325 protein-coding genes, 3 tRNA genes and 4 pseudogenes (1 of these 332 running past the window's edge) are annotated in these 461,373 nt (G+C 71.9%); 173 read left to right on the top strand and 159 right to left on the bottom strand.

What is annotated here, in order from left to right:
* Window positions 1-11: 11 nt before the first annotated feature.
* From WME89_RS15310 to cyaY, 8 genes are all read left to right on the top strand, one after another.
* On the top strand, window positions 12-602 hold the full coding sequence (locus WME89_RS15310) for a hypothetical protein (protein WP_438009891.1): 591 nt from the start codon (window positions 12-14) through the stop codon (window positions 600-602).
* 65 nt (window positions 603-667) lie between these two features.
* Window positions 668-1,369: a winged helix-turn-helix domain-containing protein gene (locus tag WME89_RS15305; RefSeq protein ID WP_437666515.1), complete on the top strand. Its 702-nt coding sequence runs from the start codon at window positions 668-670 to the stop codon at window positions 1,367-1,369.
* A gap of 3 nt (window positions 1,370-1,372) precedes the next feature.
* The gene (locus tag WME89_RS15300; protein ID WP_437625914.1) at window positions 1,373-2,749 is read left to right on the top strand and encodes a histidine kinase dimerization/phospho-acceptor domain-containing protein; all 1,377 of its coding nucleotides are present in this window, start codon (window positions 1,373-1,375) and stop codon (window positions 2,747-2,749) included.
* Window positions 2,750-3,031: 282 nt separating this feature from the next.
* Entirely contained in the window at window positions 3,032-3,772 is a 741-nt protein-coding gene (gene uppS, locus WME89_RS15295) for a polyprenyl diphosphate synthase (protein ID WP_438009890.1), read from the top strand.
* A gap of 121 nt (window positions 3,773-3,893) precedes the next feature.
* A tRNA-Arg gene (locus WME89_RS15290) sits at window positions 3,894-3,967 on the top strand.
* Window positions 3,968-4,030: 63 nt separating this feature from the next.
* The gene (locus WME89_RS15285) at window positions 4,031-4,312 is read left to right on the top strand and encodes a hypothetical protein (protein ID WP_438009889.1); all 282 of its coding nucleotides are present in this window, start codon (window positions 4,031-4,033) and stop codon (window positions 4,310-4,312) included.
* Window positions 4,313-4,438: 126 nt separating this feature from the next.
* Entirely contained in the window at window positions 4,439-5,737 is a 1,299-nt protein-coding gene (phnA, locus tag WME89_RS15280) for a phosphonoacetate hydrolase (protein ID WP_438009888.1), read from the top strand.
* A 191-nt stretch (window positions 5,738-5,928) separates the two neighbouring features.
* Complete coding sequence (gene cyaY / locus WME89_RS15275; RefSeq protein ID WP_438009887.1) at window positions 5,929-6,267, top strand: iron donor protein CyaY; 339 nt, start codon at window positions 5,929-5,931, stop codon at window positions 6,265-6,267.
* Window positions 6,268-6,276: 9 nt separating this feature from the next.
* Here the strand turns inward: cyaY and WME89_RS15270 are convergent, their stop codons facing one another.
* Window positions 6,277-7,947, bottom strand: a complete 1,671-nt coding sequence (locus WME89_RS15270) for a hypothetical protein (RefSeq protein ID WP_438009886.1) — start codon at window positions 7,945-7,947, stop codon at window positions 6,277-6,279.
* 424 nt (window positions 7,948-8,371) lie between these two features.
* Between WME89_RS15270 and WME89_RS15265 the strand changes: the two genes are divergently transcribed.
* From WME89_RS15265 to WME89_RS15225, 9 genes are all read left to right on the top strand, one after another.
* The gene (locus WME89_RS15265) at window positions 8,372-10,579 is read left to right on the top strand and encodes a pseudouridine synthase (protein ID WP_438009885.1); all 2,208 of its coding nucleotides are present in this window, start codon (window positions 8,372-8,374) and stop codon (window positions 10,577-10,579) included.
* A gap of 211 nt (window positions 10,580-10,790) precedes the next feature.
* On the top strand, window positions 10,791-12,278 hold the full coding sequence (locus WME89_RS15260) for an HD domain-containing phosphohydrolase (protein ID WP_438009884.1): 1,488 nt from the start codon (window positions 10,791-10,793) through the stop codon (window positions 12,276-12,278).
* A 2-nt stretch (window positions 12,279-12,280) separates the two neighbouring features.
* Window positions 12,281-13,129 (top strand): lipoyl(octanoyl) transferase LipB, encoded by an 849-nt coding sequence (gene lipB, locus WME89_RS15255; protein WP_438009883.1) that lies wholly within the window; start codon window positions 12,281-12,283, stop codon window positions 13,127-13,129.
* 83 nt (window positions 13,130-13,212) lie between these two features.
* Complete coding sequence (locus WME89_RS15250; protein ID WP_438009882.1) at window positions 13,213-15,468, top strand: hypothetical protein; 2,256 nt, start codon at window positions 13,213-13,215, stop codon at window positions 15,466-15,468.
* A 162-nt stretch (window positions 15,469-15,630) separates the two neighbouring features.
* Complete coding sequence (locus tag WME89_RS15245; RefSeq protein ID WP_438009881.1) at window positions 15,631-16,329, top strand: hypothetical protein; 699 nt, start codon at window positions 15,631-15,633, stop codon at window positions 16,327-16,329.
* A 127-nt stretch (window positions 16,330-16,456) separates the two neighbouring features.
* A complete protein-coding gene (locus tag WME89_RS15240) occupies window positions 16,457-17,008 on the top strand; it encodes a hypothetical protein (RefSeq protein ID WP_437309846.1) in 552 nt (183 codons plus the stop codon).
* Between the two features lie 23 nt (window positions 17,009-17,031).
* On the top strand, window positions 17,032-18,285 hold the full coding sequence (locus WME89_RS15235) for a PQQ-dependent sugar dehydrogenase (protein WP_438009880.1): 1,254 nt from the start codon (window positions 17,032-17,034) through the stop codon (window positions 18,283-18,285).
* A gap of 154 nt (window positions 18,286-18,439) precedes the next feature.
* Window positions 18,440-21,580, top strand: coding sequence for a hypothetical protein (locus WME89_RS15230; protein ID WP_438009879.1), 3,141 nt, complete (start codon window positions 18,440-18,442; stop codon window positions 21,578-21,580).
* Between the two features lie 67 nt (window positions 21,581-21,647).
* Window positions 21,648-23,735, top strand: a complete 2,088-nt coding sequence (locus WME89_RS15225; RefSeq protein ID WP_438009878.1) for a S9 family peptidase — start codon at window positions 21,648-21,650, stop codon at window positions 23,733-23,735.
* Window positions 23,736-23,853: 118 nt separating this feature from the next.
* Here the strand turns inward: WME89_RS15225 and WME89_RS15220 are convergent, their stop codons facing one another.
* On the bottom strand, window positions 23,854-24,582 hold the full coding sequence (locus WME89_RS15220; RefSeq protein ID WP_438009877.1) for a hypothetical protein: 729 nt from the start codon (window positions 24,580-24,582) through the stop codon (window positions 23,854-23,856).
* 416 nt (window positions 24,583-24,998) lie between these two features.
* Here WME89_RS15220 and WME89_RS15215 point away from each other — a divergent pair.
* Window positions 24,999-25,131 (top strand) — tRNA-OTHER (locus WME89_RS15215).
* A gap of 133 nt (window positions 25,132-25,264) precedes the next feature.
* Window positions 25,265-26,860, top strand: coding sequence for a TROVE domain-containing protein (locus WME89_RS15210; RefSeq protein ID WP_438009876.1), 1,596 nt, complete (start codon window positions 25,265-25,267; stop codon window positions 26,858-26,860).
* Between the two features lie 34 nt (window positions 26,861-26,894).
* Here WME89_RS15210 and WME89_RS15205 read toward each other — a convergent pair whose 3' ends face one another.
* Together WME89_RS15205 and WME89_RS15200 are read right to left on the bottom strand one after the other, a co-directional pair.
* Window positions 26,895-28,115, bottom strand: coding sequence for a hypothetical protein (locus WME89_RS15205; RefSeq protein ID WP_438009875.1), 1,221 nt, complete (start codon window positions 28,113-28,115; stop codon window positions 26,895-26,897).
* Between the two features lie 119 nt (window positions 28,116-28,234).
* Window positions 28,235-29,482: an aspartate kinase gene (locus tag WME89_RS15200; RefSeq protein ID WP_438009874.1), complete on the bottom strand. Its 1,248-nt coding sequence runs from the start codon at window positions 29,480-29,482 to the stop codon at window positions 28,235-28,237.
* Between the two features lie 412 nt (window positions 29,483-29,894).
* Here WME89_RS15200 and WME89_RS15195 point away from each other — a divergent pair, with 412 nt between their 5' ends.
* From WME89_RS15195 to WME89_RS15150, 10 genes are all read left to right on the top strand, one after another.
* Window positions 29,895-31,085: an ATP-binding cassette domain-containing protein gene (locus WME89_RS15195; RefSeq protein WP_438009873.1), complete on the top strand. Its 1,191-nt coding sequence runs from the start codon at window positions 29,895-29,897 to the stop codon at window positions 31,083-31,085.
* Between the two features lie 5 nt (window positions 31,086-31,090).
* Window positions 31,091-31,825, top strand: a complete 735-nt coding sequence (locus WME89_RS15190; protein WP_437666544.1) for an ABC transporter permease — start codon at window positions 31,091-31,093, stop codon at window positions 31,823-31,825.
* 9 nt (window positions 31,826-31,834) lie between these two features.
* On the top strand, window positions 31,835-33,676 hold the full coding sequence (locus tag WME89_RS15185; RefSeq protein ID WP_438009872.1) for a GldG family protein: 1,842 nt from the start codon (window positions 31,835-31,837) through the stop codon (window positions 33,674-33,676).
* A 27-nt stretch (window positions 33,677-33,703) separates the two neighbouring features.
* Window positions 33,704-34,810 (top strand): DUF4340 domain-containing protein, encoded by a 1,107-nt coding sequence (locus WME89_RS15180; RefSeq protein ID WP_438009871.1) that lies wholly within the window; start codon window positions 33,704-33,706, stop codon window positions 34,808-34,810.
* 466 nt (window positions 34,811-35,276) lie between these two features.
* Window positions 35,277-37,094 (top strand): fatty acyl-AMP ligase, encoded by a 1,818-nt coding sequence (locus WME89_RS15175; RefSeq protein WP_438009870.1) that lies wholly within the window; start codon window positions 35,277-35,279, stop codon window positions 37,092-37,094.
* Window positions 37,081-37,965, top strand: a complete 885-nt coding sequence (locus WME89_RS15170; protein ID WP_438009869.1) for a class I SAM-dependent methyltransferase — start codon at window positions 37,081-37,083, stop codon at window positions 37,963-37,965. Before WME89_RS15175 ends, WME89_RS15170 begins: the two co-directional genes overlap by 14 nt.
* 3 nt (window positions 37,966-37,968) lie before the next feature.
* The gene (locus WME89_RS15165; RefSeq protein WP_438009868.1) at window positions 37,969-38,220 is read left to right on the top strand and encodes an acyl carrier protein; all 252 of its coding nucleotides are present in this window, start codon (window positions 37,969-37,971) and stop codon (window positions 38,218-38,220) included.
* Complete coding sequence (locus WME89_RS15160; protein ID WP_438009867.1) at window positions 38,217-39,092, top strand: acyl-ACP desaturase; 876 nt, start codon at window positions 38,217-38,219, stop codon at window positions 39,090-39,092. The genes WME89_RS15165 and WME89_RS15160 overlap by 4 nt, the downstream gene beginning before the upstream one ends.
* A gap of 32 nt (window positions 39,093-39,124) precedes the next feature.
* Window positions 39,125-40,453 (top strand): beta-ketoacyl-[acyl-carrier-protein] synthase family protein, encoded by a 1,329-nt coding sequence (locus WME89_RS15155; RefSeq protein ID WP_438009866.1) that lies wholly within the window; start codon window positions 39,125-39,127, stop codon window positions 40,451-40,453.
* 61 nt (window positions 40,454-40,514) lie between these two features.
* The gene (locus WME89_RS15150) at window positions 40,515-42,662 is read left to right on the top strand and encodes a thioredoxin domain-containing protein (RefSeq protein ID WP_438009865.1); all 2,148 of its coding nucleotides are present in this window, start codon (window positions 40,515-40,517) and stop codon (window positions 42,660-42,662) included.
* 278 nt (window positions 42,663-42,940) lie between these two features.
* Here the strand turns inward: WME89_RS15150 and WME89_RS15145 are convergent, their stop codons facing one another.
* A complete protein-coding gene (locus WME89_RS15145; protein ID WP_438009864.1) occupies window positions 42,941-44,698 on the bottom strand; it encodes an OmpA family protein in 1,758 nt (585 codons plus the stop codon).
* Window positions 44,699-44,954: 256 nt separating this feature from the next.
* Here WME89_RS15145 and rpmH point away from each other — a divergent pair, with 256 nt between their 5' ends.
* The 13 genes and pseudogenes from rpmH (at window position 44,955) to WME89_RS15080 (ending at window position 62,956) form a co-directional block, all read left to right on the top strand.
* A complete protein-coding gene (rpmH, locus tag WME89_RS15140) occupies window positions 44,955-45,104 on the top strand; it encodes a 50S ribosomal protein L34 (protein ID WP_437281433.1) in 150 nt (49 codons plus the stop codon).
* Between the two features lie 6 nt (window positions 45,105-45,110).
* Entirely contained in the window at window positions 45,111-45,626 is a 516-nt protein-coding gene (rnpA, locus tag WME89_RS15135) for a ribonuclease P protein component (protein WP_438009863.1), read from the top strand.
* Between the two features lie 68 nt (window positions 45,627-45,694).
* A pseudogene (gene yidD, locus WME89_RS15130) lies at window positions 45,695-45,916 on the top strand (membrane protein insertion efficiency factor YidD); the annotation flags it as partial.
* A gap of 317 nt (window positions 45,917-46,233) precedes the next feature.
* Window positions 46,234-48,018, top strand: coding sequence for a membrane protein insertase YidC (yidC, locus tag WME89_RS15125; protein WP_438009862.1), 1,785 nt, complete (start codon window positions 46,234-46,236; stop codon window positions 48,016-48,018).
* A complete protein-coding gene (locus WME89_RS15120) occupies window positions 48,011-48,574 on the top strand; it encodes a protein jag (RefSeq protein WP_436617144.1) in 564 nt (187 codons plus the stop codon). The genes yidC and WME89_RS15120 overlap by 8 nt, the downstream gene beginning before the upstream one ends.
* A gap of 279 nt (window positions 48,575-48,853) precedes the next feature.
* Window positions 48,854-49,207, top strand: a complete 354-nt coding sequence (gene rplS, locus WME89_RS15115; RefSeq protein ID WP_436617143.1) for a 50S ribosomal protein L19 — start codon at window positions 48,854-48,856, stop codon at window positions 49,205-49,207.
* Window positions 49,208-49,482: 275 nt separating this feature from the next.
* A complete protein-coding gene (locus WME89_RS15110; protein ID WP_438009861.1) occupies window positions 49,483-50,637 on the top strand; it encodes an FHA domain-containing protein in 1,155 nt (384 codons plus the stop codon).
* A gap of 228 nt (window positions 50,638-50,865) precedes the next feature.
* Window positions 50,866-53,010, top strand: a complete 2,145-nt coding sequence (locus WME89_RS15105) for an FHA domain-containing protein (protein ID WP_438009860.1) — start codon at window positions 50,866-50,868, stop codon at window positions 53,008-53,010.
* Between the two features lie 42 nt (window positions 53,011-53,052).
* Complete coding sequence (locus WME89_RS15100) at window positions 53,053-55,371, top strand: protein phosphatase 2C domain-containing protein (RefSeq protein WP_438009859.1); 2,319 nt, start codon at window positions 53,053-53,055, stop codon at window positions 55,369-55,371.
* 140 nt (window positions 55,372-55,511) lie between these two features.
* Window positions 55,512-55,646, top strand: a complete 135-nt coding sequence (locus WME89_RS15095; RefSeq protein WP_437309815.1) for a hypothetical protein — start codon at window positions 55,512-55,514, stop codon at window positions 55,644-55,646.
* Between the two features lie 228 nt (window positions 55,647-55,874).
* Window positions 55,875-58,985, top strand: a complete 3,111-nt coding sequence (locus WME89_RS15090) for an FHA domain-containing protein (protein ID WP_438009858.1) — start codon at window positions 55,875-55,877, stop codon at window positions 58,983-58,985.
* A 7-nt stretch (window positions 58,986-58,992) separates the two neighbouring features.
* Window positions 58,993-61,824, top strand: coding sequence for a TonB-dependent receptor domain-containing protein (locus WME89_RS15085; protein ID WP_438009857.1), 2,832 nt, complete (start codon window positions 58,993-58,995; stop codon window positions 61,822-61,824).
* A gap of 1 nt (window position 61,825) precedes the next feature.
* On the top strand, window positions 61,826-62,956 hold the full coding sequence (locus tag WME89_RS15080; RefSeq protein ID WP_438009856.1) for a hypothetical protein: 1,131 nt from the start codon (window positions 61,826-61,828) through the stop codon (window positions 62,954-62,956).
* A 52-nt stretch (window positions 62,957-63,008) separates the two neighbouring features.
* Here WME89_RS15080 and WME89_RS15075 read toward each other — a convergent pair whose 3' ends face one another.
* From WME89_RS15075 to WME89_RS15050, 6 genes are all read right to left on the bottom strand, one after another.
* Entirely contained in the window at window positions 63,009-63,878 is an 870-nt protein-coding gene (locus WME89_RS15075) for a PTS sugar transporter subunit IIA (protein ID WP_438009855.1), read from the bottom strand.
* Window positions 63,879-63,881: 3 nt separating this feature from the next.
* Window positions 63,882-66,077 (bottom strand): cation:proton antiporter domain-containing protein, encoded by a 2,196-nt coding sequence (locus WME89_RS15070; protein WP_438009854.1) that lies wholly within the window; start codon window positions 66,075-66,077, stop codon window positions 63,882-63,884.
* Window positions 66,078-66,414: 337 nt separating this feature from the next.
* Window positions 66,415-68,109, bottom strand: a complete 1,695-nt coding sequence (locus tag WME89_RS15065; RefSeq protein ID WP_438009853.1) for an SDR family NAD(P)-dependent oxidoreductase — start codon at window positions 68,107-68,109, stop codon at window positions 66,415-66,417.
* 112 nt (window positions 68,110-68,221) lie between these two features.
* Window positions 68,222-68,788, bottom strand: coding sequence for a hypothetical protein (locus tag WME89_RS15060; protein ID WP_438009852.1), 567 nt, complete (start codon window positions 68,786-68,788; stop codon window positions 68,222-68,224).
* A gap of 174 nt (window positions 68,789-68,962) precedes the next feature.
* Window positions 68,963-72,013, bottom strand: a complete 3,051-nt coding sequence (locus tag WME89_RS15055; RefSeq protein WP_438009851.1) for an SNF2-related protein — start codon at window positions 72,011-72,013, stop codon at window positions 68,963-68,965.
* Window positions 72,014-72,325: 312 nt separating this feature from the next.
* Window positions 72,326-73,180 (bottom strand): hypothetical protein, encoded by an 855-nt coding sequence (locus WME89_RS15050; protein WP_438009850.1) that lies wholly within the window; start codon window positions 73,178-73,180, stop codon window positions 72,326-72,328.
* Window positions 73,181-73,684: 504 nt separating this feature from the next.
* On the opposite strand from WME89_RS15050, the gene WME89_RS15045 reads away from it, so the two are divergent.
* From WME89_RS15045 to WME89_RS15015, 7 genes are all read left to right on the top strand, one after another.
* On the top strand, window positions 73,685-74,719 hold the full coding sequence (locus tag WME89_RS15045) for a hypothetical protein (protein ID WP_438009849.1): 1,035 nt from the start codon (window positions 73,685-73,687) through the stop codon (window positions 74,717-74,719).
* 575 nt (window positions 74,720-75,294) lie between these two features.
* Entirely contained in the window at window positions 75,295-75,792 is a 498-nt protein-coding gene (locus tag WME89_RS15040) for a hypothetical protein (RefSeq protein ID WP_438009848.1), read from the top strand.
* A gap of 95 nt (window positions 75,793-75,887) precedes the next feature.
* Window positions 75,888-76,964, top strand: a complete 1,077-nt coding sequence (locus WME89_RS15035) for a hypothetical protein (protein ID WP_438009847.1) — start codon at window positions 75,888-75,890, stop codon at window positions 76,962-76,964.
* 76 nt (window positions 76,965-77,040) lie between these two features.
* On the top strand, window positions 77,041-78,315 hold the full coding sequence (locus WME89_RS15030; RefSeq protein ID WP_438009846.1) for an RNA polymerase sigma factor: 1,275 nt from the start codon (window positions 77,041-77,043) through the stop codon (window positions 78,313-78,315).
* 404 nt (window positions 78,316-78,719) lie between these two features.
* Window positions 78,720-79,532 (top strand): RNA polymerase sigma factor, encoded by an 813-nt coding sequence (locus tag WME89_RS15025; RefSeq protein ID WP_438009845.1) that lies wholly within the window; start codon window positions 78,720-78,722, stop codon window positions 79,530-79,532.
* Window positions 79,533-79,867: 335 nt separating this feature from the next.
* The gene (locus WME89_RS15020) at window positions 79,868-80,935 is read left to right on the top strand and encodes a 3-deoxy-7-phosphoheptulonate synthase (protein WP_438009844.1); all 1,068 of its coding nucleotides are present in this window, start codon (window positions 79,868-79,870) and stop codon (window positions 80,933-80,935) included.
* 253 nt (window positions 80,936-81,188) lie between these two features.
* Window positions 81,189-82,529: a hemolysin family protein gene (locus WME89_RS15015; RefSeq protein ID WP_438011936.1), complete on the top strand. Its 1,341-nt coding sequence runs from the start codon at window positions 81,189-81,191 to the stop codon at window positions 82,527-82,529.
* 7 nt (window positions 82,530-82,536) lie between these two features.
* On the opposite strand, the gene WME89_RS15010 is transcribed toward WME89_RS15015, so the two are convergent.
* Window positions 82,537-83,931, bottom strand: coding sequence for a POT family MFS transporter (locus tag WME89_RS15010; protein WP_438009843.1), 1,395 nt, complete (start codon window positions 83,929-83,931; stop codon window positions 82,537-82,539).
* Window positions 83,932-84,400: 469 nt separating this feature from the next.
* On the opposite strand from WME89_RS15010, the gene WME89_RS15005 reads away from it, so the two are divergent.
* From WME89_RS15005 to WME89_RS14995, 3 genes are all read left to right on the top strand, one after another.
* Window positions 84,401-85,540, top strand: a complete 1,140-nt coding sequence (locus WME89_RS15005) for a site-2 protease family protein (protein WP_438009842.1) — start codon at window positions 84,401-84,403, stop codon at window positions 85,538-85,540.
* A 189-nt stretch (window positions 85,541-85,729) separates the two neighbouring features.
* Window positions 85,730-87,526: an MXAN_6577-like cysteine-rich protein gene (locus tag WME89_RS15000; protein ID WP_438009841.1), complete on the top strand. Its 1,797-nt coding sequence runs from the start codon at window positions 85,730-85,732 to the stop codon at window positions 87,524-87,526.
* Window positions 87,527-87,576: 50 nt separating this feature from the next.
* A complete protein-coding gene (locus tag WME89_RS14995; protein ID WP_438009840.1) occupies window positions 87,577-88,530 on the top strand; it encodes a YheT family hydrolase in 954 nt (317 codons plus the stop codon).
* 60 nt (window positions 88,531-88,590) lie between these two features.
* Here WME89_RS14995 and WME89_RS14990 read toward each other — a convergent pair whose 3' ends face one another.
* Window positions 88,591-89,385, bottom strand: coding sequence for a YqjF family protein (locus WME89_RS14990; RefSeq protein ID WP_438009839.1), 795 nt, complete (start codon window positions 89,383-89,385; stop codon window positions 88,591-88,593).
* A 97-nt stretch (window positions 89,386-89,482) separates the two neighbouring features.
* On the opposite strand from WME89_RS14990, the gene dhaK reads away from it, so the two are divergent.
* Genes dhaK through ptsP form a run of 3 tightly spaced genes read left to right on the top strand, consistent with a single transcriptional unit; the run spans window position 89,483 to window position 93,718 of the window.
* Window positions 89,483-90,484 carry a dihydroxyacetone kinase subunit DhaK gene (gene dhaK, locus WME89_RS14985; protein ID WP_438009838.1) on the top strand — a complete coding sequence of 334 codons (1,002 nt, stop codon included), beginning with the start codon at window positions 89,483-89,485 and terminating at the stop codon, window positions 90,482-90,484.
* A gap of 16 nt (window positions 90,485-90,500) precedes the next feature.
* Complete coding sequence (dhaL, locus tag WME89_RS14980) at window positions 90,501-91,178, top strand: dihydroxyacetone kinase subunit DhaL (protein ID WP_438011935.1); 678 nt, start codon at window positions 90,501-90,503, stop codon at window positions 91,176-91,178.
* Window positions 91,175-93,718 (top strand): phosphoenolpyruvate--protein phosphotransferase, encoded by a 2,544-nt coding sequence (gene ptsP / locus WME89_RS14975; RefSeq protein WP_438009837.1) that lies wholly within the window; start codon window positions 91,175-91,177, stop codon window positions 93,716-93,718. Before dhaL ends, ptsP begins: the two co-directional genes overlap by 4 nt.
* Window positions 93,719-93,734: 16 nt before the next feature.
* Here the strand turns inward: ptsP and WME89_RS14970 are convergent, their stop codons facing one another.
* The 7 genes from WME89_RS14970 to WME89_RS14940 all read right to left on the bottom strand — a co-directional run bounded on the left by WME89_RS14970 (window position 93,735) and on the right by WME89_RS14940 (window position 104,085).
* Window positions 93,735-95,297, bottom strand: a complete 1,563-nt coding sequence (locus WME89_RS14970) for a pentapeptide repeat-containing protein (protein ID WP_438009836.1) — start codon at window positions 95,295-95,297, stop codon at window positions 93,735-93,737.
* A gap of 8 nt (window positions 95,298-95,305) precedes the next feature.
* Window positions 95,306-95,926 carry a type II secretion system protein gene (locus tag WME89_RS14965; RefSeq protein WP_438009835.1) on the bottom strand — a complete coding sequence of 207 codons (621 nt, stop codon included), beginning with the start codon at window positions 95,924-95,926 and terminating at the stop codon, window positions 95,306-95,308.
* A gap of 198 nt (window positions 95,927-96,124) precedes the next feature.
* Window positions 96,125-97,243 (bottom strand): non-hydrolyzing UDP-N-acetylglucosamine 2-epimerase, encoded by a 1,119-nt coding sequence (wecB, locus tag WME89_RS14960; RefSeq protein WP_437625855.1) that lies wholly within the window; start codon window positions 97,241-97,243, stop codon window positions 96,125-96,127.
* A gap of 594 nt (window positions 97,244-97,837) precedes the next feature.
* The gene (locus WME89_RS14955; RefSeq protein ID WP_438009834.1) at window positions 97,838-100,675 is read right to left on the bottom strand and encodes a cation-translocating P-type ATPase; all 2,838 of its coding nucleotides are present in this window, start codon (window positions 100,673-100,675) and stop codon (window positions 97,838-97,840) included.
* A gap of 239 nt (window positions 100,676-100,914) precedes the next feature.
* Window positions 100,915-101,640 carry a class I SAM-dependent methyltransferase gene (locus tag WME89_RS14950; RefSeq protein ID WP_437625853.1) on the bottom strand — a complete coding sequence of 242 codons (726 nt, stop codon included), beginning with the start codon at window positions 101,638-101,640 and terminating at the stop codon, window positions 100,915-100,917.
* Between the two features lie 46 nt (window positions 101,641-101,686).
* The gene (locus tag WME89_RS14945) at window positions 101,687-102,637 is read right to left on the bottom strand and encodes a glycosyltransferase (protein ID WP_437625852.1); all 951 of its coding nucleotides are present in this window, start codon (window positions 102,635-102,637) and stop codon (window positions 101,687-101,689) included.
* A 137-nt stretch (window positions 102,638-102,774) separates the two neighbouring features.
* Window positions 102,775-104,085 (bottom strand): glycosyltransferase, encoded by a 1,311-nt coding sequence (locus tag WME89_RS14940; RefSeq protein ID WP_438009833.1) that lies wholly within the window; start codon window positions 104,083-104,085, stop codon window positions 102,775-102,777.
* A gap of 93 nt (window positions 104,086-104,178) precedes the next feature.
* Here WME89_RS14940 and WME89_RS14935 point away from each other — a divergent pair, with 93 nt between their 5' ends.
* Window positions 104,179-105,894, top strand: coding sequence for an oligosaccharide flippase family protein (locus WME89_RS14935; RefSeq protein WP_438009832.1), 1,716 nt, complete (start codon window positions 104,179-104,181; stop codon window positions 105,892-105,894).
* Window positions 105,895-106,298: 404 nt separating this feature from the next.
* Window positions 106,299-107,240 (top strand): DUF4123 domain-containing protein, encoded by a 942-nt coding sequence (locus tag WME89_RS14930; RefSeq protein WP_438009831.1) that lies wholly within the window; start codon window positions 106,299-106,301, stop codon window positions 107,238-107,240.
* Between the two features lie 60 nt (window positions 107,241-107,300).
* Here the strand turns inward: WME89_RS14930 and WME89_RS14925 are convergent, their stop codons facing one another.
* Genes WME89_RS14925 through xseA form a run of 3 tightly spaced genes read right to left on the bottom strand, consistent with a single transcriptional unit; the run spans window position 107,301 to window position 112,253 of the window.
* Window positions 107,301-109,490: an amylo-alpha-1,6-glucosidase gene (locus WME89_RS14925; protein ID WP_438009830.1), complete on the bottom strand. Its 2,190-nt coding sequence runs from the start codon at window positions 109,488-109,490 to the stop codon at window positions 107,301-107,303.
* Window positions 109,487-110,473 carry a shikimate dehydrogenase family protein gene (locus tag WME89_RS14920; protein ID WP_438009829.1) on the bottom strand — a complete coding sequence of 329 codons (987 nt, stop codon included), beginning with the start codon at window positions 110,471-110,473 and terminating at the stop codon, window positions 109,487-109,489. Before WME89_RS14920 ends, WME89_RS14925 begins: the two co-directional genes overlap by 4 nt.
* Window positions 110,460-112,253: an exodeoxyribonuclease VII large subunit gene (gene xseA / locus WME89_RS14915; RefSeq protein ID WP_438009828.1), complete on the bottom strand. Its 1,794-nt coding sequence runs from the start codon at window positions 112,251-112,253 to the stop codon at window positions 110,460-110,462. Before xseA ends, WME89_RS14920 begins: the two co-directional genes overlap by 14 nt.
* Before the next feature lie 157 nt (window positions 112,254-112,410).
* Between xseA and WME89_RS14910 the strand changes: the two genes are divergently transcribed.
* From WME89_RS14910 to WME89_RS14895, 4 genes are all read left to right on the top strand, one after another.
* Window positions 112,411-113,910, top strand: a complete 1,500-nt coding sequence (locus WME89_RS14910) for an acetyl-CoA carboxylase biotin carboxylase subunit (RefSeq protein ID WP_438009827.1) — start codon at window positions 112,411-112,413, stop codon at window positions 113,908-113,910.
* A 358-nt stretch (window positions 113,911-114,268) separates the two neighbouring features.
* Complete coding sequence (locus WME89_RS14905) at window positions 114,269-115,429, top strand: IMP dehydrogenase (protein ID WP_438009826.1); 1,161 nt, start codon at window positions 114,269-114,271, stop codon at window positions 115,427-115,429.
* 168 nt (window positions 115,430-115,597) lie between these two features.
* Complete coding sequence (locus tag WME89_RS14900; protein ID WP_437666626.1) at window positions 115,598-115,942, top strand: SCP2 sterol-binding domain-containing protein; 345 nt, start codon at window positions 115,598-115,600, stop codon at window positions 115,940-115,942.
* A 19-nt stretch (window positions 115,943-115,961) separates the two neighbouring features.
* A complete protein-coding gene (locus WME89_RS14895; protein WP_438009825.1) occupies window positions 115,962-117,173 on the top strand; it encodes a CaiB/BaiF CoA transferase family protein in 1,212 nt (403 codons plus the stop codon).
* A 15-nt stretch (window positions 117,174-117,188) separates the two neighbouring features.
* On the opposite strand, the gene WME89_RS14890 is transcribed toward WME89_RS14895, so the two are convergent.
* Window positions 117,189-118,757, bottom strand: a complete 1,569-nt coding sequence (locus WME89_RS14890; RefSeq protein WP_438009824.1) for a hypothetical protein — start codon at window positions 118,755-118,757, stop codon at window positions 117,189-117,191.
* Between the two features lie 141 nt (window positions 118,758-118,898).
* On the opposite strand from WME89_RS14890, the gene WME89_RS14885 reads away from it, so the two are divergent.
* Both WME89_RS14885 and WME89_RS14880 read left to right on the top strand, forming a co-directional pair.
* Window positions 118,899-121,748 (top strand): protein kinase domain-containing protein, encoded by a 2,850-nt coding sequence (locus WME89_RS14885; RefSeq protein WP_438009823.1) that lies wholly within the window; start codon window positions 118,899-118,901, stop codon window positions 121,746-121,748.
* Between the two features lie 10 nt (window positions 121,749-121,758).
* Window positions 121,759-122,838 carry a hypothetical protein gene (locus WME89_RS14880; RefSeq protein WP_438009822.1) on the top strand — a complete coding sequence of 360 codons (1,080 nt, stop codon included), beginning with the start codon at window positions 121,759-121,761 and terminating at the stop codon, window positions 122,836-122,838.
* 87 nt (window positions 122,839-122,925) lie between these two features.
* Here the strand turns inward: WME89_RS14880 and WME89_RS14875 are convergent, their stop codons facing one another.
* Entirely contained in the window at window positions 122,926-123,741 is an 816-nt protein-coding gene (locus tag WME89_RS14875; protein ID WP_438009821.1) for a uracil phosphoribosyltransferase, read from the bottom strand.
* A 240-nt stretch (window positions 123,742-123,981) separates the two neighbouring features.
* Here WME89_RS14875 and WME89_RS14870 point away from each other — a divergent pair, with 240 nt between their 5' ends.
* Both WME89_RS14870 and WME89_RS14865 read left to right on the top strand, forming a co-directional pair.
* Window positions 123,982-124,473 (top strand): SMI1/KNR4 family protein, encoded by a 492-nt coding sequence (locus WME89_RS14870; RefSeq protein WP_437625837.1) that lies wholly within the window; start codon window positions 123,982-123,984, stop codon window positions 124,471-124,473.
* Window positions 124,474-124,602: 129 nt separating this feature from the next.
* Entirely contained in the window at window positions 124,603-126,447 is a 1,845-nt protein-coding gene (locus tag WME89_RS14865) for a serine/threonine-protein kinase (RefSeq protein ID WP_438009820.1), read from the top strand.
* Between the two features lie 190 nt (window positions 126,448-126,637).
* On the opposite strand, the gene WME89_RS14860 is transcribed toward WME89_RS14865, so the two are convergent.
* Entirely contained in the window at window positions 126,638-127,630 is a 993-nt protein-coding gene (locus WME89_RS14860) for a hypothetical protein (RefSeq protein WP_438009819.1), read from the bottom strand.
* A 168-nt stretch (window positions 127,631-127,798) separates the two neighbouring features.
* Here WME89_RS14860 and hisD point away from each other — a divergent pair, with 168 nt between their 5' ends.
* Window positions 127,799-129,184 carry a histidinol dehydrogenase gene (gene hisD, locus WME89_RS14855; RefSeq protein WP_438009818.1) on the top strand — a complete coding sequence of 462 codons (1,386 nt, stop codon included), beginning with the start codon at window positions 127,799-127,801 and terminating at the stop codon, window positions 129,182-129,184.
* Between the two features lie 250 nt (window positions 129,185-129,434).
* On the opposite strand, the gene WME89_RS14850 is transcribed toward hisD, so the two are convergent.
* Entirely contained in the window at window positions 129,435-130,427 is a 993-nt protein-coding gene (locus WME89_RS14850; protein ID WP_437667584.1) for a DUF4388 domain-containing protein, read from the bottom strand.
* Window positions 130,428-130,699: 272 nt separating this feature from the next.
* On the opposite strand from WME89_RS14850, the gene WME89_RS14845 reads away from it, so the two are divergent.
* On the top strand, window positions 130,700-131,782 hold the full coding sequence (locus WME89_RS14845) for an L-erythro-3,5-diaminohexanoate dehydrogenase (RefSeq protein WP_438009817.1): 1,083 nt from the start codon (window positions 130,700-130,702) through the stop codon (window positions 131,780-131,782).
* Between the two features lie 68 nt (window positions 131,783-131,850).
* On the opposite strand, the gene WME89_RS14840 is transcribed toward WME89_RS14845, so the two are convergent.
* The 6 genes from WME89_RS14840 to WME89_RS14815 all read right to left on the bottom strand — a co-directional run bounded on the left by WME89_RS14840 (window position 131,851) and on the right by WME89_RS14815 (window position 140,421).
* Window positions 131,851-134,067: an ATP-binding protein gene (locus WME89_RS14840; protein ID WP_437625832.1), complete on the bottom strand. Its 2,217-nt coding sequence runs from the start codon at window positions 134,065-134,067 to the stop codon at window positions 131,851-131,853.
* 86 nt (window positions 134,068-134,153) lie between these two features.
* Window positions 134,154-134,531: a hypothetical protein gene (locus tag WME89_RS14835; RefSeq protein WP_438009816.1), complete on the bottom strand. Its 378-nt coding sequence runs from the start codon at window positions 134,529-134,531 to the stop codon at window positions 134,154-134,156.
* A gap of 4 nt (window positions 134,532-134,535) precedes the next feature.
* Complete coding sequence (locus tag WME89_RS14830) at window positions 134,536-138,012, bottom strand: sigma 54-interacting transcriptional regulator (protein ID WP_438009815.1); 3,477 nt, start codon at window positions 138,010-138,012, stop codon at window positions 134,536-134,538.
* Between the two features lie 264 nt (window positions 138,013-138,276).
* Complete coding sequence (locus WME89_RS14825; RefSeq protein WP_438009814.1) at window positions 138,277-139,161, bottom strand: DUF2520 domain-containing protein; 885 nt, start codon at window positions 139,159-139,161, stop codon at window positions 138,277-138,279.
* Entirely contained in the window at window positions 139,158-139,820 is a 663-nt protein-coding gene (gene nadD / locus WME89_RS14820) for a nicotinate (nicotinamide) nucleotide adenylyltransferase (protein ID WP_438009813.1), read from the bottom strand. Before nadD ends, WME89_RS14825 begins: the two co-directional genes overlap by 4 nt.
* Window positions 139,804-140,421: a hypothetical protein gene (locus WME89_RS14815; protein ID WP_438009812.1), complete on the bottom strand. Its 618-nt coding sequence runs from the start codon at window positions 140,419-140,421 to the stop codon at window positions 139,804-139,806. Before WME89_RS14815 ends, nadD begins: the two co-directional genes overlap by 17 nt.
* A 136-nt stretch (window positions 140,422-140,557) precedes the next feature.
* Between WME89_RS14815 and WME89_RS14810 the strand changes: the two genes are divergently transcribed.
* A complete protein-coding gene (locus tag WME89_RS14810) occupies window positions 140,558-141,832 on the top strand; it encodes a 2Fe-2S iron-sulfur cluster-binding protein (protein WP_438009811.1) in 1,275 nt (424 codons plus the stop codon).
* 94 nt (window positions 141,833-141,926) lie between these two features.
* Here the strand turns inward: WME89_RS14810 and WME89_RS14805 are convergent, their stop codons facing one another.
* The 3 genes from WME89_RS14805 to WME89_RS14795 all read right to left on the bottom strand — a co-directional run bounded on the left by WME89_RS14805 (window position 141,927) and on the right by WME89_RS14795 (window position 145,205).
* Window positions 141,927-142,661 carry a heme exporter protein CcmB gene (locus WME89_RS14805; RefSeq protein ID WP_438009810.1) on the bottom strand — a complete coding sequence of 245 codons (735 nt, stop codon included), beginning with the start codon at window positions 142,659-142,661 and terminating at the stop codon, window positions 141,927-141,929.
* Window positions 142,662-142,669: 8 nt separating this feature from the next.
* On the bottom strand, window positions 142,670-144,601 hold the full coding sequence (speA, locus tag WME89_RS14800) for a biosynthetic arginine decarboxylase (protein ID WP_438009809.1): 1,932 nt from the start codon (window positions 144,599-144,601) through the stop codon (window positions 142,670-142,672).
* Between the two features lie 226 nt (window positions 144,602-144,827).
* Window positions 144,828-145,205: a hypothetical protein gene (locus WME89_RS14795; protein ID WP_437625824.1), complete on the bottom strand. Its 378-nt coding sequence runs from the start codon at window positions 145,203-145,205 to the stop codon at window positions 144,828-144,830.
* A gap of 179 nt (window positions 145,206-145,384) precedes the next feature.
* Here WME89_RS14795 and WME89_RS14790 point away from each other — a divergent pair, with 179 nt between their 5' ends.
* Window positions 145,385-146,413 (top strand): CPBP family glutamic-type intramembrane protease, encoded by a 1,029-nt coding sequence (locus WME89_RS14790; RefSeq protein ID WP_438009808.1) that lies wholly within the window; start codon window positions 145,385-145,387, stop codon window positions 146,411-146,413.
* Between the two features lie 27 nt (window positions 146,414-146,440).
* Here the strand turns inward: WME89_RS14790 and WME89_RS14785 are convergent, their stop codons facing one another.
* A complete protein-coding gene (locus tag WME89_RS14785) occupies window positions 146,441-146,926 on the bottom strand; it encodes a hypothetical protein (RefSeq protein ID WP_438009807.1) in 486 nt (161 codons plus the stop codon).
* A gap of 244 nt (window positions 146,927-147,170) precedes the next feature.
* On the opposite strand from WME89_RS14785, the gene WME89_RS14780 reads away from it, so the two are divergent.
* Both WME89_RS14780 and WME89_RS14775 read left to right on the top strand, forming a co-directional pair.
* Window positions 147,171-147,857, top strand: coding sequence for a transglycosylase SLT domain-containing protein (locus WME89_RS14780; protein WP_437838826.1), 687 nt, complete (start codon window positions 147,171-147,173; stop codon window positions 147,855-147,857).
* A 198-nt stretch (window positions 147,858-148,055) separates the two neighbouring features.
* Window positions 148,056-149,441, top strand: a complete 1,386-nt coding sequence (locus WME89_RS14775) for a KamA family radical SAM protein (RefSeq protein ID WP_438009806.1) — start codon at window positions 148,056-148,058, stop codon at window positions 149,439-149,441.
* A 114-nt stretch (window positions 149,442-149,555) separates the two neighbouring features.
* Here the strand turns inward: WME89_RS14775 and WME89_RS14770 are convergent, their stop codons facing one another.
* The 4 genes from WME89_RS14770 to WME89_RS14755 form a co-directional block, all read right to left on the bottom strand.
* Window positions 149,556-150,953: a helix-turn-helix transcriptional regulator gene (locus tag WME89_RS14770; RefSeq protein ID WP_438009805.1), complete on the bottom strand. Its 1,398-nt coding sequence runs from the start codon at window positions 150,951-150,953 to the stop codon at window positions 149,556-149,558.
* 312 nt (window positions 150,954-151,265) lie between these two features.
* Window positions 151,266-151,880, bottom strand: coding sequence for a hypothetical protein (locus WME89_RS14765; protein WP_438009804.1), 615 nt, complete (start codon window positions 151,878-151,880; stop codon window positions 151,266-151,268).
* Window positions 151,881-152,282: 402 nt separating this feature from the next.
* On the bottom strand, window positions 152,283-154,343 hold the full coding sequence (locus WME89_RS14760) for a MopE-related protein (RefSeq protein WP_438009803.1): 2,061 nt from the start codon (window positions 154,341-154,343) through the stop codon (window positions 152,283-152,285).
* A 233-nt stretch (window positions 154,344-154,576) separates the two neighbouring features.
* The gene (locus WME89_RS14755; RefSeq protein ID WP_438009802.1) at window positions 154,577-156,244 is read right to left on the bottom strand and encodes a hypothetical protein; all 1,668 of its coding nucleotides are present in this window, start codon (window positions 156,242-156,244) and stop codon (window positions 154,577-154,579) included.
* A gap of 224 nt (window positions 156,245-156,468) precedes the next feature.
* Here WME89_RS14755 and WME89_RS14750 point away from each other — a divergent pair, with 224 nt between their 5' ends.
* Together WME89_RS14750 and WME89_RS14745 are read left to right on the top strand one after the other, a co-directional pair.
* Window positions 156,469-157,830, top strand: a complete 1,362-nt coding sequence (locus WME89_RS14750; protein WP_438009801.1) for a porin — start codon at window positions 156,469-156,471, stop codon at window positions 157,828-157,830.
* A gap of 11 nt (window positions 157,831-157,841) precedes the next feature.
* On the top strand, window positions 157,842-161,486 hold the full coding sequence (locus WME89_RS14745; RefSeq protein ID WP_438009800.1) for a PHP domain-containing protein: 3,645 nt from the start codon (window positions 157,842-157,844) through the stop codon (window positions 161,484-161,486).
* A gap of 421 nt (window positions 161,487-161,907) precedes the next feature.
* Here WME89_RS14745 and WME89_RS14740 read toward each other — a convergent pair whose 3' ends face one another.
* Window positions 161,908-163,638 carry an OmpA family protein gene (locus WME89_RS14740; protein WP_438011934.1) on the bottom strand — a complete coding sequence of 577 codons (1,731 nt, stop codon included), beginning with the start codon at window positions 163,636-163,638 and terminating at the stop codon, window positions 161,908-161,910.
* Between the two features lie 1,206 nt (window positions 163,639-164,844).
* Between WME89_RS14740 and WME89_RS14735 the strand changes: the two genes are divergently transcribed.
* Window positions 164,845-165,645: a formylglycine-generating enzyme family protein gene (locus WME89_RS14735; RefSeq protein WP_438011933.1), complete on the top strand. Its 801-nt coding sequence runs from the start codon at window positions 164,845-164,847 to the stop codon at window positions 165,643-165,645.
* Between the two features lie 134 nt (window positions 165,646-165,779).
* Here the strand turns inward: WME89_RS14735 and WME89_RS14730 are convergent, their stop codons facing one another.
* The 3 genes from WME89_RS14730 to WME89_RS14720 all read right to left on the bottom strand — a co-directional run bounded on the left by WME89_RS14730 (window position 165,780) and on the right by WME89_RS14720 (window position 170,476).
* Window positions 165,780-167,606, bottom strand: coding sequence for an IgGFc-binding protein (locus WME89_RS14730; RefSeq protein WP_438009799.1), 1,827 nt, complete (start codon window positions 167,604-167,606; stop codon window positions 165,780-165,782).
* 370 nt (window positions 167,607-167,976) lie between these two features.
* Window positions 167,977-169,014, bottom strand: coding sequence for a cytochrome d ubiquinol oxidase subunit II (locus tag WME89_RS14725; protein ID WP_438009798.1), 1,038 nt, complete (start codon window positions 169,012-169,014; stop codon window positions 167,977-167,979).
* Window positions 169,004-170,476, bottom strand: a complete 1,473-nt coding sequence (locus tag WME89_RS14720) for a cytochrome ubiquinol oxidase subunit I (RefSeq protein WP_438009797.1) — start codon at window positions 170,474-170,476, stop codon at window positions 169,004-169,006. The genes WME89_RS14725 and WME89_RS14720 overlap by 11 nt, the downstream gene beginning before the upstream one ends.
* Before the next feature lie 146 nt (window positions 170,477-170,622).
* Between WME89_RS14720 and WME89_RS14715 the strand changes: the two genes are divergently transcribed.
* Genes WME89_RS14715 through WME89_RS14705 form a run of 3 tightly spaced genes read left to right on the top strand, consistent with a single transcriptional unit; the run spans window position 170,623 to window position 173,754 of the window.
* Window positions 170,623-171,933 (top strand): thymidine phosphorylase, encoded by a 1,311-nt coding sequence (locus WME89_RS14715; protein ID WP_438009796.1) that lies wholly within the window; start codon window positions 170,623-170,625, stop codon window positions 171,931-171,933.
* A 53-nt stretch (window positions 171,934-171,986) separates the two neighbouring features.
* The gene (locus tag WME89_RS14710) at window positions 171,987-173,000 is read left to right on the top strand and encodes a sensor histidine kinase (RefSeq protein ID WP_438009795.1); all 1,014 of its coding nucleotides are present in this window, start codon (window positions 171,987-171,989) and stop codon (window positions 172,998-173,000) included.
* 22 nt (window positions 173,001-173,022) lie between these two features.
* Complete coding sequence (locus WME89_RS14705) at window positions 173,023-173,754, top strand: response regulator transcription factor (RefSeq protein WP_438009794.1); 732 nt, start codon at window positions 173,023-173,025, stop codon at window positions 173,752-173,754.
* A 105-nt stretch (window positions 173,755-173,859) separates the two neighbouring features.
* On the opposite strand, the gene WME89_RS14700 is transcribed toward WME89_RS14705, so the two are convergent.
* Window positions 173,860-174,300 carry a hypothetical protein gene (locus tag WME89_RS14700; protein WP_437625808.1) on the bottom strand — a complete coding sequence of 147 codons (441 nt, stop codon included), beginning with the start codon at window positions 174,298-174,300 and terminating at the stop codon, window positions 173,860-173,862.
* 129 nt (window positions 174,301-174,429) lie between these two features.
* A complete protein-coding gene (locus WME89_RS14695) occupies window positions 174,430-174,897 on the bottom strand; it encodes a DUF3293 domain-containing protein (protein ID WP_436617061.1) in 468 nt (155 codons plus the stop codon).
* Between the two features lie 311 nt (window positions 174,898-175,208).
* On the opposite strand from WME89_RS14695, the gene WME89_RS14690 reads away from it, so the two are divergent.
* The 8 genes from WME89_RS14690 to WME89_RS14655 all read left to right on the top strand — a co-directional run bounded on the left by WME89_RS14690 (window position 175,209) and on the right by WME89_RS14655 (window position 184,145).
* Window positions 175,209-176,282 (top strand): ABC transporter ATP-binding protein, encoded by a 1,074-nt coding sequence (locus WME89_RS14690; RefSeq protein WP_438009793.1) that lies wholly within the window; start codon window positions 175,209-175,211, stop codon window positions 176,280-176,282.
* Entirely contained in the window at window positions 176,279-177,025 is a 747-nt protein-coding gene (locus WME89_RS14685; RefSeq protein WP_438009792.1) for an ABC transporter permease, read from the top strand. The genes WME89_RS14690 and WME89_RS14685 overlap by 4 nt, the downstream gene beginning before the upstream one ends.
* Complete coding sequence (locus tag WME89_RS14680; protein WP_438009791.1) at window positions 177,025-178,767, top strand: GldG family protein; 1,743 nt, start codon at window positions 177,025-177,027, stop codon at window positions 178,765-178,767. Before WME89_RS14685 ends, WME89_RS14680 begins: the two co-directional genes overlap by 1 nt.
* Complete coding sequence (locus WME89_RS14675; RefSeq protein ID WP_438011932.1) at window positions 178,767-181,121, top strand: DUF4340 domain-containing protein; 2,355 nt, start codon at window positions 178,767-178,769, stop codon at window positions 181,119-181,121. The genes WME89_RS14680 and WME89_RS14675 overlap by 1 nt, the downstream gene beginning before the upstream one ends.
* 63 nt (window positions 181,122-181,184) lie before the next feature.
* Entirely contained in the window at window positions 181,185-182,099 is a 915-nt protein-coding gene (locus WME89_RS14670) for an SH3 domain-containing protein (RefSeq protein ID WP_438009790.1), read from the top strand.
* An 89-nt stretch (window positions 182,100-182,188) separates the two neighbouring features.
* Entirely contained in the window at window positions 182,189-182,992 is an 804-nt protein-coding gene (locus WME89_RS14665; protein WP_438009789.1) for an alpha/beta fold hydrolase, read from the top strand.
* 95 nt (window positions 182,993-183,087) lie between these two features.
* Window positions 183,088-183,660, top strand: coding sequence for a hypothetical protein (locus WME89_RS14660; protein WP_438009788.1), 573 nt, complete (start codon window positions 183,088-183,090; stop codon window positions 183,658-183,660).
* 149 nt (window positions 183,661-183,809) lie between these two features.
* Window positions 183,810-184,145, top strand: a complete 336-nt coding sequence (locus WME89_RS14655) for a hypothetical protein (RefSeq protein ID WP_438009787.1) — start codon at window positions 183,810-183,812, stop codon at window positions 184,143-184,145.
* A 284-nt stretch (window positions 184,146-184,429) separates the two neighbouring features.
* Here WME89_RS14655 and WME89_RS14650 read toward each other — a convergent pair whose 3' ends face one another.
* The 10 genes from WME89_RS14650 to WME89_RS14605 form a co-directional block, all read right to left on the bottom strand.
* Entirely contained in the window at window positions 184,430-184,915 is a 486-nt protein-coding gene (locus WME89_RS14650; protein ID WP_438009786.1) for a response regulator, read from the bottom strand.
* A gap of 341 nt (window positions 184,916-185,256) precedes the next feature.
* Window positions 185,257-185,329, bottom strand: a tRNA-Phe gene (locus WME89_RS14645).
* A 239-nt stretch (window positions 185,330-185,568) separates the two neighbouring features.
* The gene (locus WME89_RS14640) at window positions 185,569-186,585 is read right to left on the bottom strand and encodes a hypothetical protein (RefSeq protein WP_438009785.1); all 1,017 of its coding nucleotides are present in this window, start codon (window positions 186,583-186,585) and stop codon (window positions 185,569-185,571) included.
* Between the two features lie 23 nt (window positions 186,586-186,608).
* Window positions 186,609-188,609 (bottom strand): M1 family metallopeptidase, encoded by a 2,001-nt coding sequence (locus WME89_RS14635; RefSeq protein ID WP_438009784.1) that lies wholly within the window; start codon window positions 188,607-188,609, stop codon window positions 186,609-186,611.
* Between the two features lie 259 nt (window positions 188,610-188,868).
* The gene (locus WME89_RS14630) at window positions 188,869-190,209 is read right to left on the bottom strand and encodes a hypothetical protein (RefSeq protein ID WP_438009783.1); all 1,341 of its coding nucleotides are present in this window, start codon (window positions 190,207-190,209) and stop codon (window positions 188,869-188,871) included.
* Between the two features lie 34 nt (window positions 190,210-190,243).
* Window positions 190,244-192,073 carry a molecular chaperone DnaK gene (gene dnaK / locus WME89_RS14625; RefSeq protein ID WP_437625796.1) on the bottom strand — a complete coding sequence of 610 codons (1,830 nt, stop codon included), beginning with the start codon at window positions 192,071-192,073 and terminating at the stop codon, window positions 190,244-190,246.
* A 291-nt stretch (window positions 192,074-192,364) separates the two neighbouring features.
* Entirely contained in the window at window positions 192,365-194,059 is a 1,695-nt protein-coding gene (locus WME89_RS14620) for a DnaJ domain-containing protein (protein WP_438009782.1), read from the bottom strand.
* 260 nt (window positions 194,060-194,319) lie between these two features.
* Window positions 194,320-194,925, bottom strand: a complete 606-nt coding sequence (locus tag WME89_RS14615; RefSeq protein WP_438009781.1) for a hypothetical protein — start codon at window positions 194,923-194,925, stop codon at window positions 194,320-194,322.
* Window positions 194,925-195,791 carry a hypothetical protein gene (locus WME89_RS14610; protein WP_438009780.1) on the bottom strand — a complete coding sequence of 289 codons (867 nt, stop codon included), beginning with the start codon at window positions 195,789-195,791 and terminating at the stop codon, window positions 194,925-194,927. The genes WME89_RS14615 and WME89_RS14610 overlap by 1 nt, the downstream gene beginning before the upstream one ends.
* Complete coding sequence (locus tag WME89_RS14605; RefSeq protein ID WP_438009779.1) at window positions 195,788-196,462, bottom strand: RNA polymerase sigma factor; 675 nt, start codon at window positions 196,460-196,462, stop codon at window positions 195,788-195,790. The genes WME89_RS14610 and WME89_RS14605 overlap by 4 nt, the downstream gene beginning before the upstream one ends.
* A 345-nt stretch (window positions 196,463-196,807) precedes the next feature.
* Here WME89_RS14605 and WME89_RS14600 point away from each other — a divergent pair, with 345 nt between their 5' ends.
* The 3 genes from WME89_RS14600 to WME89_RS14590 all read left to right on the top strand — a co-directional run bounded on the left by WME89_RS14600 (window position 196,808) and on the right by WME89_RS14590 (window position 200,039).
* Window positions 196,808-197,734: a rhomboid family intramembrane serine protease gene (locus tag WME89_RS14600; protein ID WP_438009778.1), complete on the top strand. Its 927-nt coding sequence runs from the start codon at window positions 196,808-196,810 to the stop codon at window positions 197,732-197,734.
* Between the two features lie 142 nt (window positions 197,735-197,876).
* A complete protein-coding gene (locus tag WME89_RS14595) occupies window positions 197,877-198,578 on the top strand; it encodes a PA14 domain-containing protein (protein WP_438009777.1) in 702 nt (233 codons plus the stop codon).
* Between the two features lie 147 nt (window positions 198,579-198,725).
* Window positions 198,726-200,039, top strand: coding sequence for a GTP-binding protein (locus WME89_RS14590; RefSeq protein ID WP_438009776.1), 1,314 nt, complete (start codon window positions 198,726-198,728; stop codon window positions 200,037-200,039).
* Window positions 200,040-200,067: 28 nt separating this feature from the next.
* On the opposite strand, the gene rodA is transcribed toward WME89_RS14590, so the two are convergent.
* From rodA to WME89_RS14550, 8 genes are all read right to left on the bottom strand, one after another.
* Window positions 200,068-201,204, bottom strand: coding sequence for a rod shape-determining protein RodA (gene rodA / locus WME89_RS14585; RefSeq protein WP_438009775.1), 1,137 nt, complete (start codon window positions 201,202-201,204; stop codon window positions 200,068-200,070).
* Window positions 201,201-203,156: a penicillin-binding protein 2 gene (mrdA, locus tag WME89_RS14580; RefSeq protein ID WP_437625787.1), complete on the bottom strand. Its 1,956-nt coding sequence runs from the start codon at window positions 203,154-203,156 to the stop codon at window positions 201,201-201,203. Before mrdA ends, rodA begins: the two co-directional genes overlap by 4 nt.
* A complete protein-coding gene (locus tag WME89_RS14575; protein ID WP_436617039.1) occupies window positions 203,153-203,677 on the bottom strand; it encodes a hypothetical protein in 525 nt (174 codons plus the stop codon). Before WME89_RS14575 ends, mrdA begins: the two co-directional genes overlap by 4 nt.
* A 4-nt stretch (window positions 203,678-203,681) precedes the next feature.
* Window positions 203,682-204,539 (bottom strand): rod shape-determining protein MreC, encoded by an 858-nt coding sequence (gene mreC / locus WME89_RS14570; protein WP_438009774.1) that lies wholly within the window; start codon window positions 204,537-204,539, stop codon window positions 203,682-203,684.
* Window positions 204,540-204,694: 155 nt separating this feature from the next.
* Entirely contained in the window at window positions 204,695-205,729 is a 1,035-nt protein-coding gene (locus WME89_RS14565) for a rod shape-determining protein (RefSeq protein WP_276598056.1), read from the bottom strand.
* Window positions 205,730-205,842: 113 nt separating this feature from the next.
* Window positions 205,843-206,004 carry a 50S ribosomal protein L33 gene (rpmG, locus tag WME89_RS14560; protein ID WP_061616520.1) on the bottom strand — a complete coding sequence of 54 codons (162 nt, stop codon included), beginning with the start codon at window positions 206,002-206,004 and terminating at the stop codon, window positions 205,843-205,845.
* A gap of 194 nt (window positions 206,005-206,198) precedes the next feature.
* Window positions 206,199-207,140 (bottom strand): RNA recognition motif domain-containing protein, encoded by a 942-nt coding sequence (locus tag WME89_RS14555; RefSeq protein ID WP_438009773.1) that lies wholly within the window; start codon window positions 207,138-207,140, stop codon window positions 206,199-206,201.
* Window positions 207,141-207,798: 658 nt separating this feature from the next.
* The gene (locus WME89_RS14550; RefSeq protein ID WP_438009772.1) at window positions 207,799-208,776 is read right to left on the bottom strand and encodes a prolipoprotein diacylglyceryl transferase; all 978 of its coding nucleotides are present in this window, start codon (window positions 208,774-208,776) and stop codon (window positions 207,799-207,801) included.
* 246 nt (window positions 208,777-209,022) lie between these two features.
* Between WME89_RS14550 and WME89_RS14545 the strand changes: the two genes are divergently transcribed.
* From WME89_RS14545 to carB, 5 genes are all read left to right on the top strand, one after another.
* Window positions 209,023-209,550 carry a MogA/MoaB family molybdenum cofactor biosynthesis protein gene (locus tag WME89_RS14545; protein ID WP_437625783.1) on the top strand — a complete coding sequence of 176 codons (528 nt, stop codon included), beginning with the start codon at window positions 209,023-209,025 and terminating at the stop codon, window positions 209,548-209,550.
* Window positions 209,547-210,764, top strand: a complete 1,218-nt coding sequence (locus tag WME89_RS14540; RefSeq protein WP_438009771.1) for a molybdopterin molybdotransferase MoeA — start codon at window positions 209,547-209,549, stop codon at window positions 210,762-210,764. Before WME89_RS14545 ends, WME89_RS14540 begins: the two co-directional genes overlap by 4 nt.
* 209 nt (window positions 210,765-210,973) lie before the next feature.
* Window positions 210,974-212,692, top strand: a complete 1,719-nt coding sequence (locus tag WME89_RS14535) for a carbamoyltransferase family protein (protein WP_438009770.1) — start codon at window positions 210,974-210,976, stop codon at window positions 212,690-212,692.
* Between the two features lie 368 nt (window positions 212,693-213,060).
* Window positions 213,061-214,221, top strand: coding sequence for a glutamine-hydrolyzing carbamoyl-phosphate synthase small subunit (gene carA / locus WME89_RS14530; protein WP_438009769.1), 1,161 nt, complete (start codon window positions 213,061-213,063; stop codon window positions 214,219-214,221).
* A gap of 2 nt (window positions 214,222-214,223) precedes the next feature.
* The gene (carB, locus tag WME89_RS14525) at window positions 214,224-217,496 is read left to right on the top strand and encodes a carbamoyl-phosphate synthase (glutamine-hydrolyzing) large subunit (RefSeq protein WP_438009768.1); all 3,273 of its coding nucleotides are present in this window, start codon (window positions 214,224-214,226) and stop codon (window positions 217,494-217,496) included.
* 277 nt (window positions 217,497-217,773) lie between these two features.
* Here the strand turns inward: carB and WME89_RS14520 are convergent, their stop codons facing one another.
* Both WME89_RS14520 and WME89_RS14515 read right to left on the bottom strand, forming a co-directional pair.
* Window positions 217,774-218,919, bottom strand: a complete 1,146-nt coding sequence (locus WME89_RS14520) for a collagen-like protein (RefSeq protein ID WP_438009767.1) — start codon at window positions 218,917-218,919, stop codon at window positions 217,774-217,776.
* Complete coding sequence (locus tag WME89_RS14515; protein ID WP_438009766.1) at window positions 218,916-219,290, bottom strand: hypothetical protein; 375 nt, start codon at window positions 219,288-219,290, stop codon at window positions 218,916-218,918. Before WME89_RS14515 ends, WME89_RS14520 begins: the two co-directional genes overlap by 4 nt.
* Before the next feature lie 360 nt (window positions 219,291-219,650).
* On the opposite strand from WME89_RS14515, the gene WME89_RS14510 reads away from it, so the two are divergent.
* Window positions 219,651-219,938, top strand: coding sequence for a TMEM165/GDT1 family protein (locus tag WME89_RS14510; protein ID WP_437309708.1), 288 nt, complete (start codon window positions 219,651-219,653; stop codon window positions 219,936-219,938).
* 28 nt (window positions 219,939-219,966) lie between these two features.
* On the opposite strand, the gene WME89_RS14505 is transcribed toward WME89_RS14510, so the two are convergent.
* The 4 genes from WME89_RS14505 to WME89_RS14490 form a co-directional block, all read right to left on the bottom strand.
* Window positions 219,967-220,584: an HMA2 domain-containing protein gene (locus tag WME89_RS14505; RefSeq protein ID WP_438009765.1), complete on the bottom strand. Its 618-nt coding sequence runs from the start codon at window positions 220,582-220,584 to the stop codon at window positions 219,967-219,969.
* Window positions 220,581-220,865, bottom strand: coding sequence for a hypothetical protein (locus WME89_RS14500; protein ID WP_438009764.1), 285 nt, complete (start codon window positions 220,863-220,865; stop codon window positions 220,581-220,583). Before WME89_RS14500 ends, WME89_RS14505 begins: the two co-directional genes overlap by 4 nt.
* Window positions 220,862-224,050, bottom strand: a complete 3,189-nt coding sequence (locus WME89_RS14495; protein ID WP_438009763.1) for a cation-translocating P-type ATPase — start codon at window positions 224,048-224,050, stop codon at window positions 220,862-220,864. Before WME89_RS14495 ends, WME89_RS14500 begins: the two co-directional genes overlap by 4 nt.
* A 117-nt stretch (window positions 224,051-224,167) precedes the next feature.
* Window positions 224,168-225,268 (bottom strand): polyprenyl synthetase family protein, encoded by a 1,101-nt coding sequence (locus WME89_RS14490; RefSeq protein WP_438009762.1) that lies wholly within the window; start codon window positions 225,266-225,268, stop codon window positions 224,168-224,170.
* Between the two features lie 263 nt (window positions 225,269-225,531).
* Here WME89_RS14490 and WME89_RS14485 point away from each other — a divergent pair, with 263 nt between their 5' ends.
* From WME89_RS14485 to WME89_RS14465, 5 genes are all read left to right on the top strand, one after another.
* Window positions 225,532-225,924, top strand: coding sequence for a hypothetical protein (locus tag WME89_RS14485; protein WP_438009761.1), 393 nt, complete (start codon window positions 225,532-225,534; stop codon window positions 225,922-225,924).
* A 156-nt stretch (window positions 225,925-226,080) separates the two neighbouring features.
* Window positions 226,081-227,331 carry a TolC family protein gene (locus WME89_RS14480; RefSeq protein WP_438009760.1) on the top strand — a complete coding sequence of 417 codons (1,251 nt, stop codon included), beginning with the start codon at window positions 226,081-226,083 and terminating at the stop codon, window positions 227,329-227,331.
* The gene (locus tag WME89_RS14475) at window positions 227,328-228,686 is read left to right on the top strand and encodes an efflux RND transporter periplasmic adaptor subunit (RefSeq protein ID WP_438009759.1); all 1,359 of its coding nucleotides are present in this window, start codon (window positions 227,328-227,330) and stop codon (window positions 228,684-228,686) included. Before WME89_RS14480 ends, WME89_RS14475 begins: the two co-directional genes overlap by 4 nt.
* A gap of 16 nt (window positions 228,687-228,702) precedes the next feature.
* The gene (locus WME89_RS14470; protein ID WP_438009758.1) at window positions 228,703-231,939 is read left to right on the top strand and encodes an efflux RND transporter permease subunit; all 3,237 of its coding nucleotides are present in this window, start codon (window positions 228,703-228,705) and stop codon (window positions 231,937-231,939) included.
* 58 nt (window positions 231,940-231,997) lie between these two features.
* On the top strand, window positions 231,998-232,609 hold the full coding sequence (locus tag WME89_RS14465; protein WP_438009757.1) for a methyltransferase family protein: 612 nt from the start codon (window positions 231,998-232,000) through the stop codon (window positions 232,607-232,609).
* Window positions 232,610-232,656: 47 nt separating this feature from the next.
* Here the strand turns inward: WME89_RS14465 and WME89_RS14460 are convergent, their stop codons facing one another.
* From WME89_RS14460 to treY, 4 genes are all read right to left on the bottom strand, one after another.
* Window positions 232,657-235,737 (bottom strand): PAS domain S-box protein, encoded by a 3,081-nt coding sequence (locus WME89_RS14460; RefSeq protein ID WP_438009756.1) that lies wholly within the window; start codon window positions 235,735-235,737, stop codon window positions 232,657-232,659.
* A 329-nt stretch (window positions 235,738-236,066) separates the two neighbouring features.
* Window positions 236,067-236,876, bottom strand: coding sequence for a tRNA (N6-threonylcarbamoyladenosine(37)-N6)-methyltransferase TrmO (gene tsaA / locus WME89_RS14455; protein ID WP_438009755.1), 810 nt, complete (start codon window positions 236,874-236,876; stop codon window positions 236,067-236,069).
* A gap of 142 nt (window positions 236,877-237,018) precedes the next feature.
* The gene (gene treZ / locus WME89_RS14450) at window positions 237,019-238,848 is read right to left on the bottom strand and encodes a malto-oligosyltrehalose trehalohydrolase (RefSeq protein WP_438009754.1); all 1,830 of its coding nucleotides are present in this window, start codon (window positions 238,846-238,848) and stop codon (window positions 237,019-237,021) included.
* Between the two features lies 1 nt (window position 238,849).
* Window positions 238,850-242,116 carry a malto-oligosyltrehalose synthase gene (gene treY, locus WME89_RS14445; RefSeq protein ID WP_438009753.1) on the bottom strand — a complete coding sequence of 1,089 codons (3,267 nt, stop codon included), beginning with the start codon at window positions 242,114-242,116 and terminating at the stop codon, window positions 238,850-238,852.
* 479 nt (window positions 242,117-242,595) lie between these two features.
* On the opposite strand from treY, the gene WME89_RS14440 reads away from it, so the two are divergent.
* Entirely contained in the window at window positions 242,596-244,164 is a 1,569-nt protein-coding gene (locus WME89_RS14440) for a RecQ family ATP-dependent DNA helicase (protein WP_438009752.1), read from the top strand.
* A 278-nt stretch (window positions 244,165-244,442) separates the two neighbouring features.
* Here WME89_RS14440 and glgX read toward each other — a convergent pair whose 3' ends face one another.
* Entirely contained in the window at window positions 244,443-246,785 is a 2,343-nt protein-coding gene (gene glgX, locus WME89_RS14435) for a glycogen debranching protein GlgX (RefSeq protein WP_438009751.1), read from the bottom strand.
* Window positions 246,786-247,049: 264 nt separating this feature from the next.
* On the opposite strand from glgX, the gene WME89_RS14430 reads away from it, so the two are divergent.
* The 4 genes from WME89_RS14430 (at window position 247,050) to WME89_RS14415 (ending at window position 251,330) form a co-directional block, all read left to right on the top strand.
* Window positions 247,050-248,702, top strand: a complete 1,653-nt coding sequence (locus WME89_RS14430; protein WP_438009750.1) for a 4-alpha-glucanotransferase — start codon at window positions 247,050-247,052, stop codon at window positions 248,700-248,702.
* A 366-nt stretch (window positions 248,703-249,068) separates the two neighbouring features.
* Window positions 249,069-249,389, top strand: coding sequence for an ArsR/SmtB family transcription factor (locus WME89_RS14425; RefSeq protein ID WP_436626095.1), 321 nt, complete (start codon window positions 249,069-249,071; stop codon window positions 249,387-249,389).
* Window positions 249,382-249,813: an SRPBCC family protein gene (locus tag WME89_RS14420; RefSeq protein ID WP_438009749.1), complete on the top strand. Its 432-nt coding sequence runs from the start codon at window positions 249,382-249,384 to the stop codon at window positions 249,811-249,813. The genes WME89_RS14425 and WME89_RS14420 overlap by 8 nt, the downstream gene beginning before the upstream one ends.
* A gap of 209 nt (window positions 249,814-250,022) precedes the next feature.
* Window positions 250,023-251,330 carry an ammonium transporter gene (locus tag WME89_RS14415; RefSeq protein ID WP_438009748.1) on the top strand — a complete coding sequence of 436 codons (1,308 nt, stop codon included), beginning with the start codon at window positions 250,023-250,025 and terminating at the stop codon, window positions 251,328-251,330.
* Between the two features lie 127 nt (window positions 251,331-251,457).
* Here WME89_RS14415 and WME89_RS14410 read toward each other — a convergent pair whose 3' ends face one another.
* The 6 genes from WME89_RS14410 to WME89_RS14385 all read right to left on the bottom strand — a co-directional run bounded on the left by WME89_RS14410 (window position 251,458) and on the right by WME89_RS14385 (window position 255,774).
* Window positions 251,458-252,168 carry a hypothetical protein gene (locus tag WME89_RS14410; RefSeq protein WP_438009747.1) on the bottom strand — a complete coding sequence of 237 codons (711 nt, stop codon included), beginning with the start codon at window positions 252,166-252,168 and terminating at the stop codon, window positions 251,458-251,460.
* Between the two features lie 168 nt (window positions 252,169-252,336).
* Complete coding sequence (locus tag WME89_RS14405) at window positions 252,337-252,765, bottom strand: arsenate reductase ArsC (RefSeq protein ID WP_438009746.1); 429 nt, start codon at window positions 252,763-252,765, stop codon at window positions 252,337-252,339.
* A complete protein-coding gene (locus tag WME89_RS14400; RefSeq protein WP_438009745.1) occupies window positions 252,762-253,481 on the bottom strand; it encodes an aquaporin in 720 nt (239 codons plus the stop codon). Before WME89_RS14400 ends, WME89_RS14405 begins: the two co-directional genes overlap by 4 nt.
* On the bottom strand, window positions 253,465-253,938 hold the full coding sequence (locus tag WME89_RS14395) for an ArsI/CadI family heavy metal resistance metalloenzyme (RefSeq protein ID WP_438009744.1): 474 nt from the start codon (window positions 253,936-253,938) through the stop codon (window positions 253,465-253,467). Before WME89_RS14395 ends, WME89_RS14400 begins: the two co-directional genes overlap by 17 nt.
* Window positions 253,939-253,988: 50 nt before the next feature.
* Window positions 253,989-254,294 carry an ArsR/SmtB family transcription factor gene (locus tag WME89_RS14390; RefSeq protein ID WP_436617006.1) on the bottom strand — a complete coding sequence of 102 codons (306 nt, stop codon included), beginning with the start codon at window positions 254,292-254,294 and terminating at the stop codon, window positions 253,989-253,991.
* A 136-nt stretch (window positions 254,295-254,430) separates the two neighbouring features.
* The gene (locus tag WME89_RS14385; protein ID WP_438009743.1) at window positions 254,431-255,774 is read right to left on the bottom strand and encodes a hypothetical protein; all 1,344 of its coding nucleotides are present in this window, start codon (window positions 255,772-255,774) and stop codon (window positions 254,431-254,433) included.
* Between the two features lie 319 nt (window positions 255,775-256,093).
* Between WME89_RS14385 and WME89_RS14380 the strand changes: the two genes are divergently transcribed.
* From WME89_RS14380 to WME89_RS14350, 7 genes are all read left to right on the top strand, one after another.
* Window positions 256,094-257,161 (top strand): hypothetical protein, encoded by a 1,068-nt coding sequence (locus WME89_RS14380; protein ID WP_438009742.1) that lies wholly within the window; start codon window positions 256,094-256,096, stop codon window positions 257,159-257,161.
* Window positions 257,161-257,766: an RNA polymerase sigma factor gene (locus tag WME89_RS14375; RefSeq protein ID WP_438009741.1), complete on the top strand. Its 606-nt coding sequence runs from the start codon at window positions 257,161-257,163 to the stop codon at window positions 257,764-257,766. The genes WME89_RS14380 and WME89_RS14375 overlap by 1 nt, the downstream gene beginning before the upstream one ends.
* Entirely contained in the window at window positions 257,763-258,515 is a 753-nt protein-coding gene (locus WME89_RS14370) for a hypothetical protein (RefSeq protein WP_438009740.1), read from the top strand. The genes WME89_RS14375 and WME89_RS14370 overlap by 4 nt, the downstream gene beginning before the upstream one ends.
* A 130-nt stretch (window positions 258,516-258,645) precedes the next feature.
* Window positions 258,646-258,888, top strand: a complete 243-nt coding sequence (locus WME89_RS14365) for a hypothetical protein (RefSeq protein ID WP_438009739.1) — start codon at window positions 258,646-258,648, stop codon at window positions 258,886-258,888.
* A gap of 190 nt (window positions 258,889-259,078) precedes the next feature.
* The gene (locus WME89_RS14360) at window positions 259,079-259,318 is read left to right on the top strand and encodes a hypothetical protein (RefSeq protein ID WP_438009738.1); all 240 of its coding nucleotides are present in this window, start codon (window positions 259,079-259,081) and stop codon (window positions 259,316-259,318) included.
* Window positions 259,319-259,374: 56 nt separating this feature from the next.
* Window positions 259,375-259,944 (top strand): NADPH-dependent FMN reductase, encoded by a 570-nt coding sequence (ssuE, locus tag WME89_RS14355; protein ID WP_437666770.1) that lies wholly within the window; start codon window positions 259,375-259,377, stop codon window positions 259,942-259,944.
* 123 nt (window positions 259,945-260,067) lie between these two features.
* On the top strand, window positions 260,068-261,195 hold the full coding sequence (locus WME89_RS14350; RefSeq protein WP_438009737.1) for a sigma 54-interacting transcriptional regulator: 1,128 nt from the start codon (window positions 260,068-260,070) through the stop codon (window positions 261,193-261,195).
* On the opposite strand, the gene ssuD is transcribed toward WME89_RS14350, so the two are convergent.
* A complete protein-coding gene (ssuD, locus tag WME89_RS14345; RefSeq protein WP_437625745.1) occupies window positions 261,196-262,335 on the bottom strand; it encodes an FMNH2-dependent alkanesulfonate monooxygenase in 1,140 nt (379 codons plus the stop codon).
* 457 nt (window positions 262,336-262,792) lie between these two features.
* On the opposite strand from ssuD, the gene WME89_RS14340 reads away from it, so the two are divergent.
* The 5 genes from WME89_RS14340 to WME89_RS14320 all read left to right on the top strand — a co-directional run bounded on the left by WME89_RS14340 (window position 262,793) and on the right by WME89_RS14320 (window position 269,295).
* Window positions 262,793-264,001: an acyl-CoA dehydrogenase family protein gene (locus tag WME89_RS14340; RefSeq protein ID WP_438009736.1), complete on the top strand. Its 1,209-nt coding sequence runs from the start codon at window positions 262,793-262,795 to the stop codon at window positions 263,999-264,001.
* Between the two features lie 192 nt (window positions 264,002-264,193).
* On the top strand, window positions 264,194-265,375 hold the full coding sequence (locus WME89_RS14335) for an acyl-CoA dehydrogenase family protein (protein WP_438009735.1): 1,182 nt from the start codon (window positions 264,194-264,196) through the stop codon (window positions 265,373-265,375).
* Window positions 265,376-265,407: 32 nt separating this feature from the next.
* Window positions 265,408-266,562, top strand: coding sequence for a dimethylsulfone monooxygenase SfnG (gene sfnG, locus WME89_RS14330; protein WP_438009734.1), 1,155 nt, complete (start codon window positions 265,408-265,410; stop codon window positions 266,560-266,562).
* 244 nt (window positions 266,563-266,806) lie between these two features.
* The gene (locus WME89_RS14325) at window positions 266,807-268,372 is read left to right on the top strand and encodes an AbgT family transporter (RefSeq protein WP_438009733.1); all 1,566 of its coding nucleotides are present in this window, start codon (window positions 266,807-266,809) and stop codon (window positions 268,370-268,372) included.
* Window positions 268,373-268,827: 455 nt separating this feature from the next.
* A complete protein-coding gene (locus WME89_RS14320) occupies window positions 268,828-269,295 on the top strand; it encodes a hypothetical protein (RefSeq protein WP_438009732.1) in 468 nt (155 codons plus the stop codon).
* Window positions 269,296-269,450: 155 nt separating this feature from the next.
* Here the strand turns inward: WME89_RS14320 and WME89_RS14315 are convergent, their stop codons facing one another.
* Window positions 269,451-270,293 (bottom strand): YdcF family protein, encoded by an 843-nt coding sequence (locus WME89_RS14315; RefSeq protein ID WP_438009731.1) that lies wholly within the window; start codon window positions 270,291-270,293, stop codon window positions 269,451-269,453.
* Window positions 270,294-270,360: 67 nt separating this feature from the next.
* The gene (locus WME89_RS14310; protein ID WP_438009730.1) at window positions 270,361-270,798 is read right to left on the bottom strand and encodes a hypothetical protein; all 438 of its coding nucleotides are present in this window, start codon (window positions 270,796-270,798) and stop codon (window positions 270,361-270,363) included.
* A gap of 348 nt (window positions 270,799-271,146) precedes the next feature.
* On the opposite strand from WME89_RS14310, the gene WME89_RS14305 reads away from it, so the two are divergent.
* The 9 genes from WME89_RS14305 to trxA all read left to right on the top strand — a co-directional run bounded on the left by WME89_RS14305 (window position 271,147) and on the right by trxA (window position 287,108).
* Entirely contained in the window at window positions 271,147-275,097 is a 3,951-nt protein-coding gene (locus WME89_RS14305; protein WP_438009729.1) for a protein kinase domain-containing protein, read from the top strand.
* A gap of 751 nt (window positions 275,098-275,848) precedes the next feature.
* Entirely contained in the window at window positions 275,849-278,656 is a 2,808-nt protein-coding gene (locus WME89_RS14300) for a DUF2169 domain-containing protein (protein ID WP_438009728.1), read from the top strand.
* A 97-nt stretch (window positions 278,657-278,753) separates the two neighbouring features.
* Window positions 278,754-281,153: a type VI secretion system Vgr family protein gene (locus WME89_RS14295; protein WP_438009727.1), complete on the top strand. Its 2,400-nt coding sequence runs from the start codon at window positions 278,754-278,756 to the stop codon at window positions 281,151-281,153.
* A 113-nt stretch (window positions 281,154-281,266) separates the two neighbouring features.
* Window positions 281,267-283,945, top strand: coding sequence for a DUF2169 family type VI secretion system accessory protein (locus WME89_RS14290; protein WP_438009726.1), 2,679 nt, complete (start codon window positions 281,267-281,269; stop codon window positions 283,943-283,945).
* Entirely contained in the window at window positions 283,942-284,985 is a 1,044-nt protein-coding gene (locus WME89_RS14285; protein ID WP_438009725.1) for a pentapeptide repeat-containing protein, read from the top strand. The genes WME89_RS14290 and WME89_RS14285 overlap by 4 nt, the downstream gene beginning before the upstream one ends.
* A 33-nt stretch (window positions 284,986-285,018) precedes the next feature.
* Window positions 285,019-285,669: a DUF3540 domain-containing protein gene (locus tag WME89_RS14280; protein WP_437625732.1), complete on the top strand. Its 651-nt coding sequence runs from the start codon at window positions 285,019-285,021 to the stop codon at window positions 285,667-285,669.
* A 12-nt stretch (window positions 285,670-285,681) separates the two neighbouring features.
* Window positions 285,682-286,071: a DUF4150 domain-containing protein gene (locus WME89_RS14275; RefSeq protein ID WP_437666801.1), complete on the top strand. Its 390-nt coding sequence runs from the start codon at window positions 285,682-285,684 to the stop codon at window positions 286,069-286,071.
* Between the two features lie 7 nt (window positions 286,072-286,078).
* The gene (locus tag WME89_RS14270) at window positions 286,079-286,525 is read left to right on the top strand and encodes a hypothetical protein (RefSeq protein ID WP_438009724.1); all 447 of its coding nucleotides are present in this window, start codon (window positions 286,079-286,081) and stop codon (window positions 286,523-286,525) included.
* 166 nt (window positions 286,526-286,691) lie between these two features.
* The gene (gene trxA / locus WME89_RS14265; protein ID WP_438009723.1) at window positions 286,692-287,108 is read left to right on the top strand and encodes a thioredoxin; all 417 of its coding nucleotides are present in this window, start codon (window positions 286,692-286,694) and stop codon (window positions 287,106-287,108) included.
* A gap of 331 nt (window positions 287,109-287,439) precedes the next feature.
* Here the strand turns inward: trxA and WME89_RS14260 are convergent, their stop codons facing one another.
* From WME89_RS14260 to WME89_RS14235, 6 genes are all read right to left on the bottom strand, one after another.
* Window positions 287,440-288,699, bottom strand: coding sequence for a PEGA domain-containing protein (locus WME89_RS14260; RefSeq protein WP_438009722.1), 1,260 nt, complete (start codon window positions 288,697-288,699; stop codon window positions 287,440-287,442).
* Window positions 288,696-291,479: an FG-GAP repeat domain-containing protein gene (locus WME89_RS14255; protein ID WP_438009721.1), complete on the bottom strand. Its 2,784-nt coding sequence runs from the start codon at window positions 291,477-291,479 to the stop codon at window positions 288,696-288,698. The genes WME89_RS14260 and WME89_RS14255 overlap by 4 nt, the downstream gene beginning before the upstream one ends.
* Before the next feature lie 2 nt (window positions 291,480-291,481).
* Window positions 291,482-293,161 carry a serine/threonine-protein kinase gene (locus tag WME89_RS14250; RefSeq protein ID WP_438009720.1) on the bottom strand — a complete coding sequence of 560 codons (1,680 nt, stop codon included), beginning with the start codon at window positions 293,159-293,161 and terminating at the stop codon, window positions 291,482-291,484.
* Between the two features lie 451 nt (window positions 293,162-293,612).
* Window positions 293,613-294,029, bottom strand: a complete 417-nt coding sequence (locus WME89_RS14245) for a GFA family protein (protein WP_437625725.1) — start codon at window positions 294,027-294,029, stop codon at window positions 293,613-293,615.
* Between the two features lie 79 nt (window positions 294,030-294,108).
* Window positions 294,109-294,501: a DUF2809 domain-containing protein gene (locus WME89_RS14240; protein ID WP_438009719.1), complete on the bottom strand. Its 393-nt coding sequence runs from the start codon at window positions 294,499-294,501 to the stop codon at window positions 294,109-294,111.
* Window positions 294,502-294,725: 224 nt separating this feature from the next.
* A complete protein-coding gene (locus tag WME89_RS14235) occupies window positions 294,726-295,898 on the bottom strand; it encodes an FAD-dependent monooxygenase (protein ID WP_438009718.1) in 1,173 nt (390 codons plus the stop codon).
* Between the two features lie 115 nt (window positions 295,899-296,013).
* On the opposite strand from WME89_RS14235, the gene WME89_RS14230 reads away from it, so the two are divergent.
* Window positions 296,014-296,829 (top strand): TetR family transcriptional regulator, encoded by an 816-nt coding sequence (locus WME89_RS14230; RefSeq protein WP_438009717.1) that lies wholly within the window; start codon window positions 296,014-296,016, stop codon window positions 296,827-296,829.
* Between the two features lie 226 nt (window positions 296,830-297,055).
* Here the strand turns inward: WME89_RS14230 and WME89_RS14225 are convergent, their stop codons facing one another.
* The 4 genes from WME89_RS14225 to WME89_RS14210 form a co-directional block, all read right to left on the bottom strand.
* Window positions 297,056-297,820, bottom strand: a complete 765-nt coding sequence (locus WME89_RS14225; RefSeq protein WP_438009716.1) for a phytanoyl-CoA dioxygenase family protein — start codon at window positions 297,818-297,820, stop codon at window positions 297,056-297,058.
* Between the two features lie 63 nt (window positions 297,821-297,883).
* Window positions 297,884-298,432 carry a hypothetical protein gene (locus WME89_RS14220; RefSeq protein ID WP_437625722.1) on the bottom strand — a complete coding sequence of 183 codons (549 nt, stop codon included), beginning with the start codon at window positions 298,430-298,432 and terminating at the stop codon, window positions 297,884-297,886.
* The gene (locus tag WME89_RS14215; protein WP_438009715.1) at window positions 298,422-298,928 is read right to left on the bottom strand and encodes an RNA polymerase sigma factor; all 507 of its coding nucleotides are present in this window, start codon (window positions 298,926-298,928) and stop codon (window positions 298,422-298,424) included. The genes WME89_RS14220 and WME89_RS14215 overlap by 11 nt, the downstream gene beginning before the upstream one ends.
* Before the next feature lie 47 nt (window positions 298,929-298,975).
* The gene (locus tag WME89_RS14210) at window positions 298,976-299,107 is read right to left on the bottom strand and encodes a hypothetical protein (protein WP_436616964.1); all 132 of its coding nucleotides are present in this window, start codon (window positions 299,105-299,107) and stop codon (window positions 298,976-298,978) included.
* Window positions 299,108-299,450: 343 nt separating this feature from the next.
* Between WME89_RS14210 and WME89_RS14205 the strand changes: the two genes are divergently transcribed.
* Window positions 299,451-300,869 carry a L,D-transpeptidase gene (locus WME89_RS14205; RefSeq protein ID WP_438009714.1) on the top strand — a complete coding sequence of 473 codons (1,419 nt, stop codon included), beginning with the start codon at window positions 299,451-299,453 and terminating at the stop codon, window positions 300,867-300,869.
* 52 nt (window positions 300,870-300,921) lie between these two features.
* Here WME89_RS14205 and WME89_RS14200 read toward each other — a convergent pair whose 3' ends face one another.
* The 3 genes from WME89_RS14200 to WME89_RS14190 form a co-directional block, all read right to left on the bottom strand.
* Window positions 300,922-301,773: an STAS domain-containing protein gene (locus tag WME89_RS14200; protein WP_438009713.1), complete on the bottom strand. Its 852-nt coding sequence runs from the start codon at window positions 301,771-301,773 to the stop codon at window positions 300,922-300,924.
* Between the two features lie 213 nt (window positions 301,774-301,986).
* The gene (locus WME89_RS14195; protein ID WP_438009712.1) at window positions 301,987-302,847 is read right to left on the bottom strand and encodes an STAS domain-containing protein; all 861 of its coding nucleotides are present in this window, start codon (window positions 302,845-302,847) and stop codon (window positions 301,987-301,989) included.
* 194 nt (window positions 302,848-303,041) lie between these two features.
* Entirely contained in the window at window positions 303,042-303,899 is an 858-nt protein-coding gene (locus WME89_RS14190) for an STAS domain-containing protein (RefSeq protein ID WP_438009711.1), read from the bottom strand.
* A gap of 287 nt (window positions 303,900-304,186) precedes the next feature.
* Between WME89_RS14190 and WME89_RS14185 the strand changes: the two genes are divergently transcribed.
* Window positions 304,187-304,876 (top strand): NUDIX hydrolase, encoded by a 690-nt coding sequence (locus tag WME89_RS14185; protein WP_437625716.1) that lies wholly within the window; start codon window positions 304,187-304,189, stop codon window positions 304,874-304,876.
* A gap of 80 nt (window positions 304,877-304,956) precedes the next feature.
* On the opposite strand, the gene WME89_RS14180 is transcribed toward WME89_RS14185, so the two are convergent.
* Window positions 304,957-305,655: a DUF2238 domain-containing protein gene (locus WME89_RS14180; RefSeq protein WP_437625715.1), complete on the bottom strand. Its 699-nt coding sequence runs from the start codon at window positions 305,653-305,655 to the stop codon at window positions 304,957-304,959.
* 428 nt (window positions 305,656-306,083) lie between these two features.
* Here WME89_RS14180 and WME89_RS14175 point away from each other — a divergent pair, with 428 nt between their 5' ends.
* The 5 genes from WME89_RS14175 (at window position 306,084) to WME89_RS14155 (ending at window position 313,903) form a co-directional block, all read left to right on the top strand.
* Entirely contained in the window at window positions 306,084-306,926 is an 843-nt protein-coding gene (locus tag WME89_RS14175; RefSeq protein ID WP_438009710.1) for a protein phosphatase 2C domain-containing protein, read from the top strand.
* Between the two features lie 106 nt (window positions 306,927-307,032).
* The gene (locus tag WME89_RS14170) at window positions 307,033-308,952 is read left to right on the top strand and encodes a hypothetical protein (protein WP_438009709.1); all 1,920 of its coding nucleotides are present in this window, start codon (window positions 307,033-307,035) and stop codon (window positions 308,950-308,952) included.
* 55 nt (window positions 308,953-309,007) lie between these two features.
* The gene (locus tag WME89_RS14165) at window positions 309,008-310,054 is read left to right on the top strand and encodes a nicotinamidase (RefSeq protein WP_438009708.1); all 1,047 of its coding nucleotides are present in this window, start codon (window positions 309,008-309,010) and stop codon (window positions 310,052-310,054) included.
* Window positions 310,055-310,319: 265 nt separating this feature from the next.
* Window positions 310,320-311,144, top strand: coding sequence for a hypothetical protein (locus tag WME89_RS14160; RefSeq protein ID WP_438009707.1), 825 nt, complete (start codon window positions 310,320-310,322; stop codon window positions 311,142-311,144).
* A 293-nt stretch (window positions 311,145-311,437) separates the two neighbouring features.
* The gene (locus tag WME89_RS14155; protein ID WP_438009706.1) at window positions 311,438-313,903 is read left to right on the top strand and encodes a substrate-binding domain-containing protein; all 2,466 of its coding nucleotides are present in this window, start codon (window positions 311,438-311,440) and stop codon (window positions 313,901-313,903) included.
* 24 nt (window positions 313,904-313,927) lie between these two features.
* Here the strand turns inward: WME89_RS14155 and WME89_RS14150 are convergent, their stop codons facing one another.
* Window positions 313,928-314,947: an NAD(P)-dependent alcohol dehydrogenase gene (locus WME89_RS14150; RefSeq protein ID WP_438009705.1), complete on the bottom strand. Its 1,020-nt coding sequence runs from the start codon at window positions 314,945-314,947 to the stop codon at window positions 313,928-313,930.
* Window positions 314,948-315,162: 215 nt separating this feature from the next.
* Window positions 315,163-316,290, bottom strand: coding sequence for a helix-turn-helix transcriptional regulator (locus WME89_RS14145; protein ID WP_438009704.1), 1,128 nt, complete (start codon window positions 316,288-316,290; stop codon window positions 315,163-315,165).
* Window positions 316,291-316,719: 429 nt separating this feature from the next.
* On the opposite strand from WME89_RS14145, the gene WME89_RS14140 reads away from it, so the two are divergent.
* The 3 genes from WME89_RS14140 to WME89_RS14130 all read left to right on the top strand — a co-directional run bounded on the left by WME89_RS14140 (window position 316,720) and on the right by WME89_RS14130 (window position 319,612).
* Window positions 316,720-317,838, top strand: a complete 1,119-nt coding sequence (locus WME89_RS14140; RefSeq protein ID WP_438009703.1) for a DUF4419 domain-containing protein — start codon at window positions 316,720-316,722, stop codon at window positions 317,836-317,838.
* A 211-nt stretch (window positions 317,839-318,049) separates the two neighbouring features.
* Window positions 318,050-318,595 (top strand): NUDIX hydrolase, encoded by a 546-nt coding sequence (locus tag WME89_RS14135; RefSeq protein WP_438009702.1) that lies wholly within the window; start codon window positions 318,050-318,052, stop codon window positions 318,593-318,595.
* 87 nt (window positions 318,596-318,682) lie between these two features.
* On the top strand, window positions 318,683-319,612 hold the full coding sequence (locus WME89_RS14130; RefSeq protein WP_438009701.1) for a Uma2 family endonuclease: 930 nt from the start codon (window positions 318,683-318,685) through the stop codon (window positions 319,610-319,612).
* A gap of 31 nt (window positions 319,613-319,643) precedes the next feature.
* Here WME89_RS14130 and arfB read toward each other — a convergent pair whose 3' ends face one another.
* Window positions 319,644-320,072 carry an alternative ribosome rescue aminoacyl-tRNA hydrolase ArfB gene (gene arfB / locus WME89_RS14125; RefSeq protein WP_438009700.1) on the bottom strand — a complete coding sequence of 143 codons (429 nt, stop codon included), beginning with the start codon at window positions 320,070-320,072 and terminating at the stop codon, window positions 319,644-319,646.
* Between the two features lie 722 nt (window positions 320,073-320,794).
* On the opposite strand from arfB, the gene WME89_RS14120 reads away from it, so the two are divergent.
* Together WME89_RS14120 and WME89_RS14115 are read left to right on the top strand one after the other, a co-directional pair.
* Window positions 320,795-321,457 carry a glutathione S-transferase family protein gene (locus WME89_RS14120; RefSeq protein ID WP_438009699.1) on the top strand — a complete coding sequence of 221 codons (663 nt, stop codon included), beginning with the start codon at window positions 320,795-320,797 and terminating at the stop codon, window positions 321,455-321,457.
* Between the two features lie 627 nt (window positions 321,458-322,084).
* Complete coding sequence (locus WME89_RS14115; RefSeq protein ID WP_438009698.1) at window positions 322,085-324,181, top strand: rhamnogalacturonan lyase; 2,097 nt, start codon at window positions 322,085-322,087, stop codon at window positions 324,179-324,181.
* A 255-nt stretch (window positions 324,182-324,436) separates the two neighbouring features.
* Here the strand turns inward: WME89_RS14115 and WME89_RS14110 are convergent, their stop codons facing one another.
* The gene (locus tag WME89_RS14110) at window positions 324,437-325,948 is read right to left on the bottom strand and encodes a DUF1990 family protein (RefSeq protein WP_438009697.1); all 1,512 of its coding nucleotides are present in this window, start codon (window positions 325,946-325,948) and stop codon (window positions 324,437-324,439) included.
* Window positions 325,949-326,332: 384 nt separating this feature from the next.
* Between WME89_RS14110 and WME89_RS14105 the strand changes: the two genes are divergently transcribed.
* A complete protein-coding gene (locus tag WME89_RS14105) occupies window positions 326,333-326,680 on the top strand; it encodes a hypothetical protein (RefSeq protein WP_438009696.1) in 348 nt (115 codons plus the stop codon).
* An 81-nt stretch (window positions 326,681-326,761) separates the two neighbouring features.
* On the top strand, window positions 326,762-328,246 hold the full coding sequence (locus WME89_RS14100) for an SLC13 family permease (RefSeq protein WP_438009695.1): 1,485 nt from the start codon (window positions 326,762-326,764) through the stop codon (window positions 328,244-328,246).
* A 76-nt stretch (window positions 328,247-328,322) separates the two neighbouring features.
* Here the strand turns inward: WME89_RS14100 and WME89_RS14095 are convergent, their stop codons facing one another.
* The 3 genes from WME89_RS14095 to WME89_RS14085 all read right to left on the bottom strand — a co-directional run bounded on the left by WME89_RS14095 (window position 328,323) and on the right by WME89_RS14085 (window position 329,886).
* A complete protein-coding gene (locus tag WME89_RS14095) occupies window positions 328,323-328,568 on the bottom strand; it encodes a hypothetical protein (RefSeq protein ID WP_436616944.1) in 246 nt (81 codons plus the stop codon).
* Between the two features lie 259 nt (window positions 328,569-328,827).
* Entirely contained in the window at window positions 328,828-329,181 is a 354-nt protein-coding gene (locus tag WME89_RS14090; protein ID WP_438009694.1) for an EthD domain-containing protein, read from the bottom strand.
* A gap of 330 nt (window positions 329,182-329,511) precedes the next feature.
* The gene (locus WME89_RS14085) at window positions 329,512-329,886 is read right to left on the bottom strand and encodes a VOC family protein (RefSeq protein WP_438009693.1); all 375 of its coding nucleotides are present in this window, start codon (window positions 329,884-329,886) and stop codon (window positions 329,512-329,514) included.
* A gap of 245 nt (window positions 329,887-330,131) precedes the next feature.
* On the opposite strand from WME89_RS14085, the gene WME89_RS14080 reads away from it, so the two are divergent.
* Window positions 330,132-331,049 carry a LysR substrate-binding domain-containing protein gene (locus WME89_RS14080; RefSeq protein WP_438009692.1) on the top strand — a complete coding sequence of 306 codons (918 nt, stop codon included), beginning with the start codon at window positions 330,132-330,134 and terminating at the stop codon, window positions 331,047-331,049.
* Between the two features lie 121 nt (window positions 331,050-331,170).
* Here the strand turns inward: WME89_RS14080 and WME89_RS14075 are convergent, their stop codons facing one another.
* The 6 genes from WME89_RS14075 to WME89_RS14050 all read right to left on the bottom strand — a co-directional run bounded on the left by WME89_RS14075 (window position 331,171) and on the right by WME89_RS14050 (window position 338,621).
* Window positions 331,171-332,205 (bottom strand): NADP-dependent oxidoreductase, encoded by a 1,035-nt coding sequence (locus tag WME89_RS14075; RefSeq protein ID WP_438009691.1) that lies wholly within the window; start codon window positions 332,203-332,205, stop codon window positions 331,171-331,173.
* 166 nt (window positions 332,206-332,371) lie between these two features.
* On the bottom strand, window positions 332,372-332,974 hold the full coding sequence (locus WME89_RS14070) for a TetR/AcrR family transcriptional regulator (RefSeq protein ID WP_438009690.1): 603 nt from the start codon (window positions 332,972-332,974) through the stop codon (window positions 332,372-332,374).
* Between the two features lie 187 nt (window positions 332,975-333,161).
* Window positions 333,162-334,895, bottom strand: coding sequence for a hypothetical protein (locus tag WME89_RS14065; protein WP_438009689.1), 1,734 nt, complete (start codon window positions 334,893-334,895; stop codon window positions 333,162-333,164).
* A 719-nt stretch (window positions 334,896-335,614) separates the two neighbouring features.
* Window positions 335,615-336,757, bottom strand: coding sequence for a glycoside hydrolase family 11 protein (locus tag WME89_RS14060; protein ID WP_438009688.1), 1,143 nt, complete (start codon window positions 336,755-336,757; stop codon window positions 335,615-335,617).
* 741 nt (window positions 336,758-337,498) lie between these two features.
* Entirely contained in the window at window positions 337,499-337,657 is a 159-nt protein-coding gene (locus WME89_RS14055; protein WP_437666910.1) for a hypothetical protein, read from the bottom strand.
* Window positions 337,658-337,805: 148 nt separating this feature from the next.
* Entirely contained in the window at window positions 337,806-338,621 is an 816-nt protein-coding gene (locus WME89_RS14050) for an alpha/beta fold hydrolase (protein WP_438009687.1), read from the bottom strand.
* A 312-nt stretch (window positions 338,622-338,933) separates the two neighbouring features.
* Between WME89_RS14050 and WME89_RS14045 the strand changes: the two genes are divergently transcribed.
* Window positions 338,934-339,443, top strand: coding sequence for a MarR family winged helix-turn-helix transcriptional regulator (locus WME89_RS14045; RefSeq protein ID WP_438009686.1), 510 nt, complete (start codon window positions 338,934-338,936; stop codon window positions 339,441-339,443).
* 94 nt (window positions 339,444-339,537) lie between these two features.
* On the opposite strand, the gene WME89_RS14040 is transcribed toward WME89_RS14045, so the two are convergent.
* A complete protein-coding gene (locus WME89_RS14040) occupies window positions 339,538-339,942 on the bottom strand; it encodes a hypothetical protein (RefSeq protein WP_437625689.1) in 405 nt (134 codons plus the stop codon).
* Window positions 339,943-340,299: 357 nt separating this feature from the next.
* On the opposite strand from WME89_RS14040, the gene WME89_RS14035 reads away from it, so the two are divergent.
* The 5 genes from WME89_RS14035 (at window position 340,300) to WME89_RS14015 (ending at window position 350,212) form a co-directional block, all read left to right on the top strand.
* On the top strand, window positions 340,300-341,487 hold the full coding sequence (locus WME89_RS14035; RefSeq protein ID WP_438009685.1) for an FIST signal transduction protein: 1,188 nt from the start codon (window positions 340,300-340,302) through the stop codon (window positions 341,485-341,487).
* Window positions 341,488-341,493: 6 nt separating this feature from the next.
* The gene (locus WME89_RS14030) at window positions 341,494-342,480 is read left to right on the top strand and encodes an STAS domain-containing protein (RefSeq protein ID WP_438009684.1); all 987 of its coding nucleotides are present in this window, start codon (window positions 341,494-341,496) and stop codon (window positions 342,478-342,480) included.
* 130 nt (window positions 342,481-342,610) lie between these two features.
* On the top strand, window positions 342,611-345,436 hold the full coding sequence (locus tag WME89_RS14025; RefSeq protein WP_438009683.1) for an ATP-binding protein: 2,826 nt from the start codon (window positions 342,611-342,613) through the stop codon (window positions 345,434-345,436).
* A 216-nt stretch (window positions 345,437-345,652) separates the two neighbouring features.
* Window positions 345,653-348,424: a beta-propeller fold lactonase family protein gene (locus WME89_RS14020; RefSeq protein WP_438009682.1), complete on the top strand. Its 2,772-nt coding sequence runs from the start codon at window positions 345,653-345,655 to the stop codon at window positions 348,422-348,424.
* Between the two features lie 273 nt (window positions 348,425-348,697).
* Window positions 348,698-350,212, top strand: a complete 1,515-nt coding sequence (locus WME89_RS14015; protein WP_438009681.1) for an arylsulfatase — start codon at window positions 348,698-348,700, stop codon at window positions 350,210-350,212.
* A 76-nt stretch (window positions 350,213-350,288) separates the two neighbouring features.
* Here the strand turns inward: WME89_RS14015 and WME89_RS14010 are convergent, their stop codons facing one another.
* Together WME89_RS14010 and WME89_RS14005 are read right to left on the bottom strand one after the other, a co-directional pair.
* Window positions 350,289-351,584 carry a S1 family peptidase gene (locus WME89_RS14010; protein WP_438009680.1) on the bottom strand — a complete coding sequence of 432 codons (1,296 nt, stop codon included), beginning with the start codon at window positions 351,582-351,584 and terminating at the stop codon, window positions 350,289-350,291.
* A gap of 420 nt (window positions 351,585-352,004) precedes the next feature.
* A complete protein-coding gene (locus WME89_RS14005) occupies window positions 352,005-352,850 on the bottom strand; it encodes a ketopantoate reductase family protein (RefSeq protein WP_438009679.1) in 846 nt (281 codons plus the stop codon).
* Window positions 352,851-353,280: 430 nt separating this feature from the next.
* Between WME89_RS14005 and WME89_RS14000 the strand changes: the two genes are divergently transcribed.
* From WME89_RS14000 to WME89_RS13985, 4 genes are all read left to right on the top strand, one after another.
* A complete protein-coding gene (locus WME89_RS14000) occupies window positions 353,281-354,639 on the top strand; it encodes an RNA polymerase sigma factor (protein WP_438009678.1) in 1,359 nt (452 codons plus the stop codon).
* Window positions 354,636-355,784 (top strand): hypothetical protein, encoded by a 1,149-nt coding sequence (locus WME89_RS13995; RefSeq protein ID WP_438009677.1) that lies wholly within the window; start codon window positions 354,636-354,638, stop codon window positions 355,782-355,784. Before WME89_RS14000 ends, WME89_RS13995 begins: the two co-directional genes overlap by 4 nt.
* Before the next feature lie 146 nt (window positions 355,785-355,930).
* Window positions 355,931-357,088, top strand: a complete 1,158-nt coding sequence (locus WME89_RS13990; protein WP_438009676.1) for a hypothetical protein — start codon at window positions 355,931-355,933, stop codon at window positions 357,086-357,088.
* A 2,983-nt stretch (window positions 357,089-360,071) separates the two neighbouring features.
* On the top strand, window positions 360,072-360,473 hold the full coding sequence (locus tag WME89_RS13985) for a DUF6968 family protein (RefSeq protein WP_437930178.1): 402 nt from the start codon (window positions 360,072-360,074) through the stop codon (window positions 360,471-360,473).
* Between the two features lie 217 nt (window positions 360,474-360,690).
* Here WME89_RS13985 and WME89_RS13980 read toward each other — a convergent pair whose 3' ends face one another.
* The 4 genes from WME89_RS13980 to WME89_RS13965 all read right to left on the bottom strand — a co-directional run bounded on the left by WME89_RS13980 (window position 360,691) and on the right by WME89_RS13965 (window position 365,235).
* On the bottom strand, window positions 360,691-362,028 hold the full coding sequence (locus WME89_RS13980) for a serpin family protein (RefSeq protein ID WP_438009675.1): 1,338 nt from the start codon (window positions 362,026-362,028) through the stop codon (window positions 360,691-360,693).
* 454 nt (window positions 362,029-362,482) lie between these two features.
* On the bottom strand, window positions 362,483-363,187 hold the full coding sequence (locus tag WME89_RS13975) for a class I SAM-dependent methyltransferase (RefSeq protein ID WP_438009674.1): 705 nt from the start codon (window positions 363,185-363,187) through the stop codon (window positions 362,483-362,485).
* Between the two features lie 579 nt (window positions 363,188-363,766).
* Window positions 363,767-364,630 carry an SRPBCC family protein gene (locus tag WME89_RS13970; RefSeq protein WP_438009673.1) on the bottom strand — a complete coding sequence of 288 codons (864 nt, stop codon included), beginning with the start codon at window positions 364,628-364,630 and terminating at the stop codon, window positions 363,767-363,769.
* Entirely contained in the window at window positions 364,621-365,235 is a 615-nt protein-coding gene (locus WME89_RS13965; protein ID WP_438009672.1) for a winged helix-turn-helix domain-containing protein, read from the bottom strand. Before WME89_RS13965 ends, WME89_RS13970 begins: the two co-directional genes overlap by 10 nt.
* 204 nt (window positions 365,236-365,439) lie before the next feature.
* Between WME89_RS13965 and WME89_RS13960 the strand changes: the two genes are divergently transcribed.
* Entirely contained in the window at window positions 365,440-366,642 is a 1,203-nt protein-coding gene (locus WME89_RS13960; RefSeq protein ID WP_438009671.1) for a hypothetical protein, read from the top strand.
* A gap of 12 nt (window positions 366,643-366,654) precedes the next feature.
* On the opposite strand, the gene WME89_RS13955 is transcribed toward WME89_RS13960, so the two are convergent.
* Window positions 366,655-367,452, bottom strand: coding sequence for an N-formylglutamate amidohydrolase (locus WME89_RS13955; RefSeq protein WP_438009670.1), 798 nt, complete (start codon window positions 367,450-367,452; stop codon window positions 366,655-366,657).
* Window positions 367,453-367,503: 51 nt separating this feature from the next.
* Entirely contained in the window at window positions 367,504-368,040 is a 537-nt protein-coding gene (locus WME89_RS13950) for an RNA polymerase sigma factor (protein WP_438009669.1), read from the bottom strand.
* Window positions 368,041-368,140: 100 nt separating this feature from the next.
* Here WME89_RS13950 and WME89_RS13945 point away from each other — a divergent pair, with 100 nt between their 5' ends.
* Window positions 368,141-368,512, top strand: a complete 372-nt coding sequence (locus tag WME89_RS13945) for a thioredoxin family protein (RefSeq protein WP_437309588.1) — start codon at window positions 368,141-368,143, stop codon at window positions 368,510-368,512.
* A 131-nt stretch (window positions 368,513-368,643) separates the two neighbouring features.
* On the opposite strand, the gene WME89_RS13940 is transcribed toward WME89_RS13945, so the two are convergent.
* Complete coding sequence (locus tag WME89_RS13940; RefSeq protein ID WP_438009668.1) at window positions 368,644-369,027, bottom strand: hypothetical protein; 384 nt, start codon at window positions 369,025-369,027, stop codon at window positions 368,644-368,646.
* Window positions 369,028-369,522: 495 nt separating this feature from the next.
* Window positions 369,523-371,100, bottom strand: a complete 1,578-nt coding sequence (locus tag WME89_RS13935) for a CotH kinase family protein (protein ID WP_438009667.1) — start codon at window positions 371,098-371,100, stop codon at window positions 369,523-369,525.
* Between the two features lie 782 nt (window positions 371,101-371,882).
* On the opposite strand from WME89_RS13935, the gene rarD reads away from it, so the two are divergent.
* Window positions 371,883-372,806 carry an EamA family transporter RarD gene (gene rarD, locus WME89_RS13930; protein WP_438009666.1) on the top strand — a complete coding sequence of 308 codons (924 nt, stop codon included), beginning with the start codon at window positions 371,883-371,885 and terminating at the stop codon, window positions 372,804-372,806.
* 180 nt (window positions 372,807-372,986) lie between these two features.
* On the opposite strand, the gene WME89_RS13925 is transcribed toward rarD, so the two are convergent.
* The gene (locus WME89_RS13925; RefSeq protein WP_438009665.1) at window positions 372,987-373,814 is read right to left on the bottom strand and encodes an inositol monophosphatase family protein; all 828 of its coding nucleotides are present in this window, start codon (window positions 373,812-373,814) and stop codon (window positions 372,987-372,989) included.
* A gap of 180 nt (window positions 373,815-373,994) precedes the next feature.
* Here WME89_RS13925 and WME89_RS13920 point away from each other — a divergent pair, with 180 nt between their 5' ends.
* Window positions 373,995-375,062, top strand: coding sequence for an ABC transporter substrate-binding protein (locus tag WME89_RS13920; protein WP_438009664.1), 1,068 nt, complete (start codon window positions 373,995-373,997; stop codon window positions 375,060-375,062).
* A gap of 72 nt (window positions 375,063-375,134) precedes the next feature.
* Here WME89_RS13920 and WME89_RS13915 read toward each other — a convergent pair whose 3' ends face one another.
* The 9 genes from WME89_RS13915 to WME89_RS13875 all read right to left on the bottom strand — a co-directional run bounded on the left by WME89_RS13915 (window position 375,135) and on the right by WME89_RS13875 (window position 401,680).
* Window positions 375,135-381,548, bottom strand: coding sequence for an RHS repeat-associated core domain-containing protein (locus WME89_RS13915; RefSeq protein WP_438009663.1), 6,414 nt, complete (start codon window positions 381,546-381,548; stop codon window positions 375,135-375,137).
* A 297-nt stretch (window positions 381,549-381,845) separates the two neighbouring features.
* Window positions 381,846-388,079, bottom strand: coding sequence for a toxin TcdB middle/N-terminal domain-containing protein (locus WME89_RS13910; protein WP_438009662.1), 6,234 nt, complete (start codon window positions 388,077-388,079; stop codon window positions 381,846-381,848).
* A gap of 181 nt (window positions 388,080-388,260) precedes the next feature.
* A complete protein-coding gene (locus WME89_RS13905; RefSeq protein WP_438009661.1) occupies window positions 388,261-389,367 on the bottom strand; it encodes a hypothetical protein in 1,107 nt (368 codons plus the stop codon).
* Window positions 389,368-389,380: 13 nt separating this feature from the next.
* Window positions 389,381-391,666 (bottom strand): hypothetical protein, encoded by a 2,286-nt coding sequence (locus WME89_RS13900; RefSeq protein ID WP_438009660.1) that lies wholly within the window; start codon window positions 391,664-391,666, stop codon window positions 389,381-389,383.
* A gap of 20 nt (window positions 391,667-391,686) precedes the next feature.
* Window positions 391,687-393,195, bottom strand: coding sequence for a hypothetical protein (locus WME89_RS13895; protein ID WP_438009659.1), 1,509 nt, complete (start codon window positions 393,193-393,195; stop codon window positions 391,687-391,689).
* A 59-nt stretch (window positions 393,196-393,254) separates the two neighbouring features.
* Window positions 393,255-397,049 (bottom strand): hypothetical protein, encoded by a 3,795-nt coding sequence (locus WME89_RS13890; RefSeq protein WP_438009658.1) that lies wholly within the window; start codon window positions 397,047-397,049, stop codon window positions 393,255-393,257.
* A gap of 29 nt (window positions 397,050-397,078) precedes the next feature.
* The gene (locus WME89_RS13885; RefSeq protein WP_438009657.1) at window positions 397,079-398,464 is read right to left on the bottom strand and encodes a hypothetical protein; all 1,386 of its coding nucleotides are present in this window, start codon (window positions 398,462-398,464) and stop codon (window positions 397,079-397,081) included.
* Window positions 398,461-399,651 carry a hypothetical protein gene (locus WME89_RS13880; RefSeq protein WP_438009656.1) on the bottom strand — a complete coding sequence of 397 codons (1,191 nt, stop codon included), beginning with the start codon at window positions 399,649-399,651 and terminating at the stop codon, window positions 398,461-398,463. Before WME89_RS13880 ends, WME89_RS13885 begins: the two co-directional genes overlap by 4 nt.
* A gap of 25 nt (window positions 399,652-399,676) precedes the next feature.
* Window positions 399,677-401,680 (bottom strand): hypothetical protein, encoded by a 2,004-nt coding sequence (locus WME89_RS13875; protein WP_438009655.1) that lies wholly within the window; start codon window positions 401,678-401,680, stop codon window positions 399,677-399,679.
* A 924-nt stretch (window positions 401,681-402,604) separates the two neighbouring features.
* Here WME89_RS13875 and WME89_RS13870 point away from each other — a divergent pair.
* A complete protein-coding gene (locus WME89_RS13870) occupies window positions 402,605-403,705 on the top strand; it encodes a TauD/TfdA family dioxygenase (RefSeq protein ID WP_438009654.1) in 1,101 nt (366 codons plus the stop codon).
* A 34-nt stretch (window positions 403,706-403,739) separates the two neighbouring features.
* Here the strand turns inward: WME89_RS13870 and WME89_RS13865 are convergent, their stop codons facing one another.
* On the bottom strand, window positions 403,740-405,014 hold the full coding sequence (locus tag WME89_RS13865; RefSeq protein ID WP_438009653.1) for a DUF1592 domain-containing protein: 1,275 nt from the start codon (window positions 405,012-405,014) through the stop codon (window positions 403,740-403,742).
* A gap of 406 nt (window positions 405,015-405,420) precedes the next feature.
* Here WME89_RS13865 and WME89_RS13860 point away from each other — a divergent pair, with 406 nt between their 5' ends.
* A complete protein-coding gene (locus WME89_RS13860) occupies window positions 405,421-406,488 on the top strand; it encodes a lysylphosphatidylglycerol synthase domain-containing protein (protein ID WP_438009652.1) in 1,068 nt (355 codons plus the stop codon).
* A 263-nt stretch (window positions 406,489-406,751) separates the two neighbouring features.
* On the opposite strand, the gene WME89_RS13855 is transcribed toward WME89_RS13860, so the two are convergent.
* Window positions 406,752-407,798: a chemotaxis protein CheB gene (locus WME89_RS13855; RefSeq protein ID WP_438009651.1), complete on the bottom strand. Its 1,047-nt coding sequence runs from the start codon at window positions 407,796-407,798 to the stop codon at window positions 406,752-406,754.
* A 26-nt stretch (window positions 407,799-407,824) separates the two neighbouring features.
* Here WME89_RS13855 and WME89_RS13850 point away from each other — a divergent pair.
* Window positions 407,825-408,031: pseudogene (locus WME89_RS13850) on the top strand (cytochrome P450); the annotation flags it as partial.
* Window positions 408,032-408,091: 60 nt separating this feature from the next.
* On the opposite strand, the pseudogene WME89_RS13845 reads toward WME89_RS13850, so the two are convergent.
* Window positions 408,092-408,208: pseudogene (locus WME89_RS13845) on the bottom strand (putative immunity protein); the annotation flags it as partial.
* On the bottom strand, window positions 408,205-409,176 hold the full coding sequence (locus WME89_RS13840) for a LysR family transcriptional regulator (RefSeq protein WP_438009650.1): 972 nt from the start codon (window positions 409,174-409,176) through the stop codon (window positions 408,205-408,207). The pseudogene WME89_RS13845 and the gene WME89_RS13840, both read right to left, overlap by 4 nt.
* A 125-nt stretch (window positions 409,177-409,301) precedes the next feature.
* Between WME89_RS13840 and WME89_RS13835 the strand changes: the two genes are divergently transcribed.
* Window positions 409,302-410,150: an oxidoreductase gene (locus WME89_RS13835; RefSeq protein ID WP_438009649.1), complete on the top strand. Its 849-nt coding sequence runs from the start codon at window positions 409,302-409,304 to the stop codon at window positions 410,148-410,150.
* 123 nt (window positions 410,151-410,273) lie between these two features.
* Here the strand turns inward: WME89_RS13835 and WME89_RS13830 are convergent, their stop codons facing one another.
* A complete protein-coding gene (locus WME89_RS13830; RefSeq protein ID WP_438009648.1) occupies window positions 410,274-411,251 on the bottom strand; it encodes a DUF4423 domain-containing protein in 978 nt (325 codons plus the stop codon).
* A 107-nt stretch (window positions 411,252-411,358) separates the two neighbouring features.
* Between WME89_RS13830 and WME89_RS13825 the strand changes: the two genes are divergently transcribed.
* From WME89_RS13825 to WME89_RS13815, 3 genes are all read left to right on the top strand, one after another.
* Complete coding sequence (locus tag WME89_RS13825) at window positions 411,359-411,985, top strand: hypothetical protein (protein ID WP_438009647.1); 627 nt, start codon at window positions 411,359-411,361, stop codon at window positions 411,983-411,985.
* A 493-nt stretch (window positions 411,986-412,478) separates the two neighbouring features.
* Entirely contained in the window at window positions 412,479-412,709 is a 231-nt protein-coding gene (locus WME89_RS13820) for a hypothetical protein (RefSeq protein WP_438009646.1), read from the top strand.
* A gap of 558 nt (window positions 412,710-413,267) precedes the next feature.
* Window positions 413,268-414,974 carry a carbohydrate binding domain-containing protein gene (locus tag WME89_RS13815; RefSeq protein ID WP_438009645.1) on the top strand — a complete coding sequence of 569 codons (1,707 nt, stop codon included), beginning with the start codon at window positions 413,268-413,270 and terminating at the stop codon, window positions 414,972-414,974.
* 103 nt (window positions 414,975-415,077) lie between these two features.
* Here the strand turns inward: WME89_RS13815 and WME89_RS13810 are convergent, their stop codons facing one another.
* From WME89_RS13810 to WME89_RS13745, 14 genes and pseudogenes are all read right to left on the bottom strand, one after another.
* Window positions 415,078-416,922, bottom strand: a complete 1,845-nt coding sequence (locus WME89_RS13810; protein WP_438009644.1) for an FG-GAP repeat protein — start codon at window positions 416,920-416,922, stop codon at window positions 415,078-415,080.
* Between the two features lie 461 nt (window positions 416,923-417,383).
* The gene (locus WME89_RS13805) at window positions 417,384-417,482 is read right to left on the bottom strand and encodes a GxxExxY protein (protein ID WP_438009643.1); all 99 of its coding nucleotides are present in this window, start codon (window positions 417,480-417,482) and stop codon (window positions 417,384-417,386) included.
* 449 nt (window positions 417,483-417,931) lie between these two features.
* A complete protein-coding gene (locus WME89_RS13800) occupies window positions 417,932-419,092 on the bottom strand; it encodes a homogentisate 1,2-dioxygenase (protein ID WP_438009642.1) in 1,161 nt (386 codons plus the stop codon).
* Window positions 419,092-420,243, bottom strand: a complete 1,152-nt coding sequence (locus WME89_RS13795; protein WP_438009641.1) for a 4-hydroxyphenylpyruvate dioxygenase family protein — start codon at window positions 420,241-420,243, stop codon at window positions 419,092-419,094. The genes WME89_RS13800 and WME89_RS13795 overlap by 1 nt, the downstream gene beginning before the upstream one ends.
* 52 nt (window positions 420,244-420,295) lie before the next feature.
* Window positions 420,296-421,273: a fumarylacetoacetate hydrolase family protein gene (locus WME89_RS13790; protein ID WP_438009640.1), complete on the bottom strand. Its 978-nt coding sequence runs from the start codon at window positions 421,271-421,273 to the stop codon at window positions 420,296-420,298.
* A 623-nt stretch (window positions 421,274-421,896) separates the two neighbouring features.
* Window positions 421,897-421,989, bottom strand: a pseudogene (locus tag WME89_RS13785) (hypothetical protein); the annotation flags it as partial.
* A 24-nt stretch (window positions 421,990-422,013) separates the two neighbouring features.
* A complete protein-coding gene (locus WME89_RS13780) occupies window positions 422,014-423,351 on the bottom strand; it encodes a hypothetical protein (protein WP_438009639.1) in 1,338 nt (445 codons plus the stop codon).
* 70 nt (window positions 423,352-423,421) lie between these two features.
* Window positions 423,422-423,868, bottom strand: coding sequence for a DUF3237 domain-containing protein (locus WME89_RS13775; protein WP_438009638.1), 447 nt, complete (start codon window positions 423,866-423,868; stop codon window positions 423,422-423,424).
* Window positions 423,865-425,091 (bottom strand): flavin-dependent oxidoreductase, encoded by a 1,227-nt coding sequence (locus WME89_RS13770; protein ID WP_438009637.1) that lies wholly within the window; start codon window positions 425,089-425,091, stop codon window positions 423,865-423,867. Before WME89_RS13770 ends, WME89_RS13775 begins: the two co-directional genes overlap by 4 nt.
* 59 nt (window positions 425,092-425,150) lie before the next feature.
* Window positions 425,151-426,350 (bottom strand): MFS transporter, encoded by a 1,200-nt coding sequence (locus WME89_RS13765; protein ID WP_438009636.1) that lies wholly within the window; start codon window positions 426,348-426,350, stop codon window positions 425,151-425,153.
* Between the two features lie 86 nt (window positions 426,351-426,436).
* Window positions 426,437-427,492: an alpha/beta hydrolase family esterase gene (locus tag WME89_RS13760; protein ID WP_438009635.1), complete on the bottom strand. Its 1,056-nt coding sequence runs from the start codon at window positions 427,490-427,492 to the stop codon at window positions 426,437-426,439.
* 391 nt (window positions 427,493-427,883) lie between these two features.
* The gene (locus WME89_RS13755; protein ID WP_438009634.1) at window positions 427,884-429,224 is read right to left on the bottom strand and encodes an extracellular catalytic domain type 1 short-chain-length polyhydroxyalkanoate depolymerase; all 1,341 of its coding nucleotides are present in this window, start codon (window positions 429,222-429,224) and stop codon (window positions 427,884-427,886) included.
* 62 nt (window positions 429,225-429,286) lie between these two features.
* A complete protein-coding gene (locus WME89_RS13750) occupies window positions 429,287-430,363 on the bottom strand; it encodes an alpha/beta hydrolase family esterase (protein ID WP_438009633.1) in 1,077 nt (358 codons plus the stop codon).
* A gap of 84 nt (window positions 430,364-430,447) precedes the next feature.
* Complete coding sequence (locus tag WME89_RS13745; RefSeq protein WP_438009632.1) at window positions 430,448-431,488, bottom strand: poly(ethylene terephthalate) hydrolase family protein; 1,041 nt, start codon at window positions 431,486-431,488, stop codon at window positions 430,448-430,450.
* A gap of 946 nt (window positions 431,489-432,434) precedes the next feature.
* Between WME89_RS13745 and WME89_RS13740 the strand changes: the two genes are divergently transcribed.
* Window positions 432,435-434,837 (top strand): substrate-binding domain-containing protein, encoded by a 2,403-nt coding sequence (locus WME89_RS13740; RefSeq protein WP_438011931.1) that lies wholly within the window; start codon window positions 432,435-432,437, stop codon window positions 434,835-434,837.
* 181 nt (window positions 434,838-435,018) lie between these two features.
* Here the strand turns inward: WME89_RS13740 and WME89_RS13735 are convergent, their stop codons facing one another.
* The gene (locus tag WME89_RS13735; RefSeq protein WP_438009631.1) at window positions 435,019-436,041 is read right to left on the bottom strand and encodes a sugar-binding protein; all 1,023 of its coding nucleotides are present in this window, start codon (window positions 436,039-436,041) and stop codon (window positions 435,019-435,021) included.
* A gap of 1,019 nt (window positions 436,042-437,060) precedes the next feature.
* On the opposite strand from WME89_RS13735, the gene pepN reads away from it, so the two are divergent.
* The gene (gene pepN, locus WME89_RS13730) at window positions 437,061-439,679 is read left to right on the top strand and encodes an aminopeptidase N (protein ID WP_438009630.1); all 2,619 of its coding nucleotides are present in this window, start codon (window positions 437,061-437,063) and stop codon (window positions 439,677-439,679) included.
* Window positions 439,680-439,737: 58 nt separating this feature from the next.
* Window positions 439,738-440,385 (top strand): class I SAM-dependent methyltransferase, encoded by a 648-nt coding sequence (locus tag WME89_RS13725; protein WP_438009629.1) that lies wholly within the window; start codon window positions 439,738-439,740, stop codon window positions 440,383-440,385.
* A gap of 204 nt (window positions 440,386-440,589) precedes the next feature.
* Here WME89_RS13725 and WME89_RS13720 read toward each other — a convergent pair whose 3' ends face one another.
* A complete protein-coding gene (locus WME89_RS13720; RefSeq protein WP_438009628.1) occupies window positions 440,590-441,066 on the bottom strand; it encodes a CBS domain-containing protein in 477 nt (158 codons plus the stop codon).
* A gap of 281 nt (window positions 441,067-441,347) precedes the next feature.
* Here WME89_RS13720 and WME89_RS13715 point away from each other — a divergent pair, with 281 nt between their 5' ends.
* On the top strand, window positions 441,348-441,884 hold the full coding sequence (locus WME89_RS13715; protein ID WP_438009627.1) for an N-acetyltransferase family protein: 537 nt from the start codon (window positions 441,348-441,350) through the stop codon (window positions 441,882-441,884).
* Window positions 441,885-441,929: 45 nt separating this feature from the next.
* Here the strand turns inward: WME89_RS13715 and WME89_RS13710 are convergent, their stop codons facing one another.
* On the bottom strand, window positions 441,930-442,376 hold the full coding sequence (locus WME89_RS13710) for a hypothetical protein (RefSeq protein ID WP_437625624.1): 447 nt from the start codon (window positions 442,374-442,376) through the stop codon (window positions 441,930-441,932).
* 469 nt (window positions 442,377-442,845) lie between these two features.
* On the opposite strand from WME89_RS13710, the gene WME89_RS13705 reads away from it, so the two are divergent.
* A complete protein-coding gene (locus WME89_RS13705; protein ID WP_438009626.1) occupies window positions 442,846-446,868 on the top strand; it encodes a serine/threonine-protein kinase in 4,023 nt (1,340 codons plus the stop codon).
* Between the two features lie 520 nt (window positions 446,869-447,388).
* Here WME89_RS13705 and WME89_RS13700 read toward each other — a convergent pair.
* Window positions 447,389-450,607 (bottom strand): PQQ-dependent sugar dehydrogenase, encoded by a 3,219-nt coding sequence (locus WME89_RS13700; protein ID WP_438009625.1) that lies wholly within the window; start codon window positions 450,605-450,607, stop codon window positions 447,389-447,391.
* A gap of 451 nt (window positions 450,608-451,058) precedes the next feature.
* Here WME89_RS13700 and WME89_RS13695 point away from each other — a divergent pair, with 451 nt between their 5' ends.
* The 3 genes from WME89_RS13695 to WME89_RS13685 are packed head-to-tail and all read left to right on the top strand — an operon-like array spanning window position 451,059 to window position 454,473.
* Complete coding sequence (locus tag WME89_RS13695; protein ID WP_438009624.1) at window positions 451,059-451,583, top strand: hypothetical protein; 525 nt, start codon at window positions 451,059-451,061, stop codon at window positions 451,581-451,583.
* Window positions 451,564-451,956, top strand: a complete 393-nt coding sequence (locus tag WME89_RS13690) for a hypothetical protein (protein ID WP_438009623.1) — start codon at window positions 451,564-451,566, stop codon at window positions 451,954-451,956. The genes WME89_RS13695 and WME89_RS13690 overlap by 20 nt, the downstream gene beginning before the upstream one ends.
* Before the next feature lie 12 nt (window positions 451,957-451,968).
* On the top strand, window positions 451,969-454,473 hold the full coding sequence (locus WME89_RS13685; protein ID WP_438009622.1) for a SpoIIE family protein phosphatase: 2,505 nt from the start codon (window positions 451,969-451,971) through the stop codon (window positions 454,471-454,473).
* A 30-nt stretch (window positions 454,474-454,503) separates the two neighbouring features.
* Here WME89_RS13685 and WME89_RS13680 read toward each other — a convergent pair whose 3' ends face one another.
* From WME89_RS13680 to WME89_RS13670, 3 genes are all read right to left on the bottom strand, one after another.
* Window positions 454,504-455,523: a PAS domain-containing protein gene (locus WME89_RS13680; protein WP_438009621.1), complete on the bottom strand. Its 1,020-nt coding sequence runs from the start codon at window positions 455,521-455,523 to the stop codon at window positions 454,504-454,506.
* Between the two features lie 236 nt (window positions 455,524-455,759).
* Complete coding sequence (locus tag WME89_RS13675; RefSeq protein ID WP_438009620.1) at window positions 455,760-456,455, bottom strand: hypothetical protein; 696 nt, start codon at window positions 456,453-456,455, stop codon at window positions 455,760-455,762.
* 33 nt (window positions 456,456-456,488) lie between these two features.
* Window positions 456,489-458,657, bottom strand: a complete 2,169-nt coding sequence (locus WME89_RS13670) for a serine/threonine protein kinase (protein ID WP_438009619.1) — start codon at window positions 458,655-458,657, stop codon at window positions 456,489-456,491.
* A 132-nt stretch (window positions 458,658-458,789) separates the two neighbouring features.
* Here WME89_RS13670 and WME89_RS13665 point away from each other — a divergent pair, with 132 nt between their 5' ends.
* The 3 genes from WME89_RS13665 to WME89_RS13655 form a co-directional block, all read left to right on the top strand.
* Complete coding sequence (locus WME89_RS13665; protein WP_438009618.1) at window positions 458,790-459,758, top strand: SIMPL domain-containing protein; 969 nt, start codon at window positions 458,790-458,792, stop codon at window positions 459,756-459,758.
* A 193-nt stretch (window positions 459,759-459,951) separates the two neighbouring features.
* Window positions 459,952-460,635: a hypothetical protein gene (locus WME89_RS13660; RefSeq protein ID WP_438009617.1), complete on the top strand. Its 684-nt coding sequence runs from the start codon at window positions 459,952-459,954 to the stop codon at window positions 460,633-460,635.
* Window positions 460,613-461,373, top strand: the 5' portion of a protein-coding gene (locus WME89_RS13655; RefSeq protein WP_438009616.1) for a tRNA1(Val) (adenine(37)-N6)-methyltransferase. Its footprint extends 178 nt past the window's final position; 761 of the gene's 939 nt are visible here — the first part of the coding sequence; it begins with the start codon at window positions 460,613-460,615; the stop codon falls past the right edge of the window. Before WME89_RS13660 ends, WME89_RS13655 begins: the two co-directional genes overlap by 23 nt.

The raw sequence follows: 461,373 nt of genomic DNA, 5'->3' as shown, positions 1-461,373 counted from the left end.
CCTCGACGATCATGCCGCCTTCGCTCGGCTCCGAGCTCATCGCCGCGTGGGCTGCCCGGCGAGGCCTCGTCTTCACCCCGCGCCCCGACGAGGCCTGGTTCCGCCGCTGGGAGCCGTACGACACGATCGCGCCGCCCTCCGCTTACCTCTCCGCGTGCACGTGGACGGCGAACCCCGGGCACGCGGTGATCGCCGAGCCCTGGTACGCGGACGGCGACGCCGAGCCGCTCGAGCGATCGCTGCTCGGCTTCGCGACGCACCCGGGGCTCCGGCGCCGCGCCGCGATGCGCGTCGGCGAGCACTTCCTGACGCGCGTCGCCTTCATCGAGAGCCCTCCCCCGCCCCGGGTCGTCCTCGGCGACGCGCTCTGGGACGCCCACGTGACGACCTTCGCCGCCTCCGAGCGCGACGCCGCCGCCGCGTTCCACCCGCGCCTGCGCAAGCTCCTCGCCCGCCGCGGCTTCCAGGGGCACCTCGAGCTGCGCTCCGGCGGGCTCGTGGTTCACTGCGCCGGCCTGCGCCCCGTCCCGGAGCACTACGACCGGCTGCTCGGGGTGGTGCGCGAGATCGTCAACGCGGCGATCAACGCGGCGCCGACGTAGCTGCTGGCGGCGCCGGCCGCCTGCCCTGTCGACGCGTCCGCCGCGCCGTTCTAAGCTCCCTGATCATGGCCAAGGTCCTGGTCGTCGAGGATGAGCCGGCGATCGCCGAGTCCATCGCTTACTTCCTGCGGCGCGACGGGTTCGCGGCCACCGTCGCCACCACGCTCGCGACCGCGGAGCGGGAGTTCGACAAGGCGGACCTCATCATCCTCGACCTCATGCTCCCCGACGGCAGCGGCTTCGACCTCATCGGTCAGGTGCGGCGGAGCGAGGCGCGCGCCGCGATCATCGTCCTGTCGAGCCGCGACAGCGAGGCCGACCGAGTCGCCGCGCTCGAGACAGGCGCCGACGACTACGTGACCAAGCCGTTCTCGCCCCGGGAGATCGTGGCCCGGGTGCGCGCCGTCCTGCGCCGCGCCGCGCGGCCCTCGCTGCCCAGCGCCGCCCCCGCGTCGCTGCCGCTCATCGTCGACGAGGCCACGCGGCGGGCGCACGTCAACGGCCAGAAGGTCGACCTCACCCGCGTCGAGTTCGATCTGCTCGCCTGCATGCTCGCCGCGCCGGGCAGGGTCTTCACGCGCGCGCAGCTCATCGACCGCGTCTGGGGCGACGGGTTCGCGATCACCGATCGGACCATCGACTCGCACGTGAAGGGGCTCCGGAAGAAGGTCGTCGAGGCCGGGGGCGACGCGGACCTCATCGAGACGGTGCGCGGCGTGGGCTACCGCGTCACGGACAAGCCGAGCCCCACGGAAGGCGGCGACTGAAGCATGCTGCGCCTCGTCGTCACCGCGGCGGCGGCGGTCTCGATCATCCTGCTCGTCGCGCTGTTCGCCTCGCGCCTCGTCCGCGCCCGGACGGCCGGGATGAGCATCCGGATGCAGATCTTCATCGCGCTCGGCGGCATCGTCGGCGCGTTCGCGTTCGGGCTCGGGCTGCTCGTCATCGATCGCATCGAGGCGCGCGCGACGCTGCTCGCCGAGGGCAGCGCGCGCGACGAGGCGGCCGCGTTCGCCGCCGTCGCCGCGATGGAGATGGAGGTCCGCGGCGTCGAGCTCGCGGCGGTGCGCGCGCTCGACGGCGAGGCCAACGGCCCCGCCGCCCAGAACATCGCGCTGCTCGACCCGGAGGGCCGCGTGCTCCGGGCGCGCGGCGCCTCGCCGGGCGAGCCCGGGACCGTCTTCGTGACCGCGCCCATCGAGGTCCGCGGCCGGCGCGTCGGGAGCGTGCAGGTCGTCAAGCCGACCATCGTGGTGCAGCGCATGGTCGCCGACTTCGCCCCGCCTATCCTCGTGATCAGCACGGTGCTCGGCGCCGCCGCGGCGCTCTCGTCGTTCCTGATCGGCCGCACCATCGCGACGCCGATCGAGGCGCTCACCGAGTTCGCGGTGCGCGTGAGCGAGGGGGAGGTGCGCGCCGCGCCGCCGCCGGCGCAGGGCCGCGAGGTGCAGCGGCTCACGCGCGCCATCGACTCGATGCGGCGCCAGATCGAGGGCCGCCCGTTCGTCGAGACCTTCGCCGCGGATCTCTCGCATGAGCTGAAGAACCCGGTCGCCGCGATCCGCGCGAGCGCGGAGGTGCTCTCCGAGGGGGCGCTCGACGATCCCGAGGAGGCGGCCCGCTTCGTCGCGCGCATCCGCGAGGCGATCACGCGCATCGAGGCGCTCCTCGGGGAGCTCCTGTCGCTCGCGCGCCTCGAGGCGCGCGGCGTGGAGCAGGCCGCCGTCGTCGACCTCGTCGCGATCGCGCAGACCGCCGCGGCGCGGGCGCGAGAGCGCGGCTCCCGCGTCGAGCTCGACGCGCCGAGCTCGGCGGCCGTGCGCGGCGACGAGCAGTGGCTGTCGCGCGCGCTCGACAACCTGCTCGACAACGCGCGCACGCACGGCGACGCGGCGGCCCCCGTCCGGATCGCGCTGTCCCGCCTGGGCGGACAGGTCACGATCTCGATCCGCAACCGCGGCGAGATCGGGCGGCACGTCGCTGGCCGCCTGTTCCGCAGGTTCGTGACGACCCGCGCCGACCGGGGCGGCACCGGGCTCGGCCTCGCGATCGTCAAGGCGATCGCCGAAGCCCACAGCGGCTCGGCCGAGTGCACCCACCGCGGGCCGCCCGAGGTCGAGTTCAGGCTCTCGCTGCCGGGCGCCTGATCCCGCGCCCCCGTGAGCTCCCCCGCGCAGCCCCTCCGGGTCCCATCGCTCATCCAGGTTTCCAGGAAGTTTCCTCGACTTGACAGCGCGTAAGATCGGTGGTCCGCAGGCGCCGGCGACGGTCGGGCGAGCGATCCGAGGCGCTCGCGCCGACGTCTCGAGGCGAGCCCCTTGAGCTCTCCGGCGCCATCCTCCACAGAACCTCCACAATCGCATCACCGTCGTCCCCCCTACCGCGCCCATGCTCGTCGCACAGTGCGTCGTCCCCACCCAGGAAACCCCATGACGTCCAGCAATCTCCCCAAGCACGTCGCGATCATCCTCGATGGCAATGGCCGCTGGGCAGCGGCGCGGGGCCTCGCCCGCATGCAGGGGCACCAGCACGGCGCGCAGGCCGTGCGGCTCTCGGTGCGCACGTGCCGCGATCGCGGCATCCCGTACCTCACGCTCTACGCCTTCAGCGTGGCGAACTGGTCGCGGCCCAAGGACGAGATCGACGCCCTCATGCGCATCTGCCAGGAGTTCGCCGAGGGCGAGCACGACGAGCTGATCCGGCGCGGCATCGCGGTGCAGGTGGTCGGCGACCTCGAGGAGATCCCGACCCCGACGCGGCGCGCGATGGAGAAGCTCGTAGAGGACACCGCGGGGGGCACCGAGATGACCCTGGCCCTCGCGCTGAGCTACGGCGGCCGCCGCGACATGGCGAACGCGATGCGCGCGCTCGCGGTCCGCGCGCGGGCCGGCCTGGTCATCCCGGAGGAGATCAACGAGCACTCGCTCCGGAACTTCCTGACGACCAGCTCGATGCCGGATCCGGACCTCATCATCCGCACCGGCGGCGAGAAGCGCCTCAGCGACTTTCTGCTCTTCGAGGCCGCTTACGCCGAGTTGTTCTTCACGGACACGCTCTGGCCCGATTTCACCGAGGCCACCTTCGACGAGGCGATCGCGACGTACAGCCGGCGACAGCGGCGTTACGGTCGGACCAGCGAGCAGGTCCGGCGGCTGGCAGCGTCGACCTGAGCGGCCATCGCGGCCATCGCGCCCGCGGCGCTCGTGAGGCGCGATCCACCGCGGAACCGGGCTCGATCAGCACTCGATTCCGGGGCCGCGATGCAGTACGAGAGACGCGCTTGTCGTGTGAGCGCCCGTAGCTCAGCTGGATAGAGCAGCGGCCTTCTAAGCCGCGGGTCGCAGGTTCGAATCCTGCCGGGCGTGCCGAACGTCCTCGGTGCGTCGCTTGACGGTCCGGCCTGTCGCGGCCCACCATGTCGATGACGTATGGACAGGAAGGTCGCGCTCGTGCTGGGCGGTCTGGTGCTGGGCGCGGCCTTCGCGCTCGCGACGGGGCGTGTGAGCGCCCAGGGGACCGCCCAGAGCGTCCCGACGCCGCGGTGGGAGCAGGACTGCGAGCAGGCGCACGGCGTGGACGAGGCCCGCGCCGTCGCGAAGGCGCGCGGCGAGGGCGGCTGGGAGCTCGTGGCGCTCGACGCCGGCGTGATGTGCTTCAAGCGGCTGGTCCCGGCGCCGCCGAAGCCGGCCGAGCCCTGGCCGGGCTACTGACTGACTGGGTGATCGATTGATCCACGCGACGCCCGGCGCAGCTGCCTCTCCGCGCGAGGCAGCGCGGCCCGGGTAGCGCCGCGCGGCTGCCCTTCTCGCCCTGCGCGCTGCGTGTCAGCGTTCCGCATGATCGATCTCTGCGGCCGGCGCTACGCGCTGCCCGCGCGCAAGACGGTGGTGTTCTGCATCGACGGCTGCGCGCCGGAGTACCTCGACCAGGCGCTCGCGGACGGGCTGATGCCGCGGCTCGCGGGCGCCCTCGCCGGAGGCGGCCTGTACGTGCGCGGCCGCGGTCAGATCCCGAGCTTCACGAACCCGAACAACGTGTCGATCGCGACCGGCCAGCCGGCGCGCGTGCACGGCATCTCGGGCAACTACTACCTCGACGCCGCCTCGGGGCACGAGGTGCCGATGAACGACCCGCGGTTCTTGCGCGTGCCGACGCTCTTCGAGAAGCTGGAGCAGGCGGGCGTCAGGACCCTCTGCGTCACGGCCAAGGACAAGCTCCGCGCGCTCCTCGGCGCGTGCCGCGAGGGCGGCCCTCGCCCGATCTCGCTGTCAGCGGAGAAGGCGCACGAGCAGGCGATCCCGGAGCACGGGATCGCCTCGATCACCGCCGCCGTCGGCCGCGAGAGCCCGTCGATCTACGACTGGGACATCTCCCACTACGCGATGGAGATGGGCCTCGCGCTGCACGAGCGGGTGTCGGCCACGCTGCTCTACGTGTCGCTGACCGACTACGTGCAGCACAAGGAGCCGCCGCGCGGGCCGATGTCGGATCGGTTCCACGCCCGCTTCGACGCGCTCTACGGAGCGTACCTCGACGCCGGCTTCGTCTGCGGCATCACGGCGGATCACGGCATGAACGACAAGACGGCGCCCGACGGCTCGCCGAACGTGCGCTACCTCGAGGACGCGCTGCGCGAGGCCGGCGTCCCGGGCTTCCGGGTGCTCCTGCCGATCACTGACCCGTACGTGGTGCACCACGGCGCGCTCGGGTCGTACGCGACCGTGTACGTCGACGCGGCGCAGGGGGGCGCGCTGGAGCGCGCGGCGGCGGTCCTCGCGCGGATCCCGGGCGTGGAGCTCGTCCTGCCGCGCGAGGACGCCGCGCGACGCTTCGCGCTCCCGAACGACAGGATCGGCGACCTCGTCGTCCTCGGCGACCGGAGCACGGTGCTCGGCAAGCGCGCGGCCTACCACGACCTCTCCGCCGTGCAGCGCGGGCTCAGGTCCCACGGGGGCCTGCACGAGGCGGAGGTGCCGATCCTCGTGAGCCACCCGCTCCGGCCCGACGAGCAGGCGCGGCTCCTCGGCGCGAGCGCGACGGCCGCCGGGGACGGGGCGCGCGGCCGGGAGAGCGCGCTGTCGAACGCGGACATCTTCGATCTCGTGCTGAACCGACTCTCGACCGCAGCGGCCTAGCGCCACCGCTCGATGTGCCAGGGTACCGCTCCGAGCTGTCGCCGCTCGGCGGCATCAAGGACAGCGGCACCGGCGTGAAGGAGGGCGCGTCGAGGCGATGAGCAACGTCGAGCTCTACCCGTCCCCTGGGAGTGAGCGGGCGGGGCGCTTCCCCATACCGCCTTGGCGCGCGCGGGTGTAAGCGGATCGTCATGAGCGGAGAGCCCCTGTCGGAGCGAGAGTTCGACGCCGTGGCCGATCAGTCGCTGCGCGCCCTGGATCGAGGGATCAACGAGATCCCCGACGGCGTGGAGGCCGATCTGCAGAGCGGCATTCTCACCCTGGAGTTCGAGGACGGCGTCAAGTACGTCGTCAACAGCCACCGCGCGGCGCGGCAGATCTGGATGGCCGCCGAGCGGGCCGCGTGGCACTTCGACTACCAGCCGTCCGAGGGCCGCTGGGTGGCGCAGCGGACCGGCGAGGAGCTCTGGAGCACGGTCGAGGCGGTGCTGTCCCGCAAGCTCGGCCGCGCGGTGAAGCTCGAGCGCTGAGCCCCCGGGTCACAGGGCGATGCGCATGCCGAACCCCCCGAGCACGCCGGTGGCCGAGGCGCCCACCCTGAGATCCAGCGCGAAGCGATCCCACGGGCGGAACGAGAGGCCGATCTCGGGCAGGACGAGCCACGGGTAGACGAGCGGCCGCAGGCCCTGGGGCCTGCCCTTGGGGCGGGTGAACCAGCTCGGCTCGACGTAGCCGGGGTAGTGATCCGCGTCGTAGTCGAGCTGGTTACAGTACCGGAAGCTCCCTGCGGGGTTGTTCGGGCCGCGGCATTTCACGTAGCGGTACGGGTCCCCCGGCACGAAGGTGCTCTGGTCGCCGGGGACGGCGTCCGCCGGGTACGCCTGGGTCCGGTAGAGATCGCCCATGAACGTCCAGCCCACGCCGAGGCCCGCCCCGATGCGGAAGGCGAACAGCTCGTTCCGGTCGAGCGGGATGTTCCAGACCAGGCGGGCGTCCGCCTGGAGCGCCTGGAGATCGCTCGCGACGATCTCGTAGTCGGTGTCGGGGTGCCCCTTCGGCTTGAAGGGCGTGTCTTGCATCAAGAAGCGCGCGTAGGCGACCGCGAACACGAGGTCGAACGTCCCGAGCCTCGTCGAGAGCGCGAGCTCTCCGCCAGGAACGAGGACATCCCGCCCCCCTTCCCCGAGGAGCTTGAACATGACCTGCGGGACGTAGAAGCCCCGGAAGCCAGCGCCGAGCCACACCTTGCGCTGCTTGCGCGGGCCGGGGGGCGTGGGCTCGGGCATCTCCACCGGAGGCTTCGCCGTCGGTCCAGGGCCCGGCGCGCCGCCCGGCGTGGTCTCGGCGCGGCGCGGCGGCTCGGCAGGCGGCTTCGTCGCCACCGGCTTCTCCGGCGGCCTCTTCACCGGCGGCTTCGTCGCCACCGGCTTCTCCGGCGGCCTCTTCACCGGCGGCTTCTTCACCGGCGGCTTCGTCGCCACCGGCTTCTCCGGCGGCTTCTTCACCGGCGGCTTCTTCACCGGCGGCTTCGTCGCCACCGGCTTCTCCGGCGGCTTCTTCACCGGCGGCTTCTCCGGTGGCTTCGTCGCTGGCGGCTTCGTCGCCACCGGCTTCTCCGGCGGCTTCGTCGCTGGCGGCTTCGTCGCGCCGGGCTTCGGCTTCAGGCGCAGCTTGATCTCGCGCCGCTGCTTCTCCTTCAGCGCGATCTTCTGCGAGCTCTGCTCGTACCCGTCAGCCCTGGCGACGACGACCAGCTGCACGCCCGGGTCAAACGGGTGCGGCGACGACGGGTCGCTGATCTCCTCCCCGTTGACCTCGACCACGAGCCCCTCGTACGGCTCCACCGGCGTGACGACGAGGGTCGGGATGCGCGCCTCGAGCTGCGCCGCCTTCTTCTTCGCAGATGTGATCGCCGCGACATCTCGCCCGTTGTAACCGGGCTCCTTCTTCTCGCTGGCGACCGTGTGATAGATCTCACTGGCCTTCAGCAAGTCGCCACGCTTCACGTAGCAGTCGGCGAGTGGGACCGCCGAGCTCGGGCGATGGCGCTGGCTCTCGGCGGATTCGAGGAGCGGGATCGCCCGCTTGCAGAACCCGCCTCTGGCCGCGTTGATGCCCTGGTTCGCTTCCTTGTCACCCGGCGCGGCGAGCGCCGGATGGACGAACAGCGCGGCCAGGATGCCGACGAGACAAGCGATCGGAAGACGCAAGAGGCGGTCAGTCTACCACCTCGTCCGCCGAGCGCGCGGGCGCACGCGCCGTCGCGGCCGGATGTCGCGAACGGCACCGCTCGAGGAGCGACGCGGGGCGCTGCCCACATTGGCTCCTGGTTCGCCCGACGACCGGCTCGACGGAGCGGCGGTCCTGGACGGCCAGCCGCCCGGGCCAACCGCCCCGGTCGCCTGGAAACGCGGGAACGGGCCAGGGCCGCCCGCGCCTCCTCCGCAACGCGCCCCGAACGCAGAAGCACGGCAGACGAAAAGCTCGACGCGCTCCGCTTTACACCTTCGACGCTGGACGAGAGCCCCTGTAAGCTCCCCCGGAATGGCTTCCGGCGCAGGTATCGAAGAACCGCACGGGCTGGGCGAGAGCACCAGCGCAGAGGGATCGGGCGGCGGCGTTTTGTCCGGGCCCGTGCGGCGCACATTGAAGGCAGGCGAGATCCCGAACACGCTGATCGAGTGCACGCACTCGGTCGAGTGCGCGGGCTGTCCGCTCATCGCGGGCGATTACGCTGAGCAGCTCGGCACGAAACGCGCGCGGGTCGTCTCCGCGGCCGCGCACTACCCATCGCTCGAGCTGCTCCAGACGAGCCCGGTCATCCCGGCCGATCCGATCACCGGCTACCGCGGGCGAGCGAAGCTCATCGTCGCTCCCTCCGGCGCGATCGGGCTGTACGGCCGCACAGGGCACCACGAGGTCGTCGACATCCCGGGCTGCCGGGTCCTCGCCCCGGCGCTCGCCGCGGTGACCTCGCGGCTCCGCGAGCTGATCGCGTCGCCGCCCCCCGAGGTCCGGCCGCTGCTGCTGCCGTACGATCCGGCGAGGGGCGGCGTGCTCCGCGCCCTCGATCTGCGCGAGGTCCACCTCGCGCCCGGCACCCAGCTCTTCGCGGAGACGGGCGCGACCGAGGACAACCCGGCGTTCGTGCTGATCACGTTCGTCCTCCAGCGCGAGCGCGCGTGCACGCGCGACGAGCTGCGGGAGGCCGGCCGCGCCATCCGCCCGATGCTCCCGCGCGTCATCGGCATCGCCGCGAACTTCCATGACGCGGAGGCGCCTCAGATCCTCGGGCCCGAGACGATCGTGCTCGACGGCGTCTCGCACGCGGAAGACCGGATCGGGCAGACCTACCACGTCGCCGCGTTCGGCTCGTTCGTGCAGGCGCACAGGTCGCAGGCCGCGCGCGTGCACGCCCTCCTGCTGCGCGAGATCGCGTCGCTCGAGAACGACGGGCCCGTGATCGAGGGCGAGGCCGCGATGGGCCCCGCCTCCCGGCGCAAGGAGCCGCCGCGCATCCTCGACCTCTACGGCGGCTCGGGCGCGATCTCGCTCGCGCTCGCGCAGGGCGGCAACCGCGTCCTGATGGTCGAGTCCTTCGCGCCCGCGGCGGTGAACGCGCGCGCGGCGGCGGAGGCCCAGGGGCTGAGCCAGCGCGTGGAGGTGCGCACCGGCGACGTCTCGGAGATCGTCGGCTCGCTGGTCAACAGCTCGGAGAAGTTCGACGGCATCGTGGTGAACCCGCCGCGGCGCGGCGTCTCCCCGACGGCGCGCGAGGCGATCGCGCGCCTCGGCGCGCCGCTGCTCGTCTACGTCTCGTGCGATCCCGACACGCTCGCGCGCGACCTCGATCACTTCTGCCGGCTCGGGTACTCGTCGACGGAGCTCACGCCGCTCGACATGATCCCGCTGACCGAGGAGATCGAGACGATCGCCGCCCTGCGCCGCACGCCGCCCCCGGCGCCGAAGGTCATCTACGATGACGACGGCGTGCTGGTCGTCGAGAAGGGCCCGCACGAGCCGGTCGCCACGCAGGCGGAGTACCTCGGCTCGCTGCTCGCCCGCTGCGCGCGCGTCCCCGGCGTCACCTCGACGCCGGTCATCGTGCACGCGCTGGACCCGGGCACGAGCGGCCTGGTCATGCTCGCGCGCAACGAGGAGGCGGCCGCGCGCTGGAGCGAGGCGCTCACGAAGACCGGTCGCCTCATCTACCTGGCGGCGGCCAAGGGCGTCACCCCGGGCAAGGGCGCGATCACCCGCGACCTCCGGGAAGGCACGCGCACGTACACCGCGCGCACGCGGTACCGCCGCCTCGCGGTCGCGTCGGGCCACTCGATCCTCCGGGTCATCCCGGACGGCGGGCGCACGCACCAGATCCGGCGGCACCTCGCCGCGATCGGGCACCCGATCCTCGGCGACGAGCGCTACGGCCACGTGCCGACGAACCGGTACTTCGAGGAGAAGCACGGGCTCGACCGCTCGTTCGTGCACCTCGTCCGCATCGAGATCGAGCACCCCCGCACCGGGGTGAAGATGATCATCGAGTCGACGCTTCCCGGCGACCTGCGCTCCGCGCTCGAGCGCTCGACCGGCCCCTCGGTCCTCCGCTTCCTCGAGCAGAAGCACGCGCTCGGCGAGCAGCGGGCGGTGGCCGTGCTGAGCACCGCCTCGGACGAGCCCGCGCCGAGCAGCAGGATGATCCCGCTGCGCACGGACGACTCCGAGTCCGCGCCGCCCCCCTCCATCCGCAGCCCCGGGCCGATCTCGATCCGCGTCCCGGACCTGGACGAGTCCCCCCGGACCATCCGGCACCCCATCATCTCGACCGGCGACGAGGACTGACCGCCCGCGCCGCAGCGCGCGGCGGCGGGCGGCGCTGCGGTGCTCACCGCGGTGCCACGGCTGCGTCCGCTTCACCTGGCCCGCGCCACCGCCTTACCCCAAGGGCGTGGGCGCCTCGCGGCGCGCCCGAGCGCGGGTCCGCTCGCGTGCCCGACCTGACCCCACCTTGGACCGATGGGCCGCGAGCGGATCTGGTAGGCTTGCCGGCGGCATGTCCACGCTTTCAGAAGACCGCCCTCGCATCCTCGTCGTGGACGACGAGAAGGTGATCCGCGACATGCTGGCCGACTTTCTCGGCATGGAGGGCTACTACGTCCGCACTGCCGAGGACGGCACCAGCGCGCTGAACGAGCTCACGAAGGGCCACTACGACCTCGTGATCAGCGACCTCAAGATGCCGCGCATGGGCGGCATCGCGCTGCTGGACGAGATCGGCAAGACGGCGCCGAACGCGCTCACGGTCATCATGACGGGGTTCGGCACCGTCGAGACCGCGATCGACGCGATGAAGCGCGGCGCCTACGACTACGTGCTCAAGCCGTTCAAGCTGGACGAGGTCGTGCACGTGGTCCAGCGCGGGATCGAGAAGCAGCGGATGGCGGCGGAGAACATCCGGCTGCGCGAGGCCCTGTCGCTCTACAAGGTGAGCGAGGCCATCGCGGCGAGCCTCTCGCTCGACCAGGTGCTCGAGACCGTCGCGGACAGCTGCCTGCACGAGGTCCGCGGCGACCTCATCTCCACCTGGCTCGACGACGGCGAGGGGAGCTTCTTCGAGCGGCAGCACCTCCGCGGCGCGTCGGTCCCCGCGGACGCGGACCTCGGCCGGCTCGACCCGACGGTCGTCCTCGAGCACTTCCGCCCCGAGGCGCTGCTCCTCGAGCAGGGCCTGAAGGGGCTCAGGTTCTTCGCGCAGGAGCCGGGGCTGCCGCTCCAGTCGCTCGTCGCCGTGCCGCTCCGCATCCAGAAGCGGCTCATGGGCTTCATCGCCGTCGCGTCGTTCACGCGGACGAAGCGCTTCGACGAGGGGCAGCGCAAGCTGCTCAGCATCATCGGGTCGCGCGCGGCGGCGGCCATCGAGAACGCGCGGCTGTACCAGGACCTCCAGGCGACGTTCCAGCAGACGATCGAGGGGCTCGCCAAGGCGATCGACAAGATGGATCGCTACACCGCGGGCCACTCGGATCGGGTCGCCGTCTACGCGGTCATGCTCGCCGAGCGGCTCGGCCTCGGCCCGCACGAGATCGAGATCGTGCGGCAGAGCGCGCTCATGCACGACATCGGCAAGATCGGGTGCGTGCTGAACCTGAACAAGCCGGGCAAGCTCACGAGCGACGAGTACGAGGTGTTCAAGCGGCACCCCGTCTACGGGCGCGACATCCTCGATCCGATCAAGTTCCTGCACCCGCTCATCCCCGGCGTGCACCTGCACCACGAGCGCTGGGACGGGCGCGGCTACCCGCTCCGGATGCGGGGCAACGAGATCCCGATCATCGCGCGCATCATCTCCGTGGCCGACACCTACGACGCGATGACGAGCGACCGCTCGTACCGCAGGGCGCTCCCGCACGAGGTCGCCGTCGCCGAGATCGAGCGGTGCTCGGGCTCGCAGTTCGACCCCGAGGTCGCGGCGAGCTTCACGACGCACATCGAGGCCTACCGCGACGAGCGGCGGGCGCAGGGCGAGAAGATCCCCGAGTAGCCATGCCGACCACCTCGCTCCGCGATCTCCTCCAGCCTGCGAAGGACCCGGGCGTCGCGCTCGGCGTACCCCAGCCGCGGCGGGCGCGCGCCGTGTGGCTCGGCCGCCGCCGCTACGCCCCGATCCACGATCTGCAGAAGCAGCTCATCGAGGCGCGCGCGCAGGGCCGCATCGGCGACACCATCCTGCTGCTGGAGCACGATCCCGTGATCACGCTCGGCCCGCGCGCGAACCCGGAGCACGTGCTGCTCGACTCGCGCACGCTGAACGAGCGCGACATCGATCTGGTCGCGACCGGCCGCGGCGGCGACGTCACCTACCACGGCCCCGGCCAGCTCGTGTGCTACCCGCTGCTCGACCTCCGGCCCGACCGGTGCGACGTGCGCAGGTACGTGCGGTCGCTCGCGGAGGTGATGATCCTGCTCGCGCGCGAGCACCACGTCGAGGGCGGCGTGGTGGACGGGATGATCGGCGTCTGGGTCGACCGCGCGGCCCCGGCGGAGTGGGGCGGCCCGGAGTGGGCGCGCGAGATCGCGAAGCTCGGCGCGATCGGCGTGCGCCTGTCGCGCTGGCTCACGATGCACGGCTTCGCCTTCAACATCGCGGTCGACCTCAAGGCGTTCGAGCTGATCGTGCCCTGCGGCATCCGCGAGCACGGGGTCACGTCGCTCCACGAGCTGACCGGACGCAGTCTCACCGTCGCCGAGGTCGCCCTCGCCAGCGCCCCGCAGCTCGCCCGCGGGCTCGACCTCGAGGTGCCCCGCGTCGAGGACCTGTCGGGGGTCGACGATCTCGCGAGCGCGCTGCTCGCCCCGGAGGCCAGCGCCGGCGAGGGCCGGAGCGCGCCCTAGCCGCGCGGCGCGGCGCCCCGCTGCGTGCGGCGCCGCTCGGCAAACGGTGACGCTCGGCCGTGCCGTGGGTTAAAAGCCGTCGCGTGCGCGCGCAGCAGCCCACGTCCCGTGAAAGCGACGGGAGCTCCCCTCGCCGCGACGGCGCCTCGGCGGCGCGGCCGCCGTGGCTGCGGCCCCTCGCCGCCTCGCTCGCCCTGGCGGCCGCGGCGCTGCTCGCGGTCGCGCTCCTCGGTCCCGTCGCGGTGGTCCGCGCCGGCGTGCGCCGCGCCGCCGCGTGCCTCGCCTCGGTCGAGGCGCCGCGCGGCCCCGCGCTGCCCGACTGCCGGTCCGAGATCCGCTGGTTCGCGATGCCGTCCCGGCTGCCGTGGACCTACCGGGCGGCGAGCGCGCACGCCGAGGAGCTCGGCGTGCGCGCCGCCGTCGCCGAGTATGTCGACGCGGCCGTCGGCCGGCCGGATCGCGCGGCGCTCGCCGGCGCGACCGAGGCGGTCGAGACGGCCCAGGCCATGGTCGCCGCCGGCTCCGGGCGCATGACGTTCGATGAGCTGGGGCCCGCCTGCGGCGCGCCGAGCCTCGCGCGCGAAGCAGCGAGGCTCGGCGATCGCCGCACGCTCCTGGAGCGGCCGGATCGCTGGCCCGACTGGCACGTGCGCGTGCAGACCCTGCGCGCGGCGCTCGCCGAGGGCGACCTGCCGCGCGCGATCGCGATCGCGAGCAGCTACGCGGGGATGGACCCGCGCGACGAGGACCTGCGCACGACGGTCGGCGCGATCCTCTGCCTGGGCACCGGCGCCGAGGCCAAGCGCGGCGTCGAGCTCTTGACCTTGAACCAGAACGACCGGGCGTCGAAGCGCCACGCGGGCATGTCGCGCAACTGGGGTGAGCTCCGCGCCGTCCTCGTCGCCTGCGCTGCGCGGGCCGGCGTGGAGCCCCCGGCGACGCCCGAGGCCCCCGAGGCCGGCGTGGCCGACGCCGTCGAGGCGCGGCTCGCGCAGCGCGTCCGCCTCGCTGCCGCCGCCGGACAGGGCGCCGCCGAGGCGAAGCAGCGCGCGCTGCGAGCGATCCGCGACCTGCTCGGCTCCGCCGCCGCGCTCGATCCGCAGGCCCGCGGGGACCTGCTCGCCGTCGTGCTGGCGGAGGACGAAGCGCTCGACGCGTCCGGGGCCGCCGCGCTCGCGCGGTCGGACGACGCGCTGGACGGGGACGACGAGCCTGCGGCCGGAGCGGAGGGCGCGCAGGCGCGCGGAGCGCCCGGCGCCGCGCCGGCGCTGCGGGCGGGCTCGCCGCTCGCGATCGACTGGCTCCCGGAGCGCGGGCTCGCGCGGCCGGTGCTCTCCGGATCGCTTCGCGCGCGCGCCGCCGAGCGCGCCGCCGAGCTGGCCGCCGCCCCTCAGCTCTCGCCGCCAGAGCGCGACACCCTGCGCGAGGTCGCCTGGGCCCTCGCGCTGCACGCCGCCCGCGAGCTCGCCCTGGAGGGCGACGCGCCCCGGGCGATCGACGCGCTGGATCGCTCCGCGGCGCTCACCCCGGAGCCCGCGCCGGAGGCGGCCCGCGCGCTCGCGCGATCGAGCGCGTGGCTCCTCGCAGGCGACCGCGATCGCGCGCTCGATCTCCTCGAGCGCGTCGACGTCGCCGCGGCGCCGCCAGCCCTCCGCGCGGCCGTGCTCCTTCAGCGCGCCGAGCTCCTCGCCTCGCGCGGGCGCCTGCTCGACGCCGCGCGCGCCGCCGTCCTCGCCGACGAGGAGGCCGCCGCACGCGCGACGCGCCTCAGCGGCGCCCCGGGCGCGCGCGCCGGGCTCGCCCTGCTCGACGTCCGGACGCGATGGACGCGGCTCGCCCTCGCCCGACCTCCGGGCGACTCGCCGCTCCGCCAGGGCGGCCCGCCCGCGCTGCTGCCGGCGGACCTCTCCGCCGCCTGGCCGTGGGTCGGTTTCGCGAGCCTCGACGCGCCCTGGGCGCGCGAAGGCCAGCCGGCGTTCTCGCGCGCGCTCGCCACCTGGAGCGCAGCGCGCGACGCCCCGCCGTCCACGCGCCGCGCGCTCCGCTACGCCGCCCTCCGCCGGCGCGGCGACGCGCCGCCCGCGCTCGTCCCGTACGCCGCGCTCGCGGCCCAGCTGCTCGGCGACGGTGAGGGCGACCCCGAGGTGTGGCTCGACGCCTTCTTCGCCCTCGACGCCGCGCGCTTCTCGCTCCGTCACTACACCTTCGCCAGGGCCGAGGCGGCGCGGTGGCGCGGCGATGACGGCGGCGCAGCCACATGGCAACGCCATCACGAAGCCCTGCGCGCGGTGGCCTCCGATCCGACCCGCGCCGAGATCGTGGGCTACCTCGGCCTCTGAGCCGCGCGACGGGCCGCGCACCCCGAACGGATCCCACGGTGTGGCGTTTCGTCCCATGCCCCGAAAACCTGGAGATCGGGCGCTCGCACGGCTGGCGGTGGAGGTGCTCGGTTCCTACGCTACAGCCTGGCTCGCGAGGGATCGCTCGCGGGGAGAGTCCTCATGTGTCCTCATTGTGGAAAGAACGCGCCCGTCATTCACCGCGGGCTCGCGGCCTATTGCACCGCTTGCGGCCGGGAGCGCCTGCCCTTCGCGGGCAAGTCGGTCAGCCTGGCGGGGAAGCCGTCCCGGTTCGGCGGGGCTGTCGCCGGCGCGCTAGGCTGGCTGATCCTCATCGGCGGCACCGCGCTGGCGCTGCTCCTCGGGCTGGGCGCGGCCGCGCTGTTCCCAGGCTCGATCGCCGGCCTCGCGATCGGCCTGCCGATCGGGTTCGTCGCCCTCACGCTCGGCCTGCTCCTGCTCGTCAGCGGGCGGAAGCTCTCCCGCTCCGGGGTGAAGGCGTCGCGCGACGCGCAGGTGCAGGCGATCTTCTCGCTCGCGTCGCACCGCCGCCGCCCGCTCACGGCGCAGGAGGTCGGCGTCGTGCTCGACCTGCCGGCCTCGGAGGCGGACGCCCTGCTCACCGAGCTCGCCAAGGAGCGCCCCGACGAGGTGGGCGTCGAGATCGGCGAGCGCGGCGAGATCCTCTACACCTTCCCCGGGATCTCGGGGCAGGCCGGCGTCCGCTTCCCCCAGCCCTCGCTGCGCATCGACCCGAGCGACGGCGCGGCCGACCCCGCGGCGCGGATCTTCTCGGAGGAGTTCGAGGAAGAGGACGCCGGCGCGTCCCGCGCCTCCCCGCGCCGCGAGCAGCTCCGCTGAGGATCTCCGCGGCGCGCATGCTAGCCTCGCGCCGCGCGCGCACATCGAGAGCCCGGCGCGCGCTGTCGTCGCCCTCGCGCCGTGGTTCGGCGCGAGGGCGCCCCGGGCTGCTCGCCGCCACCCGACCATGAGATGCTCCCCCGCCGCCCCGCTGACCGCCGCCGCGCTCGCGCTCGCCGCCCTCCTCGCCCCCTCGCAGGCAGACGCCTTTGAACGGCAATGGCACGCCGGCGCCAGCGTCGGGTACGCGCTCCTCGCGGACGGCGGGACGTACCCGGGGATCGGCGGCAGCCTCCACGCCTCCTACGGGCTCACGGACACCTTCAACGCGCTCGTCGAGCTCAACACCGCGTCGCACCCGGGCGGAGATCTCATGTTCCTCGGCGCGTCGGCCGGCGCCGCGTACGTCATCGACATCCTGCAATGGGTCCCTTACGTCGGCCTCATGACCGGCGCCTACGACAGCGTGCGCCTCGCGCCCTGCGGCTCGTACGGCCGGCCAGACTGCCACCGCGGCCAGTTCGGGGTCTCGATCCCGTTCGGCATCGACTACGCCTTCAACCGCCAGTTCGCCGCCGGCTTCGCCGGCAAGTACACGCTGCTCCTCCCCGGCGCAGGAGACGGTCCGGGCAGCTACTTCACGGCGTTCGCTCGCGCGGAGTTCCTCTGGGGCTACTAGCTGCGCGCGGGCGGGGGGCAGCGATGCGCCGCGGGCGCGCCGGGGACGTCGAGAGCTACCGCGAGCGCGCCGCGCCTCGTGCGCCGCGTGCCCCTGCGCCGCGCGGCCTCGACCTCCGCGCTCTCCCGCGCGCGCTCGCGGCCGTCGCTGCGGTCGCGGCGGCGCTCGCCCCTGGCTGCACGTGCGGCTCGCCCGCGCCGCCGCCGCCGCCGAGCCGGGACGCCGGAAGCGGCGTGAAGCTCTCCGTGTTCGCCCGCGGGCTCGACGCGCCGGTCGCGCTCACCTTTTCGCCCGGCGACGACCGGGAGCGCCTCTTCGTCGTCGAGAAGCCGGGGCGGGTCCGCATCCTCGCGGGCGGGCGCGCCCAGGGCGCGCCGTTCCTCGACGTGTCCGCGCTGGTCTCGACGGGAGAAGAGCAAGGCCTGCTCGGGATCGCGTTCCACCCGCGCTACGCCGAGAACGGGCGCTTCTTCGTCAACTACACCGACCGGCGCGGCGACACCCGCGTCGTCGAGTACCGCGCGGCCCAGGGCGACCCCGATCGCGCCGATCCGGCGACGGCGCGCGAGCTGCTCCACATCGAGCAGCCGTACTCGAACCACAACGGCGGCCACCTCGCCTTTGGCCCGGACGGCAAGCTCTACGTGGGCACCGGCGACGGCGGCAAGCGCGACGACCCCCACGGACACGGGCAGAACCGGCGCTCGCTGCTCGGCAAGATGCTGGCGCTCGACGTGAACGGCCCCGGGCAAGAGCGGCCCGCGCCGGAGATCGTGCAGATCGGGCTCAGGAACCCGTGGCGTTACAGCTTCGACCGCAAGACCGGCGATCTGTACATCGCCGACGTCGGCCAGGACCGCTTCGAGGAGGTCCACGTCGTGCCGGTCGACCGGATCGCGGGCCACAACTTCGGGTGGAACGTCGTCGAGGGCGACGGGCACTGCCTCCGCGGCCTCTCCTGCAGCCGCGAGGGGCTGACGCCCCCGGTGATGGAATACCCTCACGACGACGGCTGCTCGATCACGGGCGGCTTCGTCTACCGGGGCGCGGAGCTGCCGGAGCTCGACGGCCTCTACTTCTACGCCGACTACTGCACCGCGCTCCTCCGCAGCTTCCGCTGGAAGGACGGGCGCGCGACGGAGCCGACCGACTGGAGGCCGATCCTCGATCCCGACAATGCCCTCTCGCGCCTGACCTCGTTCGGGGAGGACGCGCGCGGCGAGCTCTACGTGCTCTCGCAGGACGGCGAGATCTACAGGTTCGCCCGGCGGCCGTGACCCGGGCCCGGCGCGCCGCCGCGGGCGGGCGCGGCGCGGCAGGCTTCCAACGGAAAACCGCTGTCATTCCCATGACGTCCGGCGGGGGAAGCGTCTACAAAGAACAGCGCAGTATTGCGAGGCCTCCGCGCAAACCCAACGGAAGGAGCGGACCGTGGAACAGCTTTGGCAGCGCGTCTCTGAGGGCCGGCACACGGCCCTGCTGGACATCATCCCCGGGGAGCCTCCGTCCCACCTCGGGCTGCGCGTCCTGCGCGTGCGCTGCGATGTGCCCGAGGCGGCGCTGGGGCCGCTGCACGACGTGCAAGCCAGGGTCGAGCGGCTCGTCGGCGGGGCGCCGCCGCTGCTCGATCAGGCGCGGAGCCGTGTGGTCTCGGGGCTCCGGCGCCGGCTCCTCGGCGACGTGCACGAGCGGATGGCCGACGCCGAGTTCATCGAGACCGTCAACCGCCTGGCGCAGCAGACCGATCGCAGGTGGGCCGTCGTCTTCGACGCGGTGGAGCTCGCCGACCACGCCACGCTCGAGGTGCTGCGGCGGGTGGTGTCCCGCCACGAGGCGCTCCGGGTCGCGCTCGTCCTGTCCTTCCGCCTGCACGCGCCCACGGGCCCCGCGGGCGACCTGCTCGGCGCGGTGCGCGCGTCGTTCGGCGCCGACGCGGTCCTCCGGCCGCCGGACGGCACGACCACGCTGACGAGCGTGACCGCGCCCCCGCCGCCGCAGGTCGCGCTGCGCGAGCTCCCCGGCGACGTGCTCCGGGTGCTCCGGGCCGGCGCGATCATCGGCTCGGGGTTCGAGAGCGAGCTCGTCGCGGCGCTCCTCCGCGTCGACGCGATCGACGTGCTCGAGGCGCTGCAGCGCGCCGCGGACACGGGCGTCCCGGTCGAGGACCGCGGCGAGGGGCGTTTCCACCTGCCGCAGGAGACCGTCGAGGCGCTTCGCAGGTCGATCCTCCCGTCGCTCGCGCGCGTGTGGCACCGGCGGCTCGCGACGCTCCTCAGCGAGGATCTGCTCGAGTCGGACGCGTCGGCGCGCGGCGCGCGCGCCGCGGCGGAGCCTGCCGCGGCCGATCAGAATCAGAAGAAGAGCCCTGGCGCCGCGCCGCCCGGGCAGAGCGTCGCGCCGCCGGCCCCTGGCGCCGCGCCGCCCGGGCAGAGCGTCGCGCCGCCGGCCCTCGGCGCCGCGCCGCCCGGGCAGAGCGTCGCGCCGCCGGCCTTCGGCGCCGCGCCGCCGACCCAGAGCGCGGCCGTCCTGGCGCCGCCCGTCGAGCGTCACCTGCTCGGCGGCGCGAGCCTGAGCGCCTCGCGCAGCGACGACGCGGCCGCGCGGGCCGCCGCCGCGCTGGCGAGGGCCGGCGCCGCGCCGAGCCCGACCGCGCCCCCGTCCACCTCGGCGCCCGCGATCGCGACGCCGCGCACCACCGGCCTCGCCCCCCCCACCGCCGCTTCGCCCACCGCCGCTTCGCTGTCAGCTCCACCCGGCGCGATCGCCGCCGCCGGGCCGACCCCGGAGGGCAGCGGCGCGGTGGCCGCCGAGCAGCGCGAGAAGGGCGCCGAGCCCGGCCTCGCTGGCTCGCGTGGCGGGGTGCCGCGAGCAGCCGACACCCTGCGGCCGCCGCCGGCCATGGCCTACGCCGGCGGCGGCGCGCACCTGAGCAGCCCGCGCCGCACGTCGCCGCGCGTCGCCCAGGAGCGGCCCACGCCGATCGCGCCCGCCGGGCCCGGCAACCCGCCGTGGCCCTACGCCGAGCTGTTCCACCGGAGCCCGGAGAGCCGCCGCCTCTCCGAGCCGCCCGAGTCGGTCCGGTTCGACGCCCCGCCCGATTCGCTCGACGCGCCCATCCCGGGGCCGGTCCGCGTGCCCCGCGATCTCGCGCCCGCCGTCGCCGGCTCCTCGGCCGACGAGCCTGGCCGCTCGGTGCGGGGCAGCTCGCTGCGCGTCCCCACCGCGCTGTCCGAGCGGTCGTCTCCCGGCGCGTCCCGCCCGTCCCTGTCGTGGCCCGCGCCGGCCGACCCCGCGGGTCCAGCGCGCCCCGTTGATCCGGGTCGCGCCGTTGCCGAGTCCCTGCGCGCCGCCGCGCCGCTCGGCGTGTCGCCACACCCGACCTCTTCATCGATCGACCGCTCCGAGGCGGCGAGCGCCACCGGCGCGGGGCTGCACGGCGCCGGGCGCCGGGCCCACGACGCGCGCGCGGCGGCCCACCTGAGCGAGGCGGGCGAGCTCGAAGAGGCGGCGCGGCGCTACCGCGCGGCCGCGGCGGAGGCGGCGGTCATGGGCGCGTACGTCCAGGCGCTGAGCTACGGGCAGAAGGCGCTCTCGCTGCTCGACGGCATGCCGCCCACCCCTGCGCGCCGGCGGCTCCGCATCGGCGCGCTCGCGGGGATCGCCCGGGTGCAGTGGCAGGCGGCCGGGCCGGATCCGGCCTTCACGCTGGCCGGCGCGCTCGAGGTGCTCGACGCCGCGCGCGCTCTCCTCACGCCGGGCGACCCGCCCGAGCTGCACGCCGAGGTCGCCGCGCTCATCGCGAGCGTCTGTTACGACATCGGCGACATGCGCTCGCTGGAGCGCGCGCTGGAGGAGCTGACGGCGGCGAGCCGCCTGCTGCTCGACGCCGGCGACGCGCTCGGCTCGGCCAGGCTGCTCAACGATCAGGCGGCGGTCTACGTGCGCATGGGCGATCCCGTCCGGGCGACGCACCTCTTGACCGAGTCGCGCCGGGTCTTCGAGGAGCGGGCCCGGGTCGATCCGGTGGCGCGCGTCGAGCTCGCGGAGACGGATCACCTCTTCGCGCGCATCCCGCTCCACGTCGTCGCCCGCCCCGGGCGCGAGTCCGACGCGCTGTCGATGGGGATCGATCACGCGCTCGCCGCGGAGCGCACCTACAAGCAGCTCGGGGACACCCGGGAGCTCGCCCGGGTCTGGGAGACGATCGGCCGGCTGGAGCTCCACAAGGGCCGCCTCGATCGCGCGACGCAGCGCCTGACGGCGGCGATCGAGGCCGAGGAGGGGCTCGGCGACCTCATCGGCCTGGCGCGCTCGACGGCCGCGCTCGCGGAGGTGCTCTCGGCGAAGGGGATGCACCGGGAGGCGCTGGCGGTGCTGGCCGAGTCCATGGCGATGAACCTGGAGAAGGGCTCGCCGCTCGGGCTCGCGTACAACCGCCGGGCGCTGAACGCGCTCGTCCCGAACATCTCGCTCCAGGGGGACGAGGCCGAGCTGCTGCGGAAGATCGCGGCGCAGCTCGCGGCGGCGGAGGCGGCCCTCGGCCGCCTGAAGCTCCCGGGCGAGCCCGACTGAGTCTGACGCCCGCGCCGCGCGGCCTTTGGTCTTGCCGGGGCCCGGCCGCTCCGGCGAAATGTCCCACATGTCGTCTTTCTCGAAGCAGCAGGGGCGCCGCGGCGGCGCGCTGCTCTCCCTCCTCGCCCTCTCCGCGGCGTGCGCGCCTGCCCCGTCGGCGCCCGCGCCGGCCGCGCCCGGCCCTGTCGCGTCCGCGCGGCTGGCGCCGGCGGCTCCTGCCGAGGCGCCGCGGCCTGCGCCCGCGCCGGAGCGGTCGGGGTACGAGGGGCACGGCGCGGCGAGCGTATCCCCCGAGATCCTGGCGCGGTACGCGGCGCCCCCGCTCCCGGACGACGTGTCGCGCCGGATCCAGGGGCTGCTCGACGTGCGCGCCCCCGGGGGCGGCGTCCTGGGGCCGGACGGCAAGGCGCTCTACTTCACCTGGACGATCACGGGGACGAGGCAGGTCTTCCGGCTCGACGGGCCGCAGCGCTTCCCGCTGCAGCTGACGGGCGGCGAGGATTCGACGGTGGTGGAGGACGTCACGCCGGACGGCGCGCGCCTCCTCCTCTCGCGCGATCGGAAGGGCGAGGAGAACCCCGGGCTCTACCTGCAGGACGCGAAGGGCGGCCCGCTGCTCGCCATCCAGCACAAGCCAGGAGTGCAGACCCAGCTGCAGCTCGTCTCCGACGACGGGCGGCACGTCTACTACCGGGCCAACGACGTCAAGAAGGACGCGTATGCCATCTACCGGTATGACATCGCGTCGAAGCAGCGCGAGCTCGTGTTCGATCGCGAGGGCATCTGGCGCGCCGTGGACGCCGCGGGCGACGGCCGCCTGCTGCTCGCGAGGGACGTGGGCTCCAACATGAGCGAGCTCTTCGAGTGGGCGCCGGCCGCCAAGGGCGGCGTGAAGGCCGATCCGGCGGCGGGGACGCTGACTCCGCTGGTCGGGCAGGGCGAGCGCGAGGACTACAGGGCCATGTACGGCGCGGCGCCAGGCGAGGTCCTCGTCCTCACGCCGCGGCTCGGGGAGTATCGCCGGCTCTACAGCTGGAAGGCGGGGAAGCTCACGCCGATCACGCCGGAGATCCCGTTCGACGTCAGCGCCTTCGCCATCGATCGGGCGCGGAAGCGGATCCTCTACACGGTGAACGAGCGGGGCTACACGCGGCTCCGCGCGCTCGACGCGAGGACGCACCGCGAGGTGAAGCTGCCGGCGCTCCCGGCGGCCGATCACGTGGTGCCGGTCTCGACGACGCGGGACGGCCGGTACACGACGCTGCTCCTGGAGAGCTCGAGGGCGCCGGCGACGAGCCATGTGCTCGACTGGACGACTGGCAAGCTCACCCAGTGGCACACTCCGAGCATGCCCGAGGTCGCGCCGGAAGCGTTCGCGGCGGCCACGCTGGAGTCCTATCCGGCGCGCGACGGGACGCAGATCCCGATGTTCGTGCGCCGCCCGGCGCAGTGCGAGCGGCCATGTCCGGTGATCGTGCATTTCCACGGCGGCCCGGAGAGCCAGGTCAAGGCGGGTTTCGGCGCGCGGGCGCAGATCTTCGTCGACGCTGGGTTCGTGTTCGTCGAGCCGAACGTCCGCGGGAGCGACGGTTACGGCAAGACGTGGCTGCACGCCGATGACGGCGCGAAGCGGCTCGGCGTGATCACGGACATCGAGGACGCGGCGAAGTTCGTCCGTGCGAGCTTCGGCCACGAGGGCCGGCCGCCCAGGGTCGGCATTTTCGGAGGCAGCTACGGCGGGTATTCCGCGCTGATCGGCATGACGATGTTCGCTGGCGCCTACGACGCGGGGGCCGCGGTGGTGGGCATGAGCAACCTGGTCACGTTCCTCGAGAACACGGCGCCTTATCGGCGCATCCTCCGGACCTCGGAGTACGGTGATCCCGAGAAGGACCGGGAGGCGTTGATGAAGCTCTCGCCGATCACGTACCTGGACCAGGTGAAGGCGCCGCTGCTGATCATCCAGGGGGTGACGGATCCGCGCGTGCCAGCCGGGGAGTCGGTGCAGATCCAGCGGGCGCTGGAGGCGAAGAAGATCCCGTCCGAGCTCATCTTGTTCCCCGACGAGGGGCATGGGGCGCAGAAGCGGGACAACCAGGCGCTCCAGTACGCGCACCTCGTGCGGTTCTTCCGGGCGCACCTCGGGGGGCGGTAGGCGTCGCGTTCCTGGTGCTCGTTCCAGAACCGCATTCTGGACAGCTCGTTCCAGAACCGCATTCTGGTACGCGGGGCCGTCGGGCGGGTCGAGCCGGGGTGCTCCGAGCGGCCCGGCCTCACGGGGGCGCGATCACGTCGGCGGGTGAGCGCGGAGCAGGGTTGATCGGCGCGATGGCGGCGCGGGTGGCCCTCGGGAGGTCGTCGAAGATCTCCGGCATCAGGGACACCTTGCCGTGGAGCCGGAGCACGCACTCCACGAGGAGCTTCGCGGCGCCGTAGATGTTGAGCCACTCGTCGCGCGCGGCCTTCACCTCGGGGGTCATGGTGCGCCGGGCGAGGCGGCTCTTGCGCACGCTCCTCGTGAGCGGCTCGAGGGCGTCGCGCGCGCGCTCGATCTCGGCCGCCCACGCCTCGTGATCGGGCAGCTGGCGCCTGTGCTGCTCGATCACCTCCAGCGCGTGCGCCATTGCCGCCGCGAGCTTCGCGGGGCGGCGGCGGAGCACCGTGGTGAGGGTCTGCCCCTGGAGGAGGTCGCGGGCCAGCGCGACCCCGCCGGGCCGCGACGCGGCGTGCTCCACGAGGCGGCGCAGCAGGTCGCGGCCCGCCGCCACGGGATCGGCCTGGCCCTCCCTCGCAGCGCCTGACGCGGAGGAGGCCACAGCCGCGGCGGTCGCCTTCAGCGTGGCCTTGCGCAGGGCATCGGTGGCGGCGTCGAGGCGCGCCGCGACGGCGCGCAGGGCCTGCTTGAAGCCCGCGTCGATCGGCACGACGAGCTTCTGGATCTGCGACGCGGTGAAGCGGCCGTACACCTCGATATCGCGCTGGTAGATGTAGGGATCGGACATGGGGGCAACTCCACCGCGCGCGGGCGCGTTCAGGGCATATCGCAGGCTGCCATGACCGCCCGACCAGCCGCGCCGCCGAGAGCGCGGTGGGCGCGCGGAGCAGGCGGCCACAGCCGGAGCTCTCTACATGACGCGCGCGAGCGGAGGGAGGGAATTCTGTGGGCCGCCCCCGCTGCACGGAGCGTCCGCCCTCACGTGATCCACCGCGCGCCAGGTTCGGTGGTGGCAGGGCGATGATGTCCGGCTGCGCTGTGGTTGCGCCAGACGCGCGGAAGGCGCCCATTTATCTCGTGCTCTACGAATTTATCTTGTGGGATAGACGACCACGCAGGCAAGCTCGGCTCTCCGGCGGTTTCCGCGGCTCGTACGCGCCGAGGCTGGCTGGCATCCTCCCTGCAATACCCTCCAGCGTCCACGCCAGAGTAGCTCAGCGGTAGAGCGCGCAAACAACTCCGGACGGTGTTCTCCGGCGCGATGAGCGCTGGCAGTGAGCTCCGGGGTTACTTCCCTCTAAGGACGAGGTCGCGGGTTCGAGTCCCGTCTCTGGCACAAGGGCGCAGCGCGGCAGTGAGCGTCACGGTTCCTTCGTTTCGATACGACCAACCCCGTGACCATCATCCTCCGCGCTGCGCCCCCTCTCTCGGCCCCTCGCCGCGCGTGCGTCGAGGAAGGAGGTGTCATCATGTCTTTCTTTCAGCATCTCAAGCGTCAGGCTCAGCGTGACAGCGCGTCGCACCTGAACTGGATGGGCGGGCGCTCCTACGACATCGCCGATCCGCTGAAGCGCCTCCGCCTCGCGGCCTCGTCGTGCTTCTTCGGCGAGCCCATGTACTATCACCGCGAGCCGGCCGACCCGCGCCCGGTGAAGGCGAAGAAGAAGGCCGCCGACCATCCGCGCCTGTCCGACGCCGAGGTGAAGCGCCTGCGCGAGACGCTCGGCGCCGTGGATCCGGCCGCGTGGCGCGCGCTCTCACCGGCGGCGCTGATCGAGAAGGCCATCGACGAGGCGCTCGCGGCCGATCCGGAGGCGACGCTCGCCGAGGCGGCGCGCCTGCGCGAGGAGGAGCACCTGCGCACGACGCCCCAGGTCATCCTGGTGCGCGCGGCGAACACCGCGTCGGTGCGCGGAACGGGCCTCGTGCGCCGCTTCGCGCCGCGCATCATCCAGCGCGCGGACGAGCCGGCGGTCGGCCTCGCGTACCAGCTCTACCGGTTCGGCAAGCCGGTGCCGAACGCGCTGAAGCGCGCGTTCCGCGACGCGCTCGAGCGGTTCGACGATCACGCCCTCGCGAAGTATCGCCTCGAGGGCAAGGGGAGCAAGACCGTGGACGTCGTGAACCTCGTGCACCCGAAGAGCCCGAGCGTCGACCGCCTCGCGAAGGGCGCGCTCCGCGCGACTGGCCGCACCTGGGAGGCGCTCATCTCGGCCCGCGGGTCGAACCGGTGCGCGTGGCGCAAGGCGCTGCCGGCCATGGGCCACATGGCCCTGCTGCGCAACCTGCGCAACCTCATCGAGGCGGGCGTGCCGGCCGACGTGTTCGTGCCGAAGCTGCTCGCGACGGCTGCCGAGGGCAAGCAGCTGCCCTTCCGGTACTACAGCGCCTATCAGGCGGTGAAGGGTTGCGCGCCGGGCCCGGTGCTGGACGCGGTCGAGCAGTGTCTGCACCGGTCGCTCGGCCAGGCGCCGCGCTTCCCCGGCCGGGTGATGGTGCTCTGCGACAACAGCGGGTCTGCGCAGGGCACGACGACGAGCAGCCTCGGGACGATGCGCGTCTCCACGATCGCGAACCTCACGGGGGTCGTGGCCGGGATGCGCGCGGACGACGGGCACCTCGGCGTGTTCGGTGACCGGCTGGAGACCTTCGCGGTGCGCAGGCATGAGAGCGTGTTCTCGCAGCTCGACCGGGCGGAGCAGATCGCCCGCACGATCGGCACGGAGACCGAGAACGGCGTGTGGCTGTTCTGGGATCGCGCGATCCGCGAGCGGCAGCGCTGGGACGCGGTGTTCGTGCTGAGCGACATGCAGGCCGGCCACGGCGGCCTCTACGGTAAGCGCCCGAAGGACTACGCGGACTTCGCGTGGAACGGGCACTACATCGACGTGGCGAAGCTCGTCGCGGCGTACCGCGCGCGCGTGAACCGCGCCGTGCGCGTCTTCCTGGTGCAGGTCGCCGGCTACCAGGACACGCTCGTGCCCGAGTTCTACGATCGCACGTACATCCTCGGCGGCTGGGGCGAGGGGCTCCTGCGCTTCGCGGCGGCGATGGCGCAGGAGTAGCGGCGGGCGCCGGACGATGTGCTCTGTGGCGCTCTCAGGGGCACATCAGGCCATCCGCGACGCAATCCTCGCTCGGGGGGTCGAGGTCGATGCACTTGTTCGCGGGCTGCAGGCTCCAGATGCAGAAATTATTATAAATAAAGCCATCGACTCGATTGAACACGACATTCACATTCGAGTAAATTGGCCCCTTGTGGCATGCTCCCTGCGCGCCGCCGATATAATAGATCTTGTCTCCGACCTGTACCGGGCCACCCTCGAGGTGGATATTGCCGTAAGAACCGACGACGACGTCTTCGCCCATCGCGTCGGTCCGCAGCACAGGGGCAAAAGCGCCCTCCAGCCGGACCTTCACCCCTCCCCACTTGTGAAAGAAGTCCGTCTCGGTCGGTGAGCTGAGCTTCATCGCCTCTTCGGTCGTGAGGACGTGAGGATTCGGGGGTTCCACGTGGCCTCGTGGCGTGACGCTCTTGATCCACTCGACCTGATACTGCCCGACTCCGCTCTGGGCAATGAGCTCAGGACTTGCGCCGCAATCCTGTCTACAGTTCTCCGCCGTCTCTGGCGGGGTGCTCGCAGGATCACAGACCAAATCGCCGCATGCATCGCTGCAGGAAGAAGAGCTGAAGTAGGTCGTCTCGCCGATGATATCAAAAACGTCCCCCGGCGCGACGCTGTCGGGGAAGGGATCGCCCGCCGAGGAGCTCTCCAGGCTCGGGCAAACGATATGGCCGTTCCCATCGGTCGAGGCTTCGCTTCGAGAGACAGCCAGGATGCCGGAGTTGGCCGTGGTCTCGGTGAGGTCGGGGCTGGAGACAAACACCCCCCAGAGACAGGCCCCGGACCTGGTATTGTCGATGAAGAACTTCTGGCTCACCGCCACAACGCCCTTCAGCTCGACGACTGTATCCCTCGCCACTGCCCCGGTGGTGATCTCCTCGATCGTCACCACCCGCGCCGGCGGCGGCGGCGGCTCCGCCGTCCCTCCCCCGCCCTCACCCCCGCCAGCGCTCCCGGTGGTCGCCGTCCCCGGCTCGCCCCCGCCGCCGCCCTCTCCCGGGTTCGCCGTCGCCGCCCCGCCGCCACCCTCCCCGGTGGTCCCCCCTGGCCCTCCAGGCCCCGTCGGCAGGCTGCTGTTCCCCTCCGGCTGACAGCCACCAGCGCCGATGGAAAGCGCCACCGCGCAGAGCGCGCCTAGCCCCAGCAGCCCAACATCCCTGCTACGCATGCGAACCTCCACGACGACAAAAAGCAACGCCGTGCGCTCCTCACGGAGCGATCGCGACGCCATAACGCAACGCGCTGCGAGCAGCCTTCCCGACAGTGTCGGCGGCCGCTCACAGCGAGCGCATTACGACCGTAGCACAGTTTTCGTTACGCTTTGGCGCCGAGCCCGAAGCCATCGTGCAGCGCACGGACGGCGAGCTCAGCATACTTCGTCGACACCAGGCACGAGATCTTGATCTCGCTCGTGGAGATCGCCTGGATGTTGATCCCCTCCGCCGCGAGCAGCTGGAACGTCCGCGCCGCCACGCCCGCGTGCGTGCGCATCCCGAGTCCGACGATCGACACCTTCACGATGTCCTCCTCGTAACGGATGCCCACCGCGCCCACGCCGCCGGCGACCTTCTCCATCACGAGCTTCGCCCGCGGCAGATCCGCCTTGCCGACAGTGAACGTCACGTCCGCCTTCACCTCGCCGGACGCGCCGCGCACCTCCTGGCCGTAGCTCGGCGCGTTCTGGATGATCATGTCGACGCTGATGTTCTCCTCGGCCAGCGCGCCGAAGATCTGCGCCACAACGCCCGGCTTGTCGTCGACGCCGACGAGCATCACCCGCGCCTCGTTCCGGTCCAGGGCAACGCCCGTCACCGTCACGCTCTCAAGCGACTGCTCCTCGCCGACAACCCACGTGCCCGGCACGTCCGAGAACGACGACCGCACGTGCACCGGGACACCATACTTCATCGCAACCTCCACGCTCCGTATCTGAAGGACCTTCGCGCCCAGCGACGCGAGCTCCAGCATCTCTTCGTAGCTGATCCGCTCGATCTTCCGCGCCGTCTTGCAGATGTTCGGATCCGTCGTGTAAACGCCGTCGACGTCCGTGTAGATCTCGCACTCGGCGCCCACCGCCGCCGCGATCGCCACGGCGCTCGTGTCGCTGCCGCCCCGGCCGAGCGTGGTGATGTTGCCCGCGTCGTCGACGCCCTGGAAGCCAGCGACCACCGCGATCTTCCCGTCCGCCAGCGCCTCGTGCAGCCGCTGGGCGTCGATCGCCTTGATCCGCGCCTTCGTGTAGGCGCTGTCCGTCAGGATCTTCAGCTGGTGGCCAAGGAAGCTCCGCGCCTTGCCGCCCTGCGCCTGGATCGCGATCGCCATCAGCGCCGCCGAGACCTGCTCGCCCGTCGCCGCCAGCGCGTCCATCTCCCGCGCGTCAGCCACGGGCGCGATGTCCGACGCCAGCTTGAGCAGCCGGTTCGTCTCGCCGGCCATCGCGCTCACGATGACGACGACGTCATGACCGGCCTGCTGTGTGGCGAGCGCGCGCGCGGCCGCCCGCTGGATGCGCTCGATGGACCCGACGGACGTGCCGCCGAACTTCTGGACGATAAGGCTCACGCGAGGTGTGGCCAACTAGTCCAACGTGGACGCCCGGGTCAAGAGGAAATCCGACGGCTCGGTCGAGCACGCGCGAGCACGCATCCGAGCAGACGAGAGCACGCCTCCAAGCAGACGAGCGCAGCACGCCGTAAATGAACCGCCACGTCAACCCCACGCCGGAATCGGGGATAGCCTGAACAACCCGGCCCGGTGCAGTCCCGAGCGCCGGGAATAAACACCCGACCCGGCCGCTTCGGGTCGGCGCTGTTGACAGAGATCCCCCCGCCGCTACGATGGCGCCGCCATTCGCCTGGGTAATGGGCGATCCAGGGCGCCCCGACGGCGCGCCCGTCGGCTAGGCGGGGGATCGCGAAGGGCGAGCCGCGGAGCAAGGCGCTCCGCGTTCACGGAACCATCGAAGGAGGTCATTTTGGCTAGCGATGTGATGATCGAGGCGAGCTCGCTGACCAAGCGCTATGGGTCGCTGCGCGCGCTCGACAAGGTGAGCTTCGAGGTCCATCGCGGCGAGGTCGTCGGCTTCCTCGGACCGAACGGGGCCGGCAAGTCGACGACCATGCGCATCCTCACCTGCTTCATCTCGGCTTCGGCCGGGACGGCGCGGGTCCACGGCTACGACGTCTTCGACGACCCGCTCGATGTGCGGCGCAAGCTCGGGTACCTGCCCCAGCGCGCCCCGCTCTACGGCGAGATGAACGTCTGGGAATACCTGTCTTTCGTCGCCGACATGCGCGGGCTCGATCAGTCTGTGTTCAGGAAGCGCATGAAGGGGATCGTCGAGGTGTGCGGCCTGGCCCAGGTGCTCGGCAAGGACATCGGCACCCTCTCGCACGGTTATCGCCAGCGCGTCGGCCTCGGGCAGGCGCTGGTCCACGACCCCCCGATCCTCATCCTCGACGAGCCGACGAGCGACCTCGACCCGAACGAGAAGGCGGAGGTCATCCGTTACATCAAGGAGATCGGCAAGGAGCGGACCATCCTGCTCTCCACCCACAACCTCTCCGAGGTCGAGGCCGCCTGCGCGCGCGCCATCATCGTCTCCAAGGGGCGCGTCGTCGCCGACGGCCCGCTCGACGAGATCCGCGCCAAGAGCGGCAAGGTCCGGTACGTCGTCACCGTCCACGAGAAGAAGGTCTTCGAGGGCGGCGAAGGCTACCGGTCGGGCTCGCGCAAGCCGCCGACGGCCCAGGAAGTCCAGACCGCGCTCGCGGGGCTGCCCGGCGTCACCAGCGTCACCGAGCTGCCGACCGACGACAGCGCCCACAGCTTCCAGATCCTCGGCGCGCTCGGCGGCGACATCCGGCCCGAGCTCTTCCAGCTCATCGTGCAGAAGGGCTGGCTGCTCCTCGAGATGCGGCGCGACTCGCAGAGCCTCGAGGACGTGTTCAAGGCGCTCACGCGCGGCGACGAGCGGAAGGACCGCGGCCGCAAGCTGATCACCGACGATCTCGACGACGAGGACGAGGCGAGCGCCGCGGCCGACGACGAGGACGACGAGGACGACGACGAGGACGAGGACGGCGCCGACGACGAGGCAGCCAAGGACGACGGCGACGACGACGAAGGCGCGGAGGACGAAGCGCCGGCCAAGAAGAAGGGCTGAACGGTATGAGCACCACCCTGACCATCGCGAAGCGGGAGTTCCGCTCCAACTTCGATTCTCCCCTGGCCTATGTCGTGATCTGCTTCGGGCTGATCGCGCTCGGCGTCATCTTCTTCTTCATGAACGGCGGCTTCTGGCAGGCGGACCGCGCCTCGCTCGCGCAGCTGTTCATGTGGGCGCCCATCGGGCTCTCCTTCCTCATCATCCCCGTCATCACGATGAGGCTCCTCGCCGAGGAGAAGCGCAGCGGCACGCTCGAGATGCTGATCACCCTCCCCGTCCAGGACCACGAGGTCGTCCTCGGGAAGTTCCTTGGCGCGTGGGGCCTCGTGCTCGTGCTCGTCTTCTCGACGATCCTCTACCCGATCCTGATGTTCACGTGGCCCTGGCACCTCGGCGCGCTCGACACCGGGCCGGTGGTCTCGGGCTACATCGGCCTCGTGCTCTACAGCGCGGCCGCGGTCTCGATCGGCCTCCTCATCTCGTCGCTGACCGACAGCCAGGTGATCGCGTTCTTCATCACCTTCCTGCTGCTGGGCTTCCTGCACGGCGTGGACAACTTCGCCGACTACGCCCCCTCCTTCATCCGCGACGTCCTCTCCTTCATCAGCTTCGACACCCGCCTCGCGCCGTTCGCGCGCGGCATGGTGTCCACCCGAGACATCGTCTTCTTCCTCTCGATCACCGCGGGCAGCCTCATGGCCGCGTTCAGGGCGCTCGAGCGCAGGAAGTGGGCGTAAGGACAAGCCATGGAACGGAAAGCCAAAGCCGCGACGCAAACAGGCGTCTATCTGGCCATCGTGGCCGCCATCCTCGTGGTGGCCAACGTCATCTCGCTCAGCGCCTACAAGCGCATCGACATGACGAAGAACGAGAGGTTCACCCTCTCGAAGGGCTCGGCGCACCTCGTCCGCGAGGGGCTCAAGCAGGACCTCCAGATCGACGTCTACGTCACCCGCGGGCTCCCGAAGCACGAGGCGTTCATCCAGGACCTCACCGACCTGATGAACGAGTACGAGCAGGCCTCGAACGGCAAGCTCCACTACTCGATCATCGAGCCGAAGACGGACGAGCAGCGCGCCGCCGCGAAGGAGGCGGGCCTCCAGGAGGCCGCGTTCGGCGAGGGGAGCGAGACCGGCCAGGACCAGGCCACGATCACCCGCGGGTTCATGGGCGTCGCCTTCAAGTACGGCAGCGAGAAAGAAGCGATCCCGATGCTCTCGCCCGACCAGGCGCAGGGCCTCGAGTTCTGGATCACGAACACGATCCGGGAGATCCGCGACAAGGCGGACGGCATCGACACGAAGATCGGGATCGTGACCGGCAAGGACGAGATCAAGCTCTCCGACCCGAACCTCGTCCCGTCGCAGGGCGGCCGCGGCGGCCCGTCGATGCGCCAGCTGCTCGAGCACCACTTCCCGTTCTACAAGTTCGAGGACGTCGACCTGAAGGGCGGCGACACCGAGATCAACAAGGAGCTCGCCGGCCTCGTCATCACGCAGCCGGGCAAGGAGTTCACCGAGAAGGAGCTGCGTCGCATCGACCAGTTCATGATGCTAGGCAACAAGGCGCTCGCCGTGTTCGCCGGCGCGGTGAACCTCAAGGCGTCCGACCCCACGATGAAGGCGACGCTCAACACGTGGGGCCTCGAGAAGCTGCTCGACGGCTACGGCGTCGAGATGAAGAAGGAGGCGATCCTCGACTGGAGCCGCTCGATGGCCATCCCGGTGCAGACGCAGTCGGGCCAGATGATGTGGTTCCGCGCGCCGGGCATCCTCCAGCTCCAGGAGGACAGCCGCTTCGAAGAGAACGAGCAGATCCTCGACGCGTCGTTCCCCGGCTTCTTCCGCCTCCCCGAGCTCTCGTTCCCCTTCCCGTCGACGCTCGTGCCGCACCCGGAGAAGCAGCCCGAGGCGACGATGAAGGTCGTCGCCCGCTCGACCCCGAAGACCACGGTCGACACGTCCGAGAACATCGACATGAAGTTCTCGGCCGAGTGGAAGCCGAAGGGCGAGTACGCGCAGCGGGCCATCGCGGTGACGGTCGAGGGCAAGCTCAAGAGCGCCTTCGGCGGCCAGGAGGGGCTCGGCATCACGGCGCCCGCGGAGAGCGCGGACCGTGGCCGGATCCTCGTCCTCTCGGCGTCGCAGTTCCTCGCGAACCCGTTCGCCCGCTCCGGCAACCCGCCCCCGATGCCGCCGCAGATGCAGATGATGGGCGGGATGGGCGGCGACGAGGATCTCCTGATGCTCTCGCAGCCCTACGCGCAGAAGTACCTGACCGCGACCATCCTCACGTTCAAGAACACCCTCGACTGGATGGCCGGGGACAGCACGCTGCTCGCGGCGACCGCGAAGATGTTCAGCGAGACCAACCTGACCTACGCGGGCATCGAGAAGCCGAAGCAGGAGGCCACGGACGACGAGGCCACCCTGGCCAAGAAGGCCGAGGAGTACAGGGCGGAGCGCAAGACCGTGCAGCAGCGCGTGCAGTGGACGCTCACGCTCCTGCCGGCGGCGCTCTTCGCCGTGTTCGGCCTGGTGCGGTGGCGGCGGCGGGAGAGCGCCCGCGGGAACATCACGCTCGACTGAGCCAGAGCCCCATGGGGTGAAAGAGCCATGAAGACCGAGCACAAAATCTACATCGCCCTCGTCGTCCTCGCGCTCCTCGGCGTCGGCGTGTTCCTCACGCAGAGGAAGCAGAAGGCGCAGCTCGACGCGCACTCGGTGACCGCCGCGACGGCGGACCTGCCGAAGGTCGGCGTCTCGAAGGACGACGTCGAGAAGGTCACGAAGATCTCGATCAAGAACGCCGACAAGTCCGACGTGACGCTCGAGAAGAAGGGCGACACGTGGGAGGTCACGAAGCCCGTGAACGCGAAGGCGCACACGGCGAACGTGCGGAGCCTCCTCGACAACCTGAAGGAGCTCAAGCTGAAGGAGGCGATCGACAGGACGGCCGCCACCTACGGGCAGTACGAGCTCACGGACGAGAAGGCGATCCACGTCGTCGCGTACAAGGGCGACGAGAAGGCGCTCGACGTGTACTTCGGCAAGAGCGGCTCGCGCGGGCAGATGGCGCGCGTCGCGGGCACGGACGGCGTGTACGTCGCGGGGGGCTACTCGAGCTACCTGTACACGCGCGAGGCGAAGAACTGGCGCGAGAACTCGATCCTCAAGTTCGAGGACGAGAACGTGATCCAGGCCTCGATCGAGAACAAGAACGGCCTGTTCAGCTTCTCGAAGAACGGCGACAAGTGGGCCGGCACGTTCGCGCCGCGCGACAAGGGCGGCAAGATCGGCGCGGCCCAGGCCAAGTGGGAGAAGTTCGACGAGGCCAAGGTGAAGGACCTGCTCCGCGCCTACCAGGGCCTCGGCGCGGAGGACTTCGGCGACGGGAAGTCCGCCTCCGACACGGGGCTCGACGCGCCGGCGACGAGCGGCGGCATCGTCAAGATCAAGCTGAAGGACAACGCCGGCGACTTCACCATCAACGTCGGCAACACCGCGAAGGGGCAGAGCCGCTACGCCACGAAGGAGGGCGGAGACGGCACGATCTACGTGATCTCGTCCTGGTCGGCCGACTGGGCCCTCGCGGACCAGAAGCGGTTCGAGAAGAGCGAGAAGAAGGACGACAAGAAGGGCGAGGACGCCCATGACGACGAGGCCGCTGGCCACATGGGCATGCCCATGGGCGGCATGCCGATGGGCGGCGACGTCGAGTAATCGGCGACAGCGCGCATGAGGTCGAGGAGGCGCCGGGCGACCGGCGCCTCCTCGCATTTTGTGCGCCGGAGGCCGCAGGCGCCTGCACGCAGCAGCGCGGTGTGCGCCGCGCGGAACCGAGGCGGCGCTCCGTCAGCCGTGACAATCGGCGGAGCGCTCGCGTGAGCGCCACCGCCAGGCGCCAGGCCACCATCGACGCGACAGCGCTGGATGGCTCGTCACCCGCACAACGCGAAGTCGACTTCGCATCCGCCGGGGACATGTGACGAATATTCGACGCACTCTGCGCACGGTTTTTCGTCACCCGGGACGGCCCCGGACAGCGGAATCAGGCTCAAACCCTGCATTCCATTGTTTTCTGTTTGCCCTGGCCCGGATTTCGCTTATGGCTGCGCTCACTCAGGCCCCGGGGCGTCCCTGTCGGACGGATCCCTACGTCCGATCGGCCTGAGTCGCCAGAGAGTCCATGCGAACGTTCGTCGAAGTTCTCCAGCACAACGCGGCGCACGCCGATCGAGCGGTCAAGTTCGTTCGCAGCTCGGGCGAGGAGCGCTCGATCAGCTACGCCGAGCTCTGGATCGAGGCGCAGCGCCGGGCCCACGCGCTCCGCCAGCTCGGGCTCCGCAAGGGCGACCGGGTCGCGCTGATCCTGACCGAGGCCGACGAGTTCGTCCTGACCTTCGTGGGGGCGCTCACCGCCGGCATCGTCGCCGTCCCGATGTATCCGCCGCAGTCGCTGGCGAAGCTCGAGGCGTACAGCGAGACGGTGCAGCACATCCTGGAGGCGTCCGGCGCGAGCGTGCTCGTCACGAACGAGCAGCTCAAGGAGATGATCGACGCGTACCTGGCCGCGAACGGCCACGGGGGCGAGGCCAGCCTGCCAGGGCTGCGCATCGTCCTCGAGCGCGATCTGCGCGAGCCCGAGGGGTTCGACGCGTCGGCGTCGGGCCCGTGGCAGGTGTCCCTCGAGGACCTCGCGTTCCTGCAGTTCACGTCGGGGAGCACCTCGCGCCCGAAGGGCGTGATGGTCACCCACCGCAACCTCTCGGTGAACAGCCACGCGATCATGTTCGACGGGCTGCGCTCCACCCCGGAGGACCGCGGCGTCAGCTGGCTGCCGCTCTACCACGACATGGGGCTCATCGGCTTCGTCATCGCGCCGCTCTACGCGCTCGTGCCGGTGATGTTCCTGCCGACGACGGCGTTCATCCGCCGCCCGTCGCTCTGGCTCGACGCGATCCACAGGTTCCGCGGCACGATCACCTTCGCCCCGAACTTCGCCTTCGCCCTCGCGACGCGCGCCGTCACCGACGCGCAGGCGGGGAGCTGGGACCTCTCGTGCCTGCGCGCGCTCGGGTGCGGCGCCGAGCCGATCCAGGCCGACGTGCTCCGCGCGTTCCTGGACCGCTTCCGCAAGCGAGGGCTCCGCCCGGAGAGCATCCTGCCCTCGTACGGCATGGCCGAAGCCACGCTGGCGATCACCTTCAGCGACCTCGAGGCTCCGCTCACCACCGATCGCGTGGACGCCAAGGCGATGCAGGCCGGGCGGGCGCGGCCCGCGAACGGCGGCGCGTCGCTGGAGCTCGTCTCCTGCGGTCGTCCCCTCCCCTGCCACGAGCTCATCATCGCGGGGCCGGACGGCGCGCCGCTCCGCGAGCGCGAGGTGGGCGAGATCTGGGTGCGCGGTCCGAGCGTCGCGGCCGGGTACTTCAACGAGCCGGAGGCGACCGAGGCCGCCTTCGGTGGGGGCTGGCTGCGGACGGGCGATCTCGGCTATACCGCCGGCGGCGAGGTGTACCTCTGCGGCCGCTCCAAGGACCTCATCATCCTCGGCGGCAAGAACTACTTCCCCCAGGACATCGAGCGCGTCGCGTCCTCCGTCGAGGGGGTGCGCGATGGCCACTGCGTCGCGTTCTCGTGCCTCAGCGCCTCGGGGGCCGAGCGGGCCGTCGTCGTCGCCGAGGTCAAGCGGACCGTGGCCGGCGTCGCGCAGGCGATCACCCAGGCCGTGCGCGCCGAGCTCGGCGTGCAGCTCTCCGAGGTCGCGCTCATCAAGCGGGGGACGCTGGCGAAGACGTCGAGCGGCAAGGTGCGCCGCCGCGAGATGAAGCGGCGCTTCGAGTCCGGCGAGCTCGAGGTCGCGGAGTTCGACGAGGGCGCCCTGCCCTCCCCCCATGCCGACGCGAACCGCGCGAGCGGAGCGGCGGCGCGAACCGAAGGGGGCCGCGCGGGCGGCGTCCCGGCACGTGTTGTTGTCGAAGGAGTCATCGATGGGATCCAGTAAGGCCGAGGTCGAGGTCAGCTACGACGTCTCGAACGAGTTCTTCAGGCTGTGGCTCGACGAGCGCATGAACTACACGAGCGCCGTCTACGAGTCCCCCGAGCAGTCGCTCGAGGCCGCGCAGCTGAACAAGCTCCGGATCCTGTCGGACTTCGCCAAGGTGACGCCCGAGAAGAAGGTGCTCGACATCGGCTGCGGCTGGGGCGCGGCGCTCGAGTACGTGGCCACGTCGCGCGGCGTGAAGCGCGCGGTCGGCGTCACCCTGTCCACGGCGCAGGCCGCGGAGGTGAACGCCCGCAAGATCCCCGGCGTCGAGGTGATCGGCGGCGACTTCCGGACCTTCTCGACGGCCGAGCGGTTCGACAGCCTGATCTCGATCTGCATGATCGATCACCTGTGCTCGCCCGAGGAGGCGCGCCAGGGCAAGGCGATCGACATCTACCGGGCGTACTTCAAGAAGGCCTGGGAGCTCACGAACAAGGGCGCCTGGTTCGGCCTCCAGACCATCCTCCGCAACCGGACGCCGCGGATGACGCCCTGGGGCGGGCTCCCCGCCGGCACGCGGAAGGACCTGGAGGACATCTACTTCGTCACGAAGGAGATCTTCCCCGGCGGCCTGAACCCGCGGCTCGAGGACATCATCCAGGCGGCGAACCCCTACTGGGAGGTGATGCAGGTGAACACGCGGCGCGAGCACTACCAGCGCACCACCGCCGAGTGGCTCCGCCGGCTCAGGCTGAACGAGAAGACCATCCGGTCGACGTGGGGGGACAAGGTCTTCGACGACTACGATCGTTACCTGTCGACGTGCGTGAACGCGTTCGACAAGCACTACAGCTCCCTCGCTCAATACGAGCTTCGCAGGATCGACTGAACCATGACGGACATGACCAATCTGCTCGAGGTATTCAAGACGGTTGCCGCCCGCGTGGACAAGCGCGAGTTCCCCAACGTCACCGCGACGTCGGTGATCACGGAGCTCGGCATCGACTCGCTGTCGATGATGCAGATCGTCGGAGAGATGGAGACCGAGCTCGGGATCATGATTCCGGACGAGGATCTGGTCGAGCTCATCACCGTGGGCGACCTCTGCAAGAAGGTCGGAGAGCGGCTGGAGGCGAACGCATGAGCGGGCTCGAGGAGAAGATCTTCCGGGAGTACATGACGTTCTTCGAGAAGGCGGAGCGCGAGCGCCGCTGGAACGTCTTCCAGGACATCCCCTGGGATCGCGTGAACAAGGAGGCGAGCGAGGAGCTCGCGCTCTGCGCGGAGACCTTCTGCTCGGTCGAGATGTACCTGCCCGACTACGTGTCGAACGGCATCAACATCGTGCGGAGCTACTTCGGCCAGGCGTGGTTCCAGGCGAACTGGGCCTACGAGGAGTCGAAGCACTCGCTCACGCTGATGCAGTACCTCCTGCGGTCCGGCAAGCGCACCGAGGAGCAGCTCACCGACCTGCAGCACAAGATCTTCGCGAAGAAGTGGAACCTCCCGTTCCACACGCCGCGGCAGATGACCTTCTACGGCTGCGTGCAGGAGATGGCGACGTTCGTCATCTACGTGAAGCACAGGGAGCGGGCCGCGGCGGAGAACGACGAGTGCCTGCGGTCGATCTACGACTACATCGCGCGCGACGAGATCGCCCACTGCCGCTTCTACCAGAGCGTCATCAAGGTGCTGCTCGAGGAGGACCGCGAGGGGACGCTCGCGGACATGGCGCACGTGTTCGCGAACTTCGAGATGCCGGGCGTCGGGATCGTCCCCGACTACGACTCCCGCATCCTGAAGATGCGCGAGGCGGGCATCGATCGGAACGTGTTCATCCAGAAGGTCTACATGCCGATCCTGAAGTACCTCGGCGTGGGGCGGCACGAGATGCTCTCCGCCCAGCGCGCCGCGCTCGACCTGCGCCGCGGCGGAGAGCACCGCCGCGCCACGTCGATCGAGGCCCTCGCGCCCGCTCCCACCCAGAACGACGCGGCCCAGGCGCTGTCCGCCTGAACCCTCTCCCTGACGAGAAGAACGAGCCCCCGATGCGAAGGCGCGTCGTCGTGACCGGGATCGGCGCCGTCTGCCCGCTGGGCAACGACGCCGTGACCACCTGGCAGAACCTCCTCGCCGGCCGGTCCGGCGTGGACTTCATCCGCGATTTTCCCGTCGACAAGCTCCGCAGCGACATCGCCGCCAGCGTGAAGGGGTTCGACGTCGGAAAGTACCTGTCGCCCAAGGAGGCGGACATCTACGGCCGGGTGACCCACCTGAGCCTCGCCGCGGCGGTGGAGGCGCTGCGCGAGGCGGGCATCGCGCCGATCCAGCGCACCCCCGCGGCGGACGACGGGGCGGCGGAGGGCGCTGGGGCGGGGCACCTCGCGCCAGCGGCCGGCTCCACGGCGCCGGTGGGCGGCGGCCTCGACCGGACCCGCGTCGGGTGCCTGATGTCGACCGGGATGGGCTCCGTCGACATCTTTGAAGAGCAGGTCGGCCGGAGCGCGGCGCGGGGCCCGAGGGCCGTGTCGCCGTACTTCATCCCGGGCGTCATGCCGAACGGCGCGGCGGCGCTCATCTCCATCCGCTACGGGCTCATGGGGCCGTCGTACAACCTCGCGAGCGCGTGCGCGACGGGCACGCACTCGATCGCGACCTCGGCCCTCATGATCGAGGCGGGCGAGGCCGACGTGATGGTCGCGGGCGGCGCCGAGGCCGCGACGCGGCTCAACACCGTCGCGGGGTTCGGCAACGCGAAGGCGCTCGCGAAGGCCGTCGACGGCGATCCGACGCGCGCGAGCCGCCCGTTCGACCGGCGCCGCCAGGGCTTCGTGATGGGCGAGGGCGCGGGCGCGCTCGTGCTCGAGGAGGAGCAGCACGCGCTCGCGCGCGGCGCGACGCCGCTCGCCTACCTGGCCGGCTTCGGGATGACCACGGACGCGGAGCACCTCACGCGGCCGCACTCGGGCGGGCTCGGGCTCGCGCTCGCGCTGGAGCGCGCCCTCGCCCGGGCGGGCGCCGCGCCGGACGTGATCGGGTACATCAACCCGCACGCGACCTCGACGCCGCAGGGCGACGCCGCGGAGGTGCTCGCGCTGCAGCGCGTCTTCGGCGAGCGCCTCGCGCGCATCCCGATCTCGGCGACCAAGTCGATGATGGGGCACCTGCTCGGCGGCGCCGGCGCCGTGGAGACGATCGCGGTCGTGTGCTCTCTCCGCGATCAGCTGCTGCACCCGTCGATCAACGTGGAAGAGCTCGATCCGGAGTGGTCCCTGGACGTCGTGCGAGAGCGGCGGCAGGTCGATCTGCGCTACGCGGTGAAGTGCTCGGCGGGCTTCGGCGGGCACAACTGCGCGCTGGTGCTCGAGCGGGCGTAAGCGCCCGGGCGCGCGCCGCCGACGGCTGGCGGTCCCCCTCGCCCGGCGCTAGGTGCGCTCCATGGCAGCGCACACGAACCGGCTCGCGAACGAGTCCTCGCCGTACCTCCTGCAGCACGCGCACAACCCGGTCGAGTGGTACCCGTGGACGGCCGAGGCGCTCGACCTCGCCCGGAGGGAGGACAGGCCCATCCTCCTGTCCATCGGCTACGCCGCCTGCCACTGGTGCCACGTGATGGAACGCGAGTCGTTCGAGGACGAGGCGATCGCCAGGCACATGAACGAGCTCTTCGTGAACATCAAGGTCGACCGGGAAGAGCGGCCCGACCTCGATCACATCTACCAGCTCGTCGTGCAGCTCATGGGTCGGAGCGGCGGCTGGCCGCTCACCGTGTTCCTCACCCCCGATCAGCGCCCCTTCTTCGCGGGCACCTACTTCCCGCCGAAGGACAAGCTCGGCATGCCCGGCTTCCCGAAGGTGCTCGACGCTGTCGCGGACGCGTACAGGAACCGCCGCGCCGAGGTCGAGCTCCAGGCGCAGGAGATCACCCAGGCGATCGAGCGCACGCAGCGCCCGCCGGAGCGCGCCGCGGGGGCGGCGAGCGCCGTCGAGCCCGCCTCGCCCGACCTGCTCCGACGCGCGTCGCGGCAGCTCCTGGCGCGCTTCGACAACCGCCACGGCGGCATCGGCTCGCGGCCGAAATTCCCGAACACGATGTCGCTCGACGTGCTGCTCCGCCGCGGCGCGCTGGAGGGCGATCGCGTCGCGGCGGACAGCGTGGAGCTCGCGCTCGACAGGATGCGCGACGGCGGCATCTGGGACCACCTGCGCGGCGGCTTCCACCGCTACTCCACGGACGAGCGCTGGCTCGTGCCCCACTTCGAGAAGATGCTCTATGACAACGCGCTCCTCCTGCGGCTGTACGCCGACGGCTTCCGCGCGTTCGAGAAGCCCATCTACGCCGAGACGGCGCGCGAGCTCGTCGGCTACCTGTTCGCCGAGATGCGCGACCCCGAGGGCGGGTTCTACGCATCGCAGGACGCGGACTCCGAGGGGAGCGAGGGCAAGTTCTTCGTGTGGACGCTCGACCAGCTGCGCGCGGCGGTCGGCGAGGATCAGCTCGCGTACGACGTGGCCCGGCTCGTCTTCGGCATCACCGAGGAGGGCAACTTCGAGCACACCGGCGCGACGGTGCTCTCGCAGCACCGCACGATCGAGCAGGCCGCGGCCGTCCTCGACAGCGGCGCCAGCGGAGGCTCCGCGGCGCACCTGGCGCAGTGCCGCGAGGCGCTCGCGCGCGCCCGGGCCAGGATGCTCGCCGCGCGCGAGGAGAGGCCCCGGCCGGCGCGCGACGACAAGGTGCTCGCGAGCTGGAACGGGCTGCTCATCGGCGCGCTCGCCGACGCGGGCCGCGCGCTGGATGAGCCCGCCTGGGTCGACGCCGCGGCGCGCGCATTCGCGGTGCTCGAGCGGAAGCTCATGCGCGGCGGCCGCGTCGGCCGCTACCTCAAGGACGGCGCGCCCGTCGGCGCCAGGGCCGAGCGCGCCGGCGGGGGCGACGTGCGCCCGGGGTTCCTCGACGACCAGGCGTACCTCGGGAACGCGGCGCTCGACCTGTATGAGGCCACCTCCGAGCCGCGCTACGTCGGCGTCGCCCGCGCGATCGCGGACGCGATGATCGCGCACCACTGGGATGAGGCAGCGCGCGGGTTCTTCTTCACCCCGGACGACGGCGACGCGCTGATCGCACGCACGCAGGACATCTACGACCAGGCCGTGCCGTCGGCGGTCTCGATGGCGGCGCTGCTCTGCCTTCGCCTCTCCGAGATCGCCGACGAGCGCTACCTCGCGCCGGCGGAGAAGCAGCTCGAGGCCCTCGCGCCGACGGCGCTCGAGAACCCCTTCGGGCTCGGCCAGACCGTGTGCGTGCTCGATCGCCTGGCGCGCGGCAGCGTGACGGTCGTCGTGGTCGGCGAGGCGAGCTCGGCAGCCACGGGCGACCTCGCGCGCGAGGCGTTCAAGGCCTACCTGCCGGACCGCGCGGTCGTCGTCGTGGATCCGGCGCGCCCGGAGAGCGCCGCGGCGGCGAAGGTCGTCGCCGACGGCAAGCCGGCGCGCCCCGGCGCGGCCGTGGCCTACGTCTGCCGCGGGCGCGCGTGCTCGGCCCCCGTCACGGAGCCGGCCGAGCTCAGGGCGCTGCTGGGGTAGTGCGGCACGCGCGGAGCTCGCACGGGCCGCGGCCCGGGGAGCTCCTGCACGCGCAGCCGGACACCGGGCCGGGCGCGTGGGTCTGAGCGCACCCGCGCCCCACGCCCTCGGCGCGGTCCTCGCTGGGCGCGCAGATCTCCACCTCCAGCTTCGCGTCGTCGTCGAAGTCCGTGACGAAGGTGCAGCTGCACTCGTAGGGCGTGCCCTGCTCCGGGCGGCACGCGCAGGAGAGGAGCGCGCAAAGCAGCGCTCCCGCGCGGGCCGCCCGGCTCCGGCGCCTACGGCGTGACCGTACCGCCACTGTTGCCGCCGGCGTTGTTGTCGCCAGCCTTGTTGCCGCCCGTGTTGCTCTCCCGGATGTGGAACTCGACGCGGCGGTTCTTCTGGCGTCCGGCCTCCGTGTCGTTGCTGTCGATCGGCCGCCTCGGCCCGAAGCCCGCCGCCGTGAGCCGGGCCGGATCGATGCCGCCCCGATCGATCAGGTAGGTCCTCACCGAGTGGGCGCGATCGTTCGAGAGCTTCTCGTTCAGCTGATCCGGGCCGCGGTTGTCCGTGTGCCCCTCGATCGCGACGAGCGTGATCTCCGGGTTCACCTTGAGGAGCCGGACGACCTCGTCGAGGATGCCGTAGCTGTTCTGCAGGATCCTCGCGCTGCCGGTCGCGAACTGCACCTGCTTCAGGATCTGGATCTCGCTCGAGCCCGTGATGCGGCGGATGAACTGCGGGCAGCCGTTCTTCGCCGGCTCGGGGCTCGGCTCGCCAGGCTCCTTCGGGCAGGCGTCCTTCGCGTCCGCGATCTTGTCCTCGTCGGCGTCGTCCTCCGGGCAGCCGTCCTTGTCGTTGATCTTGTCGAAGTCCTCGGGCTGGTCCGGGCACTTGTCGCTCGTGTCGGGGATGCCGTCGCCGTCGCGATCGGGCAGCGCCGGGCAGCCGTCGTCGGCGTTCGGCGGCTTGCCGTCCTCCGGATCGGTCGGGCAGAGGTCGATGTCGTCCGGGAGGCCGTCCTTGTCCGTGTCCGCCGCGCGGGGTGGGACCGCCTGGAAGCGCCTGCCGGGAGACTTGGGCTCGACATCCGCGATGCCGAACGAGTAGCCGATCACCCCGACCAGGCGGAAATCCGGCGCGTAGCCGCCCGTGAGCCGCGTCCCGCCGCCGATGCCGAACCACCCCTTCTTCTTCTCGTCGAGCGCGAGCCGCCCCTCGGCCATCCACTCGAGCGGGGTGTTGTCGCCGGTGAACGTCGTGATCCGGCCGAGGCCGGTCGATCCGAAGATCTGCGCGCCGAGCCGCAAGGTCCCGTTCCGCAGCGGCACGAAGCCGCCGAGCCCCCAGCGCCACTCGTTCGACACGTTGAAGTCGTTGAGCGAGGAGAACGGGCGGAACTGCACCCCGGTGTTGAGGACGAAGAACATGGACTTGAGGTCGATCTCGCCGGAGAGGCCGACCATCGCGCTCGTGGCCTTGTCACCGGAGAACGAGATCTTGCTGCCCGTCGGCACCCAGGCGGCCGCGTTGACGCCCAGCTTGAAGAAGCCGTCGTCCGAGCGCACCAGGATCGCCCGCGCGTCGAGCCGCAGGTCCATGACCGCGAACGCCGACGGGCTCGCCGCGTCCTGCGCGCCGGAGACGCTCGAGTCGTTCGTCTGGTTGCTCGTCTGGAAGGCGACGAACGGCAGCCCCACCTGCACGCTGAAGCGGTCGAGGAACTCGACGCCTCCGTTGAGGTACCCGATGAACTGCGAGGAGACCGGCGCGCCGTGCTCGCGGCTGAACCGCTCCGCGGAGCGCTCATCGTTCAGCATGTTCTCGACCCGGAAGGGGTTCAGGCCGAAGCCGAGCCCGAACTGCCCGAAGAAGCGCGTCTGCGGCGCCACCTGGGGCCGCCAGAGCGCGATCGAGTCCTCGGGCGCGCCGGCCATGTAGAGCCGGTCCAGGTAGAACGTTCTGACCTGCGCGCTCGCAGGGAGCGCGCCAAGGAACAACGCCCCCGCCGCAGCAGCGCTCAGCGCGCGTCGCTTGACGCTCCGCGCAGTCACTTGCTGCTTCTCCCCCTCTTGTGCTCCGGTGCGCGCCAAATTCCCTCCTGTGACCCGTCTAGAACGGCCGTCGCGGTCGATCGGAGGCTACACGCTAACCCATGCACCTAGAAAGGTGACAGAGAACGGCAAACCGGGACCGCCCCGCGTCGTCTGGTGTTGACCTGGGCCGAGTGCCGTGCTTTCTTGCGCGCCCGCTTGACGTGCGGCCAGGTCGCCGCCGTTCGCGGTCCAGAACGCCAAGGGACCACCAGCCATGAAGCGCACCTACCAGCCCCACAACACCCGCCGCGCCCGGACCCACGGCTTCCGTGCGCGTATGGCGACCGCCGGCGGTCGCAAGGTCATCAACAACCGCCGCCGCAAGGGCCGCTCCCGGCTCGCGCCCAGCATCTACAAGAAATAGCGCGGCGTGACGACGCCAGCGCGCCCGCGCTCGTCGGCGTCTTCCGCTTCCTTCCCGCGCTCGCGCCGCATCCGCAAGCGGGCCGATTTCGTCCGCATCCAGAACGGCGGACACCGCGTCTCCACCCGCCATCTGCTGATCCTCGTCGCCGCCCCCGCCGCCACGACCCGTCGCGGCGGGGCCGCACGCCGCGGCGAGACAAGCGCGGCGCTCACCCCGCCGAGGGCGCCGCGGCTGGGCCTCGTCGCCTCGCGCAAGGTCGGCGGCGCGGTGGAGCGCAACCGCGCGAAGCGCCTGCTCAGGGAGGCTTTCCGGAGGTTTCCGGAGCTCTTCCCGGAGCACGTCGACGTCGTGGTGATCCTCCGCACCGGCGCTGGCTCGCTCGGCCTCGAGGACGTCCTCGCGGAGCTGCGCAGCGTGGTCCCGGTGCTCCGTCGCCGGGCGCGGGACGCGCTCGCCGTCGCGCGCGCCCCCGCGGAACACGCCGCCCCGCCGGGCGCGGAAGAACCGCCGGCGCGATGATGATGCGGCGTGGCCTTGCGCCGTGGAGCGCCGAGCCCCAAGCTCCCTGCTCTTCCACGGGTCACCGCATGCTGGCGAAGCTCCTCCTCGCGCTGATCCGCGTCTATCAGGTGACGCTCTCCAGGCTCATCGTGGCGTTGATGGGACCGGTCTGTCGGTTCGAGCCCTCCTGCTCGCGCTACGCCGCAGCCTGCATCCAGGGACATGGAGCGCTCCGGGGGAGCTTGCTTTCGCTCAAGCGACTGTGTAGGTGTCACCCGTTTCATCCGGGCGGGTTCGACCCTCCTCCTCCACCTCGTCTTCGCCGCGCTGCGGCGGCTCAGATGCCGCCGCAACCGGACGCTGATCGGCGGGATGCGGCACGCTGTTCGTCTGCTGGCACGGAGCTCGCCTCGCACGCCTCGCCTCCCCGGCGAGCGGGCTTCAGCGGCCAGGTCAATCTCATGGACTGATCCCGCTCGACCGTCGACACGGCCCCGGCGGCGCGCCTCCCCACACGCCACGGAGCGAAGCCCATCCGGAGCGACCCTGAGCAGCCTCGTGAGGTGTCACGAGGCTCCAGCAGCGAAGGGCGCGGGTCGAGATCCTGGGACCGACGAAGGACTTCATGGAACGCAGCAATATCGCCAAATGGCTGTTCCTCGGCCTCGCCATCATCCTGTTCATCCAGTACGGCAAGCCGCTCCTCTTCGGCAACGCCGCGGAGCAGCTCCAGCCGCTCGACGTCAACGACAGCACGGCCCCCGCGGAGCGCGCCCCCGCGGAGGCATGCGTGATCGACGGCCCCCGCTTCAAGGCGGAGCTGTCCACGCGGGGCGGGTCGCTGCGGCACCTCTGGATGACCGACCCGAAGTACACGACCGGGAACGGCGAGCGCAGGCCGATGGATCTGGTCACGACCTCGCTCGAGTCGCGGATGCCCCTCCGGACGGACCTGCACCTGCCCGGCGGCAACGCGTCGCAGGTGCCGTTCGATGACCTCGACTGGAAGCTCTCGGCGCAAGACGGCAAGAGCTGCACCTTCACCTACACCGACGAGGCGACGAGGCTCACCAAGGTCGTCACCGCGACCGGGCGCCCCTTCGAGCTCTCGCTGCAGGTGACGGTCGAGAACCTCGCCCAGGATCCGCGCAAGCACCGGCTCGCCGTCGAGCAGACCGCGTGGCGAACGCAGAAGGAAACCGAGGGCCACCTCGGCTTGATCTCGGAGTGGATCACCGAGACGGTCGCAGCGACCGACCAGAAGACCGAGCGCCAGCACCCCGACGCCTTCGAGCCGGGCGACTTCAAGGACAAGGAGTTCACCCCCGAGCGCTGGCGGCGCGTGCCGGGCAACGCGCGGTTCGCCGCCGTCTCCAGCAGCTACTTCAGCAAGATCGCGATCCCGCTGGAAGGGCCCGGGCAGCCCGTGGCCGAGACGCAGATCGAGGAGATCTGGGACACGTCGCGGTTCCCGCAGAAGTCCAAGGACCCGACCTACGGGCACGTCTACCGCGCGCGGCTCGCCTATCCGGAGCACGAGCTCGCGCCCGGCGGCGCGGTGACCTACAAGGTCCTCTCCTTCAGCGGCCCGAAGGAGCGCGACCTGCTCGCCGCCGTGGACCACGGGGCGAGCGAGGTCATCAACCTCGGCTGGTTCTCGCCGATCGCGAAGCTCCTCGTCTCGTACCTCTATGTCCTCCACCGCGCCGTGGGCAGCTGGGGCTGGTCGATCGTCCTGCTCACCATCACCGTCCGGCTCCTGCTGTTCCCGCTGAGCATCCAGCAGATCAAGAGCTCCGCGGCGATGCGCAAGCTCAAGCCGGAGATGGATGAGATCAACGCGAGGTACAAGGACGACGCCACCCAGCGCGGCCTCGCGATGCAGGAGCTCTGGCGCAAGAACAAGGTCGCGAACCCGGTCCTCGGCTGCTTGCCGATGCTGCTCCAGATGCCGGTGTGGTTCGCGCTCTACACCGCGCTCCAGACCGCGGTGGAGCTCTACCACACCCCGTTCGGCCCGGTGATCCCGGACCTGTCGGCCCCGGGGAAGTACTTCATCATCCCCGCGGTGCTCGGCGCGTCGAGCTTCATCCAGCAGAAGCTCATGCCCCCTCAGGGCGACCCGGCGCAGCAAAAGATGATGCTCTACCTGATGCCCGGCATCTTCACCGCGATGATGCTCTTCCTCCCGGCCGGCCTCGGCGTTTACATGCTGACGAACACCTGGCTCGGCATCGGGCAGCAGGTGCTCGTCGAGCGGTACCTGAAGGCGAAGAACGACCGGGCCGCCGGCATCCAGGTGCGAGAGGTCGCGAGCGCGGAGCCCCAATCCGCGATGAAGAAGACTCCCGGCGACGACGACAAGTCGGCGCCTGCTCTCGGAAAGGGAAAAGCACGTGTCCGTGGATAGTGAAGCTGCCGAAAGGGGAATCGACGCGGCGGACGTCGATGTCGATGCAGAGGCGCAGGGCGCCGGCGATGCGGCCGAGTTCGAGGAGGACGGGCGCGCCGACATCGCGCTCGACTTCGTCATCGACGTGCTCGCGGCGATGGGCATGGACTGCACCGTCGATCTCCTCGAGAACGAAGAGGAGGATCCGCCCGAGGAGATCCGCCTCGAGATCGAGGGGAAGGACGCGGGTCGCGTGATCGGCAAGAAGGGGCAGACGCTCTCGGCGCTGCAGTTCCTCGCCAACCGCGTGATCAACCGGCCGGGCAAGAAGCGGCGCCACGTGATCATCGACGCCGAGGGCTACCGGCAGCGCCGCGAGGACACGCTCTCTTCCATGGCGCGCAGGCTCGGCAAGCAGGCGGTCGAGGAGGGCAAGATCATCACCTTCGAGCCGATGAACCCGCAGGACCGCCGCGTCGTCCACCTGGCCCTGGCCAAGTTCCCCGGCGTCGTCACGAAGAGCGACGGCGAGGGCGAGGCCCGCCGCGTCCAGATCATCCCCGTCCGCCGCTGAGCCAGAGCGCGCGTCCGCGCCGTTGCCGGCGTTGACACCCGATCGCCCGCATGCATAATGCCGCACCTCTCCGGTACCCCCCGGGGAGGTGCGTGAGCCTGCGCTCGCGCCCATGCTCCCGGAACCGCAACCGGGCAGCATCTGCGTTCACGGCGTGAAGCACCGGGCCGCGCGCGGCCTCCGCTCCGCCGGACGCAGTCGACGAACGGCGGCGGCCCTGCCCCCTTGAGCAGGGGACCGTAAAGACGGATCCCCGACCCTTTGAAGGATTGACCGACCATGCAGACCTCGAACATCCTCGCGAAGATCGAAGCTCCCCTGTTCCGCGAGGGGATCCCGGATTTCCGGGTCGGCGACACGGTGCGCGTCCACTACAAGATCGTCGAGGGCGAGAAGGAGCGCATCCAGGTGTTCCAGGGCGTCGTGCTGAAGCGGCACCGCGCCGGAGCCCGGAGCACCTTCACCGTGCGCAAGGTGAGCTTCACGGTCGGTGTCGAGCGCATCTTCCTCCTCCACAGCCCCCGCATCGACAAGGTCGAGATCGTCTCGCGCGGCGTGGTCCGCCGCTCGCGGCTGTTCTACCTGCGCAACCTCGCAGGCAAGGCCGCCCGCGTTCGCGACGCGAAGGACTGATCCGCGCCGGCCGGGCATTCCCGGCCGCGTCCAGAGCGCACGCAGATCAGGCCGCCAGCTGGGCAGCCGTGCTCCTGGTATCGAGCGCGCGCTCAGCGTCTCTGGCGCAGCGCAGGAATCTCTGCGCGCCGGACGGCGACGCGCGCACGCGCGCGAGCGGCCTTGTCAATCGGCAGCAAGGATTCCCGCATACTTCTTCTTGATCCTCGGCCGAGCGCCCACGGTATGCTCGCGGCGGCGGCGCCCCAGCGCCGCGAAACCCGAGAAGGATCACCATGCTCTGTCCGCGTTGCGGTGCGCCCGCGACCCCCGCCGATAAATTCTGCGCTGTGTGCGCCTCGCCGCTCGCCCCGTCCGGGCCTGGAGCGTTCGGAGCTCCGCCTCCTCCGCCGCCTCCGTTTCCTGCCCCGGGCTTCGGCTCGCCCCCTGAGCCCCCTCCGAACTATGGCTCGCCGAGCGGCGGTTTTGGTCCGCCCCCGCCGGCGCCCTTCGGGGCTCCTCCGCCTGCACCTCCCGGCTTCGGGCCGCCGCCCGAGGGCGTCGGTTCCGGCTTCGGTCCGCCTCCGCCCTTCGGGTCGCAGCCCGGCGGCTACGGGGCGCCCCAGCCGCCCCCTCCGCTGCCGCTGAAGCCGCCGCCCTTTCCGCCGGAGCCGCCGGTGTTCGGCGCGCCCGGGGGCGGCTATGGCTCGGCCCCGAGCTTCCCGGAGCAGCAGCAGGGCGGCTACCCCGGGCCCCCCCGGCCGGGCTTCGGTCCGCCTCCGCAGCAGCAGGGCGCGCGCTGCGTGCAGGGGCATGCGATCCCGGCGGGCGGCTCGTTCTGCATGGAGGGGGGTCACCCGATCGCCCTCGACGGCATCCAGATGAGCGGGGACCCGTTCAACCAGACGGCCTACCCTCCGAACCAGCCGGGCCCGTCGGCGCCGCCGCCCGTCGGCCAGATGGGCGGGCAGATGGGCGGGATGGGCGCCTACGGCGAGCCCCCGCCCCCGCCGCCCCACCAGGGCATGCCCCTGCCGGCGCCGCCGCCGCCGCCGCAGTACATCTCCGCGCCCCCGGTCCAGCGCCAGCCGACCCCGGCGCCGCCGCGGGGGCAGGAGAGCCGCCGCACCCTGGCGGGCTTCCTCGTGAGCTTCCAGGACGACACGTTCGGGAGGTTCTGGCCGCTCTGGCAGGGCAAGAACATCATCGGCCGCGCCGAGACAGGGCAGAAGGTCGACATCGAGATCGCTCACGGGACGACCTCGACGCACCACGCGACCGTCGAGATCGACGGCGGGCGGCTCGTCCTCGCCGACCTCGGCTCCACCAACGGCACGTTCCACAACGAAGAGGCGATCGGCTTCCAGGGCCGGCGCGAGCTGCGCGATGGCGACAAGATCCGCTTCGGCGGCTTCAGCGTCATCCTGTTCAGCGTGGCCGCGCGGGCCTGACGTGCACAGCGCACGAGGAGAGGCGTTGCCAAGCCCGCCCCCCTTCCCCCGCGACGTTCGACCGGCACCTGGCGGCCCGGCCAGGCTGCGTGAAAACCAACCGGATAGCCGCCGCCAGCGCGCGGCGGCCGCCCCGCTCGCGCGGGGAGCGCTCCTCTGCTCCTTCGCGCTCGCTGGAGATCCCCACGCATGACTCCCTCTCATGACGCGACCCGCCCGATCCACTCCATGAGCGCCTCCACATGTCCCGGGAGGCGCGGGGGCAGAGCCCGGCTCTGCGCCCCGCTCCTCGCGCTCGCGGCCGCCGTCCTCGCGCTCGTCGCCGGACAGCCCCGCGCCGAGGCCGCCCCCGAAGCGCACCTGCTCCGCATCGACCCGCGCGCGAGCACCGTGGACGGCTCGCCCGTGCTCACGACCGTGCTCGAGGTGGTGCAGAACAAACGCCTCAGCGACATCACCCGCACGTGCGCCGCGCTCACGGGCGACGCGAACCTCGACTGCATCGCGGACGCCATCGAGCAGCCGTCGGCGCTCTACTCGTCCTTCGATTTCCCGGACAAGAACGCGATCTTCTCCGTCACGGTCGACGGGACGGACCTGCCGGCGAAGTTCGAGTCGAAGGTGCGGTGGGGCGACAGCGCCGGCCAGCCGGGCGTCGGGACGGCGTGGCTCATCCTGATCGACGCCGCGTCGAGCATGGGCACCCGCTTCGACGAGGCGAAGGCGGTCGCGAGCGCGTTCGTGAACGCGATGCAGCCGAACGACATCGTCGACGTGATGTTCTTCAACGACCGCGGCGTGGTCGAGGACTCGAAGTGGGTGAGCAACAAGCAGACGGCGGCGCAGACCATCGCCGGCGCCGCGCGCACCTACCCGACCCAGGGCCGCACCCGCCCGCTCTTCACGATCATCAAGAACGCCGCGACCGACGCGTTCAAGGAGCTCGGCAACGCCGGCCAGGGGGTGCCGGTGCCGATGCACCAGGCGATGGTGGTCCTCTCGAACGGCTCCGCCGGCGCGGACCCGAGCTCGACCGCCGCGGCGTCGAACCTCCTCCGCGACTACCTGACCAAGGGGCGGTTCCCCGAGAACAACGACGTCCTGCCGAAGACGCCGGTGCCCGTCATCTCGATCTGGTTCCCGAGCCGGCTCGTCGAGGAGTTCACGGCGAACGCGCGCGAGTTCATGGAGGGGATGGCGAACACCGAGATCGGCGGCTTCTTCAGCGTGGTGCGCGACGGCCAGCAGCGGCGCGCGGCCAACATCGTCAACGCGATCCGCACCCGCTTCAACAAGATGCACATCGTGAAGTGGCGGGTGTCTTGCGTCGCGCCGAGCATCACGCAGACCTTCAAGCTCGCCTTCATCAACACGGATCCGCCGATCGCCGGCGACGCCACGTTCCAGAACGTCCCCGTGGGCATCGATCCCACCGCCTGGCCGCTCGACATCGACCGGGACGCGACCGATCGCGCGGCGAAGAAGTCGCCGATCTACCCCGGCAGCACGGTCAAGATCTTCGGCAACTTCTGCTGGGGCGGCAACGCGCAGCGGGCCGAGATCTACATGGTCCCGAAGAACCAGGCGGCGCCGCAGTCGCTGCAGGGCGGGAACCTCGAGGACGCGAAGAAGGCGCAGCGGACGCTGATCGAGGGCGGGATGCGCGGCAAGGCGATCTCGGCCGGCGACAGCGTCGTCGAGTTCGAGCTGCCGGACACGGACAAGTTCCTCGTGGGCAAGGGCGACCAGATGACGGCGCGCCTCATCGTCTACGACAACCAGGCGCGGCGGACGAGCGCGGTCACGGCCGACAAGATCCTCACGATGAAGGCGAAGGAGGCGCCGCTGCCCTACCTGCTCATCGGCGGCGTGACCTTCGGCGGCGTCGTCATCGTGCTGCTGCTCGTGTCGATCTTCCGCGGCGGCGGCGGCAAGCGCCGCGGCGCGGTCGCGGCGGCGCCCCCGAGGCCGATCGTGGCGGGCGGCGGGCCGCCGGCTCCGCCGTACGCGCCGGCGCCGCCGCCCCCGGGCGACTTCGGGTACGGCGGCGGGCCGATGATGGGGGCTCCCCCGGGCGGGGCCAGCCGCGCGACGCTCTCGGGCCCGGCGGGCATCTACACCGTGCACCCGGGCACCGAGGTGCGCGCCGGCCGCGACGGCGCCACGTGCCTGATCGCGCTCTCGGAGCCGCGGGTGTCCGGCACCCACGCGAGCCTGAAGCTCGAGGCCGGCCAGCTGTTCGTGCGGGACGAGGGGTCCAACAACGGGAGTTACGTGAACGGCCAGCGCATCGCGGCGTCCGTGTGGACGCCGGTGCCGCCCGGAGCGTCCTTGCGGTTCGGCCCCGTCGAGTTCAGCGTCCGTTTGGAGTAGCGTGTCCGAGGCCTGGCCTCACGCCCCGAGCGACGCTCCCCCATGATGCCCCCGACCGAGTCCTCCGTGCACCTCAAGATCGAGTTCGCCCAGGCCAGCGATGCGGGTCGGGATCCGAACAAGCAGGTCAACGAGGATGCGTGCGGTTACGCCGAGACCAAGTTCGGTCACCTCTGCGTCCTGTGCGACGGCATGGGCGGGCACTACGGGGGCAGCGAGGCGAGCCGCACCGCCATCAAGACGATCTTCGAGACGATCGAGCAGACGCCGGCCACCGTGGACCCGCGGGCGGCGCTCAAGGCCGCGATCGAGGAGGCGGGGCGCCGCGTCTACCAGCTGGGCGGGCCGGCGGACAACCGCGTCCGGCCCGGCTCGACCGTCGTCGCGATGATCCTCCACGACGCCGGCGTCGACATAGCGCATGTCGGCGACAGCCGCGCGTACGTGATCCGGAGCCATCAGATCTATCCCCTCACGCGCGACCACTCGATGGTGCAGGGGATGGTCGACGCGGGCATGATCACGGAGGCTCAGGCGATCGGCCACCCCGACGCGAACAAGATCACGCGCGCCCTCGGGATGAAGCCGGAGGTGGAGGTCGAGGTCCGCCCCGAGCCGATGGAGCTGTACCCGGGGGACGTGCTGATCCAGTCGAGCGACGGCCTCACCGACCTCGTGCTCAGCGGGGACATCCTCGGGTGCACGCGGCAGGCGCTCGCGTCAGGCTCGGTCGAGCACGCGTGCAGGATGCTCGTGCAGCTCGCGAACCACCGCGGCGGTCACGACAACATCACCGTCCAGATGGCCCGGGTCCTCGAGACGGGCAGCCGCTCGCTGACGATCGCGCAGGGGCCGCCCGGAGCCGGCAGCGCGGGCGCGGACGAGCCGCGCGCCTCGAATCCGCAGGAGACCGTGGCGATGACCCGACCCGACGAGGCGTCGAGCGGCCAGCAGAGCCCCGCGGATTCGCCGCCCACCAGCAGCGCGCCGGCGCTGCGCCCGGCGCCCGCCAGCAGCGCGACCACCGTGGTCCCGACCGGCGTCGACAGCACGCCCGCCCCGGCCCCGGCGGCGGCCAGCAGCGCGCCGCTCCAGCGCCCGACGGTCACCGACGGCGCGTCCGCCGCGGCCCCGGCGGCGGCCAGCGGCGCGCCGCTCCAGCGCCCGACGGTCACCGACGGCGCGCCCAGCGTGGTCCAGACGGTGACGGACAGCCTGGCTGGCGTGGTCCAGACGGTCACCGACAACCTGCCCCCCGTGGCCCCGGCGGCCGCCGGCAGCACGCCGCTGCCGCGTCCGATGACCATCGACAGCGAATCCGCCGTGGTGCCGACGGTCACCGACAACCTGCCCCCCGTGGCCCCGGCGGCCGCCGGCAGCACGCCGCTGCCGCGTCCGATGACCATCGACAGCGAATCCGCCGTGGTGCCGACGGTCACCGACAACCTGCCGCCCGTGGCCCCCCCGGCTGCCATCGGCGCCCCGCCCCTGCGCCCGACCGCCATCGACAGCGCGCCTGCCGTGAGCCCGACAGCCATGGACACCGCATCGGCGCTGCCCCCGACCGTGCCGCCGGCGCCTCGCGTGACCGCGCCTGACGCGCCCGCGGTGCTGTCCCCCCTTCCTCTGAGCGCCCCCGCCCCCACGCCGCCGATGGCGCAGGGCGCGCCACCGGGCGCGCCGCCTCATCCAGGTTCGTTCGGCGCACCGCCTCCTCCTGGCGCCGCCTACGGCGTGCCGCCTCACCCGGGTTCGTTCGGCGCACCGCCTCCTCCTGGCGCCGCCTACGGCGTGCCGCCTCACCCGGGAGCTGCCCTCGGAGCGTCGCCTCACGCCGGCGCCCCCCACGGCGCGCCGCCTCACCCGGGCTCCTTCGGCGCGCCGCCTCACGCCGGCGCCCCTTACGGCGCGCCGCCTCACGCCGGCGCCCCTTACGGCGCGCCGCCTCACCCGGGCTCCTTCGGCGCGCCGCCTCACGCCGGCGCCCCTTACGGCGCGCCGCCTCACCCGGGCTCCTTCGGCGCACCGCCTCTGCCTGCCGCCGCCTTCGGCCCGCCGCCTCACCCGCTCGTCCAGGACGCTCCCCCGGCCTCCGTCGCGTTCGCCGAGCACCGCGCGGCAGCGCCGGGCAGCGCCCTCGCCGGCGCCCCGCACCACCACCTCGCGCCCGCGCCGCCGCACGCTCACGGCTACGCCGCAGCCGCGCCGGGCTTCTCTGGCCCCATGTCATCGCCCGCGGCGTCGAGCGTCCCGACCACCGTGCGCACCCCGCGCGGCGTCTACATCGCCGCCATCGCCGCGGCCTCGGCCGTGATCGTCGCGCTGCTCGCCGTCCTGCTCTGGAAGCTCAGCGGCGACTGAGCGCGAAGGCGGAGAGACGTCCCCACGCGCATCCGTGCGCCCGACGACTCACAATGAGCGCCGCGCGACGATCTCGGCCGTGAAATGCAATTGAAGAAGGACCAGATTCCGGATTAGCCTAGCTCTCCGGAGGTTCCTCCATGCCTGGAGACCAAGAGCTCGAGTATGGAAACGACATGGACGGCACACCCGCCGACATGGAAGACGAGCCCGAGTCGCTCCGCCGGCCCTCCCTCGAGGAGACCCGCGCCGGCTTCATGCTCCTCGATCTCTGATGCGCTGAGCCGCCCGGCTCCCGCCCGTCACGAAGCTCCGCTCTGACGCTCTGTTCGACCAGCAGGCGAAAGCCTCCCGCCGTCGCGCGCTGCCTGCCCGCGCGCGCGACGCGGCAGCCGCTCGCCTCGCCACTCCGCGCGCGCGAACACCGCGGCGCCATCGCGGCGCACGCACGACGCGCCTCTTTCCTTGCCCTCCCCCACCGCCTGTGGTGAAACGCGGCCCGAATGATCCCGGGGCTAGGCAAACAAAGCATCACGATCGGCAGCGCTCCCACCTGCGACGTGGTGCTCGTCGCTCCCGGCGTCCTGCCCGAGCACGCGCGCATCATCAACCAGGGTGGCGGCAAGCTGCTCTTCGCCTGCGGACAGGGGCCCGCGTCGGCGAACGGACGGGCGCTCGCGCCGGGAGAGCAGCTCCCGTTCGACTTCCGCACCCAGTTCGTCGTCGCGCAGACGCCGGTCCCGCTCAACCATCCGGCGATCACGCTGATGCTCGCGTCGCCCGGCACGCTCGCGCCCGCGCCCGGCCAGGTCGTGATCGGGCGAGACCCCGCGCGCGCCTCCCTGGTGCTCCAGCACCCGAGCGTCTCGAGCCAGCACGCGACCGTCACGCTCGATCGCATGATGGTCATCGACCACAACTCGACGAGCGGCACGTACGTGAGCGCGCAGCGCATCGCGCCCGGCACGCCGACGCCCATCGATCCGCAAGGCGCAGTCGCCTTCGGGCCCGTCCCGGTCCAGATCAGCCTGCTCGCCCAGCTCGCCCAGGCGGCCCGCATGTCGGCGCTGCCAGGCGCGCCGGGCGCCATGCCCGCCGGGAGCGCCCTGCCGCCGCAGCCCGGCGGCAGCTACGCGCCGCCGCCGCAGCAACACGCCGCCGGCGGCTACGCGCCGCCGCAGCAACACGCCGCCGGCGGCTACGCGCCGCCGCAGCAGCCCGCCGCCGGCGGCTACGCGCCGCCGCAGCAGCCCGCGCACGCCGCGTCGGCGCTGCCCGCCGCGGGCGCGCCCGGCAAGAAGAACAAGACGGTCCTCGGCCAGCTCGACTTCTCCGGCGGTGGGTCGAACGTCAAGAAGATCGGGCGCACGCCCGACAACGACATCGTGCTCGCGCACCCCCAGGTGTCGAGCCACCACGCCCTCCTGCACTCGATCAGCGGGCAGCTCTACGTCGAGGACCGCGGCAGCGCCAACGGGACCTACGTCCGCGGCAACCGCATCGCGCCCGGCCAGAAGATCGCCGTCCAGAGCGGCGAGAAGATCTACATCGGGCCGATGCCCCTCCAGATCGAGATGGGGGGCGCGGGCGCCGTCGAGGTCATCCAGGAGGAGTACTCCGCCGATCGGTGGGCAGGGCGCCCGCTCTACGAGATCGAGGCGTGGAGCCTCTCCCTCCAGGTCCCCGACCGGGACAACCCCCAGGAGCAAAAGACGCTCCTCGACAACGTGTCGTTCAAGGCGCTGCCGGGCGACATGATCGCGCTCATGGGGCCGTCGGGCGCCGGCAAGACGACGCTCCTGCTCACCCTGAACGGCTACCTGCCGCCCACGAGCGGCGTCGTCCGCATCAACGGCGAGGACCTCTACAACATCTACGACACGCTCCGCGGGTCCATCGGCTACGTGCCGCAGGACGATCTCGTCCACCCGGAGCTCACCGTCTTCGAGGCCGTCCGCTACAGCGCGAAGTTCCGCCTGCCGCCCGACTACACCGAGGCCGAGATCGACGCGCGCGTCGAGCAGACCATCAAGGATCTCGGCCTCGAGGGCGTCAAGAACCTCCAGATCGGCAAGCCCGAGAACAAGATCCTCTCGGGCGGGCAGCGCAAGCGCGTCAACATCGCGCTCGAGCTCGTCACCGACCCCGTCATCCTCTTCCTCGACGAGCCGACCTCGGGCCTCGCCGCCGACGACACGACCGCGCTGATCACCTTGCTGCACGACCTCACGAAGGCGACCGGCAAGACGATCATCATGACGATCCACCAGCCGGCGAAGGACGAGTTCGAGAAGTTCAGCCACGCGCTCATCCTCGGCTACGGCGGCATCCCGACGTTCTTCGGGCCGACCCGGCCCGACGCCTACCGCTTCTTCGGCACCTGGAAGGAGCGGCACGGCCAGCCCAACGACGTCGACAACCCGCGCGACATGTTCGAGATGCTCGCGCTCCGGGAGCGGCCGATCTTCGAGCAGCTCCGCGCGCGGGACCCGAACGTGTCCCGCAGCGAGGCCCGGAGGCTCGCGGCCATCGAGTGGCGCAAGGAGTTCTTCACCGACGCCAACCCGACGTACAGGCGCATGTACTCCGGCCGGCGGGAGATCGGCACCGGGCAGGGACAGCGCGGCATCCCGGCCGGGCGCGCCACGACCAAGGGCCAGCTCCGCCTGCTCCTGTCGCGCTACTTCAAGGTGAAGAAGCGCGACATCGCCGGCACCCTGATCATGCTCCTCCAGGCGCCGATCATCGGCATCCTGCTCGCGATCGTCTTCGGCGGGCAGGAGAAGGCGATCCCGGCCTGGTGCCTCGGCGCCCTCCAGGAGCTCGGGCGCCGCGCCGGGGGCCCGGACCAGAGCACCGACATCCTCAAGGGCATGGAGGTCAGCACCGATCACACGGCGGCGATCTTCTTCCTCGTCGTCGCCGCGGTCTGGTTCGGCACCTCGAACGCGGCGCGCGAGATCGTCAGCGAGCGGGCCATCTACCTCCGCGAGCGCATGGTCAACCTGGGGCTCGTCAACTACGTGCTCTCCAAGTACCTGCTGCTCGCCGGGTTCTGCCTCGTCCAGTGCACCATCCTGCTCGCGATCGTGTTCTTCACCCTCGGCTTCCACGGCGGCGTACAGGCGTTCGCCATGCAGCTCGCGGCGCTGACCGCGACCTCGCTCAGCGCCGTCGCGCTGGGGCTCCTCCTCTCCACGGTGGTCGCCTCGTCCGAGGCGGCGATGGCGCTCACGCCGATCGCGCTCATCCCCCAGGTCGTCCTCGGCGGGCTCATGGTGCCGATGACGACGGTGCCGCACCTCCGGCCGCTCATGTACATCATCCCCGCGCGCTGGGGCTTCGAGGGGGCGATCGCGCCGGAGCGGCTCGCGACCGCGGAGGACCCGGCCTGGGTCATCGATCTGCACCGCACCGACTCGCTCCCTGCGGAGTTCATCGAGGGCGGCAAGTTCAAGTGCGCCATCGCGCAGATGGCGGCCGACAACTACGCGGGCGCGTGGGGCTTCACCACGTACGACCAGACCTGGATGCCGTACGCGGTGCTCTCCGGGATGACGCTCCTCATCCTCGTCACGCTCTGCGTGGTCCTGAAGCGGCGCGACCCGGTGTGACCTCGAGATGACGCAGGAGCCCGCCCCCATCCGCGCCGGAGGCCCGCTCCCGCGCCGCTCCCGGAGGCCGCGCGCCGCCGCGCTGGCGGCCCTGCTGCTCGCCGCGCTCCCGCCCTCCCCGGCGCGCGCGCAGCAGCAGCAGCAGGGCCAGGGGGCGCCGCAGGCGCCCGCGGAGCCGCCGAGCGTACCGCGGGGCGAGGGCGGCGCGATCGTCACGCCCGCCGCCCCCCCGGTCGCGCCCGCAGGGCAAGCGACGCCGCCGCGGGCGCTCAACTACACGCCGCCGGAGTACCCGCCCGAGGCCGAGAAGCAGGGGCTCCAGGGGGCGGTGACCCTGCAGCTCGACATCGACCGCAACGGGCGCGTGAAGCAGGCCGTCGTCATCGAGAGCGCCGGCAACGGGTTCGACGAGTCCGCGGTCGCCGCGGCCCGGAAGCTCGAGTTCGAGCCCGCGCGCCGCGCCGACGGCACCCCGGCCGCGGCGCGCATCCGGTACCGCTACACGTTCACGCTGAAGACCGCCGCGCCGCCGCCCGCGGCCCCGGGCGAGCTCGCGCCGATCGCCGACAACCTCCGCGGCACCGTGCTCGCGAGCGGCGGCGACGTCCCGCTCGCGGGCGCCACGGTCTCCGTCGCGCCCATCGCCGGCGGCGGCGCGGCGCTCTCTGGCGGCGGCCGCCAGGCGCCCGCCGCGGCGCCGGAGGTCACCACCGACGAGAGCGGCGGCTTCGTCTTCCTCGACCTGGCGCCAGGGCGCTACCAGGTCACCGTCGCTGCGCCCGGGTTCGAGCCGCTCTCCGTCGAGGAGGACGTCACCGCGGGCGAGCAGGTCGAGGTGAAGTACCGGCTCCTGCCGAGCGGCGAGGGCCTCGAGGTCACGGTCCGCGGCGACCGCCCGCCGCGCGAGGTCACGAAGCGCACGCTCGAGCAGCGCGAGATCAACCGCATCCCCGGCACGAACGGCGACGCGCTGCGCTCGCTCCCGAACCTGCCGGGCGTGGCGCGCCCGCCCGTCATCGCCGGCCTGCTGATCGTCCGCGGCGCCGGCCCGCAGGACACGCAGGTCTTCGTCGACGGCACGCAGGTGCCGCTCGTCTACCACTTCGGCGGCCTCTCCTCGGTCGTGCCGACCGAGATGCTGAAAGTCATCGACTTCTACCCCGGCAACTTCAGCGCCAAGTACGGCCGCGTGCAGGGCGGCATCGTCGACGTGGGCCTGCGCTCGCCCAACGAGGACGGCGAGCTCCACGGCCTCGCGCAGATGGACCTCATCGACGCGCGCGTGCTGCTCGAGGGGCCGGTGCCGTTCCTCGAGAACACCCGCTTCATGGTCGCGGGCCGCCGGAGCCACATCGGCGAGTCGTTCGGCCCGGTGCTCGAGGCCGCGGGCGCGGGGGTCACCCAGGCGCCCGTCTATTACGACTACCAGGTCCTCCTCGAGACCGAGCCGACGCCCTCGTCGCGCGTCCGCCTCACGTTCTTCGGCTCGGACGACGCGCTCGAGCTGCTCCTCAGCGATCCGCAGCCGAACGAGCCGGCGCTCTCCGGCAACGTCGGGCTGCACACCGCGTTTCAGCGGCTGCAGCTCCGCTACGACCACGAGCTCACCGACAGGGACCGGCTCGACGGCGTGCTCGCGATCGCGCGCGACGACGCCGACTTCGGGATCGGGCCGATCTACTTCCAGCTCGATCTGAAGACGCTCTCCGGCCGCCTCGAGTACGCGCGGCGGGTGGCGAAGGGCGTCGTCTTCAACGCCGGGCTCGACGTCTTCGCCGGCCTCTACGAGGTGAACCTCCGTGCCCCCGCGCCGAACCGCCCCGGCGAGCCGCCGAACCAGCCGTTCTCGACGCGCACCCTCCAGGAGGTCTCGCGCGACGGCGACTTCTTCTACCCCGCGGCGTACGCCGAGCTCGAGCTCGCCCCGAGCCCCCGCGCGAAGATCGTCCCGGGTCTGCGCCTCGACTACCAGGACCTGAACCAGCAGGCGACCGTGAGCCCGCGCGTCAACGGGCGCTTCGACGTGGTCCAGGGGTTCCCGCGGACGACGGTGAAGGGCGGCGTCGGCGTGTTCCACCAGCCGCCGCAGTTCCAGGAGGTGATCCCGCCGCTCGGCAACCCGGGCCTGAAGTCGACCCGCGCGCTGCACTACGCGCTCGGCGTCGAGCAGGAGGTGACCCAGAACATCGAGGCGTCGGCCGAGGGGTTCTACAAGCAGCTCGACGAGCTCGTCGTCGGCGTGAACCGGCCCGGCTCGATCCAGCTCGACTACCAGAACCTCGGCTCCGGCAGGGTCGTCGGGGGAGAGTTCCTGCTCAAGTACAAGCCCGGCGACCGCTTCTTCGGCTGGGTCGCGTACACGCTGTCCCGCAGCACGCGGGTGCCCGGGCCCGGCGAGGCGGAGCGGCTCGTCTCGTTCGATCAGACCCACATCCTGACGGTGCTCGGCAGCTACCGCCTGGGCGACGGCTGGGAGTTCGGCGCCCGGTTCCGCCTCGTCTCCGGCAACCTGGTCACCCCCAACGCGTGCAACGTGAACGAGCTGAGCTGCGATCCGTACCGCACCAACGCGCTCTTCTACGCGCCCACCGGGACCTATACGCCCATCCCCTTCTCCACGCCGAACAGCGAGCGGCTCCCGCCGTTCCATCAGCTGGATCTGCGCCTGGACAAGACGTGGAAGTTCCCGCGCTGGCGGCTGTCGGCCTACCTCGACGTGCAGAACGTCTACAACAACGCGAACAGCGAGGCGGTTCAGTACAACTACGATTATACAGCCCGACAGTACGTCACAGGGCTGCCGATCTTGCCGAGCTTCGGGCTGCGAGGAGAGTTCTGAGATGCGATCCACGCGGGCGATGAGCGGCGCGGGCGGCGCGGTGAAGCGCGCCGGCGCAGGTCGCGGGCGCAGGTGGCGGCGCGCGCTGCTCGCGACGCTCGCGCTGGGAGCGGTCGCCGCGCCGGCGATCTCCTCGGGGTGCGTGGCCGGCTTCGACCCGCCGAGCCTCGTGGACGGGCTGCGCGTCTTCGCGGTGGTCGCCGACAGGCCGTACGCCAACCCCGGCGAGCAGGTCACCTTCCAGATCCACTACCAGGACGGGCTCGGCGGCGCGGAGGGCGGGACTCGGCCGGTGAACGTCTACTGGTTCGGCGGATGCGAGAACCCGATCGGGGACGACTACTACGGCTGTTACCCGCAGTTCGCCGAGCTCGCCGCGCAGCTCGACGGCTGGGAGCCCGGCGACCCGCTGCCCGAGCTCGACGGCGTGCCCCCCGGCTTCGGCGACACGTACACGGTCACGATCGGGGACGACATCCTCGTCGGCCGCCAGCCCCCGGTCTCGGGCCCAGCGTACGGGAGCGCGTACGTCTTCTTCGTCGCCTGCACCGGGACGCTCGGCGCGGTGGAGGACCAGGGCACCGGGCGCGCCGGGACCTTCCCCGTCGGCTGCTTCGACGCCGACGGGCGCCGGCTCGGCCCGGACAGCTTCGTCGCCGGCTACACGCAGGTCTACGTCTTCGGCGACGGGCGCGTGAACGCGAACCCCGAGATGCAGGGGCTCACGCTCGATGGCGCGCCGCTGCCGGAAGACTTCGCCGACATCCCCACCGTCCCCCCTTGCCCCGTGGGCAAGGAGGAGCGGCGCGAGGTCGGGTGCAGCGCGGAGGACCCGTTCGTCGAGTGCCCCTCGTACGACCTCGACGCGCTCCTCGACGCGAGCGTGGCGGAGCCCGATCCGGACGCGCAGCAGCAGGCGCTGAAGGAGATCGTCTGGATCGACTACTTCGCCGACCTCGGGGATCTCGACCGGGGGATCAAGCTCGTGAGCGACGCGTCCAAGGGGTACCTCGGCGACCACGCGGTGAACTGGATTCCGCCGGCGGAGCCCGGGATCGCCACGCTCACCGCCGTCCTGCGCGACACGCGCGGCGGCTCGTCGGTCGTGCAGCGCCGCGTCCGCGTCAAGTGACGGCGGCCCTCCACGGCCGCAGTGCGCGCCGCCGCCGCGGAGGTCGCCAGCGTCAGCTGCAGCCGGCTTCCATCTGCGCGAGCTGGTCGATGAGCTGACCCGGGTCGCGCGCGGCGCAGAGGACGTCGGCGGCGTTGTGGCTGGCGAGCCTGGCCACCTGCGCGAGCAGCTCGAGGTGCGCGCGGCCGCCCTCACCGCAGATGAGGACGACCAGCAGCCGGAGCGGGGCGCCGCCCGGCGTCGGCATCGCGAGCGGCTCCGCCAGCGTCGCGAGCACGGCCGCCTGACAGGCGCCGGGGACGATCGCGTGCGGGACCGCGACGCCGTTGCCGAGCGCGCTGGGCGACTCGCGCTCGCGCCGCAGGAGCTCCTGGGCGAGCGCGCTCGCGGACAGCGCGCCGCACTTGGGGACGAGCCGGGAGGCGGCGACGTCGATGACGTCCTCGATGTGCGCGCACGAGAGGTGCAGGACGATGCGCTCGGGCGTGAGCAGCTCGCTGAGCCGCCGCGCGGGCGCCACGCCGAAGGGCGCGCTCACCGGGAACTCCGCGTCGATGAACGCCTTGACGCGCGCGAGCTGAGGGCCGCTCAGGTCGCGGCGCGCGAGCTCGAGGAAGAGCGCGTTCGCCGCCGGGACGCGCTCGAGGTAGCGGGAGACGAGCGGCTCGACCTGGTGGCCGAGCTCCAGGAGCACCGCCGGAGGGAGCTCGAGCGCGCTCGCGATCGCCGTGAGCCGGTCGGGCGTGGGGATGGCGTCGTGCCCGTGCTCGACGCGGCTCAGGTAGGCGCTGGAGACGCCGATGCGGTGCGCGAGGGCGCGCAGGCTCAGGCCCGCCTCGACGCGGAGGAGCCGCAGCGCGGCGCCGAACTCGGCGAGCGCGCGCGCCCGCGCGGCGCTGTCGGCGTCGGAGAGCGCTGGCATGGGTCAGGAGCGATCGGGCCCGGCCGTGAGCGCGGTCGAGAGCATCGGCTGGGAAGGCGCTGCCGCCTGGGCGGGCACCGCCGCGAGCTCGTAGCAGCGCACGACGAGCAGCGAGGTCGGGCACCCCTGGATGATGTGCTCGGCGCGGATGCCGAACCGGCGCTGCGCGAGGCCCCACTCGGACCCGACGCCGACGAGGACGAGATCGTAGCCGCGCCCCGACTCCTCCAGCGCCGCGTCGGCGGGCGAGTCGTGCTCGACCACCTTGAGCGTCACCTTGGACTTGCGCAGCGCGCCGCCCTCCTCGCCCTCGAACACCTGGTCGACCATCTCCTGCGCGCCGAGCGCGTCGTCGGTCCGACGCTTCGGGTTGACCACGTGGAGGATGGTGACGTCGGCGCCGACCTGCTGCGCCAGCCGGCGCGCCAGCGCGAGCGCCGCCCTGTCGTGCGCCGTGCCGTGGAACGGCACGAGCAGCTTGCGGACCGCGGTGAGCCCGCGATCGATGAGCACGCCGACGTCGGTGCGGGCGGAGCGCATGACCTCGTAGACCGTGCCGCCGAGCACTGTCTGGCTGAGCAGCGGCTTGTGCCAGCCGACCAGCACGAGGTCGGCCTGCTTGACGTCCGCGACGTTGCAGATGTCGTGGCTCGGCTTGGGCGAGACGAAGGACAGCGTGCGGACCTCGATGTCGAGCTCCTTGGCCCGCGACAGGAGCGGCGAGAGCGCGGCGGCCCCCTGCCGCTCGGGCCCCTGGTCCATGTGGAACGAGCCGCGGTCGGTGGGCGGGATGAGGCGCAGCGCGTAGAGGCGCCTCGCCTCGGGGCCGCGGCCGGCGAGCGCGCTCGCGAGCGTCACCATGCCGGGGCCGGAGCGGTCGTAGGAGACGCACATGAGCACGGTGAACACCTCCGCCGTGGCGGGGAGGGGCGTGCGCCCCGGCGCGTCGGCGAGCTCCTTGGCCAGCTCCTCCGGCGGGTAGATCCAGCGCAGGAGCGGCGAGGTCATGAAGGTGGTGACCAGCGCCATGAGCACCATCATCGTGAACAGCTTGGGCGAGATGATGCCCAGATCGAGCCCGAGGTTGAGGACGATGAGCTCCATCAGCCCGCGGGTGTTCATGAGGATGCCGATCGCGCTGGCCTCGCGCCAGTTGAGGCCCGTGATGCGGGCGGCCACGGCGCTGCCGCCGAACTTGCCCGCGCAGGCGACCACGATGATGAGGCCGCACATCACCCAGCCATCGGCCGAGTTGAGCAGCCCGATGTGGGTGCGCAGGCCGCTGAAGGCGAAGAACAGCGGGAGCAGGAAGACAACGGCGAAGTCCTCGAGCTTCTCGGCCAGGCTCTTCGCGAAGCCGGTGCCCTTCGGCATGATCGCGCCCAGCATGAAGGCCCCGAACAGCGGGTGGATGCCGATCATCTCGGTCGTCCAGCTCGACACGAGGAGCAGGAGCAGCGTGATGGCGACGAGGTCCTGCGAGAGCCCTTCCTTGCTGGCGCCGCGCTCGCCGAGGCGGGCCAGGAACGGCCGGACCAAGAACATCATGCCGGCGATGTAGGCGAGGGCGAAGAAGGTGGTCCAGACGGCGCCCACGAGCCCGGTGGAGCGCGCGATCGAGACGACGAAGGCGAGGACGCACCAGGCGGTCACGTCGTCGACGGCGGCGCACGTGATCGTGAGGGCGCCGACCTTCGTGCCCAGCAGGCGCTTGTCGGTGAGGATGCGCGCGAGCACCGGGAAGGCCGTGATGCTCATGGCCACGCCCATGAAGAGCGTGAACGACGCGAACGGCACGGAGCTCTCGGAGAGCCGCGGGTACAGGTAGAGCGCGAGGAGGCCGCCCATCGCGAACGGCAGGACGATGCTCGTGTGGCTGATGAGGACCGAGGCGTGGCCTCGCCCGCGCAGCAGCTTCGGGTCGAGCTCCAGCCCGATGAGGAACATGAAGACGATGAGCCCGACCTCGCTCACCAGCTTCAGGAGCGGCAGCGACTCCTTCGCGAACAGGACCGCCGACGTGTCGGGAAAGAGCCAGCCGAACAGCGATGGCCCGAGCAGGATGCCCGCCGTCACCTCGGCGATGACCATCGGCTGCTCCAGCTTGCGGGCGAGCAGGCCCACGAGCCGCGCGCAGGCGATGATCAGGAACGCCTGAATGAGGAAGCGGGTCAATGAGTTGTGGATCAGCATCTCCATGGAGCGCGCTCCCTCCTGGTAAGTGTTAAGTTATCGCTTATCAGCGGCCCGTCTCGGCTGTCAAGAAAGGACGCGCGGCGTCAATGCGAGCGGGCGCACCAGCGGACGAGGCCGGCGGGAACGCGCGAGCTGGTGGGGTGGAGGAGCGTCCGCGCGGAAGCACGCGGGCTGTGGTGAAGGCGTGGTGAAGGCGCGCCTGCCGCGGACGCGTGCGGGCGTCCGATCGCGGCATCGAGTCACGACCGGACGGACTCTGCTCTGGAGCTGACGCGCGAGCGTCCCTGAGGCGCGAGCGTCCCGAGGCGGCGCGGCGCCCTGGCGCGGGCGGCGGCGGCGCTTACCAGTCGGTCGGCATGTAGTCTTTGAGGAACTGGCCGTGCACGTGCTGGCCGCTCAGCAGCCCGGAGAAGATCGGATCGCAGATGCGGGCGGCGCCGTCGACGATGTCGAGCGGCGGGTGGAAGCCGTGCTCCTCGAGCTTGCGGGCGGCGAGCGCCGCGGGGTCCTCGTCCGTGACCCACCCGGTGTCGACGCTGTTCATGAAGATGCCGTCCTTCGCGTAGTCGGGCGCGGAGGTGCGCGTCATCATGTTGAGCGCGGCCTTTGCCATGTTGGTGTGAGGGTGCCTGTCCGTCTTGTACCGGCGGTAGAACTGCCCCTCCATCGCCGACACGTTGACGATGTGCCTGTCAAAGGTGGGCTGTCGCAGCATGAGCGGCTTCAGCCGGGAATTGAGCACGAAGGGGGCGACCGCGTTGACGAGCTGCACCTCGAGCATCTCGGCGGTCGGGACCTCGGTGAGGGTCAATCGCCAGCTGTTGATCGCCCGGAGATCGACCTGCTGGAGGTCGGGGTCGTAACGGCCCTTGGGGAAGAGCACGTCGTCGAGGGGCTCGTCCCCGGGGCCAGGGATCTGGGAGAGCAGCGCGGGCTCGCGGAGGCCGGCGGAGGGGTCGCCGCCAGCGACGAGGGGGAGCGCGCCGCGCTCGCGGAGCGCGTCGTACTCCCGCAGCAGCGGCCGCGCGGCCTCCGGGAGGGCGTGGACGGGCGCTGTCTCGCCCTCGATCAGGTGAGCGTAGAAGCCGGGCGGGCGCCGCACGGTCTGGCAGGCGTTGTTGATGATGAAGTCGAGCCGATCGAGCGTGCGGAGGAGGTGGCGCGTGAAGCGCTCGACGCTCGGCGTGTGGCGGAGGTCGAGGCCATAGATGGACAGGCGCGAGCCCCAGACGCCGAAGTCGCGCTCGGCCGAGAAGCGGAGGGAGGCGTCGTGCGGAAAGCGGGTCGTGACGATCACCCGCGCGCCGGCGCGGAGCAGCAAGATCGCGGCCTGATAGCCGATCTTGACGCGGGCGCCGGTGACCAGCGCGACGCGGCCGCCGAGCGGCGCCGTCTGGCTGCGCTTCGCGAAGTTGAAGTCGCCGCAGGGGCCGCACATCGCATCATAGAAGAAGTGCACCTTGCGGAACTCGGCCTTGCAGACATAGCACTTGCGCGGCTTGGCGAGCTCCGGCGCGCCGCGCTCGCTCGGCGGCACGGGCCCGCCGGCGGCGGGCTCAGAGGGGGAGCCCAGCGCGGGGGCGGCGGGCTCGGTGACGGCGGGCTCGGTGACGGCGAGCTCGGTGACGGCAGGCTCGGTGACGGCGGGCTCGGTGGCAGCGGGCGCGGAGGGGGAGCCCAGGGCGGGGGGCGAGCCCAGCGCGCGCGGGGGAGCCAGCGAGAGGGCGTCCGGCGTCCGGAACACGGGCTCACGGCGGGCGACGCGGATGCCGACCGCGTCGAGGAGCGCGGTGTCAGCGGACCTCTGCGCGCGCCGGTCGCTCTTGCGGAACGCCCTGGCGAGCTCCCGCTGCTCGGCGCGCTCGGGGCGCGAGACGCGGCCGGCGGCGAGGAGGAGCCGGCGGCGGTCCTCGGCGCTGATCGAGGCGAGCTGCGCGCGGTCGTCGACCAGGGACTCGAGCACCCTCAGGCAGGTGTCGAGCTCGGCGGGGGTGAACGGTCGGCCTGCGCCGGCAGCTTCGCTCTCGGAGCTCATCGAAGCGGCGGTGCATAGCACGCAGGCGCGCAGGAGCGAACCGGGGGGCCGCGGCGGCCCCCGCGAAGGAGCGAAGGGCACGCAAGTCCGTGAAAGGGCGAGGCGCGGAGGATCAGCGCTGGTACGAGCAGGGCTTGCCGTCCGCGCCCGTCTCGGCGGGCGCGCCCGAGGCATCGATGGTCAGCGTGGTCGGGAACGGCTGGCCGCCCGGCCCTTGCGACGCCTCGGCCACCGACAGCGAGAGGGCGTCGCCGGAGCGCTTGAACGCCCCCTTGCGGTGGATGATGCCCGACCAGATGCACGCCACCCGCGGCGGACAGGGAGAGACGCGATCTTCCGCGGCGAAGCTGCCGCCCTTCGCGAAGGAGAGCACGCGCTCGTATTTGCGCGGGGCGCACGCGGCGGATCTCCAGGTGCCGAGCAGCGCGTCCTCGCCGGGCCCCGGGGTCGTCGTCGGCGCCTGCGTCGGCGCAGAGGCGGTCGGCGCCTGCGTCGGCGCAGAGGCGGTCGGCGCCTGCGTCGGCGCAGAGGCGGTCGGCGCCTGCGTTGCAGGCGGCACGGAGGGCTCCACGGTCGAGGCCGGCGGGCTCGGCTCGGGCGCTGGCTCCCGCGGCCCGTTTCCGGTGCATGCAGCGAGCCACGTGAGCAGCGCGACGAGGGGGAGCGTGGAGGTTCGCATCACGCGCGCTCATCCCATGTCGGCTCAACGCCCGCAACCGCGAGCGGCGGCGGTGACGGGCGCGGCGGGGATGGGAGCGCTCGGCGCCCACGGCCGCTCCGCCGACGCCGCGAGGCCCGGATCGCTCCATCGGGCGAGGGCCCGGACGGCGCTCCCCGACGAGGCCTGCCCGCGCTACTGCAGCAGCGCGAGCAGGTCCTCCCGCGTCAGCGACACCGCCCTGTCCGCCTCGCCCAGCGCGGCGCCCGCGATCGCGCGCTTCCGCTCCTGCAGCGCGAGGATCCCCTCCTCCACCGTGTCCTTCGCGACCAGCCGGTGGACCATCACCGGGCGGTGCTGCCCGATGCGATGGGCGCGATCGGCCGCCTGATCCTCGACCGCGGGGTTCCACCAGGGGTCGAGCAGGAAGACGTGATCCGCCGCGGTCAGGTTGAGGCCGGTGCCGCCCGCCTTGAGCGAGATGAGCATCACCGGCGGGCCGCCCGCCGACTGGAACGCCGCCACCACGCCGCCGCGATCGCGCGTCCCGCCGTCCAGGCGGTTGAACGGGATGCCCGCCTCGGTGAGGTGCGGCTCGACGAGGTCGAGCAGCGAGGTCCACTGCGAGAAGACGAGCGCCTTGTGGCCATCGGCCACGCACTCCTCCAGCGCCTCGAGCAGCCGCATCACCTTGGAAGACGGCGTGTTCCGCGACGCCGGCGGCACGTCCGCGGCGCCCGGGCTCGATCCGGGGATCAGCGCCGGGTGGCACGCCGCCTGGCGCAGGCGGAGCAGCGCCTCCAGCGCCGCCATGACGCTCGCCCCCTCCGCGAGCTTCGCCACGACGTCCTTGCGCGTGGCCGCGCGCACCGCCTCGTAGAGGTCGCGCTCGGCCTCCTCGAGCTCGCAGTAGAGCACCATCTCCGAGCGCGGCGGCAGCTCGGGCGCCACCTCGCGCTTCATGCGCCGCAGCACGAAGGGGCGGATCTTCTGCCGCAGCTCGGCCGCCGCGCCCTTCACGCCGTCGGCGATCGGCCGGCCGTAGCGGTCCTGAAAGGCGCTGCGCCCGCCGAGCAGGCCGCGGTTCGTGAAGTGGAGCAGGCTCCAGAGCTCGTCGAGGCGGTTCTCGACCGGCGTGCCGCTCAGCGCCACCCGCAGCTCGGCGCGGAGCGCGAACGCGGCCCGCGCCGCCTGGCTGTCGGGGTTCTTGATCGCCTGCGCCTCGTCCAGCACCACCACGTCCCACGCCTGCGTCGCGAGCAGCTCGACGTCGTTGCGGAGCACGGCGTAGGTCGTCAGCGTGATGTCGGCCGCGGGGTCGAGCGCGCGCCGCGCGCCGTGATAGATGGCGAACCGGAGGCCGGGGCGGAACCGCCGGATCTCGTCGGCCCAGTTGTGGACGACGCTGCGCGGGCACACGACGAGCGTCCGCCCGCGCACCGCGCAGAGCGTCTGCAGCGTCTTGCCGAGCCCCATGTCGTCGGCGAGCACCGCCCCGAGGCCGGCGTCGCGCAAGAACGACAGCCAGTCGACGCCGCGGCGCTGGTACGGGCGCAGCGTCGCGGTGAGGTCGGCCGGCAGCGGCGCCTCGGGGAGCGACGCGAAGCCGTCGAGCAGCGGCATCAGCTTGTCGAAGCCGGACGGGCGCGGGTGCTCGATCTCGTCGCACAGCGCGGCCAGCGCCGGGAGCGCCGCCGGCGGCACCTCCTTGTCGTCGCGCCGCGCCGCGAGCAGGTCGGCGACGCGCGCGCCGTACTTCTCGAGCCACGCCGCGGGCAGCGGCGCCCACCCGCCGCCGAGCAGCGGCACGAGCGGCAGGCCGTCCTGCCACGCCCGGATCACGGCCGCGGCGTCCGCGCGCTTCGGCGGCGCGCCGTCGCCCTCCTCCTGCCCGGTCGAGAGCTCGAACTCGACGTCGAAGGTGCGGTCGTTGATGACGAAGCGCGGCGAGAGCTCGGCCCGGCCGAAGATCTCGCCCCGCGCGTCGGAGAAGGCGCGGGTGTCCCACGCCTCGAGGCGCGAGGCGAAGCGGATCGCCTCGGCGCCGTCGAAGTCGACCCGGCGACCGGGGATGAGGTGCAGCTCGTCGCGCAGACGGACGAGCAGCACGCGCTCGGCGGCCTCGTCGCGGACGGGCACGGGGCCCGACAGGTGCACGAGCCGGCCGTTCTCGATGCGCGCCTCGGGCGGGTCGCCGTAAACGAGGGTGGGCACGACCGAGAGCGTGTGGTCCTTCTGGCTGAGCTCGAGGAGGATCCGCGGCCGGGACGCGCCGCCCGCGCGGGGCAGGCGGTGGCTCTGGACCGTGACCGGGACGCGCTTCTTCAGCTCCGGCAGGACCTGGGTCACGAGCTTGCCGAGATCCCCCCGCGGGAACACCCGCCGGAGCGGCAGGCGCTCGAGCTTCGGACCCGTGAGGTCCGTCTCGCGGAGCAGGTGCAGCGTGCCGCCGCACCGGACGACGCCCGACGCGATGACCTCGTCGATGCGCGGGTCCCGCTCCACGACGAGCGCCACGCCGTCGTCTTGATCGCGCACCGTCGCGCGGGGGCCGATCGCCTCGCTGGAGACGCGGACGGGCGCGCCGTCGAGCTCCACGTCGGCGACGCCGGCCAGCGCGGCGAACAGCTCGGGCTGACGATCCGAGGGGAAATAGCCGTGCTGCTTGGTGCCCACGAGCCGGTCGACCGCGAGGTCCTCGTGCGTCGGGTAGAGCTCGGGCGGCTTCGGCCCGGGCCGCTCGGCGCCCGCCGGGCCCCGCGCGGGGCGGCCAGTAAGGCTGGCGAGCGAGATCCGGAGCGGCTCCTCCGCGCCGCTCGGGTGCACGATCATCCGCTCGAGCGAGAGCACGAGGCCCTTGCGCCGGAGCCGGTACCGCAGCCGGGCTGGCTGGACCGACGCAGCGGGCTGCCCGGCGGCTGGCGGGCCCGACGCGGGCAGCTGGCCCGACGCGGGCAGCTGGCCCGACGCGGGCGGCTGGCCCGACGCGGGCGGCTGGCCCGACGCGGGCGGCTGGCCCGACGCGGGCGGCTGGGCCGGCGCGGCCGGCTGCGAGAGCGAGATGGCCGCGGCGACGGCGTGGGCGCACGGGTCGACCTTGCCGCCGCAGTCGCACGTCCACTCGGCGTCCGCGGGGTAGAGCGTCACGGTCGGCGCGACGGGCTGGCCCGCCGCCTTGACGCGGATCACGACGGCTTCGCCGCGATCCTCCCGGCCGAAGGCGGCGCCCTCGCGGGCGAGCTTCACGCCCTGGGACCAGAGGCCCGGGAGACAGGCTTTTCTGATGGCTTCGAGAAGACCCTGCACAGCGACTCCAGACACCGACGCCGACCCCCTTCGGCGCGCTCGCGCGCTCCCCCGGGGACCGGCGCCATCCTTGACCATGTTCACAGGAAGGTGGAGAGAACGCGAAGACTATCAGGCGTCCTGTTCCACCGCCTCGTGTTCCAGAGCCCCGGAGCTCGCCCGGCGAGCGCGGGGCGCTGCTCTAGCAGGAATCCGCGCGCCGCGCGCTGGCGACGCGCGCGCTACCTGCCTGCCTGCCTGGCTACCTGCCTACTACCTGCGCGCGAGGTGCTCCCGGTAGCGGGCGGTGAGCTCCATCCAGCGCAGGGTGAGGATCGGCTCGCGCTCGAGCCGGTCCTGCCAGCTTGTGTCGACCGCCTTCCACAGGTCCCGGTCCGCGATGCCGTGGCGCAGGAGCGCCTGGTCGAACGACGAGGCCGCCCCGACCGACGACTCGGCGCAGAGGGCCGCGTACTGCTGCAGGGTGAGCGAGGGCAGCGCGCGCCGCTCGCGCCGCTCGCCGGAAGCGTCGCGCTGCGACGCCGGCTCGGGGGCCGTGGAGCCCGACCGCGCCAGCGCGGCCGGAGCGGCGCCGCCCTCGCCGAGCTCGCCGCGCGGCCGCCGGAGGGTGACCCCCGACCGCGCGCTGCCGCCGTCGAGCTCCAGCAGCTCGGCGTCGGGCGGCAGCTTGATCGTGGGCAGCGGCATGGCCCGCGGCACCTGGATCGTCTCGTCGGTGTCGCCCTCCGACGGGTGACCCTTGGCGATCGCCAGCGGGAGTATCCCGGACTGCGGCGCGCAGGTCGCGCGCCGCGGGGGCACCGAGGACTCGGCCCCCCAGGCGCCCCACCGCGAGCCGGCGCGCTCGCCGTTCGGCGCCGAGAACGACAGCACCGGACCGGCGTCGGTGATCTCCATCTGCAGGACGAGCTCGCCGTCCCTCCCGCGGACGACGAGCCGATCGCCCGACGGGGTCGCCTCGATCATGTAGCGACGCCCGGACGAGAGCGAGACGGCCGCGGACGGGACGAGCGCGTCGCCCGCCGCCCCCCGCGCGTCGATGGCTTCCTCAGGACCGGACGCCGGCTGCGGCAGCGCGCGCTCGGAGACGGATGGATCTCCACTCATCGAGAGGCCGAGCGTAACGCAGCGAGCGCGCGCATCGCGAGCGCTTTCCGCGGTGATCCAGCGGCGCTCGCGCGCACGGAGGTGGGAGTTGCGCGGCTCGCCTGCGCGCCGCTCGCCTGCACGCCGCGCCGCTGCGCGCGGCTCGCCTGCACGCCGCGCCGCTGCGCGCGGCTCCGCGGCGCGGCGCGGCCACAGGAACGGCAGGCCGGACCGGCCCGCGCCCCGACGGCGACCGAAGCGGTGACGCGCAGTTGCGCTCGGGCGCGTCCCGTCACAGAAGGCATACTGGACGCAGCGAGTTTCCATTTCAGTAAATGAACAACTGCGCCCACGCCCGCGCCGCGATGAAAAAGCCGGCGCGCCTCGCGTTCTCTTAGAATCCGCCAGCTCGAACCGTAATGCGCCAGACGGCGTCATTCCTGCGGTTTTGCGGCGCGATTTCGCCTTGAACGCCTGGATCTGTAGTAAGTCGAGGACCGTGAGCTCTGCCCCAAAGGAGGTCTCATGAAGAGGATTTGCCTCGCGCTTGCGCTGCTGTTCGCCGCGTACATCGAAGGTTGCGATCTGACCAGCACCGTGGTTTACGCGACGTGCGCGGAACAGTGCAGCACAGAGCTCGACCCCGACGCGTGTATCGCTCGGTGCGGCACGTGCCCCGGGCAGTGTGTCAATCCGACGCCGGAGGGCTTCGACGGCCCTGCCCTGCTCTGGGTCGGCAGGACGGTGGATGAGCCCCAGTGCCCTGAGAGCGCCCCCACCACGGTGTACACGGGGTACGAGACCCCCGACGATCCCGTCGTGTGCAACCGATGCCTGTGCGGCGAGCCAGCGTGTGCGTTACCTGACGAGCTCAGGGCCGCCACCTCGATGAGGTGCGGTGGATCGATGCCCGTGCCGCTCGACGCCCAGGACATCCTGAACGGCGCCTGCGTGCCGGCCAACCAGGCCCTGGTGAGCGATCGCAAGTCGCTGCTGCTCGGCTCACCCACGGTGACGCCCTGCGAGCCCATGATCGAGCTCGACCCCGTGCCGCGCATCCTCCTCTTCTCGCGGTGGTACCGCTCCGGGAAGGCGTGCGCTGGCGTGGCCCGGGAGAAGGCCTGTGCCTCTCCGTCGAAGACGTGCGTGCCCGCCGAGCAAATGCGGGACTTCTCCCAGTGCATCATGCACGTCGGCGAGGGCGAGGTGACGTGCCCGCAGGACTACCCGGAGCAGGTCGTGCTCTACGACGGCAGGCGGGACGAGCGCCGCTGCACGCCGTGCGAGTGCGGCCCCCCCACAGGGAGCGAGTGCTCTCTGATGCTCCTCTCCTATCGAGACGGGGCATGCAGCGATCTGCTCACCGCCGGCGTGTCCAGCAAAGACCGGGGCTGCATCGCCCCGACATCCGGACTCCAGCCCAAGAGCATGAAGGCGATCTGGGACGTCAACGAGCCCGGTAGCTGCGAGCCGAGCGGCGGGGAGCTGAAAGGAGAGATCGTCCTCACCGGGCCCAGCACCTTCTGCTGTCAGACACGTCCGGGCAGGAACAGCTACTGAGGGCCGCAGCGCGGTCCGGATGCGCCACATGCGGGGCTCCCTGAACCACGTCAGGCGTGACCAGACCAGCGCGGCGGGGGAAAGGTCCTCGACGCAGGGAGCGCTCGAACGACAAAAATCTCTCACTGGAGAGAAATTATCAGAGCCAAATACAATGCGTCCCTTCTGCGCTCGGCCTAGCGCACAAAAGGCTTTACGTGCGCTCCAAAGTCAGTATCTACAGGATCACGACGTGGGGGCGATGACGCCGAGCCCATCTCCGCCGCGCGGCGGAGGTGCAGTGTCCAACGGGCGCCAGCGGTGTTGACGAGGGGGGGCCATATGATGCGGTATACCGGCTGGAGGGGAGGCAGCGGGGTGCTTCGGGTCGAGGCGTTCACTCCGCTCGATGCGGCAGAGATCCCGCCCTAGCCGGGACGCCGATGCTACGCGCCGGCTGCGCCGCCATGCTCGTTGTCACCGTGGCAACGGTCCCGGCGCACGCGGATACGCCTGGGTCTGAATCGCAATGGAAGCCGCAGGAAGCGCGACCGGAGACGCAGGAAGCGCGACCGGAGACGCAGGAGGAACACGACATGGTGCGCGGCGAGATCTCCGTGTCCCCGCTGCTCGCGGTGGGGCTCCTCCCCGCGCTCGCCGGAGGGGCCGCCTTCGCCACGACGTTCCGCTGGCAGAGCCTGTCGCTCGCCGTCGAGGCGCGCATGTTCACCTCCCTGGCGGACACCTTCGCCGACGGCGTCCTGGTCCATGCGAGCCTCGCGATGCCCGCGCTCGGCGTCTGCGGTCATCGCGGGGCCCTGTCGCTGTGCGCCGTCTTCGACGCCGGCGAGCTGCGGATCACGAGCGAGCCCGAGGTCAGCATCCACGCGCGCAAGCCCTGGGTCAGCTCGGTGGGCATCCGGGCGGCCGGGGACTGGCCCTTCTCCGAGCGCCTGTCGCTGCGCGGGTTCGCCGAGCTGCACACGAACCATAGCCGCCCGTCCATCTGGGTGAACGACCGGGAGATATGGCAGGTCCCGCCGCTCTCCGTGGCGGTCGGCGTGGGGCTCGTGCTCCCCGTGGACGCCTTTTGACGGAGGCCCCCTGGCCGCTCCTCGGAGGGGGCGCGGCCGAGTCTTTCTCCACTACCTGACCTGAACGAGCGGGTCATGACGCCCCGGTGAGCACCATGTCAGCAACGTCAGCAAGGAACACCGGAGCCGGCGCGGCGACGCCGGAGCGGCCGAGGGGCAGGGCGCCGGCGTGCCTCGTCGCGGCGGCCGCGGCGCTGCTCTTGCCCTCGCGCGTCGGCGCGGCGCCGCAACGGGCCGCGGTGCAGCTCGAGTACCGGCGCGCGCCAGGGGCCGAGCGCTGCCCCGGCGGGGCGCTCCTGCGCGAGGAGATGGCCAGACAGCTCGGCTACGACCCGGTGGATCCCGCGGCGGACCTGCAGGTCAGCGCCCTCGTGTTCCGCGGGCCGGGCAGGGAGATGCACGCCACCATGGAGCTCCACGACGCCGAGGGCGCGGTCACCTGGTCGCGGCACCTGGTCGCCTACAACGACGATTGCCGGGAGCTCGTCATGAACATGGCGCTCTCGCTCCGCGTCGCCCTCGATCCGAGCCTCCGTGTGCAACCCGAGCCCGCCCCGGTCGCCGCGTGGACACCCGAGCCCGAGCCTCCCCTCGAGCCTGCGGCCGCGGCGCCGGTGCGCCCGGCGGGGCCCGAGCTCAGGCTCGGGGTCGCAGCGGCCGCGGTGTTCGGTGTTCTGCAGGACACGACCCCTGGCACGGCGCTCCACGTCGCGCTTCGCTATCCTTCCTTCTCGATCGGCCTCGAGGGCCACGTCCAGTGGCCCGCCGTGATGAGCGTCGACAGGCAGTCCGTCTCGACGTGGATCGCGGCGGCGAACGCGGTTCCGTGCTCGCAGGTTCGCCGTCTCTTCGCCTGCGCATTCGTCTCGCTCGGGGTCGCGACGACCTCCAGCGCCGGTGTCGAGCTCATCGATACGTCGTCGTTCTGGCTCGCCACGGGGCCTCGCGCTGGCATCGAGATGCCCTTCTCCGACCGGATCGCCGTCCAGGTCTACGGGGATATCGTGCTCCGCCTCTCGGAGCTCCGTATCGAGACCCCGGAGGCCGTGCTCTGGGTTCCGCCCTCCGTCGGCGGGCTCGTCGGCCTCCGGGTGGACTTCCGCCTCGCGGGCCGGCGCGAGGCGCCGGCGCCGCGCGCCGCGCTCGCGCGGGGCACCGGGGCGCCGCATTGACCAGCTTCGCGGCGGCGACGCCGCCGCGCTCGAGGGGGGGAAAGAGATGGGGTCACCTTCACGCAAAAGCACGTCCGTGGAACCTTCCCATGCCTTCATGGCGGCCATCACCGACGAGCATTTCTCGTTCATCGCCCGCTACCTCGCCCGCCTCGGGGTCCGCGCGCAGGACATCGAGGATGTCGCCCAGGAGGTGCTCGCCGGCGCCTACCGCGCGCTGCCGCGGTTCGATCCGAGCCGGGGCAGCGTGCGCTCGTGGCTCATGGGCATCGCCACGCACCAGGCGTCGAATCACTTCCGGCGGGCCCACCGCCGGCGCGAGCGCCTCCGGCCGCTCGACGATCTCGCGGCGCTGCCCGACGGCACCCCCGACTCGGAGCAGCGCGCCATCGCGATGGATCGGCGCAGCGTGCTCGACAAGCTGCTCGAGGAGATGCCGATGGAGCGCCGCTGCGTGTTCATCGCCCATGAGATCGAGGAGATCGACATGGCCGAGATCGCCGAGCAGCTCTCGATCCCCCTGAGCACCGCGTGGAGCCGGCACCGGCTCGCCTGGGTCGACATCGAGGCGGCGATGCGGCGGTGGCAGGCGCGGCAGCGCGGCCGCGGGCTCGCGCTGATCCCGTTCGGTGCCGGCGCGCTGGTCGAGGAGGCGCGCGCGGATCGCGAGCTCGGGCGTACGCTGCTCGCGCGGCTCTACCGCGGCACGCGCGGCGTCCTGTCGCGGCGGCGGCTCACCTCGACGGGCGGCGCGACCTCGAGGGCCGGCGTCGCCGGCGCGCTTCATGCCGCCGCGGTCGTGGCCGTCCCGCTCGCGGGCGCCGCGGTGGCCTTCGCGATCGCGCTGGGCGCGCTGGCCGCCGTCTTGCCCCGGCCCCCTGCAGGACAGCGCGCCGCGCCCCTGCTCGCCCTGGCCGCCGTCGAGCCCCCGCGGCAGCCCACGGCGCCCCCGCCGGAGTCCCCCGCGCCGCCGCTGTCCACGGGCGCAGCGCCGCCGCCGAGCGCGGCTACCGCGGCGGCCGTCCCGCGGGATGTTGGCGCCGCGAGCGCCGATGTCGGGATCGCGCCGGGTGCGGCGCTCCCTGGGCGCCCTGTGCATCGTCCGGCCGCGGCCCGGCCCGTCCCTGCAGCGCGCGCTGTCGCGTCGCGGGATCAGGAGATCGCCGCGGAGCGCGCGCTCATCGACGGCGCGATCACGGCGTTATCGAGCGGCCGTCGTGCGGAGGCGAGCGATCTCCTCATCGAGCACCGCAGGCGGTTCCCCGCGGGCCGCCTCACGGCCGAGCGAAACGCTGCGCTGCGCGCGCTCCGTTCCAGAGCGTTCGCGAGTCCGCCCTCTCCGCCCCTCTAGTGATCCCCTGGTCGACCGTCCATCCGCCAGAATCCCGCCCTTTCTCCTGGTCCCGGCCAAGGCGTTGCCGAGCGGGGCTCACCCGCACAGGAGACGGGCCCAGATCAGCGTTTTCGGCGCGCAGTCCCGCCCTCTCTCCTGGTCCCGGCCAAGGCGTTGCCGAGCGGGGCTCACCCGCACAGGAGACGGGCCCAGATCGGCGTTTTCGGCGCGCAGGCGTGCTCCAGCACGCCGAGCACCGAAAACGTCGAGGTGGGCCCGTCTCCGAAGCGGGTGAGCCCCGCTCTAACGTCCGTGGCGATTGGGGGGGGTCTCGCGGCAATGGCGTGTGCACAGAAGAACCTTTTTCGGGGGGCGATTGCTTTTTTTGAGATGGGAGGTCGGCTCCTCCTAATTAAGCGAGCATGGGACAACCGCACCGCACCTCCCCGCCGCTGATGCCGATGGATAGACAGCGCGCCTTCGTCCGGCTCTTTCGGGGAAAGACCTACGACTCCGTATGGAACTGGCTCAAGCGGCTCGGGGTCCCACGCCGCGACCGGCGAGACATCCTTCAGGACGTCTTTCTCGCTGGATACCAGAGCTTCCCCACGTACGACCCGCTCCGCGCGCGGCCGGAGCGGTGGCTCAACCGGATCACCGTCCACGTGGCCGCCCACTACCGCGACCGGGCGCACCACCGGCGCGAGGAGCTGTCGTCCGGCGACGCGCCGCGCGTGGCCGACGAGCGCCCGAACGCCGAGGAGCAGATGGACGCGGAGCAGACGCGATCGCTCATCCTGACGCGGCTCAGCTCGCTGGAGGCGGCGGAGCGGCGGATCCTCATCGAGCACGACATCGACGGCGTGCCGATGGCGACGGTCGCCGAGCAGCACGGGATCCCGCTGTCGACGGCGTACAAGTGGCGCACGCGCGCGATCGCCTCGCTGCGCGCGCTGCTGGAGGAGCCCCGCGCAGCCCCCGGGCGCCGGCCGCCGCCGCGAGCCGCAGCGAGCGGCGCCGGGGAGCTGACCGCGCGGCTGGCGCGACCGACCGCGCCCGCGGAGCGCCCCGCCGGGGCGGCCGCCGCGGGTGCCAGGCTGCACGCGAAGCGACCCGCCGACGCGGCCGCCGCGAGCGCCAAGCAGCCCGCGGCGCCCCGCAGGCTGCCCCAGCGCGCCGCCCCGCTTCGCCGGAAGATCGGCGCAGAGCCGGCGCATGCGCCGGCGGGCACGTAGCGATGGCGCGCGCCGCGCCTGGCGGTCGCGCGTGCGGCCCGTGGCGGGCGCGCGTGCGGCCCGTGGCGGGCGCGCGTGCGGCCCGTGGCGGGCGCGCGTGCGGCCCGTGGCGGGCGCGCGCGGGCGCATGGGCGGTGGCGCGCGGCGGGCGCGGTGACGCGCGCTTGCGCGCTCGCCCGCTCCGGCCAGAAACCGCGTGCCCCGGGCGCCCTCGGCAGCCCGCGCGCGAGCGCCTGCGAGAAAATCTTCAGGCCGATCGAAAGGAGAAGCACCGCTCCGTCCCCACACACGAGTAGTCGGAGCATGTCGCATCGCGCTATGCTGGAACCTCAACGATGTACTACTCGACCGACGACCTTCGTATTGCAGGGCTCAGGCCCTTGATCCCCCCCGCGATCCTTATCGAAGAGATCCCCGTCAGCCCCGCGGCCTCCGAGACGGTGGCGCTGGCGCGCAAGGCCGCCGAGCGCGTGATCTCTGGCGAAGACGACCGGATCATCGTGGTGGTGGGCCCCTGCTCCATCCATGACCCCAAGGCCGCCCTGGAGTACGCCGCGCTGCTCCGGGAGGCGCGCGACCGGCTGAGCGACGACCTCCTCGTGATCATGCGCGTGTACTTCGAGAAGCCGCGCACAACGGTCGGCTGGAAGGGGCTCATCAACGACCCCGACCTCGACGGGAGCTTCTCGATCAACAAGGGGCTCCGCGTCGCCCGCGGGCTGCTCCGCGACATCGCCGAGCTCGGCCTCGCGAGCGCGACCGAGTTCCTGGACACGATCTCGCCGCAGTTCATCGCCGACTTCATCTCCTGGGGCGCGATCGGCGCGCGCACGACGGAGAGCCAGATCCACCGCGAGCTCGCCTCGGGGCTGTCGTGCCCCGTGGGCTTCAAGAACAGCACCGAGGGCGACGTCCAGATCGCGGTCGACGCCGTGCGGGCCGCGCGCGAGGCGCACCATTTCCTGTCCGTGACCAAGCAGGGGATCTCGGCGATCGTGGCGACGCGCGGCAACTCGGCGTGCCACGTCATCCTGCGCGGCTCGCAGCGCGGGCCCAACTACGCGGCCGAGCACGTCCGCGAGGCCGCCGACCGCCTGACCAAGGCGGGCCTGCCGCGCCGGCTGATGGTCGACTGCAGCCACGGCAACAGCCAGAAGGATCCGTCGCGCCAGCGGGCCGTGGCCGAGAACCTTGCCGACCAGCTGCGCTCCGGCTCGCGGGACATCCTCGGCGTGATGATCGAGAGCCACCTCGTGGGCGGCCGGCAGGATTTCGCGCCCGGCAAGCCGGCCACCTACGGCCAGAGCATCACCGACGCCTGCCTCGGCTGGAACGACACGGTGCCGGTGCTCGAGCTCCTCGCGCAGGCCGTGCGGGACCGGAGGGCCAGCAAGGCGGCGTGACCCCACCGGGGCGCGCCCTCACCCCACCGGGCGCGCCCGCCGTCGCCTCCGGCGAGGGCTGACGACGATCGGTCCCATCGACGCGGGCCACCCGCCCGCCGCGGCCTGGGGAGCGCCGGCTCCCCTGCCCCCGAGCCTCTCCACTCCCCGCACCACCGGCTCGCCCGCTGCGCCTCGCGCGCCGGCGCGCGACGCCTCTGCCGCGCGGGCGCGCGACGCGCTATGCACCCGGAGCGCCGCGGAAGGAGCCGTTATTCTCTCGGAGATCCTCGTCATCCTCGCCCTCGTGCTCGTGAACGGCATCTTCTCGGGCGCCGAGATCGCGATCGTCACGATCCGCAAGACGCGGCTCGAGCAGCTCGTGCAGTCGGGGAGCCGCCGGGCGCGCGCGGTCAAGCGCCTGCGGGACAACCCGGAGCGCTTCCTCGCCACCGTGCAGATCGGCATCACCGTCGTCGGCGCCACGGCGAGCGCCTTCGGCGGGTCGACCCTGGCGCAGAAGCTCACGCCGGTGCTCCACGCCGTGCCGTGGATCGGGGACGCGGCCGAGGAGCTCGCGCTCGCCGCGGTCGTCGCGCTCGTGTCCTTCCTCTCGCTCGTCCTCGGCGAGCTCGTCCCGAAGTCGCTCGCCCTCCGCACCGCCGAGCGGTACGCGCTGCTCGTCGGCCCGCCGCTCCGCGGGCTGTCGTCGCTCGCCCGGCCGCTCGTCTGGCTGCTCACGGCGAGCTCGAACCTGGTGCTGCGGCTCTTCGGCGACCGCACGAACTTCGTCGAGGCGCGCATCTCGCCCGAGGAGATCCAGCAGATCGTCGACGAGGCCGCCCAGGCCGGCTCGGTCGACAAGCGCGCCGGCGAGATCGCCTCCCGCGCGCTCGATTTCGCCGGGCTCACCGCGCTCCAGGTGATGCTCCCCCGCGTCCGCGTCGTGGCGCTCCCGCGCGCGGCGACCGCCGCGGAGGTCCAGCGCATCGTGCTGGAGCACGGCCACACGCGGATGCCCGTCCACGAGGGCGCGCACGACAACGTGATCGGCTACGTCACGATGCCGGAGGTGCTCGCGCTGCTCTGGGGCGACGGGGAGTTCTCGCTGGAGAGCATCCTCCGCCCGGCGTACTTCGTGGTCGGGTCGATGGCGGCCGTCGACCTCCTCGCCGAGATGAAGCGGCGCCGGCTCCAGCTCGCCGTCGTGGTCGACGAGCAGGGCGGCATGATCGGCATCGTCACGATGGAGGACCTGGTCGAGGAGCTGGTCGGCGAGATCTTCGCCGAGAACGACGCGCACGCGCGCTCCGCCGAGACGATCCAGCGCGAGCCGGACGGGTCGGCGCTCGTGCCCGGCGACATGCCGGTCCACGAGCTGAGCCGGCAGCTCGCGATCGCGCTGCCGGACGACGTCCGCTGGTCCACGGTCGCCGGGCTCTGCATGGGGCTCGCCCGGCGCATCCCCGCGCCCGGCGACATCGTGACGACCCCGGACGGGGCGGAGCTCCACATCGTCGACGCGAGCCCCCGGCAGATCCGCACGGTGCGGGTCCGCATGCCGCCGCCGCCGCCGCCCGACCTCGACGATGAGGAGCAGCGCGGCGAGGGCTGAGCGCGCGTCAGGACGCGGGGGCGGGCGCGGCCCCGGCGGCTCTCCGCTGGAAGTAGTCGACGACCACGTAGCGCCGCGCGAGGAGCCCGAAGACGACGGCGGCGATGAAGATGAGCGCCGCGAAGAACAGGTACTGCATCGCGCCCGTGAACACGTTGAGCGCCGCGACGCCGGCGGTGATCAGGTTGCCGACCGTGACGGTGAGGTTCCAGAAGCTCATGATGGTGCTCTTCATCTCGCGCGGCGCCTGGGAATAGGCGAACTCGAGGCCCGTGGTGGACACGAGCACCTCGGCGAAGGTGATGAGCAGGTAGGGCGCGGCCTGCCAGAGCACGCTGGGCCGGCTGCCCGACGTCATCGCGAGCTCGATGGCGGCGACCGCGACGAACGAGAGCCCGGCGATCGCCATGCCGGCCGTCATGCGGCCGAGCGCCGAGAGGCGGAAGCCGCGCCGCTCGAGGGCGGGGTAGAGGATCATCGTGTTGAACGGGATGATCAGCATCACCATGAGCGGGTTCAGCGCCATGAGCTGCGACGGGGCGAGCCTGTAGCCGAGGACGTCGAGATCCATGCGGGTCGCCTGGACGACCCACGTCGACCCCTTCTGGTCGAAGAGCGCCCAGAACACCGGGATGGGGGCCAAGATCGTCATCATCCGCAGGACGGCTCTGGCGCCGTCGATCGCGCCCTCGGGGTGCCGCCCGCGCGCCGCCTCGAGGAAGCCGCCGCGCGCGTCGCGCCGGCCCCGGACAGCGTCCCAGAGGACGCGAAGAAACGAGTGGGGGTTCTTGCCGGTCGGGGGCACGTGCACGTACCTGTCGCGCCCCATCCAGAACACGAGCGTCGCGATCAGCATCAGCACGCCGGGGATCCCGAACGCCACCCTGGGCCCGAACCACTCGAGCGTCTTCGGGATCAGCGCCGACGCGAAGAACGAGCCGAAGTTGATGATCCAGTAGAAGAGGGCGAACACGTGCTTGACGAGGTGCTTGTTCTCCTCGGAGAACTGGTCGCCGACGTGCGCCGAGACACAGGGCTTGATCCCGCCCGAGCCGAGGGCGATGAGCGCGAGCCCCGCGTAGAACCCGGTCGGGCTGCCCTCGAAGACCGCGAGGCAGGCGTGCCCGGCGCAGTAGACGAGCGAGAGCCAGAGGATCGTCCGGTACTTGCCGAAGAAGCGGTCGGACAGGAAGCCGCCGAGGAGCGGGAAGAAATAGCAGGCGCTCACGAACAGGTGGTAATTCGCCTTCGCCACGTGCTCGTGGATCAACATGTAGTTGATCATGAAGAACGTCAGGATGTTCTTCATGCCGTAGAAGCTGAAGCGCTCGCACCCCTCGTTGCCGATGATGTACTTGATCTGCGGGGGGAACGTGTCCGTGCTCGAAGCGGTTTGCGTCATGGCAGGCCCTCGATCGCGCGCCCAGGCGCTCTCGTAGACCGCCTCCACCGCCCCGGCAATCTGCGACTCCCGGCGCGCTCGGCGCGCTCGGCCGTCCAGAAGCGACGCGCTGACGGTCGCCGCGCGGGGCCGGCGCGGGGCGTCACGAGCGCTCGCCGCCCCGCCGCGCTGCTCCACGCTCGAGCGCGATCTCCGACTGTTCCCGCGTTGTCCCCGCGCGAACAACGCGCCTCCCGGCCCGGTGCGAAATGCCCCGCTGCGGCGCGACGCCGCGGCAGCGCGCCCCTCGACCGGCCCGCGGCCGCCGTGAAACACGGTACGCGCATTGCTTTGACTGCAAAAGGATCGTCGAGCAGGCATCGAGAGATTTCATGACCGTGCGACCCGGCCGCGCCGCCCGGCGCGCGGTCGTCGACGTCTCCCGCACCATGACGCGCCGCTCGCGCGCATCCAGCAGGAGCCAGACAGCATGAAGTGGTCATTCAGGGTCGCCCGGATCGCCGGCATCGACGTCAATGTGCACGCGACGTTCGGCCTCATCGTCGCCGTGGGAGCGCTCCAGTGGAGCGGCCGCCACGGCGCCCAGGGGGCGCTGTTCGGCGCCGCGCTGATGCTGGCGCTCTTCGCCTGCGTGGCCCTGCACGAGCTCGGTCATAGCCTCGTGGCCAGGCGCTTCGGGCTCACGGTGCGAGAGATCCTGCTCCTGCCGATCGGCGGCGTCGCGATGCTCGTGGGCCGCCCGGAGAGGCCGCTCCACGAGCTGCTCATCGCGCTCGCCGGCCCCGCCGTGAACGTGGCGCTCGCCGCCGTGCTCCTCCTCGTGAACGGCGTGCTCGGCTTCCTCCCGGGGCTCATCGAGCTCGGGGCGGCGTCGGGCCCCTCGCTGCAGACGGCGCTCCTCTGGCTGCTCGGCGCCAACGTGGCGCTCGCGGTGTTCAACATGATCCCCGCCCTGCCCCTCGACGGCGGGCGCGTGCTCCGGGCGGGCCTGTCCATGGCCGTCGGCCCGGCGCGCGCGACGTCCGCGGCCGCCGCGATCGGGCAGGTCATCGCCGTCGCGCTGTTCGCCTTTGCCCTGCTCTCGGGCCACCTCGTGCTCGCGTTCATCTCGGTGCTCGTGTTCCTCGGCGCCTCGCAGGAGCGGGCGACGGAGCGCGCGCGCTCGATCCTCGGCGACGTCCCCGTCGGGCGCGCCTACAACCGCCGCGCGATCGTCCTGTCGCCCTGCGATCGCGTGAACGACGCCGCCGAGCACATCCTCACGACCTACCAGACCGACTTCGCGGTCATGCTCGAGGGCGAGCCGATCGGGGTGCTCACGCGGGCCGACGTGATCCGCGCGCTCGCCGAGGGCGCGGGCAGCGCCTACGTCGCCGGGCTCATGCGGCGCGACGTCGTCCGCGTGAGCGCGGATCGCTCGCTCGACGAGGTGGCGCGCCTCATGTCCGAGAAGAGCACCCCTGTGGTCGCGGTGTATGACAGTGAAAGATACCTGGGCCTCATCAGCCACGAAGACGTGGCCGAGGCGCTCACGCTGCTCCAGTTCCTGCCTGCGTCACGGCAGGGCGGCGCCGCGTCACAGGCGGCGCCGCGCGCGCAGTGGACGTGACCAGCGCGCCCCGCGCGCGGGTGTTGTGGTGGTGGGGGACGACGGTGACGCGCGCCGGCGAGACCCGCGCGCGAGCCCTCGTCAGGCCGCGGCGCAAGCATTGACAGCCTGGAAGGCCATCAGCGTATCCTCCCCCCTCGGCTCCTCGTCACGACCCCCGTCGCCGGCATCTCTGCCGAGGGAAGGCTCATGCAAAAGCTCAGATCGCGCTTCAGGCTCGCGCCGACATATACCCTGCTCTGGCTCGCCGCGGCGGTGCTCGCCTCCATAGCGTCGTGCTCGGACGGCGGCCCCAGCACGCCGTCGTGTATCGCTCCGGACACGGACTGCGGTGGCGTCTGCGTCAACACGAACATGGACTCGAGCAACTGCGGCGCGTGCGGCATCATCTGCGGGGGGGGGCAGCTCTGCGGGGCGGGCGTCTGCGTGGACGGCCCGACCTGCGGGGATGGCGAGACGGCGTGCGGCGACGGCTGCTTCGATCTCGAGGAGGACGAGGAGCACTGCGGGAGCTGTAACAGCGCCTGCGAGGACGGCCAGACCTGCGAGGACGGCGCCTGCCAGGAAGGCTGCCCCGAGGGGCGCGCCGACTGCGGCGGCTCGTGCGTCGACACGACGTCCAATCCGGACCACTGCGGCGACTGCGACGTCGCGTGCGACGAGGACCAGACCTGCGAGGCCGGCGCGTGCCAGGACGCGGGCTGCTCCGAGGGGCTCACCGACTGCGGCGGCGCCTGCGTCAGCACCGGGACGGACGAGGAGCACTGCGGCGACTGCGAGACCGCGTGCGGCGAGGACCAGACCTGCGTGAACGGCGCGTGCGCGGACGGCTGCGGCTCGGGGCTCACGGCCTGCGGCGACGCGTGCGTCGACGTCGAGACCGACTCCGCGAACTGCGGCAGCTGCGGCACCGGGTGCAACGACTCGCAGGTCTGCCAGTCCGGGATGTGCGCGTGCACGGTGGGCCCGGGGCGGGACCTCGGCAGCGCCGTGCCGCAGATCGTGAACGGCACGACCGCCGGCGGGTCGAACACGTACGCCCCCTCGTGCGTGGCCACGAGCTCGAGCGAGCGCATCTTCTCGTTCACCGCCGCGACCGCGGGCGTCTACTCCTTCGACAGCAGCAACTCCCAGTACAACGTCGTGCTCGCGGTGCTCGACGCGGCGGGCTGCTCCGAGATCGCGTGCAGCGCCGACCCGGGCGCCGCGGTCGTCACGGTCGACATGGCCACGGACCAGACCGTCTACATCGTGGTCGACGGCGCCAACGACGAGACGGGCACCTTCGAGCTGAACGTGACGCGCCGGAGCGCCTCGACCTGCCCGGCGGGCACGCTCGATCCCTCGGTGCCGCAGACGATCACCGGCAGCACGGTCGGCCGGCCCAACAGCGTGAGCCCCAGCGTGACGACGGCGTGCGGCGACTCGGACAGCCCTGACGCGGGGTACGCGTTCACGGCGCCGGTGGCCGGCGACTACACCTTCGACACGTTCGGCTCGGCGTTCGACACGATGCTCCACGTGCGCAACGCGACCTGCCGGGGGGCGCAGCTCGCGTGCAACGACGACACGGAGGTCGAGCAATCCGAGGTCACGGTGACGCTCGAGGCGGGCCAGACCGTCGTGATCGTGGTCGACGGGTCCCGCGACACCTCGGTGGGCGCGTTCACGCTCAACATCCGGCGGGCCGTCCCGCCGCCCACGTGCGACGGCTCGAGCGTGTGCGGCGACGCGGAGTCGGGGTGCATCGCGTGCGCGCTCGACGGCAACTGCGCCGACGAGCTCACCGCCTGCACCGACAGCGAGGCCTGCGTCAGCTTCTTGAGCTGCTATCGCACGTGCGGCACGGAGACCTGCCGCGAGACCTGCAGGGCGGGAGCCCCGGACGGCGCCGCGAGGTACGACGCGATCAGCGCCTGCCTCTACTGCACGGAGTGCCCGAACGACTGCGCCGGAGAGGCAGAGGAGGGCTTCGTGTGCCCGTGAGCCGCGGGGCGCGTTAGAAGCGGGGCGCCGGCCGTGGTAGATGCGCGTGGATGCAGCGCATCCTCCACGGCCATTTCTGGACGATCGCGCCCTGGCTCAAGCATCAGATTCGCGCCACGCCGCTCCCGCCTTCCTCGCCCTTCTCGGCGCATGTCGACGACCCCGATGCCGGGCCTGTCCGCCTGCTCGGCAGGATCCATCACCGGGAGGGGGCCAGAGCCATCCTCGTCATCGTCCACGGCCTCGGCGGCACGGCCGAGAGCTACTATGTGGTGACGGCCGCTGCGCAGGCCGAGCGCGCCGGGCTCGCGTCCCTGCGCCTCAACCTGCGCGGCGCCGCGGGCGACGGGGCCGGCATCTACCACGCCGGCCTGTTCTCCGATCTGCACGCCGCCATCGCCTCCCCCGAGCTCGACCGCTACGAGCGCGTGCTCCTCGTCGGCTACTCGATGGGCGGGCACATCGCGCTCCGCTATGCCGCCTCCGGCGCGCACGACCCGCGCGTCGGCGCCGTGGCCGCCATCTGCCCGCCGCTCGATCTCGAGCGGTCGGTCACCGCCATCGACCAGCCGGAGCGCTGGCTGTACCGCCGGCACGTGCTGTCAGGGTTGAAGGAGATGTACACCGCCGTCGCGTCCCGCCGCGCCGTGCCCCTGCCCCTCCGGGAGGCGCTCGCGATCCGCACGATCCGCGAGTGGGATCGCCGCATCATGACGCGCTGGTTCGGCTTCCAGAGCCCCGAGGCGTATTACGCGAGCGAGAGCGCGGCCCCGCGCCTCCGTGACCTGGCCGTCCCGTCGCTGATCGTCGCGACCGAGGCCGATCCGATGGTGCCGCTCGACACGGTACGACCGGCGCTCGAGGCGCACCCCCTCTCGCCGCTGCTCGACGTCCAGTGGCTCCAGCTCGGCGGGCACGTGGGCTTCCCGCAGGCGCTGAGCCTCGGGTTCGGGGCCGTGCCAGGCCTGGAGTCCCAGGTCCTCCACTGGCTGGAGCGGCGCTGAGGCGCGAGCGCGGCGCCCGGGTGGCCGCGCGCGACGACAGCGTCACGCCGGCGCGAGCGCTTAGACGACGGGCGCGAGCGCGTAGACGTCGACGTCCACGCCCGGGCTGTAGAGCACGTGCGGCGCCCCCTCGGGCGCGGGCAAGCCGGCCGCGGCGACGACGCTCTCCTCGATCTGGCTCACCTCGGCGCGGTGGAGCGGATAGGGCACGTGGTGCACCTGTCCGATCTCGAGCTCGCCCTCGCGCCCGGCGAACAGCAGGTAGCGCTCGGCCAGGAAGTGCTCGAACGTCCCCGGCGCCGCGACGCGCCCGTCGATCGCCGCGCCGACGCGGTAGCGCGCCTCGAAGCGCGCGGGCACTGGGCCAGGCCAGCGCCGCTCGCTGCGATAATGGACCTCGCCGTCCCGCGACTCGAGCGCCATCGATGCGAAGTGATAGGGCAGGCGCCAGCCGGCCCGGGCCACCAGGACCGCGAGGGCCTTGGCCGCGTCCAGGCTGAAGAACCAGACGCCCGGGTCCCGCCCCTCCCGGTGCACGTAGGTGCGGACGTTGAGCTCGTGGAAGTTCGAGATCCCCGGCACGCTCGGCGACCACCAGGGGCTGACGTCGCGCATGGTGAACGCGACGACGCCGACGTAGGCCCTCCCCTCGAAGGTGTCGAGTTCGAGGCCGGACGGCACGACGGCGCGGAGCGCAGAGGCCGGCGTCTCCCAGTGGAGGAAGAGCAGCTCTCTCCACCGCTGGAAGCCCGCCGGGCGGCCAGAAGGACGGAGCGCGGGAGCGAGTCGATCCAAGGTGATCGCAGGATAGGACAGCGCGGCGCGAAGATCCCCCCTCGCGGCGGACGACGGCATGGGGATATCCTTCCCGCGGCAGCGGACGGAGACGGACGGCAACCGACGGCAACCGACGGCAACCACCGGCAACGACGGAGACGGAGCGGAGGGCAGGATGAAGAAGCTCATCAACGCGCCGGAAGACCTGGTCCGCGAGGCCCTCGAGGGCATGGCCCTGGCCCACGCCGATCTCCTCCGGGTGAACGCCGCGCCGCTCTTCGTCACGCGCGCGGAGGCGAAGGGCAAGGGCAAGGTCGCCCTCGTCTCGGGCGGCGGCAGCGGGCACGAGCCGCTGCACGCCGGGTACGTCGGACGGGGCATGCTCGACGCCGCCTGCCCGGGGGCCGTGTTCACGAGCCCCACGCCGGACCAGATCGCCGAGGCGACGCGGGCGGTCGACGGCGGCGCCGGCGTGCTCCACATCATCAAGAACTACACCGGCGACGTCATGAACTTCGAGATGGCCGCCGAGCTCGCGCGCGAGGCGGGCACCTCGGTCGAGAGCGTGCTCGTGAACGATGACGTGGCGGTCGAGGACAGCCTCTACACGGCCGGGCGGCGCGGCGTGGGGACCACCGTCCTCGCCGAGAAGATCTGCGGCGGGGCCGCCGAGGCGGGGCGGCCGCTCGACGAGGTGGCGGCGCTGTGCCGGCGGGTCAACGCGCACGGCCGCAGCATGGGGATCGCGCTCGCCGCGTGCACCGTGCCGCACGCCGGCAAGCCCTCGTTCGAGCTCGGCCCGGGCGAGATGGAGGTCGGCATCGGCATCCACGGCGAGCCCGGCCGGCGCCGCGCCCAGCTGGAGCCCGCGGACCGGGTGGCCGAGCTCCTGATGCAGCCGATCCTCGACGACCTGCCGTTCAAGCCCGGCGACGACGTGCTCCTGTTCGTGAACGGCATGGGCGGGACGCCGCTCATCGAGCTCTACGTCATCTACCGCAAGGCGCAGGCGATCGCGCGCGAGCGCGGCCTCAGGGTCGCGCGCAGCCTCGTCGGGCCGTACATCACGTCGCTCGAGATGGCCGGCGTGTCGGCGACGCTGCTCAGGCTCGACGACGAGATGAGCCGCTGGTGGGACGCGCCGGTGCACACGCCCGCGCTTCGCTGGGGAGCCTGAATCCATGCAGACGCCCATGCAGACGCTGAGCGGCGACCACATCGCGGCGTGGCTCGAGCGCGCGGCCGACGAGCTGGAGCGCGAGAAGATGTTCCTGACCGAGCTCGACGCGCCGATCGGCGACAGCGACCACGGGGTGAACATGGCGCGCGGCTTCACGGCGGTGCGCGGCCGGCTCGACACCCTCGACCGCGGCGACATCGGCGCGCTCCTCAGGGACGTCGGGATGATCTTGCTGTCGACCGTCGGCGGGGCGAGCGGGCCGCTCTACGGCACGCTGTTCCGCGACGCGGGCCAGAAGGCGGCCGGCGCCGCGGCGCTCGACCTCGCGGCCCTGACGGCCTGCCTCGAGGCGGGCCTCGAGGGCGTGAGGCGCCGCGGCAAGGCGGCGCCCGGCGAGAAGACGATGGTCGACGCGCTCGTCCCCGCGGTCGACGCGCTCAGGGCCGCCCAGAGCGCGCCGCAGCCCGCGGGCGCGCGCTCCGACGCCACGCCGACGTCGCGCGCCTCGCTGGCGGACGCGCTCGCCCGCGCCGCCGAGGCCGCGCGGGCCGGGGCGGAGGCGACGGTGCCGCTCATCGCCCGCAAGGGCCGGGCGAGCTACCTCGGCGAGCGCAGCGCTGGGCACCAGGACCCCGGCGCCACGTCGTGCTGGCTCTTGCTGCGGAGCCTGGCCGCAACGGCAGGCGCATGAGCGGGGCGGCGGGCCGCGTCGGGCTCGTCCTGGTCTCGCACAGCCGCGCGCTCGCCGAGGCCACCGAGACGCTGGCCCGCCAGATGACAGGCGAGTCGGTCGCGATCGCGTGCGCGGCGGGCGCGGGCACGGGCGGCGCCGAGCTCGGCACCGACGCCACCGCCATCGCCGCCGCGATCGAGCGCGTCTGCGGGCCGGCCGGCGCCGTCGTGCTGATGGACCTCGGCAGCGCGATCCTGAGCGCCGAGACGGCGCTCGAGCTGGTCGATCCGGCGCTCGGCGCGCGCACGCGCCTCACCGGCGGGCCGCTCGTCGAAGGCGCGGTCGCCGCCGCGGTGCGGGCGGCGGCGGGCGGCTCGCTCGATCAGGTCGCCGCGGACGCGCGGCAGGCGCTCGCGCCGAAGGCCGCGCAGCTCGGCGAGGCGGAGCTCCCCGCCGAGGCGATCGCCCCGGGGGAGACGGCCGCCGTCGCCGCCGCGACGACCGCCACCGTCGCGGCGATGACGACCGCCGTCGCCGCCGCGACCGCCGTCGTCGCCGCGGTGACGACCGCCGTCACCACGACGACGGCCGCGACCGCGGACGTCGTGATCGCCGATCCGAGCGGCCTGCACGCCCGCCCGGCGGCGCACCTCATCGCGCGCGCGGCGGCCTTCGACGCGGCGATCACCCTGGAGAACGTGACCAACGGCCGCGGCCCGGTGCGTACCTCGAGCCTGATCGCGCTCGCCTCGCTCGGCGCCCGCCGCGGCGACGTGCTGCGCCTGTTCGCGACCGGGCGGCAGGCGGCCGAAGCGGTCGAGGCGCTCGCGGCGCTCGTGCAGCGCGAGACGCCGGCGGCCGCGCCGGCGGAGGCCGCCGTCTCGGGCCTCGCGATCCCCGTCGCGCCGGGCGTCGCGCTCGGCCCGCTGGTCCGGCTCGTGCGCTCGACCCCGCAGGTCCCCGACACGGCGATCGACGATCCCGCGGCGGAGGCCGAGCGGCTCCGGCGGGCGCTCGACCTCGCGGCGCAGGACCTCGCCAGCGCGCTCCGCGGCAGCGACATCCTCGACGCCCACCAGGCGCTGCTCTGCGATCCGGCCCTCGTCGACGAGGCCCTCGCGCGCATCGCGCGGGAGCGCTGCAACGCGGCCTGGGCCTTCCTCCAGGCGATCGAGGCCGCGGCCGCGATCTACCGGCAGCTCGAGGACCCGTACCTGCGGGCGCGCGAGGCGGACGTCCACGACGTGGGCAACGCGGTGGTGCGCGCCCTGCTCGGCGGCGCCCCGGGCACGCTGCCCGACGGGCCGCCGGCGGTCGTCGTGGCCGACGATCTCACGCCGTCGGAGGCGGCGCGGCTCGACGCGGCGCGGGTGCTCGGCGTCATCGACCGCCGCGGCGGCCCCACCTCGCACGCGGCCATCCTGCTGCGCGGCGCCGGCATCCCGGCGGTCGCGGGGGCCGCGGCGCTGGTGCCGGAGGCGGGCGGCGCGGTCGCCGGCCTCGACGGCGCGACGGGCGAGGTCTGGCTCGACCCCGATCCCGACGCGACGCTCGAGATCGAGCGGCGGCAGGCGGCCCTGCGCGCCTCGCGGCGGCCGGCGAGCGCGCGCGACGGCCGCCTGCGCCTCGCGTGCGGCCGCGAGATCGAGCTCTGGGCGAACGTGGCCGGGCCGTCGGACGCGCGCGCCGCGCGCGAGGCAGGCGCCGTGGGGATCGGGCTCCTGCGCACTGAGATGGCGTTCCTCGGCCGCCTCGACGAGCCCGGCGAGGAAGAGCAGACCGCGCTGCTCGCCGAGATCTTCGCGGTGTTCGCCGGCGCGCCGATCGTGGTCCGCACGCTCGACGCCGGCGGCGACAAGGCGCTGCCCTACCTCGCGCTGCCGGCCGAGGCGAACCCCAGCCTGGGCGTCCGCGGCGTGCGCCTCTCCCTCGAGCGGCCGGCGCTGCTCGAGGCGCAGCTCCGCGCGATCCTCGTCGCGGGGCGCGGCCACGACGTGCGCATCCTGATCCCGATGGTCTCGACCGCCGCCGAGGTGAGCGCCGTGCGCGCCGCGCTCGATCGCGCGCACGAGGCGCTGGCGGCCGCCGGCAGGCCGCACCTCTGGCCCGTGGCCACCGGCATCATGATCGAGGTGCCGTCGGCGGCGCTGATGGCCGAGCGCCTCGCGCGGCAGGCCGCCTTCTTCAGCATCGGGACGAACGACCTGACGCAGCACACGCTCGCGGCGGAGCGCGGGCACCCGCGGCTGCACGCGCTCGCCGATCCGGCGCACCCGGCGGTGCTGCGGCTCGTGCGCGCGGTGGTGGAGGCGGGCCACGCCGCGGGGCGGCCGGTCTCGGTGTGCGGCGAGGCCGCGGGCGATCCCGACGTCGCGCCGCTCCTCGTCGGCCTCGGCGTCACGCAGCTCAGCATGTGCGTCTCCGCTGTCGAGGCGGTGGAGGACGCGCTCGCCGGGGCCGCGTTCGCGGAGCTCGCGGCCGCAGCCGAGGAGGCGCTCGCGGTCGACGACGCGTCGGCGGCCCGCGCGGTCCGCGCGGCGGCGCGGCGGCCGGGCTGACCGCCGGCGGCGGCCGCTACAGCGCTCCGGCCGGGGGCGCGCCCTCGTGCGCGGAGCGCGCGGTGGCGTCCTGCGCTGGCTGCGGCGCGCGGACCGGGTGTCCGAGCACGCACGCGCCGTCGCCCGGCAGCTCCGTCGCCGCGTCGCACTCGGCGAGCTCCCAGCCGCGCGCCTGGTCGGCGTCCGCCCCCGTGAGGTCGGCGCCCCGCAGGTTCGCGCCGCTCAGATCGGCCCCCTCGAAGGTCGACTCCATCAGCGCGGCGCCCGACAGGTCTGCCCCGGCGAGGCGCGCGTTCCGGAAGCTCGTCTGGCTGAGATCGGCGCTGGCGAGCTCGATCCCTGAGAGGTCCAGCCCGTCGAAATGGCGATGACCGCTCCGCGCGAGCAGGCGCACGGCGGCGGCTCGGCCCGCGGCGTCGCCCGACACCAGCGTGGCGCGCAGCCGGAAGACGGCGAGGCGGGACGGGTCGACGCCGTGGACCAGCGTCGCGACGAGCGCGGCGAGCACGAGGCGGGCAGCGAGGGCGCGCGCGGCGCCGCGCTCGGCGCCGAGGAGCGGCAGCGCGAAGGTCAGGAGCGCCGCGCCCAGCGCGCCGCCCGCTTGCGCGGCCCGGAGGAGCCCGGGCGGCGGGATCTTCGCGAGGGCGACGGCGGTCGCGAGGACGAGGAGCAGCGCGGCGCCGGCGAGCGCGAGGCGCAGCTCGACCGGCCGCGCGAGCAGGGGCTCCTCCGCCAGCTGGCGCGAGGCGCCGGCGGCGCGGCGTGGCGCCCCCGCGGCCGCGCCATGGCGGCGCGACTCGGGCGGCGCGCTCACCCGCTGCGGCTCCGGCCCAGCCCCGAGCCGCTGCGAGGAGGGTGCCTCGGGGATCCGTTGCGAGGACGGCGCCGCGGTCATCCGCCGCGAGTCGGGTCCGGCCCCGAGCCGCTGCGCGTCAGGCGGCGCGCTCACCCGCTGCGACTCGGGCGGCGCGCTCACCCGCTGCGACTCGGGCCCGGCCCCGAGCCGCTGCGCGTCAGGCGGCGCGCTCACCCGCTGCGACTCGGGCGGAGCCAGGCGGCGGCTCCGCTCCGCGCTCTCGGCGACCGCGCCGGCGCTGGCGAGCGCGTCGCGCAGCGGCGAGGAGAACGACGCGATGTCGTCGAACGACGCGCCCGCGCCCGCCAGCGCCAGGATGGCCTCCTCGTCGAGGCCGGAGCGCGCGCACGCCGACGCGTCGACGCGGGCGCCCGACAGCGAGCTCGCCGAGGAGAACGAGCGCGGGAGCCTGGCCCCGCGCAGGTCGGCGGCCGTGAACAGCGCCCCGCCGAGCAGCGCTCCGGACAGGTCGGCCCAGCGCAGATCGGCGCCGGTGAGGTCCGCGTTGACGAGCGACGCGGCGTCGAGCCGCGCCCCCGCGAGGTTCGCGCCGCCGAGCTTCGCCCCGTCGAGTCGCGCGCCGGCGAGGTTCGCGCCCTGGAGATCGGCGCAGAGCAGGTGCGCGGCCGCGAGGTCTGCGCCCGGGAGCTCGATCGCGGTGCTCTCTCCGCCGCGGCGCGACGAGAGCGCGCCGAACAGCCTGTGGAGCGCGGCGGGATCCACGGCGCCGCCTACTCGTCCGGGTCGATGGTGCCGATCGCGCTCGCGAACACCACCTGCCCGTCCTTCATGTAGCCGTCCAGCGCGAACCACGCGTGCGTCCCGTCCCCGTCGAGGTCGCCCCGCGCGTACGCGGCCCACCTGCGCTCCAGCGGCACGTCCTCCGGAAAGTGATTGATCGAGACGGGCATCGGGGAGCCGCCGAGCCGATACCGATACTGGTACGACTGAGCCTGGGTGATCTCGAATCCAAGGCACTTCCAGCCCACGGTCGGGCTCCCTGTGTTGTAATCCACACCCGGGCTGGGGTCGGGCTGGTACTTGTGCCCCTGGACTCGATAGAACGCGTTGGGCACCGTGACCGCGTCGCTGCACAGCGGCTGCGCTGCCGGGCCGTCCGCTCTCGCCTGGAGCCGGTCGGCCGACACGACCACGGCCCTCGAGATCGCGCCGATCGTGTGTTTGGCCTCGGCCGACCTGGCGAGCACGAAGTACTTTGCCACTCCCTGGGTGGCCAGGGCGGCCAGGACCGCCACGATGCCCGCGGCGAGCATCACCTCGACGAGCGTGAAGCCTCGCCGCTCCCGCCCCCGAGATGCCCTATCGACTCCAGGCCGGAATTCCCTTACCACGATACATGTATAACCGGACCGTTCTTCGATGAACAGGCGGAAACCCGGTATCCGGGCCACGGGGCGCTGTTTGGTCGGGTGTTGTGGGGAGCGTGGCCGCGCTGGCGGCGCGTCACCCACGTGAGAGGCACGTGAGAGGCACGTGAGCCACGCGAGAGGTGATGAGAGCGGCGGTGAGCCCGCGTTGTGCGCTGGCGCTCAGGCGCGCGGGCCGGCCGTCTTGGGCGGCGGGTCGCCCGCGAGGAAGGCCTCCAGCGCGTCGGCGATTCGCTCGCCGGTCTTGCCGTCCCACCCTTCCGGCACGGAGCCTCGCTTGCCGCGGCCGTCCAGGATGGCGTCGACCTCGCGCGCGATGAGCGCGGCGTCGAGAGCAACGACGGTGTTGGTCCCCTGCGTCACGGTGATGGGCCGCTCGGTGCCCTGGCGCATCGTGAGGCACGGGATCCCGAGCGCGGTCGTCTCTTCCTGGATGCCGCCGGAGTCGGTGGCGACGAGCAGCGCATTGCCCATCACGGTGACGAAATCGTCGTACCCGAGCGGCTCCATGATCCGGAGCCCCTTCGTCTCGCGGAGGCGCGCCGACAGGCCGAACGACTCGGCGCGCGCGACCGTGCGCGGGTGGACGGGGAACACCGTCGGCAGGCGCGCTGCGATCGCGGTGAGCGCGTCGAGCGTCGCGGCGAGCCGCTCGGCGCTGTCGACGTTGGCCGGGCGGTGGAGCGTCGCGATCGCGTACTTCTTCGGCTCGAGGCCGAAGCGCGAGAGCGCGTCGGTCTGCCGCTTGAGGGCGTAGTGGACCGAGTCGATCATGACGTTGCCCACGAACCGGACGCGCTCGGGGGGGACGCCCTCGGCGAGCAGGTTGGGGTGGGCGTCGTGAGAGGGCGTGAGCAGGAGATCGGAGAGCTGGTCGGTGAGGACGCGGTTGATCTCCTCGGGCATGGTCCAGTCGCGCGAGCGCAGCCCGGCCTCGACGTGCACGACGGGGATGCCGAGCTTCGACGCCGCCAGCGCGCCGGCGAGGGTGCTCGTCACGTCGCCGACGACGACAACCACCTTGGGCCGGTTCTCGATCAGGTCGGCCTCGACGCCGACGAGGACGGCGGCCGTCTGCTGGGCGTGCGAGCCGCCGCCTGCCTTGAGCGTGTGATCGGGCGTGGGCAGGCCGAGGTCCCGGAAGAACACGTCGCTCATCGTCGGGTCGAAGTGCTGGCCTGTGTGGATGAGCCGCATCGGTAGGCCGCGCGCCTTGAGGGCGCGGCAGATCGGGGCGAGCTTCATGAAGTTCGGGCGCGTCGCGGCGACGAGGTAGATCATGTCGACCGAGGAGCATGCCGTGGTCCGCGGCGGGGCACCAGAGGTTTGACGGAGCCGCGGGCGGGCGCGAGATTCGTCGATTGCCACCTGCCCGGGTAGCGTGCGTGGCTCATCGCCCCCAGCGGATCACGATCTCGATCTCTGGCCGATCGAGGAGCGCGTCATGGAGGGGAGCGATGGTGCCGCCGGGCAGGCCGAAGACGGTCCGTATGCCCAGATCGGCGCGCATACCTCCGAGGACATCGACGGTTCGCTGCGGGAGCAGCGAGCGCGCTGATGGCGGCACGCTCACGGGAGAGGCCGCGTCGATGGGTGAGCTCGAGGACGCATGAGGGCGTGTGCGCTCGGAGTGCGCGACCACGGGGAGGGGCTTCTCTGTCGGAGCTGAAGCGAATTAACTTACGGGCATGGCCTGGGGCGTGGTGAGAAATCGGACGCCCAGGCACCGATTGCACACCGCCGCATGCGCCCACCCCTGCTCACCACGGGTCGCGTCCGGAAGCCGGCATCGCGCAGGGCGAGAGCGTCGATGCCGCCCGGACCTGGAGGGCTGGACCGCGTTCCCCTACGACTGACGACCGCGCGGCGCCGCCTTCACGGGTGGCTCGGCGAGGCGCCGCCGCGGTTCACGATCGCGCCCACATCGGACGACGCCGCGCCGCCGCGCTCGCGCTCGGTCGCGCGGCGCGCCCGGCGCAGGCGCCACCACCGCTCGACGCTCATCACCGGCAGGATCGTCAGCGCCACCAGGGTCGAGTTGATCCACGCCCCCAGCGACAGCGGCGCCGAGCCGAACAGCGTGTGCATGAACGGCGCATAGACGAAGCAGAGCTGCAGGGCGAGGAGCGCGCCGATCCCGACGTAGATCCAGCGGTTCGAGAAGATCCCGATCTTCACCATCGAGTCGCGCAGCGACCGGCAGTTGAGCACGTAGAAGATCTGGAACAGCACGACCGTCGTGACCGCCGCGGTCTGGGCCTCGCGGTAGGCGACCTCCGAGACGATGCCGCCGCGCACCTCCGTGAAGTACTCGTACAGGAAGAGCCCGATCGCGCCCGCCGTCATCAGCACCGCGACGATCGCCGTGCGCACGAGGACGAACCGGCTCAGGATCGGCTCGCTCGGGTCCCGCGGCGGGCGGCTCATCACGTCCTTCTCCATCGCCTCGAACGCGAGCGGCAGCGAGAGCGCCACCGTGGCCACCAGGTTGACCCAGAGGATCTGGACGGCCGTGATCGGCATGAGCGGCGCGCCCCCGATGATGGGGAAGGTCATCACCGCCACGAGCAGGATCAGCGCCTCGCCCAGGTTCGTCGGCAGCACGAACGCGAGCGCCTTGACCAGGTTGTCGTAGACCCGGCGCCCCTCCTCGACCGCCGCCCGGATGCTCGCGAAGTTGTCGTCCGTCAGCACGACGTCGGCCGACTCCTTCGACACCGCCGTCCCCGTGATCCCCATCGCCACGCCGATGTCCGCCTGCTTCAGCGCCGGCGCGTCGTTCACGCCGTCGCCCGTCATGGCGACGACCTTCCCCTCGGCCTGCAGCGCCCGGACCAGGCGCAGTTTGTGCTCCGGCGCCACGCGCGCGAACACGTTCGTGGACCTCGCCGCCGCGCGCAGCTCGTCGTCCGAGAGCCGCGCCAGCTCCGTGCCGTTCATCGCCCTCGCGCTGTCGCGCACGAGCCCGAGCTGCTCGCCGATCGCCCGCGCGGTCGCGAGGTGATCGCCCGTGATCATCTTCACCGTGATCCCGGCCTCGTGGCACGCCTTGATCGCGTCGATCGCCTCCGGCCGCGGCGGGTCGATCATCCCCTCGAGGCCGAGCAGCTCGAACCCCTCCGCGAGGTGCTCCTCGTCGAGCGACGCCGCGTCGCGCCCGAACGGCCGCGCCGCCGCGGCGAGCACCCGCATGCCCTGCGCCGCCATCTGCTCCACCTGCGCCATCGCCTGGGCCCGCTCCGCCTCGCCGAGCGTGACGCGGCCGAGCACCGCCTCGGGCGCCCCCTTCATGAAGATCACCCGCTCGCCGCCGGGCGCCTCGTGGAGCGTCGCCATGAGCTGCCGCTCGGACGAGAACGGGACCGCGTCGAGCCGGGGGTACTCCCGCCGCGTCGCCTCGGCGTCCACGCCGAGCTTCTGCGCCGCGACGACGAGCGCGCCCTCGGTCGGGTCGCCCTCGACGCCGCACACGTCGCCCTCGCGCTTCATGCGCGCGTCGTTGCAGAGCAGCCCCGCGCGCAGCAGCGCGCGCACCGCCTCGGGCGCCTCGCCCACCGGCGCGCCGCCGCGGCGGAGCTCGCCGACCGGCGCGTAGCCGACGCCGGTCACCTCGAGCGGCTGCCCGTCCTCCTCCCCGCCGGCCCCGCCGGAGGGCGTCGTCCACAGAGCGCGGACCGTCATCTCGTTGCGCGTCAGCGTGCCGGTCTTGTCCGAACAGATGACGCCCGTGCTGCCCAGCGTCTCGACCGCGGGCAGCTTCCGGATCACCGCGCGGCGCCGCGCCATGCGCTGCACGCCGATGGCGAGCGAGATGGTGATGATCGCCGGCAGCCCCTCGGGGATGGCGGCGACGGCGAGCGAGATCCCCGCGAGCATCGCGTCGACCGGCGGGTAGCCGCGCAGCAGCGCGACCCCGACGATGAGCAGCGCGACTGCCACGATCGCGATGGTCAGCACGCGGCCCACCTTGGCCATCGAGCGCGTGAGCGGCGTCTCGATCTCGGTCGCCTCGTGGAGCATCGACGAGATGCGGCCGAGCTCGGTCCCGCCGCCCGTCGCGATGACCACGGCGGTGGCCGTGCCGCTCGTCACGAGCGTCCCGCCGAAGGCGAGGTTCTTGCGGTCGCCGACCCCCGCGTCCTCCGGGACCACGTCGATGTGCTTGTCGGACGGCACCGACTCGCCGGTGAGCGCCGACTCGTCCACGTGGAGGTTCTTCACCGAGAGCAGCCGCGCGTCCGCGGGGACCTTGTCGCCGGCCTCGAGCACCACCACGTCGCCGGGGACCACGTCCGCCGCCGGGATCACGCTCCGCTCTCCGCCGCGCACGACCGTGGCCGACTGGGGCACCATGCCGGCGAGCGCCTCGATCGCCTTGCCCGCGCGGAGCTCCTGCACGAAGCCGATCGCCGTGTTGAGCACGACCACCGCCAGCACGACCGAGCCGTCGATCGCCTCGCCCATGATCATCGCGAGGGCCGCCGACGCGAGCAGCACGTAGATGAGCGGGTCGTTGATCTGACGGAAGAGCAGCTTGAGCGCGCTGTCGCCCTTCGCGCGCTGGATCACGTTGGGTCCGACGTCCTTGAGCCGCCGGGCGGCCTCGTCGATCGCGAGGCCGGACGAGGCGCTCTCTGTCCTGGAGAGCGCCTCGCTGACCGGCAGGCTATGCCAGGCGATCTCGGCCGATGGGGGGAGGACGCGTTGGGACATGGAGTGTTCTCCTGCGGCGGCCAGCGGCGCTGTGCGCGCTGCGCTCACCGGCGGTGGCAGCTAGTCGCCACGTGCTTCGCACGTGCTCGCGCGTGGTTCGCCGTTGTTCTCCGTTATTGGCACGTATCGTGCCAGCGCAGGACCGGGCTGTTCAGCGCCCCGCGCGATACCCGCTCTCGGGCCGAGCAGGACCTTTTCTCCCCGGTGGGGTATTACGCCCCACCCCCCAGGTCCCGCGGCTAACCGCGCGCGTAGGCGAAGGTGCCGTCGATGTTGAGCAGCCGGGTCGCCTGGACGACCTCGGCCGCGGTCACGCCGAACCGCTGCACCAGCCGGTCGGCGACGTCGCGGCGGAGGATGTCCCGGCGGAAGGTGCGCAGCGGGCGTGGGGCGAAGTACCCCTCGAGCTCCGCGAACGTGAGGCGCTGGTAGTCGGCGGTCCCGGGGACGGGCCGCCGCGAGACGAGGTCGTAGAAGAAGAAGATGCCCCCCGGGCGGAGCAGGCCGAGCGCCCTGTCCATGAGGCCCCGCTTGAGCTCCGCGTTCGTCACCGACGAAAGGACGGCGAACATCATCACCATGTCGAACGGGCCGCCGACATCGGCCTTCAGGAAGTCGCCCGCGATGAAGCGGATCCCGGCGAAGCGCGACCGCGCGAGCTCGGCGCGCTGGGCGACGAGATCGACGCCGGTGAGGCGCGCGGGGTCCGCGCCGAGCTCGACCAGCCACGCCAGGTTCGAGCCCGACCCGCAGCCCACGTCGAGCACCGACATCTCGCGCAGCGCCTCGGGCGTGCGCACGCCGCACTCGACGAGCGCCTCGCGCAGGCGGCGCTGCCGCTGCCGCGCGACGAGGTACGGGTGGGCGTTGAGCAGGCTCGCCCAGGGGTTCGACGGCAGGAAGCGCTCGGTGTAGTGCCGGTTGATCGCCTCGAGATCCCGCTCGAAGCCGCTGCCCTCGCCCATCAGCCCACCTCCCTCGTCAGCCGCGCGCCCCGCGCGATCGGAGCGGTCAAGGCCGGCCCACCGCCCAGTCCGGCAGGCGCTGGACCCCCCAGCGCACCGCCTTGAGCAGCCCGAGCGCCACGGTCTGCTCCACCGTCCGCCGGCGGTGCGGCTTCCGCCGCGCCAGGTACGCGTCGAGGTAGCGCAGGAACTCGGGATCCGGCTCCATGCCGCCCACCTCGCGCCGGATGCTCCGGTACTTGCGCGTCTTCCAGATGAAGTTCTCCCAGCTGTCGAAGTAGTCGTGCCGCATCAGGAGGTCGGGCACGTAGACGACGCGCAGATCGGGGAACATCCTGGCGATCCGGTACACCAGGTAGACCCCCTCGGCGCCGTAGAACTGGTCCGGAAAGCCCCCGGTCTCCAGGTAGATGCCGCGCCGGATCGCCATGTGCCCCTCGGTCGCGAGGACGTCGTCGACCACGTCGTCGCCGCGGTCGTAGTGCCCCGCGAGCGTGCAGAAGTAGGGGTGCTCCTTGGGGATGATCCGGCCGCGCATCGCGGCGATGCGCGCGTCCTCGAAGACGCGGCAGACGACCTCCACGAACGTCGGCGCGATGAGGCCGTCGTCGTCGATGAACGCGACGTACTCGCCCCGCGCCCAGGCGATGGCCGCGTTGCGCGCGGCGTTCAGCGGGATGCCGTCGGTCAGCCGGAGCTCTACGTCGACGAGCGGAGCGGAGCGCGGGCGCAGGTGCTCGATGCCGCCGCTGTCCGCGAGCAGGATCTCGAACGGCACGTCGAGCGCCGCCGTCTGACCGCGCGCGTGCTGGAGGCACTCGATCAGGTAATCCTTCGCCTTGTAGGAGATGATGATCAGCGTGAGCTTCGGCGACGGGACCTCGCGCCGCACGATGAGCTCCTTCACCTCGGGCGCGTACTTCGCGCGCCACGCCTCTTGGAGGGCGCGCTCGCCCTCGGGGAGCCCCGCTCGGTCCTGGAGATGATGGTCAGGCATCGCGGCTCGCATGCCACGGGGGCCGCCGCGCAGGCAAGCATGTCGCTCGGGCTCCGCGCGAAGCAGGATGCCGCCGGGCGACGCGCGCGGCATGCCCGACGCGCGCGGCATGCCCGACGCGCGCGGCATGCCCGAGGTCAGCGCGCGGCGTGCCCGATGCGCCCCGCGACGTCCTCGAAGAGGCGCGCGAGCGCGCCCGCCGTGGCGCGGGCGCTGAGCCCGGAGAGCGCCGCCAGGTCGGGCTCGACCAGCGGCCGCCCGGCCGCGCGCGCGTCGACAGCGTCCTCGATGCGGCGCTCGATCGCCGCGGCGTCGCCGCCCGCGTGGGTCCAGCCGAGGCGCGTCGCGTCGAGGATGCGCGCGACCTCGGGGGACGGCGAGACCGCGAGGATGGGCGCGCGCGCGAGCAGGTAGTCGTAGACCTTGCCGGGCAAGAGGTACGGCTCGTCGCCGAAGCCGGTGAGCAGCGCGAGGTCGGCGCCCGCGACGAGGCCGAGCCCCTCGGCGTACGGCAGGACCGCGCGGTGCTCGAAGAGCCGCGACACCCCGAGCTCCTCGGCCAGGCGGAGGTCGCTCTTCGCGACGCGCCCCAGGTTGAGCAGCCGGATCGCGCCCGGGCCGAGCGACCTGCGGCGCGCGACCGCCGCGAGCGCGCGGACGAACGGCGCGAGCGTGCGCTCGCTGTAGCAGTTGCCGAAGTGGACGAGCGTCACCGCCTCGTCGCGCCGCGGCGCGACCGCCGCGTCGGGATCGAAGCCGGTCCGGATGCACGCGACGCGGCGCGCGATGCCCCGCTCGACGTAGGCGTCGCGCGTCATCTCGGACGTCACCGTGAACGCGGCGGCGGCGCCGACCGCCGCCCGCTCGACGAGCGCCGCCGCGGCGCGGACCCACGCGGGCCGCGTCGCCATCACCGGGCCGAACGACCACGGATCGCGGAAGTCGACCACGACCGGCCTGCCGATGGCCCTGCCGGCCAGCGCGCCCGCGAGCACCGCCTCCCAGGGCGCCCCGCTCGCGAAGATCACCTCGGCGCCTACCTCGCGGGCGAGGCGCGCGATGCGCGCCGCGAGGGCCGGGACGCGGCCCGCGTCGGGGCCGATCACCGGGACGTAGCGGACCTCGGCGGCGACGCGCGCGAGGCCTCGCCGGCGCGCGACCGGCACCGGGGCCTCGGTCGGCGCCTCGACGGTGCCGTCGGAGCCGAGCACGCGGCGCGGCATGCGCGCGAGCTCGGCGTCCGAGAGGTAGTCGCGGCGCACGTCGCACCCCGCCAGGTCGGCCTCCCCGAACGACGGATCCAGCCGCTCGCCGGGCGGCGGCCTCGCCGTGAGCACCGTCGCCGCCCAGCCGTGCTCCGGCAGGAATTTCGCGAAGCGGTACGCGCGCTTACCGCCGACGCTGAACCGCGGGGGAAAGTAGTAGCTCACGAGGAGCGCGCGCCTCATCGCCGCGCCTATATCACGGCCGGACCGAGCCCAGCGCCCCCGGCGTCGGCGACCGCGCGCGGCTCCGGCCCGCGCATGTGCTACCGAGGCGCGATGCGGGACGAGCAGCCGACCCCGGTCGATCCGAGCGTGCCCTCGCGCGCGCCAGAGGCCGCGAGGGCGGCGCCGACCCCGGTCGATCCGAGCGCGTCCTCGCGCGCGCCAGAGGCCGCGAGGGCGGCGCCGACCCCCGCCGAGGCGCAGGGCACGTCGCTCGCCGACCGGATCGGGATGGTCGTCGGAGGGCAGTTCGTCAACACCCTCATCATCCTCGTGCAGGGCATCGTGGTGGTGCGGCTGCTCGGCAAATCCGAGTACGGCGTGCTCGCGTTCGTGACGATGCTGTTCATGACGGGGCGCGATCTCGCGCAGCTCTACCTGCCGGAGTCGTTCCTCTACTTCGCGCCGAAGGTGACGCGCCCCGAGCTCAAGGGGCTGGTGCGGCAGAGCATGCTCCTCCTGCTCGGCCTCGGGGCGCTCTCGGCGCTCGCCTTCTCGATCTTCGCCTTCGTCCCCGGGCTCTTCCTCGAGGACCGCGCGGACGTCACGCGGCTGCTGCTGCTCACGGGCCTCATGAGCTTGATCGCCTACCCGGCGAGCGTCTTCGGCCCGCTCTTCATCGCCACGAACAACCACCGCAAGTCGGCCGGCGTCGCGCTGCTCGTCACGATCTCGAGCGCCGCGGGGGCGATCGTCCCGGCCGCGCTCGGGTGCTCGATCGCCTGGATCGTGGCCGCCCAGTGCGCGGCGCAGGCGCTCCGGCTCTGGCTGTCGTACCGGCTCTACGCGCGGCTGTTCCAGGACGTCGCCGTCGCCCCGTTCCCCGGCGGCGTCAGGGCGCAGCTCGCCTACGCGCTCCCGCTCTCGGTCACCCGCTTCGCCGGCGTCTTCAACCAGAAGCTCGACAAGTTCGTCATCGGCCTCTTCTTCAGCGCGGGGCTGTACGCCGAGTTCGCCGTCGGCTCGCAGGAGCTCCCGCTCGTCGGCGTCCTCGCCTACTCCGTCGCCTCGACGATGCTCCCCGACCTCGTCGCCCGCGTCGAGAACGGGCGCACCCCGGCGGAGGGCGCGAGGGCGGCGATCGAGCTGTGGCACTCGGGCATCCGCAAGACGACGCTGATGATGCTCCCGATCGCGGTGTTCCTCCTGCTCTTCGCCGAGCCGCTCATGCGCACCGTCTACGGCGACGCCTACGCCGGCGCCGCCGTCCCGTTCCGCATCTACTCCGCGCTCCTGCCGCTGCGCGTGACGGCGTACGCCATCCCGCTGATGGCGTTCGGCAAGACGTCGATGATCCTGCGGATCCAGGCGCTGGGCATGGTGTTCAACACCGCGGCGAACCTGATCCTCCTGCCCACGCTCGGCATGGTCGGCGCGCCGCTCTCGGCCGTCCTGACGCAGGTCATCGGGATCGTCTTGACGGTGGCCTTCATCGCGCGCTTCTCCGGCGTCGGCCTGCGCGGCGTCTTCCCGTGGGGCCACTACGGGCGCGTCGCGGCCACCGCCCTCGTCGCCGCCGCGCCGCTCACCGCGTTCCTCGCCACGGGCGCGGTCGACAGGCACCCCGCGCTCTGCCTCACGCTCGGCGCCCCGCTCTACGTGGGGCTCTACCTCGTCGCCGCGTGGGTCACCGGCGTGCTCGCCGCCGAGGACCGGGCGTTCGTCGCGCGCTGGCTCCGCCTCGAGCCGCTGCGCGGCCGCCGTGGCGGACATCCCCGCTCACACCGCACCTCCACCGACGCGCGCGGCTCCCGCCCGCCGCGGCCTTGAGTCCGGATGCCCTGGCCACCATCCATCCACGGTGCCACCGGCAACCCCGAACGCGCTCGGCGCCACCGCCGCCAGCCTCATCCACGACCTCGACACAGCGCCGTCACCCGCGCGCGGCGAGGGCGACAGCGACGCCCGCAGTCAGCAGGTCGGATAATGCCCGATCGCCCCGGCCGCTCGAACCACAGCCGCCCACCGTCGCTGTCTCGGGCGGCAAGAGCGGCAAGAGGACCCGCGCCGACGTGGATTCTGCGCAAGCTGCTTGAAAGGTCGGGTAAGCTGGAAAGATTGGTAGTCTTCCGATCACCTCTCTCATGGTTCCCGCCTTCGTGTGGATTTCACGCCGATCAGTGTTCTAGGCTTGCTTGCCGGCCTCATCGGCGCCTTGTGCGATGGAGACGACCATGAGCGAAGACCAGGAACCAGGATTCCTCCTCCGGGTCATCTCGGGCCCCTTGAGCGGGCAGACCGCGCGCATCCGGGGCGACCGCCCGCTGCTCGTCGGCCGCGCGCCTGAGTCGGATCTCTCGATCGCGAGCGACGGTGAGCTCTCTGCCCTGCACTTCTCGGTGGAGGAGATCGACGGCAGCTACCTGCTGCGCGATCTGGGCAGCCGCAACGGCACGCAGGTGAACCGCGAGCGCGCGCGCGAGGTGTCGCTCCGGGACGGCGACGAGATCCGCGCGGGGGCGACCCTGTTCGCGGTGGTGCGCCGCGAGGCGAGCGGCGCGAACGGCGCGAATGGTAGGTGCGCGCCGACCAGGCCCGCCCCGCCCTCGCGGCGGTCGCGGCGGACCGCGGTCGTGGCGACGGGCGCGCCGTTCACCGCGTCGGCGCGGGCGCGGCTCCGGCAGGAGCGCGCGCCGCTCTTCGCGGTGCTCGACGCGGCCCGCGATCCCCGCATCCGGCTGCTCCTCCTGGAGGCGGGCGAGCAGTCAGCGTCGCTCTACACCGGCTTCCAGGGCGAGATCCTCGCGGACGTCGGCCCCACGCTCGTGCAGCTCCCGCTGGGGTCCAGCCTGCTCGACGCGCTGATCGACAGCGGCTGGGGCGACAGCTGGGGCGTCTTCCTGACGAGCAACCGCCCGTTCGGCGACGTGCGCAAGCACCTCCGCCGGTTTCTCCTGGTCGAGAGCGGGACAGGCAAGCAGCAGTATTTCCGGTTCTACGACCCGCGCGTACTCCGCAGCTTCCTGCCCACATGCGGCCCGCGGAAGCTCGAGGCGCTGTTCGAGGAGATCGAGTCCTTCGCGATGGAGGCCGAAGATCCCGGCAAGCTCCTGCGCTTCACCGCCCAGGGCGGCAAGGCGATCCGCGAGGAGTCGGCGCTCGAGCGCGAAGGCTGAAGCGCCGCCGCCCGGCGCCGGCGGCGCGCCCGCGGCTCAGCGCGGCGGCGCGCCCGCGGCTCAGCGCGGCGGCGCGCCCGGGTCCTGCGGGGGCAGATCCCAGGCGATCAAGCGCAGGAGCTCCGCCACGCTGAAGGCCTGCGCGAAGCAGCCGCCGGGGTGGTGCGGCGGCTCCCCGGACGCGACCTCGGGCACGTGGCCGAGCGCGATCTCGTTCGCGGCCGCGGAGGCCACGAGCCGGTGCAGCAGCGGGATCACGTGCTCGCCGAGCGTGGAGAAGTGCCGGGCGGCGCGCGCGTAGAACCCGAGCAGGAACGGCCAGACCGTGCCCTGGTGGTAGGCGCTGTCGCGCGCATCGGGCCCCCCCTGGTACCGGGGCATGTAGCCCGGATCGGCCGGCGAGAGCGAGCGCACACCGGCGGGGGTCACGAGCTCCAGGCGGGCCCGCTCGAGCAGCGACGCGGCCTGCGCCGGCGTGAAGCAGGCGGGATCCACGGCGACGGCGATCACTGCGTTGGCGCGGATCGAGGCGTCACGGAACGCGGTCGCCCCCTCCGCTTCCTCCGAGATCACGTCGTACGGATAGCCCATCTCCTCGCACCAGAAGCGGGCCGCGAAGGCCCGGCGCGCCGCGCTGGCGGCCGCCTCCCCGCGCTGCGCCAGGCGCTCGTCGCCGGCGGCCCGCGCGAGGCGCGCGAGCGTCTCCGACCCCTTCGCCCACAGCGCCGTGAGCTCGACCGGGCAGCCGGCGCGCGGGGTGACCGCGCGGCCCCCGACGCGGGCGTCCATCCAGGTGAGCCCGTCGATCGCGCCCTCGCCGCGGCGGCCCGCGGCGAAGAGGCCGTCGGCCGTGATGTGGATCCCGTTCCTGGTCCCGCGCAGGGCGGCCTCGAAGGCGTCGCGGAGCGCGCCGAGGAGCTCGCCCGTGACGAACGGGTGCGTGTCGCCGATCGCGTCGGCGAGCAGGCGCGCCGCCTCGAACAGCCAGAGGGTCGCGTCCGCCGTGTGGAACTCGGCGGGCTCGCCCGCGTCGGGCAGCCGGTTCGGCACGAGGCCGTCCTGCATGGCGTCGATCAGCGCGCGGAGGACGCGGATCGCCCCCTCGGTCTTGCGCGGCACGAGGTAGAGGCCCGGGAGGGAGATGAGCGCGTCGCGGCCCCACACCTCGAACCAGGGGTAGCCCGCGATGACGCCCGGCCGGGCGGCCGCGTCGGCGCGGAACGTCTCGGCGGCGATGCAGAGCCGCCGCTCCATCAGCGGCCGCCGGGGCCCCGGGTCCTCGGCGCGGATCGCCGCGCTCGCCGCCGCCAGCAGGTTCTCCGGCTCGTCCTCGGGGAGCGCGCCGACGGCCACGAGCAGGTGGACCGGCTCGGCGCCGATCACTGTCTCGAAGTGGCCCGGGGTCCAGAGATCCTCGAGGAAGTCGAGGCCCCGATCCTGCTCGCCGAGGTACTCGAAGCGACGCCACCAGTCCTGCGACCCGACGAACGTGCCCTGGTAGCGGAAGCAGATCCGCGGCAGCGCGCGGTTCGGCTGCACGCGGACCTCGCCGCTCGTCGGGCGCTCCTTCCCCGAGCCGGGCTCCCCGCGCGCCGCGCCGGCGCGCAGCTCGACCTTCTGGGAGATGCCGCCGTTCTCGCGGAGCAGCTGGTGCATGTGGCGCGCGGCGAGGAGCGGGCGCAACGTCAGCATCACCGGGTCCGCCCCGCTCCAGGCGTAGCGAAGGACGGCCGCGTTCTCGCCGCGCACGAGGCCGAGCGTCACCTCGAGCTCGCCGCCCGGGAGCGCGTACGCCCAGCGCGGGAGCGGATCCTGATCGAAGCGCTCCAGGTAGAAGGAGCCGACCTCGGGGTCGATGCCCGGGAACTGGTGCTTGGAGAGATCCCACCGCGGCCACGACGCACGGCGCTCGGGCGGCCCGCCCTGCTGCGAGCCCTGCGGCCGGATGGGGCGGACGCTGGCGTCGACGTGCGAGAGCATGACGTGCCGGCGCCGCGGCGGATCCAGGGCCGCGACGAGCAGGCCGTGGTAGCGGCGCGTGTGCATGCAGGCGATCGTCGAGCTCGCGTAGGCGCCCGCCCCGTTCGTGTGCAGCCACTCCTTGCGCGCGATCGCGAGCTGGCCGCGCACCTCGACGTGCGGCCAGGGCGACGCGTGCTCCAGCGCGGCGCCCTGGGCGCGCGAGGCCGCCGGCGTGGTCGAGAAGGCGTCGTGAGCCGGAGCGCTCCTCCGGGATCCGTCTGAGCTCATCGACCGCCGGTGGCCTTCCTGAGAGAGTCCTCGGCCGCGACGCGCATCACCTCGACCGGGGCCGGGAGGCCGGTCCAGAGCGTGAAGGACTGCGCCGCCTGGCCAACCAGCATCCCGAGCCCGTCGGAGGCGCGGAGCCCCCGCTCGCGCGCGATCCGGAGGAAGGGCGTCACCGGCGGGTTGTAGACCACGTCGTAGAGGCACGCGCTCGGCGAGAGCGAGTCCCACGGGATGATGCTCGTGACCTCCTCGCCCGGCGGACCGCCGAGCATGCCGGCGCTCGTGGCCTGGATGATCAGGTCGGCCGCGACGGCGAACTCGCTCCAGTTGAGCCGCAGCGCCACCGAGGACTTGCTGCTGATCGACCGCTCGGTCGGGATCGGCCACGGCGCGGTGAGCGCGCCGAGCTCCGACGCGCGCTGCCCCGCGGGCGACTCCAGCATGGCCTCGGTGCTGGTCCACGACCGGGTGGTCACGCTGATGAGGTGGTAGCCGAGCATCTTGCACGCCGCGATCGCGGCGAACGCCGCCCCGCCGGCCCCGATGATGACCGCGCGCTGCCGCGGGCTCGAGAGCGCGCCGTGCCGCCCTGCCGGGTCGTCGCCGCCGGGCGGGGCGGACCGCAGGAGCCGCGCGAGCTCGTCGCGGAGCGCGATCACGTCGGTGTTGTGCGCGGTCACGCGCCGCGACTCCGTCGCGCAGAGGACGTTGGCGACGCCGACCTCGGCCGCGCTCGTGTCCACGTCGTCAACCATCGACATGATCGCGCGCTTGTGCGGGATCGTGACGTTCGCGCCCGCGATGAGGCCGTTGCGGATGTCGCTCACGAAGCGCGCGAGCTCCGCGCCGGTGGGCACGTCGAACGCGCTGTAGATGTGGGGCAGGTGGTGGGCCCGAAACGCGGCCGAGTGCATCGCCGGCGAGACCGAGTGGCCCACCGGGTGCCCGACCAGACCGAACATTCGCCGCTCAGGGTTCGACATGATGCCTTTCTTCCGGGCCGGCCTCTGCTCCGCCTTGCCCCGCCGAGACCTGACCGGAGGCGCCCGCGCGACCGAACGTCGGGGCGCGCTCGTCGGCCACGAAGCCGAGCCCGAGCTGCTCGCATGCGGGCGCGCCCGGCTGCGCGCGGCTGCGCCTCGGCGCGCGGCCGCCCCCCGGGGCGCGCGGCCCGCGCGCCAGGGCGCCCGGCGCCGCCGCGGCGCCTGCCCCGGCCGCGGCGCCTGCCCCGGCCGCGGCGCCTGCCCCGGCCGCGGCGCCCGGCCCGGCCGCGGCCGCCGCCGGCGGCGCGGCCGGCGCGGGCGCGCTGGCCTCGACGAGCGGCTCGCCCGGCCCCGCGGTGGCCACGACCCGCGCGAGCAGCGCGCCGTGGTGCACGCGGACCGCGATCGGATCGCCCGGCGCGACCTCGCGGTGGTCGCGGACCGCGCGGCCTGACCCGTCCGTCGCGATGGCGTAGCCGCGCGCGAGCACGCGCAGCGGCGACATCGCCTCGAGCCGGGCGACGTCGTTCGCGAAGCCCTCCCGCAGGAGGGCGACGTGGCGGTGAGCGGCCGCGGCGAGGCGCACCGACAGCGGCCTGAGCGCGCCGCGCGCGCCCGCGATCACCGCGCGCGGGTGGCGCGCCGCGAGCCGCCGGTCGAGGCGCTGGACCCCGGCGCGGTCCTCGACGACGATCCGCTCCATGCGGCGCCGGAGCCTCGCCAGGGCGTCGTCGATCCGCTGCTGCGGCTCGGCCAGGATCTGCGCGGGCGAGCCGAGGCGGGCGCGCTGCCGGTCGAGATCGGCCCGCGCGGCCCTGAGCCGGTGGGCGATCGCGCGGCGCATGCGCGCCTCGAGGTGCTCCAGCGCCGCGTGGCGCGCGGCCGCGTCCGCGACGAGCATCTCCGCGGCCTGCGAGGGCGTGGCGGCGCGCGCGTCGGCGGCGAGGTCGGTCAGCGCGACGTCGATCTCGTGCCCGACCGCGCTCACGATCGGCACGCGCGCGGCCGCGACCTTGCGGACGACGATCTCCTCGTTGAACGCGCTGAGGTCGTCGGCCGAGCCGCCCCCGCGCCCCACGATGATCACCTCGATGCCCGGGAACTCCTCGAGCAGCGCGATCGCGCGCACGATGCGCTGCCCCGCGCCGGCGCCCTGCACGGGCGTGCGCGCGAGGACCAGCCGGGCGCCGCCGCGGCGGAACGCGACGGTCACGATGTCGTGGATCGCCGCGCCGTCGCCGCTCGTGACCACGCCGATGATCTGCGGATCGACCGGCAGCTTGCGCTTGCGCTCCGGCGCGAAGAGCCCCTCGGCGGCGAGCTTCTCCTTGAGGCGGAAGAGCGCCTCCAGGAGCGCGCCGCGGCCGGCGAGGCGCGCGTCGTCCGCGCAGAACTGGAGCCGCCCCCGCGGCACGTAGACCGTGGCGCGGCCCGTGAGCACGACGCGCGCGCCGTCGGCGAGCAGCTTGCGCGCGCGCGGCGCCGCGGTCCGGTACATCACGCAGTCGATCGCCGCCTCCTCGCTCTCGTCCTTCAGCGTGAAGTAGGCGTGCCCGCTGCCCACGACGCGCAGGCCCGAGATCTCGCCCTCGACGCGCACGTCCGCGGTCGAGCCCTCGAGGATGCGCTTCAGCCGGCGATCCAGCTCCGCGACCGAGACCACCTCCGGCTCGGCGCCCCTCTGGCGGCGCGAGGGTGGCGGGCTCGTGAGCTCGCGCGGCTCGGCGACGGCCGGGATGGCCGCGAACGAGAGCTCGGACGGGATATCGCGGCGCTGCACAGGGCAGACCTACCCTTTTGCTCGGCCTGGGGAAAGACTCTCGCGGGCCTGATCCCGCGTCAGGGAAGTCCACGACCAGCTCGCGACGGGGCTCGGATCAGGGCGGCTCCGCGACGGGGCCATTCGCGCAGGCGCTTTCGTGTGATAGGGCCGGCTCGTGATCCGCAAGGTCCTCATCGCCAACCGCGGCGAGATCGCCGTCCGAATCCTCCGTTCGCTGCATGAGGCCGGCATCCAGGGCGTCGCCGTCTACAGCGACGTGGACCGCGGCAGCCTCCATGTCCGCCTCGCGGACGAGTCGTACGCCATCGGCCCCGCTCCTGCGGCGGAGAGCTACCTCCGCATCGATCGCATCCTCGACGTCGCCCGGCGCTCGGGCGCGGACGCCATCCATCCCGGGTACGGGTTCCTGTCGGAAAACCGCGAGTTCGCGGAAGCGTGCGAGCGGGCTGGCATCACCTTCATCGGCCCGCCCTCGAGCGCGATGGCGGCGATGGGGTCGAAGCCGGCGGCGCGCGCCAGGATGGCGGCGGCCGGGGTGCCCATCGTGCCCGGCGGCGAGCCCGCGACCGCCGCGGAGGCGCAGGCGCTCGCCGAGCGGCTCGGCTACCCGGTGATGCTCAAGGCCGCGTTCGGAGGCGGCGGCAAGGGGATGCGGCTCGTGCACCGCCCGGAGGACCTGCCCTCGGCCTACGAGCGGGCGCAGAGCGAGGCCCTGCGCGCGTTCGGCAACGCCACGGTCTACCTCGAGAAGGCGATCCTCCGGCCGCGCCACGTCGAGATCCAGGTGCTCGGTGATCGCGAGGGCAACCTCGTGCACCTCTTCGAGCGCGACTGCTCGATCCAGCGCCGCCACCAGAAGGTCGTCGAGGAGTCGCCCTGCCCCGTGGCCAGCCCGGAGCTCGTGCAGCGCATGGGCGAGGTCGCCGTGCGCGGCGCGCTCGCGGTCGGCTACCACTCGGCGGGCACGTTCGAGTTCCTGCTCGCCGAGGACGGCTCCTTCTACTTCCTCGAGATGAACACGAGGCTCCAGGTGGAGCACCCGATCACCGAGTGGACGACCGGCGTCGACCTCGTCGCCGAGATGGTGAAGATCGCCGACGGCGAGCGGCTCTCCCTGCACCAGCAGGTGATCGCGCGGCGCGGCGCGTCGATCGAGTGCCGCATCTACGCGGAGGATCCGAGCTCCGGCTTCCTGCCCAGCCCCGGCACCATCACGACGCTCCGCCCGCCGGCCGGCCCCTGGGTGCGCGACGACAGCGGCTTCTACGAGGGCTCCGTGGTCCCGAGCCACTACGACCCGCTGATCTCGAAGCTCTCGGTGTGGGCCCCGGATCGGCGCGCCGCCATCGCGCGCATGCGGCGCGCCCTGGCCGAGTACGCCGTCGCGGGCATCCGGACGAACCTCGCCTTTCACGAGAACCTCCTCGCGCACCCCGAGTTCCAGGCCGGCCGCTACGACACCGGCTTCATCGCCGAGCACACGGCGGAGCTCTGCGGTCCGACCGCGGTTCCCCCCGAGGAAGAGGCCTCGCTCGCCGCCGCCCTGGCCATCGCGGCCGCGCGGGCGGATCGGCGGCCGGCCGTCTCCAGCGCCTCCGAGACGGGCTCCCCGCGCCTCTCGCCCTGGGTCCTCCACCACCGAGCGTTCCGGTAAGCGCCCCCTCGCACAGACCTGCATCGCTCCCCGGCGCCAGCGCCCCCTCGCACAGACCTGCATCGCTCCCCGGCGCCGGCGCCGGATGCCCCTTGCGGCCACCCGCCCCAGGCAGCGTCGCTCGCGAACCCATGGGGCGCTCGCCCGCACGCCCGCGATGTGCTGGGCCGCGACACGCGCGACGTGACACGCGCGGCGCGAGCGGCTCGACACGATGCAGCACGGCGAGTCGCGCGGCGCACATCCAGCGGGACTCGACAGCGCGCCGCCTACGCATCGCGTCGCACCAAAGTCTCCTCGCGCACGAGGCTCCCTCGATGCTATCCTACGCGGAACTTTCGGCTGGGGTGGAGGTGTGATGGGACGCGAGGCGAAGGGCCAGAAGGACCCTCTTGAGGCCGTCGCCACGCTCCCACCGCTCGAGGCCCGCGCGCACGAGCCACCGCCTGCGACGGGCTGGCCGTCCGCGCAGCTCGCGGACGAGCCGGCGAGCGATGCGGCCGCCACACCCTCCCCGGCGCCCCGGTGGTTCGACGCGACCGCCCCCGAGGTGACGCCGGCGCGGCGCGGCGGCTCGCGGCGGATCTGGTCGGTCCCGCTGTTCGTGGCCGCCCTCGTGCTGGTCGCGACCGCGCGCAGCCTGATGGTCCGCGCGCTGTTGCCGATCGCCCTCGTCGCGGCGGCAGTGGCGCTCCTCGCGCGGGGGCGGCGGCGGCCCCTCCTGCCGCCCCCGCAGGCCAGCCGGCGCGGGCTGAGCCTCGACGGCGATCAGCTGCTCCTCCAGGCCAAGGGCGGCGCCGCGCAGCACCTGCTGCTCCCGCTCCGCGAGCGGTTCGGGGTGACGCTCCTCGCGACCCCGCGCCGCGATCGCCTCGTCGCCCTGCTCAGCTCCGGCGCCGGGATGTCCTCGATCGGCGCCAGCTTCGACGGCTCGTCGCGCCGCACCTTCGCCGCGCTGCTCGACCGCGCGTCCGTCGTCGGCGCCGACGAGGTCGGGCTCGAGGCGATCGGCCCAGACGGCGAGCCGATCTCGCTCGGCCCCGCGGTGCTCGCGGCGCTGCTCGACGAGCTCGCGCTGCGCTCGCCCGGGTGCCTGGAGCGGTTCTTCGTCACCGACGCGCGCGGCGCGGCGCTCAGCCTCGACGGCCGCGAGCTCCGCGCCGGCGGCCGCGTCTTCGACCTGAGCGCGCCGCTGGAGTGGCGCGCGTTCGTGTTCCAGGAGGCGCTCGGGCAGGCGATCGCGGAGTACCAGGGGACGTGGGTGCGGCAGGGCACGAGCGAGATTGTCCTCGTGTGCCTGCTCCCCGCGATATCTCCGGCGCTCGACGGGCTGAGCGCGTCCCTCGGCCCGCTCGATCGCGGCGCGCTCCGCGACCTCCGGCTGATGCAGGGCCTGCCGGAGAGCCCGCCGTCCGCCGACCAGCGCGTCGCCATCGATCGCCTGCTCATGGTCCCGCTCCGTTCCGCGCTGGACAAGGCGCCTCGGCCCGCCGCGCAGGCGCCGCGTGCGCGCGCGTGACGTACGGGTACGGCGCGCGCGCGCACGCCAGGGATGTCCTGACACGGCGACCCGAGCGTGCTCCGGCGGCGGGCTTCGCTTGACGCCCGCGTTCGGGCGCGGGTAAACCGCGCCCGGTACTCGGGCGATAGAAGTCAGCACGTCCCACACGACATCCGGAGGCGATCCATGGCCGTCGATATCCAGAAGCTATTCAACGAGGAGCTCCCTGCTGCCCTGGCGAAGAACACCGACGCGGCCAAGCAGCTCGGTGGGAAGTACCAGATCAACGTGACGGGCGAGGGCGGCGGCGAGTGGCTGATCGACCTGGCCAGCGCCGATCCCAGCATCGCCACCGGCAACCCGGGCGGCGCGGACGTCACGATCGCGCTCACCAGCGAGGACTTCCAGAAGCTGCACGAGAACCCGCAGGCCAACTCGATGCAGCTCTACTTCGCGGGCAAGCTCAAGGTCACGGGCAACCAGATGCTCGCGATGAAGCTCCCGAAGCTGTTCCAGCTCGGCACGGGCTGACCCAGGCGCCGGCGGCGCCATGCGCCCGCTCAGCGACACGCGCGTCCTCGATCTCTCGCGGCTCCTGCCGGGGCCGTTCGCGACCCTCGTGCTCGCCGATCTCGGCGCCACGGTGGACAAGATCGAGGACGTCACCGGCGGCGACCTCCTGCGCCACATCTCGCCGCAGATCGCCGGCGAATCGGCGGCCTTCCAGCTCCTGAACCGCGGCAAGCGCAGCGCCCTGCTCGACCTGAAGAAGCCCGAGGGGCGCGACGCCTTCCGCCGGCTCGTCGCGACCTACGACGTGCTGTTCGATCAGTTCCGCCCGGGGGTGCTCGAGCGGCTCGGGCTCGGCCACGAGGCGCTGCGCGCGGACAACCCGCGGCTCATCGTCTGCGCGCTGACCGGCTACGGCCAGACGGGCGGCATGGCGGGGCGCGCGGGGCACGATCTGAACTACGTCGCGCGCGCGGGGGTCCTCGGCGCGCAGGGGCCGGCAGAGGGCCCGCCGCAGGTGCCGGGCTTCCAGGTCGCCGACGTGAGCGGCGGCATGTGGTGCGCGATCGCCGTCCTCGCCGCGCTGAAGGAGCGCGAGCGGACCGGGCTGGGCGCGGTGCTCGACATCGCCATGACCGATGGCGTGCTCGGCTTCGCCCTCCCCACGCTCGCCGCTGCGCTCGCGGGCGGCGCGCGCGCCGGGGAGGGACAAGGACGAGGGGAGGACGCGGAGCGCGCGCGCGCTGCGGGCGACGAGCCGCTCACCGGCGGGCTCGCGCCGTACAACACCTACCTCTCGAAGGACGGGCACGCGTTCGCCCTCGCCGCGCTCGAGCCGAAGTTCTGGGCCTCGTTCTGCGAGGGGGTCGGCCTCGATCCCGACCTGAGCGCGCTCGTCCCGGGGCCGCACCAGGTCGAGCTCAAGCGCAGGCTCGCCGCCCTCTTCCGGGAGCGGACGCGCGCCGAGTGGGAGGCGCTCGCGGCCGAGCGCGACTGCTGCCTCGAGCCGGTCCTCGATCCCCGGAGCGCCGCGGCCGATCCTCACCTCGCGTCGCGCGATCTCCTGTTCGAGATCGCCTCGCCGCGCGGCCCGGTCCCCCAGCTCCGGACGCCCGTCACGCCGCGGGGGGTCGCGTTCGCGCCGGCGCCCCGCGCCGGAGAGCACACGCGCGCCGTGCTCCGCGACGCGGGCTTCTCGGAAGGCGACATCGACGCGCTGATCCGCGCCGGCGCCGCGCGCGAGGCGCGTTGAGCGCCGGCGCGCGCGTCAGATCTTCTTCAGCTCGTCGACGAACTCCCAGTCGGCGATGAGGTGCTTCTTCAGCAGCAGCGACAGGAGCGCGGCGAACATCGCCTCCCAGCGCACGTTGTTGCCGAGGATCTCGCTCGCGTCGGCGCCGTGGGAGACGGCGCGGAGCGCGGAGACGAGATCGCGCGCGGTGAGGCCCGGATCGTCCACGGCGATCGGCGGGGGCGGCTCGGACTGAGCGGCGGCCCGGGGGGCCGGGGCCGCTTGCCGCTGCGGCTGCGGCTGCGGCTGCTGCTGCGGCTTGGACCCGCGCGCTGGGAGCGTGATCGTCGTGCCGTCGAGCAGCGTGAGCGAGACCATGCGGCGGCGGCCGCGGCCCTGCGGGGCGGGGATGTTGCGCACCTCGCGCTCGCTCGGGGGGTCGTCGCCGTGGTCGGGGACGCTCTCCGGGACGCTGCGCGCCGCGGTGCTCGCGCGCCCGAGCACGGCACCGAGGAGCGCCGAGGCCGGCGTGCTCGACGCGGGCGACGCGTCCACGCTCGGCGCGGCCTCGCTGGCGGGCGGGATCACGGGCCCTGGCGCGGCGCTGGGGCGCAGCGTCTTCCGGCGCTCCGACGGGGCGGCCGGCGCGGATTGCGCCGCCGGCGCGGGTTGCGCCGCCTGCGCGGACTGCGCCGCCTGCGCGGCCGCGAGCAGCTCGGGCGACGGCGCGACCTTCAACGTCGGCCGCGAGCGCTGCTCGTCAGGACGGCCGCGGATCTGCCGCTCCTCGGGGCGGCCGCGGATCTGCCGCTCCTCCGGGCGGCTGTGGGTTTCCCGCTCCACGGGCCGCTGAGCGGCGCGCGGCGCCTCCCATCCCATCTCGTCGTCGAGGACGCCCACCTCGGCGGGGTCGACCTCGGAGGTCTCGATCGCCGGCAGCGCGTCCTCGACCAGCCGGGCCCCGGAGCGGAGGGCGGGCCTCGTCAGCAGCAAGGGCTCCGGCGTGGACGCGGCCGGGGGCTCCTCCGAGAGCCGCGCGGTCTCCGGCGCCCTCGAGAGCTCGGACGAAGGCGGCGGGTCGACCGGGCGCGCCCGCGACTGCGGCTCGCTCGCCTGCGCGCGCTGCGCGGGCGCGGGCGGCGGAGCCGAGCGCGCGCGCGCTCCGTAGTAGACCCGGATCGCGTTCCGGATGTCGCTCGGAGGAGCGATCATCGCGCGCACGGGCAGACCCGAGAACGCCATGCACTCCTTCATGCCGTCCTCGTTCGTCGGATCATCCATCGCGACGTAGAGCGTCTCGCCCTGGTTGCGGACGTGGCGAACGTAGATCGGGACGAGGCAGTACCGCTCGGCGACGTCGTGCGGCACGAGGTTGAGCAGCTGCCGCGAGAACTCGATGTGCAGCAGCGACACCCAGGGAACGGCGAGCTGGTGCGAGAGGATCTGCGTCAGCTGGGTTTCGTTGATGAGACCCTGCTCGACGAGGAGCGTCCCGAGCCGCCGGCCGTCCGTGCGCTGCAGCTCCAGGGTCCTCTCGAGGGCCTCCTGCGTGATCATCCGCGCGTCGACCAGGAGCTGACCGAGACGTAGGCGAGGCGTAACCATCGCGCCCGAGGTTACCCCAAGTGGGATCCAGGACCTAACAGACGGCTGGACGAGCCCCCCCGCCCCCCTCCCGGCCGCGCCCCGGGGGCCCAGGCAGACCTCGACTCCAATCGCTATCCCGAACGTGGTAAGGTCCCGCGCGTGTCCACAGTGGTCTGCCCGCAATGCGCGAATCCGTGCGAGCAGGCGCACAAATTCTGCCCCGTCTGCGGCTTCCCGATCTCGGAGTTCAACCGGACGTCCGACGACACGCTGATCGGGACGACGCTCCCGGGCAACTACGTGATCCTGGAGCTCGTCGGGGTGGGCGGCATGGGCCGCGTGTACAGGGCCGAGCAGAAGGCCCTGGGGCGCACGGTGGCCGTCAAGATCATCCACCCCCACCTGCTCGGGGACGAGAGCGCGTCGGTCCGGTTCATCACCGAGGCGCGCGCCGCGAGCCGCCTCAACCACCCGAACTCGGTCGGGGTCATCGACTTCGGCAAGAACGGCGGGCAGCTCTACCTCGTCATGGAGTTCCTGCGCGGGCGCGACCTCGCCCGCGTCGTCTACGAGGACGGCCCCCTCCCGTTCCGCCGCATCGCCGACATCCTCTGCCAGGTGCTCGCGGCGCTCGCCGAGGCGCACCACCTCGGCATCATCCACCGCGATCTCAAGCCCGAGAACATCGTGCTCGAGCCGATGCGCTCGGGCGGCGACTTCGTGAAGGTCGTCGACTTCGGCCTCGCGAAGATGAAGGCGGAGGTCTCGCCGACGAACATCACGAGCCCCGGCATCGTCTGCGGGACCCCGGACTACATGGCCCCGGAGCAGGGCCGCGGCGATCCGATCGACGCGCGGAGCGACCTCTACGCGTGCGGCGTCATCCTGTTCCAGCTGCTCACCGGCCGGCTCCCCTTCGAGGCGGAGTCGCCGACGCAGGTCGTGCTGATGCACCTCTCGCTGCCTCCGCCCGATCCCGCCCTGATCGCGCCGGAGCGCGAGATCCCCGAGCCGCTCGTCGAGGTCACGCTGCGGGCGCTCGAGAAGGACGCCGCGCGGCGCTACCAGTCCGCGGACGAGTTCGCGGCCGCGCTGCGCGCGTCGGTCGGCACCTTCGACACGCCCTCGGGCCGCTTCTCGTTCTCCGAGGCGACGGTCATCTGCGCCTCGTGCCGCGCCATCGTGCCGCGCGGCCAGAAGTTCTGCGGCGAGTGCGGCGCCAGGATCGCGCAGCCGCACGCCCCCGCCCCGGCGCCGCGCGCCGCGCCGGGGGCGGCGCCCCCCACCGCGCGGCGCGATCGCGCGTCCTCCGCGCCCCCGCTCCCGCTCCCGTTCGCGGCGCGCGAGGAGGACCTCGCGTGGCTCGACGCCTGCCTCGCCGACGTCGAGGGCTCGGTCGTCGCCGCGCGCATCGTCGGAGAGCAGGGCGTCGGCAAGACCCGGCTGCTCCGCGAGTTCCTCGACGTCGCCGCGAGCCGCGGCGACAACGTGATCCAGACCGGGCCGGATCCGTGGGGCGCCGAGGTCGGCTACTACGCGCTCCGCTGGGCGATCGCCGGGCTCGCGGAGCTCCCGACCGACGGCGGCAACGCCTCGAACTGGAGCGGCGCGACGCCGGAGGCCCGCCGCGGGCTGCTCGAGATCTTCGGCAAGGGCGACCGCGGGAGCGACATGCGCCGGCACGCCTGGAACAAGCCGGCGTCGGGGGGCCTGTCGCCCGACGATCGCCGCTTCATCGCCGCGGAGGCGCTGCGCTGGGCGCTCTCGCGCGCGCAGCAGGCCGCCTTCCCGCACCGGGTCCTGCTCGCGATCGACGATCTGCACGCCGTCGACGGCGCGAGCAGGAACGCGTTCGCCGACGTGATCGCGGAGCCGCCGCTCGCGGCGCTGCTCATCGTCGCCAGCCACACGCCGGGCTTCGAGCCGCAGTGGGGCGGCGCCGTGCGCACGCTCGGCGGCCTGCCGAAGGACATCGCGCTCACGCTCCTCCGGAGCAGCGTGAGCCTGGATCACCGCGCCGCCCGCAAGACGCCGCCGAGCGCGGGCGGCGCGCGGCTGTCGCCGCGGCGCGACGGCGCGGACGGCGCCGCCGACCCGGCCGCGCTGGGCCTGCCGCCGAGCGCGGCGACCACGGCCGGGCCCGGCGGCGATGGCGCGACGGTGCCGCCGCTCTACATCGACCAGCTGGTCCGCTACACGCTCGAGGGCGGCAGCGATCCGCCCGCGCGCATGGCCGACCTTGTCGCCGCGCGGATCGAGCGGCTGCCGCAGGACGCGCGCCGCACGCTGCAGGCGCTCGCGGTCATCGGCGACGCGGCGGATCGGCCCACGCTGCAGCGCCTGCTCCCGGACATCCGCGCCTTCGACGATCTGCTCGGCAAGCTCGTCGCGGCGGGCATGATCGAGGAGCACGCGAGCGGCATCCGCACGACGCACCCGCTGCTGCGCGACGTGACGCTCGCGACGATCCCGGCCGGCGTCCGGCGCGACCTGCACGGCAAGGCGACGTTCGACAGCGCGGGCGACCCGCTCGCGCTGCCGCTCGAGGTGCAGGCGATCCACGCCTACCACGCGCAGAACGCGTTCGTCGCGCTGATGCTGCTCGAGCAGACGGCGGATCGCGCCGCCGCGCGCGGGGACAACGCCGGCAGCGTGCTCGCGCTGCGCCGCGGCCTCGATCTGGCGCGGCGGGAGATCTTCCGCGGCGAGCTCGACGACCCGGTGCGCGCCGTCCTGATCTTCAGCCGCAAGCTCGGCGACGCGCTCGCGCGCGCCGGCGATCTGACCGACGCCGACGGCGTGCTGCGCGAGGCGCTCGACCTCGCCGGCCCGGGCGGCCCCGATCGCGCGCTCGTCCTCGGCTCGCTCGCGTACGTGGCGCACGAGCGCGAGCGCACGAGCGAGGCGTCGATGTACCTCCGGGAGGCGATCGACCTCGCCCGGCAGAGCGCCGACAGCGACGTGGTGCAGTCGCTCGACAAGATGCGGCGCGAGTGGATGTCGCGCTGAGCGGGACACCGTGAACGGCGAGGAACGAGCGCAAGAACCCCGATCTCCGGCGAACGCGGCGGCGGCGCCGGCGCGCGCGCCGTTCATCGCGCGGTGGGATCTCGACAAGACCTACCTCCGGACGGACTTCGACACGCTGCGCGACCTCGTGCGGACCGCGATCGAGCGGCCGGATCAGAAGCGCACCGTGCCGGGCGCGGGGTCGCTCCTGCGCGAGCTCGGCCGCGCTGGCGTCGAGACCCACATCCTCTCGGGCAGCCCGGAGCAGCTCCGCTCCCGCATCGAGCAGAAGCTGCGGCTCGACGGCGCGCGCTGGGCGTCGCTCACGCTGAAGCCCAACCTGCAGAACATCCTCCGGCTGCGCTTCCGCGCGCTGCGCGGCCAGCTCGGCTACAAGCTGCCCGCGCTGCTCCAGCGGCGCTGCGAGCTCGCGAGCCAGCGCGACCCGAGCGGCGCGCTGATCCGCGAGGTGCTCCTCGGGGACGACGCCGAGGCCGATGCCTTCGTCTACTCGCTGTACGCCGACATCTGCGAGGGGAGGGTCAGCCCGCTGGAGCTCGGCGAGGTGATGCGGCTCGGGCACGCCTATGACGACACCATCGCCGACGCGATCCGGTTCGCGAGCTACGTCGAGAAGGGGCCCGTCGTCGAGCGGATCCTGATCCACCTCGACCGGCAGTCCTCCCCCTCGGATTTCCGGATCTTCGGCGAGCGCGTCGTCCCCTTCTACAACTACCTGCAGGCGGCCTTCGTGCTCCACGAGGACAGCCGGATCGGCGCGCACGCCGTGCTCCGCGTCGCGCAGGATCTCGTGGTCGCCCACAACTTCGACAGCGCCGCGCTCGCGCGGAGCTACGTCGATCTGTCCCGCCGCGGGCACGTGTCCGGCAAGGGCATCGCGTCGCTCGAGGCCGCCTACGGCGAGCTCACGCAGCGCCGGGCCGCTGGCGCGAGCGACCTCGGCGCGATGATCGCGGAGCTCACGCGGCTCTGCGCCGACCTGCGCCCCGCCATGAGCCGGCCGCACGTGGCCATCGACTACCGCGCGCTCGCGGTCGGCCACAACCGCCGCTCGAAGCGCGGCCGCTGACCTGGCCCCGGCCGCGCCTCGAGCGGGCCGTCGATCGAGCCCCGGCCGCGCTTCGAGCGGGCCGTCGATCGAGCCCCGGCCGCGCGCCTACAGCCAGGCGTTGTTCAGGATCTCGCCGACGCCGCCGGCGCCCGGGACGATGTACTGGATCTTGTTCAGGCCGCGCTCCTCGTCCCAGTGCGTGCCTGGCTCAGTTTTCAGCACGCGCGCCGGCGAGAGGCCGCGATCGAGCCGGAGCGCGTAGATGATGGCGTCCGGGTGGGCGTCCGTGACGCGGCGGATGTACTCGGGCGTGACGATGAGGTGCATGGTGATGCACTTGGCCGGCCGCCCCTCGAGCGCGGTCTTGTAATACGAGAGCGCGCTGACCATGGAGGAGCCCGTGGCGCCCATCGGATCGGGGAAGAGCACGTGACGCCCCTCGACGTCGCGGCCGATCTTGGCGTCGTGCCACGTCGCGCCGGTGACCTCGCCTTGCTCGTTGGTTTGCCGGCTCATGAACAGGTGATCTTGCCGGACCAGCGCGGGGTCGAGCACCTCGTTCAGGAGCTCGTAGACGACCTGGGACGGCATGGTCCCGGCGCGCGCGATGCCGACGGTGACCACCTTGCTCGCGCGCGACAGCGCGGTGCCGCGGTAGATCGCCTCCGGATGGGAGGAGATCATCCGGGTCGGGACGTCCACGCGCGCGCGCCCCAGCTCCGCGGCGAAGACCACGCGCGCCAGGATCTGGTAGAGAACGCCGACGAGTCGCCCGACGTCCGGCTGAACCGTCTCCGGGGAGCAGGCTCGAGCCAGCAGCGTCCATGCGAGTGGATCATCGAGAAGGTGCACGCCCGGCCCGTACCGGTGGGCGATTTCGGGGGGCCGGAATCGGCTCTCAGCGTACGCGACGTCGACCATCGTTTTTCTGTTACACTACCTCGCCCGGCGCGGGGTATTCCTCCGGGTGCGCGCCGGTGCTCTCCCCGGGAGCGAAGCGGCTTGGCAGCGATGAGGGCGCCCGCCTCAGCGGGTCGCCCGGTGGACTTGCAAAGGAAGGGATGTTCGGTGGATAGCGACCTTGCCGAGTCGGTTACGGCGCTCAAGGATGCCTTTGCCCGAAGAGGCATCCCTGCGAGGTTCGGAAAGGCGGCTCCAGCGGTGGTTGAAGAGCTGCGCAGGACGCTGCGGGTGCCCGCCAGGTACCGCGCTTTCCTGCAGGAGGCAGACCCGCTCGACGTCGAGACGGTGACTCCGGTCGAGCGCGTGCGCCTCATCCCTTCCGAGAAGCTCGCTGTCGAGCAGCAGGCGAACGGCGGCGACAGCTCCCTCGCGGGCTGGCGCAAGAGCTGGATCCTCATCGCCCGCAGCGCCCTGCTCGGAGATCCCTACTTTCTCGATATCTCGAAGCTGGACGCCGAGGGAGACTGTCCCGTGTTCACCTGCATGACGGGGATCGACGCGCTCAAGCCGGAGCTCTGCGCCTCGAGCTTCCAGCAGTTCCTTCGCATCCTCGCGACCTCGATGGAGGTCGCGTCCGGCTTCGGCGAGAGCGGCCTCGACGACGAGGACGAGGCGATCTTCCGCGAGGCGCTCGCGCCGAAGATCAAGACGATCGACTCCGCGGCCCTCCGCGCGGGCCACTGGACGTGACGTGGCGTCCGCGGCGCGCCGCCCGAAAGGCGCTCCGTGGATCGAGCTGACCGTGCCATGGCCAGGTGTTCGGCTTGCAATGCAGAGAACCCGGGTGCCGCCCGGTTCTGTGTGACGTGCGGCGCGTCGATGGTCGCGAGGAACGCCGGCGTCGTCGCGACGCCCTCGGCGTCCCCTGCGCCCGGCCCGCAGCCGACTGTCCCTGGGCAGCCATTGCCCGAGGCGCTGCTGCCCGAGGATGCGGCGCCCCGGGTCAGCCAGCCGGCCTTCGGGGCGGGCGGCGCGAACGGGCATGCGGCCGGGCCGCACGTCGTCCCGGCGCCGCTGGCGGGCTCGCTCCCGCGGCGCGCCCCTGGGGGCCACCTGCCGGCGGGGACGCTCGTCGACCAGAAATACGTGGTCGAGCGGGTGCTCGGCGAGGGCGGCATGGGGGTCGTCTACCTCGCGCGGGACGTCCACACCGGGCTGCATGTGGTCCTGAAGGCGGTGCGGCAGGAGCTCGGGCATCGGCCCGACGTGCGCGCGCGGACGCTCGCCGAGGGCCGCGCGCTGGCGCAGATCGATCACCCGAACGTCGTCCACCTGAAGGCGGTGGTCGCGGAGCGGGACGACCTGTGGCTGGTGATGCAGTACATCGACGGCGAGAGCCTGGAGCAGACGCTCGCCAGGTACGCCGAGGAGCGCCGGCCGATGCCGCTGCCCGAGGCGCTCTCGATCTTCCGCCAGATCGCCTCCGGCATCGCGGCCGCGCACCGTGAGGGGGTGATCCACCGCGACCTCAAGCCGGCGAATGTCCTGCTCCGCGGCAAGGACGGCGTCGCGAAGGTCACCGACTTCGGCATCGCCAAGGCCGAGGCGGACGCGCTCGCCGGGCGCGGGCTGACCAAGGGGATCATCGGCTCGCTCTACTACATGTCGCCGGAGCAGGTGCTCGGTCGCCGCGACCTCGACAAGCGGGTGGACATCTACGCCCTTGGCGTCGTGCTCTACGAGATGCTGATCGGGCAGGTGCCCTTCGACGCCGAGAGCGACGTCGAGATCATGCGTCTGCACGCGGAGGTGCCGCTCCCGAGCGTCAGCGCCGTGCGGCGCGACGTCCCTCCGGAGCTCGACGTGTTCCTCCACAAGGCGTGCGCGAAGGACAGGGCCGAGCGCTTCGCCAGCTGCGAGGAGATGCTCGCGGCGCTCGACGCGATCGCTCGCCCTGCGACCTCGGCGCCGCTCGGCGTCTCGAGCCGACCGCCGCCGCCTGCGGCCACGACCGTCGATGAGCTCCGCGGCGCGGCGCCGTCGCCGCCGGGCGGGGCGCTGGCGAGCCGGCCGGCGAGGCCGCAGCGCGGGCGGGGCTCGTGGCTCGCGATCGGCGCCGGGGCGCTCGTGATGTTCGGCGGGGCCGCCGCGCTGCTCGGGCTGGGCGTGCTCGACAAGCCGCGCGATGGTCGCCGGCGGGGCGCCTCGCTGCCGTCGAGCCCGGCCTCCAGCGCGAGCGCCGCCGACGTCGAGGCGAGCGCGACGCAGCCGGAGCCGTCGCCGCTCTCCGGGCTGACCGGCGTGTGGGTGGGCAACGGGCGCGAGCTCGAGGCCGTGCTCGCCGGGGAAGCGCTCGAGTTCCGGGTCCGCCACCCGGAGCAGTTCGCGCCGCAGGACTATGCGGAGGGCGAGGCTCGCTTCTCGCTGCGCGAGCTCCCCGGGGAGGCCGGGGTGTTCGCCGTGGAGGACCGGCTCCGTTTCATCGCGCCCGGCTCGCGCCAGTTCGATCCGGCGCGCTCGCGCGGCACCTGCCAGGACGTCCGCAGCGACGTGGAGGGCCGCCCGCTGCGCGCGAGCTTCGACGGCACCCGCCTGAGCGTCGAGTTCGCGAAGATCGAGCCATCCTCGAGCAACTTCGTGATCGAGCGCAACAAGGTCGTCAGCTGCGTCGGCCTCAGCGCCCTCCCTGCCACCCGCGTCGTGAGCACCCTCTCGAGGCCGTGACCCCCGGCGCCGGCCGGCCGCCGCCGCCCCTCAGCCCCCCGTCGTCCAAGCCAGCGATCGCGTTGCCGAGCGGGGCTCACCCGCACAGGAGACGGGCCCAGATCGGCGTTTTCGGCGCGCAGGCGTGCTCCAGCACGCCGAGCACCGAAAACGTCGAGGTGGGCCCGTATCCGAAGCGGGTGAGCCCCGCTCAGAGGCCGCCGACGGCGGGGACGGGCTGCGGCTTTCCGGCGTGGATGATCGCGCACCGGACGGTGGTCGACGACGTCGGCGCGCTCGCGCGCCCGCCGCCGAGGACGAGCGTGCCGAAGATGTTGCGCGCCGCCGCGTCGACCTCCGCGGCGCCGCGCGGGGGGACCGGGTTCCCGCTCGCGTCGAACACCGTCACGGCCTGCACGACGCCGCGGGCGATCTCGCTCTCCGGGAAGGACAACATCACCGCGATGCGGACGTAGGCAGACGCCCCCTCGACGACCCCGAAGCTGTACGGCTTCTTGGCGAAGGCGCCGCAGAAGCCGCTCGTGCCCATGCCGCCGTCAGGGCCGTAGTTCGCCGCCGCCCACTGCGCGACGTTGACCGTGAGCCCGCTCTCGCCCGAGCCCTGCGCGTACTGGACGCACTGGCCGAGCGCGGGATCCCACATCGCGCCCGTCGGGCATCGCCCCACCTTGGCGCAAGCCTGACCGGTCCACACCTCGTCGCGCGCGCAGGTCTGCGAGAGCGGCACGCACGCGGCGGTCGGTCCGTCGACGACGAGCTCCTGGCCGGGCGGGCACCCGAGCTTCTGCCCGGCGCCGACGGCGACCCCGATGTTGGTCGCCACCTGCTCGCGCGACACGCAGTAGCCCGTGCTCTGGTCGATCTCGTCGCCTGGCTTGCAGCGGTCGGGGGCGCACCCGCCGGCCTCGTAATGGCGACCCACGCCGCAGTAGGCGTTCGCCGCCTGCGGCGTGAGGCACTGGCCCGCGACCGCGAGGTAGCCCTTCAGGCAGCGGCAGCGGTTCTGCGTCGTGTCGAAGCCGGCGCCGTCGCTGCACGACGAGATCGAGCAGCGGCAGCTGCTGCCCTGGCAGATCTTGAGGAAGCAGGAGTTCTCCGGGCACCCCACGAGGACCGCGGGCGCGAGCGCGAGGAGCGCAAGCGAGATCGCGGTGGACGCGAGGCCGAACGAGCCGGGCCGCATGGGGGCAACCCTACTCCATCCGCTCGGGCCGGGGAACTCGCGGAGCGACGCGCGGCGGTGGACACCGAGCGCGGCGCGCGCCGCCGGACATACCGTCGGGCGGGGTGCTGTGGTACGGGGTGTCGCCGTCCGCGCGCGGATTCCGCCGCGCTGGCCCCACGTCAAGCCATGCTGCCCATCTACATCGAAGGTTCGCCCGAGTTCGAGTCCACCCTGTCTGCCCTGCGCGCCCGCGGCACGGGCGATCTCGCGAACGTCACCCCCGCGGTGACCGAGATCATCGACAACGTGCGGCGCGGCGGCACGTCCGCCGTGCTCGGCTACATCGAGAAGTTCGAGCGGAGGACGCCGAAGGCGCTCGTCCGCCACGCTGGTCCCGAGGCCGAGGGCGGCTTCGGCGGGGCCGAGGCGCTCGCCCGGCTCCCGCCGGACATCCGCGCCGCGCTCGAGACAGCGGCCGCCAGGATCGCGCGGTACCACGAGCGGCAGCGCGACGCGGGCGACCTCGGGCCGGCGGACGCAGCGCCGAGCGGGCCCGCGCTGCAGGCCGGCTTCAGCTACGAGGAGGAGGGTGTCCTCCTCGGCATGCGCGTGCGCCCCCTGCGTCGCGTCGGCGTCTACGCGCCGGGCGGCAAGGCCCGCTATCCCTCGAGCGTGCTGATGTCGGCGATCCCCGCGCGCATCGCCGGCGTGAAGGACATCGTGCTCGCGAGCCCGTCGGCGGATGACGTCACGCTCGCCGCGGCGCACCTCTCCGGCGTGACGACCCTGCTCGACTCGGGCGGCGCGCAGGCGATCGCGGCCCTGGCCTACGGCCTCGCGGAGCTCGCGCCGGTCGACAAGATCGTCGGGCCCGGCAACGCCTACGTCGCCTGCGCCAAGCGGCTCGTCTTCGGTGACGTGTCGATCGACGGCATCACCGGGCCGAGCGAGATCCTGGTGCTCGCCGACGACGCCGCCGACCCGCGGCTCGTCGCGGCCGACCTGCTCTCGCAGGCCGAGCACGACGAGGCGTCGTACGCGCTGCTCGCGACGACGTCGGCCAAGCTGGCCGAGGCGGTCGCGCGCGAGCTCGACGCCGCGCTCCCCGAGCTCACGCGGCGCGCGATCGTCCAGGAGTCCCTCTCTCATCACGCGGCGGCGCTGGTCGTCGGCTCGCGCGCTCGCCTCGCCGAGGTCGCCGATCAGCTCGGGGTCGAGCACGTGGCCTTCCACGTCGCCGACGCCGAGGGGATGTTCTCGGAGATCGGCACGCTCGGCGCCGCGCTGCTCGGCAGCCTCACCCCGGTGGCGGCGGGCGACTACCTGGCGGGGCCGTCCCACGTGCTCCCGACCGGCAACTCGGCGCGCTTCGGATCGCCGCTCGGCGTCTACGACTTCGTGACCCGCGCGAGCCTCATCCGTTACTCCGGCGCGGCGCTGCGGGCGCAGGGCCCGATCATCGAGAAGCTCGCGCTGGCGGAGGGCCTCCAGGCGCACGCCCGCGCCGTGACGCTCCGGCTTGAGAGCACGGCGCTCGACCCGGCGGCGAAGCGCGATCGCGCGAAGTTCTGACGGCCTCACGCCGCCCCGCCGAGCGCGCCGCGCCCTGAACGGGTTCGGCGCGCTCGTTCAGGGCGCGCCGAACGATGCTCCGGTCGCCCGCGCTCCGAACCTGGGGCTGCGCTCGCTCCGCTCCCCTCGACAGCAAGCACGCCGTCGGCCCCACGCGCGACAAGCTCGCGCACGGCCGCGTGAAGCCGGCGTCTCGCGACGCCTCACGGCGCTTCGCGCGGGGTCATGGACTCCTGCGCAAAGCGCGGCTTCACTCGACGCGCAGGTAGTCTGCTTTGATCAGCTTCAGAACGGACTGCGCGGTCTCCAGATCCGTCGCGGGGCTCTTGTTGAGGACCATCGCGAGGTGCCCGTGGTTGTAGACGATCTGGAGGACGTCCAGATCGACGGGCGAGAGATCGCGGAGCAGCGGCTTGAGCGGCTGGGGCATGACCAGGCGCGCCGACAGATCCGGGAGCTGGTGGCGAATGTTGTTCAGCTCGTCGATCTGCCGGAGCCCCTCCATGAGGAGCTCCTGCACCGTCGCGCTGATCTCGCCGGTCATGACCCGCTCCTCGGCCGGCTCCAGGTCGAACGTGCCGCCGACCCACGTGAGGATCCGGTAGACGCTCTTGAGCGGCGGGACGTCGGTCAGATCGTTGATCGTCGCAAAGGTCACGATGCCCTTGCGCAGGTAGATCTTGCCGACGTCGTCGTCGGAACGGACGACGAGGACTCCGCTCTTCTTCGATGTGCCGAAGAGCTGAAGCAGATCGGGGAGCGGGATCTCGTCGATCGACCCGGACATCGACCGGGTCTGACCGCTCCGCAGCGAGGGCTCATCCATCCGACGGCGCGCCGGAGGCGCGCCCGGGTCGGTGGAGACGACCTTGAGGATGCTGGTGCCGATGAGCACCCGGTCACCCTCCTTCAGGGTCGTCTTCTTGATCTTCTCGCCGTTGACGAACGTGCCGTTCGTCGAGCCGAGATCCTCGATCACGATCTGCTGATCGGTACAGGCAATCCGGGCATGGCGCCGGGAGACCATGTCCTCGACGAGGACCATGTCGAGGTCGCTGGAGCGACCCACGACGATCTCCTGCTGCTCCCCTAAGGGGAATTCGCCGCCTTGGTACTTCCCGGAGATGAAGCGCAACGCCAGTTGCCGCGTTGCCGACACCTTGGGAGCGTGGTTATCCATCGCAGGGAGTAAAAACCTTCGAGCGCTACGCGAGCGCCAGCAGGGGGCAAAGTCTAGTTTCACCGGGCAAAGCTGGTCAAGAGTTCCGGTCTGTTCTTTCAAATGAGTTCCCCTGCTCGCCGTGACGCAGCGCGCTGGCCGCCCTCCTTCGTCCCCCCTGGAGGCCCGCCCGGAGCGCGCCCCCGGACCCCGCTCGACCCGCGCAATTGCGCCTAATCCGCGGGAAACAGACCGATGCGGCCCGGTCGGGGCGGCCCGAGCGGCGCCCCGACCGGGCCCCCTCTGCCGAGGAGTTCGCGGCCGCTCGGTTCATTGCCCTTGCTTTCACGCCCGGCATGTTGAACGGCCTCGGCGTGAGCTCCGAAGCGACGCAACGCACCCTCGCCGCAGGCGATCCGCTGGGCACGCACCGCGTGCTCGAACCCCCGGGGGCCCTCCCCCAGCCGGCAGAGCGGCTGGACGCCGACGCCTCGCGCCACTTCGAGACGGAGATCGTCGTCGACGTGGAGACGCTGAACATCGACGCCGCGAGCTTCCGTCAGATGGAGGAGGCCTCTGGCGGCGATCCGGCCGGCGTCGCGCGGCTCGTCCTCGAGACGGTGGCGCGCCGGGGAAAGCAGCACAACCCGGTCACCGGCTCGGGCGGCATGCTGCTCGGCGTCGTGCGCCGGGTCGGCTCGCTCGCGGAGCACCGCGGCGTCGCTGTCGGCGATCGCGTCGCGACGCTCGCGTCGCTCTCGCTCACCCCGCTCTCGCTCCGCCGGATCGTCGCCGTGCGCCCCGCGTCCGCGCAGATCGACGTCGAGGGCACCGCGATCCTCTTCGCGTCGGCGCCGCTGGCCCGCATGCCGAGCGACATGCCCGAGCGGCTCGCCCTCGCGCTGCTCGACGTCGCCGGCGCGGCGCCTCAGGTGGCTCGCCTCGCCGGCCCGCGCGACAGCGTGGTGGTGCTCGGCGCGGGCGGGAAGTCGGGCCTCCTTTGCGCGGCCGAGGCGCGGCGCTGCGTCGGCCGCTCCGGGCGCGTGATCGGGATCGAGGCTTCGCCCGAGTTCGCCGCCGACCTGCGCGCGCTCGCGATCTGCGACCACGTCGCGGTCGTCGACGCGCGCGACCCCATCGCGGTGCGCGACGCCGTGCTGCCGCTCACGGGCGACGCGGGCGCCGACCTCACGCTGTCGTGCGTGAACGTCCCCGGGGTGGAGCTCAGCGCGATCGTCGTCACGCGCGACCGCGGCAAGACGTACTTCTTCGCGATGAGCACGAGCTTCACCGCCGCCGCGCTCGGCGCCGAGGGCATCGGCAAGGACGTGGATCTCTACATCGGCAACGGCTACGCGCACGGTCACGCCGAGCACACGCTCGCGCTCGTGCGCGAGCACGCCGCGCTCGAGCGCCTCATGACCTCACGCTACGGCTGAGCGCGGAGCACAGCGCGAGCGGATCGCGCCCCCGGCGCTCGGGGACGGCGCGGGCGCGCGCGCCGGCGTCAGCCGGGCCGATCCTGAGGCGCCGGCTCCCCCTGCGGCAGCGCCACGGGCGCGGGCGCCGGCGTCCCCAGCTTGTCGACGGCGGCGGGGAGGATCACGGCGAAGGTGCTCCCCTTCCCTTCGTACGAGCGGACCTCGATGCGGCCGCCCGCGCTCTGCGCGATGCGCTGGCTGATCGACAGCCCGAGCCCCGTCCCCTTGTCCTTCGTGGTGAAGAACGGCAGGAAGATGTTCGCGAGCACCTTCTGCGAGATGCCCGGACCGTTGTCGGTGACGTTGAGCTCGACGAACGGCTCGTCCGAGCCGGAGCCGGGGCGCGTGCCGCGGCCGAAGCGGACGCGCGTGGAGATCACCACCTTGCCCCTGCCCTTCATCGCCTGAACGGCGTTGCGGAACAGGTTCATCAGCACCTGCCGGAGCTGCTCGGGATCGATGGCGACCCGGGGGAGATCGGGATCCAGCGTGATCTCGACCTCGAGCAGATCGTTCCGGCGCTCGATCGAGAGCACCTGCAACGTGCGGCGGACGATCGCGTTCACGTCGGTCGGGACGACCGAGCCCTGCGCCGGCCGTGCGAGGTCGAGCACCGAGCCCACGACCCGGTCGAGCCGATCGACCTCCTCGAGGATGATCCCGAGGAACTCGCGCGAGGCCGGATCGATCTGCGCCTCCGGCACGGGATCGGCGAGCAGCTGCGCCGCGCCCTTGATCGCGCCGAGCGGGTTCCTGATCTCGTGCGCGAGCCCGGCGGCCATCTGGCCGAGGAGCGCGAGCCGGTCCCGCTCCTTCATCTGCGCGTACAGGCGCGAGTTCTCGAGGACGACGCCGATCTGCGCGGCGAGCGTCTCCAGCAAGGTCAGCTCCTCGGGCGAGAACGCGTCGCGCACGCGCGCGTCCGCCACGACGAGCAGGCCGATGGGCTCGCCCTGCTCGTCGCGCGCGCAGAGCACCACGCCCGAGCAAAGGCTGCCGAGGACCTCGGCCGCCGCGAGCACGGCGTCCTCGGGGACCTGCGGCCGGACCTCCGTCCGCCGCGCGAAGTTGCCGTCGTCCTCCGCGTCGCTGTGGCTGCGGCGCGCGCGCCGCTCGCGGGCCTCGCGCTCGAGCTCCTCCATCGCGAGCGGCCCCCGCTCGAGGCGCTCGAGCATCGCCCTCGCGGTCGCCACCTCGATCCGCTCGGGCACCCGCGGCCCGAGCGAGGCGAGCCGATCGAAGCCGGTGCCGTCCTGATCGCGCAGGTAGAGCGCCGCCGCCGTGACCCGGCGCGACTGCTCGAGCGCGCTCATCACGATCGAGCCCATCTCCTCGACCTCGAGCGTGTGCACGAGGCGCCGCCGGGCCTCCGCGAGCGAGCGATCGAGATCGAACCGCTCCCGCAGGAAGAGGCGCTGGATCTGCTCCTCGACGCGCGCCCGCAGGGGATCGAAGAGCACCAGGATCACGATCGCGGCGAGCACGGCGTTCAGGTACATCGTGTTGAAGCCGCCGATGAACGTGAGCAGGAGATAGAAGATCAGCGCGATCAGGAACGCGACCGCCGTGGCGACGAGCAGGCGCGCGAGCATCTCGTAGGCGTCGAGGAGCCGCTCGTGCCGGAGCGCCTGGGCGAGGACGAACAGGAAGACGATCGAGAGCGCCGCGCCGACCGGCGGCGGCTCCGCGCCGAGGAACCAGGCGAAGTCGGCGACGCTGGCGAGCCCGGCGAGCGCGCCGATGACCACGAGGAACCGCACGCGCCGCTGCGTCGCGCGCGACGAGCTCTGCTTGCCGCGCTGGCCGAGCGTGTACAGCCCCGCGGTGAGCAGCGCGAAGACGTACGTGAAGATGCAGCCGCGCGTGAGCCAGTCGAGCCATGAGCCCGGCTCCCGGCTCACCAGCACGAGGACGAACAGCGGGATGACGAGCACCCCCGCGAACCGGAGCAGCCGCGATCGCCTGTCCCCGTCGTGGGGGATCATCGCCTCGAAGAGCTGCAGCGCGAACTGCGGGAGCAGCACGGCGAGGATGGCGGTGAAGCGCTCCCAGATCGAGGCCTGGAAGAAGCCGAAGAGCGACTGGGACAGGTACCAGAGGCCGACGTCGGCGGCGAACGCGGCGAAGAAGAGGTGAACGCGGCGGACGCGACCTCGCAGCAACGTCGACGCCGCGATCGCGAGGGCCAGCGCCCCGCAGACCAGGGTCGTCCGTGTGCGGAGATCGAACCCGAGCGGCGCCACGGCGGAAGGCTATCGCGGAGCGCGGCCGCGCAACGCGAAAACGCGTCAGGAGCGGCCGCGCCGCGCCCGGGCTGGACGGCCTCGGCTCAGCGCGTCCCGTCGCTGTCGGACGACGTCTTGTCGCGGCCGTCCGTGCTCCCCTGGGGCTGCCAGGGCAGCGGCTCCGGCGCCTGCTTCTGCGAGCGCGCGTACGTGCGCCGCCTCGAGAGCTCGTCGTCGAGCGACGGGTGGGCGAGGTCGCGAAGGCGGAGCTGCGGCGGGGCGTCGAGCCCATCGTCGACGCCGTCCGCCTCCTCGTCGCATCCAGACACCTCATCGGAGGTCATCGGATCGAGCTCGCTCCACGCGTCGCCGATCTGCTGGTCGCCCTCGCCAGGCGCGATCGCACACCCGGCAAGCAACGCGGGGGCGGACAGCGCAAGCGCGAGGCCCCCGAACCACCAACCCCTCCTGCAAGCTCGCATCACTTCAATCCTCCGACGTACCGCCAAAGCCATACTGCTTCACAAGCTGGGAAAGACGCGGTCTCTTCATACCCAAGAGCGCTGCGGCGCGGGTGATGTTCCCGCGACTTTCGTCGAGCGCCCTGGCGATGCACTCGCGCTCGATCTCGCGCTTCATGTCGCTGAGGCTGACCCCCCCTCGGACATGCGCGTACGCGAGCTCCAGCGGCGTGCGATCCACGGGCATCGACGGGGAATGAGGCTCCACTTCCGCCTGCTCCGGCGCCGACGAGCGAGGCCCACCGGAGGGCTCGACCGCAGGGCTCGCAGGCGTCGTGCCAGCTCTCGATGTCATCGGAGAGCTCGCCGGTTCCAGGGCGTCGAGGTCCCGCAGCCCCTCGACGTTCAACGTGAAGTCCTCGAGCTCGATCACCTCACCGTCCGCGAAGATCGCGGCGGCGCGCAGGGCGTTCTCGAGCTCGCGCACGTTGCCCGGCCAGGAGTGCCGCGACAGGGCTGAGATGGCCCTGCTGGAGAGGCGCTTCGGCGCCGTGCCGCGCTCGGCGGCGATCCTCTCCAGGATCGCCGCCGCGATCACCGGCAAGTCGCGCGGGCGCTGCCGGAGCGCGGGGACCTCCAGGACGAGCTGCCGGAGGCGGTAGTAGAGATCCTCCCGGAACTCGCCGCGGGCGACCATCGCGCGCAGATCGCGGTGGGTGGCGCAGACGATCCGGACGTTGGCGCGCAGCGGGGTGACACCCCCGACCCGCTCGAAGGTCTTGTCCTGGAGGACGCGGAGCAGCGCGACCTGCGTGCGCGGGGAGATGTCCCCGATCTCGTCGAGGAAGAGCGTCCCGCCCTCGGCGAGCTCGAACCGCCCGCGGCGGCGCGCCGCCGCCCCGGTGAACGACCCCTTCTCGTGGCCGAACAGCTCCGACAGCAGCAGCGTCTCGACCAGGGCGGCGCAGTTCACCTTGACCAGCGGGCCCATCCGCCGCGCGCTCACCTCGTGGATCGCCTCGGCGACGAGCTCCTTGCCGGTGCCGCTCTCGCCGTGGATCAGCAGGGTCGCGTCGCTCGCGCCGACCTTCTCGATCTGGTGGATGAGGCTGAGCATCGCGGGCGTCGCGCCCACCATCCGCTTGAGCGCGGGGACGGCGGGCGACGGCCGCAGGGCGCGCGCAGGCGCCCGCGCGCACCCCGCGCACGCGCTCGATCCGCAGAGCTCGCAGCCCCTCGGCTCCGCCTCGGCGGCGCTGCGCGCGCACGCCTCCAGCCGGGCGAGCTCCGCGAAGCTCCGGCGCGCGAGGAACCGGCGCGCGATCTCGGGCGGGAGCGACGCGGCGACTCGATCGCGGATCGCGATCGCCGCCTCGAGGTGCGACCTCGCGACCGCGGGGTCGTCGTCAGGGGCGCGCAACGGCCGATCCCCGGACGACGCCGCGTGATGGAGCAGCACGTGCGCCTCCAGGGCGCGCTCGCGGCCGTGGGCCTTCCGCGAGAGGACGAGCGCCTCGGCGGCGATCTGCCCGAACGGCTCGCCGGCGGCGCGCGCGCGCATCGCGTCGAGCAGCACGACCTCGGCGAGGTGCCGGTCGGACTTTGCCTCGGCGCGCGCGGTCTTGATCATCTGCGCCGCCTGGAGGAGGTCGCCGTCGTCGAGCGCGATGCGCGCGGCAATGGCGTAGCACTCGCCGAGCTTCGGGCCGGCGCCGTACGCGAAGGCGGCGCTCAGCTCGGACCAGGCGTCCAGGGTGCGGCCGCGCTCGAGGTGGATCTGCGCCGCGACGCAAGCGACGTGCGTGAGCCACACGCCGGGGACCACAGGGCCGCAGACCTTCCGCGCGAACGCGAGCGCCTGCTCGGCCTCCTCGATCAGCCCGAGCTGGAGCCGGAGGTCCGCGAGGTTCGCGATGAGGTTAACGAGCGCGACCTTGTCGCCGATCTTGCGGAAGATGTCGATCGCGCGCTCGAAGAGGCGCAAGGCCTCCGGGTACTCGTGCTTCAGGTTGGCGATGACCGCGAGGTTCGTGAGCGCGTAGCCGGTCGCCATGCGCTCGCCGCGCAGCTCGCCGTCGTCGAGCACGGCCGCGAGCATCGAGCGCGCCTCCTCGAGCCGGCCGCTGGAGAGCAGCGCGATCGCGCGGTTCAGCCGGGCGCGCAGCTCGCTCACGTGCTCTCCGGCGCACGCCGCCTCCCACGCGTCGGCCGCGAAGTGCCGATCTGCCTCGGACCAGGCCTGCTGCGCGAGGAGCAGCTTGCCGAGGATGTTGCGCGCCTGGAGGCGCGTCCCGAGCTCGCCCGCGCCGGCGTGCCCCTCCTCGGCGTGCCCCCTGGCCGCCGCGAGATCGCCCGTCTTGCAGCAGAGCTCCGCCATCTCCACGGCGCCGCGCGACCGCTCCGCGGGCGTCGTCGCGCGCTCGAGCGCGCGCGAGAGCACCATCGCCGCCGTCGTCAGGTCGCCGCGCGCGCTCGTCGCGCGGCCGTGCACCAGCAGCGCGGCGAACGACTCCCGCTCGCGCAGGGCCGCCGAGGAGAAGTCGATCGCGAACTCGATGTCGCCGAGCCGGAGCGCGAGCTCCGCGGCCCGCAGCAGCCGATCGCTCGAGGCGGCGCGATCCCCGGGGAGCGCCCGCATCGACCGGGACCAGCGCTGCCAGAAATCGACGCGGGCCGACGGCTCGCCGACCGAGGAGATCGCGAGCACGGCCGCCGCCTCGGCGCGCTCGTCCTGGCCCAGCGAGGCGAAGAGCTCGCTCGCGCGCGAGAGGCTCCACGGGTCGGACGACTGCTCCTCGAGCGCCTCTGCGACGGCGAGCGCGTCCTCGGGATCGACGCTGGTCGGATCGACGACAGCGCGCCGCGCCGAAACCCACCCGCGCTCGTCGACCTCGATCATCCCGAGCCCCGCGAGCTCCTCGCCGGCGAGGGGGCGCGCGGCGGCCACGCCGTCCGGCGCCGCGCGCCGCGCCGCGAGCAGGCCGAGCTGCGCGGACGGCCAGGGCCGCTGGCTCAGCGCGAGCCGATCGAGCAGGCGCCTGGCCTCGCGGCTCGGCGGCGGCAGCGCGGGGCGCTGCTCGGGCGGCGTGGCCAGCACGGCGGAGCACCAGCCATCGAGCGCGTCGAGCCGCTCGACCTTCGCGACCACCCGGCGCTCCGCGTCCGCCGCGAACGCCTCCCAGAAGAGGTGCAGCTCCTCCGGCGACGCGATGCCGTCGATCGTGAGCGCGCTCGTCCAGGGCCGCATCGCGGCGTCGCTGCACACGATGACCAGCGCGGAGCTCGACCCCTCCGCGATGAGGCGCGAGATCTCGTCGAGCACGAGGCTCCCCCAGCTCGTCGGCTCCCGCTCCGCGACGAGCAGGATCGCGCCCGGCGCGGCGGCGCAGATCCCCTGCGCGGCCGCCGCCGGGTCCGCGGCGGTGACCCCGCAGCGCAGCGCGAGGTCGCGCCAGGGCTCCCGGTCCGCCGCGTGCGCGGCCGAGATCAGCGAGCGCCCCACGCCTCGAGCGCGACGCGCGAGGTGGGAGCAAACAGCGTCCAGGACCGGCCGCTGTCCATGGACGTGGAGCACCCCACGCGACGCGGCTTCACGGACGCGCTCATCGAGCGACCGGAATCCCCCGGCTTCGCTCGTGATGGCAGAAGAAACGCAGGCTGCAGCGACGGATCCCAAGGCAACAAAAGCGTACCTCCGCGCTGGAGCGCGCATCAATGGATCCCGCCATCAGGCATCAATAAGTTCTTGCCGCGTCAAAAGAATTTTTCAGTGCGATTGCCCGATTCCGTCCAGCACCAGCTGGATTGCGTCGAACGCATCAGCAGGGGCTTCGCCGAGGGCGCGGGCCAGCGGGAGCTGCGTCGCGGCGGCGGCGACATAGAAGGGGACGAGGTGCGGGGCGAGCCGGCGGAGCGTCTCGAGGTGCCGCGCGACGCCGGCCGCGTCGCCGCGCCGCACCGGCCCGGTCAGCGCGTCGGGCACGCCGAGCACCTCGACGTTGTCCGCGACCGTGCGGAGCAGCGGGCCGAGCATCTCGGCGGCGGTCTTCCGCTCGATGCCCGTGCGCTCGAGCAGGTCGACCCCGGCGGCGGCGAGCGCGGCGGCGCCGTTGGCGACGAGGCCCGCCGCGGCGTGGTAGGCGACGCGGTCGAGGCCAGGGAACGTGCGCGGGGTCATGCCGAGGCGCACGCCGAGCGAGCGCGCGGCGCGCACGGCGCCAGGGTCGCCGTCGACGTGGAGCTGACCGCGCTCGAGGAAGGGCGCGAACGAGGGCGAGGCGAACGAGATCATCGGGTGCATCTGCGCGACCGAGACGCGGCCGCCGCGCACCGCGGCGAGCGCCTCCGGGCCGAGCGCGCCCGCGCAGTGCACCACCGCGACGTCGCGGTGGCCGACGAGCCGGCGGTCGCGCAGCGCCTCGGCGCAGGGCGCGATGTCTCGATCGCGCACGGCGAGGATCACGAGGTCCGCCTCGATGCGCTCCACCGGCAGCCCATCCCGGGCAGGCCTGAGGGTGACCGGCAGCCCCGCGTCGCGGATCGCGCGCGAGAGCCCGCGGCCCACCTTGCCGCCGCCGTAGATGAACACCTCCGGCAAGAGGCTGTCGTCGCGGTGTATCGGTGACGGGCGCGTGCTCTCCATCTCGCTCATGGGTCGCTCCGATAAAGACCGTGGGCGAGCGCATAGTCCAGCACCGCGCTCGGCACGCGCTGGCGGACGGCCTCCAGGTCGCCCGCGGCGAACGCCCTGCGGACGTCGCTGCTCGAGATCTGCGGGAGCTGCACGTCCGCGGCGCGCAGGGGGGGCCGGGCGACGGCGGCGGCCTCGCCGGGGTGCGCCGCGACGGACGCGACGAAGCCGGAGCGGCCGAGGACGATCGGCGGCGCGAGCTGCTCGATGCGATCGAAGCGGTGCCACCTCGGGAGGTCGGGGAGCACGTCGGCGCCGACGAGCAGGCGCATCGACCAGCCCGGGTGCGCCGCGGCGAGGTGCTCCAGCGTGCGGAGCGTGAGGCTCTCGCCGCCCAGCTCGCGCTCGACCGCCGACACCGACACGCGCGGGAGCCAGCCGAGGGCGAGGTGGCACATGGCCAGGCGGTGCTCGAACGGCGCGAGCTCCTTCGAGAACGGGTGCCGGTAGACGGGGACGACGAGCACCTCGTCGACCGGCGCGACGGAGATCGCGTAGGTGGCCGCGAGCACGTGCGCCACGTGGGGCGGGTTGAAGCTGCCCCCGAAGATGGCGACGCGACGCGCCTCGGGCGCACGCGAGGCGGGCGCGCCCTGGGGGACCTCAGCCGTGCGAGCCACCTTGAACCCTCAGCCTGGGGCTGGCCGCGGACGACCCCACGATCTCGCGCGCTGTCACCGCGCCGCTCGCGTTCATCACCTCGATCCGCACCCCGCCCTGGCCGTCGTCGAGGAGCGCCGTGCCGCCCTCGGAGCCGATCGGCCCGGGCGAGAAGAACGTCCGCGGGCCGACCTTCTTGATGAGCGGCTCCGAGCTCTTGCCGAAGACGAGGAGCGAGGCGGCCACGATGTCTTCCTCGTCGAGCGCCGCCTTGTCGAACACGAAGAGCGCGACGCGCCCGTCGAGGATCTCGATCGTGCGCTGGCCCGGGGGGAGGCTCATCAGCACCCTGAGGCGCAGCCGGGCCCGCTCGGACGCCACGAACGCGTCGATCTCCTCCGGCGTCGCGGCCGCGCACCGCGCTGCCCGATCGAAGAGGGCGCCCTCGGTGGGGTTCGCGCCGACCAGGCTCTGCGCCCAGCCCTCGACGACCCTGTCGAGGCCGTCGTCGTCGGCGACGTAGATGACCCGCTCGGCGTGGCCTTCATCGAGCAGATGCTGCGCGCCGCGAGCGAGCGCGGGCAGATCACCCTGTGCAGGGCCGAGGACGCCGAGGCGCATCGGCGACAGCATAGATCAGCGCGCCAAGCGGGGGACATCTTCTACGCGTCGCCCGCCTCGCACGCCTCGCCCGATCGCGCGAGCGCCTCCCTCCTCCCCTCCTCCATGGCGCGCGCGCGTCTGCTAGCGTCCGCCCATGTTTCGGCGAGGTCGCGCGCTCCAGGATCCGGTCACCATCACCCTCGACGGAGCGGCCGTCCCGGCGGAGCGGGGGGAGCCCCTCGCCGTGGCGCTGGTCGCCTCCGGGCGCGTGACGCTCGCGCGGAGCCCGAAGCTGCACCGCCCCCGGGCGCCTACCTGCCTGCGCGGCGGGTGCGACGGCTGCCTGGCGCGCGTCGACGGGGTGCCCAACGTGATGACCTGCCTGCGCCCGGCCGCCGGCGGCGAGCGCGTCGAGGTGCAGAACGTCGTGGGGTCGCGGCAGACGGACCTGCTCCAGGTGACCGACTGGTTCTTCCCGCAGGGGATCGACCACCACCACCTGATGGCCGGCGTCCCCGGCCTTTCCACGGTCATGCAGTCGATCGCGCGCAAGCTCGCGGGGCTCGGGCGGCTGCCGAGCGCGGCGCTCCCGCCCGAGCCCGCGGCGCGGCTCGACGTGGACGCGGCGGTGGTCGGCGCGGGCCCCGCCGGCGTGGCAGCGGCCTCGGCGCTGTCGGCGCGGGGGCTCTGCGTCGCGCTGATCGACGACGGGCTCGCGCCTTGCGGGTCGCTCGCCGGAGCGCCGCGCCGCGCGGCGGAGCTCCTCGCGCGGCACCCGCTCGACGGCGTGCGCGTGCTCTCGAGGCACGTGGCCGCCGGCGTCTACCTCGGCGAGCTCCTCGTCGCCGGCGACGCGGGCGCGATCGTGATCCGGGCGCCCGCCAAGGTCTTCGCCACGGGGGCGCACGACGGCGTCGCGGCGTTCCCGAACAACGACCTGCCAGGGGTCTTCTCGGCGCGCGCGCTCTGCCGGCTCCTCGCCCACGGCGTCGAGCCGACCGGCCCCATCGCGCTCGCGGGCGAGGGCTTCTGGGCCGACGAGCTCGCCGGCGCCCTCAGCGGCGGCATCGCGGCTCGGGTGCCGCTCGCCGCGCTCGCCGCGGTGAACGGGATCTCGCAGGTGAAGAGCGTGACCGTGCGCGAGGCGCCCTTCGGCCCCGACAGCCCTACCACCGAGCTGAAGGTCGTGGCCGTCGCCGTGGACACGCCGGCCGCGCCGTCGTTCGAGGTCGCCGCGCAGGCGGGCGCGCGCGTCGAGGTCGGCGCGCGCGCGGGGTACGCCGTGCGGGTCGACGCGCGCGGTCGGGCCGGCGAGGGCGTGTGGGCCATCGGCGAGTGCACCGGCGCCGCGCTCGACCTCGCCGGCGTCGAGCAGGCGGCGGCGATCCTCGCCGACGACGTGCTGGCGGCGCGCAGCGCGGCCACGTGAGCCCCGCGGCCAGGCTGGCCTTCACCGCGCGCTTCCGCCGCACGCTTGCTTACCGCGCTTCTACCGCACGCTCTCCGCGGGAACGCGCGGCGGGTCAGCCCTCGATCATCAGATCGAAGAGGCCGACCCCGCCCGCGATGAACACGACGTCGAACACGCCCATGAGCGCCATGTAGTCGGTGAGCTCGCCGATCTCCGCGCCGCCGAAGAGCTCCCGCGTCCCCGCGACAGCGGCGAGCAGGGTGGGCGCGAGGAGCGGGAAGAGCACGCTCGCGAGCACGAGGTCGCGGGCGCGCGTGCGCACGGTCATGGCCCCGAACAGGGTGCCGCTCGCGGCGATGCCCGGCGTCGCCGCGAGGCAGAAGAGCGCGAGCCCCGGGCCCGTCTTCGCGAGATCCACCGAGAAGAGGAGCGCCGCCACCGGGATGATGATGGCCTCGACCGCGGCCACGAACAGGCAGAGCCCGAGCGCCTTGCCGGCGAAGAGGGCGCTCCTCGCGATCGGCAGCACGAGCAGGCCCGCGAGCGCGCCGTCCTCGCGCTCGCGCTGCCAGGTGCGGCTCAGCGCGAGCACCGACGCGAACGCCACGCTGACCCAGATGACGCCGGGCGCGACGCGCTCGGCCGCGTCCTGCCCCGCGTAGAACGCGAGCGACGCGATCACGGCGACGAGCACCGCGAAGAACCCGCTCGTCGTGACGATCTCGCCGGTGGCGAGCTCGATCGAGAGGTCCTTCCCCGCGACGAGCAGCGCCTGGCGCGCCCAGCCGGGCGGGCGGCGCCGGGGCAGCGACGCGCGGTCCGCGGGCGCCGTTGTGTCGGAGAGCAAGGCGCGGCTCAGAAGCTCAGGTACGTCTGGTCCTTGAGCCCGCGCTCGTAGTCGGCCAGCAGCCGCATCCCCTCCGTCGGCTTGAGGAGGTCCTGCTTGATCGCGCCGTCGACCTGGGCCTTCACCTTCCCGACGAGATCCCGGTTGTCGTACTGGGTCAGCGCCAGCACCTCCTGGATCTTGTTCCCGGCGAGCGTCTCCTCGATGTAGTACCCGCTGTCCTCGTCCTCATCGAGGAAGACGTGCACCTCGTTGACGCGGCCGAAGAGGTTGTGGATGTCCCCCATGATGTCCTGGTACGCGCCGGTCAGGAAGATGCCGACGTAGTACGGCTTGTCGCCCGAGATCGGGTGCAGCGGGAGCGTGTCCTTCACGTCGTTGAGATCGATGAACTTGCTGACCTTGCCGTCGGAGTCGCAGGTGATGTCGACGAGCGTGCTGTCCGCCGAGGGGCGCTCGTTCAGCCGGTGGATCGGCACGATCGGGAAGAGCGCGCCGAGCGCCCAGTGATCGAGCAGCGACTGGAACACCGAGAAGTTGCCGATGTACTGGTCGGCGAGCTGCTTGCGGAGCTCGCCGAGGTCGTCCGGCACCTCCTCCGGATCGAGCGCCGACGCGATCTTCTGCATGTTCTCGGCGATCTCCCAGAAGAGGATCTCGACCCGGGCCTTCACGTCGAGGTTGAGCAGGCCGAGCTCGAACATCTTCTGCGCCTCCTCCTTGATCTGGAGCAGGTCGTGCCACGACTCGCCGAGGTTCGGCCCGGAGATGTTGTCCTTGATGTAGAGGAGGTTCTGGATGAGCTTGTGCTCCTCGGTCTGGATGTCGATCGGCGACATCGGCGTCTTCTCGATCGAGCCGAACGCCTGGACGACCAGCACCGAGTGGTGCGCGACGATCGCGCGCCCGGACTCCGAGACGATGTTCGGGTGGGGCACCCGCTCCTCATCGCAGATGTCGGCGATGTTGTGCACGATGTCGCGCGCGTACTCCTCGACCGAGTAGTTCATCGACGAGTGGAAGGTCGAGCGCGAGCCGTCGTAGTCGATGGCGAGACCGCCGCCGACGTCGATGTACTCGACGCGCTGCCCCATCTTGCGGAGCTTCGCGTAGTAGCGCGTCGCCTCGCGCACCGCGCGCTTGATGATCAGGATGTCCGGCACCTGCGAGCCGATGTGGAAGTGGATCAGCTTGAACGAGGCGCTCATCCCGGCCTCGTCCATGATCCTGATCGCCGCGAGGATCTCGGCGGTGGAGAGCCCGAACTTCGCGTTCTCGCCGCCGGAGGTCTTCCACTTGCCCGCCCCCTCGGTGAGCAGCCGCACCCGCAGCCCGATCATGGGCTCGACGTTCATCTCCTTCGCGACGCGGGTGATCATCCGCACCTCGGAGAGCTTCTCCGCGATGAGGATCACCTTCTTGCCGAGCTTGCGCCCGATCAGCGCCGTCCGGATGAAGTTCTCGTCCTTGTAGCCGTTGCAGACGATCAGCGACTCGGGGTCGGTGTGCACCGACAGGCCGGCGAAGACCTCGGGCTTCGAGCCGACCTCGATGCCGTAGTGGTAGGTCTTGCCCGCGTCGAGGATCTCCTCCACGACCTCGCGGAGCTGGTTCACCTTGATCGGGAACACGCCGCGGTACGTCCCGCGGAACTTGCTCTCGCCGATCGCCTTGTTGAAGGCCTCGTTGAGCGCCCGCACCCGGTGATGGAGCAGGTCCTGGAAGCGGATCAGGAGCGGCGTGCGGAGCCCCTGCTCGAGCGCCGCGTCCACGACGTCGTGGATCGCGATCTTGCTGCCGCGCTCCTGGAGCGGCGCGACGGTGAGGTTGCCGTCGGGGCTCACGTCGAAGTAGCCGCGACCCCAGCGGTCGATCATGTAGAGCGACTTGGCGTCTTCCGTGGTCCAGACGCCGGTCTCGGTCTCGTGCGCGCTGCTCACAGTCGTTCTCCTTGGCGGGGCTCGCGTCGGGCGACACCCACCTTTCTGGGAGGGCCCAAGAGGGGCATCAGGCTCAACAGGGGGACGTCAGATCGTCGGTCCGACGCTGGACGGCTGGACACCGCGCGCTGGCGACGCGGCTCAATTACGATAGGAACGCCGGACCTTCAAGGGCAGGCAGCCCGGTCTGGTCCGGCATGGGCGGGCGCGCTCGTCGAGCAGGCGCTCAGGCCTGGGTCTTCGGGGTGGCCGAGGCGGCCTTCGCCCGCTTCGCGGCCGACTGGTAGAGGTCGTAGAGGCGCGGGACGGGGTACGCCTCGAGGCGCTTCTTGTACCCCTGGTCCTTCGACCGGTTCAGGACGGTCAGCGTCTCGTCGATGAGCCGCGCCCGCGTCCCGAACTTCTCCTTCACCGCGCTGAACGTCGCGTGGAGGCGGAGGAGCTTGGCGTTCGAGACGTGGTCCAGGCCCTTCGTGCCGCCCCGATCCGAGCTGACGCGCCCGAGCCACAGGTCCTCGGTCGCGAACCCCTTGACGGCCTCGACGAGCTTCGCCTTGTCGCCGAAGCGCTCCTTCACGATCGCAAGCGGATTTTTGCTGGCCATTGCTGAAACTCCCACGGGCAGGCGAGGCCTGCGCCGGACATGCGCGAGATGACTCGCGCGGCATTAAAAGAGGGAGCGCGATCTAGCAGAGCGGCCCGGGTCACCGCAAGGCCGCGTTGCAGGGAGCTCGCGGCGGAGGCGGCGGGGTGTCGCGTCGGCGCTGTGCGGGGCCGAGGATCATGGTACACGGCGCGCCGATGCTCAACCTGGGGAGCTGGCTCGTGGCGCACCTCGACTGGCTCCGGCCGCTCCGGCCGCCATTGGACGCGAGCCCCCGCCTCGCCGAGCCGTCCTCCGCGGTGGCGAGCACGCTCCTCAAGGCCCTCTTCCCGGTCGTCGCGTTCGTCGCGCTCGCGCCCGTCCTCTGGCTCTTCTTCCGGCGCACCTGGCGGGAGCTCGACGTCGAGGCCCACGAGCACCAGCGGCGCACCCTCGCGGCCGGGGGCTACGACCGCCGCCCCGCCGTCCTGTTCACGATCACCGCGGTCGTGCTGATGCTGCAGCAGTACTACGGCGGCCGGGCCGTCTACGACGAGCACATCCGGCCGTGGCTGCGCGAGGTCGAGCTCGCGCAGGCGCTCTCGCCGGCCGGGGCATGGCTGCCCGTCTCGCTCCGCCGCTACGACGAGCTCTACAGCTATGTCTGGTGGTCGTTCACCCGCGTCTTCGGCTACGTGGCGATCCCGATGGTCGCGTGGAAGCTCTGCTTCCCCAGGGACAGCCTGCTCGACATGGGGCTGCGCGTCCGGGGGCTCGCGCAGCACGCGTGGATCTATCTGCTCTGCCTCGCGGTCGTGGTGCCGGCGGTGTTCATCGTCGCGAGCGCGCCCGACTTCGGGAACTACTACCCCTTCTACAAGCAGTCCTCGCGCTCCTGGTTCGACCTGCTCACCTGGGAGGCGATGTACTTCGCGCAGTTCTTCGCGCTGGAGATCTTCTTCCGCGGCTTCTGGCTCGCGGGCCTGCGGCACACCCTGGGCTCTGGCGCGATCTTCGCGATGGTCGTCCCGTACTGCATGATCCACTTCGGCAAGCCGTACCTCGAGGCGGCCGGCGCCGTCGTCGCGGGGATCGCGCTCGGCTCGCTCGCGATGCGCACGAAGAGCATCTACTCGGGCTTCCTGGTCCACGTGACGATCGCGCTGCTCATGGACCTCGTCTCGCTGTCGAACCGCGGCGCGCTGCCGCGGACGTTCTGGGGGACGTGACGTCCGCGGCGGCGCTCGCGCCGCGGCTCAGCCGAACGTCTGGGCCAGCTTGCGCATGATCTCGGCGCGGCTCCGGTCCCGGATCTCGCGCCGGTAGAGCCCCTGCAGCCCGATGGCGGCCGCGCGCGCCGCGTCGCGGTGCTCGCCCTCCCACGGGAGCACCGCGAGCCGTCGCCAGAGGATCTTCTCCAGGAGCCGTGGCCTGCGCCTGGCCAGCGCGCCGCTCGCGAGCTCGATGACGCGGGCGGAGGTGGGGTCGGCGCGCATGGCGCGCACGAAGAAGCCCACCGCCGCCGTGACGCGGCGGCCGCCGCGCAGCGCCTGCACCCCCGCGTCGCACAGGGCCTCGGCCCGCTCGCGCGGGGTCGCGGCGCGACGCGCGCGCTCGCGCGCGGCCTGCACCTCGGCGCTCAGCGCGTCCCGGCGCCGCCGCGCGGGGCGCATCTTGACGATCAGGAACAGGAGGAAGAGGGCCGCAACCCCCACGAGCACGTGTCGCCAGCCGATCTCCATGGCGCCGCCTTAGTACAGCGCCCGGAACGTGCTCACCAGACAGACGTTTCACGGGGACGCCGCGACCCGCTGGACACCCCGGGAAGCGTCCCCGGAATGCCACCGCGGCGCGCGGCGTTCGTTGCCGCTGACCGCGGTGTTCCTTGCCGTCGTCTCCGTTCCGTCGTCTCCGTTTCGCCGCCTCGTCCGCCGTCACGGTGCGGTTTGCACGAGCGGGCGATCACAACCTATGCTGCGGTCAGAGATGCTCGCCACACCGATCTCCAGCTCCTGGCGTCGCGCGCCGCTGCGGGCCCTCGCCGCCGCGCTCGGGCTCGCCGCGCTCGCGCTGCACCCGGGCAGCGCGCTCGCCGACATCTTCACCTACACCGACGCCGACGGGACGGTGCACTTCTCGAACCGCTCCGCCGGCGACGCGCGCTTCAAGCTGTACATCAAGGGCGACGGGCGCCGCTCCTCGACGCGCGCCGGCGTGGCCCCGGTCGCCCCGAGCGACAAGTCCCTCGAGCGCTTCAGCCGCTACGACGCGTGGATCCGGCAGGCCGCGACGCTTTACCAGATCCCCGAGGAGCTCGTCCGCGCCGTCATCAAGTGCGAGAGCGACTACGACCCGCGGGCCGTCTCGCCCGTGGGCGCGCAGGGCCTGATGCAGCTGATGCCCGAGACCGCCCTCCGCATGCAGGTGCGCGACGCGTTCGACGCGCGCGAGAACATCTTCGGAGGGACGCGGTACCTGCGCGTCCTGGCCAACCTCTTCAACGGAGATCTCGATCTCACCATCGCCGGGTACAACGCTGGCGAAGGGGCCGTCATGCGGTACGGCGGCATCCCGCCCTACGAGGAGACCCAGGCCTACGTCACGCGCGTGCGGACCTACTATGCGCGCTACCGCACCACCCGGGACACCACGGTGGCCTCGATCGAGCCCTGATCGGCTCGCCCGCCGCCAGAGCACCTCCGCCCGCCAGCCGAAGACGCAGCGCACACCGCCCCCGACGGGTGTACCGCGATGCTACGATCCGCTAGACCGCTGCCTCTGCATCTCTCAGGCAGGCCCTGAGAAGCGCAGGCGCAGGCAGGCGGCCATCCGCTGACGCCATCTTCTCTCCGGCGGACAAGGGTCCACGACATGACGACCACCTCGAGCCTCATCGACCTCACCAAGCGAAGCCACGACATCGCGCCCCTCAAGCCGTCGGTCGATCCGGCGTCGCTCCAGCACGCGAAGCTGCTCGAGATGCCCGACTTCCGGAGGATCCCGGCGTACGCCGACGTGACCGACGAGCAGTTCATGGACCACCGGTGGCAGGCGAAGAAGTCGATCACCCGCCCGGACAAGCTGCTCGACACGCTCCGCGGCATGGTGTCGGACGACTTCATTCGCGACGCGACCGAGGGCTTCGCGCACGCGCCGATGAGCGTCCGGGTCTCGCCGTACCTGCTCTCGCTGATCGACTGGAACGATCCGGTCCGCGATCCGCTCCGGACGCAGTTCATCCCGCTCGCCTCGCGCATCCTGCCGGATCATCCGAACCTCGGGCTCGACTCGCTGCACGAGCGCGCGGACGCTCCCGTCCCCGGGCTGACGCACCGGTACGCCGACAAGGCGCTCTTCCTCCCGCTCGACACCTGCCCCGTGTACTGCCGCTTCTGCACGCGCAGCTACGCGGTGGGCATCGACACGGACGAGGTCGAGAAGACCCACTTCAAGGTCGACGAGGAGCGGTGGAAGCGCGCGTACGCGTACATCGCGTCGCGCCCGGAGCTGGAGGACATCGTCGTCTCCGGGGGCGACGCGTACAACCTGCGGCCGGAGCAGCTCGGCACGATCGGCGAGACGCTCCTCAGGATGCCGAACATCCAGCGCATCCGCCTCGCCACCAAGGGCCCGGCCGTGATGCCGCAGAAGATCCTCACCGACGACGAGTGGATCGACGCGGTCACGCGGACCGTGGAGCTCGGCCGGAAGCTGCACAAGGAGGTCGTGATCCACACGCACTTCAACCACCCGAACGAGATCACGGGCATCACGCGCGACGCGATGAACAAGCTGTTCGAGCGCGGGATCACGGTCAGGAACCAGTCGGTGCTGCAGCGCGGGGTGAACGACACGCCCGAGACGATGAAGCTGCTCGTGAAGCGCCTCGGGCACCTGCACGTGCACCCCTATTACGTCTACATCCACGACCTCGTCCGGGGCGTGGAGGACCTCCGGACCACGCTCGCGACCGGGCTCATGATCGAGAAGCACGTGCGCGGCTCGACCGCCGGGTTCAACACGCCGACGTTCGTCGTCGACGCGCCAGGGGGCGGCGGCAAGCGCGACGCGCACTCGTTCGAGCACTACGACCGCACGACCGGGATCTCGGTGTTCGAGGCGCCGAGCGTCAAGCCGGGGCAGCGGTACACGTACTTCGATCCGATCGATCTGCTCCCGCCCGAGGGGCGCGCCCGCTGGGCGGATCCGGCGGAGCACCAGAAGATGATCGACGAGGCGCTGCGCGCGTCGCGCTGACGCGGACCGGGAGGCGGCGCGGAGGAGAGCGCGGGCGGTCGGGGAGGGAGCGGCGCTGCCCTCCGCGCCCCCCCGCGCCCGCACGGCCAGGGCGCCGGCCCGGCCGCGCTCGCGTCATTGCCCGTCGGCCGGCGGCGCCTCTGCGTAGCGCGCGAGCGCGCCTGCCAGCTCGCGCTTCACGCGATCGACGAGGTCGGGCGGCTCGACGACGCGGGCGGTCTCGCCGAAGCCGAGCACCCACGTCGCGAGCTCCGTCATGTCGCCGATGTGCATCGTGAGCCGCACGCCGCCGCTCGGCAGCGCCGTGATCTCCTGGGACGGGTGCACCTTGCGCGTCCTCACGAACTCGGTCACGCGCTCGTCGAAGTCGATCACGACGCGCCGGGGCTCGCCGCCGCGCCAGATGCCGAAGTGGCCCTGGAAGTAGTCGTCGATCGAGAAATCAGGCGGCAGCTCGAACCGCTCGGTGACGGCGCACTCGGTGTCGCGCATGCGATCGAGCAGGAACGTGCGCACCTCGCCGCGGCCGACGTGGAGGCCCACGCAGTAGATCGCGTCCTTGTAGAGCACGAGCGCGTACGGGTGGATGAGCACCCGCTCCTCGCGCCCGTCCCGCGCGCGGCGGTAGCGGCACCGGAGCGGGCGCAGGTCGGCGACGGACTGGAACAGGTCGTCGAGCTCCTCGGTCCGCGCGGCGTAGTCCTTCGGCGCGAACGGGAGGTAGAGGAACCGCTCCTCGAGCCGCGCGTCGGCGACGCCGGCGTTCGGGCCGCGCCCCGGCCGGCGCGCGACGCCGAGCAGGCGCTGCGCGGCGAGGTCGATCTCCTCGAAGAGCGTCGAGCCGCGCATCGGCTCGAAGAGGCGGCGGGCGGCGAGCAGGGCGTACGCCTGCGTCCGCCGCACCTCGACGCGCCGGGGCGCCTCGCTCGGGGACAGCCGCCAGAGGCGAGGGCCGCCGGGGCGCGTGGCGACCGACACGAGATCGAGCTCGCGCTTGACCTCGACGAGGTAGCGCCGGAGCGAGCGCGGCGTGACGTTGAGCTCGCGCGCGAGGTCGTAGATCGTGAGGCCGGCAGGGTGCTTCTGCAGCAGGCTGCGAAGCGAGTCGAGCCGCCGGTGCTGCGTGAAGGGGCCGCGCGGCCGGCCGCGCTGCGAGCCGCCCCTGGCGTCGTCGTCCTCGTCCTCGTCCTCCGGCGGAGGAGGACGCTTCGAGGCGGCCGCTGGATCCGGCGGAGGAGGACGCTTCGAGGCGGCCGCTGGCGGGCTCGACTCCGCGCGCGCAGCGGCCGGAGGAGGGCGCACGCTCGGCGGCGGCGGCGCCACCGTGCCCGGCCTGACATCGGGCGCCGCGTCCGCCGTGAGCCGAGGCGGCGCGCCCGCGCGCGGCTTCGAGGGCGGCAGCGCGCTGCTGGAGAACGGGTCGGCCGCCTGGCCGACGCGCGCGCGGGGCGCGCCCGCAGCCCCGCTCGACCCGCCGGCACCCCGCGCGCGAGCCGGCGAGGTGGCCGGCACTTGGGCACCCCCAGGGCCTGTGCGAACAGCGCGCGCCATCAGCTCAGCGCTCTATCGCATCACCCCCTCCCGTCCAAGATGTTTGTCCCGCGCTCCCGTCGACCGAGCGGCGGTCGCCGCCCGAGCGCGCGAGACGAGCGCGCGCCGCTCGCCGTGCTCAGGGGAGGCCGCGGAGCGCTCGCGAGGGCGCCTCGCTTCGGCCAATTGTCATTGAATTACGGGAACTTCACTGGGTCTGGGCCGCGGCGGGCGCAGCGGCGAGCAGGGCGGGCAGGTGCGCGTCCGCCGCGCGCGCGGCGCGCGGATCGCGAATCACCAGGCGCGATCGCGCATCGTCTTCTTGTACTGCTCCTTGTAGAGGTCATGGCACTGCTTGCAGCTCGCCTTGGCGCCGTCGATATCGCCGGCCTTCGCCTTGGCGGCGCCGGCCTTCGAGATCGCCCCCCAGCTGCCCATGCCGGGCGGCGGCTTGCCGGCCACGTACTGCAGCGCCGCCGCGATCTTCGCGCCGTCGCCGCTCGATGTGGCCGAGGCCATCGTGCTCTTCATCCAGGCCTGCATCGGACACAGCTTCTGGCCCTTTGCGCCGCACTCGAACTTCTTCTCGCCCGCCTGCGCGGCGCCGCTCGCCGCCGGTGCGGCGGCCGCGGTCGCCTTCGGCGCCGCCGCGGCGGCCGTCTCCGCGGGCTCGGCGGCCGCGGCGGCCGACTCCGCGGGCGCGGCCGACGGCGCCGCGGTGGTGGCAGCCGGCACGGCCGCCGCCTCCACGGGCGCGGCCGTCGTCGCGGCGGGCGCGGCGCTGTCGGCCGGCTTGCCCTCGGCCACCGCCCCCGGGGTCGTCGCGTCGTTCCCCTTGCTGTCGCAGCCGAGCGTGGCGAAAGACAGGCTCGCGAGCATCAGCGCGAGCGGGGTGATCGTTCTCCTCATGCAGTCTCCTTGGGTGATGAACAGAAGCGCTCCTGCGAGCGCGAAGCCGGGGGGTGCGTGCCGCGGACCCCGGGTCCACCGCGCAGTGTAATCGGGTCGCCGTCCGTCCGCTGCGTTCGCGCGCCCCTCGGGCTCGCTGACCGAGGTGCGCCCAGAAGCGCCCCCCCGGGCGCCCTTATCCGCAGATGGTGGTCCGATGTGACCACGAAGGCAGGAACACGGGAAGAAAAGATCAATGCGCTTTCACCCTGGTGGGAGCCCGTCGCTGGCCGGGAAAATCCGACGGCGACCGCCCAATGCGCCTCGCTCGAGGCGCCGCCGTCCGGAGACAGCACCCCGGAGCCGGCGCCCGAGGCGCGCCGGCTCGCCTCCGGCCGCGAGCCCGCTCGACACCTCAGCGCCTCAGTTGCGCGTGCCTGGTGTCGAGGCGAAGCTCGACCACTGGAAGTTGTCGAGGAGGGCGACAGAGTCGTTCCAGGGATCGCCGGTATCCCAGAGCGCGAACCGCAGCTCCATGATCTCCCCCGGGCTGACATTGCCGTGCATGACCAGCCACCCCGTCCCGCCGCCGGCGAGCTCGCTCGCGCCGCACCAGCCGGGCTCGCCGTCGAACTGGGCAGGCGGCCTCGCGGTGTCGAACCCCGTCCCGCGGAGCTGGCCCGTGCCCGCGCAGGTGCTCGTCGTGCCGGGGGTGGCGCCGCCCCCGCACCCGGTCGGCCCGCTGACGCACTGGGTGAACAGCCCGGTGCCGCCGAAGGCGAGGTTGACGCCCAGCGGGTAGACCGGCGCCCCGGCGGGCGGAGGGTCGTAGAAGGCGAGGTTCTTGTCCGCGGGGTTCGGCGTCTCGCCCGGGAAGGGCTCGAACGTCGAGTCGAGCAGCGCGAGGAAGAAGTCGTTGAACCGGCTGCACACCCACTCCGGGTATTCGGACGAGAGGAAGAAGGTCGAGACGCTGAACGAGCTCGCGTTCGTCGGCACGCGCACGCGCAGCCGCAACATCACGGGATCGTGGGCCGTCGTGCCGCCCTGCGGCTCCGGACAGCCGGGCGCGTTCGGCAGGTTCTCGCCGTTCGCTGCGAGCCAGTCCGCGGGCATGCCGCTCGACGTCCCCATGTCCCGGCCGCCCTGGAACGGGGCGAAGCTCGGCCTCGTGTCGTTCGGCGCCGCCTGGGCCGCGGCCACGCCGGTCGAGAGCACCGCCAGCCGCGCGCCCCGGAGCGGCGAGATGCCGGAGCCGAAGCCCTGGCGGATCGACCGCTGGGCCACCGCCGGCGCGCCGGTGCCGTCGGCGCGCTGGAAGCTCGCGGAGACGACCCCCCACGTGCGGTCCGAGGGCGACGGCGGGGTCGCCGTCGTCGTGGCGCAGAGATCCATCGCCTTCGCGTAATTGAGCGCGGAAGCCGAGTCGCTCGCGAGGCCCGCGTCGCAAGGCGAGGTGTTGTCGACCGCGCCGTCGCAGTCGTCGTCGACGCCGTTGTCCGGCACATCGAAGGCGCCGCGGTTCACGAAGGCCGGGGCGCTGCACCCGTCCGACGCGGAGTCGCAGCAATCGCCCTCGCAGCTCGTCCACCCGTCGCCGTCCTGGTCGGGGGTGTTGTCGACCGCGCCGTCGCAGTCGTTGTCGATGCCGTCGCCGCACGCGTCGAGCTCCGGCAGCACCTGGTCGAGGCACGGCCCCCACGCGAGGCCGCTCGCCCTGCAGGTGGAGACCCCGGGGGCGCAGGGAGAGACCCCCTCGGTGCCCGGCGGCCCCTGGTAACACGCCCTCGTCTCGCCCGGCGTGCACGAGCAGGGCCCGCGCGCCGCGACGTCGTGCTCGCAGCCGTCCGCCGGGTCCCTGTTGCAGTCGATGAACCCGCTGTCGCAGGCGCTGAGCCCGCAGGCGCCCGAGACGCAGGCGCTCTCGGCGTGGGCCAGCTCCGGACACGCGCGATCGCACACGCCGCAGCTCCGCGCGTCCGCCTCGAGATCCCGGCAGACGCCACCGCAGCACGCCGCCCCGCCCGGGCACGGGCGCGCCGCCGAGCAGCCCTGAACGCACTCGCCCTCTTCCGAGCACAGCTGGCCAGGCGGGCACTCGTCGCTCGCGGCGCAGCCGACACAGGCGTGCTCCTCGAGATCGCAAGTGAGCGGAGCAGGGCAGTCTGCTCGGGAATCACACCCGGGCACGCACCGCTTCGTGTCGGGCGCGCAGCGATGGCCGGGCGGGCACGCGGCGGCGCCGGGGAGACAGGCCACGCAGCTGCCCGTCTCCGGGTCGCACAGCGGCGCGCTCGGGTCCGCAGAGCAATCGGCCGGGCAGCCGGCGGCGCCCTCGCCTCCGCCGCCCAGGGGCCCGTCGGGGGCCGCCGCGCCGGCGCAGGAAGGCACCGCCCCGGACGCGAGCGCGAGCGCCGCCAGGGCGGCCAGCCCTCCGGTCCAGGCCAGCGGACGGCGACGGACAGCGCGGGTTCTGGTCGACATCGGCGAGCTGCTCCCCTCCGCGGGGCGGCGCCCCCGGGGGGCGCTCGACCGCGAGGATCGTAGGATACCCTGCCGGCGGCGCGGGCGACGGACGATCGGCGGAGAGGAGGCGCCTCGACGGAGACGCGACAACGGGCGCGCCGGCGGATGCCGCCCCGCGGTGACGCGCGCGCGCGGCGCGGCGTGACCGGGCGCGCCGCGCCGCGGCGGCGGAAGTGCGACCGAGACGGCGATCAGCGCGTGCGCTCGTACAGCGTGAAGGCGCCTTCTCGATCGACGCGGCGAAAGCGGGTGTGCGCCGCGGTGAACACCGGCTTTTCCGGCCGCTCGTTCCGGAGGATCACATAGTCGTAGGCGACGCCGTGCACATCCGGGTTGAACCACTCACCGCGGTTCGACGGCGGCGCGGGGAGGCGGCGCTTCAGCGTGAAAGGGAAGCCCACGTTGTGCCACCCGTCCGCGCTGAAGCCTCCGCGCATGATCTGCACCCACGAGTTGAAGTGATTCGTGCCCTCGATGATCAGGGCCTCGTCGGTCCGCGGCGGCAGCGACACGAAGAGCACCTCGGCGCGGGGCGGGATCCGCGCCACGAGGCGGGCGAACGGCTGGAGACGCTCGTCGAAGCCCTCGTACTTCTGCGAGAGGTGCAGCGGCAGCACGAGCGCGGCCACCACGGCCGGGGCCATCAGGAGGCGAGCGCGACCCCGGAGCGGCGCGGTGATGGCCAGGAAGCCGAAGAAACAGAGGAGCGGCGAGAAGCGCCCGCTCACGAACCACCAGTCGAACGGGCGGGCCAGGTGCAGCGGCACGAGAAAATAACACGCCGTCATCGCTGCGCAGAGGGCGAGCGAGCGATGGCGGTGCAGGCGGTCGAGCAGCGAGCCGGGCGGCGGGCCGGCCGCGTTCCCCTCCCCTCGCGCGCGCGCTGCCCGGAAGAGCCCGGCGACGCTCCAGGCGGCCAGCACCGACGCCACCGCGAGGAGCACCCAGAAGAGGCGGGTGTCGAGATCGCCCGACACCGAGTTGAGCGTGTACTCGGGGAGCGAGCGGAGCATCTCGTGCCAGGGCACCCAGGCGCCCTGGAACCGCGGGCCGCTCCGCAGATCGACCATGGGGCTCTTGAAGGCGACGAGCTGCCAGGCGAGGAGCGTGGCGGCGGGCGCGAAGAGCGGCAGCGCGCCGGCGATCCGCCGCCACCGGGGCAGGTAACAGAGCATCAGCACGGCGACGCAGACGTAATAGCCGAAGAGGATGAGCGGATGGCTGAGGCCGCAGCCGACGCTGAGCAGCGCCACGGCGGCGGCGCGCCCCCAGCTCGGCCGCTCGAGGTGGGCGTCGAGCGCGACAACGCCGGCGAGCAGCAGGGAAATGCCGACGAGGAACGGCAGGAAGCCGCACGCCCACGAGAGGCTGAACGCCAGCGGGAACGTGAGGACCGAAAGCCACGGGCTGCGCCGCGTCCGGCGCGCCCAGCCGAGCGCCGCCGCCGGGATGGAGAGCACATAGCCGGAGAGCACGAGCCGATTCGCGTCCTCGAGGCGGACGACGTACGCGAGGGCGTGCGTCAGGATATGATATGCGCCGTAGGGGGCCGGACGGAGGCTGAGCTCGTAGAAGTCATGGAAGCGAGTCCACGGCTCATCGAAATTGTGCCAGATATGGACCGCCGCGAGGTGGTTCGGCAGGTCGAGCAGGGGCAGGAACCGCACGCGCCATATCGGCACGATCGCCGCGATGGCGAGCAGCGCGAAGGTCGCGAGAAACACCCTGTCGCTCGCCCAGCGCGGCCCTGTCCCCGGCGCGGGGGGAGCCGCGTCGCCGCCGGGGCGGGCGGGCGCGCTGGCCCCGGGCGTGTCCTCGCTGTCGGCGCTGTTGGGCGGGCTCGATCCGGGCGTTTGCATGAGAAGGGTGGCCCTCCCTGCCCTCCGCCTGCGGGGCGAGCTGCGGGCGGGCCCTCGAGGCGCAGCGAGCCTTAGCACAGGACGCGGCGCCGATTGCAGCGCAGCGCGTCTTCCTCTAGTTTCACCGGCACCTCGTCAGGCGCGGACACGGCACGAGATGACACCCACTGGCCATCCGGAGCGGCACGGGGCGCTCCACGCAGCCCTCCAGGAGACCTGAATCGATGAGGCATCTTGCTTGCGCCGCAGGCGGCGCCGCCGTCCTGCTCGCCCTCTCCTCGCCCCGCGCGCAGGAGCCCGAGCCCGCGGCCGAGGAGCCCGCCGCCGCGGGCGCGAGGCCGGCCGATCCGCAGGGAGCTCAGGGAGAGGGAGAAGGCGGCGAGCTGGAGGGCGCGAGGGCGCCGGAGGCTCGCCCGGAAGCGCCGGAGAGACCGCGACCGCCGCAGGAGAAGCAGGCGCGGGCCTCGCAGCCGCCGGCCGCGCCGGCGCCGGTCGCGGCGGCGGCCGCGGGCCGCGAGCCGCTCGAGCCGGGCTTCCGGGAGCGGGCGCGGTTCTCGCTCGGGCCGCTGGAGCTCAGGCCGATCGCGCTGCTCGCCCTGCAAGCAGCGCCCTACGTCGGCGACGACGCGCTGAGCCAGGCCGGGGACAGCGCCGAGCAGCCCGGCTTCCGGCTGCGCCGCGTCCGAGCCGGGCTGCACGGCGACGTCGCGGGGCTCGTCCGGTTCGCCATCTCCACGGAGCTCGCCGGGGGCGACGAGGGAACGGCGCGCATCCACGAGGCGTGGGGCGGCGTCACGGCGGCGCGCGCGCTGGAGGTCTATGCCGGCGCGCGGACCGTCCCCTTCTCGCGCTCGGCGATGCTCGGCGCCGGCGAAGGGGCCCTGACGGAGCGGCCGCTCGCCGTCCGCGCGATCGCCCCGTTCACGCAGGTCGGGATCCAGGCCGAGGGCTACCTCCAGGACCGCGCCTTCAGCTACCACGCGGGCGTCTACAACGCCTTCCAGCGCGCCGATCAGTTCTACGCAGGCCAGTCCGAGAGCCTCGCTCCCCTCGGCAACCGATTCGAGGGGATCGCCGTCGCCGGCAGGCTCGCCGCCGAGCCGCTGGGCCCGCTCGGCCGCACCCTCCAGGACGTCGCGCGCTCGCCCTTCCGCGTCGGGGCCGGCGCGGACGGCTTCTTCAGCAACGGCGGCGCGCGCACGCTGTACGGCGCGAGCGCCGATGTCCTCGTGCACGCCTCGGGGCTGCACGCGCTCGGCGAGGTGCTGTGGACCGGCGCGAGCCCCAGGTCGGTGCCCACCCAGCCGATCGCGCAGGTCACGTCGGTCTCGTCGCTCGCGCTCGTCTTCGAGGCAGGCTACATGATCGTCGCCCGGAAGCTCGGCGTCTCCGGTCGGGTGGAGTGGATCGACCCCAACATGGATGTCGACGACGAAGGGGACAACCTCGTGCTCACCGGCGGCGTGAGCTACCACGCGTACGACGATCTGGTGAAGGCCCAGCTCGACTACACGCATCGTGAAGAGCTCGGCGGGCTCTCGCTCGCGAACGACGCCCTCATCCTGCAACTTCAGCTCTCGCTCTAGGGGACATCTCTGTGCGGCGAAAACACCGCTGGTTCACGAGGATCGCGCTCCTCCCGCTCGCCGCCGCCGCGCTCGCCGCGCCCGCGCTCCCGAGCTGCGGCGGCGACCGGCTGCTCCGCGCCAAGCAGATCGAGCAGCGCGCCGAGCTCGTCGGCGGCCCGGTGGCGATGGCCGACGTGGGCGACTTCCTGCTCGAGAACGACCAGATCCGCGTGGCGATCCTCGGCGGGCGGGACTCGCCCGGCCCCGGGATCTTCGGCGGCGCGATCGTCGACGTCGACCGTCGGCGCGGCCGGATCGGCGAGGAGGGCGGCCAGGGGCGAGACCGGTTCGCCGAGATGTTCTCGCTCGCCAACCTCATCGTCCCCGACCCGACGGCGACCGACGTCTCCGTGCTCGCGGACGGCTCCGACGGGGCAGAGGCCGGCATCCGCGTCGAGGGAGACGGCGAGTTCCTGTTCGAGGCGATAGGCCTGCTCCGGGCGCAGGAGGACCTGCTCGGCCTCTTCTTCCCCAACGTGCGCTCCAGGATCCGCTTCCGGACAGACTACCTCCTTCACCCGGGCGATCGGTTCGTGACGGTGCGCACGACGCTCCTGCTCGACGACAAGCCGCCGCCCAGCTGCGCACCGCAGCGGAGCTGCGAGGAGTGCCCGAACGGGTACAAGCAGGACCCGGGCGGCTGCCCGACGTGCGAGTGCAGCGACGTGCTCCCCCTGGACAACGCCACCGCCCCCGTCTCGGTGTTCGGCAACATCCTCGGGGATCCGCCCGACGACGCGCAGCAAGCGGCGTCGCGCCGCGCCGGCATCGTCGCCGGCGATTTCGTCTTCTTCGGCAACCAGAACGACGTCTTCGCGCCCGGGGCGGGCTTCGACGAGGACACGGCGGTCCAGGACGCCTGGAACGCCGGGCGGAACTCGTTCCAGGAGCCGCTCACCTTCGACTTCGTGGCCGCGGCCGGCGGGGACGTCAGCTATGGTTATTTCACGAAGGCCGAGGAGGGCGCGGCGCCCTCGGTGGTCAATGTGCCCCTCTTCGCGAGCGCGGCGACAGCGTTCCTGTCCGCCAGCCGCTCGTGCCTGTTCAGCGAGGACGACGACGCGGCGTGCGACGTCCACCGTGCGTTCAGCTACGAGCGCTACCTGGCCGTGGGCGACGGCGACGTGGCGAGCGTGACGGACGTGATGCACCGGCTCCGCGGGACCGCGACGGGCACGGTCAGCGGCCACGTGCTGTGGCAGGACACGCTGGAGGGCGCGCCGAACGCGCGGGTGTTCGTCTTCTCCGATCCGGACCCGTCGCGGCCCTTCGGCTCGCTGGACGAGCTCGTGGCGGCCAACCGGGAGGCGCGCGGCGACGTCGGCCTCGTCAACCAGATCGACGCGGACGTCGGCCTCGACCCGTCCGAGGACGGCGACTTCCGCGGCGCCCTGCCGCCCGGCAGCTACGTGCTCGTGGCGCGGAACGCGGCGGGGACGTCGATGTCGGCGCCCGTCCGGGTGAGCGTGCGGGCCGGGGAGCAGGTCGCGGTCGCGCCGCGCCTGCCCGCGCCGGCCAGGGTGCGCTACCGCGTCGCCGACGGGGCAGGCCAGCGGGTACCGGCCAAGATCGCCTTCGCCTCCCTCGACGCGGCCGGGCGGCGGCTCGCTGGCGACGGCCGGCGCAGGGTCTACCTCGGCGACGGGCGGCTCGGGAACGGCAACCGCGCCATCGAGGTCACGGCCACCGGCGAGGGAGAGGTGGAGATCGAGCCGGGGCGATACCAGATCACCGTGTCGCGAGGCATCGAGTACGGGATCCACGTGGAGCGCGACGTGACGCTCGCGCCGGGCCGCGCGTTCCAGCTCGACGCCACGCTCGTCCGCGAGGTCGACACGACCGGGTGGATGTCGGCCGACATGCACCTCCACTCCAGGCCGAGCTTCGACAGCGGCATGGCGCTGCCGCGGCGGGTCTCCACCGTGGCGGCGGAGGGCGTGGAGCTCGCCGTGTCGACCGATCACGACGTGGAGACCGATTACCAGCCGACCGTGCGCGCGCTCGGGCTCGAGCCCCACCTCGTCACGGCGATCGGGGCGGAGATCACGACGCTGGAGCAGGGGCATTTCATCGGCTTCCCGCTCAGGTACGACGAGCTCGACGTGCCGAGCCACGGCGCCCACGACTGGACCTGTGAGCCCGGCGGGACGATCCTCGACGCGATCCGCGCCTCGGGCGACGGCACGGTGGCGCCGCTGACGATCGTCGCCCACCCGCGCGACGGCTTCTTCGGCTACATCGATCAGCTCGGCGTCGACACCTACACGATGGACCGGACACCGACGTTCCTCGAGGAGAACAACCCTGTCTTCCGGACCGCGAGCTGCGAGTTCGACGCCATGGAGATCATCAATGGCAAGCGGTTCGATCTGGTGCGCACGCCGAGCCTGGCCGAGGTCGTCGACTGGAACCGCTGCCTCGCGCGGCTGAACGCCGCCGGGAGCGCCGCGGAGGTCGAGGCGGCGTGCCCCGAGGTGGCGGGCTGGCTGCGCGCGCCGTGCGCGTTACCCGGCGGGGCGACGGCCGGGCCGGGCGGCGACCCTGGCTCCGCCGCGGTCCTCGTCGCGACGGCCGATTGCAAGCGCCGCGCTCGCACGGAGCTCGCGTGGGCGCTCATGAAGCGCGTGCTCGCCCGGACGCCCGACGAGCAGGACAGGAACTGGAGCTTCTCGGGAACGAGCGCTGATAACCAGGAGCTCTGTGGTCCCGCCGCGCTCGGCGACGGGCCGGTCGCCGAGGGGGCGCGCGACGAGCCGTGCACCTACAGGGCGGGCCAGGTCGACGACTATTTCCGCTATCTCGAGCGCGGGCTCCTCCCGGCGCAGGTCGCCAGCAGCGACGGCCACGACGGCTCGAAGGAGCCGGGCTTCCCGCGGACCTATTTCCGGAGCGCGACGGACTCTCCTGCTGCCCTGGAGACGCCGGCCGCGGTCGAGAGCCTGCGGGGCGCGCACGCCTTCACGACGTACGGCCCGTTCATCCGGGCGACGATCGGCGGCAAGACGTACGGCGAGGTGGCGGCGGCGAGCGCTGGAAAGCCGCACGAGCTCCTCTTCGACGTCCAGACGGCGAGCTGGTTCGGCGTCGATCGGGTGGAGGTTTACCTCAACGGCAGGATGATTCGCCTGCTGGAGCCGGCGATGCCGCCGACAGCGCTCGTGGACGTGCGCGGCAAGGTCACGTTCACGGTGCCGGACCGCGACTCCTGGGTGGTGATCATCGCGATGGGGCTCGAGGACAGGAACCTCATGAGCCCTGTGTCCCTGGACGTCCCGTTCGGGGAGATCCAGCTGTCCCGACTGGCGAGCGACGCGTTCGGCAGGATCCCCGCGATCAACGCCCTGTTCGCGCCCACGCCGACGGTGCCGGACTGGTCGCCGGTACCGCCCTATGCGGTCACGAATCCGATCTACCTCGATGTCGACGGCAACGGCCGTTACGACGCTCCGCTGCCGAGGCCTGACTTCTGCTCTCGTCCGTGCGACCCGGACGTCCTCGATCCCGAGCAGTGTCCAGCGAAGCAGGACTGCCTGACGGAAGAGAAGGTCTGCGGCTTTCCGATCCCGGGCAAGTGCGACCATCGCCGTCCGGCGCTCGGACATCACGACGACTGACGGACGGCGGGCCGCGGAGGGCGGCGCCGCGGAGGAGCGCGAGCGCACTGGGGCGGCGCCGCGGAGGAGCGCGAGCGCACTGGGGCGGCGCCGCGGAGGAGCGCGAGCGCGCTGGGGCGGCGAGCGCCCGCGTGGAAGACGTTCCCGTGGAGAACGCTCGCGCACCACGCCGCGCAGGGCGCGCCCGCGCGGTGAGGACGAAACCTCGCCGGCTCAGGGAGACGAGGTTGCGTGCGCGTCACCGGCACGGGTACGCAAGTCTGGCCGGCTCAGGGAGACGGGGTTTGCGTGCGCGTCACCGGCACGGGTACGCAAGTCTGGCCGGCTCAGGGAGACGGGGTTTGCGTGCGCGTCACCGGCACGTGCACGCAAACCTCGCTTGATGTCGGGGGATGAGCCGGAGGGCCGCTCCGGGCGGAGCTTACCGGCCCTCGATCGCCTGCGACTTGATGTGGAACTCGACGCGCCGGTTGCGCTGCCGGCCTTCCGGCGTGTCGTTGGACACGAGCGGCCGGCGGGAGCCGTAGCCAACGGACGTGAGCCGCTCCGTCTGGACGCCCTTGTTGATGATGTAGATCCTGACCGCGGTGGCGCGGTTCTGAGCGAGCCTGTCGTTGTAGTCGACGGTGCCCTGGTTGTCGGTGTGCCCCTCGATGCTGAGCAGCTTGATCTCGGGGTTCGCCTTGAGCAGCCGCACGACCTCGTCGAGGATCGGATAGCTCTGCGGGAGGATCCTGGAGCTGTCGAACTCGAACTCGACCTGCTTCATGATCTCGATCTCGGCGGAGCCCTGGATCCTGCGGATGTAGTACGGGCAGCCGTTCTTCTCCGGGTCGTCGACGACGACCTGTCCCGGCTCCTTCGGGCACTTGTCGACGGCGTCGGGGATGCCGTCCTGGTCCGCGTCCTCCTCCGGGCAGCCGTCGCGATCGTCGATGCCGTCCTTGTCCTCGGGGTCGTCCGGGCACTTGTCGACGACGTCGGGGATGCCGTCGCCGTCGCGATCGGGCATGTCCGGGCAGCCGTCGCTCGGCTTCGGCTGCTTGCCGTCCTCGGGGTCCTCCGGACAGAGGTCGATGACGTCCGGGTAGCCGTCGCCGTCGCTGTCCTTCTCCTGCTCGATCACGAAGTTGAAGCCGGGCGAGCGGGCGTCGGACTCCTCGATGCTGAACGAGCCGCCGACGACGGCGACCCCGCGGAAATCGGGGGCGTAGCCGCCGCTCAGCCGGGTGCCGACGCCGGCGCCGGCGTAGAGCGCCCTGTCCTTGGTGAGGAACATCTTGCTGTTGAGCTGCCACTCGATCGGCGAGGCATCGAGCTCGCCGCGCGTCTCCTTGATGAGGCCGAACGAGCCGAAGACCTCGGCCCCGAGGCGGATCGTGCCGTCGCGCAGCGGGACGTAGCCGCCGACGCCGTACGTGAGCTCGCTGCCGACGTGGAGCTCGTGGAGCTGCACGTGCGGCCGGATCGCGACGCCGGTGTTGAGCGTGACGAGGAAGTCCTTGAAGTCGTACTCGGCGCCGATGCCGAACGAGCTGCTCACGGTCCTGTCGCCGGCGAACGAGTACGTGTTGCCGATGGGCACGAAGACCGCGCCGGTGAGCCCGAGCCGGAAGCGGCGCTCGTCGAGCTCCAGCGGGACGACGCGCGCGTCGATCCGGAGGTCCATGGGCGAGGCGGTCTTGAGGTCGACGCTCTGGTCGAGGCCGAGCTCGCGGTTGTACGTCTGGTTGCCGTCCTGGAAGAGGGTGATGGGGAACGAGACCTGGAGGGCGCCGCGGCCGAGGATCTCCACGCCCGCGTTCAGGTAGGTGATGAGCTGCGACGTGACGGGCCCGTCGCCCTGGAGCTGCTCCTCGATGGCGAGGTCGTCGACGTAGTTGTCGTTGCGGAGCGGGTGGACCGACACGCCGAGCCCGAGCTGCCCGAAGAGGCGCGTCCGCTCGCCCATGTGGGGGCGCCAGACGCCGATCCCGTCGTCGGGGGCGCCGGCCATCCTGAGGCGATCGAGGTAGAAGGTCCGGTCCTGCGCGCGCGCGGTGGAAGGCGCAAGCGCGGCGAGGGCCGGGGCGGCCAGGGCCGCTGCGGTCAGCGCGCAGCGCAGGCGCGACCGGTGTCGCGGCTTCCGGCCCGGCAGGTGTCGTCGATCCATCACGGTGAGCTGTCCTCCAAGCAACGCTCGAAAAACGAGGTTGACGCGAGCGTTCCGCCGCATGCGGGCCGGCGTCCGGGCGGGAGACTACTCGGGCCGGGGGAGGATGTCTCCTGGGTCGAGCCAGGAGGTGCGAGGAGCGCGCCAGGGGGGTGGGAGGAGCGGCGCGAGGCGGGGCGAAGGGGCGCCGCGAGGCGGGGCGAGCAGCGCGCGAGGCGGGCCAGAAGCGCCGCGAAGTGGGGCGAGCTGCGCCGGCGAGGCGGGGTGAGCTGCGCCGCGAGGCGGGAAGGCAGCGTCCGGGGCGTGCACGGCGGGCGGCACTTCCGGGCGAGTGGCGGCGAGCGTAGCGTGACGGTGGTGGCGAGGGAGGAAGCACGATGCGCCGTCACGCACAGCGCTGCCGGTGGCGACGCCGCGGGGGTGAGCTGCAGCTGCTGCCTGGGCTCGACGATGCTCAGCGATTCGGTCCGGGTCAGTGGACCGGCGGGGTGCGTGCTGGCCTGCAGGATCAGCGCAGGGACGTACGCCCCCGCGCCTGCCCGGCCGAAGCGTCAGCCGAGGTGGGTCGCTTGGCCGGAGCGCGGACCGAAGCACGTCCGCCGCGCGGCGCGGCAGCTCGCCGAACAGCGACCGTCCAACCACAGCAAATCACACACCGGATCAACAGCACCGAACCCGATGTTCACACGAGCACAAACAAAGACCGAGACACGTTCATTCTCCACGCGAACACCAACGACGTTACTGCTGCTGATTCCACTTGCACCTGCGCTGGTCACCGCCGGATGTGGGCTCGTTCTTGGGCTTGATGAGTTCGCCGACGCTCCCGGCACGGGGAGCGGCGGAAGCAGCTCAAGCTCCGCAACCGGCGAGGCGCCGTGCGGTGATGGTGATCGAGACTGCGTGGGCGACGTACCGCGGCAGTGCGCCTCGGGAGAGTGGGTCACCCAACGACCTTGCAGCGGAGACCAGCCTGCATGTTCACGAGGGCAGTGCGTGGAGTGCCGCGAGGGCGAGCGAGGCTGCAGCGGTCGCACGCCACGTCAGTGCGTTGATGGTGCCTGGAAAGACCAGACGCCGTGCGGAGCCCCGTTTCCTGGATGTCGGCTCGGCGCCTGCGTCGCGCCGAGCTGCCAGGGGGCGGGGCCAGGCACGAGAACGGACTGCGGACGCAGCTCGAACGCCGACTGCTGCGGCACGGCGAGCATCCCGGGAGGGACGTTCGATCGTCTAAATGCTCCCATGTACCCAGCAACCGTCAGCGGGTTCCGGCTAGACATCTACGAGATCACCATCGGACGCTTCCGCGCATTCATGGAAGAAGGGAAAGGGACTCAAGCTGATCCACCTGTTTCCGGTGCAGGCGCGCATCCGAAGATTCGTGAAAGCGGCTGGAATTCGGACTGGAACAGCGAGCTGACCGCCGACAAATCAGCCTTGAAAGTAGCGCTCAGATGCGAATATTCGCACTGGACGGATTTCCCGGAACAGAATGAGCGCCGTCCCATGACGTGCATGACATGGTTCGAAGCCTTCGCCTTCTGCATATGGGACGGCGGGCGCTTACCCACTGAAGCGGAATGGAACTATGCGGCCGCGGGAGGCGCCGAGCAGAGGTTGTATCCCTGGGGAGAGTCCATCGACGCGTCGAAAGCAGCTTACAACTGCCTCGGTGATGGGGACGATGCAGCAGAATGCAGCATGCAGGACTTCCTACCCGTGGGGTCAAAATCTCCGGATGGTGACGCCAGGTGGGGCATGGCTGACATGGCGGGCAACGCAGGAGAGCTGGTGCTGGACGTTGACCAGCTGGGACTTCCAAACCCGTGCAACAATTGTGCTCGACTTGAAGGCAACACGGATAACCGTGTAGTCCGGGGGGGCACGGCGTGGACCAGCGGGCTCTACGTTGCCACCGACGCTCAGTCAGCGGAAAATCCGCACAACAGGAACGGCTTCGTTGGAGCACGCTGCGCGAGGGATCTCCCCGCCGATGCTGCTCCATGAAACGAGCTCGTCCCGGTGTACAGGGAGGTTGCCGGCTAGCACGCCACAGAGGTGCATGAACTACCCCCGAGGCCGGTTCTCGATGGCCGTCCTCGGGGAGTATCATTCATGCTCGATCACCCGTCGAACAAATTTTAGTTGGCCGTAGGAGGTATCTCGACCTCATTGATCGGCAAGAACCCAGCACCGGCGGGGTAGGCGTAGGAGACACGATAGTTCTGCTGGATCGCGCCCCATCCCCATGCCGTGACCCCGAACGGAAGGTCGCTCCGCATCTCGTGCCGGCCATTGGCGCAGTCGCCCACCGATTCGAAATCCCCCGTCGTGAGATCGACGATGGTGTACTCGTAATCGCCAATCGGTTGCCACCCGCTGATCTTGCCGGCGCAGTCCAGCTCGACATCAGCGAACTCGCCATTCAGCTTCGACGGTTTACGAACGACAACCAGGCTCGTCTCGGGATAGGTCGGGTCAGTGAAGAACACGTAATAATCCAGAAACTGAGACGGCGGAACCACATTCACCCAATCGGGGTCTCCGATGAACATGTATGGGTCGCCGCTGGTCATGTACTGACCAACATAGAATGGATTGTTCACCCCCTGGCTCCTGACGACGAAAGGCTCACCTGCATCAAACTCATACACTTCGCCGAGGTTGATGGTATCCGGCGCGCCGTTCGGTTTAGACGGCTCCCAGACGAGCTTCGTGCTGTCAACCATCCCCACGATACGCCACGGCGGCGACTCTTCGACGTCAGCGATGCGGTTCTTGTAGCGAACCGCCACGTACTCGCTGCCAGTAGCCCTGACGGGCGCGATTTGCTGCTGCCCTGAATCACAGTCGCCACCGTCAGTCGGCACGACCATGCAAGCATGAGCTCCAAAAACCCCGATGGGCTTGGTTGATTGGATGGGGCTTCCGGTCAACTCCTCCGGCTGGGTAATCTGCAGGAACTCACCAGCGTTCAGCTTGTAAGTCTTCGCCTCGTTGCTGCTTGCTGCCTCGACGTTGGTACCTGCTTCGACGTCCACCTTCGGCAGGATGGTCACGTCGGTGTCATCCTGATGGGCGACGATGGCCAGCGAGGGATTGGCCCCAGGAAAGTCGGCGGACTCCGATGACGAGTAGCCATTGATGGCAACGTAGTTGGTATGCCAGGCGCTCGTCGGCAGGAGCAAGGTCGCGGACGTCATGGCGGCCTGGCCGCCACCGTAGGGGAGCATCTGGTAAGCTACGACCGGATAGTCCGTCGTGATATGGAATGCGGTTCCGCGGCCGGTACCCGCCACGCCCGTTTCCAGGTCGAGCGCGCCGGGTACGGGACAATCCACAACGCTCGACCCAGGAGACCGTCGCGAGAGGAAAAGGACGGCGACCTCACCGACACCAAGGCCGGTCTCTGGATTGTAGGGGTTATACTGGATATCGTCGATGGAACCCTGCCCGACCGGAATGTAGGCGAACTTCTCTACCGGAAGTGGCTGCCCGCCGCGTTCAACATTGATATGGACCGGCAGCTCCCACGTGTTCGCAACGATGGCAGCGAAACACGCGCCCTGCGTCGTCGGTCGGAGGGCCGTCTTCAGCGCCCAGTAGTCGCAGCCGTACGAGCTCTTCGACTTCTCCGCCGCCTCGCACGGGTTCGGCTCGCACTTCGCGTTGACGCACCCCTCTTCGGGCTCGCACTCCTCGACGGTCACGCCATTGCAGCTGATCACCTTCTTCAGATCATTGGAGCACGTGTACTCGCACCGCCCCCCCTCCCCGAAGGTCCCGGTGCTCTCCACGGCGCTGCCACCGTTGCCGCCGCTGCCCCCCGTGCCGCCGGGGCCCGTGCCGCTGCCGGTGAGCTCGCCACGGTACGAATCAGAGCAGGCGGCGAACGAGCCCGTCACACCGGCTGTCGCTGCAAGGAAACTCACTATCGCGTGTCGACGGTATCTAGCCATGTTCGCCATCTCTACAGGGCTCCTTCCCCCACAAGCATCCTGAAACTTCTTGACTGCGAGCCTAACACGGTTCCCGCGCCCTGGGGAGGCCCGCGAAAGCGCTCGCGTTTTTTCACCGGCCTCATGAGAGAGGGTTGCGGCTTTCAGGAATGCAATGCGCGCCCTACCTGACGCCGCCCCCTCTGGCGTCCGGACGGACAGAGGCCCTGTTGAGCGAGCCTACCTCACGCCTCTCCAGCGGGTAGGTCGAGGTGGTCCAGCGATTGCGGCCTACTGCGACGGACGGCCACGATTGCGGCGATCGCGGCCGATCGCGGTCGATTGCGACTTCCACGCACCTCGACGCTACTCCCGCTCGCGACTTCCACGCACCTCGACGCTACTCCCGCTCATGACCGTCATCACCGTCCGACGCCGCACCGGCCCGGCCGCTCCCGAAAATACGGAAAAGGACGTACAGCGAAGGGAATAGCAGCACGAATCCGACGGCGAGCACCCAGACGAGCAATCGCATCGTCTTCGGGTTCGCCGCGGCCCCCGCGAGCGTCACGTCAGGCACGACAAGGAACGGGTACTGCGAAGCCGCCCAGCCCAGCAGGATCAGCGTGACCTGCGCCGCCGCCGCGAGGCGCGCCAGACGGAAGCGGCGGGTCCACAGCGCGAAGAACGCCATCGTGGCCGCGAGGCCCGTCGTGACATGAAGCGGCCAGGTGATCGGATGATCCGTCAGACCCTCTCGGATGAGCGGGGCGCCCCGGAACGAGGCCGCGAACGACGCGAGCGCGAGCGCCGCGACAACGCAGCCCGAGACGAGCGCGCGCCGACGGAAATCGTCGACCAGCGCCGGCTCCGTCGCCTCGTTCGTCAGGTAGACCGCCGCGAGGAACGCGAACAGCGCCAGCGCGAACAGGCCGACCACGAGCGGAAAGAGCGAGAGCCACGGGGCGAAGAAGCCGGTCGTCACCACCCCCGACGCCACCCGGATCCGGCCCGACGCGATCGCGCCGACGATCATGCCGAGCAGCACCGGCGCGATCACGCTCGCCAGCGAGAAGACGAAGCCCCAGCGCTTCTGCTGCCGATCCCCCCGCGAGTCGTAGCTGCGGAAGCTGAACGCCGAGCCGCGGAACACGACGCCCACGAGGAACAGCGTGATGGGGACGTGCAGCGCGATCGAGATCGCCGCGAAAGCCGGAGGAAAGGCGCTGAAGAGCACGACCACGACCAGGATCAGCCAGACGTGGTTGGCCTCCCAGATCGGGCCGATGACCTTCTCGATGAGCGCGCGCTGCTCCCGCTTCCGCGGGCCGGACGCGAGCAGATCCCAGACGCCGCCGCCGAAGTCGGCCCCGCCAAGCAGCGCGTACAGCACGAGCGCCGCCACCATCACCCCGCCGAGGACCCACTCAACGAGCATCGGCCGCGCCTCCCCCGAGCAAGCCCGGCTCGCCGCCGCCCCCCGCGCCCTCCGCCCCCAGCGCGCGCTCGCCGCCGCCCCCCGCGCCCTCCGCCCCCAGCGCGCGCTCGCCGCCGCCCCCTGCGCCCCCCGCGCCGGGCGCGCGCGGCCCCCTGCCGCCCGTTACCCCGAGCGGCGCCGCGCGGAGCTGGCGCACGAGCAGGTAAGTCACCACGACGCCAAGGAAGACATAGAGCGCCGTGAACATCCAGAAAGGCGCCGCGAGGTGCGGGAACGGGGTCACCGCGTCGCGCGTGCGCATCGCGCCCCGCACGATCCAGGGCTGGCGACCGAACTCCGTCACCAGCCAGCCCGCCTCCATCGCCACGATGCCGAGCGGGCTCACCAGGACCGACGCCCAGAGGAACGGGCGCTGATCCGGGATCCCCCTGCGACGCCACGCCAGCACCGCCGCGACCACCGCGAGCAGCGCCATCGCGGAGCCCGCGGCCACCATCACCTGGAACGAGAGGTGCGTCGCCGCGACCGGCGGCCACTCGTCGCGCGGAACGGCATCGAGCCCCGGCACCACCGCGTCGGGATCGGCATGCAGCAGGATCGACAGCCCGCCCGGGATCTCGATCGCATGGTCGACCTCGCGGCGCTCCACGTCGGGCAGGCCTCCGATCAGGAGCGGCGCGCGGGCCGAGGTCTCGAAGTGCGCCTCCATCGCCGCGAGCTTTGCGGGCTGCCCGGCCCCGACCTCCACCGCCGCGAAGTGGCCGACGAACGGCTGTGCCAGCGCCGTCACCCCGGCGATCGCGAGCGTCACCGCGAACGCCTTCCGGAACAGCGGGCTGCCCGGGTGCCGCAGCAGCACCAGCGCGTGGATCCCCGTCATCACGAACGCGGTCGCCTGATAGCACGCAAGGATGCCGTGCAGCGTCTCGTGCTTCCACGGCGGGCTGAACATCGCCGCGATCGGGTCGATGTCCACCGGGCGCCCGGACGCCATCGTGAAGCCGGCCGGATCGTTCATGCACGCGTTCACGAGGATCACGAAGAACGCCGACAGCGCGCCGCTCAGCGCCACGAGCGCCCCGGAGAGCAGGTGCAGCTTCGGCGGGAGCTTGCCGCGGCCGTAGAGATAGATGCCGAGGAAGATCGCCTCGGTGAAGAACGCGAACCCCTCGAGCGAGAACGGCAGCCCGACCACCTCGCCGAACGTCCCCATGAAGGTCGGCCAGAGGAGCCCGAGCTCGAACGAGAGGACCGTCCCCGAGACGGCGCCGACCGCGAAAAGGATCGCCGTCCCCTTCGCCATGCGCTTCGAGAACTCGAGGTAATCGCGATCGCCCGTCCGATGCCAGAGCGCGTCCGCGATGACCATGATCAGCGGCAACGCCACCCCGGCAGCGGCGAAGATCATGTGAAATGCCAGCGACAGGCCCATCTGGGCCCTGGCGTAGAGGAGGCTGTTCATGAGGCGCCGTGCGGCTCCCTTCCACCGTGCGAACGCGACCGGCACCGGATCCGCTGTCCTGCGGGGGCGGCCCGCGCGCTCCCACGGACAATAGGGATGCCCGCGCCAGGTACAAATAGGGTCGAACCCGGGTAAGCTCGACCCCGATGCAGACCCTTGTCGAGCTCGTCGCCAGGAAGCGCGACGGCGGGCGGCTGTCCGATGACGAGATCGCGCGGCTCATCCGCGCGCACGGCGACGGCGAGCTCGCCGACTACCAGATGAGCGCGCTGCTCATGGCGGTCTTCTTCCGCGGCATGGACGACGCCGAGACCGTCGCGCTCACGCGGGCGATGCTGCACTCGGGCGACGTGCTCGACCTGTCGAGCGTGCCCGGGCGCAAGGTCGACAAGCACTCGACCGGCGGCGTCGGCGACAAGGTCTCGATCTGCCTCGCCCCCCTCGTCGCCGCCTGCGGCGTCCCGGTGCCGATGGTGTCCGGCCGCGGCCTCGGCCACACCGGCGGCACGCTCGACAAACTCGAGGCCATCCCGGGGTTCGACGTCGCGCTCGACACCGCCGCGTTCGCGCGCATCGTCCGCGAGGTGGGGACGTGCATGATCGGGCAGACCGCGCGGATCGCGCCGGCGGACAAGCGCATCTACGCGCTGCGCGACGTCACCGCCACGGTCGAGTCGATCCCGCTCATCGTCGCCAGCATCCTCTCGAAGAAGCTCGCGGAGGGCATCGACGCGCTCGTGCTCGACGTCAAGGTCGGCCGGGGCGCGTTCATGAAGACCCTGGACGACGCCCGCGCGCTCGGGACGGCGCTCGTGCGCGTCGGGACCGCGGCGGGCAAGCGCGTCTCCGCGCTGCTGACCGACATGAGCGCCCCGCTCGGGCGCACCGTCGGCAACGCGATCGAGACCCGCGAGGCGATCGAGGTGCTGCACGGCCAAGGCCCGGGCGACCTCGTCGCGTGCACGCTCGCGCTCGCCGAGGAGATGCTGATCGCGGGCGGCGCCGCGGCGAGCGCCGCCGAGGCGCGCGTGAAGCTCGAGGCCGCCATCGCGAGCGGCGCGGCGGCCGAGGTCCTCGCGCGGATGATCGCCGCGCAGAAGGGCGACCCGGCCGTGGTGCAGGACCCCGGCCGCCTCCCCAGCGCCCCCGTCGTGGTCGAGGTCGCGGCGCAGGACGAGGGGTACGTCGTCGCCGTCGACCCGCTGGAGATCGGGCTCTCCGCCGTCGCGCTCGGCGCCGGGCGGACACGCGCCGACCAGCGCGTGGACCCCGCCGTGGGGATCGAGCTCGCCGCCGTGCGCGGCGACCGCGTGGACCGCGGGGCGCCCCTCGCCCGCGTCCACGCCCGGGGCGCGGACGACGCGCGGGCCGCGGCCGCTCGCGTCCGCGCGGCCTTCCAGCTCGGCCCGGCGCCGGCCGGGGCGCCCGCGCTCGTGCTGGAGCGGATCGAGCCGTAGCGCCGCGCCCGAGGCCGCTCGCGGCCGGCGCGCCGCCCCATTAAGCTGCCGTCATGCGGACCCTGAGGCGCGACCTCACCACGCTCGGCTACCGGCGGATCATCCAGCTCCTCGTCTACCTGGTCATCGTCCCCGGCGTGCTCCTGTCGGGCGTGGGCTTCCTCCTGCTCGTGCTCGGCGAGGCCCAGTACAACCTCATCGTGGGGATCCTGGTCCTCACGTTCTGCGGGACGCTCGCGACCGGGGTCATCCTCGTGTGGGTCTTCCTCCGGCGCGAGCGCAACCTGTCCGAGCTCCAGGCCGACTTCGTGTCCAAGGTCTCGCACGAGCTGCGCACGCCGCTCACGTCGATCCGGATGTTCACCGAGACCCTGAAGCTCAGGCGCGGCGACACGAGCAGCGAGGATCGCTGCATCGACGCGCTCACCAAGGAGAGCGCGCGCCTCCAGCACCTCATCGATCGGCTGCTCGACTGGGGCCGCATGGAGAGCGGCCGGCGCGTCTACGAGCTGTCGGAGCACCACCTCGAGGACGTCGTCAACGAGGCGATCCACGCCTTCGAGCCGACCCGCGAGAAGCGCAGCGTCGAGCTCGACATCGCCGTCGACGCGAACCTCCCGCCCGTGCTCTGCGATCGCAGCGCGCTCGTCGACGCGACCGTGAACCTGCTCTCGAACGCCTACAAGTACGGCGGTCAGCCGCGGCATATCCGCGTCTCCGCCCATGTCACCAACCGGTCGGCGCGGATCACGGTCCGCGACAACGGCAAGGGCATCGCCCGCCAGGAGCACAAGCGGATCTTCGAGAAGTTCTACCGGGTCGACGACCTCCTGGCCCGGCAGCAGGAGGGCTCCGGGCTCGGGCTGTCGATCGTCAAGCACGTCATCCGCGCGCACGGCGGCAGGATCCTCGTCGACAGCGAGCCCGGGAAGGGCAGCACGTTCACGCTCGTCCTGCCGATCCGGAGCGCACCGAAGACGAGCGACGCCAGGAGGCGCGCGCCCGACGTCGATGCCGCGGGCCCCGAGCCCGCGGAACACGCCGCCGGAGCGGACGCGCCGCGGTAGGCGCGGCGCCTCCGGTCCGGACATGAACATGCTAGAGGACGTGCTCAGCATGATCCGGAACCCTCAAGCCTCAGCGCGGACCGTCCTGCTCGTGGAGGACGACCCCAGCATCGCGATGGGCCTCGAGATGAACCTGACCGCGGAGGGCTACCGCGTCCTCGTGGCCGAGGACGGCGAGCGCGGGCTCACGCTCGCCCGCGCCGGCGGGATCGACCTCATCATCATCGACGTCATGCTCCCGCGCCTGAACGGCTTCGAGCTGCTCCGCATGCTCCGGAACGAGCGGCGCACCCTGCCGGTGATCATGCTGTCCGCGCGCGGCGCCGAGATGGACAAGGTGATGGGCCTCGAGCTCGGCGCCGAGGACTACATCACGAAGCCGTTCAGCCTGGCCGAGCTGCTCGCCCGGGTGAAGGCGGTGCTCCGGCGCGACGCGATCGCGCGCGCCGACGCCGAGCAGCTGCGCGCCGGCGACATCGTGATCAACGCGGCCACGCGCGAGGTCCGCCGCGGCGACGCGCTGATCGATCTGACGGCGACCGAGTTCGACGTGCTGCTCTGCCTGGCCGAGGCGGGCGGGCGGGTCCTGTCCCGCGAGCAGATCCAGGCCAAGGTGTGGGGCCCGACGCACCACGGGACCCCGCGCACGATCGACAACTTCGTCCTCCAGCTCCGCAACAAGCTGGAGGACGACGCGACCGCCCCGCGCCACCTGGTCACGGTGCGCGGGGTCGGCTACCGCTTCGTGCCCTGATCGCCGCGCGGCGCCACGCCAGCGCCGCGCGCGCCGCCCTGCCCGGGCGGGCCTGCGATCAGCGCGGGAGCCCTGACGGGGCCAGCCCCGGCCGGGGCGGCCCGTTCAGGGCGCCTGACAGAACTTGTTGATGTTGTCGACGAGGGGATCTTCCTGCTTGATCGCCTTCTCGATCGCGGCCTGGGCGGTGTTGCTCTTCTCCGCGTCGTTCGCGTCGGCCGCGGTCGCCAGGTCGCGCGCCGCCTTGGCGACGTCCTTGGCCATCGCCTGGTACTCGCCCGAGAACTTCTGCAGCTCCGGGGTGGTCAGCTTCACCTGCGCCGCGTCGGCCGCCACTTTGTCCATCGCATCGGCCATCGCCTTCAGCTCGGTCGACCCGCCCTGGTCGGAGCCAGCCTTGGTGCCCTTCTCGATGCTCTGAACGCCCTTGTTGATGACCTCGATGAGCGCGTTGCACTCCGAGACCTTGTTCTGGCCGCAGCCGCCAGCGCCGGCGACGAGCCCGAGCGCGGCGACGAGCGCCGCGAGGGTGACCTGGGTGCGCATTCTCCTGTGTCTCCTCATGTGGTGAGCGAGGCCGGTCCGCCCATCCCTAAATGCCAAGGCATGAACCCACATTTTGCGGGTATGTTTCAACATGGAATCGGCGTTCCGCGGTCGCGGGCGCCCCCGGCGTCACGACCGAACCCGCCAGTTGCCCTGGAAAGTTCGGCCGATGTCGTCAGCTGTCGGGTCCGTGATGATGAGCTCCGGCCGGCCGCCTTGCGCGAACACGATCGTGTTCTGCCGGAAGACGCGGCCGAAGGAGATCGCCTCGTCGCGGTCCATGCCGTGGACGAGCCAGGCCGGCTCACGCCAGATGCCCTCCGGCTCTGCCTCGGATCCGACGCACGGCTCCACCCGGTAACACCCGAGGATCAAGAGATCGCGGAGGACGTGGTGGCGCTGATCGTTGACCCGGCGGGGGATGAGCATCGAGCGCGGGTTGTAGGCGGTGAGCACGGCGAACTTGCGGGTCAGGAGGTCGGGGAGCCCGGCCTGATCCTGGACGATCTCGCCGTCCAGCGAGACGCGCAGCGTGCCCGCCGCCGTGGGGAACTCGTAAATGGTCGAGAAATACGACCGGAGGAGCGTCTGATCCATCGTGAAGCGGTGGGGGTGAGGGGGCCGCGGCGCTCGGCGCACCGGGTGCGTCGCATGGCGGAGGGGCCCGTGGCCTGAGCGCCCGGGCCGCCGGGCACGACGGCGGAGGGTTACCAGAGACGCGCGGCTCTGGCTACTCGGCGGCGATCGGCGCGCCGCGCGCCGCTGCGGCGCAGGGAAGCCCGGCGCGCGCTTCCCCTGCCCCGCCCGGTGCGCTAAGCGTTCCGCGCGTTCGTCCAGCGTCGTAGCCGCGCGCCTGCCCGCGCCGCGCGCGGCGCCGACTGCCCCCGACCCCCCGCCCCGATGTCCCGATGATCGAGGTCGAGCACCTCTCCAAGTCCTACGGTCCCCACCTGGCGGTGAGCGACCTCTCCTTCCGGGTGAGCCAGGGCGAGATCGTCGGGTTCCTCGGGCCGAACGGGGCAGGCAAGAGCACGACCCTGCGCATCCTCGCGGGGTTCCTCGGCGCGACCTCCGGCCGGGTGCAGGTCGCCGGGTACGACATCGCCGAGGAGCCGATGCGCGCGCGGGCCTCGCTCGGGTACATGCCCGAGACCTCGCCGCTCTACCCGGAGATGCGCGTCTCGGAGTACCTCGCCTTCCGCGCCGAGCTGAAGCTCGTGCCCCGGCGCGCGCGCCGCGACGCGGTCGCGCGGGCCCTCCGCGACGCGCGCATCGAGGACGTGGCGAGCGTGATGATCGGCCACCTCTCGAAGGGCTACCGGCAGCGGGTCGGGCTCGCGGACGCGCTCGTCAGCGACCCGCCGCTGCTCATCCTCGACGAGCCCACGGCGGGCCTCGATCCGAACCAGATCCGCGAGGTGCGCGCGCTCGTGCGCCGGCTCGGGCGCGACCGCACCGTGCTCCTCTCGACGCACATCCTCTCGGAGGTCGAGGCGACCTGCACGCGGGCGCTCGTGATCGCCCGCGGGCGGCTCGTCGCGGAGGGGTCGATCGACGAGCTCCGCGCGATGCGCCGCGCGTCGGGCGTGCGCGTCGTCGTGCGCGGCGCGGCGGACGCGGCGCTCGCGGTGGCGCGCGGCGCGGCGGAGGTCCGGTCCGCCGAGGCGGAGCCGGCCGGCGACGCGGCGCGGCTCACGGTCGAGTTCGACGCCGGCGCCGACGCCGGCGCGGCCACCGAGCGGCTCGTGGGCGCGCTGGTCGGCGCGGGCTTCGGGGTGCGCGAGCTCGTCCCGCGCGCCCCGTCGCTGGAGCAGGTCTTCTCCGAGCTGACCGCCAGCGACGACGAGGGCGAGCAAGGCGCCGCCGACGAGCCGGCCGCGCCAGGGCCGGACGGCGAGGGCGAGGCGCCACGGCGCGCGGCCCGGAAGAAGAGCAGCGCGGGGCGCCGCGGCGCAGGCGGCGCGGTGAAGGAGCGGCGGTGAGGGGCTTCTGGCCGATCTTCAAGCGCGAGCTCTTCTCGCTGTTCGTCACGCCGCTCGCGTGGGTGCTGATCACCACGTTCCTGCTCGTGCAGGGCGTGCACTTCTTCCTGATCGCGACCCAGTTCGCGGGCGAGGTGGAGCTCTCGGCCGACACGGGCCCGGTGCAGGTCTTCTTCGGCCAGACGATCCTGATCTACCTGCCGCTGCTCTTCGTCTGCCCGCTGCTCACGATGCGGCTCTTCGCGGAGGAGCGCAGGAGCGGCACCATCGAGGCGCTCCTCACGGCGCCCGTCGGGCCCACCGGCGTCGTGCTGGCGAAGTACGCCGCGGCGCTCGTGACGTACGTCGCGATGTGGGCGCCGACGCTGCTCTACGTGGTCCTCATCGGCAAGACGGGCGAGCTAGACTGGCGGGTCGTGGGGTCGAGCTACCTCGCCGTTGTCGCGGTCGGCGCCGGCTACCTCGCGATCGGGACGATGACGAGCGCGCTGACGACGAGCCAGCTCATGGCCGCGGTGCTCAGCACGATGGCGGTGATGGGCCTGTTCATCCTCGGTATCGGGGAGTTCATCTTCACGGACGGCCCGGCGCACGACCTCTGCGCCTACGTGTCGGTGTGGACGCAGATGAACGACTTCTCCCGCGGGATCGTCGACCTGCGCCGGCTCGTCTTCGACGGCACGGTGATCGCGCTGCCGCTGTTCGTGACCGTGCGCGCGGTGGACGCGTGGAGGTGGGGCTGATGGCCGGAGAGCAGCCCGGGCCGGTTCCGCCGTCCACGCAGGTCGGGACCCCGCCTGCGCGGGTCCCTCCGTCCACGCAGGTCGGGACCCCGCCTGCGCCGGTTCCGCCGGGCACCCCGCTCGGCGAGAAGCTCTCGGCGAGCGTCGGGATCATCGCCGCGATGGTGCTCGCGGTGCTGGTCAACCTGCTCGTCGCCCGCCACTACAGGCGCTGGGACTGGACGCAGGGCGGCCTGTACACGCTGAGCGACGCGACGGTCTCGACGCTGCGCGCGCTCGAGGAGCCGATCCGCGTCTACGTCCTGCTCTCCGAGGGCGACCCCCTGACGCTCTCGGTGCGGCACCTGCTCGACGCATACCGCGCCGAGACGCCGCGGATCGCGGTCGAGGTGACCGACCCGGACCGGCGCCCCGCGGAGTTCCTGGCCGTGCAGCAGCGCTACGGCGTCGTGGCGGGCAAGACCGAGGACGGGCGGATCGTCGCGGACGCGGCGATCATCGTCGCGCGCGGGGACCGGCCCCACTTCCTCACCGCGAGCGACCTGGTCGAGGTGGAGGACGAGGACGACCTGCGGGCGCGCCCGCGCCTCGAGCAGGCGCTGACCGGCGCGATCCGGAGCGTCCTGCGCAGCGAGCGGCCGCTGGTCTGCTTCGCGAGCGGCCACGGCGAGAAGTCGGTCGACGCCGGCGGCGCCGGCGGGCTCGCGGCGCTCAAGGACCGGCTCAACAAGAACAACTATGAGGTCGTGGAGCTCGGCGGCGGCCGCGGCGGCCACGACCACGGCGACGACGACGAGGAGGCCGGCGCCGCGCCGAAGGAGCCCGCGCCGGAGGTCGATCTCGACCGCTGCCGGGTGCTCGTCGTCGCCGAGCCGAGCCAGCCGGTGCCCCCGCGCGACGTGGCCCGCTACCGCGCGTTCGTCGAGCGCGGCGGCAGCGCGCTGATCGCGGTCGGCCCGGTGCCGGACGAGAGCGACCAGCGGTACGTGGACCTCGGGCTCTCGGGCCTGCTCGCCGCGGCGGGGGTGGAGCTCCGGTCGGACTTCGTGTTCGAGCTCGACCCGAAGCTCCGCTCGACGCAGGGCTTCGGCGAGACCTTCTCGCCCCTCGTGAAGCCGCACCCGATCACCGAGGCGCTCGTCAAGGCGGCCGATCTGGGGCTCGGCCCGGTGCTCACGGTGGCGAGCTCGCTCGCGCCCACGAGGAGCGGGCCGGTGGCCCCGGCGCCGCTGCTCGTCACGAGCGACAGGGCCTTCGGCATGGTCGATTTCTTCGGCTGGGCCAGGGACCCGTCCGAGCCGAAGCCGCGCGACGGCGATCACCCGGGGCCGCTCACGGTCGCCTACGCCGCCGAGCTGCCGAAGCCCGCGGGGTCCAGCGCCGCGCACGGGCCGCGGGTCGTGGTGGTCAGCTCGCCCGGCGTGCTCTACGGCGCGAACTGGCAGAGCCCCGAGCTCCGCGGGACGGCCGTGTTCGTCGAGAGCGCGCTGTCGTGGCTCGCCGCGAGCCCGCCCATGCTCGACATCCCCGACAAGCCCGCGGTCACCGCCGGCCTCCGGCTCAGCGAGGACTCGCTCGCGGGGATCTTCCGCTACGTCATCGTGTACATGCCCCTCGCGGCGGCGTTCCTCGGCCTCGCCGTGCACCTGTCGCGGCGCGGCTCCGAGCGCCGCCGCGGCGGCCCCGGCGCGCCCGCCGGCCGCGGGTCGCAGGGTGGGTCCGAGCGCGACGGGGCGCCGTGATGCGGCCCCTCCGCCGGCACGCGACGACGCTGATCCTCGTCGTGCTCGCCGCCGCGGCCGCGGTCGTGCTGCTCGTGCTCGACCGGGGCGCGGTGTCCACGGACGAGGCCGAGCGCCGCAAGAAGCACCTCTTCGAGGCGTGGCGGCCCGACGAGATCACCGAGGTCACCGTGACGCTGGCCTCGCCCGGCGCGCCGCAGACGGCGCGGCTCACCCGCGGCGAGGTGAACGACGCGGGCCAGCGCCCCTGGAGCGTCGAGATCGACGGCCAGCGCTACCCGGCCGACGAGCCCGCGGTCGACCAGCTCCTCGGCACCCTGGAGTTCGCGACGGCGGAGCGCCGTGTGCCCGCGGAGGCGAGCGACCCGGCCGCCCTCGGCCTGGCCTCCCCCAGGCTGGCCATCGCGGTCGCGATGGGCCCGCGCCGCGAGCGGCTGCTGCTCGGCGGCAGCGCCCCGACGCCGCCCGGCGCCGTCTACGCCGAGGTCGCCGGCCGGGGCGTCTTCGTCATCACGAAGCAGCTCGCCGCGGCGCTCGACGTGGCGCCGGATCGCTTTCGCTCCCGGAGCTTCATCCCCTACCTCGCGGCGGAGCTCGCCGGGCTCACGCTCGAGGGCGAGGGCGGCGCGCGGCGGTTCTCGCGCGCCCCCTGGGGCGGCGGCCGCGGCGCCGGCTTCCGCTTCGCCGAGGGCTCGCCCGAGGGCAGCGGCGTCCGGGTCAGCGCGCCGGCGATCGACGGCGTGCTCTCGGCGCTCGGCCGCCTGCAGGCCGAGGAGTTCCTCTCCGAGGAGGAGGCGCGGCAGGCCCTGGCCTCCGACGGCCCCCGGGTCACGCTGACGCTCCTGCCGAGCGATCCCTCGGCGAAGCCCGGCGTGATCGACCTCGGCGGCCGCTGCCCGGACAGGCCCGACCATGTCGTCGCGGTGCGGCGCGAGCCCACGCGCGCCGCCGCCTGCGTGCCCGCGAGCGTCCTCGAGCCGCTCACCGAGGAAGCGTCGCGCTTCGTCGACCTGGCCCTCGTCGGCGCGCCGCTCGACGAGGTCGCCGAGGTGAAGCTCGCTGCCGGCGAGCGCTCGCTGGAGCTCGCGCGCGCCGGCAGCGAGTGGCACCTGCGCGCACCGGAGGACCGGCCTGTCCCGACGGAGACGGGCCGCGCCCTCGTGCAGGCGATCCTCGACGTCCGCGCGACGCGCCTCCTCCCCTCGGCGAGCGATCCCGGGGCGCTCGGCCTCGTCCCGCCTCGAGCCACGCTCCGCGTCCTCTCGACGCCGCCGGAGTCCCCGGGCGAGGGCGAGCCGCGCGAGCGCATCGAGACGCTCGAGATCGGCGCCGAGCAGGAAGGCGTGGTGCACGTCCGGCGGCTCGAGGACGGCGCGGTCGCCGAGGTCCCGGCGCCGGCCGCCGGAGCGCTCCTGCCCTCCGGGGTGTCGCTGCGCTCCATGCAGGTGCTCGATTTCGCGCGGGATCGGGTGAGCGCGCTGCGCATCGAGCGCCCTGGCCTGGTCCAGCGGCTCCGCCGGAAGGGCGACGGCGCCTGGGAGCTCCTCGAGCCGCGCGGCGAGGGCCTCGCGGCCGACGACGCGCTCGCGGACGAGCTCGCCGATCTGCTCGGCGGCCTCAAGGCCGAGCGCTGGGTCGCCGCGGACGCCGGCCAGGGCTACGGGCTCGGCGCGCCTCGGCTCGTGATCGAGGCCGAGCTGGCCTCCGCGCCGGAGCCCGACGGCGGCGCTGCGGGCGACGCTGCGGCGCGCTCGGCCCGGGTCGAGCTCGGCGCCCTCGCCGGCGCTGGCTCGTTCGCGCGCGCCGGCAAGGGCGGTCCGGTGTTCGTGGCGCCGCCGGCGCTCGAGGCAGCGGCCGGGCGCCTGCTCCTCCGCCGCGACGTCTTCGTTGTCGCGCCTCAGGAGATCGCGCGGGTGACGCTCGTCCCCGGGGACGGCAAGCCGGTCGTCGTCGAGGCCTCGCCGGGCGGCTTCACCGTCGCGGGGGCGGGCGATCAGGCCAGCGCCACCGCGGCCGCCGCCGGCGTGCGCGACGCCCTCGCCGACCTGCGCGCCGAGGGCGCCGTCGCCCTCGGCAAGCCGGAGAAGCACCACGGGCTGAGCCCGCCGCGGCTCCGGATCACCGTCGATCTCGCCCGGCCACAGGCGGCGCGGGCGGGCGAGGGCGGCGCGACCCCGCCGCGCGCCGCGCCGGGCTCCTTCACCATCGCGATCGGCGCGGGCGACGTCTTCCGCGGCACGAACGTCTTCTACGCCCGGCGCGACGGGGTCGACGCTGTCTACGCCATCGCGCAATCCAGGGTGCGGCCGCTCCTCGAGGCGGCGGGGGTCGCGGGCGCCGCGGGGGTGCGGTGAGCGGCCCTGCTCGAACGGACTATTTCGTTCTGGCGGCCCACCTGTGCTAGGCGACGTGCTGGCATGGCGAAGGCGGACATGGCGAAGCGGCAGCGCCCGTTGACGGTCGACATCCCCCGTCCCGGCGATGAGCAGCCGGTCTGGTCGCGGGTCGGGGTGGTCGCGCTCGTGGGGTTCGTCGTCGGCATCGCCTGGCCCAAGCTCGCCGGCGTCCGCATCGGCCCGAGCGTCCCCGGCGACCTCAAGGCGACCGCCGAGACCGCGGCGGCGGCCGCGCCGCCCTCCCCTGCGGCCGCCGCGCCCGGGACCGCGGAGCCCGACGCCAGGCCGCCGGAGGCCGCCGCGAAGGACCAGCAGCAGGTGGTCGTCGGCCCCGGCAGGATCACGCGCTGCTCCGACAAGAAGAACAAGAAGGTCGAGGACTGCGGGGAGCTCCAGTTCGACCCGATCGCGCTGCCCCGGCTGAAGGAGCTCGCCCAGTGTCCGGCGGCGCTCGGGGTCGACGGCAAGCTCCCGATCGGCTTCGAGCTCAACTTCGAGAAGAAGGAGGTGCAGGTCGTCAAGGGCAAGAAGACGACCCTGCCCGCCGCGACGGCCAGCGGCATTCTCCAGTGCGCCGCGCGCGAGTTCTCGAACGTCTCCCTCGAGGAGGTCCCGCACAAGTACCGCCGGTACTCCCTCGTCTACACGGCCACCTTCGTCCCCCCGGGCGCGCAGGCTGAGGCCACGAAGCCCGAGGCGGGCGGCGAGGAGCAGGAGCAGGCCGCCGGCACGACGACGAGCGAGACCGCCGTGAGCGGCCTCGCCACGGTCAGCTGGGATACCGCGCTCGTCCGCGGGGCGCCCAAGGAGGGCGATGTCGTCATGCGCCTCGTGCGCGGGACGCGCGTGAAGCTCGTTGGCCGGCAGAACGACTGGTACAAGATCGAGCACCGGGGGAAGACGGGTTGGATGTACCGCGGCGCGATCGGGCTCTAGCCGACACGACGGCCTCTGCGGGCGCTGCGCCGGGGCGCCGGGGGCGCCGCGCCTGACCAGCCTGGCATGGGTCCTCCAGGAGGTGCTCGATGGCACGGTTCGACCTCGGGGGTTTCGCGCTCTACTACGAGGAGCTCGGGCAGGGTCGCCCGGTCGTGTTCCTGCACGGCGTCTGCATGAGCGGGCGTTTCTTCCACCGCCAGCTCCCGTACTTCTCCGCCGACCACCGCGCCGTCGTGCCCGACCTGCGGGCGCACGGCCGCTCGACCCAGGTGCCGTCCGGCCACACCCTTCCCACGTACGCGCGCGACCTCCGCGCGTTCCTGGAGCGGCTCGCGCTCGACGACGTGGTGCTCGTCGGCTGGTCGATGGGCTGCCTCGTGATCTGGGAGTACGTGAGGCAGTTCGGGACCGCGCGCCTCGCGGCGACCGTCCTCGTCGAGCAGTCCCCCTCCGACTTCAAGTGGCCTGACTGGCCGCTCGGCGCGTTCGACCTCGAGGGGCTGACGGAGGCCATGGAGCAGCTCCAGACGGACCGCGACGCCTTCGCGCACGAGTTCATCTCGCTCATGTTCAAGGCCCCTCCGGCCGAGGCCGACCGCCGGTGGATGTTCGACGAGATCACCCGCCTGCACGAGTCGATCGCCGGGGCGATCCTCTTCGATCAGACCCTGCGGGACTACCGTCCGGTCCTCGGGTCGCTCGCGGTCCCGTCGCTCGTGATCATGGGTCGGGACGAGAAGCTGGTGCCGGTGGCGGCCGGCGAGCACCTCGTTCGCCACCTGCCCGACGCGCGGCTCCTCGTCTTCGAGGGGAGCGGCCACTGCCCCTTCCTCGAGGAGCCGGACCGGTTCAACGAGGAGGTCCACCGGTTCATCCGCTCGCTGCCCTGACGGCGCCGGGCGGCGCTCGCCTCCGGGCGCCGCGATCGCGCGATTGCTGGACCGCGCGCTGTCGCGCGTGGGTTCGCGTAGAATGGTCGGGTCCGATGACGCGCAAGCTCTCGCTCCCCCTGCTCAACCTGGGTCACCCTGCCCGTGCCGCGGCGCCTGCCTCCGCGAAGCCCACGGTCGACGAGGTGCGCGAGCGCCTCGGCGGGCGCGCGTCGACCGAGCCGGGCGTGGGCGAGCTGGTCCTGCTGACCACCTCCGCGGGCGACGCGCTGCCCGGGGTGGTCCTCTTCAGGCGCGGCGCCGCGGTCGACGTGTGGATTGACGCCCCCGGAGAGGCGTCGTCCGTCCAGGACAAAGACAAGCGCCCGCTGTCGACGCGCTCCGTGAGCCACCGAGGCCTGGTTCGCCGCGCTCGCCCTGCGGACATCGCGCCGCTGCGCGTCCCTGCACCGGAGTCGCTCGTGGCCGTCGCCGCGGACGCGCGCGTCTTTGCCGCGCTGAGCGAGGGCCAGCGCATCCGGTTTCAGGACGGGGGCGATCTGGCCGAAGGCACGCTGGTCGAGAAGTGCCGCTTCGGGGGCCTGGTGCAGCGCGACGATGGGGTCATCGTCGGCGTCGGCTTCCGCCGGCTCTGGCCGGCGCAGGCCGAAGGCGCCCCGCGGAACTGACGGAGCTGAGGTGCTATCGCGGACACGCGCGCTGCCTGGCGCGCGCCGCTGGCAGCCCACGTGCGGCTTGTACCTCCTCCGCGAACGCGATAAGAGGGGCAGCGTCATCGTAGCTCGCGCGCCGCGCGTCCAGCTGGAGGATACCGCCCTTGAAGCTCGTCCCCTCGTTCACGGTCGCCCTCGCGCTCGCCCTGCTCGCGGGCTGTGGGCCCTCGCTCTCGGGTCTGTGCGAAGACAAGTGCGAATGCACGGGATCTTGCAGCGACAGAGACGAGGTGGATTGTATCGACAACCTCGAGGACGCCGAGAGGTCCGCGGAGTACGAAGGCTGCGAGGACCAGTTCGACGAGGCCATCTCCTGCATCGACGACGAGTTCGTTTGCGACAGCGATGGCGTCGACATCGGCGGGTGTAGCCGGCCGCTCGAGAACCTGCGTGAATGCGCCGGACTGGACGTGAGCGCCGCCGTCTACACCCAGTTCTGACGGCCCAGCGCCGGCGCCGCGCGGCGCGCCTGGCGGTCCGCGTAGCCTCCGCGAGCCAGCGTGTCACGGCTCAGCGTCCGAGGTGGGCTGCCCTGCCGGGCGCGCGTCCTGCCCGATGAGGCGCGCTTGCCGCTCGACGCGCGCAGATGCGTCGCCGCAGCGCCTGTGGTCCTGTCTGCAAAGCCCTGGCGGGCGGGAGATCTGCTCCTCCCCGTGGAGGTCCTGTGCGATCGAGAGGGGTGGCCAGAGAGGCCCCGGTCGCGCGCCCGGGCGGCCCAGAGGGGCTATTCGCCGAGGTGGGTGCGGACCTTCATGAGCAGCGTGTCGCTGTCAAAAGGCTTGATCAGGTAGTCGGTGCACCCGTTGGCAAAACCGATCTTGATGCTCGTCTGATCGCTCCTCGTCGTCATCATGATGATCGGCACGGTCTTCGTCGCGTCGAACGCGCGGAGCCACCGACAGGCCTGGAAGCCGTCCATCGCCGGCATGACGACGTCCATCAGGATGAGATCGGGGCGCTCCGCCACCGCCTTGGCGATGGCCTCCTTGCCATTGCGCGCGATGACGATGTCGTAGACGTCCACGCCGAGCGTCAGCTGTTGCGACAACAGCGAAGTCAGCGAATCGTCGACGACCAGGATCTTCTTCTTTCGAACTGCGACGCTGGGCTGGCTATTTGGCGCGGACGGCCGGCTCCGCGGCGCCGAGTCGGAAGCGGAGGCCGTTTCCGGAGAGCTCTTTCGCGAGGAGTCGACACGACGATCGGCCATGAGGGAGCCTCCATGAGGAGGCGCCTTTCCCTGGGGCGCCTCCGGAGTGTTCAGGTTGCAACGAGTGGTCCCCCCGTCACCTTACCAGGATCGCTACCGCACCGGAACCAAGTTCCACTGTCACCCGATGTGGCCAAACCCGCGAAAGTACTCCTGAACAGGCTGTCGCGTCCTCGCCGTCCTCACCGCCCTCGCCGCCGCGCCAGCCGCTGAGGCCGCCTGACGAAACGCGGAGTCGCCCTGGAGCGCACAACGAGCTCAGGATCGGACCAGACGGAAGCTCACGCACAAATGCGGGCGGAGCGGCTGCGTCTGCTCGCCGGTACAAGAAAGAAGGGTAGTGCCCAGGGACGGAATCGAACCGCCCACACGAGGATTTTCAATCCTCTGCTCTACCAACTGAGCTACCTGGGCTTGCTGCGGGCCCCGCGCTTACGCCGGAGCGTCGGTCACGGGCGGGCTACGTTACGCGGATGCGGCGCCATGTCAAGCGATTCTGCGTCGCGCTCGTCACGTGCCCTGGATCCGGGCTCCGGAGGCCGCGGTTGCCGGGGCCTCGGCCTCCCCGGGCGCTCCGTCTCGGGCTCTCGGGCTCTCGGGCCCCCCTCGCCTCCCGCCTCCCCCGCTGCGCGTCCGGCTCAGGCCGGGAGCGGTCAGTGGGCGTCCGCGGCGTCCGCGGCGTCCGCGGCGTCCGCGGCGTCCGCGGCGTCCGCGGCGTCGGGAGCGTCCAGCGTCGCGCGCGGCTCGGGCTCCTGCCGGGGCGCGGCGCGGTCGGAGAGCCGCAGGGCGGCGGCCAGCCACGAGGCGCGCAGGTAGGCGGCGGCGGCGAGCGCCACGAGCTGCGCGGCGAACGCGGCGGCGACGCGCGGGCCCGCGCCGGCGCCGGCGAGGTGGACGCCCCACGCCCCGCAGGCGAGCGCGGCGGCCGCGAGGGCGCCGCGGTAAGCCCAGGCCCAGGCCGCCGCGAGCGGCGCGGCCTGGAGCGTGGCGAGCCCCCTCGACGCGGCGGCGTAGAAGCCGCGCTGCTCGTCGACGAGGGCGACCCGGGCGAGGTCGTGGAGCAAACCGATGGCCGCGACCGGCACCAGCGCGGCCCCGGCGACGACGACCGCCGCGAGGTCGCGGCTGCGCGGCAGGACCAGCAGCTCTGCGCAGAGCTTCATCCCCGGGAGCAGGACGAGCCCGGCGGCGGCGACCTGCGCCGCGAGCGCGGCGCCCCAGAGCAGCGCCAGCGGGCCGAGGGCGCGCGCCGCGCGGCCCCCTACGGCCTGCGCCGAGAGCGGCCCCTCCTGGCTCAGCGCGGCGAGCAGCACCGCGAGCGGCACCAGCCCGAGCGCGGCGGCGATCAGGGCGCCGGCGCCGAGCTGCGCCGCGAGGGCAGCGGCGGCGATCGCGGCGAGGCGCCCGAGCTCGATGAGCATCAGCGCGCCAGGGTCGAAGAGGATCGCGTCGCCGCGCGGGTGGTCGCCGACGACCTGGGCCGCGAGGACGGACAGCGGGGTGGCGATGAGCACCGAGGCGAGCGCCCGGTGACCGAAGTAGAGCGCGACGGCGCCGAGCCGCTCGTACGCGGCGGGGCGCCGCGGGGCAGGCGCGGCGGGGCGCCGCGGGGCAGGCCATGTGCGCGGCGGCTCGGCTTCCGCGGCCGACGCCGGCGGGCCTTGAGCCATCGCGCCCTCCTCCGCCGGCTCGCTCATGGCCCGAGGAGCGTGAGCGCGAGCCCCACGCCGAAGCTGGCGCGCGAGAGCACGGCGGGCGCGAGGAGGTCGCGGCTCGCGCGGCGCGCGTTGTTCGCGAGGTCCCCGTCGAGCAGGACCCGGTGGTCGGGATCGATCGCGACGGCGGCGAGCGGCGAGGCGCCGGCGTACGGGATCCTGGCGACGCTCTCGCGCGCCTGCCACCGCGCCCGCTGCACGCTGCCGTCCTCGCCGTGCAGCGCGACGTCGACAGGGAGCACGAGCGAGCCGCGGCGCCGCACGACGGCGTGGCCGCGGTAGGCCGCCGCCTCGCGGCCGCCCTCGCCGGGGGCGGCCGCTTCGCCATCCGCGGGCCACGACTGGAACGTGTCGACCGTGTAGTCGACCCACGCGCGCTCGAAGATCCCGGCGCGGAGCGCCTCGGCCGCCTCGTCGCCCACCTCGCGGCGCACTGCGTCGAGCAGCGCCTCGGGGCCGGGGTGCCGGAAGCGGTTCTCGCGCGCGTAGCGACCGATGGCGCGGCGCACGAGGTCCTCGCCGTACGCGCCCCCGAGGCTCGCGAGGAGCACCGCGGGCCTCGTGTACACGAGCGCGGCGTAGTCCCGCCCGTCGATGAAGTCCGACGCCGGCTGCGCGATGGCGCCGTTGTGGCCCGACGCGATCGCGTCGGCGCGGAACTGGGCCATGAGGTCGATCTCGAGCCCGAGCAGCCGCGCCCCCGAGCTGTCGCCGTAGCGCGCGCGCAGCGCGTCGGCCTCGGCGTAGGTGGTGAGGCCCTCGTCGAGGAACGGGTAGCGGTGCTCGTTGGTCGCGACGAGGCCATAGAACCACTGGTGCGCGAGCTCGTGCATCGTGACCGACTCGACGAAGCGCACGCCCAGCGCGGGCCAAAGCCAGCTGCCGCCGGTCGTGATCAGCGTCGGGTACTCCATCCCGCCAGCCTCCTCGGCTCCCTCGGGCGGGTGCACGATCGTGAGCGTGCCGTACGGGTAGCGCCCGAACGCGGCGCCGAGGTGCGACAGGCCGAACCGGACCAGGTCGACCTCGAGCGCCGCCTCGCGCTCGCTTCCCGCGGGGAACAGGCACCGGATCGCGACGCCGTCGTCGGTCGTGGCGCGCAGCTCGCGGAAGCGGTCCCACGCAGCGAACGCGAAGTCGTGCACGTCCTCCTGCACGAACCGGCGGACCGCCCGCCCGTCGCGCCGCTGCTCCTCCGCGAGCCGGCCGGTGGCCCCGACAGCGAAGCCCTCCGGGACGTCGATGGTCACGTCGTACGCCCCGAAGTCCGCGTAGAACTCCGAGAGCCGGAGGTAGGGGAAGTGCGCCCAGGTCCCGTCGGGCTCGAGGCGAGCGACCTTCGGGAACCACTGCCCCACCATGTGGAAGCTGCCGTAGTGGCCGGTCCTGAGCGCGAGCGAGGGGAGGTGCGCGTCCCACGCGAGGTCGATCGTGATCGCATCGCCGGGCGCGACCGGCTGCGGCAGGTCCACGCGGATGTCGGTCTCGTCGTCGGGGTCGCCGGGCGTCGTGGGCTTCCCCGGGGGCCACACGTCCGCGCCTCCCATCTCGCGCACGGCGAAGCGCTTCACCTGGATATGGCCGTGATCGTGGAGGCTCTCGCTCCCGCGAAAGCCGTCGACCGACGCGCGGAGGAAGGCGGTGCGCTGGTCCTTGAAGCCGTTCAGGTAGAGGTGGACGAACAGCTCGCGCTGCGGCGCGCGCGAGGCGTTCCGCCAGACCAGCGTCCCCTCGCCGCGCATCGTGTGCTGCGTGGGATCGAGGCTCGCTCGCAGCGTGTAGCTCGCGATCGGGTCGGGGCGCGCCGGCAGCTCGGCGTCGGGAGAGGGCGCCGGTGCCGCGGGCGTAGGCGCCGCGCGGGCGGCCGGCGGCGGTTGCGCCAGGGCGGCGAGCTCGATCGTGGAGAGGAGCGACGCGCCCATGCGGCCGGCGAGCAGCGCGAGCAGGAGACCGACGGCGGCCTGGAGAGCCGTGCGCACCTGTGCAACCTAGCGAGCCAGGGCCATCGCGGAAAGCCACGTCCGGGGGCGCGGCGGCCCGGCCGGCACGATTCGCGGCGATCGGCGCTGCTCGCGCGGCGATCGCCGCTGGGTCAGGCGATGCCAGCGGCGACCGCGAAGCGGACGCCGGGGTTCGGGGCGGAGCCCCGAGGAAACAAAGCCAGGGCCGCCCGCGCGAAGCCGCCGCGAAGCGGCGCAGCGGTCCGGCCATCCATGGCCGGACTGCTGGCGGGCGGAGCTAGGCGCCGCAGACGACCCCCTCCTGCACGAGCTCGTACAGGATCCGCAGCGCCTCGAGCGTCTGCATGCCCGACACGTCGAGGATCTCGTCGATCGAGCTGTAGCCGTCGATGCACGAGAGCAGGAAGCCCGCCCGGTGATCGAGGTTCAGCGAGCGGAGCTGGTCCGGCGACACCGCGAGGCGGAGCACGCGCGAGCCATCGCCAAGGCGCGACTGGTACATCTGCCGCAGCGTCTCGACGCAGCTGTCGGCGTACTGCCGCGCCATCCAGTCCTTCGGGTTCTCCTCGAGCAGGCCCTCTGCGAGGACGAGCGCACCGCCGAAGTCGCCCTGATCGAACCGGTGCTGCATCTGCTCCCGCGGCCCCGGGGCGCTCAGCTGGGGCTGGGTCGTGCGGGAGTGAACGCTCCTGTCGACCTTCGCGGCGGACGCCGGCGCGCGCTGCGTCTCGAAGGGGCGCGGGGCGCGCGGTCCGCCCTGCGTGTCGCCCGAGACCCGGTACGACGTGGAGCCGGCGAGCGCGCCCGTCCCGCCGCGGAACGCGGGCTCGTCGTCCTCCACGATCAGGCCGTAGCGGAGCGTGCCGGGCGGCGGCGTGATCGGCTGCTCGTCCAGGGGAAGGCCCGGCTCCTCGAAGCCGAGCCCGAGGTCGAGGCGGAAATCGATGCCGACGGGATCGCCGTCGTCCGGACCGAGCGCGCGGCCCCGCGCGACCGGGGGCGCGCGGAAGTCGCGCGTGTCGACCGGAGCGCCTCCGAAGACGTCGATCTCGCCGAAGCCGTGCGGGTAAGGTTCGCCTGGCTCGCGCAGGAGCTCGTCGTCGAGGTCCGACCCGAGCTCGCGCTCGACGTCGACGAGCGACCCGAACCCCATCCGCCCGCCCGGCCGCGACGGGACCCCCGGCTCGTCGCACTCCAGGCCGAGCTGCGAGGAGGCCTCGCGGAGGGGCGAGCCGTGCTTGCCGGAGAAGCTGCTGCCGGGCGGCGGCTCCCAGGGGATGGTCCGCCGCGCCGGCGGGGGCGGGTACCCCTCCGGAGGGCCCTCGGATGGACGCGCCCGCTGGGCGGTGATCTCGGAGCTCGAATGAGAGCGACGGGTCATCATCTTTGCCACGTACTCGCTGACCGGGATCGGCGGCGGAAGGGTGATCTTGCCCTCGTCGTCCGGCGGCAGGGGCATCCCGGAAGGCGGGGTCGCCATGCGGGATGAGCTCTGCTCCTCGCGCGCGAGCCCGACGCGCGCGAGGAGCTCCTTCGAGGCGACCGGCTGGGTGTCCTCGAGCTCGTCCACCTCGTCGTGCCCCCAGGAGGCGTCGAGGGTCTTGGAGTCAGGCGGCACCGACCGCATTGTCTTCCCTCATCGCGGCCACGCTTCACCCCTGCGGCCGGGCTACGACACCCTTGAACATCCGGTGGGTGCGCGAGAGCGCCTCCATCTGCTCCTTCACCGCGGCCGCGTCGCGGCGGCCGATCGCCTGGCGCGAGCGGTCCACGATCCCGCGCGCCTTGCCGATGGCGTCGCGGCCGAAGTCGCTCGAGGCCACGATCTGCTCGACCTGCGGGAACATGCGCTCGATCTCGGCGATGAGCTTCTCGGCCTCCTGCCGGACGCCCTCGAACTGGTCGCTCGTGCGGCGATCGACGAGGTACTCCTTCGCGGCCTCCATCATCTCGCCGACCTCTTCCTTCGTGAGGCCGCTCGAGGCGGTGACCTGGATCGACTGCTGCTGGCCCGTCTCGAGATCCTTCGCGCTCACGGAGACGATGCCGTCGCTGTTGATCTCGAACGTCACCTCGATCTCGACCTGGCCCTTCGGGGCGCGGCGCAGGCCCGTGAGGATGAACTCGCCGAGCAGCTCGTTGTCCGTCGCCTTCTGGTGCTCGCCCTGCATGACCAGGATCTTCACCGCAGTCTGGTTGTCGCGGCTCGTCGTGAAGATCTTCGACCGGCTCGTGGGCACGGTCGTGTTCTGCGGGATGAGCTCCTCGAAGTTCGACCCGAAGGTCATGATGCCGAGCGCGTGCGGCGTGACGTCGAGCAGGATCATCTGCTTCGTCTCGTCGACGAGCGCGGCCCCCTGGACCGCCGCGCCGAGCGCGACCACCTCGTCGGGGTGCACCCCCTTGCACGGTTCGCGCTCGAAGAAGTCGCGCACGGCCTCCTGCACCCGGGGCATGCGCGTCATGCCGCCGACGAGCACGACGTCCTCGATCTCGTCGCGCTCGAGCCGCGCGTCCTCGAGCGTCTGGCTGCAGATCTCGATGCACCGCTCGACGAGGTCCTCGCACAGCCCCTCGAGCTCGGCCCGAGAGAGCGTGCGCTGGAGGTGGAGCGCCTCGTTCCGCGCGCTCGAGATGATGAAGGGCAGGTTGATCTCGGTCTCCAGCACGCTGGAGAGCTCGCACTTCGCCTTCTCGGCCGCGTCCTTGAGCCGCTGGAGCGCCATCCTGTCCTGCCGCAGGTCCACGTCGTGCTGCTCCTTGAAGCCCTGCACCAGCCAGTCGATGACGCGCGCGTCGAAATCCTCGCCGCCGAGGAACGTGTCGCCCGCGGTGGCGATGACCTTGAAGACGCCGCCCGCGCCGATCTCGAGCACCGAGATGTCGAACGTGCCGCCGCCGAGGTCGAACACGGCGATCGTCTTCTCGACGTTCTTGCCGAACCCGTAGGCGAGCGCCGCCGCCGTCGGCTCGTTGACGATGCGGATGACGTCGAGCCCCGCGATCTGCCCCGCGTCCTTCGTCGCCTGCCGCTGGTTGTCGTTGAAATAGGCAGGGACGGTGATCACCGCCTTCGAGATCGGCTCGTTGAGGTAGTCCTCGGCGAACAGCTTCATCTCCTGGAGGACCATCGCGCTGATCTCGGGGACCGAGTACGTCTTGTCGCGCAGCTGGATGCGGACGTCCCCGTGCGGCCCCTCGACGATCTTGTACGAGGCGGTCAGGATCGCGTTCTTCACCTGCGGGGACGACCACTTGCGGCCGATCAGCCGCTTCGCGGCGTAGACCGTATTCTCGGCGTTGGTGATCGCCTGCCGCTTCGCGATGTGCCCGCAGAGCCGCTTGCCGGCCTCGGTGATCGCGACCATGGACGGCGTCGTCTTGTACCCACCGCGATTCGGGATGACGGTCGGGACGCCCTCCTCGACGATGGCAACGCACGAGTTCGTGGTGCCAAGGTCAATGCCGATGACACGCTCCATCGATGCCGCTGCTCCTCTTGTGATCTTCGGCCCGAACGGCCGCCGAGGTCACGATGCTAGAACGTTTCGCGGAGCCGAGCGGGCCAATCGTGCGCGGCCCTTGCGGAAGTCGACGCGTGCGGCCTGCCCTGTCCGGCGCGGCAGCGCCCCGGTGGGACCAAGCGACCGCGAGGCACGGGCGCGGAGGCGCCAGCGCGATGGGCTCGCGGTGGCAGAGCTTCGTCCCGCGTGAATCCGCGCGGCTCGCCTAGAGCGCTGCCACTGCCCCGGCAGGATGCATGACGAGCGGCACTAGACTTGCTTCCCGTGTCGCTTGACCTGCTCGCGCGCCTGCGCGACGAGGCCGCGCAGCCTGGCGTCGTTGCCTGCCAGCTCGGTGGCGCGATCGAGCTCACCGCTCGCGCTCTTCGCGAGCCCAGCGGCCGAGTACGCCAGCGCGAGCGTGAGCCGGTACTCCACGGAGGCGGGCACGAGCTCGACCGCCCGCCGCGCGAACTCCACCGCGCGCCGCGTGTTCTCTCCTGACTGCAGCGTCGCATAGGCGGCCCGCTCGTGCGCGCCGGCGTCGTCGGGACGACCGTTGCACACCTTCGCGTAGCTCAGCGCCGCGTCGAACCAGCGCCCGGTCTGCGCCTCGTAGTTGGCCTGCTTGAGGTAGCCTTCCGCGAGCGTCGCCGCGGCGAGGCGCTGCACGTCGGCCGACACCTTCTGGAGCTCGGGGTCGTCCGGCGCGAGCGACGCGGCGATCCGGTAGGCGTTGGCCGCGCCCGCGTAGTCGTTCCGCTCCAGCGCGACCCGGGCCGCCTCGGAGTGCCGGGCGATCTGGTTCCGGAGCGCCTCGCTGCGCGCGTTGTCGTACCGCGCCTTGAGCACCTCGACGGCGCGCATCGACTCCGGCGAGCGGACCGCGCCCGGGCCCTTCGGCATCGTCACCGCGGCCGCCACGCCCGCCGCCACGGACGCCGCGGGGGACGCCGCGACCGGCGCCGGCGCGGAGGGCGCGCCCGCCGGGGCGCGCCGCAGGCCCGCGGTGAGCTTGCGCGCGAACGTCTCCCGCCGGTCCTTGGCGATCGGCGCGCTCGACGCGCTCGACGCGCTCGGTGCAGGCGCGACCGGCGCGGTCCCCGCTGCGGACCGCGCCGCCGCGGGCGCGACCGGCGTCGTCACCGCCGCAGGCGCGACCGGCGCGGTCGCCGCCGCGTGCCGCGCCGCTGCGCCGCCGCCATCCACCGCGCTCCGCTCGTGGGACGGCGGCGCCGGCGCGGCTGCGCGGGCGGAGGACGCAGCCGCCACCTGGACTTCGGGCGGTCGATCGGACGAGTAGCGCCCGGGGGACGCGGCCACGTCGCGCGGATCGGCGAAGGCGGCGCGCACCGTGGCGTCGACGGCGGTGGTGATCGTGGCGATGTCGCGCGGCGCCTGCTCGATCAGCGCCGCCATCGCCCGGTTCTTGTGGGTCTGCTCGAGGTACGCGTCGTACTCGGCGCGCCGTTGCCTCGACGTCAGCGTGTCGTGCGCCAGCGTGATGCGCGTGAAGATCGCCTCGATCTTCTGCTTGTACGAGCCGAGCTGCTTGCGGAAGTAGGTGTCCGGGTGGAACTCGGGCGCGAGCAGGTAATAGGCGCTCTTGATCTGCTTCTTGTCCGCCTGATCCGAGACGCCGAGCAGCGCGTAATAACTGAGGTCCTCGAGCCGGTAGTAGAGGTCGAGGATCCGCCGCTTCCGCTCGGAGGTGAGCTCGACCGGCTCGTCGAGCTCGGCAGGATCGTAGAGCGGCAGGGATTCGACCTGCTGGAGCGCGTCCCGACCGAGCGGGATCGGCTCGCCCCCGGACCCCATCGACTTCTCCGGATCGGCCGCGGCCCCGCGCCGCCCCGCCTCGGAAGCGCCGCGCGGCGACCCCTGGCCAGGGCCCTCGCCGTCCAGAACAATCGCGCCGAAGTCGCGCAGGCGCCGCAGCGCCTCCACGGTGTCGCCGTGCGACATGCCTGTGATCAAGGACAGATCCCGATCGGTCAGGACGCCATCGACCCGGGAAAGGAGGAACGCCTCCGCCGGTTTCAGCGGGAGCGATTTGAGATCGTACCCGGGTTTCGGCCTTGGAACGCGCAACATCATCGGGTCGGGCAGCGGCCCCTCGCGACGAGTCTAACGAGGAACGCGCGCCCGTCGCAATTGGAGACGCAAGCAGAGACGCAACAGAGACTCGAGGCCACGGCGGGCCCGCGCTTCCGCGGGCGCGCGCCTCAGCGCGGCTTTTCCGGGGCGCCCTTGAGGGCCTCGGTGATAACCTGGTCCTGGACCGAGATCGCCTGCTCCAGGAGGCCGAGCGCGCGCTTCCGGGCCTGGGCCGCCGCGTCGCGATCGCCCTGCCCTTCCAGCGCCTTCGCGCGGCGCTCCTCGACCACGCCCGCCACCTCGTAAAGGTGGCCCTGGTAGTGAGACGGCGCGGGCGCCAGCTTGAGCCCCGCCTCGACGTCGCGCGCCGCGGCGTCGAACTCGCCGGCCTCGCTCCGGAGCTCCGCCAGCCGGGCATAGGTGTCCGCCGTCACCTCGGCGACCTCGGGCGGCGCGCCGGGCGGCCGCGGCGCGGCGATGATCCCCTCGAGGGCGCGGATCGCGGCGGCGCGATCATCCGCGCCGAGCGCCACGTCGGCGGCGTGGTGCCCCGCGCGCGACCTGGAGAGAAAGGCGAGCAGCGTCGGATCGACGACCTGCGCCGGGGCGCACGCGCACGCCGCGTCCCCCGGGGCGCCGGCGGCGCGCGCCGGCTCGTCGTCGCCGCGCGCACACCCGAGGTGCGCCGCCGCGAGGAGCCCCAGGCAGGCGGCGGCGATGCGCGCTCGCTGCATCAGCGCACCCCCCACGCCGCGTAGCGGTTCTGGCGCAGATCGGACGCCCGCGCGGCGGCGATGCGATCGATCCGCTCCGTCTGGCCGCCCTCCCTGGGGAACGGCGCGGCCGGATCGAAGAGCGCCGCGGTCGAGCGCGCCTCGATCAGCGGGGGCAGCGGCGCGGCCGCCACGGCCGCCGCGCCCGGCGCCGCGGGCGCGCGCGCGACGAAGGCGCGCTCTTCCCTGAGCTCGCCGAAGATCAGCGCCGCGGCCGCCGCGGCCGCCGCGAGGGTCGACAGCGCCGCCATCGTGACCGGCGCGATGCGGCGGGCGCGCGGCGCGGGCGCGGCGCGGAGGGCCGCCTCGATGAGCGTGCGGCTCCGGAGCTCCGGGAGCGGCGCCGGGCGCCACGCAGCCCGGAGCGCGGCGGCGAGCTCCGCGAGCTCGTCGCGCGCGTCGTGCGCGTCATGCCCGCCACGCGCCCCCTCGCCTCCCGGACCGCCGCCGCGCCCCGGCTCGCGCTGGCCGAGGCCACCTGGCTGGAGCGCGTCCCGCAGGCGCTCGGCGGCGCGCTGCTCGGCCCTGGTCGGCGGCGCGTCCTCGTCGCCGAGCGCGCGCGCGAGCAGCGCCTCGTGATCTGCCCGGTCGAGCCCGGCAGGTCGGGCCGCCGCCCTGAGCGCGGCGGCGAGCGGGACCTCGCCCTGATCGAGCGCCTCGGCGAGCTCGCGCGCCGCGCGCAGCTCGTCGTCGGACGCGGGCGCGAGCGGATCCGCCTCCGGCGCGACGAGCGCGAGCCGCCGGCCGCGATCCGCGCCGGCGCGGCGATCCGGGGCCTCGTCTCCGGCCGGCGAGGGGCGCGATTCCGGGGGCAGCCGCGGCTTCATCGCGACCTTTCCTTGAGCTCCGTGCGCGGCGCGGCAACCCCTGCGGCGAGCGCCTTCTTCAGCGCGGTCATGGCGCGGTGCAGGACGACATCGAACGTCGCCACGCTCACCCCGAGCGCGACGGCCACCTCGTCGCGGGGCCGCTCCTCGAGGACCCGGAGCCGGATCGCCTCCGCGTAGCGCGGGTTGAGGCGCCCGAGCGCGTCCTCGACGCGCGCCCGCGCATCGGCGAGGTCGCGCTTCTCGCAGAGCTCGACCTCGCCGCGCGCGGTGAGGTCGGTCTCGGCGGCATCGATCTCGCGCTGCAGGTCCTCGGGCTCGAAGAGCGCCTCGCGGCGGCGCGCGCGGAGCATGTCGAGCGCGATGCGCAGCGCGATCACGCGGAGCCAGGGGTAGATGCCGCAGCTCTGCCACTGGAACTGGGAGAACCGCTCGACAACGCGCGCGTACGTCTCGGCCAGAGCGTCCTGCGCGGCCGCGTCGGAGCCGAGGCGGGGCAGCAGCACCGAGCGGTACAGCGCGGGCCCGTACCGGCGGAGCAGCTGGCCGAGCGCGGCGCGATCGCCCTGCGCGGCGCGATCGCACTGCAGGCGCTCCGCCTCCAGATCCGGCCTCGCTGCTGCCACCGCCGTCACGGCCGCGACGATACCCGGACGTGGAGAGGATCGCACCGGTGTCCGCCTCTCGACCCGGGCGGGGCCGCGCGCCCGGCGGCACCGGTCCACGAGCGCGGGCGCGCCGCCGCGCTGCGCGCCGCCGCGCTGCGCGCCGCCGCGCTGCGCGCCGCCGCGAGCACGCCAGGGGGCGGCGAGGACCGGGTGCGGGAGGGCTGCCGCATTCACACCTCGACAACGGCCCAAAGCCGTGGACCTTACGGCCAGGAGCCGCCACATTGTGCCGGCCTCGACGGCGTGCCTCCGCCGTGAGTCCGCCGTGAAAGGAGCCCTCGTGTCCGTCGATACAACCATCAGGTACCGCGCGCGCCTCGCTGCTGGGCGGCGGGTCGGGCTCGCCCTGTGACGGCGGGACCGCCCGGCGAGCGTGGGCGCTCGCTTCACTGCGCGCGCTGCGGCGCCCTCAACGGCAGCGATTTCGACCGCTGCATCCGCTGCGGCGCGCCGCTCCTCCTGCCCTCTCCCCACGCGCCGCCCGCGCGAGGGCTCCTCGACGGGCGGAGCCTGCTCGCGACCAAGATCCTGGCCGGGCTCACGTCGTTCGTGTTCGTGGGGCAGCTGATGGCGGCGCACGGCCGCGGCCTCGGCCTGCTCTCGGCGTGGGACACGCCGAGCTACATCCGCTTCGGCGCGCTCTTCCTCGTGCCGGGCGCCTCGTTCGAGCCGCTCCGGCTGCTCTCTGCGGTCTTCGTCCACATGGGCGTCCTCCACTTCGGCATGAACATGATGACGCTCGGCATGCTCGCCCGCGCCGCGGAGCCCGCCGTCGGCTCGGCGCGGTTCGCGATCGCCTACGTCGTCACGGGCCTGTTCGGCTTCGGCGCCAGCGCGGCCTGGAACCTGCTCGTGCAGCCCGAGGTCGTGTGCACCGCGGGCGCGAGCGGGGCGATCTTCGGCGTGATGGGCCTCCTGCTCGGCTGGCTGGTCCGCCGCCGCGACCCGCGCTGGAAGGACCTCGCGCTCCAGGCCGTCTTCTACATCGTCCTCTTCGGCTTCGTGGTGAACGCGTCGAACACCGGCATCCGCATCAACAACGCCGCGCACATCGGCGGCCTGATCAGCGGCGCGCTGCTCGGGCTGAGCTACGCGGGCCCGGCGCGGCGCCGGTACGAGGGTGTGGTGAACGCGGGCGCGCTCGCCTGCGTGATCGCCTGCGTGGCCGCGCTCGCCCTCGCCCAGCGCTCGCCGCTCTGGCGCGCCGCCGCGTCGCTCGAGGGGCTCTCGCAGCTGGAGATCCACGGGCGCGAAGGGCGCCTCGAGCCGCGCTGAGGCCGGGGCCGGCGGGCTCGCGCCCCGGCGGGCTCGCCCGGTGACGCGACGCTGATTGCCGCGCCCTGCTCGAACGTCTAAGCGCCATCCTCGCATTCACGTGGGGGCGGGCCCGTCCGTCCGTTCCCTCTCAGGAGACGTCATGGTCCGAACCTCATCGCGCATCGCCTCGTGCGTGCTCGCCGCGTCCCTCCTCGGCGGCTGCCATGTCACCATCCAGAGCGGCAACACGCCGGCCGAGACCTCGCCGCCGCCCCCACCCCCCGCCAAGACCGCCTCGAAGTCGCGCAAGCCGGCGAAGCCCGATCCCGAGCCGACGCGCCGCAAGCCCGCGAAGTGGCGCCTGCCCGCTAGCAACGCGCCGCGCATCACCGCCACGAACGTGTTCGGCAACGGGGAGGCCGGCGCCTTCCGGGGGCTCGCGTACGTGATCCCCGAGAACAGCAAGAAGCTCCCGAGCTTCGACGGGCTCGTGCCTTTCGCGATGCTGTTCACGGACAAGTTCGAGGTGAAGTCGCAGGATTTCTCCGGCGGCTTCCCCGGCGCGCTCACGCAGAACGAGTGGTTCGCCATCCGCTTCGAGGGCGAGTTCAAGGTGCCGAAGGAGGGCGTGTACCAGCTCCGGCTCACCTCGGACGACGGCGCGATCCTCTACGTCGACGACAAGCGCGTGGTCGCGAACGATGGTGTCCACAGCGCGAAGACCGCGGACGGCGAGGCCCAGCTCACCGAGGGGACGCACCGCCTGCGGCTCGACTACTTCCAGGCAGCGCGGGGCCAGGTCGCGCTCATGCTTCAGATCGGCCAGAAGGAAAAGTTCGAGCCGCTCGTCGGGATCCGCTGACGAGGGGCGGCGCCCGGAGCCCGGAGCCCGGGTCGGACCTCCCGGCGCGGCGCGCGGCGCGTTTCTGACGAGCCCGCGCCAGTCCGCGCGAGCCCGCGCACGCTCCGGCGCCCCCGATCCCCTTTTCGTGTATCGTCGCCGCCGCCCATGGCGTCGGTGAACCCACTGTCGCGCGAGCTCGTCTTCAAGATCGTCTATTACGGGCCCGGTCTGGGCGGCAAGACGACGACGCTGGAATACCTGCACGCCACGGCCAAGCCGGAGTACCGCGGCAAGCTCGTCTCCCTGGCGACGCCGGTCGATCGAACGCTCTACTTCGACTTCCTGCCGGTCCGGCTCCCGCAGCTGCGCGGGATGAACGTGCGGCTCCAGCTCTTCACGGTGCCGGGGCAGGTCTACTTCAACGCGACCCGCAAGCTGGTGCTCACGGGCGCCGACGGCATCGTGTTCGTGAGCGACTCGCAAGCCGTCCGGGCCGACGCAAACATGGAAAGTCTGGAAAACCTGCGCGATAACCTCGCCGAGCAGGGGCGGCAGCTGCAGCAGATCCCGCTCGTCTTCCAGCACAACAAGCGGGATCTGCCCGATCTCCTCTCGCTGGAGGACCTCGACGCGATGATGAACCCGTTCCGCGCCTCCTCGCTGGCCACCTCGGCGAAGACAGGGCTCGGCATCTACGAGGGGCTGGAGGAGATCAGCGCCGCCGTCCTGCGCGCGTTCGAGAGCCGCCTGCCCGACGCGATGGGCGGCGGGCTCGGCGGGTTCGACGCCATCGAGGGCGGGCTCGTCACCGCCCTGCGCGACGCGTCGCCGCCGCCGTCGGCGTCGCTCGAGGCGGTGATCTCGCGCGTCGCGCCGCCCAGCCGGCCGTGGTCGACGATGCCGCCCAACTCGACGATCGGCGACCCGAGCGAGGGCGAGGCCGGCGCGACCGCGCCGCCGAGCCGCGAGGCCGCGCAGCGCAGCGCCGGGGGGCCGCGCAGCGCTGGCGTCCGGGAGCCGGCCAGCCGCGACATCCCGTCGTCGCTGCGGCTCGCCGCCCGGAGGCTGGCGGCGTCGGCGGAGGCCCCGGCGACCGCGCGCGCCGACGGGCCCTCCGCGGCGACGAGGCACCTCGCCCAGCCGGGCCTTTCGTTCGTCGCGCTCTGGCCGACCGCAGCGCGCGAGGCGGTCGCGGAGATCGAGGCGGCCATCGCCGCGGAGCGGTACGCCGTGGCGGTCGCGCGCTGCGACGCGCTCGTCACCGGGATCTTCGAGCGTGCCGCGGAGCTCGCGGGCGCGAGGGAGGCGTCGCGTGACCCCGCGACGGTGCCGGCGCTGCTCGGGCTGGACGGGCGCCGTTACCTCGGGTTTCGCGCCGCGGTCCGGCGAGCGCACGCCGGCGGCGAGGTCACCGAGCGCGACGCGCTCAAGGCGTTCGCCTTCGTCATCGACGCGCGCCTCGCAGAGAGCGCGATCTGACACGGCGAGGGCACGCGCCCCTCCGCGATCACAGCCGATCGAGCGAGGCCACGCCGGAGTAGCGGCGCATCGACACGCTCATGAGGAGCGCGATCGCGACCATCACCGTGGTCACGCTCGAGCCGCCGTAGGAGAACAGGGGCAGCGTGACCCCGACGACCGGGAGCACGCCCGACGTCATCCCGAGGTTGATGACCGCGTGCCAGAAGATGATCGCCGCGCAGCCGACGCCGAGCACCGCGCCGAAGCGATCCTTGGCCATCGAGGCGATGCGGATCCCCCACACGACCAGGAACGCGTACAGGCACACGAGGACCACGCACCCGATGAACCCCCACTCCTCGGCGAAGACGGGGAACGGGAAGTCCGTGAACTGGTCCGGCAAGAAGAGGAACTGGTTCTGGGTGCCCCTCAGGTACCCGTTGCCGAGCAGACCGCCGTTGCCGATCGCCACGCGCGAGTGGTGGGCGTGCCAGCCGCGGTGCAGGAGGTCCTCCTCGGGGTGGAGGAACACGAGCACTCGGGCGCGCTGGTAGTCGAGCAGCACGTACTCCCAGATGATCGGCACCGCGATGACGATCGACACGACGAACAGCGCGGCGCTCCGCCAGCGCACCCGCGTCACGGCCGCGATCGTGAGGAAGACGAACACGAGGATGAGCGCCGTCCCGAGATCGGGCTGCTTGAGCACGAGGAGCGCAGGCACCGCGGTCAGCGCGGCGGGGATCGCCAGGTCGCGCAGGGTGCGGCCCTCGTTGCGCGGGTCGTCGTGCAGGTACTTCGCCAGCGCGATGACCAGGAACACCTTCATGAACTCGCTGGGCTGGAAGCGGAACGCGCCGAACTCGATCCACCGCGCGGAGCCGCGCACATCGCGCGCGAGCACGAACACGAGCGCCAGCGAGAAGACGCCGAACGTGTAGAGCACGTAGCCGAGGCGCTCCAGGTGCCGATAGTCGAGCGCGATCAGCACGCCGCCGATGATGCCGCCCATGAAGAGCCAGTAGACCTGGCTGATGTAGAGCTCCGCGCGCGCCCCGGAGTAGACGCTCGTGGCGCTGTAGAGGTTGACGACGCCGAGCACCGCGATCGACACCGCGGCGATGAAGAGGGGCCAGTCGAAATGGTCGCGATCGCGCGATGAGAGAGAGTCGCCCCGGATCATGGCGTGCGCCCCGACGCAGCGGGCGCGCGGCCCGCGCTGCTCTTGCCCGCGCGCGGCCCCTCGCTCGGGCCGCCGCGCCGCTCCTTCGCGAGCTCCTGGTAGGCGCGGACGACCTCGAAGGCGACCGGCGCCGCGTGCTTGCCGCCGGTGCCGCCGTGCTCGACGAGCACGACCACGGCGACCTCGGGCGAGCGGGTCGGCGCGTAGCCGGCGAACCACGCGTGCTCGCGGTTGAAGTACCAGACCCGCTCGGCCTCGACCCCGCGGGTGAGCCGGTGCGAGACCTGCGCGGTCCCGGTCTTGCCGGCCATCTCGACGCCGGCGACGCGCGCCCTGAACGCCGTGCCGCCCTCCTCGTTCACGCCGGCGACCATCGCCTTGTGCACGAGGGTGAGGTTCTCCGGGCGGATGTCGATCTGGCGGCGCACGCGCGGCGTGAACTCCTGCACCACCGTACCGGCGCTCGTCTCGACGGCCCGCACGATCTGCGGCTGGTAGAGCGTGCCCCCGTTCGCGAGCGCCGCGTACGCGAGCGCCAGCTGGAGCACGGTGACCGTCGTCGCGCCCTGGCCGATCGCCGCGTTCAGGCCGAAGCCGAGGCGGAACTGGCCCTTGTTCCGGAGCGTCATCCACGCCCTCGTCGGCATCCTGCCGCCCGCCTCGGCGTTGATGCCGAGCCCCGTCCGCGCGCCGAGCCCGTAGCGCTGGCCCATCTCGGCGATGACGTCCATGCCGACGCCGTACTCCGCCGCGAGCCGGTAGAAGTAGACGTTGCACGACTCGGCGATCGCCTTCTGCATGGCGACCGGCCCGTGCACGTGCGTGCACCGGAAGGTGCGCTTGCCGAACGTCAGGGCGCCCCGGCACCGCGACGACTGACGAGGATCGATGAGCCCCTTCTCGAGCGCCGCCAGGGCGGTGAACGGCTTGAACGTCGAGCCGGGCGGGTACGCCCCGGAGAGCGTCTTGTCGAGCGCGGGCTTCAGCGGATCGGAGTAGAGCCGCCGGAAGGCGTCGCGGATGACCTGCTTTCCCGAGCCGCCCGAGAGGGCGTTCGGGTTGTAACCCGGCTTCGAGTAGAGCCCGAGGATCCGCCCGGTGCGCACGTCGATGACCGCGACGCCGCCGGCGAGCTCGCCGCGCATCGCCTTGTCGATCGCCTTCTGGATGTCGGCGTCGAGGGTGAGCCGAAGATCGCGCCCGGGGATCGGGTCGACGCGCCGCGGCTCCTCGATGATCCCGTCGCCGCCCGTCCGGCGCCGCCCCTTGGCGTCGACGAGCACCTTCTCCCAGCCGCGCGTGCCGCGGAGGTAGCTCTCCCAGGCGCGCTCGATGCCGGTGACGCCGATGCGATCGCCCTCGATGTAGCCGACGCTCCGGAGCGACGCGAGCCGCTCGGCGTCCACCTCGGCCATGTAGCCGAGGACGTGCGAGCCGACCTCCTCGTACGGGTAGTAGCGCACCGGGACCGGCACCACGTCGACCCCCGGCAGCTCGGCGTCGTGCGTCGCCAGCGTCGCCACCGCGTCGCGCGAGATGTCCTCCTTCAGCAGGATCTGCTGGCTCTTGCGCGGGCCCTCGTCGGCGCGGATCGCCGTGATGAGCGCCTCCAGCCTGGCGCGCTCCTCGATGCCGACGCCGAGGTACTCGACGAGCTTCGGCCAGGTCGTCTCCATGTCGAGGCGCCGCGGGACGACGTACACGTTGTACGAGGGCCGGCTCGCCGCGAGCACCTTGCCGTTCTTGTCCCGGATGATGCCGCGCGTGGTCGCGAGCGTCACCCGCCGCACGATGTTCTCCCGCGCGATGGCCTTGTTCTCGTCCGCCTCGAGGATCTGGAGGTAGAACAGGCGCCCGATCAGCACCATGAAGCCGACGACCATGCCGAGCGCGATCCACCGGAAGCGCCGGCGGAATTCGCTCACGTCGGAGCGCTGGACGAGCAGGCTCACCGCGGGCTCTCCCCTGGCCGCGGGACGTTGATCGTCGCCTGGTGGACGCGCTCGGCCAGCCGGAAGACGAACGGCGCGAAGATCGCCGTCGAGACCGCGTGGGGCGCGACGAGCAAGGCGAGCGCGCGGGGGCGCGCCGCGTCGCCCCCGAAGATGGCGGTGAGGATCACGATGAGCACCCCCTCGACGAGGCCGAAGACGAAGGCCAGCGCGATCTTCGTGAGCAGCGTCTGCGCGGCGAGCCGCACGCCCGCCGCCCGCGACACCACGAAGGTCGCGACGGTGATGAAGGTGAACAGGCCGACCGGCGCGCCGGCGAAGAGATCGAGCAGGTAGCCGAGCAGGAACGCGAGCGCCGCGCCGCGCGCGATCGAGTACTCGTGCACTCCCATGAACACGACGAGCGGCAGGAGCAGGCTCGGCGTGGAGCCCGGGATGTTCAGCTTGCCGATGAGCCGGAACAGGTTCGACTGCAGGATCAGCAGGGCGGCCCCCATGGCCAGGAACGCGGAGTTTCTCATCGCGTCACCTGCGCTGCGCCTGCGGCGGCGTCTCCTCCGCCGGCGTCGTCGTCACGATGAGCACCTCCTCCAGCCGGGAGAAGTCGACGGCCGGCGCGACGTACACCTGCTGGTAGATGCCGAAGTCGCGGCGGACGACCTGCGTCACGGTCCCGACCGGGATGCCCTTCGGGAAGCGCCGGCCGACGCCGCTCGTCACGAGGAGGTCGCCGACCTCGATCTCGTCGGTGCGCTGCACGTACTCCACGCTGCACGAGTACTTGCTCTCGTCGCCCGTGCCGCGCACGAAGCCGCGCGCGCCGGTGCGCTCGACGACCACGTCGACGCCGCTGCCCCCGTCGACGACGAGCCGCACGTCCACGGTGTCGCCCGCGCTCTTCAACGTCGTGCCGACCACGCCGTCCGCGGAGAGGACCGGCAGGTTCGAGCCGATGTCCCGCGCCTCGCGGTCGAGCGTGACGCGCACCACGCGGAAGAAGTCGTTGGTGCTCTTGCCGACGACCTGGGCGCTCACCACGTCGGTGCGGAGGCTCTCGCGCAGATCGAGCAGCCGGCGCAGGCGCCGGTTCTCGTCCTCGAGCGCCTCGAGCTTGCGCACGCGCTCGCGCAGGCGAGCGATCTGGGAGGCCTGCCTGGCGTTGTCCTCCTTGACGTCGACCAGGTAGATGTAGTCGCCCCAGAGGTTCGAGATGCCGCGCGCCAGCGTCGCGGCCGCGTACTGGATCGGCGCGGCGATGCCGATGATGATCCGGTCGGCCCCCGTGTTCTGCTTGGGGTCGCGCATGCTGGCGCGCAGGAACCAGAACGGCACCGCGAGCGCCAGCAGCACGATCACGAAGTCGCGGTAGCGTTTCAGGTTCACCGATGGCTCCCGGACTCAGGTAGTACGAGGCGCCTCGCGAGGCCACCCCTGTCAACGCATCGCGCGGCGCCCGCGAAAGGGGCGCACGCCGCGCGCCGTGCCCCGGCAGACAGAGCCCCGCCGGCGTGCTCACGGGCGGGGAATACAACGAAAGATCAGCTGATCGTGACCTCTTTCAAGAGCTCGAGGTGATCCAGCGCCTTGCCGCTGCCGAGCACCACGGCGCTGATCGGGTCGTCGCACACCATCACGGGCAGCCCCGTCTCCTCGCGGAGGAGCACGTCGAGGTTCTTGAGGAGCGAGCCGCCGCCGGTGAGCACGATGCCCTTGTCGACGATGTCGGCCGCGAGCTCCGGCGGCGTGCGCTCCAGGGCGATGAGCACCGCGTCCACGATCGCGTTCGTCGGCTCGCTCAGGGAGTCACGGATCTCGTCGGAGTTGACCACGACCGTCTTGGGGATGCCCGCGACCATGTCGCGCCCCTTGACCTCCATCGTGAGCTGCTGCTCGAGCGGGTACGCGTTGCCGATCGTGATCTTGATGCGCTCCGCGGTCTGCTCGCCGATGGCCATGTTGTACTTGCGCTTCATGTAGGCCATGATCGACTCGTCCATCTTGTCGCCGCCGACGCGCACGCTCTGCGAATAGACGATGCCGGCGAGGGAGATCACGGCGACCTCGGTCGTGCCGCCGCCGATGTCGACGACCATGTTGCCGCTCGGCTCGGTGATCGGCAGCCCGGCGCCGATGGCGGCCGCCATGGGCTCCTCGATGAGGTAGACCTCGCGCGCGCCGGCGCCCTCGGCGCTCTCCTTCACCGCCCGCTTCTCCACCTCGGTGATGCCGAACGGGACGCAGATGATGATGCGCGGCTTGACGAGCGTGCGGCGGTTGTGCGCGCGCGCGATGAAGTAGCGGAGCATCGCCTCGGTGATCTCGAAGTCGGCGATGACGCCGTCGCGCAGCGGGCGGACCGCCTGGATGTTGCCCGGGGTGCGCCCGAGCATCTCCTTCGCCTCGCGGCCGACGGCGAGCACCTTCTTGCCGCCGCGAGCATCGCGCTGGACGGCGACCACCGAAGGCTCGCACGACACGATCCCCTTGCCCTTCACGTAGATGAGGGTGGTGGCGGTGCCGAGATCGATCGCGAGATCGTTCGAGAACAGGCCATAGAGCCAGTCGAAGATCATCGCTTCGTCCTAGAGATGAACAAGGTTAAGCCGAGCACCGTGAGGGCGCGGACGCCTGACCCGAGGCCCGCATGCGCGGGCCCCGGCGGCAGCAGCCAGCGGTGCAGCGTGGCCTAGCCCTTCGAGATCTTGCCCTCTTTGTGCTCGGTGTGCTTGCGCTCGGTCGGGCAGAACTTCTTGATGACGAACTTGTCCGTCATCGTCCGCTTGTTCTTCGTCGTGTGATAGTTCGCGCGGCCGCAGGTGCCGCACGTGAGCTTGATGATGTCGCGCATCGGAGGTCTCCGAGGACAGGGCCGGCCTGTTTCCACAGACGGCCCTGGTTGAACCTGGGCGCGGGCAGCACGGGAAGCGCTGACACCGCAACCGAAGGGGCCCCAGAGGACGTGAGCGGGGTCAACGACGCCCGTCCGCCCGTCCGGAGGGCGCCTACCCTACGGGAAACGGTGCAGTTGTCAACCGGGAGAGCTCATTCGTCATCCCAGTCGTCACCGGTGCGGCCGGTATCCCATTTCTTGTTGTTGCTGCGACGGCCGGCGCCTCCGGCACCACCACCAGCGCCGGGAGGGCCGTCGCCGTCGTGAGCGCCGCGCCGCCGGCGATCGTCGAAGGTCTTGCGCGCAGGGGGCGGAGGCGCGCCGCCGCCAGTCCCACCACCACCACCACCGAAGCCGCCGCCGCCGCCGGCGAAGCCGCCGCCACCACCGCCGAAGCCGCCGCCGCCACCGGCGAAGCCGCCGCCGCCACCGGCGAAGCCGCCGCCGCCGAAGCCGCCCGGGCGCTCCTCGCGCGCCGGTCGCTCGCCCTTCGGGTGAGCGAGGTTGACGACCAGCCGCCGGCCGCGCACGTCGGCGCCGCGCAGCCCATCGATCGCGGCGCGCGCCGCCTCGGCGCTGGCCATCGTCACGAAGCCGAACCCGCGCTTGCGACCATCAGGATCCATGGGGAGGTGGACCCGCACCACCGGACCGGCGCCCGTCGCTCCGATGAGCCCCTCGACCTCCTCGACGCTCGCGTCGTAGGGGAGGTTGCCGACGTAGAGGGTGCGATCCGGCGCCGCGGCTGCCCCACCGCCCATACCGCCGCCGGGGCCGCCAGGACCGGCGCCAGGACCCCCGCCAGGGCCCATGGGGCGCCCCTCGCGCCGCGGCGGCTCGGCCTGGAAGGGCCGGACCGAGATCGATTTCCCGCCCTGAAATGAGCCGTCGAGCGACTCGCGCGCGGCGTTGGCTTCGCCGGTCGTCGAGAGCGTGACGAAGCCGAACCCGCGCGGACGACCTGTCGCGCGATCTTTCGGAAGACTGACCTCGACGACGTTGCCGCCGGTGGCCTCGAAGAGCTGCCGCAAAACGTCTTCGGTGATGGAGTCGGGCAAGCCCGCCACGAACAACTTACGCGAATCTTCAGCCATTGTAGAAAAACCTGGGGTTGGCCCCTGCGTTCCCTCTTTTTTGGTCCACTCGCTCCGTGATCGATGTCGATGATGCGGAGCCTCTCGCGAGCGCGCCTCGATCGATCCCTCCTTCGGCGGAAGGAGCAACCGAGCTCAATCGAGCGAAGGTCGGCGGGCCGACCCTCTGGTGCAAACTCCACCCCACGATATCTAGTGCCCCAGGCGCGTCAAGGGACCCGCCGCGGGCGAGCGAGCCAAATGCAAGCCCGCGAGGAGCACTCCCGACCCCGCGCCCCGGGCGCGGACCCGATGGGAAGGGCGGCAGCGCACGGCCTCCGCCGCCTCCCGCCTCCGTCACAGGCGGGCGGTGCAGGACCAGCGCTCGGGAAGATCGAGTGGTCCAGCGCTGACCAGCTCATGAGGGCATCACCCGACGTCGCGCTGTCCACCACGACCGGGCGCCGGCGTCTGGATCCCAGAAATCCCAATGAAAATGAGGGTATCGCGCCACGCGGGGGGCGGGGGCTCGACGCGCTTGCCCAGCAGACCGACGTCTCCCCTGGACCGGTGGCCTGCCCGAGAGCGCCAGTCGCCCCTCCTGTCCGCCTGAATCGACGAAGGAGCTGCCCGACGGCCCGGGGCCCCTGAGGCCCGCGGGAGAACGGCCCTCGGAGGACTACCGGCCGGCGCGGGCGCGAGGCGCGCGGGGCTCGTCGGCCTCGCCGTCTTTCTCGTCTTCTTCCGCGTCCTCGTCGTCGGACGGATCGTCGTCCGCGACGCGAGGCTCGCCGCCGAGCGTGCCGGTCCCGGCGCTCGACGGCTCGCCGCGCGCCGCCATGCGCAGGAAGTAAATGCCCAGCGCGAGCAGCCCGAAGCAGGCCCACTGCGCCGGCGTGAGGCCGCCGTACCGAGGATCGCCGCCGAGGAGCGTGCCCTCGCGCTCGCGCAGGAAGTCGAGCCCGAACCGCACCGGAGCGTACGCGGTGCACATCACCCCGGTGTAGAACCCGAGGGGGCGATGGGGGTTCCTGCGCCAGAGCACCGCGAACGCGATCGCGAGCGGGATCGTGAGCAGGCACTCGTAGAGGCCGAGATCGAACCGACCCACGTGACCGGTGCCGAGCGGGTAACGGACCGCGAACCACGCGTCGGAGAGGCGGCCCGGGTGATCGTGGACCGAGGCGCAGCCAGCGCGCCCGAACACCCACGCGAGCGGGAACGCGCTATTGACGACCTCGCAGTAGGGCAGGATCTTCTCGCGACGATAGAAGCGCCACGACGCGGCGCCGATCAACGCGCCAGTGAAGCCGCCGAAGCTCGACAGGCCATCCCAGAGCGCGAAGAGGTAGAGCGGATCGCGCGCGACCCGCTGCGGGTGATAGAAGATCGCGTCGAAGACGTGCCCGCCGATGAACCCGGCCGCCACGACCCAGAAGATGAACTCGCTCATCTTCTTCTCGTCGAGCCGCCGCTCGCGCGCGTGCCGCGTCGCGACCACGGCGCCGATGTAGACGCCGAGCGCCACCAGCGTGCCGAACGGCTTGATCGAGGGCGGCTTGGCCGGATCGATGAACTGGCCCACGATCGGGATGTGCTCCAGGAACGAGAGCGGGATCTCGGGGAGCTGGATGTAAGGGATCAGGGGGCCGGACACGCCGCTCCCCTAGCGCAGCGGCGATGCGAAAGCCATCCACCGTCGAGGACACCGTCGCGATACGCCCGCGGCGCGACGCCGGACCCGCGCGCCAGCGCTGACGGCGCGCCGCGCGACGAGAGGCGGCGAGCCCGCCCGCGCCCGGGCGGCCACGGCGTCGCCGGCGTCCGCGAGGAGGCCCGGGGCGGCCGCGACCACGTCATCAAGTGTTCGCCAACCGCCGGCGACAGGCGTAGATCTCGCCGCATGAGCCGTTCCCCCGTGCGCGTCGCCACGCTGACGCTCAGTGACACCCGCACCCTCGACGATGACGAGGGCGGAAAGCTCCTCGGTGAGCTCCTGACGAGCGCCGGGTTCTCCGTGACGTCCCACGCCGTCCTGCGCGAAGAGCCAGAGCTCCTGCGCGCGGCCATCGAGCAGATCGCGAGCGCAGGGACGGCCGACGCGATCGTCACCACCGGCGGGACCGGGATCGCGCCGCGGGACCGGACCTTCGAGGCGCTGGCGCCGCTCTTCGAGAAGACGCTCGACGGGTTCGGCGAGGCGTTCCGGCGCCTGAGCTGGGACGCGATCGGGCCGAACGCGATCCTGTCGCGCGCCGCCGCGGGCGTCGTGCGCGGGCTCGTCGTGATCGCGCTCCCGGGCAGCCCGAAGGCGGTGGAGCTCGCGGTCGCGCAGCTCATCGGCCCGGTCCTCGCGCACGCGGTAGCGCTCGCGTCCGGCAAGGGCGGCCACCACCACCGGCAACCGCAGGACAAGGAGCAGCGCGGATGATCCCCTTCGACGAGGCGCTCGCGCGGCTGCTCGCGACCGCGGTCCCGGTCGGCCCGGAGCGGGTCTCGCTCGACGACGCGGTCGGGCGCGTGCTCGCCGAGGACATCGCGGCTGCCGACGCGATGCCGGCCTTCGACTACAGCTCGATGGACGGCTACGCCGTGGCGTCGGCCGACCTCGCGGGCAGCGGGCCCTGGAAGCTCCCCGTGCGCGGCGAGAGCGCGGCCGGCCGGCCGCTGCCGGCGCTCGACCCGGGCACGGCGTGCCGGATCTTCACCGGCGCGCGGCTGCCGCCCGGCTCGGACACGATCGTGCCGCAGGAGGACGTGGCGCGGACCGGCGACGAGATCGCCCTGCGGGAGGCGCCGCGCGCGGGCGCCTGGGTGCGGCGCCGGGGCGCGGATCTCGCGGAGGGCGCCGTCGCGCTGCGCCGAGGAGCGCGCCTCACGCCGGGCAAGGTCGCGCTCGCGGCGGCGCTCGATCGGCCGAGCGTCCTCGTCGCGCGCCGCCCCGTGATCACGGTGCTGTGCTCCGGCGACGAGCTGCGCGCCCCCGGCTCGCCCGGCGTCGCCGGCTCGGTGCCTGAATCGAACAGCTACTTCGTCGCCGCGACAGCGCGCGCGGCGGGCGCGGCGGTCCGCGTGGCGCCCTTCGTCCCCGACGACGCGGCGCGCGCCGCCCAGGCGGTATCGACGGCGCTGCGCGGGTCGGACCTCGTGGTGACCGTCGGGGGCGTGAGCGTCGGCGACCACGACGTGGTCAGGCCCGCCCTCGAGGCCGCGGGCGTGACGCTCGACTTCTGGCGCGTCGCCATCAAGCCGGGCAAGCCGCTCGCGGTCGGGCGCGCCGAGCTCTCGCGCGGCGGCGTCGTGCACGTGCTCGGGCTGCCGGGCAACCCGGCCTCCGCCTCGCTCACGTTCATCCTCTTCGGCGTGCCGCTGATCCGCGCCCTCCAGGACGACGCGACGCCGCTGCCGCCGCGCGTGGTCGTCCGCGCGGCCGGCGGCCTGCGGCGCCAGACCGGGCGCGCCGAGTTCCTCCGCGCGCGCCTCGAGGTCTCGGGCGGCGAGCTCGTCGCGCGCGTCGCCTCGAACCAGGCGTCCGGCGCGGTGACGAGCTTCGCCGACGCCGACGCGCTCATCGTCGTGCCGGCCGATCAGGACCGCATCGACGACGGCGACCGGCTCCAGGCCATCCGCCTCGCCGAGATCTGAGCGCGCGGGGGGGCCTGCGCACGCGCGTTCACACGGCCGCGAACCGCTGCGCGCGGCCGAGCGACTTGCAGCGCGGCGCGCGCCTTCGCCTCACGATCGACGCGCGCTGACGTCGCTCCTCCGCACGCGAGCGCGATGATCACGACCGCGCGCTCGCGGGGAGCGCTCACCTTGACCGTCGCGCGAGGGCACCAGAAGATGGCCATCGCATGCTCATCCTCGGCATCAACGCCTACCACGGTGACGCGTCGGCCGCGCTGCTCGTCGACGGACAGCTCGTCGCGGCAGCGGAGGAGGAGCGGTTCAGCAGGATCAAGCACTGCGCGGGCTTCCCTCGGCTCGCGGTCGAGTACTGCCTCGGCGCCGCCGGCGCGCGCGTCGAGGACATCGATCACATCGCGATCGGGCGCGACCCGAGGGCGCACCTCGGCGACAAGCTCCTCTACGCGCTGACGCGGCGCTCGCCGGCCGGGCTCCTCAAGGGCTCGTTCAGCGCGAGCGACCCGAAGGTGCACCTCGGCGCCGCGCTCGGCATCGACCCGAAGCGCATCCGCGCCGCGTCGCACAGCGTCGAGCACCACCGCGCGCACCTCGCCTCCGCGTTCTTCCCCTCGGGCTTCGACGACGCGGCCGTCGTGTCGATCGACGGCTTCGGCGACTTCGTCAGCACGATGTGGGCGCGCGGCCGCGGCAACAAGCTCGAGATCCTCCGGCGCGTCGGCTTCCCGCACTCGCTCGGGCTGTTCTACTCGGGCCTGACGCAGTACCTCGGCTTCCCCAAGTTCGGCGACGAGTACAAGGTGATGGGGCTGTCGGCCCACGGACAGCCGGAGCTGCTCGACAAGCTCCGGCAGGTGGTGCGCGTCAAGAACGGGGCCTTCGAGCTCGGGCTCGAGTACTTCCAGCACCACACGAAGGGCATCGCGATGACCTGGGAGGGGGAGCCGCGCTACGGGACCATCCACTCCGAGCGCCTCGTCGACCTGCTCGGCCCCGCCCGCAGCCCGAAGAGCCGGATGGAGGACCGCTTCAAGGCGGTCGCCGCCTCGACGCAGGCGGTGTTCGAGGAGGTCTACTTCGAGCTGCTCGCGACGGCGAAGCACCTCACCGGCTCGCCGCGCCTCGCGCTCGCGGGCGGCTGCGCCTACAACTGCGTGGCCGCCGGGAAGATCCGGCCGAAGGGGCTGTTCGAGGACGTCTTCATCCAGCCCGCGGCCGGCGACGCCGGCACGTCGTTCGGCGCGGCGCTCTACGTCTACCACCACACCCTCGGCAACCCCCGCCGCTTCCACCAGACGCACAGCTACTTCGGCCCGGCCTTCTCGCAGGAGGCGATCGAGGAGCTGCTCCGGAAGGAGCAGGTCGCGTTCGAGACGCTCCCGGACGACGACCTGATCCCCCGCGTCGCCAGGGCCATCGCCGAGGGCAAGGTGGTCGGCTGGTTCCAGGGGCGGATGGAGTACGGCCCGCGCGCGCTCGGCAACCGCAGCATCCTCTGCGACCCGCGGCGCACGGACATGAAGGACATCATGAACGAGCGGATCAAGCGCCGCGAGGTGTTCCGCCCGTTCGCGCCAGCCCTCCCCCTCGAGCGCGTGGGCGACTACTTCGAGCAGACCTCGCCCGATCCGTTCATGGTCAGGGTCTCCCGGATCAGGCCCGAGCGCCGCGCCGAGATCCCCGCCGTGACCCACGTCGACGGCACCGGCCGCCTCCAGACGGTCACCGCCGAGGAGAACCCGCGCTACCACGCGCTCCTCCACGAGTTCGGCCGGCTCACGGGCACGCCCGTGCTCCTGAACACATCGTTCAACGCGAGCGAGCCGATCGTTTGCACCCCCAAGGAAGCGCTCGATTGCTTCCTCCGGACGAAGATGGACGTGCTCGTCCTCGAGCGGGCGTACCTGGATCGCGCGCCCGCGCCGTAGACAGGCCCGCGCGCCGCCGGGCGGGCTCGTGAAATGCTCGCGAAAAGCGCGCTGGAAGCGGCCGGGAACGCTCAGGCGAAAGTTCCTGGTTGACGTGGAGCGAGGGGACGGCAAATGGGCGTCCCCGGCATGTGGAAGAACGGGACGGCGGGCGCCATGCCCACCTCGACGGAATGCCGGAGCGCGCGGCTCTGGCGACCGGAGGTGCTTGAACGCCCAGCCTCGAGCATGATGCCGGCCCGTCGCGCGGCGTGCGCGCGGACCTGGTACCCCATGGGCCCTCGGCGCGGCACGCGCTCTCGGCCCCTCCTGCGTAAGGGTCCGCGCCGCGGCGGCCCAGGCGGTCAAAGAGGATGGATGCGAATCGGATGAAGCTCGTACTCGAAGACGGCACGACGATGACGGGCCGGTGCTTCGGCGCCCCGCGCGCGGTGAGCGGCGAGGTCGTCTTCAACACCGGCATGACGGGGTACGTCGAGACGCTCACGGATCCGTCGTACAAGGGGCAGATCCTCGCGATCACGTACCCGCTCGTGGGCAGCTACGGCGTGCCCGCGCCGCGGCAGGCCGGCAGCGTCGACGGGCCCTACGAGGCCGACCGGATCCAGGTGCAAGGGCTCGTCGTCCAGAACTACGTCGAGCGCTACAGCCACCACGCTGCGGTCCGCTCGCTCGGCGCCTGGCTCGCGAGCGAGGGCATCCCGGCGATCACGGGGATCGACACGCGCACGCTGACGCGGCGGCTCCGCGAGGCGGGCACCATGAAGGGCTGGCTGTTCCCGGCCGAGATGGACCTGGAGCGGGTGAAGCGCTCGGCCGAGGCCGTCGACATGCGCGAGGAGGTGTTCCGCGCCGTCTCGCCCCGCGAGCCGGTCACGTACGAGGGCGGCCCCCTGAAGGTGCTGCTGATCGACGCGGGCGCGAAGGACAACATCGTCCGCTCGCTCCTGAAGCGCGGCGTCACCGTCATCCGCGCCCCCTACCACGCGAAGATCGCCGAGCTCGCCGAGAGCGCGGACGGCGTCCTCATCGGCAACGGCCCCGGCGACCCCAAGGACCTCGGCCAGCTGGTCGCCGCGGTGCGCGGCCTGCTCGGCACGTACACCAAGCCGATCTTCGGCATCTGCCTCGGCAACCAGATCCTCGCGCTCGCCGCCGGGGGCGACACCTACAAGCTGCCGTACGGGCACCGCGGGGTGAACCAGCCGGTGCAGGACCTCCTGAGCCGCCGCTGTTACGTCACGAGCCAGAACCACGGGTACGCGGTGAAGCACGAGTCGCTCCCCGCGGAGTGGGAGCCCTGGTTCATCAACATCAACGACGGCACCAACGAGGGCATCCGCTCGCGGCTGCGCCCCTTCTTCAGCGTCCAGTTCCACCCCGAGGCGACGCCGGGGCCCGAGGACGCGGGGTACCTCTTCGACGACTTCCTGCGCCTCTGCGGCGCGATGAAGGGGTCCGCCGATTCGCGATTCAAGACCGCAGGGACCGCCAGCGCGGAGCCCCGCCCCACCGCAGGAAGGAGCTGAGCATGTACGGCGCCTATCTCCCCAAGAAACCCCGGCGCGTCCTCGTGCTCGGCTCCGGCGCGCTCCAGATCGGTCAGGCCGGCGAGTTCGACTACTCGGGGTCCCAGGCGATCAAGGCCCTCAAGGAAGAGGGGATCGCCACCGTCCTCGTGAACCCCAACATCGCCACCATCCAGACGAGCGAGGGGCTCGCCGACCGCATCCACCTCTGCGCGGTCACCCCGGAGTTCGTCGAGCGGATCATCGTCAAGGAGGAGGTCGACGCGATCGCCCTCTCCTTCGGCGGGCAGACGGCGCTCAACTGCGGGCTCGAGCTCCACGACGCCGGGATCCTCGACAAGTACGGCGTGCGGGTGCTCGGGACGCCGATCAAGGCGATCCGCGACACCGAGGACCGGCGGCTCTTCATCGACCGCCTCGATGAGATCGGCGTGAAGACGGCCCGGAGCCGCGCCTGCCGCACGCCCGCCGAGGCCGTGGCCGCGGCGCGCGAGATCGGCTTCCCCGTGATGCTCCGCGGCGGCTACGCGCTCGGCGGCAAGGGCAGCGGCATCGTCGAGAGCGAGCGCGACCTCGACGACGCCGTGCGGCGCGGCTTCGCCGGCGGCGTGCCCCAGGTGCTCGTCGAGGAGTGCCTCCGCGGCTGGAAGGAGATCGAGTACGAGGTCGTCCGCGACGGGCGCGACAACTGCATCACCGTCTGCAACATGGAGAACCTCGATCCGATGGGGATCCATACCGGGGAGTCGATCGTCGTCGCCCCGTCGCAGACGCTGAACGACGAGGAGTACCAGCTCCTCCGCTCCGTGGCGCTGAAGACCATCCGCCACCTCGGCATCGTGGGCGAGTGCAACATCCAGTATGCGCTCGACCCGTACAGCACCGATTACCGGGTCATCGAGGTGAACGCGCGCCTCTCCCGGTCGAGCGCCCTGGCCAGCAAGGCGACGGGGTACCCGCTCGCCTACGTCGCCGCGAAGATCGCCGTCGGCTACACGATGCCGGAGATCGCCAACGCGATCACCCGCAGGACGACCGCCTTCTTCGAGCCCGCGCTCGACTACCTCGTCTGCAAGATGCCCCGCTGGGATCTGGCCAAGTTCCGCGGCGCCTCGACCCGGATCGGCAGCGAGATGAAGAGCGTCGGCGAGGTCATGGCCATCGGCAGGACGTTCCCCGAGGTCATCCAGAAGGCGCTCCGGATGCTCGACATCGGGGTGAAGGGGCTCGACCCCGACGCGTTCACCTTCGAGGACCTCCCCGACGCGCTGAAGAACGCGACGCCGCACCGGATCTTCGCCGTCGCCCGCGCGCTCCAGGAGGGGATGTCGGTCGACGCGATCCACGATCTCACCAAGATCGACCGGTGGTTCTTGAACCAGATCGAGCCCGTGGTGCGGATGCACCGGGATCTGAAGGCGCTCAAGGTCGCCGTCCCGGCGCAGGCCGACAAGGCCGCGCCGGCGCAGGAGCCCGCGATCGGCGAGGCGATCCTCCGGGAGGCCAAGCAGCTCGGCTTCAGCGACCGGATGATCGGCACGCTGACGGGCGCGGCGCGCGGCTCGATCCGGGAGCTCAGGAAGCGGCACGGCGTCGTGCCGCACCTCGCCCAGATCGACACGCTCGCGGCCGAGTTCCCCGCCGAGACGAACTACCTCTATTCGAGCTACCACGCGTCGGCCACGGACGTCGCGCCGTCCTGGCGGAAGAAGATCATGGTGCTCGGCTCCGGCGCCTACCGCATCGGCTCGAGCGTCGAGTTCGACTGGTGCTGCGTCAACGCGATCCGCGCGGCCTCGGAGCTCGGCTACGAGACCATGATGCTGAACTACAACCCGGAGACGGTCAGCACCGACTACGACACGTGCGACAAGCTGGTCTTCGACGAGATCAGCTTCGAGACGGTGCTCGACATCTACGAGCGGGAGCAGCCCTACGGCATCGTGGTCAGCATGGGCGGGCAGGTCCCGAACAACCTGGCGCTCCGGCTGCACCAGGCGGGGGCGCGCATCCTCGGCACGAGCGCGGGGAGCATCGACGCCGCCGAGGACCGGAAGAAGTTCAGCGATCTGCTCGACCGGCTGGAGATCGACCAGCCGCGCTGGGCGCACGTCACCGACGCGGCCGAGGCGGGCGAGATCGTGAAGAAGCTCGGCGGCTTCCCCGTCCTCGTGCGCCCGAGCTACGTGCTGAGCGGCGCGGCCATGAGCGTGGCGCACGAGCCCAACGAGCTCGATCGCATCCTCGCCCGGGCCAAGGCCGTCTCCCCCACCTACCCCGTGGTCGTCTCGAAGTTCGAGACCCACGCCCGCGAGGTGGAGATCGACGCGGTCGCCGACCGCGGGGAGATCGTCCTCTGGGCGATCAGCGAGCACGTGGAGAACGCCGGCGTCCACAGCGGCGACGCGACGCTCGTCCTGCCCCCGCAGTCGCTCTACATCGCGACGATCCGCAGGATCAAGCAGATCGCCCAGCAGGTGGCGCGGTCGCTCTCGATCACCGGGCCGTTCAACATGCAGTTCCTCGCCAAGCACAACACCGTGAAGGTGATCGAGTGCAACCTGCGCGCGTCGCGGAGCTTCCCCTTCGTGTCCAAGGTGACGGGGAACAACTTCGTCCGGGAGGCGATGCGCAGGATGCTGGGCGTGTCGCAGCCGGTCGAGAACCGCGGGCTCGACCTCGATTACGTGGCCGTCAAGGCGCCGATGTTCTCGTTCTCGCGCCTCGTGGGGGCCGATCCGATGCTCGGCGTCGAGATGGCGAGCACGGGCGAGGTCGGCTGCTTCGGGGACGACATGCACGAGGCGCTGCTCCACGCGCTGCTCGCGACCGGCTTCCGGTTCCCGAAGAAGGGCGTGCTGCTCTCGCTCGGGCCGCTGGAGGACAAGTACTGGTTCGCCGACGAGGCGCGGATCATCGCCGAGCACCTCAAGCTCCCCATCTTCGCGACGCCGGGCACGGCCGAGGCGCTGCGGGCGCTCGGGCTCGCGTGCACGAGCCTCGCGAAGCAGCCCGACGAGGGGGAGACGGCGATGAGCGCGATCGAGCAGGGGAAGGTCGACCTCGTGATCAACATCCCCCGCGAGTACGACCAGCTCGGCCGGCCGGACGGCTACCTGATCCGCCGGCGCGCGGTCGACGCGAACATCCCGCTGATCACGGACCTCCAGCTGGCGCGCGCGGTCATCGGGGCGATGCGCGCCAAGCGGATCGAGGACCTGCGGACCCTCGCCTACGACGAGTACATCGCGCGCAGCCCGGTGGCGCTGCGCTGACGCGCGGCCGCGCGCCCCTCGACGGGGGCGCGCGGCGCCTCTCTCCAGAGACCATCGAGCCGACGGCGGGAGGCTCCCGCGGCGCCTGACGGCGGGAGCGCCGCGGACGGCGCGCTCGGTCGTTCGTGACGATGAACCAGCCGTTCACGACCGAGCCGGTGACCTGGACTCAGTCGTTCGTGACGATGAACCAGCCGTTCACGGCCGGACCGGTGACCTGGACTCAGTCGTTCGTGACGATGAACCAGCCGTTCACGGCCGGGCCGGTGACCTGGACTCAGTCGTTCGTGACGATGAACCAGCCGTTCACGATCGAGCCGGTGCCCTGGATCGCGCTGGCGCCGTCGTTGCGAAGGCACATGCCGACGTTCCAGTTCCCCTCCCCGAGCACCGTCGTGGCAGAGACCGAGTAGGTGGCGCGCGTCGCCGAGAACGGGTGGTGCGCGAAGCCAGGCCCGAAGAAGTTGACGATCTCGCCGGTGCCGCCGACCTGCTGATAGCAGAGGCCCACCATGGAGATCTGCGGGGAAGCGCCCGCTGCCAGGCCCAGCGCCACGGAAGCCGAGCCGGTCACGCGCTGGCTCCTCCCGGTGATCGTCACCGACCCCGGAGGACCGACGAAATTGTAGATGGCGCTGTTGCCGGTGAAGTTGCCCCCCACGTTGCCCGCCAGCGCGATGGTCGCGAGGACGCCGGACGGCCCGACCGGCCCCTGGGGGCCCTCCGGCCCCTCGGGCCCAGACGGGCCCGCCGGCCCTTCAGGCCCCTCGGGCCCCGTCTCGCCAGGCGGACCAGCCGCACCCGGAAGCCCGATCGGCCCCTCGGGCCCGGGAGGACCCGCCGGCCCCGTCGGCCCTTCAGGACCCCTCTCGCCGGGCAGACCAGCCGGCCCCGCAGGCCCCGTCGGACCCGCAGGACCCTCGGGCCCCGCCGGCCCAGCGATGCCGCTCGAGTTGCCCACCCAGTTGCCGTTCTCGTCGATGACGACCTTGTCACCGATCTTCACCCGCTTCGGCGTGATCTCACCGACAGCGTTGTTCGCGACCAGCGCGTAAGGAACGCTCCCGATCGGAGAGCGAGGCGCCATCTCCGGATCGTCCCCGACCGTGATTCCCAGGTAGCGAACCGAGCCGTTGAAGACCTTCGCCGCCTGCTCCTCGTCGAGCTCGAGAACCGTGGAGAAGTAGCCGTCCTCGAACGAGATCGCGATCGACTCGCTCCAGACGGGATCCTCGTCGCCCTCGGCGGCGTAGATGGCGAACGTCACCGGGAGCGCGTCATTCACCGGATCGCCGTTGGCCGAGAAGAGCCGGCCCTGATGCGTGATCTGCGTTGGCACCGCGGCGGCCGCGCCGCGCACGACGAAGGCCGAGGCGGCGAGGAGGACACACACCGCGAGGACACGCCGTCCTATCCCGTTCATGGCAAGCTCCCGTTGGCCCCGACCAGACCGCCCTGCATGCGGTAGCTCGGTGAGGTCGTCTTTCCCTGATTCTGAGTCGGCTGACCGAGCGTGAAGACCATGCGATAGCTCGGACTCCGCACGACCTCGCCCGCGCTGACCACATCGCTCGCGGCGACGCCCCGGTCCGCGACCTCGGCCTTCCCGCCCGCGCCACCCCCGCCGCTCGCGGCCACCTGCGAGACAGCCTCGCCACCACCGCCGCCGGATCCCCCGACGCCCGTCGCGCCCGCCGCCACCCTTGCGTCGTCCGTGCCGCAGCTGCAGCCAGGCGACACGGCGAAGGACGCAACAGACAGGCCAAGCCACGCAGAAAATTGCAATCGCGTCATCAACGTGTCCCCCTCTGCTTCCGGGGCTTACGATCCGCAGCAGGAAGGTACGCGGCCCGGCGTCAAGGTTCAATCAATTCCCGAGATATCGCGAGGCCTGACCGCTTTATGTCGGGGCCAACGAGCGCGCCACCAGGACGAAGACGCGCCGAAACACCGCCGCGACGAGGAGATGTCCAGAGGCGAGGCGCCCGGCGAGAAACAACACCTCTCCGGCGGAATGCTCTCCCTCCGCCCTTTTCTGCCGCCGGCGACGTGAGGCGCGCCACGACGAGCCGAGTCGATGGCTCGACCGACGGCCGCGCTCCGGGTCGGCCCGACCCGAGGAGCCCTGGACGGCGGGGCGTGCTTTTCTAGGGCATGGATCTGAAAGTCCTTCTGGCGACCTTCTGGACGGTGTTCCTGGCCGAGCTCGGCGACAAGACGCAGCTCGCTGTGTTCACGCTGGGCGCGGCCGGGAAGAGCCGCGTTTCCGTGTTCATCGGCGCGTCCGCCGCCCTGGTGCTGAGCACGCTCATCGCCGTCGCGCTGGCCGAGGCGGTCAACTCTCGCATCAACCCGCGCTGGACTCAGGGGCTCGCGGGCGCCCTGCTCATCGTGATGGGCGGCATCTACCTGGTTGGCGCGCTCCGGCCGGGCGCGGGCTAGGCCGCCGCGCCGGCGCGGCGCCGCGCGGCTAGCGCTCGCCGCGAGGGGGGGCCGCCGCGCCAGGGCCGCCACCCGCGAAGGCCGGGTCGGACGGCGCGTCGCCGCCGAGGGCGGTGCGCAGCTCCTCCGACACCGCCCCCGGGTTGAACGTCATGAACGACCGGAGCGACCACCAGAGCAGATTGAACCACGCGGGCGCAGGCAGCCTGCGCGTCACGCCGACCTCGGCGAGCCCCGCCGTCGCGAACACGACCGGCAAGAGGGTGCCGAGATCCGCGCGGTAGTCCATCGCCTCGCGCACGTCCGCGTTGATCGCGGCGACGGCGTGCGCGACGGCGCGGGCGACGCGCGTCGGGCCAGGGTGCGCGTCGGGACGCGGCGCGACGAGCAGGTGGCCCTCGTCGTCGCGCGCCTCGTTCACCAGCTCGGCGAGCCGGCCGCGGAGCCGCTCCGGATCGAGCGCGCCCTCGAGGCGCTCGACGATCACGGAGCCGGTGGCCGGGCGGACCGTGACGACCTCGCAGCCGGGATCGGCCGCGAGCTGCTCCGCGACGCGCTCGCACGCGCGGCGGTGGCCGGCCAGCGCGGGCGCGCGCAGGCGGACGCGCCGCTCGAGGGCGTGGGCGACGAGCACCGGCGCCTTCATAACGGCTCGCCGTGGAGCGCGGAGGCGCCGTTGGTCCGCCGCGGCGCGCGCTCGCGGCGCGCCGCGCCGCCGGCCCTGCGCCGCGCGCGCTCGACGACCTCGGCCCAGACATCCTCGGCGTGCTCCCGCTGGCGCTCGACCAGGGCGACGCCGAGCCGGCCCAGGTGGAGCCCGAGCGCCGCGATCTCGACGACCACGGGCCGGAGGTGCTGCTTGTTGCCCATCAGGAGGACAGCGCTGCCGACCCCCAGGGCGAACGACGGTGGATGGAACCTCATCATGCCGTGTCTCCCTCGCGCGCGGCCTGATCTGCGCGCGCGGCGTTGACTGTGTTGACGATCGCGATCTCGCGGCCGGCGCCCGCGGAGAGCCCCCCGGGGCCGCGGAGCAGGGAGGGCAGCGCGCCCACGGCGACGGCCAGCGCGAGCTCCCCGGCGCGGAGGCGCTGCGCCCCGAGCAGGCGGCGGAGCGCAGGGGAGCCGAGCGCGAGCGCCTGGAGCGCGGACGTCGCGGCGAGCGCGCGGGCGACGTGGGGGTTGTCGGCGCGGGGCGAGGGCTCCGGGTCGCGTCCCGCGACGCCGGCGCGGCACGCGAGGATGTGAAGCAGCTGCGCGGTCACGAGCGCGGTGAACGCCCTCGTCCCCGCGGCGGCGCGGCCGCCGAGCGCGTACGCCGCGAGCGAGGCGCCGGACATGCGGGCCGCGTCCGCGGCGAGCGCGCGGACGTCGCGCGGGCCGAATAACCGCGCCCGAGGGTCGCGCGGGGGGCGTCGCATGACGCCAGGCTCGGCCGGCTCGAGCGCGAGCGCGAGCGCGGGCGCCACGTCGGTGAGGAGGTTGATCCAGAGGAGCTGAAGCGGGGTGAGCGGCGAGGCGCCGGCCAGGGCGCCGGCCAGCATCGCGAGGACCTCGCTCGCGTTCGTCGCGACGAAGTACGCGATCGCGCGGCGGACGTTGTCGTGCAGCCGCCGGCCCTCGCAGACCGCCTCGGTGAGGCTCGGCAGGTCGTCCTCGGCGAGGACCACGTCGGCCACGGCCCGCGCGATGTCCGTCCCGCGCTTGCCCATGGCCACGCCGACGTCGGACGCCTTGAGCGCGGGCCCGTCGTTCACGCCGTCGCCCGTCATCGCCACGATCTCGCCGCGCCGCTGGAGCGCCCTCACGATGTCGAGCTTGGCCTCGGGCGTGACCCGGCTGTGCACCGCGTCCTCCGGGATGCCGAGCTCGGCGCCGATCGCGCGCGCGGTCCGCTCCTGGTCGCCCGTGAGCATCAGCGCGCGGATGCCCGCGCCGGAGAGGGTCGCGAGCGCCTCCTTGACGCCTGCCCGCGCGGGGTCGCGGAGCCCGACGAGGCCGGCGAGCACGAGCGGGGCGTCGTTGTCCGGCCGGCCGTTCTGCCGCCACGCGAGGGCGAGCACGCGCAGGCCGCGCGAGGCCATCGCCTCGTTGCGCCGGAGCACCTCGCCGCGCGCCTCGCCGAGCGCGTCGCAGCGCGCGACGACCTGCTCGGGCGCGCCCTTCACGAGCTCGATGTGCCCGAGCTCCGGGTGGTCGTGGACCGTCACCATGAACGCGCGCTCGGCCGAGCGGCGCTCCTCGCTCACGCGCCGCGCCGCGAGGCGCCGCGCGCACACGGGGTAGCCGGCGGCGAGCGCGAACTCGACCAGGGCGCGCTCGGTGCCGCTGCCCTGGACGACCTTGCCCACCTCGCTCAGCTCGACGTCGGCGTTGAGGGCGGCGATGCGCGCGAGCGCGTGCACGGGCGCGGCGCTCGGGGCGACCTCGCGCCCGTCCTCGCCGAAGAGCGCGATGCCGCGCGGCGGCCCGGCGCCGTCGCCGCGCGCGGCGCGCTCGGCCTCCACGCGCGCGGCGCCCCGCGCGCGCGCGGCGACCCGCAGCGCGCCCTCGCCGGGGAGGAAGATCTCGGCGACCCGCATCCGGTTCTCGGTGAGCGTGCCGGTCTTGTCGGCGCAGACGACGCTCACCGCGCCGAGCGTCTCGGCCGCGGCCAGGCGGCGGATCACGATGCCGCGGCCGCGCAGGCGGCGGCTCGCGAGCGCGAGCGCGGTGGTGCCCACGGCGGGGAACCCCTCGGGGATGGCGGCGACGCCGAGGGCGACGGCGCTCCGCGCGAGCGCGCGGAGCGGCCTCCGGCGCGCGAGGCCGACGGCCACCACCGCCGACGAGCTCGCGAGCGCGAAGACCGCGAGGCGCCGGCCGATCCAGGCGAGCTCCTGCTCGAGCGGCGGGGTGCGCTCGCCCTCGCGGGACAGCGCGCGCTGGATGTCGCCGAGCGCGGTCCGCCGGCCCGTCGCGACGACCACCGCCGCCCCCTCGCCCGAGGCGATCGTGGTGCCCGCGTACACCATGCTGCGGCGGTCGGCGAGGGGCGCGCCCTCCTCGACCTTCGCCGGGCCCTTCTCGGCGGGCTCGCTCTCGCCGGTCAGCGTGCTCTCGTCGGCGGCGAGACCGCGCGCGGCGGAGAAGACGACGCGCGCGTCCGCCGCGACGGGCTCGCCGGCGCGCAGCGCGAGGACGTCGCCGGGGACGAGCTCCGAGGCCGCGAGCCGCTGCTCGCGCCCGTCGCGCACGACGCGCGCCCACCCGACCCGGAGGTCGCCCCAGGCGTGCAGGAGCTCCTCGGCGCGCGACTCGGTGTACGTGCCCACCGCGGCGTTGGTGCCGACGACGAGGAGGACGGCGCCCGCGTCGAACACGTCGCCGAGCGCCAGCGAGAGGCCCGCCGCGCCGAGGAGCAGCGCGGTGGGGACGGTGAAGATCTGGCCGGCGAGGATCTCGATCGGCGAGCGGGTCGCGACGCCCGCGAGCTCGTTCGGGCCGACCGCGCGGAGCCGGCGCTGCGCCTCGGCGGCGTCGAGCCCCACGCGCGGATCGACGCCGAGGGCGCGGGCGACGTCGCGCACGTCCTCGGCGTGGGCGCGGGGAGCGGCGGCGAAGCGGCGAGCGCCCTCCCCTTCGCCCCGCCCGGCGGCCGCGTGCTCCTGGCCGTCGGCCGGCGCCGGCGTCCCGCCGCGAGCGACGTCGCCCGCCGCGCCGTCCTCACGCCGCGCGCGGCGCGCCGCGCGGACGAGCGCGCCCACGCCCTCGAGCACGGCGCGCGCCGCGCGGCGCGCGGAGGGCGGCGGCGGGGCGCCCGGTACGACGTGCGCGTCGAGCACGGCGGCCGCCGCCTCCGCCGCGTCCTCCCGCACCCGCACGAGCACCCGTCCTGTCCGCGCGCTCGCCCGCGCGGACAGGACCCCGGGGACCGCGGCGAGGTCCCGCTCGATGCGCGCGACGCGCGCAGGGTCCCCGAACAGGCCGGCGACCTCCGCGCGCACCCGCGCGACCTCTGCGCGCCCGTGCAGATCGCGCCCAGGCGCGGTGCGCAGCCGCCGCGCGCGCTCGCCGGCGCGGCCCCGACCCCCCGCAGCGTGCCCGATGCAGCCTGTGCCCGAACGCTCCATGATCCTCCGCGCTGGGCCGGAGCCCCTCCGGAGCCCTTTTCAAAGCTCGAGCCAGCGCCCGTGTGCGAGCCGGCCACAGCGACCCGCCGCGGCGGCGCGCCGGGGGCCCGGGCCGCGTCAGCCGTAGCTCTGCTTGAGCTGCTCGATCTCGCGCTCGAGCTCGACCACCGCCGGCGCGCCCCCGACCGCGGCGCCGAGCCTGGCGAGGGCGCCGCCGAGGTGGTCCGCGACGCGGCTCCGGCCGAGCGCCTCGACCCGCTCACGGAGCAGCTCGGCGACGCTCCGGAGGTCGCGCTCGTCGTCGGCGAGGCAGAGCCGCCGCTGGGCGTCGGCGAAGGTCCCCGGATCGGCGACCTCGGCGAGCCACGCCCAGGGCCACGTCGAGCGGCGGTGGCGCAGGTCCTCGAGCCCCTTGTCCGCGCGCGCCCTGGAGGTGATGCCGCCGAGATCGTCGAGCATCTGCAGCCCCACGCCGACGTCGCGGCAGCACCGCGCGACGCTCCGCACGAGCAGCGCCCGCGCGCTCGCCGCGCGCGCGCCGACGTAGCCGCAGAAGCCCATCAGGCTGCCGGTCTTGAGCCGCGTGATGCTCGACACGACCCGGGGCACGAGCGGCTGCTCGAGCTCCCCGACGCGCACGGTGAGATCGAGCGCCTGCCCCTCGTGGCAGCGCATGAGGGTGCGGCCGAGGCGGCGGTAGATCGCGAGGCGGGTCGCGGCGCCGAGGGGCGCGCGGCCGAGCAGGTCGAACGCCCAGAAATACATCCAGTTGCCGGTGTTGATGGCGAGCGGCACCCCGCAGACGCGGTGCAGCGCCGGCGCGCCGCGCCGCGCGGCGGAGTCGTCCTGGACATCGTCCACGATGAGCGAGCCGGCGTGGAGGATCTCCACGAGGAGCGGCAGCTCGTCGGGCAGCTCCTCTGCCTCACCGCCGCCGAGCGCCCAGCAGAGCGCCACGAGCCGGGCGCGGAAGTCCTTGCCAGGGCGCTGCAAGAAGTCCTGCGCCGGCCCGGCCAGCGCCTTGCTCCACAGCTCCTCCGGCAGCGCCAGGGGGGGCGCGCCCCGCGCCGCGCCGAGCGCCCGCTGCAGCGCGCAGGTGAGCGGCGTGTCGCGCAGCTCCGCTTCGGAGAGGGGGCCCGTCTTCACCTGTCGCCCGCCGGCGGGGTGCTCGTCGAGGAGCAGGGGCGCCGGAGCAAGGCGCGACCGCGGCTCGCTCATGGGTCCGTTGCTCTCCGGCAGACCGGGTGACACGGCGCTGCGCCCCCGTCGCGCTCGACTCCGTCGCGTTCCGATGACCACGCGCGCAGCATCCATCGCCTGTCCGAGGAGCGCCAGGGCCGCGCTGGACGCCGTGCGCGACGTAGTCGCCAGCGTCCAGCGGGACCGTCCGAGGAATCCGAGGAAGAGGACCGTAACGCGGCAAGAGCGCGCCGCGCTTCCGCCTTGACGCCCCGTGAGGGCGCGCCTCATCCTCATCGAGCATGCTCCGCGTCCGGCACGCGCAACGACGGCGTGGCCCGCTCCTCCGCTGGCTCGTCGCGGCGTTGTCGCTCGTGGTCGTCATCGGCCTGCTCGGCCAGGGGCACACCTTCCAGACGTTCGGCATCGCCGTCGCCTGCACGCACCCGGCGACGACCGCCCTCGTCGATGGAGACGAGGACGGCGGGGGAGACGGCGGCTCGCACAGCGACTGCCCCCCCGACTGCCACGATTGCGCCTGCGGTCACGTCCCCATGACGCTGCCGCTCGTGGAGCCGCCCGTCCTCTGCGTCCTGCTCGCGGCCTACGACCTCGAGGAGCTGGCGCCGCTGGAGATGCCGGGGCGCGCGCCGCTCGGCCGCCTCGAGAGACCGCCCCGCGACCCGCGCGCCTGAGGGCCCCGCGTCAGGAGAGGCGCACCGCGCCGGAACGCGACCGCGTGCTTCACGCGCCGCGCTCGCCGCGCGGCGGGCGCACGCCGCCTCGCCTCGACTGATGACCGGGATCGACGCGGCTCTTGCACGAGCGCTGTGCGCTCGGGGTTGCCTGCCATGTCTCGTTTGTTCGCGCGAGCTCCGTTCCTCATCGCTCCTCTCCTCGTCCTCTCCGCCGTCTTTGCCCCCGGGGTCGCCCTCTCCGCCGAGGCGCCGCTCACCCGCGCCCGGGTGGCGGAGCTGGCCCGCGCCTCGCCGGCGTCGCGCGTCGCCGCGGCCGAGGTCGCGGTCGCTCGCGCCGCGGCCGGCGCGTCGGGCGCGCTGTCGCTCGAGAACCCGGTCCTCGCCGGCGCGGGCGGCGTCCGCCTCAACCCCGACGGGAGCAAGCCGGTCGCGGCCACGGCGTCGCTCGCCTGGCCGATCGATCTCGGCGGCCAGCGCGGGGCCCGCGTCGGCGCCGCCGAGGCCGAGCTGCGCGCCGCGGAGAGCGCCGCCGAGGACAGCCGGCGCCGCCTGGTGCTCGCCGCGCTGCTCCAGCACGCCCTGGTGCTCCGCGACGCGCGGCAGGTCGAGCTCGCCCGGGCGCGGCTCGCGCTGGGCGAGCGGCTCCTCGCGGCGGCCGAGCGGCGGCGCAAGGCGGGCGAGGCGCCGGAGGTCGACGTCGCCGTCGCGTCGCTGCAGCGCGGCCGGGACGCGGCGGCCGAGGCGGCCTCGATGGGCGCGCGCGACGCGGACCTGGCTGCGCTGCTGGCGATGCTGGGGCTCCCCCCCGCGGCCGAGCCGGTCCGCGTCGAGGGCCCGCTCGTCGCCCCGGACGAGCCGCCTGCGCTGGCGGCGCTCCTCGATGGGCTCGAGCGGCGCACCGACCTGCGCGCCGCCGCGGCGTCGATCGACGCGGCCCGGGCGAGGTCGGCGCGGGAACAGACCGCCCGGTGGCCCACGGTCAACCTCACCGCCCAGTACGAGCGCGACGACGGCGCCAACATCGGGATGCTCGGGCTCGCCGTGCCGCTGCCCCTCCTCAACGCGAACCGGTCCGGCGCGGCGACCGCGGCGGCCGAGGTGGACGTCGCCGTGGCCCGGGCGGCCGCCGCGCGGGCCGCCGCGGCCGGGCACGCGCAGGAGCTCCACGCGCGGTACGCCGCCACCCGGCGGGCGCTCGAGGCCCTGACGCCAGGGGCAGCGCTGAGCGAGCGGGCGGCCGCGCTCGCCGCGCGCGGCTACGAGCTCGGCGAGAACGACCTGCCAAGCGTCCTGCTCGTCCGCCGCGAGGCGCTCGAAGCGCAGGCGGCGCTGCTCGACGCGGAGTACGCCCACGCGGCAGCGAAGATCGAGCTGCTCGTCGCCGCAGGGAGGGTGCCCCGATGAGCGCGAACGACAGGGGCAAGCTCGAGCTCACGCGCGGGACAGCCGCGGCGCTCGCCGCCGCGGCGCTCGCGGTCGTCGGCGCCGCCGTGGGGGCCACCGTGCTCATCGAGCACCGTGTGCACGGGCGCGGCGCCGAGGCCGCGCGCGGCGCGAGCGAGGCGCACGAGCACCCGCACGGCGACGATCGCGATCACGGCCACGAGGACCACGACCACGGGGACGAGGAGCACGGCCACGGCGAGGAGCCGGGGCATGGCCACACCGACACCGCGGGCCATGCGCGCGGCGGCGAGGACGAGCACGCCGGAGGGAAGCTCAGGCTCTCGCCGGCCATGATCGAGAACGCCGGGCTCGAGCTCCTGACCGCCGGGCCGGGCAGGGTCGCGGTCACCCTCCGGCTGCCCGGCGAGATCGCGCTCAACGCCGAGGGCGTGGCGCACGTGACGCCGCGCGTGCCCGGCGCGGCGCGGGAGGTCAAGAAGCAGCTCGGCGACGTGGTGGGGAAGGGCGACGTGCTCGCCGTCCTCGACAGCCGCGAGCTGGCCGAGCTGCAGCGCGAGCTCCTCGCCGCGAGGGAGCGCCTCACGCTGGCCGAGGCGAGCTACGCGCGGCAGGAGGCGCTCTGGAGAGAGCAGATCTCCGCCGAGAAGGAGTACCTCGCGGCGAAGCAGGCCGTGGCCGAGGCGCGGATCGAGCACCAGAGCGCGGCGCAGAAGCTCGGCGCCGCCGCGGGCGCGGGCAGCGGCAAGAGCGGCGGCTACGCGCTGATCGCGCCGATGGCCGGGACCATCATCGAGAAGCACATCGCGGTCGGGGAGGTGCTCAAGGAGGACACGCAGGTGTTCGTGATCGCGGACCTGTCGACCGTCTGGGTGAACGTGACCGTCTACGCGAAGGATCTCCACCGCGTGCGGGTCGGCCAGACCGCGTGGGTCACGGCCGAGGGCGCCCCGGCCGCGGCGCAGGGGACGGTGACCTACCTCGGGCACGTCCTCGACGAGGGCAACCGCTCCGCGAGCGCCCGCGTCGTGCTCCGGGAGCCCGACGCGGGCTTTCGCCCGGGGCTGTTCGCGACCGTGGACGTGCGCGTCGAGGAGGTGGACGCGCCGGTGGTCGTCTCGGACGAGGCGATCCAGCGCGTCGACGGCGAGGAGGTCGTCTTCGTCCAGGAAGGCGACGCCTTCGAGGCGCGCCCGGTGAAGCTCGGCCGCCGGGGGGTCGCGGACCTCACACGGCAGGGCGCGCGCGTCGTGGAGATCGAGGCGGGCGTGTCGCCGGGCGAGCGCTACGTGGGCAAGAACAGCTTCGTCCTGAAGGCAGAGCTCGGCAAGTCCGAGGCCGGCCACCAGCACTGAGGAGCGCCGCACCCCCATGCTCACGCTGCTCTCGCGCCTCCTCGCCTTCTCGGTCCGGCACCGCTTCCTCGTCGTCGCGCTCACGCTCGCGGCGGGGGCGCTCGGCGCCTACAACTTCACCCGCCTGCCGATCGACGCGGTCCCGGACATCACCAACGTCCAGGTGCAGATCAACACGCAGGTGAAGGCGCTCTCCCCCGTGGAGGTGGAGCGCCGGATCACCTTCCCCGTCGAGCGCGCGATGGGCGGGCTCCCGCGCGTCGAGGAGGTCCGCTCGCTGTCGCGGTACGGCCTCTCGCAGGTCACGGTGATCTTCGAGGACGACACCGACATCTACTGGGCACGGCAGCTCGTCGCCGAGCGGCTCGCCGCCGCGAGGGACAGCCTCCCCGAGGGCCTCGGCGCGCCGCAGCTCGGCCCGATCGCGACGGGGCTCGGCGAGATCTACATGTGGACCGTCGAGGCGGCGCCGGACGCCCGGAGGCCCGACGGCGCGCCGTACGATCTCACCGACCTGCGGACGCTCCAGGACTGGGTCGTGCGGCCGCAGCTCCGGACGGTGCAGGGCGTGACGGAGGTCAACTCCATCGGCGGCCACGAGCGGCTCTACCAGGTCGCGCCCGACCCGGCGAAGCTCGTCGGCTACGGCCTGTCGTTCCGCGACGTGCTCGACGCCGTCGGGGCCAACAACGCGAACGCGGGCGGCGGCTACATCGAGCACCGGGGCGAGCAGTACCTCATCCGCACGACGGGCCTCGTGAAGGGCGAGGAAGACCTCCGGGGCATCGTCGTGGGGCACCACGGCGGCGCGCCGATCCGGGTCGAGGACGTCGCCGAGGTCATCGTCGGCCGGGAGCTGCGCACGGGCGCCGCGACCGAGGACGGCGAGGAGGCGGTGATCGGCACCGCGATCATGCTGGTCGGCGAGAACAGCCGCGCCGTCTCCCGCCGGGTCGACGAGCAGATGGCGACGGTCAACAGGTCGCTGCCGCCGGGGGTCTCGGTCAAGACGGTCTACGACCGCACCTACCTCGTCGAGGCCACCCTGAGCACGGTGCGCAGCAGCCTGCTGGAGGGCGCCGCGCTCGTCGTCACGGTGCTGTTCCTGCTGCTCGGCAACTTCCGGGCGGCGCTCATCGCCGCGCTCGCGATCCCGTTCTCGATGCTGATCGCCGTCACCGGCATGGTCGAGGGCAAGATCAGCGGCAACCTGATGAGCCTCGGCGCCATCGACTTCGGCCTCATCGTCGACGGCTCCGTGATCATCGTCGAGAACTGCGTGCGGCGCTTCGCCGAGGAGCAGCGCCGGCTCGGGCGGACGCTCACCCGCGACGAGCGGATCGAGCTCGCCTACGAGGCGTCGCAGGAGGTCCGCAAGGCGACGATCTTCGGCGAGATCATCATCGCGATCGTCTACCTGCCGATCCTCACGCTCACGGGGATCGAGGGGAAGATGTTCCGCCCCATGGCGCAGACCGTCGTGCTCGCGCTCGCCGGCGCCACGATCCTCTCGATGACGTTCGTCCCCGCGCTCGTGGCGCTGCTCCTCACGGGCAAGGTGTCCGAGCGGGAGAACGCGGTCTTCCGCTGGGCGAAGCGCGGCTACGAGCGCGCGCTCCGCTGGGCGCTCGCCCGCCGGCCCGCCGTCATCGCCGCGGCGGGGCTCGTGCTCGCGGCCTCGGGGCTCGTCGCGTCGCGCCTCGGCAGCGAGTTCGCGCCGAAGCTGAGCGAGGGCGCGCTGGCGATCCAGCCGGCGCGGATCCCCTCGATCAGCCTGACCACGAGCGTCGCCATGCAGGCGCAGCTCGAGCGCATCCTCAAGGCGCGGTTCCCGGACGAGATCGAGCACATCTTCGCGCGCACCGGGACCGCCGAGGTCGCGACCGATCCCATGGGCCCGAACGTCTCCGACACGTACCTCATGCTCAGGCCGCGCAGCGCGTGGAAGAAGGCGGAGACGCAGGAGGAGCTCGCCGAGGCCATCGAGGCGGTGCTCCGCGAGGTGCCGGGGCAGAGCTACGAGTTCAGCCAGCCGATCGAGCTGCGCTTCAACGAGCTGATCAGCGGCGTGCGCAGCGACGTCGCGGTCAAGATCTTCGGCGACGACCTCGACGTCATGCTCCGGGAGGCACGGCGCGTGGGCGCCATCCTCGCGAGGACGCCGGGGGCGGCGGACGTCAAGGTGGAGCAGGTCACCGGGCTGCCCGTCCTCACGATCGACGTGGACCGGCCCGCCGTCGCCCGGTACGGGCTCAACGTCGCCGACGTGCAGGCGGTCGTGGAGACCGCGATCGGCGGGGTCAGCGCGGGCGAGGTGGTCGAGGGGGACCGTCGGTTCAACATCGTCGTGCGCCTGCCCGACGCTGTCCGCCGCGACGTGGACGCCCTGGAGAAGCTCCCGATCCCGCTCCGCGCCGGCAGAGAGGAGCCGGGCGGGCCCACGATCTCAGCCTCGTCGACCGTGGCGGCGGCCGGCACCGCCGCCGCGGCCGGGCACCGCGCCGCGTTCGTGCCGCTCGACGCGGTGGCGAACATCTCGCTCGAGGAGGGCCCCAACCAGGTGAGCCGCGAGGACGGCAAGCGCCGCGTCGTGGTCCAGTGCAACGTGCGCGGGCGGGATCTCGGCGGCTTCGTCGCGGACGCGCAGGCGCGGATCGACGCGGAGGTGAAGCTCCCCTCGGGCTACTGGCTGTCGTGGGGCGGCCAGTTCGAGAACATGCTCGCGGCGCGGGAGCGCCTCGCGCTGGTGGTGCCGGTCGCGCTCGGGCTGATCTTCGGCCTGCTCTTCCTCTCGTTCGGCACGCTCCGGAACGCCGCGCTCATCTTCACGGGCGTCCCGCTCGCGCTGACCGGCGGGATCGCGGCCCTGTGGCTCCGCGGGCTCCCTGTCTCGATCTCCGCCGCGATCGGGTTCATCGCCCTCTCGGGCGTCGCCGTGCTGAACGGGCTCGTGATGGTCACGTTCATCGAGAACCTGCGCCACGGCGGCGCCTCGCTCGACGACGCGGTGTTCGAGGGCTCGGTGTCGCGGCTCCGCCCCGTGCTGATGACCGCGCTCGTGGCCGCGCTCGGCTTCGTGCCGATGGCGTTCGCCACGGGCACCGGCTCCGAGGTGCAGCGCCCCCTGGCGACGGTCGTCATCGGCGGGGTCCTGTCGTCCACCCTGCTCACGCTGCTCGTCCTGCCGGTGCTCTACCGGCTGTTCCACCGGCAGCGCGAGCCGGCGCCCCCGGAGGCGGAGAGCAGCCCATGAGCGCTTCGGTCCGAGGTTCGCCCCTGCGCGAGAGATCGCCGTGATCGCTGGAGGTTCGATGGCCCGTCCCTGGATTGCCCTGGTCCTGTTCGTCGTCTACTGCGCGCTCGCGTTCGGGTGGCGCTCGCTGCGCCAGCGCCGGGCGACCGGCTCCACCGGGTTCCGCGGCATCTCTGGCCGGCCCGGCTCGGTGGAGTGGACGGGCGGCGTGCTCTTCGTCGTCGCGATCGCCCTCGGCGTGGCGGCGCCGATCGCGGAGCTCGCGGGGTGGGTCGCGCCGCTCGTCGCGCCCGGCGCGGCCGCCGTGGGGCTCGGGGCCGCGACGGTGCTCGCGGGGACCGCCGGCACGCTCTGGTCGCAGGCGGCGATGGGCGACTCCTGGCGCATCGGCGTCAGCGCGGGCGAGCGCACGACGCTCGTGACGCGAGGGCCGTTCACCGCGGTGCGCAACCCGATCTTCAGCTTCATGGTCCTGACCGCCGCGGGGATGCTGCTCGTCGTCCCCGGCCCGCTCGCGGTCGCGTCGCTCGTGGCGCTCGTCGTGGCCATCGAGCTGCAGGTCCGCTTCGTGGAAGAGCCGTATCTCCTGCGCACCCACGGCGACAGCTACGCGGACTACTGCGCCCGCGTGGGGCGCTTCGTCCCGGGGCTCGGCCTCCGGGCCCGGTAGACGCGCGGCCCGCCGCCCCGCGCGCGGGGACCGCCGCGGCGAGCCCCTCACGCCTGCGGCGTGAACGAGGCCAGGAGCTTCTGCAGCGAGCCCGGATCGATCGGCTTGATGAAGTGCATGTCGAAGCCAGCCTCCCGGACCCGCCGCTGATCGTCCTCCTGGCCATAGCCGGTCAGCGCGATCATCAGCGAGGGAGGGACGCCCACGATCCCCTTCAGCGCCCTCGCCACCCCGTAGCCATCCATCCCGCCGGGGAGACCGATGTCACACAGGATGACCTCCGGCCGGAACGACCGCGCCGCTTCCACGCCAGCGGGGCCGGACAGGGCGACCTCGACCCGGTAGCCGTTCATCGTGAGCAGCGCCTGCAGGCTCTGCGCGGCGTCCTCGTTGTCCTCGATGATCAGGATGCGGAGCGACCTCGACTGGCGGCGCGAGGACGGCGCCGGGCGCCCGCACGACGGCTCGGGCGTGCGCTCCAGCGGCAGGTGGAGGACCATCTCCGTCCCGTGGCCGATCCCCTGGCTCTCGGCCGAGACCGTGCCGCCGTGGAGCGTGATGATGCCCTTGACGAGGGCGAGGCCCAGCCCGAGCCCGCCGCGGCTGCGCTCCAGGCTGCGCTCGGCCTGGCTGAACGGCTCGAACACGCGCGCGAGCATCGCCGGATCCATCCCGACGCCCGTGTCGCGGACGCGGACCACGGCGGAGCCCTCCGACGTCGCCGAGAGCGCCACCGTCACCCGGCCGCCGGCGTCGGTGAACTTGCACGCGTTGTGCAGCACGTTGCTGAACACCTGCGCCAGGCGCGTCGGATCGCCGTAGACCAGGAGCGGCTCCTGCGGCAGCTCCAGCTCGAGCCGCAGCCCGTTCGCCTCGAGCGTGCTGCGGTAGTCCTCGGCCGTCTGCCGGAGCAGCTGCGAGAGCTCGCAGCGCTCCTTGCGCAGCTGGACCTTGCCGCGCCCGACGCGCGAGACGTCGAGCAGGTCGTCCACGAGCCGGGCCATGTGAGACACTTGCCGGTCGATCACGCCGCACGCGCGGACCAGCGACGGCTGCTGCGCCGCGATGCGCTGCAGGACCTCGACCGCGTTGCGGATGGGCCCGAGCGGGTTGCGCAGCTCGTGCGCGAGCATCGCCATGAAGTCGTCCTTGTGCTGGTCCGCCTCCTTGAGCGCCGCCTCGGCGCACTTCCGATCGTGGATGTCCGTGCAGGTGCCATACCACCGCGCGACGTCGCCCGACGGCCCCCGGACCGGCAGGGCGCGGCACAGGTACCAGCGGTGCTCGCGCGCGCTGGGGAACCCGAGGCGGTGCTCGACCTCGTAGGGCGCGCCGGTCGCGACCGAGTGGATCCAGGCGCCGAGGACCCGCTCTCGATCGTCCTCGTGCAGGAACGAGCGCCAGCTCTCGCCCGTCACCGCGACCTCGTCGATGCCGGCCAGCTCGTGCCACCTGCGGTTGTAGTAGTCGATGTCGCCGTCCGGGCGGGCGGTCCAGACGATCTGCGGCATCGCGTCGGCGAGCTCCCGGAACTTCGCCTCGCTCTCGCGGAGCGCGCCGCCGATCCGCTCCCGCTCGGTGACGTCGTGGGCGATGCTGATCACGAGGCGCCGCCCCGACGCGTCCTTCCCGAGCGGCGCGGAGCTGAAGACCCACGTGCGCGACTCGCCGCTCGCCGTGGTGATCGTGAAGTCGCCCTCGCTCGACTTGCCCTGCATGCCGTACAGCGCGTCGATCACGGAGCGCACGGCGACCTTCCGCGCCCCGTACGCCCGCTCCGTCCACTCGGCGATGGTGGGGATCTGCTGGAGGGTGTAGCCGCTGATCTCCGTCCACGCGCGGTTGAGGCTGATGACCTGGCCGTCGTCGGCGTGGATCATGATGGGGAACGGGGTCGCCATCACGGCGCGGCGGAACCGCTCCTCGCTCTCCCGCATGAGGAGCTCCGCCTCCTTCCGCTCGGTGATGTCGATCACCGAGCCGACGTAGCCGAGGAACTCTCCGTCCGGGCCGAGCCGGGGCGAGGCCGTGTCGATGCACCAGCGGTAGGCGCCATCGTCGCGGCGCAGGCGGTAATCGAGCCGGAAGGGCTCCCGCCGCTCGTGGACGCGCCGGAACGTCTCCGCCACCGCCGCATGATCCGCGGGGTGCACCGCCTCGAGCCAGCCGAAGCCGAGCCCCGTCGCCTCCGTCTGGCCGGTGAACTCGTACCACCGCCGGTTGAGGTACGAGCACGACGCGTCCGCGCTCGTGACCCAGATCATCACCGGCGCGTGATCCGCCATGTTGCGGAAGCGCGCCTCGCTCTCGCGCAGCGAGAGCTCCGAGAGCTTCCGCGCGGTGATGTCGCTGACCACGCCCGTCATCCGGACCGGCTGCCCCTCCCGGTCCCGCAGCACCAGCGCGCGGTCATGGATCCAGCGCACCTCTCCGCCGGCGCCGACGATGCGGAACTCGCTCGAGTAATCCGTCTCCCCGCGCAGCGCGCTCTCGACCCGCGCCCAGGCCGCAGCCTTGTCGTCCGGGTGGATGAGCTTCGTGAAATCGTCCAGCGTGCCGCTGAACTCCGCCTCGTCGACGCCGAGCAGCGCGAACGTCTCGCGGGGCCAGAAGATGCGCCCGCTCGGGAGATCCCACTCCCAGGCGCCGAGCTGGCCGCCGGCGAGGGCCAGCCGGAGCCGCTCCTCGCTCACGCGCAGGCTCTCCTCGGCGCGCTTGCGCTCGTCGATGTCGGTGGACGTGCCAAACCAGCGGACCGCCCGGCCGCCGGCGTCCTTGATGGGCTCCACCCGGCCCAGGAACCAGCGGTACACGCCGTCGTGGCGCCGCAGCCGGAGCTCCAGCTCGAACGCCACGCCCGCCTCGATGGCGGCGCGCCGCGCGGCGGCGACGCGCGCGGCGTCGTCCGGATGGACCGCGACGTCGAGCCCCGAGCCCATCGCCTGCTCCGCCGATAGCCCGGTGTAGTCGCGCCAGCGACCGTTGACGTAATCGCACGCGCCGTCGCCGCGCGCCCCCCAGACGAGCTGCGGGAGGGCCTCGGCGAGCAGGCGGAACTGCGGCTCCACCCCGGGCTGCCCGGCGCCGCACCCGCAGATCGACGACGTCACGTCCATTTCAGTTATCACGATTACTCCGCGGTCGCACGGCAGGGCTCGCCGGGCACCTCCGGCGTTGACGGCCCCCGGCACCGGGCGCCTTCCTCACGCGCCGCGCTGCCACCGGCTGCCCAGCGGATCGCCTGGGTCGGTGAGTGTTGCTCAGAGACCGGCGCTGGGACGCAACGGCGCCGTGTCCATCGAGTTTCCTTCACCCGGGCGCCCTGCACAGGGCGAGCGTTCTTGTCTGCTTCGCCTCGCGCCGCAAGCGCGCCGCGCCGGCGCAGCGAGCACCGAATCCGCTTCGAAAGACGAGAATTACAGCACTCTGGCAGGAACGCTTACCGCGCCGCGCGTCGCTAGCTGCGCCCGAACCGCTCCACGAACTGCCGGTGCGCCGCGAGCTCGGGGGCCTCTCCGCCCCAGAGCTCCTTCTCACGGTAGCCGGTCACCACGGAGAGCACCTCGATGCGCCGCCCCTCCGCCCTGAACCGCACCCGCCACGAGGTCACGGCGAGGCGCATCGCGTCCCCGTCGGCGCGGATCCGCCGGTAGGGGTGCGGCTGCGGGCCGAGCGCGAGCACCCGGTCCACGCGCTCCCGCAGCGCGACGCCGTGCGCCGCGTCGAGCCACGCGGCCTGCTCGGCGGCCCGCTCGGTCCAGACCACCTCGAAGCCCGGCTCCGGGTCGGCCGGCGCCTCGGCGCCCGGGTCGCCCGCGAGCGGCGCGACCCAGCCGGTGCGCGCGTGGGGGTACGCGTCCGCGTAGGGCACGTAAGGCTTCAGATCGAGCACCGGCGTGCCGTCGATCATGTCCACCCCGCTGACGCGCAGGCAGAGCCCGTCCACCGCGAGGAGCTTGACCACGCTGAGGCCGATCGGGTTCGGGCGGTGCGGCGAGCGCGTCGACAGCACCCCGCGCCGCTTGCCGGCGCTCCGGGGCGGCAGGACCTTCGGGCGCCAGCCCTCGTTGAGGTGGAACCAGAAGACCACCCAGAGGTAGTCCCAGCCCTCGATGTCACAGAGCGCGTGCTCCAGCCCGCGGCCGGGCACGAGCTCGATCGTCCCCTCCGCGCCGGCCGCGGCGTGCGGCTGCCGCGGCGTGCTCACCCGATCGGGGAACGGGGTGCGCACCACGCCGATGGGCGTGAACGTGACAGGCTTCAGCATCGCGCGGGAATCTACGTGATCGAGGCGACGGACGTCATCGACCTCAATCACGTGAGCGAGGTGAGCGAGGTGAGCGAGGTGAGCGAGGTGAGCGACGCGCGCGACATGGCTGGCGCCACCGACGCGAGCGGCGCCCTCCACGTCACGACCGCGGCACCTCGACGATCAGGGCCGCCGGGCCCTCGAACGCCACCCGGCCGCGCTCGATCGGCGCCCGCTGCGCCGCGCCGCCGAACCGCGGCTCCTCGCTGAACGCGAGCACCCGCGCCTCCGGGCGGCCGAGGTCGAGGGAGAGCGCGCCGCGCAGCGCGATCAGCGCGATCACCGCGGTCTCGGCGCCGCGGCGCTCGATGCGGATCGCGTCCGGCGAGAGCGCCTCGACCGAGAAGTCGCCGCGCGCGCGGCTCCGCAGCGCGGGGTGCGCGGCGCGGAGGCCGAGGAGCTCGCGGTACCACGCGAGCACGCCGGCGTGCTCCGGCCGGTGCCGCTCGCTCCAGTCGAGCTTCGAGCGCTCCAGCGTCCGCGGATCCTGCGGATCCGGCACCTCCGCGCCGCTGAACGACGTGAAGTACTGGAACTCGCGCCGGCGGCCCTCGGTCACGAGCCGGCCGAGCTCGGCGTTGTGATCGGTGAAGTACTGGAACGGCGTCCGCGCGTTCCACTCCTGGCCCATGAACAGGAGCGGCGTGTACGGCGTGACCAGGAGGAGCGCCGACATGGTCCGGAAGGCCGCCGGGCTCACCGTCTCGCCGAGCCGGTCGCCGAGCGCGCGGTTGCCGATCTGGTCGTGGTTCTGGATGCAGTGCACGAAGCGCGGCGGCGGCACCGGCTCGGCCGGCGTCCCCCGCGGCTTGCCCGCGTGCTTCGAGACCTGCCCCTCGTAGAGCCACCCCTTGCGGATCGTCGCCGCGATGTCCTCCGCCGTGCCCCGGTGATCCTCGAAATAGCCGTCGCGATCCCCGGCGAAGAGGACGCGGAGCTCGTGGTGGAAGTCGTCGGCCCACACGCCGTCGAGGCCGTAGCCGCCCTGCTCCACGGGCGTCACCAGGCGCGTGTCGTTCGCGCTGTCCTCGGCGATCACCACGACGCGCCGCCCCCCGCCGGCCGCCCGCGCGCGCTCGGCGATCACCTGGAGGATGTGGGGCTCGGTGTCGTCGAGGATCGCGTGGGTCGCGTCGAGGCGCAGGCCGTCGATGTGGTAGTCGCGGATCCACATCTCGGCGTTCGTGATCGCGAGCGCGCGCACCTGCTCGGCGCCCTCGCCGTCGTAGTTCACCGCGTCGCCCCAGGGCGTCTTGTGCCGCTCGGTGAAGTAGCGCTTCGTGTAGGCGCGCAGGTAGTTCCCGTCAGGGCCGAAGTGGTTGTAGACGCAGTCGAGGATGACCCCGAGCCCCGCGGCGTGCGCCGCGTCGACCAGGCGGCGGAGGCCCTCGGGGCCGCCGTAGGCCGCGGCCGGCGCGAAGAGGTCGACGCCGTCGTACCCCCACCCGCGCTCGCCCGGGAAGCTCGCGACGGGCATGATCTCGATCGCCGTGACGCCGAGCTCCTGGAGGTCCGGCAGCCGCGCGATCAGCCCGTCGAACGTGCCCTCCGGGGTCGCCGTGCCGACGTGCACCTCGTAGAGCACGAGGTCCTCGAGCGCGACGCCCTTCCACCCCGCGTCGGTCCACGCGAACGACGGATCGTCGACCGCGGACGGCCCGTGCACGCCGAGCGGCTGCGCGCGGGCGTAGGGATCCGGGAACGGCCCCTCGCCGTCGATCTTCACCTTGTAGAGCGCGCCGGCGCCGAGCCCCGGCGCCGTGGCCTCGAAGTAGCCGTCGCCGGTGGGGCTCGCCGGCAGCGTGCCCGTGACCTCCTGGCCGTCCCTTGCGTACGTGACGATCTCGATCCGATCGTGCTCGGGCGCCCAGACGCGGAAGCGGACCGCGCCGCCCTCGATCCAGGCCCCCATGGTGCGAATCGCCTTCATGTCACTGACCTCGCTGAGCCGCCCGCAGCAGCAGGGCGACGGGGAAATCGGAGAGCACGCGGTCGAGCGGCAGCGACGCCCCGCCCTTCTGGGTGGACGACGCGGCCGCGTCGCGCGGCAAGGAAGCGGACGGCGACGCCTCGATCTCGGCGCCGGTGAAGAGATCCGTGTACAGGCCGGGCTCCACGTCGACGGAGGTGCCGGCCCACACCTCGCCGATCGGCGGGGCGCAGGCGCCGCCGACGAGCCGCGCGCTGAACCGGGGCGCGACGACGACGAGCGAGCGCTCGTTCGACGTTCCTGCCGACGTTCCTGCCGACGTTCCTGCCGACGTTCCTGCCGACGCGTCCGCCCCCCCGCGGCGCGCGAAGGCGACGACGTGGGTCTCGCGATCGCCGCTCACGGCGCGCGGCACGTAGGCCCCGTCGGCCCCGAAGAGCGCCGGGTGCCGCCGGCGCAGCTCGAGCGCGACGTGCGTGACGAAGAGCTTGATGCGGCCGTCGCGCGCCTCGGCGCAGAGCTCGCGCGCGAGCGCGACGTCCCCGCCCTTCCACCGCGCGCGGAGCTCCGCGAGCGCCTTCGTGCGCGTCGTGTAGTCGACCGCGCGGCGGTTGTCGGGGTCGACGAGGCTGAAGTCCCACATCTCGTTGCCCTGGTAGATGTCGGGCACGCCCGGCGCCGTGAGCTTCAGCAGCGTCTGCGAGAGCGAGCCCCACATGCCGTGGTACGCGACGACGCGCGCGAGCGGCAGCAGCGCGCCCACCACCTCCGGAGAAGCGACCGCCTTGCGCACGAACGCCTCGACGGCGGCGTCGTACTCGGGCTGCGCGTCGATCCAGGACGTGTTGACCTTCGCCTCCTTCGTGGCCTTGCGCATGTAGTCCACGAGGCGATCCGCGTAGGCCGAGAGCGCGTCGCCCTCGGGGGCGCGCGGGTCCCGCGGGTCCCCGGAGGCGCCGAGCAGCGGCTCGATCGGCAGGCTCCCGAGGACCGTCTGGTAGAACAGGTACTCCTCGTTGCTGTCCGGCGCGAGGCGGCCCTCGATCTCGGCCTTGAGCGGCGCGGCGGCGGCGGCGGCGCGCTGGAGCGCCTCTTCCCACGCCGACGGCAGCTCCGACAGCACGCTGATGCGCGACCGCACGTCCTCGCTCCGCTTCGTGTCGTGCGTCGACGTCGCGAGCATCGAGTACGGCCACGTCCGGTGCCGCTGCACGTTGCCGCGGTGGAACGCGAGCACGCTCGCGCCGTAGCGCTCGGGCTCGCCCCCGACCTCGTTGAGCGACACGAGCCGGTTGTAGATGTAGAACGACGTGTCCTCGAGCCCCTTGGCCATCACCGGCCCGGTGAGCTGCTGGAACTTCATCACGAAGTCGCAGTAGGGGCGCCGGTCCTCCTCGCGGGAGAAGTCCGTCGTGTCCAGCATCAGGACCGAGCGGACGAACGTGAAGATCGAGGCCTCCATCGTCGGGTTGCGCCGACGCGCGAGGGCGACGGCGCGGCCGATGGCCACGCGGTCGTGATCGCTGATCGTCGGCGTCTTCTCGTTGATGTACGTGCGGTACACGGGGAAGCACGCGATCACCTCGCGCAGGGCCTCGTTGAGCGAGCCCAGGGTGAAGTCGCGGACGCGGCGGTCGCGCTCGGTGAGCCGGTTCAGCGCGTGGGTGAGCACGTTGAGCTCGCTCGCGAGCGCCGTCCGCAGGATGACCTTCTTCTTCTCGTAAACCAGCGTCTCGAACTCCAGCTGGTCGCCGATGAACCGCTCGTAGATCGCGGTCATCGGCGCCTCGCTCGAGGCGTCGACGAAGAGCTCACCCACGGCCGCGGTGAAGTCGTAGCCGCTCGTCCCGTGGATGGGCCAGGCCTCGGGCAGCGTCTCGCCGCGGGCGAGGATCTTCTCGACGGCGACGTACATCGGCCGCGCGACGTGCGAGGCGCCAGCCCCCTCTCCGCGCGCGCGCTCCGCGAGCGCCGCGCGGAGCGCCGGCTCCAGCCGGGCGAAGCGGGCCTCCGGGCGGCGCTTCGGATCGAGGAAGCTGCGCGGCTCCGGCTCGCTCTCCGCCTCGGCGAGGAAGCGGCGGCGGCAGCGCTCGACGAGGTAGCCCTGCTGCAGCTCCTCGAAGTAGCCGATCGGGTCCCAGAGGCCGTCGGGGTGGTCGATGCGCAGCCCCGTGACCTGGCCCCGCTCGCAGAGCTCGAAGACGAGCCGGTGCGCCTCGGTGAACACCGGCCGGTGCTCCATCCTGATCGCCGCGAGCTCGTTGATGTCGAAGAACCGGCGGTAGTTGATCTCCTCGGCGGCGGTGCGCCAGAAGCTCAGCCGGTAGGCCTGCTCCTCGAGCAGCGCCTCGAGCGGATCGAAGCTCCGCGGGTCGCCGACCTTGCCGTTGATCCGCTCGATCCCCTCCTGCACCGCCGCCGCGATGTTGGGCGCGTCCGCCACGAGCGCCGCGAGCCGCCGCTTGAGGACCTCCTTCTCGCGCCGCCGCTCGATCACCTTGGCCCGCTGCGTCTCGGTCCGCGGCGGCAGGTTGCGGAGCCCGGTCAGGATGCTCTGCAGCTCGAGGAGCGCGTCGTTCTCCTCGCCGAGCGCGGCGGTGAGCCCGGGCACGAGCGGCCCGATGACCATCCCGAACGTCCGCGGGTTCACCGGGAAGACGTGATCGAAGTAGCGGAGGACGAACGCGCCGCCCTCGTACGCGATCTTGAGCTCGCCGCGCTCGAGCACGCGCCCGTAGTGGTCGCCGAGCACGGGGAGCAGCACCTTGTGCTTGAGCTCCGTCTTGAGCGGCGCCCAGTCGATGTCGAACCACGGCGCGTGGAGCGAGCTCGGGCCGTTCTCGAGGACGTCGTTCCACCAGGCGTTGTCGGAGGTGCCGACGCCCATGTGGTTGGGCACGAAGTCGAGGAGCAGGCCCATGCCGTGCTCCGCGAGCTCGCCCGTGAGCCGATCGAGGTCGGCGCGCTCGCCGATCGCGGGGTTCAGCGCGTTGTGATCGACGAGGTCGTAGCCGTGCAGGCTCTCGGGGCGGGCCTTGAAGAAGGGCGACGAGTAAAGGTCGCTGACGCCGAGCGCGTCGAGGTAGGCGACGATGCTCCGCGCCTGCTCGAAGGTGAAGTCCTTGTTGAGCTGCACGCGGTACGTGGCGCGCGGCAGCCGCGGCGCCACGCCCTCGCACGCCGCCTCGACGAGCCGCGCCACCATCGCTTGCTGCGCGGCGCTGTCTGCCTGGCTGCTCAACTTCTGATCGTCCGGCGCTTCCGTCATTCCTCGTGTGCCTCCGCGGCAGAATCTACTTCGAATGAGGCGTCGTGCAGGAGGGGATTTGCCTGTATCGCGGCGAGCCCCTGTCGCTCGGACTCCGCAAACGAAGGAATAACCTGAGGCACATAGGGAACCCTAGCAGCAGAGTGCCCAGCGCCTCCCGGACACGAGCTGAGCGCAAAGCCTCGTCGCCTGGCGCGGGGCCGCGGCGCCCGGGCGGCGGCGCCGCGCCCGATGCGGTAACCACCGGGAGGAGCGGCCGTCGAAACAGGCTTGTTCCCGGGCCGCGCGCCACTCACTGCTGCGCGTGGAAGTCATTACAAACCGTCACCTGGGTTTGCCAGCGCGGAGCGCGCCGGTGCATGTGTGGCTTTTCGTCTCAACGAACTCCCTGACTCGCCACGGCGGAGCCGCGCTGCGAGGGGGCCAGTTCCAGCGCGCGAGCATGGCGCGCGCACGAAGGGCGCGCCATGCTCGCGCGCATGGAACAACAGAGGGGCGCGCCGAGCTGGCCAGGAATCCGGCAGATGGCGCGCGAGCGGTTCGGCGTGAAGACCTTCCGGCCGGGCCAGCGTGAGCTCATCGAGGCGGTGCTCTCCGGGCGAGACGCCCTGGGGCTCCTCCCCACCGGAGCGGGCAAATCGCTCTGTTATCAGCTCCCGGCGCTCTTCCTGCCGAGCCCTGCTGTGGTCGTCTCACCGCTCATCTCGTTGATGCAAGATCAGCAGGAGAAGCTGGCCGAGGCGGACATCCCTGCGGCCAGGCTCAACTCCACGCTGACCGCGACCGAGGAGCGGGAGACCGTCGACGGGATCCGGCACGGCGATCTCCCGCTCATCTACGTGACGCCCGAGCGGCTCGAGAACCCGGAGTACATCGAGCTGCTCCGGCGCTCGGGCGTGTCGCTCTTCGTGGTGGACGAGGCGCACTGCGTCTCGCAGTGGGGCCACGACTTCCGCCCTGCGTACCTCGGGCTCCGCGACGTGGTCGCCGCGCTCGGGCGGCCGCCGGTCCTGGCGCTCACGGCCACCGCGACGCCGGAGGTGGCGAACGACATCGTGGAGCAGCTCGGCATGCGGTCCGCGGAGGTCGTGAACACCGGCATCGACCGTCCTCAGCTGTCGCTGGAGGTGATCCGCACCCCGAACGAGGAGAGGAAGCGCGAGCGCCTCCTGCAGGTCCTCGAGGAGGAGAGCGGCGTCGGGATCGCGTACGCGGCGACGGTCCGGGTCGCGAACGATCTGTACCGCTGGCTCGAGGGCCGCGGCGTGCGGGTGGGCCGCTACAACGGGCAGATGCGCCCGAAGGAGCGGGAGGAGACGCAGCAGCGGTTCATGAACGACGAGTACCGCATCATCGTCGCGACCAAGGCGTTCGGCCTCGGCATCGACAAGCCCGATATCCGGTTCGTCGTGCACTACAACTTCCCCGACTCGCTCGAGAGCTATTACCAGGAGGCCGGGCGCGCCGGGCGCGACGGCCGCCCGGCTCGGGGCATCCTCCTCTATCGCGTGGAGGACCGGCGAATCCAGGCGTTCTTCCTGGGCGGCAAGTACCCGCGCCCCGACGAGAGCTACCGCGTCTACGAGACCATCGGCCGCCTCGAGGCGCAGCAGCCCGAGGGCAAGAGGAGGGTCGGCATCCCGGTGAAGACCCTGGCGGAGGCCGCGGACCTGCCCGAGCGCAAGGTGAAGGTCGTCGTGGCGCTGCTCGAATCGGCCGGGATCATCGACCGGAGCCGCGGCGTGCGCAGGCTGCGCGACTTCGCCGACGAGGCGGAGCTCGACGCGTTCCTCCGGGCCTACGAGGAGCGGCGGGTGGGCGATCGCGAGCGGCTCGAGGCGGTGATGCGTTACGCCGAGACCCCGGAGTGCAGGATGGCGGTCCTGAAGGCGTACTTCGAGGAGGCGGTCGACCTGGAAGACGGCGTGAGCGTGCCGGCCTGCGAGCGGTGCGACAACTGCCGGCACACGGCCGACTCGAACCGCGCCGTGGTCGACCGCCTGACCGCCGCGGCGGCGCCCCAGGAGGGCGAGCGCGCGGCGATGTGAGCGGCCGTTCTCCCGAAGACAGCGAGCTTGAACCGCCAGACAGCCAGGGACGCCAGGCGAGGGAAGAGATGATTGACTCTCTCTCATCCTGGCGCGCTTGGCGGTTGCTCTCTTCTCTTCTGACCGCTCCCCGCTAGGGCACCGAACAGGTTGAAACCCCGAGAAGATGAACCACAGAGGCACAGAGGGCACAGAGTTTTTTGGTTGTTCCTCTGTGTCCTCTGTGCCTCTGTGGTTGAACTCTCTTCATTCCCGGGCGTTTCAAGCGGCTCGGTGCTCTAGCCCTTCCGCGACTTCGGGGTCCTGACCTTCTTCTTCGTGTTCGTGCCCTTCCGCTCCAGGAGCCGCAGCACCGCCACCGACCGGTCGACGAGGAGGTAGCGCTCTCCCGCTGCCCTCGCTGGCACCGTGCGCCCCGGCTCCGCGGCGGTGCGGGTGTCGATGAGCACCTCCCACCGCTCGCCGAGCTCGATCGAGGGCAGCACGAACTCGAGGGGCGAGTGGTTCGCGTTGATGAGGACGAGCAGCGTGTCGCCGGTGATCGGCTCGCCGCGCGGGTCGGGCGTGCAGATGGCGTCGCCCCCGAGCAAGTAGCCGATCGCCCGCGCGTTCGGGTGGGTCCAGTCCTCCGCGTTCATCTCGGCGCCGTCGGGCCGGAACCACACGATGTCCTTCATCCCGCTGCCGTGGACCGAGCCGCCCGAGAAGAACGTCCGCCGGCGCAGCACGGGATGGTTGCGCCGGAGCGCGATGAGGCGGCAGGTGAACTCGAAGAGCTGCTTGCGCCGCTCGTCGAGGTCCCAGTCGTGCCAGGAGAGCTCGTTGTCCTGGCAGTACGCGTTGTTGTTGCCGAGCTGCGTCTTGCCGATCTCGTCGCCGGCGTTGATCATCGGCACCCCTTGCGACAGGAGCAGCGTCGCGAGCATGTTGCGCTTCTGCCGCTCGCGCAGCTCGACGACGGCGGGGTCGCTGGAGGGGCCCTCGACGCCGTGGTTGTAGCTGTGGTTGTTGTTCGTGCCGTCCCGGTTGCCCTCGCCGTTCGCCTCGTTGTGCTTGTCGTTGTACGAGACGAGGTCGTTCAGCGTGAAGCCGTCGTGCGCCGTCACGAAGTTGACGCTCGCGTACGGCCGCCGCCCGCTCGTCGCGTACAGGTCGCTCGACCCGGTGAGCCGGTAGCCGAGGTCGGCGGCGAGCAGATCCCCCTTCCAGAAGCGGCGCACCGAGTCGCGGTAGCGATCGTTCCACTCCGTCCAGAGGACGGGGAAGTTGGCGACCTGATAGCCGCCCTCGCCCACGTCCCACGGCTCCGCGATGAGCTTCGTGCGCGAGAGGACCGGGTCCTGGTGGATGATGTCGAAGAACGAGCTCAGGCGATCGAAGTCGTGGTGCCCGCGGGCGAGCGCCGACGCGAGGTCGAAGCGGAAGCCGTCGACGTGCATCTCGGTCACCCAGTACCGCAGGCTGTCCATCACCAGCTTCAGCGTCTGGTAGTGCCGCGTGTTCACCGTGTTCCCGCACCCGGTGAAGTCCATGTAGTAGCGCGGGTTGTGCGGGACGAGCCGGTAGTAGCTCCAGTTGTCGACCCCCTTCAGGGAGAGCGTCGGGCCGAGGTGGTTCCCCTCCGCGGTGTGGTTGTAGACAACGTCGAGGATCACCTCGATGCCGGCGGCGTGGAGCGCCTTCACCATCGCCTTGAACTCGGTCACCTGCTGGCCGAGCCGCCCGCTCGACGCGTAGCGGCCGGCGGGCGCGAAGTACGAGAGCGTGTTGTAGCCCCAGTAGTTGATGTGCCCGCGCTCCCAGATCTCGCGCTCGCTCGCCATCTCGTGCACGGGGAGCAGCTCGATCGCCGTGACGCCGAGCTTCTTGAAGTGCGCGATCGCCGCCTCGGAGGCGAGCCCCGCGTAGGTGCCGCGCAGGTTCGCGGGGACGCCGGGGTGCCGCTGCGTGAAGCCCTTGACGTGCACCTCGTAGATGATCGTGTCCTGCCAGCGCGTCGCCGGCGGCCTGTCGCCGTCCCACGCGAAGCGGTGGTCGACGACCACGGACTTCGGCGCGCCCCAGGCGCTGTCGCGGTGGCAGATCTCGAGGTCGTCGAGCGGCGCCGGGGGGGGCGGGCACGCCTTCGGCGGCGGCTCCGAGGCGCGGCGCTCGCTCGCCGCCTTGCCCGCGCGCCCCCCCTCCCCCTTGTCGCCCGCCGCGCCGTCGCGGCCGGGCTTCGGGGGCGGCTTGCTCGGGGTGCCCTCGCGCTCCGGGTGCTCGCCGCGGTCGTAGGCGTAGAGCGGCGCCTTCCAGTTCGGCTCGCTGGAGAGCGCGTACGCGTACGGGTCGACGAGGAGCTTCGCCGGGTTGAAGCGGTGCCCCGAGCGCGGGTCGTACGGCCCGTGCACCCGGTAGCCATAGAGCTGGCCGGGCTTGAGCCCCGGCACGTACCCATGGAAGACGTGCGCCGTGCGCTCGGAGAGCTCGATGCGCTCGCGCTCCACGACGTCGTCGACGGCCTCGAAGAGGCAGAGCTCGACCTTCGTCGCGGACTGTGAAAACAGCGTGAAGTTCACCCCTTCGCCGTCATAGACGGCGCCGAGGGGGGTCGGCGTGCCGGGCCATATGCGTCTGGTCATCGAAAAACCTGTGGAGCCGCCCTATTCGCGAAATCAGCGCCGCTGTCGAGACACAAGCGCCCGCGGCTCGACTTTTTTGGCGCGACGGGGCTCCCGGGGCCATCCCGCCGGATCGGGGGCCGCCCGGCCGCCGGTCGGGTTGTGCCTGCGCGCGCTCCGGCGGCAGCGCGAACGAGCGCTCGGCGCGCGGAAGGAGCATCGCGGAGCCGCGCGACCCGGGATAGACTCCGCCCCCGAACGCCTGGAGCCAAGCCAAGAAAGCACATGTCTTCCCCCTCTGCTGAAAACCAGTCCCAGGGCTCGTCTCAGAGCTCCCCCTCTTCCTCCGGCGCGGGCCGTCGCATCTCCGGCGTGACGGTGCCGCTCTTCTCGCTGCGCAGCGATCGCTCGTGGGGCATCGGCGAGATCGGCGACCTCCCCGAGTTCGCCGCGTGGTTGCAGCCCGTTGGGCTGCGCCTCGTGCAGCTGTTGCCGCTCGGCGAGGTGTCGGGCGGCGAGACGTCGCCCTACATGGCGCTCTCCGCCTTCGGGATCGATCCGATGTACATCTCGCTCTCGGCGGTGCCGGAGCTGCCGGCGGAGGCGGTCGGCGAGGCGCTCGGCGAGGACATGGAGGCGCTCGATCGCGCGAAGAAGAGCCCGCGGGTCGACTACGATCTCGTCCGCCGCGTGAAGGGGCGGGCGCTCCGCTTCGCCTTCGATCGGTTCGAGCGCGAGCACCACGCGAAGAAGACGCCGCGCGCGGCCGAGCTGGCCGCGTTCGTGAAGCAGCAGTCGGACTGGCTGCCCGACTACGCGCAGTTCCGCGCGTTCAAGGACGGCTTCGGGGGCATCGCGTGGTGGGACTGGCCCGAGGAGATCCGGCAGCGCAAGCCGGAGGCGCTCGAGAAGCTGCGGCGCGAGCGCGCGCGGGACATCCTCTATTACGAGTACGTCCAGTGGCTCGCGCACACGCAGTGGGAGGCGGCGCGCGCGGATCTCCGGGGCAAGGGGATGGAGATCATGGGCGATCTCCCGTTCATGGTGGCGCGCGACAGCGCCGACGTGTGGGCGCACCAGGACGAGTTCCGGCACGACATGTCGGTCGGCGCGCCGCCCGATCAGTTCAACACCGAGGGGCAGAACTGGGGGCTCCCGCCGTACTTCTGGGCCCGGATGCGGGAGAACGACTTCGCGTGGCTCCGGCGGCGGTGCCGCTACACGGGGCTGCTCTGCGATCGGTTCCGGATCGATCACCTGGTCGGCTTCTACCGGACGTACATCTTCCCGGAGCAGAAGGGCCAGGGTCAGGGGGGCGAGCGGCCCAAGGCGACGTTCGATCCGGCGGAGGAGCCGGAGCAGCGCGAGCACGGCGAGCGCGTCGTGCGGGCGATGATCGAGGGGGCGGCGGAGACCGGGGCGAAGCTCGTGGCGGAGGATCTCGGCGCGGTGCCGCCGTGGGTGCGGGCGTCGCTGACCGAGCTCGGCGTGCCGGGCTACAAGGTGCTGATCTGGGAGAAGGACGACGTGGTGTTCCGCGATCCGGCGGAGTATCCGCCGCTGTCCGTGTCGTGCTTCGGGACGCACGACACCGACTCGGTGGTGGTGTGGTGGGAGTCGCGGGACGACCGGGAGCGCGCGGGGGTGCTCGATCTGCCGCAGCTCGCGCCGCGGCGGGAGGAGTTCGGCCGGGAGTTCACGAAGGAGACGCACCGGGCGCTGCTCGACCTGATCCACGGGGCGAAGAGCGAGCTCGTGCTGCTGCTCGTCCAGGATGTGCTCGCGACGCGGGACCGGATCAACACGCCGGGGACCGTGGGGCCGGAGAACTGGTCGCTGCGGCTGGCGGCGCCGCCGGCGGAGCTGGACCGCGATCCCGAGGTGCGGGCGGCGCTCGATCGGGTGCGGGAGAGCATCCAGGCGAGCGGGCGCGGGTGACCTGATCGGGACGGGTGAGCTGAGCTCCCCGGCCCAGGGCAGGAGTGCTGGTGGGGCGGTGCGGGGGCCCCACCGAACTCGCCTGAGCCATGGGTCACCCGGCTTCGCCCGATAACCCGTGGCCCATGGGCTCAGACATCGTCCCATCCCCCGCACCGCCCCACCAGCACTCCCGCTCTGGGCCTGCCGACGTCCTGACATCGGCCCATCCCCCGCACCGCCCCACCAGCACTCCCGTCCTGGGCCTGCCGACGTCCTGACGTCGGTCCCCGCACCGCCGCGAGCGACGGTCGGCGCACAGCGGCTCGCGCCGGCGCTTGACATGCAACCAAAAGGTTGCATGATGGTCCGGTGAGCGCTGGCTCGATGGACAAGGTCTTCAAGGCGCTCGCCGACCGGAGCCGCAGGAAGCTGCTCGATCGGCTGCACGCCGAGAACGGCCGGACCCTCGGGCAGCTCTGCGAGGGGCTGGAGATGACGCGCCAGGCGGTGAGCAAGCACCTGGCCGTGCTCGAGGGAGCGAACCTCGTCGTCGTCGTCTGGCAGGGCCGGGAGAAGCTCCACTACCTGAACCCCGCGCCCATCGGCGAGATCTACGAGCGGTGGATAGGCAAATACGAGCGGCAGCGCGTGCGCGCGCTCGGCGCGCTCAAGCGCACGCTGGAGGGAGAGAGCAACGATGAGTAAGCCCGAGTTCGTCTACGTGACGTACATCGCCTCGACGCTGGAGAAGGTGTGGGAGGCGCTGACCACCGGGGAGTTCACCCGGCAATACTGGGGCGGCAGGACCATCCAGTCCGACTGGAGGCCCGGGTCGTCCGTGAGGCACGTCAAGGAAGACGGCTCCTTCGACTGGGAAGGCGAGATCCTCGAGGCCAACCCGCCGCGGCTCCTCTCCTACACCTTCGGCAACAAGCACGGCGAGCGCCCGTCGCGCGTCACCTTCGAGCTGACCCTGCTCGGCCCGCACGTGAAGCTCACGCTCACCCACGGCGACTTCGCGGAGGACAGCAAGGTGCTCCCGGCCATCAGCAACGGGTGGCCGGCGATCCTGTCGAGCATGAAGAGCCTCCTCGAGACAGGGAAGGCCCTCTACCCGGAGTGGCGCTGACCCGAGGAGCGCCGCGCCGCCATGTAGCCGCGCTGCAAATCCATCGACCGGCTGTACGTCCCAGTCTGTGACGCGCCCGGGTGGTTGGGCAGCGCACGGGACTGACTCGCTGCGTCGCGGTGGCATGTTTCACGAGTTCGTGAAGTACATGCCGGCGAAACATTCCCGAAAACTGCCTTCTCTTACCTTCGCGGTCGAGGAGGCCACCAGTGAACGAAATCAACGCCTCGGACACCACCTGGCTCCTGGTCTCGTCGGCAATGGTTCTGCTGATGACGCCAGCGCTGGCCCTGTTTTACGGGGGCATGGTCCGAACGAAAAACACGCTCAGCACATTCATGCACAGCTTCTTCGCCATGGGGATCGTGACCCTGGCGTGGGTAACGCTCGGTTACTCTTTGGCGTTCGCCGAGACCAAGGGCGGGTTCATTGGCGGTCTGGACTACGCGTTCCTGAACGGTGTTGGCACCGACCCGCGCGCCGGGACGACGGTGCCTCACCTCCTGTTCATGGCGTTCCAGATGATGTTCGCCATCATCACGCCGGCGCTGATCTCCGGCGCGTACGCCGAGCGCATCAAGTTCTCGTCGTATGTCGTGTTCACGCTGCTCTGGTCGCTCGCGGTCTACAGCCCCATCTGTCACTGGGTGTGGAACCCGGGCGGGTGGCTCCTTTCGCGCGGCGCGCTCGACTTCGCCGGCGGCACCGTCGTGCACCTCGCCTCGGGCGCGAGCGCGCTCGTGATGGCGATCATGATCGGCAAGCGCAAGGGGTACCCGGCGCGCAAGATCGTGCCGCACAACCTCACCATGACGCTGCTCGGCGCCGGCATGCTGTGGTTCGGCTGGTTCGGCTTCAACGGCGGCTCCTCGCTCGCCGCGAACGGGCTCGCGACGGTGGCGTTCGTGAACACGCACATCGCGGCCGCCATCGGCGCGCTCGCCTGGGCGCTCATCGAGGCCGTGCGCTTCGGCAAGCCGTCGCTCCTCGGCGTGGCGTCGGGGCTCGTCGCGGGCCTCGTCGCCATCACGCCGGCGGCGGGCTTCGTCGGGCCGATGGCCTCCATCGCGATCGGGCTCGCGGCGGGCGCCGTGTGCTACGGCGCCGTGATGATGAAGGGCAAGCTGGGCTATGACGACAGCCTGGACGCGTTCGGCATCCACGGCGTGGGCGGCCTCCTCGGCGCGCTCCTCACCGGCGTGTTCGCCTCCAAGGTGTGGAACTCGGCCGGCCAGGACGGCCTCATCAAGGGCAACTCCGCGCTGCTCACGGAGCAGGCCATCGCGGCCGCCGTCGCGGCGGGCTACGCGGCGGTGGTCACCTTCGTGCTCGTGAAGGGGATCAACGCGGTGATGGGCTTCCGGGTCGACGCGGAGACCGAAGACGAGGGACTCGACGGCATGCTCCACGGCGAGGAGGCCTACTCGCTCGGCGAGGGCGGCGTCCATACGGCCGTGTCGGAGCCCCCGTCCTCGGCGCCCTCTGCGGCGCCGGTCCTCGCGCGCGAAGTCGCCTGATCCAGCGCAGCGGAAGCTCGGTCGCGGAGGCCGCCTGGCATGCGCCGGGCGGCCTTCGCCGCTTTGTCCCCTGCCCCTCGCCCGCGGCCGCGCGCGCCGGCGGCAGCGCGGCGCGAGGCGGCCTACCTCACCTGCACGCGAACGAGGGCTCGCCGCTCTCGTCGCAGCCCTGCTCGCACGTGATCCTGGCGCACCCGCAGCGGCGCAGCGCGCCGCGGTCGCCGGCGCCCTGATGATCGCAGCTGTCGCTGAGGCTGCTGCACTCGGCCTTGCAGCGCGCGCTCTGGGCAGGCGATGGGGCGCAATCGACGCCCTCCGCCCGGCCGGCGGGGCCGGGGCCGGTGCACAGGTCGACCGACGCGACCTGCTCGAGCAGCGGGATGCGCCCGCCCTGCAGGCACTGCGCGTGCGGCTCGCAGACGTGGTCCCGCAGCACCGCCAGCACGCGGACGCGCTGCCCGCTCAGCGCGCGCCAGTCGGGGCCGAGCCAGCGCTCGGCGTCCTCCCGCGACATGATCCGCCCGGCGATCATGGGCTGCGCGCCCTTCGTGAGCTCCAGCGTACCGACCCAGCGCTCGCGCGGAGGCGCCTCGGTGGGTCGCTCGGGATCGGCCGGCGGAGGTGCGGGCGGCGCGCCGGCGGGCGCGGAGCTCGCCGCTTTCGCCGTCGAGGCGGCGGCCGGCGCGGCGGGCGCGGGCGCCGGGGGCGAGCTCGTCGCGCAGCCCAGCGCCCCGGCGCAGCACGCGCCGACCAGCGCCCCGCAAAGCCAGTTCCGGGCGCCCGTCGCGACGGGATCGCGCCGCGAGGCGCGCGCCGAGGCCGAGATCGTGGAATGCACGCGCCGTTCTACCACGCCCTTGCGCGGCGGAGCGCGCGGGCGCAGGCGGCGCCAGCGCGGCGCTGAGTGAGCAGCTCAGCGCGACGCTGCGCAGATCAGCGCGGCGCGCCGCCACGGCCCGGAGGGCCGATCACGCGCGCGTTTTCGGGGACCGAACCGGCTCGAAGCTCATGCTCGGCCGCCTGCGCCCGTGCCAGCGTCAGCCCACCCCTCGCGCGCGACGAGCTCCTCCACCCGCGCGCGGACCTCGTCGCGGATCTCCCGCACGCGCTCCACCGGCTTCCCCTTGGGATCCTCGAGGGGCCAGTCTTCACGGCGAAGCCCTGGAACCGCGGGGCACGCTTCCCCGCATCCCATGGTGACGAGCAGCGCTGCCTGACTCGCCAGCTCGTCGGTGAGCCGCTGGGGCTTCACGGCCGAGAGGTCGATCCCCTCCTCCGCCATCGCGGCGAGCACCTCGGGATGGACGCGCGGGCCGGGCGCGGTGCCGGCCGAGATGGCGCGCGCCCTGGAAGGGTTGGATAGAGCGTTGAACCACGCTGCGGCCATCTGGGAGCGGCCCGCGTTGTGAATGCAGGCGAAGAGCACGGTCTTCATGGAACATCCTCCGGGAGCGCGCGATCGACGACGCGATCGGCGACCCTGGGCAGGGCGGGAACGAGCCAGCGAAACACGAGCGTCGCCGCCGCTGCCCCTGCGAGCTGCGCGACGATGAACCCCGGCGCGTCGGCCGGGCGGATGCCGGAGAACGTGTCGCTCGCGGCCCTGGCGAGCGTCACGGCCGGGTTGGCGAACGACGTGGACGAGGTGAACCAGTAGGCGGCGGTGATGTACGCGCCGACGGCGAAGGGGACCGCCTCGGTCCGCCTCCGGACGCCGCCCCAGATGACGGCGAGCAACCCGAACGTCGCGACGAACTCGCTCATGAGCTGGGCGAGCCCCGAGCGGTCGTGTCGCGACGCCGAGAAGAGGGCCTCGCCGAACATGACGTGGGCCACCGCGACGCCCGCGAAGGCGCCGGCGACCTGGGCCATGAGGTACGCGGGCACCTCTCGCCAGGGGAGCCCGCCCTGGCTCGCGTCGGCGAGCGTGACGGCGGGGTTGAAGTGCGCGCCGGAGATGGCCCCGAAGGTCAGGATGAGCGCCACCAGCGCGGCCCCCGTCGCGATCGTGTTCGCGAGCAGGGCGATCGCCGCGTTCCCGCCGGCGAGGCGCTCGGCCATGATCCCGGACCCCACCACGGTCGCGAGCAGCAGGGCCGTCCCGAGCGCCTCGGCGACGGCCCTGCGGGTGAGGTCAGCGCGCGGCGGCATCGTCGAGCCCGGACGGGGCGCAGCACCGGGGCGCGCAGCACGGGGCCTCGCCCTTCGAGGGTATCGCCGGCTGACTCCCCATCACGGCCGCGTCGCCCTTGACCACGAACACCTCCCACGAGTTGCCGTCGGGATCCTCGATCCAGACCTTGTCCTGCACCGCGTAGCAGCAGGCCGTGTCCTCCTCCGTGAAGGTCCTGAGCTCCGCGGCCTCGAAGCGGCTCCTGGCCTCGAGCACGTCCTCCGTGCTCGCCACCTGGACGCCGAAGTGGCTCGCGTTGACGCCCGTCCGCGGCGCCTCCTGCATCGTGAGGTTCAAGGAAGGCGACGCGAGGTCGAACTTCGCGTAGCCAGGACGACGCTTGGTGGCCCGGACGCCAAACGCCTTCTCGTAGAACGCAACCGAGGCGTCGATGTTGGAGACGTTGAGCGAGACGTGAGGCTTGATGATGTTCATCGCGCACCTTTCTTCCAAAAATGTCGAATTAGAGGGTAAAAAAAGAGCGGTCAGCAGCACGACTTGCCGCGCTTGCAGCAGTCTTCCCAGAGGTACTCCGTGAGGGCGCGAAGCGCGTCGTAGGCGGCGCTGTAGTAGTGAAACGTCCCTTCCGAGCGCGTCCTCAGGACGCCCGCGTCGACGAGCCGCTTCAGGTGGTGGCTCAGCGTCGAGGCAGCCAGTCCGACGTGCGCCTGGATGTCGCCAGCAGAGGCGCCCTCCGCGCCGGCCTGCACCACGAAGCGCAGGACCGAGAGCCGCACCGGGTGACCGAGCGCGGCGAGCTGCTCGGCGTGGTGGTCGAGCTTCGACGGCACGCCCTACTTCTAACAAAATCGAAGCAGTGGCGCCAGCACTTCTTCCAGAAAACACGAAGTAGCCGGCGGTCTGGCCGTGAACGGCGCCTGGAGCGAGCTCATGTAATGGATCCCCGACGCGACCTCCCGTGCTCGCTCACCGCGTGGCCGCCGGCCACTCCACCGCGACGCGCACGGCCGCGGGCTTGCCGTCGCTGGTGCACGCCAGGCGGCCTCGCGAAAGCGCCTTTTCCACGCACGCCGCGAGCGCGGGCCGCGGCGCGCCGGACAGCACCCGGACGCGCTCGACCGAGCCGTCCTCGCGGGCGTCGAGCTGCGCCACGACAAGCCCGCCCGGCGTCGCTTCGCAGCGCGCGAGCGCCGGGGCGAGCGCGTCCAGGTTGTCGATGCCGAGCCGGTGGACCGACCGCGAGACGCGCGATACGTCCGGCGCGCGCGTGGCGTGCCACTCCTCCGCGGCGTGCAGGTTCGTCGTCGCGTCGACGACGCGCAGCTCGGGGCGCGGCCGGCCCGCGATCTCGGGCGCAGCGTAGTCGACGCGCAGCACGCGCCGCCCGCCCGCCGCCTGCAGCCCCGCCGAGCTCCGGACCGCCGCGCAAAGGCAGGCCTCGCGCTTCCCCCGCCGCCCCTCGACATCGTCGAGATCGGCGATCTCGCAGCGCGCGGCGGGCGCGTCGATCAGGAGCTCGTCCGCCGCCGCGTCCTCACCCGCGTAACACGCGGCGAGCGCGGCGGCCCGATCGCGCCAGCTGCTCGTCTCGGGCCGGCACGCGGAGAAGGGCACCTGCTCGCACAGGGTGACGGCGCCCTCCGTCACGGCGCCGGCCCCGCCGCCGCCGGCGAGGCCGCCGAACACCGCGGCGCCGTCAGGCTTCCGTTCGAGCGCCGCGAACGCCTTCAGGTAGCGCGTGAGCGGCGCGGCCGTCGGGTCCAGAGGGCCGCCGAACGTCACCATCGTCGTGTTGCCCCCGCCCACGAGCTCCACCCACAGCTCCTCGCCGGAGCTCCCGGGGAGGCCGCCGATGTGCAGGATCTCGGTCCAGCGCCACCCCGCGTCCTCGGCGCGCCGCTCGAGCGGGACCTCGTCGAACGCGCAGCGCGCGCCCGTCGTCGCCGACACGGGACGGAGCTTCGCGTCGACCTCGTCCAGCGGGACCAGCGCGTGGTCCGGCGCCCGCTCCGCGAGCACGTTCGCGAGCGTCTGCCGCAGGACGGCGCGCTCGTCGCGGAACAGCTCGTCGTCGAGCACGGGCAGCACCGCGAGCTCCGGCCGTTCGTCGTCCTCCGGCGCCGGTGCCGGCGTCGATGCCGGCACCGGCACCGGCGGCGGCGGGGCAGCGGCTCGAGCCGGCGCGACAGGCGCGACAGGCGCCGGAGGGCAAGGCCGAACCACAGCGCAGGCGACCCCCGAGAACGACACGGCGGTAAAAATCCAGCAATGGAGCAACCAGCGCGCGCGGCGCGATCCGGCGGTCAGCATCGTCGGCGCCCATCCTAATGGACCCGAGGACAGGGTCGCACCGGAGGAACGCTCCCGGCCGCACGCCGCGCGAACCGGACGTCGAGACGACGTGAACCGCGCAGGCGCCGATCCTTCTCCACGCGGTGCTTCTCGTGTACACGCCATGGAAGCAAGCCCGCAGTGGCGCCGTAAATTGCTGTGACTTGTGGATGCCCTGGATGTACAGGGGCGCCGCTCTCTTCGAGTGAGCTACCATCCTCTCCCTGATGACGCGTCGCACCGTAAGAAGTCGCTCCGCCGCCCGCAGATCCCCGCGCCGCTGGCGAGGTGTGACGCGATGGTGAGCGCGGGGGCCGTACGTGCGCTGGCGGCGGCCGTCGCCTCCGTAGGCGCTGCGGTCGCCCCCGCGGCAGCGCTGGCAGAGGAGTGCGACCCCGCCGCCGCGGACGTCTCGTGGGCGCGCCTCGAGGGCGCAGAGGGGAAATGCCCGTCGGCATCGCAGATCCGCGCCGAGGTCTCGCGGCGGCTCGGGCGGGAGCTCGTCACGTCGGGCAAGGTCACCTCGATCGAGGCCGTGGTGCAGGGCCAGCCCGGGGCCTGGTCGGCCCAGGTACGCACCGAGGGGTGCGACGGCGCCCCCCCGACCGTCCGCGCCATCGCCGATCACGGCATGAGCTGCGACGGGATCGTGGCCGCCGTGACGCAGATCATCGTCCTCGCCGTCGATCCCGACGCCGATCTCGCCTCCCCGGCCGCCCCCCCCGAGCCGCCGGCCCCCGAGCCGCCGCCGCGTCCTCCGCCCCCTCCGGCGGCCACGAAGCCGCCGGAGCCGCCGTTCCCCTGGCCGGCGGAGACCAGGCCAGCGCCCCCGGCGCCGGCCCCGAGCCCGCAGCCCGCAGGGCTCTCGATCACCTGGCGCGGGTTCGCCTCGGTGGGCCTCGTCCCCTCGCCCGGCGCCGGCCTCGCGCTCGCGGGCGAGTGGGCGCTCCTGCCGCGGCTCACCCTCGAGACGGGGACGCTGTGGCTCCCGGAGCAGCACGCGACCGACCCGACCTTCGCCTTCGGCCTCACCGCGGGCTGGCTCGGCGCGTGCGCGGAGGCGATCCGCAGCCGGACGGTCGCCTTCGGGCTCTGCGGCCGACTCCTCGTGGGCGCCGTCTACGCCGTCATCGACGAGGACGAGCGGTACGTCCCCACGGATCCCGGCGCGCGGGCGTGGGTCAGCGCCAGCGCGGGCGCGCGGCTCGCCCTCCGCATCCTCGGGCCGCTGCAGCTCGAGACAGGGATCGACCTCTTCGTTCCCATGACGCGGTACAGCTTCCAGCTCGAGGGAGAGCGGCCGGTGCCCTTCGAGCAGCCGGTCGTCGCCGGCGCGGCGTTCGGAGGCGTCGGGGTCACCTTTTGATGAAGGATCCCCCGGTCACCGGCATTCACCAGGGCGTGGAGCAATGCTTACAAGCCGGGGTCCTGGGCGGCGCCAAGCAGCCGCCTCAGAGCCTCGTCGCCTTGCACGCCGAGCACGGCGGCTTCGTCTGGGCCACCCTGCAAAGGTTCGGCATCCAGCAGCCCGACCTGGAAGACGCCTTCCAGGACGTCTTCATCGTCATCCAGCGCCGCCTCCCCTCGTTCGACTGGGCGTGCCCCGTCACGACGTGGCTCTTCGCCATCTGCCGGCGGGTCGCCGCGTCGCACCGCCGCCGCGCGCACACGCGGCGGGAGCGGCTCGGCGAGGTGGTCGACGACGTGCCCGACTCCGCGAGAAGCCCCGAAGAGGCCACCTCCCAACAGCAGGCGAGATTGCAGCTCGAGGCGATCCTCGAGGCCATGGATCTCGACCGCAGGGCCGTGTTCGTCATGTTCGAGATCGAAGAGATGCCGTGCAACGAGATCGCGAGCCTGGTCGGCGTCCCCGTCGGGACCGTCTACTCGCGGCTCCATGCAGCGCGCAAAGAGTTCGCGACTCTGTTAAAAAAGGCCGAGACCGAGCGCACGCGCAGGGGGGCGACATGAGCGATCCGAAGCGATGGATCCAGGACGGTGGGGGTGCCCCGCAGGGTGCCCGCGAGCTTCTCCGCGCCGCGTCGCGCCCGCGGCCGATGACGTCCGCCGAGCTCGCGCGCACCGCGGCCCGGGTGGCGCCGCTGGGGACGGCCGCGGGCGCCGGGACGACGCTGCCGATGTGGGTCAAGGGGCTCCTTGTCGCGGTGGGGCTCGGGCTCGGCGGGGCCGGGCTCTCCGCCGCCCTCGACGACGGTCTGGGTGGCGCCGCCTCGACGGCGGCCCCGCCGGTGCTCACGGACCTGCCGCTGGAGCGGCTGCTCGCGCGCGCGCACAACGGCGTGCCGGTCGCGGCGCCGACGCAGGTGGCCCCGGCGCCCGAGCCCGCGCCAGAGGTCGAGGCGCCGCGCCCGGCCGCGCCCCCTGCGCGACGCGAGGCGCCGCGGAACACCCGGCCGGCCGCGGCGGCGCCGGCCGCCCCGCTCGACAGCGACGAGCTGCTCCGGGAGTCCAACCTCATCGACCGGGCCAGGGCGGCGGCCACGCAGAACCCGGAGGCCGCCCTGTCGGCGGTGGGCGAGCACCAGCGCGAGTTCCCGGCGGGGCGGCTCGTGGAGGAGCGAGAGTACGTCGCGATCCGCGCGCTGGTGCGCCTCGGGCGCGTCGACGAGGCGCGGGCGCGCGCCGACGCGTTCCTCGCGCGGTACCCGTCGACCTCCTACGCCGACCGCGTGCACCGGGCCGTCGGCGCCGCCCCCTGAAGCCGTCGGCGCCGCCCCCCTGAAGCCGTCGGCGCCGCCCCCTGAAGAAGAAGGACGACGCAGGAGCGCCAGGCACGGCGGACACCAGGACTCCGGCGCGCGAGCGGATGTGCACAGGAATGTCAGCTCGATGAATCGATTGAGTCCCACGATCCCGTCCGCCGGCGTCAACCACCCATGGATTGGCAACGTCGCGCTCCCCCCCCTCGATCGGCGTAAGTTCGTGAGGGTCCAGTTCGCCCAGCTGCCGACGGCCACCAGGAACGCGCTGAGCGCGACTCCCCGCCCCACCAACGTGAAGCTGCAGATCAACGTCGACGCGACCACCAGCTCGGGTCCGTACTACCCGGACATCGTCCGGTTCGAGAACTAGCCGCGGGCGCGCGCTCCCCGAGCGCGCGCTCATGAAGAGGACGCCGGCTCCCCCCCGCCGGTGTCCTCTTCTTTCTTTTTGTTTCCTGGATCGCAGTGGGTTGGCCAGCGGCGGAGATCCGAGCCGACTGCTCTCCAGTGGAGAGCTCGTGCCTGGCTGTGGGGGAGCCCCAGATGGGGACGAGAGATCCGTGCGCGACGTCGATTGCATGAAGGAAGCGCGCGCTCGGTACATCCACCTGACAAGGGGCATGAACGACGACCGGCACGGCGCGGATCGATACGGCAGCAAGAGCGCGGCCGAGGGCCCGCCGGACGTCATGGAGGTGCATGTGGTTGCTGCCAGGCGCCGCGGCGATGGCCACGGCCCCCGGGAAACGGGCCTGCCTGCGCCGCCAAGGCGCCGGCCCATCGAGCACCATCTCTTATGACGGATGATTCATCCGTTATAGTAGACACAGGGCGCTGGCCTTGTTATGACGCGCCCATGTCAAGCATTGCCATCATCACGGGGAGCGTCTCCGCGCGCTCGAAGACAGGGGCGCTCGCGGCCCGCATCGGGGCGCGGCTCGGGCGCGAGGGGTTCCGCGTCACCACCATCAACGTCCGCGATCTCCCGGCCGAGGACGTCCTCTTCGGCCGCGTCGACTCCCCCGCTGTCGCGGAGGCGACGCGGATCATCGCCGAGGCGGCCGGGGTCGTCATCGCGACGCCCATCTACAAGGCCTCGTACACGGGCGCTCTCAAGGCGCTGCTCGACCTCCTGCCGCAGTTCGGGCTCGCGGGGAAGGCCGTGCTGCCGCTCGCGACGGGCGGGACGCTCGCGCACGTGCTCGCCATCGACTACGGGCTGCGCCCGGTCCTCCAGTCGCTCGGCGCGCGGCACGTGCTCGCAGGGCTGTTCCTCCTCGACAAGGCGCTGCGGCTCGGCGAGGACGGGCAGCTCGAGATCGACGACGAGCTCGGGAACAAGCTGGAAGAGATCGTGAGGCCCTTCATCGACAGCGTGCTCCGCGAAGGACTCGCGCTCCCGGCGCGCGAGGTCGCCGCCGCCTGAGGTCCGGCCGGGGAGAGGGCGGCGCTCGCGCTCGTCGAGCTCACCGCAAGTCCGTCGCAGGCCCACTGCAGCTTCATTGCAGGCCACATGCCAGGAACTGGCTGGCGATTCGAGGTTAGACCCATGCGCTTGCTCACCCTCCCCGCCCCGGAATCGACAACACCCCCGACCGAGCGCGCGAGGGCCCTCGTCTTCGAGGACCCCAGATCGCAACAGCTGCTCCAGCGCGTGAAGCAGGTCGCATCGACCGACGCGGTGGTGCTGATCAGCGGGGAGACCGGGACCGGGAAGGAGATCCTGGCGCGGCACGTGCACGAGCTCGGCGCGCGGCGCGCCCGCCCCTTCATCGCCGTCAGCTGCGGAGCGCTGTCGCCGTCGCTCGCGGAGGCCGAGCTCTTCGGCCACGAGCCGCAGATCTGCCCCCGGGGGCGCGGCCTGTTCGAGGACGCCGAGGGCGGCACGCTCTACCTCGACGAGGTCGGGGACCTGCCGCTCGGCGCGCAGGCCAGGCTGCTGCGCCTGCTCCAGGAGCGCGACGCGGTCCGCGTCGGCGCGCGAAGGGCGGCGCCGGTGGACGTGCGCGTCATCGCCGCGACGAGCGTCCCGCTCGAGAGCGTGGCCGCCGTCGGCAGGTTCCGCGAGGACCTGCTCACCCGGCTGAGCGGCGCGCCCGTCGCCGTGCCGCCCCTGCGCGAGCGGCCGGGCGACATCCTGCCGCTCGCGCGCTATTTCGTCGGGCTGCACGCGCGCCGCCTCGGGTCCGCGCCGTGCGGGCTCGCGTCGTCCGCGGTCGAGCGCCTGCTCGCGCACGCGTGGCCGGGCAACATCCGCGAGCTCGAGCAGGTCATCCGTCAGGCGCTGCTCGTCTGCCGCGCGGGTCGCGTGACGAGGGACGATCTGCGGCTCACGGCCCTCCAGACGAAGGCGCCCGCGCCGGCGAGCGCTCAGCCCACGGTCGACGGGCTGATCGCCACGCTCGAGACGACGATCGCCGCGCTCTACGAGAGCGGCATCCCCGGCGTGCACGAGCGCGTCGAGGAGGTCGTGATCCGCGCCGTGTACCGCCGCTGCGAGCGCAACCTGGGGCAGACGGCGAGCCGGCTCGGCGTCAGCCGCGACCTCGTGCGCGCGCGCCTGCTGCCGTCGGGCGAGCTCGCGGCGCCGCCCACGTCGGAGCCCCCGGCCCCGCTGTCGAGGAGGGCCGGAGAGGTGCGGGCGGCGGTGAGGGAGCGCCTCGACGTCCCTTCCTGATCAGCTCTGCGACCGCGCGGGGAGGATGTCGTTGGCGATCACCTCGCCGAACGGGCCCGTGAGGTTCGGGCGGACGTCGAGCCCCTTCCGCTCGATGGAGAGCCGCGGGAAGAGCAGCTCGGCGACGCGATAGGCCTCTTCGAGGTGCGGATAGCCGGACAGGATGAACGTCTCGACGCCGAGGTCCGCGTACTCGCGCATGCGGCGCGCGACCGTCTCGGGATCGCCCACGAGCGCCGTGCCGGCGCCGCCGCGGACGAGCCCGACGCCGGCCCAGAGGTTCGGGCTGATCTCGAGCGCCTCGCGCCGGCCGTTGTGCAGCGCCGCCATGCGCCGCTGCCCCTCGGAGTCGAAGCGCGAGAAGGCCTGCTGCGCCGCGGCGATGGCGCGGTCGTCGAGGTGGCGAATGAGGTCGTTCGCCGCCGCCCACGCCGCCTCGGCGGTCTCGCGGACGATGACGTGCAGCCGGATCCCGAACCGCACCTCGCGCTGCTCTGCGGCCGCGCGGCGGCGCACGTCGGCGATCTTCTCGGCCACGGCGGCCGGCGGCTCGCCCCAGGTCAGGTAGACGTCATGGTGGCGCGCCGCCAGCGCGTGCCCCGCGGGCGACGACCCGCCGATATAGAGCGGCGGGTGCGGCGTCTGGATCGGCGGATACAGGATCTTCGCGCCCTTGACGCGCAGGTGCTTGCCCTCGAAATCGACCGTCTCGCCGGCCATGACGCGGCGCCAGATCGTGAGGAACTCATCGGTCACGGCATACCGCTCGTCGTGCCCGAGGAAGACGCCGTCGCCCTCGGCCTCGGCGGGGTCGCCGCCGGTCACCACGTTGAGCAGCAGGCGGCCGCCCGAGAGGCGATCGACGGTGGCGGCCATGCGGGCCGCCCACGTGGGCGAGACGATGCCCGGGCGCAGCGCGACGAGGAACCGGAGCCGCTGCGTGAGCGGGATCATGGCCGACGCGACCGCCCACGCGTCCTCGCAGGACCGCCCCGTGGGGAGCAGCACGCCGTGATAACCGAGGTCGTCGGCGGCCTGCGCGATCTGGCGCAGGTAGGAGAGCGAGACGGGGCGCGCCCCCTCGGCAGTGCCGAGATAGCGGCCGTCACCGTGCGTCGGAAGAAACCAGAAGATGTTCATCGAAGGGTTGGGCTCCTCGCCCGTGCATCGCCGGGCCGGTGCGTGCCTCGCCGGGCCAATGGCGTGCATCGCCGGGCCAATGGCGTGCATCGTCGGGCCAATGGCGTGCCTCGCCGGGCCAATGGCCCGGAAGCACGTTTCACGCCGCCACCGTGAAACAAGCGCGCCCCCGCGCGAGCGCTGGCCGCCGCCACGGAGCCCCGCGGGCGCGGGCGGCCGCCGCTGCTGCTCCAGCAACACCTCGCAAGCACCCTTGCTGCTGGAGCAGCAGGACGTGGAGGAACTTCGCTGCTGCTGGAGCAGCAGCGCGGATGAACTCCAGGGCTTCGCCGGCGAGGCGGGCGCGGGCTGCGCGACGGCACGCCCCGTGCTCTTAGGGCGCGCCCTGACGACACCTGCCAATGACGTGCCACGGACGCGCGACGGCGCGACCTCGCATGTCGACCGAGGCCGAGGCATGCAGGGCGAAGCGGCTCACGCAATCCATGGACAGGCACATCAGGCGCAGGCCAGCGCGCTGGACGTCGCCGACGAGCTCTCGCGCGCCTTTGCCGAGACCGCCGTCGAGCGCGACAGGCGCGGCGGGACGCCGAAAGAGGAGCGCGACAGGCTGCGGCAGAGCGGGCTCCTGTCGCTCTCGGTGCCGGTGGCGCTGGGCGGCTGGGGAGCGCCCTGGACCGTGGTGCTCGAGGCGGTCCGGCGCATCGCGCGCGCCGACAGCGCCATCGCCCACGTGTTCGGCTTTCACCACCTGATGCTCGCGACGCTGAGGCTCTTCGGGAGCGCGGGCCAGGCGAGCCGGCTCCAGGCGGACACCGTGGAGAAGCGCTGGTTCTGGGGGAACGCGCTGAACCCGCTCGACACGCGCGCGCGCCTCGTGCGGCGCGGCGACGCCCTGCTCGTGCGCGGCGCGAAGAGCTTCTGCTCCGGGGCTGGCGACTCGGACATGCTCATCCTGTCGGCGATCGACGACGCCACGTCGAAGCTCGTCGTCGCCGCCGTGCCGACCGGGCGGCCGGGGATCCGGGTGCTCGGCGACTGGGACAACATGGGGCAGCGGCAGACCGACAGCGGCGGCGTCGAGCTCGACGACGTCGAGGTGCGGGCGGACGAGCTGCTCACGACGCCAGGGCCGCTCGGCTCGACGTTCGCCTCGCTGCGCCCCTGCCTGGCCCAGCTGGTGCTCGCGAACGTGTACCTCGGCATCGCCGAGGGGGCCCTCGAGGAAGCGCGACAGTACACGCGCGCCCGGCGGCGCCCGTGGATCGCCGCCAAGGGGACGCCCGCGACGGAGGACCCGTATGTCCTGTTCCGGTACGGCGATATGTGGCTCGGCCTCGAGTCGGCGCGGCTGTTCACGGACCGCGCCGGGGCGGCGCTCCAGGCGGCCTGGGAGCAGGGGGACCGGCTGAGCCCCGGGCAGCGCGGCGCGTGCGCGATCGCGATCGCCTCGGCGAAGGTGGCGACGTCGCGCGCGGGGCTGGAGATCACGAACGGGATGTTCGAGGTCATGGGGGCGAGCGCGACGACCGCGAGCGCCGGGATGGACCGGTACTGGCGGAACCTGCGGACACACACGCTGCACGACCCGGTCGACTACAAGTCGCGCGAGCTCGGCGCCTACGCGCTGAACGGGGCGATCCCGGAGCCGAGCTTCTACTCCTGAGGAAGGGTGTCGCCGCGGGACCGCGCGCCCCGGGGCCGGACAGCGCCCTTCCGGGACGGCGGGATGCGATGTGCGATGTGCGATGTCGACCTGCGGCGCGCGCGCCGCGGGGTGTCGGCCGGACAGGGGCTCGCCTGACCGGGACGAGGGAAAGAGCCATCGGCGCGCCTGCGCCGTCACGAGGAGAGCGACATGGCGAGACGAGATGATGCTGCGGTCCGCGAGAGCGTGAAGGCGATTGTCGCCGCCGTGATCGCGCCGAACGCCGAGCGGGTCGATCGCGAAGGGGTCTTCCCGCGCGAGAACCTGGAGGCGCTCGCGCGCGAGGGGTGGAATGGAGTGCTCCTGCCCGAGGAGCTCGGCGGGCTCGGGCTCGGCCACGGGGCGTTCGCCACCGCCACCGAGGAGATCGGGCGCGCCTGCGCGTCGACCGCGCTCGTCTATGTCATGCACATCGGCGCGGCGCAGACGATCGCGCTGTACGGCAACGACGATCAGAAGGAGCGGTGGCTCAGGCCCGCGCGGCGAGGGCTCATCGGCACGTACTCGACGAGCGAGAAGGCGTCGGGCGGCCACTGGTGGTTCAACTTCAGCGAGGCGAAGCGCGACGGGGACGATTACCTGATCTCCGCCGACAAGTCGTTCACGACCAGCGCCGGAAAGGCCGACTACTACGTCCTCCAGACGCGCACGCCGGGCGCGAAGGGGCCGACCGACATCAGCTTCTTCATCGTCGACGGCAAGCGGCCCGGCATCGAGGCGGGCCGCTGGGACGCCCTCGGGGTGCACGGCAACCACAGCGGGCCGATCCGCTACACGAACGTGCCCGTGCCGCGCCGCGACCGGCTCGGCGCGGAGAACCAGGGCAAGGACATCATCTATAACGGCGTCTCGCCGGTCTACCTCATCGGGCTCGGCGCGGCGTGGCACGGGGTCGCGCGGGGCGCGCTCGCGGCCGTGACCGAGTACGCGCTCGGGACGGTGCACCGCGACTTCGATCGTCGCCTCGCCGACTATCAGGTCCTGCGCCAGCAGCTCGGGGAGGCCAAGGTCCTCGTGGAGAGCCTCGGCCCGTGGCAGGCGGCGCTCGCCGAGCAGCTCGACGCCCTCCAGGCCGCCGGCAAGCCCCAGGGAGAGCTGCTGATGCCGCTCACCGAGTTCAAGGTCCACGCCGCGGAGGTGGCCAACAAGGTGACGCGCGTCGCGCTCGACGTGAGCGGCGGCTACGGCTACCGCCGCGGCCCGCTCGAGCGCGCCTTCCGCGACGCGCGCGCGGCGATCGCCATGGGGCCGTCCAACAACATCGCGCGCGAGTGGATCGGCAAATCGCTCGTCGGATTGCCGCTCGAGCTCTTCGAGGCCGGCGGAGAGTGAGCCCGCACGGGCACGCACGGAGGAACGAAATCATGAGTGATCACGGAAAGACTGCGCAAACGACGCAATCCACGGCATCGACGGCATCGACGGGGTCGTCGGCGCGCGCCCCGGTGAAGTTCGCGTACTGGGTGCCGAACGTCAGCGGCGGCCTCGTGGTGAGCAAGATCGAGCAGCGGACGCACTGGGGCATCGACTACAACCGGAAGCTCGCCCGGCTCGCGGAGGACAGCGGCTTCGAGTACGCGCTCAGCCAGGTCCGTTACATGGCGAGCTACGGCGCCGAATACCAGCACGAGTCGACGTCGTTCAGCCTCGCGCTGCTGCTCGCGACCGAGCGGCTCCGGGTGATCGCGGCCGTCCACCCGGGGCTGTGGCACCCCGGGGTGCTCGCGAAGCTCGGCGCGACGGCCGACGATCTGTCGAACGGGCGGTTCGCGGTCAACGTCGTGAGCGGCTGGTTCAAGGGGGAGTTCACCGCCCTCGGCGAGCCGTGGCTCGAGCACGACGAGCGATACAGGCGCGCGGAGGAGTTCATCCGGGCGCTCCGGGGCATCTGGACCGAGGACCACTTCTCGCTGCGGGGGGACTTCTACCGGATCAACGACTTCACGCTGAAGCCGAAGCCGGTGCAGAAGCCGCACCCCGAGATCTTCCAGGGAGGCAACTCGAAGGCGGCGCGGCAGATGGCGGCGCGCGTGTCGGACTGGTACTTCATGAACGGCAACTCCATCGAGGGCGTCCGCGCCCAGGTGACCGAGATCCAGGAGCTCGCCGCGCGCGAGGGGCGCCGCGTGAAGTTCGGCCTGAACGCCTTCGTCATCGCCCGCGACACCGAGGAGGAGGCGAAGCAGGTCCTGCGCGACATCATCGCTCACGCGGACGTGGAGGCGGTGAACGGCTTCGGCGACGCCGTGCGGCAGGCCGGCCGCGCGTCGCCGGAGCGCGAGGGCATGTGGGCAAACTCGAGCTTCGAGGACCTCGTGCAGTACAATGACGGGTTCCGCACGGGCCTCATCGGCACGCCCGAGCAGATCGCGCGGCGGATCGTCGCCTATCAGGCGGCCGGGGTCGATCTGGTGCTGACCGGGTTCCTGCACTACCTCGAAGAGGTGGAGCAGTTCGGGAAGAAGGTCCTCCCGATCGTCCGTGAGCTCGAGGCCGACGAGGCCCGCAAGGCGGCCTGAAGCCGTCCGGCGCCCGCGAGGACGCCGGGGTCTCGCGGAGAGCTCGGCTCCTCGTGCGCGGTCGAGGCACCTCCGGTCGCGCGCGGTCGAGGCACCTCCGGTCGCGCGCGGTCGAGGCACCTCCGGTCGCGCGCGGTCGAGGCACCTCCGGTCGCGCGCAGTCGAGGCACATCCCGCCGCCGAAATTGAGCCCATTGGCTGCATCGCGGCGTCCCTCCGTGCGAGTTCGGTTTACGATGGGTGCATGTCCAGCGAACAACCCGAGCTCTCCCCGATCGCGCCCGGAGGGCGGGCTGGCCGGGCGAGCCGCGCCCTCGACGCGCTAGAGCGGGCCGGCAACAGGCTCCCCGATCCGGCCCTGCTCTTCGTCGTGCTCGCCGCCGTGGTCATGGCGCTGTCCGCTGCGCTCGCGCCGCTCCAGTTCAGCGAGATCGATCCGAGGAGCAAGCAGCCGCTCCAGGTCCAGAGTCAGCTCTCGGGAAAGGCCCTCACCGAGTTCCTCTCGACCATGGTCCAGACCTTCACGGGCTTCCACCCGCTCGGCGTGGTGCTCGTGGCCTTGCTCGGGGTCGGGATCGCCGAGCACTCCGGGTTCATCAACGCCGGACTGAAGAGGCTCCTCACGATCACGCCGAGGCCGCTGCTCACGCCGATGCTGATCCTCGTGGCCATCGTCAGCCACACGGCGGCGGACGCGGGCTACGTGCTCGTCATCCCGCTCGGCGCGGTCATCTTCCAGGCCGCCGGCCGGCACCCGCTCGCCGGGATCTCCGCGGCGTTCGCGGGGGTGGCGGGGGGCTTCGGCGCCAACTTCATCCCTTCCAGCCTCGACCCGCTGCTGCAAGGCCTGACCCAGGCCGGCGCCGGGATCCTCGATCCGAAGCGCACGGTCAACCCGCTCTGCAACTGGTTCTTCAGCAGCGCCTCATCCCTGCTCATCATCGGGCTCGGGTGGCTCATCACCGATCGCTTCATCGAGCCGCGCGTCGCCCGGATGCCCGTCGACGCCGCGCCGGAGCACGAGCAGCGCATGGCGGAGCTCACGCCGCGCGAGGCGCGCGCGCTCTGGGCGGGCCTCGCGGCGATGGCGATCTGCGTCGCCTTGCTCGTCGCCGCCAGCGCGCCGCAGTCGTCGCCGCTGCGCGCGCCGGGCGGCCAGCTCACGGTCAGCGCCGCGCCCCTCATGAGCGCGATCGTGCCAGTCATCTTCCTCTTCTTCCTGATCCCAGGGCTCGTCTACGGCTATGCGGCCGGCACGTTCACGAGCCACCGCGACGTGATCGGCGGGATGAGCAAGACGATGAGCACGATGGGCTACTACCTGGTCATGGCCTTCTTCGCCGCGCAGTTCATCTACCTGTTCAACAAATCGAACCTCGGCGCGCTCCTGGCGCTCAAGGGAGCCGCCGCGCTGAAGGCCATGGCGCTCCCGAGCGCGGTGACCATCGTGGGCATCATCCTCCTCACCGCGGTGGTCGACCTCCTCATCGGCTCCGCGTCGGCGAAATGGGCGCTGCTCGCCCCGATCCTGGTGCCCATGCTCATGTCGATCGGCATCTCTCCAGAGCTCACCCAGGCGGCTTATCGCGTGGGCGACTCGGTCACCAACATCATCACCCCCCTCATGGTCTATTTCCCCCTCGTCGTGGTCTTCTGCCAGAAGTACGTGAAGAGCACCGGTATCGGCACGCTCATGGCGCTGATGATGCCTTATTCGCTCACATTCCTCGTCGCGTGGACCTTGTTTCTCCTCGCCTACTGGCAGCTCGGGCTCCCGCTCGGGCTCGACGCGCCTTACGTCTACCCCTGACGGGCGCACCGCCGTCCTGCTCGAGGGGCGCTGTCGCCCTCGCCGGGCGCGCCGCTGACCCGCCCCGGTCCCGCCGGGCGCGCCGAGGACCCGCCCCCGCATCCACCTGGCGAGCCACGGAGTTCCTGGAGCAGCGCCCGCGGTTCGCCGGCCGCTGCGCCCTCGCTTCCGCCGGGTGGCCGTCCTCCCTGCGCGCGGCATGCGACATGCAACCACGATGCGCCCGACGGGCGGCGGGGGCGCTGGGGGCGCCAATTGCGGCCACTCCTCCGGGCCGGGAGCGCGACCCGAGCGCAGCTATTGCGTGTCCGGCCCAACCATCGCGCAAACGATGCTGCCGTGAGGGCTGCCGTGAGGCTCGGAATGACGTGCGGTTCCCCTATGGAGCCGTGGCGCGCGAGATGCAAGTCCGGCGGGTGTACGGAGGTCGGCCGGCAAAACGAGGAGGGATCTGTATGGGCTCAACGCATCTCGGCATGGCAACGAGCTGTAGGGGCGCTTCATCGGCGCCGCGCGTGACACAGGGCGGCGCGACGGTCACGCCTGGCGCAGGGGCGCCGGCGCCCTCCGAGAAGGCAGCCGAACCGCCAGGCACGGTCGCCCGCGCCGCCGAGGCCGAGCGCGGCGAGTCGTGGGAGCTCTGCAGCGCGCTGCTGGCGGTGGGCGTCGGCTGGCTCGCCTGGTCGTCGCAGCCAGCGCCGAGCGCCCACGCCGTGCTGTTCGTCGCGCTCTGCCTGGCGCTCGTCGCGATCGAGCACCGCCGGGCCGGGGCGCGGTTCCGGAGCGCGATCGCCGCAGCCGGGGTGGCGCACGGCCTCTCGGCAGGCGAGGCAGCGCGCGAGGCGTGGCGGCTGGACGCGGCCTTCCGCGCCGGCCGCGCCGCGGGGCAACGCGCCATGAGCGCTGACGCAGAGCGCCGCTGAGCGCGACCTCGCTCGCCGGCGGCGGCCCCGCAGCGCCTCGCGACGTCCGGCATGAATTGCGCGCCCGGCGGCCATCGTAAGGCGCCTGTCATGGGCGCACGGAGCGACGCGGGGGGGTGGCCCGCGCACGAGACGCCGGAGCGCGGCGCCGCCCGCTAAGCGCGCACGTGGCCGCCCAGGAGGGGGAGCAGCGCCCGGTGGGCCTCCAGGACCTCCTCCGGGACGTCGACATGGCCGATGAAGCCTCTCCCGCGCGGGCCATACCCGTGCTCGTCGTCGTGAAGCCGGGGGATCTCCCCCATCAGCAGGGAGAAGAACCGCGCGAGCTCCCATGAGCGAGCGGCGTCGCGCTCGCACGCCGCCGTGAACCGAAAGGCCCCGTCGGCCGCCTCCACCTCCGGAACGAAGGCCGCGTGGTGGATGAACCGGGCGCGCGCCGCGCCGTCGCGCCACGCCCGCTCGAACGACGCGCCGCTCCTCCGCTGCATCGTCGGGTCCTGCATGAGGACGATCGTCTCCGGGCGCAGCCCGCGCTCGTTCAGCACCTCGAGCGCGCAGGTCGCGTTGTTGCCGCAGTTGGTGGACTCTGTCTCGAGCAGCACGTCCCCGGGCTCGACGCCGGCGTGGAGGCGCGCCACGTCCGCCAGGATCTCGGCCTCCGATCGGCCGTCCGTCTCCACGCCGGCGTACTTGCCGCTCGCCTCGACGGCGGTGACCAGATGCGCCGTGGAGTGGCCGATCCCGCCCGCGATCATGAGGCGCTCGGCCAGCCCGCTCCGGTAGGCCTCCGCCGCCCGCTCGGCCGTGGAGAGGCTCCCGCTGCCGAGCAGGATCAAGAGGTCCGCCCGCCGCTGCCCGACCGCCCGCTCGAGCGCGTCGGCCGTGAGCGACGCGACGTCGCGAACGGCCAGGAACCGGCTGATGGTGTTCACGCGGCGGGCCGCGGCCTCGGTGGCCTGGCCGTCGCTCTCCCCCCCGTCGTCTCGCGCTGACGTCATCGACAACTCCTCCCTCGTCGCGGCGCCGCCCCCGGCCGGCCCCCTCGCGCGCGCCGCAGCGCCGCCCTCACCCGCACCGCGGGCGCCAGCCGCCCCCCACGTCGCGCTCGCGGAACTCGGGGCGCAGCTCGCTGCGGGCGTCGGACGCGAGCAGCTCGCAGGGGTCGAAATAATGCGTCGTCCGCGCCTGCGCGGCGATCGGCGGCAGATCGCCGGAGAACTCGGGCACGCCGGGGCAGCGGTGGTGCCAGAGCGCATGGCGGTCCGGGACCTCGCCGAAGCAGAGCACCTCCTTCACGCCGCCGTTGCAGTTCGTGCTCACGACGAGCACCGGCCCCGGCAGCGGCGCGGCGCGGTGGACCCGGATGACCACGTCGTGGTGAAACTCGCCCTGCTTCCAGTGGGCCAGGAGATCGAACTCGCCATGTCGATCCCGGACCTCCTGCAGCAGCGAGCCGAGATCCATGGCGTCGGCGAGGGCTCGGACAGAGGCGTGCGCTTCCATCAATGCAATGCTCCTTCTGGGCCAGGTGTTACCCACGTTGTAGCACAGTGTCCTCGCGGAGCCGGTCGCGCGCGGCGCCCGCGAGCTCCCGCGCGGAGGAGCGTCGCGACGCGGTGTCGCTGAACGACAAAGACGTTGTCACCCTCGCTCAAGCCTCTTCGAGGACCGGCGGTGCCTGGCTCCGGTGGTGACCGGATTCCGACGGGTCAATGGGCAGAAATGCCCAGTGTTCTTCCCGCCTTCATGGAAGCTCTCTCCAGACCGACGCGCGCCGCGGCCCGCCTCGCGGCCGCAGCGCGAATCGGCGCTGGCGAATGCGCCGGTGTTCCGTGAGATACTCGATACACGATGACACCGGGGGAGCGTCTGGGGGACCGCTACACCATCGAGCGGCAGGCGGGGAAGGGCGGGCTCGGCACGGTCTACCGCGCGCGCGACGCCACGAGCGGCGCGCCGGTGGCGATCAAGGTCCTGCGCGACCCGACCCCCGACAAGCGCGGCCGATTCGCCCGCGAGGCGCGCGCGCTGGCCGCCCTCTCGCACCCCTGCATCGTCCGCTACGTCGACCACGGGCTGACGCCGGACGGCGAGCTCTTCCTCGCCATGGAGTGGCTCGAGGGGGAGGACCTCGCGGCGCGGATCGCCCGCGGCCGGCTGGAGCCCGCCGCCGCGCTCAAGGTCCTGACCCGGGTGTCCGAGGGGCTCGCTTTCGCGCACGCGCAGGGCGTCATCCACCGCGACATCAAGCCCCAGAACATCTTCCTCCCGGGCGGAGAGCTCGAGCGGGCGACGATCGTCGACCTCGGCCTCGCGCGCCTCGGGGACGCGACGTCGTCGCTCACGCACACAGGGGCGACAGTGGGGACGCCGTCGTTCATGGCGCCGGAGCAGGTGGCCGGCGAGGGGGCGGTCGACGTCCGCGCCGACATCTACTCGCTCGGGTGCGTCCTCTTCGCCTGCCTGACCGGCAGGCCGCCCTTCGCCGCGGCGCACCCGTTCGCCGTGCTGGCCAGGGTGCTCTTCGAGGAGGCGCCGCGCCCGAGCGGGCTCGCGCCCGGCCTGCCGCCGGAGCTCGACGCCCTCGTGATACGGCTGCTCGCCAAGCGGCCGGAGGAGCGCCCCGACGCGAGGGCGGTCCTCGCGGAGCTGCGGGCGCTCGAGGCGCTCGTCGCGGAGTCGTCGGTGACGGCGCCCGCGTCGGTCGGCCTGACGCGCCGCGAGCGGCGCCTCGTCAGCGTCATCCTCGCGCTCGCGCCCGACGCGGCCGCCGGCGGGCACGTCTCCGCCGACTCGCGCGCCCTCACCGCCTCGCTCAGCGACGCCCCGCTGCTGAGCACGCTCTACAGCACGTCGCAGTCGCTCCGGCAGGTGGCGGCCCGGCACGGCGCCCACCTCGAGCTCTTGCGGGACGGCTCCCTCGCGGCCGTCATCACCGGCGCGGGCTCGCCGACGGACCTCGCCGTGAGCGCCGGGCGCTGCGCCATCGCCCTCCGCGAGCTCTTGCCGGGCGCGCGCGTGGCGCTCTCGACCGGGTGGGACGAGCTCGAGAGGACGCAGCCCATGGGTCAGGTCATCGATCGCGCGAGCGCGATGCTCACGGCGAGCACGGCCGAGCGCGCGCTCCACAGCGCGGGGAGCGGGCCCATCCTCCTCGACCGGATGACCGCGGATCTCCTGGGCGACCGCTTCGAGGTGTCCCTCGACGGCACGGGGCTGGCGCTCCTCGGCGAGCTCGAGCCGGCGGACGAGGCGCGCAAGCTGCTCGGCAAGCCGACGCGGTGCGCGGGGCGCGAGCGCGAGCTGCTCCTCCTGCAGGCGACGTTCGACGAGTGCGTCGCCGAGTCCGAGGCCCGCGCGGTGCTGGTCACGGCGGAGGCCGGCGTGGGCAAGTCGCGCCTGCGCCACGAGCTCGCGCGGCGCCTCGCCGGCCGCGGCGAGCCCTTCGAGCTCTGGATCGCGCGCGGCGATCCGATGCGCGTGGGCGCGCCGTTCGGCATGCTCGGCCAGCTCGTCCGCCGCGCCGCGCGGCTGCTCGACGGCGAGCCGCTCGACACGCGGCGACAGAAGCTCGCCGCGCGCGTGGCGGTGAACGTCGCCGAGCCGCTGCGGCGGCAGGTCGCCGAGTTCCTGGGCGAGATGGTGGGCACGCCCTTCCCGGCGGACGACAGCGTGCTGCTCCGGGCGGCGCGGCAGGACCCGAAGCTCATGGGCGACCAGATGCAGGCGGCGTGGGTGGAGCTCGCGCGCGCCGAGTGCAGCGCGCGGCCGCTCCTGCTCGTGCTGGAGGACCTGCACTGGGGCGACCGGCCCACGGTCGAGTACGTCGACGCGGCGCTCCGGGTCCTCGAGGGCGAGCGGCTGATGGTCCTGGCGCTCGCGCGCCCCGAGGTGCGCGAGGCCTTCCCGGATCTGTGGAGCAAGCGGGCGCTGACCGACCTGCGGCTCACGCCGCTCTCGCGGAGGACGTGCGAGAAGCTCGTCGGCGAGGCGCTCGGGGGGCTCGACGCCGAGGGCGTCGCGCGGATCGTCGACCGCTCGGGGGGCAACGCGTTCTTCCTGGAGGAGCTCGTGCGCGCCGCGGCGGAGGGCCACGGCGGCGGCGTCCCGGAGACGGTGCTCGCGATGATGCAGTCGCGCCTGGAGGGGCTCGCGCCCGACGCGCGGCGGGTGCTGCGCGCGGGCAGCGTGTTCGGGAGCGTGTTCTGGCGCGGCGCGGCGGGCGCGCTGCTCGGGGCCGAGGCGAGCGAGGCGCACCTCGACGCCTGCGTGGCGGAGCTCGCGCGGAGCGAGCTCATCACGCGCGTGCACGAGTCGACGTTCCAGGGCGAGGTGGAGTACGCCTTCCGGCACGCGCTCGTGCGCGACGCGGCCTACGAGATGCTGACCGAGGAGGACCGGCGGCTCGGCCACCGACTCGCGGGCGCGTGGCTCGCCGAGGCCGGCGAGACCGACGCCATGGTCCTCGCCACACACTTCGAGCGCGGCGGCGAGCTCGAGCGTGCGCTCGGCTGCTACCGGCGGGCGGCCGAGCAGGCGCTCGGCGGCAACGACTACGCGGCGGCGATCGAGCGCGCCGAGCGCGCGGTCGCGTGCGGCGCGGCCGGCGAGGCGCTCGGCGAGGTCGAGACGGTCCAGGCGGAGGCGTACCGCTTCCGGGGCGAGAGCGCGGCGGCCGAGCTGCACGCGACGATGGCGATGCTGGCGCTGCCCGAGGGGAGCGCGCCGTGGTGCCGCGCGGCGGGCGTCGCGCTCTGGGCCTCCCACCTCGTGGGGCGCGGGGACGCCGTCGCCGCGCTCGCCAGGACGCTTTGCGCGCGGTGGTCGGCCGAGGCGGTGACCGGGCCCGAGCTCGGCGCCATGGCGCAGGCGGCGCTGATCCTGCTCTACATGAAGGGTCAGTGCGAGGAGACGGAGGCGCTCTCGTCGCGCATCGACGCGTCGTCCGGGCGCTTCCAGCACGACCCGACCGTCAGCGCGCCCATCCTGCGGCTGCGCACGCTCCGCGCGATCCTGGCCGGGGACGTCGGCAGCGCCTGGGAGCTCTGCGAGGCGTCGGTGCGCTGCTTCGAGGCGTCGGGCGACGTGCGCGGCGCCTGCGGGGCGCGCATCAACGCCGGTCATTTCTGCAACGAGCTCGGCGCATACGCCGACGCCGCGCGCCAGCTCCGCGCTGCGCTGGCCGACACGGGGCGGCTCGGCCTGGTGTTCATGGCGGCGGTCGCGAAGGAGAACCTCGGCCGCACGCTCCTCCAGCTCGGCGATCTCGACGAGGCGCGCGCCCTGCTCGACGACGCGCTCCGGTCGTTCGTGGCGTCGGGCGACCGGCGCATGGAGGGCGGCACCTACGTCTACCTCGCGGAGGTGTTCCGGCTCGCGGGGGACCTCGACCGCGCCGAGGCGGAGGCGCGCCGCGGCTGCGAGCTGCTCGCCGACGTCCCGCCGCTCATCCCGTGCGCGCTGGGCGTCCTGGCGGGGGTGCTGCTCGCCGCGGGGCGCGCCGCCGAGGCGCTCGAGGCCGCGAACCGAGCCGCAGAGCTCGCCGCCCCGATCCTCGCCGCGCAGGGTCACCTCGAGGAGGGCGAGTCGCAGATCTACCTGGTGCGGGCGGAGGCCCTCGAGGCGTGCGGCGCGCACGGGGAGGCCCGCGCCGCGATCGCGACCGCCCGCGACCGGCTGCTGGAGCGCACGTCGCGGATCGCGAATCCCGCGTGGCGGGCGGGCTTCCTGGAGAACGTGCCCGAGCACGCGCGCACGCTCGCGCTCGCCCGCGCGTGGGTGGGCGAGCGCGACGGGGTGTGACGCATGGAAGTCAGATGACGTCAGGTGACGTCAGGTGGCCAGGATCGCGCGGCACGAGCGCCATGTGGAGCTGGCCGCGCGTCCGCGGCTCCGACGTCCACCGCGGCGGTGAGCACAGGAGATCTCCTCCCTGCCTTTGGCTCACGCCGCGCCGCGCGTTCCTCTCGGCCATGCAGGCCGGCAGATCACCGATGCAGGCCAGCGGATCACGCCGTCGAACGCGGCTCGTGACCCGGCAACTCAAGTCGCTGCCACGGGCTCGCTGGAGCGTGAGCCCACCGTCCCTGGAGCAGCCATGTTGTCTCTCCTGCCGTCCCTGGTGCCATGGCGATTCGAGGCATCCGTCGCTGCCGTCTGCGAGCGAGGCCGCTCGTCTCCGCGCCTGCGCCGAGAGGAAAGAACCGTCGTGTCCTCACACCGTGCGGTCGGGCGGCCCACATGAAGCGCGCGACGGAAGATCTTCACAGCGACATGGTCCCGTGAGGAAAACCTCGCAAGACTTCGCGAGACTTCGCAAAACTTCGCGAAAGGTCACAGAACCTCGCAAAAGATCGCAAAACGTCGACCTATACCAGCTGTACTCACGTCGACTCCCACGCTTGCGTCCGAGAGACGCGCCGCGTATCGTCGGTTGCCTGCCCTCCGCGGCGATGAAGGCGCGCAGGCCAGACGAGATCACGCCGTGCAATCGCCCTGGCCTCTTCCGATCGTTGCCCTGACGCCGGCCTCTTGCGGGGCCGTGCGGTGGCGCATGCAGGGCACGGAGCGGCTGACGGTCATCGTCAAGGCGACGTTCGCCCTCGTCCACGACAGGAGCGCGGAGCTCGCCGCCCCGGCGGAGCTGGTCCGCTCCGACCGGCTCCGAGACGGGCGCGGCAGCCTGGAAGAGGCGTGTGAGACAGCGCCTTACCTGCCGGGCGCAGGGGTCCTCGTGCGCGGGCACGCGGCCGCGCCGGCGGGGACGACGGCGACGGGGCTCTCGGTGCGGGTCGCGCTCTTTCGCGAGGATCGCTGGCTCCTCGACAAGGTGCTCCACGTCTACGGCGACTGGACGCGAGAGGCCCCGAGCCCGCTGCCGTTCAGCCTCATGCCGCTCGTGTACGAGCGCGCGTACGGCGGTCCGCACGTCGACGCGAACCCTGTCGGCGTGGGCGGCGTGGGCTCGGGGATGGCGCTGCCGAACATCGTCGATCCGGCCGATCCGCTGAGGCCAGCGGGCCTTGGCCCGATCGCGAGGCACTGGGCTCCGAGGAGAGGCCTGCTCGCGCACGACCGGGCGCTCGATCCAACGGTCCCCGACCTCGATGGCAGCTTCGACTTCCGCCATTTTCACGCCGCCCCGGCAGACCAGCAGATCGAGCCTTTGCGGGGCGACGAGTGGCTCTTCCTCCAGGGGCTGCACCCGCGCTGTCCGTGGCTGCGGTCCAGGCTGCCCTCGGCGCGCGGGCTGGCGCGGCTCTACCGGACCGGGGCGGGGAGCGACGAGGGCGGACAGCCGATCGAGCTCGTCGCCGACACGCTGACGATCGACGCGGATCGCCTGCTCTGCTCGGTGATCTGGCGGGGGAACGTCGCGCTGCCGGCAGGCGACGCGCCGGCCCGGATGCGCGTCGTCGCGGGCGTCGAGGTGCCGGGGCAGCCCCTCCTGTGGCCCTCGGCGGCGGCGGGCCCCCCTTCGTCTCGCCCCTGGCCTCCGGCGCCTGGCGTTGCCGGGGACGAGCCAGGGGCCGGGAGGAGCCCCGGTATCGAGGGCGCGCGCAGGGCCGGCGGCGACGGCGGCCTGGCCGTGGCAGGCATCGCTCGGCCGCTCGCGCCCATCGCGATCGCCGAGGGAGCGGGCGCGCCGGCGGCCCCCGGGACGGAGCTCCCGGCGGGGCACTGGAGCGTCGTCACGCAGCAGGTGACGCAGCTGGGCGCGGCGCCTCCCCTGCCCTTCTCGCAGCAAAAGGAGGCGCACTGGAGCGCTGTCACGCAGCAGGTCCCGCTGCTGAAGTCGATACCTCCTCTGCCCTTCTCGCAGCAAAAGGAGGCGCACTGGAGCGCTGTCACGCAGCAGGTCCCGCCGCTGGACGCGCCCCCTCCCCTGCCCTTCTTGCCCGCGCCCGAGCCGCCGCCACGCCCCGAGCCTCCCCCGGGGTCCGTGCCGTTCGCGATGCCCTTCGCCCGCTCCGGGCCGCACCCCTCGCCGCCCGAGCTGCCTCCTCCGGTGCAGCCGCCGCTCGCCGGGCTCGACGAGACGCACCCTGTCATCGACCAGCCGCCTTCGCAGCAGGGGCAGCCGGCGGCCGCGACGTGCGATGAGGGCGGCGCCGCCGTGGAGCAGCCACCTTCACAGGGGCAGCCGGCGGCCGCGACGTGCGATGAGGGCGGCGCCGCCGTGGAGCGGCCTCCTTCGCCGGGGCAGCCGGCAGCAGCGACGCGCGACGAGGCTGGCGCCGTTGCGGAACAGCCTTCTTCGCCGAGGCGGCCGGCGCCCGCAACGCTCGATGAGACGGGGCCTGTCGCGGAACAGCCGCCTCGTCCGGCGCAACCGGCGCTCGCGACCACCGATGAGGTCAACGCCGCTGTCGAGGCCCCGAGCTCGCCGGCCGTTGCCGCGCCCGCGCTTCAGCCGGAGCCCCCCGCGCTCGCGAGCGCCGCCGCGCCAGCCGAGGGGGCGTCACCTCCGGATGACCTCGCGCCCGCCGAAGCCGCCCTCCCCGACGCTGCGTCCGCCGACGCCGCCCTCCCCGACGCCGCCCTCCCCAACGCTGCGTCCGCCGACGCCGCCCTCCCCGACGCTGCGCCCGCCGACGCAGCGCCCGCCGACGCAGCGCCCGCCGACGTCGCCCTCCCCGAGGCTGCCCACGCAGAGCCGCCTCCGCCCGAGCTCGAGGCCCGGGGCCTGCGCGCGACGGTGCTCGCCCGCCTGAGGAGCGGCCAGCCGCTCTACGACCTCGAGCTCGCGGGCGCCGAGCTCGAGGGCATCGACTGGAGCGGCGCCTCGCTCGAGCGCCTGAACCTCGCCGGCGCGACGCTCGCCCGGTGCAACTTCACCTCGGCGCGCCTCGCCAGGACCAACCTGAGCGGCGCCGATCTGACCGACGCCCGCCTCCACGCGGCCGACCTCACGCGCGCCGACCTCTCCCGCGCGACGCTGGACGGCGCGCAGCTCTGCTCGGCCATCCTCAACAACGCGGATCTCACCTCGGCCAGGGGCTCGAAGGCGAGCTTCGAGGGCGCGTCGCTGGACGGCGCCGATCTGCGGCAGGCGCGCCTGACCGAGGCGATCTTCGACCGGGCGAGCCTCGCCGACATCAACGGGAGCAAGGCGGACATCTCGCGCTCGAGCTTCGCGCACGCCAACCTCGCCGGCGCCATCCTGCGCGCGGCGAAGCTCAAGGAGGCGAGCCTCGCCTGCGCCAACGTCGATGGCGCCGATCTGCGCGAAGCCGATCTCGCCGGCGCCAACGTCTATGGAGTCAAGCTCGCAAACGCGAAGTCGGGCGGTGCAATATTGCGCTCCTTGGTCGAGATCGCGCCGACGGACGAGGACATTAACGTTTCTTCACAAGGTTGACTCCCTCGCTCCTTTTCGTCTAGCTCCATAGAACGCGCTCCCTCGGGACGAACAAGGCGGAGCACTCACCACCTCGCACCCCGGAAGAGAAACGGCCATGAGCGACCTCATCACGTTTTCCTCGAGCATCCTGCAGGTCCCGACGCGCGTCGTCGGCTTCCGGGGCGTGGAGGCGATCTCGCGCCCGTACAGGTTCGAGATCTTCCTGTCGATCCCGAGCGAGGGAGAGGACGACACGAACTTCGCGGAGATGGTCGGGGCCCGGGCGCGCCTCTCGATTGACCGCCAGGACGATATCAATCCGCCCTATCTGTTCACCGGCGTCCTCGCCGGGGTCGACCTCGTGCACGAGTTCGGCGGCCGCGCGCTGCTGCGGGCGGTGCTCGTGCCGCGGCTCTGGGGGCTCACGCTGTCGAAGCACAGCCGCATCTTCACGAAGAAGAGCGTGCCCGACGTGATCAAGCTCGTGCTCGAGGAGAACGGCATCACGAGCGCCGATATCGAGCTCAACCTCGGCGGCTACGAGACCGAGGAGCACATCTGTCAGTACCGCGAGAGCGACTTCGACTTCATCTCGCGCTGGATGGAGCGGGAAGGCATCTTTTACTATTTCGAGCACACCGAGGACGGCGAGAAGCTCATCCTCCGCGACAACAAGAGCTACCCCGCCGAGCCGCTCCGCGCGCCGGTCCGCTACCACCCGCAGACGGGGCAGGACCGGAGCGCCGCCGCGTCGTTCCGCACCTTCTCCTGCCAGCACGGGGCGCTGCCGTCGCGGGTGAAGCTCAAGGACTACGACTATGTCCGGCCGCACTTCCCGCTCGCCGGCACGGCGCCCGTGTCCCAGTACGGCGCCGGCGAGATCAGCCTGTATGGCGAGCGCTTCTTCAGCGCCGACGCCGGCAAGCGGCTCGCCCAGCTGCGCGCGGAGGAGTACCTCGCGCGGGAGGCGGTCTATCAGGCCACCGGATCGCGGCTCCACCTGCGCGCGGGGTCCACGTTCGAGCTCGAGGACCACCCGCGCGCGCGGTTCAACGCGAAGTACCTCGCCGTCGAGCTGCGTCACCACGGCAACCAGTCCGCGGGGCACGCCGACTTCGAGGAGCTCGTCGGCCTTACGCACGAGGAGGTCTATCTCGTCGAGGTCTCGGCCATCCCGGCCGCGACGCAGTTCCGGGCGGAGTCGCGGACGGCGTGGCCGCGCATCTACGGATACGAGAACGGCACGGTCGACGGCTCCGCGTCGAGCGAGTACGCGCAGATCGACGACCACGGGCGCTACCTCGTCAAGCTCAAGTTCGACGAGGCGAGCCCGCGCGACGGCAGCGGCTCCACGTACGTGCGCATGATGCAGCCGCACGGCGGCGGCGTCGAAGGGTTCCACTTCCCGCTGCGCCGGGGGACCGAGGTCGTGCTGAGCTTCCTCGGCGGCGACCCGGATCGGCCCGTGATCTCCGGCGTGGTGCCCAACGTGCTCACGCCGAGCCCGGTGACGAACGGCAACCACACGAAGAACGTGATCCAGACCGGCGGCAGGAACCGCCTGGAGCTGGAGGATCAGGACGGGGCGCAGCGCATCACGCTGTCGACGCCTTACTCGAACACGTACCTGCGGATGGGCGCCCCCAACGACAGCCACGAGCTCATCGCCAAGACCGACGCCAACAGCGTGTGGGACTCCGGGAGCAACTTCGACGTGAACGTCGGCAAGCAGGGCGGCGGCAACTGGTCGGTCAACGTCCGCGACCACGTCACGATGGACATCGAGGCGGGCAACTACAAGGCGAAGGCGAACGCGGGGGGAATGGAGTTCTACGCGGCGCAGAAGGTGACCTGGGAGAGCGCCGGCGAGGGCAAGGCCATCCTGGGAGACAAGACCGATCTGATCATGGGCAACCACACCGTCCTGCGCATGGGCGAGTTCCTGGTCTGGACCGGCGGAACGGTGACCAACGCGACGTACGGCGACAGCACGACCTACACGATCGGCAACGTGAAGTCGGTGAACTACTCCAACACCGAGGAGATCAAGCAGGGCAATTTCAAGAGCGTCGTGAACGGGAACACGCTGGACGAGAAGAGGGGCACGTTCGAGACGCACACGTTCGGCACGACGAAGGACTTCAAGCACAGCGACGCCCACACGATCACGGACGGCAGCACGTACGATCACAAGAAGGGCTCCTTCACGACGCTCACCCAGGGGGCGACCGTCGACGCCAAGCTGTCGGGTGCCCTCGAGTTCACGATCGGGAGCAAGCTGTCGATGTCGTGCGCCGCCACCGCGGAGGTCGTCATGGGGATCAAGCTGTCGACGAACCTCGCGGCCTCGGTGGACCTCAAGATGGGTCCTGCCGTGACCATCAAGAACGGCCCGGAGCTGGTCATCCAGAACATCAAGTTCGAGGCCGAGACGATCAGGGTCAGGAACGGGGTCTTCACGCTGAAGAACGTCGCCGCCCACATCAACAGGAGCGGCATCTTCATGGTCACCTGAAGCGTGGGTGAGCCGCGCCGCGCGCTCACCCACGCTCCCCGGCGGGGCGCCGGCGCCCACCCGCGCCGAGGCCCTCGCCAGGCGCTCCGGCCACAACTTACGATTCGAGCCACATGCGCGTCATCAAGCCCCTTCGCCTCTCGGTCCTCCAGCGCGTGCTCACGATCCGGCGCAGCCACCACCTGAGCGTCGGGCTCGTCGTGTTCTTCCCGCTCGACGCCCCGGAGGTGCCGCTGCCCGAGGTCTCGATGTGGCAGCGGTTGATGCCCGCGCTCGGCAAGGACGCCCTCCTGGATGAAGGCATGCCCAAGCCGCGGGGCGAGATCCTCGTCTTCGGCAAGGCGTTCTCGCCCGGGGGCGAGCCCCGGCCCGCGTTCGCCGCGGGCGTGACGGTCGGCCCGGCCGACAGGCCGCTCGTCGACAAGTCCATCGCCGTCGTCGGCAAGCGGCGGTGGCACCACGGCGCGCCGACCGAGCCGGAGCCGATCACCGAGATGCCGCTCGTCTGGGAAAACGCGTTCGGCGGCCCCGACTACCCGATGAACCCGAAGGGAATGGGGCTCGCGCCGGTCGAGGAGGAGGGGGCCAAGGTGCATTACCTGCCGCACCTCGAGGACCCGAAGCGCCTCCTGAAGTCGCCGGGCGACAGGCCGGCGCCCGCGTGCTTCGGGGCGCTCGATCCGACGCTCGCCTCGCGGATCGCGAAGCTCGGCACGTACGGCCCCGAGTGGCTGCAGCACGATTTCCCCGGGTTCGCGCGGGATCTCGACCCCGAGTACTTCCAGGTGGCCCCGGAGGACCAGCGCCTGCCGGACTACTTCCAGGGAGGCGAGCCGATCGGCCTCAAGCACCTCCACCCGACGCGGCCGCAGATCGGGACCCACGCCCCGAGGCTCCGCGCCCGGTGCTTCGTGCGGCAGCGGGGCGGGGCGGACGCCGACGCGACGGCAGGCGGGGTGGAGAGCCTCCGCGAGGTCGCGACCCGCCTGGAGACGGTGCTCCTCTTCCCCGACCTGGAGCGCGGCGTCGCGATCTTCCGCGGCGTCGTCCCGATCGCGGAGGACGACGCCGGCGACGTGCAGCTGCTCGTCGCCGGCCTGGAGCGGGCCGACGCGCCGAGGCCGGTCGAGCACTACCGCGCCGTGGTGGAGAAGCGGCTCGACAAGGACAAGGGGCACCTCCACGCCCTGAACGACAAGGAGCTCCTCCCCGAGCCCGACCCCGACGCCCCGTCGTTCCCGGACGAGGTGTTCAGCGACATGGACGAGCTCATCCGGCGCGAGGGGGCGATGGAGCAGCGGTCGTTCACGCGGGCGCAGCGGGAGCTCGACAAGGCGCGGCTCACCCAGCTGATGCTCGGGATGAACCCGGACGAAAGTCTCCCGCGGGAGATCAAGCGGCCGGCGGAGCCGAAGCCCGACGAGCTCGCGGAGCTCTCCGAGCGGATGGAGCGCGAGGCCACGGAGCTCCAGAAGGGGTCCGAGGCGCAGCGCAAGGACGCCGAGGCGGAGGCGCGGAAGCTCTGCGCCGAGCAGGGGATCGACTTCGACGCGCTGCTCGCGAAGGGCAAGCGCGAGGGGGGCGGCCCGCCGAAGTTCAGCGCCGACCAGGAGCTGGCCCGCCTGCGCGAGCTCGCCGAGGCGGGGCGCAAGGCGGGCTCGCCCATCGAGGACCTCGAGGCGAGGCTCGCCGACCCGGCGTTCGTCGCGAGCCTCCGCGCGACCGAGGAGGGCGTCCGCGCGACGTACCGCGCCTTCGCCCACCTCCTCCCGCCGGGCGAGCCCGCGGACCAGGGCACGAAGTCCGGGTTGCGCGCCGAGGTCGAGCGGGCGCTCGCCGCCGGCGCGTCGCTCGCCCGGCGCGATCTGACGGGCGCCGACCTGCACGAGCTCAGCCTCGCTGGCGCCGACCTGCGCGAGGCGCTCCTCGAGGGCGCGGACCTGTCGGCGTGCGAGCTCGGCGGGGCCGATCTGTCGGGCGCCGTGTTGACGCGCGCGCGGCTGGAGAGAGCGCGGCTCGGGAAGGCCACGCTGCGCGGGGCGAACCTCGGCGAGGTGCGCGCCTCGGGCGCGAGCTTCGACGGGGCCGACCTCCGCAAGGCGGTCCTCCACAAGGCGTGGCTCGAGGGGGCGCAGCTCTCCGGGGCCGACCTCGCCGAGGCCGATCTCCTGGAGGCCAGGGTCGCCGGCGCGGACTTCAGCGGCGCCCAGGCGGACGACGTCCTCTTCTTCAAGCTCGACCTCGCGGGCGCCCGGTTCACCGGGGCGAGCCTGCGCAGGGCGACGTTCTTCCAGTGCGCCGGGGCCGGCGCGGACTTCGACGAGGCGGCGCTCGAGGACGCGGCCTTCGTCGACTTCAAGGGCGAGAAGGCCTCGTTCCGCAAGGCGAGGGCCGCGGCCCTGCGCGTGGTCTCCGCCTCCGCGCTGCCGGGCGCGGACTTCTCCGGCGCCGAGCTCGCGCGGGCGAACCTGCGCGGGGTCGACCTGGAGGGCGCGATCTTCGAGGGCGCCTCGGCGGACGACGCGGATTTCAGCGAGGCGAACCTCCGGAAGGCGCGCCTCGGGCAGCTCGGCGGCAAGGGCGCGCGGTTCATGCGGGCCGACCTGACCGAGGCGGATCTGACCGGCGCGAACCTGATGGACGCCCTGCTGCAGAAGGCGAAGGTGTCCGGCGCCCGCTTCGACAAGGCGAACCTCTTCCGCGCGAACCTGCTCGACGCGAAGGGCGATCAGCGGACCACGTTCTCCGACGCACACACCAAGAACGTCGTGTTCACGGGGCAGATCAAATGACGCGCGACGAGCTGCTCGCGAGGGTGGACGAGGGCGAGATCATCGCCGAGGAGGACCTGTCGGGGCTCGACCTGTCGGGGCTCGACCTGTCGGGCGTCGTCTTCGAGAAGACGAGCTTCCGCGGCGCCCTGCTGAAGGGCGCGAAGATCAGCGAGTCGATGTTCAACGACTGCGACCTCTCGGGCGCCGACCTGTCCGGCGCGCGGGCCCGCCACGCCGTGTGGACGAAGTGCGCGCTCCTCCACGCGCGCCTCGACGGCTGCGACCTCGTCTCCGCGAACTTCGCCGAGTGCGACGCGTCGCGCGCGAGCTTCGACCGCGCGAACCTCACGATCGGCAGCATGGCGAAGGGGCGCGCCGACGAGGCGAGCTTCCGCGAGGCCAACCTGGACCGCTTCTCGCTCATCGAGACCGAGGCGGCGCGCCTCGCGCTCGACGGGGCGAAGCTCAGGCAGGCCTGCCTCATCAAGGCGGACCTGTCCGCCGCGAGCCTGCGCGGCGCGACGATGCACCTCACGGTGCTGATCCGGGCGAGCCTCCGCGGGCAGGACCTGTCGGGCATGGACCTGACGCTGGCGCAGCTCGTCGACGCCGACCTCGCCGGCTGCGACCTGCGGGGCGCGCGGCTCGTCCAGACGAACTTCAAGGGCGCGGACCTCACCGCGGCGAAGCTCGACGGCGCGGACGCCGAGCGCGGCCTCTTCATCGGCGCGCGGCTCGCCGGGGTGTCGGCCGCGGGCCTCAAGGCGCGGCAGGCGATCTTCTCCGAGGCCGACCTCGAGGCGGCGAACCTCACCGGCGCCGACCTCTACCAGGCCATCTTCCACCGGGCGATCTGCCCGCTCGCGAGCTTCCGCGACGCGGACCTGACCTACGCCGACTTCTCGCACGCGAGCGTCGAGAAGGCGGACCTTTCCCATGCGAAGCTCTTCCGCGCCCGCTTCCACCAGACGCGCGACGCGGGCGCGACCTTCACGAACCGCGCCGCCGCGCTCGGCGACGACCCGGAGCTGCTCGAAGCCGAGCGCTGGACGCCCTGAGGGGACACCCCTCCCGACAGCAGGAGAGAGACGATGCGAGACAATCTGGCGAGACAACGGGTGGAGACCTTCGCGATCCAGGAGGTCGGCACGGTGATCGGCGCGATCGACCGGTCGTTCCAGGTGCGCGTCGGGTCGGGCGACTACGCGGCGAAGCGCGCGGTGAGCTGCCTCGTCGAGCCGGAGCTCGGCGACCGGGTGCTCGTCGCGCTGCACGACGCGGGGTGCCACGTGCTCGCGGTGCTCGACCGCGAGGGCGACGCGCCGACGCGCCTCGTGGCGGAAGGAGACCTGGAGCTGAGCGCCCCGGCAGGGCGCGTCACGGTCACCGCGGGCGAGGGCGTGCGCCTCGTCACGCCGGCCGAGGCCACGGTGGCCGCGGGCAAGGTGCGCGTCGCCGCGGGCGAGGGGTCGCTCGCGATCGGGGCGATGACGTACGTGGGCGAGCGGCTCGTCGCGCAGGTCGACCGCGTGAAGACGGTCGCGCGGTCGGTCGAGTCGATCGCGGACCGCTGGGTGCAGCGGCTCGACCGGGCGTACCGGTTCATCGCCGAGTCGGAGCAGGTGCGGACGCAGTACTACGAGATCACCGCGAAGGCCGCGGTGAACATCAAGGCGCAGGCGACGCTCGTCTCGAGCGGCGAGCTGACCAAGATTGACGGTGGGCAGATCCACCTCGGCTGACAGGAGGTCCCGATGTTCGCGAACACGCAGATGGGAGGCCTGGCCCTGGGCGGGCCAGACGTGTGCCTGACGCCGCCGGCGCACCTGCCGGTGCCGTACCCCAACCTGTCGGCGCAGCCGATGGGGGTGCCCGCGGCGTACAACGTGCTGTTCATGTGCACGCCGGCGCACAACATGATCACCCAGGTGCCGCTGACGAACGGCGACAACCCCGGCCTGGAGACGGGCCTTATCTCGCACACGGTGATGGGCCCCTCGCGGCACATCACGGCGGCGTTCACCGTGCTCGTGGGCCCCGCGCCCGCCACGCGGATGACGAGCATCACGCTGCAGAACACGGTGAACTCCCCCGGGGTCAGCCTGGTCCCGAGCCAGGTCAAGGTGCTCCTCCTCGCCCCGTAGGCCGCTCGTGAAGGAACACAACCGGCTCCGGATCGAGCGCCTCACGGCGCGCTACGCGCGGCGCATCGAGGCGACGCGCGCCCCCGCGGAGGCCGACTTCCTCCGCGAGTTCGACGATCTGCGCGAGCGCCTGCTCCGCCCGCCGATGGAGGAGCTCGCCGCCGAGCTCCGGAAGGCGGGGCACGCGCCGCGCATCGTGATCGACGAGGGGCACGACACGCCGAGCATCGAGCTCGCCCTCGGCCTGCGCGAGGCCAAGGCGACCCGCAACGTGGTCGGGTTCTGCGTCATCCGCTGGTCCGGCTACCCGCTCCAGATCCTCGCCTACCTCGAGGTCAACCCCACGCCCTTCGATCTGGAGCGGTTCGCGAGCGCCGCGGACGTCGGGGCCGATCGCGTCGAGCAGCTCCTCGTCGACGCGGTCGAGCAGATCATGGTCTGCAACGCGCCCTGAGCGCGCGGCAGCGGCGGAAGCAGCGCAAGGCGGCTCGGCGCCGCGCTTCGCCCTGCACGTCCGGTCCACTTCGATGAGCCCGCCGGAGGCGATGCGGGCTCAGCCCTGAGGCGCCTGGCCGGGGCGGCCCGGGGACAGGTGTGGGTTTCGAGGCTATGCTCCGCGGATGAGTACCACAGAGCTCAGCGCGGCGAACTTCGAACAGACGGTCGACTCGAACGGTATCGTCATCATCGACTGGTGGGCGCCCTGGTGCGGCCCCTGCCGGGTCTTCGCGCCCGTCTTCGAGAAGGCCTCCGAGAAGCACACGGACATCGTCTTCGCGAAGATCAACACCGACGACCAGCAGGACCTGGCCCAGGCCTTCAACATCCGCTCGATCCCGACGCTCTTCATCTTCCGCGAGAAGGTGCTCCTCTTCGCGCAGGCGGGCTCGCTGCCCGCGTCGGCGCTCGATCAGGTGATCGAGAAGGTGCGCTCGCTCGACATGGACGAGGTGCGCGCGAAGATCGCCGAGGAAGAGGCCAAGAGGACGGCCGGCGGAGGCGAGACCGGCGCAGACGAGGCCAGCGAAGGGGCCTGAGGCGCGCGCGGCGGAGCGGCCTGGTCGCCTTCTCCAACCGCAGCCGCCGTCGAGGTCGTCGGGGGGCGTGGGCTCCGTGGACGACTGCGATTCACGACAGGCATTCTCGATGTCCTGTCGCAACATCAACATCAGGTTGTCGTCGTCCTGGATGTCAGTGTCCGAGTGCTCCCCGATCCACGGGTATATGTAGAAGGCTGAAGCCGAACGGCTCGACACCTGGCTCACCCGCATGCTGGCTCGCCATTGGCCGTCGTCTCCACAGACGTAGCACCTCGCGCAATGCGCATCCTGTGTGCGCTCTGTACGGCATCTGGGCGCTGCGGCGCCGTCACCAGAACCGGCCGACGAGCCCCGCTCCGCCGAGCCCCGGCCCGAGGATCGGCGCGGCGGAGAGCTCGAGCATCGGGCCGCCCGTGCGCGCGGGGGTGGGGTCCGTGCGCGCGGGCAGCGGCGGGGGGTTCGGCGTGTCGAAGGCGTAGAACACGAAGCCGCCGAGGGCGAACGCCGCGGCCGCGCCGAACAGGCCCGTGGTGGCGTTCGCGAGCTCGTCGCGCGTGTCGAGGTGAGCCCGGTACTGGCCCAGCTCCGCCTCGGAGATCCCCTGCTGCCCGCGCTTCTCCGCGATCTCGCTCGCCTCCTCCTCTTCCGCGAGGCTCGCGGACATCGTCAGCACGCCGACGGCGGCGGACAGGACCCCCACCGCGACGAGGCCATAGGACATCTTCCGCTGGAGGGAGCTCGAGAGGCCCACCTCGATGACGCGGCGCTCGCCGCGGCGGAGCGACAGCTCGCGCGAGAACGGCATGTGGCCGTTCTTCGTGGCGACGAAGAAGCGCTTGCCGGGAGCGACCTGGATGAGCGGCAGCGGCGTCGTGCCGACGAAGCGCCCGTCCAGCGTGACCTGCGCGCCGACGGGGGCCTTCACCTGGAGGAGCGCCGGCCGCTCGCGCAGCTCCCTGTCGATCCCGAGGACGTCCCCCTCGATCGCGACCACCTCGCGCTCCTCGTCGACGTGGCCGTCGGCAGTGATCTTGATCCGGTGCTTGCCCGGCTGGACCTCGGCCATCAGCGGCACCTCGACCGGCGCGCGGCCATCGATGGACACGCGGGCCCCCGCGGTCGGCGAGGTGACGTTGATGCGGGTCCTCGGCCTGGCGTCGGGCGGCGCCGCCTCCGGCGCGGCGGGCGCGGCGGGCGACGACGGAGCGCTCGCCTCGAGGCGCGCAGCGATCACGCCGAGCTCGCTCAGGGCCTCGGTCGCGTCCGCGCGGCGCCCGCCCTGCGGGACCTCCTCCAGGTACCGCCGGTAATTCGCGATGGCCGCCCTCAGCGCCGCGGGGCTCTGCTCGACCACGTACAGGCGGCGGTAGGCCTGAGCGAGCGAGAAGAGCAGAGCAGGGCGCGGCGCCTTCCTGTACGCCGCCTCGAAGGACTGCACCGCGTCGCGGTACCGCGTCGCGGCGTAGGCCTGGGCGCCGGCGTTGAAGAGGGCCTTCGCCTGCTCGATGTCCTCCTCGGCCGAGGCCGCGCGCGGCGCGAGCGCGGTCGCCGCGAGGGCCATGAGCACGACGCAAAGCGAGGTCCTCATCGGCGGAGCGGGACCCCTTCGTGGACGCGGAGCGCGCCGTCGCTGAGCACCCCGAGGTCGTCGACCCCGTCGCCGAGGACGTCGCACGTCGCGATCGCGGAGCCGCCGGGGATGCCGTCCAGCTTGCGGCTGCCGAGCAGGTGCCCGCCCAGGTCCTGGCAAGCCGCCGCATCATCGCCGCACGCATCGAGCGCGTAGGCCGCGCGGCGCGTGAGCACCACGAGCGCCCTTCCCGCCCCCTCGTCGATGCGGGCGAAGTCGACGCTCGTGACCTCGCTCGCCAGGTCCTCCAGACCGGCGTCCGTGGGCTCGAGCTCGACCGGCGCGTCCAGCCCGCCGTCGCCCGTGTTCCAGAAGACGGCGAGCCGGCTCGCCACGATGCTGCGCATCACCGGCTCCAGCCGGTAAGCGATGCCCACGACGTCCGCGCGCCCGTCGCCGTTCACGTCGCCCGCGCGGAGCCCCCCGTACAGCGTGCCAGGCGCTGGCGCGAAGGCCGCCTCCGGCACCCCGAGCGCGCCGCTCGCGCCGTGGCGCACGAGGACGACCGCGCCCTCCAGCGCGGGCGCCCCTGACCCAGCCGCCGCGTCCTTCTCCACGACCGGCAGCGAGAGGACGATCTCGTCCGTTCCATCGGCGTCGAGGTCGACGGCGACCCCATCCAGCGCCCACGCGGGCTCCCGCGAGGGGACGAGCTCCGCGGGGAGCGAGATGCGCTGCTCGTCCTCGTCGGCCATGGCGATCGCGCCCGCGTCGACCGCCGGCAGGAGCCAGAGATCGGCCAGGCCCGCGGGGGAGCCAGGGCTCGGAGGCACGATCGTCAGCGAGGCGACCGCCGCCCGAGCGCCCCCGAAGTGGCCGGCGATGCTCTTCACGGCGCGCAGCTCGCCTGCCTGCCGCACGTCGCCCGCGCGGACGAGCGGCAGCGGCGGCAGCAACGACCGCGAGCTGCTGCCCTCGATGAGGCTGAACGCGATGTCCCCGCCGTGCGAGAAGAGCACGCTGACGTCGTCCACGGCGTCGTCCGGCTCGGGCAGCCGCACCGACGCGACATCGAGGAGCCCCTCGAAGGCGCCGAGCCGCACCGGAGCCTCCGGCGCCTTCATGTACCGGCCGAAGCAGACGGCGAGCGTCGGGTGGACCGCGCTCGACAGCGAGCTGCCGGCGCTCTCGACGAACGAGAGGTCCGGCAGGAGATCGCCGTCGAAGTCGCCCACGACGAAGCTCGAGACGTTGCCCAGCGTCGGGATCTTGAGCTCGTTGAGCTTGAAGTCGGAGGGCCGCGCGCCGGGGACGCCGTTGAAGAACGTCAGATCCGTCGCGTCTGCGGAGCCGGTGATCACGTCGGACACGCCGTCGCCGGTCAGGTCCGCGATCACCGCGCTGGTCCAGCGCCGGCCGTTCGCCGGCGCGAGCCGGTCGAACTCGACCTTGTATGGAGGAGGCGTCCGGGCCTTTCCGAGCCTCACGGCGCCGGGGTCCACGACGTCGAGCACCCCGTCGCCGTTGAGATCGCCGATGGCGACGGGGGCCCCGAGGCCGGGCGAGCGCTCGGAGCCCGTCTCGCCGGCCGGGTACGAGAGATCGCCGTAAAGCTGCATGTCCCCGAACGCGCCGCCGCCCGCGCCCTCCGCGACGTCGAGCTCGTAGCAGGGGGCATCCACGGGCAGGCCCGGGTCGCGCTGCGCGCACGTGGCGCCGACGAGCAGATCGAGGATGCCGTCGCCGGTCACGTCCCGGAGGAAGGGCGCGCCCGCGATCCGCGCGCCGGCCGGGAGCTCGACAGCGGTGTGCGCGCCGCTGTCCGGCGAGTAGACGCGCACGGCCGAGTCGTCCGCGAGGGCGACGACCACCTCGTGGAGCGCACCGCCGCCGAGGTCCGCGCTCACGAGCGGACCGGCGACGTCGCGCCGCCCGCGCTGCTGATCGAGGAGCGACAACCGGCCGCTCTGCGCCCCCTGCACGATGACGATGACGTCCTCCGACGCCGCGCCGCCCGTGTCCTTCCCGGCGACCAGGGCGACCCACGTCTGCCCGTCCTCGGGCGTGCTGCCGACCGGCAGGAGGCGCGCCCCGCTCAAGGTCATCGTCCCGGGCTCCGCGCCGCTCAGCGAATCCAGACGAAACACCGACGCGAGCACGGGGACCGGCGCGAACGTGCGACCCGGCTGGCCGCTCAGGATCGCCACGCCGGGCCCCACGCTGAGCGCGATGTCCGTCGTCTCGTCGCCGGTCAGGCGCGCGAGCGCGGGTGTGTCCCCTGAGGAGGGGATCGACACCTGTGTCCCCACGGTGCTGTTCGCATCGAAGTAGAGCGCCTCGAGGCTCGTCGAGCCGACGCCCACGAGGTCGCCGCGGCCGTCGCCGTCGAGATCACCCGTGATCAGCCGCTGCGCGCCGAGCGGCAGCGCGGCGCCGAGCGCCTTGAACTTGCCCGTGGGGACGCGGCACACGCGGTCGATCCCGCAGCCCCACCCGCTCGGGCACCCCTCGCCGGCGTCGTCGCACCCGAGGCGACACTCGTTCTCGCTTCCTGGCAGGTTGCACAAGCCGCTCGAGATCGCGCCCTGCGCGTTCTTCGTCTCGACGACGCACGCCACGCTGGCCTCGAAGCAGTCGCAGTCCTCGTTGCGCGACGGCTCGATGACGCCGTTGCCGCAGAGGCCTGGGGTGATCTCGCCGAGCTCGTCGCACCCGGCGGAACCGGCCGCCGCGCCGAGCAGCGCCGCGGCGCCCGCGGCCGCCCGCACGTGTCGCGTGGAGCGGGATCGCGCGCGCATGCTCACTGGAACGGGTCTTCCAGGTCGCCCTTCCTGACGGTGCCCCTCGTGGTCGCCGCCGCCCTCTTCAACGACACGGTGAGCGCGCCGTCCGCTTCGGCCGGGAATTCCTGCGCCTGCTCCTGGTAACCGGGCGACTTGAAGGTGAGCTTCACGGCGCGCCCGCGCGGCAAGCGCAGCGGCCCCGGCGCCTTGCCGACGAGCTTGCCCTCGCTCCACACCTCGATCTCCTTCGGCGTCGCCTGGATCTGGAGCTCGACCTCGGGCGGCGCCGCGCGGGCGCTCGCCGTGGGCACGTCCGCGGGCGCCGGCGCGGCCGAGGCGGCGGGCGCCGGCGCGACCGGGGCGAGCAGCGCGGCAAACTCCGGCGCAGCCAACGCCGGCGCGCGCGGGGCGTCGGCCAGAGGCTCGCTGCCCCCGAGGTGCAGCATGAGCGCGGCGGCCGCGGCGACGCCGAGGATGGCGACCGCGGCGAGCGCTGCCCTCCGCCGCGACGCCGCGGCCGGTGTGCTCTCCACCTTGCCCGGCAGCGACCGCTGCAGCACCGTCTCGGTCCCGTTGCGGTCCGTGCTCGCGTCCGCGACGGGACCCGGCTGCGTCGGCGCGAGCCCGGCGGCCAGCGGCTCCGCGGCTGCGATGCGCGCGCGGCGCCCGGCGGCGTCGCTCTCGCCGCGCCCGACGGCGGCGTCGCTCGCCCGCAGCAGGCCCGTGGGCACGTCGTAACCTGCGCCCCGCGCGGCCTCCACGAGCGCCGCGGTCGCCTCGAGCAGCGACGCCGGGCGGCTCGCGGGGTCCTTCTCGAGCATCCGCAGGAGCGGCGCGTCGAGCGCCGGCGACAGGTGCGTGGTCAGGCTCGACATCGGGGGAGCCGGCTCCGACGTGTGCTTCATCAGGAGGTCGAACGCGGTCTCGCCGTCGAACGGCGGCGCGCCGGCGAGCAGCTCGTGCGCCAGGATCCCGAACGAGTAGACGTCCGTCCGGTGATCGACGTTTTTGCCGCGGCACTGCTCGGGGGACATGTAGAGCGGCGTCCCTATCAGGTGCCCCGTCCGCGTCTTGTGCGCCGTCGTCGAGGACTCGCCGAGCAGCTTGGCGATGCCGAAGTCGAGCAGCTTCGGGAAGATCGCCCCGTCCTCGTCGAAGACCAGGAACACGTTCTCGGGCTTGAGGTCGCGGTGGGCTATGCCGGCGGCGTGCGCGGCGTCGAGCGCGCGCGCGATCTTGACGAGGATGGGCAGCGCCTCGGCGGGCGGGAGGCGCCCGCGCTTGCGGCGGTAGGCGTCGAGGGTCATCCCCTCGAGCAGCTCCATCACGTAGTAGTGCCGGCCGTCCTCGAGGGCGCCGAACGAGAAGATGTCGATGATGTTGCGGTGCCGGATCTGGTTCACGGCCCGCGCCTCGGCGACGAAGCGGGAGACGAGCTGCGGGTTCGCCGAGCACTGGCGGCTCAGGACCTTGATGGCCGCCGCCTTGCCGATGACCGGGTGCATGGCGCGGTAGACCGTGCCGAAGCCCCCTACCCCGATCTTCGCCTCGATGCGGTACTCGCCGACCGGAGTGCCTGGCGCGAGATCCGGATCGACGCCCGGCAGCGCGGGGTCTGGCGAGAGCGTTTCAGCGCCCGGCGGGCAAGCGACGACGCCGTCCGCATGCTCGGTTCGGCACGTAGGGCATGTCGACATGAGGAAGCCAGGGAGAGCGTACACGGGGAGCCCGTCGCAGCACAGACCCCGAGCGTCGCAAACCGACCGGAGCTCTGGCGGGCGGGTGCTCACCGAGGCGCGCCCCTGCCTCGTGGCGCGCCTCGGGGAGCGCCGCGCTGCGCGGTCCCAGTACAGGAGAGCATGTCGATCGGATAGGTCCGCCGCAAGAGCTATGTCCACGGGACCCGTGGAACCCCGCCGTAGCCCACATCTCCACACGCTGACAGCGCCCGCTTGCTCGGCGTCCAGGCTGCACCAGCACGCTGGAGGGGGATCGGTCCAGGTTACGGTTGCAGCGTCCACGCGGCCGACTCTCGCCAGCTCGGTGATGCCATCTGCGTACAAATCGAGTGAATATCCTGAACCGGAGGCAGCTTGCAATTGCTGGGCGTCTCCGGTCCGCGAAGAGCTCAACGGACCGGCGTTGGTCCTAGCTCTGGCTGCCGGTCTTGTTACCGCGGTAGTCGGTGGCCCCCGGGATGACGGGAAGCCAGGGCACGCGGTGCACGGTCCAGAGCTGGAAGGACGGCGGCGGCAGGTCGCTCGGCCGGTCCATCGTGCCCAGGAAGATATCGAGCTCCCGGGACCCGTCGCGGCGCCAGAACAGGGACGAACCGCAGGTCGAGCAGAACTGACGGACAGCGACGCTGGAGGACCGATAGGTGGCGGGTGAGCCGGAGAGCACCTCGAAGCGCTCTTCCGGGAAGGTGGCGAACGCCGGCATCGGCGCGCCGCTCTGTCGCCGGCACTGGCTGCAGTAGCAGACATTGGTGCTCGACGGCGCGCCGCGCGCGCGGTAGCGAATCGCGCCGCACAGACAGCCGCCGGTGTGGTGAGCCTCGGGCATGGACGTCGCCTCCGTGTTCCTGGATGGTGCGAGCGCCAGCCTGGCCGTTCCGGGCGCGCGCCGCAACCGCGGCGCTGCCTCATACGGAGGCCCGGAACGGCCGGCAGAGCGCATAACCCAGGGCGCAGCCGAGGCCGTAGAGCGCGAAGTCCACGGGATCGAACCCGCCGTTCGCGCCGAGCAGGAGCCGCCCCGGGGTGGTGCTGCGCGCCGCCCGGAGCCAGGGCCACTCGCTCAGCTGGAGCAGCTCGATCGCGCACGTCCCGGCGAGAACGGCGAGCGCCAGACGATGGGTGCGGGCGGAGATCCACACGAGCTGCGCGGCAGCGATCCACACGACCTCATAGAGCACCGCGCCGGCGCTGTTGCGCAGCCAGACCGGACCGCCGTGGAACCGGGCGATCAGGCCGACGGGAACGACCGCGGCGATGAGGAGGGCCAGCGCGATGCGCTTGCGGGCGACTTCCGTCATGAGCAGCGTCTAGCACGTTGTCGCCCGGGTTCGTGCCCGGTTTCAGGCGAGAAAGAACAGCAGAGACACAGAGGGCATGCAGAAAAGAGGAGAGGGTAACAGTTCTTCTCTCCCCTCTGTGCCCTCGGTGCCTCTGCGGTTCAATCTCTTCCCATCAAGGAACCGGGAACGAGCCTGTCCAGAAGGACGGCCAAGCTTCTGTACCGCGGCGGCGCGCCGCGTGCTCAATGAGCATGTCCACCCATGTGGGGAGGCCGATCGGCGCCCCGGCGGACATTGCCCGCCCCGCCCAGCGTCCACAGGCGCATGGCGAGGTTGCGCACCGCGATGCCGCCGCGCGTGGCCGGCACGAGCAGCGCGGCCGCCGTGGTGAACGCGCGGCCCTTCGGGTCGACCAGCACGCGGTGGCGAGCCTCGTACTCGCGGAACGCGCGCGGGTGGTCGTCGGGCCTCTCCGCGAGCGCCTCGGCGAGCGTGAACGCGCCCGCGATGGCCAGGCTCGAGCCGTCGCCGAAGAGCGAGAGGCACGACGCGGCGTCGCCCAGCAGCGCGACGCGGCCGCGCGACCATGACACTAGGCGCACGCGGCTGACGGCGTCGAAGTACAGATCGTCCGAGGTGCGCACGTGCGCGAGCAGCTCGGGCACGCGCCAGCCGGCGTCCGCGTACGCCTCGGCGACGAGCCGCTTGTGCTGCGCGGCGTCGCGGTGGTCGAAGCCCTGCGCCACCGCCGCGCTGCGAAACATGAACGCGGCGATCGCGCGCCCGCGCGCCGGGTGGACCGCGACGGCCCGGCCGGGCGTGTTGTACATCACGACCTGGCGCGGCGGCTCGACGGCGCCCGCGAGCGGCACCGTCGCGACGAACATCCCCAGCGGCTGCACGAACGACGACTCGGGCCCGAACGCCAGGCGGCGCACCGCGGAGTGCAGCCCGTCAGCCCCGAACACCAGGTCGAACCGCCGCGGTCGCCCGCGCTCGAACTCGACCTCGACGCCGCCGCCGTCCTCGCGGAGCGCGGTGATGGCGTCGTGAAAGACGTACTCCGCGTGGTCGCGGCTCGCCTCGAGCAGGATCGCTGCCAGGTCCCCGCGCGGCAGCTCGACCTCGCGGCCGCCGCCGCGGCCCTGCGTCGCGAGCCGGCCCGCGCGCCGGCCACGGTCGTCCACGAAGACCAGCTCGGTCACGGCCGTGCCCGCGTCGCGCACCCTGGGCATCACGCCCATGCGCTCGACCACCTCGACCGCGCGGCCGCGCACGTCGACGGGGCTGCCGCTCGAGCGCAGCGCGGCGGCGCGCTCGACGACGGTGCAGCGGTAGCCGCGGCGCGCGAGCCAGTACGCCAGCGTCGGCCCGGCGATGCCAGCTCCGGAGATCAACACGGTGCGATCGTTCATCACGGCCTCCATGTACGGTACGAGCGGGCGGCTCGCTGACCATTGGTCATGGTTTGAACGTAGAGATTGCCCAGCGGTCAGTCAACCGGTACCGTCTCCGGACCGCTCACACCCCATGAGGACCGACGAGACCCACGCCCGCGGCGCGCCCTCCGGCGCGGTCGACCCGGGCGACACCCGCGCGCGCATCCTCGACGCCGCGCTGCGCGAGTTCTCCGCGCGCGGCTATCACGCCACCTCCGTGCGCGAGCTCGCCGCGCGCGTCGGCGTGACGAAGACGGCGGTGCTCTACCACTTCCCCGGCAAGGCCGACATCCTCGCCGCGCTCGCCGAGCCGATGCTGAGCGCGCTCGAGGCCACCGTCGCCGCGGCGGCGCGGCTCGACCAGCCGCGCGCCCGGTGGGCCGTGATCGAGGGGCTGCTGGAGGTGTGGCTGACGCACCGGCACCTGATCCGCACGAGCCTGCACGACCTGGGGCTCGCCGAGGTGGGCGGCGTGTTCGCGCGGTTCCGCGACGCGCTCGTGCGCGCCAACCACCTGGTCGCCGGCCCGCGCGCCGACTTCGCGCGGCGCGTGCGCGCGGCGCAGGCGATCGCGATGCTGAGCGACCCTGTCGTGCTCTTCGCCGACGCGCCGACCGACGCGCTGCGCGCCGAGATCCTGCGCGGCGTTCGGCAGCTGCTCGGCGCGCCCGGCCCGCGCGCGCGGGCCGGGCGCGCGGCGTCGGGCCCGGCGGCGGACGGCAGCGCACGAGAGGGCGACGAAGGGCCGGCGCGCCCCCGGCGCGGGCGCCCGGCGGCCATGAGCGCGGCGATGGTGGCGCGGGCGCGGTCGATGCACGCGGCCGGCAGCAGCGCCGAGCAGATCGCGGCGCGGCTGGGCGTCTCGCGCGCGACGGTGTACCGGCACCTCACGCTGACGGACGAATAACGAGACTTTTTGAGACTATTTTTGATACTAAACGGTTATTTTTGAGATAGCCGCGCGGCGCCCCGCTCCGCGCGCCGAGCCGCACCAGGCGAATGCGCCATCGTTGAGCCGCGAAGGCGCCGAGGACGCCAGAGGGCGCGGAGAACACCCCCTCATGTCTCCCGGCGTCCCTGGCGCCTCGGCGGTCGTTCTCTTCTGCTCGGTACGTGACCCCGGGCCGGCCCGATCACTCCATCAGCCCCAGGACGTGGCGCGCCGCAGGGGGTAGGCCGCAGGCCTCGTCCACCGTGGTGCACGACATGCGGCGGTGCTCCCGCGCGACGAAGCCGCACTGGAGCGCGCGCCGCGGGGCGCCGCTCCGGTTGCGCGTCCCGGAGTGCCAGAGATGGCCGTTGAAGACGAGCACCGAGCCCGCCTCCGCCTCGACCGTCACCTCCTGCGGGTGATGGCGGGCTGGATCCGCGAGGTCCTTCGGCGGCCGGCGCCGCAGCTCGTGAGACCCGGGCACAAGCCGCGTCGCGCCGTTGTCCGGCGTGACGTCGTCCAGGTACCACAGCGCCGTGACGACGTGGAACGCGCCCGGCTCGCCCGGCCCGCTCCAGTCCATGTGGAGGCCCTGCTGCCCCAGGCCGGGACGCGGGCAGCGCCACGCCACCGCGCCCAGCGCGAACGGCCGGCGGAGCACGTGCCACGCCGCCGCGAGCAGCCGGGGCCACCGGAGGGCGCGGAGCACGGCGCCCTGGTGCTCACCGAGGCGAGCCAGCTGCTGGTTGCCGCCCTGGGCCGAGCCGCCGTCGCCCCCGGCCCCCGACCCGTCGCAGTCAGCGCGCAGCGCCTCGAGCCACGCGGGGTCGACCACCGAGCGGAACAGGACGTAACCCGCGTCGTCCAGCGCGCGCCCCTCGCCGGCAGAGAGCGCGGCGGGCCCCGCGCCGAGCGCGGCCAGGGCCTCCTCGAACGCGGCGTCCCGGGGGTGCGCGGCCTCCTCCATGGCGCCCAGCATACACCGCGGCTGGCGGGCTGGGCTCCTGCGCCGCCGGCCCGCGCTGCGGCGTCACGCGCCGCCGCGCGCGGGGCGGAGCGCGAGCGGCGCCGTGCCGGCGAGCAGCCCCGCCGCGAGCGCGAGCACGCCGCCGAAGCCGACGCAAGCGCACCCGAGCGCGCCGGTCAGGGCGGCGACGCCGCACGCCGAGGCCCAGGAGGCCCCGAGCCGCTCGGACCGGCGCAGCGCGCGCGAGAGCAGCGCGCCGGCGGCGACCCCGCCCGCCAGGCACGCGGGGACGCAGATCGACACGCACCCTTCCGGCGTGCACAGGTGACCGTGGACGCGCGCCGCGTGGGCCACCGCGAAGGGCACGAGCCCCGCCGCGACGCCCGGGAGCACGCCCCGGCCGAGCTGCCGCCCTCGCCACGACAGCAGCGCCGCGGTGACGTAGAGCGCCGCGCCGATGACGGCGGTGGTGAGCGGACGGTCGCTCATCAGCGCGGCCACGAGCGCGACGGCGACCGTCGGGCTCGCCGCCCAGGCCGCCCGTCGCGCCCTCCCGCGCTCGTACGCGTGATAGGCCCTCTCCTTCAGGCCAGCGAGCGCCTCAGGTTCCATAGATCCTCCTCCACGCCTCCCGGAGGCGGGCAAATGCGCGCTCGCGGCGCTTGCGGAACGCCGCGCCCGATATCGATGGATCGCGGTCGCCTTCCAGCACGGTCGCCCGCAGCGTCTCGCGATCCGCCTCGGCGAGCGTGCCGAGCACCTCGCGCGCCGCGTCGTCCAGGTCCCGGGCGATCGCCGCGTCCTCCGGCGTGGGCACGTCGGCCGCGATCGACGGGACGAGCTCGTCCGGCGCCTCCCGGGACCGGGCGCGCCGCCGCCGCGCGGTGCGGCACTCCCACGCCGCGATCGCGAGCGCCCAGGTGAGGGCGTCCGCCTCGGGGTCGAACGTGCTGGCGCGGTCGAAGATCTTGAGGAGCGCCTGCTGCGCCGCGTCCTCCGCGTCCGCCTCGCCCCCGAGCATGCGGCGGCAGAACGCGCTGATCGCCGGCCAGAGGGCGGCGTAGACAGGGTCGAACGCCGCGCGATCGCCGTCAGCCAGGCGTCTCATCGACGCGTTGAGCAGCGATCGCGCGCGGGGTTCCAACGGCTAGATCCTCAGCCGCAGGGGCAGTCCGGGCAGGGGCAATCCGCGCACGGACAGCCGCCCGCGAGCTGCGTACCAGCATAGGCCACCGCCGGGATTCCGAGGACGGCCGCGATCAGGGTCACCTTGAGCCAACGACGCATGGGCGCTCTCCTTCGATGTCACGGCCGGCTGTCGTCGCCGGCCTTCCCCGGCTCTAGGCGCGAGCAGGGCCGAGCGTGACACCGCGCCGATCGAAATGCTGGCGCCGGGCACGTCGCCGCCGATCTCCGCACCTCCCGGGCCGCGCGCCATGCAACCGGCGCTCGCGCCGCGAGCCCCTTGTTCCAGCTTTGCAGGTCATTCCGCCGGACGGGCGCGACGTGCTAGGGTGTCGCGCCTATGCCCGGCCGCTTCTGTAGTGCTGCCCTTGGCGTCCTGTGGCTCGGGTGCACGTCGTCGCGGCACGACGCCGGTCCGGGCGCCGGTCCGGTGGGGAGCGCCGGCGTGGCGGTCGCAGAGCCCGCCGACGGGCGCGCCGCGGGCGCCCTGGGCGCCACCCTGCCCGCCGTCGCCCCGGATCCCTCCCTCGCGGCTCCGGCCGCCGCGGCGCCGCCCGTCCCGGCCGCGGAGGAGCCGGCCAGGGCGGCGCCGCCGGCCCCGACCCGCGTGTACGCGCGGAGCCGCGAGGTGCTGATCCGGGCCGCGCCGCGGCCCAAGTCCCAGTGGGTCGGCCAGCTCTCGCTCGGCGGCTCGGTCCGGCTGAAGAGCGCCGCCCCCCTGCGGGGCTCCGGCGACTGCCCGGCTTTCTACGCCGTCGAGCCGCGCGGCTACGTCTGCGTCGACGGCGAGCGCGCCACCCTCGACGCGGCCGATCCGCTGCTCCAGACGCTGGCCGCCCACGCCCCGCTCGTCGATCAGCCGCTGCCGTACCGCTACGGCGAGTCGCTCGGGCTCAAGCGCCTCCTGGAGGTGGAGGGCATCGCCACCCCGGAGTGGCCCTCGGGGATGCACGATCTGCGTCACATGCAGGTCCGCCCGCGGTCGTCGGTCGCGTGGACGAGGGAGGTCGAGGCCGGCGGGGCGACATGGCTCTGGGCCGCCGATCTCACGTTCGTGCCGAAGGACAAGGTCAAGCCGTACGAGGGCGCCGCCTTCCAGGGGGTACACCTCACCTCCGAGGTGCGCCTGCCCATCGCGTTCTTTCGCCGCAAGCCGCGCCCCAAGTACCGCCTCACGGAGGGGAACCAGCTCGAGAAGACGGACGCCGTGTGGGAGCGCCTCGACCGGGTCGAGTTGACGGGCAAATCGAGGCAGGTCGGCGAGCGGACGTACCTGGAGACGCGCGACGACGGGAGCTGGGTGCTGGAGCGAGATGCGGTGGTCGTCAGGCCGCGGAAAGGGCGGACCCCGTGGGGGCGCCCCATCCGGCTCGACGGCGGGCCGCCCGCGGCGCAGGCCGACGGGCCGAGGAACACGTGGGTCGAGATCGCGGCCCTCGACGGCTGGCTCATCGCCTACGAGGACGACCGGCCCGTCTTCGCGACGCTCATCTCGGCCGGGCGCAACGGGGCCGAGGAGCCGGAGCGGACCGAGCCGTTCGTGCCGCCTTCCACGACCCCGCTCGGCCAGCACCGCATCACCCGCAAATGGGTGACGAAGACGCTCATCACCCCCCACGTCGACGCCGACGACTGGATCGAGGCGGAGGTGCCGTGGAGCCAGCACTTCTTCAGCAAGTACCTCCTGCACGCGGCGTACTGGCACAACAACTGGGGCGACGGGCAGAGCGGCGGCTGCGTGAACCTCTCGCCGGTCGACGCGAAGTGGCTCTTTCACTGGACCGAGCCGTCGGTGCCGGAGGGGTGGTACGCAGTCCAGGCCACGCGCAAGGACCCCACGACGCGCGTCGTGATCCACCGCTGATCCGCCGCCCCCCCGGCGCGCCCTGCGCCCGCCGGAGGGGCCGCGCGAGCCGCTATTTCGCCGGCGCGCTGCCCGCCTCGCCCGCCGCGGCCATGCGCCGCATGCACAGCTTGAGGCCGGCGCGCAGGTTGCCCACCGTCGTGACCTCCGAGAGGTCGAGCCCGAGCGCGATCATCGTCTGCGCCACGTTCGCCCGGATCCCCGTGATGATCCCCTCCGCGCCCAGCAGCCGGATGGCCTTGATCATCTCGATGAGGTACCCGGCTGTCTGCGTGTCGACAGCGTCGACCCCGGTGAGGTCGAGGATCGCGTACCGAGCGTCCTTGTTCACGATCGCCGTGAGCAGGTTATCCATCACCTCGGAGATCCGCAGGCTGTCCACGACGCCCACCATGGGCAGCGTCAGCACCTTGTCCCAGACCTCGATGATCGGCGTCGAGAGATCGCGGATGACGTCCTGCTGCTTCTCGATCAGCGCCAGCTTGTTTTGCAGCTCGAGCTCTCGCTGCCTCCCCGCCGTGGCGTCCATGGTGATGCTGACCACGCCGGGCTCCCCGCGATCGTCGCGCACGGGGACGAACCATGTCTCCCAGGTGAGGCCGTGCGCCTCGGTGACCATGTGCGAGGCCTTTCCCTCGAGCGCCTGCTGGAAGGACTCCACGGCCCCCGGAGCGCCAGCGTAGAGCTCGTAGATGCTCTTGCCGAGGACGTCCCCCGGCTGGAGGCCGGAGACCTCCAGCCCCTTGCCGTCATGGAACCTGAAGATGCCCTCGCGATCGAGCCTGCACACGACGACCGGAAGATTGTCGAGGATCGCCCGGAGGAGCAGCGCTGCCTCTCCGAGCTTCACCTCGGGCTCATTCCGGACCTCCGCCCCCGTCGCCGACGTCTCAGCCCCCGTCATGAGAGTCTTCTACCGCGCTTGCGCGCGGCTCGTCGAGGGTTTGTCGACCTTCGCCGGAACGTTTCGTGAACTATTTCGCGAACTGGCAGGGGGGGAAACATCGCACAGCCCCGCTGAGCCCGGCTGACGCCTGCCCTGCGCGGGTGGGGCACTCGCCATCTCCCGCATCCGCGTCCGTCGGTGAGCGCCAGAGGGCCTCTTCGAGCTCTTATTTCACTCTTGTTTCACCGGCGCGCTGCTCGCCTTGTCCGCCGCGGCCATGCGCCGCATGCACAGCTTGAGGCCGGCGCGCAGATTGCCCACCGTCGTGACCCCCGAGAGGTCGAGCCCGAGCGCGATCATCGTCTGCGCCACGTTCGCCCGGATCCCCGTGATGATCCCCTCCGCGCCCAGCAGCCGGATGGCCTTGATCATCTCGATGAGGTAGCTGGCTGTCTGCGTGTCGACGGCGTCCACCCCGGTGAGGTCGAGGATCGCGTACCGAGCGTCCTTGTTCACGACCGCCGTGAGCAGGTTATCCATCACCTCGGAGATCCGCAGGCTGTCCACGACGCCCACCATGGGCAAGGTCAGCACCTTGTCCCAGACCTCGATGATCGGCGTCGAGAGATCGCGGATGACGTCCTGCTGCTTCTCGATCAGCGCCAGCTTGTGTTGCAGCTCGAGCTCTCGCTGCCTCGCCGCCGTGGCGTCCAGGGTGACGCTGACGAGCCCATCGGGCTCCCCGGCGTCGTCGCGCACGGGGACGTGCCATGTATCGAAGACGGCGCCGTGCGCCTCGTAGACCTCGTGCGTGGGCTCCCCCGCGAACCCGCGACGCAGGCCCCCCACGCCCTCCTCATGGTCCCTGTAGAGCTCGAGCACGTTCGCGCCGACGAGCTGCCCCGGCTTCATGCCGACGGCCCCGAGCCCCTTGCCGTCCTGGAAGGTGAAGACGCCCTCGCGGTCGTACCTGGCCACGCTGATCGGAAGGTTGTCCAGGATGGCGCGGAGCAGCAGCTGCGCCTCCCGGAGCTGCGCCTCGCTCTCGCCCTGCGCATCCGCCCCGCCCGTCGCCCCCTCAACCCCCGTCATGAGAGTCTTCTACCGCGCTCGCGCGCGGCTCGTCGAGGGCTTGTCGACCATCACCGGAGCGTTTCGTGAACCAGCCGGGGGGAATATCGCACAGCCCGGCTGAGCACGCCTGACGCTTGCCTTGCGCGGGTGGCGCACTCGCCACTTCCCGCGTCCGCCGCGCTATGTGCTCGCCAGCGCGCCTGTACGAGCGCTCATTTCACCGGCGCGCTGCCCGCCTCGCCCGCCGCGGCCATGCGCTGCATGCACAGCTTCAGGCCGGCGCGCAGGTTGCCCACCGTCGTCACGCCGGACAGATCGAGCCCGAGCGCGATCATCGTCTGCGCGACGTTCGCCCGGATCCCCGTGATGATCCCCTCCGCACCCAGCAGCCGGATGGCCTTGATCATCTCGATGAGGTCCCCGGCCGTCCGCGTGTCGACCGCCTCGACGCCGGTGAGGTCGAGGATCGCGAACCGAGCGTCCTTGCTCACGATCGCCGACAGCAGGTTATCCATCGCCTCGGAGATCCTCAGGCTGTCCACGACGCCCACCATCGGCAGGGTCAGCACCTTGTCCCAGACCTCGATGATCGGCGTCGACAGGTTGCGGATGACCTCCTGCTGCTTCTCGATGAGCTCGATCTTCGCCCGGAGCTCCTGCTCTCGCCGCTTCGCCGTGGAGCCGTCCAGGCTGATGGTGATCATGCCGTCGATCTCCCCGCCGCCGTCGCGCACCGGGAGGTGCCATGTCTCCCAGGCGGCGCCGTACGCGTCGTAGTTGGTGTGCGAGCTCTTCCCCGCGAGCGCCTGCCGGTTGGTCTCCAGGGTCTCCGGATGGTTTGCGAAGAGCTCGAACACGTTCGCTCCGAGGAGCTGCCCCGGCTTCGCGCCGACGACCTCCAACCCCTTGCCGTCGTGGAACGTGAAGACGCCCTCGCGGTCGTACCTGCACACGGTGATCGGCAGGTGGTCGAGGATGGCGCGGAGGAGCACCTGCGCCTCGCGAAGCTTCGCCTCGAGCTCCTCCCTCGTAGGCTCCCCCGTCGTGGTCGACCCCGCGCCCCCCTGCATACAGTAGCCTTCTACCGCACATACGCGCTGGCCGTCGAGCGTTTGTCGATCGTCGACCGACGTTTGATAGGCCCGCCATGTGAGCGACATCGCACTACCCCGTCGACACCGCTGCTTCGCTGATCCGCCGACGCGGGACATCTCCGCCGTGGGCGCTGGCGTGGAGGGTCGAGGTCCCCCGCGCTGCGCACCCGCCCCCGCGCGGAGGAGCCGGGCTCTGCGAGGCGCGGCTTGACATGGTGTTCGATCGACACCAAGCTTGGTGTGTAAGGTACACGGAGGATCGAATGTCTTTCTCGTACGAGCACCCGCGGCCGGCGCTCACGGTGGATTGCGTCGTGTTCGGGCTCGACGAGGAGGACCTCAAGGTCCTGCTCATCCGCCGGGAGCTCGAGCCATTCCGCGGCAGGTGGGCGCTCCCGGGCGGCTTCGTGCACGTCGACGAGGCGCTGGACGACGCCGCGCGGCGGGAGCTCGCGGAGGAGACGGGGCTCTCGGGGGTGTTCCTGGAGCAGCTCTACACGTTCGGCGCCCCCGGGCGCGACCCGCGCGAGCGCGTCGTCTCGGTGGCGTACTACGCGCTGGTCAAGCTCGGGGACCACCGGGTCAAGGCGGCGACGGACGCGCGCGAGGCGGCGTGGTTCTCGGTGGACGACACGCCGTCGCTCGCCTTCGATCACGAGGAGATCTTCTCGGTCGCGCTGGAGAGGCTCAAGGGCAAGGTGCGGTATCGGCCGATCGGGTTCGAGCTCTTGCCGCCGAAGTTCACGCTGTCGCAGCTCCAGCGGCTCTACGAGAAGATCCTCGAGCGCCCGCTCGACAAGCGCAACTTCCGCAAGAAGGCGCTCGGCACCGGGCTGCTCGTGGAGCTCGACGAGGTCGAGCAGGACGTCGCCCACCGCGCGGCGCGGCTCTACCGGTTCGACCGGCGCAAGTACGAGCGGCTCGAGAAGGACGGGTTCAGCTTCGAGATCTGAGGGCGTGGGGTGCTCATGGAAGGAGCTTCCACGCGGCGTCGGCCGGCACGGGGGAGCTCATCGCGGAGCTTCGACCGCGGTCAGCGCGGCGCCCCTTCGATCAGCCCAGGGACACGCGCCATCGAGCGATCGTGGAGCCCGCCGAGCAGCGGCAGCGCGACCATCGCGCCGATCAGCGCGAGGACCATGTCCCACTGCGCGTCCCAGATGTCGCCTTGCGAGCCGAGGAAGGCCTGCCCCACGTCGGACGCGACGAGCAGCGTGACCCACCACTCGAGGAGCTCCCAGAAAGCGGCGATCGCGAGGACCACCGAGAGGATGAGGAAGGTCAGCCAGCCGCCGCGGCGGAGCGGCGTCCGCCGAAGGAGCACCTCGCGGATCGTGAGCGCGGGGAAGAAGCCGAGCGCGATATGGCCGACGCGATCGTAATGGTTGCGACTCAGATGAAAGGCCTCTTTGGCCCAGCTGCCGAGCGGGGTGAGCGCGTAGGTGTAATAGCCGCCGTAGATCAGGATCAGCATGTGGAGGAAGACACCCCAATAGACGAGTTGGGACATCGGGAAGCGCCGGTAGACGCCGATCAGGACGGCGACGCCGGCCAGGCCGGGGCCCACCTCGAGCATCCAGCTCGTGCGTCCGGCCGCGGGGCTCCACACGGTGGCGATACAGAGGATCGTGAGGACGGCGAGCAGGGTGAGCGGGAGCTTCGCGTGCGCCGCCGTCGTTCGGGGCGCGTCGGAGCTCGGCTCGGGCTTCGAGAGATCGGTCGTGGTGGTCATGCGCTCTCCTGGTTGAGGATCATTACCCCTCCCGTCGATCGGTCAGCCTCGCGGCGCCGCGACGCGCCCACCGTACCGTCCCTGCGGCGGTCGTGACCAGCGCCGTGACGCCGACGAGGAGCCCCGCAGGCTGGCGGTGGAGTGAAGGCAGCCGCTTCAATGCGTGTCAGCGCGCGGTGCCCAAGCGCTGCGCCTCGCGCATTCCGCCCCCCCAGGGTTGACAAGGTGTACAGCGAACACTAAGCTTGGTGTGTACGTAACACGAACGATCGGAGGCTCGCCCCGTTCAGGCCCCCAGGGCCGGCGTCGATGGCGGAGCTCTGACGCTGGGAGCGCCGCGCGTGTGGCGCTCTGACGGGCCGATGTCCGGCCGCAGCGCCCCCTCGCCGGGCGCAGAAGGGATGTCCATGTCTCGCGAGGTCGCTTTCTTGGCTGACGCGGCGGGAGGTTCGCTGTTCCAGATCGCCGGCGGCACGGTGACCGGGACTGACCACCTCGCGGTGGGGCGGCCCAACCAGGACGCCTATGCCTACCGGGCCGAGGGCGGCTGTCTGGCCGCCGTGGTCTGCGACGGCTGCGGCAGCGGCGCGCGCAGCGAGGTGGGGGCGGCGCTCGGGGCGCGGCTCGTGACCGAGCAGGTGCTCGGCGCGCTCCGGCGGGGCGGAGATGTCGAGTCGCCGGCGACGTGGGAAGAGGTGCGGCGCGGGACGCTCGCGCCGCTCCGGGCGGTGGCCGACGGCATGGGCGGGAGCCTCGCCGAGGTCGTGTCGACCTACTTCCTCTTCACGGTGGTCGGCCTCGCGATCTCCGGGGACGCGGCGTGCGTCTTCTCCCTCGGAGACGGCCTCATCGCGCTCGGCGACGAGCTCCTGCGGCTCGGCCCTTTCCCGCGGAACGAGCCCCCGTACCTCGCGTATGGGCTGCTCGATCGCCCGCCGGGCGGCGAGGCGCCGCGCTTCACCGTGCACCGCGCCTTCCCGGCGAGCGCGCTGCGGACTGCCCTGCTCGGGACCGACGGCGCGCTCGATCTGCTGGAGTCGTCGTCGCGGCAGCTCCCGGGCGGCGGCGGCGAGGTCGGCCCGCTCTCGCGCTTCTGGGAGGACGACCGTTACTTCCGGAACCCCGACGCGGTGAGGAGGCGGCTCGCGCTCATCAACCGACAGCTGGCGCGGCCCGTGTGGAAGGAAGAGCGGATGGAGCGCGAGGGCGGGCTGCTCCGCGACGACACGACGCTGGTCATCGTGCGGAGGGCGCGCGTGACGAGCGCCTGAGGCGCGGCGGACGCGGGCGCTTCGCGAGGTCGGCGCGGCGCCTCTCACGCTGGAGCGCGGTGGGTTGATCTGGAGTTGCGCTGGAGTGCGCCCGAAGGAGGCGAAGGTGGACGTGTATCTTGGTGCAAAGCGGGTCCGGCTCGACCCTCGGGCGTCGATCGGCAAGGGCGGCGAGGCGGACGTCTTCGACCTCGGCGACGGCCGGGCGCTCAAGGTGTGGAAGACGCCGGATCACCCCGATTACGCCGGGCAGGACGCCGAGCAGCGCGCCGCGGAGCGCCGCATCGAGCGCCACCAGGACAAGCTGCGCGCCTTCCCGCCGGCGCTGCCCGACCAGGTGATCGCGCCCGTCGAGCTCGCGACCGACAAGTCGAGGAAGCGCCTGGTTGGCTATGCCATGCGCCTCGTGCGCGGCGCGGAGCCGCTCCTGCGCTACGGCGAGCCGTCGATGCGCCACGGCGGGCTCCAGGCGGCCGCCGTCTCCGGGGTGCTCGCGCGGCTCCACCGGACGGTGGCGGCGATCCACGACCACGGCGTGGTGATCGGCGACTTCAACGATCTCAACGTCCTTGTCCTCGGCGGCGAGGCGTTCGTCATCGACGCCGACAGCTTCCAGTTCGGGCCGTTCCTCTGTCAGGTGTTCACCGAGCGCTTCGTCGACCCGCTGCTCTGCGACCCTTCCCTCCCCCGGCCGGTGCTGGCGCGGCCCTACTCGCGCGACTCCGACTGGTACGCGTTCGCCGTGATGGTCATGCAGAGCCTGCTCTGCGTCGGGCCCCATGGCGGCGTCTTCCGGCCGCGGTCCGCGTCGGCGCGGGTGCCCGAGAGCGCGAGGCCGCTCCGCCGCATCACCGTGTTCGATCGCGAGGTGCGGTATCCGAAGCCGGCGATCCCTTACCGCGTCTTGCCGGACGACCTCCTGGACGCGCTGTACCGCGTCTTCGTCAAGGACGAGCGCGGCGTGTTCCCGCGCCGCCTGCTCGACGCGCTCGCCTGGACGAGGTGCCCGGGGTGCGGCGTGGAGCACGCGCGCGCCGCCTGCCCGACCTGCGCCGGCGCCGCGCCGGCCGCGGTGAAGGCGTCGACGGTGGTCCACGGCGAGGTGCTCGCGACGCGGGTCCTGAGCACGCGCGGGGTGATCCTCGCCGCGTCCGTCGGGCCGGGCGGGCTCTGCGCCTTGATCCACGAGGGCGGGCGCTTCTTGCGGGAAGACGGCGCCGCCGTCATGTCCGGCGCCCCTCACCCCGCGATGCGCTTCGCGGTGCAGGGCAGCGCGACCTTGATCGGCCGGGGCGGCGAGCTCGTGGTGCTCTCGCCGGGCGCCGCGCCCGAGCGGATCCCGGTGGATTGCCTGGGGACGCGGCCGATCTTCGACGTCAACGCGCGGGCCCGCTACTGGACGCGCGGCGGGCAGCTGCTGCGCAGCGGCAGGCCGGGCGCCGGCGCGCTCTCGGGCGAGGCGGGCGCGGTCCCGATGGGCGACGTCCTCGCCGGGCAAACGGTGTTCTGGGTGGGTCCCCGCTTCGGGCTCGGCTTCTACCGCGCCGGGAGCGTCTCGATCGCGTTCGTGTTCGACGCCGAGCGGCCTGGCCTCAAGGACACGGTCAAGCTGCCTTTCCCCGGCGGCAAGCTCACCGCGGCCACGTGCGTGTTCGACGCGGGCGCGGCGCCCGGCGCGGGCCGCGGGCGCGCCTGGCTCTTCCTCGCCGCCGAGCAGGCCGGGCGGACGGTGCACCGCTGCGTCGTCGTGCGCGAGGACGGCGCGGTGGAGGCGACCGCCGACGCCGACGGGGACGGCGGCTCGTGGCTCGGGTCGCTCTCGGGCAAGTGCGCGGCCTCGGGGTTCCTGCTCTCGGCGAGCGACAGCGGCGTAGTCCGCGTCGAGGTCCGAGGGGGAGCGCTCGTCGAGACGCGGCAGTTCCCCGGCACCGAGCCGTTCGTCAACCAGGCTTCCCGGCTGCTCGTCGGCCCCGAGGGGCTGTTCGTCGTCGACGCGCAGGCGATCACCTTGCTTCGCATCTCGTGAATCCACGGCTGAGCTGGCGGCCCGCCATCGCGGACCGCCCGAGAGGAGAGAGACAATGAAAACGACAGAGCTCCCGATGCCCGCCTTCTACGATCCGAGGAACGCCGAGCGGTGGGGTTACCACCCCGACGAGACGGCGCTCCACGGCGCGGCCGCCGCGTGGCGGAAGGCGCACGGCGTGAAGCCGTCGGCGGCGGACGCGCAGAACGTCCACCTCCTGCTCATCGACGTGCAGAAGGACTTCTGCTTCCCGCAGGGGTCGCTCTACGTCGCCGGCAGGAGCGGCACGGGCGCGGTGGACGACAGCCGCCGCATCGCCGAGTTCATCTACAGGAACCTCGCGTCCATCACGAACGTCACCGTCACGATGGACACCCACTTTGCTTACCAGATCTTCTTCCCTGCCTTCTGGGTGGATCGCGAGGACCGGCCGCTCAGCGCGCACCGCGAGATCACGACCGCGCAGATCGACGCCGGCGAGGTGCGGCCGAACCCGGCGGTGGCGAGGTGGCTTTGCGGCGGGAGCTACCCGTGGCTCATGAAGCAGGTCCGGTACTACTGCGAGGAGCTCGAGAAGGCAGGTAAATACAAGCTTTACCTGTGGCCGCCGCACTGCATCCTCGGCAGCGACGGGCACGCGCTCGCGGGCGTCGTGCACGAGGCGCGGATGTTCCACGCGTTCGCGCGCGGGGTGCAGTCGTGGGTGGAGGTGAAGGGCGGCAACCCGCTCACCGAGAACTACTCGGTGATGCAGCCCGAGGTGCTCACGCGGCACGACGGCCAGCCGCTGGCGCAGCGGAGCACGCTCTTCCTGAAGACGCTGCTCCACGCCGACGCGGTGGTCATCGCCGGCCAGGCGGCGAGCCACTGCGTGCGCAGCTCGATCGAGGACATCCTGACGGAGATCGCGCTGACCGACCGCGCGCTCGCAAAGAAGATCTATGTGATGACCGACTGCATGTCGCCGGTCACGGTGCCCGACGGCAAGGGGGGCTTCGTCGCCGACTTCACCGCCGAGGCGGACAAGGCGCTGGGCCGCTTCGCCGCGGCGGGGATGAACCTGGTGAAGAGCACCGACCCGATCGCGCGGTGGCTCGTCTAGCGCGGCGCTGACCGGCCCGGTGAGGCGAAGAAGAGAAGAGGGAATTTGAACCACAGAGGCACAGAGGACACAGAGGAGAGAGACATGTAAAGATATAGAGATAGAGAGAGATCAACCACTCATCTTCTTATCCTCTGTGCCTCTGTGCCTCTGTGGTTCAATTTTCTTCTCTTTCTCTCATCCGATGGAAAGGCGCCGGCGAACGCGCGACCAGCGCCGGCCGCCCCTGATTCGCGCGCTTGAACGTGTGACCGTGGAGGTTTCGATGAACATGAGCAAGGACGACGGAAACAGGCCGGATCGGAATGGCTCGCTCGACATCGAGCAGCTCTTCGAGGCTGCGCGGGACGAGGGCGCGCTCTCGAACGAGGCGATGCAGGCGCTGCACATCACCGATCTGGGCGCCCAGATCCAGGCCGGCTTCGGCGTGCAGGTGGACGACGTCGCGTCGTCGGAGGTGGTGCTTGTCACGGTGATGCCCGACGACTCCGGGTCCATCAAGTTCGCCGGCAACGCCCGGTCGGTGCGGGACGGGCACAACCTGGTGGTGGGCGCGCTCGCCGACTCGAGGCAGCGCGACTCCATCCTGGCGCACAACCGCTACCTGAACGGGACGGTGCTGTATCCGTACTGCCCGATCGCCCAGGCGGTGAAGATGGACACGAAGAACTATGACCCCCAGCTCGGCACGCCGCTCTACGACCAGACGGTGGTGCTCCTCGGCACGGTGATCGCGAAGGCGCAGGAGTTCGCGCTGAACGGCGTCCCGGCGCGCACGGTCACGCTGATCATCTCGGACGGCGCCGACGCGGGGTCGACGTGGGCCAAGGCGAAGGACGTGTGCGCGCTCGTCCGCGACATGCGGAGGGCCGAGGCCCACATCGTGGCGGCGATCGGAATCGACGACGGGAACACCGACTTCCGCGCCGTCTTCCGCGACATGGGCATCGAGGATCGCTGGATCCTGACGCCGAAGAGCGACGCGACCGACATCCGCAAGGCGTTCGCGCTGTTCTCCCAGTCCGCGGTGCGCGCCAGCCAGGGCGGCACGTCGTTCTCGAAGACGGCGGCCGGGGGCTTCGGCGGATAGGCCGCTTCAGGCCGAAGACGCGACGCCGGCGGGCGCGCGAGGAGCTGGAAGCGCAGAGTCGACGATGGATGACGGAGTGGCATTATCTCGCACACAAGGTCCGCAGGCCGTCATGGAATAACGGACATACCGAACCATTTGGGGCTACGGCTTACCTGGGTGGATGCCTTGCGAGGAGGACGCCGGGCCGAGGACGTGAGCGGCTCGGTCGCCCTCTTGACAAGGTGCCGTTCATCGCGCCTGCTGGCGTGAGCCCTCGCGATCCTCGGGGTAGGTCGCGGAGCGAAAAGCGCATGAGCACTGGCCTGGATCTCTATGCAACGCTCCATCGTATCGTGGAGGCAGCCGTGGACAGCGTGCCCTCCGCGCAGCGCGGGAGCCTGCTGACCCGGGATGGAGAGCGGCTGGTCCACAGGGTCTCTGTCGGCCTCGACGATGAGCTCGCGAGCTCGCCGCAGGTCCTCGCCGATGCGGGCCCGGCCAGCGCGATCTCGACGCTTGATTCCGCGGAGAGCGCTCGGGTCATGGCGGCCGCCGCGTGGTACCGAGCGCACCTGCCGGGCGCGTCGGCGCTGCACCTCGTGCCCGCGGGAGCGGTCGTGGTCCTCACCCCGGTGCGCGTGCAGGGACAGACGATCGGCGTGCTCGCCGTCGAGCAGCCGGACGGGCAGGTGCCTTCCGGCGAGCGCTGGGCGCGGCTCCTCTCGCTGGCGGACAGCGCCGGCGCAGCGCTGGAGCGGCGAGAGCTCTACGACGACAAGGCCCAGGCGGCTCAGGAGGTGCGCGTGCTCGAGGCGGTGCTGAACGCCGTGGCCGCGCGGACCAGCCCGCACGAGCTCGTCGAGATGATCTCGAAAGGCATCAAGAGCGTGCAGCTCAGGCCGCAGTGGAGCGCCGTGTACCTCGTCCTGCTGAGCGACCCTCCCCGCGGGGGCTCGCCCTCGCGCGGGGGCGCCACGGACCGCGAGCTCCGCATCTACCACCTCCCGCGACGACCGCCGGTGGCGTACTGGAACAACATCCGCGACGGCGCCCTCGTCGCGGGGCGCAGCCTCGGCATCAACGTGGACGTCCGAACCGCCCTCACCAGCGCCGGCGCCGAGGTCGCCCAGCGCGCGTACCTCGAGGAGGGCATCGACCGGCGAGTGCACGGCATCGCCGTATCGCCGATGAACCCGGAGCTCATCGAGCCGGCGATCCGGCGCGCGACGGCGGCCGGGATCCCGGTGGTTACGCTCGATACGCCGCCCGTCGACGGCAGCAGCGCTGCAGCCTACATCGGCACCGACAACGTGGCTGCAGGGCGGCTCGCCGGGGAGATGATGGCGCGGCTGCTCCCGCACGGAGGCAAGATCGGCGCGCAGGCATTCGCGCTCGGCTCCGTCAACACCGTGGAGCGCCTCGCGGGGTTCCGCGCGGCGGTCTCCGGCGCGTCCCTCGACGTGCAGCCGCCGACGGAGGACCGGTACAACCTGTCTGAAGCGATACGGCTCTCCCGGGAGGCCGTGGAGGTAGGAGGAATCGCCGGCGCCTTCGGCGTCAGCGCCGCGAACGGCCCGTTCTGGTCCATGGCCGCGAGGGCGCTGGGACGAGGGGGGGAGCTCAAGATCGTCGCCTTCGATCTCCTCACGGACACTGTCGCGATGCTCAGGGAGGGCACCATCCACGCCGCCATCGTCCAGCGCGAGCACGACATGGGTTATCGCGCGGTGCAGTTGCTCCAAGCGATGGCGTTGAACGGCGTCGAGGCGGCCCTGGCCGGGCTGCCGGCGCGCGCGGCGGCCGGGAGAGAGTCCGCGCTGCGCTTCATCGACACCGGGGTCGACGTCGTGACCCTCGAGCGCACGCCCTGGTCTCTCGCCCTCTCCGAGTACCTGACCCTGGACGCGAGCCGCAAGGCGACGAGGCGGAGGCGCCAGCTGGCCCAGGCCGGCCGCCCGATAGAGCTCCTCGTCACCGGCTTGAACGCGGGGGAGGAGGGCTTCCGCGAGGCGCGCGCCGCCCTCGACGCGGGGTCGATGGTGGGACGGGTGCTGAGCACCGCCGGCTCGATCATCGTCGACACGCCCTCGAGCGAGCTCCACGGCGCGCCCGATGTCGTCGAGGCGCGCGGGAGGGGGGTGCACACCCTGGTCGGCGTCCCGCTGCTCGCCGGCGGCGCCGCCTTTGGCGTCCTCGTCCTGGAGAGCGAGCGCCGCGCGGCGTGCTCGCTCGAGGAGCTCGCGCTGATCGAGCGTGTCGCCGACACGATGGCCGTGGCGATCGAGAACGCGCAGCTCGTCCACCGGATCACCGAGCGGACCCACGAGCTCGAGCAGTCGAACCGGCACCAGGAGTCGCTGCTCGACACGATCCGCGAGCTCTCCAGCCCGGTCGTGCCCATCGCGCGCAGCATCCTGGTGATGCCGATCGTCGGGACGATGGACGCGCAGCGGTCCGGCCGCTTCATCGAGTCGATGCTGCAGGACATCAGCGAGCGCCAGGCGCGCGTGGTGCTGGTCGACGTCACGGGGATGGCCGTCGTCGACGCGGCGTCGGCGGAGCACCTCATGCGGGCGGCGCGGGCGGCGCGGCTGCTCGGCGCGGAGGTCGTGCTCGTCGGCATCAGGCCGACGGCGGCGCAGCTGATGGTGGAGCAGGGCGTGGACCTCGGGAGCGTCGTCACCCGCTCGACCCTGGAGCTCGGGTTCGCCTACGCGCTGTCGAAGACAGGCGGCCAGATCACCTACCGCGGCACATCGCAGGCTCGGCCCTTGTGAGCTGAATCGATGGGGGGGCGCCAGTCACGCCCGGTGCGGCTCGGAAGCAGCCGCGCGTGGTGGCCCGTCCACGGTAAGCACGACGTTTCCCCGCTTGTGCCCCTCCTCGACATACCGATGCGCCTGGGCGGCGTCGGCCAGCGGATAGGATCGGTCGATCACCGCGGTGAGCTCGCCGGCCTCGATCAGGTCACGAAGGTAGGCAAGGTCGCCGGGAGTCCAATGGAAATTGGATGCTCCGCCGAGGATGCGCTTTCCTCCCGCCAGCGACGTCCAGAGCATCCGCAGGAGCTCCCGGACGCCGAACACGGTCACCAGATAGCGGCCCTTGGGACGGAGGGAGCCCTCGACCTGGGCCATCGACGTCTTGCCGATCGTGTCGAAGACGACGTCGTAGGCCTGTCCGTTCCTGGTGAAGTCTTGCCTGGTATAGTCGATGACCTCGTCGGCGCCCAGGGACGCGACGAGGGCCAGGTTTCGTCCGCTGCAGACCCCCGTGACCCGAGCGCCAAGCGCCTTGGCGATCTGTACGGCCGCCGTGCCGACCGCCCCGGAGGCACCGTAGACGAGGACGCTCTCTCGGGGCTGGAGCCTGGCCATGTTCCTCAGATACACCAGGGCGGTCAACGCCCCGTTGGGAATGGAGGCCGCCTGTTCGTAGCTCAACTTGCTCGGCTTCGCGGCCATGATCGCACGCTCGGGGATGCATTTGTACTCGGCGTGGGCGCCGAAGCTCGTGCCGGTATAACCAAAGACGGGATCCCCCTTGCGATAGAGGGTGACGTCCTTGCCCACCGCCTCGACCTCTCCCGCGAACTCGGTGCCCAGGATCGTCTTTCTTGGTCGTCGAAACCCGAAGAGCAGGCCGATCGGGAGCCAGAGCAGGGGTGGATGCTTGAACCCCCTCATCTTCGGGTCCTCGGCGGTCACCGTGGTCGCGCGGATGCGGACGAGCACTTCACGGTTACCGGGAGCGGGCTTGTCCACCTCCGCGAGCTGGAGGACCTCCGGGGGACCGTACACGTGGAAGACGACTGCTTTCATCGGGGTCTCTTTCGGTCGGGGGCGCGGCCGGGCGCGGATGCACCGCGGCCGGGCCGCTCGTGCGCCATGCCGGTGCGCCGCTTCTCCCCACGGTAGCGCCCGCTGCCGCATGCGGCCGCTCCAGGACGGAGCATCTCTGCTCCGAGCCGGCGGCTTCGATGCGGCTCGAGCGGTGGGATCGCCCGCGGAGGGCTCGCGGCTTCCGCCGAGCAGCGCTAGGTGACTTGCGACGGCGGGATGCCGAACCGCTCGCGAAACACGGCCGCGAACTTGCTCGGGTTGGTGTAGCCCACGCGCGCGGCCACCTCGCTGACGCTGTAGCGTCGCTGCCGCAAGAGGCGATGGGCCTCGTCCAGACGCCGGTGGCGAAGGTACCCGTACACTGTGTCTCCAAAGAGCGTGCGGAACCCGGCCTTGAGCTTGGCTTCGTTCAACCCCGCCAGACGAGCCAGGTCGGGCAGGCGCGGCGGGTCGTCCATGCGGGCGAGCACGATCTGTCGGGCCCGCTCCAGGCGGTCGATGTCGCACGCCGAGAGCACCGACGATGCCGCGCGCTCGCTCTCCTCGAGGCAGTCCACCATCACGGCCAGCAGCTCGAGCCCCTTCGCTTCGAGGTAAAGCTGGCGCGAGGACCTCCGGGCATCACAGTGGACGATCTCGTCGATCAGCCGGAACAACGCTGGCGCGCCGGGCTGGGCATCGCTGGGATAGGCGTGCGGGCTGGACAGCACGCGCTCCACCGCGGCGGGCAAGATCTTCGTACCAAGCAGCTCGCTCAGTCGCGAGCGATCGATCTCGAGCGAGAGCTGCTCGTGATCCCTTTCGACCTCGCAGTCATCGAAATCGAACTGCAGGCGCACCGGTCGCTTGATCTGGCTGACGTGGAATGATCCCCCCTCGAGGCGATGGCGTTCCCCCTCGCTGGTCGTGAGCCGAGCCCCAGGCCCTCGCAACACGACGAGCTTGAGCCGCGAGGCCCCATGGTCGAGCGCCATGGACCACGCGCGCTCCCACCGGAGCTTCGCGACGGTCAGGCCGATGCCCGAGCGCAGCGCGATGGCGCGGGTGAGCCCCGAGCGGTCCATGATGTCCCAGCGCACCTGACGCTCGACGGGGCTCAGCGTCTCGACCACCGTGGAGCCGCTCAACACGCGCGCCGCGAACCGATCGAGGTCCGTTTCACCGCCGTCGATGGTCACCGCGCCCATGCCGTCCAGTCTACCACGCGCCTCACCGCCGTTCGCGCCGTTCCCGCGCGGGGCGCATTGCGCTGCTCTTAGCTCACCGCGCTCCGCGGGAGCAGCGACTCCAGGACGTCTCGACGACGGGCACGACGCTTGCAAACGCTTGCAAACGACAAACGAACCCCAGGCTCTCTACCCCACCGCTCGGGTGATGTCGATGTGGTTCCGGACATCACCCGATCTCGGTCCTGGATGGGCGGTTGAACCAGGTTGAACCGCCCCCGCAGCACCGTTCTCGGTCGCGGATACGCGGTCGAACCGCTTCCGCAGCACCGTTCTCGGTCCTCGCGGGCGGTCGAACCGCCTCCCTCTCCCGTGCGTCGAGGCCACCACCTGACCCAGGTCAGGTCCCCGGAGCGCCCTCTGTGCCGAGCCCCCGGCCATGCTCCGGCTCGAAGCCCCGGCGAGCCGGTGCCGCCGATCGAGAGCGTGCTCCCTCCCCCTCCGCCGGAGCTTCGCCGTGCAGACCGTCCTCGCCCAGCGGAGGGCGCAGGCCGCGCCGCGGGGCAGCATGATACCCTCGCGAGCATGCGCACCTTCGCCGTGTCCGACGTTCCACGTGCAGAGCGGCCCCTCCGGCCCGTCTCGCTCGCCGCGTCGCTCTGGCTGCAGCACAAGCTGACGGCCGAGGCGTGCGGCAGCAACCTCGGGCACCTCGTTTACGGTCTCCACGCCATCGAGCACGCGCTCCTCCAGACCGTGCACGCGGCGTTCGAGCACCATTACCCGCTCGTGCTGTCGCCGGATGACATATGGCTGTGCATCGCGCAGAGCTTCGGGGTGCACGTGAACCTGCACGCGGAGGAGCTCCGGGGGCGGTTCGTGCGGCACGAGGGCAAAGAGACGCTCACTATCGAGCGCGGCGCCTTCGTCAAGGGCTCGCCCGACAACGACTGGCCCGGCTGCTTTGCCGAGTTCTCGGACCGGATCGCGGAGCACGTGGGCAAGTCACGCGACCTCGTGGTCGCGTCCTTCTCCACCACGGGGCCGGTCGAGCGGGCAGCCTCCGAGATCGTGCTGATGAGCGCCATGCTGCGCTACTTCAAGTACGAGATGATCACGATGTGCGGTATTCCCGAGATCACGCTGCTCGGGACGCCGGAGGACTGGCGTGCGATCCGGCGCCGGTCCGAGGTGCTCGCGGAGTACGGGCTCACGACCTGGATGCAGGGGCTCCTGCCGGTGCTCGACGAGCTCGTGGCGACCGCCTCGGGCGGGGCCGTGAACCGGGATTTCTGGGCGTCGTTCTACAAGTATCGCAGCATGTCCGGCGGCTCTCGCGTGACGGGCTGGATCAACGTGCTGTTCCCGTACCTCGAGCACCAGGGGACGCCGCGATGGAACCCGGGGGCCGCGAGCTGGGGCGTGAAGCTCCCGGAATCGAGAATGGACGCGTTTCCCAAGGGCCTGTCGCTCGCCCCCTTCACGTGGACGGTCCTGGGAGAACGCTTCTCGATGGAGCTGCTCGGCGGATTCGTGGGCGTCTCCCAGGACCCGCAGACCTGGGCCTTGCGGCCGGCCATCGGCTGGGCGGTGCGGGACACGACCTCATCCGCCCAGCCGCCCGAGGAAGCGAAGCAGGTGATCGAGGCGATCAAAGCGGAATGGCAGGCAAGGGATCGTCAGGGGCGCAAGGACGACTGGTGAAGGCGCGCGCCCCGCGATGGCCGGGCCGGCCGGCGACATCGGGCGCGGGCTGACCGCTCTCCCGGCGCGCGACCGCCAGGCGAGCCGGCGCGTGGCCCCGCGGGACCGGCCGGCGCGACGCCGCGCCCGCGATGGGCTACGCCTGCGCCTCCGGTCCTCCGGCCCTCCTCGCGGAGCAGCAGGAGCGCTCCGGGCTCGGAGGTGGTTCTTCATGACGGTGGTGCGGTGGAAGGCACTGGAGCGGCGCGTGATCCAGCACTCGCCATGGCGGAGGATCGAGGACGTCACCTTCGAGCTCCCGGACGGGCAAATCCGCACGTTCTCGCTCAAGAAGGAGGGGCGGGTCGTCTGCGTCCTCCCCATCTCCCGCGACAACAGGGTGATCCTGGCGCGCCAGTACCGGCCGGGGCCGGACCGGATCCTCGACGAGCTCCCCGGCGGCGGCGTCGAGCCGGGCGAGACGCCCGAGGACGCCGCCGCGCGCGAGCTGCTCGAGGAGACGGGGTATGTCGCCGGGCGGCTCCTGCCGCTCGGCCGCCCGCTCGAGTGCGCCTACTCGACGATCGAGCGGCACGCGTTCCTGGCCGTGGCGTGCGAGCGCCGCGGGGCGCAGTCGCTGGATGAGGCCGAGTTCATCGACGTGATCGAGAAGCCGATCGAGGACTTCGTCGCGCAGCTCAGGGAGGGCGCCTGCACCGACCCGGAGGTCGGCTGGATGGGGCTTTACGAGCTGGGTCATCTGAACGTGCCGGCATGATCCAGCCCGCCTCGGCGCGGGCCGGACGCCGGGCGCGCGCCCGCACATCGATCGCCGTCGAGCGCTCACCGCGCTATGCTGAGGGAGATGCGCAAGCGCGATCACGCCCTGCTGGCACCCGGCGCCGATGCGTCCGGTCGCACGCTCCACGCGCCTCCGCAGGGTGGGGCGCGCCAGCGCGCGCCGCACGTGGACGACCGGCTGGCGCCGCCCGAGACGCGGGTGGAGTACCTCGACGGCGCCGAGATCTTCGCCGCCCCGGCCGATCCGCCGCACGCGACCCAGCACTTCGATCTGACCTACGTCCTCGGCGCCCACGTCGCGAAGGGGTACCGGGGCGCGGTCGACATGCTCACCCGGGTCGACGAGGGGAGCGACTACGCGCCCGACGCCAGCGTCTTTCCGGTCAAGCCCGACCGCGGCGGCCGCCGGCGGCTCGAGGAGCTCGCGTTCGAGGTCTGCGACAAGCAGGCGCTGACCGTCCCGACCAGCAAGGCGCGCCGGCTCATCGACCGCGGCGTGCGGCGGGTGTTCTGCATCCTGGTGAAACAGCGCCGGGTGCTGGAATGGTCGCGCGCGACGGACGGCTGGCAGCCGCTCCCGAAGGATGCGGTCATCGAGGACCCGTGCCTCGTGCGGCCGCTGCCGATCCACGCGTTGCTCGACGCCGCAAGCTCGGACGACGCCGTGGCCCGCGCGCTGCTGGACAAGCGCGTGCCCGCGCTCGAGGCAGCGCTCGCAGAGGGCGAGGCGCGCGGCGCGGCGCTCGGGGAGGCGCGCGGCGCGGCGCGCGGCGAGGCGCTCGGGGAGGCGCGCGGCGAGGCGCGCGGCGAGATCAGGATGGCGCAGGAGGCCATCACCACCGTGCTGCGGTCGCGCCGGATCGAGATCCCGGCCGAGGTGGCGCGCGCGATCGCCGACTGCGACGACGTGAACAAGCTGCGGCGCTGGCTCAAGAGCGCGGCCACCGCGATGACGGCCGCCGATGTGGTCGCGGGATCCCGGCGCAAGCGCTGAGCGCATGCCCCGGCCCGCCCCGCGCGCCGCGTCAGTCGGCGCCCCCGCCGCGGCGCACCTGCTTCTTCTCGCCCGTGCGCCGCTTGTCGTCGAGCCGCCTCGCCTTCGAGGCGCGCGTCGGCCGCGTCGCCCGCCGCAGCACCGGCGGCTCGAGCGCCCGCAGCAGCAGCGCGCGCAGCTTCTCCCGCGCATCGTCGAGGTTGCGCTGCTGGTCGCGCGTGAGCTGACTTACAATCAACAGCCGTCCCTCGGCGTCGAGCCGTCCGCGGCCGAGCTCGCGCAGCCTCGCCTTGGCGCCTTCATCGAGCTCGGGCCACGGGGCAAAGTCGAAGCGCAGCTCGACCTTCGAGGCGACCTTGTTGACGTTCTGGCCGCCGGGGCCCGACGCGCGGACAGCGCTCCAGCTGAGGAGGGCGGCGGGGACGGTCAGCGCATCGTTGACGACGAGGGGGTTTGACACGGAGGCTCGCTCTGCCCTGCGCGCGCCGCGCATGACGTGCGGGCGGGACGCCGTGCATTAGTATCGCGCGCAAGAAATCCCGCCAGAGAAACCGCTCGGACATGAGCGACCGCCGAAAACAGTAGCGATTTCCAAAGCTTCCGCCTGTCTCGCCGCCGAGGGCGGCCCCGGCGTGGCCCGACGGAGCGCCCTCCGCCGCCGCCTCGCCCGCGGTGAAGGCCCGCGGCATCACCGATCGGGGTCGGCGCCTGGCCCGGCGGCAGAGCGCCGAGCGAATCTCCTTCGCTCGCCGCCCCGTTGCCGGGCCCTTCGATGCGCTGCCGCCTGTGTCGGGATCGTGCATGCGTCCCCCCGCTCTGCCGGCCCAACGACTGCCGTTCTGCCGCGGGCCGCGCCGCCGAGCGGAGCTGCGCGGACCGTCGGTCAGCAATGGCGAGTTAGCCACCTGTCTCAAGGACCGCGCCCTCCAGAACGCCGCGATCCACGCGCCACGAGCGTCCACATGCCTGGCAGGGCATCCGGTGCGGCCAGGCGGTGGCCGGCATCAGGCGCGGCGAGTCAACTGGCTGTCGTTGGCGTATAACTCTTGACAAAATCCAAGTGGCTTTGCGCGGACTATCCTCCGGCCCTCGGCGGCAGGCCATGAAGGTATCCAACTTCATCTCACCCCGTGCTATTGCTGAACGAGCGCATTCACTCGATCATGGAATGAGGTCAGCTTCATGAAAGTATACGTTTTCAAATCATTGCCGCCGTTTCTCTGGGGTTACACGCGCGACCTTCGTGCGATGTGGGCGCTGGAAGAGTGCGGAATCGCCTACGAGACCGTCGGGCTCGATTGCGGACCGAACGGTCTTCAGGATGAAGTCGAGTTCGGAATGGTATCGCCATTCAAACAAGTTCCGACGATCGACGATGACGGGTATATCCTGACGGAGTCGGGCGCGATCCTGCTTTATCTCGCGGAGAAATCCGGGAAGTTGATTCCTTCTGATCTGAAGGGGCGCGCGCAGGTCTATCGCTGGACGATCACGTCATTGAACAACATCGAGCCGTTTTCGCTGCCGATTCTATTTGCCGATCTCCAAGGCGAATCAAATCCCCACTTGCAGGCCTTGCGCCCTTGGCATGTCGAGATACTCGATCGCTTCTTGCCGACGATCGACAAGATGCTGGCGGCTCAGCCGTTCATCACGGGGGCTGACTTCACGGTTGCCGACATTATTCTCACGTGCGTGCTGCGCGAGCTTCGCAAGACGGAGATCCTCGCCAGGTATCCGAACGTCGAGGACCACCGCCGTCGCTGCGAAGAGCGGCCCGCGTTCGTGAAAGTCCTGAACGCCTACGAAGACCGCCTCGGCATTCCCCGCGGAAGCGCGCGATAAGCGACGGTGCACGACGTTCGGCGGCCAGAGCATCGCGTCGGCGATCCAGGCCCTTGCGAACGGCGCGCGGGGGCTCCCGGAGAGGCTCGGCTTCGAGGCCCGGCGGGCCAGTCGCATCGACGGCTTTGCCCGCCGCGAGCGAGATTGGGCCTTCCAGAGCAACATCGCCGCCGGCCGCGCTCGTGACCGACCTCTACAGCGACGCCGCGACCCACGGCCCGCGGCAGCAGCTCCATCGCGTCGAGGCCGGGCGCTGGCGAGCGGCAAGGCTCCGGCAGCGCGTCGACGCGAGCGGCGGGCTCGGCCGGCACGGATCGGTGCTCTGGACCGTTTCACCCGACCATAAAATTCCACCCCTGCGGCTCCTCCGGAGCGCGCCTTGAAAAAAAGGCGAGTGGACGCCTCAGAGTGGTGACCGAAAGCCAGCACCTCATCCCACATACCCGTCGAGCTCTGGAAACGGTGATCTCGGACGTTCCGTAGCGGCGGCTCAGCGCCCTCGGTCGCGGGGTGATCCGCGACCAGCTCATGCGCGCCACGCTCCGGCAGCGTCGGCGTCGGCGTTCGGCTTTTCCTCGATTGGCTTGAAAGGCGAGCACTACAATGAGAGACATTGCGTACGGGACCATGGCTCTGGTCGTGGCGGGAGCCCTGAGTGCGTGTAACGGGTCCGAGTCGGGCGATGACGGTTCCGGTGGCGCTCCGAATGCAGGCGACGCGTCAGGGCAGACGTCCAACGGCGCTTCGGGGCAGACCTCCAGCGGCTCTTCGGGGCAGACTTCCAGCGGCGCTTCGGGGCAGACTTCCAGCGGCTCTTCGGGGCAGACTTCCAGCGGCTCTTCGGGGCAGACTTCCAGCGGCGCTTCGGGGCAGACTTCTAGCGGCTCTTCGGGCGGCGGAGACCCCGGCACAGGCGGCACCGACAATCCAGGCGAGTCGATCTGCGGAGTGACGCCGGCCGCCGCGGCTGGCCACGTCACGCTGGAGAACCTGTGCCGCGGCGTGGTGGCCGTGCGCTCGGGCGACGGCAACTTCATCAGCTGGCGATTGATGGGCTACGAGGATCCCGCGATCGGGTTCAACGTCTACCGCGACGGCACCAAGGTGAACGGCGCTCCCATCACCGACTCGACCAACTACGTCGACTCGGGGGCCCCGGGAGGCGCGAAGTACACCGTCCGCGCCGTGATCGACGGCGCCGAGCAGGGCGACTCGGCCAACACGCGTGACGGGGACTCGGGCACACCCACGTGGGAGCGAAACTACCTGACCATCCCGCTCGAAACGCCCGACGATTACGAAGCCGGTGACGCCTCTCCGGGCGATCTCGACGGCGACGGCGACTACGAGCTCGTGGTCAAGGAGCAGAACAGCCCGCGCGATCCGTCGCAGGACGGCCGCACCGGCCAGCCCAAGCTCGCGGCCTACGACACCGACGGCACCTTCTTGTGGCGCATCGACCTCGGCATCAACATCCGCGAGAGCGAGCACACGACGCCCTTCGTCGTGTACGACCTGGATGGCGATGGTCGCGCGGAGATCGCCGTCAAGACCGCGCCCGGCACGCGCGATGGGAAGGGAGCGTTCCTGCACACCGGTCCCGCCGCCGACGATGACGACGCGCGAGACTATCGCAACAGGGCGGGCAAGATCTTGAGCGGGCCGGAATACCTCACGGTCTTCAGCGGCGTCGACGGCTCCGAGCTCGCCACCATCGAGTACCACGCCCCCATCACGAGCGGCAGCTTCGGCGACAACAACGGCAACCGCTCGGATCGCTACAACGCCACGCTGGCGTTCCTCGATGACTCGGGCAAACCGAGCGTCGTCATGCAGCGTGGCTACTACGCCCGCATGACGTTCGGAGCGTACAACTACCGCGACGGCAGGCTGAGCCTGTTGTGGAGGTTCGATTCGTCCGCGGACGGCAACGGTGCCTACGCCGGCAAGGGCGTCCACAGCGTCATGGCGGCGGATACTGACGGCGACCTGAGGCAGGAGATCATCCCGGGCGCGGCGACGATCGGCCCCGATGGCAGGGGCAAGTGCGCCGTCAGCTTCTACGGACACGGCGACGCGATTCACGTCGCCGACCTGGTCCCCTCACGCCCCGGGCTCGAGGTGTTTCAGCCGACCGAAGCCGACGGCGTGCCCTCGTACTTCCTTCGAGATGCGGAGACCTGCGAGATCCTGTGGCGCGGCCCCAACAGCGACGGCGAGGGACCGGGGCGCGGCGCTGCCGACGACATCTCTCCCGACAACCCCGGAGGTGAGGCCTGGACCAACACCGCCGGCCTGTTCAACGCGGCCAATGGTCGCAACATCGGCTCCCGTCCACGCCAGGTGAACTTCCTGATCTGGTGGGACGGCGACGAGAGTCGCGAGCTGCTCGACGGCAACACCGTCACGAACTTCGACGGCGAAGGTCGGGGCTTCACCGCGAACGGCTGCACCTCGATCAACGGCAGCAAATCGGTGCCGACCCTCAGCGCGGACCTGTTCGGTGACTGGCGCGAGGAGGTCGTGTTCCTGTGTGGCGACAGCCTGCGCATCTACACCACCGATCAGCTCACCCGACGCCGCATCTACACGCTGATGCACGATCCGCAGTACCGCGCCAACGTGTCGGCGCAAAACGCGACCTACAACCAGCCGCCGCACACCAGCTTCCACATCGGCGACGGCATGAGGGAGCCCCCCAGGCCCAACATCACCGTGCGGTGATGCGGCGTGCCGCCGTGCGGCCGGAGCGCTGCCATCAGCGGCTTCGCACCGGCGGTCGGCCCAGCGAGGCAGGGGCGGGCGAGCGTTCACTGCAAGCCTACGTCCCTGCCATTCACAAGCGCGAGCCGCGGCGTGGCGGGTTGCCCCGATCCGCGCCGCGATCGAGGCACGAAGCGACACGTCCCTCGCGAGCGTCGCGGGGGCCGAGCTCGCGCCGCGCCCAGGCACCCGGGCCGGGCGGCGGCGCGCGTGACCTCAGCCGGCGGCCATCGCGGGGGCCGGGGCGTCGTCGCGCCGCACGCGGCGGAGGATGAGGTCCTCCAGCCAGCGCTCGAAGGTGTTGGCCTCGCGCTCGTCCGGGTCGTCGCGCGTCACCTCGACGCCCTTCTCGGCGCGGCCGCCGCTGCGCTCGATGATCGTCTCGACCAGCGAGGTCCACGTGTACGTCTGGATCGCTCCGCCCACGGTCTCCATGACCAGGAGGTCGGCGAGGGTCGAGGCGCGGTTCCATGTCTGCACCTCGAAGCGGACCGCCCCGTCGCCAGCGGGCTCGGCCACGAAGCGCACCGCCCCGGCGAGCGGGTGGCCCTCGAGCGTGGCGAGGGTGATCGCGCGGGGCGAGACCTCCTCGACGCGCACCTGGACGTGCCCGCGCAGCGGCAGGGCCATCGTGAGGGTCGCGCCCGGCTCGATGCGCGTCGGGCTCTCGGGCTCGGCGCCGACGACAACGGTCTCGCGGGGAGCGAGCTCCGGGAATTTGTCGCGCAGCAGCGCGATGAGCCCCTCGGCGTCGAGGCGCGAGCCGCGGATCACGGCGCGGTAGAGCTTGCGGTGCATCGGGCCGATGCCCTCGGAAGGCAGCCGCTCGGGCAGCGAGTCGCCGAGCTTGCCCAGGCTCTCGTCGAGGGGCATCGGCTTGACGCCGAGCACGTCGAGGGCGTTCTCGCGCCCCTCGGGGATGACGTTGCCCTCGATGACCATCGTGATCTGGTCGGCGCCGACAGGCGTCTCGATGCCGAACTTCGCCGCGAGCTTCGCGCCGGTCGACTCGATCCACGCCGGCAGCGGGACCCGGGTCGGGTGCCTGTCGGTCATCGCCTCGAAGCGGTCGAGCAGCTTGTTCATCGAGGTCACCTCGGGGCCGGCCAGGTCGAGCTCTCGCCCCGCGAGGTCGGCGCGCTCGGCCGCGATGGCGAGCGCCTCGCCGCAGTCCTCGCACCAGACCGGCTGGAACGGATGGTCGCCATTGCCGACGAGGGGCACGACCGGCAGCGTGCGCACCATCTTGAGCAGGAGCGAGACCTGCTCGTCGCCAGGGCCGAAGACGTTGCCGGGGCGGAGGATGATCCACTCGCGCGAGAAGGTGCGGGCGATGTCCTCGCCCTTCTTCTTCGAGCGGTGGTAGTCCGACTCGCCGCTGTCGGCGCCGAGCGACGAGACGTAGACGAAGCGCAGCACGCGCGCCCGCTCGGCCTCGGCGACGATGTTGCGTGTGCCCTCGACGTTGACGCGCTCGAACGTGACCTCCGGCGGCCGCTCGGCGACCACGGCCGCCAGGTGAATGACAGCGTCGCACCCCTCGGCGGCGCCATGCACCGAGGCGGCGTCGCCGATGTTGCCGTCGAAGGCCTCGACGTCGCCCTCGAACGCCTTGCGATCGTCGCTCGCGTGGCGCGACAGGAGCCGGACGCTGTGCCCTCTCCTCAGGAGCCGCCGCACCACCTCCGGGCCCACCACCCCCGTGCCGCCGGTCACCAGAACCTTCATCGCCCGTTCTCCTTGTGCACCCATCAGGTGGCCGACCACAGGCGAAGGCTGTGCCAGGCCGCGCCTGCGGTGTGCCCGACATTTGCCTGAGCGCAGCGCATGAGCCCCCGCGCGACCGCCGCGCCGCGATCCGCGACCGCCGCGCCGCGATCCGCGACCGACGCGAAGCGCCCCGCGATCGCCCCGCAGCGGCCGGCCGCCGGTGCGAAGCGCCCCGCGGTCGCCCCGCAACGCCCGGCGACCGGTGCGAAGCGCCCCGCGGCCGCCCCGCAACGCCCGGCATCTGCTGCGAAGCGCCCCGCGGCCGCCCCGCAACATCCGGCATCTGCTGCGAAGCGCCCCGCGGCCGCCCCGAAGCGACCAGCGACCGATGCGAAGCGCTCCGTGGCCGCCGCGCCGGGGCCGCTCGTGACGCCCGATGGCCGCTACCTGATCGTGCGCGGGCGCCTGTGGCGCCGGGCCAACCCCTCGCTGCCGGAGGACACGCGGAAGCGCCTCGTCGCCGAGCTCATGGCGGCCCGGCGCGAGGTCGGACGCGCGCTGCGCGCGGGCGACGAGCGGGCGCTGCGGGCGGCCCGCTGCCGCGTGAACGAGGCGAAGATCGCCCTGGGCGAACGGGGTCTACCGTGGTGGAGCGACGGAGCGCCCGACGAGAACCGTCGCCTGGTCGCGTCGACGGGCTACGCGCGCTGGTACGGCGAGCTCCTTCGAGGGGACGCGCCGGTGCGATAGAGTCGCCCCGTGCAGGGCCAGCCAGAGCTTTCCGCCACGCCCCCGGGAGCGCCGCGCCGCGGCCGCGCGCCCGCTCGGCGGGTGAGCCCGCTGCGCTGGCTCGGCATCGCGTCGGGTCCGGCCGCAGCCCTCGCGATCGCGCTCATCCCGAGCGGGCTCCACGCCGTCCCCGGCCATGGCCACCGCCCCGCGTACGCGGCCGCCGTCGCGGCGTGGATGGCGCTGTGGTGGCTCTTCGAGGTGCTCCCCATCGCGTACACCGCGTGCCTGCCGCTCGTGCTCTTTCCGCTGCTCGGCGTCTTCGGCCGCGGGCTCGCGGGCGACGCGGCCCGCGCGGTCGCGCCGTTCTTCGACGCCTACATCTTCCTGTTCCTCGGCGGGATGGCGATCGGCGCCGCCATGGAGCAGTGGAACCTGCACCGGCGGGTGGCGCTCCACATCATGCGGGCCATCGGCGCCGATCCGAAGCGGCTCCTGCTCGGCATGCTGGTCGCGACCGCCTCGATCTCGCTCTGGATTTCCAACACCGCGACCGCCGTCATGATGCTCCCGATCGGGCTCGCCCTGCTCGCGCAGCTGGAGGCGGCGGCTGGAGGGCGCCGGCTCTCGCACTTCGGGACGGCGATCATGCTGGGGGTGGCCTACGCCTCCAACGTCGGGGGCATCGGCACCAAGATCGGCACCGGCGTGAACTCCATCTTCTGCGGCTTTCTCGCGGACAAGCTCCACCACGACATCAGCTTTCTGCGGTACATGGCGCTCGCCTCGCCGTTCGTGGTCCTGTTCGTCCCGCTGCTCTGGCTCGCGCTCTGGCGCGTGGGCAAGCGGGACGGGCTCAGCGCCGGCCACGCGCGCGACGTGCTCGACCGCGAGCTCGCGGCGATGGGCCCGATGAGCCGCGGCGAGAAGACGGTCGCCGCCGTCTTCGCCCTGGCCAGCATGCTCTGGATCCTCGGCGACCCGCTGCGCGCCGCGATCGCGCCGCAGCTCCAGGCCGCGCTCCGGGGCCTCGACGCCGCGCTGGGGTCGGGCTCCGCGGCCTACAAGGTGCAGGGCAAGCACTACGAGGCGGCCGTGGCGGTCCTGGCGGCGTTGAGCCTGCTCGCCCTGCGCGCGCTCTCGCTCGCCTCGCTGCGGCGGATGCCCTGGGGCACGCTCGTCCTGCTCGGCGGCAGCTTCACGATGGCGGCCGGCATCGAGGCGGGCGGGCTCTCCGCGTGGATGGCCGCGAAGCTCGCGGTCGTCGCGGAGGCCCCGCTGCTCGCCCAGATCGGGCTCGCCAGCGTGGCGACGGTCGCGCTGTCGGCGCTGGCCTCCAACACAGCGACCGTGAACGTCGCCCTCAACGTGCTCCCTCAGGACCTCGGCGTGCTGTTCGCGGCCACGATCGCCGCGTCCTGCGACTTCATGCTGCCCGCCGGCACGCCGCCGAACGCCATCGTGTTCGGCAGCGGCTACGTGCGGCTCCCGGTCATGATCAAGACGGGCTTCGTCCTCGACGTCGCCGCCGCCCTGCTCATCACGGTCTATGTGTACGGCTACGCGCGGCACCTGATCGGCGGATGACCCGCTGCCCCGGCCCGTGGCCGGCGCCGCCGCTCGAAGCGCAGATCTCGAATCGCGGCGGGGAGCCGGCGCCCGGCTACCGCGTGCAGAGGCAGGTGGTACAGCCGGCCCACCGACAGACGCCGCTGCCGGGGCCGTCGCATTTTGCGTCGCAGTCGCTGTTCTTGACGCACTCCCAGCATGCCGCGGGCTCCGCCTCCGTGGCCGCCGCCGCGGGGGTCTCCGTGGCCGCCGCCGCGGGGGCGCCGGCGGCGCATACCCAGAGGCCCACTCCGGAAAGCAGGAGCACGGAGGCAAAGGCTCGTCGAATCATCCTCGTCATGGTGAGCTCCTTTCGATCTCGCCGCCTCGGACAGGGCCGAAACGAGGAGATGTTCAGGAAGGTAGCTTACCGGCGCGCTGTCCTCCGGTCACCCAGGTTCCTCGACGAGCAGCCGGGATCTCGGTCGATTCATTGGCATTGGACAATTCAGCCCTCATCGCCGAGCGACCGCGGCAACGATCTCGCGTTCGAGGTGTAAGATTTCACTCTCCGTCTCCCCGCCTCCCTGTGAATTTTCCGAAGGATTCGAGGGGATGTCTCAGCATCCGGACGTCACGCGCTCCTCGACGACATAGGCCCTGGTCCGCGACCGTTCGAGAAACTTCAGCTCGTCCGCGACGACCAGCTCGCCGGAGCCTGGTGCGAAGATCAGGGCCGCCCAGGCGAGATAGGCGGCCCGATCGGGGAAGACCAGCTCTGTCACGACGTCGAAGTCGATCGCGGCGTCTTCCTGGTTGAGCTCGTCGCCCCGCACGAGGTAGTTGCGCTTGTAAACGATGGGAGTGGGCGCCAGGCCGCAGATGAACGGCACGTGGTGCTTCTCGTAGTGATCGATGAAAGCTTGTGTGTCGATGCCTTCCCTCTTGGTGAGAAAGGCCAGCACCTTCAACATGTCGTCTCCTCCTGCTGCGCTGGCGGACGCCCTTGTTCGCATCCGGCGCCGGCAGCGCCGCGCTCGGCGCGGCGACGAGCTGCCGCTGCGATGGCCGTGCCTGGCGCGACCACGAGCGCCTGCGCAGCATAGTGGAGGTGCCGCGCTCGGTCCACCCGCGCGCGCCCGGCCGCGTGACGGCGCCTCCCGGCGGCGGAGGCCGCTGCTCACCTGGCGCGCGAGGGCAGCTTCACAGGGTGGCGTCGTCATTGCCTCATGTGGAGATGACGCCGGCGGAGCCGCAGGACATGACCCGACCGCCGCCAGGCGACGTGCCTGGCGGAGCAGCCCTCACTGCGCGGGCTGCCAGAGCTCGACGGGGTTGCCGGAGGGGTCATCGAGCAGGATCTGGGAGCCGCCGACTCCCCTCACGATGTCGTTGCGGAACCGTAGTCCGGCCGCGCGGAGCCGGGCTACCTCGGCGCTGAGATCCGCCACTGGCAGCTGGATGCGGTTCCAGCCGCCGGGGACAGGCTGGCGCCCGTCGGGCATGGGCCGCGCGCCGGAGCTGGCCTTCCCGCTGAGCAGGAGCCGCAGGTCGCTGCGGGTGACGGACGCGAACGCGGGTCGGGCGTCGGTTTCGAGCGTGAAGCCGAGGTACGTCGTGTAGAAGGCGATGGCGGCGTCGACATCGTCGATCATGTAGCGGACGGTGACCGTGCTCATGGAATCCAGTCCTCCTCGCGGTGATGTGCTCGTCAGGGGGGTACAGCTGGACAGCCACGCCATCCACAGGACCGACGAGGCCTTGAACGCCGACCTCGCGAAAACCGATCTTCTTTTTCTGCTGAGGCACATGAATCGCGGGTCCTCCGTTCCTCGGGGACAAGATAGCTGCGCGCGCGCAGATGACCATGAGGCGCGCGGGCAACGCATTGTCAACCCCAGGTTAACGACCTACCCTCGACGCCGTGGACCTCTTCACCGGTGTGATCCCGTTCGTCTGCGTGGCGGAGGCGGGGGGCTTCCGCGCCGCGGCCGCGCGCCTCGGCGTCACGGCCGCCGCGGTGAGCAAGTCGGTGGCCAAGCTGGAAGCCGAGCTCGGGGTCGTGCTCCTCGAGCGCACGTCGCGCCACGTCGCGCTCACGCCGGAGGGCGCGATGTTTCTCGAGCGCTGCCGCGCGGCGATGGCGCAGCTCCAGGCGGGGCGCGAGCAGGTCGCCGGCGCCCAGCGGGAGCCGCACGGCACGCTGCGCGTGACGTTGCCGCCGGTGCTCGGTCGCAGCGTCCTCCCGGTCGTCGCGCGGCTGTCGGCGCGTTACCCGCGTCTGTCGATCCGGCTCGTCGTCACCAACCGCCTCCTGCGGCTCGCGGAGGAGGAGATCGATGTCGCGCTGCGCCTGGGGCCGCTCGCGGGCTCGTCGCTCATCGCGCGCGCTCTGCGGACTCCGCGCTGGATCACCGTCGCCGCCCCGGCCTACCTCGCGAGCCGGGGTGCGCCGACCTCGCCGGCTGACCTCGCGCGGCACGAGTGCATCAAGTTCGTGCTGCGCGGCAAGGTCGTCGAGTGGAGCTTCCGCGCTGGCCATGACGCCATCACCGGCGCGACGCCCTCGCGCATCCTGCTCGACCAGAGCGATCTGCTCATCGACGCGGTAGCGCACGCGGTCGGGGTGGCGCAGGTCCTCGATTTCATGGCCGCGCCGCTGCTCGAGGCGGGGCTCCTCGTGGAGGTCCTGGCGCCGTTCGCGACCGACGGGCCACCGCTGCACGCGCTCACGCCGGCGCGCCGGGCCTCCGTCCCGCGCGTGCGCGTCTTCCTCGACGCGCTCGGCGACGCGCTCGGCCGCGGCGCTCATGGCCTTCGGAGCCCGTCGAGAACGGGGTGAAGAAGGGGTGACTCCGACCCGGCCGACGTGATCACGAGGGCGCGTCGATCAGCCCGAGATGACCTTCGTGCACGTCGCGAGCTCCGGCTGCCCCCGGCCGCCAGGGCTCGGCCGGCCCGGCTCAAGCGTCGGCGACGCGCACCACGAGCTTGCCGAAGTTGCGCCCCTCGAGCAGGCCAATGAACGCCGCCGGCGCGCTCTCCAGCCCGTCGACCCGGTCCTCGCGCAGCTTCACCTGGCCGGCGTCGACCCACGCGCCCATGTCGCGGCGGAAGGCGTCGAAGCGGTCGGCGTAGTGGTCGAGGATGACAATGCCCTGCATGCGGATGCGCTTCTGCAGCACCGTCGACATCGTCTTCGGCAAGCGGTCCGGGCCGGGCGGCGGAGCGTCGTCGTTGTAATGGGCGATCACGCCGCACACCGGCACGCGCGCGCCGAGGTTGAGCAGCGGCAGCACCGCGTCGAACACCGCGCCGCCGACGTTCTCGAAATAGACGTCGATGCCGTCCGGGCAGGCGGCGGCGAGCCGCTGCGCGAGCCGCGGATCGCGCCGGTCGAGGCAGACGTCGAAGCCGAGCTCCTCGACCGCCCAGCGGCACTTGTCGGCGCCGCCAGCGACGCCGACCACGCGCGCGCCCTGGAGCCGGGCGATCTGCCCGACCACCGCGCCGACAGCGCCTGTCGCCGCGGCCACGACCACTGTCTCGCCCGGCCTGGGCCGGCCTATATCGAGCAGGCCGACGTAGGCGGTGAACGCAGGCATGCCGAGCCCGCCCAGCGCCAGCGACGGCTGCGCCATCTCGCCGAGCGGGACCAGATCCTGGCCGTACGACAGCGCGTAGTCCTGCCAGCCCGCCCTGCCGAGCACCAGATCGCCGGCGCGGAATTGCGGGTGCCTGGAGGCGACGACGCGGTTGACCGTGCCGCCCACCATCGGCTCTCCCAGCCGCACCGACGGCGCGTAAGCAGGCCCGATCTCGTTCATCACCTCGCGCATGTACGGATCGAGCGAGAGATACAGCGTGCGCAGCAACACCTGCCCTTCGCCCGGCGTGGGCACGGCGGTGTGTTCGAGGCGAAAGTCCTGCGGTGTCGGCAGACCGCGCGGGCGCGCGGCGAGGACGATGCGACGGTTGACGGGTTCGCTTTGCGGCATGGCTTGCTCCTGTGGCGTGGGTGGAAGAGCTCCGGCTGGACCGCCCCCGCGCGCCGGACGGCAACGGCGAGCGCGGACCAGCCAGAGCAGCGGGCAATTTCACGAGTAGACCGGTCGTCTAGAAACGGGGAACAGAAAAGGCGGGAGCGCGCGCGCATCTCCCGCCTCAAGCGTCGTGCGCCAGGCCGAGCAGCTGCCGCGTGCTGGCCATGGCGGTGTCCAGCGGCGCGCGGTGGCGGGCGATCTTGGCCAGCAGGCTCGCGCCGAGCCAGGTCTGGTAGAGGGTGGCGGCGACCGCCTGCGCGTCCGGCGCGGCCGGCAGCGAGCCGTCCGCCCTGCCCGCCTCGATGCAGCGCGCCAGGCGTTCGACCACGCCCCGGGTGCCGCGCTCCAGCGCCGCGCGCATGCTCTCGGACAGATCGCTGACCTCCGCGCCGAGCTTGACCGCGAGGCAACGGCCCTGCGCCTCGTCGCCGGTCTGCGAGTCGATCCAGTCCCGGAAGTAGACCATCAGCCGCTGCGCGGCCGTGCCCGGCTGCGCCAGGAGCGCGTCCATGCGCGCCAGATAGTCGGCGAAGTAGGCCTCGAGCACCGCCTCGCCGAAGGCCTCCTTGGAGCCGAAGTAGTGATAGAACGAGCCCTTCGGCACCTGCGCCGCCGCCAGCACCTCGGCCAGCCCGACCGCGGTGAAGCCCTTGCGCAGCAGCAGCGGCTTGGCCACCTCGAGGATGTGCTGGCGGACGTCGGTGACGGCGGCGGTCGCGTTCACGGAACCGTACTGTAGCGGCTATTAGACCGGTCGTCTAGTCCCCGCTGCGCGGCGCCGCCGCCTTGCGACGGGCGGCACCCGGCTTCACGACGGCCGGCGCCGGCTTCGCGACACGGGCGGCGCCCGCCTTCGCGACGGGCGGCGCCGGGGCGCGGCGCTCATCCGCCATGTCGCCGATGGCCGAGCGTCACTGCCCGAAGCCGTCGTTCGCGTGAGGCGCGTTGTTCACGCCGTCGCTCCCCTGACGGAACGACCGCGCGGAGGAGAAGTCTCGGGGGTCGCCGTTGAGGAAGGCGCTCCCGCTGGTGAGCGCGAAGACCATGCCTTCATGGCCAAGGCCGGCCGACAGGCTCTTTCCAGGCGCGGACACCGCGAGATCCGCCTTCCCATCGTTGTTGTAGTCGCCCGTGCGAACGACCTTGCCGAAATGGTCGCCGTCACCATGGAACTCGTCGCATATCGGGGAGGAAAAGGCGAATCCTACAGACTTCTCCTGGGTCCAGTGCCGGCGAGAGAGGATGGAGAGCCCGCTGGACATGCTGTACAGGATGTACGCCGCGCCGGTCCCGGAGTACCCCGCTCCCGACTCGGACGGGGCGCCGATCACGAGATCATCCCCGTGCTGGCCGTCGAGGTTGCCGGTCGCGAGCGCTTGACCGAACCACAAGTGCTCGTTCCCTGCGTTTCCCAGGAAGGACGGGAAGAAGCGCTGGTTGCCGAAGGTCGACAGCCCGTTGTTCGTGCCATAGACCACGCTCACGGATCCCTGAGATACATCGTACCCGCCGAGCACGGGCACGCGGTCCTGGGGCGTGCCGATCGCCAGGTCCGCGAAGCCGTCGTTGTCGAAGTCTCCGGCTGCGAGCGCATCGCCGAAGCTGTCCTCGTTGTGGTATTCCCCCTGCAGGCCGTCGTACCCTTGCCGGAGCATGTAGAGGTCCCTGGCCGCGAAGCCGGACGATGTGCCGTAGATCAGCGCGACGAGGCCCCTGGAGTGCCATTCGCTCCCGATCGCGAGATCGTCGTGGCCATCGCCGTCGAAATCGGCGGCCGCGAGCGTCTCGCCTGCCCAGAAGATCTTGTTGGACGGGCAGCTGCTCCCCGCGGGCGCGAGGCAGCGACGGATGGTGCCCGCCTTTCCGTACCCCAGCCCTTGCGGCGTGGCCGAGCCGTAGATGATGTTGACGCCGCCGGTGGGGTAGTCTTCCCCCGGCGCGGGGTAGCCTTCCCCCGGCGCGCCGACGGCGAGGTCGTCGATGCCATCGCCGTTGAAGTCGCCCGACGCGAGCGCGGCGCCGAACGCGTCTCCCGCCTCGGGGGTCCCGGCCACGCCGATGGAGCTCTGGGTGATGAGCTGTGCTTTTGCGTTGCCGTCCGTGCCGCCCGGCTTGAGCCCCGCAGCGATGAAGGCTTGCCCCGGAAGACCGTAGATGATCGCCACCGCTCCGGCAGACGTCGAGCCATCCACCTCCCGTGCCCGGATGCCGATCGCCAGGTCGGTCCACCCGTCGGCGTTGAAGTCGCCCCAGGCGACCGCCTTGCCGAAGGAGTCCTGTGCTGCCGGCGCGACGCCCGCGAGCCCGAGCGACGCGATCGAGAATGTCTGATCAGCGCGCCCCGTGCCCGCCGCGCCGGTCGCGGAAGCTCCCTCGCTCGATCCATAGATGACGTGGACCAGGCCGGCATTCTGCGCGTCACCCACATCCTCGGCGTGCGCCGAGATGACGAGATCGGCATAACCATCGTGGTTGAAGTCGGGCTCTGCCGCCTGTGCCGCCGCGCCCGACCAGAGCACGCCCGCCGTCGCGAGGAGCACCGAGGCGCCACGCCGCGGCAGCGCGTCCGGGGCCGTACCGGCGCGGGCGCTCGAGGTGGCACGCGGCGGCATGAGAGGTAGAAGAGAGAACGCCTGCTTCGTCATCGTGAGGCCTCCGGGTAGCTCGCGGCTTGCGTCGCGCTGATGCGCGTATCCGCGAACGCACAGAAAGAGAGCACGCGTCGTGCCGCTCCTTCGGGTCGGCCATCCGGCGGGGAGACGGCACGCCGGCGCCTCGATGCCCGCACCTGCGGCGAGGGGCAGCCGGACTGCACCCGCGGAAATTCATGAGGTCGAGGCACCTGCAGCTCGCTGCGAGGATGTCGGAGGAAAGCCCAGCTCTCGGGCGGCCACGCGCTCCGCGCATCACGGCGCGAGGCGACACCCTCCTCCAGCTGGAGGCTGCAGCCTCCAGCGGCGCGGAGCTGGTCGAGCAGGCAGGCCGGGCGCGTGTCCCCGCGACGCGTTCGCCCGATGGCCGGACGATGCGCCATCCCAGGTCGCCTTCACGCCGGCCGCCTGCGCAGAGCGGTGCGCGGGCGGCGCGGTCGAAGGGCGGATCAGCCGGCGCCGGCGGAGGCCGGGGATCTGGATGATGAAGCCCGCCGATGGGATCGTTTTGTTGGGGAGCTCGGCCGATGTGGATGATCCGGCTCAGGAGGCGTTCCTGAACGTGATCGCCGAGATGGGTGCGGGAGAAGGGAGCCCAGACGCTGCGGAGACGTCAAGCCCCAGCTGCGGGACCTGCGCTTGGGCTGCCAGAGCGCTCTTCGATGCGCTCCGCCCCCCCTGCGTCGCGCCACCGGGTGCTCAAGGCCGAGCGCTCATCTCATCGACACGTTCACGTCAGCGCTGCCGCTGCTCTGGTACCCCTCCACGACCATCGAGACCTCGTACAGGTTCCCCAGGTTCATCCCCAGGCCCGCCCACGCATTGAAGTGGTTGGCGACGGTGATGGTTCCGCTCGTGCGCTTCGACGTACGGACGCTCCAGTACTGATAGAAGGTCGCGTTACCATCGATGGAAGGCTGGTTGACGCGCTGGGTCCGATAGATGTCGTAGGTACCGCCATCGCTCGTAACGGTGCCCATGCGCCCCTCGCCGCCCGGCGGACGCCAGCTGCCCCAGCTATCCACGATGTAGTACTCCACGAGCGGGCTCCTCGTCCACCCATAGACACCGAGGTACGAATTGCCGTTCGGCCGGTAGTCGGCGCTGTAGGTCACGATCTGGTTCTTCGACCCGGGTCGCAGACCTTTACGGCCCAGCAGGTTGTTGATGTTGCTCCATTCCACGCTGAAGCCATCATTGGTGTTGGTCTGGCAGCCGGTCCCCGAGTCCTTCCAGTACTCGAAGGCGTAGCCGCAGTGGGTGCCATTCTGATTGGCGCAGACCCTCTGGTCGGCTGCCGTGCACGTGCTGCCGCCGCCGCCCGCCCCGCCGGAGCCGCCCGCCCCGCCGCTGCCACCGGCCCCGCCGCTGCCGCCGGCGCCGCCCGCCCCCGAGCTGCTGCTGCTGCTGCTGCTGCTGCTCGAAGAGACGCTCGAGCTGCTGCTCGACGAGACGCTCGAGCTGCTGCTCGACGAGGAGGAAGTGCCCGTGCCGACCGTGCCTCCGGTGCCGGTGACCGAGGCGATCGAAGGCCGCCCGGAGCCGCTGCCGCAGAACCCCCACTCCACCGAGCCGCCTCTCGGCACCGCTCCGTTGTGGCCCACGTTCGTGGCAGTGAACTGCCCGCTCCCCGGCGTGACGTTCACGTTCCACGGCGTGCTGTTCGTCGAGCCGTTGAGCGCGACGCCCACGCTCCAGCCGGTGGTCGCCGGTGCGCGGTTGTTGTTCGTTACCTTCACGCTCGCGCAGTAGCCGCTCCCCCAGTCCGACTGAAGTGAGAGTACCGCCGCCATCGAGCCGTCCGCGCTATTCACGGCGGAGTCGAGCTGGTCGACCTCCTCACCCTCGATGGGCATGACGCTGCAAGCGAGCAGACTGAAAGCGAACGAAGCGGAAATGTAGCCAAGCAGGCGAGTGACGCGCATTAAGATTCTCCATGACAGGATCGTTCGAGTCGCAGGCTTCTACTCAAGACGAAGAAGTAAACAAGCGAGACGCCTGCGAGCTCCACCGAGCCATTGGTTAGAGTTCAAGATTCCCGGCAACCATGTTCTTGATCACGGCTGCATCTGCGGGGTGTGCCGACAATATGCCTGGCGTACACGAGGATTGTCGGAGAGACACTCACATGCGGGCACCCCGCGCGAGGGGGGCCTACATCGGGAAAAGCAAGGGCAACCTGGACGCGCAGCTGCAAGAAGCAAGTGATCCGGCAGGTACCTCCCCCCCCTGCGTCGGCCCTGGCGCGTCCTGCGACCGACCCTGGCGACCGGCCGAGGACGCTCCGGATCGCCAAGTGGGATTAGACTATTGATACAAATAGGGGGAGAAAGTCAAGAGTCTTTTCTAACCCCGAGGCTGTTTTGCCCTGCAGCGTCTTGCGAGATACAGCCACGTTGCGCGCGGGGGTTCGGTGATAGAACCAGGATTCGTTCACTCTCCTGGAAAAGCGACACCATATCGATGATCGAGCCATGCCGCCGATGGGGCCCTCTGCTCGGCACGTCAGCCCACGAGCGCTCGTCCCTTTCGACTCGGCATCGCCCCCGCGGTGGCGGGCGGCCTTGCGCGCCGCGCCCGCCTCAGGCGGATCAGGATCATCCGGTCTTACGGTGAAACTTCACGAAGAGCCGCACCGGACCGTAAGGGTGGACCTGATGCAGCGAGAGCCCAGGGCGCTCCGGGTCCAGCAGCATCTCTCGACCGCCGAGCTCGTCGATGCGGTGCCGGAGCCGCCCGGAGACAATGTGGTTCACGCCACACACACCGGGTCTGGACGCATGGGATCGACTGGGGCTCTCTCGCCGCTGAGCTGCCCTCCCAGGCGCTGGCGCGAGGCGAGGCTGTCGCCTGCCGCGGCGGACGCTGGAGGCCGACAGGGGGCGCCTGCGGGGCAGCAGAGCGTCACTCGCTGGGCTTCGCCGGGTTGGACGTGATGGGCGCTGCTCGAGCGAACGAGGTCAACAGATCGATGACCTCCTCCGCGCGTTCGATCTGCGGAAAGTGCCCCGCCCCGCTCACGGGCTTGAACACGGAGCCGGGCATGCTCGCGGCGTAACGCCGGCCGTAGTCGAGATCCACGATGCGGTCGCTCTCGCCCCAGACGACGAGCGAGGCGACGGAGAGCTGTCCGAGCCTCGCGTGCAGCGTCGGGTCGTGCATGAACGGCTCCCCCGCGTAGACGCGGAGGGCTCGCTGGTTGTCCGGCATGTGCTTCGCGGATTCCGGGCTCGCGAGCCGGGCAGCGAATCGCGCTGGATCGTGGAACGAGAGCGCCAGCCGGTCCTTCGGCGGCACCGTCATCGGGTCGACGATGGTGCGCGCCGGCGATCCGGTGTCGATGCCGACCGCGTTGAGCAGCGCGACCGAGGCGACGCGCCGCGCGCCGCGCAGCGACATCTCCGCCGCGAGCCAGCCGCCGAAGGAGTTGCCGACGAGGACGACGTCGGAGACATCGAGCATGTCGAGGAGGGCCAGATACGTGAGCACGAGATCATCAACCCGCGCGATGCGCTCTGGCCTGACAGTGCCCGCGAAGCCCGGGTGCGTCGGCACGAGGACGCGCGCATCCTTCGCCAGGCCTTCGGCCAGCTCGGCCATCGAGCTCGGTCCGGCGCCGCCGTGCAGCAGCACGAAGGTAGGTCCGCCTTCACCGCGATCCTCGAGCGTGACCGGCAGCGTGCCGGAGAAGAGCGACACCTGGTTTTCGTGATTTCGCATGCTGTACACCTCCACGTCACGGCCAGTCTATATAAACATGTTTACTTGTCAAGCGCCCCCGGGGAGAATGCCTCGTGACCCCCGGTTCTCCTGGGGCGAGCGGGCCTGCACGTGGGCCGGCGCGCGGGCCTGCGCGTCGCCACGTCCCGAGGTGGATATGGACGCCGGGCAGGCTCGCGCCCGCCTTGGAACCTTCCTGCCGGTGGAGATCATCGCTCGGCCCGCCGGGGCTCGATCCCCTCTCGGGGTCCGGGGTCGGCCTGGCCCGTTTACCTGGTCGACGCCACAAATGCAGCGCGTTAGCATCCGGCCATGGCGGTGAAGCTTCGAGACCTCGGCCTGGCGATCAAGCGGCTACAGATGCGGCACCACCGCTCGGTCGACGCCAGCCTGGCGCCGCTCGGGATCACGCTCGTGCAGTGGGACGCGCTGCGCCATATCGCGAACAACCCCGGGGCGTCCTCTCATCAGCTCGCTGAGCTGACTTTCCAGACGGATCAGGCCTTCGGCACGCTGTCGGCCCGGCTGCTCGAGCGCGGCTTGATCGAGCGACAGGTCGGCCCGGGACGCGCGATACGCCACCATCTCAGCCCGACCGGGGCAGACCTCATGAAGAGAGGGACTGCCGTGGTCGACGAGGTCCTTCGAGCGTCGTTTGCGTCGCTCACGCAGGCGGACGTGGAGCTCCTCCATCGCCTCGTCGTGCGCGTGCTCGAGTCGCCCCTGGCAGTCGGTACGACACCGCCGGAGCAGGATGAAGAGCGTCCGAGCAGCCGACCGGCTCGACCTGCGCGCAGGTCGAGCCAGCGCCGCGACAGCTGACGTTCGGGGGCTCTCTGCCGTTCTCCCCGCCTCCGGCTGGCCCCTCTCTGGGTCGGCTCACCGGAGGCAGGATGCGACGTCGCCCGTGCGGAGCTCAGGACCCCTTGCGCCGCGCCGAGTCCCACCCGCGCCGCACGGCGCCCTTGGCCTCATCCCAGGTGCGCCCGCTCTTGAGGTCTGTCCACTCCTCCTTGAGCTTGCTCTCGACCCGGTCGTCCCAGTCGTGATGCTCGGTGTACTGGCCCGCGGCGCCCCAGCCGTAGCGCAGCCCCGGCTCGGCGTCATCCCAGTCGCTGTTCGGCACGTGGCGCGGGGGAATCGGCTCCTTGCCGAGCGCCTGCTTCACCGTGTCGTCGACGTCCTGGTTGAGCTCCTGTCCCTTGTTGTTGGTGAAGTCCGCCTTGGTCTGCTCCCAGTCGCGCCGCAGCGCTTCCTTCACGCGCTCCCAGCCGGACGTCTTGTGCTCATCCCACCACCTCGGATTGCTTGCCTGGGCCATCGGTACCTCCATCGATTCCGTTGAACGTGCGCCGGCTCGAGCGCCGAGCACGCCGCGGCAGGGCGTGGCGATACACGAACGGTGCCGCCGCGATCACCTTCCGGAAATCTGATGTACATACGGGCACTTGCAGCGCGGCGCCGGACGTCCGCGCGACGGCCCTGCCCGCTCGCCGGCGTCCGCAGGCAGGTCGCATGCGGCAGGCAGTCACAGGCCTGAGACGAGATGCCACAGCGCGCCCTCCGCCCTCGCCGACGTCCAGGTCGCCGTCAAATCGCGGCAGGGCCGGCGCGCGTTCGTGTATAGGTCGTGGTCATCGCGCCATCGTGAGCGAGTGAGCAAGGGAGAGCGGTGCGCATGAAGATTGCTACCTCAGCCTCCACCGCGGCGGCGGCCGGCGAGGCGTTCGACGAGGCCGTGTCGGCGCTCCGGGCCAGCCTGGGCACAGCGCCCGACCATATCTTCCTGAGCTACACCGAGCCGTACGACGTCGACGAGCTCGCGCGCGCCACCGCGGCGCTGCCGGCCTCGGTCCGCGTCCACGGCTCGAGCTCGTGCCTGTCCGTCATGACCGCCGCCGGGGTCCACGGCGCGCCCGGCCCAGGCCTCGCCCTGCTCGGGATCGCCGACGCCCAGGGCGCCTACGGCGTCGCCGCCGAGCGGATCGGCGCTGCGCCGCGCGCGGCCGGCGCCCGCGCGGCGCAGCGCGCCATCGAGGACGCCAGCCGCGCCGGCGAGCTCCCGGCCCTGTTCTGGCTCACCTCGCAGACCGGCGCGGAGGAGCAGGTCCTGCTCGGCATCGAGGACGTCGTCGGCGCCGACGTGCCCGTGTTCGGCGGCTCCTCGGCGGCCGACTCCCTCGACGGAGCGCAATCGCAGCTGGAGCGCGGCCGCGCCCACAGGGACGCCGTGCTCCTGACTGCCCTCTACCCGTCCGGGGAGATCAGCCATGCGTTCAGCAGCGGCTATGTCCCCACCGAGCACCGCTGTCGCGTCACCCGCGCCGAGGGCAGGCGCCTGCCCGAGATCGACGGGCTCCCGGCCGCCGAGGTGTACAACCGCTGGACCGGCGGCCTGATCTCCGGGCAGCTCGGCGGCGGTTCCATCCTGGAGCACACAGCGCTCCACCCCGTCGGGCGGCCCTCGGGCTGGATCGGTAAGGTCCCCCAGTTCCTGCTGATTCACCCGAGCACCGTGGAGAAGGACAACTCCATGACCTTCAGCGCGAACATCAACGAGGGGGACGAGCTCGTGCTCATGAGCGGGTCGCGGGAGAGCCTCATCGGCCGCGTCCGCTCCGTCGTCGACGCCGCGCGGGAGTCCGCGCCGCCCTCGTTCCGCGCGCAGGGGGCGCTCGTGATCTTCTGCGCGGGGTGCATGCTCGCCGTGCGCGACGACATCGACCGCGTGGTCGAGGGCATCGTCGCGTCGCTCGGCGCGACGCCGTTCCTCGGCAGGTTCACCTTCGGGGAGCAAGGGTGCTTCGCGCGCGGCAGGAACCAGCATGCGAACCTCTCCATCTCCGTGATCCTCCTCGGACAGTGAGGCGCGATGGAAGACGAGGCCGCCCGCGAGACGATCGCCGAGCTGCTGCGCGCGCGTGAAGAGGAGCGGGCGCTCCGGCTGGAGGCAGAAGGGCTGGCGGAGGCGCTCCTGCTCTTCACGGAGCCAGGCACCTTCGCGGAGACGCTGGCGCGCGTCGTCGAGGTGATCGCAGAGCGTCTCGACGCCGCCGCCGGGCTCGTGATCGCCTTCGCCGAGGGGGCTGACGGCGAGGTCATCGCCGCCACCGATCCAGGGCTGTCGCTGACCGCGTGGCAGAGCGGGCCGGCGTTCACCCGCGCCCTCGCGGGCCGGCCGGTCGTCAGCTTCGACGTCACCCAGCTCGCCGAGTGGCAGCGCCAGCCGGAAGCCGTCCTGGAGCGCTACGGCTCCGCGCTCCACGCGCCCCTCCAGGCCGGGGGGCTGCAGGCGCTGCTCGTGCTCGCCCACCCCGCGCGCGCCTTCTTCGGCGCGCGCCACGTCAGCCTCGTCCGCCGCCTCCTGCCCGCGGCGGCGCAAGCGCTCGCGCGCGCCCGCGCCGAGGAGGAGCTCGCCCGGGCGCGCGAGCGCGCCCACGAGCGGGAGATCACCGAGAAGCTCTCGCTCATCGAGCACCAGCGCGCCGCGATGCGCGCGCTGTCCATGCCGATCCTCCAGGTGTGGCGCCAGATCCTCTGCGTCCCGGTGATCGGCCTCGTCGACGAGGAGCGCTGCGCAGACCTGATGGAGAAGCTGCTCGTCGCCGTGAAGGCCACGAGGGCGCGCGCGGTGATCATCGACGTCACCGGGCTCGATCGGATGGAGGCGAGCGCGCTCGCGCTCTTCCTGCGCGTGGCGACCGCGGTGAGGCTCCTCGGCAGCGCCTGCGTGCTGGCCGGCATCGGCCCTGAGGTCGCCCGGGGCCTCGCGCAGGAGGGCGAGGAGTGGCGCGCTATCGTGACGTACCGCCGCCTGCAGGACGCGCTCCGACAGCTGCTCCCCTCCTCGCCCAGGTAGGCGCGGCGCGCGGCGCGCGACCACGAGGCGCAGTGTTTCGGAATAGGCCACGTCGATGATCCGTGTACGATGGCCGGTCATGACCAAACAGGCGGGGCGGGGTGGGCCACGGCTTCGCGCAGCACCGAGCTTGTCCTTCTGGGTCGCAGGACCGCTGGTCTTCGCGCTGCTCGTGTTCGTGGTCCCGGGGATCTGGATCGCGGCGTGGGCCATCGAGGGCGCGATCCTGACGAACGAGCTGGGGGTCCACACGCGGACGCACGACGAGTGGACCCGCCGCATGAACGACCGCCTGATCGAGGCGGAGGCGAGCGTCGCCCGGTATGGCCGTTTCCTCACCATGGCGCTCCAGGAAGACCCTGTGGGCTCCCCGGAGAGGTTCGACGCCCTGGTCGGGCCCGCGCGCGACGGTGGGATGGTGTCGCGCAAGGCGGGCTTCGCTCCGGGGCGCGATGCCGTCATCTGGCTGCCCGCAGGTTACCCGCTCGACGACAGGGAGAGGCTCTTTTTCCTGGAGACGAAGCGCGTGACCGAGCTGTATTCGGCGGGAGCTCCGGGGGAGCCCGTCAATACATGGTTCATCCCCGCCCGGAACGGGCTCGTGATGTACTGGCCCAGCTACACGAGCTACATCGACCAGGTCGACACGACCGTGGACTTCGTCAACTCGGCGTGGATGGCGCTGGTGCTCCCGGCGAACAACCCCGAGGGGAAGCCGCGCTGGACGCCGACGAGCTACGACCCGGCGGCGCGCCAGTGGATGGTGAGCGTGGTGGTGCCGTTCTTCCGCGCCGGGGCGTTCGCGGGCAGCGCCGGGCACGACGTGACGGTCGACGCGGTGATGAACAGCTTCCGGGAGCTCTCGCTGTACCCGGGGACGGAGCACGCCCTCGTGAGCGGCGATGGAACGCTGCTCGTGTCGAGCGTGCACCAGAGCGAGATCCACGAGAGCAAAGGGACGCTGACGGTCGACTCCGTGGGCGACGCGGCGCTGAAGCGGGCCTTCGAGGAGGCGAAGCGCGGAGACGGCCGGGCGGCGCGCGTCGTCAGCGACACCGCCGAGCGCGTGATCGTGGCGGCGCGCATCGCGGCGCCGGACTGGTACCTGCTCACCGACGTGCCTCGCGCGGCGATGCTCTCGTCGGTGAAGGGGCTTTACTGGGACTACCTGCTGATCGCGGCGATCTCGATCCTGGCGATCGTGGCGCTGCCCGTGCTCGTGATCATGCGCGTGACCTTGCCTTCCGTGCGGCAGCTCGTCACGGCGGCGGAGCGCATCCGTGGCGGCGACCTCGAGCAGCGCTTCGAGGCGTCGGGCACCCGGGAGTTCGTGCATATAGGCGGCGCGCTCAACGCCATGGCGCAGCAGCTCCGCGAGTCGTTCGCTGCCCTGGAAAAGACGAACGAGGAGCTCGAGCAGCGCGTCGAGCAGCGCACCGCCGAGCTCCAGGAGGCCAAGACCGCCGCGGACGCGGCCAACCGGGCGAAGAGCGACTTCCTCGCCAACATGAGCCACGAGCTGCGCACGCCGCTGAACGGCATCCTGGGATACGCCCAGATCTTGAAGCGCTCCACGCGCCTCGGCGAGCAGGAGCAGCGCGGGGTGGACGTCATCTCCGAGTCAGGCGCCCATCTGCTGACCCTCATCAACGACGTCCTCGACCTGGCGAAGATCGAGTCGCGGACGATGGAGCTCCACCCCAACGATTTCGACTTCCCCTCCTTCCTGCGCGCGACGGTCGAGATCTGCCGGATCCGCGCGGAGCAGAAGGGGATCGAGTTCGTCTACAGGCCCGGCCCCGCGCTGCCCGGGGGCGTGCGCACCGACCAGCGGCGCCTGCGCCAGATCCTGCTCAACCTGCTCGGCAACGCGATCAAGTTCACCGAGAAGGGCCGCGTCACCTTCACGGTCACGGAGGCGCAGGGCGGAGAGCAGGACGCGCGCGACGAGCTCCCGCAGGACGGTGCGAGCCGCGGAGCGCAGGCCGGGAAGCGCACGATACGGTTCGAGATCGAGGACACGGGCAGCGGGATCGGCGCCGAGCACCTGGACCAGATCTTCCTGCCGTTCAAGCAGGTCGGGGACAAGAAGCGCCACAGCGAGGGCACCGGGCTCGGGCTGGCCATCAGCCAGCGGATCGTCGCGCTGATGGGCAGCTCCATCCAGGTCAGGAGCGAGCTCGACAAGGGCAGCGTCTTCTGGTTGGAGCTGACGCTCGCCGAGGCGCCGAACTGGACCGAGGCGGCGAGGCAGACCGCGCACGGGCAGATCGTCGGCTACAAGGGCGCGCGGCGGAAGCTCCTCGTCGTGGACGACAAGCGGGAGAACCGCGCCGTCATCATCAACATGCTGGAGCCCCTCGGGTTCGCGGTGACGGAGGCGAGCGACGGCCAGGAGGGCCTCGACAGGACGGCGAAGGAGGGGTTCGACCTGATCATCACCGATATCGCGATGCCCGTGCTCGACGGCTGGGAGATGATGCGCCGCATCCGGAAGATGCCGGAGCGCGCGGGGACGATCCTCATCGCGTCGTCCGCCAGCGCCTTCATCACCGATCAGGACAAGAGCCTGGATGCAGGCGCGGACGACTTCGTCGCCAAGCCGCTGCAGATGGAGGAGCTCCTCGAGAAGATGCAGCGGCACCTCGGGCTGGAGTGGATCCACGAGCGGCAGGACGGCGCGACCGGAGAGGCGGAGGCCAGCCCCAGCTCGGGGGTGACCCCTGCCTTCGGCACGGCGGATGTCCCCCTGCCCCCGGCCGAGGATCTCAGGGCCTTGCGCGATCTCGCGCACAGGGGGCTCGTCAACCAGATCCAGAAGTACGCAGACAAGCTCGATCAGTCGAACCCGGCGCTCGCGCCGTTCACCAAGCATGTGCGCCAGCTCGCCAGGGACTTCCGGCTTGAAGCCATAGAAGAATTCGTCGGCCGGCACCTCGACAGCGGCTCCCCGTGAGCGCCGCTCGAGGGCCGTGGGCCCTCGAGCCCCCAGCGCCGCGCCAATGCGCCGCGCCAATGCGCCGTGGACACCTCGACGGGGCTTCGTCCCTGGCCTGACCGGCCCTGTGTGTGAGCGTGTAGCCGGATCGACGCCAGTGATCCCGCAATGGCGGCGCGATCACACATTCACGTTTTTTATTGTGAAAGACTTCACTTCACGTACGTTGAAGAAATGCTGCCCCAATGCTGCTTGCGCCGCTTCCTGGCTGTATGCACCGGTGCTACGGCCACGCTCCTCGCCGCCGCTCTCCCCGCGGCGGCCGCGACACCGTTCACGACCTTCGAATCGGGCCAGGTCCGCCCCATGGCTCTGTCCAGGGACGGCAAGCTGCTCTTCGCCGTGAACACGCCCGATAACCGGCTGGAGATCTTCCGCGTCCACGCCAATCGTTTGCAGCTCAGAGCGTCTGTGCCCGTGGGCCTCGAGCCGGTCGCCGTGGCTGCCCGTGGTGAAGACGAGGTCTGGGTGGTGAACCACCTGTCCGACAGCGTGAGCGTCGTCGATGTTCGCGACGCCGAGAAGGCGCGCGTGGTTCGTACGCTGCTCGTGGGCGATGAGCCGCGCGACATCGTATTCGCCGGGCCGCGGCGCTCGCGGGCCTTCATCACCACGGCGCACCGCGGGCAGAACATCCCCTTCGATCCGCAGATCACGACGCCCGGCGTGGGGCGCGCGGACGTCTGGGTGTTCGACGCCGACCACCTCGGGCCGTCGCTCGGCGGCGCGCCGCTCTCCATCGTGACGCTCTTCAGCGACACGCCGCGCGCGCTCGCGGTGACGCCGGACGGCAAGCGCGTCTACGCCGCCGCCTTCCACTCGGGGAACCGCACGACGAGCATCGACGAGAGCCTCGTGCCGAACGGCGGGGAGGCCGAGGGCGGCCTGCCGTGGCCCAACACGAATTTCGAGGGCATCCCCCAGCCGGAGGTCGGGCTGATCCTCAAGTTCGACGGGGCGCACTGGGTCGACGAGCTCGGTCGTCCCTGGGACGACGCGGTGCGCTTCTCGCTGCCCGACAAGGACGTCTTCGTCATCGACGCGACAGCCAACCCGCCGCGCCAGGTGGCCGGGCCAGGCGGCTTCTTCACGGGCGTGGGGACCATCCTGTTCAACATGGTCGTGAACCCGGTGAACGGGAAGGTCTACGTGTCCAACACCGACGCCCACAACGAGGAGCGCTTCGAGGGGCCGGGCCTCTTCGCTGGCCACAGCGTGCGGGGCCACCTGCACGAGAGCCGGATCACCGTCCTCGGCCCGAGCGGCGTCGTCCCGCGGCACCTCAACAAGCACATCGATTACAGCAGCTGCTGCGCGCCCGTCTCGAGCAGCGAGAACGCGAAGAGCCTGGCGCAGCCCACGGAGATGGCCGTGACGAGCGACGGCAAGACGCTGTATGTCGCGGCGCTCGGCTCGGACAAGATCGGCGTCTTCGACACGGCGAAGCTCGAGAAGGGCACGTTCGTGCCCAGCACGGCGAACCAGATCCACGTCCCCGGGGGCGGCCCGACCGGGCTCGTCCTCGACGAGGACAGGCATCGGCTCTATGTGCTCGCGCGCTTCGACAACGCGATCTCGGTCATCGACACGCGGACCCGCCACGAGGTCGCGCACGTGCCGATGCACAACCCGGAGCCTCCGAGCGTCGTCCGGGGGCGCCGCTTCCTCTATGACGCGTCGCTGAGCTCGAGCCACGGCGACTCGTCCTGCGCGAGCTGCCATATCTTCGGCGACTTCGACAGCCTCGCGTGGGATCTGGGGAACCCGGACGGCACCGCGCTGGTGAACCCGGGGCCTTTCTGCACCGATCTCTTCGGCCAGGACCCGACCCTCCATCCGATGAAGGGGCCGATGACGACGCAGAGCCTGCGCGGCATGGCGAACCACGGGCCGATGCACTGGCGCGGCGACCGGACGGGCGGCCATGACGAGCCCACCGCGCAGCCGGACAGCGGGGTGTTCGACGAGCGGGCGGCGTTCAACAAGTTCCGGACGTCATTCGTGGACCTGCTGGGGCGAGACGAGGCCATCTCGGAGGAGGACATGGACGCGTTCGCGGACTTCATCCTCCAGGTCACCTATCCGCCGAACCCCATCCGGGCGCTCGACGACTCGCTCACGCCCGATCAGCAGGCGGGGCGCGACTTCTTCGGGGGGCCTGTCTCGAGCATCCTCGGCGCCTCGTGCATCGGGTGCCACGCCGTCGACCCGGAGGCGAACCCCAACGACTTCGCGCCGGGCTTCTTCGGCAGCGACGGCGGCTCGGCCAACGCCAACGAGTCGCAGCTCTTCAAGGTGCCGCACCTGCGCAATCAGTACCAGAAGGTCGGGATGTTCGGGATGGCCGAGTCGTTCGTGTTCCCGTTCGGCGGCTCCAACGCGCACATGGGCGACCAGGTCCGCGGCTTCGGGTTCCTGCACGACGGCGCGGTCGATACGCTGTTCCGGTTCAACGCCTTCTCCGATTTCGTCCAGACTCCGGAGACGCCGGGCGGCTTCCCCGTCGGCCCCGAGGGGGACGTCATGAAGCACCAGGTGGAAGCGTACATGCTGGCGCTGGAGTCGAACCTAAAGCCGATCGTGGGCCAGCAGATCACGCTCACGTCATCGAACGCGGCGGTGGCCGGGCCGCGGATCGACCTGCTCGTGGCGCGCGCGGACGCGGGCGATTGCGATCTCGTGGTCAAGGGCCGGTCCCACGGCGACGAGCTGGGCTTCCTGTACACCGGGGGTGGCCGGTTCGAGGCCGACCGCGAATGCGAGCCGCAGCGATCGGAGGCCGAGCTGCGCCTGCTCGCGAGGGGGCGCCGCGGCGAGCTGACGTATACGTGCGTGCCGCCCGGCTCGGGGGAGCGGATCGGCATCGATCGCGACGGCGACGGCTTCCGCGACGGGGACGAGCGGGACGCGGGGAGCGACCCGGCCGACGCGGCGAGCGTGCCGTGACAGAACATCAGGGGATGCTGTCGTAGCCGTCGAACCGCGTCGAGCGGCTCTCGCGGCCGTGGCGCATCTCGGCTGGCGGCTCCCCGTGCCGCTCATGTTCTCCGCGATCTGTCCTTCCAGCAAATCGCCACGTCCTCAGCTGCAGTGAGGACAGCGCGAACGCGACCGTCCACCACGGGATCACGCGGCTGCGGAGCGCTGAGCCCATGTTCGGTGCGCCCAGTGCGGGCTCTCCCGACTTGTCGAACATCGTTCGGATGCCATTCTAGCGCCATGTCTACGTCTGGTACGCCTGCTCCGAAGACAGCAAAGAAGCCCAGTGGCAAGCCCAACGTGCTCATCCTCTGGGGAGACGACATAGGCGTCTGGAACATCAGCTTCCATAGCCGCGGGATGATGGGGTATCGAACCCCGAACATCGATCGGATCGCCGAGGAGGGGCTCGCCTTCACCGATTACTACGGGCAGCAGAGCTGCACCGCTGGCCGGGCGGCGTTCATCACCGGCCAGAGCCCGATCCGCACCGGGCTCACCAGGGTGGGGATGCCCGGCGCCGACATCGGCCTCCGGCCCGAGGACCCCACGATCGCCGAGCTCTTGAAGCCGCTCGGCTACGTGACCGGGCAGTTCGGCAAGAACCACCTCGGCGACAGGGACGAGCACCTGCCCACGAACCACGGCTTCGACGAGTTCTACGGCAACCTCTACCACCTGAACGCCGAAGAGGAGCCGGAGCACCCCGACTACCCCGAGGACCCGGCGTTCCGCGAGAGGTTCGGGCCGCGAGGCGTGCTCCACTGTTTCGCCGACGGGCGCATCGAGGACACCGGCCCGCTCACGCGCAAGCGGATGGAGACCATCGACGACGAGATCACGGACCGGTGCCTGGAGTTCCTCGAGCGCGCCCACCGCGACGGGAAGCCGTTCTTCATCTGGTACAACACGACCCACATGCACTTCCGCACGCACGCGAAGCAGGACGTGCGGGGGAAGAGCGGCCAGGGCGTCTACAACGACGTGATGGTCGAGCATGACGAGTATATCGGCAAGCTCCTCTCCAAGCTCGATGAGCTCGGGATCGCCGACGACACCATCGTCCTGTACTCGACAGACAATGGGCCCCACTTCAACACCTGGCCGGACGCCGGCATCACCTGCTTCCGCAGCGAGAAGAACACGAACTGGGAGGGCGCGTTCCGAGTGCCAGCGTTCGTGAGGTGGCCCGGGAAGATCCCAGCCGGGAAGGTGCTCAACGGGATCGTCTCCCACCAGGACTGGCTGCCGACGCTGCTCGCCGCCGCGGGCGTCACCGACATCAAGGAGAAGCTCCTCCACGGCCACGAGGCCGGCGACAAGAAGTTCAAGGTGCACATCGACGGCTACGACATGCTGCCCTACTTCACCGGGCAGGCGACGGAGAGCCCGCGAAGGGAGTTCTTCTATGTCGGCGACGACGGCGATGTTCTGGCGATGCGCTATGAGGACTGGAAGCTCGTCTTCATGGAGCAGCGCGCCACGCGCTTGGAGATCTGGGTCGAGCCGTTCGTCTCGCTGCGGACCCCGAAGATCTTCCACCTCCGCCGCGACCCCTTCGAGCGGGCCGACGACGGCTCGAACACGTACTGGGACTGGGTCCTCGACCATGCGTTCCTCCTCGTGCCCTGCCAGGCCTACGTGGCGAACGTGCTCAAGTCGTTCGAGCAGTTTCCGATCCGGCAAAGGCCGGCGGCGTTCAATCTCGACCGCGTGATGGAGAAGCTCAACCAGAACCGCATCAACGGTGACTGATGACGGGGCGGCCAGCCCCTGCTCGAGGCCTGCGCGCGGATCGGAGCCGCGCGCTGGCCGCTCCGCGCGCTCGCTCCTACAAGCGCTCGATGAGGATGCTCCGGGTCTTGTCGTCGAAGTTGTGGGGGGCGAGGTTCGCGTCTGCCGTGAGGACGCGCGACGCGGACGAGTATCGCCAGAGCCCGTCGTAGATCGTCAGCTTGAAGCCGGAGGGGACGCGGACGGAGCTGGCCCTCTGGTCCCATGGGGTGCTGTAAAACAGGGAGGAGCCGACGCCGTACACGACCGAGGCGCCCGAGAAGTTGGCGTGCTCGTAGAAGGTGACCACGTCCAGCTGCGGGTCCGAGGCGTTCGCGACGATGAGGCTCGAGATGGTGTTGTCGAAGCCCGCGGCCACGAGATCCGTGTCCGAGGTGAAGACGCGCGCCTCGCGCCCGAATTCGTGGTCGATGAAGACCGTGACCCGGAGCCCGGCGGGGACCCTGATGGCGCTCGCGCGGTTGTCTCCGATGATCGTCGTGTCCGGGAGGTTGTGGCGGCCGATCCCGAAGCCCTGCGAGATGCCGGCGAAGCTCGAGAGATCGTGGAGCACGACCTGGCCGCTGGGGTGGACGGTGGGGCCGCCGGCGATCGTCGCGTCGATCCACGCGCGGTGGCGCGCGACGTCGACGCCGAGGAGCCTCGCGTGCAGGTTGGTGCCGTCCTGCCCGTTCGAGGCCGAGAACACGGCGACCTGACGCCCGTCGACGAACCACGGGCCGCCGGAGTCGCCGCTCCAGCCCGAGCCCGTCACGCCGGTCGCCAGGAGCTCCTCGTCGGAGTACCAGCCGTCGATGTGGAGGGTCGCCTTCTTGAGCGACGGCGCCATCACCAGCGGCGTGCCCTCGCTCCCCCAGCCGTAGGCCGTCGCGTCCCTGCCTGTCGCGACCGACGTCGCCTGGGCCAGCTGGACGAACGGTCCATCGGCATTCTCGGTCAGGTGGAGCAGCGCGATGTCGGCCTTGGCCGAGGGCACCTCGACGGCGTCGACCGCGATGCGCCGGCCCTCGCGGTACGTGTTGCTGCCGACGCGCACCGCCGAGGTCTCGCCCTCGTCCGCGATGCAGTGCTGCGCGGTCAGCACCCAGCGCGGCGCGACGAGGCTGCCGGTGCACTGGTAGAAGTCGCCGGTGGTCCCGCGCACGTCGAAGACCTGGACGGCCCAGGGGCTCGCCTCGGCGACCTCGCCGCCGACGATCTCGGACGACTGCGAGTCGAGCGGCTCGAACGGCTCGTCCGACACGCCATCAAACGAGCAGCCCGTGGAGAGGCCGAGCGCGGCGACTGCGCACGCCGCGAGACCAAGCTGATGACCAAGTTCTCTCTTCTTCATTCTGATTCTGCCTCCACACCATGATTCTATTTAAACGATCGTTCGCGCCGAGGGAGCCCGCCTCCGCAAGGCGGCTGCCAGCGCCATCGAGGTCAAGCCAGCATTCGTCAGCAAGCAGATGACCGGGGCCTGTGATGACGGCGCTCCCGGCGCGACGCCGGCGTCTCCGAGCAGACCCATGGGCGCATCGGGCCGAATGCGGTGGAGGGGCCACCGGAAGGCCGAGGCGGGCGTACGAAACCGCCCGCGACGGCTCAAGAATCACGTCCGGAGCATGCCGCGTTACCTGGAGCGACGCCAGACAGCGATCTGGAACGGCCGCGTTCGAGGCGTGGAACAACGCCCCATCCCGCTGTTCGCATCGAGCTGCATCTTTATGACGAGCGCGCTGACCTGGTCAGCGCCGTGATGCGGCGGGGGTCAGGGGCGGATGGCCTGCAGCGCGGCGGTGCGGCCCGGCGCGGCGGCCGACATCATGTCGATCAGCATGCGCGCCTCGGCGGGCCCGAGGGCGCCCAGGTCGCGCAGCACCTTCGTGCGACTCAGGCCCCACAGGAGTGCGGTGACGACGACGCTGGACAGGCGGCTCAGCGCGGCGATCACCGGCGGACGGAGCGTGTTCCCGAGGTCGCGCACCAGGCGCAGGCCCGCCGCCAGCGCGTCCGCGTGTCGCGTCGCCTCGCGCCAGGTGAGCCCCGCGCCGCGCCGGACCACGAGCACGCTCGCGGCCATCAGCGGCGCCACGAGCGCCGCGTGCGTGCGCAGCCAGCTGTGCATGTCGGCGTCGACCACCGTCGGGATGCCCGCGTCCGCGAAGACGCGCGCCCACGACGCCTCGCCCACGGTGGTGCCGGCGCGGATCTGCGGCGCGAGCACGCCGTCGCGGAGGAGCGCGAAGACGCCGCCCGGGAACCCGAACGCGAACCGCGCCGCGCCGACCGCGTCGCGCAGCGGCTCGAGCGGCTCGAACGTGTTGAACATGAACATCACCGTGCGCGCGGCGCTGCGGGCGAGGGCGGGGAGGATCTCCGCGACCTGCGGCGCGAGGACGGTGACGAGCACCAGGTCGTAGGGGACGCCCTCGTCGAGCGCCGCGGTCACCCGCACCGGCGCGCGGTCGCCCGAGGCGAGCACCACGGCGCCGTCGCGCTGGAGCTGCGCGAGCCGCGCGTTGCGCGCGACGACGGTGACGTCGTGTCCCGCGCGGGCGAGCTGGAAGGCGAACGTGCTCCCGATGGCGCCGGGTCCGAGAATGGCGATCTGCATGGGGCGCAACATGCGGGGCGCGGGGAGCACCGTCAACGCGCAGCGGTGGCAAGCGGTTTTCCACGGATGCAAAACGGGTGGCGCGTGACGCTCGCGCGGCGCGCTCCGGACACCCGGACCCATTGAACATACCAAGTCACGACGGGCCGGCGGCAGCTCTCATGATGGGTGAGCCTCCTTCGCTCCTCTTTCAAAGGCATGCTGTGTATTCATGCCGAGCATCGACGACCTATTTCCTCGCGCACCGGACCACCCGGACCGTTGACGGTGCCGGAGGCTAGCTCAGCTGCCCCCGAGCCCGCGTCCGGTCTCCGACGGCAGCTCCGGCCGGCCTCGATCGACCGCAGGCGAGGACCAGGAGCGCCTCCCTCCCACGCACCGGGCGGTGCGATTTCCAGACGACCCCGGAAAGCTCCGCGCAATTCTGGATATGACCACACGCGTTGCTGCCTCCGAAGACACCTCCCGCGATCCCACCTGGAATTCCGTCCACACCGCCGCCCTTCACGTCCTCCCCCGCGCGCTCCGGCTGCTGGGGGTCGACGAGCCCGACATCGACGACCTCTGCCAGGAGGTCCTGCTCGCGGCGTACGAGAGCCTGGATCGGTTCGATCCCGCCTACCCCGCGTCCGCCGCGCCATCGCCGCCGCTCGAGAGCGCCTCCGCCGGCGATCCGCCGCCGTGGGAGGGACGGCACCAGAAGGGCAGCAGCGCGGAGGCCCGGTGGGTGTACGGGATCGCGTGGCGGAAGGTCAGCCACTACCTGGACCGCGCCTACCGCCGCCGCGAGTTCCCGAACGGCCTGCACCCCGCGCCGTACGGCCAGCCCGTCGATCCCGTGCCGAGCAGCGAGCAGCGCATCGCGGAGCGAGAGCGGCTCGCGCTCGCGATCGAGGTGCTCGGCACGATCGCCCCGGAGCGGCGGATCGTCCTCGTCCTGCACGAGGCGTACGAGGTGCCGATCGTCGAGATCGCGCGCGAGCTCGCCATCAACTACAACACCGCCTGCAGCCGGCTGCGCCTCGCCCGCGAGGACTACCGCGCCGCCGTCCGACGGCTGCGCCCGGAGCAGCGACAGGCGCTGCGCGCCTGCTGGCTCCCGTTCCCGCTGGCGTCGGCCTTCCTGACGCACGATGAAGGCGCGAGCGACTCCGCACCGCACGCGCTCGCGCCGCACACGCCCGCGGCGGCCATACCGCAGGCGCCCTCGCCGCAGGTGCCCGCGCCGCCCGTGCCGCCGGCTCCCCCACCCCGCTCGCCTGCGGCGACCTCGCCCCTGCGACGGACGCTCGCCCAGCTCGGCCCTTCCCTCGGCACGGCCGCGGCGGGCGGCGTTGGGGTCGTCGCCCTGCTGGTCGCCCTCGCCCCGCCGTCGCTCCTCTGGGCTGGCCGCTTCGGGACGCTGCTGCCCGAGATACTGCCCGCTCGCAGCGCCTGCCTCGCAGCGACCCCACCACCGCACGCGCCGGAGCCGCCGCCCGGCCCGCCCGTCCCTCCCGCAGCCGAGGCGCTCCATCGCCCGTGCGCCGCCACGCCGCGGACAGCGCCGCCCGCCAGCGAGCAGGAGGCCCCGAAGGACATGTTCGAGCAGGAACGCCGGCTGATCACCTTGGTGCGCGAGACGCTCACCGCCGGCGATCCCGCCGGGGCCCTCCGGCTGCTCGCCATGCACGACGCGCGGTTTCCCACCGGCCGGCTGAGGTCCGTACGGGAGCGGCTGCGCACCGTCGCCCGCACGCGCCTCCCGCAAGCGGCGCAGAGCCCGTCAGGAAGCGAGCCCTCGCGATGAGCAGGCCCAGCATCGGACACGCGCTCGGCGCACGCTCGGCCCGCTGCGCCCCCGGACCGCTGCGGGGCGCGCGCCTCGCTCGCCTCACGGCGCATGCCGCGGTGGCCGCGGCCATGGGCCTCCTCCGCGTCGCGGACGCGCACGCCGCGCCGGAGCCGCCCCCGCCGGCGGTACGGCTCGAGGTCGTGCGCGGCCCCGGCACCGAAAGCTGCCCCGACACGAAGTTCCTGCGCGCGGAGGTGGCGCGAGGGCTCGGCGCCGACCCGTTCCAGGACGACGCCCCGCAGGTGATCACGGTCCGCATCACCCGGGAGGGACCGGAGATCGCGGCCTCGCTGGCGCTGCGCGACAGCGACGGAGAGACCCTGTGGGCGGATGGCTTCGGCACCCGGAGCCCCTGCGACGAGCTGCTCGCCGGCGTGGCCCTCGCGATCGTCGCGCAGCTGCTCGGCGCGCCGGAGCCGGCTCCCCCGCCGCCCGAGCGCTCCCCACCGCCCGAGCCGCCGCCAGCCGACCCCTTGCGGCCCGAGCCCTCGCCGCCGCCTCCGCAGGCGCGGCGCGCCGCGCCGGAGAAACCTCGGCGGGCCGGGCTGCCGCAGGCGCGATCGCGGCCCGAAGCGGCGCCGGCGCCCGCGGAGCGGCCGCGCCTCGAAGCGGGGCTCGGGGCGACCCTGGGCCTGGGGATCACGCCGGGGGCCGCGGCCGGGATGACGCTCTCCGTCGGCGTGCGCCGGTCCGGATGGTCGGTCGCGATCGAGGGGCGAGGGCTCGTGGCCCTGGCGCAGGACGTAGAAGCGGTGCCCCTCGGCGCGAGCGCCTTCACGGCGGCTGCCGTGCCCTGCCTTCGCGGCGTCCGCCTGTTCGGCTGCGGGGTTGCCACGCTCGGCGTCGTCCGGTTCGTCCCTCGCGACCCGTGGAACCTGGCTTTACGCGACGACGCGCTGCTGGGCCTCGGGGCGCGACTCGGCAGCGACTGGCCCCTCTCCGACAGGTGGTTTGCGCAAGGGTATGCCGAAGCCACCGTGGTCGTGGCGGACGCGGTGCTCCGGCGCCAGGGCGATCCGCGCAGAACCCCTGGATCCCTCATGTGGTCGTCGCCTCCGTTCGCTGCGGCGCTCGGGCTTGGCGTCACGGCAACGTACTGAACCATCTCGCCCACGTCGTACCGTCCTCGCGAAAAAAGCCAAACCGACTCATTTTTTGAAACGAATCCACAATGCTCGACGTAATCGGTTATTTTGCGAACATCGCCCGTTGTCAGCGCAAGGGCGCTTTGGGTACGTTGCTCGGCATGCGAATCGTCCCGTTGCTGCTCGCCGGAATCCTCTTGTTGCCAGGCTGCCCCGGTGACCCGACCATCACCGGTCCTTGTCAGCCCCAGGAATACGGTCACCCAGGCTGCCCGTGGCCCGAGGAGGGCGGCGGCGGGGGCGGGGGCGACGGAGGAGGCGGCGGCGGTGGGGCCGGCGGCGAGGGCGGAGACGGCGGCAGCGGCGGGGCCGGCGGCGACGAGACCGCCTGCGCCGGCGACTGCATCCCGCCGGCGCCGCTCGGATGGTTCGGTCCGGCGCTCCTCTGGTACGGCCCGCGGGACCAGGCGCCGGACTGCCCCGCCGCCGCGCCGAACGCCAGCTATGAGGGGTTCGCCGACCTGGCCCCCGCGCCGTTCGCCTGCGCCGCCTGCCTGTGCGACCCGCCCGATGCGGCAGCGGCCTCGTGCCAGCTCCCGGTGGGCTGGTCGGCGCACGCTTCGGCCTGGTGCGATGAGGCCCCCAGCGCCGTCGAGACCGCCTTCGCGGCGCCCGAGGCCTGGGACGGCGCCTGCACCGCCGAGAACGCCATCCCCGCCGGCCAGGACTGCGGCGGGCAGGCGTGCGTGCAGTCGCTCTCGATCGACGCGCCCGCCGTGACGGTGACCGCCGCCTGCACGGCCAGGGTGGACGAGCCGCCGCCGCCGGCGCGCCTCGATCCGTGGCAGACCCGGGCGCTCGCCTGCGTGCCCGGCGCCTACAGCGAGTGCCCGGGCGACCGGAGCACCTGCATGCCGTCGCCGGGTCAGCCCGGGGAGCCGCCGCCCGGCGGCTTCCTGACGTGCGTCTTCCACGAAGGCGACGTCACGTGCGAGGAGCCTTATCTCGACCGGCACGTCTTTTATGACGGCGCCGACGACACCCGCGGCTGCTCCGAGTGCGCCTGCGGGGAGCCCGAGGGCGCCTCGTGCACGATCATGGCCTCGGTCTACAGCGACGGCGCCTGCGCCGACCTGCTCGCGTCGAACATCGTGAGCTCGACGACGCCGTTCTGCGGGGTCACGCCGCCCGGCGTCGGCCTCGGCAGCAAGTCCGCGGAGGTCGTCGCCGTGGATCCCGGCGCCTGCGCCCCGAGCGGCGGCGAGCCGTTCGGCGAGCTGCTGCCGGCCGCGCCGTCGACGTTCTGCTGCCTGGCGTAGGCAGCGCACCGGCACCGGGCGATGGATCCCGGGAATGCTTGAGCCCTCGCACGCGACCTGAGAGTGAGTCCAATCTGGTAATGCGCGGAGAGCACATCTTCTCCGGAGGGGCTCCGCCAGCCGCGCGTACGCGGGCGTCTCCTCATTGGAGCGTAAGCGCGGGCGGAGGCGAACGGACGCCTTATTGAACTTGCTTAGTAACACGTGGGGGCACACCGAGTTCACATCGCATGACGAATCCGGGAAGCTGACCGGAATTCATCGGGGTGGGAGGCGGCTGCTTCGGCCGATGCGGTCTCCTCCGCATGAACCTGGCATGCCGTTTGAGAATCCAGCATGGCTGCAACCACCCGAAAGACACCCCGATGCCCTCAGTAACCCATGAAGCCTTGTGGAGCTGTTCAAGAATCGGCCGAGGGTGGCCGCCGAGACGCTGCAGGACGCGCTCGGCGATCCAGCGAGCTCCACGTAAATTCAACACCGGGTTCGATTCCCGGCGCCTCCACTAAGAAGACACGGCGAGAGCCGTGGTAGAGTAGCCCCCGGACCGATTGGTCCGGGGGTCCTCGCCAGATCCGGACAAGGAGATTTCCACCATCCGGCTCTTCCGCCGAGAGGGCTCAGGGAGACGTCCAGAGCTGGACGCGGATCCTCGGCCTGGGCAGCTGTTGACGCTCAGGCTGGCTGATAGCTCGTCGAGCAGGCTCCTTGATGGCCATCGCGAGCGTGCGCGGTTGAAGCCAAGTAGGGCGATGGCCATCTCTCAGGCGTGCGCCGCTGGCAGTCTCGTGATGGCCATCATCGCTTGACGGCCGGCGTCGGCGCCCGCGAGGAACTCCTGTGCCGGCGCCAAGGACGCACCGGTCGTCGCGGTCAGCTGCCGTCCGTCCCCAGGTCGCCGACGATGTGGGCCATCACCTCGCGCTCGACGAGCTTCTTCATGCGCCCCGCCGCCGGTAGGTCTCCCGGGGCTCACGGACAGCCACAACGGAAAGACCAGGAGCCGCTCGCCGGGACGGCGGCCGAGCGCCCCCCGTGCCGGGGGCAGAGGCTCCGACGGCCTCGCGGAGGGATGGCCTCGCAGAAGGATGGCTTCGCAAAGACGGAGCTCCACGGCCCGCACCCAGCCAGCGGGGCAGCCCCTCGGAATCCGAGTTCTCTCGGCCCCGCTCTGATGTCGGCGTAGTCTGGCTGCGTGCCCGAGCGACGGCGTCGCCCGCGTTGCGCGCTGCCGGCCGAACTCTACTGCGTGTCCACACCCGTGAGATAGCCGCATTAGTGCGCGGGTTAGGACGTTGGTCGAGCGCGGGCGCGGAGAGGACGCGCTCGGTCCAGCTGCGGACCAGAACACGGCGCTAGGACACAAAATCGTCCTGAACGTACAGCTGATGCTCCGGTGCGCCCATGAGCGCTCCCCTCGTTTGATTTTTGTAAGATCAGGGGCCTGCAATCCGACCACAGAGTAGAGAGGTGACTCTGGCATCTGGAGGTGCCTGGAGGTGCTTGTGCGGGGTAAGCGCGCCGATTTGCAAGAGATGCTCGGAACGCATGAGGGTCTTCGCCGGCTTCGCGGGTGGATGACTCCATCGCTGCGGAGGGCACTCGACACGGACGAAGAGATCGATTTCGTTCAGAACGAAGTCATCCTACAACTGTGGAAAGAATGTTCTCCGGCACCTGACGTTACGCGAAGGCAAGAGATCGACGACTTGGAACTGTGGGTCGCCGGCGTCGCCCGCCACGTCGCAATAGACTGGTTACGGAAAGGGATTCGGCGTCGACGCACCGGATTAGACGCATTCGTTGAACACAACGGCAACAATGATCTACTAGGCGAACAAAGTCTCGCAGATGAGGAATTTGCCTCCTCTTGCGACACCGAGTCTGACTGTCGGCATGATGATGTCGCACACAGACAGCGCCTATTCCAAGCTAGCTACAGAGATTTGCGGCGCATTACCATAGAACGCGGATTACGAGATGGTATCCAGCCAGAAATCATCGCCAAGCGTCTGGGCACAACGCGCAACCATGTATATCAGATATCATTCCGTTTCCGGTCCGAGCTGGCTCGTCGCAGCTCTCTATCAACGGACCCGGGGCGCGTAGGTCGCGCTATCAAACAGATAAGCGACGCCGGTGGCTCCGACGCACATCATCTCGCCCGCTTCGTGATCAGCCGCGTCACTGAGACTCATTGCGAACGGGAGTCCGCCGAACTGCTCGCCAACGCTGGGCGCGGACGTCAGGGGCGCGTGCCTCGTCCGCTTGACGGCGACGTCCTCCTCCTCGCCCTCGTACTGTGAGACGAGGACGACGGGGGCACCCGGCATGCAGATCCTCTTGTGGTTCCAGACCAGCATGTGGTCGGAGATGCCGAATTTCCGAGCAGTACGCCGGAGGGAGAGCTCGTTCGTGCGGAGGATCCGCTCGATCTCCGCATGAGCCTCATGTCTGCAAACTGCACAAGCCATGTACGTCAATAAGCATGACGTGTAAAATCGAACAAACAAGCAACTGCGAATTGCCCATGTCAAGGTTTTACGATGGGGAGACGAAAAGAAGGGCGTCGAACAGCCTGGCAGAGTCATCCTTGACGCCGTGATCCTCACGGCTCCACGCTCATGCTCGGGGGCAAGCACATGAGGCGATGGATCTGCGTTCTCGGGTTGCTGGGATCCGGTGGAATGGTGTCGGCTATGGGATGTGGAGCATCGCCAGAGGTGGACGAACCTGAAGCGGCCAGCGGCGAGGTCGAATTGCCTGACTCCCTTGACGAGTGCAACCGGGCATGTCGGAACGGACAGCAGGCGATGGAGCAGTTTTGCGCCCAGCTACCACCGGATCCTCGCTTGAGGGCGGGTTGCTGGGCGGCGGCGAAGGGTAGCTTGGTCGCGTGCCTCGGCTGGTGTTACTGGCACTACGGTACTTGAAGAGGGCGTCCGCTTGACACCCTGCGGGAGGGGGCGGCAAGGTGCGTCCTATGCAGGACGACACTCCGCTCGAACCGATCGCAGAACGCCGCCTCTCGGTCGTAGGCGAGCCCGGCCGGATGGTGACCGTGACCATCGGCAAGCCGGCGCAGAAGGCGTCCGGTGACTGGGCCTGTCCGGTCGATATTCAGGGACTACAGGAAGCGGTGCGAGACTCGGCCTACGGCGTGGACGCCGTGCAAGCTCTACAGCTCGCCTTCGAGGGAGCTCGTCAGACCCTCAAGAAGTCCGGGCTTCCCGTCACCTGGTGCGACGGAGAGCCCGGAGAGACGGGATTCCCCATGGCCGTGCCGTACATCTTTGGCCGCGCCTTCGAGGACAGGATGGAGCGTCTGATCGAGGATGAGATCGAGAAGGCCGTGGAGGCGAAGAAGAAGGGGGCGTCCGGCTGAAGCCCCCTCCCGGACCCATTCGGGGAGGGGGCGTGACCGCGGGTCTCGATCGCCGATTACGGTCTGAGGGCGGGGCTACACCGGGTCGTCCTCGTCCGGGGAGGCGTGCATGTGGGCCAGCGACCCGACCCAGATCGGCGACCCGACCCAGGGCGACCCGACCCCCACTTCATCGCGACGCGTGCGCCCAGCCCCGTCGCGGAGCGGGACGCCCTGATCAGCTCGCGCTGGGGTCGGCGATGCGGCCGACGAACAGGAGGCTGCCGGTCGCGTTGTCGCGGATGAAGAACAGGAAGGGATTCACCAGCGCGAGCGTCGCCGGCGAAGGCGCCGACTCGTCGCCGACGATGACCGCTGTCGCGGCCGCCGCCTCGGTGCCGGCCTCGTTCACGCCGACAAACGCCTTGTGGATGACGTCCTGGATGTAGGGCTCTCCCTGGGCGTTGATCCCGGTGAAGTCCGCGGCGCCGGGCGTGAACGCGACCTCCATCCCCATCGCCTTCAGCGTCTCCTTGAGGCTCAGCTCGTATTCGAACTTGAACTTGGGCATCGTGGTGACGACCAGGTGCTCGCTCATCGCACCGACGATGCCGTCGACCTTCGCCGCGTCGAGCGACGCCTCGAACGCGTCGAGCGTGCCCTTCTCCGGCAGGATGATCACCATCGACAGCTCGTCCCCGTCGTAGGGCATCGCGACCGCCTGGTAGCCTTCGCCCTCAGCGTACGGTATCTCCAGACCGCCGTGCATCAGGGGCACGGTCACCTCGCTCCCGTCGGCCGTCACGAACTGGCCGTCCTCCGTCGCGGTGGTCTCGAACGGGGTGCGCCACGCCGCGTTGAAGTAGATGGCGTTCGTGAGGACCAGCACCGTCTCGGGGGTGATCGCCTCGACAGGCACCAGCTTCTCGATCTTGCCCTCGGTCTGCTCGCTGACCCAGCCGTTGATGAGATCGACCGACTCCTGCCGCTGGCCCAGGAAGTCCACGACGTGCATTCCGGCGCCGTAGTTCAGCGCGAGCGTGTCCAGGAAGGGAGCCTCGAACGGGTAGCCGATCTGCCCCCAGAGCGCGTTCACGACATTGAGGCGGAAGCCCTTTCCGTCGGCGCCCTCGGCGCCCTGACCGCGGCTCTCGAGCTCCTGGTCGAGCCAGTTGAACGCCGGGTGGAGCTTGTCCTGCCCGAGGTCGAAGTGCAGCGTGCCGGCCATCGCCGTCTCGGTCTCGCCCTTCGCGCCGGCCCACGTCATCGCGAGCGCCGTCGAGATGCTGTAGGGCGAGTAGAAGACGTTGCCCGGCTCCCCGCGGAGCTGCTGGTAGAGGTCGAGCGAGAATGCCGAGTTGCCCGAGACGAGCGCGGCCCCGTCCTCCGCCGGCACGTCCGGCGTCGAGATACGCTGTTTGTCCGAGGCGACCACACATCCGGGCTTGTCTTGGCACGCCTCGCCCCCAGGGTCGGGGTCCGGGCCCTCGAGCGGGTCGGAGGACGTCTCGCAGCCGAGGATCGCGGCCAGAGACAGGACGAACGGCGGAGCGCAGGTTCGAAGGGTTCGTAGCATGCCGCCCCGCCGAGCATTCGCCGTGCCGCGCCGGCCCCCGAAGCGCGGGCTCCCGCGTCCCGAGGCGACACGCGCGGCTCTCCCGAGGCGCCGCACGCCGCGCGCGGCCGACCCCTGACATCCGGCGAAAGGGCTGGCCCGGTCTGGCACACGATCCCGGCCCGCGCCCGGAGCAGGCGGCCGCGTGTCCTTGTATCGATCGCTCCCCCGCCTGCGCGCCTCATCGCGCGGCGCCGTGGCACGCCGCGGTGACGGCGCGCCCGGGGCTGGACGACGTCCCCCGGAGGTTGCCAGGTGGACGGCGGCGACGCTCGATGAGCTGCAGACAGGACTCTCGCGGGAGCCCGATCTGCCCTACGAGATCTACGCCCAGCGGAGCCCATGGTGGATTGGCTACAGCGATGAGGTCACGCCGGGCGTGTGGACGTGGGCGAACGGGAGCTCGACGTACACGCTAGTACATGGGAGCGCGATCCGCGGTGACCACGGCGGCCAGCCCGGAGCGCCAGACGCAGTCGGGGTTAACGAACCCGGCGGCGAGGAGCATGGTGAACTGGTCGCCGAGCGTCGTATAGCGGTCGTGAGCCGTCACGTGATCCATGAGCTCGTCCATCTCCGCGTCGCTGCAGTTCTCACGACAGTAGGTCAGCCAGCCCGCCCAGTGGATGGTCTGCTCCGTCGGGTTCGAGAAGAGGAAATGATCCCCGATGCGGATCCTGCCACCGAGGGCCAGGCCCCGCCAGATGCGCCGGAAGAGAGAGACCTGATCCTGCACATGGTGCAAGCTGATATTGGATATCACGAGATCGAAGCTGCCCTCGTCGAACTGAACGTCCTCGAAGCGCGACACGATGAAGCGGAAGCGCGCCGCCGACGAGGGATGAGCTGCAGCGAGCCGGGCCTTCGTGAGATCCACCATCTCCACCGCAGCATCGACGAAGGTGATGCTCGAGCGCGGATAGCGCGCGGCGAGCTCCAGCGACAGCCTGCCGCTCCCACAGCCGAGCTCGATGATGCGGCCGGCCTCGTCGGGCAGACCGTCGAGCAGGCGCGTGAGCAGCTCCGTGTAATTGGGGCAGACATGTCGAATGTGCGCGTCGTAACGCTCCGCCATCGCGCCCCAATAGCCGAATGCCGTCGTCTCGCTCGGTCGCAGCATGATTCCCTCCGGTTGACGTTTCGATGAAGAGGCCAATGGGCAGATTCACGGCTGCGGCCTGCCCAATCCAGATCTCGTCAGCGCTGACGCCTGGGTCGCTCCCGCGTGGGGCCGAAAGCCCTGTGAGCGACATTCCAGCCGGGTCCGTAACGACGAATCGACGCTCGCGTCCGCCCCAGAGCGGCTCGACACGACCATATGCCCGCCCTGAAGAGAGACGTGGCTTCACCGCTTCAGTGTTGGCCGTTTCGTCGCGATGCACAGCGACGGCTTATACCACGCAGATCCACCGCTACGTCCGCCGTGTTCGTGCGAGGGGCGCGCTCGCGCGCGACAAGCCCGCCGCGACACGTCGCCCGAGCGGTCACCTTCGATCGCGGAGCGCGGCGCCTACGACGGACTCCAGGGGCCCGTGGCTCGTATTTTTCCAGGGAGGGTGCTAAATCGGAGAGAGAATTCCCCGTCGCCTGAGAGGCCGGGAGGGCGGCGTCTACCGCAAGCGATGCCAGAGCTCGGGCGCGTCCGCGAGGGGTTTGCGGCCGAGACGGAGCGGCGATGACGCGGTTTCGATGAGCATCTTCAGGATCCGGGTGCTCCTGCCGTCATCGCGTCGCAACCGGCCTGTGGACCCGGAAACCGCTCAGCCATCCACGCCTGCCACGACGTCTCGGCACGCGCCGCTGCGTCCTTGGCCTGGTCGCCGTACAGGTAGATGCGGATCGGCAGCAAGAGCTGTCCGCCCATGGGCATCGCGAACATGTGCGCGATCCCCGGCGCCGGCTCCTCGAGCCGGAGCAGCAGCTCCGGGAACTCACGCGGACCGACGCGCTCGGCCACGCCGGCGAGGGGCGGCGCGCCGGCGGACGTGCTCACTCGCTGTCCCTCGGCGGCGCCCGCGAGCCCGAGCCCACCGACCAGCGCGTCCCATCCCGCGGCCCATGCCGCGACGTCGGGCCCAGGGGCGACGCCCATCAGCTGGAACGCCACGCTGGGCAGGCCGCGGAAATGCGACAGATAGAGCCGCAGGATGCGGAAGAAGGCAGCCCAGCCATGCTCGTGGCCCTCGAACTGCTTGTCCCAGTCATCGGTGCTCGCGAACCAGCTATGCACCACGCGCACGACGCACGTCCCGCCGGACTGCGCCTCGACGATCCACTCCGTCCCGACGCTCGGGGTGCCCGGCCCCATGTCATCCGGGCTCTCGGCGGCGAACCGGCGGGGCGGATCCCAGGCGGTGATCTTCGCGACCGAGTCCATGCTCGATCCCGGGCCGAAGTGAGAGACGGTGGTGCCGCCTTCGCGCTCCTCCACCTCGCTCGGCACGAACCACGACGAGATCCCGGGCCCGGTCGCGATCGCCTCCCATACCTCTTCGGGACTGCCGGGGACCTCGACCTCGGCTTGCACGGACCGGCGTCCAGACGCCTCTTTTCTCACTGGCATGTTGGCTCCTTTCGGGATGTCTCGTTCGGTGTGGGTGTGGGGTGAGCGACGATCACGAGGCGGTGCGGCCGCCCGCCGGGCGCCGACTCATCGTGGTATCGCGCGACGAGCGACGTCACGGCCCGGGTGAGCTCGTGGCTGAAGGCGGCGCGCTCCGCCGGAGACCGGAAACGAACCTCTGTGTCGATCGACAGGGTGGCCAGGTGCTTGTCGGCCTCCCGCGCCCGCCGCACGAGGTCGCTGACCTCGCGCACGACGCGGGCGCCCAGCGCGATGAGGTAGCTCGCGGAGAGGCGATCTGCAGTGCGCGCCGGATCCGCAGCGGCAGGCCCGAGCGCGCCGGGCGACACGACATAGGACGCCGCGCTCGCGACCAGCAGGCGCTCCGTCAGCCCACCCCACCGGCGCGTCTCGGCCACGCGCACGAGCCCGTGCGCCTCGAGGGCGCGCAGGTGGTAGTTGAGCTTCTGGCGCGCGATCCCGAGCCGCCCGGCGAGCGTCGCCGCGGACGCCGGCGCCGCCAGCTCGGAGAGCAGCCGGCTCCTGACAGGCTCGAGCGCCGCCACCGCCGCGGCCGGATCCTCGATGACGTCGACGTCGAGCATGAGACTGTACCTACCCTTGACAACTTTTCTTGTCAAGGGTCGCCCGCCCTCCCCTTCCCCGGCGCGGCTCGCTGGCCGACGCTCCCCGCTGCGTCGCGCGACCGGCTCGGATCCGTGGTACTTCTCTTCCCGACGGTCCTCCGCTCGGCGCGCGCGCCCGAGGCTGCGTCGAGCGCTGCGGCCGGATCCACGCAGGGAGCCTCGATGAATGATCTGGCTGCTCAGGCGAGCGAAGCACTCGGGCGCTCCGGCGCGGTCCGCGAGCGCGAGCGCGAGCGAGGAGACGGATGGGCCCGGGTTCAGATCGAGCTGCACGACGAGGCCAATCCGCTCGTCGTCGACGTCGTGGCGAGCACGCGCGCCGCCCCTTCCAGGGTTCTTTACATGCTCCCCGGGGGCGGGCTGAGCTTCGCGAGCAACTTCTTCACGCCGCGCGACCGGAACATCACGCACTTCATGCGCGGCCACGGTTACCTGGTCATCGGCGTCTCGCCGCGCGAGGACGGCCTCGACCCGGCGTCACCCGCGTCGAACGACGCCTCCCTGGCGCGATGGGGGTTCGCGAAGCGCAAGCAGGACATCCACGGCGTCATCACCGCCGTCGACCGGTGGCTCGGGCTGCCGCACGACGTCCTCGGTCACTCGGCGGGCGGCGCGCACGCGCTCGACCATGCGGCGACGTATGCCAATGGCCCGGGCAAGGTCATGGTGCTCGACACGACAGGTCCCTATGATCCCGTCGCCGAGCCGACGTACGCGGCGAACGCGCTGGCGACGCTGGATGCCTACGAGCGGCTGCTCGCTCAGGGCCGGTTCACCATCGACGCAGCCGGCGGGCTGAGGGCGCTCATCGCCGCGGCGGCCAGCGACCCGCTGGGCGATTCAGGCGTGCCCCGCGCTGTCGGTGGCGGCTCCACCGGGAGCTTCACGCGGGCCGGGCTCGTGCACTACGGCCTCATCCACACGAGTCGGCTCCCGGGGCCCACCACGCCGCTCACGGGGCTGCCGCAGAGCTGGTTCTACGAGCAGGGCCACCTCGCCGGTCAGTACACCTTCGCGGCCGACCCGCAGCAGGATCGGTTCGAGCTGACCCACACGCCGCTGGCCGTGTTCGAGGACGCGATCGCCGCGCTCGGGAGCGGGCTCGTCACCACCGCGGGGATGCGCGATCTCCTCGCCATCTGGTCCGGCGCTCCGGCCTACGTCATCGACTGGAGCAACATCCGGGCGAAGGTGGTCTGGGTCAACACCGAGCTCGGCAGAGGCGCTCACCCGCGGGGCGCGCAGCTCATCGCGGAGGCCGGCAATGCGGACGTCCGCTTCCGCGTGGTCCCCGGGTACGGGCACGCCGATCCAGTCTTCGGCCGGCGCGCCGAGGCCGACGTCTGGCCGCTGCTGCTGGAGTAGCCGGGCGCGCGGTCAGGCGCTGCCGGCGGCGAGGAGGTCCCCCGCCTCGATCTCCCGGTAGATCGCCGCCAGGCGCTGCGCCCAGGCCTCCACGCCCTCGGCGCTGAGCAGGCCGTCCTGGCGGATCTCGAGGAGCACGGCCGGCAGGCCGCGGGCCTCGCCGTACACGGGGATCCCGTAGTCTCCGCCGTCGGTGATGCGGTACGGCTCGTTGTCGCCGACGCAGAGCCCGGGCTCGCGCCGCATCGCCTCGAGGAACAGCGCGGCGAGCCGCCTGTCGCGCCCGTAGAGGACGGCCGCGTGCCAGGGCCGGTCCTCGCCGAGCATCGAGGGCGTGAAGCTGTGGACGCTGAGGATCGCCGTGGCCTCCCCGCGGCCCCGCCGCGCGTCGAGGAGCGCGGCGATCGCGTCGTGGTACGGCCAGAAGCACGCTTCGGCCCGCGCCCTGGCCTCGTCGGCGCCGATGGTGTTGCCGGGGATGGGCACGCCGCAGCTGATCTCGGGGATGGAACTCGGCGAGCCCAGCGGCCGGTTGCAGTCGATGACCAGGCGCGAATAGCCGGAGAGCACGAGCGGGGCGTCGAGGAGCGCGGACAGCCGGCGCGAGAGGAGCGCCGCGCCGATGTCCCAGCCGGTGTGCTGGCGGAGCGCTTCCTCCTGCATGGCGAGCTCGGGGAGGCTCCGCGGGACCGCGTTGGAGGCGTGATCGCAGAGCAGGACCGCGCTGGAGCGGCCGTCAGGGTTCACCACCTCGAACGCGGGCGGCTCGTCGGGCGCAAGGATGCTGAAAGCAGGCGGAGGGGAGCTCATGGCGTCTCGCCCGAGACATAGCAGACCCGGGCGACCCCGCGCCGCGCGCGATCAGGAAGGCGCCGTCATGCAGGCGCGCAGCGCGAGCTTCGCGCGGTGCAGGAGGACCGCGACGTGGCCGGCGGAGATGCCGAGCGCGCGCGCCACGTCCTCTCCCGGCTGCTCCTCGAGCATGCGCAGCGTCACGACCGCCTTCTGGATCTCGCAGAGCTCCTCGACGCACGCGCGCAGGCGGACGTGCTCCTCGGCGCGCGCGATCGCCTCGTCGGTCGCCAGCGCTTCCCCCGCGGCCTCCGGGTGCGCGTCCACGTCCTCGTGCGGCCGCGCGCGGAAGTGACGGCGGCGCCGGTTGCGCGCGGCGTTGCGCACGATGCCGGCCAGCAGACCCCCCCACGCGCCCGCGTCCTCCGGGAGCTCGCCCCGGTGCGCGAGGGTGAGCAGCGTGCAGAGCCCCTCCTGCACGCAGTCGACAGCGTCCTCGGGCGTCACCCCCTCCCCGCGCGCCAGCGCGGCGAGCGCCGAGCGCTCCGAGCGCACAAGGTGCGATACATGGCCCAGGATGTCGTCCGCGTGGTTGAGGGCGTCCATGGTCTACGCAGGTCAGGTCTCGAGCCGCGCCCACATTACAGCGTCGAGGGCTGTAATGGATGCCGGTGTCGAGACCTGGCCAGGCATGGAGGATCGCGCAATGTCCACGAATGCTGTCCACGAGGTCGACGATCTGAGCTTCGACGCCGAGGTGCTGGAGGCCGGGGTGCCTGTCCTGGTCGAGTTCACCGCGACGTGGTGCCCGCCGTGCCGCGCGCTCGCGCCGATCCTGCACAGGCTGGCGGAGGAGGGCGCCGGGCGCCTGAAGGTGGTGGCGGTCGACGGCGACCGCTGCCCGGCGCTCGCCCGCCGCTTCAACGTCCGCGCGTTCCCGACGGTCGTCGCGCTGGACGCGGGCAAGGAGGTGGCGCGCCACGTGGGGCTGACAACGAAAGAGAAGCTCCTGAAGCTCGTCGAAGGCCGGGGGCTCCCCGGGGCGGCGCGGGGGGAGCGGGCGCCCTCGCCGGCGTGACGGCGAGACACGGCGCCCTCACCGCCGTCACGGCGTCACGGTCGCTCTCCCTGGCCTGGTGAGGCTGCGGCGGGCGAGCCCGATCGAGCTCGCTCCGGGGGGTCGCGCGGGCGGCGCGGTCCGCCCGCGCGCTACCGTCGTTGAGTGTCGCGGTCCCGCTGCGCGCCGCGATCCCGATGCGTGCCGCGATCCCGATGCGTGTCGCGCTGCTGGTCGGCGGCGGGGAAGCTGACCCTGCGTGTCGTCTCCTCGGTCCCGGAGACCTTGAACGGCCCCACCGGGAGCGGGTCGCTGACCGGCTTGCCGTTCTCGTCGAGGAGCGTGATCGTCCCGACGTAGTCCTCCGCGGTGACCTGCACGCTCGCGTCGAACCGCTCGCACGGGACCACCTGCCTCGTGACGTGGTTGTTCTCCGTGCTGATGAGCATCAGCTCGACCGCCTCGGCGCCGTATGCCTTGCACTGTTCGGCTTCGGTCTTGTCCTCGATCGCCCAGTGGACGGTGACGAACCCCATCTCCTCGGGCTTTGCTTCTCCAGGCTGTCTCTCTCCAGGCTGTGTCCCGTCGGCCGCATTGTCCATGCAAGCGACCAGCGTCGCTGCACAGACCGCTGCCACAGAGTAGATATTTCGCATGCCTACCTCGCTGTGCTCGGCGCACTTCCGGCGCCGCGCCCCGCGCCCAGCAACGCAAGTGCCACACGGACATCACGGCGCGGCGGCGAGCTCGGCGCGCGCGCCGGCAGGGCCGCAAGCGCGGGATCGCCCGCGCTCCAGCGCCGCGGCGCGCGGGGCGCCTTCATCGAGCCGGCGAGCGCGGGGCTCCGGCGACGGGCACGCGCTGCGCGGTGGCGAAGGTGAGCACGGTGAGCCTCCGGCGAGCACACGAGCATGGGTATCTGTCAGCAGGCGGAATCGACCGGTACGTTGAGCCCCGCGCTGGAGCGCACCTGTCGCTCGGCTTGCGCGGCCGTCCGCCTGGCGGCGTCTGCCCGGCGGCGGCGCGCCGTGTCACGGCAAGTTGGCGTCCATCCAGGCGAGCCGCTCCCGCAGGAAGTCGCGCATGACCTGCAGCTGGCCCTCCCACGTGGGCACGGTGGGGCCGCCGACGAAGCCGGTCTCCGACTCGATGACGCTCGACACCGGCCACTTCGCGTAATCGCGGACCACGGCCTGCGAAAGCGGCGCGCTCAGGCTGTTCATGCGCTGCTCGATCGACGCCTCGGACAGGAGCGTCCCGCGGAGCTCCGTGTAGCGCGCCCTCACCTGCGCCATGAAATTCGGGTCCGCGGTGAGCTTCTGATACCAGTTGTTGACGTTCCTCTGGCCGCTGAAGCGCCAGCCCGTGTCTCGCTCCGACTCCGGCGTCGCGCTCTTGGCGCCCACGCCGCCGAGCGCGAAGTTGTAGTCCCACAGCGGGCCGGCCTCGAGCTTCTGATCGCGGTCCTTGTGATAAAAGGCGCTCCGCACGTAAGCGTCGACGTTGAGCGTCAGCTCGCTGATGATCAGGTAATCGATGAACGACGGCACGTCGATGTACGCCGAGTAATCGCCGATGGGCGTCTGATGAACGGTGTCGTGGAACTGCTGGATGTACTGCGTCAGCCAGGTCTTCTGCTCGTCGTTCAGGGGGTCGGGGTCCACCACCTCGAGATCGACCCAGCACGTGCCGCCGCTGTCGCCCCCCGGACGCGGGCCGCCGAAGCCTCCGAACCCCGGCAGGGGATCCGAGCCCGTGCAGGTGAGCAGCGGCTCCTCGGCGGCAGCCTGATCGAACTTGAAGATGTAGCCGCCGCTGATGTCGGGCAGCCCCCGGTCCTCCTCCTCGAGCTGCGCGAGATCGGTGCGGACCTTGTTGTTCTTGATCGTCTCCGAGACCCAGTAGATGCCCTGGTAATCCGCGTCGCCGAGGGGGCGCGCGTCGTAGTTCAGGTAGACCTCGGCGAACTCGCTGCGCGGCGCCTTCAGCCCCATCTCCTGGCCGAGGGAGTAGGTGAACGGATTGCGGATCAACGTGCGGTCATAAAAGGGCGGGATCAGCGCCCAGTCCGAGTCGGCCGGCATGCCGAGCACCGAGTAGTCGAGGTCCTTGCCGTCGTTGTCCCACAGCTCGAGCTTGTATGGCGTCTGCGGAAAATTCATCGATGATTGACCGCGCACGTGATAGCCCGCGCGCATCGCCATCGTGGGCAGCGAGGCGATCGAGGCCACGCCGTTGACCGGCTCCCAGATCATCACCGCCGCGTCGAAGTAGACTTCTTTATCGGTCGGCTTGCCCATGCCGTAACCGTCCACGACCATGATCGGAAGGTCGGAGGTCGCGTCGATGGTGCGCGCAATGTAGAGGCCCGTGCTCACCGAGCCGCGCGCGGCGCCCCCCACGAACACCTGCGCGCGAACCTGCGTCGTGGCCGTGAAGGTCACGGGCTCGCCCGTGTACACCGTGGAGGCCGCGGTCGGCGGCTGCCCGTCCACCGTGTAGCGGATCTCGCCCCCCTCGACGGTCGTGGTCATCCCGACCTGGATCTGGTCCCTGAACGTCTGGCTCGGCGTGGAGAACGCTACATCGCCGACCAAAGATGGGTTCACCGGCGTGTTGTCATCGCCAGAGCTCCCGGGGCCGTCGGGTGCCTGGCCACAGGCAACGCACACAGCCACGAGGACGAGCGAGACAGAACGGTGAAGCCAGGCAAAGCGCGTGCGTTTGTCCGTGTTGCTTTTTTTCACTGTGGACCTCATCAAGAATCCAAGATCTCGTCATTCTACTGACACACAGGGCTTGCGCGCTACCCGTTTCTCGCGCGGCGCTGCGGGGCGCAGGCCAGCGCGGCGCCTGCGGGAATTATGAAAGCTGCCTGGAGCGCATCCCCTGACACGGCACCCCTGTTTCCCTGGTTGCGCGGGAGGCCTGCCGGATTGCCAGGCCGGAGAAGCTGCCGTGGGCCGCGCGGCGCAGGGTGGACCCACGCGCGAGCCCAGCTGTGCTCGCGCTTGCGGTTCATTCTGGACTGATCGTTCCAGAATGATCAGCCCAGATTGAGCCGCAGGGACGAGGGTCAGCCGAGTCCGGCGGGGTCCCCGGAGCGCGCGACGAGCAGGGCTTTCGGGCTCGGCGACCCGGTAAGAGCGCCCGCGCAATCAGCGACGAGCTTGGGTTATCGGGTATCGGCCGGCGCTGGCCGATGTCGCCCTCATGGCGCGGGCGCGACCTGAACATCGATGTTATCGGCGTCGCATGGTGGACCATCCCTCAGAAGATGCTTGAAATTTGCGGCCGATTTGGACATGTTCACCGCCGGCCGGACGCAACAGGCGCCGCGTGGCGGCTGCGTCGAGCCCGGCGCATCGCACCTCGGAAGGCACAACCGTTCATGCACACGCCCGAGAACGCTCACGACAGCCGCCGGGAGGCTGCGTGGGGCGTCGTCTACGGCGTCGCGGCCTACAGCTCCTGGGGCATCGTCCCCGTCTTCTGGAAGCAGCTCCGCCACGTCGGCGCGGTCGAGATCCTGGCTCACCGCACGGTGTGGAGCCTGCTCGCGTTCGCGGCCCTCACGCTCGCCACGGGGCAGCTCCGCGCGCTCGGCGCGGCGCTGCGCGACCGGCGCGTCGTCGGCGCCATGGCCGCGACCGGGGCGCTCGTCTCGGCGAACTGGGTCCTGTTCATCTACGCCGTCGCCGTGGGGCGCGTGCTCGACGCGAGCCTCGGCTACTTCATCAACCCGCTGCTCAGCGTGCTGCTCGGCATGGTCTTCCTGCGCGAGCGGCTGCGCCCGGCGCAGTGGCTCGCGCTCGGCCTCGCCGCCGCGGGCGTCGTTCACCTCGCGGTGCGCGCGGGCTCGGTCCCCTGGATCGCGCTGGCCCTGGCCGGGACGTTCGGTGTCTATGGCCTCCTGCGCAAGGTCGTCGCCGTCAACTCGCTCCCTGGCTCCACCCTGGAGACCCTGTTCATCGCCCCGCTCGGCGCGGCCTACCTGGCCACCCTCCATGCGCAGGGCGCCGGCGCCATGGGCCGCGCCGACCTGCGGACTCACGTCCTCCTCGCCGCGACCGGCATCATCACCGCGCTGCCGCTCGTCTGGTTCACGAACGCGGCGCGCCGGCTGTCGCTGACGACGCTCGGTTTTCTCCAGTACCTCGCGCCGAGCGGCCAGTTCCTGCTGGCCGTGCTGGTCTATGACGAGCCGTTCACGACCACCCAGGCCGTGAGCTTCGCCTGCATCTGGGCCGGGCTCGCGCTGTTCAGCGCCGACGCCGCGCTGCGCGCGCGCCGCGCCCGAAGGGGCTCGGGCTGACGGCCATGCTCGAGCCCAGCTGCGCTCCTGGGGCTCATTCTGGACTGATCGTTCCAGAATGATCAGCCCAGAATGCCCGCACGCGCGAGGGTCACGACATCCCCGCAGGGTCCCGCGCCGCGCGATGAGCAGGGGCTGAACTCCCGTGTACCCGGGGACACCCCCGGGTGACGACGTAGTCTAGCGGTCGTCTCGGGCGGAGAGCACCCGCCTGATCCGGCCGGCGATACCCCGGCTCCGGGCGATGACCGTCACCTGGCTCCTGCTCGCCACCGCGTAGCGCGTCCCGTCGAGGTGCTCGGCCACGCCGTTCGCTTCCTGGAGGATCAGGGCGCCGGGAGCGTGGTCCCACGGCAGCAGGCGGTAGTAGACGCAGAAGTCCTTCTCGCCGCGCGCGACGCTCGTGTACTCGACGCAGGCGCAGCCCGCCTCGGCGGCCGGACGATAGGCCCCCTCGGCGCGCGCCTCGACCTGCGCGCGCAGCTCGCCCGGCATGAAGCGGGCGTAGATCGTCCCCGCCGGCGCCCCCGCGCCATCCGCGGCATCCACCTCGAGGCGGGCGCCGTTCAGGTGAGCGCCCGCGCCCTCCTCGGCGGAGAAGGTCTCTCGCCGCGCCGGCAGGTGGATCCAGGCCGCGCGCGTCGCGCCGCCCCTCAGCAGCGCCACCATGACCCCGAAGCGGTCGTTGCCCTCGACGAAGTTGCGCGTCCCGTCGAGCGGATCGATGAGCCAGCTCCAGCCGTCCCCGCCGAGCGCGCCGAGCAGCCGCGGATCCGCGTGCGCCGCCTCCTCGCCGACCGCCGCCGACCCGGGCAAGAGCCCGCGCAGGCCCCGCGTCAGGCGCCGCTCCACCTCGAGATCCACGGTCGTCACGACGTCCGCCGGGTCCGAATCCGTCGCCTTCGCCGTCACCTCACCCGGCGCGAGCCGCCGCCAGAACGGCAGCATGTGCTCGCCCGCAACCTCCTCCAGGAAGGCGCCCACGCGCGCCGGATCGGGGATCGACATCGCGGGCACCCTACTTCCCCTGGCGCCGCGCCTGCCAGCCAAAGCGGCGCGCGCCTCGCCGTGCGGCGCCAGCAGCATCGCCTGCGGATCCAGTGCTCCCGGAGCAGCACAACGCGGCGCTCACCCCGTGAAATGAAGGCCGCCGAGATGCCGGCACACCCGCTGCATACCGAGCGCGCCATGCATAGACGTCAGTTCTTGGGAGGCGCTGCGGCCGCCGTGTCCGGAGCGCTCCTCGCAGGCAAAGCCCACGCTGCTGGGCCGAGTGTCATCCGTGTCGGCGTGCCCGGCGTCGGCGTGGGCAACCGCCCCGTCACGGGAGGCAGCTTCTTCTCCTTGCTGCACCTCCAGGGCAGCCTCGCCGAGGAGTTCAAGAAGGACGGCATCGAGGTCAAGTGGAACTTCTTCCGCGGCGCCGGTCCGGCCGTGAACGAGGCGGTCGCGAACGACCTGCTCGACATCTGGACCCACGGGCACCTGCCCTCGGTCGTCGGTCGGGCGAGCGGCCTCAAGACGCGGCTCCTGGCGAGCGCCAGCCGGCGCGGGCACGCGTACCTCGTGGTGCCCTCCGACTCGCCCATCAACGGCGTCCGCGACCTGCGCGGCAAGAGGGTCGCCTTCCAGAAGGGCACGGCCACGCAGCTGTCCGCGAACCGGATCCTCGAGGGCCACGGGCTCACCGAGCGGGACATCCGCGCCATCAGCATGGACGCTTCCACGGCCAAGGCGGCGATCGCCACGAAGGACATCGACGCTGTCTTCGGCGGCACCGACTACCTCTCCCTGCGCGACCAGGGGATCGCGAAGATCGTCTACTCGACGAAGGGCGACTCGCCGACCTACCCGAGCAACTCGGGCATCGTCGCGCGGGAGGGCTTCATCAACGATCACCCCGACGTCGTGCAGCGGATCATCACGCTCGCGGTCAAGTCCGCGGCGTGGGTCGCGGACGAGAAGAACCGGACGCAGATCTTCCAGCTGTGGTCGAAGTCGGGCACGCCCTTCGCGAACTACAAGGAAGCCCAGCAGGGCGAGGACATGAAGCAGAACGCGAGCCCCCTGCTCGACGAGTACGTGGTCGCCCGCTACAAGGCGGCGGTCGCCGACTCGAAGAAGTTCGGCCTGATCAGGAACGCCTACGACGTCGAGCCGTGGATCGACCGGCGCTTCCTCAACCGGGCGCTCAAGGACCTCGGCCTCGAGCGCTTCTGGGCCGAGTGGGACGCGAACGGCAAGCCGAAGGGCTGACCGCGCGAGGGCGCGCCGCGCGCCCGGCGAGCGTGCCCGGACCCTCCCGCGCGGCTTCCGGAGAGAACCCGGCTATCCACCGCTCGTGCTGGTGGCGGCCCTGAGGATGGTGTGCCAGCTCCGGCCACCGTTCGGTCGCGGATCGACGTTGGCGCCGAGCGACTCGTCGTTGGCCCCTTGATTGCGCTGCCCGAGCGACGCGAACCTCCTCGCGCCGCGCAATGTCCGCTCGATCCAACGCAACGGGCCGGAAGTCGCGCTGGCGCTCCTCTCCCGGGTCTCACTCAGGTTCCGCTGAGGCCGCGCTTGCGTCGACACCTGGGGCCGCGCTTGCGTCGGCGACAGGCCGACCTCGCTCGTGCGATCCATCGCAGCCTCCGGCCTGTTCATCGGCCAATTCGTATGATCGGTGCCGTGCTTGAGCTCGAAAACCGCGTGCTGGATGTAGTTCTGGAGCCACCTCCTCAGGAATGAGCCCACTTTGCTGTGCCCGCGGGGCGCTTGCACGGGCTTGCTCAAGGTCTGGCGCCGCGCCACCGCCGATGAGCCCGTCGGCGAGCTCGTCGCGAGACCCGACTCGTCGATGAAGGTAAGGGGGTCGTGCGCCGCGTAGGCGTACGCGTGGCACTCGAGCAACCGCGTCACGCAGAGCTCGGGCTCCACGAGCGCATACGGGTCCGGCGTCGCGAAGCTCCCGAGCGAAGGGACGTACTCGCGCGCCCCCATGTGCACGAGCCCCGTGTCGGGATCGCGCAGCTGCCCCGTGAACCCGAACACCAGCTCGGTGCTGTCGAGCCCGGACGACCCGTCCTCGATGTCCGGAGCGAGCGTGCCGAACGGCGTCGGATCGGCCGAGAGAACCGCCTCGCCGCGCTCGTCGACCACACGCCGCACCACCCCGAGCTGGTCGTCGACGAGCCCGAAGACGCGCGTCTCGTTGACGAGGAGCGCGACGCGCCGATCCTCGAGGCGCACGAGGCTCTGGCGCTCCACCCCGTCGTCGCGCGTGGTCCGCGTGGGATACACGACGAGCGACGCCGGGACTTCGCGGTCCCCTTCGCGACGGAGCGCGCGCCTGGAGATCCGCTCGCCGAACGCGTCGTACCCGTAAACGACGGCCCCTCCGTCGACCTCGACGCGCCGGAGCCGCCCCCACGGGTCATACGCGGCGCGGCGGAACGGCCCGAAGGAGACGAGCCGCCCGAGCTCGTCCAGCTCGCCATCGCCCCCGTCCGGCAGCGGCAGCACGTCGCGCCCTGCCTCACCCATGAAGGGGTGCGCCTCCGTCCCCTCGCCGAACGCGTCGACCTGGCCGGACGGAGTGTACGCGTACGCGTGGGCCACGCCTGGCGCGACCGCCCCGAGGAGCTCGCCGCGCGCGCTGTATGTGTACGAGGTGACGCGGGGAGCTTGGCCGCCGACGTCGCCCGCGCGGGGGGCGGCATCCCGCGCCGCGACGATGCGCCCGTCCGCGCGGCGGTCGAAGGTCACGTCCTGCAGGGCCCCACGATCGCACGGAGTCGGGCCGTCGCCCGCACACGCGCGGAGATGGGTGAGCTGCCCCGAGCTCGGGTCATGGCCGACGTGACGGTGCAGGCGGGCGGACGGGACGCGGTAGCCCGCGAGCTCGCCACGGGCGTCATAAGCGATGTCCGCGAGGAGCGTGACCGCCGCGCGCCCGCCGGCCGACCACGCGATCGACGAGGGGGCGCCACCCGGGATGCGCGCGAACTCGAGCGTGTTGCCGAACGGATCGCGGTACGAGGCGAGCGTGCCGTCGAGGCCGTACGAGAGCCGCTCGTCGTAGGCGCGGCGCGCATCGTCGGCCTCGAAGGTCGTGCGCCGGCCCGTGACGCGACCGTCGCGACCGTACTCGAACGCCGTGTAGAGGCGGTGCCCGCCCACGCGGTCGATCACCGTCGCGCCGACGAGGCGTCCCACGAGCGCGGGCTCTTCCGGTTCGCCGTCGCGCGCGTCGTACGCGAGCGAGATCTCGTCCCAGCCCTCCGGGCGCGAGGAGGACGACGCGAACAGGGTGCTCGTGCGGTCGAGCGCGTCGTAGGTCGCCTCGATGCTCTCCGAGGCTGTGAACGCGCGATCCCAGGTGCGCTGCTCGATCACGCGCCCGCGCGCGTCGCGGATCCACAGCCGCGTGATGCCGCCCGGCAGCGACGTCATCGCGATGTCGCCAGCCGAGTCGTAGGCCACGCGGCGCGGCGCCGCGGCCCCCGCGAGCACGATCGCGCGCAGGCCCCCGCGCTCGTCCCGCTCGTAGCGATGCACCTGTCCGAGCTCGTCGACGATCCCGTAGACCACGTCCTCATCGCGCGCGATCGTGAGGCGCGTCTCGACGGCTGCTCCCGATCCTGCGCCGAGGTCCCTCTCCACGCGCTGGCCCCACGGCTCGTGGGCGATGCGCGTCACGAGGCGCGCCGCGTCGGTGCTGGCCACGACGCGCCCGAGTCCGTCGACAACGGTGCTCGTCCCGCGCGCCGCGTCCTCGGGCGGCGAGGGAAAGCGCCCCTCGTCAAAGGCCGGTCCGATGCCCATCTCGCTGGAATACGGGAGGGCTTCGAAGACGCGGTCGCCGCGGCGCCCGTGGCGGGCGAACCAGACGATGCGTGCGCCCCCCGCCTCGCGCGCCACCGCCTCGCCGCGGATGAGGCCGTCGGCGCGGAAGGCGACGAGACGCTCGACGAGCGCGCCGTCTGCCGCCGCCGCCGCGCGCCGCTCCGTGAGGCGAAGGAGCGCGGGGTCCTGGTCGCGCGCATCCCGGTACGCAACCCTGACCTCCGCACCGCTCGAGCGCGCCACGCGTACAGGGCGATGGAGGGCGTCGCGCTCGGTGAGCTCCACGTCGCCCTGGGGCGTCCGGACATGCGTGGGCAAGAAGCTCCGCGCCGGGATGACCCCCTCGGCCCCCGGGGCGAGCGCCGTCAGCGCGCAGCCCGCCGGGCCGTAGCAGTACTGCGTCGCGTGGCCGAGTGCGTTCCGCGTCTCGACCAGCAACACGCCGGTCGCGTCGTAGACGCTCGTGTCCAGGGATCCGAGCGCGTCCGAGGTCTCCACCACATTGCCGAAGACGTCGTACCGGGCGACCTGCACTCGCGCCCGCGGCGCCTCCAGCGGCGCCCGCACCGCCGCGGGCAATGCGGCGAGCGCCTCTGCGTCAATGAGGAGAGGCTGGGTCGTGCGGACCGGCAGCGGGACGTCAGGGCCATAGTCGTAGGATGTCTTCTCCAGCACCCGCCCCGACGGCTCCGCGAGCAGCGACCGCTCCCGCACCGCCGTGAGCACGCCGCGCGCCTCCCAGCCCGCGTCATACGTGAAGGTGTTCACATGGCGCCGCGCCGGCACCTCCGTCCCGTTCGGCCCGACGACCGCGGACGCCGACTCCTCCTGGCGGACGAGCCGGTTGTAGGTCGTGTCGTACGTGAAGGTCTGCGTCACGGTCGCCGCCTCCGCGCACGGCCCCGCGACGCACGCGGGCGGGCAGCCCTTCCCGCTGCACCGCGTGTCCCGCGCGCTCGTCTGCCGCAAGAATGCCGGCGTCTTCGGCCCGGGCGCCGGTGGCACCAAGGCCCACGTCTCGTCGTGTACCCAGAGCAGCGCCTCCACCTCGTAGGGCTCCTCATCCCAGGTCTCTGCCGTCTGCGACGCCCCCAGGATGCCGCTCGGCCACGCGCTCGCGCCCGCCGCGATCCGCGCTGCCTGCGCGCCCGAGAGCCGCGGGTGGAACGACTCCTCGGTGCGCAGCTTGCCGGCGAAGAAGCGCCTCACCGGCGCAGCCGCCGACGACACCTGATAAGCGCGCCGGCGAACGACGCTCGCCGAGCTGTCGTCGCCAACATCGAGCTCCTCGCATTGCCCGAAGCCCGCGAAATCGCGCTCTCGCTCGTTGAAGTACGGCGCGTGGTACTGAAACTCGTGCACCCGCGGCGCCTCGGCGCCCGCCGCCGTCAAATGCCGCTTCGCCACGGTCACCGGATACGGCAGCGCCCGCACCCGCGCGTCGTCCCGGCCGAAGCGCCGCGCGTCGCGGATCAACTCGTCCGTGCTCGTCGCGTACTGCACGGCGTGCCTGAGCCCAGGGCCCTCCTCCGCGTCCGACAAGAGGTCAGGACCGATCAGGTTCTTCACCCCGTCTCGGTTGAAATCGATGATCTTGATCCGCCCTCCGCTCGCGTTCGCCTCGTAGACGAGGATCTCCTCCACGCCGTCGGCGTCGATGTCCAGGACCCGGGTGTTCCACTTGTTCGCCGGATCGACCGACACCCCTTCGTCCAGCGGGATTCTCCGCTCGGCGGCGAAACCCTCCGCTCCTTGTCCGAGCCACACACCGAGCTCGTTGGCCGCCGCCGTCACGTTGACAAGGTCCATGTCCCCGTCGCCGTTGACATCGATCAGCCACATCGCGTTGATGTTCTGGCTCGCCGAGAGCCCGGGCACCGACACGAACCGGCCCTGCGCGCACACCGGGTCGTTGACGCTCGGGTCCCCGAACAAGAGCGTTCCCGTCGCGAGCTTCGCCACCGACGTGGAGCCTGATGAATACGCCGTCACCTTCCCCTGGTTCTCGTAGACGCAGATGCCCTTCTCTCCGCCTCCGCTCGACCGGATCACCGCAAAGTCCGTCAGCCCGTCGCCGTTCGCGTCCAGGAAGCGATACGCCGGGTTGTCGAGCTCCGTCCCCGCGCCCTGCCGGTACGGGAAGGTCAACCCCACCAGCGGCTTGAACGACAGCGCGCTGGCGCCCGGCTGCGTCACGTTGATGAACGCCGTCCACGTGCTGTCCGTCGACCCGGCCACCGTCGTCAAGAGGTCCGCCTTGCCGTCGGCGTTCAGGTCCACCGCCTGCGTCCGGCTGCGCGCGAACCGCGAGAGCTCTACATCCACCAACGTCGAGCTCGCCGCCGCCGCAAAAGGACGCGTCCGGTCCGCGCGGCCCGCGTGGTGCGCGAGCTCCGTTCGCGCCCCCGACGCCGTCGCCTGCACAAAGTCCGTTCGACCGTCACCGTCGAAGTCGCCCGGCAGAAACACGCTCGTCGCCTGCGCCGCCGCGTCGAACCGCGGAACGTCGCTCCGCGACACCCCGCCGATGGTTCGCTCCACCGTGAGCGGCGTGCCGCTGGTCGTGAACAGGCTCGCCTCCGCGAGATCTCCGCCGTTGTACGACGGCACGCTGGTCCCCTCGCGCGCAGAATACCGCACGATGTCCGCGAGGCCGTCCGAGTTGATGTCCATCAGCTCCGAGCCACCGCTCGGACCGAAGCCGAACACGTCCGGCACGTCCATGTCATAGACCAGCTCGTGGCCGGACAGGTCGTCGGCTCCCCACCCCGTGTACCGGAACCGGATCAGCGGCTCGGCCGCCGTCGACCGGTCGAACGGTGCTTCGCTTCGCCCGAACCGATAAACGCCGAGCAGCTTGCTCTCGCTACTGAGCGCCGCCGCCACGCGCTGCCGGTCAGACTCGAAGTCTTCGCTCGCCAGCGCCTGACAATCCGCGTCCGTCACGAGCTCGGGGCCGCTCTCGCCGTGCACCGCGTGCACGAAGCACCACGTGTACATCGGCTCGCCGTCGAAGCTCGCCGACAGCTTCGTATAAAGCTGCCCCGGCCCCTGCGGGTAGCCCATCAGATGGCTCACCCGCCCTTCGCTTCGCGGCACCGACTCCAGCGTGTACACCGAGCGCCCCCCGGCGAACCGCACGCTCCTGAGGTACGAGCGCTCGGCTGCCTTCGTGTACTCGTACGACACCGCGTCGCCCGCCGGCGAGATGGCGTGCACGAGCGGCCACCGCGTCGGGAAGAACCCCGACGCGACCGCCACCCCCTCCGCGACGCTCGCTTCCTCGCTGTAGATCTCCCGTCGGCCGTCTGGATACACCACCTCGAACCCGGTGAACGCCACGCTCTCCAGCGCGCCCGACGCGTCGCGCATCGCCACGGTCCCGCCCTGCGGATATCGATAGAGCCGAACGGTCGTCTCCGCGGCGTCGAGTCGGTACTCGATCCTCGTCCTGCCGCTCACCGTCTCCTTCTTCACCCAGACCAGACGCTCGGCGCCCAGCGACAGGCGCGCCGTCACATCCTGCGTGTCCGCCTCGCGGCCTCGATACGGCACGCCCAGGTCCGTCGTCATCTCGATCGAGGGCACGCTCAGGCTGAACCCCACGCCGAACCCTTCCGAGAGGTCGACAGGCGCTTGCGTATACGACAGCGCCACCCCCGCATCGGAGGATACGCGCGTCGGCAGCGCTGGAAACGAGAGGCTCGCCGAGAGCTCACCGCGATCCGGCGAGACCGTGACGCCGAGCCCGAGCTGCGGTCCCAGCTCCGAGACATCGCTGGGCGACCCGCCCGCTGACGACACCTGACGCGAAAGCTCCTCCTCGGAGCTCGTGACGTCGTCCCCGGGAACGTTGCCCCCGCATGCTACCAGCGCGAAGGCGAGGCCAAAAGAGCACAAGGTTCTTCGTTTCATCGTGCGTCATCCATCGAGGTGTGTCCCTGCACGCGCTCAGCATGAGGGGCAGGAAAGCACGAGGCGGATTCGAGGCATCCGACTTGCCCATTCTGACAGGCGCGTCCGAGTGCCCCGATCCGCCGTCGTGCTCACGCTTGCATCACCGCTTGCGACCAGGACCTGCGAGCGGTGTCGATGTCACCGGTACCCAGTACCGGTACCGGTCGTACGAATCGCGCGACGCGGCGTGCCGGACCCGGAGTCGGGAGAGCCTCTCGGCTCCCCCTGGCGATACGACCCCGGCACGCGGCGCGCTCACTCGAACGGATTGCTCGAGTCGACGTCCGGCTCGGGGAGACGCTGCGCGAATGCGTAAGACATCCAACCTCGGACCCTGGGATCAATATTCGCTATGGTTCGAGACAGCGAATCAAATTGATTTATCTCTCGCTGAAATATCTCGACTTCTGCGTGCTGCGCTTGAACGTGCTCACCCAACGAGAACGTGTTGGACAGACGATCCCTGAAATTCGGATTATTACGAATTTCTCGCCTGAGTAGCGTAGCCGGCCGATCGCCAAGCCCGGCACCGGTAAGCGTGTCGAGCAATTGATTCACCTGTCTCACGGCCTGGGCATAGTTTCCGTCCTGCGCCAGAGGTTCCAGCTCCGCATCGAGCTTCTCTCGTTCGTGGGAGCTCCACCCAGACGATGAGTCATGCGAGCGCCGGCTGCTTGAACCATGACCGCCCGAGCTCTTCTTCGAGCTGCTCGAATGGTGGCCAGACTTCGACGAGCCGTGGTGACCCGACGATGACGAGCCACTCTTGCTGCCGTTATTGCCCATGAGACCCGCTTCGTCGGTGAAGTTGACCGGATCGTGCCCCACGTACGTGTACGGGTGGCACTCCATCAGGCGGTCCACGCAGAACTCCGGCCGCATCAGCGCATACGGATCCGGCGTCGCGAAGCTCGCCAGCGTCGAGACATACTCGCGTGCGCCCATGTGCACGAGCCCCGTGTCAGGGTCACGCAGCTGGCCGGTGAAGCCAAGGACGATCTCGGTGCTGGCAAGGCCCGAGGAAGCGTCCCCGTTGCCCCCCGCGAGCGTCCCGAACGGCGTCGGGTCGACCGAGAAAACCACCTCGCCACGCTCGTCGACCACGCGCCGCACGGCCCCGAGCTGATCATCGAGGAGCGCGAGCACGCGCGCCTCGTTGACGACGAGCGCGGCGCGCCGATCGCCGAGGCGCACGAGGCTCTGGCGTTCCACGCCGTCGTCGCTTGTCGTCTGCGTGGGATAGACGACGAGCGACTCCGGGACCTCGCGCTCCCCCTCGCGGCGGAGCGAGCGCTTCGAGACCCGATCGCCGGCGACCTCATAGCCGTAAACGATGGCCCTGCCGTCGACCTCGACGCGCCGGAGGCGCCCCCAGGGGTCGTACTCGGCGTGGCGGAACGACCCGAACGCGACGAGGCGCCCGAATTCATCCACTTCGCCAGAGCTTCCCTCCGGAAGCGGCAGCCCGCCGCCCGCTGCTTCGACGCCGAACGGGCCCGCCTCCGCCCCCTCATCCAATGCGGCGACCTGGCCGGACGGCGTATACTTGTAGGTGTGGGTCACGCCTGCCACGACAGCCCTGGTCAGCTCGCCTCGGGCGCTGTACTCATACGACGCGACTGCCGATGCCTCTCGCGCGGCGATGATGCGCCCGTCCGCGCGACGGTCGTAGGCGACATCCTGAAAGGCTCCGCCCGCGCACGACGCATCGCCCGCGCACGCCTCGAGCTGCACGAGCTCCCCCGTGCTCGCGTCATAGGTGAGCTGCCGGTGAAGCCGCGTTTGCGGGATACGGTAGCTCGCGAGATCGCCGCGCGCGTTGTACGTGATGTCCGCGAGGAGCGGAACGGCCGCGCGCCCGCCAGCGGACCACGCGATCGACGAAGGAGCCCCCGAGGGAGTGCGCGCGAAGGTGAACACACTGCCAAACGGATCGCTGTAGGAGGCAAGCGTCCCGTCGAGGTCGTACGTGAACCGCTCCTCATACTCGCGGCGCGCGTCCTCGGCCTCGAACGTCACCCGCCGGCCCGTGACCTGACCATCGCGGTCGTACGCGAAGGCCTCATGCACGCGGTGCCCGCCCACGCGGTCCAAAATCGTCGCCTCGCCGAGGCGCCCGATGAGCTCGGGGCGCGCCTCATCCCCGTCGCGACCGTCGTAGGTGAGCTCAATCTCGTCCCAGCCGTCCGGACGCGACGACGACGACGTGGAGATGGAGATCGGGCGGTCGAGCGCGTCATAGGTCGTCTCGATGCTCTCCGAGATCCGGAACGCCCGGTCCCAGGTGCGCTGATCGGTCACGCGCCCGCGCGCGTCACGGATCCACAGCCGCGTGAGGCCACCGGGGAGCGATGTCATCACGACGGTGCCCGTCGAGTCGTGGGCCACGCGGCGCGGCGTCTCGGAGCCCGCGAGCACGATGGCGCGCAGACGCCCGCTCTCGTCCCGCTCGTAACGATGCACCTGCCCGAGCTCGTCGACGATCGCGTAGATCTCGTTGTCGCGCGCGACCTCGCGCCGCGTCTCGCGGCCCGCTCCCTGCCCTGCGCCGAGGTCCCGCTCGATCAGCCGGCCCCAGGGTTCAATGGTGACGCGCGTCACCAGACCCGTCGCGTCCGTGCGGATCGTTCGGCGCCCGAGCCCATCATAGACCGAGGCCTCCCCGCGCGCCGCGCCCTGCGGCGAAGGGAAGCGACCCGCATCGAACGCCTCGCCAACGGACATTTCGCTGGAGTACGGGAGCGCGTCGAAGGTCTGATCGCCGCGGCGCCCGTAGCGGGTGAACGAGACGATGCGTGCGCCCCCCGCCTCGTGCGCCACCGCCTCGCCGAGGGCGAGGCCGTCAGCGCGGAAGGCGGCCAGGCGCTCGATGTGGGAGCGCCCCGCCTCCGCGCCTTTCACGACGATGTGAACCAGCGCGGGGGATTGCGCGCCAGCGTCGCTGTAAGCGTAGTGGCTCTCTGCACCGCTGGAGTGCGCCACGCGCACGAGACGATGGCGGGCGTCGACCTCGTTGAGCACCACGTCGCCCTGGGGCGTCCGGAGGTGCGTGGGCCAGGGGCTCCGCGCCGGGACGACGCCCTCGGCCGCCGGGGCGAGCGCCGTCAGCGCGCAGCCCGTCGTGCCGTAGCAGTACTGCGTCGCGTGACCGAGCGCGTTCCGCGTCTCGACCACGAAAACGCCGGTCGGGTCATAGATGCTCGTGCTCAGGAGCCCCTGCGCATCCGAGCTCTCCACCACGTTGCCGAACACGTCGTAGCGGAACGCCTTCACCTCCGTGCGCGGCGCCTCCAGCGGCGCCCGCACCGCCGCGGGCAATGCGGCGAGCGCCTCTGCGTCGATGAGGAGGGGCCGGGTCGCGCGGATCGGCAGTGGAAGGTCGGCCCCATAGTCGTACGACGTCTTGTCCAGCACCCGCCCCGACGACCCCGAGAGCCGCGATATCTCCCGTCGCGCCGTCAGCACGCCGCGCGCCTCCCAGCCCGCGTCGAACGTGAAGGTGTTCACATGGCGCCGCGCCGGCACCTCTGTCCCGTTCGGCCCGACGACCGCGGACGCCGACTCCTCCTGGCGGACGAGCCGGTTGTAGGTCGTGTCGTACGTGAAGGTCTGCGTCACGGTCGCCGCCTCCGCGCAAGGCCCCGCGACGCACGCGGGCGGGCAGCCCGCCTCGCCGCACTGCGCGTCCCGAATGCTCGCCTGCTGCAGGAACGCCGGCGTCTTCGGCCCGGGCGCCGCCGGCACCAAGGCCCACCTCTCCTCGTGCACGGCGAGCAGCGACTCGACCTCGTACGGCTCCTCATCCCAGGTCTCCGCCGTCCGCGACGCCCCCTCGATGCCGCTCGGCCACGCGCTCGCGTCCGCCGCGATCCGCGCTGCCTGCGCGCCCGAGAGCCGCGGGTGGAACGACTCCTCGGTGCGCAGCTTGCCGGCGAAGAAGCGCCTCACCGGCGCAGCCGCCGACGACACCTGATAAGCGCGCCGGCGAACGACGCTCGCCGAGCTGTCGTCGCCAACATCGAGCTCCTCGCATTGCCCGAAGCCCGCGAAATCGCGCTCGCGCTCGTTGAAGTACGGCGCGTGGTACTGAAACTCCTGCACCCGCGGCGCCTCGGCGCCCGCCGCCGTCAAATGCCGCTTCGCCACGGTCACCGGATACGGCAGCGCCCGCACCCGCGCGTCGTCCCGGCCGAAGCGCCGCGCGTCGCGGATCAACTCGTCCGTGCTCGTCGCGTACTGCACGGCGTGCCTGAGTCCAGGGCCCTCCTCCGCGTCCGACAAGAGGTCAGGGCCGATCAGGTTCTTCACCCCGTCTCGGTTGAAATCGATGATCTTGATCCGCCCTCCGCTCGCGTTCGCCTCGTAGACGAGGATCTCCTCCACGCCGTCGGCGTCGATGTCCAGGACCCGGGTGTTCCACTTGTTCGCCGGATCGACCGACACCCCTTCGTCCAGCGGGATTCTCCGCTCGGCGGCGAAACCCTCCGCTCCTTGTCCGAGCCACACACCGAGCTCGTTGGCCGCCGCCGTCACGTTGACAAGGTCCATGTCCCCGTCGCCGTTGACATCGATCAGCCACATCGCGTTGATGTTCTGGCTCGCCGAGAGCCCGGGCACCGACACGAACCGGCCCTGCGCGCACACCGGGTCGTTCACGCTCGGGTCCCCGAACAAGAGCGCTCCCGTCGCGAGCTTCGCCACCGACGTGGAGCCTGATGAATACGCCGTCACCTTCCCCTGGTTCTCGTAGACGCAGATGCCCTTCTCTCCGCCTCCGCTCGACCGGATCACCGCAAAGTCCGTCAGCCCGTCGCCGTTCGCGTCCAGGAAGCGATACGCCGGGTTGTCGAGCTCCGTCCCCGCGCCCTGCCGGTACGGGAAGGTCAACCCCACCAGCGGCTTGAACGACAGCGCGCTGGCGCCCGGCTGCGTCACGTTGATGAACGCCGTCCACGTGCTGTCCGTCGACCCGGCCACCGTCGTCAAGAGGTCCGCCTTGCCGTCGGCGTTCAGGTCCACCGCCTGCGTCCGGCCGCGCGCGAACCGCGAGAGCTCTACATCCACCAACGTCGAGCTCGCCGCCGCCGCAAAAGGACGCGTCCGGTCCGCGCGGCCCGCGTGGTGCGCGAGCTCCGTTCGCGCCCCCGACGCCGTCGCCTGCACAAAGTCCGTTCGACCGTCACCGTCGAAGTCGCCCGGCAGAAACACGCTCGTCGCCTGCGCCGCCGCGTCGAACCGCGGAACGTCGCTCCGCGACACCCCGCCGATGGTTCGCTCCACCGTGAGCGGCGTGCCGCTGGTCGTGAACAGGCTCGCCTCCGCGAGATCTCCGCCGTTGTACGACGGCACGCTGGTCCCCTCGCGCGCAGAATACCGCACGATGTCCGCGAGGCCGTCCGAGTTGATGTCCATCAGCTCCGAGCCACCGCTCGGACCGAAGCCGAACACGTCCGGCACGTCCATGTCATAGACCAGCTCGTGGCCGGACAGGTCGTCGGCTCCCCACCCCGTGTACCGGAACCGGATCAGCGGCTCGGCCGCCGTCGACCGGTCGAACGGTGCTTCGCTTCGCCCGAACCGATAAACGCCGAGCAGCTTGCTCTCGCTACTGAGCGCCGCCGCCACGCGCTGCCGGTCAGACTCGAAGTCTTCGCTCGCCAGCGCCTGACAATCCGCGTCCGTCACGATCTCCGGGCCGCTCTCGCCGTGCACCGCGTGCACGAAGCACCACGTGTACATCGGCTCGCCGTCGAAGCTCGCCGACAGCTTCGTGTAAAGCTGCCCCGGCCCCTGCGGGTAGCCCATCAGATGGCTCACTCGCCCTTCGCTTCGCGGCACCGACTCCAGCGTGTACGCCGATCGCCCCCCGGCGAACCGCACGCTCCTGAGGTACGAGCGCTCGGCCGCCTTCGTGTACTCGTACGACACAGCGTCGCCCGCCGGCGAGATGGCGTGTACGAGCGGCCACCGCGTCGGGAAGAACCCCGACGCGACCGCCACCCCCTCCGCGACGCTCGCTTCCTCGCTGTAGATCTCCCGTCGGCCGTCCGGATACACCACCTCGAACCCGGTGAACGCCACGCTCTCCAGCGCGCCCGACGCGTCGCGCATCGCCACGGTCCCGCCCTGCGGATATCGATAGAGCCGAACGGTCGTCTCCGCGGCGTCGAGCCGGTATTCGATCCTCGTCCTGCCGCTCACCGTCTCCTTCTTCACCCAGACCAGACGCTCGGCGCCCAGCGACAGGCGCGCCGTCACATCCTGCGTGTCCGACTCGCGGCCACGGTACGGCACGCCCCAGTCCGTCGTCATCTGGATCGACGGCACGCTCAGGCTGAACCCCACGCCGAACCCTCCCGAGAGGTCGGCGGCCACCGAGCCATACGACAGCGCTACACCCACCTGGGATGAAGCGCGCGACGGCAAGGTGGGAAACGGAAGGCTCGCCGAGAGCTCACCGCGATCCGGCGAGACCGCAACGCCGAGCACCGGCCGCGCCCCTAGCGCTGATACATCGCTTGGCGATGTGGCCGTCGACGACGCCTGGCTCGAGAGCTCCTCCCCGGAGCTCGTCACATCGTCCCCTGGCACGCTGCCCCCGCACGCGATCAGCACGAAGGCTAGCCCACCTGACCATGATAATCTTCGCTTCATTGTCAATTCGCTCCCTTCAACGATCAACCGCCAAGACCTTCTCGACGAGCGCGCGCGCGGCTCCCTCCGCGCCGATGCGCCCGTCGGCAAACTCCACCCAGACCGGCGCCAGGGCCGCCTCCGCGGCGCGCACGCTCGCCCGATCCACCGAGACCGCGGGCGCGCGCAGCGCGCTCTCCTGCTCCACCTGCTCGGGCGCGCTGGCGTCCGCGCCGCCCCCGGTCCCGCCCGGCGAACCCGAGAGCGGCAGCTTCCCGAGCGCCGCGAAGATGCGCTCCTGCCCCTCGCCGCGGAGATAGGCGACGATCCCGTCCGCCGCGGTCGTCTCGCGATCCTTCAGCGCCGGCGCGCGCTGCACGCCGTACGTGCGCCGCACGCCCCTGAGCGGCGGCCCACCGCGCGCGAGCGACGGCAGCGGCGCCACGCCGAGGCGCTCGCCGAGCTCGCGCCGGAGCGCGGGGATCCGCCACTCGCCGAGGACCGCGAACGGGGCCTGCCCCTCCACGAGCAAGCGTGCGGCGCAGTCCGACGCGCACGCATGCGGCGAGAGGCCGTACGTGAAGCGCAGATCACCGAGGAGCGCGAAGGCGTCCCGCGCGGTAGTCTTCGCCTCCTGGGACGGCGCAGCAGGCCAGAAGACGTCCGAGAAGAACGGGAGCAGGTGATAGACCTCTTCGGGGAGGGCGAGGCCATACGACACCTCCCCCTTCGCTTTCATCGAGAGCGCCTGCGCCATGAGATCCGGAAAGCTCGCCGGCGGCTCGGCGACGCGGCTCCTGTCATAGGCGAGCACCGCATAGTCCGCGGCGAAGAGCGGCGCGTCGCCCGCCTCCGCAGGCTCGAAAGGACGGAGGACGAGGTGCGCGCCTCGGGCGCTGGCGAAGCCCTCCTCGGCGAGCGGCCTGTAGGTCACGCGCACGCGCACGCCCGGCTGCCGCTCCAGGTAAGGCTTCAAGAGCTCCTCGACGCGCGCGCCGAAGTCAGCGCTCACCGACTGCGCGAGCTCGAGATCGACCCCCCTGTCGACCTCGGCGCGGCGCAACACGACGTACGCGAGCGACAGCGCAAGCGACACGATCCCCACCGCCGCGGCCGCGGCGACGATTCCCTTCCTCTTGGTCATGGTCCTTCTCGCCCTATTCGCCCGTGGGGTCCCACAGCGTCGCCGATTCGACGGTGCAGGCTCCCTGCCTCAGGCCATATGTGATCTCGTCGAACTCCGGCCTGTCGAAGATGATCTTCGCCGTCCCTCCCGACAGCCGCGAGGGGCAGCGGAGCACGTGTCCGAAGTTGACGACCCTGGTGTTCACGAAGTTGAGCTGGCCCCTGCCCGCCACCGAGAGCATGACCGACTCACGATCGAAGTAGCCGGGAGCGCTCGTGAACGTGCTGTCGACCGCGAGGAGCCCGTCCTCGCTCCACGTCGCGCGGTCGTCGCTCCACGCCACCGCCATGGGGCCTGACACGCGCATCCCGACGACGAACGCCTGCACATCGGCGCTGAGCGTCAACGCGCGGAAGTTCGCGACCGAGCCCCCGATCCACTCCCCCCGGAGATCGACGAGGTCATCCGCCGTGAGCCCAGGCTGGGCGAGCGACTCGATCGTATGGACCCCGGCGACTGGCCACGAGACAATGGATACGCGTGCCCGGTCGGCCGACACCCCATCGGTGAAGGCGCGCACGCTCGAGCTGTGAAGCGCGAGCGTGCCTCCCGAGAACACGATGCCTTTGTAAAACACCGGCGCAGCGTCGCCGCCGATGACCACGTCGCGGACCCGCAGGACGAGCCCTCGCGCAGCGCTGCCCGCCGCCTGCACGCCCACGCGCGCGAGCGGCGCCGGCGGGCCCGCGGTGCTCCCCGTGGGGGCGCGCGACACGAGCCGGAGATGCTCCAGATCGACCGTCAGATCCCCCTGCACCAGGACGGCCGGCTGCGCTTCGGTGCACGCGGCGCTCGAGCCGAAGCCGCAGGTGGGTTGCGCCACGCTGATGATCGATCCCTCAGGCTCGCCGACCATGCGCACCCTGCGCATCCTCGCGGGGAGCACCGCCGCATCCAGGGTGAACGGCGGCCGGCTCACCGTGGCGCGCTCGCCCACGTGGACCTCCAGGGCCTCGGCGTCCACCGCGCAGCTCCGCGTCAGGGTGGCGACGGTCGTGGTCGACAGGTCCGTGCCCTCGCGGAGCTTGACCGAGCACGTGCGGTCCGGCACGAGGCACGGAAGCGAGACCAGAGGCGGGGCCGTGCCCTCGCCCTTGCCGGCGTTGTAGGCCGCGATGAGCCGCGCTAGCCACGTCCCGCCGCCGTCGTGGCCCGCGAGGCCGAAATGGCGCTCCCAGGTCTCGCCCGCGGTGCAGATGGGCAGATCCAGGACGACGCCGCCGAGCGGCGCGCGCCGGCTCGTCGTCCCGTTGAGCTCGAGGCGGTCCGTGGAGCGCCTTCGCTCCCCGTCCAGGCACCCGCCGGTGCTCGGATCGAGCGAGCCGCTCTCGCACTCGAGGTAGCCGTCCCTCAGGACCTTGTGCGCCGGGATCCAGTCCGCCGCGCCACACCGCTCCAGGCACACGTCGAAGAACGGCATGTCGGGCCGGATCTCTTCGTCTTCCGGGACGACGTCGGTCGACTCCGAAGCGCCAGGCACGGCGAGGAGCGTCCTCAGGCCGGCGAGCCCCCTTGCGCGCTCGGCGTCGGTGAGGTCGTTGTAGGGCCGCCCGTCGAGCGACTCGACGAAGAACGACGTATCCCCCTTCTTGACAAGCACCATCCACCGGAACTCCACGCTCGGCAACCAGGCCGAGTGGACCTCCCAGCCGTCGTAGGGCTCGGTCGCGCGCTCATTCGCGCACGAGAGCTGGATCGGCGTGGCGCCCGGCTCGGGCGTCCAGCCGGGGCTCCCCAGAGGAGGGGCCGGCGCGCGCCGCGCGCGCTCGGCGATGCCGAGGTGCCTCATCAGCCCCCCGCAGCGGTTGGGAATGACGAGATAGCGCCCGGGTCCGGCCTGGGGAGGCTCGCCATCCAGCCGGTACTCGAGGCGCGACAGGCCCTGCGTCCTTGGCTCCGCGTAGACGTTCGCATCCGCGGCGATCCGATCCGGACACGCGATCATCGGCGCCGTCGCGCCGATGATGACGTCGGTCCTCTCGGCGATCGCGCTCCGCCTCACGCCGAAGAGCTCGCGCACCGCGCGCTCTTCGAGGCACCCCTCCAGGCGGAGCAGGATCGTCGTGCCGTCATCCTGCGGCAGCTCGGCGGCATACCGCATCTCCGAGCCCGCCGCGCCGAGCGCGCGGTAGCGAAGCAGCGTCGGCCTGGCGGCGGCCGCCAGGGCGTGCTCGCTCGTCATCTCCGGCTCGCTCGCATCTCCGCACGCGCTCGCGACGATCGGAACGAGCGCCCACAACCATGTTCGCTTCATCATCTTGGCCTCGCCGCGCGCAGTCACGGGTGGAACTCGCTCATGCAGGCGTCGACCGCCCTCGTGTTCATCGCCGTGTTGGAGACGTACGACGCCGGAAGCCCCACCCCCCTGCACAGCGCGGCGGCCGTCTGCGCGCCGGCGATGACGGTTCCGGCGACGTCGGCCGCGCAGAGCGCGTTCACGTCCTTCACCGGGCGGCCGGCGACGGCGTCGATCTGGTTGCACGCGTTCGTGAAGAACGTCCGGTTGCGGTTCCGGATCTCGCAGAAGTAGATGCTGCACTGCCGCTTCAGGAGGTCGTTCTCCGCCGCGCTCCGGTCGGCGAGGAGCGCCATGTCGCGCTTCATGAGATCGAGCTTCTGCAGGAGCGTCATCTCGTTCGGGACCGCAGGCAGCTCGGCGCGCGCGAGCATGTCGCGGAGCCCCTCGTGGCTCCTCTGCAGCTCCACGCGAACGTCCCTGCCCTGGTACTCGTAGAGACCGCTGACCCAGCGATCGACGAAGTCGAGGATCGTCTGGCTCCGCAGCACCGCGCGCTCGTACCCCTCGTGAAGGCGCGTCACGGCCGAGGGGAGCGGCCCCGAGCAGAGCCCCGTCGTCTCGCTCCCCGGGAGGCAGAACATCGACGCCATCCCCTGGTAGGAGCTGACGAGGAGATCCTTCTTTTGCACGAGGCCGCCGAGGAGCGCCGCCGAGTCCTGGAGCGAGCTGTCGGCCATCTCGATCTTGCGCGCCAGCATCGCCTTGAGCGGCGGAACCGCCCTGTCGCCGGGGGGCGCGGCCTCCGTCGCGGCGCCGAAATAATCCGCGAGGATGTCGTTGGAGACGGCCTCCGCCGCCGCGTCGATGGCCGCCGGCGAGGGCGACGACACGACACCGCACGTGGCGTCGTGCCCTCCGTGCAGGTAATCCGCGTAGCATTGCGCCATGCTCTCGGCGTGCCCCGTCAGGCTGAAGTCCGAGGCGTCGTAGCTCATCTCGAGCCCCTCCCACCGCACGCGCGTGAAGCTCGCCTTGGCCATGCCCCGGTGCATGCAGAACGCCTCTCGGGGAGCGAGCTTCGTGGTGAGCTCGCCCTGGTACCGATCTTCGAGCTGCGCGAGCTTGCGGCAGTGGAGGAGCCCCTCGAAGAGCGCCGCCGCGTTCCTCTGCGACGGGAGCAGGCCCACCGTCGCGGCCTTCTCGAGCTCGTGGAGGCCGTGGTCGACATCGCCGTCCGGGCGATGCGCCTCGCACACGCCGTTCAGGAAGTGCACCGGCGCGCGCGGCCCCACCTTGACCTTGAGATTACCGTCAACCCTCTCGATGGGATAACCCTGCCGCGGGAGCGCGTCCCACTGCGACGGATCGCATCGACCGGACCAGATCTGCGCGCGGAGGTGCGTCTTCCGCTCCTGCAGGTCGCACGACGCGAGGTCGCGCGAGCACTCGTCGTCCTCTTGGGCCGCCGCCATCCTCATCCCCGGGAGCGTCGCGAACACCGCCGCAATGCAGAGCGGGACGTACGACGCCAAATCCTGTCGAACCATCGGCCAGACTCCTTCTATCCTCAGAGAGCTGCTTCCGTTCGCCGGCCTGCGCTTGAACGTCAGCGCACCGGCTTGCGCACGAAGATGAACCCGAGCTTCAACGACGGAGCACCTTGGCTCAGGCAGCGCACCAGGTTCTCGTCGGCGGTGATCTCGTACGTGCCCACGAGCGGATGGCCCACGAACGGATACGCGTTCTGGATCAGGCCGTCGGTCAGGCGCCGCTCGAGCCCCTCTGCGGTGTACGGCCCGCGACGGAAGCGGAGGTACTCGTCGTTCATGAGATCCATGTCCGAGCCGCCGTACACCGGGATCAACGCCGCGACTGGCCGCTTCACCACGAGGCTCGGCACGATCTCGCTGCTGTCCTTCGACAGGCGCGAGAAGACGGTGCCAAACCCGAGGTGGGTCATCTGCATCTGCTGAGAGCGGCACGACGAGCTCGAGACCCCGGCCAGCACGTGCACGAGGCGCATCGGCTCGCGCTCGTTCATCGTCATCTCGTCCCAGAGGACGAAGTTGCCGAGGTTCCGGCTATCCTCCTGCGAGGCAGCGAAGGGCGAGATCTCGAAGCGCGCGCGTCCATTCTCGAGGAGCTCGGACACGAGCCCGCTCGTCTTCTCCAGCGTGAACTCGGCCACGCTGCCGGCCATCGTCTCGGTGCTCCAGGCGAGCGAAGAAGGCCGGCAGACCTCGCTCGTGCCGACCGTCCCGCAGTCGCTGAGGAACGAATCCAGCTCGGCCGCCGTCCCGATGAACGTCCTGTCCGAGGACAGGTGCCCGACGTCGCCGGCGAAGTCGCTCAGCACGTTGTAGCGGTTCCGGTACAGATTGTAGGTGAAGTTGACGTTCTCGACGACACGGCGCTTGGCCTCGAGGAACTCGGTCGCTCCCCGCGTGAGCTCCGCCTGCATGTTCTCGAAGTCCCAGAAGAGGACCTCGGCGGCGTGGTTCACGGGCGCCATCTCCACGAGACCCATGATGCGAGCGCGGCTCTCCAGCACCGCGTCGCGCATCTCCCGCTCGATGGCCAGGAGCTCGTGCTCGAGATCCCTCGCCTCTTCCACCATCCGGATCTGCCGGCGGAGGTCCTCGATCTGCGCGAAGGTCGCCGCCCTCTCGTCCTCGATGACCGACGCGAGGAACGCCATCTGCCCCTCCGAGATGTTGATGGTGTTCTTCCGGATCTTCTCGCGGATGTCGTTCAGCACCTCGCGCGTCGCGTCGTAGTGCCCCTCCAGGTCGTGCACCTTCCCCTGGTAGTGGCTGATCCGACTTATCTGCGCCTCGATGGACGATCGCATGGCGAGGAGGTTCTGCTTGTCCTGCTGGATCCTGCTCGCCTCGATCTCGAGCTCCCCGAGCGCGAGGGTGAGCCGCTGGATCTCGATCTGGGACTGCTCGCGCACGTTCTCCTGCTCGTCGATGTCGAAGTCGACGAGCGCCGACTCGTCCGACTTGGTCTGGAGATCGGCCACCAGCGCCGCGCGGTCGGCCCGCAGCTTCGCGACCGTCGCCGCGAGCTCCCCCCGGTCCAGCCTGCACTGGATCGCGTGCAGCTTCTCCTCGCCGGTGATCTCGACGACCTCCTTGTCGAGCTGCGCGAGCTGGACCGAGATCTCGGCGAGCGCCCGCTTCTTCGTCCACTCTTCGATGAGCTTGTGGATGTCGAGGGCGTTGATCTCCCTCCTGAGCTCCTCGACCCGAACGTTGAGCTCGTGCCTCTCCTGCGCGATCATCTGCTCGAACTGCAGCTCCCCGAACTGCCACTCGTAGACCTGCGCTGCCGTGTCGGCAGCGACCTTCGCCGCCGCCGCTGCCGCCTCGACGAAGCGGAACGTCTTGACGGGGAATATGCCCATGATGCCGGTGTCGCCGTCCGGGATGGCCGCGAGGACGGCCGCCGTGGCCGAGAGCGCGAGCGCAGCCCCCTTCAGCCCATCGAGGCCGTTTTGTTCGGCCATCGCCGCGTCGAGCGCCCGCATGCGAGCGTTGATCTGATCGACCGTCGTTTGCCACATCTCGCGCTGGTGGTCGAAGATCTTGAGGTTTTGATTGTAGAGCTCCTCCGCGACCCGCTTCAGGTTCTCGTCCTTCGTGGAGCAGCTCGTGCCAGAGCCGTCGATGCACGCCCTGATCTTGTCGATCTCTTCCTTGCTCTTGGTAGAGAGCTCTTTCCGCGCCACGCAGATCTCATCGATGAGCTCCTGCTTCGGCGTCTCGACGGACGGCGGGCTCGCGCACGATGCCCCGGAGATCGGATCGGTGAACCCTTGCGCCGCCCCGCTGTAGAACGCGAGCTCGGCGTCGATCGAGCAAATCTGGTGCACGACGGGGACGCGCATCGATTGAAACACCGTCTCTTGCGAGGTCCGGAGCCGGCTCGTGACGATCTCGGAGCCGTCGATGCGCTTCTGCTCCAGCGCGATCTGCCGCTCGATCTGCGCCTTACGGTTGTCGACGAGCTCGAGCTCCTTGTCGTCGGACGCGATACGGTTCGAGAGCTCGTCGATCTGCAGCTCGAGGCCGTCGCGCTGCATCTCGAAGTTGAAGGCGGCGAGCGTCATGTCGATGTTGAACTGGATCTCGGATATCTGCTCGCGCACCGCGTCCTGGTCGAGCGCGAGCAGATCCTGCTCGCGCTGGCCCCTCAAGAGCACGATCTGGTTCTCTAGCTCCTTCGTCTCGCGCTTCAAGGCCAGCTCGAGCACGCGGATCCTCTGCTCGAGCTCGAACGTCGATATATCGCTCTGGAGCGCGCTCAGCTTCTGCTGCACGTCGTTCTTGAGCTGCTCGGCCATGTCCTGGAGCTGCGCCATCTTGTACACCTCGAGCTCGATGGCCCGAGAGTGCTTCATGTTGGCCATGTCGAACTTCTGGTTCTGGAGATCGGTGTATTTCCGTGCCCACGCCTCGAGCATGCCCTGGATGTTCAGGTCCTGCTGCTCGATCGCGGCCTCCTGCATCCGCAGCTGCTGGCCGAGCCGCTCGACGCTGACGAGCGGGAAATCCTCGGGATCGATGTCGATGTACAGATAGCCTTTGCGCACCGACTCGAGGCGGAGCGTCACGTCCTTCTCGATCGCGGCGAGCGTCGCGAGCTCGGCGGTGAAGAGGTCCCGATCGGGGAGCGAGCCGTTGACCTCCATGACGAGCCAGAACGCTTGATCGTAATACGTGGCTGCCTTGTAGTACTCGCTCCCCTTGTCCCCGTCCGCCGCGGGCGCGTCGCCGAGCGCCTCGCCGACCAGGTAGCTCATGTGGTCGAGCCGCGCGACGGAAGCCTCGCGGTACCAGACGTCGCCCGCCGCCACGAGCAGCTTCGCCTTGAGCCCCTGGAGCTGCGCCATCGCCTTGAGATACCGGTTGAAGGCGATGTTCCTCTGCTCCTCGCCCGTCCCCGAGCTCGTCTGCCGCGGGAGGCGCGCGATCCCTTGCTCCACGATCTCGAGCCCCTTCGTGGCCTGCGCGAGGAGCTCTGCGGGGCTCGTCAGCGTGTCGCCGGGCGCCCCGCCCCCTTTCGCGTTGAGGAGCGGCAGCCCCGTGGCGCGAAAGCGATAGACGTTCGCGCGCTGGTAATAGCACTCAGCGTCGCAGACGCGCACCGTCATGGACTCGGGGCACGTCCCCCTCGCGCCGACGAGCGCCTCGAGCTCGCCGAAGCTGTCCTCGAGGAGCGCCATGTTCGCGCGGTACTGCGCGATCTTGAGCTCCGAGACGAGGCGCCCCACCTCCGCGCGGATCGCGGTCTCGTTCGAAGGGACGCACTCGATCTCCTGCGCACGCTCCTGGGCGCGCGCAGCCGAAGGCAGCAGCAAGAGGCCAAGGGCGAATGAAGACAGCAGTCTTTTCATGGATTGCTCCAACAAGCTTTGCCGCGGGGCTAAAGGCTATTGATGTACCCGATATAAGCCTTCGAGAGCCCCGAGACTCTCTCGACGAAGGCCATCTGGGTCGGGTCGCTCGCGCCCGCCGCTTCCTTGAGCGCGCCGTACGCTCGTGCCGCCTCGGTCAGACAGGCGTCGACGCGCCCGGCGTACTCCGCGAAGTTCTCCGGCGTGAGCGCGTCGGGGATCGTCGCGCACACGCCGAGCCTCTCCTGGGTCGCCCAGTCGAGCCCTGGCGTCCGCGCGATCTCGCGGAGGGTCTCCGCCACGGCGCCGAGGAGCGCCGCGTGGCGCTCGAGCGTGCCGTGCGCCGCCGCCACGTCGGCGTCGACCCCGGCGGCGCTGGCGTTGGCGCGGATGCGGTCGATCTCGCTGCGCTTCGCGCGGAGCCGCGAGATGAGCGGCTGCCCCGGAGGCGTCGTGGCCGGCGCCCGCTCGAGGCCGAGCGTGTCCCGCTCCACGAACTCGTAGAGCGAAGCCGTGTCCTCGACGGTCTTCTTGAGCAGGAAGATCTCGCGCGTCGGGAGCTCCACGGCCGAGTCCCGGAGGGCCGCCGCGTACTGCCGCTCTTTCTCGGCGAGGCTCTGCGACGTAGCGTCGATCTCCGCCTCGACGCGCGAGCGTATCCGCTGGTCGATGCCGGCGCGGAGCATCGACTCGACCTCGGCTTTGCGCACCGCCTTGCGCATCGCGCAGAGGTTCGCCGGGATCTGGTCGGAGAAGGGCCCGGCGTGGAACGTCCGGGCCTCCTCGAGGAGGGTGTCCCAGCCGGCGCGGACCGGCACGGGGAGGCCGGAGTCGGCGCCGAACCCGACATAGCGCGCGTGCTCGATCGCCCGCTGGTACGACAGGCACTTCTCCTCCCGCGTCTGCCCTTCCAGGTACGCGAGGCTATGGGCCACGAAGAGCTCGAGGTGCACGGTGCTCGCCATCTGCAGGATCTCGTCGCTCCGGCCCGCCGGGGCGCCTTCGGGCTCGCGGTAGCTCCGGAGCGCCCCGACGAGGAGCTCGAGGAGCGCGACGCGGCGGTGGAGCTCGCGCGCCGTGGCCGGCGCGACGCCGGCGATGGGCAGGAGGCGCACGGTCGTCGAGGAGCCGGTGACCTCCTCGATCGGCACGGCGTCTTCATCGATGATGCCCCCGCCCGAGCTGCCGCCGCCCGACGACACCGGGCGCAGCTCGCTCGAGGCGAAGGAGAGGAGCGCTGTGTCGAGCGGCCGCCCCCCGGTCGCCCGGCGAAACGCCTCGTCGACATCGACGAACGACGGCACCTCGATCGCGGGGCCGCTCGGGGTCGGGAGCGAGGCCGCGTGGGAAGCGAGCGACGCGAGCGACGCGACGGGCACGATGGCCAGGGCGACACGCCAGGTGCGCTTCTTCACGGCGTCCTCCTGCAGTACCAGGCCGGCCTCGATGGATTGCAGTACCTCGCCATCCCGTCCTGCCAGAGCGTCTCGACGTGCGCGGCTGTCCGGGCGAGCTCGTTCCGGTTCGGCTGCGCGAGGGCGTCGTCCAGCGCGGCCCTGCCGGCGCGCTCGGGCGCCTCCATCGCCGTCCAGAAATTCGTACCCAGAATCAGCGATGTAGAGAGATCCCTGAGCTCGATCACCGTTTGCTCCTTGCGACTCACGTAATCCTCCATCGACATGCCGCCGATCGCGGCGATGATCTCCGCCTCGATGACCGCGATCTCTCCGCGCTTCTCCGGCAAGATGAGATCTGTGAAGTGGGTCGTCCTGGCGCCGATCGTGCCGAGGATTTGCGATTTCCACGTCGCGTCGTACACGAAGCTGGGGAACGACTCGTCCCCCCCGACGGGCTGCTCTGCGACCTTGACCGCATTGGCGCCGAAGAGGCCGTTGATGCGGTCCTTGATCCCGAAGAGGTATTGCCGCCCCACGTCGATCTCGGTCAAGTTGAGGCCGCAGCGCGTCTCCACGCTGGACGCCGTGGCCACGAACGCCTTCATCTGATCGCCGAGCTGCGTCATCTTCTCGCCGAAGCGGTCGCGGAGCCCGTCCGGCCCCGACGACTTGTAGAAGAGCCCCCGCAGGCGCTCCACCGCGTACCGCCGGCCGTAGCGCTCCAGGCTGGCCGGCGTGTGCGACGACTCCTCGCACCCTTTCACCGCCTCGAGGGCCGCCATCATCTTGGTCGCGTGGTACGTGTACTTCATGTCGTCGGACGTGCCGAACGAGTGCTGCTCGCGGTAGAGCACCTGCTGCTCGGTCAGGAACGCCTCGAGGAGCTCGCTGGCGCGGACCGCGGCGTGGCACCGGAGGCTGTCGGCGCCGGTCCGGTTCGACAGCCCGAAGTGGGCCATCCCGAGGAAGTACCGCTCCTGCGGCGTGAGCCCGAGGCTCTCCACCTCGATGAGATCGACGATCTCCTGGTAGTTTCCGCGCGCCGCGAGCGTCTCGTAACAGAGGCGCTTGTTCTGCGTGAACACCGACCCTTCCGAGGCCGCCGCCGCGCACGCGGGAGGCGGCGCCACGTCGGCGTTCGCGGCGCCGGCCGAGCCGACGACGCAAACGGCGCCGGCGACGATGCTTGGATAGCGGATCTTCATCTCATCACTCCCATCGAGGCGGACGTCAGCGCTCCCGTCGGCAACCCGAGGCATCGGCCCCAGGATTGCCGCCGGTCTCCACGAGGCAGATGATCGAGGCGTAGTTCGCTGGTATCCAGTTGTCACGGATCATCGCAGCTATGTAGTCCGCCCAGCTCGCGTCTCCGACGCACGGTCTGCCGCTCCTGTGGCAGGCGCGCGAGGTGACGTTCTCGATCTCGTAGAAGCAGCCGCTGGTGTGGTCAGAGCACCTCTTGAGATAGCTCGCGTGCTCCGCCTCCAGCGAGCGTCGTGTGTAGTTCCTGTCCTTGTTGCCGGTGCTGTAGAACTCGCCGGTCCACCACGCGAGCCCCTCAGCCGCAGGGCACGGGCCGACCTCCACGGGCGTCTGCCAGCATCCGTAGGCCCAATCGTAGCTCGCCAAGAGCTCGTCGCGCGACGCGGGCGTCGCGTTCGCCACGCGGTCGTTCACAAACCTGTAGAGGCCGGTCCGGGCCGCCCGATCGCGGTTGCCGTCGATTTCGCTGGTGAAGTACGACCGATCTTCGCCGAAGACATTCCCGCCGTCCAGGTTCATGCGTCGCGGGTTGCTCCTCTTCCCGTCGCCGATGGCGCGACCGAGGATGTCGTGAAGCGAGTCGGCGCTCCCGCCGAATACGTAGCCGGCGAGCGACGCCATCGTCCTGGCCTCGACCTCTTCTCTGGGGGATCCCGCGCCGTTGTGCGCCTCATAGATCGTCGTCGTGTTCTGAAGCTCTCCCTCGTTCGGCTCCCGCCCGAACACCCAGAAGAACAATTCCACCATCCTGGCGCGCCCGGGGCCCCAGCACCCGACCTCCAGCATCCGTGTCTGGCTGGCCGGAGCGTTCGGATCGATGAAGAGGTACGGCACGGCCGCCCTCGGGACCGACTGCGCCGGCGGCGCCCCTCCGGCGAAGAAATTCGCGGCCCTCGGGCACGTGAAGCGAACCAGCGATTTGGCGCCGTTGAGCTGGAAATAGCGGGCCGAGGGCGACTGGTCGGCCGTCTGGAAGATCTTCACGTTCCTGTCGCAGGCGAGGTGCGGCTGCCGGTCAGGATCCGAGGCGGTGAAGCGCGGGTCGCTCGTCGAGAGCTCCTCGAGCGTCGCGGCCGGGTCGAAGCCGAAGGCCTGCTTCATCATGTCTGCGTTCGAACCGCAGTCGATCGCGTAGCCCTTCCCGCCGGCGATCAGGTAAGGCGTCACGCGCGTCCTGATCCCGGTGAACGGGTAGCGAACCAGGTAGAGCTCCGCCTCGGCGCTGTAGCTCGCCTCGCTTGGCTGCTGCGGGAGATCGCGGCGGGCTCGCGGGAGCGCTCGCCCGGTGCTCGAGTGGCAGTTGATCTCCCGCGCGGCTATCTCCTGCGCCTTCCAGACATCGAGGACGGCGCGGTTGATGGGGATGCTCACCTGTTCGATGTTGCTGCCGTCCGCCACCGTCCACGAGAGCGCCGAGAGCAGGTTGCTGCAGCCGACGCTGTAGATCGTCCCCGGATCGTCGCGGAGACGGAGGTAGTACTCGGCCTCGCCCTTCCCCAGATCGGCGTCGACGCGCCGGTAGACCTGGAAAATTTGCTGGCGTGTGACGTTGGGGTTTGCGTCGCAGCGCAGCGTATGGATGGGAACTTGCCCGCCCGCGTCGCGTTCGATCTGCGCCTTCATGGCGTCAAACGAGTCGTAGAAGGCGGCCTGGTTGAGGTCGAGGGTCCGCGGGTACCCGAAGCCCTCCAGGATCGGCCCGTAGTTCGAGCCGCAGCCGATCTGGAACACCACGTTGGGCTTGTTATCCTTGAAGCTCACGACGACCGGCACTTCGCGCGGCAGGTCATCTGCGAGGTCCGGATTGTCGTAGACGAGGACCTCCGTCACGTTCGCCCCGATGATCGCCGACGCGGCAGTGCCCTTGATCGACTCGTCTACCGCGGGCTGCGCCTCGCTGGCGCAGCCAGACACCCAGCCCAGCGAGGCGGCCGCCAGCGCCGCGACGCACCGTTGTTGTACGATCTTCACCCCGTCCTCCGCCTTTTCGTCCTACCCCGGATCGTCGCGCTGACCGGCGCGACCCGAGCCCATGCCCAATCGCGCAGAGCCGTTCGATCCCGGGTCCTGACTATATTGTAATTATGCTACGCAAATCCGCTCTGAGCGCCTCTCAGGACTCCAGTCGCCAGGCTGCCCTCGGCTGCCTGGCGGCTGGAGGTTTTGAGACGTTCTGAATGAACGTGTGGACCCTGCGAGCGCAGCGCAAACTCCAGCTTGTTGCCTCATGTCGACGGCGTCGACGACGCCGTGGGCATGAATTCGCCGAGTAAAATTAGAGTAGAGTTGCGTCTGCTCTCGCGGATGGTGTGCTCCCCGCCGCCCGATCCGGGGAGCTCGCTGCACTTGATGCCGCCACGGGGAGCGCCCCTTCAGATTATTTTGTTATGGCCTCCCCGACCCGTTCGCTTACCCGCCACCCGAGCATCGCTCCACGCACGCGAGCCGCGCACAATGCCGAGCGGACGCGGCAATCGCCGTGGGTCGCTTGGCGCCTGTGCCGCCAGGGAGCGGAGGAGACGGGGGGTCGACGGTGGTCCCCTGCGATGCGCTTCCGTCGCGGACGAATCCGTACCCACTCGGTGACTTCAGGGCGGGTGTCGCCGTCGCCGCCGGCAGCGCCGACGGAGCGAGCCTCGGCGGAGCGAGCCTCGACGGTGACGGCGCAGCTCGGCTGTCCGCCCGAGCCTCCAGCTCCAGCGCGTCAGTCGCGCCGGCAGCGCCGCCCGGCCACGCACCCATGGTATTTCGGCCGCTGGCAGAGGTGCTCTCCGCTGCGAGCGGCAGCCGCGCGGAGCCGGCGTGGAGGGCGGCGCCGGCGTGGTACGATCACCCCAGCTCACCCGGCGTGCCGGCGCGCGCGGCGGGGGGCGCGTCGCGACGGCACGGAGGAACATGCGCCCCGAAGAGACCCCACAAGACACCTACCTCTCGCAGATCCCCTCATGGATCGACGGCCCCGCGGCCTGGTACGGCCCCGCGATGGCGCAGGGCGATGTCTGGCTCGAGCACCTCACGCCGGCCGAGGTCGAGGAGGTCGAGGCCGCCGTGCGGCGCTTCGCCGAGACCGGCGCCGACCCGGCCCAGCTCCGCCCCGAGGACTTCCCGCTGCCGTCGCTCGCCGCGCGCCTCCGCCGCGTGCTCGACGACGTGCTCGACGGCCGCGGCTTCGCCCTCCTCCGCGGGTTGCGCGGCGGCTGGCTCGATCGCCTCGAGCGCGGCGACCTCCGCGCGGCCGCGATCGCGTTCCTCGGCATCGGCAGCCACCTGGGGAGCGCGCGCTCGCAGAACGCGAGCGGGCACGTCCTCGGGCACGTGAAGGACCTCGGCCTGTCGAGCCAGGACCCGAGCGTGCGCATCTACCAGACGCGCGAGCGGCAGACCTTCCACACCGACTCGTGCGACGTCGTGGCGCTGCTCTGCCTCCGGACCGCGAGGGCGGGCGGGCTCTCGGCGCTGGTCAGCTCGGTCACGCTGTACAACGAGCTGCGGCGGGCGCGCCCGGACCTCGTCGAGGCGCTGTTCGCGCCCATCGAGACAGATCGCCGGGGCGAGGTGCCGGCGGGCGAGAGGCCTTATTTCCGCATCCCGGTGTTCAACTGGCACGCTGGGCTCCTGTCGGCCGTTTACCAGAGGCAGTACATCGAGTCGGCGCGCCGCTTCCCCGGCGTCCCGCCGCTCACGGCGCGGCAGGTCGAGGCGCTCGACCTCTTCGACGCCCTCGCCAACGACCCCGCGCTCCACATGACCATGGAGCTCCGCCCGGGCGACATCCAGCTCGTGCACAACCACACGCTGCTCCACGACCGGACGGCCTTCGACGACTGGCCCGATCCGGATCGCAAGCGGCACCTGCTCCGCCTCTGGCTCGCCCCGCCCGGCGCGCGGCCGCTGCCGCCGGTGTTCCGGGAGCGGTACGGCGCGCTGACGCCGGGCGACCGCGGGGGCATCGTCGTGCCCGGCGCGCGCCTCCACGCCCCGCTCGCTCCGGCGTGAGCGCCGGGCCAGGCGCGCGAGGGCCCGGCGGCGCTCACTCCAGCCGGTCTGGGTCCGGAGCTCCCCACGTGAGCTCCGGCTCGCCGAGGAACTCGGGGGTCCCGACCACGTCGACGATCAGCTCGCGCAGGCTGCGCCCCGAGCGGCCGAAGTCCTTCGATAGCGCCACGATGCGCGGCGCCACCGCCGCCGGAACGCCCGTGTTGGCGCTCGAGAGGGGATCGGTCGCGTAGTGCAGCGCCATCTGCGCGATGCAGCGGTGTACCTCCGGGAGCTCCTTCAAGATCTCGAGCAGCTCGCGGACATCGCTGTATCTGGGCTCGCCTGGCACGCCGGTCACCCAGCCGGAGGTGTCGAACGGCTGGCCGCCGTCGTCCGCGAGCTCGCGGCCCATGCTGTCGAACCGGAGAAAGGCGAACCCCGGCGGGTTCAGCTGGCTGTGGCAGGGGCTGCACGCCTTCGAAGCGGTCGCCTCGATCAGCTGCTCGCGGATCGAGCGGCCGAGATCGAGCTCCTCGGGCGGCGACCCATCGGGGAGCTCGGTGCAGAGCAATGCGGAGCGGACGAGCCAGCCCCGCTTGACGGGCCAGGTGACGGGGAACGCGCTGCGGAACGTGCTCATGATCGAGGCGCTGGTGAAGAGCCCGATCCGGTTCGGCGAGCCGTACGGCACGCGCGTGGGCTCCTCGCCCTCGACGCCGCTCATCCCGTAGTGCTCCGCGAGCCGCGCGTCGACGAAGGTGTATGGCGCGAGCATCAGCGTATCGAGGGTGCCGTCCTCGTCGAGGACGACCGCGCTCCCGTAGGCCGCGACCTCCTTGCGCATCGACGCGAGCAGCGGGTCGTCGGCGGGCTGGCCCTCGGGGGTGAAGGCCCTGAGCAGCTTCGAGCGCAGCCACCAGCCGAAGAAGCGCCCCACGCCGTCCCTGGCGCGCGGATCCTGGAGCATCTCGCGCGCCAGCGCCTGGACGGCCTGCGCCTCCACGGGAGCGCCGAGGCGCCCGCTGATCTCGCCGGCGAGCGCCGCGTCGTTCCACAGGAACCTGGTCAGGCGCGGCGCGATGACGTCCGGCGTGGCCGGCGGGATGTCGGGGAGCTCGGGAGGAATGATGTCCTCGCCCCCGGCGCCCGAGCCCCCGACACCACCCGAGCCCTCGGTCCCGCCAGAGCCACCGACGCCCGATCCGGCCTCGATTGGCGCCTCGTCGCTCGGGGATGAGCCGCACGCCACCAGGCCGCCCGCGGAGGTGGCGGCCAGCAGCACGGCTGCGGCGCCGAGCCCGAGGGCCGCGAATCTCCCACGGCGCAACGATCCACGATTCAAGGAAGTCATAGGAATGGAGGGCAGTCTCTCACGGACTCCCATCGAGGGATGAGGAAGATCCGCGCCTGACTTCTGCTCCCTTCTCGCTCTCCCTCCTGCCGCGGCGCGCGGATCCGGCCGGGTCCGAGCTCCGGGAGGCTTCGCCCGGTCGTGCCCGCTCGAGGCCTCGCCCGGCCGCGCCCGCTGGAAGCCTCCGCCCGGCCTCGATCTCATGCGTCGCGCACGCCGCGAGGCGCTCGCGCACGCCGCGAGGCGCTCGCGCACGCCGCGAGGCGCTCGCGCACGCCGCGAGGCGCTCCCAGGACGCCTGCGCCTCGCGCTACGTCGCGCCGCGGCGTGCGCACGCCGCGCACACGGCGCCGGCACGCACCTCGCAGCGCAGGCCCTTCCCATGGCTCCCTTGCCTCCCGCCCGAGCGGCAGAGGAATGTCCCGGCAGCGGCGCCGGGCGCGCGGGGGGCGGCGAGGAAGCGGCCCTCTCCGCCACCGCGCTGCCCGCCCGCAGCGCCGCCGCCCGCAGCGCGCGCCGCCGGGCGCTGCTCCACGCGGTGCTCGGCGCCTTCGGCCTCGCCGCCCTCGGTGTGCTCATCCGGCACGTCGGCGCGGCGGAGATGCTCGCGGCGGTGACGCGCGCCGCGCCGTTCCTGCCCATCCTCGTCGCGCTGGAGGCCGCGCGCGTCGGCTGCGAGACGCTCGCGACGGGCGCGCTCTGCCCGCGGCGGAGCGTCCCGCCCGTGGAGCTCCTTCGCATCCACGTCGTCTCCTACCCCGTGATGGCGCTGATGCCGGCCGGCCGCGCCGCGGGCGAGGCGGTCAAGGCGGCGCTCCTCTCTCCGCACGTCGGCGCCCCGCGCGCGGCCGCGATCGCCGCGGCGAACCAGTCGCTCGCGCTCCTCTCGGCGGCCCCGCTGTCGCTCCTCGCCGCCCTGGCCATCTGGCGCATCGGCGGCGGCGCCTCCGCGCTCGCCCTCGGTGTGCTCGCGCACGCCGCGCTCCTTGTCGCGAGCGGCCTGGGCGTCGCTTTCGCGGCGCGGCAGCGCGCCGCCTTCGCCTGGCTCGCCCGCCGGTTCGCCAGCGCCGGCCACGCCGCGGCCGCCTTCCAGGAGGCCGTCCGCGAGCACGCGCCCGTCCCGGCCCGGCCGTTCGCCGCCTGCGTCGCCGGCCGCGCGATCCAGGCGGCGCAGTACGCCGTGCTCCTCGCCGCCGTCGGCGCCGGCACCGGACCCATCCGCGCGCTGGCCGCCTACGGCGTGGGCGCGGTGGGCACGGCGGTCGGCGACCTCATCCCGGGCCAGGTCGGCGCCACCGACGGCGCCTTCACGCTCGCCGCCCCGCTGCTCGGGCTCACCGCGGGCTCCGCGATCGCCATCTCGGTGCTCGTCCACCTGCTCCAGGCGGCCTTCGCGCTCGCGGGGATCGCCGCCGCGTTCGTGTGGCGCCGCAGGCCTCCGGCGCGCTGAGCCGCCCCTCGCAGGGTGGGAGACAGCCGCCGAGGGACTGCGTACCGCAGGTCATGAATCCCGCCGGAAGATCTGCATTTTATCGAATTCCGCCGGACCTTGCTCCTCCTATCCTCCGAGCGGCGTCGTGAGCGCCGCCCGCGGCGAGCTGGGCCCGGCTGACGAGGGCGAGGCGCCGTGGCGAGATGAGCGAGATGAGCACGAGCGGCGGGCCGAGACAGCGGCGGGCCGCGAGCCCGGGCCGCGCGACAGACATGCTTGGCTCACCGGCTCGCGCGTTCGTTGGGCAGATCCCCGGTCACGAGCTCGTGCTGCAGCACCACTTTACGGATCTGCCCGACGCGCTCGCTGGCCTGCGCCACCTTGGTGTCGAACAGCTCCGCGTGGGCGACGTCTCCCTGGTCGCGGGCGTGATCCGATACGTGCCGCATCAGCATGATGCTCTCCTCGATGGTCCGGACCGCGTTCCAGAGCGAGTCCTCGACGTACCGGGTCACCTCCGATAGCAGGGTGCTCAGCGTATACCCGTGGCCCGTGTGGCACCGGAAGCGCGTCATGCCGTCTTCCTTGAGCTGCACGAGGACGCCGTGGCACTCGGGGCAGGTGTACGGCGTGACCGGCCCCAGATCCATGATACCGAGCGCCAGGGCGTTTTCCTCCCTCGCGATCTGGACTTCCAACTCCAGCTCTCTGGGCATGTTACCCCCTCCTTTCAACGCTGCCGGCTCCTGCGAAAGGCGCGCGAGCAGCGGCGCGAGCGCGGCGCTCTTCGCCACATGATTCACCGTCACGTGCTGGAGCGCGCTGCGCGGCATCGAGGGGTAGAACGCGTCGCTCGGGTCCTGAACCACCGTCGTGCCGCCGCACGCCTTGACCGCCCACAGGCCGGAGGTGCCGTCGTCGAGCCTGCCCGTGAGGATCACGCCGATGACCCTGGCCCCGAACGCGAGGGCGGCGGAGCGGAACAGCGGATCCACGGCAGGGCGGCACATGTTCTCGTGCGGGCCGCGGGTGAGCCGGACCCGGGAGCCGTCGACCAGCAGGTGGCGGTCCGGCGGGGCGATGTAGATGCGCCCGCGGCGGATCTCCTCCCCATCGGCGGCGTGGGCCACGGGGAGCGCGCTCGTCCGCTTCAGGATGTCGGGGACGAGGCCCGGGCCATCGGGCGAGAGGTGGAGCACCATGAGGATCGTCGCATCGAGGTCCTTCGGGAGTCCCTGGACGAGCTCCTTCAGCACTTCCAGCCCACCGGCGGATGCGCCGACGACGATGATGTCCTTCCTGGGCTGCTCGTCGTCACGCTTGAGCACGGGGATCTCCGCGGCGAGGTCGTCTCATCAGACGGGAGGATGGCGCGCCGCCCTCGAAACGCAATAGCCGCCTGCTCGATCGGGCCGGCGCGCCGCGCGACCTCGCGCTGGCCGGCCGCGCGGAGACCGGGAGCGGAATGGATGACCGGCAGCTCCGCGACGAGCTCGTCACCATGTTCGTGGCGGGCAACGAGACGACCGCGCACGCGAGGAGCTGGGCCTGGTACCTGCTCGACCAGCACCCCCCTACGCGGCCGGTCATCGTCTGGCCTGTATTCATCGAAAAACCCCACGACGTGCTGCGCGCAATCTGCGGCCCAGATTGCCAACGCGTGATGGGTGCCTTCATCCAGGAGCCCTCCGCGGCGGATGGTGATGAACCGTGGATCGCGTTTTTGGGGAAGAATCACGGTGCTCCTCCTTGCACTGACGCGGGGCCCCCACCACCGGAGGCGCCTGTCCGACCTGAGCGACGCCTGGCCTTCTGCCCGCGAGCGCTCGTGACGCTCTCGATCAGCGCGCGCAGCTTTGGCTGCTCCTGCGTGCGCGCCGGAAAGTACAGGTAGATGCCAGGTCCCTCCGTGATGAACGCCTCGAGCACGCGCTCCAGCCGTCCCTCGGAGAGGTCGCGCTCGATGGCCTGGTCGGGTACGTACGCGAGGCCTGACCCCGCGCACGCGAGCGCGACCATGAGCGCGATATCGTCGACGACGATGCCGCCGGGAACATCGACCGTGATCGCCTTGCCTCGACGCTCGAGCTCCCAGCGATAGACGGTGCCGCTCGCGATGAGGCGCTGGCGGATGGCGCGATGATGGACGAGGTCCTCCGGCGTGCGCGGCCGCCCCGCCTTCTCGAGGTAGGCCGGCGAGCCGACGATCGACCAGGACGAGTGGCTCGTGATCGGAACCCGCACCATGTCCTTCTCGACCGCGTCGCCGAGCCGGATGCCGGCGTCGAAGCCGGCCGCCACGAGGTCGACGAAGGCATCGTCGAGCGAAACCTCGATGGACAGCTCCGGGTACGCCTCCCGCATCTGCGCCACGAGCGGAGCAAGGAGCCGTGCGCCGATCATGCGCGGCGCGGTGATGCGGAGGTTCCCGGAGGGACGCCCGCGGTAGTCACCGAGCGCGGCGAGCGCGCCTTCGACGTCGGCGACCGCGGGCTGCAGGCGCTGAAAGAGGCTCGCCCCAGGCTCCGTGAGCGCGACGCGCCTCGTGGTCCGCTGAAACAGCACCACGCCGTACCGTCGCTCGAGGAGCTTGATCTTCTGGCTCACGGCGGTGGGGGTGACGCCGAGCGCCGCGGCGGCGGCGGTGAAGCTCTTGCAGCGGCCCACGGCGAGGAACGTCGTGAGCCCGTCGAGCGCGTCGTTCATGCCCGATTATGAACCGCAGGTTCATAAAGCATCAATCGTTTTGCGCATTTTCTTCATGACCGGGATGCCGCATCTTCGTTCTTGCGAGGGGGGCGCACCCCCCGGACCACGAAGAGGAGATCCCCATGGAAACGAGCGAGAACAAGCGTGTTTGGTTCATCACGGGAGCGTCGCGCGGAATCGGCGCGGAGATCGCGAGCGCGGCGCTCGCCGCCGGCGATCGGGTGATCGCCACCGCGCGCGATCCGAGGAGCATCACGGACCGCTTCGGGCGGCCTGAGGCTCTCCTCCCCCTTGCGCTCGACGTGACGGACGAGGCATCCGTCGCCGCCGCGGTCGAGGCTGCCGTCGCTCGGTTCGGCCGGATCGATGTGCTGGTGAACAACGCCGGCTACGGCGTCGTCGGCGCGATCGAGGAGACCCAGGGCGACGAGGTGCGGCGCGTCTTCGAGACGAACGTGTTCGGCCTGCTCGCGGTGACGCGCGCCGTGCTTCCGCAGCTCCGGAAGCAGCGCGCCGGCCTGATCCTGAACCTCTCGTCGGTGGGCGGCTACCAGTCGGGGGCTGGGTTCGGCATCTACTGCTCGACGAAGTTCGCCGTCGAGGCGATCTCGGAGGCGCTGCACGCCGAGCTCGCGCCGCTCGGCATCGCGGTGACGGTCATCGAGCCGGGCTACTTCCGCACGGAGTTCCTGGAGGCGAAGTCCGCCGTGGTAGCGGGAAAGGTCATCGCCGATTATGCGGAGACCGCGGGCAAGGTCCGGAGCTACGCGAAGGAGGTCAGCCTCCAGCAGCCTGGCGACCCGGTGCGGCTCGCCCGCGTGGTCGTCGAGCTCGCCGGCGCGAAGAACCCGCCGCTCCGTCTCCCGCTCGGCACCGACGCCATCGCCGCGATCGAGGCGAAGAACGCCTTCGTGACGCAGGAGCTCGCCGCCTGGCGCGCGGTCTCGGCGTCGACGGACTTTCCTGCATGAAGCTCGCGCGCCCGAGCGGTGCTGGCCGCTCGCAGGGTCGCGGGCGGCTGGTTCGCCCTGCCGCTGGCTGGCGCGGCGTGAGGCCGCCGATATGACGCGGAAGGGCGCGCCCCCGCTCGTGCCTCACGCGCCCAGCTCGAAGAGCTGCATCGCCACCAGCGCGACGCAATCGGGCTCGCTCGAATCCGACACGATCTGACGAAGCTCGTGGAAATACCGCACGTGCAGGGCCCGCAGCCGCTCGAGGTCACGGCGCGCGACGCTGACGAGGTTGTAGGAATACAGCCCCGGGTCGCCGCGACGCTGCCGGAGCGCGGCGACGTCGAGCCAGTGCGATTTCAATCGTTGTCGCGGCTCGGCGGCGCCGCGGGTCATGTCGACCGTCTCGGCCGTGGTGGCGTACCGCCCTTCGCGCCACCGGATCAGTCCCGCCCGCGACAGGGCTTCGCGGCACGCACGCACCTCGTCCTCCGGGAGCCCGAGGCGAGCGGCGACCCAGGCGTCGTCATGGCAGGGGAGCGCCGCGTAGCTCGCGAGCTCGAGGACGCGCAGGACGGCGTGAGACCAGGGTAGCTCCGTCGCTATCCGGCGGCGCTCCTCGAGCACACGGAAGTCGCGCGCCACCGAGGGCAGCTGTCCCGGATGCACGAAGAGGGCGAGGAAGTCGAGGAGCCGCTCGGTGGTCGCGTCGACGAGGGCCAGCACATCGGGGAGCCGGGGCTGGGATACGCCCGCGATGAAGCGCGACACCTGGGACGCGCTGCGCCCTATTCGGGAGCCGATCTCTGCGTTGCTCAGCCCTCCCTTGATGACCTGAAAGAGGGTGGCCGTGAGGGCCGGGTCGGAGACGGCGACGTCGGCGCCGAAGGCTGACTCCTGGCGCACGAAGCCCGAGAGCTCGCGATGGACGTCAACGCCGTTGTACGTCGCGACGCGCAGCAGGGTGGGGAGCGTGGGAAAGCGCCGCCCGGACTCCCAGCTGAAGGCGACGTTCGTGTCGTACCCGAGCCGGACGCTCAGCTGCCGCTGCGAGCGCCGGCCGCGGAGCGCCCGGCAGAAATCCCTTGCGATTTCCTCATATTGCGCCCTCTTGTATCGCATTTATGCATCGATGGTAGCACATCGGAGCGATAGATAATGCGTATCTGCGCTACGCGACGCTTGCGCTGGCTCCTGCGCTGCGGCAAGGGGAGGCGACGGAGGCTTCGATGAACGTACGACTCGCTTGCTGGCTCCTGGCGGGGCTGCTCATGGGGTGCTCGCCCGGTGGGGGGCAGACGGGGGAGATCGGCTCCGATCCCTGTGACTCCCTCCCGGTGACGGCTGGTCGGCCCGTGGAGCATGACCTCACCGCCCCGACGCCCCTCGGCGTGAGCGGCCAGGAGGCCCTCGACGCGACAGGCGGGGCCGGGAGCTTCGACGTGACATGGGCCGACGGAATGACGAGCGCCGTGAGCTGGTCCCTCGTCGCCGACACCGAGAGCTCACCGGTCGTGGCGTACATCGACCGCAGCGGCGAGTGCGCCGACGACTATCTGCGGGTCCTCGTGATCGGGCATCTATCGAGCGCTGACGGCATCCTCCACCACGAGCAGCGCGGGGAGCTCTATCGGGGCGACGACGGGGCCGCGGACCTTCGCTTGTCGTTCATCTTCGACGAGAACCCGTTCCCGGGCGTGTACGCCGGCGGTGGCTCGGGGGACAGCTGCACGGGGTGCAGCGGCGCCTTCGACCTCGCCGTCGAATCGCGCTGGGAGGCGGGCGAGTCGACCCCTCGGGGCCATGTGTACCTGCTCGAGAACGGGGCGCTGCTCGGCGAAGTCGGCGCCTTCTGAGCCCGATCCGCGGTGCGCGCGTCCGTCTTTCACCCACCGGAGCGGCCTGCGCGGCGCGAGGGCAGCGCAAGCGGCGCTCGGCCGACGCGTCGCCGCTCCTGCGGCAAGCGAGCTCGCCTCGATCGGCGCATGCCTTCCTTCATCGCGCTGCGCGGGCCGTGAACGCGAGTTGACGGCTGTCCGGCCGAATGCGCTCGTGGCGACGCCGCTGGAGCGCGGCCCATCTTCGTGCTAGCGCGAGGATTTTCAACGATGACCATTGCCTCTTTGTTTCGCCGGCCTCGCGCCGCATGGGCCGTGGACGCGAGTGTCGCGCGATCCGTGAACGCGAGTTGACAGCCGTCCGAGAACGCGAGTTGACGACCGTCCGATCGAGGCGTTCGTCGAGGCGCTCGCAGCGCCCTCGACGCCCCTGTCACGCGCTCGGCTCGAAACGGACCTCTTTTCACTATTTAACACAAGATTCAGAGGATGAGTTTTTGTTCGCCGGAGCTTGACGGTTGCGCTCGCATCGAACAATGTTCCGCCTGCATCGAAGCTGGCGCCGCTTGGACCGCTCGCCACCGGCTTCGGGGCGCGGCTCGATCTGGGCCGCGTCCAGCGGGAAGATTGCTTGGGAAAACACGTACAAACCATGAGTAAATTCATGGGTTTGGCTGCCCTGCTGCCGTCGCTGATCGGCTGCACCGCGGCAGCTGGAGACGAAGGTTATCGGGCAGGATAGGAAGACTCGCAGAGCGATGTCGGCATCGCCGAACAGCGCTCGATCGATCCTGGGATCATCAATTGTGACACGGGCACTCGAGATGTCCGATCGCGATGCGAGATGGCCCTGAATCGCCTGAGCTCGGAGCTCGACGCCAGAGGCATGGCTCCGCCCGCGAGGAGAGCGCGCGTGATGGCCGGCGTGAAGCGAAGGCGCGGGGCTCGGCGGGTCGGCGGCGTGGTCTTTCCGTCATCAGCGCCAGGGGAAGGTGCGGTCGGGAGGGTTCGGCTTGCAGTGTCGGGCTCGTTCATCTCGTCCCCCCTCGGTGCGACGCGGCGATTGATGGATTTAGTGACGGATTTAGTGACAGATGTAGTGACGGAGACGATCGGCGCAGATTGGAGTCGCGATGCACGCTTCCCGTGTGCGCGAGCCCTGAGCCGGCGCTCTCCTCGTTTCAAAGAAGAAGGTTGGTTCATGATGCTGGTTTCCAAGAAGATCAAGTTGAGAAGTCTCGCTGGGATGCTCGCTGGTTGCGTCGGTCTGGTCGCCGCTCAGGCGTCGGCAGGCGTGGTCGTGGGTAAGCCCACCCCGCACGGCAACACGGCGTACCCCGAAGCCGGGACGACCATGGCACGGGCAGGGACCTTCACGCTGGTCGGCGCGCTTCAAGAGCACGTCAAGATCAGCGGCGAGGCGGAGCCCACGTTCCCCAGCACGATGCAGGGCGCCGTCTACTTGATGAACGGCACGAGCACCACGCCCGAGCGCGTGTACCAGTTCCCGGGAGTCGCCCAGTTCAACCTCCAGGCCGGGAGCCAGCTCGCCATCGCGAGTCGCTTCCTTGCATTCGCGACGCGTGGCACGAGCTCCTCCAGCTCTCCGCAAGCGAACTCCGTGTACATCGCCCGGAACAACAACGGCTCATGGGCGGAGTGCCCCCTGATCAGCGGTCAGCGCAACTGCAATGGCGCGGTGCGCGAGAACGGACAGAACATCAGCCGCGCGCTCACCCGCATCCCGCTCACGTACCCCGCGGACAGCAGCTTCAAGGACATCGCGCTCGCCCTGTCCGACGACTACCTCGTGATCGGCTACAAGCGACACAGCGTGCTCGAGATCTACCGCTACAACACCTCGACCGACGCGTGGGTCCTCGAGCTCTCGCTCGACGAGCCGGACGAGCGCTTCACCGGCGCTGCGGTCGCGATCGAGGGCGATAAGGTCGCGGTCGGCTCGCCGTGGTCCGACGGCGGCGACGCCGGGGCGGAGCTCGGCTCGGTCCGCATCTTCCGCAGGAACGCCAGCAACAGCACCTGGAGCTCCGTGGCGATGACGAGCGGCTATTTCTCGAGCGGCGCCTTCGGGCGGAGCCTCGCCATGGCCTCCGGGAACCTGGCTGTCACGTCCGGCGCGACATACCCCGTCAACGGCGTCACGCCGCAGCAGCACCTCTCGTTTTACCGGGTGGCGACCGACGGCACGATCTCCGCGCACCAATCTCTGCAAACCGCCTACCCGCACGTGCACCTGGCGCTCTACGGCGACACGTTGGCCAGCACGGTCGGCGGTGGAGACGAGGGCCTTTCGCTCTACAAGCGCGATGCCACGTCGGGGCAGTGGGCATACGAAGCCGGTCTGATTCGCGACTTCTACAAGAGCGTCAACAGCTCAGGCCTCGGGTACGGCGGCATCGATCCCATCGGCCTCGTCGGTGACGACCTGGCGCTCGGCTGGCGCGCCTTTTCGGGCCTGCTGGGCGGCGTGATCCACGAGAAGGCCAGCCTGGTCGACGCGTGCCGAGATCCTCTCAACCTCGTGAGTAACTGCTCTTTCGATAATGTGACCAACACCGCGCTCGCGGGAAGCCAGAGCAGCAGCGGCTGGCAGCTCCTCAACTGGAACGGTGCCTCGGCGTGGGCGGACTTCAACGGCCGCCAGATGCGCATCAACGTGCAGCAGCCCGGCTCCGACATGTGGCACATCCAGGCTCGGACCACGGTCAACTTGCCGCAGGCGGGGCGCTACCTGCTGACATTCCGCGCCAAGGCGGACGACGTGCGCACGTTCGTGGTGAACCTGGGACGCAACGGGAACAGCGACAACAACTGGGCGAGCTACGGTCGCGTGACCGCGGCGGCGGGCCCTCAATGGGTCATCTACTCGTTCGAGCTCCCGAGCGTCCCGCAGGATCCCGCAGCGTTCCTCGACTTCAACGTCGGCAACGCAGGGACCGCGGCCGTCACCGTGGACAGCGTGAAGCTCGTTCGTCTGGCGCCGTAAACACGTCGCGCAAGTCGCAGAAGAGGGGCTGGCGAGAGCTGGCCCCTCTTCCTCTTCGCGTCCTGAGCAGGCTGCGCCCGCGCGTCGCGCGCAAGGCTGCGATTTACTGCAAGATCACCGAGACGGCTGCCAGGCCATTCGGGTCTCCCGAGCTCGTTGCGGTGCGCGCGCCGGTGGCGCTGGCGGTCGTGATGACCTGGTCTTGAATGCTGTTGCTGTCGACGTCCGACCGCTGGGTCAGCCCGGCCGGCGTGGACCATGTACCATAGCTGTAGCCGCTGAAGAAGGTGACGAGGATCCCGCCGGGGCTCGAGGGCGTCACGCTGGGCGCGCTGATGGAGGGCCCGGTGGCGCTCGCGCCGGCCGACGCGACCGCGCTGCTCACCCCCGAATAGCAGGCGAGGTGAATGTCGACCCAGACGCCCACCGGAACATCGAACGTGTACTCGGCAGGCTCGCTCGAGCCCACGACTTTCGTGTACACCATGGCGTGGAAGGGCCCGTCGCTCGTGGACGACGACTGGTCGTGCACGAGCGTGAAGCCCGATGGGGGGGTCACGTCCGGAGGATCGGCGACGACCTCGAGCGCGGCGAGGAGCAGGTCGCCCGGAAGGCAGCCCTCGGGGAGCGCGACCGTCGTGCTGTCGATCGTCGTCTCGATCGATCGGAAGCCGCCGTCGCTGAACGTATAGGCATACGTCGTGCCTTCGTTGAAGCCGAGGACATCGTAGAAGTATGCCCCGACGAACAACGTGCTGCCCGACACGGTGAGGGAGGATCCGAAGAGATCGACGGGACCTCCATCCGCGGCGACGAGCTTGAGCTCTTCTTCTGCCCACGAGGTGCCGGCGCGCAAGAAGCTGTGCACCGCTCCGGCGTCGGAGCCGAGATCGTTGTCTGAAGACGCTCCCACGAAGGCTCTATTCCCCGATCCCGTGAGCGCGACCTTCGCCCCGAAGTCACTCAAGGAGCTCGTGCGCTCGGAGGTGAGCTTGGCCTCCTGCGTCCATGTCGAGCCATCACGCGCGAACACGTACGCAGCGCCGGAGTTGAAGGCGATATCGTCGTCGTTGGGGGCCCCGATGAGCGCCCTGTCCCCCGCGAGGGCGAGGGACTTTCCGAAATAGTCGTCCGGCTGCCCATCATCGGCGGCGAGCACGTCCTCTTGTGTCCAGGTGCTCCCGACGCGCACGAACGAGTAAACTTTTCCGGTGCCGGTGAACGGCGCCCCGATGAGCGCTCTGTTCCCGGACAGGGCGATCGACGAGCCGAAGTAACCAGGCGCGGTCGGGTCATCGGCGACCAGCTTGTCCTGCTCGGTCCACGTCGTGCCGCTGCGCGTGAAGACATACACCGCGCCTGCGTCCGTGAACGCATCGTCGTCTCCGCTCGTGCCGATGAGCGCCGTATCTCCATCGAGCGCCACGGCCACGCCAGAGAAGTCGCTCACCCCCACGTCGCTCCCGATGAGCTTGGCCTGCTGGGTCCACGTCGTGCCGCTGCGAACGAATACATACGCCGCCCCTGCATCCGTGCCGTTCGCGGCATTGCTCTCGCCGCCGACCAGCACCGTATCTCCAGAGATGGAGACCGAGCGGCCAAAGTAGTCCCCCGGGGCTCCGTCGCTCGCGGAGAGCTTGGCCTGCTCGGTCCACGTGCCGCCGCTGCGCACGAAGACGTAGGCAGCCCCCGTGTGCCCGTCTTTCCCGAGCGCGCCGATGACCGCGGTGTCACCATCGATGTCGCTCGAGAAGCCGAACAGGTCTGCGCTGTCCCGGTCGCTGGCCAGGAGCTGCGACCGCTGCGCTGCGAGCAAAGCCGAATGGGCCGCCTGCGCCTCCTCCGGCTCTCGTCCGTCCGTTCGCTCTGCGTCGCTGCATGCCATTGCCATGCTCCCGATACCGAACAGAACGAGGCGCTGTGCCCACAAGCGTGTTTGTCTTCTCATCGACCACTCTTCCCTTCATCCCCCATTCATGGAGTCACACGTCATTCCAGGGTGCGGACTCTATGGGCCAGGAGAGCCGTCGCGCAAGAGGCTCGCCCGTTTCCAGCGTATGAATCGCGCTGAGATGAACTTTTCTATCTGGGGCTGGGGCTTGGCAAGCGTGATCAAAACAGGCCGCGCTACTTCCTTCTGCGCACCATACGATCTTGTGATCGCTCGCCTCAGGCCGGGCCATTGAGCGCATGAAGGCCACCGGAGCCGAGGCTTCTTCGTCTCGATGCCAGGCTCCGGCGCACGGTGCCCAAGCCCATGCAACGCACCGCTCCTTCGGGCGGAGATTCGGCGGCGACGAGGCTGTCGAGTTGCAGGTGATTGCCGAGTCGCTGGGCGGAGAGAAGATGGAGAGGGAGAGATTCACAGGGAGGCGGGGAGGCGGGGAGGCGGGGAGGCGAGAGCCGGGATCAGTCGTTCGCCGGCGTGTTGAAGTTGACGAGCAGTCCGACGTCCAGGTCCGTCAGCTTCAGGTACATGAGCACCTGAGCTTCATGGACTGGCATCACGTGCCCAGTTGCGCAGAACTGACGTCCCCGGCCCCCGCCCTACAAGACGAGCGACATGGAGGCAGCCGTCCCCGCGCGAGCTCGAACGATGGTCCCCATCTCTCGCCTCCCCTTGTCTGTGCTCTCTCTCTCGCCTCCCCGCCTCCCCGCCTCCCTGTGTACTCTCTCTTTTTCTGTCTCCCGCCCAACAGGCCGCTGCTGCCGGCGGCGCTGCGCGCCGCGGCAGACCGGCAGGAAGCTGGGCAGACGGGCTTGCGCCTGGCGCCGGCCCGGACCCAAGCCGCTTGCCGCGCAGGTCGCCCAGCCATACGCATGCTCACGGGAACGCTGCACAGCACCGTTACGCACAAGGCCCATCGGGCCGGGCTTGGGAGCTTGCCCCGAGTCGTCATCCAGCCGCCGGCCAGCGCGCGGCAGACCAGCCCGGCCAGCGCGCCTGACCCCGCCGGTCAGGCGCCGGCGATGAAGCTGTCCTGGTAGCCCGGGTCCTCCACCGCGAGCGCGGCCGGCGTGGCCGTGAGCGGGCGGGTGGTGTCGAGCATGACCGCGAGCTCGCTCGTCTCGCGGGCCCCGAGGCTCGCCTCGTACGCGCCCGGGTGCGGCCCGTGCGGGACGCCGGCCGGGTGGTGCGAGACGCTGCCGGGGCCGACGCCGCGGCGCGAGGTGAAGTTGCCGCGGCAGTAGAAGAGGAACTCGTCGCAGTCGACGGACGAGTGGGGGTACGGGCACGGGATCGCCTCGGGGTGGAAGTCGACCGGGCGCGGCACGAAGCTGCAGAGGAGCGCGCCCCGCGCCGCGAACGTCCCGTGCCAGTCCGGCGGCAGGTGCACGAGCCCGACGCGCGGCTGGAAGCTCAGGATCGGGAACACGAACGGGTACACCGCGCCGTCCCAGCCGACGACGTCGAGCGGCGAGCGCTCGCAGGCGAAGCCGTGGAAGGCGCCGCCGCGCTTCACCACCAGCGCGCGGATGCCCTCGTCGAGGGGGCCGACGAGCGTGGGCCGCCGGAAGTCGCGGTGGGAGTACGGCGCGTCCATCCGCAGCTGGCCGACCTCGTTGCGCCACTGGCGCGGGAGGTGGAGGTCCGCGGCCTCGATCGAGAGCCACCGCTGGGGCGCGGGGTCGGGGATGAACCGGTAGAAGAGCCCCTTCGGGACGACGATGTAGTCGTCCTGCTCGAAGCGGAGATCGCCGAGCATCGTGCGCAGGACGCCGCCGCCCTGAAAGACGAAGAACAGCTCGTCGGCGTCCGCGTTCGCGAAGTACACCGGGTCGGCGGCGTCCGGCTGGGCGACGCCGATCACCACGTCGTCGTTGAAGAGCAGCGGCACGCGGCAGTCGACGGCGGGCCCCCCGCGCGGCGGCAGGTCCTGCGACCGGTAGTGCCGCTTCGCGAGCGGGCGCGGCGGCGCGGCGACCGGCAGCGCGAAGCCGTGCTCGGCCCGCGCGACCCGGTGCTCGTGCGGCCGGCGCTCGTGGTAGGCGATCGTGTACGGGCCGTCGAAGCCCTGCCGCGTCAGGCACTCCTCGTAGCGGAGCTCCCCCGCCTCGCTCCGGAGGGCGATGTGGTGCTTGCGCGGGACGGCCCCGACGACGACGCGATCGAGCATCAGCCGTGCCCCTCGGCCTTCTGCTGCCGCTCGATGCTCTCGAACAGCGCCCGGAAGTTGCCGGCGCCGAAGCCGCGGTCCCCCTTGCGCTGGATGAGCTCGAAGAAGAACGGCCCGGCGTCGGGGTCGCGGTGCGTGCCCGAAGACTCCTTGAGGAAGATCTGGAGCAGGTACGACCGCGCGCCGTCGCCGTCGACGAGCACCTCGAGGTCCCGCAGCGTCGCCACGTCCTCGTCGAGCTCGCCGATACCGAGCTGGCGCACGCGCTCCGGCAGCATGTCGTAATAGGCGCCCGGGGTCGGCATGAACTCCACGCCGCGCGCGCGCATGCCGCGCACGGCGGCGAGGATGTCGTCCACGGCGAGCGCCACGTGCTGCACCCCGTCGCCGCGGTGCTCCTCGTTGAAGACGTTGATCTGAGAGCTCTTGAAGTGCGGCCGGTAAGGCTCGTTGTTGGCGAACTTCACGCCCGAGCCCGGGTCCCACATCACGGCCGAGCGCAGCCCCGAGCCGTGGCCGGCGTCCTTCGTGACGTCGTTCGTGTGAAACTCGATCTTCCAGAACGGCTCCAGCCCGAGCACGTGCTCCATCCAGAGCAGGGCCGGCGCCATCGTCTGGAAGTTCGAGGTGATGTGATCGAACCGGGCGATCCCGAACCGGTTGTGGCCGCCGCGCGGCGCGTAATGGGCCACGCAGCCGGGGAACAGCGCGGGGTAGTCGCGCCGCTCCACGAAGCGGAAGGTGGTGTCCCCGAACGGCGTCGTGATCGAGAACGAGGCGAACGTCCCGCCCCCGTCCGTCACCCGGTGGATCTCGTCGATCGGCGTGCCCCCGCGGCCTTCGAGCAGCCGGAAGGCGCGGTCGATGTCCTCGACCTCGAAGACGATTGTGCCCACCCCGTCGGGGTGCTTGCGCAGGTAGCGCCACGCCCGCCCGCCCTCGCCCGTCGGCTGCGAGCAGACGATGGCGCACTCGCCGGCCTGGAAGACGACCGACCGCTGCGCCGCCGCCGCGTTGAGCTCGGGCGAGCTCGCGGCGAGCTCATGGAAGTCGAGCTTCTCCGTGTAGAACCTGCGGCTCCGCTCGAGGTCGCGCACGTAGTAGTGCAGCGCCTCTACCCTCTTGATGCCGATCGACTCCACCTTGGTCATTCCGTTCCTCCGTCGCGAGGGGTCCACCAGGCTCGAGATCCGCGCGGGGCGCTCATCCGGCCACCACCCGCTGCGCGATGCGCCCGAACAGGCTCTCGCCCGAGCGACTCAGCATCTCGATCATGATCGTGTCTCCCGGTCTCATGAAGGGCGTCCTCGTCGTGCCGTGCTCGAGGGTCTCGAGCATGCGCTTCTCGGCCAGGCACGACACGCCGCGCGCCGGATCCCGGTTCGAGACGGTGCCGCTGCCGAGGAGGGTCCCGGCCGTGAAGCTGCGGGTCCTGGCGATGTGCTCGATGAGGTCGAAGAACGAGAAATGCATCTCCGGGCCCGCCTCGGGATCGCCGATGAGCGCGCCGTTGTAGGTGGAGCGGAGCCGCAGGTGGACGCGCCCGTCGCGGAGCGCGTCGCCGAGCTCGTCCGGGGTGATCGCGAACGGGGAGAACGCCGTGGCCGGCTTCGAGCAGAAGAACCCGAAGCCCTTCGCGAGCTCGGCGGGCACGAGGTTGCGCAGCGTGACGTCGTTGGCCAGCAGGAACAGGCGGATGTGCCGGTGGGCCTCGTCGCGGCGCGCGCCCTGCGGGGTGTCGCCGAGGACGGCGCAGACCTCGGCCTCGAAATCGAGGCCCCAGGCCTCGTCGCGCAGGACGATGTCATCGGTCGGCCCGAGGAGGACGCCGGAGCCGCCCTGGTACACCAGCGGATCGGTCGTGAGCGTCTCGGGGGGCGCGGCGCCGCGCGCCTTGCGCACCAGCTCGATGTGATGGATGTACGCCGACCCGTCGACCCACTCGTACGCGCGGGGCAGCGGCGCGGCGAGCTCTTCCACGGCGAGCGGGGCCACGGCCGCGCCGCCGCGCTCGATGTCGTCGGCGATGCGGCGCAGCGCCGGCTCGGCGCGATCCCAGTCGTCGAGCGCGGCCTGGAGCGTGGGGAACGCCGCCCCGGCGGGCGCGTAGGCGAGGCCGTCCCGGCGGACGACGATGAGCGTGCCGTCGCGGCCGGGGCCGCGGAGAGAGGCGAGCTTCATGCGGGTGTGAGCTCCTTGTGGTGCCCCGGTAGTCTCTTCGTCTCCGCTGGCCGACCAGGAGACCCGTCGCGCCTGCCCGGGCTAATTCGCCCTTGCGGGCCGCGCATCAGAGAGGCGGTTGAACGGATCCGCAGGACCACCGGATTGGATGTTGTCTCGACGCTCCACGATCTCGTCCAGCGCGCCATGGAGGTGCCTGCAACGACGTCGTACCCGATCCCTCTGGCTCGCGGCATGGGCAGACTGGCCTATGCCGCGATGCGAGCCTCACGCCGGAGGGGCGCTCCGCGGGGCTCGAGCTCGGGGCAGGAGGGAGGGCGCCTCGATGCCGGGGCCGTTTTAGATAAGTGCTCGGACGGGAATGATACGATGCCGCGAGGGAGCTATCCCGGATCTCCCTTGGGCGCCAACGATGGCCGCCGGCCAGTGCGACCCGCTCGTTGTCGTCCTCCGCTCTCCGTCTCTCGTCTCTCGTCTCTCGTCTCTCGTCTCTCGTCTCTCGTCTTCGTGCGCGTGCGCGTGCGCGTGCGCGTGCGCGCTCCATTCTCTTCTCCCGTCATTGAGGGACGTGTAGCGGCACGGCCGAGTAAGGGAACGCGCACGCGCACGCGCACGCGCACGCGGAGGCCAGACGGAAGACGGAAGACGGAAGACGGAAGACGGGGGACGACGGGGGACGGAAGACGGAAGACGGGGGACGGTAGCGGATCGTGGACGGGCAGCTCCCATCGCTCCGGGGATCACTTCTGCAGCTGGACCCCCAGAAACAGGGCATTCCCCTTCGCCCCTGAAAGATCGCTTCGTTGATAGCCGAGCGCCACACGCGCAGCGTGCCCTTCGATGATGTAGCCCATCTGCGCATCGATGAGCAGATAGGGATCCGCCCCCTTCGGCTTCGCTTGTTGCAGTCGGACCAGGGGCTGCAGCTTCCCGACGCCGATGTTGCTCGGCGTGAGGTAGCTCGCGAGCACGAAATAGGAGTAATCAAACCTCTCGAAATCGCCGAAGTACTTGTAGACGGCGCCTTCGAGCGTGACCGTTCCCGCCGTGCCGAGGTTCTTTTCGAACAGGAGATCGGCGTTGACCTCGCCATAGGTATCCTTGCGCGGGATGCCTGGCGGCGCGTCCGTCGCAGGGGGAGGCAACGATTCGACGGAGCCTTCCCTCTGCACTTCACCGGCCACGCCGAGCGCGAGGATGCTCTTCTCTCCGAGGTACGTGGATCTCTGGTAATAGGCCGGCTCGGGGTCGAGCAAGCTGATGTTGAGCCTCGCCGTGTAGAGCGGGCTCACCGAAGAGTCATGCAGGTTGAAAGCACCCACGTAATATTTGAACAGCCCGCCCGCCACCTTGCCCCAGGCGGTCACCCCGTCGTTGCGCCCGAGAGGCCCCTGTCTTGGCCCGATCGGCGGCGCATAGGGCTCGAAGAACCCGGGATAGTTCCACGGCCCCATCGACCACGGCCCGGAAAAGGCGGAGCGATCCGACGGCACGATCATGCGACCGAGCCAGACGTTCAGCAGATCATGAAACCTGAACTTGGCGATGGCGTCACGGAGGGTCGCGCTGCCCGCGATATTGCCCCCGGTCGGGGTCGGCCCGAACTGAGCGACCACCGCGCCCTGCACCCCGATGAACCGGTTGATCTCGCCGGAAAACGACAGATCCAGCTCTCCGTCCCCGAGCAGCCGGTCCATCTTCTCGCGCGCGCTGGGGTTCTGTAAGCGACCTCCGACGCGGGCCCAGGCCGCGACGCTGAGCGGATTCTTCCAGGGCTCGTCCTGCGTCGGTGGCGCCGCCGGCGCAGCTGGGCCGGGCCCGGCAGCGCCAGGCAGCGCCGGCGCGCCGGCGCGGGCTTCCGCCGCGGGCGCCAACGCCGCGCTCGCGTCTGCAGCAGGGCTCACGGGCCCGGTCGCGGGAGCCGCGCTCGGCGGGTCTTCGCCCGTGGGCGCCGGCAGCGCTTCGGGCTGCGCTTGTGCCCATGCCGGGCGATCGAAGGCGATGATGCCGAGGACGACGGCCAGGAACCCTGCGCCAGCATCGCCCCGGCGTCTCGACGCTCTCGTCTGTGTGCTCATGCGTTCCATTCTTGTGAGGCCAGCGTCAGGCCATCCGAGGTCTTGAAGGTCTCAGCCACGATCACGCCCCCTAGCCGATCTCGTACACCGTGAGCCGCACCCGGTCGGCCAGCCGCTCGCCCACGGACAGGGCCAGCATGGCGTTCAGCCGCAGCAGCCCTGGCGCCGAGGTTCGCATGCGGATGGCGGTGCGGAAATAGTAGAGCCCGGGGTCCACGGCCTCGCCGCGCCCGAGCGCCGCCAGCACCTCCGGCGGCCCGGCGCGGACGCCTTCGGAGAGGATCTCCACCGTCCCATGGCCGGCGATGTCGAGGAGATAGTGGGCGGAGATGTCCATCCGCCCGTCGGCCCAGATCGTCTGCCAGTCGCCGCCCGGCAGCACCCGGCCCTCGAGGCCGCCGGCCACCGTGCCGCCGACGATGGGGATGAAGCGACGGCCGGGCGAGCTCGGATTGACGGTGACCGGCGGGTCCACCGCCACCTCGAGCGTCATCAAGGGGATGAGGGGCGGGCTCACGCGAGCGGCTCCGCGGCGCGCTTCAGGCCGGTCAACACCTTGTAGCGGGCGGCGATGGCCTCCAGCTCGCCGGGGGCGAACACATCCTCGATCCGGTCGAAGCCGTCGGGCGCGCGCTCCTGGGCGATCTGCATGCACTGCTCCGGACCATTGCCGCGATTGGCCGCGACGATGGCGGCGGTGGCGGGCAGGCGCTCGGCCTCGTAGGCGGCCAGCGCTTCCACCGGATCGGCGTGGGCGGCCAGCGCGCGGACCAGCGCGCGGGCGTCCAGGATGGCCTGGCTCGCCCCGTTCGAGCCGATCGGATACATGGGATGGGCCGCGTCGCCCAGCAGCGTCATGCGCCCATGGCTCCAGCGCGGCAGCGGATCGCGGTCGACCAGCGGGAACTCGTAGATCGCCTCGGCGCGCCGGATCAGGCCGGGCACATCCAGCCAGTCGAAGCGCCAGTCCTCGAACCTGGGCAGGAAGTCCGCAGGATCGCCCCGCCGATTCCAGTCCTCCCGTCGCAGGCTCTCGCCGACGGTGAGCTCGGCGATCCAGTTGATCCTCTGCCGGCCGTCCGGCCCCGGCGGGGAGATGGGATAGGCGACGAACTTCTGATCCTGATGCCCGGCCATGATCATGCTGGCGCCGGTGAGGAAGGGCGCCGCCATCGTCGTCGCCCGCCACAGGATGCGGCCGCCATAGACCGGCGGCCCCTCGTCCGGATAGAGGCCGGCGCGCGCCGCCGAATGGATGCCGTCGGCGCAGATTAGAATGTCGGCGGGGACCTTCCACGTCATGCCCTCGCGGCTGAGGAAGCGCGCCACGATGTGGCCTTCGCCCTCTTCGTGGCCCGCGAGGCGCCGGTCGCAGATCACCCGCTCGGGGCCCAGCCGCTCGACGGCGGCGTCGAACAGCACGCCCTGCAGGGCGCCGCGGTGCAGGGAGATCTGCGGCGCGGCGTGACCCGCGAAGCGGCCGCGCGGCTCGCCCCAGATGCGCTGTCCCAGGCGGTTGAAATAGACGAGCTCCCGGGTCGCCACCCCCTGGGCCAGCAGGACCTCGACAAGGCCCAGCTCGTCCAGCACCTCCGCGGCGTGGGGCAGGAGGTTGATGCCGACCCCGAGCGGCAAGATGGTGGGCGCGGCCTCGAACACCGTCACCTCATGGCCCGAGGCGTGCAGCGCCAGAGCCACGGCCATGCCGCCGATCCCGGCGCCCACGACGATCACTTGCATGATATTCTCCCGCAGACATGCGGCTCGACGCCGCCCCTTGTTGAAGCCGCCGCCATGCCTCAATCACCGGCATGGCGGCCGCGGAGGGTCATCACCGCCGCCGCCACCCCGGCCGACAGCACCACCGGCACCATGGCCATGGCCACGCCGGCGGGGCCCCAGCCCTGGCCCAGCAGGTGGCCCGCCATCAGCGGCCCGCCGATGGAACCCAGCCGGCCGGCGGCGATGGAGGCGCCGACGGCCAGCCCGCGAGCCCGCGCCGGGTAATAGAGCGGGATGACGCCGTAGAGCGAGTATTGCGCGCCCAGCAGGAAGAAGCCGGCCAGTCCGGCCAGCACCAGCACGGGCAGCAGGCTGTCGGCCCCCGCCAGGCCGAACAGCGACAGCGCCAGGGCGGGATAGGCCGCGATGATGGGTAGGCGCGGCCCGAGCCGGTCCACCAGCACGCCGATGACCCAGCAGCCGACGACGCTGCCGGCATTGAAGGCGAACGCGGCGCCGGCCCCCCCTACCCCGCCCAGGCCCTTGGCCGCGACCAGCGAAGGCAGCCAGTTCAGCAGCAGGTACAGCACCAGCAGCGTCAGGCCGAAGGTGATCCAGGACATCAGCGTGACAAGCAGCCGGCCATGACCGAACAGCGCCTCCACGCCGCCCGGCCGCTCTGCGCCGCCGGACGCCGCCGCGCGGCTGTCGGGCATCAGCCGCGCGATGGCCGGCAGCAGCAGCAACGGCAGCACGCCGCCGGCCACGAAGATGCTGCGCCAGCCGAAGCGTTGGAGGAGACCGGCCGCGAACAGCGCTGCCAGCGCGCCGCCGGCCGGCATGCCGCTGAACATCAGGGTGGTCGTGCGGGTCCGCCGGTCGGGCGGGGCGATCTCCAAGGCGACGGCCACCAGGGTGGGCATCGCCGCCCCCAGGCCGGTCCCGGCCAGGAACCGGTAGAGACCCAGCGACAGCGGTCCGCCCGCGACCACGGTGGCCAGCGTGAACAGGCCGAACACGCCGACGGCCATCATCAGCAGCGGCTTGCGGCCCATGCGGTCGGCCATCCAGCCGCCGCCCAGCGCCCCGCAGACCAGCCCCGCCATGCCGGCCCCGAACACGACGCCCGCCTGCCCGGGCGTCAGCCCGAGGTCGGGGATCAGCAGGGGGGCGGCCACGCCGATGGCCTGGATGTCGAACCCTTCCAGCAGGGCGATCAGGAAGCACAGCGACAGCGTGACGACGCCGCTCGACGCGCGAGGGGGCGAACCACCCATGGGGAAATCTCTCGTTTCCGTCCCGTTGTCCGGGATTGTTGCAGCTGGCCGCAGCCTGAACGACGCTGGTTCAAGCGAAGCCCGACTCAGAACTGCGAGAAGAAGCTCCAGATCGACTCACCGGAGTTGTTCGCCGGTGTGTGGCCCCCGCTGAACTCACACCAGACGACGGGATAGCCCGCATCGCAGCCCTCGTAGCTGACGCAGGGGCTCGGCTCGGTCGGTGTGGTCTGCTGATCGCAGTGGTTTCGCTCGAGGAAGACATCGCGCGCGGACCGGCCGTTCTCGAGCGGAACCACGTTGTCGGCGTCGCCGTGGGCGCCCCACATGGCCACAGGGCTGTCGCCGTCTTCGCAGCCGCTGTAGAGCGCGCCGGACATGGGGGCGATGGCGCGGAAGACGTCGCCCATCGCGCAGCCGATCGCGTAGGACATCATGCCGCCGTAGCTGAATCCGGTCGAAAAGATCCTGCTCTGGTCGATGCAGAGCTCGCCGCGGAAGCGGTCGAGCATGGCGCGGAGGAACGTGATGTCGCGGCCGTCCCTGTTCTCCCAGCCCTGGTCGATGCCCTCGGGCGAGACGAAGATCGCCGAGCCGCCGGCGCGGCTCTGGAGGCCGTAATAGCCGCCGCCGAACCCGGTCGCGACCTGCTCGGCCGAGCCGCCGCGGGGATGCCAGGCGAAGATCAGCCGGTAAGCATGGCTCGGGTCATAGTCGTCCGGCAAGGCGAGGATGTACTCGCGCGTCGCGCCCCCGACATCGATGCTGAAACGGCCGCTCGTCGGCGCCGTCGCGCTACCGCAGCCCGCGCTTTGCGTCTCCCCTCCAGCACCGACCGAGCCGGTTCCGGCGGCGCCCGCGCCGCCCGCGCCCCCTTCTCCAGAGGCCGGACGCCCGCCGCTGCCGCCGACCCCCGCCGACGGGCCCCCCGTCGCCGACGGGCTCCCCGTCGCCGACGAGCCCCCCGTGGCACCGGAGCCGCTGGTTCCGGGCCCGGTGAGCCCTCCGGCGCTGCCGCTGCCGGACGATGCCTCGGCCGTCGCATCCCCCTCCCCGGAGCAGGCCAGCGCTGCGAGCGCCGCGAGCGTCGCGAGCGCGACGAGCCCTGGCGTGGTCATGCCGAAATTACGAAGCGTTTCCATTCGTCCTCGCCTCTGTTCGGAGATCGGCGTCGTTCCTCGCATCACCCGATGCAGGTGACCGCAACGACTTCGTAACCCAGGTCCTCCGGTTCGAGGCATAGGCATACTCGCCTATGCCTCGACGCGAGGTCACGCCCACGGCGGCGGCTGGACGGTTCGCGCGAGAGCCAAATTCGCTTGGTGCTGCAATTATTGCCTGTGGAGGCCCACGCGCCATTCCTCCCCATGGGGAGGATCAAGCCTCATGAGGCCCACCGGCCAGACGGGCGTCGCCGAGCGCGTACAGCGCAGGAGCGATGCAATGGCCGAGGGTCGCACGGACAGCGGGCGCGCCGTGGAGGGCTCGTGGAGGGAGCGGCGTCGAAGAAGGCGGGGAGCGCTCCCCGTGCGCTCAGCGCGGGCGGCGCTTCGTACGACCGAGCAGCAATCCCAGCGCCGCGAGGAGGAGCCCCGCCTGGGCGCCAGAGTCGCTCGCGTCGCTGCCCAGCGCGCAGCTGCAGCCGGAGTTCGAGCTCGAGCTCTCTCCTCCCGTCGAGCCGTCAGCTCCCGAGCTGGCGTCCTGTCCGTCCGCCCCCCCGGACCCGGTGCCCATCGCGCCGCCGCTGCCCACGCTGCCGCCGGCGCCACCTTCCACCACCCCGCCCGCGCCTCCGGTCCCGGCCGCGCCGCCCGCACCGCCGGCTCCGGCCGCGCCACCCGCACCGCCGGCCCCGGCCGCGCCACCCGCACCCCCGGTGTCACCACCGGGAACAGCGCCGGGACAGGCCGCCGTCTCGGGATCCTGACCGCCGACCCTGTCGAGCCCGAAATAGGCGGCGACGGCGGGTCCGTCGAACGGCACGGAGTGCCCGACGCCGTCCATCGAAAAGGCCTCGTAGACCGTGTAGCCGCAGGCGCTGTTCCAGAACTGGCGCGTGGTTCCCCTCTCTGGAGTGTCGGTCCCGTCCGGGGTCTCGTTCAAGCCCAGGACGTTCGTCCACTCCTTGACGTCTTCCGCCATGTTCTTGTAGCTGAGGATCGTGTCGGCGGTGCCATGCCAATGCTGCAGGCGCGGGCGATGGCCGGTATAACCGGGGTAGTACGAGCGAACGAGGTCTCCCCACTGCTGCCCGGTCTTCGTGACGTTGCCGCCCCCGCAGGGCCCGCTCCACTGGGCGCTGTTCCCCGTCCCGGTGACGTCGTTGTAGCCCTCGGCCCAGCAGCCGCACGGGACGCCCATCAGCGACACGCCGGCCATGAACACGTCGGGGTACACACCCAGGAGCGCCTCGGTCATGATGCCGCCCGACGACCCGCCGACCGAGTACACGCGGCCCGCGTCGCCGTCGTACTTCGCGAGCGTGTATTTCACCATCTGGACGATGGCCCCCGTGTCGCCGCCACCGTCGTGCTTGAGCGATCTCGTCGAGCCCGCGTCCCAGCAGTTCTGCCCGGTGGCCTCCGGGAAGATCATGATGAAGCCACTGGTGTTCGCTATCGAAACCAGGCTCGACATCTCGCTGAACGTCCCCTGGCCGTTTCCCTGGCAATGATGGGGAGCGACGACGATGGGAGGCCTGGTCGCCAGCTCGTCAGGCACGTAAATGTACATGTTGACGTAGCTGGGGAGGCCGTCCGCCCCCCATTCGCTCTGGTTGACCTTTTGCAGCGATGCCCCGCGCGCAGGCAGCGCAGCGAGCAGCGCGAACGAGAGCGACGCGAACCCGAGGAGGTGACGTTGGAACTGGTTCATCAGGCAGAGATCCTTTGAAAACGCCGACCTGGTACGCGAGCCAGCGCCGCTCTGGCTCGCGGCTAGAACTGGCTCAGAAAGGTCCAGACTTCCTGGGGCATCCACGACGTGTCCTGCCCGGCGTCGTTCGGCGACGGAGTGTGACCGCCGTCGTAATCACACCAGCGGGTGGGGTGCCCCGCGGAGCAGCCCTTGTAGTCCGAGCAGGCGTGGCCGCCTCTGGGAGCCTTGGCCAGCGGCTCCACCGTGCATCCATTCTGCATGGCGAAGAAATCGCTGTTGGAGGTCTGTCCTGCTCCGCCGCTCTCCTGCTGGCCGAGCGAGGACATGAAGGCGACCGGCTGACAGCTCGCGGGCCGGGCGACACCGCCGCCGGAGTGGACCACGGCGGCGCGGTAGACGTTCGGACGCGCGCAGGCCAGCGTCCACGCCATGGCGCCGCCCTGGCTGAAGCCTTCGAGCTCGATGCGCGAGGTGTCGATGCAAAGATCGCCCGTGACCTGCTCGAGGATGTCGTCGACGAAGGTCACGTCGTCGTCGGCTGACCAGAACCCGCCGACAGCGTCGGGCGCGATGAAGATGGTGCTCCCTTCGGAGAGCGACCAGAGCCCGAAGTACGAGGGGGCAACCTGGCCGCTGTTCCCCGTGGCCCCGTGGAAGGAGAGAATGAGCCGGTACGGGTGGCCGTTATCGTAATCGTCGGGGGCGTGCAGGGTGTACTTGCGGCTCTTCCCGCCGCTCATCACGGCGCCAGCGCCGTTCTGGAGCGTGCGCATCTTGCCGCAGCCCGCGGACTTCACCGCGTCACCTCCGTCTCCACCTCCGCTGCCGCCGGCCCCGGCTGTGACGGCGCCGCCCGCGCCGCCCGTTCCACTCGCGCCCGCGCCCCCCGTGCCACCGGCGCCCGCGGTCGCTCCGCCGCTGCCGGCTGCATCGCCGCTGCTCGTGCCGCCGGAGGCCGCGCCGCCGCCGGAGCCACTCGCGGAGGTCTCACCGGCGGCCGATCCGCCGGTGTGCCCGTCGTCGCTACAGCCGAGGCTGAGAGCGGCGCAGAGGCCCAGCCCGCCCCAGATCGGCAGCAGCCAGCGCGAGCGAGGGTGAATACAATCAGAGCTCATAGAGCCAATACCAGACGACATGGGTGCTCTCCTTGGTTGACATTCAACCCACGAGGGTCACGAACCAGGCGCGGACCCGGGCGCGCTGGCCCCCTCGACGCCAGGTCATTCCCAGTTCTTGCGCTGGGGATTCACCCAGGGCGAGGTGCACATCACGCAATCATCGCCGTAGAAATAGTGCTTCCCACCGGCGTCGTTGTAGATCCAGTAACGGAGCCAGGCCACGATCGCTGGCCGCTGGACGCCTCCCACGTCGCGCGTGATGTACCCATGATCCGCGCCCATCACCGTCGCCAGGAACGTCTGGGTCTGGGACATGTCGTAGGTCTTCTGCTGCATCGGCAGCCCGATTGTGTCCTGCGTTCCGCTGGTCTGCAGCATGGGCCCGTGCAGGGCCGCTGTCGCGATGTGGCCGTGGATCGAGACGACGGTGGCCACGGCCTCGTGACCGCCGAGCTCCACGGCGGCAGTGCCGCCGACCGAGTAGCCCATGGAGACGGCATGCTCCACGTCGATCTTGCCCTCGTAGACGCTGCCCACCTTGCTGTTTTGCTCGATGATCCATTCGAGCCCCTCCAGCATGGCCGCGCGGTTGTTCGGGGCGTTGGGGCCGCCCGTGAGGAGATTGGCGCCGACCACCACGAAGCCGTGAGAAGCGAAATTCGACAGGAGATCCGTGTAGCTGGTCACCTGCGTGTTGATCCCGGGCCCAAAAATGATCGGCGCGTGCAAGAAACCGCCCTCGGCCAGGCGTTCAGGCCTGAATACCGTGTGGTTTCCGCTGGGCCCCGAGTTCCGCTCCACTGTCGTCGCGAACGGCCCCTCGGCAGAATAATCCGTGATCGGCGGGAGCGGCGAACCACCGGCCCCGCCCGCTGCGTCGCCGCCGTCACCTGCTCCGCCCGCGCCCGCGCCCGCCCCGCCCATTCCACCGTCGCTGGTGTCGGCACCGCCGCTGCCACTGGCAGCGCCACCCGACCCAGCGGTCACGCTGGTCGACGCCCCGCTGGTGGCTGACACGCTCGAGCTGCCGGCGCCGGCAGCCTGTGCCGCGTCGCCGCCATCTTCGCTGCACGAGAGCAGCGCGACGCTCGTGAGCAAGCAGAAGACATTGAAGCGCCTGACGGCTTTCTTTTCGTTGTACACGAGGCCTCTCTGGTTGCGTCACGTCAGCGCGAAACGCTTGCTTCAGGCCGACGGTGGCGAAATTTGCAGGCAGGTGGTTGCCAGACGTCCCGCCTCGGAGCGCGCCCGATGTCATCCCAGGCCGAGCCGGACGGCTGCTCCTTCCCCTGCGTGCGCCTCGTCTGGAGCCATGGCGCGACCGTCGAGGTGAACGCGCATGAGGACGCAGCGCCCGTTGCGCATGACGGCCTATCCAGAGCAAGGCGCAAGAATATCCGGAGCGCCAAATGTGAGCGCTCACATGGTCGGCGTCAATCAAAAACTGGCGCGCGGCGATCGTCGGCGGGCGCGAGGTCCGCGCCTGGCCGGGGAACGGAGCTGGTGACGCAGCATGACAGCGCCTTCGAGCCTCGTGCGCGCGTCGCCGACCCCCGCCACACCGACGCATTGCGGCGCAGGCCTGCCGCCGCGCCGACGCCGCCGGAGGGGCGAGCAGCATCGCTCCGGCAGCGAGTCGACGGCCTCCCTGGGTCCTTGTCTGTCTGACCCGAGGTCTCCAGGGACGGAGGGAGAGCGCCATCCTGCCATCCCATGAGATCGCGCGCCCGACAGCACCTCGCGGCAGCCGACCTCGTGTGATCCTCCCTCCTGCCCCGAGCTCCAGCCCAGGTTCGTTTGCGCGGCCACGGTCGGCGGGCGCGGGAACGAGCACGGTCGACGTCAGGGGACGTCACGTTCGCAGGATGCCTGACCCACAGATCACCTGCGTGGATGCCCTGCGCGGAGGACGCGGGGCGGAGGAGGCGAGCGGCGCGCGAGGCGGCCCGGTCACCCCTTGACAGGGTACCGTTCGATCACGCCCACTGGTGTGCGCCCGCGCCGTCGTCGCGTCGTCGGGGTGGGTTGCGGAAACGTAAGGCGCATGGTCACTGGTCTTGATCTTCACGCAACCTTGCATCGTATCGTGATGGAGGCCGTGGGCACCGTGCCCTCCGCCCAGCGCGGGAGCCTCCTGGCCCGGGACGGGGAGCAGCTGGTCTACAAGGCCTCTGTCGGACTCGCTGGCGTGCTGGCGAGCCCGCAGGAGGTCGCCGGCGGCGCGGGGCCGGCCACCGTGATCGCGACGCTCGGCGCCGCGGACAGCACCCGGATCATGGCGGCCGCCGACTGGTACAGCGAGCACCTGCCGGGCGTGTCGGCGCTGCACCTCGTGCCCGCGGGCGCGGTCGTCGTCCTCACCCCGGTGCGCGCGCAGGGACAGACGATCGGCGTGCTCGCCGTCGAGCAGCCGGACGGGCAGGCGCCTTCCGGCGAGCGCTGGGCGCGGCTCCGCGCGCTCGCCGCGAGCGCCGGCGCGGCGCTGGAGCGGCGAGAGCTCTACAACGACAAGGTGCAGTCGGCCCAGGAGGTGCGCGTGGTCGAGGCGGTGCTGAACGCGGTGGCCGCGCGCACCAGCACGCATGAGCTCATCGAGATGATCTCGAAAGGGATCAAGAGCGTGCAGCTCAGGCCGCAATGGCGCTCCGTGCACCTCGTCCTGCTGAGCGACGCTCCCCCCGGGGGCGCGCGCGGCGACGCCCCGGCCCGCGAGATCCGCATCTACCGCGTCTCGCGCCAGTTGCCGCTGGCGTTCTGGAACAACGTTCGTGACGGCGCCGTCATCGCGGGGCGCAGCGTCGGCATCCACGTGGACGTCCGCAACGCCCCCGCCTCCAGCGCCGTCGAGCAGCGCGGGATCCTCGAGGAAGGCATCGACCGGGGCGTGCACGGCATCGCCGTGGCGCCGATCACCCCGGAGGTCATCGAGCCGGCGATCCGTCGGGCGGTGGCGGCCGGGATCCCGGTGGTCACGATCGACACGCCGCCCGTCGAGGGCAGCTGCGCTCAAGCCTACGTCGGCACCGACAACGTGGTGGCGGGGCGGCTCGCCGCGGAGATGATGGCCCGGCTGCTCCCGGGCGGAGGCAAGGTCGGCGCGATGACGTTCTGGCTCAGCGCCATCAACAGCCGCGAGCGCATCGAGGCGTTCCGCGCGGCGCTCTCCGGCGCGCCCTTCGACCTGCAGCCGCCGGCCGAGGACCGGTTCGACATCGAGCTCGGGCGGCGGATCGCCCGGGAGGCCGTGCAGACCGGAGAGATCGCCGGCGCCCTCGGCGTCTGCGCCGAGAACGGCCTGTCGTGGGGTACGGCCGCGAGGGCGCTGGGGCGGGCGGGGGAGCTCAAGATCGTCGCCTTCGATCTCCTCACGGACACGCTCGCGATGCTCCGGGAAGGGACCATCCACGCGGCCCTGGTCCAGCGCGAGCACGAGATGGGCTACCGCGCGGTGCGGCTCGTCCACGACATGCTCTCGAAGGGCGTCGAGGCGGCCCTGGCCGGGCTGCCCACGCGCGCCGGCTCCGGGGGAGGGTCCGCGCTGCGCTTCATCGACACAGGCATCGACGTCGTGACCCTCGAGCGCACGCCCTGGTCGCTCCCCCTCTCCGACTACCTGGCCCTGGACGCGAACCGCAAGGCGGCGAAGCGGAGGGAGCAGCTCCCCCACGAGAGCCGCGCGAAGGAGCTCCTCCTCGTCACCGTGGACGCGGGGAGCCACGATCACCGCGAGGAGCGAGCCCCCCTCGACGCGAGATCGATGGTCGGGCGGGTGCTGAGCACTGCCCGGCCGGTGATCGTCGACACGCTCGACACGCACGCGAGCGAGCTCCACGACGCGCCCGATGTCGTCGAGGCGCGCGGGAGGGGGGCGCACACGCTGGTCGGCGTCCCGCTGCTCGCCGGCGGGTCCGCCTTCGGCGCCCTGGTCCTGGAGAGCGGGCGCCGGGCGGCGTGCTCGCTCGACGACCTCACCATGATCGAGCGCGTCGCCGACACGATGGCCGTGGCGCTCGAGAACACGCAGCTCGTCCACCGCATCATCGAGCGGACCCATGAGCTCGAGCACGCGAACCGGCACCAGGAGTCGCTGCTCGACACGATCCGCGAGCTCTCCAGCCCGGTCGTGCCCATCGCGCGGAACATCCTCGTGATGCCGATCGTCGGGACGATGGACGCGCAGCGGTCGGGCCGCTTCATCGAGTCGATGCTGCAGGACATCACCGAGCACCGCGCGCGCGTGGTGCTGGTCGACGTCACGGGGATGGCGTTCGTCGACGCCGCGTCGGTGGAGCACCTCCTGCGCGCGGCGCGGGCCGCGCGGCTGCTCGGCGCCGAGGTCGTGCTCGTCGGCGTCACGCCGGCGGCGGCGCGCCTGATGGTGGAGCAGGGCGTGGACCTCGGGAGCGTCGTCACCCGCTCGACCCTGGAGCTCGGGTTCACTTATGCGCTGTCGAAGACCGGCGGACAGATCGTCTATCGCCGCTCAGCGTAGCTCCAGCCCTTCTGAGCCGACCCTGAGCCGATGCTGAGCCGACCCTGAGCCGATGCTGAGCCGATGCTGAGCCGATGCTGAGCCGATAAAGGACGGCCAGGAGCCGGACCGCCGAGCCCAGGCATCCTGACGTCGAGGGGCACGAGCGGTCCTCTGTGGGCTCACCGCCGGGGGGAACGGGCTACTTCTTCATCTCGGCGAGCGTGGCCTTGAACTGCGCGACGTTGTCCTTGTTGATCACGTCGACGCCGGTGTCGACTACCTTGCTCGGGGGGATGGCGGCGATGGCCGCGTCGCCCTTGGTCGCGAGCTCGTGGAGCCACTTGCTCCCCAGGTAGCCGAACTGGAATGGCTTCTGCACGACGGTGCAGGCGACGGTGCCGTTCTCGATGCCGGCGAGCGTCGCGTCCTCCTCATCGAACACGGCCGGGATGACCTTGCCCTTCTTCCCGAGCGCCTCGACGGCGGCGACGATGGCAGGCCCGTTGTACGACCAGAGGCCGGTCGCGACGTCGAGGTCCGGGTGGGCGTTGATGATGTCCTCCACGTTCGAGCGCGCCTTGGCGAGATCAGTGTTGTCCTCGCGCTTGTCGACGAGCTGGATGTTGTGGGGAGTGACCACGTCCTGGATGCCCTTGAAGCGCTGGGCCGCGTTGTCGACCGCGAACATGCCGACGAAGACGGCCATCTTCCCGCCCTTCGGCAGGAGCTTCACGATCTCGTTGCCGAGCACCTTGCCGGCCTCGTAGTTGTTGGTGCCGATGTAGAGCAGCCGTTTCGACTTCGGGGCGTCGGAGTCGAACGTGATCAGCTTGACTTTCTCCGCGATCTTGTTGAGCACGGTCACCTGATCGTCCGGCGCCAGGACGCTCACGCCCACGGCGTCGTAGCCCTGGCTGGCGAGGCTCTCGAGGAGCTGGTTCTGCTCCGCGGGCGTGCTGTTCTGCGGCACCTTGATGTCGACCTGGATCTTGGCCTCTTGCTCGTATTTGTGGACGCCGGCGAACGCTATCTTCCAGAAGTCGCTGGAGCCGTTCGTCACGAACGCGAGCTTGACCACCTTGGCCGTGGCTTCTTTGTCTTTGACGTCGCCCTTGCTGCTGACCTCACCCCCACCTCCCTGATCGCAGCCTGCGATCAACGCCATCGACAGCATGGCGAACGCTGCACACGTGAGCTTCCCGAAACCTATCTGATGTTTCACGGCAGTTCTCCTCGGTTCGTCCGCGCCAAGCGTGCGTCGAGACGACGTCGCGGGTCCGCGACATCGGTGATGCCCCGGAGCGATGCTAGCGACTCACCGCGACGATGTCGCGCCTCGTGTGAACGACCCAGGACGATCATCGAGGCGACGCGCCGGGTCACCTGTCCCGGCATGGCGCGGGGGTGTGCGAGCCCACCGGATCCAGAGAACAGGTGACGTGAGGCACAGGGGATGTTCGGCGCGAATCTCCTGATTGTGGGTTTGCTGCTGAGGATGTGTCCGCAAGGCGTCGGCGTGGTGCGCGCGAGGCGCACCGAGGGCCATGTCGGGAGCGCGCGGAGGTTGCTTTCGTCAAGCCCTTTCTACCGGCCCGACCGAGCGCCACCACCACGCCAGGACCGGCGTCCTCGGCGCGCGCGCCGACAGGCGGCGTGCAGACATCTCCTCGAGGTAGGTACCCACACGAGCGCTCTGCCTTGCGGTCCGGAGGGGCCCCGCACCCCCGCAAGCGCTCTGCCTTGCGGTCCGGAGGGGCCCCGCACCCCCGCAAGCGCTCTGCCTTGCGGTCCGGAGGGGCCCCGCACCCCCGCAAGCGCTCTGCCTTGCGGTCCGGAGGGGTCCGGACCCCCCTTGTGGCACAACGAGGAGGGCGGTCGCGGGGGCGCTGGCACAGAAATCCGTCAAGAACTGCGAATTCTGGCACAATTTTGCCCCGAGCCTCGCCCCGCCGAGCGCCCTCGAGGGGTCCGGACCCCGGTGTGTCGCAATGCATTGCGGTTGAGCCAGGGCCGGACCCCCCTCCCCTGGCACAGAACTGCGCGATCCTGGCACAGAACGAGGGCGTGCTGCTCTCCGGGTCCCCCCGGGGCGCTCCCTCCGGCCACGGTCGAGGAGCCGTCCCGGCCTTCGTCCGCCCGTCCGCAGGCCACCCCTCCGGCCCTCGCACCGAGGCGGCGATCCCGGCGATGGCGCGGATGCGCTGGCCACCCTCCGGCGGTTCGTCCTAGGGTGTGAACCTCATGATGGCGGAAAACACCGGTGGCCCCGGACGGGACGTGCTCACCCAGAAGGAGGCCGAGGAGCGCGCCGCGCGCATCGGCAGCGCGCGCTACGAGCTCTCGCTCGACCTCTCGCGCGGCGGCAGCGGCTACCGCGGCGAGGCGATCGCCTACTTCGACGTCCGCGGCCGCGGCGACACCTTCATCGACTTCCGCGGCCGGCGTATCGAGCGGCTCGAGATCAACGGCGTCGAGGTCGAGCCCGAGTGGTCCGACTGCCGCCTCCGGCTGCCGGGCAAGCTGCTCGACCCGGAGACGCGCGTGCGCGTCGTCTACGAGAACGACTACGACCACACGGGCGACGGCTTCCACCACTTCCGCGACCCGGAGGACGGCGAGGACTACCTCTACACCGACCTCGAGCCGTTCAGCGCGCACCGCCTCTTCCCCTGCTTCGACCAGCCGGACATCAAGGCGAGCTACCGGCTGTCCGTGACCGCGCCCGAGGACTGGGAGGTCATCGGCAACGCCCGCGTCACCCGCACGTTCGCGGCGGGCCCCGGGCGCTCGACCCGCGTGTTCGAGGAGACCACCCGGTTCAGCACCTACATCTTCGCGCTGATCGCCGGGCCCTACAGCGGCGTCCGCGACGAGCACCGCGGCATCCCGCTCGGGCTCTACTGTCGCAGGTCGCTCGCGCGGCACCTCGACCCCGAGGAGCTCTTCACCGTCACGAAGCAGGGCTTCGACTTCTACCCCGACTTCTTCGACTACCCCTACCCGTTCACCAAGTACGACCAGATCTTCGTCCCGGAGTTCAACGCCGGCGCCATGGAGAACGTCGGCGCCGTGACCCACAGCGAGCGGATGATCTTCCGGGACCCGCCGACGGACCACCAGCGCCTCACGCGCGCCGAGGTGCTCCTCCACGAGATGGCCCACATGTGGTTCGGCAACCTCGTGACCATGCGGTGGTGGAACGATCTCTGGCTGAACGAGAGCTTCGCCACGTACATGGCGTTCCTCGCCATGGAGCAGGCGACCCGGTTCCAGCCGGCCGTGTGGAAGGCGTTCAACGTCATGAAGAGCTGGGCCTACCGGCAGGACCAGCTCGTGACGACGCACCCCATCGCCGGGGAGCTCGCGGACACGGAGCACACGTTCCTGAACTTCGACGGCATCACGTACGGCAAGGGCGCGGCCGCGATGAAGCAGCTCGTCGCGGCGATCGGCCTCCCGGCCTTCCGCGACGGGATGCGCCGGTACTTCAAGCGCTACCAGTACGGCAACGCGACGCTGCGCGAGTTCCTCTCGGCGCTGGAGGAGGGCTCCGGCCGCGACCTCGGCGCGTGGTCGCGCGTCTGGCTGGAGCAGGCGTCGCTCAACACGCTGACGGCCGAGTGGGAGCCCGACGGCGACCGCATCGGCCGGCTCCGCGTGCTGCAGACCGCCCCCGAGGACTACCCGACCCTCAGGCCGCACCGCATCGACGTGGCGCTCGCGCGCGAGGAGGGCGGCGTGCTCGTCGTCGACTCGGTGCCCGCGGAGATCGACGGCGCGACGACCGACGTCGCCGCGGCGCGGGGGCAGCGGGCGCCGCTCTTCGTGTTCCCGAACCACAACGACCTCACGTTCGCGAAGATCGCGCTCGACCCGGGCTCGCTCGAGTTCGTGCGCGAGCACATGGGCCGCGTCGAGGATCCGCTGCTGCGCCAGCTGCTCTGGTCGTCGCTCTGGAGCATGGTGCGCGACCAGAAGCTCGCCTCCCCCGCGTACCTCGCGCTCGTGCGCGACAAGCTGCCCGCCGAGCCGGACCTCTCGCTGCTCGAGCCGGTGCTCACGAACGCGGTGACGGCGCTCGCGCGCTACGTGCCGGACTCGCTGCGCGACGCCGAGGCGAGCGCGTTCACGGGCCTCGCCCTCTCGGCCCTCCGGGCGGCGCCGCGCGGCGACGCGCAGATCGTCTGGGCGCGGGCGCTCCTCAACGCCGCCTACTCGGCGCCGGATCTCGCCCTCGCCGCCCGCCTCGTGGACGGCGAGCTCGAGGTGGAGGGGCTCGAGATCGACCAGGACATGCGCTGGACGGTCGCCGTGAAGTGGGTCGCGCGCGGCCTGGCGGGCGCGGCCGAGCGGCTCGAGGCCGAGCGCCGGCGCGACCCGTCCGATCGCGGCCAGCGCGCCGCGCTGCGCGCCGAGACCGCGCGGCCGGACGCCGCGGCGAAGGCGGCGGCGTGGGAGCGCTTCCACGAGGGCGGGTACGGGTCGCTGCACCTCACGAGCGCGGCGATGTCGGGCTTCAACTGGTCGTACCAGCGCGCGCTGCTCGAGCCCTACGTGCAGGCGTTCTTCGAGCGGGTGCAGCAGGTCTTCGAGACGCGGACGCACGAGCTCGCGTCCGCGTATTTCACCCACCTGTTCCCCTCGTACCGCGTCGACACGGACATCCTCGGCCGCGCCGACGCGCGGCTCGCGGCCCTCCTCCAGCAGGCCCCGGACGGCGCGCCGCGGCTGCCCATGCTGGTCCGGATGCTCCGCGAGGCGAGCGACGACCTCGCGCGGGCGATCGCTTGCCGGGAGCTCGCGGCGGCGAGCGGCCAGGCCGCCGCGGCGTCCCCGTCCGGGGCGCCGGGGGCGCGCTGACCGAGCGGGGCGGCGCGGGGCGGCGCGGGATAAAGGCGAAGCGGCGGTCGAGGCGGCGATGATGGTGCAGCTCGGCAAGGCGTCCGTCGCGTGGACGCGCGCGGACCTCGAGGCGAAGATCGAGGGTCACGCGCGCGTCCTCATCGACGTCGGCACGGGCGACGGCCGCTTCGTGTACCGCTCGGCCGGCGCGAACCCCGACACGTACTGCATCGGCGTCGACCCCGCGGGCGAGCGGATGCGCGAGGTGTCGTGGCGCGCCGGCCGCAAGGTGACCCGGGGCGGCCGGCCGAACGCGCTCTTCGTCGTCGCGTCGGTGCAGGCGCTGCCGGAGGAGCTAGCCGGGCTCGCCCACACCCTCACCGTGAACTTCCCCTGGGCCTCGCTGCTCTCGGCGCTCGTGCTGCCGGAGGCGCCGGTGCTCGAGGCGCTGCGCCGGCTCGTCCGGCCGGGCGGCGAGCTCATCGCCCTGCTGAACCAGAGCGTCTTCGACGATCGGGCCTACGCGGCGCGGCTCGGGCTCCCGGAGCTCTCGGACGCGCGGGTGGAAGACGCGCTGCGCCCCGCCTACCGCGCCGCGGGGTTCGAGATCCGGGGGAGCGAGATCGTGGAAGGGGACATGCCCCACCAGACGAGCTGGGGACAGCACCTCACGCTCGCGTCGGGCCGGAGGACTCGCCTGCTCACGGCCGAGGCGATCGGCTGATCTCGGCCCGGCGCAGCTCGCTCCATCACGCCGCCACTCCGCCGCTGGCCACCAGGACACCGAACAGTTTGAAACCCCGAGAATATTAACCACAGAGGCACAGAGGCACAGAGGACACAGAGTTTTCTTGTTGTTCCTCTGTGTCCTCTGTGCCTCTGTGGTTCAAATCTCTTCATTCCTGGGCGTTTCAAGCCGATCGGCGCTCTAGCCGCTACCCCGCTGCTCCGCGACTCCATCGCTCCGCGACTCGACCGCTCCGTTGCTCGGCCCCGTCCCCGTGGGCTGCCTCCGCTCGGTCACCCGGCGGACGGTCTGCGCCGTGTTCCTGTCGTCCTCGCGCCGCGCGATGTCCGACAGGCTGATGACGCCGACCAGCCGGCCGTCCGCCTCGGTGCACAGGACGCGCGACTTGTGGTGCTGCCCCATCAGCTGCTCCGCGCGCTGCACGTCGTCGTCGGGCCGGCACGCGATCACCTCGCGGCTCATGACGTCGCCCGCCTTCGTGCTCAGCGGGCGGTTGTCGGCCAGCACCCGGATGGCGAGATCGCGATCGGTCAGCGTCCCGAGCACCCTCCACGCCTCGTCGCAGACAGGGAGGAACCCGACGTTGGCGTCGCGCATCTTGCGCGCGGCCGTCTGGATCGTGTCCTCGGCCATGATGCACTGGACTTCTCTCTTCATGATCTCCTCGCACAGCATGCTTTCCTCCTCCGGATTCGGTCGCGGCGTCCGGTGGCGGCGCCGCGCACACGTGGACCTTAGGGGGCCGGGGCCGGCAGAGGATGGAGCAGCAGGATGAATGAGGCGTCGGGCCCCGCTGGACGTCGGTGACGCGGGTGACGCTGGTCACGCCGGTCGGCTCGGTCACACAGGTCAGGTCGGTTCCGGCCGGCGGGCGCTCGGGGCAGCACAACGGCAGCGCGTCGCGCCTCGGCGCCATGCATACTGGGGCGCGAGGCACCATGTCGGAGCGGATCACAAGGGCGGTCATCCGCCGGGCCCAGCCCGCGGACGCGGCCGCCATCGCGCAGGTCGAGGTCGATTCATGGCGGGCGGCCTACCTCGGCCTCGTGCCGGCCGCCGAGCTCAACACCCTCTCCACGGACGCGCGCGAGGTGAGCTGGCGGCGCATCCTGAGCCACGGCGCCGCGACCGGCACGCGGGCGTGGACGCTCTCTGCCGAGGGCGCCGTGCTCGGCTTCGCGAGCGCCGGGCCGACGCGCGACGAGGACGACGATCCGTGCAATGTCGGCGAGCTCTACACCATCTACCTCCTGCCCGCCGCCTGGGGCCGCGGGCTCGGCGCCGCGCTCCTCGACACCGCCCAGGCCGACGTCGCCCGGCGCCGCCACCGGACCATGACGATCTGGGTCCTCGAGGGGAACACGCGGGCGCGCCGCTTCTACGAGCTCTCCGGCTTCACCCCCGACGGCGCGCGGCGGCGCGCGCGCGTAGGCGCGGGCAGCCTCCCCGAGGTCCGCTACCGCCGCGCGCTGTAGCGCCCAGGAGGCCCTCCGGCGGCGGCCTCGGGGCCAGGGGACCCGTCAGCGGGTGGCGTGAGCCTCGGCGCCCGGGCCGAAGCGCACGACGATGCTGCTGTAGCCGCCCCGCGGATCGTGCTCGGAGGTGATCTTCCCCCACGGATACTCGTACGGCGGCGGGCCGAGGATCGAGTCGAGCCAGGCGTCGTGGCTCGCCTTGCGCTCCGCCTCCTCCCTGTCGGACCAGTCATTCCAGAACGCCTTCGACTCCGCGCCCACCTCGAAGAGCTCGACCGACGAGAGCTTCCCGCTGCAGAAGTGGAGCGTCATCCGGAAGGTCCGGAAGCCGATGCGCTGGCGCGACGTCCGGTATCCGCTCCACGGCTGCGTCTGGCTCAGGGCGTTGGCCGTCCGCGCCAGGGGCGAGGACAGGAACTGCGCTTCCAAATACGAGGGACCGATGCGAATCCCGGATGAGAGCTCGATCTCGCCCGTCTGTCGATGGATCATCCAATCCTCCGGCCGCTCGGCGCAGCATACACCACAGCTCCCGGCCCCGTGTGGCCCAGCGGCGTCTGCCGACGGCCGGACGCGGCTGTAGCATGAGGGCGGACTCCGCCTCTCCCGGGTGGGTGATCCACGGATATGCGGCTCCCGGCGGCGCTGTTCCAGGCCGCCAGCGAGCAAGCCCTGCCGCGGCTCACGCGCGACACGACAGCGCCGCCGCTGTCCTCCTGTGTCGACGCAACACCCACGTGCCGTGCGCGGCCCGCACGCTGCGCTTTTGACATGGGCATACCTCGACGCGGAACGACGCGGAACGATGACGGCTTTTCCCACTCATGAAGACCGGATACCCGGTAATATCGGCCACCTCTCGCACCTGGTCCATCCGAGGTCATCAGAGGTCTTCTTGCCACGCTGCCCATCCTGTCATCGCCGACTCGCAGCCCTCGCCGCCTGCCCCGTGGACGGCGCCATGGCGCCGCGCCACGCCGCGCCCGTCGATCTGGACGCCGAGATCTCGCCGTCGCTCGCGGGCTACCGCGTCGGCCTGCCGCTCGCGGCGGGCTCTTTCTCGGTGATCTGGGACGCGACGCGGCTGGACGACGGCGCCCCCGCCGTCCTCAAGGTCAGCAGGGCTCAGCCGCTGCTCGCGCGCGAGCGCTTCCGCTGCGAGACGTGGGCGCTCGAGCAGCTCGGCCCGCCGGTCTCGCCGCGCCTGCTCCAGAACGGCGTCCTCGAGGACGGCCGCGCGTACATCGTGATGGAGCGGCTCCAGGGCGAGACGCTCGCCGCCCGCCTCGAGGGCCTGCCCGCCGCGCTCGACCTGCGCTCCGCCCTCGACGTCGCGCTCGCCGTGCTGGGCTGCCTCCAGGTGGTGCACGAGCGCGGCCTCGTCCACGTCGACCTCGCGCCCGAGAACATCTTCCTCGAGCCCGGGGGCGGCGTGCGGCTGCTCGACTTCGGCCTCTCGCAGCGCGAGCGCGGCGTCGTCTGCCACCCGGCGGACAGCGCGCTCACGACGCTGGGCACCATGCTGGGGGCGCTCGAGTACGCGTCGCCCGAGCGGCTCCGGGCCGAGCCGATCGACGGGCGCGCGGACCTCTACGCGTTCGGCGCGCTCCTCTTCGAGCTGCTCACGCTGCGCGCGCCGTTCACGGGCGACCGCGCGAGCGTCGCGCACGGCCACCTGAGCCGGCAGCCGCCCCGCCCGGGCGAGCTCGCGCCGGTGCCGCCGCCCATCGAGGATCTCGTCCTCGCCTGCCTCGCCAAGGAGCGGGCGCTCCGCCCGCGCGACGCCGCTGGACTTCGAGCGGCGCTCGCGGCGGCGGGCGCCGCGGCGCTGGCGGCGGACGGCGACGGCGGCGGCGCCGCGCTCGCCGCGAGGACCGGGGGCGATGATGTCGCCTCGATCTCGACGGACCGGCACGACACCGTCGTGCTCGCCCTCGAGGCCCGCGGCGCCGAGGACGAGGTCCGCGCCGCCGTGGCCCGGCACGCGGGGCACCTCGCGCGGCAGCGCGGCTACCGCTTCGTCGCCATTTTCCCCGGACCGAAGGAGGCGGCCGCCGAGCGCGCGCTGCTCGCCGGGCGGGAGATCGTCGCGTCCGTGGGCGCGCCCCTGGCGCTCCACGTCGCGCCGCTGAAGCTCCGGCGCGAGGCGGAGGGCGTCCAGGTCGTCGCCGGGCTGGCCGTCGAGCGGCCCGAGTCGTGGCTGCCAGCGGAGCCGTGGCGCGGGATCGCGCTGAGCGCCGAGCTCGTCACCGCCCACCCCGGCTTCGACGTCGCCGCGGCGAGCGAGGACGGCCGCTACTTCTTCGCGCAGGAGGCGCCCCCGCCGTCGAGCGATCGCGACGCCGCGCGCGCCGCGCCGCCGCTCGTCGGGCGCGCCGAGGCCCTGAGCGCCGTCGAGGAGAGCCGCCAGCGCGCGCTCGCGGGCCTCGGGCCGGGCCTGTGCACGCTCGTCGGCGAGCGCGGCGCCGGCAAGTCGCGGCTGGTCCAGGAGATCGTCGAGGCCAGCCGCCGCGCGCACCCCGGCGCGCTCGTGATCTCCCTGCGCGCCGAGCCAGAGCTGCGGGCGCGCGCCGCGCGCGCGGACAGCGGCCGACCCGGGCAGACCGCGGCCGCCCTGCTCGCCCAGGTGCTCTGGGCGGGTGAAGGCGCCGAGGACGGCGCGGGAGGCGCCGCGCGCGCTGCGCCCCGCGACCCGCGCGCGTTCTGCGCCGAGCGGCTCGGCCAGCCGCTCGGCGGCGAGGTGTGGCCCGCCGTGTCCGCGTGCCTCGGGTGGACGACGGGCGGCTCCTCCGACCGGCCGCCGCCGGCGCGCCGCGGCAGCGTGATCCGCGCGCTCGCCGAGGGGCTGCGCCGCCGCGCGGCCGAGCGGCCGGTCATCGTGATCCTCGACGACGCGCACCTCGCCGACGGCTTCACGCTCGACGCGCTCGAGCTCGCGACGCGCCGCGAGGCGCCGCTCGCGCTCTGGGTGCTCCTCGCCGGCGGGCCGGAGCTCGCGGCGCGGCGCCACGCGCTGAGCGCCCGGAAGAGCGCGCGCGACGACGTCGCGCTCCCGCCGCTCGACGACGCCGCCGGGCTCCTGCTCTGCGCGGAGCTGCTCCGGCCCGCGGAGCCCCCGCCGAGCGCCGCGCTCCGCCGCATCTGCGCCTGGGCCGGCTACAACCCCCGCGGCCTCGTGGAGCTCACCCGGGCGCTGAAGCGCGGGGGCTTCGTGCGGCTGCGGGCGAGGTCGAACAGCTACCAGCTCGCGACCGCCGACCTCGACAAGCTCCCGCCGTCGCCCGCGTGGCAGTGGTTCGCGGCGCGGCAGCTCGAGGCGCTCCCGCCGGAGCTCAACGCGTGCGCGAAGCTCTGCGCCGTGCTCGGCTTCGAGCTCTCCGACGACGTCGCGGCCGGCGCGCAGCGCTCGCTCGAGCGCGAGGACGCGTCGGCGCCGCGCGTCGACGTGGCGCGCAGCCTTCGCGCGCTCGTCGCGCGGGGGATCCTCGCGCCGCGCGACGCCGCCCGGGGCGAGGACACGCCGTGCGGCGGCGCTCGCTACGCGTTCCGGAGCGCGCTCCTGCAGGAGGCGATCTACGCGCTCCTGACGGAGGAGCAGCGCGCGCGCATGCACCGGCACGCGCTCGCCGTCTGGGAGTCGCTGGCCGAGGCGCGGCCGAGGGCGCCGGACCTGCTCGAGCCGATCGCGCGCCACGCCGCGGCGGCGGGGGCGCGCGCCCGGGCGGCGCACGCGTACCTGATCCTCGGCGATCTCCAGCGCGACCGGCACAACAACGCGGTGGCGGACGGCCATTACTCGTCCGCGCTCCTCTGGGCCGACGGCGACGATCAGCGCCAGCGTTACCTCGCGCTCCTCGGCCGCGCGCGCGTGCGCTACCGCGTCCTGCGCACGGGCGAGGCGCTCGACGATATCCGGTCCGCGGGCGCGCTCGCCCGGACGATGAAGGACCCGCGGATGATCGCGGAGGCGCTCCTCGAGGAGGCGACGGCGCTCGACTGGGCCGGCGCCTGGGAGGAGTCGGCGGCGCGCGTCGAGGAGGTGATCCCGCTGCTCGACGTCCGCGAGGGCCACGCGGACGCCGCGCTCGCCGCGCGCTTCGAGGTCGCCGTCGGCCGCGCGTCGTTCCGCAAGGGCAACCTGGACGACGCCCTCGAGCGGCTCACGCGCGGCGTGGAGGTCGTCCGGGAGGCCGACCACGACACGTACGTGATCGGCCTGACGCTCCTCGCCTGCGTCCTCGGGCGGTGCGGCCACCTCGACGAGGCGGAGCAGCGCTTCGACGAGGCCGTGCGCAGCTGCGAGGAGCGCGGCGACAGGGTCCACCTCTGCGCGGCGCTCGTCCGCCGCGCGGAGCTCTGGCCGGCGCTCGACGCCCCGGACCGCGGGATCGCCGACCTCCGGCGCGCGGTCCAGCTCGCCCGGGAGGAGGCCAACGCCTGGGCGGAGCGCGAGGCGACGATCAAGCTCGCGGAGCTCCTGTACCTCTGGGGTCGCGAGGACGAGGCGCTGCCCCTCGTGCGGCAGGTGCGCTTGCTCGACGAGCAGTTCAAGGACCGGCCGGTCTTCAGCAGCGCGCTCCTGCTCGCGCGGATCCACGCGATGCGCGACGAGCACGCGGAGGCGAGCCGGCAGCTCCGGTGGCTCCGGGCGCAGGGCGCGGTCGCGGACCTCCCCCACTATGCGCAGGCCCTCCTCGGCGTGATGCAGCTCGCCGTGAGGGACCCGAGGCAGAGCCTGGAGAGCGCGCGCTCGCGGGCGGCGCTCCGGGAGGAGGGGGAGCCGGCCGGCGATCTCGGGAGCGGTCTGAGCGCCGACCAGCGCGTCGAGCTCCTCTACTGGCGTGCGCGCGCGCTGCTCGATGCCGGCCGACCGGACGACGTGGCGCTGCTGATGTCGCGCATCGCGCCGCTGCTCGCCGAGAGCAGGGCGTGGCGCCCGCGCTTCGCGAAGCTCCGGTCGGGATACGGGCAGCTCGCGGGCTAGCGGCTCGCCTCCAGCTCGCGGGCTAGCGGCTCGACTCCCCAGCGCTTCCTCGCCCGAGCTCGTCTCTGGTTCTGCGCGACGGAAGCTGTCCGTGGCGCGGGGACCGCCGGACTCACCTGCGCTCGCTCTGCGGATCATTCTGGACTGCTCGTTCCAGAATGATCGCTCCAGAGTGAGCCGCCGAGGCGAGGGCACCTGGGCTCGACCACGGCGCCGTCGCTCCACGGCTCATTCTGGACTGCTCGTTCCAGAATGAGCGCTCCAGAGTGAGCCGCCGAGGCGAGGGCACCTGGGCTCGACCACGGCGCCGTCGCTCCACGGCTCATTCTGGACTGCTCGTTCCAGAATGAGCGCTCCAGAGTGAGCCGCCGAGGCGAGGGCACCTGGGCTCGACCACGGCGCCGTCGCTCTGCGGCTCGTTCTGGACTGCTCGTTCCAGAATGAGCGCTCCAGAGTGAGCCGCCGAGGCGAGGACACCTGGGCTCGACCCCCGTGCCTGCTCGTGGGGCGAGGCGATCCGTCACCTCGGGTCGATGCGGAACACCTCCCCGGTGAGCATGACGACATGGATCTCGCCGGCGGCGTCCTCGCCGAAGGAGGCCGCCGGCAGGCTCGACGCGAGGTCCGCCGTGATCTCCACGTGATCCCGGACCCTCGATCCGTCCCACCGCAGGCTCCAGAAGCGGTGCGTCCCGTAGTCTCCATAGACATACCTCCCCTGGAGGCACGGGATCGCGGAGCCGCGGTAGACGTAGCCGCCCGTGATCGAGCCGCCCTCTCCGCTCGAGTGGCTGTGCTCCACGACGGGCGCGACGCCGACGCGGGAGCACCCGGCGGAGACGCAGTGATCTCCCTCCATCGTCGGCCAGCCGTAGTTGCGGCGCCCGGTGCGGGCCGGCTCGATGTTGAGCTCCTCCCACGCGTTCTGCCCCACGTCGGCGATGTAGAGATCCCCCGTGCGTCGGTCGAAGCTGATGCGCCACGGGTTGCGCAGGCCGTGGTCCCAGATGAGCGGGTTCACCCCTGCGCCGGAGAGGTTGCCGGACGGGCCGAGGCCGGTGTCCACGTCGATCCGCAGGATCTTGCCGAGGGGCGACGCGAGGTCCTTCGCCGGAGAGGCCGAGTAGGGCGTGACGGCCGAGTCGCCGACGGACGCATAGAGATAGCCGTCCGGCCCGAAGGCGAGCGTGCCACCGGCGTGGTTCCAGCCGCCGTGCTTCGTGTCGAGGAGCTTCCGGACGGGCATGCTCCCCGCCGACGTGTCGGCGACATCGTGGTTCGCGGCGGAGCGGCGGAACTCGGCGATCGTGACGTTGCCCCTGGGCGCGGCGGTGTAGAAGAGCCAGAACCGACCGTTGCTCGCGTAATCGGGGTGGAATGCCATCCCGAGCAGCCCCCCTTCCGCGGTCGGGCTGGGCGTGCAAACGAGCGGGTTCGCGCTCGCCGGACGCGACGGCGGGCACGAGGTCCCGCCCCGGATATCGAGGAACGGCGTGGACCGGAGGACACCGTCCTTGATGAGGCGGACGACGCCGTCCTTCTCGAGCACGAACATCCTCGAGGTGTCGCCCGGCGGGCTCGTGAGGAAGAGAGGCGTCGTCAGGCCAGACGCGACCGGCGTGAGCTTCAGGCGGGGCACCCCGGCGCACGTGGCGCCGGAGCTGCCGCCGCTGCCCGCGCTCGAGCTGCCGCCGCTGCCCGCGCTCGAGCTGCCGCCGCTGCCCGTGCTCGCGCCGCCCACGGGACCTGCACCCCCGGCGCCCGCGCTGCCGGCGGTGGGGCTCGCGCCGCCCGCGCCGACGCTCGCGGTCGTGGTGGTCGCGCTCGCGCTGCTCGCGCCGACGCCCGCGCTGCCGGAGCTCGCGCTGCCGCTGGTCGCGCCGCTGCTCCCGGCGCCCGACGGCGGCCGCACGCCCTCGATCCAGGCGCGGACCGCCGCCAGCCCCGCCGCGTCGACGACCTCCGACGCGATCGGCGGCATCTGCGCCCGGGTGCCGCGGTGCGCCATCCGGCGCACCACCGCGCTCGAATCGGGATCTCCCGCCGTGATCCGGTGGACCACGCCGGGCTCCCAGAAGCTGGGCGTCACGCCCACGCCGGTCGCGTACGTGTCGGTGCCCTCCACCGTCGTGTTCGCGGCGAGCAGGCGTGTCCGCAGGGTCGCGACGCCGGTGCTGTTGTGGCAGTTGCCGCAGTTCGCGTGCAGGTAGCCGAGCGCGGCGGCCGCCTCCGCGTCGCCCGGCGGGCGGAACCCCCGCGGCATCGGCACGGTGAGCCACCCGGCGTTGCTCAGCGACCTCATGGTCTCGCCGGTCCCGTCGTGGCTCAGCTGCAGCGCGCTGAAGCCGAGGATCCGCTCGGGGAGCTTGCCGTGGCACTCCCAGCAGTCCGCCGTCCGCGGGATGTCGTGCGACGTCCCGCGCGCGTCCTCGACGCCGTCCTCGACGAGGAACGCGTCGTTCCTCGACGGATCCCACGCGTACGCGGCGAACACCCAGTCGTCGATCCCGGGCCCGAACCGGTGGATGAGCCGCGTCTCCACGGCCACGCCCTCGGCGCGGAACTCCTTCCAGAAGCGCGTCCCCACCGGCAGCGACCAGTGGTCCATGTCGCTCGTGTCGATGGCCGAGCAGCGCGGCAGGTACACGAAGCGCCGCTTGCTCGCCCCGTCCGACCAGAGCTCGAACGCGGGGCGGAACTCGAGCGTGTTCGCCGCGCGCGACCGGGTCGCGATGTCCACGTAGAGCCCGGTCTCGGAGAGCCGCGCCGGCGGCGCCGGATCGGGCGGCAGCGCGGCCGGATCGGCGCACGGATCGCCCGACGAGCTCCAGGCGCCCGTCGAGCTCGACGTGGCGGCGCTCGAGCTCGCGGCGCTCGCGGTGCTCGACGCGCCCGTCGTCGCGCCGACGCACGGGGCGCAGTGCGGCCCCCCGCAGTCGACGCCCGCCTCCAGGCCGTTCATCCGGCCATCCGAGCAGGTCACGTAGCAGACGTCGAGCCGGGGGCGCTGCTCCACGCTCTCGATCTCGCTGCTCCTCAGGCTGGTGGCGTGCGAGGACGCTTCGTCGAGGAGCACGCCGTGGTTCTGCGCGGTCCCGAGCACCCAGGACTGGACGAGCGACGACACGTCCGCCGTGCGGGCGCCGACGCCCGCCTCGGCCGCGATCGTCGCCACGCTCTCCGCGTCAAAGCCGCTGTCGCCGAGGCTCGTCCAGGTGACGGTCCGCTCCTCCCAGGGCGCGGTGACGCGGTAGACGCCGATCGTGCTGCTATCGACCTTGTGAGTCTGATGTAAGCTCAGCGTGGCAGAGGTGACCGTCGCGCCAATGGGCACGGGCGAGAGGTCGAATCGAACGAGCGACCGGCGCGCGCCGGTGCTCGCGACGGAGCCGGTCGAGAGGTTCGGAGAGGTGGAGTCGTTCCACCTCGCAGCGTTTTGCCACAGTGTCGCATCTCTCACCGTGCCGAGCGTTCCGCGCCGGATCGAGACGCACACAACGCCGTCGGTCGAGAGCGCCGCGGCGGATGCCCCGAGCGCGAGCGAGTCGTCCGCTGCGACATCGCCGTTACCGCCGGCGCCTCGCTCCCGCGCCGCGTCGGGCCCGGCGCTGCAGCCGAGGGTCGCCGCCGCGGCGCCGGCGAGGACGCCGCGCCTCACGAGGGGATGAACGCCCGAGATCGCCGTCAAGCGGCGGGCGCCGCGGCGCGAGCGGCCGGGCGCGAGGGACCGTGGTTTCATACAGCAAGAACCTCCTTGTGGGGTTGCCGCGGGGGTTCTTCACCCGCGGGTGACGGCGTGCGTGCGCGAGGCGCTCGGTGGCCGAGCGGGATCCACGGGCACACCTCACCGTCGAGGGGCGCCATCATCACATCAATGAGCGTGCCAGCGAGCTCATCATAACGCAAAGCGTTACACCCGATGATGCGCAGAGGGCAGCGCGACACGCCGCAGGCGAGACGCACAAGAGGCGCGTGAGACGCAAGACGCGCGAGAGACGCAAGACGCGCGAGAGACGCAAGACGCGCGCGAGAAACGTGAACGATGAACCATGGCAGTGCGCGCGACGCGCAACGCATGGAGCGCGCTCCTGCTTTGCCGCTGGACACCATCCTACATGAGCGCCCGAGATCACGCCGCGCGCGGAAGTAGAGGTTGGATCCAGCGCGAGAGCGGCGTAACATGACAGGTTGTGTCATCCACCGAACCAACGCAGAGCGCCTCGCTGTTCCTCTGCATCACCTTCTTCCCGAGCGAGCGGCTGGCGACGGCGGTGCTAAGGCTGGTGTCCAGCTTCTGCGGCGCGGTGCTGGACGACGCGAATGTGAGCTCGCGGTTCTACATGGCCGCGCACGAGCTCGCCGAGAACATCACCAAGTACTCCACCGGCCCCCGCGTCAGCCTCGAGCTCGCGCTGGAGGAGGACGAAAGGTCACACATCATGAAGATCCGCGCGCGCAACGAGGCGTCGCCGGAGCGCCTGAGGGAGGTCGAGAAGCGGCTGCTCGACCTCAAGACCGCGAGCGACCCGCTGAAGCACTACGATGAGCTCATCACCGAGACCGCGATGGTCGAGGGCGTCTCTGGCCTCGGCCTGGCGCGCGTCCGCGCCGAGGGCGGGCTCGACGTCGATTACAAGATCGAGGGCAACGAGCTCACGATCATCGCGCACGCCCCGCTCGAGCGGTGGAGGGTGAATGAGCAGCCTAAGGGTTGAGCCCGTCGTCATGGACAGCTTCGGCATCGAGCCGGCGCTCGTCGGCGACCGGCGCGACCAGCTCAGCGTCAAGCTCACCGGGACGGGCGACATGGCGGCGGCCGCGCCGCTCGGCAGCTATTGCAAGGAGCTCCAGGGCGAGGTGAAGCGCCTCTCGCTGGCCGCCGTCGAGTTCGATATCCGGGCCCTCTACTTCCTGAACTCGAGCTGCCTGAAGGCGTTCATCGCCTTCATCTGCGGGCTCACCGCCCAGGGGCTCCAGTGCGAGGTGCGGTTCGTGACCGACGCGAGGCTCGCGTGGCAAAAGCGGAGCCTCACGGCCCTCGAGCGCATGTCGCCGAGCACTGTATCGATCACCGAGAAGGTGAACTGAGAGCGACAGGCCATGGCGGCGAAGCGCCCGACGATCGCGCTCGTGACGGACTATCTCACGGGCGAGTACCAGGCCGAGGTGCACTTCGGGGTCGAGCGCGCCGCCGAGGAGCACGACGTCAACCTCCTCGTCGTCTTCGGCGAGACGCACGCCCGCCCGGGCTACACGATGGTCCCGTCGAACACCATCTACCCGCTCATCAGCGCGGCGACGGTCGACGGCCTGGTCATCGTCTCTTCGGCGCTGACCAATCACCTCGGCATCCAGGGCACCCACGAGTTCTGCCGTTCTTACGCGCCCCTGCCCGTGTGCAGCGTCGGGCTCGCGCTGCCCGGCATCCCGAGCGTCACCGTCGACAACGCGAGCGGCGCGGAGACCATCGTCGCGCACATGGTCGACGACCACGCGTGCCAGCGCGTCGCGTACATCAGCGGGCCGGCCAACAACGAGGAGGCGACGCTGCGCGCCGACGCGTACAGGCGGGTGCTCGCGGCGCGCTCGCTCCCCTACGACGAGCGGCTGTTCGTGTTCGGCGACTTCCTGATCGACGGCGGCCGCAGCGCGATGCGCGAGCTCCTCGCCCGCAGGGTCGACTTCGACGCGGTCGTCGCCGGCAACGACCACATGGCCCTCGGCGCGATCGACGCGCTCAAGGCGCACGGCCTCGACATCCCGAACGACGTCCTCGTGTGCGGGTTCGACGACGCCGCCGTCTCGCGCGTCACGAAGCCGTCGCTCACGAGCATCCGCCAGCCGATCAAGCAGCTCGGGGCGCTCGCGCTCCAGACCGTCGTCCGCATGCTCGCCGGCGAGCGCGTCCCGGAGCGCAGCCAGCTGTCCGTCGAGCTCACGCGGCGCGAGTCGTGCGGCTGCGGGTACTACGCGACCCTCCCGCGCGCGCCCTCCGCCGCGCTCAGGCCCGCGGCGGAGGGCGCGCGCGAGCTCGCGGCGACGCCGGCCGAGCCCGGCCCGCCCTCGCTGGCCGGGCAGCGGGAAGAGATGGAGCGCTTGCTCGCGAGCGCCGTGACCGTCCCCGGCGTATCGTGGACGACCTGGCCCGGCGCGCTGCTCTCGGCGCTCGAGGAGGAGCTCGCGGGGCGGGAGGGGCGCTTCGTGCAAGCGCTCACGGACGTGCTCGACGAGGCGGCGCGCGAGGGCGTCGCCCTCGACCAGTTCCAGGGCGTTGTCACGCTGCTGCGCGCGCGGCTCCGGAAGGCGTCCCAGGGCGCGCAGCACGACGGCGCCGAGCGCCTCTGGCACGCCTGCCGCGCCCTGATCGCCCAGGCCTCGGTGCGCGCGGAGGGCGAGAGGCGCCTCTACCTGCAGCTCGCCTCGGTCAACCTCAGCTGGACGGGCAGGTGCCTGTCGACGTGCCTGAGCCTGCCCCTGCTCAGGCGCACGCTGGCGGCGGAGCTGCCCAGGCTGGCGCTCACGCGCGCCTCGGTGTCCCTCTACGACGACCCGAAGCGCGCCACCCTGACGTCGCTCTTCCTGATGGAGAGCGGCCGCGAGGTCGAGCCGCCGCGCGGGAGCTTCCCGGCGCGCTGCCTCACCCCGCCCGGCTTCCTGAGCTCCCGCGAGCGCTGGAGCGTGTTCGCGATGCTGATCACGTTCGGCGAGGCGGAGCACTTCGGCATCGCGGTGCTCGGCAGCGGCGCCAACGAGGTGGTCTACGACGCCTTGCGCCTCCAGCTCAGCTCCGCGCTGAAGGCCGTGGCGATGCACCGGGAGATCGTCCGCCAGGTCGAGATCCGCGAGCGGCTGGAGCAGGAGCGGCTCCACCAGGAGAGCCTCGTCGCGGAGCACATCCAGACCAACCTGCTGCCGCCGCTGCTCGCGATCGAGGGGCTCGAGCTCAGCGCGATCATGAAGCCCGCGGCCGAGGTGGGCGGCGACTACTACGACGTGATCGCGACGCCGGGGGGCGGCTGGCTCGGGATCGGCGACGTCGCGGGCCACGGCCTCGCGGCAGGCCTCGTCATGCTGATGATCCAGAGCATGGTCGCGGCGATGACGCGCGGCGCGCACGCGACGAGCCCCGCCGAGGTCGTCTCGGCGCTCAACCAGGCGATCTACGACAACGTCCGCAACCGCCTGCGGCGCGACGAGCACGCGACCCTGGTCCTGCTCCGCTACGAGCGCAGCGGGCGCGTGACGTTCGCGGGCGCGCACGACGACCTCATCGTGTGCCGCGCGAGCACGCGGCGCTGCGCGTGCATCCCGAGCTCCGGCGTCTGGATCGGCGCCCTGCCCTCCATCGACGCGGCGACGCGCGACGAGGAGCTCCTCCTCGAGGACGGAGACGTCCTCGTGCTCTACAGCGACGGGGTGACGGAGGCGCGCAACGCCCACCAGGAGCAGTTCGGGCTGGAGCGGCTCTGCTCCACGATCGAGGCCGCCCAGGCCGAGCCGGTGGACGCCATCCGCGACCGGATCCTGAGGGACGTCGAGAGCTGGTGCTCGAGCCCGGACGACGACGTCACGATCGTCGTGGCGAGGTACCGCGCGCCGGCGTGAGGGCGCGCACCGGGGCCCGGGGCGCCGGCCTCAGGTCGTCGCGCGCGCGGCGGCGCCGCCGCGGCTGCGCCTGGCGAGCGCGTGGCGCACGCCGGCCCGGAGGTCCTTGAGCAGGATGACCCGCTGGAGGTCGGCGCCGAGTTGCACGAGCGCCCCTGCGATCGCCGGCGAGATGCCGACGAGGATGCACTGCGCGCCGAGCAGGCGCACGGCGTGGGCCGCGCGCAGGAGGTGCGCCGTGACGGCGCCGTCGATGAGCGGGACGCCCGTGAGATCGAGGATGACGAAGTCGGCGCGGTGGCGCTCGATGCCCTGGAGGAGCGCGCCCATGATCTGGGCGCTCCGCGCCGGGTCGATGTGCCCCACGAGGGGGACGACGAGGATGCCGTCGTCGATCGGCAAGACCGGCGTCGACAGGGCCGAGATCGTGTCGAGGAGCCGCTCGCGCGTGGCGAGCAGCTCGGCCTCGGCGCGCCGCAGCGCCTGCTCGGCCTGCTTCTGGGCGGTCACGTCGATCCCGACGCCCACCATGCCGACGACGCGGCCGCTCGCGTCGCGGTAGGGGACGTCGTTCTCCACCGTCCAGCCCTCGGACCCGTCCTCGAGCCTCCAGTGGAGCTCCACGTTCCGGCTGGGCTCTCCGCTGGCCATCACGGCCTCGTCGCTCTCGTGGTAGGTCCGCGCCGTCTCCGCGACGAAGATCTCCTCGTCGCGCCGCCCGACGATCTTCTCGGCAGGGACGCGGTGGTGGTCGGCGTAGGCCTTGTTGACCAGCAGATACCGGTGCTCTCGATCCTTGAAGAAGATCATCGCCGGCAGGGCATCGAGCAACGCCGCCTGCTCCGCCGGCCTCAGCGAGAGGACGTCGACGAGCTCCTGCCCGGCGGCGGCGCACGCCGCGGCCTGCGCCGCGCCGGAGCGGTGGGTCTCGGGCAGCTGCTGCTCCAGCTCCACGACGCGCCTGCGGAGCGTGACGACCTCCTCGGAGAGCGGACCCTCGTCATCGTTGTCCGGTCGCGTCCTGTCGTACGTCGTTTCGGCTGACCACATACGTTGCCTGTTCGCCCGGGGGGTTGATGCGAGGCGCCTGTGCAGAGCGCTGTCCGGGAGCGCCCGGGCGGCGCGGCGCCGACGCCGGGACGGCCGCGCCTCGCCGGGCGTGGCCGCGCTCCGCGCGACGCCCGCGCGCTGGCCAGACGCCCCGTCGAGCTGCGGTGACTCCTTGCCGAGCCGAGGGGAAAGCTATCCCTTCGCGTGTTTCTGGACGGTTTCTTTTATGAACAATTTCAGCGACTTGCGCTTCCGGAGCGGCGGCCGCCCGAGGTGGCGGGCTCGCCGCGGAGGGGCGGCGCCGGGCGCGCGGCGGCCTGCGCCCCCGCGAGGGTGCCGTGCACCGCGGCGATGAAGCGCGGCGGGAAGAGCTCGGGGTCGGCGAACCACGACGCCACGCTGCTCACGGCGCTGCCGCTCCCGGAGCGCTCGTCCGCCACGGCCCCGGCCAGCAGCCACCCGACGCCGAGGGCGAGCCGGGTCGGCGGCAAGCCCGCCTCGCGCACGAACGACAGGGCGAGCGCGCGGCAGGCCTCGTCTGGCAAGAGCGCGCGCCGGGTGTCGCGCAGCAGCTCGGCGGCCTCCAGCAGGCGGCCATAGGACGCGGCGCGCCTCGGGACCGCGCGGCACAGCGCGCGGTGGAGCACCCGGAGGTGCTGCTCCAGCAGCAGGCTGGGCATGCCGCGGTTCGCGAGCAGGCCGGCGAGCCAGCGGATCTGGCGCTCGACGACGGGGCGCGGATGGGTGGCGAGCGTCACGAGGAACGCGCTGTCGCTCCGGGTGAAGCGCCGCCCCCGCTCGCCGTAGCGAAACCCGTAGTAGGGCGTCAGCTCCAGGGAGAGCTCACCGGCGCGCAGCGCCGCGTCGATCTCGCGCGGGTCGTCGGGGAACGGGGTCGAGCCGGCTTCGGGGTTGAGCGGGTGTCGTGCCATCGGAGGGCGCGGAGCGGCGGACGGCCGAGCCCGTTAGCCCGTGACGCGCCCCTCGATGATACCCCCGTCCGCCGTGATGGCGACGACGACCTCCGAGTCGACGAACAGCGATACGACGGGGCCGACCCAGGCGTCGTTCTCCCAGACGGCCTCCCACGTCCCGGCCATGGGCGGGATGCCGCCGCGCCGCACCCAGATGCGCCCCGCGCTGCCCGCCCAGGCGCGGCCCTCCGCGTCGACCGTCACCGCCGACAGGGCGCGCCGCGGCTCGATGTTCTCCGTGAAGACGCTCTGCCCGTACCGCCAGACGACGCTCCCCTCCGCGCCGACAGCGACGCCCACGCCGAGGTCGGGCCGCCCGGCGCAGGCGACGAACGCCCGGGCCGGCGGCGCGGGGATGCGCTCCAGGTGCCAGTCGAGCGGGGCGTAGAGCGCGACGAGCCCCTCGCCCGTCGTCGACCGGCCGACCAGCATCCACCGCTCGTCCTCGACGCGCGCGACGGCGGCGAGGAGCGCGACGCCCTCGGCCGGCAGCGGCCGCAGCCAGCGCTTGGCGATGAACGCGTGCAGCAGCGGCCGCGGATCGTTCGGCGTCGCCGAGACGAGGATGCCCATGTCCTCGAGGTCGCCGCTCAGCGCGACGTGGCTCTGCGGCTCGCCCGGCAGCTGGAAGACGCCGGTGACGCCGCCCGTCGTGTACACCGCGAGCGTCGAGCCGTCGCCGCCGAGCAGCCAGCGGCCGGGCCCGATCCGGTGCACGAAGCGCACGCCCTGCGGGCTCGGGAGGCCGCCGGACGACGCCTCGCTCCAGCCGGTCCCGTTCCAGAAGAGCAGCCCGCTCGTGGCCGCCGCGAGGCACCGGCCGTAGCCGTCCCAGGCCACGCTCCGGATCACCGAGTCGAGGCTCGGGTGGTGGAGCACGCTCCACTGCCACCGCTCGATGACCGTCACCCGCGACGGGGCCTCCCGCAGGGCGCGCGGCGGCTGCGCGCTGATGAGCTCGGCCTCGATGGCGCGGTCCGGGCTCGGGCGATCGGCGGCCCTCGGCTGGCGCGGCGACAGCATCGTCTGGCCGAGCTCTCCCTTGAGCTGCACCGGCTCCTTCAGGTGCGTGGACGGGATCGTCATCGGCGCCATCTCCTCCGGGGCGCGCGCGCGCTGCTCGCTCGCGCCCGCCACGAGCCGCTGCTCCAGCGCCGAGACGGGCGAGGCGGGGCGGAGGTACGGCGACAGCATCGCGGCCACGGCCACGGCCTCCTGGAGGCGCTCCTGCGCCTCGCCCGCGGACGCCCAGCGGAGCGCGAAGTCGATCGACTTGCTCGCCTGGTCGTTCCCGCGCAGCGCGGGGTGGAGCCACCGCGTCTCGAGGATGCTCCGGCGCGAGCGCGCCATCGCCGCCATGAGCGCCTGCGCCTGCGACTCCGCGACGATGTACTGCTCGCCCGTGAGCACGAAGAAGATGACGGACGCGAGGTTGAAGATGTCGGTCCAGGGGCCGATGGTGCTCGGATCGGCCGACAGCATCTCCGGCGGCGCGACCCCGGTGTTGCCGACGACGCCGGCCATGATCGTCTCGCGGATGCCCCGCGGCCGCGCCATGCCGAAGTCGCTGATCTTGAACAGCTCCTCGTCGCCGGAGCCGCAGCAGAGGATGCTCTCCGGCGTGAGCTGCCGGTGGATGACGCCCACGTCGTGCACCGCCGACAGGCCGCTCGAGATGCACTCGATCGCGCGCGTCGCGCGCGCCGGATCGAACGCGTAGCCCGTCGCCTGGATCGTCCCCTGCACCCGCTGGCGGAGCGTCACGCCCTGGATGCCGCCGTGCACGTACTCGATCGTGATCCAGGGGAGGTCGAGGGTCTTCGTGCCGCGCCGCACCTCGAACGTGCCGGTGTCGATCAGCCGGACGACGAAGGGCGTCGGGGGGACCTGCTCGTTGAGGCGGCCGAGGGACACCGCCTCCTTCTTCACGATCACCGCCGCGGACGGGCCCAGCTGCCTGAAGAGCGACGGCCGCAGCATCTTGACGACCACGGGGGTCTCGCCCTCGGGCGCGGTGCGGACCGCGTAGTACGAGACGAACATCGCCCCGGCCCCGGCGCGCGACACGATCCGGTAGCCGATGCTTGGCGACAGGTCGCTGGGGATCGTCGCCCCCTGCAGACCTCCGAGGGCCTCTTCATCGCTGGGTATTGTGAGCACGTGAACGACCATAGCGCACCCGGCGCGCCATGGAACAACTTGCCGCGGGGAGGCAATGCCGGGCCCGACGTCTCTGCAAAAGGCGCGCGGCGCGCCCTGTAAGGCGGCGCGGGCGGCGCGCGTTGCACGGGCATGAAGATCCAGAGCTCTCTGTCGCGCCGGTTGTGCCTCGCCGGTTTCCTGCTGTCGACCGCGCCCCTGCTCGCCGCCTGCGCGGCGCAGGCGACGCCGCCCCAGGCCGCCACGCCGGACGTCAACTCCATCACGGTCATCGGCCGAGGCGAGGTCAGCGCGAAGCCCGACGTCGCCCGCACCCAGCTGGGCATCGAGGTGATCGCGCCCACCGTCGACGAGGCGACGAAGACGGCCGCCGCGCGCATGACCGAGATCCTCGGGGCGCTCAGGAAGGCGGGCCTCGCCGACAAGGACATCCAGACCAGCAACTACTCCATCCAGCTCGTGCGGCAGTCCGATCTGCCGCCCGGGATGCCCTTCCCCTACCCGCAGCCCGCGGCGGTGCAGCCCGCGCAGGCCGCGACGACCGCCGCGGCGGTCGCGCCCGCCGCGGCCACCGCCCCCGCCGCGCCCGCCGCGCGCGGGCCGAAGCCGGCGCAGCCGAAGCCGGCGCAGCCGCCCGCGCCGAAGGCCCCGCCGCCCGCCGACCTGGCGCCGCCCCAGCCGCCTCCGCCGGCGCACTTCTACCGGGTGAGCAACACGGTGACGGCCGTCATCCGCAACCTCGATCAGGTCGGGCCGGTGCTCGACGCCGTCGCGGCCGCCGGCGCGAACAACGTGTGGGGCGTCTCGTTCGACGTCGACAAGACCGACCCGCTCGAGGCGCAGGCGCGGGAGAAGGCGATCGCGGACGCGCGGGCGCGCGCCGAGGCGCTCGCCCGACTCCAGGGCGTCTCGCTCGGCCGCGTCGTCGCGATCAGCGAGGTCGTCGAGCAGGGCCACATCTACGCGCCCCGCGCCAGCCTCCAGTCCGCCGCGTACGGGGGCGGCGGCACCCCCGTCTCGCCCGGCGAGGTCCAGTTCGGCACCCAGGTGAAGGTCGTCTACGCGCTGGAGAGCGCGCCGGCGACGAGCCCGCGCAAGTGACCTCGCGGCGCGGGCGGTACGCGCGGAGCGCGCCGGCCGCGCCTCCCCCGGCGGCGCCGGTCCCGGCGAGGCCGTCTGAATGCAGCTACATGCGCCGCGCGTCGCCCGAGTAGATAGAGTTCCAGCGTCGGGCCCGGGCCCCACGCGCTCGGACCCGGCTCCCCACGCCCTCGGACCCCCGCACCGCGCCACCATGACCGCTCCGCCCTGTCTGCCCCTCCGCCGCGCCGCCGCCTCCGCGGCGCGCCCCCGCTCCTCCGCCGCGCTCGCGCGCTCGCTCGCGGCGGCGGCGCTCGCCGCGTCGGCCACGGGATGCCTCGTGATCTCGCCGCCGGAGTACGACGAGCCCTCGAAGACAGGGCCGGTGCTCACCGCGGTCTTCCCGCCTCAGCACATACCCATCCACATCGTCGGGCCGAGGGTCGTCAAGGATCTCGGCGTGACGGTGCTGTCCGAGGACAACGGCGATCCCGTGTTGTTCACCCTCTACATCGATTATGGACGGCGCAGCTTGAGCGAAAAGCCGTTCCGGAAGCTCACGACGCTGAGGGAGATCGAGGCCGGGACCATCGCCGGCGGACAGCGCCCCTTCACCGTCTCGTGGGACACCTACGATTTCAATCTCCCGACAGACGGCATGACGCCAGAGAAGGAGTGCCACACCATCACGCTCATGGCATCGCACGACTTCAACCGGTGCGATTGCCCGGCCGACACGGACGACATGAGCTCGCTCACCTGGCAGGTCATCAACTGCGACGCCAACGAGCCGGGCTGCCCCGCGGCGTGTCCCGCGCTGGACTGCAGTGGCAGCAACGCCGCCGAGTGCCTCTTCTGCGATACGCCCGAGTTCCATGACGCCTGCAGCCGCCCCTGACGCCGCGGCGGCGTGGTACATGGGGCCGATGATCGCTCCGCCTGACGTCCAGCCGTCTTCCGCACCGTCGCCGCGCGGCGGGGTCGTCCGGCCCGCGCGGCGGCCGCCCGGGTGGGTCGCCCCCGGGCCCCGGCCCGTGACGCCGGATCGCCCGGAGGTCTGGCCCGGCCCCGGCGAGGACCTCTGCTATCTCTCGGGCGACTTCCGCATCCTCCAGCGGCTCGACGGGCACCGGTGGTCGGCCGACGACCTCGTGACCGCGTGGTTCGCGGCGGAGCAGGTGGGGCACGCGCCCCCGCGCCGCTTGGTGGACCTCGGGTGCGGCATCGGCACGGTGCTCCTGTTCACGGCGTGGCGCTTCCCGGACGCGCTCTGCGCGGGCGTCGAGGCGCAGGAGATGAGCGCGTCGATGGCGCGGCGCTCGGTCGCGTGGAACGGGATCGATGGCCGCTGCGAGGTGCGGTTGGGGGACCTGCGCGATCCGGCGTCGCTCGAGGGGCTCGGGCCCGCGGACCTCGTGACGGGGACGCCGCCGTACCTGCCGGTCGGCACGGGCATCGAGTCTGCTCGGGTCCAGTGCGGGCCGTGCCGGTTCGAGCACCGCGGCGGCGTGGAGGACTACTGCCTCGCTGCGGCGCGGCTGCTCGCGCCCGGCGCGCCGTTCGTGGCCTGCGCGGGGGCGCGGCAGCGGGGGCGGGTCGAGGCGGCCGCGGCGGCCGCGGGGCTCGCGCTCGAGGC

The sequence above is a fragment of the Sorangium sp. So ce321 genome (assembly GCF_051530195.1).
Lineage (GTDB): Bacteria > Myxococcota_A > Polyangia > Polyangiales > Polyangiaceae > Sorangium.
Note: the sequence above shows the minus strand (reverse complement) of the source record. Positions and strands in the feature narration are given on the sequence as shown.

What these genes read in the sequence shown, in the direction of transcription:
- WME89_RS15310 (WP_438009891.1), top strand. Translation starts at nt 12, where the DNA reads ATGCCGCCTTCGCTCGGCTCCGAGCTCATCGCCGCGTGGGCTGCCCGG.
- WME89_RS15305 (WP_437666515.1), top strand. Translation starts at nt 668, where the DNA reads ATGGCCAAGGTCCTGGTCGTCGAGGATGAGCCGGCGATCGCCGAGTCC.
- WME89_RS15300 (WP_437625914.1), top strand. Translation starts at nt 1,373, where the DNA reads ATGCTGCGCCTCGTCGTCACCGCGGCGGCGGCGGTCTCGATCATCCTG.
- uppS (WP_438009890.1), top strand. Translation starts at nt 3,032, where the DNA reads ATGACGTCCAGCAATCTCCCCAAGCACGTCGCGATCATCCTCGATGGC.
- WME89_RS15285 (WP_438009889.1), top strand. Translation starts at nt 4,031, where the DNA reads ATGGACAGGAAGGTCGCGCTCGTGCTGGGCGGTCTGGTGCTGGGCGCG.
- phnA (WP_438009888.1), top strand. Translation starts at nt 4,439, where the DNA reads ATGATCGATCTCTGCGGCCGGCGCTACGCGCTGCCCGCGCGCAAGACG.
- cyaY (WP_438009887.1), top strand. Translation starts at nt 5,929, where the DNA reads ATGAGCGGAGAGCCCCTGTCGGAGCGAGAGTTCGACGCCGTGGCCGAT.
- WME89_RS15260 (WP_438009884.1), top strand. Translation starts at nt 10,791, where the DNA reads ATGTCCACGCTTTCAGAAGACCGCCCTCGCATCCTCGTCGTGGACGAC.
- lipB (WP_438009883.1), top strand. Translation starts at nt 12,281, where the DNA reads ATGCCGACCACCTCGCTCCGCGATCTCCTCCAGCCTGCGAAGGACCCG.
- WME89_RS15245 (WP_438009881.1), top strand. Translation starts at nt 15,631, where the DNA reads ATGTGTCCTCATTGTGGAAAGAACGCGCCCGTCATTCACCGCGGGCTC.
- WME89_RS15240 (WP_437309846.1), top strand. Translation starts at nt 16,457, where the DNA reads ATGAGATGCTCCCCCGCCGCCCCGCTGACCGCCGCCGCGCTCGCGCTC.
- WME89_RS15235 (WP_438009880.1), top strand. Translation starts at nt 17,032, where the DNA reads ATGCGCCGCGGGCGCGCCGGGGACGTCGAGAGCTACCGCGAGCGCGCC.
- WME89_RS15225 (WP_438009878.1), top strand. Translation starts at nt 21,648, where the DNA reads ATGTCGTCTTTCTCGAAGCAGCAGGGGCGCCGCGGCGGCGCGCTGCTC.
- WME89_RS15220 (WP_438009877.1), bottom strand. Translation starts at nt 24,582, where the DNA reads ATGTCCGATCCCTACATCTACCAGCGCGATATCGAGGTGTACGGCCGC.
- WME89_RS15210 (WP_438009876.1), top strand. Translation starts at nt 25,265, where the DNA reads ATGTCTTTCTTTCAGCATCTCAAGCGTCAGGCTCAGCGTGACAGCGCG.
- WME89_RS15190 (WP_437666544.1), top strand. Translation starts at nt 31,091, where the DNA reads ATGAGCACCACCCTGACCATCGCGAAGCGGGAGTTCCGCTCCAACTTC.
- WME89_RS15185 (WP_438009872.1), top strand. Translation starts at nt 31,835, where the DNA reads ATGGAACGGAAAGCCAAAGCCGCGACGCAAACAGGCGTCTATCTGGCC.
- WME89_RS15180 (WP_438009871.1), top strand. Translation starts at nt 33,704, where the DNA reads ATGAAGACCGAGCACAAAATCTACATCGCCCTCGTCGTCCTCGCGCTC.
- WME89_RS15175 (WP_438009870.1), top strand. Translation starts at nt 35,277, where the DNA reads ATGCGAACGTTCGTCGAAGTTCTCCAGCACAACGCGGCGCACGCCGAT.
- WME89_RS15170 (WP_438009869.1), top strand. Translation starts at nt 37,081, where the DNA reads ATGGGATCCAGTAAGGCCGAGGTCGAGGTCAGCTACGACGTCTCGAAC.
- WME89_RS15165 (WP_438009868.1), top strand. Translation starts at nt 37,969, where the DNA reads ATGACGGACATGACCAATCTGCTCGAGGTATTCAAGACGGTTGCCGCC.
- WME89_RS15160 (WP_438009867.1), top strand. Translation starts at nt 38,217, where the DNA reads ATGAGCGGGCTCGAGGAGAAGATCTTCCGGGAGTACATGACGTTCTTC.
- WME89_RS15155 (WP_438009866.1), top strand. Translation starts at nt 39,125, where the DNA reads ATGCGAAGGCGCGTCGTCGTGACCGGGATCGGCGCCGTCTGCCCGCTG.
- WME89_RS15150 (WP_438009865.1), top strand. Translation starts at nt 40,515, where the DNA reads ATGGCAGCGCACACGAACCGGCTCGCGAACGAGTCCTCGCCGTACCTC.
- rpmH (WP_437281433.1), top strand. Translation starts at nt 44,955, where the DNA reads ATGAAGCGCACCTACCAGCCCCACAACACCCGCCGCGCCCGGACCCAC.
- yidC (WP_438009862.1), top strand. Translation starts at nt 46,234, where the DNA reads ATGGAACGCAGCAATATCGCCAAATGGCTGTTCCTCGGCCTCGCCATC.
- rplS (WP_436617143.1), top strand. Translation starts at nt 48,854, where the DNA reads ATGCAGACCTCGAACATCCTCGCGAAGATCGAAGCTCCCCTGTTCCGC.
- WME89_RS15110 (WP_438009861.1), top strand. Translation starts at nt 49,483, where the DNA reads ATGCTCTGTCCGCGTTGCGGTGCGCCCGCGACCCCCGCCGATAAATTC.
- WME89_RS15105 (WP_438009860.1), top strand. Translation starts at nt 50,866, where the DNA reads ATGAGCGCCTCCACATGTCCCGGGAGGCGCGGGGGCAGAGCCCGGCTC.
- WME89_RS15100 (WP_438009859.1), top strand. Translation starts at nt 53,053, where the DNA reads ATGATGCCCCCGACCGAGTCCTCCGTGCACCTCAAGATCGAGTTCGCC.
- WME89_RS15095 (WP_437309815.1), top strand. Translation starts at nt 55,512, where the DNA reads ATGCCTGGAGACCAAGAGCTCGAGTATGGAAACGACATGGACGGCACA.
- WME89_RS15090 (WP_438009858.1), top strand. Translation starts at nt 55,875, where the DNA reads ATGATCCCGGGGCTAGGCAAACAAAGCATCACGATCGGCAGCGCTCCC.
- WME89_RS15085 (WP_438009857.1), top strand. Translation starts at nt 58,993, where the DNA reads ATGACGCAGGAGCCCGCCCCCATCCGCGCCGGAGGCCCGCTCCCGCGC.
- WME89_RS15080 (WP_438009856.1), top strand. Translation starts at nt 61,826, where the DNA reads ATGCGATCCACGCGGGCGATGAGCGGCGCGGGCGGCGCGGTGAAGCGC.
- WME89_RS15075 (WP_438009855.1), bottom strand. Translation starts at nt 63,878, where the DNA reads ATGCCAGCGCTCTCCGACGCCGACAGCGCCGCGCGGGCGCGCGCGCTC.
- WME89_RS15070 (WP_438009854.1), bottom strand. Translation starts at nt 66,077, where the DNA reads ATGGAGATGCTGATCCACAACTCATTGACCCGCTTCCTCATTCAGGCG.
- WME89_RS15065 (WP_438009853.1), bottom strand. Translation starts at nt 68,109, where the DNA reads ATGAGCTCCGAGAGCGAAGCTGCCGGCGCAGGCCGACCGTTCACCCCC.
- WME89_RS15060 (WP_438009852.1), bottom strand. Translation starts at nt 68,788, where the DNA reads ATGCGAACCTCCACGCTCCCCCTCGTCGCGCTGCTCACGTGGCTCGCT.
- WME89_RS15050 (WP_438009850.1), bottom strand. Translation starts at nt 73,180, where the DNA reads ATGAGTGGAGATCCATCCGTCTCCGAGCGCGCGCTGCCGCAGCCGGCG.
- WME89_RS15045 (WP_438009849.1), top strand. Translation starts at nt 73,685, where the DNA reads ATGAAGAGGATTTGCCTCGCGCTTGCGCTGCTGTTCGCCGCGTACATC.
- WME89_RS15040 (WP_438009848.1), top strand. Translation starts at nt 75,295, where the DNA reads ATGGTGCGCGGCGAGATCTCCGTGTCCCCGCTGCTCGCGGTGGGGCTC.
- WME89_RS15035 (WP_438009847.1), top strand. Translation starts at nt 75,888, where the DNA reads ATGTCAGCAACGTCAGCAAGGAACACCGGAGCCGGCGCGGCGACGCCG.
- WME89_RS15025 (WP_438009845.1), top strand. Translation starts at nt 78,720, where the DNA reads ATGGGACAACCGCACCGCACCTCCCCGCCGCTGATGCCGATGGATAGA.
- WME89_RS15020 (WP_438009844.1), top strand. Translation starts at nt 79,868, where the DNA reads ATGTACTACTCGACCGACGACCTTCGTATTGCAGGGCTCAGGCCCTTG.
- WME89_RS15010 (WP_438009843.1), bottom strand. Translation starts at nt 83,931, where the DNA reads ATGACGCAAACCGCTTCGAGCACGGACACGTTCCCCCCGCAGATCAAG.
- WME89_RS15005 (WP_438009842.1), top strand. Translation starts at nt 84,401, where the DNA reads ATGAAGTGGTCATTCAGGGTCGCCCGGATCGCCGGCATCGACGTCAAT.
- WME89_RS15000 (WP_438009841.1), top strand. Translation starts at nt 85,730, where the DNA reads ATGCAAAAGCTCAGATCGCGCTTCAGGCTCGCGCCGACATATACCCTG.
- WME89_RS14995 (WP_438009840.1), top strand. Translation starts at nt 87,577, where the DNA reads ATGCAGCGCATCCTCCACGGCCATTTCTGGACGATCGCGCCCTGGCTC.
- WME89_RS14990 (WP_438009839.1), bottom strand. Translation starts at nt 89,385, where the DNA reads ATGCCGTCGTCCGCCGCGAGGGGGGATCTTCGCGCCGCGCTGTCCTAT.
- dhaK (WP_438009838.1), top strand. Translation starts at nt 89,483, where the DNA reads ATGAAGAAGCTCATCAACGCGCCGGAAGACCTGGTCCGCGAGGCCCTC.
- dhaL (WP_438011935.1), top strand. Translation starts at nt 90,501, where the DNA reads ATGCAGACGCTGAGCGGCGACCACATCGCGGCGTGGCTCGAGCGCGCG.
- ptsP (WP_438009837.1), top strand. Translation starts at nt 91,175, where the DNA reads ATGAGCGGGGCGGCGGGCCGCGTCGGGCTCGTCCTGGTCTCGCACAGC.
- wecB (WP_437625855.1), bottom strand. Translation starts at nt 97,243, where the DNA reads ATGATCTACCTCGTCGCCGCGACGCGCCCGAACTTCATGAAGCTCGCC.
- WME89_RS14955 (WP_438009834.1), bottom strand. Translation starts at nt 100,675, where the DNA reads ATGTCCCAACGCGTCCTCCCCCCATCGGCCGAGATCGCCTGGCATAGC.
- WME89_RS14950 (WP_437625853.1), bottom strand. Translation starts at nt 101,640, where the DNA reads ATGGGCGAGGGCAGCGGCTTCGAGCGGGATCTCGAGGCGATCAACCGG.
- WME89_RS14945 (WP_437625852.1), bottom strand. Translation starts at nt 102,637, where the DNA reads ATGCCTGACCATCATCTCCAGGACCGAGCGGGGCTCCCCGAGGGCGAG.
- WME89_RS14940 (WP_438009833.1), bottom strand. Translation starts at nt 104,085, where the DNA reads ATGAGGCGCGCGCTCCTCGTGAGCTACTACTTTCCCCCGCGGTTCAGC.
- WME89_RS14935 (WP_438009832.1), top strand. Translation starts at nt 104,179, where the DNA reads ATGCGGGACGAGCAGCCGACCCCGGTCGATCCGAGCGTGCCCTCGCGC.
- WME89_RS14930 (WP_438009831.1), top strand. Translation starts at nt 106,299, where the DNA reads ATGAGCGAAGACCAGGAACCAGGATTCCTCCTCCGGGTCATCTCGGGC.
- WME89_RS14925 (WP_438009830.1), bottom strand. Translation starts at nt 109,490, where the DNA reads ATGAGCTCAGACGGATCCCGGAGGAGCGCTCCGGCTCACGACGCCTTC.
- WME89_RS14920 (WP_438009829.1), bottom strand. Translation starts at nt 110,473, where the DNA reads ATGTCGAACCCTGAGCGGCGAATGTTCGGTCTGGTCGGGCACCCGGTG.
- WME89_RS14905 (WP_438009826.1), top strand. Translation starts at nt 114,269, where the DNA reads ATGGGACGCGAGGCGAAGGGCCAGAAGGACCCTCTTGAGGCCGTCGCC.
- WME89_RS14900 (WP_437666626.1), top strand. Translation starts at nt 115,598, where the DNA reads ATGGCCGTCGATATCCAGAAGCTATTCAACGAGGAGCTCCCTGCTGCC.
- WME89_RS14895 (WP_438009825.1), top strand. Translation starts at nt 115,962, where the DNA reads ATGCGCCCGCTCAGCGACACGCGCGTCCTCGATCTCTCGCGGCTCCTG.
- WME89_RS14890 (WP_438009824.1), bottom strand. Translation starts at nt 118,757, where the DNA reads ATGGTTACGCCTCGCCTACGTCTCGGTCAGCTCCTGGTCGACGCGCGG.
- WME89_RS14875 (WP_438009821.1), bottom strand. Translation starts at nt 123,741, where the DNA reads ATGGTCGACGTCGCGTACGCTGAGAGCCGATTCCGGCCCCCCGAAATC.
- WME89_RS14865 (WP_438009820.1), top strand. Translation starts at nt 124,603, where the DNA reads ATGGTCGCGAGGAACGCCGGCGTCGTCGCGACGCCCTCGGCGTCCCCT.
- WME89_RS14860 (WP_438009819.1), bottom strand. Translation starts at nt 127,630, where the DNA reads ATGCGGCCCGGCTCGTTCGGCCTCGCGTCCACCGCGATCTCGCTTGCG.
- hisD (WP_438009818.1), top strand. Translation starts at nt 127,799, where the DNA reads ATGCTGCCCATCTACATCGAAGGTTCGCCCGAGTTCGAGTCCACCCTG.
- WME89_RS14845 (WP_438009817.1), top strand. Translation starts at nt 130,700, where the DNA reads ATGTTGAACGGCCTCGGCGTGAGCTCCGAAGCGACGCAACGCACCCTC.
- WME89_RS14835 (WP_438009816.1), bottom strand. Translation starts at nt 134,531, where the DNA reads ATGCGAGCTTGCAGGAGGGGTTGGTGGTTCGGGGGCCTCGCGCTTGCG.
- WME89_RS14825 (WP_438009814.1), bottom strand. Translation starts at nt 139,161, where the DNA reads ATGAGCGAGATGGAGAGCACGCGCCCGTCACCGATACACCGCGACGAC.
- WME89_RS14815 (WP_438009812.1), bottom strand. Translation starts at nt 140,421, where the DNA reads ATGCGCCTCGGCGTCCTCGGCCCTGCACAGGGTGATCTGCCCGCGCTC.
- WME89_RS14810 (WP_438009811.1), top strand. Translation starts at nt 140,558, where the DNA reads ATGTTTCGGCGAGGTCGCGCGCTCCAGGATCCGGTCACCATCACCCTC.
- WME89_RS14795 (WP_437625824.1), bottom strand. Translation starts at nt 145,205, where the DNA reads ATGGCCAGCAAAAATCCGCTTGCGATCGTGAAGGAGCGCTTCGGCGAC.
- WME89_RS14790 (WP_438009808.1), top strand. Translation starts at nt 145,385, where the DNA reads ATGGTACACGGCGCGCCGATGCTCAACCTGGGGAGCTGGCTCGTGGCG.
- WME89_RS14785 (WP_438009807.1), bottom strand. Translation starts at nt 146,926, where the DNA reads ATGGAGATCGGCTGGCGACACGTGCTCGTGGGGGTTGCGGCCCTCTTC.
- WME89_RS14780 (WP_437838826.1), top strand. Translation starts at nt 147,171, where the DNA reads ATGCTCGCCACACCGATCTCCAGCTCCTGGCGTCGCGCGCCGCTGCGG.
- WME89_RS14775 (WP_438009806.1), top strand. Translation starts at nt 148,056, where the DNA reads ATGACGACCACCTCGAGCCTCATCGACCTCACCAAGCGAAGCCACGAC.
- WME89_RS14765 (WP_438009804.1), bottom strand. Translation starts at nt 151,880, where the DNA reads ATGAGGAGAACGATCACCCCGCTCGCGCTGATGCTCGCGAGCCTGTCT.
- WME89_RS14760 (WP_438009803.1), bottom strand. Translation starts at nt 154,343, where the DNA reads ATGTCGACCAGAACCCGCGCTGTCCGTCGCCGTCCGCTGGCCTGGACC.
- WME89_RS14755 (WP_438009802.1), bottom strand. Translation starts at nt 156,244, where the DNA reads ATGCAAACGCCCGGATCGAGCCCGCCCAACAGCGCCGACAGCGAGGAC.
- WME89_RS14750 (WP_438009801.1), top strand. Translation starts at nt 156,469, where the DNA reads ATGAGGCATCTTGCTTGCGCCGCAGGCGGCGCCGCCGTCCTGCTCGCC.
- WME89_RS14740 (WP_438011934.1), bottom strand. Translation starts at nt 163,638, where the DNA reads ATGGATCGACGACACCTGCCGGGCCGGAAGCCGCGACACCGGTCGCGC.
- WME89_RS14730 (WP_438009799.1), bottom strand. Translation starts at nt 167,606, where the DNA reads ATGGCGAACATGGCTAGATACCGTCGACACGCGATAGTGAGTTTCCTT.
- WME89_RS14725 (WP_438009798.1), bottom strand. Translation starts at nt 169,014, where the DNA reads ATGCTCGTTGAGTGGGTCCTCGGCGGGGTGATGGTGGCGGCGCTCGTG.
- WME89_RS14720 (WP_438009797.1), bottom strand. Translation starts at nt 170,476, where the DNA reads ATGAACAGCCTCCTCTACGCCAGGGCCCAGATGGGCCTGTCGCTGGCA.
- WME89_RS14715 (WP_438009796.1), top strand. Translation starts at nt 170,623, where the DNA reads ATGCAGACCCTTGTCGAGCTCGTCGCCAGGAAGCGCGACGGCGGGCGG.
- WME89_RS14710 (WP_438009795.1), top strand. Translation starts at nt 171,987, where the DNA reads ATGCGGACCCTGAGGCGCGACCTCACCACGCTCGGCTACCGGCGGATC.
- WME89_RS14705 (WP_438009794.1), top strand. Translation starts at nt 173,023, where the DNA reads ATGAACATGCTAGAGGACGTGCTCAGCATGATCCGGAACCCTCAAGCC.
- WME89_RS14700 (WP_437625808.1), bottom strand. Translation starts at nt 174,300, where the DNA reads ATGCGCACCCAGGTCACCCTCGCGGCGCTCGTCGCCGCGCTCGGGCTC.
- WME89_RS14695 (WP_436617061.1), bottom strand. Translation starts at nt 174,897, where the DNA reads ATGGATCAGACGCTCCTCCGGTCGTATTTCTCGACCATTTACGAGTTC.
- WME89_RS14690 (WP_438009793.1), top strand. Translation starts at nt 175,209, where the DNA reads ATGATCGAGGTCGAGCACCTCTCCAAGTCCTACGGTCCCCACCTGGCG.
- WME89_RS14680 (WP_438009791.1), top strand. Translation starts at nt 177,025, where the DNA reads ATGGCCGGAGAGCAGCCCGGGCCGGTTCCGCCGTCCACGCAGGTCGGG.
- WME89_RS14675 (WP_438011932.1), top strand. Translation starts at nt 178,767, where the DNA reads ATGCGGCCCCTCCGCCGGCACGCGACGACGCTGATCCTCGTCGTGCTC.
- WME89_RS14670 (WP_438009790.1), top strand. Translation starts at nt 181,185, where the DNA reads ATGGCGAAGGCGGACATGGCGAAGCGGCAGCGCCCGTTGACGGTCGAC.
- WME89_RS14665 (WP_438009789.1), top strand. Translation starts at nt 182,189, where the DNA reads ATGGCACGGTTCGACCTCGGGGGTTTCGCGCTCTACTACGAGGAGCTC.
- WME89_RS14660 (WP_438009788.1), top strand. Translation starts at nt 183,088, where the DNA reads ATGACGCGCAAGCTCTCGCTCCCCCTGCTCAACCTGGGTCACCCTGCC.
- WME89_RS14650 (WP_438009786.1), bottom strand. Translation starts at nt 184,915, where the DNA reads ATGGCCGATCGTCGTGTCGACTCCTCGCGAAAGAGCTCTCCGGAAACG.
- WME89_RS14640 (WP_438009785.1), bottom strand. Translation starts at nt 186,585, where the DNA reads ATGGCTCAAGGCCCGCCGGCGTCGGCCGCGGAAGCCGAGCCGCCGCGC.
- dnaK (WP_437625796.1), bottom strand. Translation starts at nt 192,073, where the DNA reads ATGGAGCGTGTCATCGGCATTGACCTTGGCACCACGAACTCGTGCGTT.
- WME89_RS14620 (WP_438009782.1), bottom strand. Translation starts at nt 194,059, where the DNA reads ATGTCGCACGGCGACACCGTGGAGGCGCTGCGGCGCCTGCGCGACTTC.
- WME89_RS14615 (WP_438009781.1), bottom strand. Translation starts at nt 194,925, where the DNA reads ATGCAGCGAGCGCGCATCGCCGCCGCCTGCCTGGGGCTCCTCGCGGCG.
- WME89_RS14610 (WP_438009780.1), bottom strand. Translation starts at nt 195,791, where the DNA reads ATGAAGCCGCGGCTGCCCCCGGAATCGCGCCCCTCGCCGGCCGGAGAC.
- WME89_RS14595 (WP_438009777.1), top strand. Translation starts at nt 197,877, where the DNA reads ATGGTCCGAACCTCATCGCGCATCGCCTCGTGCGTGCTCGCCGCGTCC.
- WME89_RS14590 (WP_438009776.1), top strand. Translation starts at nt 198,726, where the DNA reads ATGGCGTCGGTGAACCCACTGTCGCGCGAGCTCGTCTTCAAGATCGTC.
- rodA (WP_438009775.1), bottom strand. Translation starts at nt 201,204, where the DNA reads ATGATCCGGGGCGACTCTCTCTCATCGCGCGATCGCGACCATTTCGAC.
- WME89_RS14575 (WP_436617039.1), bottom strand. Translation starts at nt 203,677, where the DNA reads ATGAGAAACTCCGCGTTCCTGGCCATGGGGGCCGCCCTGCTGATCCTG.
- WME89_RS14565 (WP_276598056.1), bottom strand. Translation starts at nt 205,729, where the DNA reads ATGATCTTCGACTGGCTCTATGGCCTGTTCTCGAACGATCTCGCGATC.
- rpmG (WP_061616520.1), bottom strand. Translation starts at nt 206,004, where the DNA reads ATGCGCGACATCATCAAGCTCACGTGCGGCACCTGCGGCCGCGCGAAC.
- WME89_RS14555 (WP_438009773.1), bottom strand. Translation starts at nt 207,140, where the DNA reads ATGGCTGAAGATTCGCGTAAGTTGTTCGTGGCGGGCTTGCCCGACTCC.
- WME89_RS14545 (WP_437625783.1), top strand. Translation starts at nt 209,023, where the DNA reads ATGAGCCGTTCCCCCGTGCGCGTCGCCACGCTGACGCTCAGTGACACC.
- WME89_RS14540 (WP_438009771.1), top strand. Translation starts at nt 209,547, where the DNA reads ATGATCCCCTTCGACGAGGCGCTCGCGCGGCTGCTCGCGACCGCGGTC.
- WME89_RS14535 (WP_438009770.1), top strand. Translation starts at nt 210,974, where the DNA reads ATGCTCATCCTCGGCATCAACGCCTACCACGGTGACGCGTCGGCCGCG.
- carA (WP_438009769.1), top strand. Translation starts at nt 213,061, where the DNA reads ATGAAGCTCGTACTCGAAGACGGCACGACGATGACGGGCCGGTGCTTC.
- carB (WP_438009768.1), top strand. Translation starts at nt 214,224, where the DNA reads ATGTACGGCGCCTATCTCCCCAAGAAACCCCGGCGCGTCCTCGTGCTC.
- WME89_RS14520 (WP_438009767.1), bottom strand. Translation starts at nt 218,919, where the DNA reads ATGAACGGGATAGGACGGCGTGTCCTCGCGGTGTGTGTCCTCCTCGCC.
- WME89_RS14515 (WP_438009766.1), bottom strand. Translation starts at nt 219,290, where the DNA reads ATGACGCGATTGCAATTTTCTGCGTGGCTTGGCCTGTCTGTTGCGTCC.
- WME89_RS14510 (WP_437309708.1), top strand. Translation starts at nt 219,651, where the DNA reads ATGGATCTGAAAGTCCTTCTGGCGACCTTCTGGACGGTGTTCCTGGCC.
- WME89_RS14505 (WP_438009765.1), bottom strand. Translation starts at nt 220,584, where the DNA reads ATGAAGGCGCCGGTGCTCGTCGCCCACGCCCTCGAGCGGCGCGTCCGC.
- WME89_RS14500 (WP_438009764.1), bottom strand. Translation starts at nt 220,865, where the DNA reads ATGATGAGGTTCCATCCACCGTCGTTCGCCCTGGGGGTCGGCAGCGCT.
- WME89_RS14495 (WP_438009763.1), bottom strand. Translation starts at nt 224,050, where the DNA reads ATGGAGCGTTCGGGCACAGGCTGCATCGGGCACGCTGCGGGGGGTCGG.
- WME89_RS14490 (WP_438009762.1), bottom strand. Translation starts at nt 225,268, where the DNA reads ATGAGCGAGCCGCGGTCGCGCCTTGCTCCGGCGCCCCTGCTCCTCGAC.
- WME89_RS14485 (WP_438009761.1), top strand. Translation starts at nt 225,532, where the DNA reads ATGCTCCGCGTCCGGCACGCGCAACGACGGCGTGGCCCGCTCCTCCGC.
- WME89_RS14480 (WP_438009760.1), top strand. Translation starts at nt 226,081, where the DNA reads ATGTCTCGTTTGTTCGCGCGAGCTCCGTTCCTCATCGCTCCTCTCCTC.
- WME89_RS14475 (WP_438009759.1), top strand. Translation starts at nt 227,328, where the DNA reads ATGAGCGCGAACGACAGGGGCAAGCTCGAGCTCACGCGCGGGACAGCC.
- WME89_RS14470 (WP_438009758.1), top strand. Translation starts at nt 228,703, where the DNA reads ATGCTCACGCTGCTCTCGCGCCTCCTCGCCTTCTCGGTCCGGCACCGC.
- WME89_RS14465 (WP_438009757.1), top strand. Translation starts at nt 231,998, where the DNA reads ATGGCCCGTCCCTGGATTGCCCTGGTCCTGTTCGTCGTCTACTGCGCG.
- tsaA (WP_438009755.1), bottom strand. Translation starts at nt 236,876, where the DNA reads ATGCTGAAGCCTGTCACGTTCACGCCCATCGGCGTGGTGCGCACCCCG.
- treZ (WP_438009754.1), bottom strand. Translation starts at nt 238,848, where the DNA reads ATGAAGGCGATTCGCACCATGGGGGCCTGGATCGAGGGCGGCGCGGTC.
- treY (WP_438009753.1), bottom strand. Translation starts at nt 242,116, where the DNA reads ATGACGGAAGCGCCGGACGATCAGAAGTTGAGCAGCCAGGCAGACAGC.
- WME89_RS14440 (WP_438009752.1), top strand. Translation starts at nt 242,596, where the DNA reads ATGGAACAACAGAGGGGCGCGCCGAGCTGGCCAGGAATCCGGCAGATG.
- glgX (WP_438009751.1), bottom strand. Translation starts at nt 246,785, where the DNA reads ATGACCAGACGCATATGGCCCGGCACGCCGACCCCCCTCGGCGCCGTC.
- WME89_RS14430 (WP_438009750.1), top strand. Translation starts at nt 247,050, where the DNA reads ATGTCTTCCCCCTCTGCTGAAAACCAGTCCCAGGGCTCGTCTCAGAGC.
- WME89_RS14425 (WP_436626095.1), top strand. Translation starts at nt 249,069, where the DNA reads ATGGACAAGGTCTTCAAGGCGCTCGCCGACCGGAGCCGCAGGAAGCTG.
- WME89_RS14420 (WP_438009749.1), top strand. Translation starts at nt 249,382, where the DNA reads ATGAGTAAGCCCGAGTTCGTCTACGTGACGTACATCGCCTCGACGCTG.
- WME89_RS14405 (WP_438009746.1), bottom strand. Translation starts at nt 252,765, where the DNA reads ATGAAGACCGTGCTCTTCGCCTGCATTCACAACGCGGGCCGCTCCCAG.
- WME89_RS14400 (WP_438009745.1), bottom strand. Translation starts at nt 253,481, where the DNA reads ATGCCGCCGCGCGCTGACCTCACCCGCAGGGCCGTCGCCGAGGCGCTC.
- WME89_RS14395 (WP_438009744.1), bottom strand. Translation starts at nt 253,938, where the DNA reads ATGAACATCATCAAGCCTCACGTCTCGCTCAACGTCTCCAACATCGAC.
- WME89_RS14385 (WP_438009743.1), bottom strand. Translation starts at nt 255,774, where the DNA reads ATGCTGACCGCCGGATCGCGCCGCGCGCGCTGGTTGCTCCATTGCTGG.
- WME89_RS14380 (WP_438009742.1), top strand. Translation starts at nt 256,094, where the DNA reads ATGGTGAGCGCGGGGGCCGTACGTGCGCTGGCGGCGGCCGTCGCCTCC.
- WME89_RS14375 (WP_438009741.1), top strand. Translation starts at nt 257,161, where the DNA reads ATGAAGGATCCCCCGGTCACCGGCATTCACCAGGGCGTGGAGCAATGC.
- WME89_RS14370 (WP_438009740.1), top strand. Translation starts at nt 257,763, where the DNA reads ATGAGCGATCCGAAGCGATGGATCCAGGACGGTGGGGGTGCCCCGCAG.
- WME89_RS14365 (WP_438009739.1), top strand. Translation starts at nt 258,646, where the DNA reads ATGAATCGATTGAGTCCCACGATCCCGTCCGCCGGCGTCAACCACCCA.
- ssuE (WP_437666770.1), top strand. Translation starts at nt 259,375, where the DNA reads ATGTCAAGCATTGCCATCATCACGGGGAGCGTCTCCGCGCGCTCGAAG.
- WME89_RS14350 (WP_438009737.1), top strand. Translation starts at nt 260,068, where the DNA reads ATGCGCTTGCTCACCCTCCCCGCCCCGGAATCGACAACACCCCCGACC.
- ssuD (WP_437625745.1), bottom strand. Translation starts at nt 262,335, where the DNA reads ATGAACATCTTCTGGTTTCTTCCGACGCACGGTGACGGCCGCTATCTC.
- WME89_RS14340 (WP_438009736.1), top strand. Translation starts at nt 262,793, where the DNA reads ATGCAGGGCGAAGCGGCTCACGCAATCCATGGACAGGCACATCAGGCG.
- WME89_RS14335 (WP_438009735.1), top strand. Translation starts at nt 264,194, where the DNA reads ATGGCGAGACGAGATGATGCTGCGGTCCGCGAGAGCGTGAAGGCGATT.
- sfnG (WP_438009734.1), top strand. Translation starts at nt 265,408, where the DNA reads ATGAGTGATCACGGAAAGACTGCGCAAACGACGCAATCCACGGCATCG.
- WME89_RS14325 (WP_438009733.1), top strand. Translation starts at nt 266,807, where the DNA reads ATGTCCAGCGAACAACCCGAGCTCTCCCCGATCGCGCCCGGAGGGCGG.
- WME89_RS14320 (WP_438009732.1), top strand. Translation starts at nt 268,828, where the DNA reads ATGGGCTCAACGCATCTCGGCATGGCAACGAGCTGTAGGGGCGCTTCA.
- WME89_RS14315 (WP_438009731.1), bottom strand. Translation starts at nt 270,293, where the DNA reads ATGACGTCAGCGCGAGACGACGGGGGGGAGAGCGACGGCCAGGCCACC.
- WME89_RS14310 (WP_438009730.1), bottom strand. Translation starts at nt 270,798, where the DNA reads ATGGAAGCGCACGCCTCTGTCCGAGCCCTCGCCGACGCCATGGATCTC.
- WME89_RS14305 (WP_438009729.1), top strand. Translation starts at nt 271,147, where the DNA reads ATGACACCGGGGGAGCGTCTGGGGGACCGCTACACCATCGAGCGGCAG.
- WME89_RS14300 (WP_438009728.1), top strand. Translation starts at nt 275,849, where the DNA reads ATGCAGGGCACGGAGCGGCTGACGGTCATCGTCAAGGCGACGTTCGCC.
- WME89_RS14295 (WP_438009727.1), top strand. Translation starts at nt 278,754, where the DNA reads ATGAGCGACCTCATCACGTTTTCCTCGAGCATCCTGCAGGTCCCGACG.
- WME89_RS14290 (WP_438009726.1), top strand. Translation starts at nt 281,267, where the DNA reads ATGCGCGTCATCAAGCCCCTTCGCCTCTCGGTCCTCCAGCGCGTGCTC.
- WME89_RS14285 (WP_438009725.1), top strand. Translation starts at nt 283,942, where the DNA reads ATGACGCGCGACGAGCTGCTCGCGAGGGTGGACGAGGGCGAGATCATC.
- WME89_RS14280 (WP_437625732.1), top strand. Translation starts at nt 285,019, where the DNA reads ATGCGAGACAATCTGGCGAGACAACGGGTGGAGACCTTCGCGATCCAG.
- WME89_RS14275 (WP_437666801.1), top strand. Translation starts at nt 285,682, where the DNA reads ATGTTCGCGAACACGCAGATGGGAGGCCTGGCCCTGGGCGGGCCAGAC.
- trxA (WP_438009723.1), top strand. Translation starts at nt 286,692, where the DNA reads ATGAGTACCACAGAGCTCAGCGCGGCGAACTTCGAACAGACGGTCGAC.
- WME89_RS14260 (WP_438009722.1), bottom strand. Translation starts at nt 288,699, where the DNA reads ATGAGGACCTCGCTTTGCGTCGTGCTCATGGCCCTCGCGGCGACCGCG.
- WME89_RS14255 (WP_438009721.1), bottom strand. Translation starts at nt 291,479, where the DNA reads ATGCGCGCGCGATCCCGCTCCACGCGACACGTGCGGGCGGCCGCGGGC.
- WME89_RS14250 (WP_438009720.1), bottom strand. Translation starts at nt 293,161, where the DNA reads ATGTCGACATGCCCTACGTGCCGAACCGAGCATGCGGACGGCGTCGTC.
- WME89_RS14245 (WP_437625725.1), bottom strand. Translation starts at nt 294,029, where the DNA reads ATGCCCGAGGCTCACCACACCGGCGGCTGTCTGTGCGGCGCGATTCGC.
- WME89_RS14240 (WP_438009719.1), bottom strand. Translation starts at nt 294,501, where the DNA reads ATGACGGAAGTCGCCCGCAAGCGCATCGCGCTGGCCCTCCTCATCGCC.
- WME89_RS14235 (WP_438009718.1), bottom strand. Translation starts at nt 295,898, where the DNA reads ATGAACGATCGCACCGTGTTGATCTCCGGAGCTGGCATCGCCGGGCCG.
- WME89_RS14230 (WP_438009717.1), top strand. Translation starts at nt 296,014, where the DNA reads ATGAGGACCGACGAGACCCACGCCCGCGGCGCGCCCTCCGGCGCGGTC.
- WME89_RS14225 (WP_438009716.1), bottom strand. Translation starts at nt 297,820, where the DNA reads ATGGAGGAGGCCGCGCACCCCCGGGACGCCGCGTTCGAGGAGGCCCTG.
- WME89_RS14220 (WP_437625722.1), bottom strand. Translation starts at nt 298,432, where the DNA reads ATGGAACCTGAGGCGCTCGCTGGCCTGAAGGAGAGGGCCTATCACGCG.
- WME89_RS14215 (WP_438009715.1), bottom strand. Translation starts at nt 298,928, where the DNA reads ATGAGACGCCTGGCTGACGGCGATCGCGCGGCGTTCGACCCTGTCTAC.
- WME89_RS14210 (WP_436616964.1), bottom strand. Translation starts at nt 299,107, where the DNA reads ATGCGTCGTTGGCTCAAGGTGACCCTGATCGCGGCCGTCCTCGGAATC.
- WME89_RS14200 (WP_438009713.1), bottom strand. Translation starts at nt 301,773, where the DNA reads ATGACGGGGGCTGAGACGTCGGCGACGGGGGCGGAGGTCCGGAATGAG.
- WME89_RS14195 (WP_438009712.1), bottom strand. Translation starts at nt 302,847, where the DNA reads ATGACGGGGGTTGAGGGGGCGACGGGCGGGGCGGATGCGCAGGGCGAG.
- WME89_RS14190 (WP_438009711.1), bottom strand. Translation starts at nt 303,899, where the DNA reads ATGCAGGGGGGCGCGGGGTCGACCACGACGGGGGAGCCTACGAGGGAG.
- WME89_RS14185 (WP_437625716.1), top strand. Translation starts at nt 304,187, where the DNA reads ATGTCTTTCTCGTACGAGCACCCGCGGCCGGCGCTCACGGTGGATTGC.
- WME89_RS14180 (WP_437625715.1), bottom strand. Translation starts at nt 305,655, where the DNA reads ATGACCACCACGACCGATCTCTCGAAGCCCGAGCCGAGCTCCGACGCG.
- WME89_RS14165 (WP_438009708.1), top strand. Translation starts at nt 309,008, where the DNA reads ATGAAAACGACAGAGCTCCCGATGCCCGCCTTCTACGATCCGAGGAAC.
- WME89_RS14160 (WP_438009707.1), top strand. Translation starts at nt 310,320, where the DNA reads ATGAACATGAGCAAGGACGACGGAAACAGGCCGGATCGGAATGGCTCG.
- WME89_RS14155 (WP_438009706.1), top strand. Translation starts at nt 311,438, where the DNA reads ATGAGCACTGGCCTGGATCTCTATGCAACGCTCCATCGTATCGTGGAG.
- WME89_RS14150 (WP_438009705.1), bottom strand. Translation starts at nt 314,947, where the DNA reads ATGAAAGCAGTCGTCTTCCACGTGTACGGTCCCCCGGAGGTCCTCCAG.
- WME89_RS14140 (WP_438009703.1), top strand. Translation starts at nt 316,720, where the DNA reads ATGCGCACCTTCGCCGTGTCCGACGTTCCACGTGCAGAGCGGCCCCTC.
- WME89_RS14135 (WP_438009702.1), top strand. Translation starts at nt 318,050, where the DNA reads ATGACGGTGGTGCGGTGGAAGGCACTGGAGCGGCGCGTGATCCAGCAC.
- WME89_RS14130 (WP_438009701.1), top strand. Translation starts at nt 318,683, where the DNA reads ATGCGCAAGCGCGATCACGCCCTGCTGGCACCCGGCGCCGATGCGTCC.
- WME89_RS14120 (WP_438009699.1), top strand. Translation starts at nt 320,795, where the DNA reads ATGAAAGTATACGTTTTCAAATCATTGCCGCCGTTTCTCTGGGGTTAC.
- WME89_RS14115 (WP_438009698.1), top strand. Translation starts at nt 322,085, where the DNA reads ATGGCTCTGGTCGTGGCGGGAGCCCTGAGTGCGTGTAACGGGTCCGAG.
- WME89_RS14110 (WP_438009697.1), bottom strand. Translation starts at nt 325,948, where the DNA reads ATGAAGGTTCTGGTGACCGGCGGCACGGGGGTGGTGGGCCCGGAGGTG.
- WME89_RS14095 (WP_436616944.1), bottom strand. Translation starts at nt 328,568, where the DNA reads ATGACGAGGATGATTCGACGAGCCTTTGCCTCCGTGCTCCTGCTTTCC.
- WME89_RS14090 (WP_438009694.1), bottom strand. Translation starts at nt 329,181, where the DNA reads ATGTTGAAGGTGCTGGCCTTTCTCACCAAGAGGGAAGGCATCGACACA.
- WME89_RS14085 (WP_438009693.1), bottom strand. Translation starts at nt 329,886, where the DNA reads ATGAGCACGGTCACCGTCCGCTACATGATCGACGATGTCGACGCCGCC.
- WME89_RS14075 (WP_438009691.1), bottom strand. Translation starts at nt 332,205, where the DNA reads ATGCCGCAAAGCGAACCCGTCAACCGTCGCATCGTCCTCGCCGCGCGC.
- WME89_RS14065 (WP_438009689.1), bottom strand. Translation starts at nt 334,895, where the DNA reads ATGACGAAGCAGGCGTTCTCTCTTCTACCTCTCATGCCGCCGCGTGCC.
- WME89_RS14060 (WP_438009688.1), bottom strand. Translation starts at nt 336,757, where the DNA reads ATGCCCATCGAGGGTGAGGAGGTCGACCAGCTCGACTCCGCCGTGAAT.
- WME89_RS14050 (WP_438009687.1), bottom strand. Translation starts at nt 338,621, where the DNA reads ATGCGAAATCACGAAAACCAGGTGTCGCTCTTCTCCGGCACGCTGCCG.
- WME89_RS14045 (WP_438009686.1), top strand. Translation starts at nt 338,934, where the DNA reads ATGGCGGTGAAGCTTCGAGACCTCGGCCTGGCGATCAAGCGGCTACAG.
- WME89_RS14040 (WP_437625689.1), bottom strand. Translation starts at nt 339,942, where the DNA reads ATGGCCCAGGCAAGCAATCCGAGGTGGTGGGATGAGCACAAGACGTCC.
- WME89_RS14035 (WP_438009685.1), top strand. Translation starts at nt 340,300, where the DNA reads ATGAAGATTGCTACCTCAGCCTCCACCGCGGCGGCGGCCGGCGAGGCG.
- WME89_RS14030 (WP_438009684.1), top strand. Translation starts at nt 341,494, where the DNA reads ATGGAAGACGAGGCCGCCCGCGAGACGATCGCCGAGCTGCTGCGCGCG.
- WME89_RS14020 (WP_438009682.1), top strand. Translation starts at nt 345,653, where the DNA reads ATGCTGCCCCAATGCTGCTTGCGCCGCTTCCTGGCTGTATGCACCGGT.
- WME89_RS14015 (WP_438009681.1), top strand. Translation starts at nt 348,698, where the DNA reads ATGTCTACGTCTGGTACGCCTGCTCCGAAGACAGCAAAGAAGCCCAGT.
- WME89_RS14010 (WP_438009680.1), bottom strand. Translation starts at nt 351,584, where the DNA reads ATGAAGAAGAGAGAACTTGGTCATCAGCTTGGTCTCGCGGCGTGCGCA.
- WME89_RS14005 (WP_438009679.1), bottom strand. Translation starts at nt 352,850, where the DNA reads ATGCAGATCGCCATTCTCGGACCCGGCGCCATCGGGAGCACGTTCGCC.
- WME89_RS14000 (WP_438009678.1), top strand. Translation starts at nt 353,281, where the DNA reads ATGACCACACGCGTTGCTGCCTCCGAAGACACCTCCCGCGATCCCACC.
- WME89_RS13995 (WP_438009677.1), top strand. Translation starts at nt 354,636, where the DNA reads ATGAGCAGGCCCAGCATCGGACACGCGCTCGGCGCACGCTCGGCCCGC.
- WME89_RS13990 (WP_438009676.1), top strand. Translation starts at nt 355,931, where the DNA reads ATGCGAATCGTCCCGTTGCTGCTCGCCGGAATCCTCTTGTTGCCAGGC.
- WME89_RS13985 (WP_437930178.1), top strand. Translation starts at nt 360,072, where the DNA reads ATGCAGGACGACACTCCGCTCGAACCGATCGCAGAACGCCGCCTCTCG.
- WME89_RS13980 (WP_438009675.1), bottom strand. Translation starts at nt 362,028, where the DNA reads ATGCTACGAACCCTTCGAACCTGCGCTCCGCCGTTCGTCCTGTCTCTG.
- WME89_RS13975 (WP_438009674.1), bottom strand. Translation starts at nt 363,187, where the DNA reads ATGCTGCGACCGAGCGAGACGACGGCATTCGGCTATTGGGGCGCGATG.
- WME89_RS13970 (WP_438009673.1), bottom strand. Translation starts at nt 364,630, where the DNA reads ATGCCAGTGAGAAAAGAGGCGTCTGGACGCCGGTCCGTGCAAGCCGAG.
- WME89_RS13965 (WP_438009672.1), bottom strand. Translation starts at nt 365,235, where the DNA reads ATGCTCGACGTCGACGTCATCGAGGATCCGGCCGCGGCGGTGGCGGCG.
- WME89_RS13960 (WP_438009671.1), top strand. Translation starts at nt 365,440, where the DNA reads ATGAATGATCTGGCTGCTCAGGCGAGCGAAGCACTCGGGCGCTCCGGC.
- WME89_RS13955 (WP_438009670.1), bottom strand. Translation starts at nt 367,452, where the DNA reads ATGAGCTCCCCTCCGCCTGCTTTCAGCATCCTTGCGCCCGACGAGCCG.
- WME89_RS13950 (WP_438009669.1), bottom strand. Translation starts at nt 368,040, where the DNA reads ATGGACGCCCTCAACCACGCGGACGACATCCTGGGCCATGTATCGCAC.
- WME89_RS13945 (WP_437309588.1), top strand. Translation starts at nt 368,141, where the DNA reads ATGTCCACGAATGCTGTCCACGAGGTCGACGATCTGAGCTTCGACGCC.
- WME89_RS13940 (WP_438009668.1), bottom strand. Translation starts at nt 369,027, where the DNA reads ATGGGGTTCGTCACCGTCCACTGGGCGATCGAGGACAAGACCGAAGCC.
- rarD (WP_438009666.1), top strand. Translation starts at nt 371,883, where the DNA reads ATGCACACGCCCGAGAACGCTCACGACAGCCGCCGGGAGGCTGCGTGG.
- WME89_RS13925 (WP_438009665.1), bottom strand. Translation starts at nt 373,814, where the DNA reads ATGTCGATCCCCGATCCGGCGCGCGTGGGCGCCTTCCTGGAGGAGGTT.
- WME89_RS13920 (WP_438009664.1), top strand. Translation starts at nt 373,995, where the DNA reads ATGCATAGACGTCAGTTCTTGGGAGGCGCTGCGGCCGCCGTGTCCGGA.
- WME89_RS13915 (WP_438009663.1), bottom strand. Translation starts at nt 381,548, where the DNA reads ATGAAACGAAGAACCTTGTGCTCTTTTGGCCTCGCCTTCGCGCTGGTA.
- WME89_RS13905 (WP_438009661.1), bottom strand. Translation starts at nt 389,367, where the DNA reads ATGACCAAGAGGAAGGGAATCGTCGCCGCGGCCGCGGCGGTGGGGATC.
- WME89_RS13900 (WP_438009660.1), bottom strand. Translation starts at nt 391,666, where the DNA reads ATGATGAAGCGAACATGGTTGTGGGCGCTCGTTCCGATCGTCGCGAGC.
- WME89_RS13895 (WP_438009659.1), bottom strand. Translation starts at nt 393,195, where the DNA reads ATGGTTCGACAGGATTTGGCGTCGTACGTCCCGCTCTGCATTGCGGCG.
- WME89_RS13890 (WP_438009658.1), bottom strand. Translation starts at nt 397,049, where the DNA reads ATGAAAAGACTGCTGTCTTCATTCGCCCTTGGCCTCTTGCTGCTGCCT.
- WME89_RS13880 (WP_438009656.1), bottom strand. Translation starts at nt 399,651, where the DNA reads ATGAAGATCCGCTATCCAAGCATCGTCGCCGGCGCCGTTTGCGTCGTC.
- WME89_RS13870 (WP_438009654.1), top strand. Translation starts at nt 402,605, where the DNA reads ATGCGCCCCGAAGAGACCCCACAAGACACCTACCTCTCGCAGATCCCC.
- WME89_RS13860 (WP_438009652.1), top strand. Translation starts at nt 405,421, where the DNA reads ATGGCTCCCTTGCCTCCCGCCCGAGCGGCAGAGGAATGTCCCGGCAGC.
- WME89_RS13840 (WP_438009650.1), bottom strand. Translation starts at nt 409,176, where the DNA reads ATGAACGACGCGCTCGACGGGCTCACGACGTTCCTCGCCGTGGGCCGC.
- WME89_RS13835 (WP_438009649.1), top strand. Translation starts at nt 409,302, where the DNA reads ATGGAAACGAGCGAGAACAAGCGTGTTTGGTTCATCACGGGAGCGTCG.
- WME89_RS13830 (WP_438009648.1), bottom strand. Translation starts at nt 411,251, where the DNA reads ATGCGATACAAGAGGGCGCAATATGAGGAAATCGCAAGGGATTTCTGC.
- WME89_RS13825 (WP_438009647.1), top strand. Translation starts at nt 411,359, where the DNA reads ATGAACGTACGACTCGCTTGCTGGCTCCTGGCGGGGCTGCTCATGGGG.
- WME89_RS13810 (WP_438009644.1), bottom strand. Translation starts at nt 416,922, where the DNA reads ATGAGAAGACAAACACGCTTGTGGGCACAGCGCCTCGTTCTGTTCGGT.
- WME89_RS13800 (WP_438009642.1), bottom strand. Translation starts at nt 419,092, where the DNA reads ATGCTCGATCGCGTCGTCGTCGGGGCCGTCCCGCGCAAGCACCACATC.
- WME89_RS13795 (WP_438009641.1), bottom strand. Translation starts at nt 420,243, where the DNA reads ATGACCAAGGTGGAGTCGATCGGCATCAAGAGGGTAGAGGCGCTGCAC.
- WME89_RS13790 (WP_438009640.1), bottom strand. Translation starts at nt 421,273, where the DNA reads ATGAAGCTCGCCTCTCTCCGCGGCCCCGGCCGCGACGGCACGCTCATC.
- WME89_RS13780 (WP_438009639.1), bottom strand. Translation starts at nt 423,351, where the DNA reads ATGAGCACACAGACGAGAGCGTCGAGACGCCGGGGCGATGCTGGCGCA.
- WME89_RS13770 (WP_438009637.1), bottom strand. Translation starts at nt 425,091, where the DNA reads ATGCAAGTGATCGTCGTGGGCGCCGGGATCGGCGGCATGGCCGTGGCT.
- WME89_RS13765 (WP_438009636.1), bottom strand. Translation starts at nt 426,350, where the DNA reads ATGGGTGGTTCGCCCCCTCGCGCGTCGAGCGGCGTCGTCACGCTGTCG.
- WME89_RS13760 (WP_438009635.1), bottom strand. Translation starts at nt 427,492, where the DNA reads ATGGAAACGCTTCGTAATTTCGGCATGACCACGCCAGGGCTCGTCGCG.
- WME89_RS13755 (WP_438009634.1), bottom strand. Translation starts at nt 429,224, where the DNA reads ATGAACCAGTTCCAACGTCACCTCCTCGGGTTCGCGTCGCTCTCGTTC.
- WME89_RS13750 (WP_438009633.1), bottom strand. Translation starts at nt 430,363, where the DNA reads ATGTCGTCTGGTATTGGCTCTATGAGCTCTGATTGTATTCACCCTCGC.
- WME89_RS13740 (WP_438011931.1), top strand. Translation starts at nt 432,435, where the DNA reads ATGGAGGCCGTGGGCACCGTGCCCTCCGCCCAGCGCGGGAGCCTCCTG.
- pepN (WP_438009630.1), top strand. Translation starts at nt 437,061, where the DNA reads ATGATGGCGGAAAACACCGGTGGCCCCGGACGGGACGTGCTCACCCAG.
- WME89_RS13725 (WP_438009629.1), top strand. Translation starts at nt 439,738, where the DNA reads ATGATGGTGCAGCTCGGCAAGGCGTCCGTCGCGTGGACGCGCGCGGAC.
- WME89_RS13720 (WP_438009628.1), bottom strand. Translation starts at nt 441,066, where the DNA reads ATGAAGAGAGAAGTCCAGTGCATCATGGCCGAGGACACGATCCAGACG.
- WME89_RS13715 (WP_438009627.1), top strand. Translation starts at nt 441,348, where the DNA reads ATGTCGGAGCGGATCACAAGGGCGGTCATCCGCCGGGCCCAGCCCGCG.
- WME89_RS13710 (WP_437625624.1), bottom strand. Translation starts at nt 442,376, where the DNA reads ATGATCCATCGACAGACGGGCGAGATCGAGCTCTCATCCGGGATTCGC.
- WME89_RS13705 (WP_438009626.1), top strand. Translation starts at nt 442,846, where the DNA reads ATGGCGCCGCGCCACGCCGCGCCCGTCGATCTGGACGCCGAGATCTCG.
- WME89_RS13700 (WP_438009625.1), bottom strand. Translation starts at nt 450,607, where the DNA reads ATGAAACCACGGTCCCTCGCGCCCGGCCGCTCGCGCCGCGGCGCCCGC.
- WME89_RS13690 (WP_438009623.1), top strand. Translation starts at nt 451,564, where the DNA reads ATGAGCAGCCTAAGGGTTGAGCCCGTCGTCATGGACAGCTTCGGCATC.
- WME89_RS13685 (WP_438009622.1), top strand. Translation starts at nt 451,969, where the DNA reads ATGGCGGCGAAGCGCCCGACGATCGCGCTCGTGACGGACTATCTCACG.
- WME89_RS13680 (WP_438009621.1), bottom strand. Translation starts at nt 455,523, where the DNA reads ATGTGGTCAGCCGAAACGACGTACGACAGGACGCGACCGGACAACGAT.
- WME89_RS13675 (WP_438009620.1), bottom strand. Translation starts at nt 456,455, where the DNA reads ATGGCACGACACCCGCTCAACCCCGAAGCCGGCTCGACCCCGTTCCCC.
- WME89_RS13665 (WP_438009618.1), top strand. Translation starts at nt 458,790, where the DNA reads ATGAAGATCCAGAGCTCTCTGTCGCGCCGGTTGTGCCTCGCCGGTTTC.
- WME89_RS13660 (WP_438009617.1), top strand. Translation starts at nt 459,952, where the DNA reads ATGACCGCTCCGCCCTGTCTGCCCCTCCGCCGCGCCGCCGCCTCCGCG.